This is a genomic window from Polymorphobacter megasporae, assembly GCF_018982885.2.
Taxonomy (GTDB): domain Bacteria; phylum Pseudomonadota; class Alphaproteobacteria; order Sphingomonadales; family Sphingomonadaceae; genus Polymorphobacter_B; species Polymorphobacter_B megasporae.
Genome location: NZ_CP081848.1, coordinates 2216956 through 2678328, shown reverse-complemented (window position 1 = coordinate 2678328; position 461373 = coordinate 2216956). Strand labels below are relative to the sequence as shown.

General features: G+C 65.4%; 380 protein-coding genes, 3 tRNA genes, 7 pseudogenes and 1 riboswitch (2 of these 391 cut by a window edge). Of the genes and pseudogenes, 212 read left to right on the top strand and 178 right to left on the bottom strand.

What is annotated here, in order from left to right:
* A protein-coding gene (locus tag KTC28_RS12480; protein WP_216707497.1) for a porin crosses the window boundary here: on the top strand, positions 1 to 639 show its 3' portion. Its footprint begins 1050 nt before the window's first position; 639 of the gene's 1689 nt are visible here — the last part of the coding sequence; the start codon falls outside the window, past its left edge; it ends in the stop codon at positions 637 to 639.
* 10 nt (positions 640 to 649) lie between these two features.
* Positions 650 to 1399 (top strand): molybdate ABC transporter substrate-binding protein, encoded by a 750-nt coding sequence (gene modA, locus KTC28_RS12475; protein WP_216707496.1) that lies wholly within the window; start codon positions 650 to 652, stop codon positions 1397 to 1399.
* Between the two features lie 60 nt (positions 1400 to 1459).
* On the opposite strand, the gene KTC28_RS12470 is transcribed toward modA, so the two are convergent.
* From KTC28_RS12470 to KTC28_RS12455, 4 genes are all read right to left on the bottom strand, one after another.
* On the bottom strand, positions 1460 to 2203 hold the full coding sequence (locus KTC28_RS12470) for a YkgJ family cysteine cluster protein (RefSeq protein ID WP_216707495.1): 744 nt from the start codon (positions 2201 to 2203) through the stop codon (positions 1460 to 1462).
* Positions 2204 to 2334: 131 nt separating this feature from the next.
* A complete protein-coding gene (locus tag KTC28_RS12465) occupies positions 2335 to 2835 on the bottom strand; it encodes a hypothetical protein (RefSeq protein WP_216707494.1) in 501 nt (166 codons plus the stop codon).
* Positions 2832 to 3233, bottom strand: coding sequence for a glycoside hydrolase family protein (locus KTC28_RS23560; protein WP_369426590.1), 402 nt, complete (start codon positions 3231 to 3233; stop codon positions 2832 to 2834). Before KTC28_RS23560 ends, KTC28_RS12465 begins: the two co-directional genes overlap by 4 nt.
* Positions 3234 to 3357: 124 nt before the next feature.
* Positions 3358 to 3609, bottom strand: coding sequence for a hypothetical protein (locus KTC28_RS12455; RefSeq protein WP_216707493.1), 252 nt, complete (start codon positions 3607 to 3609; stop codon positions 3358 to 3360).
* 185 nt (positions 3610 to 3794) lie between these two features.
* On the opposite strand from KTC28_RS12455, the gene uvrA reads away from it, so the two are divergent.
* From uvrA to KTC28_RS12395, 12 genes are all read left to right on the top strand, one after another.
* Complete coding sequence (uvrA, locus tag KTC28_RS12450) at positions 3795 to 6668, top strand: excinuclease ABC subunit UvrA (protein ID WP_216707492.1); 2874 nt, start codon at positions 3795 to 3797, stop codon at positions 6666 to 6668.
* Positions 6669 to 6704: 36 nt separating this feature from the next.
* The gene (locus KTC28_RS12445) at positions 6705 to 8066 is read left to right on the top strand and encodes a KAP family P-loop NTPase fold protein (protein ID WP_216707491.1); all 1362 of its coding nucleotides are present in this window, start codon (positions 6705 to 6707) and stop codon (positions 8064 to 8066) included.
* Positions 8067 to 8238: 172 nt separating this feature from the next.
* Positions 8239 to 8970, top strand: a complete 732-nt coding sequence (locus KTC28_RS12440; protein WP_216707490.1) for an eCIS core domain-containing protein — start codon at positions 8239 to 8241, stop codon at positions 8968 to 8970.
* Positions 8960 to 9358, top strand: coding sequence for a hypothetical protein (locus KTC28_RS12435; protein WP_216707489.1), 399 nt, complete (start codon positions 8960 to 8962; stop codon positions 9356 to 9358). The genes KTC28_RS12440 and KTC28_RS12435 overlap by 11 nt, the downstream gene beginning before the upstream one ends.
* A gap of 168 nt (positions 9359 to 9526) precedes the next feature.
* Entirely contained in the window at positions 9527 to 10192 is a 666-nt protein-coding gene (locus KTC28_RS12430) for an SOS response-associated peptidase family protein (RefSeq protein ID WP_255601985.1), read from the top strand.
* Between the two features lie 101 nt (positions 10193 to 10293).
* The gene (locus KTC28_RS12425; protein WP_216707487.1) at positions 10294 to 10518 is read left to right on the top strand and encodes a hypothetical protein; all 225 of its coding nucleotides are present in this window, start codon (positions 10294 to 10296) and stop codon (positions 10516 to 10518) included.
* A 385-nt stretch (positions 10519 to 10903) separates the two neighbouring features.
* Entirely contained in the window at positions 10904 to 11191 is a 288-nt protein-coding gene (gatC, locus tag KTC28_RS12420) for an Asp-tRNA(Asn)/Glu-tRNA(Gln) amidotransferase subunit GatC (protein ID WP_216707486.1), read from the top strand.
* Positions 11188 to 12666, top strand: a complete 1479-nt coding sequence (gene gatA / locus KTC28_RS12415) for an Asp-tRNA(Asn)/Glu-tRNA(Gln) amidotransferase subunit GatA (protein WP_216707485.1) — start codon at positions 11188 to 11190, stop codon at positions 12664 to 12666. The genes gatC and gatA overlap by 4 nt, the downstream gene beginning before the upstream one ends.
* A 79-nt stretch (positions 12667 to 12745) precedes the next feature.
* Positions 12746 to 14245: a hypothetical protein gene (locus KTC28_RS12410; RefSeq protein ID WP_216707484.1), complete on the top strand. Its 1500-nt coding sequence runs from the start codon at positions 12746 to 12748 to the stop codon at positions 14243 to 14245.
* Complete coding sequence (locus KTC28_RS12405) at positions 14245 to 15171, top strand: glycosyltransferase family 2 protein (protein WP_216707483.1); 927 nt, start codon at positions 14245 to 14247, stop codon at positions 15169 to 15171. Before KTC28_RS12410 ends, KTC28_RS12405 begins: the two co-directional genes overlap by 1 nt.
* A 51-nt stretch (positions 15172 to 15222) precedes the next feature.
* Positions 15223 to 16698 (top strand): Asp-tRNA(Asn)/Glu-tRNA(Gln) amidotransferase subunit GatB, encoded by a 1476-nt coding sequence (gatB, locus tag KTC28_RS12400; RefSeq protein WP_216707482.1) that lies wholly within the window; start codon positions 15223 to 15225, stop codon positions 16696 to 16698.
* A gap of 1123 nt (positions 16699 to 17821) precedes the next feature.
* Positions 17822 to 20113, top strand: a complete 2292-nt coding sequence (locus KTC28_RS12395) for a TonB-dependent receptor (protein ID WP_216707481.1) — start codon at positions 17822 to 17824, stop codon at positions 20111 to 20113.
* A 126-nt stretch (positions 20114 to 20239) separates the two neighbouring features.
* Here the strand turns inward: KTC28_RS12395 and serB are convergent, their stop codons facing one another.
* A complete protein-coding gene (gene serB, locus KTC28_RS12390; protein ID WP_216707480.1) occupies positions 20240 to 21115 on the bottom strand; it encodes a phosphoserine phosphatase SerB in 876 nt (291 codons plus the stop codon).
* A 28-nt stretch (positions 21116 to 21143) separates the two neighbouring features.
* On the opposite strand from serB, the gene miaA reads away from it, so the two are divergent.
* The 9 genes and pseudogenes from miaA (at position 21144) to ilvC (ending at position 28754) form a co-directional block, all read left to right on the top strand.
* Positions 21144 to 21992: a tRNA (adenosine(37)-N6)-dimethylallyltransferase MiaA gene (miaA, locus tag KTC28_RS12385; RefSeq protein ID WP_255601983.1), complete on the top strand. Its 849-nt coding sequence runs from the start codon at positions 21144 to 21146 to the stop codon at positions 21990 to 21992.
* 169 nt (positions 21993 to 22161) lie between these two features.
* Positions 22162 to 23322: a collagen-binding domain-containing protein gene (locus tag KTC28_RS12380; RefSeq protein ID WP_216707479.1), complete on the top strand. Its 1161-nt coding sequence runs from the start codon at positions 22162 to 22164 to the stop codon at positions 23320 to 23322.
* Between the two features lie 75 nt (positions 23323 to 23397).
* A complete protein-coding gene (locus KTC28_RS12375; RefSeq protein WP_216707478.1) occupies positions 23398 to 23949 on the top strand; it encodes an SGNH/GDSL hydrolase family protein in 552 nt (183 codons plus the stop codon).
* Between the two features lie 348 nt (positions 23950 to 24297).
* Positions 24298 to 24390: pseudogene (locus tag KTC28_RS23475) on the top strand (PEPxxWA-CTERM sorting domain-containing protein); the annotation flags it as partial.
* 77 nt (positions 24391 to 24467) lie between these two features.
* The gene (locus KTC28_RS12365; protein ID WP_216707477.1) at positions 24468 to 26234 is read left to right on the top strand and encodes an acetolactate synthase 3 large subunit; all 1767 of its coding nucleotides are present in this window, start codon (positions 24468 to 24470) and stop codon (positions 26232 to 26234) included.
* Entirely contained in the window at positions 26231 to 26815 is a 585-nt protein-coding gene (locus tag KTC28_RS12360; RefSeq protein ID WP_216707476.1) for a hypothetical protein, read from the top strand. The genes KTC28_RS12365 and KTC28_RS12360 overlap by 4 nt, the downstream gene beginning before the upstream one ends.
* Positions 26812 to 27321, top strand: a complete 510-nt coding sequence (ilvN, locus tag KTC28_RS12355; RefSeq protein WP_216707475.1) for an acetolactate synthase small subunit — start codon at positions 26812 to 26814, stop codon at positions 27319 to 27321. The genes KTC28_RS12360 and ilvN overlap by 4 nt, the downstream gene beginning before the upstream one ends.
* Positions 27318 to 27722 (top strand): lysozyme inhibitor LprI family protein, encoded by a 405-nt coding sequence (locus KTC28_RS12350; protein ID WP_216707474.1) that lies wholly within the window; start codon positions 27318 to 27320, stop codon positions 27720 to 27722. Before ilvN ends, KTC28_RS12350 begins: the two co-directional genes overlap by 4 nt.
* Positions 27723 to 27734: 12 nt before the next feature.
* Positions 27735 to 28754 (top strand): ketol-acid reductoisomerase, encoded by a 1020-nt coding sequence (gene ilvC, locus KTC28_RS12345; RefSeq protein ID WP_216707473.1) that lies wholly within the window; start codon positions 27735 to 27737, stop codon positions 28752 to 28754.
* Positions 28755 to 28805: 51 nt separating this feature from the next.
* Here ilvC and KTC28_RS12340 read toward each other — a convergent pair whose 3' ends face one another.
* The 3 genes from KTC28_RS12340 to KTC28_RS12330 form a co-directional block, all read right to left on the bottom strand.
* Complete coding sequence (locus KTC28_RS12340; protein WP_216707472.1) at positions 28806 to 29948, bottom strand: right-handed parallel beta-helix repeat-containing protein; 1143 nt, start codon at positions 29946 to 29948, stop codon at positions 28806 to 28808.
* 308 nt (positions 29949 to 30256) lie between these two features.
* Complete coding sequence (locus KTC28_RS12335) at positions 30257 to 30703, bottom strand: DUF2721 domain-containing protein (protein WP_216707471.1); 447 nt, start codon at positions 30701 to 30703, stop codon at positions 30257 to 30259.
* Positions 30704 to 30811: 108 nt separating this feature from the next.
* Positions 30812 to 31858, bottom strand: a complete 1047-nt coding sequence (locus tag KTC28_RS12330; RefSeq protein ID WP_216707470.1) for a PEPxxWA-CTERM sorting domain-containing protein — start codon at positions 31856 to 31858, stop codon at positions 30812 to 30814.
* A 435-nt stretch (positions 31859 to 32293) separates the two neighbouring features.
* On the opposite strand from KTC28_RS12330, the gene KTC28_RS12325 reads away from it, so the two are divergent.
* A complete protein-coding gene (locus tag KTC28_RS12325) occupies positions 32294 to 33841 on the top strand; it encodes a 2-isopropylmalate synthase (protein WP_216707469.1) in 1548 nt (515 codons plus the stop codon).
* Here KTC28_RS12325 and KTC28_RS12320 read toward each other — a convergent pair.
* Positions 33838 to 35064, bottom strand: coding sequence for a glutamate carboxypeptidase (locus KTC28_RS12320; RefSeq protein WP_216707468.1), 1227 nt, complete (start codon positions 35062 to 35064; stop codon positions 33838 to 33840). The genes KTC28_RS12325 and KTC28_RS12320 overlap by 4 nt on opposite strands.
* Before the next feature lie 313 nt (positions 35065 to 35377).
* Here KTC28_RS12320 and KTC28_RS12315 point away from each other — a divergent pair, with 313 nt between their 5' ends.
* Together KTC28_RS12315 and KTC28_RS12310 are read left to right on the top strand one after the other, a co-directional pair.
* The gene (locus KTC28_RS12315) at positions 35378 to 36268 is read left to right on the top strand and encodes a hypothetical protein (RefSeq protein WP_216707467.1); all 891 of its coding nucleotides are present in this window, start codon (positions 35378 to 35380) and stop codon (positions 36266 to 36268) included.
* A gap of 24 nt (positions 36269 to 36292) precedes the next feature.
* Positions 36293 to 36772 (top strand): hypothetical protein, encoded by a 480-nt coding sequence (locus KTC28_RS12310; RefSeq protein WP_216707466.1) that lies wholly within the window; start codon positions 36293 to 36295, stop codon positions 36770 to 36772.
* Positions 36773 to 36812: 40 nt separating this feature from the next.
* On the opposite strand, the gene mutL is transcribed toward KTC28_RS12310, so the two are convergent.
* Complete coding sequence (gene mutL, locus KTC28_RS12305; RefSeq protein WP_216707465.1) at positions 36813 to 38615, bottom strand: DNA mismatch repair endonuclease MutL; 1803 nt, start codon at positions 38613 to 38615, stop codon at positions 36813 to 36815.
* 125 nt (positions 38616 to 38740) lie between these two features.
* Between mutL and KTC28_RS12300 the strand changes: the two genes are divergently transcribed.
* The 9 genes from KTC28_RS12300 (at position 38741) to KTC28_RS12260 (ending at position 47985) form a co-directional block, all read left to right on the top strand.
* Complete coding sequence (locus KTC28_RS12300) at positions 38741 to 39781, top strand: rod shape-determining protein (RefSeq protein ID WP_304610421.1); 1041 nt, start codon at positions 38741 to 38743, stop codon at positions 39779 to 39781.
* A gap of 22 nt (positions 39782 to 39803) precedes the next feature.
* Entirely contained in the window at positions 39804 to 40709 is a 906-nt protein-coding gene (locus tag KTC28_RS12295; protein WP_216707464.1) for a rod shape-determining protein MreC, read from the top strand.
* Positions 40706 to 41236 carry a rod shape-determining protein MreD gene (gene mreD / locus KTC28_RS12290; RefSeq protein WP_216707463.1) on the top strand — a complete coding sequence of 177 codons (531 nt, stop codon included), beginning with the start codon at positions 40706 to 40708 and terminating at the stop codon, positions 41234 to 41236. Before KTC28_RS12295 ends, mreD begins: the two co-directional genes overlap by 4 nt.
* A 10-nt stretch (positions 41237 to 41246) precedes the next feature.
* Positions 41247 to 43247 (top strand): penicillin-binding protein 2, encoded by a 2001-nt coding sequence (mrdA, locus tag KTC28_RS12285; protein WP_216707462.1) that lies wholly within the window; start codon positions 41247 to 41249, stop codon positions 43245 to 43247.
* Between the two features lie 7 nt (positions 43248 to 43254).
* A complete protein-coding gene (gene rodA / locus KTC28_RS12280; RefSeq protein WP_216707461.1) occupies positions 43255 to 44361 on the top strand; it encodes a rod shape-determining protein RodA in 1107 nt (368 codons plus the stop codon).
* A 71-nt stretch (positions 44362 to 44432) separates the two neighbouring features.
* A tRNA-Lys gene (locus KTC28_RS12275) sits at positions 44433 to 44508 on the top strand.
* 87 nt (positions 44509 to 44595) lie between these two features.
* Positions 44596 to 45582 carry an aminotransferase class I/II-fold pyridoxal phosphate-dependent enzyme gene (locus KTC28_RS12270; RefSeq protein ID WP_216707460.1) on the top strand — a complete coding sequence of 329 codons (987 nt, stop codon included), beginning with the start codon at positions 44596 to 44598 and terminating at the stop codon, positions 45580 to 45582.
* Positions 45575 to 46513 (top strand): adenosylcobinamide-phosphate synthase CbiB, encoded by a 939-nt coding sequence (cbiB, locus tag KTC28_RS12265; protein WP_255601980.1) that lies wholly within the window; start codon positions 45575 to 45577, stop codon positions 46511 to 46513. The genes KTC28_RS12270 and cbiB overlap by 8 nt, the downstream gene beginning before the upstream one ends.
* On the top strand, positions 46501 to 47985 hold the full coding sequence (locus tag KTC28_RS12260) for a cobyric acid synthase (protein WP_216707458.1): 1485 nt from the start codon (positions 46501 to 46503) through the stop codon (positions 47983 to 47985). The genes cbiB and KTC28_RS12260 overlap by 13 nt, the downstream gene beginning before the upstream one ends.
* Before the next feature lie 64 nt (positions 47986 to 48049).
* Here the strand turns inward: KTC28_RS12260 and KTC28_RS12255 are convergent, their stop codons facing one another.
* Positions 48050 to 50401 (bottom strand): TonB-dependent receptor, encoded by a 2352-nt coding sequence (locus KTC28_RS12255; protein ID WP_216707457.1) that lies wholly within the window; start codon positions 50399 to 50401, stop codon positions 48050 to 48052.
* 365 nt (positions 50402 to 50766) lie between these two features.
* On the opposite strand from KTC28_RS12255, the gene KTC28_RS12250 reads away from it, so the two are divergent.
* Complete coding sequence (locus KTC28_RS12250) at positions 50767 to 52017, top strand: MFS transporter (RefSeq protein ID WP_216707456.1); 1251 nt, start codon at positions 50767 to 50769, stop codon at positions 52015 to 52017.
* Between the two features lie 12 nt (positions 52018 to 52029).
* On the opposite strand, the gene KTC28_RS12245 is transcribed toward KTC28_RS12250, so the two are convergent.
* Together KTC28_RS12245 and KTC28_RS12240 are read right to left on the bottom strand one after the other, a co-directional pair.
* Positions 52030 to 53334: an SDR family NAD(P)-dependent oxidoreductase gene (locus KTC28_RS12245; protein ID WP_216707455.1), complete on the bottom strand. Its 1305-nt coding sequence runs from the start codon at positions 53332 to 53334 to the stop codon at positions 52030 to 52032.
* Positions 53335 to 53402: 68 nt separating this feature from the next.
* Positions 53403 to 54146 (bottom strand): cupin domain-containing protein, encoded by a 744-nt coding sequence (locus KTC28_RS12240; RefSeq protein WP_216707454.1) that lies wholly within the window; start codon positions 54144 to 54146, stop codon positions 53403 to 53405.
* 164 nt (positions 54147 to 54310) lie between these two features.
* On the opposite strand from KTC28_RS12240, the gene KTC28_RS12235 reads away from it, so the two are divergent.
* The gene (locus tag KTC28_RS12235; protein WP_216707453.1) at positions 54311 to 55057 is read left to right on the top strand and encodes a DUF4437 domain-containing protein; all 747 of its coding nucleotides are present in this window, start codon (positions 54311 to 54313) and stop codon (positions 55055 to 55057) included.
* Here KTC28_RS12235 and hisD read toward each other — a convergent pair.
* The 4 genes from hisD to KTC28_RS12215 all read right to left on the bottom strand — a co-directional run bounded on the left by hisD (position 55049) and on the right by KTC28_RS12215 (position 58163).
* Positions 55049 to 56371 (bottom strand): histidinol dehydrogenase, encoded by a 1323-nt coding sequence (gene hisD, locus KTC28_RS12230; protein WP_216707452.1) that lies wholly within the window; start codon positions 56369 to 56371, stop codon positions 55049 to 55051. The two genes, KTC28_RS12235 and hisD, sit on opposite strands and share 9 nt — an antisense overlap.
* A 1-nt stretch (position 56372) precedes the next feature.
* A complete protein-coding gene (locus KTC28_RS12225) occupies positions 56373 to 57248 on the bottom strand; it encodes an isocitrate lyase/PEP mutase family protein (RefSeq protein WP_216707451.1) in 876 nt (291 codons plus the stop codon).
* An 88-nt stretch (positions 57249 to 57336) separates the two neighbouring features.
* Positions 57337 to 57924 carry an IclR family transcriptional regulator domain-containing protein gene (locus tag KTC28_RS12220; protein ID WP_216707450.1) on the bottom strand — a complete coding sequence of 196 codons (588 nt, stop codon included), beginning with the start codon at positions 57922 to 57924 and terminating at the stop codon, positions 57337 to 57339.
* Entirely contained in the window at positions 57852 to 58163 is a 312-nt protein-coding gene (locus KTC28_RS12215; RefSeq protein WP_216707449.1) for a helix-turn-helix domain-containing protein, read from the bottom strand. Before KTC28_RS12215 ends, KTC28_RS12220 begins: the two co-directional genes overlap by 73 nt.
* A 158-nt stretch (positions 58164 to 58321) precedes the next feature.
* Between KTC28_RS12215 and KTC28_RS12210 the strand changes: the two genes are divergently transcribed.
* The 9 genes from KTC28_RS12210 to KTC28_RS12170 all read left to right on the top strand — a co-directional run bounded on the left by KTC28_RS12210 (position 58322) and on the right by KTC28_RS12170 (position 68864).
* Entirely contained in the window at positions 58322 to 59503 is a 1182-nt protein-coding gene (locus tag KTC28_RS12210; RefSeq protein WP_216707448.1) for an FAD-dependent oxidoreductase, read from the top strand.
* Complete coding sequence (locus tag KTC28_RS12205) at positions 59500 to 60267, top strand: maleate cis-trans isomerase family protein (RefSeq protein ID WP_216707447.1); 768 nt, start codon at positions 59500 to 59502, stop codon at positions 60265 to 60267. The genes KTC28_RS12210 and KTC28_RS12205 overlap by 4 nt, the downstream gene beginning before the upstream one ends.
* A gap of 2 nt (positions 60268 to 60269) precedes the next feature.
* Positions 60270 to 61013, top strand: a complete 744-nt coding sequence (locus tag KTC28_RS12200) for a cupin domain-containing protein (protein WP_216707446.1) — start codon at positions 60270 to 60272, stop codon at positions 61011 to 61013.
* A complete protein-coding gene (locus KTC28_RS12195) occupies positions 61013 to 62041 on the top strand; it encodes a zinc-dependent alcohol dehydrogenase (protein ID WP_216707445.1) in 1029 nt (342 codons plus the stop codon). The genes KTC28_RS12200 and KTC28_RS12195 overlap by 1 nt, the downstream gene beginning before the upstream one ends.
* Positions 62038 to 63447: a 3-isopropylmalate dehydratase large subunit gene (gene leuC, locus KTC28_RS12190; protein WP_216707444.1), complete on the top strand. Its 1410-nt coding sequence runs from the start codon at positions 62038 to 62040 to the stop codon at positions 63445 to 63447. The genes KTC28_RS12195 and leuC overlap by 4 nt, the downstream gene beginning before the upstream one ends.
* Positions 63444 to 64031 (top strand): 3-isopropylmalate dehydratase small subunit, encoded by a 588-nt coding sequence (leuD, locus tag KTC28_RS12185; protein WP_255601979.1) that lies wholly within the window; start codon positions 63444 to 63446, stop codon positions 64029 to 64031. Before leuC ends, leuD begins: the two co-directional genes overlap by 4 nt.
* Positions 64032 to 64042: 11 nt before the next feature.
* Positions 64043 to 64681 (top strand): isochorismatase family protein, encoded by a 639-nt coding sequence (locus tag KTC28_RS12180; protein ID WP_216707443.1) that lies wholly within the window; start codon positions 64043 to 64045, stop codon positions 64679 to 64681.
* A gap of 236 nt (positions 64682 to 64917) precedes the next feature.
* On the top strand, positions 64918 to 66636 hold the full coding sequence (locus KTC28_RS12175; protein ID WP_216707442.1) for a thiamine pyrophosphate-binding protein: 1719 nt from the start codon (positions 64918 to 64920) through the stop codon (positions 66634 to 66636).
* A gap of 53 nt (positions 66637 to 66689) precedes the next feature.
* On the top strand, positions 66690 to 68864 hold the full coding sequence (locus KTC28_RS12170; protein ID WP_216707441.1) for a TonB-dependent receptor: 2175 nt from the start codon (positions 66690 to 66692) through the stop codon (positions 68862 to 68864).
* Positions 68865 to 68909: 45 nt separating this feature from the next.
* On the opposite strand, the gene KTC28_RS12165 is transcribed toward KTC28_RS12170, so the two are convergent.
* Entirely contained in the window at positions 68910 to 70376 is a 1467-nt protein-coding gene (locus KTC28_RS12165; RefSeq protein ID WP_216707440.1) for an aldehyde dehydrogenase, read from the bottom strand.
* Between the two features lie 323 nt (positions 70377 to 70699).
* Between KTC28_RS12165 and KTC28_RS12160 the strand changes: the two genes are divergently transcribed.
* On the top strand, positions 70700 to 72100 hold the full coding sequence (locus tag KTC28_RS12160) for a carboxylesterase/lipase family protein (protein ID WP_216707439.1): 1401 nt from the start codon (positions 70700 to 70702) through the stop codon (positions 72098 to 72100).
* A gap of 112 nt (positions 72101 to 72212) precedes the next feature.
* Here the strand turns inward: KTC28_RS12160 and KTC28_RS12155 are convergent, their stop codons facing one another.
* The 5 genes from KTC28_RS12155 to KTC28_RS12135 all read right to left on the bottom strand — a co-directional run bounded on the left by KTC28_RS12155 (position 72213) and on the right by KTC28_RS12135 (position 79176).
* On the bottom strand, positions 72213 to 72698 hold the full coding sequence (locus tag KTC28_RS12155) for a nuclear transport factor 2 family protein (protein WP_216707438.1): 486 nt from the start codon (positions 72696 to 72698) through the stop codon (positions 72213 to 72215).
* A 203-nt stretch (positions 72699 to 72901) separates the two neighbouring features.
* Positions 72902 to 74353: an efflux transporter outer membrane subunit gene (locus KTC28_RS12150; RefSeq protein WP_216707437.1), complete on the bottom strand. Its 1452-nt coding sequence runs from the start codon at positions 74351 to 74353 to the stop codon at positions 72902 to 72904.
* Between the two features lie 10 nt (positions 74354 to 74363).
* The gene (locus KTC28_RS12145) at positions 74364 to 77540 is read right to left on the bottom strand and encodes an efflux RND transporter permease subunit (RefSeq protein WP_216707436.1); all 3177 of its coding nucleotides are present in this window, start codon (positions 77538 to 77540) and stop codon (positions 74364 to 74366) included.
* A gap of 26 nt (positions 77541 to 77566) precedes the next feature.
* The gene (locus tag KTC28_RS12140; RefSeq protein WP_216707435.1) at positions 77567 to 78829 is read right to left on the bottom strand and encodes an efflux RND transporter periplasmic adaptor subunit; all 1263 of its coding nucleotides are present in this window, start codon (positions 78827 to 78829) and stop codon (positions 77567 to 77569) included.
* Positions 78826 to 79176, bottom strand: a complete 351-nt coding sequence (locus KTC28_RS12135; protein ID WP_216707434.1) for a hypothetical protein — start codon at positions 79174 to 79176, stop codon at positions 78826 to 78828. The genes KTC28_RS12140 and KTC28_RS12135 overlap by 4 nt, the downstream gene beginning before the upstream one ends.
* Before the next feature lie 162 nt (positions 79177 to 79338).
* Here KTC28_RS12135 and KTC28_RS12130 point away from each other — a divergent pair, with 162 nt between their 5' ends.
* The gene (locus KTC28_RS12130) at positions 79339 to 79950 is read left to right on the top strand and encodes a TetR/AcrR family transcriptional regulator (protein WP_216707433.1); all 612 of its coding nucleotides are present in this window, start codon (positions 79339 to 79341) and stop codon (positions 79948 to 79950) included.
* Between the two features lie 30 nt (positions 79951 to 79980).
* Here KTC28_RS12130 and KTC28_RS12125 read toward each other — a convergent pair whose 3' ends face one another.
* Genes KTC28_RS12125 through KTC28_RS12115 form a run of 3 tightly spaced genes read right to left on the bottom strand, consistent with a single transcriptional unit; the run spans position 79981 to position 83622 of the window.
* Positions 79981 to 80574 (bottom strand): TetR/AcrR family transcriptional regulator, encoded by a 594-nt coding sequence (locus KTC28_RS12125; protein ID WP_216707432.1) that lies wholly within the window; start codon positions 80572 to 80574, stop codon positions 79981 to 79983.
* Between the two features lie 5 nt (positions 80575 to 80579).
* A complete protein-coding gene (locus tag KTC28_RS12120) occupies positions 80580 to 82019 on the bottom strand; it encodes an efflux transporter outer membrane subunit (protein WP_255601977.1) in 1440 nt (479 codons plus the stop codon).
* Between the two features lie 10 nt (positions 82020 to 82029).
* On the bottom strand, positions 82030 to 83622 hold the full coding sequence (locus KTC28_RS12115; protein WP_216707430.1) for a DHA2 family efflux MFS transporter permease subunit: 1593 nt from the start codon (positions 83620 to 83622) through the stop codon (positions 82030 to 82032).
* 71 nt (positions 83623 to 83693) lie between these two features.
* On the opposite strand from KTC28_RS12115, the gene KTC28_RS12110 reads away from it, so the two are divergent.
* Complete coding sequence (locus KTC28_RS12110) at positions 83694 to 84815, top strand: HlyD family secretion protein (protein ID WP_216707429.1); 1122 nt, start codon at positions 83694 to 83696, stop codon at positions 84813 to 84815.
* A gap of 28 nt (positions 84816 to 84843) precedes the next feature.
* On the opposite strand, the gene KTC28_RS12105 is transcribed toward KTC28_RS12110, so the two are convergent.
* Genes KTC28_RS12105 through KTC28_RS12075 form a run of 7 tightly spaced genes read right to left on the bottom strand, consistent with a single transcriptional unit; the run spans position 84844 to position 92555 of the window.
* Entirely contained in the window at positions 84844 to 85803 is a 960-nt protein-coding gene (locus KTC28_RS12105; protein ID WP_216707428.1) for a fumarylacetoacetate hydrolase family protein, read from the bottom strand.
* A gap of 25 nt (positions 85804 to 85828) precedes the next feature.
* Positions 85829 to 86392: a cupin domain-containing protein gene (locus tag KTC28_RS12100; RefSeq protein WP_216707427.1), complete on the bottom strand. Its 564-nt coding sequence runs from the start codon at positions 86390 to 86392 to the stop codon at positions 85829 to 85831.
* A gap of 18 nt (positions 86393 to 86410) precedes the next feature.
* Complete coding sequence (locus KTC28_RS12095; protein WP_216707426.1) at positions 86411 to 86893, bottom strand: hypothetical protein; 483 nt, start codon at positions 86891 to 86893, stop codon at positions 86411 to 86413.
* Positions 86893 to 88050, bottom strand: a complete 1158-nt coding sequence (locus KTC28_RS12090; RefSeq protein WP_216707425.1) for an alpha/beta hydrolase family protein — start codon at positions 88048 to 88050, stop codon at positions 86893 to 86895. The genes KTC28_RS12095 and KTC28_RS12090 overlap by 1 nt, the downstream gene beginning before the upstream one ends.
* 4 nt (positions 88051 to 88054) lie before the next feature.
* Entirely contained in the window at positions 88055 to 88957 is a 903-nt protein-coding gene (locus tag KTC28_RS12085; protein ID WP_216707424.1) for a VOC family protein, read from the bottom strand.
* Between the two features lie 12 nt (positions 88958 to 88969).
* A complete protein-coding gene (locus tag KTC28_RS12080; protein ID WP_216707423.1) occupies positions 88970 to 90085 on the bottom strand; it encodes an FAD-dependent oxidoreductase in 1116 nt (371 codons plus the stop codon).
* Positions 90086 to 90125: 40 nt separating this feature from the next.
* Positions 90126 to 92555: a TonB-dependent receptor gene (locus KTC28_RS12075; RefSeq protein ID WP_216707422.1), complete on the bottom strand. Its 2430-nt coding sequence runs from the start codon at positions 92553 to 92555 to the stop codon at positions 90126 to 90128.
* 113 nt (positions 92556 to 92668) lie between these two features.
* Here KTC28_RS12075 and KTC28_RS12070 point away from each other — a divergent pair, with 113 nt between their 5' ends.
* The 9 genes from KTC28_RS12070 (at position 92669) to KTC28_RS12030 (ending at position 102555) form a co-directional block, all read left to right on the top strand.
* Positions 92669 to 93571: a LysR family transcriptional regulator gene (locus KTC28_RS12070; RefSeq protein WP_216707421.1), complete on the top strand. Its 903-nt coding sequence runs from the start codon at positions 92669 to 92671 to the stop codon at positions 93569 to 93571.
* Positions 93572 to 93672: 101 nt separating this feature from the next.
* A complete protein-coding gene (locus tag KTC28_RS12065) occupies positions 93673 to 94692 on the top strand; it encodes an amidohydrolase family protein (protein WP_216707420.1) in 1020 nt (339 codons plus the stop codon).
* Between the two features lie 221 nt (positions 94693 to 94913).
* Complete coding sequence (locus tag KTC28_RS12060) at positions 94914 to 96041, top strand: cobalamin-independent methionine synthase II family protein (RefSeq protein ID WP_255601974.1); 1128 nt, start codon at positions 94914 to 94916, stop codon at positions 96039 to 96041.
* The gene (gene mdlC / locus KTC28_RS12055; RefSeq protein ID WP_216707419.1) at positions 96038 to 97636 is read left to right on the top strand and encodes a benzoylformate decarboxylase; all 1599 of its coding nucleotides are present in this window, start codon (positions 96038 to 96040) and stop codon (positions 97634 to 97636) included. Before KTC28_RS12060 ends, mdlC begins: the two co-directional genes overlap by 4 nt.
* 42 nt (positions 97637 to 97678) lie before the next feature.
* On the top strand, positions 97679 to 100108 hold the full coding sequence (locus tag KTC28_RS12050) for a TonB-dependent receptor (protein WP_216707418.1): 2430 nt from the start codon (positions 97679 to 97681) through the stop codon (positions 100106 to 100108).
* Positions 100109 to 100118: 10 nt separating this feature from the next.
* Positions 100119 to 100535 carry a protocatechuate 4,5-dioxygenase subunit alpha gene (ligA, locus tag KTC28_RS12045; RefSeq protein ID WP_216707417.1) on the top strand — a complete coding sequence of 139 codons (417 nt, stop codon included), beginning with the start codon at positions 100119 to 100121 and terminating at the stop codon, positions 100533 to 100535.
* Position 100536: 1 nt separating this feature from the next.
* Complete coding sequence (locus tag KTC28_RS12040; protein ID WP_216707416.1) at positions 100537 to 101376, top strand: class III extradiol dioxygenase subunit beta; 840 nt, start codon at positions 100537 to 100539, stop codon at positions 101374 to 101376.
* Entirely contained in the window at positions 101373 to 101771 is a 399-nt protein-coding gene (locus KTC28_RS12035; protein ID WP_255601973.1) for a nuclear transport factor 2 family protein, read from the top strand. Before KTC28_RS12040 ends, KTC28_RS12035 begins: the two co-directional genes overlap by 4 nt.
* Positions 101772 to 101805: 34 nt before the next feature.
* On the top strand, positions 101806 to 102555 hold the full coding sequence (locus KTC28_RS12030) for an IclR family transcriptional regulator (RefSeq protein ID WP_216707415.1): 750 nt from the start codon (positions 101806 to 101808) through the stop codon (positions 102553 to 102555).
* A 43-nt stretch (positions 102556 to 102598) separates the two neighbouring features.
* On the opposite strand, the gene desA is transcribed toward KTC28_RS12030, so the two are convergent.
* On the bottom strand, positions 102599 to 103996 hold the full coding sequence (gene desA, locus KTC28_RS12025; RefSeq protein WP_216707414.1) for a syringate O-demethylase: 1398 nt from the start codon (positions 103994 to 103996) through the stop codon (positions 102599 to 102601).
* Between the two features lie 23 nt (positions 103997 to 104019).
* Positions 104020 to 104757, bottom strand: a complete 738-nt coding sequence (locus KTC28_RS12020; RefSeq protein WP_255601972.1) for an alpha/beta fold hydrolase — start codon at positions 104755 to 104757, stop codon at positions 104020 to 104022.
* 132 nt (positions 104758 to 104889) lie between these two features.
* On the opposite strand from KTC28_RS12020, the gene KTC28_RS12015 reads away from it, so the two are divergent.
* The 3 genes from KTC28_RS12015 to KTC28_RS12005 all read left to right on the top strand — a co-directional run bounded on the left by KTC28_RS12015 (position 104890) and on the right by KTC28_RS12005 (position 108055).
* Entirely contained in the window at positions 104890 to 105741 is an 852-nt protein-coding gene (locus KTC28_RS12015) for a methylenetetrahydrofolate reductase (RefSeq protein WP_255601971.1), read from the top strand.
* Positions 105738 to 106598: a formyltetrahydrofolate deformylase gene (purU, locus tag KTC28_RS12010; RefSeq protein WP_216707412.1), complete on the top strand. Its 861-nt coding sequence runs from the start codon at positions 105738 to 105740 to the stop codon at positions 106596 to 106598. The genes KTC28_RS12015 and purU overlap by 4 nt, the downstream gene beginning before the upstream one ends.
* A gap of 113 nt (positions 106599 to 106711) precedes the next feature.
* Complete coding sequence (locus tag KTC28_RS12005) at positions 106712 to 108055, top strand: MFS transporter (protein ID WP_216707411.1); 1344 nt, start codon at positions 106712 to 106714, stop codon at positions 108053 to 108055.
* An 85-nt stretch (positions 108056 to 108140) separates the two neighbouring features.
* Here the strand turns inward: KTC28_RS12005 and KTC28_RS12000 are convergent, their stop codons facing one another.
* The 5 genes from KTC28_RS12000 to KTC28_RS11980 form a co-directional block, all read right to left on the bottom strand.
* On the bottom strand, positions 108141 to 108926 hold the full coding sequence (locus KTC28_RS12000) for an SDR family NAD(P)-dependent oxidoreductase (protein WP_216707410.1): 786 nt from the start codon (positions 108924 to 108926) through the stop codon (positions 108141 to 108143).
* A gap of 11 nt (positions 108927 to 108937) precedes the next feature.
* The gene (locus KTC28_RS11995; protein ID WP_216707409.1) at positions 108938 to 110125 is read right to left on the bottom strand and encodes a zinc-dependent alcohol dehydrogenase; all 1188 of its coding nucleotides are present in this window, start codon (positions 110123 to 110125) and stop codon (positions 108938 to 108940) included.
* Between the two features lie 4 nt (positions 110126 to 110129).
* Entirely contained in the window at positions 110130 to 110708 is a 579-nt protein-coding gene (locus tag KTC28_RS11990; protein ID WP_216707408.1) for an SRPBCC family protein, read from the bottom strand.
* 173 nt (positions 110709 to 110881) lie between these two features.
* On the bottom strand, positions 110882 to 112777 hold the full coding sequence (locus KTC28_RS11985; RefSeq protein WP_216707407.1) for an NPCBM/NEW2 domain-containing protein: 1896 nt from the start codon (positions 112775 to 112777) through the stop codon (positions 110882 to 110884).
* Positions 112777 to 113859: an alpha/beta hydrolase gene (locus KTC28_RS11980; RefSeq protein WP_216707406.1), complete on the bottom strand. Its 1083-nt coding sequence runs from the start codon at positions 113857 to 113859 to the stop codon at positions 112777 to 112779. The genes KTC28_RS11985 and KTC28_RS11980 overlap by 1 nt, the downstream gene beginning before the upstream one ends.
* 141 nt (positions 113860 to 114000) lie before the next feature.
* Here KTC28_RS11980 and KTC28_RS11975 point away from each other — a divergent pair, with 141 nt between their 5' ends.
* Positions 114001 to 116697 (top strand): glycoside hydrolase family 3 C-terminal domain-containing protein, encoded by a 2697-nt coding sequence (locus KTC28_RS11975; protein ID WP_216707405.1) that lies wholly within the window; start codon positions 114001 to 114003, stop codon positions 116695 to 116697.
* An 8-nt stretch (positions 116698 to 116705) separates the two neighbouring features.
* Here the strand turns inward: KTC28_RS11975 and KTC28_RS11970 are convergent, their stop codons facing one another.
* From KTC28_RS11970 to KTC28_RS11910, 13 genes are all read right to left on the bottom strand, one after another.
* Complete coding sequence (locus KTC28_RS11970; protein WP_216707404.1) at positions 116706 to 117695, bottom strand: YncE family protein; 990 nt, start codon at positions 117693 to 117695, stop codon at positions 116706 to 116708.
* Positions 117696 to 117951: 256 nt separating this feature from the next.
* Positions 117952 to 119817: a S53 family peptidase gene (locus KTC28_RS11965; RefSeq protein ID WP_216707403.1), complete on the bottom strand. Its 1866-nt coding sequence runs from the start codon at positions 119815 to 119817 to the stop codon at positions 117952 to 117954.
* 159 nt (positions 119818 to 119976) lie between these two features.
* On the bottom strand, positions 119977 to 120807 hold the full coding sequence (locus KTC28_RS11960) for a type II secretion system protein GspK (RefSeq protein WP_216707402.1): 831 nt from the start codon (positions 120805 to 120807) through the stop codon (positions 119977 to 119979).
* On the bottom strand, positions 120794 to 122935 hold the full coding sequence (gene gspD / locus KTC28_RS11955) for a type II secretion system secretin GspD (protein WP_216707401.1): 2142 nt from the start codon (positions 122933 to 122935) through the stop codon (positions 120794 to 120796). The genes KTC28_RS11960 and gspD overlap by 14 nt, the downstream gene beginning before the upstream one ends.
* Positions 122932 to 123402: a type II secretion system protein N gene (locus KTC28_RS11950; RefSeq protein WP_216707400.1), complete on the bottom strand. Its 471-nt coding sequence runs from the start codon at positions 123400 to 123402 to the stop codon at positions 122932 to 122934. Before KTC28_RS11950 ends, gspD begins: the two co-directional genes overlap by 4 nt.
* The gene (locus tag KTC28_RS11945; protein ID WP_216707399.1) at positions 123386 to 123931 is read right to left on the bottom strand and encodes a hypothetical protein; all 546 of its coding nucleotides are present in this window, start codon (positions 123929 to 123931) and stop codon (positions 123386 to 123388) included. The genes KTC28_RS11950 and KTC28_RS11945 overlap by 17 nt, the downstream gene beginning before the upstream one ends.
* Entirely contained in the window at positions 123928 to 124938 is a 1011-nt protein-coding gene (locus KTC28_RS11940; protein WP_216707398.1) for a PilN family protein, read from the bottom strand. The genes KTC28_RS11945 and KTC28_RS11940 overlap by 4 nt, the downstream gene beginning before the upstream one ends.
* Complete coding sequence (locus tag KTC28_RS11935) at positions 124935 to 125543, bottom strand: prepilin-type N-terminal cleavage/methylation domain-containing protein (protein WP_216707397.1); 609 nt, start codon at positions 125541 to 125543, stop codon at positions 124935 to 124937. Before KTC28_RS11935 ends, KTC28_RS11940 begins: the two co-directional genes overlap by 4 nt.
* The gene (locus KTC28_RS11930) at positions 125540 to 125920 is read right to left on the bottom strand and encodes a hypothetical protein (RefSeq protein WP_216707396.1); all 381 of its coding nucleotides are present in this window, start codon (positions 125918 to 125920) and stop codon (positions 125540 to 125542) included. Before KTC28_RS11930 ends, KTC28_RS11935 begins: the two co-directional genes overlap by 4 nt.
* Positions 125917 to 126369 carry a GspH/FimT family pseudopilin gene (locus KTC28_RS11925; RefSeq protein WP_216707395.1) on the bottom strand — a complete coding sequence of 151 codons (453 nt, stop codon included), beginning with the start codon at positions 126367 to 126369 and terminating at the stop codon, positions 125917 to 125919. The genes KTC28_RS11930 and KTC28_RS11925 overlap by 4 nt, the downstream gene beginning before the upstream one ends.
* Positions 126323 to 126748 (bottom strand): type II secretion system major pseudopilin GspG, encoded by a 426-nt coding sequence (gene gspG / locus KTC28_RS11920; RefSeq protein ID WP_216707394.1) that lies wholly within the window; start codon positions 126746 to 126748, stop codon positions 126323 to 126325. Before gspG ends, KTC28_RS11925 begins: the two co-directional genes overlap by 47 nt.
* Complete coding sequence (locus tag KTC28_RS11915) at positions 126745 to 127956, bottom strand: type II secretion system F family protein (RefSeq protein WP_216707393.1); 1212 nt, start codon at positions 127954 to 127956, stop codon at positions 126745 to 126747. Before KTC28_RS11915 ends, gspG begins: the two co-directional genes overlap by 4 nt.
* Positions 127953 to 129575: a GspE/PulE family protein gene (locus tag KTC28_RS11910; RefSeq protein ID WP_223132249.1), complete on the bottom strand. Its 1623-nt coding sequence runs from the start codon at positions 129573 to 129575 to the stop codon at positions 127953 to 127955. The genes KTC28_RS11915 and KTC28_RS11910 overlap by 4 nt, the downstream gene beginning before the upstream one ends.
* 206 nt (positions 129576 to 129781) lie before the next feature.
* Between KTC28_RS11910 and KTC28_RS11905 the strand changes: the two genes are divergently transcribed.
* Entirely contained in the window at positions 129782 to 130411 is a 630-nt protein-coding gene (locus tag KTC28_RS11905) for a PEPxxWA-CTERM sorting domain-containing protein (RefSeq protein ID WP_223132248.1), read from the top strand.
* A 250-nt stretch (positions 130412 to 130661) separates the two neighbouring features.
* On the opposite strand, the gene KTC28_RS11900 is transcribed toward KTC28_RS11905, so the two are convergent.
* Both KTC28_RS11900 and KTC28_RS11895 read right to left on the bottom strand, forming a co-directional pair.
* Positions 130662 to 131861 carry an MFS transporter gene (locus tag KTC28_RS11900; protein ID WP_255601970.1) on the bottom strand — a complete coding sequence of 400 codons (1200 nt, stop codon included), beginning with the start codon at positions 131859 to 131861 and terminating at the stop codon, positions 130662 to 130664.
* Positions 131858 to 132739, bottom strand: coding sequence for a type 1 glutamine amidotransferase (locus KTC28_RS11895; RefSeq protein WP_216707390.1), 882 nt, complete (start codon positions 132737 to 132739; stop codon positions 131858 to 131860). The genes KTC28_RS11900 and KTC28_RS11895 overlap by 4 nt, the downstream gene beginning before the upstream one ends.
* A gap of 193 nt (positions 132740 to 132932) precedes the next feature.
* Between KTC28_RS11895 and KTC28_RS11890 the strand changes: the two genes are divergently transcribed.
* The gene (locus KTC28_RS11890; protein WP_216707389.1) at positions 132933 to 134324 is read left to right on the top strand and encodes a M20/M25/M40 family metallo-hydrolase; all 1392 of its coding nucleotides are present in this window, start codon (positions 132933 to 132935) and stop codon (positions 134322 to 134324) included.
* Positions 134325 to 134343: 19 nt separating this feature from the next.
* Complete coding sequence (locus KTC28_RS11885; RefSeq protein WP_216707388.1) at positions 134344 to 135051, top strand: glutamine amidotransferase; 708 nt, start codon at positions 134344 to 134346, stop codon at positions 135049 to 135051.
* Between the two features lie 141 nt (positions 135052 to 135192).
* Here KTC28_RS11885 and KTC28_RS11880 read toward each other — a convergent pair whose 3' ends face one another.
* The 3 genes from KTC28_RS11880 to KTC28_RS11870 are packed head-to-tail and all read right to left on the bottom strand — an operon-like array spanning position 135193 to position 139092.
* A complete protein-coding gene (locus KTC28_RS11880) occupies positions 135193 to 137511 on the bottom strand; it encodes a GH92 family glycosyl hydrolase (protein WP_216707387.1) in 2319 nt (772 codons plus the stop codon).
* A gap of 43 nt (positions 137512 to 137554) precedes the next feature.
* Positions 137555 to 138631, bottom strand: a complete 1077-nt coding sequence (dinB, locus tag KTC28_RS11875; RefSeq protein ID WP_216707386.1) for a DNA polymerase IV — start codon at positions 138629 to 138631, stop codon at positions 137555 to 137557.
* Positions 138632 to 138654: 23 nt separating this feature from the next.
* A complete protein-coding gene (locus KTC28_RS11870; RefSeq protein ID WP_216707385.1) occupies positions 138655 to 139092 on the bottom strand; it encodes a DoxX family protein in 438 nt (145 codons plus the stop codon).
* A gap of 81 nt (positions 139093 to 139173) precedes the next feature.
* Between KTC28_RS11870 and KTC28_RS11865 the strand changes: the two genes are divergently transcribed.
* Together KTC28_RS11865 and KTC28_RS11860 are read left to right on the top strand one after the other, a co-directional pair.
* A complete protein-coding gene (locus KTC28_RS11865; RefSeq protein WP_216707384.1) occupies positions 139174 to 140733 on the top strand; it encodes a GMC oxidoreductase in 1560 nt (519 codons plus the stop codon).
* A gap of 9 nt (positions 140734 to 140742) precedes the next feature.
* Positions 140743 to 141483, top strand: a complete 741-nt coding sequence (locus KTC28_RS11860; RefSeq protein WP_216707383.1) for a VOC family protein — start codon at positions 140743 to 140745, stop codon at positions 141481 to 141483.
* Positions 141484 to 141498: 15 nt separating this feature from the next.
* Here KTC28_RS11860 and nagE read toward each other — a convergent pair whose 3' ends face one another.
* The 6 genes from nagE to KTC28_RS11830 are packed head-to-tail and all read right to left on the bottom strand — an operon-like array spanning position 141499 to position 150903.
* Positions 141499 to 143238 carry an N-acetylglucosamine-specific PTS transporter subunit IIBC gene (nagE, locus tag KTC28_RS11855; RefSeq protein ID WP_216707382.1) on the bottom strand — a complete coding sequence of 580 codons (1740 nt, stop codon included), beginning with the start codon at positions 143236 to 143238 and terminating at the stop codon, positions 141499 to 141501.
* Positions 143235 to 145703: a phosphoenolpyruvate--protein phosphotransferase gene (gene ptsP, locus KTC28_RS11850; protein ID WP_216707381.1), complete on the bottom strand. Its 2469-nt coding sequence runs from the start codon at positions 145701 to 145703 to the stop codon at positions 143235 to 143237. The genes nagE and ptsP overlap by 4 nt, the downstream gene beginning before the upstream one ends.
* Positions 145700 to 147988: a family 20 glycosylhydrolase gene (locus tag KTC28_RS11845; protein WP_223132247.1), complete on the bottom strand. Its 2289-nt coding sequence runs from the start codon at positions 147986 to 147988 to the stop codon at positions 145700 to 145702. Before KTC28_RS11845 ends, ptsP begins: the two co-directional genes overlap by 4 nt.
* Positions 147981 to 149129: an N-acetylglucosamine-6-phosphate deacetylase gene (gene nagA / locus KTC28_RS11840; RefSeq protein ID WP_255601968.1), complete on the bottom strand. Its 1149-nt coding sequence runs from the start codon at positions 149127 to 149129 to the stop codon at positions 147981 to 147983. Before nagA ends, KTC28_RS11845 begins: the two co-directional genes overlap by 8 nt.
* Positions 149126 to 150172 (bottom strand): SIS domain-containing protein, encoded by a 1047-nt coding sequence (locus tag KTC28_RS11835; protein ID WP_216707379.1) that lies wholly within the window; start codon positions 150170 to 150172, stop codon positions 149126 to 149128. The genes nagA and KTC28_RS11835 overlap by 4 nt, the downstream gene beginning before the upstream one ends.
* A complete protein-coding gene (locus tag KTC28_RS11830) occupies positions 150169 to 150903 on the bottom strand; it encodes a GntR family transcriptional regulator (protein ID WP_216708113.1) in 735 nt (244 codons plus the stop codon). The genes KTC28_RS11835 and KTC28_RS11830 overlap by 4 nt, the downstream gene beginning before the upstream one ends.
* 246 nt (positions 150904 to 151149) lie before the next feature.
* On the opposite strand from KTC28_RS11830, the gene KTC28_RS11825 reads away from it, so the two are divergent.
* Positions 151150 to 153879, top strand: coding sequence for a TonB-dependent receptor (locus KTC28_RS11825; protein ID WP_216707378.1), 2730 nt, complete (start codon positions 151150 to 151152; stop codon positions 153877 to 153879).
* Here the strand turns inward: KTC28_RS11825 and KTC28_RS11820 are convergent.
* The 4 genes from KTC28_RS11820 to KTC28_RS11805 are packed head-to-tail and all read right to left on the bottom strand — an operon-like array spanning position 153876 to position 159022.
* Positions 153876 to 155399 (bottom strand): sulfotransferase family protein, encoded by a 1524-nt coding sequence (locus KTC28_RS11820; RefSeq protein WP_216707377.1) that lies wholly within the window; start codon positions 155397 to 155399, stop codon positions 153876 to 153878. The two genes, KTC28_RS11825 and KTC28_RS11820, sit on opposite strands and share 4 nt — an antisense overlap.
* 53 nt (positions 155400 to 155452) lie before the next feature.
* Entirely contained in the window at positions 155453 to 156838 is a 1386-nt protein-coding gene (locus KTC28_RS11815) for a mannitol dehydrogenase family protein (RefSeq protein ID WP_216707376.1), read from the bottom strand.
* Positions 156835 to 158235, bottom strand: a complete 1401-nt coding sequence (uxaC, locus tag KTC28_RS11810) for a glucuronate isomerase (RefSeq protein ID WP_216707375.1) — start codon at positions 158233 to 158235, stop codon at positions 156835 to 156837. The genes KTC28_RS11815 and uxaC overlap by 4 nt, the downstream gene beginning before the upstream one ends.
* Position 158236: 1 nt before the next feature.
* Positions 158237 to 159022 (bottom strand): FadR/GntR family transcriptional regulator, encoded by a 786-nt coding sequence (locus tag KTC28_RS11805; RefSeq protein WP_216707374.1) that lies wholly within the window; start codon positions 159020 to 159022, stop codon positions 158237 to 158239.
* A 100-nt stretch (positions 159023 to 159122) separates the two neighbouring features.
* Here KTC28_RS11805 and manD point away from each other — a divergent pair, with 100 nt between their 5' ends.
* Both manD and KTC28_RS11795 read left to right on the top strand, forming a co-directional pair.
* Complete coding sequence (gene manD / locus KTC28_RS11800) at positions 159123 to 160331, top strand: D-mannonate dehydratase ManD (RefSeq protein ID WP_216707373.1); 1209 nt, start codon at positions 159123 to 159125, stop codon at positions 160329 to 160331.
* Complete coding sequence (locus tag KTC28_RS11795) at positions 160332 to 161291, top strand: sugar kinase (RefSeq protein ID WP_255601967.1); 960 nt, start codon at positions 160332 to 160334, stop codon at positions 161289 to 161291.
* 4 nt (positions 161292 to 161295) lie between these two features.
* Here the strand turns inward: KTC28_RS11795 and KTC28_RS11790 are convergent, their stop codons facing one another.
* Entirely contained in the window at positions 161296 to 163950 is a 2655-nt protein-coding gene (locus tag KTC28_RS11790; protein ID WP_216707372.1) for a glycoside hydrolase family 2 TIM barrel-domain containing protein, read from the bottom strand.
* Positions 163951 to 164058: 108 nt separating this feature from the next.
* On the opposite strand from KTC28_RS11790, the gene KTC28_RS11785 reads away from it, so the two are divergent.
* From KTC28_RS11785 to KTC28_RS11775, 3 genes are read left to right on the top strand one after another with little or no spacing between them, the layout of a single operon-like run.
* Positions 164059 to 165318: an MFS transporter gene (locus KTC28_RS11785; RefSeq protein ID WP_216708111.1), complete on the top strand. Its 1260-nt coding sequence runs from the start codon at positions 164059 to 164061 to the stop codon at positions 165316 to 165318.
* Positions 165315 to 167726 carry a glycoside hydrolase family 31 protein gene (locus KTC28_RS11780; protein ID WP_216707371.1) on the top strand — a complete coding sequence of 804 codons (2412 nt, stop codon included), beginning with the start codon at positions 165315 to 165317 and terminating at the stop codon, positions 167724 to 167726. Before KTC28_RS11785 ends, KTC28_RS11780 begins: the two co-directional genes overlap by 4 nt.
* Positions 167723 to 169018 (top strand): MFS transporter, encoded by a 1296-nt coding sequence (locus tag KTC28_RS11775; RefSeq protein WP_216707370.1) that lies wholly within the window; start codon positions 167723 to 167725, stop codon positions 169016 to 169018. The genes KTC28_RS11780 and KTC28_RS11775 overlap by 4 nt, the downstream gene beginning before the upstream one ends.
* 123 nt (positions 169019 to 169141) lie before the next feature.
* Here KTC28_RS11775 and KTC28_RS11770 read toward each other — a convergent pair whose 3' ends face one another.
* The 3 genes from KTC28_RS11770 to KTC28_RS11760 form a co-directional block, all read right to left on the bottom strand.
* Entirely contained in the window at positions 169142 to 171031 is a 1890-nt protein-coding gene (locus KTC28_RS11770) for a TIR domain-containing protein (protein ID WP_216707369.1), read from the bottom strand.
* 1091 nt (positions 171032 to 172122) lie between these two features.
* Positions 172123 to 174420 carry a TonB-dependent receptor gene (locus KTC28_RS11765; protein WP_216710957.1) on the bottom strand — a complete coding sequence of 766 codons (2298 nt, stop codon included), beginning with the start codon at positions 174418 to 174420 and terminating at the stop codon, positions 172123 to 172125.
* Between the two features lie 115 nt (positions 174421 to 174535).
* Entirely contained in the window at positions 174536 to 175870 is a 1335-nt protein-coding gene (locus tag KTC28_RS11760; RefSeq protein WP_216710956.1) for a M28 family peptidase, read from the bottom strand.
* A 63-nt stretch (positions 175871 to 175933) separates the two neighbouring features.
* Between KTC28_RS11760 and KTC28_RS11755 the strand changes: the two genes are divergently transcribed.
* A complete protein-coding gene (locus KTC28_RS11755; RefSeq protein WP_255601965.1) occupies positions 175934 to 177040 on the top strand; it encodes an AI-2E family transporter in 1107 nt (368 codons plus the stop codon).
* Positions 177041 to 177386: 346 nt separating this feature from the next.
* Here KTC28_RS11755 and glpX read toward each other — a convergent pair whose 3' ends face one another.
* Together glpX and KTC28_RS11745 are read right to left on the bottom strand one after the other, a co-directional pair.
* Positions 177387 to 178364 (bottom strand): class II fructose-bisphosphatase, encoded by a 978-nt coding sequence (gene glpX / locus KTC28_RS11750; RefSeq protein WP_216710955.1) that lies wholly within the window; start codon positions 178362 to 178364, stop codon positions 177387 to 177389.
* Positions 178365 to 178494: 130 nt separating this feature from the next.
* Positions 178495 to 179784: a homoserine dehydrogenase gene (locus KTC28_RS11745; RefSeq protein WP_216710954.1), complete on the bottom strand. Its 1290-nt coding sequence runs from the start codon at positions 179782 to 179784 to the stop codon at positions 178495 to 178497.
* Positions 179785 to 180153: 369 nt separating this feature from the next.
* Between KTC28_RS11745 and KTC28_RS11740 the strand changes: the two genes are divergently transcribed.
* Entirely contained in the window at positions 180154 to 181125 is a 972-nt protein-coding gene (locus KTC28_RS11740) for an SDR family NAD(P)-dependent oxidoreductase (protein ID WP_216710953.1), read from the top strand.
* On the opposite strand, the gene KTC28_RS11735 is transcribed toward KTC28_RS11740, so the two are convergent.
* The 4 genes from KTC28_RS11735 to KTC28_RS11720 form a co-directional block, all read right to left on the bottom strand.
* On the bottom strand, positions 181122 to 181589 hold the full coding sequence (locus tag KTC28_RS11735; protein WP_216710952.1) for a hypothetical protein: 468 nt from the start codon (positions 181587 to 181589) through the stop codon (positions 181122 to 181124). The genes KTC28_RS11740 and KTC28_RS11735 overlap by 4 nt on opposite strands.
* 66 nt (positions 181590 to 181655) lie before the next feature.
* Positions 181656 to 182546, bottom strand: coding sequence for a glycosyl hydrolase family 8 (locus KTC28_RS11730; protein WP_216710951.1), 891 nt, complete (start codon positions 182544 to 182546; stop codon positions 181656 to 181658).
* A gap of 26 nt (positions 182547 to 182572) precedes the next feature.
* The gene (locus KTC28_RS11725; RefSeq protein ID WP_216710950.1) at positions 182573 to 183778 is read right to left on the bottom strand and encodes an LL-diaminopimelate aminotransferase; all 1206 of its coding nucleotides are present in this window, start codon (positions 183776 to 183778) and stop codon (positions 182573 to 182575) included.
* 43 nt (positions 183779 to 183821) lie between these two features.
* The gene (locus KTC28_RS11720) at positions 183822 to 184148 is read right to left on the bottom strand and encodes a hypothetical protein (RefSeq protein WP_216710949.1); all 327 of its coding nucleotides are present in this window, start codon (positions 184146 to 184148) and stop codon (positions 183822 to 183824) included.
* A gap of 121 nt (positions 184149 to 184269) precedes the next feature.
* Between KTC28_RS11720 and KTC28_RS11715 the strand changes: the two genes are divergently transcribed.
* Together KTC28_RS11715 and KTC28_RS11710 are read left to right on the top strand one after the other, a co-directional pair.
* Positions 184270 to 186018, top strand: a complete 1749-nt coding sequence (locus KTC28_RS11715; protein WP_216710948.1) for a PHA/PHB synthase family protein — start codon at positions 184270 to 184272, stop codon at positions 186016 to 186018.
* A 240-nt stretch (positions 186019 to 186258) separates the two neighbouring features.
* Complete coding sequence (locus KTC28_RS11710; RefSeq protein WP_216710947.1) at positions 186259 to 186975, top strand: hypothetical protein; 717 nt, start codon at positions 186259 to 186261, stop codon at positions 186973 to 186975.
* Positions 186976 to 186990: 15 nt separating this feature from the next.
* Here KTC28_RS11710 and KTC28_RS11705 read toward each other — a convergent pair whose 3' ends face one another.
* Positions 186991 to 187515, bottom strand: a complete 525-nt coding sequence (locus KTC28_RS11705; RefSeq protein WP_216710946.1) for a GcrA family cell cycle regulator — start codon at positions 187513 to 187515, stop codon at positions 186991 to 186993.
* A 91-nt stretch (positions 187516 to 187606) separates the two neighbouring features.
* Between KTC28_RS11705 and KTC28_RS11700 the strand changes: the two genes are divergently transcribed.
* Complete coding sequence (locus KTC28_RS11700; protein ID WP_216710945.1) at positions 187607 to 188437, top strand: ABC transporter permease; 831 nt, start codon at positions 187607 to 187609, stop codon at positions 188435 to 188437.
* Here KTC28_RS11700 and KTC28_RS11695 read toward each other — a convergent pair.
* The 6 genes from KTC28_RS11695 to KTC28_RS11670 all read right to left on the bottom strand — a co-directional run bounded on the left by KTC28_RS11695 (position 188434) and on the right by KTC28_RS11670 (position 193294).
* The gene (locus KTC28_RS11695; protein WP_216710944.1) at positions 188434 to 189384 is read right to left on the bottom strand and encodes a hypothetical protein; all 951 of its coding nucleotides are present in this window, start codon (positions 189382 to 189384) and stop codon (positions 188434 to 188436) included. The two genes, KTC28_RS11700 and KTC28_RS11695, sit on opposite strands and share 4 nt — an antisense overlap.
* A complete protein-coding gene (locus tag KTC28_RS11690) occupies positions 189381 to 190070 on the bottom strand; it encodes a lysophospholipid acyltransferase family protein (RefSeq protein ID WP_216710943.1) in 690 nt (229 codons plus the stop codon). The genes KTC28_RS11695 and KTC28_RS11690 overlap by 4 nt, the downstream gene beginning before the upstream one ends.
* On the bottom strand, positions 190067 to 190690 hold the full coding sequence (locus KTC28_RS11685; protein ID WP_255601964.1) for a YdcF family protein: 624 nt from the start codon (positions 190688 to 190690) through the stop codon (positions 190067 to 190069). The genes KTC28_RS11690 and KTC28_RS11685 overlap by 4 nt, the downstream gene beginning before the upstream one ends.
* A complete protein-coding gene (gene mltG, locus KTC28_RS11680; protein ID WP_255601963.1) occupies positions 190687 to 191664 on the bottom strand; it encodes an endolytic transglycosylase MltG in 978 nt (325 codons plus the stop codon). The genes KTC28_RS11685 and mltG overlap by 4 nt, the downstream gene beginning before the upstream one ends.
* Before the next feature lie 4 nt (positions 191665 to 191668).
* Entirely contained in the window at positions 191669 to 192928 is a 1260-nt protein-coding gene (gene fabF, locus KTC28_RS11675) for a beta-ketoacyl-ACP synthase II (RefSeq protein ID WP_216710942.1), read from the bottom strand.
* A 126-nt stretch (positions 192929 to 193054) separates the two neighbouring features.
* Positions 193055 to 193294: an acyl carrier protein gene (locus KTC28_RS11670; RefSeq protein ID WP_174272757.1), complete on the bottom strand. Its 240-nt coding sequence runs from the start codon at positions 193292 to 193294 to the stop codon at positions 193055 to 193057.
* A gap of 249 nt (positions 193295 to 193543) precedes the next feature.
* On the opposite strand from KTC28_RS11670, the gene KTC28_RS11665 reads away from it, so the two are divergent.
* Positions 193544 to 193897: an endonuclease domain-containing protein gene (locus KTC28_RS11665; protein WP_216710941.1), complete on the top strand. Its 354-nt coding sequence runs from the start codon at positions 193544 to 193546 to the stop codon at positions 193895 to 193897.
* A gap of 73 nt (positions 193898 to 193970) precedes the next feature.
* On the opposite strand, the gene fabG is transcribed toward KTC28_RS11665, so the two are convergent.
* Entirely contained in the window at positions 193971 to 194705 is a 735-nt protein-coding gene (gene fabG, locus KTC28_RS11660; RefSeq protein ID WP_216710940.1) for a 3-oxoacyl-ACP reductase FabG, read from the bottom strand.
* Positions 194706 to 194870: 165 nt separating this feature from the next.
* Complete coding sequence (locus KTC28_RS11655) at positions 194871 to 195761, bottom strand: ACP S-malonyltransferase (protein ID WP_216710960.1); 891 nt, start codon at positions 195759 to 195761, stop codon at positions 194871 to 194873.
* Between the two features lie 244 nt (positions 195762 to 196005).
* On the opposite strand from KTC28_RS11655, the gene KTC28_RS11650 reads away from it, so the two are divergent.
* The 5 genes from KTC28_RS11650 to KTC28_RS11630 all read left to right on the top strand — a co-directional run bounded on the left by KTC28_RS11650 (position 196006) and on the right by KTC28_RS11630 (position 199441).
* Positions 196006 to 197106, top strand: coding sequence for a tetratricopeptide repeat protein (locus tag KTC28_RS11650; protein ID WP_216710939.1), 1101 nt, complete (start codon positions 196006 to 196008; stop codon positions 197104 to 197106).
* Between the two features lie 147 nt (positions 197107 to 197253).
* Positions 197254 to 197763: a 30S ribosomal protein S6 gene (rpsF, locus tag KTC28_RS11645; RefSeq protein ID WP_216710938.1), complete on the top strand. Its 510-nt coding sequence runs from the start codon at positions 197254 to 197256 to the stop codon at positions 197761 to 197763.
* A 15-nt stretch (positions 197764 to 197778) separates the two neighbouring features.
* Positions 197779 to 198003 carry a 30S ribosomal protein S18 gene (gene rpsR / locus KTC28_RS11640; protein ID WP_216710937.1) on the top strand — a complete coding sequence of 75 codons (225 nt, stop codon included), beginning with the start codon at positions 197779 to 197781 and terminating at the stop codon, positions 198001 to 198003.
* A 13-nt stretch (positions 198004 to 198016) separates the two neighbouring features.
* On the top strand, positions 198017 to 198619 hold the full coding sequence (gene rplI / locus KTC28_RS11635; RefSeq protein WP_216710936.1) for a 50S ribosomal protein L9: 603 nt from the start codon (positions 198017 to 198019) through the stop codon (positions 198617 to 198619).
* 18 nt (positions 198620 to 198637) lie between these two features.
* Positions 198638 to 199441: an energy transducer TonB gene (locus KTC28_RS11630; protein WP_216710935.1), complete on the top strand. Its 804-nt coding sequence runs from the start codon at positions 198638 to 198640 to the stop codon at positions 199439 to 199441.
* 42 nt (positions 199442 to 199483) lie between these two features.
* On the opposite strand, the gene KTC28_RS11625 is transcribed toward KTC28_RS11630, so the two are convergent.
* Positions 199484 to 199669 (bottom strand): hypothetical protein, encoded by a 186-nt coding sequence (locus tag KTC28_RS11625; RefSeq protein WP_216710934.1) that lies wholly within the window; start codon positions 199667 to 199669, stop codon positions 199484 to 199486.
* 163 nt (positions 199670 to 199832) lie between these two features.
* Here KTC28_RS11625 and KTC28_RS11620 point away from each other — a divergent pair, with 163 nt between their 5' ends.
* Genes KTC28_RS11620 through KTC28_RS11570 form a run of 11 tightly spaced genes read left to right on the top strand, consistent with a single transcriptional unit; the run spans position 199833 to position 208130 of the window.
* Positions 199833 to 200603, top strand: a complete 771-nt coding sequence (locus tag KTC28_RS11620) for a hypothetical protein (protein WP_216710933.1) — start codon at positions 199833 to 199835, stop codon at positions 200601 to 200603.
* A gap of 35 nt (positions 200604 to 200638) precedes the next feature.
* Positions 200639 to 201982: a replication-associated recombination protein A gene (locus KTC28_RS11615; RefSeq protein ID WP_216710932.1), complete on the top strand. Its 1344-nt coding sequence runs from the start codon at positions 200639 to 200641 to the stop codon at positions 201980 to 201982.
* A gap of 11 nt (positions 201983 to 201993) precedes the next feature.
* Positions 201994 to 202560 (top strand): YbhB/YbcL family Raf kinase inhibitor-like protein, encoded by a 567-nt coding sequence (locus tag KTC28_RS11610; protein WP_216710931.1) that lies wholly within the window; start codon positions 201994 to 201996, stop codon positions 202558 to 202560.
* A 37-nt stretch (positions 202561 to 202597) separates the two neighbouring features.
* Complete coding sequence (locus tag KTC28_RS23290) at positions 202598 to 202687, top strand: DUF433 domain-containing protein (protein ID WP_216710930.1); 90 nt, start codon at positions 202598 to 202600, stop codon at positions 202685 to 202687.
* A 3-nt stretch (positions 202688 to 202690) separates the two neighbouring features.
* Entirely contained in the window at positions 202691 to 202897 is a 207-nt protein-coding gene (locus KTC28_RS11600) for a hypothetical protein (protein WP_216710929.1), read from the top strand.
* Complete coding sequence (locus tag KTC28_RS11595) at positions 202894 to 203718, top strand: hypothetical protein (protein ID WP_216710928.1); 825 nt, start codon at positions 202894 to 202896, stop codon at positions 203716 to 203718. The genes KTC28_RS11600 and KTC28_RS11595 overlap by 4 nt, the downstream gene beginning before the upstream one ends.
* A 49-nt stretch (positions 203719 to 203767) precedes the next feature.
* The gene (gene crcB / locus KTC28_RS11590) at positions 203768 to 204136 is read left to right on the top strand and encodes a fluoride efflux transporter CrcB (protein ID WP_216710959.1); all 369 of its coding nucleotides are present in this window, start codon (positions 203768 to 203770) and stop codon (positions 204134 to 204136) included.
* Positions 204133 to 205233, top strand: coding sequence for an RluA family pseudouridine synthase (locus KTC28_RS11585; RefSeq protein WP_216710927.1), 1101 nt, complete (start codon positions 204133 to 204135; stop codon positions 205231 to 205233). Before crcB ends, KTC28_RS11585 begins: the two co-directional genes overlap by 4 nt.
* Position 205234: 1 nt before the next feature.
* Complete coding sequence (locus tag KTC28_RS11580) at positions 205235 to 205888, top strand: HAD-IA family hydrolase (RefSeq protein WP_255601962.1); 654 nt, start codon at positions 205235 to 205237, stop codon at positions 205886 to 205888.
* Entirely contained in the window at positions 205885 to 206610 is a 726-nt protein-coding gene (locus KTC28_RS11575) for an ATP12 family chaperone protein (RefSeq protein ID WP_216710925.1), read from the top strand. The genes KTC28_RS11580 and KTC28_RS11575 overlap by 4 nt, the downstream gene beginning before the upstream one ends.
* On the top strand, positions 206604 to 208130 hold the full coding sequence (locus KTC28_RS11570) for an acyl-CoA carboxylase subunit beta (RefSeq protein WP_216710924.1): 1527 nt from the start codon (positions 206604 to 206606) through the stop codon (positions 208128 to 208130). Before KTC28_RS11575 ends, KTC28_RS11570 begins: the two co-directional genes overlap by 7 nt.
* Before the next feature lie 178 nt (positions 208131 to 208308).
* On the opposite strand, the gene KTC28_RS11565 is transcribed toward KTC28_RS11570, so the two are convergent.
* Positions 208309 to 209817 carry a glycosyltransferase family 39 protein gene (locus KTC28_RS11565; RefSeq protein WP_216710923.1) on the bottom strand — a complete coding sequence of 503 codons (1509 nt, stop codon included), beginning with the start codon at positions 209815 to 209817 and terminating at the stop codon, positions 208309 to 208311.
* 216 nt (positions 209818 to 210033) lie between these two features.
* Between KTC28_RS11565 and KTC28_RS11560 the strand changes: the two genes are divergently transcribed.
* Positions 210034 to 212055 (top strand): acetyl-CoA carboxylase biotin carboxylase subunit, encoded by a 2022-nt coding sequence (locus KTC28_RS11560; protein ID WP_216710922.1) that lies wholly within the window; start codon positions 210034 to 210036, stop codon positions 212053 to 212055.
* Between the two features lie 91 nt (positions 212056 to 212146).
* On the top strand, positions 212147 to 212707 hold the full coding sequence (locus KTC28_RS11555; RefSeq protein WP_216710921.1) for a M15 family metallopeptidase: 561 nt from the start codon (positions 212147 to 212149) through the stop codon (positions 212705 to 212707).
* Here KTC28_RS11555 and KTC28_RS11550 read toward each other — a convergent pair.
* Positions 212697 to 213776, bottom strand: a complete 1080-nt coding sequence (locus tag KTC28_RS11550; protein WP_216710920.1) for a bifunctional transcriptional activator/DNA repair enzyme AdaA — start codon at positions 213774 to 213776, stop codon at positions 212697 to 212699. The genes KTC28_RS11555 and KTC28_RS11550 overlap by 11 nt on opposite strands.
* A 110-nt stretch (positions 213777 to 213886) precedes the next feature.
* Between KTC28_RS11550 and KTC28_RS11545 the strand changes: the two genes are divergently transcribed.
* Both KTC28_RS11545 and KTC28_RS11540 read left to right on the top strand, forming a co-directional pair.
* Positions 213887 to 214375, top strand: coding sequence for a glutathione peroxidase (locus KTC28_RS11545; protein WP_216710919.1), 489 nt, complete (start codon positions 213887 to 213889; stop codon positions 214373 to 214375).
* A gap of 43 nt (positions 214376 to 214418) precedes the next feature.
* Positions 214419 to 216971, top strand: coding sequence for a TonB-dependent receptor (locus KTC28_RS11540; protein WP_216710918.1), 2553 nt, complete (start codon positions 214419 to 214421; stop codon positions 216969 to 216971).
* 16 nt (positions 216972 to 216987) lie between these two features.
* Here the strand turns inward: KTC28_RS11540 and KTC28_RS22840 are convergent, their stop codons facing one another.
* Positions 216988 to 217665 (bottom strand): PEPxxWA-CTERM sorting domain-containing protein, encoded by a 678-nt coding sequence (locus KTC28_RS22840; protein WP_255601961.1) that lies wholly within the window; start codon positions 217663 to 217665, stop codon positions 216988 to 216990.
* 217 nt (positions 217666 to 217882) lie between these two features.
* Between KTC28_RS22840 and recJ the strand changes: the two genes are divergently transcribed.
* The 3 genes from recJ (at position 217883) to KTC28_RS11520 (ending at position 220147) form a co-directional block, all read left to right on the top strand.
* Positions 217883 to 219655, top strand: coding sequence for a single-stranded-DNA-specific exonuclease RecJ (gene recJ, locus KTC28_RS11530; protein ID WP_216710917.1), 1773 nt, complete (start codon positions 217883 to 217885; stop codon positions 219653 to 219655).
* A gap of 17 nt (positions 219656 to 219672) precedes the next feature.
* Positions 219673 to 219747: transfer RNA gene (locus KTC28_RS11525), tRNA-Glu, on the top strand.
* Positions 219748 to 219856: 109 nt separating this feature from the next.
* Positions 219857 to 220147 (top strand): hypothetical protein, encoded by a 291-nt coding sequence (locus KTC28_RS11520; protein ID WP_216710916.1) that lies wholly within the window; start codon positions 219857 to 219859, stop codon positions 220145 to 220147.
* A gap of 533 nt (positions 220148 to 220680) precedes the next feature.
* On the opposite strand, the gene KTC28_RS11515 is transcribed toward KTC28_RS11520, so the two are convergent.
* Positions 220681 to 221469 carry a YdcF family protein gene (locus KTC28_RS11515; protein WP_216710915.1) on the bottom strand — a complete coding sequence of 263 codons (789 nt, stop codon included), beginning with the start codon at positions 221467 to 221469 and terminating at the stop codon, positions 220681 to 220683.
* A gap of 157 nt (positions 221470 to 221626) precedes the next feature.
* The gene (locus KTC28_RS11510) at positions 221627 to 222925 is read right to left on the bottom strand and encodes an MFS transporter (protein WP_216710914.1); all 1299 of its coding nucleotides are present in this window, start codon (positions 222923 to 222925) and stop codon (positions 221627 to 221629) included.
* A 565-nt stretch (positions 222926 to 223490) separates the two neighbouring features.
* Between KTC28_RS11510 and KTC28_RS11505 the strand changes: the two genes are divergently transcribed.
* Positions 223491 to 231665 carry a glycoside hydrolase family 94 protein gene (locus KTC28_RS11505; protein WP_216710913.1) on the top strand — a complete coding sequence of 2725 codons (8175 nt, stop codon included), beginning with the start codon at positions 223491 to 223493 and terminating at the stop codon, positions 231663 to 231665.
* A gap of 169 nt (positions 231666 to 231834) precedes the next feature.
* Here the strand turns inward: KTC28_RS11505 and nikR are convergent, their stop codons facing one another.
* Positions 231835 to 232302: a nickel-responsive transcriptional regulator NikR gene (gene nikR / locus KTC28_RS11500; protein ID WP_216710912.1), complete on the bottom strand. Its 468-nt coding sequence runs from the start codon at positions 232300 to 232302 to the stop codon at positions 231835 to 231837.
* A 144-nt stretch (positions 232303 to 232446) separates the two neighbouring features.
* On the opposite strand from nikR, the gene KTC28_RS11495 reads away from it, so the two are divergent.
* The 4 genes from KTC28_RS11495 (at position 232447) to KTC28_RS11480 (ending at position 238653) form a co-directional block, all read left to right on the top strand.
* Entirely contained in the window at positions 232447 to 234495 is a 2049-nt protein-coding gene (locus KTC28_RS11495) for a TonB-dependent receptor (protein ID WP_216710911.1), read from the top strand.
* 240 nt (positions 234496 to 234735) lie between these two features.
* Complete coding sequence (locus KTC28_RS11490) at positions 234736 to 235224, top strand: hypothetical protein (protein WP_216710910.1); 489 nt, start codon at positions 234736 to 234738, stop codon at positions 235222 to 235224.
* An 80-nt stretch (positions 235225 to 235304) separates the two neighbouring features.
* A complete protein-coding gene (locus KTC28_RS11485; protein WP_216710909.1) occupies positions 235305 to 237350 on the top strand; it encodes a TonB-dependent receptor in 2046 nt (681 codons plus the stop codon).
* Between the two features lie 316 nt (positions 237351 to 237666).
* Positions 237667 to 238653 (top strand): hypothetical protein, encoded by a 987-nt coding sequence (locus KTC28_RS11480; RefSeq protein WP_216710908.1) that lies wholly within the window; start codon positions 237667 to 237669, stop codon positions 238651 to 238653.
* 278 nt (positions 238654 to 238931) lie between these two features.
* Here the strand turns inward: KTC28_RS11480 and KTC28_RS11475 are convergent, their stop codons facing one another.
* From KTC28_RS11475 to tnpA, 4 genes are all read right to left on the bottom strand, one after another.
* Positions 238932 to 239618 (bottom strand): PEPxxWA-CTERM sorting domain-containing protein, encoded by a 687-nt coding sequence (locus KTC28_RS11475; RefSeq protein ID WP_216710907.1) that lies wholly within the window; start codon positions 239616 to 239618, stop codon positions 238932 to 238934.
* A gap of 436 nt (positions 239619 to 240054) precedes the next feature.
* The gene (gene tnpC / locus KTC28_RS11470) at positions 240055 to 241662 is read right to left on the bottom strand and encodes an IS66 family transposase (protein ID WP_223132246.1); all 1608 of its coding nucleotides are present in this window, start codon (positions 241660 to 241662) and stop codon (positions 240055 to 240057) included.
* A gap of 81 nt (positions 241663 to 241743) precedes the next feature.
* Positions 241744 to 242073 carry an IS66 family insertion sequence element accessory protein TnpB gene (gene tnpB / locus KTC28_RS11465; protein ID WP_226895846.1) on the bottom strand — a complete coding sequence of 110 codons (330 nt, stop codon included), beginning with the start codon at positions 242071 to 242073 and terminating at the stop codon, positions 241744 to 241746.
* A gap of 29 nt (positions 242074 to 242102) precedes the next feature.
* Positions 242103 to 242561 carry an IS66-like element accessory protein TnpA gene (gene tnpA, locus KTC28_RS11460; RefSeq protein ID WP_216711671.1) on the bottom strand — a complete coding sequence of 153 codons (459 nt, stop codon included), beginning with the start codon at positions 242559 to 242561 and terminating at the stop codon, positions 242103 to 242105.
* 287 nt (positions 242562 to 242848) lie between these two features.
* Between tnpA and KTC28_RS11455 the strand changes: the two genes are divergently transcribed.
* On the top strand, positions 242849 to 244987 hold the full coding sequence (locus KTC28_RS11455) for a TonB-dependent receptor (protein WP_216710661.1): 2139 nt from the start codon (positions 242849 to 242851) through the stop codon (positions 244985 to 244987).
* Between the two features lie 333 nt (positions 244988 to 245320).
* Here KTC28_RS11455 and KTC28_RS11450 read toward each other — a convergent pair whose 3' ends face one another.
* Positions 245321 to 245539: a carbohydrate porin gene (locus tag KTC28_RS11450; RefSeq protein ID WP_500797305.1), complete on the bottom strand. Its 219-nt coding sequence runs from the start codon at positions 245537 to 245539 to the stop codon at positions 245321 to 245323.
* Positions 245540 to 245604: 65 nt separating this feature from the next.
* Here KTC28_RS11450 and KTC28_RS11445 point away from each other — a divergent pair, with 65 nt between their 5' ends.
* Positions 245605 to 246705 (top strand): dipeptidase, encoded by a 1101-nt coding sequence (locus tag KTC28_RS11445; RefSeq protein ID WP_216710663.1) that lies wholly within the window; start codon positions 245605 to 245607, stop codon positions 246703 to 246705.
* Positions 246706 to 246949: 244 nt separating this feature from the next.
* On the opposite strand, the gene KTC28_RS11440 is transcribed toward KTC28_RS11445, so the two are convergent.
* Positions 246950 to 247267, bottom strand: a complete 318-nt coding sequence (locus tag KTC28_RS11440) for a DMT family transporter (RefSeq protein WP_216710710.1) — start codon at positions 247265 to 247267, stop codon at positions 246950 to 246952.
* 464 nt (positions 247268 to 247731) lie between these two features.
* Positions 247732 to 249312, bottom strand: coding sequence for a winged helix-turn-helix domain-containing protein (locus KTC28_RS11435; RefSeq protein ID WP_216710664.1), 1581 nt, complete (start codon positions 249310 to 249312; stop codon positions 247732 to 247734).
* A gap of 129 nt (positions 249313 to 249441) precedes the next feature.
* Between KTC28_RS11435 and KTC28_RS22835 the strand changes: the two genes are divergently transcribed.
* Both KTC28_RS22835 and KTC28_RS11425 read left to right on the top strand, forming a co-directional pair.
* Positions 249442 to 250050 carry a PEPxxWA-CTERM sorting domain-containing protein gene (locus KTC28_RS22835; protein ID WP_255601960.1) on the top strand — a complete coding sequence of 203 codons (609 nt, stop codon included), beginning with the start codon at positions 249442 to 249444 and terminating at the stop codon, positions 250048 to 250050.
* Positions 250051 to 250470: 420 nt separating this feature from the next.
* A complete protein-coding gene (locus tag KTC28_RS11425; protein ID WP_216710665.1) occupies positions 250471 to 251184 on the top strand; it encodes a hypothetical protein in 714 nt (237 codons plus the stop codon).
* Between the two features lie 200 nt (positions 251185 to 251384).
* Here KTC28_RS11425 and KTC28_RS11420 read toward each other — a convergent pair whose 3' ends face one another.
* The 3 genes from KTC28_RS11420 to KTC28_RS11410 all read right to left on the bottom strand — a co-directional run bounded on the left by KTC28_RS11420 (position 251385) and on the right by KTC28_RS11410 (position 253196).
* A complete protein-coding gene (locus tag KTC28_RS11420) occupies positions 251385 to 251870 on the bottom strand; it encodes a hypothetical protein (protein ID WP_216710666.1) in 486 nt (161 codons plus the stop codon).
* A 176-nt stretch (positions 251871 to 252046) separates the two neighbouring features.
* A complete protein-coding gene (locus KTC28_RS11415; RefSeq protein WP_216710667.1) occupies positions 252047 to 252343 on the bottom strand; it encodes a putative quinol monooxygenase in 297 nt (98 codons plus the stop codon).
* A gap of 145 nt (positions 252344 to 252488) precedes the next feature.
* Positions 252489 to 253196 (bottom strand): peroxiredoxin-like family protein, encoded by a 708-nt coding sequence (locus tag KTC28_RS11410; protein WP_216710668.1) that lies wholly within the window; start codon positions 253194 to 253196, stop codon positions 252489 to 252491.
* A 123-nt stretch (positions 253197 to 253319) separates the two neighbouring features.
* Between KTC28_RS11410 and KTC28_RS11405 the strand changes: the two genes are divergently transcribed.
* Positions 253320 to 254207, top strand: coding sequence for a LysR family transcriptional regulator (locus KTC28_RS11405; protein ID WP_255601959.1), 888 nt, complete (start codon positions 253320 to 253322; stop codon positions 254205 to 254207).
* Positions 254208 to 254214: 7 nt separating this feature from the next.
* Here the strand turns inward: KTC28_RS11405 and KTC28_RS11400 are convergent, their stop codons facing one another.
* The 3 genes and pseudogenes from KTC28_RS11400 to KTC28_RS11395 all read right to left on the bottom strand — a co-directional run bounded on the left by KTC28_RS11400 (position 254215) and on the right by KTC28_RS11395 (position 256530).
* Positions 254215 to 255072, bottom strand: coding sequence for a LamG domain-containing protein (locus KTC28_RS11400; protein WP_255601958.1), 858 nt, complete (start codon positions 255070 to 255072; stop codon positions 254215 to 254217).
* Positions 255073 to 255093: 21 nt separating this feature from the next.
* Positions 255094 to 255375, bottom strand: a complete 282-nt coding sequence (locus KTC28_RS22830) for a hypothetical protein (protein ID WP_255601957.1) — start codon at positions 255373 to 255375, stop codon at positions 255094 to 255096.
* 133 nt (positions 255376 to 255508) lie between these two features.
* A pseudogene (locus KTC28_RS11395) lies at positions 255509 to 256530 on the bottom strand (NADH:flavin oxidoreductase).
* A gap of 67 nt (positions 256531 to 256597) precedes the next feature.
* Between KTC28_RS11395 and KTC28_RS11390 the strand changes: the two are divergent.
* Together KTC28_RS11390 and KTC28_RS11385 are read left to right on the top strand one after the other, a co-directional pair.
* Complete coding sequence (locus KTC28_RS11390; RefSeq protein WP_255601956.1) at positions 256598 to 257638, top strand: LysR family transcriptional regulator; 1041 nt, start codon at positions 256598 to 256600, stop codon at positions 257636 to 257638.
* A gap of 58 nt (positions 257639 to 257696) precedes the next feature.
* Positions 257697 to 257954: a hypothetical protein gene (locus KTC28_RS11385; protein ID WP_216710669.1), complete on the top strand. Its 258-nt coding sequence runs from the start codon at positions 257697 to 257699 to the stop codon at positions 257952 to 257954.
* 478 nt (positions 257955 to 258432) lie between these two features.
* Here the strand turns inward: KTC28_RS11385 and KTC28_RS11380 are convergent, their stop codons facing one another.
* From KTC28_RS11380 to KTC28_RS11345, 8 genes are all read right to left on the bottom strand, one after another.
* Positions 258433 to 259842: an efflux transporter outer membrane subunit gene (locus KTC28_RS11380; protein ID WP_216710670.1), complete on the bottom strand. Its 1410-nt coding sequence runs from the start codon at positions 259840 to 259842 to the stop codon at positions 258433 to 258435.
* Positions 259839 to 260714, bottom strand: coding sequence for an HlyD family secretion protein (locus KTC28_RS11375; RefSeq protein ID WP_216710671.1), 876 nt, complete (start codon positions 260712 to 260714; stop codon positions 259839 to 259841). Before KTC28_RS11375 ends, KTC28_RS11380 begins: the two co-directional genes overlap by 4 nt.
* Position 260715: 1 nt before the next feature.
* Positions 260716 to 260925, bottom strand: coding sequence for a DUF1656 domain-containing protein (locus KTC28_RS11370; protein ID WP_216710672.1), 210 nt, complete (start codon positions 260923 to 260925; stop codon positions 260716 to 260718).
* Positions 260922 to 262982 carry an FUSC family protein gene (locus KTC28_RS11365; RefSeq protein ID WP_216710673.1) on the bottom strand — a complete coding sequence of 687 codons (2061 nt, stop codon included), beginning with the start codon at positions 262980 to 262982 and terminating at the stop codon, positions 260922 to 260924. Before KTC28_RS11365 ends, KTC28_RS11370 begins: the two co-directional genes overlap by 4 nt.
* Positions 262982 to 263434, bottom strand: a complete 453-nt coding sequence (locus KTC28_RS11360; protein ID WP_216710674.1) for a MarR family winged helix-turn-helix transcriptional regulator — start codon at positions 263432 to 263434, stop codon at positions 262982 to 262984. Before KTC28_RS11360 ends, KTC28_RS11365 begins: the two co-directional genes overlap by 1 nt.
* 420 nt (positions 263435 to 263854) lie before the next feature.
* Positions 263855 to 264748, bottom strand: coding sequence for a VOC family protein (locus tag KTC28_RS11355; RefSeq protein ID WP_216710675.1), 894 nt, complete (start codon positions 264746 to 264748; stop codon positions 263855 to 263857).
* 55 nt (positions 264749 to 264803) lie between these two features.
* Positions 264804 to 265631 carry an alpha/beta fold hydrolase gene (locus tag KTC28_RS11350; protein WP_216710676.1) on the bottom strand — a complete coding sequence of 276 codons (828 nt, stop codon included), beginning with the start codon at positions 265629 to 265631 and terminating at the stop codon, positions 264804 to 264806.
* A 42-nt stretch (positions 265632 to 265673) separates the two neighbouring features.
* The gene (locus tag KTC28_RS11345) at positions 265674 to 266372 is read right to left on the bottom strand and encodes a pirin family protein (RefSeq protein ID WP_216710677.1); all 699 of its coding nucleotides are present in this window, start codon (positions 266370 to 266372) and stop codon (positions 265674 to 265676) included.
* A gap of 105 nt (positions 266373 to 266477) precedes the next feature.
* On the opposite strand from KTC28_RS11345, the gene KTC28_RS11340 reads away from it, so the two are divergent.
* Together KTC28_RS11340 and KTC28_RS11335 are read left to right on the top strand one after the other, a co-directional pair.
* Complete coding sequence (locus KTC28_RS11340; RefSeq protein ID WP_216710678.1) at positions 266478 to 267428, top strand: LysR family transcriptional regulator; 951 nt, start codon at positions 266478 to 266480, stop codon at positions 267426 to 267428.
* A 180-nt stretch (positions 267429 to 267608) separates the two neighbouring features.
* The gene (locus KTC28_RS11335; protein ID WP_216710679.1) at positions 267609 to 267923 is read left to right on the top strand and encodes a hypothetical protein; all 315 of its coding nucleotides are present in this window, start codon (positions 267609 to 267611) and stop codon (positions 267921 to 267923) included.
* A gap of 247 nt (positions 267924 to 268170) precedes the next feature.
* Here KTC28_RS11335 and KTC28_RS11330 read toward each other — a convergent pair whose 3' ends face one another.
* Entirely contained in the window at positions 268171 to 269574 is a 1404-nt protein-coding gene (locus KTC28_RS11330; protein ID WP_255601954.1) for a deoxyribodipyrimidine photo-lyase, read from the bottom strand.
* Positions 269575 to 269867: 293 nt separating this feature from the next.
* A pseudogene (locus tag KTC28_RS11325) lies at positions 269868 to 270911 on the bottom strand (aldo/keto reductase).
* Between the two features lie 166 nt (positions 270912 to 271077).
* Between KTC28_RS11325 and KTC28_RS11320 the strand changes: the two are divergent.
* The 5 genes from KTC28_RS11320 (at position 271078) to KTC28_RS11300 (ending at position 279342) form a co-directional block, all read left to right on the top strand.
* Positions 271078 to 271980, top strand: a complete 903-nt coding sequence (locus tag KTC28_RS11320) for a LysR substrate-binding domain-containing protein (protein ID WP_216710681.1) — start codon at positions 271078 to 271080, stop codon at positions 271978 to 271980.
* A gap of 174 nt (positions 271981 to 272154) precedes the next feature.
* A complete protein-coding gene (gene tcuC / locus KTC28_RS11315) occupies positions 272155 to 273468 on the top strand; it encodes a tricarballylate/proton symporter TcuC (protein WP_216710682.1) in 1314 nt (437 codons plus the stop codon).
* 10 nt (positions 273469 to 273478) lie between these two features.
* Positions 273479 to 275020 (top strand): DHA2 family efflux MFS transporter permease subunit, encoded by a 1542-nt coding sequence (locus KTC28_RS11310; RefSeq protein ID WP_216710683.1) that lies wholly within the window; start codon positions 273479 to 273481, stop codon positions 275018 to 275020.
* Positions 275021 to 275579: 559 nt separating this feature from the next.
* A complete protein-coding gene (locus tag KTC28_RS11305; RefSeq protein ID WP_216710684.1) occupies positions 275580 to 277481 on the top strand; it encodes a TIR domain-containing protein in 1902 nt (633 codons plus the stop codon).
* Between the two features lie 94 nt (positions 277482 to 277575).
* Entirely contained in the window at positions 277576 to 279342 is a 1767-nt protein-coding gene (locus KTC28_RS11300; RefSeq protein ID WP_216710685.1) for a DUF4231 domain-containing protein, read from the top strand.
* 689 nt (positions 279343 to 280031) lie between these two features.
* On the opposite strand, the gene KTC28_RS11295 is transcribed toward KTC28_RS11300, so the two are convergent.
* From KTC28_RS11295 to KTC28_RS11280, 4 genes are all read right to left on the bottom strand, one after another.
* The gene (locus tag KTC28_RS11295) at positions 280032 to 280925 is read right to left on the bottom strand and encodes an NAD(+)/NADH kinase (protein WP_216710687.1); all 894 of its coding nucleotides are present in this window, start codon (positions 280923 to 280925) and stop codon (positions 280032 to 280034) included.
* Positions 280926 to 280934: 9 nt separating this feature from the next.
* Entirely contained in the window at positions 280935 to 281918 is a 984-nt protein-coding gene (locus KTC28_RS11290) for an SPFH domain-containing protein (protein ID WP_216710688.1), read from the bottom strand.
* Between the two features lie 25 nt (positions 281919 to 281943).
* Complete coding sequence (locus tag KTC28_RS11285) at positions 281944 to 282657, bottom strand: NUDIX hydrolase (protein ID WP_226895947.1); 714 nt, start codon at positions 282655 to 282657, stop codon at positions 281944 to 281946.
* Positions 282658 to 282924: 267 nt separating this feature from the next.
* Positions 282925 to 283794: an aldo/keto reductase family oxidoreductase gene (locus KTC28_RS11280; RefSeq protein WP_216710689.1), complete on the bottom strand. Its 870-nt coding sequence runs from the start codon at positions 283792 to 283794 to the stop codon at positions 282925 to 282927.
* 89 nt (positions 283795 to 283883) lie between these two features.
* On the opposite strand from KTC28_RS11280, the gene KTC28_RS11275 reads away from it, so the two are divergent.
* The 7 genes from KTC28_RS11275 to KTC28_RS11245 all read left to right on the top strand — a co-directional run bounded on the left by KTC28_RS11275 (position 283884) and on the right by KTC28_RS11245 (position 292714).
* On the top strand, positions 283884 to 284789 hold the full coding sequence (locus KTC28_RS11275; RefSeq protein ID WP_216710690.1) for a LysR family transcriptional regulator: 906 nt from the start codon (positions 283884 to 283886) through the stop codon (positions 284787 to 284789).
* Between the two features lie 203 nt (positions 284790 to 284992).
* On the top strand, positions 284993 to 285994 hold the full coding sequence (locus KTC28_RS11270) for an OmpA family protein (RefSeq protein ID WP_255601953.1): 1002 nt from the start codon (positions 284993 to 284995) through the stop codon (positions 285992 to 285994).
* A 528-nt stretch (positions 285995 to 286522) separates the two neighbouring features.
* Positions 286523 to 288679: a putative bifunctional diguanylate cyclase/phosphodiesterase gene (locus KTC28_RS11265; RefSeq protein WP_216710691.1), complete on the top strand. Its 2157-nt coding sequence runs from the start codon at positions 286523 to 286525 to the stop codon at positions 288677 to 288679.
* Positions 288676 to 290460 (top strand): circadian clock protein KaiC, encoded by a 1785-nt coding sequence (gene kaiC, locus KTC28_RS11260; RefSeq protein WP_216710692.1) that lies wholly within the window; start codon positions 288676 to 288678, stop codon positions 290458 to 290460. The genes KTC28_RS11265 and kaiC overlap by 4 nt, the downstream gene beginning before the upstream one ends.
* Before the next feature lies 1 nt (position 290461).
* A complete protein-coding gene (locus KTC28_RS11255; RefSeq protein ID WP_216710693.1) occupies positions 290462 to 290773 on the top strand; it encodes a circadian clock KaiB family protein in 312 nt (103 codons plus the stop codon).
* Between the two features lie 124 nt (positions 290774 to 290897).
* Entirely contained in the window at positions 290898 to 291884 is a 987-nt protein-coding gene (locus KTC28_RS11250; RefSeq protein ID WP_216710694.1) for an aldo/keto reductase, read from the top strand.
* Positions 291881 to 292714, top strand: a complete 834-nt coding sequence (locus tag KTC28_RS11245) for an SDR family NAD(P)-dependent oxidoreductase (protein ID WP_216710695.1) — start codon at positions 291881 to 291883, stop codon at positions 292712 to 292714. Before KTC28_RS11250 ends, KTC28_RS11245 begins: the two co-directional genes overlap by 4 nt.
* Before the next feature lie 258 nt (positions 292715 to 292972).
* Here the strand turns inward: KTC28_RS11245 and KTC28_RS11240 are convergent, their stop codons facing one another.
* Entirely contained in the window at positions 292973 to 295492 is a 2520-nt protein-coding gene (locus KTC28_RS11240; RefSeq protein ID WP_216710696.1) for a TonB-dependent receptor, read from the bottom strand.
* Positions 295493 to 295648: 156 nt separating this feature from the next.
* Between KTC28_RS11240 and KTC28_RS11235 the strand changes: the two genes are divergently transcribed.
* The 5 genes from KTC28_RS11235 to KTC28_RS11215 are packed head-to-tail and all read left to right on the top strand — an operon-like array spanning position 295649 to position 302101.
* Positions 295649 to 296320, top strand: a complete 672-nt coding sequence (locus KTC28_RS11235; RefSeq protein WP_216710697.1) for a GntR family transcriptional regulator — start codon at positions 295649 to 295651, stop codon at positions 296318 to 296320.
* A gap of 27 nt (positions 296321 to 296347) precedes the next feature.
* Positions 296348 to 298408 (top strand): hydantoinase/oxoprolinase family protein, encoded by a 2061-nt coding sequence (locus KTC28_RS11230; RefSeq protein WP_216710698.1) that lies wholly within the window; start codon positions 296348 to 296350, stop codon positions 298406 to 298408.
* Positions 298408 to 300270, top strand: coding sequence for a hydantoinase B/oxoprolinase family protein (locus KTC28_RS11225; RefSeq protein ID WP_216710699.1), 1863 nt, complete (start codon positions 298408 to 298410; stop codon positions 300268 to 300270). Before KTC28_RS11230 ends, KTC28_RS11225 begins: the two co-directional genes overlap by 1 nt.
* Positions 300267 to 301478: a CaiB/BaiF CoA transferase family protein gene (locus KTC28_RS11220; RefSeq protein ID WP_216710700.1), complete on the top strand. Its 1212-nt coding sequence runs from the start codon at positions 300267 to 300269 to the stop codon at positions 301476 to 301478. The genes KTC28_RS11225 and KTC28_RS11220 overlap by 4 nt, the downstream gene beginning before the upstream one ends.
* Positions 301478 to 302101: an isochorismatase family protein gene (locus KTC28_RS11215; protein WP_216710701.1), complete on the top strand. Its 624-nt coding sequence runs from the start codon at positions 301478 to 301480 to the stop codon at positions 302099 to 302101. Before KTC28_RS11220 ends, KTC28_RS11215 begins: the two co-directional genes overlap by 1 nt.
* Here the strand turns inward: KTC28_RS11215 and KTC28_RS11210 are convergent.
* The 4 genes from KTC28_RS11210 to KTC28_RS11195 all read right to left on the bottom strand — a co-directional run bounded on the left by KTC28_RS11210 (position 302098) and on the right by KTC28_RS11195 (position 306169).
* Positions 302098 to 303003 (bottom strand): hydroxymethylglutaryl-CoA lyase, encoded by a 906-nt coding sequence (locus KTC28_RS11210; RefSeq protein ID WP_216710702.1) that lies wholly within the window; start codon positions 303001 to 303003, stop codon positions 302098 to 302100. The two genes, KTC28_RS11215 and KTC28_RS11210, sit on opposite strands and share 4 nt — an antisense overlap.
* Positions 303004 to 303157: 154 nt before the next feature.
* Positions 303158 to 303898 (bottom strand): SDR family NAD(P)-dependent oxidoreductase, encoded by a 741-nt coding sequence (locus tag KTC28_RS11205; RefSeq protein WP_216710703.1) that lies wholly within the window; start codon positions 303896 to 303898, stop codon positions 303158 to 303160.
* Between the two features lie 198 nt (positions 303899 to 304096).
* Positions 304097 to 305176, bottom strand: coding sequence for an SPL family radical SAM protein (locus KTC28_RS11200; RefSeq protein WP_216710704.1), 1080 nt, complete (start codon positions 305174 to 305176; stop codon positions 304097 to 304099).
* Positions 305177 to 305278: 102 nt separating this feature from the next.
* Positions 305279 to 306169, bottom strand: coding sequence for a class I SAM-dependent methyltransferase (locus KTC28_RS11195; RefSeq protein ID WP_255601952.1), 891 nt, complete (start codon positions 306167 to 306169; stop codon positions 305279 to 305281).
* Positions 306170 to 306442: 273 nt separating this feature from the next.
* On the opposite strand from KTC28_RS11195, the gene KTC28_RS11190 reads away from it, so the two are divergent.
* Both KTC28_RS11190 and KTC28_RS11185 read left to right on the top strand, forming a co-directional pair.
* Complete coding sequence (locus KTC28_RS11190; protein ID WP_216710705.1) at positions 306443 to 307570, top strand: sensor histidine kinase; 1128 nt, start codon at positions 306443 to 306445, stop codon at positions 307568 to 307570.
* Positions 307567 to 308298, top strand: coding sequence for a LytR/AlgR family response regulator transcription factor (locus KTC28_RS11185; protein ID WP_255601951.1), 732 nt, complete (start codon positions 307567 to 307569; stop codon positions 308296 to 308298). The genes KTC28_RS11190 and KTC28_RS11185 overlap by 4 nt, the downstream gene beginning before the upstream one ends.
* Positions 308299 to 308340: 42 nt before the next feature.
* On the opposite strand, the gene KTC28_RS11180 is transcribed toward KTC28_RS11185, so the two are convergent.
* Together KTC28_RS11180 and KTC28_RS11175 are read right to left on the bottom strand one after the other, a co-directional pair.
* On the bottom strand, positions 308341 to 308670 hold the full coding sequence (locus KTC28_RS11180) for a UrcA family protein (protein ID WP_216710706.1): 330 nt from the start codon (positions 308668 to 308670) through the stop codon (positions 308341 to 308343).
* Positions 308667 to 308957, bottom strand: coding sequence for a hypothetical protein (locus KTC28_RS11175; RefSeq protein WP_223132245.1), 291 nt, complete (start codon positions 308955 to 308957; stop codon positions 308667 to 308669). The genes KTC28_RS11180 and KTC28_RS11175 overlap by 4 nt, the downstream gene beginning before the upstream one ends.
* Positions 308958 to 309183: 226 nt before the next feature.
* Between KTC28_RS11175 and KTC28_RS11170 the strand changes: the two genes are divergently transcribed.
* Positions 309184 to 310044: an OmpA family protein gene (locus tag KTC28_RS11170; RefSeq protein WP_216710707.1), complete on the top strand. Its 861-nt coding sequence runs from the start codon at positions 309184 to 309186 to the stop codon at positions 310042 to 310044.
* Positions 310045 to 310143: 99 nt separating this feature from the next.
* Here the strand turns inward: KTC28_RS11170 and KTC28_RS11165 are convergent, their stop codons facing one another.
* Both KTC28_RS11165 and KTC28_RS11160 read right to left on the bottom strand, forming a co-directional pair.
* The gene (locus tag KTC28_RS11165; protein ID WP_216710708.1) at positions 310144 to 311742 is read right to left on the bottom strand and encodes a carboxylesterase/lipase family protein; all 1599 of its coding nucleotides are present in this window, start codon (positions 311740 to 311742) and stop codon (positions 310144 to 310146) included.
* A gap of 56 nt (positions 311743 to 311798) precedes the next feature.
* Entirely contained in the window at positions 311799 to 313586 is a 1788-nt protein-coding gene (locus tag KTC28_RS11160; RefSeq protein ID WP_223132244.1) for a TonB-dependent receptor domain-containing protein, read from the bottom strand.
* A 121-nt stretch (positions 313587 to 313707) separates the two neighbouring features.
* On the opposite strand from KTC28_RS11160, the gene KTC28_RS11155 reads away from it, so the two are divergent.
* A complete protein-coding gene (locus KTC28_RS11155; protein WP_216711713.1) occupies positions 313708 to 314541 on the top strand; it encodes an IS5 family transposase in 834 nt (277 codons plus the stop codon).
* On the opposite strand, the gene KTC28_RS11150 is transcribed toward KTC28_RS11155, so the two are convergent.
* Together KTC28_RS11150 and KTC28_RS11145 are read right to left on the bottom strand one after the other, a co-directional pair.
* Positions 314530 to 315699, bottom strand: coding sequence for a TonB-dependent receptor plug domain-containing protein (locus tag KTC28_RS11150; RefSeq protein ID WP_223132243.1), 1170 nt, complete (start codon positions 315697 to 315699; stop codon positions 314530 to 314532). The genes KTC28_RS11155 and KTC28_RS11150 overlap by 12 nt on opposite strands.
* Before the next feature lie 233 nt (positions 315700 to 315932).
* Positions 315933 to 317603 (bottom strand): phage tail sheath family protein, encoded by a 1671-nt coding sequence (locus KTC28_RS11145; RefSeq protein ID WP_216711591.1) that lies wholly within the window; start codon positions 317601 to 317603, stop codon positions 315933 to 315935.
* A 293-nt stretch (positions 317604 to 317896) separates the two neighbouring features.
* Between KTC28_RS11145 and KTC28_RS22825 the strand changes: the two genes are divergently transcribed.
* Entirely contained in the window at positions 317897 to 318688 is a 792-nt protein-coding gene (locus KTC28_RS22825; protein ID WP_255601949.1) for a PEPxxWA-CTERM sorting domain-containing protein, read from the top strand.
* Positions 318689 to 318876: 188 nt separating this feature from the next.
* On the opposite strand, the gene KTC28_RS11135 is transcribed toward KTC28_RS22825, so the two are convergent.
* Entirely contained in the window at positions 318877 to 319116 is a 240-nt protein-coding gene (locus tag KTC28_RS11135) for an SgcJ/EcaC family oxidoreductase (RefSeq protein ID WP_216711592.1), read from the bottom strand.
* A 553-nt stretch (positions 319117 to 319669) separates the two neighbouring features.
* Here KTC28_RS11135 and KTC28_RS22820 point away from each other — a divergent pair.
* Together KTC28_RS22820 and KTC28_RS11125 are read left to right on the top strand one after the other, a co-directional pair.
* A complete protein-coding gene (locus KTC28_RS22820) occupies positions 319670 to 320455 on the top strand; it encodes a PEPxxWA-CTERM sorting domain-containing protein (RefSeq protein ID WP_255601947.1) in 786 nt (261 codons plus the stop codon).
* A gap of 643 nt (positions 320456 to 321098) precedes the next feature.
* The gene (locus KTC28_RS11125; protein ID WP_216711593.1) at positions 321099 to 322787 is read left to right on the top strand and encodes a DUF885 domain-containing protein; all 1689 of its coding nucleotides are present in this window, start codon (positions 321099 to 321101) and stop codon (positions 322785 to 322787) included.
* A 75-nt stretch (positions 322788 to 322862) separates the two neighbouring features.
* Here KTC28_RS11125 and KTC28_RS11120 read toward each other — a convergent pair whose 3' ends face one another.
* A complete protein-coding gene (locus KTC28_RS11120; protein WP_223132242.1) occupies positions 322863 to 324665 on the bottom strand; it encodes a sensor domain-containing diguanylate cyclase in 1803 nt (600 codons plus the stop codon).
* 370 nt (positions 324666 to 325035) lie between these two features.
* A complete protein-coding gene (locus tag KTC28_RS11115; protein WP_216711703.1) occupies positions 325036 to 326115 on the bottom strand; it encodes an IS630 family transposase in 1080 nt (359 codons plus the stop codon).
* 146 nt (positions 326116 to 326261) lie between these two features.
* Here KTC28_RS11115 and KTC28_RS11110 point away from each other — a divergent pair, with 146 nt between their 5' ends.
* Entirely contained in the window at positions 326262 to 327680 is a 1419-nt protein-coding gene (locus KTC28_RS11110; protein ID WP_216710345.1) for an amidase, read from the top strand.
* A gap of 304 nt (positions 327681 to 327984) precedes the next feature.
* Here KTC28_RS11110 and KTC28_RS11105 read toward each other — a convergent pair whose 3' ends face one another.
* Positions 327985 to 329898 carry a M61 family metallopeptidase gene (locus tag KTC28_RS11105; RefSeq protein ID WP_216710346.1) on the bottom strand — a complete coding sequence of 638 codons (1914 nt, stop codon included), beginning with the start codon at positions 329896 to 329898 and terminating at the stop codon, positions 327985 to 327987.
* On the opposite strand from KTC28_RS11105, the gene KTC28_RS11100 reads away from it, so the two are divergent.
* Positions 329867 to 330241 carry a hypothetical protein gene (locus KTC28_RS11100; protein ID WP_216710347.1) on the top strand — a complete coding sequence of 125 codons (375 nt, stop codon included), beginning with the start codon at positions 329867 to 329869 and terminating at the stop codon, positions 330239 to 330241. The two genes, KTC28_RS11105 and KTC28_RS11100, sit on opposite strands and share 32 nt — an antisense overlap.
* A 97-nt stretch (positions 330242 to 330338) precedes the next feature.
* Here the strand turns inward: KTC28_RS11100 and KTC28_RS11095 are convergent, their stop codons facing one another.
* On the bottom strand, positions 330339 to 331265 hold the full coding sequence (locus KTC28_RS11095; protein ID WP_216710348.1) for a LysR family transcriptional regulator: 927 nt from the start codon (positions 331263 to 331265) through the stop codon (positions 330339 to 330341).
* Between the two features lie 116 nt (positions 331266 to 331381).
* On the opposite strand from KTC28_RS11095, the gene KTC28_RS11090 reads away from it, so the two are divergent.
* A complete protein-coding gene (locus KTC28_RS11090; RefSeq protein WP_216710349.1) occupies positions 331382 to 331927 on the top strand; it encodes a carboxymuconolactone decarboxylase family protein in 546 nt (181 codons plus the stop codon).
* A 383-nt stretch (positions 331928 to 332310) separates the two neighbouring features.
* Complete coding sequence (locus KTC28_RS11085) at positions 332311 to 332640, top strand: alpha/beta hydrolase family protein (RefSeq protein WP_255601941.1); 330 nt, start codon at positions 332311 to 332313, stop codon at positions 332638 to 332640.
* Between the two features lie 115 nt (positions 332641 to 332755).
* Here the strand turns inward: KTC28_RS11085 and KTC28_RS11080 are convergent, their stop codons facing one another.
* Entirely contained in the window at positions 332756 to 333358 is a 603-nt protein-coding gene (locus tag KTC28_RS11080; RefSeq protein WP_216710350.1) for a PEPxxWA-CTERM sorting domain-containing protein, read from the bottom strand.
* Between the two features lie 165 nt (positions 333359 to 333523).
* On the opposite strand from KTC28_RS11080, the gene KTC28_RS11075 reads away from it, so the two are divergent.
* The 3 genes from KTC28_RS11075 to KTC28_RS11065 all read left to right on the top strand — a co-directional run bounded on the left by KTC28_RS11075 (position 333524) and on the right by KTC28_RS11065 (position 336533).
* The gene (locus KTC28_RS11075; RefSeq protein WP_216710351.1) at positions 333524 to 334483 is read left to right on the top strand and encodes a winged helix-turn-helix domain-containing protein; all 960 of its coding nucleotides are present in this window, start codon (positions 333524 to 333526) and stop codon (positions 334481 to 334483) included.
* 210 nt (positions 334484 to 334693) lie between these two features.
* Positions 334694 to 335110 (top strand): hypothetical protein, encoded by a 417-nt coding sequence (locus KTC28_RS11070; RefSeq protein WP_216710352.1) that lies wholly within the window; start codon positions 334694 to 334696, stop codon positions 335108 to 335110.
* Entirely contained in the window at positions 335088 to 336533 is a 1446-nt protein-coding gene (locus KTC28_RS11065) for a M3 family oligoendopeptidase (RefSeq protein WP_216710353.1), read from the top strand. Before KTC28_RS11070 ends, KTC28_RS11065 begins: the two co-directional genes overlap by 23 nt.
* A 142-nt stretch (positions 336534 to 336675) precedes the next feature.
* On the opposite strand, the gene KTC28_RS11060 is transcribed toward KTC28_RS11065, so the two are convergent.
* On the bottom strand, positions 336676 to 337203 hold the full coding sequence (locus KTC28_RS11060) for a L,D-transpeptidase (protein ID WP_216710354.1): 528 nt from the start codon (positions 337201 to 337203) through the stop codon (positions 336676 to 336678).
* A gap of 909 nt (positions 337204 to 338112) precedes the next feature.
* On the opposite strand from KTC28_RS11060, the gene KTC28_RS11055 reads away from it, so the two are divergent.
* The 11 genes and pseudogenes from KTC28_RS11055 to KTC28_RS11005 all read left to right on the top strand — a co-directional run bounded on the left by KTC28_RS11055 (position 338113) and on the right by KTC28_RS11005 (position 357731).
* Positions 338113 to 339276: a LacI family DNA-binding transcriptional regulator gene (locus KTC28_RS11055; RefSeq protein ID WP_255601938.1), complete on the top strand. Its 1164-nt coding sequence runs from the start codon at positions 338113 to 338115 to the stop codon at positions 339274 to 339276.
* Between the two features lie 234 nt (positions 339277 to 339510).
* On the top strand, positions 339511 to 342279 hold the full coding sequence (gene pgmB, locus KTC28_RS11050; RefSeq protein ID WP_223132241.1) for a beta-phosphoglucomutase: 2769 nt from the start codon (positions 339511 to 339513) through the stop codon (positions 342277 to 342279).
* Between the two features lie 37 nt (positions 342280 to 342316).
* Entirely contained in the window at positions 342317 to 344635 is a 2319-nt protein-coding gene (locus KTC28_RS11045) for a TonB-dependent receptor domain-containing protein (RefSeq protein WP_216710356.1), read from the top strand.
* Between the two features lie 70 nt (positions 344636 to 344705).
* Positions 344706 to 345941: an MFS transporter gene (locus KTC28_RS11040; RefSeq protein WP_216710357.1), complete on the top strand. Its 1236-nt coding sequence runs from the start codon at positions 344706 to 344708 to the stop codon at positions 345939 to 345941.
* A 309-nt stretch (positions 345942 to 346250) separates the two neighbouring features.
* A pseudogene (locus KTC28_RS11035) lies at positions 346251 to 347030 on the top strand (nitrilase-related carbon-nitrogen hydrolase); the annotation flags it as partial.
* 233 nt (positions 347031 to 347263) lie between these two features.
* Positions 347264 to 347495, top strand: a riboswitch (cobalamin riboswitch).
* A gap of 123 nt (positions 347496 to 347618) precedes the next feature.
* Complete coding sequence (locus KTC28_RS11030) at positions 347619 to 348602, top strand: DUF1852 domain-containing protein (RefSeq protein WP_216710358.1); 984 nt, start codon at positions 347619 to 347621, stop codon at positions 348600 to 348602.
* A 25-nt stretch (positions 348603 to 348627) separates the two neighbouring features.
* Positions 348628 to 349656 carry a methionine synthase gene (locus KTC28_RS11025; protein WP_216710359.1) on the top strand — a complete coding sequence of 343 codons (1029 nt, stop codon included), beginning with the start codon at positions 348628 to 348630 and terminating at the stop codon, positions 349654 to 349656.
* A 434-nt stretch (positions 349657 to 350090) separates the two neighbouring features.
* Positions 350091 to 350918: a transglutaminase-like domain-containing protein gene (locus KTC28_RS11020; RefSeq protein ID WP_216710360.1), complete on the top strand. Its 828-nt coding sequence runs from the start codon at positions 350091 to 350093 to the stop codon at positions 350916 to 350918.
* Positions 350919 to 350993: 75 nt separating this feature from the next.
* Positions 350994 to 354269: a transglutaminase family protein gene (locus KTC28_RS11015; RefSeq protein ID WP_216710394.1), complete on the top strand. Its 3276-nt coding sequence runs from the start codon at positions 350994 to 350996 to the stop codon at positions 354267 to 354269.
* Positions 354259 to 356790 (top strand): circularly permuted type 2 ATP-grasp protein, encoded by a 2532-nt coding sequence (locus KTC28_RS11010; RefSeq protein ID WP_216710361.1) that lies wholly within the window; start codon positions 354259 to 354261, stop codon positions 356788 to 356790. Before KTC28_RS11015 ends, KTC28_RS11010 begins: the two co-directional genes overlap by 11 nt.
* Positions 356787 to 357731, top strand: coding sequence for a transglutaminase family protein (locus tag KTC28_RS11005; RefSeq protein WP_216710362.1), 945 nt, complete (start codon positions 356787 to 356789; stop codon positions 357729 to 357731). Before KTC28_RS11010 ends, KTC28_RS11005 begins: the two co-directional genes overlap by 4 nt.
* Positions 357732 to 357979: 248 nt before the next feature.
* Here KTC28_RS11005 and KTC28_RS11000 read toward each other — a convergent pair whose 3' ends face one another.
* The 4 genes from KTC28_RS11000 to KTC28_RS10985 form a co-directional block, all read right to left on the bottom strand.
* Positions 357980 to 359791 (bottom strand): ABC transporter ATP-binding protein, encoded by a 1812-nt coding sequence (locus KTC28_RS11000; protein ID WP_255601935.1) that lies wholly within the window; start codon positions 359789 to 359791, stop codon positions 357980 to 357982.
* A 272-nt stretch (positions 359792 to 360063) separates the two neighbouring features.
* Positions 360064 to 360681 carry a class I SAM-dependent methyltransferase gene (locus tag KTC28_RS10995; protein ID WP_255601934.1) on the bottom strand — a complete coding sequence of 206 codons (618 nt, stop codon included), beginning with the start codon at positions 360679 to 360681 and terminating at the stop codon, positions 360064 to 360066.
* Positions 360678 to 361001, bottom strand: coding sequence for a hypothetical protein (locus KTC28_RS10990; RefSeq protein ID WP_255601933.1), 324 nt, complete (start codon positions 360999 to 361001; stop codon positions 360678 to 360680). Before KTC28_RS10990 ends, KTC28_RS10995 begins: the two co-directional genes overlap by 4 nt.
* A complete protein-coding gene (locus KTC28_RS10985; RefSeq protein ID WP_216710364.1) occupies positions 360998 to 361495 on the bottom strand; it encodes a DUF427 domain-containing protein in 498 nt (165 codons plus the stop codon). Before KTC28_RS10985 ends, KTC28_RS10990 begins: the two co-directional genes overlap by 4 nt.
* Before the next feature lie 223 nt (positions 361496 to 361718).
* Between KTC28_RS10985 and KTC28_RS10980 the strand changes: the two genes are divergently transcribed.
* The 11 genes and pseudogenes from KTC28_RS10980 (at position 361719) to KTC28_RS10935 (ending at position 371349) form a co-directional block, all read left to right on the top strand.
* The gene (locus KTC28_RS10980) at positions 361719 to 363218 is read left to right on the top strand and encodes a PAS domain S-box protein (RefSeq protein ID WP_216710365.1); all 1500 of its coding nucleotides are present in this window, start codon (positions 361719 to 361721) and stop codon (positions 363216 to 363218) included.
* Between the two features lie 158 nt (positions 363219 to 363376).
* Positions 363377 to 363631: a GlsB/YeaQ/YmgE family stress response membrane protein gene (locus KTC28_RS10975; protein WP_216710397.1), complete on the top strand. Its 255-nt coding sequence runs from the start codon at positions 363377 to 363379 to the stop codon at positions 363629 to 363631.
* A gap of 61 nt (positions 363632 to 363692) precedes the next feature.
* Positions 363693 to 363881 (top strand): hypothetical protein, encoded by a 189-nt coding sequence (locus KTC28_RS10970; RefSeq protein ID WP_216710366.1) that lies wholly within the window; start codon positions 363693 to 363695, stop codon positions 363879 to 363881.
* Between the two features lie 69 nt (positions 363882 to 363950).
* Positions 363951 to 364253 (top strand): hypothetical protein, encoded by a 303-nt coding sequence (locus KTC28_RS10965; protein ID WP_216710367.1) that lies wholly within the window; start codon positions 363951 to 363953, stop codon positions 364251 to 364253.
* Positions 364254 to 364277: 24 nt separating this feature from the next.
* The gene (locus tag KTC28_RS10960; protein WP_216710368.1) at positions 364278 to 364952 is read left to right on the top strand and encodes a general stress protein; all 675 of its coding nucleotides are present in this window, start codon (positions 364278 to 364280) and stop codon (positions 364950 to 364952) included.
* Positions 364953 to 365186: 234 nt separating this feature from the next.
* Positions 365187 to 366125, top strand: coding sequence for a sensor domain-containing diguanylate cyclase (locus KTC28_RS10955; RefSeq protein ID WP_216710369.1), 939 nt, complete (start codon positions 365187 to 365189; stop codon positions 366123 to 366125).
* Between the two features lie 71 nt (positions 366126 to 366196).
* On the top strand, positions 366197 to 369211 hold the full coding sequence (locus KTC28_RS10950) for an intermembrane phospholipid transport protein YdbH family protein (protein WP_216710370.1): 3015 nt from the start codon (positions 366197 to 366199) through the stop codon (positions 369209 to 369211).
* Between the two features lie 64 nt (positions 369212 to 369275).
* Positions 369276 to 369452 carry a YnbE family lipoprotein gene (locus KTC28_RS10945; RefSeq protein ID WP_226895938.1) on the top strand — a complete coding sequence of 59 codons (177 nt, stop codon included), beginning with the start codon at positions 369276 to 369278 and terminating at the stop codon, positions 369450 to 369452.
* Positions 369452 to 369838, top strand: a complete 387-nt coding sequence (locus tag KTC28_RS10940) for a YdbL family probable chaperone protein (protein ID WP_216710372.1) — start codon at positions 369452 to 369454, stop codon at positions 369836 to 369838. The genes KTC28_RS10945 and KTC28_RS10940 overlap by 1 nt, the downstream gene beginning before the upstream one ends.
* A 413-nt stretch (positions 369839 to 370251) precedes the next feature.
* A pseudogene (locus KTC28_RS22815) lies at positions 370252 to 370618 on the top strand (transposase); the annotation flags it as partial.
* 284 nt (positions 370619 to 370902) lie between these two features.
* On the top strand, positions 370903 to 371349 hold the full coding sequence (locus tag KTC28_RS10935; protein WP_216710373.1) for a hypothetical protein: 447 nt from the start codon (positions 370903 to 370905) through the stop codon (positions 371347 to 371349).
* Positions 371350 to 371630: 281 nt separating this feature from the next.
* Here the strand turns inward: KTC28_RS10935 and KTC28_RS22810 are convergent, their stop codons facing one another.
* Positions 371631 to 372452: a PEPxxWA-CTERM sorting domain-containing protein gene (locus tag KTC28_RS22810; protein ID WP_255601931.1), complete on the bottom strand. Its 822-nt coding sequence runs from the start codon at positions 372450 to 372452 to the stop codon at positions 371631 to 371633.
* 868 nt (positions 372453 to 373320) lie between these two features.
* On the opposite strand from KTC28_RS22810, the gene KTC28_RS10925 reads away from it, so the two are divergent.
* Positions 373321 to 374007: a PEPxxWA-CTERM sorting domain-containing protein gene (locus KTC28_RS10925; protein ID WP_216710374.1), complete on the top strand. Its 687-nt coding sequence runs from the start codon at positions 373321 to 373323 to the stop codon at positions 374005 to 374007.
* Between the two features lie 287 nt (positions 374008 to 374294).
* Here KTC28_RS10925 and KTC28_RS10920 read toward each other — a convergent pair whose 3' ends face one another.
* Positions 374295 to 374927 carry a tyrosine-type recombinase/integrase gene (locus KTC28_RS10920; RefSeq protein ID WP_216710375.1) on the bottom strand — a complete coding sequence of 211 codons (633 nt, stop codon included), beginning with the start codon at positions 374925 to 374927 and terminating at the stop codon, positions 374295 to 374297.
* A gap of 227 nt (positions 374928 to 375154) precedes the next feature.
* Between KTC28_RS10920 and KTC28_RS23470 the strand changes: the two are divergent.
* Positions 375155 to 375741, top strand: a pseudogene (locus KTC28_RS23470) (transposase family protein); the annotation flags it as partial.
* A 135-nt stretch (positions 375742 to 375876) separates the two neighbouring features.
* A complete protein-coding gene (locus tag KTC28_RS10910; RefSeq protein WP_216710377.1) occupies positions 375877 to 377580 on the top strand; it encodes an alpha/beta hydrolase in 1704 nt (567 codons plus the stop codon).
* Between the two features lie 437 nt (positions 377581 to 378017).
* Here the strand turns inward: KTC28_RS10910 and KTC28_RS10905 are convergent, their stop codons facing one another.
* The gene (locus KTC28_RS10905; protein ID WP_216710378.1) at positions 378018 to 378341 is read right to left on the bottom strand and encodes a UrcA family protein; all 324 of its coding nucleotides are present in this window, start codon (positions 378339 to 378341) and stop codon (positions 378018 to 378020) included.
* Positions 378342 to 378505: 164 nt separating this feature from the next.
* Between KTC28_RS10905 and KTC28_RS10900 the strand changes: the two genes are divergently transcribed.
* The 7 genes from KTC28_RS10900 to KTC28_RS10870 all read left to right on the top strand — a co-directional run bounded on the left by KTC28_RS10900 (position 378506) and on the right by KTC28_RS10870 (position 394341).
* Positions 378506 to 380107, top strand: coding sequence for a winged helix-turn-helix domain-containing tetratricopeptide repeat protein (locus KTC28_RS10900; RefSeq protein WP_216710379.1), 1602 nt, complete (start codon positions 378506 to 378508; stop codon positions 380105 to 380107).
* A 66-nt stretch (positions 380108 to 380173) separates the two neighbouring features.
* Entirely contained in the window at positions 380174 to 381865 is a 1692-nt protein-coding gene (locus KTC28_RS10895; protein ID WP_216710380.1) for an FAD-binding protein, read from the top strand.
* 1087 nt (positions 381866 to 382952) lie between these two features.
* A complete protein-coding gene (locus KTC28_RS10890; RefSeq protein ID WP_216710381.1) occupies positions 382953 to 385913 on the top strand; it encodes a tubulin-like doman-containing protein in 2961 nt (986 codons plus the stop codon).
* A gap of 1 nt (position 385914) precedes the next feature.
* Positions 385915 to 387459, top strand: coding sequence for a substrate-binding domain-containing protein (locus tag KTC28_RS10885; RefSeq protein ID WP_216710382.1), 1545 nt, complete (start codon positions 385915 to 385917; stop codon positions 387457 to 387459).
* Positions 387460 to 387660: 201 nt separating this feature from the next.
* The gene (locus KTC28_RS10880) at positions 387661 to 388323 is read left to right on the top strand and encodes a DNA/RNA non-specific endonuclease (protein WP_216710399.1); all 663 of its coding nucleotides are present in this window, start codon (positions 387661 to 387663) and stop codon (positions 388321 to 388323) included.
* 21 nt (positions 388324 to 388344) lie between these two features.
* Positions 388345 to 388602 (top strand): hypothetical protein, encoded by a 258-nt coding sequence (locus KTC28_RS10875; RefSeq protein WP_216710383.1) that lies wholly within the window; start codon positions 388345 to 388347, stop codon positions 388600 to 388602.
* A gap of 129 nt (positions 388603 to 388731) precedes the next feature.
* Positions 388732 to 394341: a DUF3320 domain-containing protein gene (locus KTC28_RS10870; protein WP_216710384.1), complete on the top strand. Its 5610-nt coding sequence runs from the start codon at positions 388732 to 388734 to the stop codon at positions 394339 to 394341.
* 357 nt (positions 394342 to 394698) lie between these two features.
* Here KTC28_RS10870 and KTC28_RS10865 read toward each other — a convergent pair whose 3' ends face one another.
* A complete protein-coding gene (locus KTC28_RS10865; RefSeq protein ID WP_216710385.1) occupies positions 394699 to 395211 on the bottom strand; it encodes a hypothetical protein in 513 nt (170 codons plus the stop codon).
* A 500-nt stretch (positions 395212 to 395711) separates the two neighbouring features.
* Here KTC28_RS10865 and KTC28_RS10860 point away from each other — a divergent pair, with 500 nt between their 5' ends.
* Entirely contained in the window at positions 395712 to 396371 is a 660-nt protein-coding gene (locus KTC28_RS10860; protein ID WP_216710386.1) for a hypothetical protein, read from the top strand.
* Between the two features lie 193 nt (positions 396372 to 396564).
* On the opposite strand, the gene KTC28_RS10855 is transcribed toward KTC28_RS10860, so the two are convergent.
* Positions 396565 to 396903 (bottom strand): hypothetical protein, encoded by a 339-nt coding sequence (locus KTC28_RS10855; RefSeq protein ID WP_216710387.1) that lies wholly within the window; start codon positions 396901 to 396903, stop codon positions 396565 to 396567.
* A gap of 10 nt (positions 396904 to 396913) precedes the next feature.
* Positions 396914 to 397855 carry an HNH endonuclease gene (locus KTC28_RS10850; protein WP_216710388.1) on the bottom strand — a complete coding sequence of 314 codons (942 nt, stop codon included), beginning with the start codon at positions 397853 to 397855 and terminating at the stop codon, positions 396914 to 396916.
* Between the two features lie 139 nt (positions 397856 to 397994).
* On the opposite strand from KTC28_RS10850, the gene KTC28_RS10845 reads away from it, so the two are divergent.
* Together KTC28_RS10845 and KTC28_RS10840 are read left to right on the top strand one after the other, a co-directional pair.
* Positions 397995 to 399629 carry an ATP-dependent nuclease gene (locus KTC28_RS10845; protein WP_216710389.1) on the top strand — a complete coding sequence of 545 codons (1635 nt, stop codon included), beginning with the start codon at positions 397995 to 397997 and terminating at the stop codon, positions 399627 to 399629.
* Positions 399629 to 400789 carry a UvrD-helicase domain-containing protein gene (locus KTC28_RS10840; protein ID WP_255602438.1) on the top strand — a complete coding sequence of 387 codons (1161 nt, stop codon included), beginning with the start codon at positions 399629 to 399631 and terminating at the stop codon, positions 400787 to 400789. Before KTC28_RS10845 ends, KTC28_RS10840 begins: the two co-directional genes overlap by 1 nt.
* On the opposite strand, the gene KTC28_RS10835 is transcribed toward KTC28_RS10840, so the two are convergent.
* Together KTC28_RS10835 and KTC28_RS10830 are read right to left on the bottom strand one after the other, a co-directional pair.
* Entirely contained in the window at positions 400756 to 401454 is a 699-nt protein-coding gene (locus tag KTC28_RS10835) for a hypothetical protein (RefSeq protein WP_216710391.1), read from the bottom strand. The genes KTC28_RS10840 and KTC28_RS10835 overlap by 34 nt on opposite strands.
* A 9-nt stretch (positions 401455 to 401463) precedes the next feature.
* The gene (locus KTC28_RS10830; protein WP_223132240.1) at positions 401464 to 402231 is read right to left on the bottom strand and encodes an SbcC/MukB-like Walker B domain-containing protein; all 768 of its coding nucleotides are present in this window, start codon (positions 402229 to 402231) and stop codon (positions 401464 to 401466) included.
* Between the two features lie 101 nt (positions 402232 to 402332).
* Between KTC28_RS10830 and KTC28_RS10825 the strand changes: the two genes are divergently transcribed.
* Positions 402333 to 403412 carry an IS630 family transposase gene (locus tag KTC28_RS10825; protein WP_216711703.1) on the top strand — a complete coding sequence of 360 codons (1080 nt, stop codon included), beginning with the start codon at positions 402333 to 402335 and terminating at the stop codon, positions 403410 to 403412.
* Here the strand turns inward: KTC28_RS10825 and KTC28_RS10820 are convergent.
* Both KTC28_RS10820 and KTC28_RS10815 read right to left on the bottom strand, forming a co-directional pair.
* Complete coding sequence (locus KTC28_RS10820) at positions 403401 to 405677, bottom strand: AAA family ATPase (protein WP_223132239.1); 2277 nt, start codon at positions 405675 to 405677, stop codon at positions 403401 to 403403. The two genes, KTC28_RS10825 and KTC28_RS10820, sit on opposite strands and share 12 nt — an antisense overlap.
* A 1-nt stretch (position 405678) precedes the next feature.
* Complete coding sequence (locus KTC28_RS10815) at positions 405679 to 406830, bottom strand: exonuclease SbcCD subunit D (RefSeq protein ID WP_216711346.1); 1152 nt, start codon at positions 406828 to 406830, stop codon at positions 405679 to 405681.
* 69 nt (positions 406831 to 406899) lie between these two features.
* Between KTC28_RS10815 and KTC28_RS10810 the strand changes: the two genes are divergently transcribed.
* From KTC28_RS10810 to KTC28_RS10795, 4 genes are all read left to right on the top strand, one after another.
* A complete protein-coding gene (locus KTC28_RS10810; RefSeq protein ID WP_216711345.1) occupies positions 406900 to 407709 on the top strand; it encodes a helix-turn-helix transcriptional regulator in 810 nt (269 codons plus the stop codon).
* A 44-nt stretch (positions 407710 to 407753) separates the two neighbouring features.
* On the top strand, positions 407754 to 407951 hold the full coding sequence (locus KTC28_RS22800) for a helicase-related protein (protein ID WP_255601929.1): 198 nt from the start codon (positions 407754 to 407756) through the stop codon (positions 407949 to 407951).
* Positions 407952 to 408265: 314 nt separating this feature from the next.
* Positions 408266 to 408862 carry a hypothetical protein gene (locus KTC28_RS10800; protein ID WP_216711344.1) on the top strand — a complete coding sequence of 199 codons (597 nt, stop codon included), beginning with the start codon at positions 408266 to 408268 and terminating at the stop codon, positions 408860 to 408862.
* Positions 408852 to 409799 (top strand): nucleotidyl transferase AbiEii/AbiGii toxin family protein, encoded by a 948-nt coding sequence (locus KTC28_RS10795; protein WP_216711343.1) that lies wholly within the window; start codon positions 408852 to 408854, stop codon positions 409797 to 409799. The genes KTC28_RS10800 and KTC28_RS10795 overlap by 11 nt, the downstream gene beginning before the upstream one ends.
* Positions 409800 to 410315: 516 nt before the next feature.
* On the opposite strand, the gene KTC28_RS10790 is transcribed toward KTC28_RS10795, so the two are convergent.
* Positions 410316 to 411218: a LysR family transcriptional regulator gene (locus KTC28_RS10790; RefSeq protein ID WP_255601928.1), complete on the bottom strand. Its 903-nt coding sequence runs from the start codon at positions 411216 to 411218 to the stop codon at positions 410316 to 410318.
* Between the two features lie 205 nt (positions 411219 to 411423).
* On the opposite strand from KTC28_RS10790, the gene KTC28_RS10785 reads away from it, so the two are divergent.
* From KTC28_RS10785 to KTC28_RS22790, 11 genes are read left to right on the top strand one after another with little or no spacing between them, the layout of a single operon-like run.
* Complete coding sequence (locus KTC28_RS10785) at positions 411424 to 412626, top strand: aromatic ring-hydroxylating oxygenase subunit alpha (protein WP_255601927.1); 1203 nt, start codon at positions 411424 to 411426, stop codon at positions 412624 to 412626.
* Positions 412623 to 413864, top strand: a complete 1242-nt coding sequence (locus KTC28_RS10780; protein ID WP_216711341.1) for a cystathionine gamma-synthase family protein — start codon at positions 412623 to 412625, stop codon at positions 413862 to 413864. The genes KTC28_RS10785 and KTC28_RS10780 overlap by 4 nt, the downstream gene beginning before the upstream one ends.
* Positions 413861 to 415240, top strand: a complete 1380-nt coding sequence (locus tag KTC28_RS10775; RefSeq protein ID WP_216711340.1) for an FAD-dependent oxidoreductase — start codon at positions 413861 to 413863, stop codon at positions 415238 to 415240. The genes KTC28_RS10780 and KTC28_RS10775 overlap by 4 nt, the downstream gene beginning before the upstream one ends.
* On the top strand, positions 415233 to 416375 hold the full coding sequence (locus KTC28_RS10770; protein WP_216711339.1) for an NAD(P)/FAD-dependent oxidoreductase: 1143 nt from the start codon (positions 415233 to 415235) through the stop codon (positions 416373 to 416375). Before KTC28_RS10775 ends, KTC28_RS10770 begins: the two co-directional genes overlap by 8 nt.
* Positions 416372 to 417628 (top strand): sarcosine oxidase subunit beta family protein, encoded by a 1257-nt coding sequence (locus KTC28_RS10765; protein ID WP_216711338.1) that lies wholly within the window; start codon positions 416372 to 416374, stop codon positions 417626 to 417628. Before KTC28_RS10770 ends, KTC28_RS10765 begins: the two co-directional genes overlap by 4 nt.
* Positions 417628 to 417879: a sarcosine oxidase subunit delta gene (locus KTC28_RS10760; RefSeq protein ID WP_216711337.1), complete on the top strand. Its 252-nt coding sequence runs from the start codon at positions 417628 to 417630 to the stop codon at positions 417877 to 417879. Before KTC28_RS10765 ends, KTC28_RS10760 begins: the two co-directional genes overlap by 1 nt.
* Entirely contained in the window at positions 417876 to 420641 is a 2766-nt protein-coding gene (locus KTC28_RS10755; RefSeq protein WP_216711336.1) for a 2Fe-2S iron-sulfur cluster-binding protein, read from the top strand. The genes KTC28_RS10760 and KTC28_RS10755 overlap by 4 nt, the downstream gene beginning before the upstream one ends.
* A complete protein-coding gene (locus tag KTC28_RS10750; protein ID WP_216711335.1) occupies positions 420634 to 421071 on the top strand; it encodes an aminomethyltransferase family protein in 438 nt (145 codons plus the stop codon). Before KTC28_RS10755 ends, KTC28_RS10750 begins: the two co-directional genes overlap by 8 nt.
* On the top strand, positions 421068 to 422429 hold the full coding sequence (locus KTC28_RS10745; protein WP_216711334.1) for a spinster family MFS transporter: 1362 nt from the start codon (positions 421068 to 421070) through the stop codon (positions 422427 to 422429). The genes KTC28_RS10750 and KTC28_RS10745 overlap by 4 nt, the downstream gene beginning before the upstream one ends.
* A gap of 26 nt (positions 422430 to 422455) precedes the next feature.
* A complete protein-coding gene (locus KTC28_RS22795) occupies positions 422456 to 423079 on the top strand; it encodes a DUF3089 domain-containing protein (RefSeq protein WP_255601926.1) in 624 nt (207 codons plus the stop codon).
* A 30-nt stretch (positions 423080 to 423109) separates the two neighbouring features.
* Positions 423110 to 423619, top strand: a complete 510-nt coding sequence (locus KTC28_RS22790) for a hypothetical protein (protein WP_255601925.1) — start codon at positions 423110 to 423112, stop codon at positions 423617 to 423619.
* 52 nt (positions 423620 to 423671) lie between these two features.
* Here KTC28_RS22790 and KTC28_RS10735 read toward each other — a convergent pair whose 3' ends face one another.
* The 13 genes and pseudogenes from KTC28_RS10735 to KTC28_RS10685 form a co-directional block, all read right to left on the bottom strand.
* Positions 423672 to 426134 carry a TonB-dependent receptor gene (locus tag KTC28_RS10735; RefSeq protein ID WP_216711333.1) on the bottom strand — a complete coding sequence of 821 codons (2463 nt, stop codon included), beginning with the start codon at positions 426132 to 426134 and terminating at the stop codon, positions 423672 to 423674.
* A gap of 182 nt (positions 426135 to 426316) precedes the next feature.
* Positions 426317 to 428200 carry a tetratricopeptide repeat-containing sulfotransferase family protein gene (locus KTC28_RS10730; RefSeq protein ID WP_216711332.1) on the bottom strand — a complete coding sequence of 628 codons (1884 nt, stop codon included), beginning with the start codon at positions 428198 to 428200 and terminating at the stop codon, positions 426317 to 426319.
* A gap of 273 nt (positions 428201 to 428473) precedes the next feature.
* On the bottom strand, positions 428474 to 428596 hold the full coding sequence (locus KTC28_RS22785; protein ID WP_255601924.1) for a hypothetical protein: 123 nt from the start codon (positions 428594 to 428596) through the stop codon (positions 428474 to 428476).
* 110 nt (positions 428597 to 428706) lie between these two features.
* Positions 428707 to 428877: a hypothetical protein gene (locus KTC28_RS10725; RefSeq protein ID WP_216711331.1), complete on the bottom strand. Its 171-nt coding sequence runs from the start codon at positions 428875 to 428877 to the stop codon at positions 428707 to 428709.
* A gap of 141 nt (positions 428878 to 429018) precedes the next feature.
* On the bottom strand, positions 429019 to 429231 hold the full coding sequence (locus tag KTC28_RS10720; protein ID WP_223132238.1) for a hypothetical protein: 213 nt from the start codon (positions 429229 to 429231) through the stop codon (positions 429019 to 429021).
* A complete protein-coding gene (locus KTC28_RS10715) occupies positions 429228 to 429602 on the bottom strand; it encodes a hypothetical protein (RefSeq protein ID WP_223132237.1) in 375 nt (124 codons plus the stop codon). The genes KTC28_RS10720 and KTC28_RS10715 overlap by 4 nt, the downstream gene beginning before the upstream one ends.
* Positions 429603 to 429686: 84 nt before the next feature.
* A pseudogene (locus KTC28_RS22780) lies at positions 429687 to 429921 on the bottom strand (integrase); the annotation flags it as partial.
* A 371-nt stretch (positions 429922 to 430292) separates the two neighbouring features.
* The gene (locus KTC28_RS10710) at positions 430293 to 431126 is read right to left on the bottom strand and encodes an IS5 family transposase (protein WP_216711713.1); all 834 of its coding nucleotides are present in this window, start codon (positions 431124 to 431126) and stop codon (positions 430293 to 430295) included.
* A 527-nt stretch (positions 431127 to 431653) separates the two neighbouring features.
* A tRNA-Gln gene (locus tag KTC28_RS10705) sits at positions 431654 to 431728 on the bottom strand.
* A gap of 54 nt (positions 431729 to 431782) precedes the next feature.
* A complete protein-coding gene (locus tag KTC28_RS10700) occupies positions 431783 to 432811 on the bottom strand; it encodes an MraY family glycosyltransferase (RefSeq protein WP_216710785.1) in 1029 nt (342 codons plus the stop codon).
* Positions 432812 to 432816: 5 nt separating this feature from the next.
* Positions 432817 to 435693, bottom strand: coding sequence for an SLBB domain-containing protein (locus KTC28_RS10695; protein ID WP_216710786.1), 2877 nt, complete (start codon positions 435691 to 435693; stop codon positions 432817 to 432819).
* Positions 435694 to 435764: 71 nt separating this feature from the next.
* On the bottom strand, positions 435765 to 436139 hold the full coding sequence (locus KTC28_RS10690; RefSeq protein ID WP_255601920.1) for a DUF192 domain-containing protein: 375 nt from the start codon (positions 436137 to 436139) through the stop codon (positions 435765 to 435767).
* A 116-nt stretch (positions 436140 to 436255) separates the two neighbouring features.
* Positions 436256 to 436864, bottom strand: a complete 609-nt coding sequence (locus KTC28_RS10685) for a cold-shock protein (RefSeq protein WP_216710788.1) — start codon at positions 436862 to 436864, stop codon at positions 436256 to 436258.
* 182 nt (positions 436865 to 437046) lie between these two features.
* Between KTC28_RS10685 and KTC28_RS10680 the strand changes: the two genes are divergently transcribed.
* The 3 genes from KTC28_RS10680 to KTC28_RS22775 are packed head-to-tail and all read left to right on the top strand — an operon-like array spanning position 437047 to position 440266.
* Complete coding sequence (locus tag KTC28_RS10680) at positions 437047 to 437706, top strand: SRPBCC family protein (protein ID WP_216710789.1); 660 nt, start codon at positions 437047 to 437049, stop codon at positions 437704 to 437706.
* Entirely contained in the window at positions 437703 to 438677 is a 975-nt protein-coding gene (locus KTC28_RS10675) for an XdhC family protein (protein WP_216710790.1), read from the top strand. The genes KTC28_RS10680 and KTC28_RS10675 overlap by 4 nt, the downstream gene beginning before the upstream one ends.
* Positions 438632 to 440266, top strand: a complete 1635-nt coding sequence (locus KTC28_RS22775) for an NTP transferase domain-containing protein (protein ID WP_255601919.1) — start codon at positions 438632 to 438634, stop codon at positions 440264 to 440266. The genes KTC28_RS10675 and KTC28_RS22775 overlap by 46 nt, the downstream gene beginning before the upstream one ends.
* On the opposite strand, the gene KTC28_RS10665 is transcribed toward KTC28_RS22775, so the two are convergent.
* Positions 440253 to 440774, bottom strand: coding sequence for a phage tail protein (locus KTC28_RS10665; RefSeq protein ID WP_216710791.1), 522 nt, complete (start codon positions 440772 to 440774; stop codon positions 440253 to 440255). The two genes, KTC28_RS22775 and KTC28_RS10665, sit on opposite strands and share 14 nt — an antisense overlap.
* A 45-nt stretch (positions 440775 to 440819) precedes the next feature.
* On the bottom strand, positions 440820 to 441263 hold the full coding sequence (locus KTC28_RS10660) for a regulatory protein RecX (protein ID WP_255601918.1): 444 nt from the start codon (positions 441261 to 441263) through the stop codon (positions 440820 to 440822).
* A 310-nt stretch (positions 441264 to 441573) separates the two neighbouring features.
* On the opposite strand from KTC28_RS10660, the gene KTC28_RS10655 reads away from it, so the two are divergent.
* The 9 genes from KTC28_RS10655 to KTC28_RS10615 all read left to right on the top strand — a co-directional run bounded on the left by KTC28_RS10655 (position 441574) and on the right by KTC28_RS10615 (position 451902).
* Positions 441574 to 443325 (top strand): fatty acyl-AMP ligase, encoded by a 1752-nt coding sequence (locus KTC28_RS10655; protein WP_255601917.1) that lies wholly within the window; start codon positions 441574 to 441576, stop codon positions 443323 to 443325.
* Between the two features lie 169 nt (positions 443326 to 443494).
* Positions 443495 to 444394 (top strand): NAD(P)H-binding protein, encoded by a 900-nt coding sequence (locus KTC28_RS10650; RefSeq protein WP_216710793.1) that lies wholly within the window; start codon positions 443495 to 443497, stop codon positions 444392 to 444394.
* Between the two features lie 100 nt (positions 444395 to 444494).
* Positions 444495 to 444737 (top strand): acyl carrier protein, encoded by a 243-nt coding sequence (locus tag KTC28_RS10645; RefSeq protein WP_216710794.1) that lies wholly within the window; start codon positions 444495 to 444497, stop codon positions 444735 to 444737.
* An 11-nt stretch (positions 444738 to 444748) separates the two neighbouring features.
* The gene (spt, locus tag KTC28_RS10640; protein ID WP_216710795.1) at positions 444749 to 445963 is read left to right on the top strand and encodes a serine palmitoyltransferase; all 1215 of its coding nucleotides are present in this window, start codon (positions 444749 to 444751) and stop codon (positions 445961 to 445963) included.
* Positions 445964 to 446077: 114 nt separating this feature from the next.
* Positions 446078 to 447343 (top strand): hypothetical protein, encoded by a 1266-nt coding sequence (locus tag KTC28_RS10635; protein WP_216710796.1) that lies wholly within the window; start codon positions 446078 to 446080, stop codon positions 447341 to 447343.
* 192 nt (positions 447344 to 447535) lie between these two features.
* Entirely contained in the window at positions 447536 to 448780 is a 1245-nt protein-coding gene (locus KTC28_RS10630) for an LptF/LptG family permease (RefSeq protein ID WP_216710797.1), read from the top strand.
* Entirely contained in the window at positions 448777 to 449865 is a 1089-nt protein-coding gene (gene lptG, locus KTC28_RS10625) for an LPS export ABC transporter permease LptG (RefSeq protein ID WP_216710798.1), read from the top strand. Before KTC28_RS10630 ends, lptG begins: the two co-directional genes overlap by 4 nt.
* Positions 449866 to 450010: 145 nt before the next feature.
* Positions 450011 to 450748 (top strand): sterol desaturase family protein, encoded by a 738-nt coding sequence (locus tag KTC28_RS10620; protein WP_216710848.1) that lies wholly within the window; start codon positions 450011 to 450013, stop codon positions 450746 to 450748.
* Positions 450745 to 451902: an N-acetyltransferase gene (locus KTC28_RS10615; protein WP_216710799.1), complete on the top strand. Its 1158-nt coding sequence runs from the start codon at positions 450745 to 450747 to the stop codon at positions 451900 to 451902. The genes KTC28_RS10620 and KTC28_RS10615 overlap by 4 nt, the downstream gene beginning before the upstream one ends.
* Positions 451903 to 452008: 106 nt before the next feature.
* Here KTC28_RS10615 and xth read toward each other — a convergent pair whose 3' ends face one another.
* The 9 genes from xth to KTC28_RS10570 all read right to left on the bottom strand — a co-directional run bounded on the left by xth (position 452009) and on the right by KTC28_RS10570 (position 459574).
* The gene (xth, locus tag KTC28_RS10610) at positions 452009 to 452779 is read right to left on the bottom strand and encodes an exodeoxyribonuclease III (RefSeq protein ID WP_216710800.1); all 771 of its coding nucleotides are present in this window, start codon (positions 452777 to 452779) and stop codon (positions 452009 to 452011) included.
* A gap of 30 nt (positions 452780 to 452809) precedes the next feature.
* On the bottom strand, positions 452810 to 453139 hold the full coding sequence (gene erpA, locus KTC28_RS10605) for an iron-sulfur cluster insertion protein ErpA (protein WP_216710801.1): 330 nt from the start codon (positions 453137 to 453139) through the stop codon (positions 452810 to 452812).
* A 40-nt stretch (positions 453140 to 453179) separates the two neighbouring features.
* On the bottom strand, positions 453180 to 454394 hold the full coding sequence (locus tag KTC28_RS10600) for a M23 family metallopeptidase (RefSeq protein WP_216710802.1): 1215 nt from the start codon (positions 454392 to 454394) through the stop codon (positions 453180 to 453182).
* A 226-nt stretch (positions 454395 to 454620) separates the two neighbouring features.
* Positions 454621 to 455274, bottom strand: coding sequence for a ribonuclease T2 family protein (locus tag KTC28_RS10595; protein ID WP_216710803.1), 654 nt, complete (start codon positions 455272 to 455274; stop codon positions 454621 to 454623).
* A complete protein-coding gene (nadC, locus tag KTC28_RS10590) occupies positions 455267 to 456145 on the bottom strand; it encodes a carboxylating nicotinate-nucleotide diphosphorylase (RefSeq protein ID WP_216710804.1) in 879 nt (292 codons plus the stop codon). Before nadC ends, KTC28_RS10595 begins: the two co-directional genes overlap by 8 nt.
* A gap of 105 nt (positions 456146 to 456250) precedes the next feature.
* Complete coding sequence (locus KTC28_RS10585; protein ID WP_216710805.1) at positions 456251 to 457078, bottom strand: alpha/beta hydrolase; 828 nt, start codon at positions 457076 to 457078, stop codon at positions 456251 to 456253.
* Entirely contained in the window at positions 457075 to 458073 is a 999-nt protein-coding gene (nadA, locus tag KTC28_RS10580) for a quinolinate synthase NadA (protein WP_216710806.1), read from the bottom strand. The genes KTC28_RS10585 and nadA overlap by 4 nt, the downstream gene beginning before the upstream one ends.
* An 11-nt stretch (positions 458074 to 458084) precedes the next feature.
* Positions 458085 to 458699: a DUF4230 domain-containing protein gene (locus tag KTC28_RS10575; RefSeq protein ID WP_255601914.1), complete on the bottom strand. Its 615-nt coding sequence runs from the start codon at positions 458697 to 458699 to the stop codon at positions 458085 to 458087.
* Positions 458696 to 459574 (bottom strand): MBL fold metallo-hydrolase, encoded by an 879-nt coding sequence (locus KTC28_RS10570; RefSeq protein WP_216710808.1) that lies wholly within the window; start codon positions 459572 to 459574, stop codon positions 458696 to 458698. Before KTC28_RS10570 ends, KTC28_RS10575 begins: the two co-directional genes overlap by 4 nt.
* Positions 459575 to 459672: 98 nt before the next feature.
* Between KTC28_RS10570 and KTC28_RS10565 the strand changes: the two genes are divergently transcribed.
* Entirely contained in the window at positions 459673 to 460104 is a 432-nt protein-coding gene (locus KTC28_RS10565; protein ID WP_216710809.1) for a BLUF domain-containing protein, read from the top strand.
* 34 nt (positions 460105 to 460138) lie between these two features.
* Positions 460139 to 461373 carry the 5' portion of a GMC family oxidoreductase gene (locus tag KTC28_RS10560; RefSeq protein ID WP_216710810.1) on the top strand. Its footprint extends 385 nt past the window's final position, so the window shows 1235 of its 1620 coding nt (coding positions 1-1235); its start codon is at positions 460139 to 460141; its stop codon lies off the right edge, out of view.

The following is a 461373-nucleotide window of genomic DNA, read 5'->3' as shown; positions in this document are numbered from 1 at the left end:
AACGGCGGCCCCGACGTCGCGATCACCGGCCGCTACCCGGTCCAGTTCCGCGAGCGTCCCGAACTTCGCGTCGACGGCACTAGGCTGATCGACACCGGCACGATCAACGCCAGCCACGTCAACACGATCGGGGCCGAGGTCGCGGCGCAGAAGGGTCCGGTAATGGTTCAGGGCGAGGTCGAGCGGATCACCGTCGAGCGGCTCGCAAGCACCTTGTCCAACCCGCACTTCACCGGCTTCTACGTCGAGGGCGGCTGGGTCCTCACGGGTGAGCGCCGCAAGTACAACCCCGGCACCTTCGCCTTCGACGCGCCGACGGTCGACCACCCGTTCGACTTCAAGCAGGGCACCTATGGCGCATTCGAACTCGCCGGACGCTACTCGGTCACCGATCTGAACTACGATCAGGGCAAGGCCGGGGTTGCGGCTCCGCTCGACGGGATCCGTGGCGGCAAGCAGAAGATCATCGCCGCCGGGCTAAACTGGTACCTCAACCCGGTGATCCGCTTTATGTTCGACTATCAGCATGTCGAGATCGACCGCCTCTCGCCGAACGCCACGACCTACCTGACCCCGGTCGGTGCGCAGATCGGGCAGAAGTACAACGTCATCTCGCTGCGTTCGCAGCTCGCTTTCTAGGAGCCGACCGATGCTCAATCTTGCCCGTATTGTCTTCGCGGCGCTGACGACGATCGTCGTCGCCGCCCCGCTCAGCGCCGCCGAGACCCAGGTCGCCGTCGCCGCCAATTTTACCGAGCCCGCAAAGGAAATCGCCGCCGCCTACCTCAAGGCAACCGGCAACACCGCCGTCCTCAGCTTCGGCTCGTCCGGGGCGTTTTACACGCAGATGGCGCACGGCGCGCCGTTCGAGGTGTTCCTGTCCGCCGACGCCGACCGTCCGAAAAAGGCCGAGCAGGACGGCCTCGCTGTTCCCGGCAGCCGCTTCACCTACGCGATCGGCCGCCTCGTGCTGTACTCGACCATCCCCGGTCTGGTCGACGCGCAGGGTGCGGTACTGAAAGGCGGCAAGTTTACTCACATCTCGATCGCCGATCCGACCGCCGCGCCTTATGGCACCGCCGCCATGCAGACGATGACGAAGCTCAACGTCCTCGCCACGCTGACGCCGAAGATCGTCAAGGGCAGCTCGATCACCCAGGCGTACCAGTTCGTCGCGACCGGGGCAGCCGAACTCGGCTTCGTCGCACAGAGTCAGGTCATCACCGTCGCCGGCGGCTCGCGCTGGCTCGTGCCGATGACGCTCCACAAGCCGATCGACCAACAGGCGGTGCTGCTGTGGACCGGGGCCAAGAACCCCGCCGCCGCCGCCTTCGTCAAATTCCTCAAGGGGCCCGAGGCGGTCGCGATCATCAAGCGCTACGGGTACGAAGTCCACTGAAGCGGGCGGCCGATTAGGCCGAACACCCGCTTCAGCGAGCCGCTTCCCGCAGCGTGAGGCTTACGTCTTGCTCAGCTGCGCAAAGACATGCTGGATCAGCTCGGGCCCGGTCCGCACCGGGGCCGGCGCGGGGTGGGTTGCGACCCAGTCGAGACTGTCGATCAGCAACACCCGGCGCACCCCCTCGAGATCGCAATCGGCGTTCGCCATCGCGGTCGAGATCGATCCCGGCAGCTCGACGCGGGCGATCGTCTCGGGCGTCGGCGACCGGCAATTCTCGGCCGGGCTCGTCACCAGATATTCGCGGCACGCGGTCGGCCGGTCGGGATGGATCGAACACGACTCGTCGACGAGAAACGGGCAGGCGACATACGCCGCCATATAGGCGGCGACGCGCACGCGCATCTCGGGCAGGTCGGCACCGAAAATGCGGTCTCCGCGCACCGGCACGTTCGCCGCCGCAAAGGCCGCCTGCCCCGCGGCGAAGCGGTTGCGGACAATGGCCTGCTCAGGCACCGGCATTGCCGCGACGAGCGCCGCGAGCGACCGCGCCTCCGCCGGGGCGAGCGGGACCGGCTGGCGGCAGCACGCACCACAACCGGCGCGGCACGACACCGTCCGACCCGCGGCGACCACACGCGCGGTCGCGCGCTCGACGATCGCCCCCGTCGCGGCATTGGCCAGCGGCAGCAGATCGATCATCGCCGTCGGCCCGACCGGAACGGTGACGGTCATCGTCATCGTCTCCTCCTCGAGCCGCAGGACGACTTCACCGGTGATCGTCGGGACAGGAGCGGTGGCCATGACGTCAGCTTAATCCAGCGGCGCTTTGCCGCAAGTGCCTCAGTCTTGCCAATGGTGTGCCCGAGAGCGAATCGCGATCAGAAAATGGCACAGACAAACTGGCCACGAAAACCGGCTTGGTAGCCCGGCAACTAACGAACGACCGGCGTCATCTTCACGCCACCAGCCATCGCCGCAGTAATTCCGAGCCGGGCGTAAAGTCGTTCTCTCTGGGGGCCGTCATGCGGCACACCCGGATCGACAAAGCGGCCCCGCGTGTCGAGCAGTCGAAACCACTCTTTTTCGCCGCCACAATCATGTTCTGCACCGGGTTCCACTGAGCAGGCATACGCTAGCAGTGCGTAATGCGTCTGATGATGACCAGTCAGGCAGGCCCAGGACGAAACGTAGCGCGCGAGCACACGATGTCCTCGAATCACCACGCTGGGACCGCGTTCGAGCTGCCCATGATCCTGCTTGACCCCCGCGCGCCGGATAAGTGTCTGAAAGGCAGGAGCTAATGGCGCCGCCTCGCCTGGCGACGCGCCGCTTGCCATTCGATATTCGACCGCGCCGCAGTGTAGTGTCTCGATTTGCGTGACTGGTGAGGCATTGCCTGCTGACGCGAGCGCGAGCGCAACGGCGTAGATCATTTCACTTTGCCTCCGTAGCCCACGAACGCCGACTTACCGTCATTGAACGACATGCGCGTCTGCTTCGCACCCGGGAGCGATGTCCACTCATTACGAAGCAGCGCAAATGACGCGGCGAGATCACCGCTACACACGGCAGCCAGCGCGCCCCGTGTCTTTAGTTTTTCGAGTGCAAGGCGATCCTGCGATTTAGGCGTAAAGTCCGGCACGATCCCTTGCTTGTTTGCTTCAGCCCACGCCGAATAGAGGATCTGATAAGCGCCCGCCGCTGTCGAAGTATGTCCCCACTTGAAGACCGCAGTGTTCGGATGTGTAGTGTATCCTGCAAAGCGACCACCGCCGTATAGCGTGTCGTAAAAATCGTCACTCTTGTCGGGGTAATGTTCGGCAAACCGAATTGACTTCAGGAACGCCTGGATATTTGGGCTGCCGATATCACAGTCTGCTACGAACTGCTCCTACATCTTCCGCGAAGCGTGATCGCACCCCCACGTCGTCGATAGTGCGGCGCGATACCCTGCCCTACCCCCCGTTATACCCGCTCGACGGCGCAGGATCGCTCCCCTTGCCCGGCTGGGTGTTCGACGGCGGGTCGCTCGACGGGAAAGTCTCGTCGAGTTCGATATCGAGCTTGGCGTCAGGGTCGGACGGGTTGCGCTTCAGCGCCGGCTTATGTTCGGCGTCGTGCGCCTCGCGGTGCTCGGGCTGAACGGGGGTGTTCGGGTCGGCGAGCGGGCGGCCGGAGTCTGTGGCGGTATCGCTGGTGTCGGTCATCATATTCGCTCCCAAAGGGCTGCCGCTTCTACGCGCCACGGGGCAAACCCGTTCCGGTCGCTTGCCGCGCGCGCCTCGCCTCCCTATTTTTCGAAAGCCGCTCCAGTCGTTTCAGCCTGGCGCTTTTCGAACAAATATGGAACAGATAGCGCCATGTCGATCTATACTCTGCGAGCGTTTGCGCAATGCTGACCCACATCAGCGTCCGCGGCGCGCGCGAGCATAACCTCAAGGACGTCGACATCGACCTCCCACGCGACAGCCTCGTGGTCATCACCGGCCTGTCGGGGTCGGGCAAGTCGTCCCTCGCCTTCGACACGATCTACGCCGAGGGCCAGCGGCGCTACGTCGAGTCGCTGTCGGCGTACGCGCGCCAGTTCCTCGAGCTGATGCAGAAACCCGACGTCGACCATATCGAGGGGCTCAGCCCGGCGATCAGCATCGAGCAGAAGACGACGAGCAAGAACCCGCGCTCGACCGTCGCCACCGTCACCGAGATCTACGACTACATGCGCCTGTTATGGGCGCGGATCGGCGTGCCTTATTCACCGGCGACCGGCCTGCCGATCACCGCGCAGACCGTCAGCCAGATGGTCGACCGCGTCCTTGCGCTCCCCGAGGGGACGCGGCTGCTACTGCTCGCGCCGATCGTTCGCGGGCGCAAGGGCGAGTACAGGAAGGAGCTCGGGCAGCTCCAGAAGGACGGCTACCAGCGCGTCAAGATCGACGGCACGCTGTACGAAATCGCCGACGCCCCCGCGCTCGACAAGAAGTACAAGCATGACATCGACGTCGTCGTCGACCGCATCGTCGTCCGCCCCGACATCGCCTCGCGGCTGGCCGAAAGCTTCGAGGCGGCGTTGAAGCTCGCCGACGGGCTGGCGATCGCCGAATACGCCGACGCCCCGCTCACCCCCGACGGCGAGCATGTCGCCGCGCCGGAACCCGAGCGCATCGTCTTCAGCGAGAAATTCGCCTGCCCCGTCAGCGGCTTCACCATCGCCGAAATCGAACCCCGGCTGTTCAGCTTCAACGCTCCGCAAGGCGCGTGCCCGGCGTGCGACGGCCTCGGCGAGAAGCTGTACTTCGACCCCGCGCTGATCGTGCCGAACGAGGCGCTGACAATTGCCGGAGGCGCGGTGATGCCGTGGGCGAAGTCGAACCCGCCCTCCCCGTATTACCAGCAGGTTCTCGCCAGCGTCGGCCGCGCCTATGGCTTCACCCTCAAGTCGAAATGGAGCGACCTCACCCCCGAGGCGAAGGCCGCCGTCCTCACCGGCACCGGGTCTAAGGCGATCGCGCTACGCTTCGAGGACGGGCGCAAAACCTATGAGGTCAACAAGGCGTTCGAGGGCGTCGTCGCCAACCTCGACAAGCGCTTCCGCGCCACCGAAAGCGCGTGGATGCGCGAGGAACTGTCGCGCTACCAGTCGTCGGCCCCGTGCGAGGTCTGCCACGGCGCGCGCCTCCGCCCCGAGGCGCTGAGCGTCAAGATCGACGGCGAGACGATCGCCGACGCGGTCCGCCGCCCGGTGTCGCAGGCGTATCCATGGGCGAAGAACCTCACCGCCAAGCTCAATCCAAAGGACCGCCAGATCGCCGAGCGGATCATGAAGGAGATCGTCGAGCGCCTCGGCTTCCTCGACAACGTCGGGCTCGATTACCTCGCGCTCGACCGCAAGTCGGGCACCTTGAGCGGCGGCGAGAGCCAGCGCATCCGCCTCGCGTCGCAGATCGGCAGCGGCCTGTCGGGGGTCCTCTACGTCCTCGACGAGCCGTCGATCGGCCTTCACCAGCGCGACAACGACCGGCTGCTGATCACGCTCAAGCGCCTCCGCGATCTCGGCAACACCGTCCTGGTGGTCGAGCATGACGAGGACGCGATCCGCACCGCCGATTACGTCGTCGACATGGGCCCCGGCGCGGGAGTCCACGGCGGCCATGTCGTCGCCAAGGGCACGCTCCAGGACATCCTCGACACGCCGGGCAGCGTCACCGGCGACTATCTCAGCGGGCGGCGCAGCGTCCCCGTCCCCGCCAAGCGCCGCAAGGGCAGCGGCAAGAAGCTCACCGTCAAGGGCGCGCGGTCGCACAACCTCCACAACGTCACCGCGTCGATCCCGCTCGGCACCTTCACCTGTGTCACCGGGGTCAGCGGCAGCGGCAAGTCGACCTTCACCATCGACACGCTGTTCGCCGCCGCCGCGCGCGAACTGAACGGCGCGCGCATCCTCGCCGGCGCCCACGACAGCGTCGAGGGGCTGCAGTATCTCGACAAGGTCATCGACATCGACCAGTCGCCGATCGGCCGCACCCCGCGCTCGAACCCCGCGACCTACACCGGCGCCTTCACCAACATCCGCGACTGGTTCGCCGGCCTCCCCGAGTCACTCGCGCGCGGCTACAAGCCCGGGCGGTTCAGCTTCAACGTCAAGGGCGGGCGGTGCGAGGCGTGCACCGGCGACGGGCTGATCAAGATCGAGATGCACTTCCTCCCCGACGTCTACGTCACCTGCGACGTCTGCCACGGCCAGCGCTACAACCGCGAGACGCTAGAGGTGAAGTTCAAGGGCAAGTCGATCGCCGACGTCCTCGACATGACGGTCGAGGACGGGGTCGAGTTCTTCAAGGCGGTCCCGCCGATCCGCGACAAGCTCGCGATGCTGTTGGAGGTCGGCCTCGGCTACGTCCAGATCGGCCAGCAGGCGACCACGCTCAGCGGCGGTGAGGCCCAGCGCGTCAAGCTCGCCAAGGAACTCGCGCGGCGGGCCACCGGCCAGACGCTCTACATCCTCGACGAACCCACCACCGGCCTCCACTTCGAAGACGTCCGCAAACTCCTCGAAGTCCTCCACGCCCTCGTCGACCAGGGCAACACCGTCGTCGTCATCGAACACAACCTCGAAGTCATCAAGACCGCCGACTGGGTCATCGACCTCGGACCGGATGGGGGGGACAAGGGCGGGGAGATCGTTGCGGTGGGGACGCCGGAGCAGGTGGCGAAGGTCGAGCGGAGTTTCACGGGGGGGTATTTGCGGGGGTTATTGCCTGCCCAGTGATCACAGGATTGACCAATACAACTTGCGGGGGACGGAATGCGGCTAAATTATTCATTGCCTGAGGCTGAGATCGAAAAGGCTTTTATCGATGGATCTGATACCCTAGGGCAACGAGACTTGGCCCTTCGGTTGACGTCGTTGTTTAAGAACCTTGAGCACGGCACCGTATCAATCTTTGATGGAAAGTGGGGCAGCGGCAAAACGACCTTCGTCAAATCGTGGTTAGCATTGCTACGATCGAGAGGTTTTCCAACAATTTACTTTGATGCTTTTGGTTATGACTATATTGCCAGTCCTTATGATGCAGTAGCATCGACTTTTATTAGAGCTAGCAAAGAGGCTGGAAAGACCGGTGATCCTATCTATGCGAACTTTCTTTCGCGTGCAGCGAAAGTAGGTAAAGCGGTAGCAGGCGCAGGTGTAAAAATTGGCGTGAAGGTTGCAACTCTTGGCATAATCAGCGCCGCCGAAATTGAACATCTTTCCGACATGAAGGATGATATCGCAGAAGCGTTGGGAGATGCTTCTGACGATGCGGTAGCATCCGCACTTGAGAAGCACGCAGAAAATGAAAATAGTTTTAAAGCGTTTCGTGAGGCGCTTACTTCCCTGCCCAAGCTTTTATCCGAACCGCGACCAGACGGCACTGCTTTACCACTGATAGTCGTAATCGATGAACTCGATCGATGTCGGCCTGATTTTGCGCTTGGCGTAATTGAAACCTTAAAGCACTTTTTCCGTTCTGATTCAATTCACTTTATATTAGTTACAAATAAAAGTCACTTAGCACTATCTGTTGCACATCGTTACGGAGTTAGTAGCGCGTCAGAAGAGTATTTAGAGAAGTTTTTTGACTTTGTCATAAGTTATGGCCTTAGCTATAGCAAATATGATGCTGACGCGATTAGATCATTTATCGGTCATCTTCGTGCAAAACTTCTTGGCACAAATCCATATGGGCATGACATTGAGACTTATATTCGCGAGATTTCAATCGCATTCCGTCTCTCGCTGCGACAAATCGAGTCCTTATTTTCGTCAGTGGTGCTGGCTAATGCCGCCTCGAATGACCGAGAATTTAGGCCGACAGTCCTAATAGCATTTCTCTGTGCGCTTAAGATTTTGAAGCCAAGTCTATATTTGAAGGCAAGAGACGGAACACTTAGCTATCTCGATATCAACGAGTTCTTTAATCAAGGTTTGTGGGATTCCAATTTTAACTATTCTTACGTTCTTGAGTCATTTAAATTCTTTTTAGATCCCAGTATCGACACTAGTGATCCAAAGTGGAGAGGTCTGCAGCAAGGATATAGTCAATTTAACCTAGAGCCGCTAAATACTATAAGGTATCTTTGCAGATCAGTTTTAGACCGCTTTGGCGATCCGTCTGCTCTTTAGACGTTTGCAAACATCAGGTAGTACCGGGCTGTATAATGGACCACGCGGCAAGCACTCCTGACAAACTTTCTGTTCATACCGCCGGTTCATAACGTTCAAGGAACGTCAGCCCGTTTAGATCATTATTATCTTTCGACGTGCTATACGAGCGCGCCAATGATGGGGGACCGAGATGGGTTATCCGGGGTTTGACGATCCCATCGCAGCGATCCGAGCGACCATCGCGCGCGAGCAGCACAAACTGTTTGATCGGGTCGTTGCTGGCATCGGCAGTGCGGCCGGCGCAGCAGCGGGGACTGCGCGGCGGAACTTGTTCCAGCGTGCAGACGACGTCTGCGAGCTTCTTGCTGCGGTGCCGCACCGCGCGGCAAACGGGATTGCAAACCTCGACCGCGGCTGGAGCGCCCGCCGGCTGACCGCTGGCGAGACGGCACGCGTGGCTGAAGCTTATAGCGGCCGCGTCGATCCAAGCGCGGTGCGGATCGTCGATGGTGCCGGGCTTTCGGCGATTGCCGCCGTCGCCTTCCTTCACGGCAATCCAGCGATCACGGTCGGCAATACTATTTATATCAAGCACGAGTATTATAGCGCAGACCTTACAAAGACGGTCGGCGACGTCAATATGCTGGTCCACGAGTTTATGCACGTGATCCAGTACAAGGAGCTGGGCTTCGCTCGCTTCGGCAAGCGTTATCTTGCCGAGATGCGCGCCAACGGCAACGATCCCGACCGGCTCTACGATTACAAGCATCGCAAGCTCGATTTCGAACACGAGACGCTTGAAGGACAGGCGGCTATCGCGGGGGATTATGCCGGCGGCCGGGCTTCACCGCTTGCCGCCGACCAGCGCAATGCCGCTGCATTGCGTCCTCGTCTGCGAGGGACTGGCATCTATGGCAATTAATCGTTTCGGCCGCTTTCTTGCACTTGCCGTGACCATGGGTCTAGCGGCGTGCGAGGAAGGCGTCGCCGTCGACGTCGTCAATTCGGGTGGAACAGTTCAGGTCGCGGTGACACCCCGCTCATCATCAGCGAAGCCGTGCGTCGAACGCCTCGTGGTCTATCGTGACGGCAATGAGGCGACCGCAATTTGGCAAGTTACGCGAATCCGTGACGACGTTTGCGTTCGCAACTTCACGATCGGCGTCGTCCCCGCCGGGTTCGAAGCCGGGGTCCGCTTTGCTCCTCCGGTCCACGGGGTGACGTATCGGGTCGATGCTTCGGGCACGGGATTTCGAGGCCGGGCCGACTTTGCCGTTGGCGAACGTGACGGGACAATCGGGCACGGTTGAGCGGGACGCGTCGCGGCAAAGCCGCGCCGTCGGACGCGGCTGGTGGCCGCGCCGGCCGGGCGCAGCTTGAGCTTCGCTTTTGCAAGGGCAAAAGCGTAAGCCGCTTGCGCCATGTGCAACGAAGCCGCCCGTCTCCGCTCCCTCGGTGAAATCGTCGAGGCGTTCAGCATGCTCAAGATCCCCCTCAGCTTTCCCGAGGGGCTGCCGAATCTGCCCGCGACTGACAGCATCCGCATCACCGACCCCGCCGCAATCGTCCGGCTCCGCGACAGCGCGCACCAGCTCGTCCAGCGGCGGTGGAGCTGGGTGGCGGGCCCGGCGGGCGGCGCGGGTGACAGAAAGGGCGGCGGTAGCAGCGCGGGGGGCAAGGCGGGGGCCGGCAAGGGGGGCGGCAGGCCGGTGTATAATTACCGCTCCGAGGGGCGGCGGTTCGGCAATGCGGCGGATGGATCGCACGGGCGCTGCCTGATCCCGCTCGACGGCTTCTACGAATTCACCGACCCCGCCCCCGGAGCCAAGCGCAAGACGAAGTGGCTGTTCACGATGCGCGACGGGGCGGAGGAGCGGGGGTTGTTCTGCGTCGCGGGGCTGTGGCGGGCGGTTGGCGAGAGCGTTGGCGGCGGGGGCGTCGGTGACGGGGCTCCGCCCGCCGCGACCGAGGCGTGGACGATGCTGACGTGCGAGCCCGGCCCCGACATCGCGCCATATCATTCGCGCCAGATCGTGTTGATGCCGCGCGATCGCTGGGCCGACTGGCTCGGCGGCGTGGTTCCCGCCGCCGACCTCATCGCGCCGACTCCCGCGGGGACGCTGACGGTTGCGCAGGTCGGCTAGGCTCGGCAAATCCGGGAGCGCGGCGGCCCCCTAGAAACCGCTGTCCTACACCCCCGCGTTCGTGAGACGTTCTCCTGTTGAACAACGCAGGAGACGACGCGATGACCCGCCCGATACCGCCCCTTCCCCGCCCGACCTTCGTCCAGGGCCCCGCCGCCTATCCCTTCCCGCGCGATGGCTGGGGGGAGAGCGACGCCTGGAGCGAGTGGCAGGCGCGGCTCGACGCGACGGCGCACGAGCGGCAGATGGACCCGGCGGTCGAGGCGACGCTGCTCGCCAACGACGCGATCTTCCGCCGCCGGGTCGCGGAGCAGCGCGGGCGGTGACGGGGCGGGGCTGGTGTGCGGGTGAAAAAGCCGGTCGTTGTGTGGACATGTGTAACCTTCAGGGCGCGAAGGGCGCGAAAAGCTGGTCGTTCCGTGGACTTGTGTAACCTTCGGGCGGACGGCGGCTTGCGGCGGCAACGCGAAAAAGCCGGTCGTTATGTGGACTTGTGTAACCTTCGAGCGGTCGCGGCGAGCGCGAAAAGCCGGTCGTTGTGTGGACTTGTGTAACCTTTGGCGGGCGGATGACGCGTAGAGGACCGCGAAAAGCTGGTCGTTGTGTGGACTAGTGTAACCTTTGACCCCGGTCTTCGCCCGCCTCCCCGCCCCCCGGCTTGAGCGGGCGGGACCCCCATGCTACCCGCCCTCGCTCAACCCGAGGGGTCATATGTCCGTCGACGCCGCCACCGTCATCCGCATCGCCAAGCTGGCGCGGATCAAGCTCGCCCCCGGCGAGGCCGAGCCGCTCGTCGGGGAGCTCAACGGCATCCTCACGTGGATCGAACAGCTCGCCGAAGTCGACACCAGCGGCGTCGCGCCGATGACCGCGGTGATCCCCAACACCCTGCGCTGGCGCGCCGACGCGGTCACCGACGGCGGGGTCCGCGACAAGGTGCTGGCGAACGCCCCGGCGAGCGAGATCGGCTTCTTCGCGGTCCCGAAGGTGATCGAATGAGCAATGAACTCAATGGCTTGACCATCGCCGCGATGCGCGACGGGCTGCGGGCGAAGACCTTCTCCGCGGTCGAGCTGGCCGAAGTCCACATCGCCGCGGTCGAGGCGGCGCGGGTGCTCAACGCCTTCATCGTCGAGACCCCGGACCATGCCCGGGCGGCGGCGGTGGCGGCGGATGCGGCGCTGGCCGACGGCGCGGCGCGGCCGCTGGCGGGCATCCCGCTCGGGATCAAGGACCTGTTCGCCACCGCGGGGGTCCAGACGACGGCGGGGTCGAAGATCCTCGAGGGGTTCGTGCCCCCATACGAGTCGACCGTGACCGCCAAGCTGTTCGGCGACGGCGCGGGGATGCTCGGCAAGCTCAACATGGACCAGTTCGCGATGGGTTCGTCGAACGAAACCAGTGCCTTCGGCGGAGTGATCTCGCCGTGGCGGGCAGCGGGATCGAACCAGCCACTGGTCCCCGGCGGGAGCTCGGGCGGGTCGGCGGCGGCGGTGTCGGCGATGCTGTGCGCCGGGGCGACCGGCACCGACACCGGCGGCTCGATCCGCCAGCCGGCGGCGTTCGTCGGCATCTCGGGGATCAAGCCGACCTATGGCCGCTGCTCGCGCTGGGGGGTGGTGGCGTTCGCCTCGTCGCTCGACCAGGCCGGACCGATGGCCCGGGACGTGAGGGACTGCGCGATCCTCCTCCAGAGCATGTCGGGGTATGACGCCAAGGACGCGACCTCGCTGGACATCGCGGTGCCCGACTTCGAGGCGGCGCTGACCGGGGATATGCGCGGGAAACGGGTCGGGGTGCCGAAGGAGTACCGGCTCGACGGGATGGATGCGCGGGTCGCGGCGGTGTGGGACGAGGGGCTGCGCTGGCTGCGCGACGCCGGGGCCGAGACCGTCGAGGTGTCGCTGCCGCATACCAAGTACGCCCTCCCCGCTTATTATATCATCGCCCCGGCAGAGGCATCGTCGAACCTCGCCCGCTACGACGGGGTCCGCTACGGCCTGCGGGTCGCCCCCGACGGCGGGAGCCTCGATGCGATGTACGAGGCGACGCGCGCGGCGGGCTTCGGACCCGAGGTCAAGCGCCGGATCATGATCGGGACGTACGTCCTGTCGGCGGGCTATTACGACGCGTACTACCTCCAGGCGCAGAAGGTCAGGGCGTTGATCGCGCAGGACTTTGCCCGGGCATGGGAGCATTGCGACGTGCTGCTGACCCCGACCGCGCCGTCGGCGGCGTTCTCGCCCGGGGACAAGGCCGACCCGCTCGAGATGTACCTCAACGACGTCTTCACCGTGCCGTCTTCGCTGGCAGGGCTACCTGCAATGTCGGTCCCGGCGGGGCTGTCGGCGGGGGGGTTGCCGCTTGGGCTGCAGATCATCGGGCGGCCGCTCGACGAGGCGGGAGTGCTCAACGCGAGCTATGCTCTCGAACGCGCGGCAGGCTTCGTTGCACGGCCTGAACGCTGGTGGTAGACGCCGAGGGAGCGCGTGCTGCAGTGCAGCGCTGAGCGCGTTGAGTACGAATTCCGACGCAACGCGATGGAGGCTGGGGATGGCGACACACAGCGAGGTCGGCCGCCCGGTTGCACGTCTGGGAGCCATGTGGTCGATCGTGATCGCGTTCGTCGTCGCGCTCCTGTTCCTCGGGGTTGCGGCGGCCAACCGCCTGCCGATCCTGTTCCCCGATACGATTGGATATAACCGTGCCGGCGAGGCGATCATCGGCGTATTCGACAAGACTGCAGCCAGACCGAGCATGTCCGCCGATCACGCGACCGCCGCCGGCGGACCCTTGGCGATGGACACAAACGACGGCGTGTCGGAGGCGCGGTCACCATATTTCGGCCTCGCCCTCGCCGTCTTCGACCGGATCGGCGGGCCGTGGCTGGCGGCGGCAGCGCAGGCGCTCGTCGCTGCGGTGGCATTGATCCTGGCGCTGGAACGGTTGCAGGTCCAACGGCCGCTCGCCACGATCGGGGGTGTCGTGATGGCGGTCGGCGGACTTGCCTTCTACGCCTGCGTGCTGCTGCCCGATGTCTTTCTCGGCCCGGTCGTCCTCGCCCTCGCCTTCCTCCTGACCAGGCAGCAGATGCACCGGAGAGAGCGCCTATTCTGGGCCTTGGCGCTGATAGCGGGCATGCTGTTCCATCGCAGCTTTCTGGCGATGGCGATCGTGATCGTGATCGGCTCGATCGTCTTCTATCGCCAGTCATGGTTCGACCGTCGCGGCTGGCTAACCGCCGTGGTACTATGCCTGATCGCCGTGATCGGACACGGCAGCGTCGCTCCCGTCGTCGAGCACGTCTTCGACCGGCCGATGGCGTCGCAGCCCTTCCTCCTCGCCCGGATGGCAGAGGGCGACGTTCTGCCCGCCTATCTCAACAGAACCTGCCCCACGACACCCTACTTCTTCTGCAAGTATCGTGCCCGGCTGCCGATGGACCACGACAAGTTCCTCTGGGATGCAGGCCCCGGCGGACTGTTCAATACCATGAGCTTATCCGACAAGCTGTTGCTCACACGCGAGGCGGGCAGCATCGTCGCCGGCGCCGTCAAGTCCGACCCGGTGGGCGCTGCCATCGAAGCTGCGAGGCTTTCGGTGCGGTGCTTCTTCTTCGCCGGGATGAACGACTTTTCGCAACGCATCATGCCGAACGCTCGGATCGATCCGTCGCTGGTCTCGACGATGGCCGCATACCCCGACAGCGGGATCAGGACCGGTTCCTTCCCGCTTGTGGCGGTGAGCCAACTGACCCAGCTGATCTATGACGCCGCGCTGCTGGTTCTCGTCGTCGCGGGGGCTGTCGTCGTGCAACCCGGCTGGTTCGGCCGTCACCGTATCGCCGCACTCGACCGGCGGCTCGTGGCGGCGATCGGGGTCATCATCGCGGGGTTGCTCGTCAACGCGATCGTCTGCGGCACGCTGTCGGGCGTTCGCGACCGCTATCAGGGCCGCATCGCCTGGCTTGCGTCACTCGCCGCGGTGGCGACGTTGAGCCATGCCGCGATGGTCACCCGGCGACGGACAACTTCAACGGGGTTCGCATTGTGATGACCGCCGGCCGCATCGCCGTATTACTGCCGTGCTACAACGAGGAGGCGGCGATCGCCCGGACGGTCGAGGGCTTTCGTGCCGCGCTGCCCGAGGCGACGATCTACGTCTACGACAATAATTCAAGCGATCGGACGATGGCGGTCGCCGCTGCCGCCGGGGCCGTCGTCCGCTCCGAGCGGCGCCAGGGCAAGGGCGCGGTCGTCCGGCGGATGTTCGCCGACATCGACGCCGACGTCTATGTCATGGCCGATGGCGACGCGACCTACGAGGCCGGGGCCGCGCCGCGTCTCGTCGACCTGCTCGTCCGCGACCAGCTCGACATGGTTGTCGGCACCCGCGTCACCGAGATCGCCGCCGCCTACCGCGCCGGCCACCAGTTCGGCAACAAGCTGCTGACCGGGCTGCTGACGCGGATGTTCGGCCAGTCGTTCAGCGACATCCTCACCGGCTACCGCGTCTTCTCGCGACGCTTCGTCAAGAGCTTCCCGGTCTTGTCGGCGGGCTTCGAGATCGAGACCGAGATCAGCATCCACGCCCTCGAACTCGCCATGCCGTGCGCCGAGCTGCCGACCGCTTATTACGACCGGCCCGAAGGGTCGACCTCGAAGCTGTCGACCTATGCCGACGGCTGGCGCATCCTGTGGACGATGGTCGCGCTCTATCGCTCGGAGCGGCCGGTGACCTTCTTCGGGGCGATCGCCATCGTCCTGCTGCTCGTCGCCGCGCTGCTCGCCGTCCCGCTGGCGATCACCTACATGCATACTGGGTTGGTGCCGCGCTTTCCGACCGCCGTGCTCATCACCGGGCTGACGATCGTCGCCGTCCTGTGTGCCTTCAGCGGGCTGATTCTCGATACCGTGACCAAGGGCCGCCGCGAGATCAAGCGGCTGATGTACCTTCAACACCCCGCTCCCGGCGAATAGGCCGCCGACCAGGGGTCGACCGCCGCCCGCCGGTCTTGCTACAAGGCGCGTATGAGCACCACCGCCCCCTACACCGTCCCCGGCGAGACCGGCGACTGGGAGATCGTCGTCGGCCTCGAGGTCCATGCCCAGGTCACCGCCAAGTCCAAGCTTTTCTCCGGGGCAGCCGCGAGCTTCGGGGCCGAGCCCAACACCCAGGTCAGCCTTGTCGACGCGGCGATGCCCGGAATGCTGCCGGTCCTCAACGGCGAGTGCGTCCGCCAGGCGGTTCGAACCGGTCTGGCACTCGATGCCCAGATCCACCGCTTCTCCCGGTTCGACCGGAAGAACTACTTCTACGCCGACCTGCCGCAGGGCTATCAGATCAGCCAGTTGTACCACCCGATCGTCGGCGAGGGCTATCTCGACATCGAGCCTGACGGCGAGGCCCCGACCCGCGTCGGCATCGAGCGCATCCACCTCGAACAGGACGCCGGCAAGTCGGTCCACGACGGCCATGCGACGATGACCTATGTCGACCTGAACCGATCCGGTTGCGCGCTGATGGAGATCGTCTCCAAACCCGACCTCCGCTCCCCGGCGCAGGCGGGGGCGTACGTCCGCAGCCTCCGCTCGCTCCTCCGCTACGTCGGCAGCTGCGACGGCAACATGGAGGAAGGGTCGATGCGCGCCGACGTCAACGTCAGTGTGCGCAAGGCAGGCGACCCGTTCGGTACGCGCACCGAGACGAAAAACGTCAATTCGGTACGCTTCGTTATGGCGACGATCGAGCTCGAGGCGCGGCGGCAGGTCGACGTCCTCGAAGCCGGGGGCACGATCGTCCAGGAAACCCGCCTGTTCGACCCCGACCGGATGGAGACGCGGTCGATGCGGTCGAAGGAAGATGCGCACGACTACCGCTATTTCCCCGACCCCGATCTTTTGCCGCTGACGCTGACCGAGGACTTCGTCGACGAATGCCGCGCCAGCCTGCCCGAGCTGCCGACGGCGAAACGCGCGCGGTTCGAAGGCGCGCTCGGCTTGTCACGCTATGACGCTGCGCTGCTCACCGCTGAGCATGAAACAGCATCTTACTTCGAAGCTGTCATCGGAGGCACCGGACCGACCCAGGCGAAGGCAGCCGCTAACTGGATTATGTCCGAATTGTTCGGCGTGCTGAAGAAGCGCGGCGTACCTATTGAGAAGAGTCCTGTTTCGCCGCGCCAGGCAAGCGAGCTCCTCGGTATGATCGCGACTGGCAAAATCTCGAATACGATTGCCAAGCAGGTTTCGGAAATCATGCTGGAAACAGGCGATGATCCTGAGACGATCGTCGATAAGCGAGGCCTGTCTCAGGTTAGCGACACCGGCGCGATCGACGCCGCGATCGGCGAAATCCTCGCCACCAACCCCGACAAGGTCGCCGACTATCGCGGTGGCAAAGACAAATTGTTCGGCTTCTTCGTCGGCCAGACGATGCGCGCGATGGCCGGCAAGGCCAACCCGGCGGTGGTCAACGAGCGGCTGCTGGCGCTGCTCGCGGGGTAGGCGCGCGGGGATTTTTCCGGCGGAAGGTTACACAAGTCCACGCAACGACCAGGTTTGGCGCCGATCGGTCGCGCCTCCGCTGCCTTTCTGCCTCCCCTCCCGCTGCTTTCTGCCTCCTCTCCCCTTCAGGGGAGGGGTGAGAGACGTCGCGCTTGCGACGGCCCGGGGGTGGGGCGGCCTCGGGCTCGGTGCTCGGGGTGACTGCCCCACCCCCGGCCCCTCCCCCAAAGGGGGTGGAGGCGCGCGGAATGGCGGAAGTCCACACGCCAGCGAGTCGCTGCTTTTGCGGTAGCAACTCGCTGCTTTCGCCCCCAATCGGCCGGCGGAAGGTTACACAAGTCCACGCAACGACCGGGTTTTGCGCGAGCGCTGAGGCACGCGCATCGCTTTTTCGACTGTGCCTCCAGAAATTTCGTCATCCCGCGGAGACGGGGACCATCACCACTGACTGCTGGGCTAATGGGTCCCCGCCTCCGCGGGGATGACGACTTTGCACGACACGCGGTGCTTCGATGCGAAAGTGCACGCACCAGCGAGTCGCTCCGCGCGGGCCAGGACCGGCGCGCGGAAGGTTACACAAGTCCACGCAACGACCAGGTTTTCGAGGGATATTCGCCCCCGACCCCGTCATTCCCGCGGAGGCGGGGACCGATCACCACGTCCGGCGGGGCTGATCACTCCCCGCCTTTGCGGGCACGACGACTTTGTACGAGACGCGGCGCTTTACGGCGGAAGTCCACTAAGTCCACACGACGGGCACGATCTTTCAAAGCCCTCGCCCCGCAATTCGCCCACGCCTCGCGACGTGATTTTACGTGGCGCTCGCGACGACGACACCAACAATGAGAAAGAGCATCGACCACCCGCTGGTAGCCGACTCGACAGCCGCCCACGCTAACCGATCGAGTCCTCTGTAGGACAGGCCGAACGCGCGAGATGCCGACGCCAAAGCGCGACGCCCGACGACCAAGGGCTGCGCCGGGCCGTTGCCCCACGGCCACACTCTCCGCATTCCGATCACAGCCCGGGCATTTTGTCACGCCGCCGTCATATTTGCCTCCTATCGCCGCGGCATCGGGACCGGGGCACGACGCCGCGGTGTCCCATTTCAGGGGTTATCGTCTTGTCGAATTTCACTCTCCGGGCGGCATTGCTGCTGTCCGCCGCCGCCGTTGTGCTGACCGGCAGCCACGCGATCGCCGCCGAAGTTCCGGCCGCCGCAGCCGCCGCGACCGCCGACGACACCGGCCTCGCCGACATCGTCGTCACCGCCGAGCGCCGTAGCGAGAACCTGCAGAAGGTGCCGCTGTCGGTCGGCGTCGTCTCGGGCGACCTGCTGCGTTCGTTCCAGTCGGGCGGCGGCGACCTGCTCGAACTGTCGGGGCGCGTTCCCGGGCTGTACGCCGAGACGACGACCGGGCGGATCTTCCCACGCTTCTATATCCGCGGCCTCGGCAACATCGACTTCTACCTTGGCGCGTCACAGCCGGTCGAGATCATCCAGGACGACGTCGTCCTCGAGCATGTCGTCCTCAAGTCGAACCCGGCGTACGACCTCGCGCAGGTCGAGGTTCTCCGCGGTCCGCAGGGGACCTTGTTCGGGCGCAACACCACCGCGGGCATCATCAAGATCGACACGATCAAGCCGAGCGACGACCTCACCGCCCGCGCATCGGGATCGTACGGCAGCTATAACACCGTCACGTTCGACGGCGGCATCGGCGGCGCGATTATCCCCGGCAAGATCGCGGTTCGCGTCTCGGGCCTGTACCAGCACCGTGATAACTGGGTCGACAACACCTTCACCGGGGTTAGCGCCGACAAGACACAGGTCAACAAGACCGATGCGCTCGGCGGCTTCAACGAGCGCGACCTCCGCGCGCAGATCCTGCTGACCCCGACCGAGGACCTGACGATCCTCGCCGAGGGCCAGGGCCGGTCGTACAAGGGGACGTCGACGATCTTCCACCGCGGCGCGCTGATCAAGGGGTCGAACACCCCCGTCGGCCCGCGCGACCAGGTCGGCCTCGACGAAGGTGCGGGCAACCCGCAGGCGTACGAAACCTATGGCGCGTTCCTCAACGTCAAGTACGACTTCGGCCCGGTCAGCCTGACCTCGATCAGCGCGTACGAAACGCTATCGGGCTATAGCCGCGGCGACACCGACGGCGGCGCGGCGGCGAACTATCCGGTCAATGGCGTGCCGAACGGGTTCGGCGAGAGCCAAGGCAAGGTTCGCGGGTTGAACCAGTATACCGAGGAAGTCCGCCTCGCCTCGAACGGCCAAGGCCGCTTCAAGTATCAGGTCGGCGGCATGTATTTCGATAGCCGCGACACGACCGAGTTCGACCAACGCGCGATCTTCACCGGCACCAACCCGAACAACTATGTCGTCCTGCGCAACATCAACACGTCATGGGCGGTTTTCGGCCAGGCGAGCTATGAGATCGTGCCGAACCTGACGCTGACCGCCGGCGCGCGCGAAACCAACGACACCAAATCGACGACTTTGCTCCAGACCGCGAACACTGCGCTGAACGTCGTCACCTACACCGGACGCCGCTACGTCCGCCTGTCGTCGACCCAGCCGAGCTGGGACGTCAGCGCGCTGTACCAGATCGACCCCGACGTCAGCGTCTATGCCCGCGTCGCGCGCGGCTTCCGCGGCCCGACGATCCAGGGGCGGTCGGCGGTGTTCAACTCCGACTTCACGACGGCGAATTCGGAGACGATCATCAGTTATGAGGCGGGCTTCAAGAGCCAGTTGTTCGACCGGAAGGTCCGCTTCAACGTCACCGGCTTCGGCTACACCGTCAGCAACATCCAGCTGAACGGCAACGATTCGAACGGCAACGGCGTGTTGTTCAACGCCGCCAAGGCGAACGCCTACGGCGTCGAGGCCGAGGCCGAGTGGCACCCGATCGAGCATCTGTCGCTCGGGCTCGGCGCGAGCTTCCTGCATACCGAGATCAAGGACACGCGGGTCTATGCGCAGGTCTGCGCGCTCAACGGCGTCGTCGTCTGCACCGTCAACAACCCGACGATCAAGATCGGCACCAACGTCTTCGCCCAGATCAACGGCAACCCGCTCCCCGACGCGCCGAAGTACACCGTCGACGCGACCGCGCGCTACGGCGTGCCGGTGAGCAAGGACGCCGAGGTGTTCATCGCCGGTGACGTCAATCTCCAGGGCTTCACCAACTTCGTCCTGTACAAGACCAACGAGTTCAACTCGAACGGGACGTACGAGGCAGGTCTCAAGGCGGGTTATTCGACGCCGAAGTACGAAGCCGCGGTGTTCGTCCGCAACCTGACCGACCAGAAGAACCTCAAGGGCGTGATCGAGAACTACATGGCGGCGGTGTATAACGAGCCGCGGATCATCGGCGCGTCGCTGAGCTTCAAGCTGAAGTAGGGCGCATCTACCCCACCATGCCCGCGAAAGCGGGGACCGCCCGATAATCCGTAATCCCCGCGAAGGCGGGGACCCAAGGTCACAGACTGTGGCGACCTTGGGTCCCCGCTTTCGCGGGGATGACAATTATTGGCTAACCCACTCACCCCGCTTGTAGCCCTGCGCCCACAGCAACGCCGTCAAGTCGCCGATGCGGATTGCCGCGTCGGCGGCGGCGGTTGCCTTGGGCTTGGCGTGGTAGGCGATGCCCAATCCGGCGCGTTCGAGCATCGGGATGTCGTTCGCGCCGTCGCCGACCGCGATCACGTCGCCGACCGCCACCCCCGCGCCGTCGAGTTCGGCGCGCTTGGTCGCGGCGTCGACGATCGGGCGGGCGACGGCGCCGGTCAATTTGCCGTCCTCGACGAGCAGGCGGTTCGCGACAATGCGGTCGAAGCCGAGGTCCGCACCTACCGGGCCAGCGAAGGCGGTGAATCCCCCCGAGACGAGGATCGTCCGCGCTCCTGATCTGGCCATCGTTGCGACCAATAATTTCGCCCCAGGCATCAGCCGCACACGCTCCGCACGGCAGCGATCGATGACCCGCGCGTCCATCCCCTTCAGGAGCGCGACGCGGGCATCGAGCGCGGCGGCAAAGTCGAGTTCGCCGCGCATCGCCGCCTCGGTGATCGCCGCGACCTGCGGCTTCAAACCCGCATAATCGGCGAGCTCGTCGATGCACTCGCATTGGATCATCGTCGAATCCATGTCGGCGATGAGCACCCGCTTGCGGCGCGACGCGGCGGCGGGCTGAACGACGACGTCGACAGCAGTGAGCGCTGCTTCGAGTGCAGCGCGGGCGACCGGCTGGCTAAGCCCGCTGACCGTCAAATCGTAGGCATCACCCGCATCGAGCCACGCCGCCGCCCCCGGCTCGCCCCCTGCCCCACGCAGCGCGTCGCTTGCCGCAGCGACGTCACCCGGCGACAAGGCACCGGCGGCGATCAACGTCGCGAGGAGCATCGATATTTCCCTTGGTCGGCCAACGGTCGTGGTTATCGCGGGACCGACCGCCGCGGGCAAGTCGGCGGTCGCGCTCGATTTCGCGCAGGCGCGCGGCGGGACGATCATCAACGCCGACGCGAGCCAAGTCTACGCCGACCTCCGCATCCTCAGCGCGCGCCCGTCCAAGGCCGATGAAGCGACCGTCCCGCACCGTCTCTATGGCGTCATCGACGGGGCGGAGGCGTGCGACGCGGCGCGCTGGGCCGGCATGGCCCGCGCGGCGATCTTCGATACGATCGCCGCGGGGGGCTTGCCGATCGTCGTCGGCGGCAGCGGCATGTACCTGCGGATCCTGCTCGATGGGATCGCCGCGGTCCCGCCGATCGACCCCGACGTCCGCGCCGACGTCCGCGCGCTCGACCCCGCTGCCGCCCGCGCCGCACTCGCCGCACTCGACCCCGCCGCAGCGGCCAAGCTCGCCGATCCGCAACGCGTCACCCGCGCGCTCGAAGTCGTCCGCTCCACCCGACGGCGGCTGGCCGATTGGCAGGCCGAGACGACCGGCGGGATCGCGACCGAAGTCACTGTGAAGGGCCATATTGTCGACCTGCCGCGCCCTGCCCTCCACACTCGGATTGACGCGCGGCTCAATGCCATGCTCGCGGCGGGGGCGCTCGACGAGGTCGCCGCATTGGGTCGAAGGCGTCTCGCCGCCGACGCGCCGGTGATGAAGGCTCTCGGCGTCCCCCCGCTCCTCGCCCATTTGCGCGGCGAGATCGAGCTCGGCGCCGCGATCGAACGCACTCGCCTCGACACGCGCCATTATGCCAAGCGCCAGCAGACGTGGTTTCGCAACCAGACCGGCAGCTGGCAACGCGGCCTCAGCACCAGCTAATCGTTATAGTTAACAACGCGATATCCACCTTCAGAGTGTCGGAATTCCTTACACTTCTTCAAATAGCGCTGGGCGTGTCATATATCTTTCAGTAACTTATCTTTCTGGCATGATAATTGCTTAACGTTTCGTTACCGACACATGAGCGTCGGTTTCGGGGAATTATTGCATGACCTATCGCATCGCTGCCGCCGTCGCCTTGATGACCCTGACCCCGGGAGCCGCCCTCGCCACCGGAAGCGCCGTCAACGGCCTCACCGCGCTCGGTAACGTCAATCTCATCGTCCTCGGCAACATGACCGGCGGCCACGACGTCGAGGGCAAGACCTTCGTCGGCGGCAACATCAGCGGCGGCGTCTCGAACTACGGCATTGGCCAATCGAACCAGGGCGAAGGCGTGTCGTCGTACGCGACACTGACCGTCGGCGGCGACATCAACGGCGGCAATTTCAACAACGGCTCGAACGGCGGTAGCGGCACGGTCGCGGCGCGCAAGAGCGTCGACATCGGCGGTAGCTTCACCGGCGGCAACTTCAACGTCGACGGCGCGCTGGTCCGCGCCGGGTCGAACCTCGCGTCGTTCAACATCAACGGCGGCACCGACGTGTCGTACGGCGGCATCGCAAGCGGCTTCATGAACACCTTCCCGACCAAGGACGCATCGCTGGCACCCGGCGGCGGCCACGACCTGCATTCGAGCATCGCGACGCAGACGGCGACGCTGACCGCCGACCTCGGCACGTTGTCGACCGCGCTCTACGCACTGTCGGCGAGCGGCAGCAGCTTCGACGGCAGCGACCACAACAATGCCAAGCTGATCGCGCGCGACCCGAACCACCTCGGCTATGCGGTAATCACGATCGATTCGACCAATCTGACATCGTTCCTCGATGCGTCGAACCTGCTCTACGACCTGCCGAGCAACGGCAGCGGCGGTTACCTGACCACGATCATCAACGTCACGGGCGCGTCGAGCTACACACTTAACGCCAACTCGAACAACTCGATCTACAACCCGTACGTCCTGTGGAATTTCGGCACGGCGACGTCGATCACGCTCAACAAGCAGTTCAACGGCTCGCTCCTCGCCCCGTTCGCGACGGTGAGCAACTCGACCCCGATCGAAGGATCGCTCGCGGCCCAGACGTTCCATCAGGGTGGTGAAGTCCACCTCGGCACATTCAACCCCGACGGGCGGCTGTTCACCGCACTGACGCCGCCGCCGCCCATCGTTGGCGGCGTTCCCGAGCCGATGGTCTGGGCGCAAATGGTTGCCGGCTTCGGCCTGATCGGCCTGCTTCGTCGTCGCCGGGCGACCGTCGCCGCCTGAATGAAAATCGCTGCGCCGCTAACCGAACGTTAACCGTAAGCTACTAACTTCCGCTTATATTCGGGGGGATGAAGCATGGGCATCGGTCGGTATCTGACGGCATTGGCAGTCGGCGCGGCGGTCGGGACAGCAGTCCCCGCCGCCGCCTCGCGCCCCGACGGGCTCATCGTCTTCGGCGACTCGCTGGTCGACGCGGGCAACGCCTATATCGGTACAAACGGCCTGACCGCGCAGCCCGGCTACGGCTATTTCGACGGTCGCTACTCGAACGGGCCGGTCTGGACCGACCTGATCGAACAGCGGCTGACCGGACATTACACCGTCCCCTTCCTGGCCGGCGGCGTCAATTATGCGGTCGGCGGGGCCGAGGCGGCGGAAGACCGCAGCTTGCTCGGCTTCAACGTCCCGGGGCTCGCCACCCAGCTCGGTATCTATGCGACAAGCGGCAAGGCGGTCGATCCGAACGCGCTATACGTCCTCAACTTCGGCAATAACGATGTCACCGCGCTGCTCGCCGGGATCGCTGCCGCGCCAAACGCCGGGGCCGCCGCCGCGTTCACGACCGCATTCACCAACGCCTTCGTCGGCAATTATCTCGGCGCGATCTACGCGCTCAACTCCGCCTGAGCGACGCACTTCCTGATCGGTGGCGTCCCCAACCCGGAAATCCCCGCCAGCATCTACCTCGAGAACGCCCTGCAGACGGGCTTCAGCACCCTGCATCTCAGGCCGGGAACGTCGTTCACCCAGATCGACTATTTCGGGTTCTTCACCCAATTGCGCGACGATCCGACCAAATTTGGCCTGCCCGCCGACCTCGATACCAACCTCGGCGATGCATGCGTCGACATTAGCGTGGCACCGTCGAATCCGCACCCCGATTGCAGCCACTACCTGAGCTTCGACGGCATCCATCCGACGGCTCCGGTCCATGCCGCGCTCGCGCGCTACGTCGGCAGTCTGATCGGCATTGGCTCGGTCCCAGAGCCGTCGAGCTGGGCGCTGATGATCGGTGGCTTTGGCCTGATCGGGGTGTCGATGCGCCGTCGCCGGGTTGTGCCCGCGTAATTTCATTGCTGTGAGAGTGTTGACAGCGTAATTTTCGATCACTAACACGACGCTCGCAATCGAGGCGAGTAAGCATAGTGACGGCATCGAACGAAACCAATGGCGCGGGCGTGATCGTCCGCGCACTGCTCGACCTCGGGGTCGAGATCGTCTTCGGCTACCCCGGCGGGGCGGTCCTGCCGATCTACGACGCGCTATTCGAGCAGGAGTCGGCCGGGCGCCGGATCAAGCATATCCTCGTCCGCCACGAGCAGGCGGCGGTTCACGCGGCGGAGGGCTATGCCCGCTCAACCGGCAAGCCCGGCGTCGTCCTCGTCACCAGCGGCCCCGGCGCGACCAACGCCGTTACCGGCATCACCGACGCGCTGATGGATTCAATCCCAATCGTTGTCCTGACCGGACAGGTGCCGACGCACCTGATCGGCACCGACGCCTTTCAGGAATGCGACACGGTCGGCATCACCCGCCACTGTTCGAAGCACAACTACCTCGTCAAGGACGTCCACCGCCTGGGCGACACGATTCACGAGGCGTTCTACATCGCCACCGCGGGACGCCCCGGGCCGGTCGTGGTCGACATCCCCAAGGACGTCCAGGTCGCGCGGACCCGCTACGTCCGCCCGGGCAAGATCGAGCACAAGACGTACAAGCCGCAGGTCAAGGGCGACCTCGCCGCGATCGAAGCGGCGGTCGAGATGCTCGCCGCTGCTGAGCGCCCAATCCTGTACACCGGCGGCGGGATCATCAATTCGGGTCCGGGAGCGTCGCAACTGCTGCGCGAACTCGCCCGGCTGACCGGCGCGCCGGTGACGTCGACGCTGATGGGCCTCGGCTGCTTCCCCGCGACGTCGCCGCAGTTCCTCGGCATGTTGGGGATGCACGGCACCTACGAGGCCAATATGGCGATGCACGGGGCCGACCTGATGCTGTGCCTCGGCGCGCGCTTCGACGACCGCGTCACCGGGCGGCTCGACGCCTTCTCGCCGGGATCGAAGAAGATCCACGTCGACATCGACCGCTCGTCAATCAACAAGACCGTCCGCGTCGACCTCGGCATCGTTGGCGACGTCGGCCATGTCCTGGAGGATCTGATCAAGGTGTGGAAGACTCGCGGCCATCGCGCGGTCGACCTCAAGCCGTGGTGGGCGAAGATCGACCATTGGCGCCAGCGCGACAGCCTCGGCTTCGCCCAGACCGGGTCGGACATCCTCCCGCAATATGCGATCCGGCGGCTGTGGGAGGCGACGCACAAGCGCAGCCCGATCATCACCACCGAAGTCGGCCAGCACCAGATGTGGGCGGCGCAGCACTTCGGCTTCGAGGGGCCGAACAAATGGCTGACGAGCGGCGGCCTCGGCACGATGGGCTACGGCCTGCCCGCCGCGATCGGCGCGCAGCTCGGCGACCCGAACGCATTGGTCATCGACATCGCCGGCGAGGCGAGCATCCAGATGAACATCCAGGAGCTCGGCACCGCGACGCAGTACCGCCTGCCGGTCAAGGTGTTCATTTTGAACAACGAATATATGGGGATGGTTCGCCAGTGGCAGGAGCTCAACCACGGCGGGCGGTATAGCGAGAGCTATTCAGAGGCGCTGCCCGACTTCGTCAAGCTCGCCGAAGCCTACGGCTGGACCGGCATCCGCATCTCCGACACGAGCGAACTCGACGACGGGATCGCGGCGATGCTCGCGGCGGACGGCCCGGTGATGGTCGACTGCCGCGTGTCGAAGCTCGCGAACTGCTTCCCGATGATCCCGAGCGGCGCGGCGCATACCGAGATGGTGCTACACGGGGACGAAACTGTGGGCGAGAAAGACGAAGATGCGGCGGCGTTAGTGTGAGCATTGACATCACGCAGCCTGTTACACTTACAAAGCGGAGTGTTGCACGCAACCAGATTGACGCGGCTGTTCACCAGATATTTGTCCACAAGAATTACGTGGCCGCCAACACACTATCACTTGCTGCCGCCGAGATACTCGAAAGCCTTGCGAAAATTGCCGGAAAAAGAACGATGTTTACCGAATTTTATGATCGCATTCAACCGGAACACCTTAAGACTGTAAAAGGAATGGTCAAAGACGTTTACAACTTTTCCAAGCACGCTGATAGAGACGCACACCAAGAGATTACAGGCTTCAAACCCCAAGTCGCGATTATGAATGCTTGGATGGAAATCGTATCATACGGGGTCGTATATAATCAACGATCGCCCGAAATGTTCGTCCTTTATTCTTGGCTCGCTGCGACTAATCCGAGGCTTGTTAAAGAAGACAGTCAAGATGAGTTCGTTTGGGCTCGACATATTTTTGGAGATGACCACGACATGGAGGTTGCCAGTAAACTTTGTTCAGACTTGCTTACGAACCGGTCCGAAATCACAGCCGCTCTGACGGCTGAATCGAAGTTTGTTGAGGCATGAAACCCCTCCCCTCCGAACGTCACACCCTCAGCATCCTCGTCGACAACGAGGCGGGCGTGCTCGCGCGCATCGTCGGGCTGTTCTCCGCACGCGGGTATAATATCGAAAGCCTGACAGTCGCCGATGTGTCCGACGACCACGCCGTCAGCCGGATCACCGTGGTCACCTCCGGCCCGCCCGCGGTGATCGAGCAGATCATGGCGCAGCTCGACCGGCTCGTCCCCGTCCACCGCGTCCTCGACCTGACCGCGCTCGGGCCCCACGTCGAGCGCGAGATGGCGCTGGTCAAGGTCGCGGGCACCGGGGAAAAGCGCGTCGAGGCATTGCGCCTCGCCGACATCTTTCGCGCCCGCGCGGTCGACACGACCACGCGCAGCTTCGTCTTCGAGATCAGCGGCTCGACCGGCAAGGTCGACAGCTTCATCACGCTGATGCGCGAGGTCGGGCTGGTCGAGGTCGCGCGGACGGGAGTCGTCGCGATCGCGCGCGGACCGGAGGCGGTGTGACACGCTACGCGTCGCTTTTTGCCTTGATCCTGCTCGCTGCCACGCCCCTGCCGGCCAGCGCCGACGCGATCTTTGATCGCTGCAACGCGGCGACGAAGGCAGTGACCGACTCCGATCTGGCTCCGTGCGGCAGTGCCTGGGTCGCTCGGGAGGAGGTTCGGCTGAAGCTTGCGTGGAAGCGTGCGCTCGACGAGGTCGATGGTGCCAGGTCGGAACAGGGCAAGGCGCTGCTCGACGAGCAACGCGCGTGGATTGCGTTCAAGGACAAGGCGTGTCGCCGCTACGACGTCATGTCGGCGGGCACGCTTGGCCGCTTTCACGATGCCTATGTGTGCCGCGCCCAGATCATCGGCGACCGTATCAATGAATTGGGCGGCCTTCGCGGCGACGGCCTGAGCTAAAAAGGAAACAGAATGCGCGTCTACTACGACTCCGATGCCGACATCGGCCTGATCAAGACCAAGAAGATCGCCATCGTCGGCTACGGCTCACAGGGCCACGCCCATGCCCAGAACCTGCGCGACAGCGGCGTCACCGACGTCGTCGTCGCGCTGCGTCCGGGCTCGGCGACCGCCGCCAAGGCCGAGGGTGCTGGGTTTAAGGTCATGTCGAACGCCGAGGCGGCGGCCTATGCCGACATCGTCATGGTCCTCGCCCCCGACGAGCATCAGGCGGGCATCTATGCCGACGACCTTGCCGCGAACCTCAAGCCGGGCAGCGCGCTCGCCTTCGCCCACGGGCTCAATATCCATTTCCAGCTGATCGAGCCGCGCGACGATATCGACGTCTTCATGATCGCGCCAAAGGGCCCCGGCCACACCGTCCGCTCCGAATATGTCCGCGGCGGCGGCGTGCCATGCCTGATCGCGGTCCATCAGGACGCGACCGGCAACGCGCATGACGTCGGGTTGAGCTATGCCTCGGCGATCGGCGGCGGGCGCTCGGGGATCATCGAGACGAGCTTCCGCGAGGAATGCGAGACCGACCTGTTCGGCGAGCAGGCGGTCCTGTGCGGCGGCCTGACCCACCTCATCCAGGCGGGCTTCGAGACGCTGACCGAAGCCGGCTACGCCCCCGAGATGGCGTATTTCGAGTGCCTCCACGAGGTCAAGCTGATCGTCGACCTGATGTACGAGGGCGGCATCGCCAACATGCGCTACTCGATCTCGAACACGGCCGAGTACGGCGACATCACCACCGGCCCGCGGATCATCACGTCGGACACCAAGGCCGAGATGAAGCGCGTCCTCGCCGACATCCAGGGCGGACGCTTCGTCAAGAACTTCATCCTCGACAACCGTGCCGGCCAGCCCGAACTGAAGGCGGCGCGCAAGGCCGCCGCAGCGCATCCGATCGAGGAGGTCGGGTCGAAGCTGCGCGCGATGATGCCGTGGATCGGCAAGAACGCGCTGGTCGATAAAGCGAAGAACTAAAATGGCCCCGGGGGCGACGAGAGTCGTCCCCGGGGTTCGCCGCCCGTCAAATCAAACGAACGACAGCGCCTCTCGGCGGCGACGGACGATGCCGACCAGACCAAAGCCGAGGATCATCAGCATCCACTCGGCGGGTTCCGGAACCATGCCACTGGCCGGCGATCCGTCGGACCAGCGCGACCCGGACGACGCGTCCGCGGGCTGCACCGTATATGTGGTGCCGGTCAGCTGGAAATATGCGGATGCGTAATCGGTCGGCAGATATACCCCGCCGGTCAGCCACGAGTTGCTGCTCACGACGTTGTCCGTCCCGCCGACCACGTTGACGGCAACCCAATGCGCTGCGGTAGGGTCTGCCGCGATATAATTGCCGGTGATGAAACTATCGACGCATGAGTAACAGGCGATGCCCTGCGAAAACGATGTGTTGACGATGTTGCCCGAGATCGTGATCCGCTCCGCCCCATCCGCCTTGCCGATAAACGAAGTAAATCCTTGCGTATTTCCGGTCGCAATATTGTCGATCACTTTGATGTCGGATGCAGGGGCGTGTCCCGCAGTACTTGCCACCTGGACACAGTCCGGATGTGCCCCTGCCGACGGCTGACTGCCGCTGCAGCTATTGTTCGCGACGAGGACAAAATGGTTGTCGAAGATATCGAAACCGTCTTTTGTCGAGCCGACAACCTTGTTGCCGGTCAGGGTGATATGGTTCGACCCGGATACGCCGACGCCGACGCCGACGTTGGTAAAGGTCGAATTCGTCACCGTGCCATTGGTCACGTCCTGAAATGCTATCCCGGCTTCGGGGTAGCTGACCGCGCTGACGACGTTCGTCTGGTCGAAGGAGATGTTGCTGCTGCTGTAGACGACGATCGCCTTACCGTAAGCATTCGGGCCGCCGGTCGCATCGAAGGTCCCGCCGACGACATGGACGCCGCTGACCGCCTGAAACTTGAGGGTCCCGGTGAAGGTCGCCTGCGTCGCATCGATCGTGATCGCGCTCGACACCGTCTTGTTCTGCAAGGCGACGGTGTTGGCAAAGACGCCCGACAATTTGATCGTATCGCCCTCGCCGGCCGACTTCCAGATATTGGAGATGTTGTCCGCCGTCGCGTAGAGCACCGCGGCATTTGCGGGAAGAGAAACGACCATCGCGCAAATCAACGCGCCGTGCTTAACAAATTTAATCATGACGCTACGCAACTCCGCTACTGAAACTCGAAATAGACACAACAACAATACTTCGTTTTTGTTCCGGACACGCATTAATAGACGAACGCGGAGTCGGTTTTACTAAATCCTGAATGAGATATTTCATAGAATTACATGGTGTATAGGAAATAAATATTTGGAATAATACAGCCGATATACGACGAACCCGCCAAATATTATTTGGCAGAACTTTGGCCATTCCATCGATTATTCGAACGATAAATGTCGGCGATCGGCCGAGGCCGAGCGTCACGATTCCAATGGGTTCACACCATTCTCGACGCTTGTTAGCGGTCGAGCATCTCCGCCCGGATACGCACCGAGCGCGTCGCGATCTGGACCTCGAAGAGGAAGAGCAGGAGCCCCGCGATCAGGAGTACCATCACGAGGATGAAGAGCGGTGCGACTGTCTGCGAGACGTGCCCGGGAATGACGTCGCCGACGAACAGGATCGCGACAACGATGCACACGAACAGCGCCGACAGCGTGCACAGCCCGATCGCCCAGTGCGCGGCGGTCATCCGGCGATTGAGCATGGTAAGTTCGCGCGTGGCGCGGCGTTTTGTGTCGAGATCGTATCCCGAAATCTCCGCCTCGACCTTACGCGCCCGGTCGATCACCCGCCCGAGCCGGTTGGTCAGGACGTTGAGCACCGAGGCAATGCCCGTGAGCAGGAACACCGGCGCGACCGCGAGCTGAATATTGTGCGAGATCGCATCGACGGTTCCAACCAACGGTCTGCCCTACGCGGCGTGGTGCCGCCCACCAGTCATGCCACGCGGACACCGGCCAGCCAACCGATGACGCGGCGGCGGCTCAGGCAGGCGGCTCAGACGGGCGGCTCAGGCGGTGGCCAGCCGCCGCGATCGCCGGGTGGCGGCTCCGACGACACCAAAGCCGACGATCATGCTAAGCCACGCGGCCGGCTCAGGGACGGCACCGACGCTTGCCCCCGGCGCCCCTCCACCGTCGAATATGCCACTTGCGTCGAGGCGCGCGTCGAACGGCGCGAGCGCGAGCTGCGCTAGATGCGCAGTTTTGGGCAGCGCGCCGATCGTATTACCAATGACGATGTTGTCGCTGCCACCGATGATATTGATATTCGTCATATGCAAAGCGCCGGCCAGCGTCGTGACCTTGTTGTAGCTGATATTGCTGTCGACGCAGGCGTAGCAGGCGATCCCCTGCGAAAAGGTCGTCGCGACCCGGTTGGCGATGATCGAGATGCGCAGGCCACCCCCCTTTGCTGGGTCGAACGACGTGAACCCCTGCGTCGGACCGGTCGCGACATTGTGTTCGATCGTGATGTCCGACTGCACGGCATGGCCGGCGACGCTCCACAACTGGATGCAGTCGGGATGCGCTCCGGCGGCGGGCGCTCCCGCGCTGCAACTGTTGTACGTCGCCGTGACATTGTGACTGTCGGCGATATCGATGCCGTCGGACGTCGCACCGGTGATGGCATTGCTTCTAAGATAGCCGTTGGTCACGTGGTTGAATGTAATCGCGGCGTGGAGCCCCGAAAATGTCCCCTGCTTGACCGTGGCATTGACCGTATCGCTGAAGGCGATGCCCTGGCCGCCCGCGTCCCCGACAACCACCGGCTGCTTGAACGAGATATTGCTGCCGCCATAAACGACGACGGCGCGACCGTATTTGGTCGGCGCGCCGCCAGTCGCGCCGAACTTGCCGCCGATGACATTGAGGCCGTCGACCTTGTTGATCACCAGTGTATCGGTGAATACTGCGCCGGTCGCATCGAGGGTCATGCCCTTTGCCGACGACTTATACTGCAGCCGGGTGAGGCCAAACGTGCCACTAAGTTTGATCGTATCCCGCGGACCGGCGGCTTTCCACACCGCGTCGATTGTTGCGGCGGTGGCAATCAATACTTTCGATTGCGCAGGAACAGCGGCAACAACAGACATGTAGAACGCCAAGCAAGCCGCTCCAGACGTAATAACACGTGACATTCCAACCCCCTAAAAAGAAGACAATGATAACCAGCCCGCATCACTACTCGGCGTGATACGTTTCCCCGCTCTTAACAAGGACTTACAGATGAATTATTACCAATTAACCTCCGGCTGGCAAATATAATTCACCTTCGCTTGGCCGCGTAATTACACCGTTTCGCACGACCCCCGCCGGTCTGGACATCCGGCAGCCGCGGTGATAGCCGTTGTGCCATGATCGCAATCGGCCAGCTTCGACTTATTCGACCCTAGGCACGCGCCGCCCACCGGGGACGTCGCGGGCGTGAGGGACAAGCCCGGCCCCCCGACCCCAGAGCTTCGATGCTCGCAGGCCCCAAGGCGACGATCATGACCGACCAAATCCGTATATTCGACACGACATTGCGCGACGGCGAACAGTCGCCCGGCTGTTCGATGAACCTCGAGGAAAAGCTCCGCGTCGCGGCGCAACTCGAGGCCTTGGGCGTCGACATCATCGAGGCGGGCTTCGCCATCGCTTCGGAGGGTGACTTCGAGGCGGTTCGCGAGGTCGCGCGCCAGTGCCAACGCGCCACCGTCGCCAGCCTCGCGCGTGCCTCGCTCGGCGACATCGACCGGGCATGGGCGGCGGTCAAGTTTGCCCGCGCGCCGCGCATCCACACCTTCATCGCGGTCTCGCCGCTGCACATGCGGGTCAAGCTGAACATGGCCCCCGACGCCGTACTCGAAGCGATCCGCACGTCGGTCAGCCATGCGCGCAACCTGTGCCCCGACGTCGAATGGTCGGCCGAAGACGCGACACGGTCGGACCCCGACTTCCTCGCCCGCGCAATCGAGATTGCGATCAATGCTGGCGCGCGGACGATCAACCTGCCCGACACCGTCGGCTACGCCACCCCCGAAACCTACGGCGCAATGTTCCGCGACATGCTGAACCGCGTCCCCAACGCCGATCAGTCGGTGTTCTCGACGCATTGCCACAACGACCTCGGCCTCGCAGTGGCGAATACGCTTGCCGCCGTCATGGCGGGGGCGCGACAGGTCGAGGCGACGGTCAACGGCATCGGCGAGCGTGCCGGCAACGCCGCGGTCGAAGAGATAGCGATGGCGCTCCGCGTCCGCCACGACGTCATGCCGTACATGACCGGGGTCGTGACGTCGGAGATCACACGCGCGAGCCGTATGGTCAGCGGCATCACCGGCATGGCGGTCCAGGCGAACAAGGCGATCGTCGGCGCCAACGCCTTTGCCCACGAGAGCGGCATCCATCAGGACGGGATGATCAAGGACGCTTCGACCTACGAGATCATGACCCCCGAGAGTGTCGGCCAGGGTGCGACCAACCTCGTCCTCGGCAAGCATTCGGGGCGCGCCGCGTTTCGCCAGAAGCTCGACGAGCTCGGCTATACGCTGTCGGACAATGAGTTCGGCGATGCCTTCAAGCGCTTCAAGGACCTCGCCGACGCCAAGAAGGCGATCTGGGACGAAGACATCGTCGCGCTGGTCGACGACGAAGTCTTGCGCGGCCACGACGCGATCCAGCTTGTCGAGGTCGAGGTCTATTGCGGCAGCAACGGCCCGCAGCGCGCGGTGCTGACGCTGTCGGTCGACGGCGTCGAGACCACTGCCGCGGTCAAGGGCAACGGCCCGGTCGACGCGCTGTTCGCCGCGATCCGCAAGATCGTCCCCCACGACGCCGCGACGCTGCAACTGTATCAGGTCCACGCCGTGACGCAGGGCACCGACGCACAGGCCGAAGTCAGCGTGATGCTCGCGGAAAACGGCCGGACTGTGCGCGGGACCGGTGCGGACGTCGACACGCTGGTCGCGAGCGCGCGGGCGTATGTGAACGCGCTCAACAAGCTGATGGTCAAGCGCGGGCGGAGTGCGCTCGAGGGGCTGGCGGCGGCGGGTTAGCGAACCCCCTTCGTCCCCAACTCCTCGATCAACGCAGCCAGCAGATACAGGCGCGGGGTCAGCGTCGTCAGGTCGATATACTCGCCGTCCGAGTGGAACTTGCCTCCGACCGGCCCCAGCCCATCCAGCGCCGGCACGCCCTTCGCCGCCGCCATCGCCGATTCCGACGCGCCGCCGTTGCCCCCCGTCCCGAGCGTCCGCCCGATGCCTGCGTAAATCGCGCCCGCGCGCACCGCGAGCGCATCGGTCGCCGGGTTGTTCGCGAGCGGCGGATAGGCGGGCTCGTGGAGGATCTTGACCGTCGTCCCCGGCACCGCGATCGTCTTCGCGTTCGCCTCGAGCTGCGCCAGCACCACGTCGTTCGCTTGCGGTGTCCGCGCACGGACGCTGAACGTCGCGGATGCGTGGTCGGGGACGATGTTGTTGCGCGTTCCCGCCGCAAGCAGCGTCAGGTTGACCGTCGTCTGGTCGCCGGTGTGCGGAAACTTCGCATATCCTTCAAGCTGGTGGAGCAACTCGACCGCGGCATTGTGCCCATCCTGCGGCGCCACCCCGGCGTGCGCCGCCTTACCGGTCACGTCGATCATCACCACCGTCGAGCTCTTGCGCCAGACGGTGACCTTGTCGGGCGCGTCGCCGGGTTCGAGGTTCAACTCGACGTCGGCGGTCGACAGCAGCCGGTCGATCAGCTTCCGCGTCCCCGGTGAGCCGCGCTCCTCGCTCGTCTCGATCAGCAGGGTGATGCTGGCAAAATCGGTGAACTTCGCGTCGCGGAGCAATTCGAGCGCCTTGATCCCCTCGACCACCCCGCCCTTCTCGTCGCCGACGCCCGGCCCGGTCGCGCGATCCCCGAGGATCTTGAACGGCCATTTGGCGACGGTGCCGGGGCCGAACACCGTATCGAGATGCCCGATCATCAGGATCCGCGTCTTGCCGGTCCCCTTGACCGTCGCGACGATGTTTTCGGGCAGTCCGGGAGCCTCGGCCGGCACCGTCTCGACGCTCGCCCCAAGGGCTTTCAACCGCGCAACGAACACCGCCCCGACCTTGCGCCCGCCCTCGACGTCGCCGGTTCCGGAATCGATGTTGACGACCTCTTCGAGTAGCTTGAGATGATCGGCCCGCGCGGCGGTCGCGGCCGCCATCAGCGGATTAGAGGCCGCGAGCGCCGGAGCCGAGAGGGCGAGAGCCAGCGGCAGCACGATCAGCTTCAGTCTAGTCACGCGATGAGTCTCCGTCTGGATGGTTACACAAGTCGACAAAACGACCGGCTTTTCACCGCCGCCGTAATCGGAAGTTGACGAAGTTGACGCCACGTCGATCCGAAACGCAGCGCCTGCTGTGGCATTGGCGGCGCGCAGCGTTCTTAAGGGGGAGAGCGACATTGTCATGGGCGCGAGGCTACGCTGTTCGCGTCGGTGTAGGACAGCGGAAAATACCATGACATAGCTCGCCCGCAGACGTCGAAATCGTTGTGGTCCCGGAACGCATCGCAGGTCACGCCGTTTGTACGCTATCCCATTTGCGGAGTGTCGGGTGGTTCAAGTCAATAGCAAGCGCGCCGGCGAGGAAACCTATGTCCTCGACGAGATTAACGGCCTGAAGCTGTGGCTCGACGCAAAGGTCAAGGCGCACGAGTTTACAGCGCAACAAGCGGTCGACGCGCTTCGCCAGCAGGAAACTCAGGGCAAATTGTGGACGGGCCCGATCAAAGACGCGTTCGGCTCGGCCAAGATCGGGCTGAAGCTGGCCAAGGATTTTGAGCACATGTGGAAGGCGCGCGTGTCGTTCGTGCCGGGCAAGACGGGTGACCTCGTCATCATCAAGGGTTGGCCGAACGCGCGTGAGGTGCTGACCGGAACGCGCTACAAGGTGACCAATCCGAAGGTCATGGAATTGCAGATCGGCAAGCCCGGCATCCAGGCCGCGGCGAAGGAATCGGCGCGCTTCGGCGTCATCCTCGTCGTCGCGGTCGACCTTGCCGAGTTCGTCGCGTCGCACGACCTTGCCAAGCTTCTCGGCAGCCTGACCGTCGACATCCCTTCGGTGATCATCGCTTCGGCGATCGGTTCGGCTGCCGGGACGCTGGCTGCAGGAACACTGGTGATCGGCAGCTTCGCGTTCGGGCCATTGCTCGTGGCGTTCGGCGTCGGCGTCCTCGCCGGATACGCGCTCTACAAGCTCGATGAAGCCTTCGGCATCACCGAGAAAGTGACCAAGATGTACGAATCGGCCCTCGAGGAACTGAAGAAGCTGTGGGAAAAACTCGGTGCAGAGGCCGAAAAGAAGTTCCACGAGTTCGAGAACAGCCGGGCGGTCCGCTATATCGGCAATGGCGCGAATGCAGTCGGGAATTGGTTCAGCAGCAGCATGAGCCGCCTCGGTGAAGGCAATAATGCCCAGTATATGCTCCAGTCGATGATGTGATCACCGACAGCGAAGGTCCGTCGCATGGTTGAAACCACCCCCGCTGCGAAGTCGAAGCTGCTCGGATTTTGCCTCCTCGGGGGCGGCGGTGCCGTCGCGCTGTATTCGGGGTACGGTCTCGGCGGCGCATTCGGCGGGCTTGCCAACCGTGCACCTCTGATCGAGCTGAGCGCGATCGACGCGACCGGCCTGCTCGCCGCGATCGGGGTCATTCTGATCGGCATCGTCGCGCTGCTACCAGTCGGTCTGCCCGAACCGACCAAGCGCGGCCGATCGCTGCCGAAAATTCCCCCGGCCGCCAAGCCGTTGATGATCGCCGCCGCGATCTTCATCGTCGCCTCCCCGATCGCCGCGTCTGTCGTCCGGACGATCGTATCGTCGAAGGCCGAGGATGGCGGTTATGTCCGCTGCCCGCGAACGGAGTGGCCGCGCAAGCAGCCCGACCGCTGGTCGCAGGCGCCTGCCGGGCTGGCCGGATGCCCGAAAGGCGACGCGGCGCGCTGATTTCGCCTGAGCCGGGTGTCCGCAGTCCGAGCCTGCCCCCTCACCGCCGCCCGAACAGTTTCTCCAGATCGACCCGCGCGAGTTTCACCCACGTCGGCCGCCCGTGATTGCATTGCCCCGAATGCGGCGTGACCTCCATCTCGCGCAGCAACGCGTTCATCTCGGCGACCGACAGCACCCGCCCTGCCCGCACGCTGCCGTGGCACGCCATTGTCGCGGCGACCGCGTCGAGGCGTTCGGCCAATCCCGGGGCGGCGTCGAAGGCGGCGAGGTCGTCGGCGAGGTCGCGGACGAGCGCGGTGGCGTCGACGGCGCCGAGCAGTGCGGGGGTGGCGCGGACGAGGACCGCTTTTGGGCCGAAGCCCTCGATATCGAGGCCCAACGCGGCGAAGTCGGCGGCGTGTTCGACGAGGTGTGCGGCGGCGTTCTCATCGATTTCGACGACCTGGGGCAGCAGGAGCGCCTGCGCGGCGACGCTGCCCCCTGCACGCGCGGCCTTCATCCGTTCGAGCGTCAGCCGCTCGTGCGCGGCGTGCTGGTCGACGAGGATCATGCCGTCGGGAGTCTCGGCGACGATGTACGTCCCCGCGACCTGCGCGCGCGCGACCCCCATCGGGAAGCCGTTCATCGCGGCGGGGGCTTCGGTGCGTGCGGCGGGGGCGAACCATGCGGGGTGGGCGTCGGCGACGTGGACGCTCGCCTCGCCATCGGCCCAGACCGGGGGAGCGTAGGAAGCTCCGGCAAACGGGAGTGTCGGCGGATAAGCAGGCGGCGATCCCGGCTGGAACGCGGCGAGCGCGCCGACCGCGACGGTCGTGCTGGCGCGATGCCCGGCTGCATCGAGCGCGCGGCGGAGGCCCGAGACGATCATCCCGCGGACGAGCGCGGCGTCGCGGAAGCGGACTTCGGTCTTCGCCGGGTGGACGTTGACGTCGACGAAATCTGCGGGGACGTCGAGGAACAGCGCAACGACGGGGTGGCGGTCGCGCGCGAGCAGGTCCTGGTACGCCCCGCGCACCGCGCCGACGAGGAGCCGGTCGCGAACCGGGCGGCGGTTGACGAAGAGAAACTGGTGGTCGGGGACGCCCCGGCTGAAGGTCGGCAGCCCGGCGAGGCCGCCGAGGGTCAGCTCGTCGCGCAGCAGGTCGATCGGCACAGCATTCTCGGCGAAGTCGGCTCCGAGCAGCGCCGCCAGCCGCGCCGGGAGCGGGCTGTCGCCGCCATCGCCGCCGAGCAATCCGCCGTCGGGCGCGTCGGCGCTGAGCAGCCGCCGCCCGTCGTGGCGCAGTTCGAAGGCGACGTGCGGGGTCGCCATCGCCAGCCGCCGGACGACGTCGACGCACGCGCCGAGTTCGGAGCGGATCGACTTGAGGAATTTACGCCGCGCCGGGACCTGCGCGAACAGGCCTTCAACTGTCACCGTTGTCCCCGCCCCGCGCGCCGCCGGGCCATCGGCGACGACGCGGCCGTGGTCGATCGTCAGCGCCCAGCCCGTGCCCTCCCTTGTCCGGCTGGCGAGCGTCAGCCGCGCGACGCTCGCGATCGACGGCAGCGCTTCGCCGCGGAAGCCGAGCGTCGCGATCGCCGACAGGTCACCATCGGGGAGCTTCGACGTCGCGTGGCGCTCGACCGCGAGCCGCAGATCGTCGGCGTCCATTCCCATGCCGTCGTCGGCGACCTGGAGGTAGTCGACCCCGCCCGCCGCGAGTTCGACGACGATCCGGCGTGCGCCGGCGTCGATCGCGTTCTCGACGAGTTCCTTCAACGCCGAAGCCGGGCGTTCGACGACCTCGCCGGCGGCGATCTGGTTGACGAGCTGGTCGGGCAGGCGGCGGATCGGCACGACGTTCCCGTAGCGCGTCGAACGCCCGCCGTCATCTCCGGCGCGGCGACCATCGACCTTGCCAATTCACCCTGCCCGCGCCTAATGCGGGGGCGCTCGCGCCCTCAAGCAGTTCCGGAAAAATAATGTCGATTTTCAGCCGCATGTTCTCGTTCCTGAGCCAGGACATGGCGATCGACCTCGGGACGGCGAATACCCTGGTCTATGTCCGGGGGCGCGGTATCGTACTCAACGAACCGTCGGTCGTCGCGATCGAGACGATCAACGGGCGGCGCACGGTCAAGGCAGTCGGCAGCGATGCGCGGATGATGATGGGCAAGACCCCCGGCAACGTCGAGACGATCCGCCCGTTGCGCGACGGCGTCATCGCCGACATCGACGTCGCCGAGCAGATGATCAAATATTTCATCGGCAAGGTCCACACCTCCAAATTCCCGCGCTTTCCGCAGATCGTCATCTGCGTCCCGTCGGGATCGACTTCCGTGGAGAAGCGCGCGATCCGCGACGCCGCGAACAACGCCGGGGCGAGCCAGGTCTATCTGATCGAGGAGCCGATGGCGGCGGCGATCGGCGCGGGGATGCCGGTGACCGAGCCGATCGGCAGCATGGTCGTCGACATCGGCGGCGGCACGACCGAAGTCGCGGTGCTGTCGCTTCGCGGCCTCGCCTACACCACCAGCGTCCGCGTCGGCGGCGACAAGATGGACGAGGCGATCGTCAGCTACGTCCGCCGCAACCATAACCTGCTGATCGGCGAGATGACCGCCGAGCGGATCAAGAAGCAGATCGGGATTGCCCGCGCGCCCGCCGACGGCGTCGGGTTGACCATGGAGATCAAGGGCCGCGACCTGATGAACGGCGTGCCGAAGGAAATCACAATCAACCAGGCGCAGATCGCCGACGCGCTCGCCGAGCCGGTCTCGGCGATCGTCGAGGGCGTTCGCCTCGCGCTCGAGAATACACAGCCCGAACTCGCCGCCGACATCGTCGACCAGGGCATCGTCCTGACCGGCGGCGGCGCGCTGCTCCACGAACTCGCCGACGTGCTGCGCGAGGCGACCGGGCTGCCGGTGACGGTCGCCGACGATCCGCTGACGTGCGTCGCGCTCGGCACCGGGCGCGCGCTCGAGGACCCGATGTACCGCGGCGTCCTGACCACCGCCTGAGTTTGAGCCCGGGAGCCGCGCCATGGACTGGCCGCCGCCGCGCCGGACGTCGTACGCGAGGCGCGAGCAGAATCTTGCGTTGATCGGTGCCGTCGTAACCGGCGCGGTGCTCGCGACCGCGCTGCTGCTGCTCGTCCTCAGCCGCGTCAACCCGGCATATACCAACCGGCTGCGGAGCGGGACCGCCGACCTCGTGGCGCCGTTCTGGGCGACCGTCCGCGCGCCGTTCGACTGGCTCGGCGGCGGCGTCGATGCGATCGGTGAGTATATCGCGACCGTTCCGCGCAACCGTGTCCTGACTGCCGAAGTCGCCCGCGATCGGCTCGACCTGCAGAGCCGCGACGCCGCGATCGCCGAGAATATCGCGCTCAAGAAGCTCCTCCATGTCATCGAGCCGCGGACCGAAGTTGTCGCCGTGACCCGCTTTGCCGGGGCGTCGATCGGCAGCTACGCCCGGACCGCGATGGTCGCCGCCGGGCATGCCAACGGGGTGTTCGCCGGACAGGCCGTTCGCGCCGATGCCGGGCTCGTCGGGCGGACGGTCGAGGCGGGCGAGCACGCCGCGCGGATCCTGCTGCTCACTGACACCAACAGCCGGGTACCGGTGATCATCGTTCGCACCGGCCAGCCCGCGCTCGCGGTCGGCGCGGCTGGACGTCTGCTCGAAGTCCACGACCGGCTCGGGGCGGAGGTGCCGTTGAAGGTCGGCGACCGGCTGGTGACGTCGGGCGCGGGCGGGCTGTTCGCGCCGCAGATCCCGGTCGCGGTCGTTACCGACACCGCCGAGCCGCCACACGCGCTGCCCTACGCCGACCCGGCGACGCTGAGCTATGTCGCGATCGTCCGCGCGTATCTGCCGATCCCGGCACAGGCCGAGGCGCCCCCCGTCGACGCGGTGCCGGTGCCGCGCGAAGCGAAGAAGCATTGAACGCGCCGTATCGCCTGCTCGGCCCCGCCGACCGGGTGCGCTGGTGGCAGGCGCAGGTCGAGCGCGTCGTCCCCGCGATCGTCACGCTAGTCCTCGTTGCGGCGATGACGGTGCCGATCTTTGCCAGCGTGCCGATCCTGCCGCACCTCGGGCTGCTTGGCGTTTTTGTCTGGGCGACCTTCCAGCCGGGGCTGATGCCGCCGTGGCTCGCGTTCCTGATCGGGGTCGCGTGCGATATCCTGTTCGGCCTGCCGCTTGGGATCAACGCGACGCTGCTGCCGGCGGTCGCGCTGTTCGTCCGGCTGGTCGAGGCGCGCTACGGCACCCATCGCTACGGCTTCGACTGGCTGCTCGCGAGCGGGGTCATCGTCGCCTTCGAGCTGTTGCAATGGTGGCTGCTCGCGCTCGCGGGCACGCACGGTCCGCTGACCCCGCTGCTCGTCCAGGCAGCGACGACGATCCTCGCTTATCCCGCCATCGTCCTGCTGTTCGCCTCGATCCAGCGGCGGCTGCAGGCGGCGCGGTGAGGCTGTGCTGATGTCGTCCGAAATCATCTCCGGCGGCGGCTCCGCACGCCTCGCCGGTCCCGCTGCAGGCAACCAGCAGTTCAGCCGCCGCGCGTTCGTCGTCGGCGGAGCGATGGGCGCGGTCGGGCTGACGCTTGCGGGCCGCATGGCGTATCTGTCGATCTGGCAGGGCGAGAAATACGCGCTGCTCGCCGAGGGCAACCGCGTCTCGCTCCGGCTGATCCCGCCGCGTCGCGGATGGATCGTCGACCGACAGGGCAAACCGCTCGCGTTGAACCAGCCCGATTACCGGCTCGAATTGATCCCCGAGGCGGTGACCGATCTCGACGCGACGCTCGCCGCGGTGAGTAGGGTCCTGCCGCTAACGGCGGAGGATATCGAGCGCATCCGCAGCGACGTCGCGCGCCAGCCGAAATACATGCCGGTCGAGATCGCGCACGGCCTGAGTTGGCCGACTTTCGCCGCGATCAACGTCAATTTGCCCGACCTGCCGGGGGTCCAGCCGCTGCCGGGCTTCCTCCGCGTCTATCCGGGCGGCGACCATTTCGCGCATTTGCTCGGCTATGTCGGCACACCGACGCCCGAGCAATTCGCGGTGACGCACGACCCGCTGCTGATCTTCCCCGGCTACAAGATCGGCAAGGACGGCATCGAGCGCCGCGCCGACGCCCGGCTGCGCGGCACTGCGGGCGCGCGCCGGGTCGAGGTCAATGCGCGCGGGCGGGTGATCCGCGATCTCGACACGCGCCCCGACATCCCCGGCAAGACGCTGCGGCTGACGATCGACCGCGACCTGCAGGCCTACGCCGCGCGCCGCCTGACCGACAATTCTGCGAGCGTCGTCGTGATGGACTGCACCACCGGCGACGTCCTGTGCATGGTGTCGATGCCGGCGTACGACCCCAACGCCTTCTCGACCCGCGTCACCGCGAAGCTGTGGGCCGAGCTTCAAGCCGACGACCACCACCCGCTGATCAACAAGAGCGCGCAGGGGCTCTACCCCCCGGGCTCGACCTTCAAGACGATGACCGCGCTTGCGATCCTCGGCAGCGGGATCAGCGCCGACGCGGCGTGCAACTGCACCGGCACCTACCGGCTCGGCAACGCCGCGTGGCACTGCTGGTCGAAGCGCGGCCACGGGCGGGTCGATCTCCACAAGGCGATCCCGCAAAGCTGCGACGTCTATTTCTACACCTTCGGCCGCGCGGTCGGGGTCGATGCGATCGCCGCCACCGCGCACAAGTTCGGACTCGGGCAGAAGTTCGACCTGCCGCTGCCCGGCCAGTCGGCGGGCATCATTCCCAACACCGCGTGGAAGCTCGCGCGCTACAAGAAACCCTGGGGCATCGGCGACACGCTCAATACGTCGATCGGCCAGGGCTATATCGTCGCCAATCCGCTTCAGCTCGCGGTGATGGCGGCGCGGCTCGCGAGCGGCAACGCGGTCGAGCCCCGGCTGTTCGCCGACGACCCGCACGTCGCCCCGCCCCCGCTCGATATCCCGCCCGAGCATCTGGCGGTCGTCCGCCAGGGCATGACCAACGTCGTCAACAGCCCCGGCGGTAGCGGCAAGACCACGCGACTGATGGTCGACGGAGTGCAGATGGCGGGCAAGACCGGATCGGCGCAGGTTCGTAACATCAGCAAGGCCGACCGCCGCGCAGGGCGCACCAAGAGCGAACTCCAGCCGTGGAAATATCGCGACCACGGCCTGTTCGTCGCCTTCGCCCCCGCCGACGCGCCGAAATACGCGATCAGCGTCGTCCTCGAACACGGCAACCACGGGGCCGCCGCCGGGATCATCGCGCGTGACGTGATGACGTACCTGTTCGAACCCGAGCGCGCGATGGCGACCCTCGCCCCGCTCGAACGCGCTTATGAGGCGAAGAAGGCCGCCGCGCTCGCTGCCGCCGAGGCCACCGCCAAGGCTGCGTCGATGCCGGTCGATGCCGCCGCAGTCGCGGCGAGCCTGACCCCCGACGCCGAACCGTCCGGCCCGGTCGACGAATGAGCGAGTCATGCTGAACGGCTTTTGGTCGGCGCGCCTCCGCGAACTGCCGTGGGCGGTGATCGCGGCGATCGTCACGGTCGGCGGCTTCGGGCTCGTCGTGCTGTATTCGGCGGCCGGGGGCAGCTTCCAGCCGTGGGCGCTCAAGCAGGGTATCCGCTTCGGCGTCCTGCTCGTGGCGATGCTCGGCCTATCGCGGGTGCCGGTCGAGATGTGGCTCAAATGGGCATACCCGCTTTATGGCGCGGTCCTGCTCGGATTGATCGGCGTCGAAGCATTGGGCGCGATCGGCGGGGGCAGCCGCCGCTGGCTCGACCTCGGCATCATCCAGCTCCAGCCGTCGGAGTTCATGAAGCTCGCGATCATCCTCGCGCTCGCCCGCTACTATCATTACGTTCCGCGCCAATATGCCGGGAAGCTGATTACGCTCGGGCCACCGCTCGTCCTGATCGCGATGCCCGCCGCGCTCGTCATGCTCCAGCCCGACCTCGGCACCGCGCTCGCGATCACCTTTGGCGGGGTGGTGATGATGTTCCTCGCGGGCGTGTCGATGTGGCTGTTCCTCGGCGCCGGAGCCGCCGCCGGAGCCGCCCTCCCCGTCGTCTGGTCGATGATGCACGATTACCAGCGCAAGCGCGTGCTGATCTTCCTCGACCCCGCGAGCGATCCGCTTGGCGCGGGGTATCACATTACCCAATCGAAGATCGCGATCGGCAGCGGCGGGCTGTTCGGCAAAGGCTTCCTTCACGGCACCCAAAGCCACCTCGACTATCTGCCCGAGCTCCACACCGACTTCATCTTCGCGACGATGGCGGAGGAATGGGGACTTGCGGGCGGGCTGTTCATCCTCGCATTGTTCAGCATCATCCTCGTCTGGGCGGTCCGCGTCGCGCTGTCGGCCCGCGCTCCGTTCGCCCGGCTCGCGGCAATGGGGCTCGGGGTGACATTATTCTTCTATCTCGCGATCAACATGATGATGGTCACCGGCCTTGCCCCGGTCGTCGGCATCCCGCTGCCGCTGGTCAGCTACGGCGGCTCGGCGATGATGACGGTGCTGATCCTGCTGGGCATCGTCATAGGTATCGCCCGCGGCAAGGGCGAAGCGCTCGGGAGGTAGGTCTTTCGCTAGACAAGCCCGAAAACCGATGCTATCCGCCCCCCTCGCTCGACGCGATGCTCGGGTACGATGGACGCATAGCTCAGTTGGTAGAGCAGCTGACTCTTAATCAGCGGGTCCCTGGTTCGAACCCAGGTGCGTTCACCATTCTCCAGTCAGACAGGGCAGTTGGTTCGTTTCTGCACGGCGCGACGGGGCGCTCTCGAAGCGGACCGCGTAATTCGAAAGTCCGGCGTGGCACCATTGACCGAGCACGGCGGGCGGGTCGATGCGGCGCGCAGCCTGTATCCCGATGCGCCGTTGCCGTGGCTCGACCTGTCGACGGGGATCAACCCGTCCGCCTGGACGCCAGCGGTCGATCCGCTGATCGATCTGCGCGCCCTGCCGTCGCCAAGTTCGCTTGCAGCGCTCGAAGCGGTTGCTGCAAGCCGGTTTGGCGCCCTGCCCGCGCAGGTCGCGGCGCTCCCCGGCACCGAGCTTGGGTTGAGACTGCTCAACGACGTCGGCCTGCCGCCGCCTTACCGTTACGTGGCGCCCGGCTATGGCACGCACCGTGATATTTTCCCGGAAGCGACGGCGATTGCCGCTGATGCGCTCGAAACCGCTGCCGATTCCGGCGGCACAATTCTCATCGCCAACCCGAATAATCCCGACGGCCGGCGGCTCGATCCGCAGCGCCTATCGCATATCGCCGCACGGCTGGACCGTTCGGGTGGCCGGCTTATCATCGACGAGGCCTTTGCCGACGCGATGCCCAATATCAGCATGGTCCCGCATCTCGGATCGCGCGAGCGGGTCATCGTGCTGCGCTCATTCGGCAAATTCTTTGGCCTCGCCGGGGTGAGGCTCGGCTTCGTGATCGCGCCGGACCGGGTATTGGCCAGCATCCGACGTCGGCTGGGGAGCTGGCCGGTGTCGGCGACGGCGATCGCGCTCGGGCGGCTCGCTTATGCCGACACGAAATGGATCGCGGCGATGCGCGTGCAGCTGATCGATCGGGCAAACGCCCTGGACGAGGTTCTGCGCGGCCACGGATTGGTGGCGGTCGGCGACTGCCCATTGTTCCGCCTCGTCGAGGGCGATGCGAGTTCGCTGTTCGATCGCCTTGCTCGCAAGGGAATCCTGACACGGCCGTTCGATTATGCCCCGCGCTGGTTGCGCTTCGGTGTCCCCGGGAACCCCGCCGACCTCGTCCGGCTCGACAGCGCCCTACGTGGTTGACCCGGTTGCCCTGACGGCACTGCTGCTCGACGCCGTACTGGGCTGGCCTGACGCGGTGTATCGCCGGATCGGCCACCCGGTCGGCGGATTCGCACGCGTCATTGGCGCGTGTGAACGTCTTGGCAATCAGCCAGCGCAGCCTGAGTCACACCGGCGGATATTTGGCATACTGACGGTACTGTTGCTGCTCATGATATCCGGCGGCGGAGCATGGCTGGTGCAGTTGGGGCTTTATGCCCTTCTCGGACCAGGGGGATGGATTGCCGTCGCCCTGTGCGCCTTTCCCGGGCTCGCCCAGCGCAGCCTTCACGACCATGTCACGCCGATCATCGCAGCGCTGCGACGTGCTGACCTGCCCGCCGCCCGGCAGTCCGTCGGCATGATCGTCGGGCGCGACACGAGCGGGCTCGATGAAGCGGGGATCAGCCGCGCGGCGATCGAGAGCCTGTCCGAAAGCTTTTGTGACGGCGTGGCTGCTCCGCTCTTCTGGCTCATGCTGCTCGGGCTGCCGGGGCTCTGGGCGTGTAAGGCGGTCAACACCGCCGACAGCCTCATCGGCCACCGCGAGCCCCGCTGGCGGGCGTTCGGCTGGGCTGCTGCCCGTCTCGACGACGGCCTGAACCTCGTCCCGGCGCGGCTGGCCGGTTTGCTGATCTGCGTCGCGGCAGGCGGCGGCCTTGCGACGATGCTGCGCGATGCCCGCCGCCATGCCTCGCCCAACGCCGGCTGGACCGAAGCGGCAATGGCGGGCGGGCTCGGCTTGCGACTGGGCGGACCGGTTGCCTACGACGGCGCGCTCCACGACAAGCCGTGGATCGGCGACGGACGGATGGATGCATCCGCTGCGGATATCGCACGGGCGCTGACGGTCTACCGACGCGCCTGCCTGATGCTCTGGGCGATAACGGGAGGTCTGGCGTGGGCGCTGTGATGCTGCAGGGAACGGGGTCGGACGTCGGCAAGTCGGTGCTCGTCGCCGGCCTATGCCGGGCGCTCGCCAATCGTGGCCTGACGGTGCGTCCGTTCAAGCCGCAGAACATGTCGAACAACGCCGCTGTGACTGCCGATGGCGGCGAGATCGGTCGGGCCCAGGCAACCCAGGCCATCGCCTGTCGCACACCGCCGACGACCGACATGAACCCGGTCCTGCTCAAGCCGCAGGCCGATCATACATCGCAGCTCATCGTCCATGGCCGGATGCGCGGTATCTTGCGCGCGGGAAACTTCCGCGAGGCGCGCGGTGCGCTGCTGGGGGATGTGCTCGCCAGCTATGTCCGGCTGCGTGAGACCTGCGATATCGTCGTTGTCGAGGGCGCCGGGTCGCCGGCGGAGATCAACCTGCGGTCGGGCGACATCGCCAACATGGGCTTTGCGCGAGCGGCGCGAGTGCCGGTCGTTCTCGTCGGCGACATCGATCGTGGTGGCGTCATTGCGGCGATCGTCGGGACCCGCACGGTCATCGACCCCGATGACGCGGCGATGATCGCCGGGTTCATCATCAACAAGTTTCGCGGCGATCCGGCATTATTCACCGATGGCTATGGGCAGATCGAGCACTTGTCGGGGTGGCGCGGGTTCGGTGTCGTGCCGTGGCTGACGTCTGCGGCGCGTCTCCCGAGCGAGGACGCCGTCATCCTCGAGCGGCCGGCAGCGGGCGCACGTGCCCGGACGGTCATTGCCTGCCCGATCACCCCGCGGATTTCCAACTTCGACGATCTCGACCCGTTCAAGCTCGATCCCGGCGTCGAAGTCCGCATGATTCCGCCCGGGCAGCCGATCCCGGCCGAGGCGGCGCTGATCGTCCTCGCGGGATCGAAAGCGACGATCGCCGATCTTGCCTTCTTGCAGGCCGAAGGCTGGGACATCGACATATTGGCCCACCACCGTCGCGGCGGCCGTGTCCTCGGGCTGTGCGGCGGCTACCAGATCCTCGGCCGGTCGATCAGCGACCCGGAAGGCATCGAAGGCGCGTCAGAGACTGTGGCCGGGCTCGGCCTGCTCGACGTCGAGACGCGGCTGACCCCCGACAAGCGGCTGGACCATGTGATGGGCACAGCGCTCGCCGCACGCTTCGAAGGCTATGAGATGCACATCGGCGAAACCTCCGGGCCCGACACCCTTCGGCCCGTGTGCCTGATTGATGAGGCATCAAGTGAGGTGCCACGAAACGACGGTGCGGTGAGCCGGGATGGTCGGGTCGCCGGCACCTACGTCCATGGCCTGTTCGGCCTGGGCGGGCAGCGGGCGGCGTGGCTGGACAGTCTCGGCGTGACCGGGGGCGGCATCGATTACGCGGTATCGATCGACCGCGCGCTCGACGAGATCGCCGACATGCTCGAGACGCATCTCGACATCGATGCCCTGATCGCTTTGTCGAATACGGCGGGCAATTCGCACGCCTGATACGACCAAGGCGAAGTCATCGGTTGAGCTCCCCGGCTGTCTTGCCGGGGAGTACACGCCATTCTTAGAACGATTTGCTGGCGCGCGCGCCGAAGGCACGCTTGGCGGGAGCCGAGATATATTCGCCGTTGCGCGTGCTCGGGTTGAAGTTGCCGTAGTATCGCGTAAACTCGGGCGTCAGGTCGTTCATGATGTTGTCGACGAACGCGAGCAGCGACCAGTCCTTGCCGCGCACGCCGAACTGAACGTCGAACACCGCCTTGTCGGCGATAAGCACGCGGTTGTCGAAGCGGGCGAAGCGCGAGGTGCGGTAACGGCCGTCGAACTCACCGAACACGGTGACGGTGTCGACCGGCTGCTCATAGCGGACCGATCCCGACATCGAATGCTTCGGGATCAGCGGCATGAGGTTGCCGCCGAACTGGCGCAGCGCCTGCGACGACGCCGCCGGGAAAACGTCGCGTGCCTCGAAATCCTTGAACCTGGAATCGGCGTACGCATAGTTGAAGCCGATCGTTAGCTTGTCGGTCGCCTTGGCGCTCAGGTTGATCTCGGCACCCTTCGCCACCGCCTTTTTGGCGTTGATGATGTAGTTGAGGCTGACCGCCGTCGCGTCCGGGCACTGCGGTTCGGGCCCCAACGCGCTGGCATTGCCGAAGCAGATCGTCGTGACCTGGACGTTGCTCCAGTCCGAATAATAAAGCGCGGCCTCGAAGCTCACCCGGCGATCGAACAAATGCCCCTTGGTGCCGAGTTCGTAGGTCCAGATCGTCTCCTGCTTGAACGGGCGCAGGTCGTCGCGGACCTGCCCGGTGTTGAAGCCGCCGGGCTTCGAGCCCTTGGCGGCGCTGGCGTAGACGTTCGCGGAATCGCTGATGTCATACTTCACGTTGACGCGAGGCAGGACACTGTTGAACGCCTTGTGCCCGACGAAAGTGATCGCGTTGCTGCCGGTGCCGAGCAGGAAGTTATAGCCCGTCGCCGCGGTCGAATCGATGACCTCGTGGCTGTAGCGCAGCTCGCCGGTAAGCGTCAGCTTGTCCGTGAGCGTGTAATCGACCGAACCGAACAGCGCATAGGTGTCGGTGTCGAGCGTTGCCGGCCGCCCCAGCACGTTCGCGCGGGTGGCACCGATCGTGCTCTGCGAGCCAACGAAGCGGCTGTAATCGACTTCGCCGTAACGCTCGTCGAAGAAGTAGCCGCCGACCATCGCACGCAGCCTGGGCGAAGTGTAGCTCAGCCGCAGATCCTGACTGATCTGCCGCATATGCGTGTCAAATTCCGAAATGCCGACGCACACGAGCGCGATGCAGTTGAAGGTGCCGCCACCGGCCGCCACCGTCACCGGCACGTTGGCGGGCTTGGTGTCGAAGTCGAACTGGATCGTCGAATCGATCTTGTTGAGGCCGGTGATCGAGTCGAGCGCGAAACCGCCGCCAAGGTTGAGGCTCTGGTTGAGGACGGCGCGATACGTATCGGAGACGTTGCCGAGATAATCGATGTTCGACGAGATCGCGACCTGGCTCGGGTCGAAGAACTTCTGATCGACATAGGTGACGCCGAGCAGCGTCGTGTTGGTGCGCGGGGCGACATAGCCGGCGGGCGGCTGGTCATGCTCGTGGATGTAGTTGAGGTGCAGCTTGGCAGTGTAGTCGCCGGTCTTGACCAGCACCGAGCCGCCGACGCCCGCAGTCTGGGTGCCGCCAAGATGCTGGCCGTTGCCGGGGTTCGAGTAATAGCCGTCGAAATTGCGGTACGTCGCGGAAATGGTCGCAGCGACGGTGTCGCCGATGACCGGGCCGGTGATGTGCGCGGTGAGCTCGCGACGGCCGCGGTCGCCGAGCGCGGCGTCGACCTTGGCGCCAAGGTTGAACGACGGATCGCGGCTGATGAACTGGATCGCGCCGGCGAAGGCGCTGCGGCCGAAATAGACCGTCTGCGGTCCCTTCACGACCTCGATCCGCTCGAGGTCCATCAACGACGCGGCAGTCTGCGCGCCGCCCCCGCCGAGCAGGCTGTTGAGCGAGACGCCGGTGACGTCGATCCCGTCGACGATGATCGCGACGTCGGAGCGGCCCTCGATCAGCGCGATCCCGCGCAGCGACGGGCGGATGTCGGCGGCGGAGGGGCCCTGGTCGAACTGGAGGCCGGGCGTCTGCTGCGCGACCGAGGCGACGCTGTTGAGGCCTTTTTCCTGGATCTGCTGCGCCGAGAACGCTGTGATCGAGATGGGGACGTTGACGAGAGTTTCCTGTCGGCGGCGCGCCGTGACGACGATGTCACCGCTCGCGACCGGAGCGGCGTCGACCGACGTGGGCGCAGGCTCGGGCACAGCTTGGGCCATGACTGCGGTCGAACCGAGCAGACCCGATACGAGGGTCATCAGACGCAAAGACGTGGCGGTGCGGAATGCCATTTCAAGTCCCCCTTGATTGTCACGTGTTGGTAACAAGCGGAGGCTAGGCGGTGGATATCACTTCAACCAATCGAGCTTTGTCTTTTATTCGCTCTGCGAATAGTCAATCTTCTCTGTCATTTTATTCAATTTATCCGTCGGACTGGGACGAAGAACTGCTTAGTGACAGAATGCCACAGGCTCGTCTCGACACTAGGCGATCCGTCCAAAATATTCGGCTGGTGAATAAATTGGGCAACACCCAAATCACTGCTCCGACACCATGATACCTTTTCATTGCCGGGGATCGCGACGGCTGCCGGCCTTGCCCGACCATCCGGGCTGTGCCAGCCAGCGCGCGTCGTGCGAGGCGAACGGAGGCGACGGTGGACCAGCGCAACGACACGGTATCCCGCTGGTCGCTCCAGGCGGCCGAATTCCGCCGCGGCTGGCGCCCGCTCGTCGCCTGCTCGGTCGGCACCGGGCTCGGCCTGTCACCGATCCCGGCCTATACCGCCGGCATCTTCGCGACCGCGCTGCAGAAGCAATATGGCTGGCCGCGTGGCGAAATCCTGTTCGGCATCATCTTCGTCACGGCAGCGCTGGTCCTGCTCGGATCGAGCATTGGACGCCTGACCGACAAGATCGGCGCACGACGCGTCGCGATCACGTCGACGATCGGGCTCGGCATCGCGCTGATGCTGCTGTCGACCACAGGATCGAATATCCTGACCTTCTACGCCGGCTGGGTGCTGATCGCGCTCGTCTCGCTGGGCACGTTGCCGATGACGTACGCCAAGGTCATCACCGGCTGGTTCGAGCACGCGCGCGGCCTCGCGCTCGGCATCATGCTGGCGAGCACCGGCATTTCGGGCGCGATCTTCCCCTTCTATCTCAACGCGCTCATCGCCGGGCCGGGGTGGCGCGTCGCCTATCTCGGCCTCGGCGCGCTGCCGCTGCTGATCGCGGTGCCCGTGCTGCTGGTGTGGCTCAAGGAAGCCGCGCCGCGCGAGGGTCCGACGGCAGCTGTCGAGGCGGACGGACTGTCGGTGCGTGAGGCTTTGCGCCAGTATCGCTTTTGGGCAGCGGCGATCGCGGCCCTATGCGTGGGTGCGGGCACCGGCGGTCTAATGCCGAACCTGATGCCACTGCTCGCCGACAACGGCCTGACACCCGGCGCGGCGACCAAGGTCCTCGCGGTGCTGGCGATCAGCGTGACGATCGGGAGACTGCTGTGCGGCTGGATGCTAGACCGGCTGTGGGCGCCGCTCGCGGGCACGATCCTCATCATCCCGGCGACGATCGCCGCAGTCGCACTGACGACGCAGCCCGGCGTGGTCGGCAGCACGGTCGCCGTCGCCGCGATCGGCTTGATTGCCGGGGCCGAGTTCGACCTCGTCGCCTATATGACCGGACGCTATTTCGGCCGGCGGCACTTCAGCGAGCTCTACGGCATCCAGTACGCCATCTTCGGGCTTGGGGCAGGCATCGCGCCCGCCAGCTACGGCGCGATCCGCGATCATCTCGGCAGCTATCACCCGGTGCTGCTGATCTCGGCCGGTCTGTTCGTCGCCTCCGCCGCGATCCTGTTGACGCTTGGGCGCTATCCGGCGCGCTTTGCCGGAGCCGCGCACTGACCGGCTACGGCTTCAAGGAAGGTTGAACTCCAGCCCGCCCGAGACGCTAATTGCCTGACCCGATATCGGCGCGGCGGCGTCGGACAGCAGGAACGCGACCATCCGTCCGATCTCGTCGGGCGCGCCGACGCGTCCGAGCGGTGTCTTCGGCTCGATCATCGCGCGGAAGGCGGCGGCCCCTTCCTCCCCGAGCGAGTCGGCGACGCTGTCGCTCCAGATCAGCCCCGGTTGGAGCGCGTTGATCCGTACACCGCGCGCATTCCCCTCGGCGCGCGCGTAGCTTTGGCTCAGGCCGATCACCGCCGCCTTCGACGCGCCATACGCCGACCCGCCCGGGGCCGCGCGGATGCCCGCGACCGAGGCGATGTTGACGATCGCACCGCCGCCGCTGGCAGCAAGCGCTTCGCAGCAGGCGTCGATCCCGAGCATCGTCCCCATCAGGTTGATCCCGGTCAGGAAGTCGAAGTCGGCGGCGGTGAGCGCGGCGATCGGCTTGTTGCGGGCCTCGCCGGCATTGTTGACAAGGCCGTGGAGCGCGCCCCGTTCCGTCATCACCGCGGCGACCGCTTGCGACCACGCCGCCGGATCGGTGACGTCGAGGGGCACGACCATTCCGTCGCCGCCGGCTGCGCGCACCAGTTCGAGCGTCTCATCGGCGAGTTTAGGCTTGCGCCCGCCGACCGCGACGAACCCGCCGAGCCGTCCGATCTCGACCGCCGTCGCACGCCCGATCCCCGACGTTGCCCCGGTGACGAGGATCGTCTTCCCCGACAGCCGAGTATCGTCCGATCCAGCACTCCCCGACAGCAGCAGCTCACCACCGGTCATGAAGCTACTCCGGTCGTCGACCAAAGCCGCCAGGCTCGCACGGAACGGACCCTCTGCTACGTCATCGTCGAACACCAGCCGGTTGCACCGGGGGGCGAGACCGACCTTCATTGCATCGAGGATTGCTGCGGTCGCCGACAGCCGCGTGCCCGCGAGCGCGGCATCGAGTGCCGGAGCGAAAACGCCGGGCTGCGGCGCGCGGCAGGCGATCACCATCGTCCCGCCGCCGCGTTTGGCCATGAAGCGGTGCGAATGCTGGAGCGCGAGCCAGTTCGACCGTAGGATCCGGTTCGCGTCGTCGCCGCGCACCGACGGGCAGTGCACCATCACGTCGATCTCGCCTACAGCCGCCTGGTGTACCTTGGCGATGTGGCGCCACCCGGCCTCGTCGGCGCAGTCGGCAGCGATTATGAAGACATTGTCGATGCGCCACAGGGCGCGCGCCTCGGGTCCATCGAGCGCCGGGACTACGGCGAAGACGAGGTCCACCTGCCCGGCGAGCGCCGCGACACACCAGATGCCAACACGGCCCTCGACTTGCGAAAGGAGGGCGACGGTCAGACCCCGACCTCCGCACCGAAATTGACGTAGACAATCGTCGGCCGGTCGGTTTGAAGCGCGCCGATCGCGCCGCCGGGGGGATAGAAGAAGTAATCGCGGCGATCCGCGCCCGGCACGGCACCGACGCCGACCGCGCCCTGCAGCACGAACAGTTCGAGATAAGTGTCGAGAAACGCTTGCGACGCCGCCCAGCCGACGGGGAGGCAGACGAGCGCCGACCCCTCGCCGCTATCGGGATCATGGCTCAGATGACACGTCGCGACCGCCGCTCCGAGCAGCATCCCCGACCGCCAGCCGAGCGACGCCACCGCATCGGCATAGGCGACCGGCGCACGCGGCGGCGCGTCGCCCTGCGCGACATACAGGTCGTCGGCTTCGGGCTCGTGGACCAGATTGACGTCGAGATCGCGCCCGATCCGCGACAGGAAGGTCGACTCCTCGCGGATCGCACTCTTGAAGCCGTGAACGGTGCGCGGCGGGTGAAAAACATATGCGCCGGGCCGGATCCACGTGCGCGAATCGAAACTGAAGCAGCCCGACACGCCGAGAATTTCCTCATAGGTCGTATGGAAATGCGCGACCTTGGGCGGGCTGTATCGACCCTCGACCGACAGCCGCTGGAGCGCGGTCCGCGCGCCGGTTTCGGGATCGCGGCTGAGGAGGCGGCTATGGAGCCCCGGCGGCCCGAGCGGCTGCCATTCCATCGCGTCGACGTCGAGCGCTTCGATCTGCGGTCGCATGATCCTGATTTCCGGTTCGCTTCCAAGCGCCCCATGCTAGCGCCGCCAGCGCCGCGAGCGCAGGATCAGCGTGCGAAATAATCGCCAGGCGATGATTTTCGACCAGAGGCTCGCGGTCGTGGCGCGCGCGCGCAGGATGGCTCGGCCAACCGGAGGACCCGAAGATGCAGGCCGTGCCACAGCTCGCGATCGATACCTCGGTGTGCGTCCACCGCGACGACCTTCCAGAACAAAGCGGCACCCTGCTCGGCGCGGCGGTCTCGCTACGGGTGCTGCGGCGGCTCGACGACGGCAGCGCGCGGAGCGCGATCGTGACCCTCTCGCCGCAATGGCGCGCTGAGTCCGACGTGATAATTTCCGGCACCACGCAACTCTTCGTGCTCGACGGCGCGCTTCAAATTGGCGACCAGCAGCTTGGCGAGGCGGGTTTCGCCATGCTGCCGGCGGGCACCACTGCCCTGCCCGTCTCGAGCGATGTCGGAGCCACGTTGATCGCGATCTTCGACTTGCGGTCCGCCCCGACGGACCGCCCGCCGGTCGTGATCGAGGACGTCTATACAATCCCGCCGTTCACCCCGATCATCGACGGCCGCCTGCTGGACGGGTTTGAGCGGCGCGTGCTGTGGATCGATCCCGAGACGAAGGCCGACACCCGCTTCCTCCGCGTCCCCGCAGGTTTCCGTGGCGCGGGGCCGAACTGGCATCCGGTACAGGAAGAAATCTTCTGCCTCGACGGCGACATCCAGCCCGACGACACCCGACCGATGCGCGCCGGATCGTTCCTGTGGAACCCGGCGCGCAGCATCCACGGCTTCGACGAGCATACCGTCGGCGGATGCCTGCTGCTCGAATGGCACGACGGCGACTGGGCGCTGACACCCGCGCCCGACGCCGTCCGCCCCTCAGCTTGAGCTGACCGGTTCGGCGCGGCCAGCATAGGGAATGTTGCGGCCGCCGTAGCGGCGCACGCGGATGTTGGCCTGCTCGCCGTGCCCGGCAAAGCCTTCGAGCGAGCACAGCCGCGAGCAATATTCGCCGATCATCGCCGACGCCGCATCGGTCGTGACGCGCTGGTAGGTGCAGGTCTTGAGGAACTTCCCCACCCACAGCCCGCCGGTATAGCGCGCCGCCTTGTTGGTCGGCAGGGTGTGGTTGGTGCCGATCACCTTGTCGCCGAACGAGACATTGGTCCGCGGACCGAGGAACAGCGCGCCGTAGTTCGTCATGTTGGCGAGGAAATAGTCGTCGTTCGCGGTCATCACCTGGACGTGCTCGGAGGCGATTTGGTCGGCGATGCGGACCATCTCGGCGTGGTCCTCGGCGACGATCACCTCGCCGTAATTCTCCCACGCGATACGCGCGATCGGCGCGGTCGGCAGGATCGCCAGCAGCCGCTCGATCTCCGCGATCGTATCGCGCGCGAGCTTCTCCGACGTCGTCAGCAGGATCGCCGGGCTGTCGGGACCATGTTCGGCCTGGCCGAGCAGATCGGTCGCGCACAGCTCCCCGTCGACGGTCTCGTCGGCGATCACCAGCGTCTCGGTCGGCCCGGCGAACAGGTCGATCCCGACGCGGCCGTAAAGCTGGCGCTTGGCTTCGGCGACGAAGGCGTTGCCCGGGCCGACGAGCATGTCGACCGGCGCGATTGTCTCGGTACCGATCGCCATCGCGCCGATCGCCTGGATGCCGCCGAGCACGTAGATCTCGTCCGCGCCCGCCATGACCTGCGCCGCGACGATCGCAGGCGCGGGCTTGCCGCGGAACGGCGGCGCGCAGGTAATGACGCGCGGGACGCCAGCGACCTTGGCGGTGATGACCGACATGTGCGCCGACGCCAGCAGCGGATACTTCCCACCGGGGACGTAGCAGCCTGCGGCGTTGACCGGCACGTTCTTGTGGCCGAGCGTGACGCCGGGAAGCGTCTCGACCTCGACGTCGCGAATGCTGTCGCGCTGGATCTTGGCGAAGCGCCGGACCTGATCCTGCGCGAACTGGATGTCGGACAGGTCGAGGTCGCTCAGCTGGTCGAGGCAATCCTGCTTGTCACGGTCGGACAGCAGGAACGCATCGGGTGACCAGCCATCGAAGCGCTGCGAGAGTTCGCGCACTGCCGCATCACCGCGCGCGCCGATATCGGCGAGGATCGTCTCGACCGTGTCGCGGACCGACCGGTCGATCGCCGCCTTTTGATCGGCCTTTGCGCCGCGCTTGAGCCAGATTGCCATATTATTCTCCCGCGGGCGCAGCGGCCCATTTGCGCTCGAACGCCCACACGTCCTCGAAGCCGATCAGGCTGCAGAAGCGCTTGAAATCGAAGACGTCCTGCCCCGGCGCGGTGCCGTCGCCGCTGCCCCTGAGCGTGCGCAACGCCGCCTCGACCGCGGCGCTCGCGACGAGGCTGGTCAGCGCCGGGAAGATCGCGATCGCGAAGCCGATGTCCTTGAGCGTCGCGACCGGCAGGATCGGCGTGATGCCCCCCGTCGCCATGTTGGCGAGCACCGGCAGATCGAGCGAACCGCACACCAGCCGCATCTCCGCCTCGCTGCCGAGCGCTTCCGGGAACAGCACATCGGCGCCCGCCTCGGCATAGGCGTCCATCCGCCGCCGCACGCCGTCGAGGCCTTCGCTCTGCATCGCGTCGGTCCGGGCGATGATGAGGAAATCGGCGCTGCGGCGCGCGTCGCGGGCGACCTTGATCTTGTCGACCATCTCGTCCGGCGTGACGACGCGCTTGAACGGGGTGTGGCCGCACTTCTTGGGGAATTGCTGGTCCTCGATCTGGATCGCGGTGACCCCCGCCGCTTCGAACGCGCGGACGGTGTGGTGGACATTCAGCAGCCCGCCATGCCCGGTGTCGCCGTCGGCGATGACCGGAGCGTTGGAACTGCGCACAAGCGTCGCCATGCGGTCGGTCATCTGCGTGACCGAGGCAATGCCGGCATCGGGCAGCCCGAACGCCGACGCAGTGAGCCAGTAGCCGGTTCCGTAAACCGCGTCGAAGCCGACATCGTTGGCGATGACGGCGGTGATCATGTCCTGAATGCCGGGTGCGACGATAAACTCGCCGCGCCGCAGTTTTTCGGCCAGTGCCGGGTCTGCCATCAGTTCGAACCCCTCGGATGTGCCGGATCAGGCTAGCCGAGGAGACGGGCAGGCTCGACCGCGCGGCGGCCTAATCATCGCCTGGTGATTATTCGTCCTGCGGTTCGGGCTGCGGCAGGTTGCGTTCGAGATCGGCCTGGATCGCGAGCGCGGTGCGGCGCAGCGGTTCTAGCAGCCGCTCGATCGCCTTCGACATCGACGCCGCCTGCGCGAAAAAGACCAGCGCGAGCGAGCCGAGCGGCACGCCGTTCTCGAACAACGGCACCGCGATCGACGACGTCCGCCCGGGATTGGCCGAGTAAGCGGTCCGCGCAACCGCAGCATAGCCCGCCTCGACGATCTTCGCGACCGCGTCGCCGTCGCGGAACTCGCGGATGATCAGGTTATCGAGCCCCTGACTGTCGGTCGCATATTGCTTGAGCAATTCGGCACGCTCCTGCGCACTCGCATGGGCGAAATACACCCGGCCCGACGCGGAGGACAGCAAAGGCACCTGCCACCCCGGATAGTAATTGTTGAACGTGAGCGACGTGATCGTGCTGGTCGAATCGCGCACCATCATCTGCTTGCCGACGCGGGTGACGACGCTGACGGGCCAGTCGATCAGCCGTGTAAGCTCGACGATATGCGCGCGCGCGCGGTACTGACCAGCCGGTCGTGGTTCTGGAAGCCGCACGATAGCGTCTGGACGAGCGCCGTCGGGCGGTAGCGTTTGCGCGACGGCTCCTGCTCAATCAGCCCGACCTCGACTAGCGTCCGGACGATCCGCGTGGTCGTCGGATAGGGCAGGCCGACCGCCTCCGAGATGTGCGTCAGCGTCAGCGAGCTCGACCGGTTGATCGCCTGCAGCACGGCGACGCTGCGGCTGATCGCCCGGATCGACGCACTTTTCTCGGTCGGCGTCTCGCTGGGCATCGGCCGAGACTTTCCTGTCGCGCCTGCCCTGTCAAGCAACGTCCCCGCCCGCCGGGGCGACATTCGCCAGGCGAACAAAAAATAGCCGCCGTTCGCCAGACCCGCGAGCTTGGTGCGAACAATCCGGGCCAGCGGCAATCCGCACCCCGGGGGGATCCATGAAGCAAGTCGAAGTATTGGTGGTCGGTGCGGGGCCGGTCGGCGCAGTCGGCGCGGCCCGGCTCGCGTCGATGGGGATCGATACCGTGATCTGCGAAGCGCAGACGTCGCTGTCTCACGACCTGCGCGCCTCGACCTTCCATGCCTCGACGCTCGAAATGCTCCATGAGATCGACACCGCCGAGCTGCTGATCGCGATGGGCCTCAAGGCGCCGGTCTATCACCTGCGCGACCGCCAGAGCGGCGATACCCTCGCGTTTGACCTGACCGAATTGTCGGACATGACGCGCTTCCCGTTCCGCCTGCAGTGCGAGCAGACGCATCTGGCCGAGCTGCTGACGACGCGGCTCGCCGCGACGGGGGCGGACCGTTTCCAGCTCGGCACCGCGCTGGTCCATGCGCGAGAGGAGGGCGACCGCGTCATCGCAACGCTCGAACGCGACGGGCAGCGCTTCGACGTCTCGGCGAAGTTCCTCATCGGTGCGGACGGTGCGCGGTCGCCGGTGCGCGGGCTGATGGGCGTCGGGTTCGAGGGTTTCACCTGGGAGGAGAAGTTCGTCAGCTTCTCGACGCGCTTCCCGATCGAAGACCACGTCCCGGGCCTCGCCTACGTCAACTACATCTCCGACCCCAACGAGTGGCTGGTGCTCCTGCGGGTGCCTGGCCTGTGGCGGGTGCTCGTGCCGGCGGACGGCAACGAGACTAACGACTATCTCGTCTCCGACGAAAATGCCGCGAAGGTGTTCGCGCGGATCGTCGGTGACATCCCGGTCGAGACCGACCACCGCACGATCTACCGCGTCCACCAGCGCGTCGCCGAAAGCTTCGTCCGCGGACGAATGGCGATCGTCGGGGATGCCGCGCATCTCAACAATCCGCTCGGCGGGTTCGGCATGAACAGCGGTGTCCACGACGTGTGGAACCTGTGCGACAAGCTGTATGCGATCCTGCGGCAGGACGGCGATGCCGAGCAGCTCGCCCGCTTCGACCGCCAGCGGCGCAGCGTCACCAAGAGCTTCATCCAGGCGCAGACGATCGAGAACAAGGCGCAGATGGAGGGCAGCGGCGACCGCAATCGCGAGCGCATGGAGCGGATCCACGCCGACCCCGCGCTGCGGCGCCAGTATCTACTGCGCCAGGCGATGTTCGAAAGCCTTGCCGAAGCCGAGGCCGTCCTGTGAGCGCGCGGGTCCGCCGCAACGCCGACACGCAGGGCTACCGCCACAAGTTTGGCGTGCTCGGGCCGTCGACCAACACCATCGTCCAGCCCGACTTCGACGATCTGCGCCCGCGCGGCGTCACCAACCATTACAGCCGCATCGTCGTCGACAACGCCAAGGCAGTGTCGAACGAGAGCTTCATGGCGGGGGCGTGGGAGATCAGCCACAACACGATCGACGCGGTCCGCGGCGTCCTGACGTGCGCCCCCGACTATCTCGTGATGGGAATGTCGGCGGTGACCTTCTTCGGCGGGGCCAAGGGCGCGCAGCAGTGGCGCAAGACCGTCGAGGACGTCGCCGGCCTCGGCGTCAGCACCGGCTCGGAAGCCCTTGCCGCGGCGCTTGCGGCGTACGGCGGCATCAATAAGGTCGCGTTCTTCTCGCCATATTATCCGACCGCGAATGCCGAAGTCCGCAACTTCCTGTCGGACTACGGCTATGAGACGGTGCGGAACATTCCGCTGCAATGCCCGTCGTGGACGGCGATCGCCGAGGTCGACGAGCGGCGCACGATCGACACGTTCAAGGCACTCGACGGCGACGACGTCGATGCGCTCATCCAGGTCGGCACCAACCTGTCGGCGATCCGGATCGCCGCCGCCGCCGAAACGTGGCTCGGCAAGCCGGTGATCGCGATCAATACCGCGACCTACTGGCACGCACTGCGGCACAATGAAGTGACTGACCAGATCGACGGCTTCGGCCGGTTGATGGCGGAGTTTTGAACATGGCTGCACCGGTCAAGCTGACACCGCCGCTCGCGCGCATTTCCTCGGGGGCCATGCCGTGGGAAATGCTCGGCACCCACGGCCTGCGCCGCCAATTGCTCGGCTATGACCCGGCGACCGGCCATGCGACGTCACTCGTCGATATCCCGGCGGGCTGGCGCGGCGGCGGGATCGCGCATTTTCACGGCGCGTTCGAGGAGGTGTACATAATCGCTGGTTCGGTGACGCTCGACGGGCGCAACTACTGGCATGCGGGCGACTATTTCTATCGCCCGGCGCACATCGTCCACGGCCATGACGAGCGCTCGGAGGAAGGCGCGATTGCGCTCATTCGCAGCGACGGGCCGCTCCCGCTCAACCTGATCCACGATCCGGTCGACCCTGACGAATATCCGCTGCCTTTGATGAACGATCCACGCGGACACCTGAAATCGCTGCCGGTCGCTGACGTCATCGGGGTTCCCGACGCAGCCTTTCCCGACGGCTGGTCGATCCGGCCGCTGAGCGCCGATCCCGTCAGTGGCGCGCGGACGCTGATCGCCGACGTCCCCGCCGGATGGATCGGGGCAACCAAGCCGCTCGGTGTGGCGTGGGAGGCGTTTGTGCTCGACGGACAAATCGCGGGCGCGACCACTTACAGCGCAGGCGACTATAGCGCGGGTGGACCGCGCGACGTTCTGCTCGGCGCCGTCGCGAGCTACGGCGGCTGCACCGTCCTGTTCTGGCTGTTCGGGCGCGACTGATGCGCGCCGCGCGCCTTTTCGGCCCGGCCGACCTGCGCGTGGTCGACCTCCCCGTCCCCGTCCCCGGACCGGGCGAAGTCCTGGTGCGGGTCCATGCGTATGCGCCGTATGGCACCGATGTCGGTGTCTATCTAAACCGCGGCGCACGCTATGTGTCGGAATATCCGGTCGGGGTCGGCGCTGACTTTTCTGGCACGCTCGCCGCGATCGGCGAGGGCGTTTCGGGTTTCACCGTCGGGGAGCGCGTCGCGGCGCTGGCGCTCGATCATTGCGGAGTCTGCTCGAATTGTGCGGGCGGACGCACCAACCTCTGCCTCGATTCAGCGTTTGCCGTTCCGGTGCGGCAGGCGTGCTGCGAGGATTATGCTATCGTCGCGGCGCGCAAGCTCGCAGCCGTGCCCGACGGTGTCGGGTTCGAGGATGCGGCGATGCTCGCCGGGATCGTCGATGCGCTCAACGCCTTCGACAAGATGGGTCTTGCCCCGGGCGACCACGTGGCTGTGGTCGGCGTCGGCGCGATGGGGCTCGGCGCAATCGCCACCGCGCGGGCGCTCGATCTCAACGTCGTTGCAGTTGGCGGGAGCGGCGCACGCGCCGACCTTGCCGCGCAACTCGGCGCATCGCGGGTCTTCCCGATCAAGGCGCATGACGAGGATCTGGCGGGATATGTCCGCTCGCAATTTCCCGGCGGTTGCGCTGCGGTGATGGAGACGACCGCGTCGGCGTGGGGGATGCGTCAGGCCTTCGCCATCGCCGCGCCCGGCGGCATCGTCGCGCTGACCGGCGGCGGCGAATTGCCGGTATCGAGCTGGGCCGTGGTCGATCGCGAACTGCGCATCGTCGGCGTGCGCGCGGGCACCGGTCAGGCCGAGGCGATGCGGCTGATCGCCGACGGCAAGCTCGACCTCAAGCCGTCGATCGGCGCGCGCTTTACCCTCGAGCAGGCGCCCGAGGCGTTCGCGCTGCTCACGAGCGATGCCGCGCGCGACATCGGGCGGGTGATCATCACCATGGACGCCGGCGCATGACCGCGCGCACGCTCTACGCCAAATTGTGGGACAGCCACATCGTCACCGACCATGGCGACGGCACCGCGCTCCTCTACATCGACCGGCACCTGCTCCACGAGGTGAGCACGCATCAGGCATTCGCCGCGCTGCGTGCCACCGGCCGCGTCGCCCGCCGGCCCGAAGCAAACCTCGCGGTGCCCGACCATGCCGTGCCGACCGAGCATCGAGACCGGCCGATGGAAGGGCTGGCGGGGGCACAGGTCGCACGGCTGGCGCAGAACGCCGCCGATTTCCACATCCCCTACATCGACCTGGCCGATCCGCGACAGGGCATCGTCCATGTCGTCGGGCCCGAGCTCGGCTTTACGCTTCCCGGCATCAGCCTCGTCTGCGGCGACAGCCATACCTCGACCCACGGCGCATTCGGCGCGCTCGCCTTTGGCATCGGCCAGACCGACTGCGCGACCGTGCTGGCGACGCAGTGCATCGTCCAGGCGCGAGCGGCGACGATGGTGGTGCGGATCGACGGGATGCCGCCGCCCTGGGTCGGCGCCAAGGATATCGCGCTGGCGCTGATCGGCCGTTTCGGCGCGGGATACGGCATTGGCCACGCAGTCGAATATATCGGCCCCGCCGTCTCGGCGATGTCGATGGCGGCGCGCATGACCTTGTGCAACATGGCGATTGAGGCGGGCGCGCTGGTCGGGCTGGTCGCTCCCGACGCAACGACCTTCGCCTACCTGCGCGGCCTGCCGATGGCGCCTGCAGGCGCGGCGTTCGACGCCGCCGAAGGCTATTGGCGCACCCTCCCGACCGATACCGGCGCGCCCTATGATCGCGTGCTGACGTTCGACGTCTCGTTGCTCGCCCCGCAGGTCACCTGGGGGACCAACCCTCAGGACGTGGTGCCGGTCGGGGGCGTCGTCCCCGACCCGGCCGACGTGCCCGGGGCCGCCGCCCGCGCGCATCGCCAGCGCAGCCTCGACTATATGGGGCTGATCGCCGGCACCGCGATGACCGGACTGCCGATCGACCGGGTGTTTATCGGATCGTGCACCAACGGCCGGATCGAGGATTTGCGCGACGCCGCGCGCGTCGCTGCGGGGCGACACGTGGCACCGACGACGCGAGCGCTGGTCGTTCCGGGATCGATGGCGGTCCGGCGCCAGGCCGAGGCCGAAGGGCTCGATCGCATCTTCCTTGATGCCGGCTTCGAATGGCGCGAAGCGGGCTGTTCGATGTGCGTCGCCATGAACGACGACCGGCTCGCGCCAGGCGAGCGCTGCGCCTCGACCTCCAATCGCAATTTCGAAGGGCGGCAGGGTCGCGGCGGGCGTACCCATCTGATGAACCCCGCGATGGCGGCGGCGGCGGCGATCGCAGGCCATCTGGTCGATGTGCGCGATCTCGGCGTGGCGGCGTGACGCCCTTCATCCACATGACCGCCGCCGCGCTGGTTATGCCCGAGGACCGGATCGACACCGATATCCTATTCCCCGCCCGCTTCCTGCTGTTGATGGAGCGCGACGGGCTCGGCCGCTACCTCTGTTACGATCGCCGTCACGATGGCGACGTGCTCGTGGCCAACCCGTTCGACGACACCCCCGGATCGATCGGCGTGCTGATCGCGGGGGCCGAGTTCGGCTGCGGCTCAAGCCGGGAGCAGGCGGTGTGGGCGCTCGCCGATTTCGGCATCCGCTGCATCTTCGCCGAGAGCTTCGGCGAGATTTTCGCGGCGAATTGCGTGCGCAATGGTGTCTTGGCGGTGACGCTCCCGCGCAGTCAGCTGGCGCTGCTCGCGGACATGGCGGCGGCCGGTCCGCTCGACGTCGATCTTCCCGCGCAGCGCGTCGGCGGCGGCAACGGCATCGCTTTCGATGTTCAGCCCGCGACCAAAAAGCGGCTGCTCAACGGCTGGGACGAGATCGACACGATTCTCGGCGACGCCACCGCGAGCATCGCCGGTTTCGAGACCTTGCAGCGCAGCCTGCAGCCCTGGCTTTATTGAAGGACCGCCCGATGAGCGACGATCTCGCGGCGAATTACGCCCGCGCCTTTGGCCGCTCGGTCGGCTTCGGCGAGCGCCCGGCGCTGCTGCTGATCGACTTCGTGCAGGGCTATTTCGACCCGGTGTGCGATCTCTATTCCGGGGTCGAGGATGCACTCGCCTCGGCCCTGCGGATCCGTGCCGCTGCCCGCCGCGCGAACGTGCCGGTGATCTTCACGAACGTCGTCTATCACCCGATGGCGCTCGACGGCGGGCGGTTCTTCGAGAAGTCGAAGCCGCTGCGCTATTTCCTCAAAGGCAACCCGATGGGTGCGTGGCCCGAAGGACTCGCTCCCGAGTCCGACGAACTCGTCGTCTCGAAACAATATCCAAGCGCGTTCTTCGGCACCTCGCTCGCCGCGACCCTGACCGCGGGCGGGATCGACAGCGTGATCCTGACGGGCCTGACGACGAGCGGGTGCGTCCGCGCGACCTGCGTCGATGCAATGAGCCATGGTTTTCGCACGTCGGTCGTCGCCGAGGCATGCGGCGACCGCCACGCCGCTCCGCACGACGCGAACCTGTTCGACATGAACGCGAAATATGCCGATGTCGTCCACGAGGCCGATGTTCTCGCGTTCCTCGAGGCGCGCGAAACGCACGCGATCTAATTTGCTCGTCGCTTGGCGACGACTCCTTTTGTACGTTATCGGTCTCACGATCGCGGTGCGACAGGACGCTCCGTCCGTTCGCGCAGCATGACGATTTTGCGACGCCCGATATTCACCAGGTGAGGAAAAGCCGTGTCGAGACTGGCGCGTCAGACATCGCTGATCGATCCTGTCTTCGAAGCGGACGTCAACCGTACAATCTGTCGCATGGGGGTTCAGTTTCGCATGATTGCTTCTTGCCCTCGACCGCTCCTGACCCACGATCGCTCAAGCCGGTGATCGCGGCCGAGCTTCTTGCGCGATCGATCCTCGCGACGGGTACCGCGACCGTCTTCGCGCTCGCCGGGGCGACGCACGCCCCGCTGTTGATGGCGCTCGAAGATGGCGGCGCGACGATCATCGGCGGGCGGCACGAGAGCGGCACCGTCGGTGCGGCCGACGGTTATGCGCGGCGGACCGGGCGGATCGGCATCGCGCTGATCGTCGCCGAACAGGGCCTACAGAATGCGCTGACCGCGATCATGACCGCAGCGCAGGCGAATTCTCCAATCGTCGTCATCGCTACGCGCTTTCCCGACAGCTGGATCGAGCCGGCGATCAGCTATGCGGTCGATCGCCATGAGCTGACCGCGCCGGCGATCAAGTTCAGCCGCACCGTCCCGTCCGCCGACCGGCTGGCGGAGTATTTTGCCGCGGCGTGCAAGGCTGCGACCGAGGGCGTCCCCGGCCCCGCGCTCCTCGTCCTGCCGATGGACATGATGACGCAAGACGTCGCTGATCGGATCGCCGCGCCCCCGGTGGCGCTGCCCCTGCCGCCAGCGCGCGCCGGACAGATCAGCGAGGCGGTCGCCATGATCGCCGCTGCAGACCGCCCCATCGTCGTCGTCGATGGTGGTGCCGCTCGCGGCGACGCCGGCCCCGGCCTTCGCGCGCTGGCGGCGCTCGGCGTTCCGGTGCTCGGCAATGCCCTCGGTCGCGGGCTCGTTCCCGAAGTCGCGCCGATTGGCTATCCGTGGCCATACGCACAGCGCGCCGCCGCTCAGGCCGATCTCGTCATCATCGTCGGCGCGGAAATGTCGATGTGGTTCGGCTATGGCAAGGCACCGCGCTTCGCCACGGATGCGCGCTTCATCCATATCGACGACAATGCCCGCGCGATCGGGCGTAACATCCCCGTCGAACTGCCGATCGTCGCGCATATCGGCGATACCGTCACCGCGATTGCCGACACCCTCGCCGTCGACGGCTATCGTGGCTACCCGAGCTGGCTGACTCACGCGCTCGCCGAACGCGCGGCGCGGGTCGACAGCTTCGTCGACCGCGCCGAGCCAGCTATTCACCAGATCGAGATCGGCGCCGCGCTCGATGCGGCGCTCCCCGAAGATCGGCTGCTGGTCGGCGACGGGGCGGACATCCTCAACTTCACCTTCGCCAAGCTGCGCCTGCACCAGCCGCGCAGCTACGCCGACCATCTCCCGCTCGGTGCGATGGGCATGGGCTTTCCGCTCGCGGTTGGCATGGCGGCGGGCGAAGCCGATCTCGCGCGCGATCGCGGCGGCGAACCCGCACCGACCGTCCTTGTCAGCGGCGATGGCGCGATCGGGTTCTTCCTTGCCGAACTCGATACGATCCGCCGCGCCGCGCTCCGCCTCATCGTCGTCGTCAGCAACGACAGCAAATGGGGTACCGAATATCACGGCCAGCAACTCGGCTACGGCCGCACTACCAATACCGAGCTGGGCGCGTCCGATTATGCCTCGATTGCCCGCGCGTTCGGCTGCGCCGGGGAGTCGGTCAGCGATCGCCCCGCGCTCAAGGCCGCGATCGCGGCGGCTATCGCACGGCCGGGACCGACCCTGATCGACGTCCACGTCGACCCGATGGGCGGCGCGGTGCGCAAGGCCGATCCGCTGCTCGGCATGATCCTGTTCGAAGACATCGCAAAAAAGACGTGAGCTGGTGTCCCGTCTGACGGGACGCGGGGAGGCCAATGTCAAAGGAGTTTCACATGCGCGTTTTATTTGGCCTGCTCGCGACGGCGGCTATCATCTGCCCCATAGCCGTGTCGGCGCAGGACGCACCGGCCGCAGTTCGTGCCGCCGATGCCCCGACTATGATCGCCGACGCGACCGTCCCCGAAGGCGATATCATCGTCACCGCCGAGCGCCGCTCGGGCTCGCTGCAAAAGACCCCGATTTCGGTCAGCGCCTTTCCCACGACCGCGCTCAAGGACCTGCAGATCAATCGCACCGCCGACCTGCAGCGCTTCGTGCCGAGCCTCAGCGTCGCGCAGGGCACCGTCGACCCGACCACGCTGACGATCTTCATGCGCGGCGCCGGGCAGAACGCGGGCACGTGGGTCGGCTACGAGTCGGCGGTCGGCCTGTACGTCGACGACCTGTATTTCTCGCGGCTGACCGGAGCCAACGTCGATCTCGCCGATCTCGAGCGGATCGAAGTGCTGCGCGGGCCGCAGGGCACGCTTTATGGCCGCAACACGCTCGTCGGTGCGATCAAGTACATCACCAAAAAGCCGAGCGCGACGCCGTTCGGCAGCTTCGATGCCGAGGCCGGCGAGTATGACATGGTCCGCCTCAAGGGCACCATCTCGACACCGCTTTCTGACAATTGGGCGGCGCTGGTCGGCGGCAACTACTATCGCCGCGACGGCTTCTCGAACGCACCGGCGCTCAACGACCGGCATTACGGCGACCGTGAGGAATATGGCGGGCGGGCGGCGTTCAACTACATCGGCACCGGGCCCTTCGAACTCTACGCGTCGGGCTTCTACACCCACGCCCGCAATGATGGGTCGATCGGCCTCGCCACCAGCCCGGTGACGCTCCAGCCCGCAACCAGCAACCCGTACGATTATCTCAGCCCGATCAAGGGCTATGGCGGCTCGACCACCTATGGCGGCAGCGTCACGCTCGGTTATGCGCTGACCGACAACGCCAAGATCAAGTCGATCACCGGGGTCATCGGCGGCAGCCAGGACATTCTCGCCGACACGACGGCGGGCCGCCCGAACAACGGCCCGGGCAACTATTTGCTCGGCTTCGACCGGCTGACCTCGCACTCGTCGCAGACGCAGATCTCGGAAGAGCTGCAGATCGTCGGCGACGCGTTCGGCGGCAAGCTCGATTATATCGGCGGCCTTTATTACTTCCACGAGAAGGGCGAGCAGAGCCGTCAGGACCTGCTGCTGTCGATCTACAACACCCTGCCCCAGCTCGTGCACATGACGACCGACAGCTATGCCGCGTTCGGCCAGCTGACCTACAAATTGACCGACCAGCTCTCGATCGTCGGGGGCGTGCGCTACACCGACGAAACCAAGTCGGTGCTTGGCCAGACGCAGGCCGGGCTCACCGCCACGACCTATGCGCAGATCAACGCGAAGCGTCCGGCGAAGGCATGGACGCCGAAGCTCGGCGTCAATTATCAGATCACGCCGACGATCCTCGCTTATGCCAGCGCCTCGCGCGGGTTTCAGGCGGGCGGGTTCAACTATCTCGCGGTGGTCAATGCCGCGTCGTACCAGACCGGCTTCGATCCGCAGACGGTCTGGGCGTATGAGGCCGGGCTGAAGACGCAGTTTCTCGACCGCAAGGGCCGCTTCAACCTCGCGCTGTTCCGCAACGATTTCTCGAATATCCAGACCAACGTCGTCGTCGCCGGTTCGTCGCTGACGCAGAATGCCGGCACGGCGCGGGTCCAGGGCGTCGAGGGTGAGTTCTCGCTGACCCCGGTCGAGGGCCTGACGCTGTTCGCCAACGCTTCGTACAACGACGACAAATATCTGTCGCTCAATCCCGCGTCGGCGGCGGCCACCTCGCGCGCACGCTACATTCCGAACGTGCCGCACCTTCAGGCGGCGGCGGGTTTCACCGGTGCCATCCCGATCAAGCGTGGCAAGATCGAGCTTGGCGCAGACTATTCGTTCATGGACTCGAAGTATCTCGCCGCGAACGACGCGCCGATTACGCTGATGCCGTCGTACAGCTTGGTCAATGCGTATATCGGGATTGCGCCGGCCAACACGCGGCTCAATCTCCGTCTGTCGCTCGCGAACCTGCTCGACCAGCGCTACCTCGTCTACGGCAACGTTCTCGGCGCATACGGCATTCGGAGCCCCGGCGACCCGCGCACCTTCAAGGTGTCGATCAACTACCAGTATTGAGGTCAAGACGCCCTGCCGGGCACAAGTCCGGCAGGGCGTCGTGACCTAGGCGAGGCCCATCCGCGCCATCGCGATATCGCCGACCGGAATGCTGGTCGTCTTGAGTTCGGTGAAGAAATCGGCGCTGCTCGTCGCGCCGTCGCGACCGATGCCCGACTCCTTGTAACCGCCGAACGGTGCGCGCAGCTCGCGCATCATCGGTGTATTGATCCAGATCGTGCCGGCACGAATGGTCCGGCTGCACCGCATCGCAGTCGCAAGGCTCGTCGTCCAGACATAGGCGACCAGCCCGAAGTCGGACGCGTTGGCGATCGCGATCGCCTCGTCGATCTCGTCGAACACGAGGATCGTCGCGAACGGGCCAAAGATCTCCTCCTGGCACACCCGCGTAGCGTTCGACTTGGCCAGCACCGCGATCGGTTCGACGAAGAAGCCGCGATCGAGCCCGGCAGGGCGTCCGCCACCGGTCAGCAGTTCGGCCCCTTCGGCCTTCGCGATGTCGATGTATGACAGGATGCGGTCGCGGTGGCGCCCGAACAGGATCGGCCCCATCTCGGTCGTCGCCGCGAGCGGGTCGCCGATGCGAATCCCCTTCGTCCGCTCGACGAAGCGCGCGATGAAGCGATCGGCGATCGAGCGATGGACGAGGATGCGCGACCCGCCGAGGCACTGTTGCCCGTTGCTGCTGTAGATGCCGAGCAGTGCGCCATCGATTGCCCGTTCGATATCGGCGTCGCCCGCGATGATCGCCGCCGACTTGCCGCCGAGTTCGAGGATCGTCGGCGTCAGGTTGCGCGCGGCGGTCGCCATGATCGCGCGACCGGTTTCGCTGCCGCCTGTGAAGCCGACCATGTCGATCTGCTTGTGCGCGATCAGCGCCTCGCCGGTGATGTGCCCGCGCCCGTTGACGACGTTGACGACGCCCTTCGGCAGCCCCGCCGCGTGCATCAGCTCGACCATGCGATGGACCGATTGCGGCGTGTACTCGGACGGCTTGAGCACGCAGGTATTGCCGAACGCGATGCACGTCGCGACGCGCATCGAGGCGAGCGCGAGCGGCGCGTTCCACGGCGCGATCAGCGCGGCGACGCCCTTGGGCTCGCGCGTCACATAAGTTAGATAATCGGCATTCTGCGAATAGGTTTCGCCGGCGAGCCCGCTCGCGATCTCGGCGAACGAGCGGAAATTGGCCGCCGCCCGCGCGACATGCCCGCGCACGCTGGTGAGCGTCAGCCCGGTGGTGCGCGCCTCCAGCGTCGCCAGCTCGTCGGCATGCGCGAGCAACGTGTCGTGGATGGCATAAAGCACATCGTTGCGCCGGTCGGTCGCGAGCCCCGCCCAGCCCGCGAACGCCGCGCGCGCCGCATCGGCCGCCTGCCCGACCTCGTCCGCGTCAGCCTCGCGTAACTGGCAAAGCAGTTCCTCTGTAGTCGGATTGAGCGCCGGCAACAGCGTCCCATCTGTGCCACCGACTGCCACGCCGTCGATCAGGCTGGTTACGATCTCGGTCATACTGGTGCCTTTGACGTGGATGGTGCGCGGCGACAACACGTCCCGCGATCGGATAACGACGCGACGACCGCCATTGTTGGACCTTCACAGTGAAGCGCCGATCGATCGACGCGACAATCTTTTGGCCACGCTTTTGCTCGCCGTGCGACTTTTTCGGCAGCGATATCGAGAAGGCAATGTGGCGCGGGTCGGCGCCTGCGTTCGCCCTGACACGTCGCATTTGCAGCAAATTCTCAGATCGAGAATGGTACTGTGTCGCGTCGCTATCCTCGCGCGTTATTCCGGAGACGTCGGACATGAAATCACAAGGCCTGATCGTCCTGATGTCGGCGCTCGCGCTCGCCTTTCCGGCGATAGCCGACGCCGAGACCAGCGATACTGCTCTTGCAACGACCAACAGCGGAGACGTGCGCGGCGCGGTGGCTGACGGGGTCGCCAGCTGGAAAGGCATTCCGTTCGCCGCGCCTCCGATCGGAGCCCTGCGGTGGCGTGCTCCACAGTCTGTTAAAGCGTGGCGCGGCGTGCACGATGCGACCGCTTATGCGCACGACTGCATGCAGCTGCCGTTCCCCAGCGACGCCGCGCCCCTCGGCACGCGGCCGGCGGAGGACTGCCTGTACGCGAACGTCTGGCGGCCCGCCGCGGCCACCGGCAAACTACCGGTAATGGTCTGGATATACGGCGGCGGCTTCGTCAACGGCGGAGCGTCGCCGCCGACCTATTCGGGGGCCAACATCGCCAGGCAGGGCGTGTTGTTCATGAGCTTCAACTACCGCGTCGGGCGCTTCGGCACCTTTGCCTTACCGCAGCTGACCAAAGCCGACCCCGACCACGGACGCCTCGCGAATTACGGGACCATGGATCAGATCGCGGCGCTCGAATGGGTCCGGCGCAACATCGCGGCCTTCGGTGGCGACCCGGCAAACGTGACGATCGTCGGCGAGAGTGCCGGGGGGATGTCGATCCATGCGCTCATGACTTCGCCGCTCGCGATCGGCCTGTTCCAGAAAGCGGTGGTCATGTCGGGCGGCAACGGTCGCTCCGATCCAGCCAAGACGCTCGGCTCCGCCGAGCAGATCGGCATCGACTTTGCAAAGTCGCAAAACATCGATCCCACCGCAGGCAACGCGCTCGACGCCCTGCGCGCGCTGACTGCCGAGCAGGTAACCGATGGGCTCAGCATGATGCAGTTGTTCCGTCCCCAGCCCGGCCCGCCGACCTTCAGCGGCCCGGTCATCGACGGCACGGTGATCACCGACAACGGCGCGGCTTACGCCGCCGGTCGTTTTGCCAAAATCCCGATGGTGATCGGGGCCACGAGCGCCGACATGGGCGGCAAGGACGGCTTCATGATTGCCGGTGCCCGCGACGCCGCCGCCATTCTCGCGGACCAAGGCGTCCCGGTCTGGGAGTATCGCTTCTCCTACGTCGCCGAGTCAGTCGGCCAGCCAGGTGCGCAGCATGCTACCGATATCCCGTTTTTCTTCGACACCACCGCAATCAAATACGGCGACAAAACCACACCGAAGGACGTTGCCATGGGCCGGACGATCAGCAGCTATCTTGTCAATTTCGCCAAAACCGGCAACCCGAACGGTGCTGGACTGCTGAAGTGGCCCCGCTATGCGCGCGCCAGCAACGATCTGATGGACTTTACCGCTGACGGCACGGCAAAGGCGGAACGCGACCCGTGGAGCACACAAGCCGCGCCGCATCGCAAGTAAGCGGTCATCGCGCCGCGATTTCCATCCACCACGGCAGTGACGGGAGGGACAAGCGCTGCGATGCGCTCAGGCCCCTTCCCCATTCGCAGCTGTTAGCGACGTGCGGTCAAGATCACGTATAAAATTCGCTCGCGATCTTCCATCGGCCGCCGACCTTAAGCAACTGCAGCGTCTTCCAGCCCGATGTACTCCCGGCTGCGTCGGTATTGACGAAGACCAGCGAAACCTGCGCCAGCGGGCCGGCCTGCAAAATCTTGACGTCCTTGAACGCCTGCCGGAACGGGGCGCCTTCGAACACGCCCTTTCGGAACGCTCCGTAATTATGCGTTCCGCCATCGACCGAGCCGCGCCGCACCGCGCTGTCCGCATCGGAGAAGGATATCGCTTTATTGAGTAGCAGTGTCTCGAACAGCGCCTGGTCTTTCGTGCTCACCGCCTTGGTATAGGTGTCGAGCAGTGTCTGGATCGCGCGTCGATCGTCGCCGACGCTCTCAAAACTAGGGTCGCCGGGCGTCGTTTGCGCTGACAGCGTCCCGGTGCATGTCACGGCGAGCAGAGCGACAACCGGCCAGCTCAGAACCTTCGAAACTTGTACCATGGAATTATCCTGCGCATGCATCTGCCGCGAGCGAATTACGCGGTGCCTGTAACGTTCGAAGTCCAGCCGATTTGGGTTACTCGTGGGTCAGGCCACCGCGCGTTCAGCGGTCTAAGCCACAAATTCCTTCTTCCCGTTAGATTACGAAACGGATGAGCAAGGCTGACTACGAAATTACGGAGAGCGACTGTACTGCGAGTGCGTCATGATCCGACGCGATCCGAGACTTCGCCTCGCGTCACACGCGTATGGGCATCCTGCTGCCAGCCCCCGCCGAGCGCGCGGAATAGGTCGACCTGCGCGGTAACGACGCGGGCGTCGGACGCGGCCAGTGCCGCCTCGGTGTCGGAAAAGGTGCGCTCGGCATCGATCAGGCTGAGCGAGTCGACGCGGCCTTCGCGGAGCTGGGCGCGGACGATGCGAACCGCGGTCGCCGCCTCGGTCCGCGCATCGGCAAGCGCCTGCCGCCGATCCAGCTCGTGGGTGAACGCCGACAGCGCGGTCTCGGTCTCCTGCAACGCCTGCAGCACGGTCTTGTCGAAGGTCGCGAGCGCCCCCGCGGTGTCGGCGCGGGCGCCGGCGATGCGCGCGCGGGCGGTCTCCTGGTTGAGGAAGTTCCACGACAGCAGCCCACCGGTGAAAAAGCGGAAGGCGCTGCCGGTCAGCGCGTTGCCGAGGCCGGTGCTGGTCGACCCGGCCGAGCCGCCGAGCGTGATCGTCGGGTAGAGGTCGGCGGTGGCGACCCCGATCCGCGCGGTCTGGGCGGCGAGGCGGCGCTCGGCGGCGCGGACGTCGGGGCGGCGCGCGAGCAGGGCGCGGCCGTCGCCGACGGGGAGCGGGCGGTCGAGGCGGAGGATGGCGGCGGTCGTGCCGACCGTGGCGGGCAGGTCGCGCGGGGTGCGCCCGGTCAGCGTCGCGAGGCTGAACAGCGCCGCCTCGCGCTCGGCTTCGAGCGGCGGGACGGTGGCGCGGACCTGGTCGCGGAGGGTTGCGGCGCGCGAGGTATCGAGCCGGGTGGCGCGCCCGGCCTCATAGCGCTTCGCGGTCAGCTGGACGCTCTGGTCGACGAGCTCGACGGTGCGCTTGGCGACTCGGATGCGCTCGGCGAGCGAGCCGAGGTCGGCATAGGCGCGCGCGGTCTCGGCGACGATGGCGACACGGACGGCGTCACGGTCGGCGTCGGCGGCGGCGACATCGCCGCGCGCTGCCTCGACGCCGCGCGCGATACGCCCGAACAGGTCGACCTCGTAGGCGACGCTGAAGCCGCCATCGACGGTGCTGCCGCTGCGGCTGCTGCCCGGCAATGTCTGGCTCGCGGGGAGACGCTGGTAGCCGCCTTGCGCGTCGAGGCTGGCGGTCGGGAAGCGGTCGCCACGGACCGCGCGCAGTGCCGATCGCGCCTTGTCGAGGTTGGCGGTGGCGACCGCGATGTCCTTGTTCGCACGCAGCGCGTCGGCGACGAGGCCGTCGAGGACCGAATCCTGATACAGCCGCCACCAGTCGCCGTCGGGCTGGTCGGTGCTCGACACCGCCGCCGTCGTGCTGCCGATAAACGGCGGCGCGGTGCTCGAGATCGCTTCAGGGTGGACGTAGTTGGGGCCGACCTTGCACGCGGCGAGCGCGAGCAGGAGGGTGAGGCTGAGGGCGCGATGCATCGTCATGGTCCTATTCGGCCGGCTGGAGCGCGGCGGTCCCGGTCGTGCGCGGGCTGGGACGCCAGCCCGACAGCGCGCGGCAGACGACGTAGAAGGTCGGGGTGAAGACCAGTCCGAAGCCGGTGACGCCGATCATCCCGAAGAACACCGCGGTGCCCAGCGCCTGCCGCAACTCGGCTCCGGCTCCGGTCGCGAGCACCAGCGGCAGCGCGCCGAGGATGAAGGCGAACGACGTCATCAGGATCGGGCGGAGCCTGTCGCGGGCGGCACGGACGGCGGCCTCGACGGGCGAGAGGCCGTCGATCTCCTCCGCCTGCCGGGCGAACTCGACGATCAGGATCGCGTTCTTGGCGGCGAGCGCGATCAGCACGACGAGGCCGATCTGGGTCAGGACGTTGTTGTCCATCCCCCGCAGGTTCACCCCGACCATCGCCGCGAGGAGGCACATCGGCACGATCAGGATGATCGCCAGCGGCAGCGTCAGGCTCTCGTACTGCGCCGCCAGCACGAGGAAGACGAACACCACCGCGAGCCCGAAGACGAGCGCGGCGGTCGACCCGGCCGCCTTTTGCTGGAAGGCGATGCCGGTCCACGACGTCTGATAATCGGCGGGCAGCGTCGTCGCGGCGAGATGCTCCATCGCGGCGAGCGACTGGCCCGACGAGAAGCCCGGGGCGGTGTCGCCGTCGACCTCGACTGCGGGGAACAGGTTATAACGCGTGACGCGGTACGGCCCGGTCTTGTCGTGGAAGTTGGCGACCGCGCCGAGCGGGACCATCGCCCCCGAGTTCGAGCGGGTCTTGAGGTTGGCGATGTCGGCGACGGTGTTGCGGAACGGCGCGTCGGCCTGCGCGGTGACGCGGTACGTCCGGCCGAGCAGGTTGAAGTCGTTGACGAACGCCGAGCCGAGATAGACCTGGAGCGCCTCGAACACCCGTGCCGGGGGGACGCCGAGCAGATCGGCCTTGGCGCGGTTGATGTCGGCGAAGACGCTCGGCGTGCCGGTATCGAAGAAGCTGTAAACCTGCGCGAGCCCCTTGGTGGCGTTGGCCTTGCCGATCAGCCCGAACGAGACCTTGCCGAGCGCGGCATAGCCGTGGCCGCCATGGTCCTCGACCATGATCCGGTAGCCGCCCGCCGAGCCGATCCCCTGGATCAGCGGCGGCGGCACGACGAGCAGGCGAGCCTCGTCGATGTCGGCGATCTTCGCCTGCGCCTCGGCCATGATGCTCTGGAGGGTGACGCCGAGCTTGGCGCGCTCCTCGAACGACTTGAGCGGGATGTACGCGGCGGCGGAGTTCGGTGCCGAGGTCTGCGACGGGCCGTCGAAGCCCGCGAGCATGACTGAGCCGAGGACGCCCTTGAGCGGGATGATCCGCGCGGCGACCTTGCGCAGGACGGCGTCGGTCCGCGCCAGCGATGCGCCCGGCGGCAGCTGGACGATCGTCAGGAAGTAACCCTGGTCCTGCGCCGGGATGAAGCCGGTCGGGGTGTAGGTGAACGCGCCGACGGTCAGCGCGATCAGCGTCGCATAGGCGACGAACATCGACACCGGGCGCTGGACGAGGGCGCGGGTCATTCCGGCATAGGCGTCGCTGAGCTTGTCGAAGCCGCGGTTGAAGGCGGCACCGGCATTGTGCCCGATCCGCCGCCAGCCGTGGAGTCCCGAGGCGTCGGCGTGCTTGCCGCGCAGCAGCAGCGCCGCCAGCGCGGGGGACAGGGTCAGCGAAAGCAGCAGCGAGATGACCGTGGCGGTGGTGATGGTGACGGCGAACTGGCGGTAGAACTCGCCCGAGATGCCGGTCAGGAACACCGTCGGCACGAACACTGCGCACAGGACGAGGACGATGGCGACGAGCGCGACCGCGACTTCGTCCATCGAGGTGCGCGCGGCGTCGAGCGGGGACAGGCCGCGCTCGAGGTTGCGCTCTACGTTCTCGACGACGACGATCGCGTCGTCGACGACGATGCCGATCGCCAGCACCAAGCCGAACAGTGACAGGTTGTTGAGGCTGTAGCCGAGCACCGACAGCATCGTGAAGCTGCCGATCAGCGACACCGGGATTGCGATGATCGGGATGATCGCCGCGCGCCAGCTCTGCAGGAAGACGAGGATGACGAGTACGACGAGGAAGATCGCCTCGAGCAGGGTATGCTTCACGGCGTCGATCGACTGGCTGATGAACGCCGTCGGGTTGTAGATGACGCGGTATTCGAGGCCCTTGGGGAAGCGCGCCGACATCGTCTTCAACTCGGCGTTGATCCCGTCGGCGGCGGCGAGGGCGTTCGAACCGGGGCGCTGGAAGACCGCGATGATCAGCGACTCTTGCCCGCTCAAATAGGTGTTGGTCCCGTAATCCTGCGCGCCGAGCTCGACGCGGGCGACGTCCGAGACGCGGGTCTGGCGCCCGCTGGCGTCGGTGCGGATGACGATGTTGGCGAACTGCGCCGGGTCGGTCAGGCGGCCCTGCGTCTCGACGTTGAGCTGAAAAGCGTTCCCACGGTCATAGGGCGGCTGGCCGAGCGTGCCGGCGGAAACCTGAACGTTCTGGGCGCGCAGCGCGGCGACGATCTCGCCCGCGGTGAGGTCGAGCGAGGCGGCCTTGCCGGGGTTGATCCACACCCGCATGCCGTAATCGCGGGCCCCGAACAGCCGGACGTCACCGACGCCGTCGACGCGGGCCAGCCGGTCCCGGACTTGGGTCAGCGCGTAGTTGGAGACGTAGCTGCGATCGAGCGACTTGTCGGGGGAGATCAGGTTGATGACCATCAGGAAGTCGGGCGAGGTCTTTTGCGTGACGATGCCGAGGCGACGGACGTCCTCGGGCAGGCGCGGCTCGGCGATGGCGACGCGGTTCTGGACGAGGACCTGCGCAGCATCGAGGTTGGTGCCGATCTTGAAGGTCACGGTGATGACCAGCCGGCCGTCGCCGGTCGACTGCGACGACTGGTACAGCATGTTGTCGACGCCGTTGATCTCCTGCTCGATCGGCGCGGCGACGGTGTCGGCGACGACTTCTGCAGTCGCGCCCGGATAGTTCGCCGTCACCGTCACCGTCGGCGGGACGATGTCGGGATATTGCGAAATCGGCAGCCGGAAATACGCCGCCAGCCCGACGATGACGATGACGATGGCCAGCACCGCGGCAAAGATCGGCCGGGTGATGAAGAAGCGCGAGAAGTTCATTGGGATCGGGTCCTGGCAGCCGGAGGCTAGCGCGTCGCGGAGAAGGTCGCCTGCGCCGCGATCGGGGCGGCGGAGTCGGGGGACTGGACCGGTGCAGCGCTGGCGATCGTCGCCGCCGATGCGGTGCGCGGCGTTACCGGCGAGCCGGGGGTGGCGTTCTGCACCCCCTCGACGATGACGCGGTCGCCGGGTGCGAGCCCGCTGCGGACGATGCGGAGGCCGTCGATGACCGGCCCGAGGACGACCGCGCGGGTCGCGACGATATTGTCCTTGCCGACGATCTGGACGACTTTGCGCGCCTGATCGGTGCCGATCGCGGTGTCGGGGATCAGCAGCGCCGCACGCGTCGCACCGCTCGCGAGGCGCATGTTGCCGAACATTCCCGGTGTGAGGAAATAGCCGGGGTTGGCGATGATCGCGCGGCCGCGGATCGTGCCCGCGCCGGGGTCGAGGCGGTTGTCGCTGAAGTCGATGCGGCCCTTCCAGCGGTAGCCGCTCTCGTCCTGCAACTGGATCTCGACGCGGTCTTTCGCGGCATCGCCGTCGCGGCGCGCCTTGAGGTAGAGCGCCTCCGACCCGTCGAAGGTGAAGTAGATCGGGTCGAGCGCGTAGACGGTGGTGAGCAGGGTCGCGCTCGACGCCTCACCGCCCGCGACGAGGTTGCCGATGTCGGCGCGGCGATCGGAGATGCGGCCGGTGATCGGCGAGCGGACCTCGGTGAACTCGACGTCGAGGGCGCGGGCGGTGACCTGAGCCTGGGTCGCGCCGACGGCGGCTTCGGCGGCGCGGAGGTTGGCGCGAAGCGTGTCGATCTCCTCGGCGGAGACGGCGTCGTCGGCAATCAAGCGGGTGGCGCGGGCGAGCGCGCTTTTCGCCAGCTGGACCGACGACAGCGCGTTGGCTTCCTTGGCGCGGGCCTCGGCGAGCGCGGCGGCGAACGGGCGCGGGTCGATGCGGAACAGGAGCTGACCCTGCTTCACGATCTCGCCGTCCTTGAAGAAGATGCCGGTCAGCGCACCTGATACGCGGGGGCGGATCTCGACCGACTTGCTCGGCGCGAAACGGCCGATGTAGTCGTCCCACTCGTCGACCTGCCGGGTCACCGGCAGCGCGACCGTCACCGCCGGTGGCTGCGGGGCTGCTGCAACGACGGGGTCATGCGCGATCAGCTTCGACGCGCCGAGGCCGATCAGCGCGACCGAGGCGAGGGCGACGGCAATCGCGGTCCGTCGGTGCCGGTGCCTGACGATATCGATTGCCCGCGCGAAGTCGGGAGCGGCCATCTTCATGCGAGGCGCTCCGCCCGGTCGGCGTAGATCACATCGATGAGGATCTCGAGTTGCCTGCGGTTAAAGCCGGCGGCGTCGAACGCGGCGGCGATGTCGCCGGGAACCCCGCGACCCCAGCGGCGGATCGCCAGTACCGTGCGGCGCAGCGTTTCAAGCCGCGGATTGGCGAGGCTGGGTTCGCGGGCTTCGCCGACGAGCATCGTCAGCAGCTTCTCGATGATCGGCGGACGCGTGACGGGGTAAAGCCGATCGCGCTTGGCGAGGCTCACAACGGTCCATTCGAGCTGCGAGAAGGCCGACACTGCGATCGGCAGGGCAATGTTGCTGGCAACAAAATTCGTCGCCACGCCGTTATCGTCAAATTCCAGAAAGGCCATGTTCATCGTCCTCGCGCTAGGTTCCAGCCTGAAAAGTGACTGACCGGTACGTGCTTGACGTTACGTACCGGTCGGTTACATTGAGATCAAGCGCTTGTTGGGGAATGAGGCGCAACGGAAGGCAAAGAAAAAGTGTCAGTGCAAAAAGCCGGTTCGGAATCAGTGGCGCCGTCGACGCGTCGATCGGCAGCCGACCGGCTATGCGAGACAGCAACCAACCTGTTCTATACGCGAGGAATTCGCGCGGTTGGCGTCGACGAAATCGTCCACGAAACCGGCGTCACGAAGCCGACGCTTTACCGCAGCTATGCGTCGAAGGACGATCTCATCGTTGTTTGCCTGCAGCGGCAAATCGAGGATGGCAACGCCCGCTGGGATGCGATTGCCACCCGCTACGCCGACGATCCCCTCGCCGAGCTCCGCGCGCACATGGCCGACTTCGCCGACGAAATCGCCGCGCCAGACTATCGCGGCTGTGCGGCGACCAACGCCGCGGTCGAGTTTCCCGACTCGACGCATCCGTCACGGATGATTACCGACGACTGCAAGGCAGCGACGCGCAAGCGGCTCGGTGATCTGACCCGGCGCCTTTCGTTGAAAAACCCAGATGGGCTTGCTGACGGTCTGATGCTGCTGATCGAAGGTGCGAGCAGTAGCCGCCACACGTCGGGATCGCAGGGCCCCTCCTCCACCCTCGTCGAGACGGCCGAGATGCTGATCGGGGCGCATCTCAACCAAAAGTAAGATCGGGTTGCTCGCGCAGACTGCGCCGGCTCAGCTCGAGGCCGCTAATCCGAGACGTGTCGCTACCGAAGCGCGCACTGCGCCAAGCAATTGCGCTGCCTTGACATCGTCCGGTTCGACCCGCGCGATCGCGACCGCGCCGACCATCTCGGAAATTACCGCAGCGGCGATGAGCTCGACATCGGATGAACCCATGCGCTCGAGCAATGATGCGACGCCGCCGTTCAGCCGACTGAGTGCGAGCCTGAACCGCGCGCGCGCAGCTTCCGGCAATTGCGGCACCTGACCGGCGAGCACCGGCACCGGGCAGCCGCCTTCGGGGGCATTGCGGTGGCGCATCGACAGATAACGATCGACGAAGCGCGTGAGCGAGACCCGCGGATCGGCGTCGGCGAGATTGGCGAAGAATGCGGCGTAGCGGTCCTCGAACATGTATTCGATCGCCTGAGTTACGAGGTCGTCCTTCGACGCGAAGTGCGCGTAAAAACCACCGTGGGTCAGGCCAGCGCGTGCCATGACCTGCGCGACGCCGAAGCGGTCGACACCTTCGCTGCGGATCACCGCGGCGGCCTCCTTAAGGACTCGCTCGCGCGTCTGCGCCTTATGCTCGCTGTCGTATCGCATCCTCGTTACATCGCCCCTGCCGCAGCCGCTGCCAAGACCGGAGCAGGATCTGCGCGCCAGCCGCCGCCAAGCGCGCGGTACGCTGCAACCGCGGCGCGCGCTTCATCCCCCCTCACCATCGCCAACCGGTCGGCAGCGCCGAGCAACTCGCGGTCAGCATCGGTGACGTCGATCAGGCCGACGACGCCGCCCCGGTAAGCGTCCTGTGACTGCGTTCGGGCGGTGGTCAACGTGGCGATCTGCCGTTCGAGTATGGCGCGTTCGACACGCGCCTCGGACAGGCGGCTGAGCGCGGTCTCGACATCCTCTGCGGCGTTGAGGACCGACTCACGCCATGCAGCAAGCGCCTCGGCCGTGCCGCCACGCGCTTGTGCGACTTCGGCATCGACGCGGCCGAAGTCGAACAACCGCCAGCGGAGCCCTGCCCCGCCCGATGCTTGCAGTGCATTGCCGCTGAACAACGTCGACGTGCCGAGGCTGGCGACGCCGAGCACGCCCGACAACGAGACATGCGGGTAGTATTCCGCGACTGCGACACCGATGCGCGCTGTGCTCGCCGCTAGACGCCGCTCGGCTGCGACGACATCGGGACGACGGCGCAACAGGTCCGCAGGCGCGGCGCTGCCCGCAGGGACTGGTGCCGCGGGGATCGCGGCGGCGATCGCGAGGGCGGCGCGGTTCCTGCCCGGCTGCTCGCCGACGAGCACGTCGATGCGATTGAGCTGCGCCGCGATCCCCGCACGCAGCGGCGCAGCGCTGGCGCGTACCCCATCGAGCGCGGCGCTGGCGCGGTTGAGTTCGCGCTCGGCGGCGATGCCCTGGTCGAAGCGTTGGCGGACGAGATCGACGAGCAAAGCCTCGTTGCTTATCTGCTTGTCTGCGACCGCGAGCCGAGACTGGAGCTCGCGCAGCGTCAGATAAGCGTTGGCGGTCTCGGCCGCGACGGCGACGCCAACCGCGCCGGTACTGGCGACGGCAGCATCGAGATCTGCGCGCGCCGCCTCACGCCCGCGCCGAAGGCCGCCGAACACATCGATCTCCCACGACGCGCGTGCGCCAGCATCGTATTCGGTATAGCTCCGAGCGACGCCGAGCGCGGTGGTAACGCGGCCGACCGGCGTTTCGAGCGATTGGCTGAGCGTGGTCACGCCGCCGTTGGCATCGAAGCTCGGCAGAAGCGCCGCGCCTGCCGCGCGAGACAAGGCGCGTGACTCGTCGATCCGCGCCCGCGCTTGAGCGAGGTCGGTGTTGCCCGAAACAGCCCGCTCGATCAGGCTCACCAGCAACGGATCGCCAAAGCCGCGCCACCAGTCCGCGTCCGCCGTTGTTGCGATCTGCGTTGCCCCGATGAACGCAGGAGTCAGCGCCACCCGTGGCGGCGTGTAGTTCGGGCCGACAGCACAGCCCGAGAGAGCAGTGGCGGCGAGAAGCAGGATCGGGCGCATCGGTCGGCTCCTAATGGGCATCGGCGGGGGAGACCGGCGCGGCGTTCTTCGGCACCTTGCAGAACGGCACCATCACCAGTGCCGCGACGAACATCCACGCCATGACGCGGAAGACGTCGTCGAACGCGGTCGTCAGCGCCTCGCGCGCAACGGTCCGGGCGAAGCTCGCTTGTGCCAGCTGGAGCGCGTGGGCGGCATCGGGAGTTACCGCCGATAGGCGCTGCGCCAACGCGGCGACCGTCTCCTGCGCGCCGCGACTATTCGCGGCGAGCGCCTCGCCGAAGCGCAGCGCCTGAATCCGCGTGTTGTCGCCGAGCCAGGTGTTGACGGTGGCGATGCCGATCGCGCCGCCAAGGTTACGCATCAGGTTGAACAGCCCGGATGCCGAGCGCAGCTCGGGCCCCTGGAACGCCGAGAGCGCCATGTTCACGCTCGGCACGATGCACAGCATGACGAACAGCCCGCGTACAAGCTGCGGCACAAGCAGTTCGTCAAAGCCCCAGTCCGATCCGAGATGCGAGGTCAGCCACAGGCTGAACGCGAAGCCCGACAGCCCGATGGCGATGACGATGCGGCGGTCGATATTGTTCGACGCCCAAGCGGCGAAGATTGTGCTGACCAACTGGCCACAGCCGACGACGAACACGGTAGTACCGATCTGCAGGCTGTTGAAATCGCGGACTCGGCCGAGGAACACCGGCACGAGATAGGTCGACGAATAGATGCCGAACCCGATGACGAGGTTGAAGACGCAGGCGAACGCGAAGGTCCGGTTGCGGAACGGTGAGATCCGCACGATCGGGTTCTTCGAATAGAGCGAGCGCTCGACGAACAGGCAGAACGCAACGAACGAGAACCACGCAGCGAGCAGGATGACGGGGTCGCCGAACCAGTCCTTCCGCGGACCCTCCTCGAGCACATATTCGAGTCCCGCGAGCGCCACCGCCATAGCAATCAGATGCGACCAGTCGATCCGGCCGAACATCGCCCGGTCGCCGCGGTCGACGTCGACGATCAGGACGGTCAGCACGGCCACCGCGATGCCGGGCACGACGTTGATGAAGAAGATCCAGCGCCAGCCGATCGTGTCGGTGATGATCCCGCCCACCGTCGGCCCGAGGGTCGGCGCGAGCACGGAAACCATGCCGAGGATCGCCGGGATCAGCGCGCGCTGCTTGCCCTCAAAGATGGTGAAGCCGACCGCGAACACGCTCGGCACCATCGCGCCGCCGACGAACCCCTGAACGGCGCGGAATACGATCATCGACTCGATATTCCACGCGAAGCCGCAGGCGATGCTGGCGAGCGTGAACAATGCCGCCGATGTCGCGAACAGCCAGCGCGTCGACATCGCTTGCGCGAGGAACGCCGAAAACGGGATCATCACCAGCTCGGCCATCAGATAGGCGGTCTGGACCCAGCTCACCTCGTCGGGCCCTGCCGAAAGGCCCGCCTGAATGTCGTTGAGCGACGCCGCGACGATCTGGATGTCGAGGAGCGCCATGAACTGACCAAAGGCGAGAATGCCGAAGATCAAATACTTGCGCGACAACGGCAACGCGAGCGGATCCGCGGGCGGCGCTCTGGTGATTGTCGCGCTCATTCAGCACCGGCTCTTGTAGGATGACAGCCGTCATATTATGCTCGTCATATGATTGGCGCAAGGGTCCGACGATGGATGCGATGACGACGAGCGGGACGATCGAGGCGACGCCCCGGCGACGGCGCCTGCCGCGCCCGTCGCGCCGGACGATATTGGCATCGGTGGTCGCGATCACGATTGCCGCCGGCGGGGCGCTATGGATCACCGCCGCACCGTCGAGCCAGTCGACCGACGACGCCTATGTCGCTGCCGACGCCACGTCGGTCGCGCCCAAGGTCCGCGGGCTCGTCGCCGCAGTACTGGTCCGCGACAACCAATCTGTCTGCGCCGGCCAGCCGATCATCCGGATTGATCCCGAAGAGTTTGCCGCAAAGGAGGCGCAGGCCCGCGCCGCGATTGCCGATGCCGCCGCCGGAGTTGCCTCAGCCCGCGCCGCGATTATCAGCCTCGACGCCGAGCAGCGCCTCGCATCGTCGGAGACCGTCGCCGCCCGCACCGCCATCCGCTCTGCCGACGCGCAGTCAAGCCGCGCCGGGGCCGACCGCCGCCGCTTCGATGCCCTTGTCGCGAGCGGGGCTGTCGCCCGGCGCGAAGCCGACACCTATGCCGCCGCCGCCGTGACTGCCGAACAGGATGCCGCTCGCGCCCGCGCGTTGCTATCGGTGTCGGACGCCACCGCCGGAGTGACCCGCGCCAAGCGCGCCGGTCTCGAGGCGGCGTTGCAGACCGCCCGTGCCCGCGCAGCCCAAGCCGATGCGGCACTCGACCTGGCCCAGCAGGACAGCCGGCACGCGACGATCCTTGCCCCCATCGACGGCACCGTTGGCAACCGTCAGGTCCGCGTCGGCGATTATGTCCAGCCCGGCACGCGACTTCTGACGCTGGTGCCGCTCCACGATCTGTATGTCACAGCCAACTTCAAGGAGACGCAGACTGCGCAAATTCGCCCCGGCCAACGGGTCACAATCGATGCCGATGCCCTGCCCGGCACCCATCTCTACGGTCGGGTGGAGAGCCTTGCTCCGGGGTCGGGTGCGAGCTTTGCGCTTTTGCCGTTCGAACCTGGCACCGGCAATTTTACCAAGATCGTGCAACGCGTCGGTGTCCGCATCCGCTTCGATCCGAACCAGCCTGGGGCCGGTCTGCTGCGCCCGGGCCTGTCGGTTACGGCGCGGGTGAAACTCGACAGATGAACGCCACTTGCGATGGAGTTGGCTCAGCTTACCGGCGCACCACGACTTGATCGATCGCTCCAAACGGGGCCGAGGCGTCGGGCAGCTTCGCTTCGAGCCGCACGCGGTCGCCGAACTTCATGAACCCGGTGGTCGCGGCACCATCGGCGATCATCTCGATCGCGCGCCGCTCGGAGATGCAACTCGACCCGACCTTGGCATAGCCTTTATTGGCGACGGTGCCCGAGCCGATGATCGTGCCGGCGACAAGGTCGCGTGTCCCGGCCGCATGTGCAACGAGGTCATGGAAGCCGTAATCCATTTCACGACCGTTGGCCCGGCCAAAGGGTTTGCCGTTCCATTCGATCGTCAGGTCGAGCCCGACGCGACCGTCGCGCCAGTCTTCGCCGAGCGCATCGGGGGTCACCGCGAACGGCGCCATCGAGCATGCGGGCTTCGCCTGGACCCAGCCGAAGCCGGTCCGCATCTCGGGCACCGCGAGCGCACGCAGCGACCAGTCGTTTATCTGGACGATCAGCTTGATGTGCGCCATCGCGTCGGCGGCGGAAATCCCCATCGGCACAGCATCGACGACCACGCCGAACTCGCCCTCGAAGTCGATGCCTCCCGCCTCGTCGATGAACGGCACCGGGTCGGTGGGGCCATAAAAGCGGTCGGACATCCCTTGGTACATCAAAGGCTTGTCGGTTACGATCGGCGCGGTGCCGAAGGCGACTTCCATAAGCTTGCCGTGGGTCGAGAAGGCCGAGCCGTCGAGCCACTGCCATGATCGCGGCAGCGGCGCGTGCACCGTGTCATATGCGAATGGCTCACCCTCGGTCTCGACCCGCTCCGCCATTGCGCGCAGTTCGGGCTCGGCGCGGCTCCAGTCGCCGATCGCAGCGAGCAGGTTCGGCCATGGGGTGCCGAACAGCGCTCGCGTGCCGTCACTGCTGACAACCCCGAGTTCACCGTCGGGCTTGCCGTTGTTCCGCGTAGCCAGTCTCACGCATGGTTTCCTTGTATCAAGCGGTTCAGGCTAGACCGTCCGCATACGCGCCATCGATCAGAATGAAGGCGATCCGGCAATTCTTGCCCGACCGGTTTGCCCAGCCGTGGTTGGTGCCGCGCTGGACGACGATGTCGCCGGCGCGGACGACCGTTTCGCCATCGTCGACGATCAGCACGAGTTCGCCCTCGAGGACGATGCCGTAGTCGACCGTTTGCGTGCGATGCATCATCGCGTGGCGCGACCCCGCCGAATGTGACGATGCCGCCCCTGCCCCGACCTCGGCGAAGTGCGCCGCCGCCTCCTCGGGCGTGAGCGTCGCCATCCGCGTATCTTCGGGCGGAATATCGAGGACGCGGATGCGGGTGCCGTTCTGCGGCGGCGCGAGCTTGATGCCGTCCTCGGCGGGCTCGCCCGACGCGCGGTCGATCCGCGCGGGCGTCTCGCGGGTGTTCCACACCTCGTAGAACATTGGCCCGATTTCGCCGCCGATCCGCTGGACGCGCGGCGGCGGGCCGTCCTCCTGGATGATCGCGTTGCCCTGCGCGTCATGGCCGGTGACGATGCGGCGGAAGGGGGCTGTCGACATGGTTCGCTCCTGTTGGGATCAGCGGGACGGGATAAGCGGCGAAATGCCGTGCAGTGCGGCACGAACCCCGATCGGCGTAACGATCGCGGCGAGCGCGGCACCATACGCGATCTTGATCGCCGCACCGGCAAGCCATGGCAGCGTCGCCGCTCCGCCGACCGCTGCGACAATCGCCCCGACGAGTGCGCCCACCCCGGCAGCGATCGCCGCCATCAGGATCGCGCGCAACACCAGCATCTGTGGCAGCGGCGACCGGCCCGGCAGGGGCGCGATCAAGCCTGCGGCGAGGCGGCGGCGCGTGAGAAAGCCTGGGACGAGGACCGACATCAGGGTGATGGCGAACGATTGCGGGATGAAGTCGAAGCCGAGCCCGCCGGTCCACGCCAGCGCAACGGCGGCGAACGGCGGAAAGAAGCCGATATAGAACAGCAGGCTGAGCACCGAATTGATCGCAATGCTCAGCCGCGTCTCACGCTGCAGATAATCGGCGAGCGAAGTCATTACTCGCTGCGGCCCCCGAGCGTGTCGGCGAACCAGTCGGAGATATAGTCGCGCCCGAACGCCATGTTGTCCGCCCCGACATGCTCGACGCCGCCCTCGCGCTCGGTGAAGATGCGGAGTTCGCGGCGTGGGCTGTTGACGAGCTGGTCGTACGACTGGTGCGCGTAGTCGACCGAGATCTGGCGGTCCTTGGCCCCATGCGTGACGAGGAACGGCACCTTAATCCGCGACATTTGACCATCGAGGCCCATCTCGGCGGACTTGGCGAGGAAGTCGTCCATGCCGCTCGCGCCGAACGCCCAGAACACGTGGCTCCAATAATGCGGGATCGGATTTTCACCTTCCTTGCGGATGCGCTTGTCCTGGACCTCGCGCCAGTTGTGATTGGCCCCCCAAACCGCGCCCGAGGCGAAGCGCGGTTCGTGAGCGACCGCGCGCGGAGCGAAATGCCCGCCGAGGCTGATCCCGGTCATGCCGATGCGCGCGGCATCGACGTCCGCCCTCGCTTCGAGCCAGTCGACCGCCCTCGACGCCCAGCTCTCGCTGTGCGGATCGACCGGCAGACCCTGAAGCCGCAGCGCCTCGCCCGATCCGGGCTGGTCTACGCACAGGGTCGAGATGCCGCGGCGGGCAAGCGCCTCGGGCAGGCCCGACCAGTAAAGCAGCTCCTTGCAGCTATCGAGGCCGTTGCAATAGACCACGACCGGCTTCGGCCCGTCGCCGGGAGCGCGGGTGAACAGCGCGGGCATCGTCCCCGTCGCGAGCGGAATCTCGACCCGCTCGCGGTTGATCGCTCCAAGTTCGGTCGAGCGCGCGAAGGTCGCGAGCGCGCGGGCATAGGTATCGGCGCGGCCCGGCGAGCCATGGCCCTGCATCCGCTCGGCGACGAACAGGTAGAGTGCGGCGCGTTCGAGCTTGTCCGATGCCGAGAACCCGCGCCCGAGCTTGTCGTCCTCGTCGGCGAGCCCGGTCAGCCGGTCGGCCATCTCGACCCAGCGCGCCATGAACTGCGGTGTCCCGGCGTCGGCCCCCGATGCCGCTGCGTCGCGGATCGGCTGGCACATGTCGATGATCTCACCGATGCGCCCGCCGCTTTCGAGCGCGATCGCGACCGACAGGTTCCAGATATAGTTGGGGAAATACTCGAACAGCGACATCGGCTCAGACGTCCGACGGCTGGAACAGGCGCGGATCGACGTGCGGCTTCGGCATCGTCTGCGGACCGCCGACCCCGGTCCCCCACTGGTCCATGACGTGCGGCCCCGGCGCGATGACACGGTCCTCATGGGCGTCGAAATCGACCTCCTCGAGCTCGGAGGTATATTCGACGGCAAAGCCGTTCGGCGTCGTGAAATAGCTGAAGGTGTTGTTGCCTGCGGTGTGCCGCCCGGGACCCCACAGCAGGTCGGTCCCCATCTTCCGCAGCCGGCTCGCGCCGCGCATCATGTCGTCGGCGGTGAGCATGTCGAACGCGACATGGTTGAGGTGCGGCGGTCCTGGCAGCACCGCGAGGCGGTGATGCGCGGTGTTGCAGCGCAGGAACACCATGAACTCGCCGAGCCAGTCCGACACGCGGAAGCCGAGCACATCGGTGAAGAATGCCGCCATCGCCCGGTTGTCGGGCGAGTGGAGGACGATGTGGCTGATCTTGACCGGCATCCCTTCCCAGCGCTCCATCGTCCGGCTGTCACCGCGCGCGACGTCGCTCGACACCTCGAACGGCAAGCCGTCGGGAGAGAAAAAGCGGAAACCGTAGCCGCCGCCGGGGGCGTCGAGATCGCGCGGAGCGTGGATGATCTTGCAGCCCGCGGCGACGACGTTGTCGTGGAGCGCCTCGACATCGGCACGGTCGTCGGCGGCAAGCGCGATGACCTCGATGTGGTTGACCTCCGACTTGCGCAGCCGGACGACGTGGTGCTCGGCCGAGCCATGGGTCTTGAACCACGCCATGTCGTCGGTCGACGCAACCTCGACGAGGCCCCAGCTATCGGCGTAGAATTTACGCTCGGCGTCGAGATCCTCGACGGCGTAGCCGACGTAGCGAATTTCGGTAACACGGCTCATCGTCGTCGCTCCTCAGATCGGTTGCGCGGTGCGCTTGAACATTTCCGCAGTGGCCACGGCGTTATCGACCGGCGGCGCGAGGCCGAGCTGGCCGCGGCAGATCGCGAGCGACGAGTCGACGATGTAGCGGCAGCGGTCGAAGCGGCGGTCATGATAGGCTTTGAACGCCTCCTCGGGCGTGTCGTGGCGGCCGATCTCGTCGGCAAGCACGAGCGAGTCCTCGATCGCCATGCCGGCGCCCTGCCCGAGATGCGGTGTCGTCGCATGGACGGCGTCGCCGAGCAGTACGACCCTGCCCTTATGCCACGGCCCGGTGATGAGGATCGTCTCGAGCGGGCGGTACACCACCTCGTCATCGTCGACGATCGACTCGCCAAGAGCGCGGATATCAGGCGCGTGGCCAACGAGCTTGGCGCGCATCGCCTCGGCCAGCCCCTCGCGCGGATAGCGGGGATTGCCCGGCTCGGGGGTCGTCACATAGACGTACATCAAAGCGTCGCTGATCGGGACCAGACCGGCGCCGATGCGCCCGTTATAGACGTGGAGTGCGTCGAGCCCTTCGGGGCGTGGCACATTGTACCGCCACACCGCCTGCCCGGTAAATTCGGGCTTGGGAGCTTCGGGGAATAGTCGCTCGCGCGTTTCGGAATACAGGCCGTCGGCCCCGATCACCATATCGAAGCGCTCGCTGCCACCGTCGGCGAAGGCGACACTCACACCCGCGCCGTCATCGTCGATCGCCGTCACGCTGACCCCGAGCCGGACGTCGGCACCCGCCGCCTTGGTCCGGTTGCCCAAGACTGCGTGGAGCGCCTTGCGGCTGATGCCGAGGTTGGCCGGATAGCGCTCGACGAGGCGCGGCGACGGGACCGTGGCAACGAGCATCCCGTTGGGGGCATGGACCGCGACCTTGTCGAAGCCGACACCCGCAGCGAGATAGTCGTCGATCACTCCGAGCTCGGTCATCGCGCGGATGACATTGCCCTGCTGGATGATGCCGACGCCGTAGACCGACCACGTCGGGTCGCGCTCGATCACCGTGACGCGGTGCCCGGCGGCACGCAGCGCGATCGCGGCGGTCAGCCCGCCGATCCCGCCGCCGATTATGAGGATCGACTGGTCTTTCACAATGTCATCCTTATGCCGCTCGCCCGCATCGTCAGCCTCATCAGAAGGTGTATCCGGCGCGGACACCGAAGGTGCGCGGGGCCGAGGTCGTGGCAACGAGCGCGTTGGCGACGCTGACGGTCGGGGTGTTGACGATGATCCGGTCGTTCTCGAGATTGCGGATGAAACCGGTTATCTGCCAGTGGCCGCCATCGGGGCCGAAGCCGAGCTGGACGTTGGTCGTCCAGGTGCTGTGAACCAGCTCCTCGGGAAGGAATTCGGCCTCGACGTAGCGCTTGGTCCGGAACTGGGTATCGACGCTGCCGACGACCTTGAACCCGCCGACACGGACGGTCTGCTGCGCCGCGAGGGTCAGCGTCCACTTCGGCGCATTAAACCCCGGGAAGCCCGCGCAGTTGATCGTGTAGACCCCTGCTGTCAGCGTCGTCGGGCATCCGGTCAGCGGCGGCGTCGCCTGGGCAGGTTGGTTGTAGGTGAAGCTCTTATACTTGCTGTCGAGATACTGGACCTCGCCGGTCAGCAGCGTGTCGGGCAGCGGCAGGACCTCGACGTTGGCCTCGACCCCCTTGATCGTCGACTGGCCGATGTTCTGGCTGAACTGCCCCTGGTTGCCGTTGGCGTCGACTCCGATCCGCCCGATCTGCTGGTCGGTATAATCCCACCAGAAGGCCTCGACGTTCAGCTGGAGTTTGTTGTCGAGGAAGCGGTTCTTCACCCCGACCGTATAAGCGGTGATGAATTCGGGCTTGTACGTCTCATACCCGGCGGCGAGCGAAAAGCCGCCCGAACGGTAGCCGCGCTCGACGCTGGCATAACCGAGCGATCGCGGCGCGATGTCGAACTCCGCTGCGCCGCGCCAAGTCACCTGGCTCGACGGCAGCGTCGCGTCGACGATCGTCGCGACGCGGCTGAGGATCGCGCCGGTGGCACCGATCGGACGTGCCTGCCCCGCCGGCGGGACGATGAACGGCGGCTGCAGCGCGTTGTAATTGGTGCCGACCGGGAGCAGCGGCGTCGTCGGGCAGCTCGGCACGCCGAAAGCGTTGCGCTGGGTGCAGACGACGACGAAGACGTCGGCGCGGCCGTTGAAGTCCTTGTGGTCGTCGGTGTAGCGGACGCCCCCGATCAGGCGGAAGCGATCGGTGACGTTGGCGACGACGCGCCCGAACACCGCCCAGCTCTTGGTGCTCGACGTGTAGAACTGGTACGCGTTGAGCGCCTGCTGCGCGAAGGTATAATTACCGTCGACCTTTTCGTCGAAATAATAACCCCCGACGACATAGTCGAACGGCCCGATGCGCTTGCCGTTGAAGCGCGCCTCGAGGCTATACTGCTCGTCCTTCTCACGGATCAGGCCGATGAACGCCGCCGCGCCGAAGTTGTAGTTGAGATCGGCCTTGCGATACGCCGGGATGACGGTCAGCGTGCCCGCGCCGGTGTCCCAGTTCAGCTCGCCGTTGACGCCGTAGAACTTGTTGTCGAGGTAGACATTATTGGCGAGCGGATCGGCGGTGCGGCCCGAGACCCCGAGGAACAGCGTTTGGCGGTACGCCTGCGCCTTGGGATCGAACAGCCCGACCTGCGCGCCGAGTCCCGAGGGCACGAAGTTATACGCCCCCGTCTGGAAGTTAAGCGCATAGGCACCATCGTACGACGAGCCGACACCCTTGCCGCCGCTGTGCGAATAATCCCCGGCGAGGCGCAGCTTGAGATCGGGCGACGGCTCGACGAGGACCTGGGCGCGTACTGCCTGCGTCTTCTCGTCGGACGTGCCATCGGTCAGATAGCCGTCGCGCGACACGACGTTGCCCGACACGCGGACCGCAGCGATGCTGCCGATCGGCACGTTGACTGCGCCCTGGACGTTGACCGCGTTGTAATTGCCGTAGCTCGCATCGACGAAGCCCGAGACTTCGCCCAGCTTGGGCCGCGCGGGAAGGATGTTGATCGCGCCGGCGGTGGCGTTGCGCCCGTACAGCGTGCCCTGCGGCCCCTTGAGCACTTCGAGGCGTTCGAGATCGTAGAATAGCCCCGAGGTCGACGTCGGACGGCCGAGGTAGACCCCGTCGTAGTTCACCGCGATCGCCGGGTCCGAATAACCGTTGACGGTGAAGTTGCCGACGCCGCGCAGGAAGAAGGTCTTATTGGCGCCGCCCGCGTCCTGGACCTGGAGCGACGGGACGATGCGGTTGAGGTCGGACGGCTGGGTAATCCCCTGCGCCAGGACCTGGGTGCCCGACACGACGTCGATCGCGACACCGGCACGCTGCGAGGACTCGACCCGGCGCTGCGCGGTGATGACGATATCGGTCAGGCCCTGACTGGCAGCGTCGCCAGTCGACGCTGCCGCTGCCGCGGGTGCCACCCGCGAAGGTGTCGGAGCCGGGGCCGGGGTTTCGGTCACCTGTGCCAATGCCGGACCGCCGATCGCTAGCGTGAGCGCCGTTCCGGCCAGCAGGAAATGCCGCATCAGTCTTCTCCCCAAGTCGCGTGGCCTCTTCCGGGCCGAGCAGCGAACTCGCAGACGCTTGCATATTCGTCGAGTTTTTAGTTTTGATGATTGATCACAAATGGAATTGATGGATGCGCCTCGACCGCTTTGATCTGAATTTGCTCGTGGCCTTCCATTTCCTGATGGAAGAGCGAAGCGTGACCGCAGCAGCGCGCCGCCTGAATGTCACGCAATCGGCGATGAGCGCCTCGCTTAAACGGCTCCGCGATGCGTTCCAGGACGACATCCTCGTCCTGCACAGCAAAACGATGGTTCCGACGCCGCGAGCATTGACCCTCGCGCCCGAAATCGGCCGCGCCATCGTCATGCTGCGGAGCCTGATATCTTCGGGTGCGCGGTTTGATCCGGCGACCTCCGACCGCTCGTTCCGTATCGCAGCATCGGACTATATCACGACCGTGCTGATGGCACCGCTATGCCGCGATCTCGTGCACGAAGCACCGTCGATCCGCTTTGACATCTCGCTGCCGACCGAGGAAACCTCGCACCGGCTTGCCAAGGGCGAGTTCGATCTTGCGCTGACTCCGCATGAATTCGTCGATCCGCAACATCCGACCGAGCTGTTGATCGAGGAGAGCCATGTTGTCGTCGGCTGGGACGCAAATCCATTGCTCGCCGGCGAATTGACCCTCGAGCAATTCGCCACAGCCGGGCACGTCGCGGTCCAGATCGTCGGGCGCAACACCTTCATAGAGAACGTTCTCGCGCAGCGCGGGATCGTTCGACGCATCGAGCTCGTCGCGCCGTCGTTCATTCAGGTGCCGTCGCTCCTGCCGGGCACGATGCGCCTTGCGATGATGCACGGCCGGCTCGCGCGGCTGATGGCACCGGGGTTCGCGCTCAAGGTCGTGCCGGCCCCGTTCGACGTGCCGCTGATGCAAGAGGTCATGCAGTATCATTCGGCCCGGGAACGCGACGAGGGGCTGCTCTGGCTACGCGCCAAGCTACGGGCAATGGCGGCTCGGATGCCTTGACTTCACGGCGACGGCGTCGCTTAGCCCGCGCGTCGCCGGGCGGACGGATGAAATCGCCAGCGCATAGGTGCAGTGGGGATCAACCACTTATGATACGATCGATGCCGGTCAGCCGTCGCGCCGTGATGATCGGAGGCGCTGCGATCACCCTTGGTGGCGCGCTTCGAGCGCAGCCGGCGCACGTGTTCACGTCCTCGGCAATCGACGTCCACCATCATTACCTGCCGCCGTTCTACAAGCCGCTCGCCAAGCCGTGGCTCGACCGCTTCGCCACCGGGGTCGATGCAGTCCTCGCGTGGACACCCGAGGCATCGCTTGCGGCGATGGACGCGGCGCAAGTCGAGCGCGTCGTCCTGTCGATCTCGGCCCCTGGGGTGCATTTCGGCGATGACGCACAGGCGCAGAGCCTCGCGCGCGATTGCAACGACTACGCCTCCGCCCTCGGTGCCAGCCACAAGGGCCGATTCGACTTCTTCGCCGCGTTGCCGATGCCCGACGTCGATGGCGCGATCCGCGAGGCAGAGCGCGCTCTGGCACTGCCCGGCGCACGCGGAGTCGGGCTGCTTTCGAATTACGGCGGCCGCTACCTCGGGGACGCCCATTTCGCGCCGCTGTTCGCGTGGCTCGGACGCCGCGGTGCGATCGTCTATGTCCACCCGACCGACGCGCCATGCTGCACTGGGCTGGTGCCCGAGATGGCGACGCCGCTGATCGAATTCCCCGTCGATACCGGTCGGACAATTGCCAGCCTGTTGTGGTCGGGTATGTTGAGCGCCCATCCGAACATCCGGTTCATCTTCTCGCACGGCGGCGGCATCCTGCCGATGGTCGCCGAGCGCGTTGCCTCAATGGGCTATGTCCGGCGCGACCTGATGGCGAAGGTGCCCGGCGGAGCAATGGCCGCCCTGTCACGAATCTACGTCGACACCGCCAGCGTCACCACGCCCGGCGCAATGGCTGCGCTGACCGCATCGCTGCCTGCCGACCACATCCTATACGGCACCGATTTCCCTTGGGGCGGGTTGGCAAATTCGCGCGCAGCATTGAAGCGGCTCGATCTGTCCGCCTCGCAACTCGACGGTATCGAATCGCGCAATGCGCGGACGCTGCTTGGCATTTGAGCCAAGCTTCGTGCCGCGTCATACGGCTGTCGGGCCTGAAAAATCGCGTTGCGCTTGCTCAAGCCGGACCAACAGGTTAACATCGGACATGTGAATTCTTCATCCATGTGAAAGACGTTATTTAGGGCGTGCAGGGATGGCGACTGCGGGGAGATGACGTTGATACAGGCTATTTCCGGTCGGACGCGCGACGGCGAGCACGTCGTTGGGGGATCGAACACGTGATCGCGACGACGCATGTCGGCAGCCTGCCCCGAGGGCCGGAACTGACGCCCCTCCTCCTCGCCCGCGACGCCGGTGATCCATATGACGCAGTCGCATTCGACACATTGGTCCAGTCGGCAGTCGACGCTGCCGTCGCGGCCCAGGTTAAAGCAGGTGTGACGATCGTCAGCGACGGCGAACTCGGCAAGGTCGGCTACTCGACGTACATCATCGAACGGCTCGAAGGTTTTGGCGGCAATAGCGCGCGCAAGCCCGCGCTCGACCTCGCACCGCTGCCCGAACTGCGCACCAAGCTCGCCGCGATCATGGGCGCGCAGGAATTCACCCGCGCGGCATGCATTGCGCCGGTCAAGCTGCGGACGCTCGAGCCGCTCTACGACGATATCCGCCGCTTCCGCGCCGCGCTCGACCGCCACGGAAATGGCACGCGGGCATTCCTCAACGCCGCCTCGCCGGGACTGATCACCGCGTTCCAGGCGAACGAATATTACCCGACCCACGACGCCTACCTCGCCGCATTGGTCGACGCGATGCGCCCCGAATACGAGGCGATCGCGGCTGCCGGGTTCGAGGTCCAGCTCGACTGCCCCGACCTCGCGATGTCGCACCACACCGGCTATCAGGACATGGACGAAGCCGAGTTTTTGCGGACGATCGCCGCGAATGTCGATGCGCTCAACGCCGCAACCGCGAACATCGCGCCCGACAAGATGCGGATGCACATCTGCTGGGGGAATTACGAGGGGCCGCACACCCACGACATCGCGCTCGAGAAGATCATCGACATCATCCTCCGCGCGCGCCCGTCGACGATCCTGTTCGAGGCCGCCAACCCGCGCCACGAGCATGAGTGGAAGATCTGGCGCGATGCCAAGCTGCCCGGCGACAAGATCCTCGCGCCGGGGCTGATCGACACCTGCTCGAACTATGTCGAACATCCCGAGCTGATTGCACAACGGATCGAGCGCTTCATCGACATCGTCGGTCCCGACCGAGTCGTCGCGAGCACCGATTGCGGCTTTGGCACCTTCGCCGGCTACGGCAAGATCGATCCGGCGGTGACGTGGATGAAGCTGCGTGCGCTGCGCGAGGGGGCCGACATCGCGGCGGCCCGCCTGCGTTGACCGCGAAGGGACTTCATGTCGAAGCACTGGCGCCGACGGAGGGTCCGACCGTCCGCGACGCGGTGATGTGGCTGCTCGCCGACCTCGACATGACGACGATCTTCGGTAATCCCGGGTCGACCGAGCTGCCGATGTTCCGCGACCTGCCCGGCAGCTTTCGCTACATCCTCGGGCTGCAGGAGTCGGTCGTCCTCGCGATGGCCGATGGCTATGCGCAGGCGACCGGGCGCGCCGCGCTGGTCAACCTCCACAGCTCGGCGGGGCTCGGCCACGCGATGGGCAATTTGTTCACCGCCTTCCGTAATGGCACGCCGTTGGTGGTCACCGCGGGCCAGCAGGCGCGGTCGATGCTGCCGCTGTCGCCGTTCCTGTTCGCCGAGCGCGCTACCGAGATGCCGCAGCCGTTCGTCAAATGGGCGGTCGAGCCCGCGCGCGCCGAAGACGTCCCGCTGGCAATTGCGCGCGCCTATCACATCGCGATGCAGGCGCCGCGCGGACCGGTGTTCGTCTCGATCCCGATCGACGACTGGGAGCGCCCGTGCGGCTTTCATGTCCCGGCGCGGACCAGCGGCCGGACCGGCCCCGACCCCGCAGCGGTCGACGAGTTGGTCGAAATCCTGCGCGGCAGCCGTCGCCCGGTGATCGTCGCCGGAGCTGGCGTCGCCAACAACAGTGCACGCGCGGCGCTGGTAACGCTCGCCGAGCGGTTGCAAGCGGGCGTGTGGGTCGCGCCGATGGCGGCGCGCAACCCGTTTCCCGAGGACCACGCGCTGTTCCGCGGCTTCCTGCCGGCGTCGCGCGAGGCGATCGTCGGCCAGCTCGGCGACGCCGACTGCGTCCTCGTCCTCGGCGCGCCCGCGTTCACCTATCATGTCGAGGGTAAGGGGCCGTTCGTTCCCGCTGGCGCAGCGCTCGTCCAAATCGGTGACGACCCCGCGGTCGCGGCGCGGATGCCCGAGGGCCTCGCGATCGTCGGCGACGTCCGGTTGACGCTCGACCTGCTCCTCGAGCGCGTCGACCCGCGCGGGGCAATTCCGGTCGAGGTCAGGACGGTCCTCACCCCGCCCGTCGACTCCCTCACCGATGCTCTGCTTATGGCCCGGCTCGCGACGCTCAGGCCCGCCAGCATCGCGATCGTCGAGGAGGCCCCGAGCACGCGCGGGCCGCTCCACGACTACTTCCCGATCCGCGAAGGCGACGAGTTCTACACCTGCGCGAGTGGCGGTCTCGGCCACGGCCTGCCTGCCGCGATCGGCGTCGCGCTGGCGAACCCCGGCGCATCTGTGCTGTGCATCGTCGGCGACGGGTCGGCGATGTACGCGGTCCAAGGCCTGTGGTCGGCGGTGATGCTGAAGGCCGACGTCCGCTTCGTCGTCGTCAACAACGGCGGCTATGTCGCGCTCGATCATTTCGCCGCGCTGTTCGGGATCGAGGCGGTCGGGAGCAAGCTGCCCGGGATCGACTTCGCCGGCATCGCCGCAAGCCAGGGCATGGCGGCTGAAACGGTCAGCGAGGTCGCCGATCTCGATGCCGCGATCATTCGCCTGTTTGCGGCCCCCGGCCCGCGCCTGCTAGAAGTAATCGTAACAACTTAACAATATCGACCGGTAGAAAGCCGGTGTTCAAGGGGAAGATAAGTGAAGACAATCGCGTTCACCGTGGCGTTGCTTGCGACCACGAGCAGCTATGCCCAGTTGGCCCCCGCTACGGCGACCCCCGGCTCGGGCGTGCCGGCCGCTGCCGCCGAGACCGAAACGGTCGACGGCGACATCGTCGTCACCGCACAAAAGCGCCGCCAGTCGCTGCAGGACGTCAGCGCCGCAGTCAGCGCGCTCGGGGCAGACCGGCTCCAGTCGGCGCAAGTGAATAGCCTGCAGGACCTCCAGACGATCGTTCCGGCGGTCAACTTCGGCAGCGACTTCAACCAGGCAAAGATCTTCATCCGCGGCGTCGGCGCGAACACCTCTACGACCGGTAGCGCCACCGGCGTCGCGCTCCACGTCGACGGTGCCTATGTCGCGCGCGCCGAAGCCCAGCTGACGTCGCTGTTCGACCTTCAGCGCGTCGAAGTGCTCCGCGGACCGCAGGGCGCGCTTTACGGGCGCAATGCCGTCGGCGGGTCGATCAACCTGATCACCGCGAAGCCGACCGACGAGCTCGAGGGCTATGCGCGGCTCACCTACGGCAATTACAACTCAATCAATTCCGAGGTCGCAATCGGCGGCCCGGTCACCACCGGCATCGACTTCCGCATCGCCGCGAAGACCGAAAATCACGACGGCTTCGGGCACAACCCGGTCAACGGCAGCGATATCGACAATCTCAACCGCCGGATGGTCCGCGGCCAGTTGCTATTCGACCTCGCGCCCAAGACGACACTGCTGCTCAGCGGCGAGTATTTCCGCCAGGACGATGCTTCGGGTGCGATCCATTACCTTCGCCCGTCGTTCCCGGGGGTCGCCCGCCTCGCCCCGCTCGGCACCGGCGGCTATGCGACCAACCCGCGCGATCTCGCCACCGAGTCCAATCCCGGCACCAACACCCAGACCTACGCCTTCACCGCGACCTTTCACACCGAGCTGACCGACACGCTCGGCATCACCGACATCGCCAACTACCGCAACTTCCAGTCGTCGCTGTTCCAGGACCTCGACCTGTCGGCAGTGGTCGACAGCCTTGCGAGCAACGGCCAGGCGACGACGGTGCAGGAGCGGCGGATCGATTCGAAGCAGGTCAGCAACGAATTCCAGCTCAATTATAACTCGCACCTGATGAACGCCGTCGTCGGGCTTTACTACTTCAACGAGCGCCAGCGCCCGCGCGACACAGTTGGCCTAAGCGACCTCAACGGCCAGGCATCGAACATCGGCGTGCTTAACGCCGCCGGGGTCAACCTCGCCAACGCATACGACCTGTGCGGCTACTCGCCGAGCACCGTCTCCGGCGGCTCGATGGTGATCGCACCGAAACGCGTCTGCACGCATTCGAATCTCGGCGACGAGACCTATGCGATCTTCGGTCAGACCGAGATCAAGCTCGGGGAGGTCACCGACGCGCTGCAGGGCGTCTCGCTCAAGCTCGGCGGGCGGTATTCGAGCGAGCACGTCACGTCGGAGAACCCGGCAGTCGTCATCACCCGTAACGGTCTCGGCCCGGTGATCGTCTACACCGCCGACGCCACCCGCCGGGCGCGGACCTTCAAGGACTTCACCCCGACCGCCGGCGTCGAATGGCAGCCCAGCCGTAACCTGCTGCTTTACTACACCTATTCCGAGGGCTTTAAGGCAGGGTCGCCCGAAAACGCCGCCGGCAGCACGACGATCATCGACCCCGAGACGATCAAGAATCATGAAGTCGGCATCAAGGCGACGGTAGCGCGCTGGCTGACGGTCAATCTCGCGGGCTACAGCTATGTTTTGAACGGCCTCCAGCTCAACAAGACGATCGCGGGTGGTCCGACCGGCTACACGACGATCTTCCAGAATGCCGCCAAGACCCGCGCCAAGGGCTTCGAGCTCGAGACCACCGCCCGTCCCGTCCAGGGCCTGACCCTGTCGGGCGCGGTGTCGTACACCGACTCGCATTTCGTCGACTATCCGACACTCGATCCGCTCAACCCCGCGAACGTCTCCGGTGGCACGCCGTACAACGCCGTGACCAACCCAAATCCGACGGCATTCGGGGCGCCGGGCAGCGGCAACATCCAGCTCGCGGGCAATCCGACACGCAACAGCCCGCGCTGGGCGGCAAACGCCCATGCCGCCTATGAACTGCAGGTCGCCGGGCTGCACGGGTCGGTGACGCCGTCGCTCGACGTGTCGTACAAGGGCAAGACCTATTTCAGCGAGTTCAAGCGCGATATCGAAAGCAGCAACGCTTATACGATGGTCGATGCGTCGCTGACATATGCCCGCGACGGCGACCACATCACCGTCCAGGCATGGGTCAAGAACCTCAACGACGTCTTCCGCCCGTCGAGCACCTTTGCGCTGGCGACAGGCCGCCTGATCGGCGCGACGTATCTGCCGCCGCGGACCTTCGGCGGGACGATTGGCTACAAGTTCTAGGAGGCTGACGATGGACGGTTCTTCGCCGCAGGGCCCGGGATACGATGCCGCCGATCTGGCGGATATTCCGGGCACGACGATCTTCACCACGGCAAGCTCGCGGCGGGCGTACCAGCTCCACCGCTTCTGCATGTCGCTGATGAAGGTGGAGAACCGCGCCGCGTTCAAGGCCGACGAGGGCGCTTACCTCGACCGCTTCGCGATGACGCCTGAGCAGCGCCAAGGGGTCGTCGACCGCGACTTCAACCGCCTGATCGGGCTCGGCGGCAACATCTACTTCCTCGTCAAGATCTCGAACACCGATGGCTGGAGCGTCCAGCGCGCGGTTGGCACGATGGCCGGGATGAGCGGCGAGGATTATGCAGCAATGATGATCGCCGGGGGCCGCTCACCGGTCGGCAACCGCTCGATCGCCGGGAGGCACTGAGATGGCGCGGATTACGGCAGGCGTCGGGACGAGCCACGTTCCGGCGATCGGGGCGGCGATCGACCTGAAGAAGTCGGCCGAACCGTATTGGGCGCCGGTGTTCGCCGGTTACGACTGGAGCCGCGCGTGGGAGCTTGAGGAGCGGCCCGATGTCGTCATCCTCGTATTCAACGATCATGCGACGAGCCTGATGCTCGAGGTCGTGCCGACCTTCGCGATCGGTTGCGCCGACAGCTATACCCCCGCCGACGAAGGCTGGGGCGCGCGCCCGGTGCCGGTCGTCGAGGGGCATCCCGAACTCGCCGCGCACATCGCCCAATCGCTGATCATCGACGAGTTCGACATGACCATCCTGAACGAGATGGAGGTCGACCACGGCATGACCGTGCCGCTGTCGCTGCTGTTCGGCAGCGTCGAGCAATGGCCGGTCCGCGTCGTGCCCGTGATGGTCAACGTCACCCAGTTCCCTCCGCCGTCGGGCGACCGCTGCTATCGGCTCGGCGAAGCGATCGCCCGCGCGGTGGCGTCGTTCCCCGAGGACCTCAACGTCCAGGTCTGGGGCACCGGCGGGATGAGCCACCAGCTCCAGGGCCCACGCGCGGGACTGATCAACCGCGAGTTCGACACCGCCTTCCTCGACCGCCTCGCAGACAGCCCCGAAGCGCTGCGGAAGATTACGCATTACGAATATCTTCGTGAGGCAGGGTCGGAGGGCATCGAACTGATCATGTGGCTGATCATGCGCGGCGCGCTGGGCCGCGATCCGGTCGAGCGCCACCGCTTCTACCATGTCCCGGCGTCGAATACCGCGGTCGGGCATATCGTGCTGGAGGCCGCGTGATCGACGACGCCAAGCGCCGCGCAATCGAGGCCGACTGCGCTCGCCTGATCGCGCTCTACGCCAATCTCGTCGACCGGGCCGACTGGGCAGGCGCCGCGGCGCTTTATGCCGATGATGGCGTCCTGATCCGCCCGACCGCGCCCGACGAGCCGATCTCCGGGCGCGCCGCGATCCTCGCCGCTTTTCTCGCTCGGCCCGCCCGCATCACCCGGCATTTCTGCACGAACGTCGTCGTCGACGTCGACAGCGCGACCGAAGCGCGGAGCGAGTGCGCGATGCTGTTATTCAATGGCCCCGGGCTACCGCTAGTCGGGTCGTTTCACGACCGCTTCGTGCAAACGCCCGAGGGCTGGCGCTTCGCCGAGCGGCGCGGCTCGATCGTTGTCGCGGGATGACGGCGCCCAACCGGATTGTCGCGGCGTAGACCGGATGTCCGACGCCTCACCTCCCGCGACGGTAAAGTCCGCGACGCGCACGCTCGACATTATCGAATATATCGTGTCGCGCGGCCGCCCGCTGGTGGCGCAAGAAATATCGGAGGCGCTTGGCATTCCGGTCAGCAGCCTTTCGTACCTACTCGGCACGCTGGTCGAGCGTGAATATCTCGTGCGGACCGGGCGGCGCTATGCCAGCGGACCGGGGCTGGCGCGGCTACAGACCCATACGCCGGTGTTCTCGCTCGCCGACCGGGTCGCGCCGCTGGTGCGAACGCTGCGAGTCCAGCTCAACGAGACAGCGTCGTTCTTCATTCGCCAAGGCTGGGAGGTCGAGGCGCTAGCGACGGAATCGAGCGAGCACGCGTTGCGATATGCTGTCAGCACCGGGTCACGTGCAGCGCTCCACGGCTTCTCGGCGGGCAAGGCACTGCTCGCAGCACTGGCCGACGCCGATCTCGACCGCTACCTCGCGGAGACCGAACGGACAGCCTTCACCGCTACGACGATCGTCGCGGCTGCCTCGCTTCGGACCGAGATCGACGACATCCGCCGAACCGGCATTGCGCACACGCGTGAGGAGCACACCCCCGGCATCCACGGCATGGGCCGCGTCGCCCGCATTGATAACGAGGTCATCGGCGCGTTCAGTGTCGCGATCCCGGCAGTGCGCTTCGACGCCGCGGTCGAGCGTCGCGCGGCCGACCTGTTGATCCGCACCGCCGACCTGCTCGGCTCGGGCTGACCGGCGCGCGTCCATCGGGACGCGCACCGGTCACCTGTGGCGATTAAGCCGGCTGGCGGGTACGCCAGCTGTCGGCATAGCTGTCACGCGCGACTTCCGAATACGGCACCGAGCTGACGATTGCCTTGATCTCGGTCTGCACATGACGCTCGACCGTCGGCTTGCGCGTGCCGCCGTCGGGCTCACCCCACAGCAGCGTCACTTCGGTCCCCGGCACGGCGTGCTCGGCGTCGAGCATCGCGAGGGTCAGCATCTTACCCTCGTTGGCGCTGTAGCCGATCCACGTCGATACGCCGACGATCGACCCGTCGATAAGAACCGAGTCGTAGGGGTGCATCGAATACACCGCCGACGGGAACTCCATATACTTCGCGCGGTCGCCCTTCTGCAGCGACGAACTCATCACGCGCAGCACGTCTTCAGTGTCGAGCGCGAGCGTGACCTTCTTGCGGTGCGGCTGCTCGGCCATCTTCTCGAGTGCTTCGCGCCCGATGAAGTCGTGGTCGAACTTGACGAACGGGCCGTAGCCGAGGTCCCACGGCGTTAGGTAATAGCCTTCGACCGAGTCCGGAACGAAGCTGCCGCCGATCGACGCCTTCGCCTCGTACGAATTAGCGGTCAGCCACTCGCGGTACGGCTTGAGCGCCTCGCCGGTATAGACGGCAGGAAGCGGCGACGGGATCCAGCCTGACTCGAGCGTGTTCGACGAGTAGGTGCGCCCGCCAACGAGCGTCAGACCGAAGTCCTTGCCCGCCTCGATCAGCGCCTGACGAACGGTCTCGCCATCGGCGAAGGGGCCGAACAGCTCATAGCCCGGCTGCCCCGCCATGCCGTGACGCAGCGCGCGAACGATCTTTCCGGCGATCGTCATCGTCGTCATGTGGAAAAACTTGAGGTCGGGCGGAGTCTCGCCGAGCGCCTTCTCGAGCGTCTTCATCGCGTTCGGCCCCTGAAGCTGGAAGCGGAACGACTTGCGGTTCTGCGGGTCGGGACGGACGGCGGTCCGCTCGTCGCGCTCGGCGGTGACGTTCCACTTGCCGGTCTGGGCGTGATACTCGACCCACTCGATCACCGGCGCGCGGCCGACGAGATTGAAGCGGTTCTCTTCGAGATAGAACAGGATGACGTCGCCGATAACATAGCCGTCGGGCGTGACCGGGACGAACTGCTTGGCGCGATCGGGGACGAAGCCCTTGAAGCTGTTGATGCCAAGATGGTTGAGCATCGCGAAGGCGTCGGGCCCCGACACTTCGAGGTCGACCATGTGGTACGACTGGTTGAACAGCACACATGTATCGACCCACGCCATCTGCTCGCTACGCCAGTTTGAATACTCGGCAGGAACGCCAGGGTAAGCATTGGGCCCAGTCTGCTGGTTGCGCAGCAGCTCGACGATGTCGCCGCCCGCGCTCAATACGGTTTCGAGTGTATTCTCGGTCATCTGTTCGCTCCTGTTTCGGATGGTCAGTTCGTGGGCAGCGATAGCCATGCGGCAATCGCGTCGTTCAACGGTCCGGCGGCCTCTATCGGCAGCATATGCCCCGCTCCGGCGAAGATTGTCAGCCGCGATTTCGGGATCGCGGCGTGGATGAATTCATGCTGGGCAGGCGGACTCCATTCGTCGGCGCTGCCGACTGCGATCATCGTCGGGCAGCTAATCGCGGATAGCAGTCCGTCGACTTCGGGACGGGTCAGCAGGGCGTCGATCTGCGCAGCAAACGCCTCGACCCCGACCTCGCGGCACATCGCCTCAAGCGGGTCGAACATCACTTCGTCGACGCGATTCACGGGCGCAAGCATCGGCGGAAGCCATGCGTCGACCAGCGCCGCCGTCCCTTTGACTCGGCCAAGCTCGACGAGGCGACGACGTTTGTTGGCCTCGCCAGGCTGGACTGGGTGGGTGCCCGTACTGAGCAGCGCGAGGCGTGCGACACGCTCGGGTGCAAGCCGTACTATTTCGAGCGCCACGCGCCCGCCCATCGAATGGCCGAGGAGCGAATATCGACCCGGTACCGAGTCGAGAACATAACGCGCCATGTCGCTCAACCGCGATCTTTCGCCGAAGCCGTCGATCGCCACGGCACCGTCAAATCGCGCCAACTGCGCCGCGAAGATCCGCGCGTCGCACATCAGTCCGGGCAGCAACAGCAAGTCAGTCGACGACTCCGCGTTCATGATTCCCCATTCGCGGTTATGAAACATTCTGGTATCCGAAGAAAACTCGATGCGCTAGGGGTCATGTGGCCCAACGAGGCGACTACCGGGGAGGATCAGCGGACGATGGATGCAAGCAGCGCTTTACACCCGGCTTGGTCGCAGGCGGCGCCGTCGGTCATGACCGATGGCTATTCGCTCGAGATGACCGCGAAGGACATCGATGCGCTCGGCATCGCCGCGCCGATGGTCGCGCCCGCAACGCCGATTGCGATCACTTTCCTGCCCGGGGAGACGATGGACGCGCGGATTGCCGCCGCGATCCGAGTCCGCGAACTCGGCTTCGAGCCGATGCCGCATCTTTCGGCGCGGCGGATCACCTCGCACGACGAACTCACCGCAATCGTCGAACGCTCGACCGCCGAGGCGGGCGTCCGGCGGGTGTTCCTCGTCGCCGGGGATCCCCCCGTCCCGGTCGGCCCGTTCGCCGACACGATGTCACTGCTTCGGACCGGCCTGTTCGAACGCCACGGCATTAAGGCGGTCGGCATCGCCGGGCATCCCGATGGACACCCGGCGATGAAGACAGCCGAACTATGGGCGGCACTCGCCGAGAAGGACCGCGAGGTCATCGATCGCGGCATGGCCCCGTTGATCGTCACGCAATTCGGCTTCGACGCCGACCCGCTGCTCGCCTGGCTCGGCGAGTTGCGCGAGCGGGGCATCACTGCACCGGTCCGGATCGGCGTACCGGGTCCCGCCGGGATCAAGACATTGCTCCGCTTTGCCGCGCACTGCGGCGTCGGCGCGACCGCGAGCGTGATGTCGAAATACGGCGTATCGCTGACCAAACTGCTCGGCACCGCGGGCCCAGACCGGCTCATCGATACGCTGGGCAAGGGGATCACGCCCGGACATGGCGCGGTGCGGCTGCACTTCTACCCGTTCGGCGGCCTGCAGCGGACGGTCGAGTGGATCGGCGATTACGCCGCCCGGCATAACTCGCGAAAAAAAGGAGTACGACCGGCGTGACCGACATTTGCACCCTGTCGCTGTCGTGCCCCGATCGCCCCGGACTGGTCGCGACTGTGGCGATGTTCCTGGCGAAGAACGGCGGTAACATCCTCGACGCGCAGCAATTCGACGACCGCCAGACCGGCCTTTTCTTCATGCGCGTGGTGTTCGAACTGATCGATCCGGCGGTGACGGTCGAGCGGCTGCGCACCGATTTCGCCGTCATCGCCGCCGAGCATGCGATGGAGTGGAAGTTGCGACCGTCGATTGAACGCCAACGCGTCCTGCTTCTCGTGTCGAAGTTCGACCATTGCCTCGGCGATATCCTGTATCGCCGCCGGATCGGCGAGCTATCGATGGACGTCGTCGGCATCGTCTCCAACCACCCGCGCGACGCACTGCAGATTTCGATGATCGGCGATATTCCGTACCACTATCTGCCAGTCACTCGCGAAACCAAGCCGCAGCAGGAAGCGCAGATCAAGCGGATCGTCGATGAAACCGGGGCCGAACTCGTCGTCCTCGCGCGGTACATGCAAATCCTGTCAGACGATCTGGCGACATTCCTCAGCGGGCGCTGCATCAATATCCACCACAGCTTCCTGCCGGGGTTCAAAGGTGCGAAGCCGTATCACCAGGCGCACGCGCGCGGGGTCAAGATGATCGGCGCGACCGCGCATTACGTCACTACCGACCTCGATGAAGGCCCGATCATCGCGCAGGATGTCGAGCCGATCAGCCACGCCGACACCCCTGACGATCTCGTCCGCAAGGGCCGCGACATCGAGCGTCGCGTCCTGTCGACCGCGGTCGCCTATCATCTCGACGATCGGATTTTGCTCAACGGCACGCGCACAGTGGTCTTCCGCAATTAACTGACAGAGACGCGATTATCGATGGCAGCGTGCGACAAGTGGGCGATAAGCTCCATGCGCGATGCCGGTAAAATAAGCCGGCGGGCAGTAGCGCGATCGATCGGGGAGCACGAATGGCAGTATCATCGACCTTGGCAGCCGAGGGGGCAGCTGGCGCCAACCCGGTGACGCTGGCGCTGGCCAAAGCGCCGATGAGCCGCCAGCAGATCGCCGCCGTGGCGCTGTCGGTCGCGCTCAACGCGCTCGACGGCTTCGACGTTTTGTCGATCACCTTCGCCGCGCCCGGGATCGTCAAGGCGTGGGGCATCGGACCGGCGCAGCTCGGAATTGCATTGTCGTCCGGCCTCGTCGGCATGTCGATCGGATCGCTCGCGCTCGCCCCTTTCGGTGACAGACTCGGACGTCGTCCGTTGATCCTTGCCAGTCTCGTCTTCATGGCGATAGGCATGCTGCTGACCGCCACGTCGACCGGCCTCGTCACGCTGTGCCTGTGGCGGGTCGTCACCGGGGTCGGGATCGGTGGGATGGTTGCGACGATCAACGCCGTTGCGTCGGAATTCGCCAACGAGCGTCGGCGGGACCTCGCGGTGGCGGTGATGACGATCGGGCTGCCGCTCGGCGGGCTAATTGGCGGCTTCGCCGTTGCCGAGCTCATCGTCACGCACGGCTGGCAGTCGATCTTCGTCGCGGGCGGGCTTGTCACCGCGCTTTTCATTCCGATCGTCTGGTTTGGCCTGCCCGAGTCGCTCGAATTCCTGGCGCGGCAAGGGACCCCCGCCGCACGGCAGCAGATTGACCGGCTGATGGCGCGGATGGGCCATCCGCCGCTCGCTGCAACTGTCGTCCTGAGGGCCGCGCCGGTGTCGCGCGGCAGTTTCATCGAACTGCTCGGCCCGCGCTTCCGCGTCGTCACATTGCTGATCGTGGCGGCGTATTTCCTCCACATCACGACGTTCTATTTCTTCTCGGGCTGGCTCCCGAAACTGCTGACCGACATCGGCTATGGCGCACCCGACGCGATCCGGACGTCGGCATTGATGAGCCTTGGCGGTGTGCTCGGCGGCTCGATATTCGGCTGGGCGGCACCGCGTTTCGGGCTGACTCGCCTAGTCGTCATAGCGATGGTTGGGACAGCAGTGACATTTGTCGTGTTCGGCCACGTCTCGGGACTTCCCGCGCTCCAGAGCATGGCATTCCTCGCCGGGATTTGCGTCTACAGCGGCATCGTCGGTCTTTACGCGTTGCTCGCCCGGTCGTTTCCCCCCGAGCTTCGGGTCACCGGCACCGGCCTCGCGATCGGAATCGGCCGCGCCGGGGCGGTTCTCGGTCCGGTGATCGGCGGGTTCTTGATCGCCGCTGGCACGAGCATCGCGCTCTCGATTGCGATTGTAGGCGCTGGGTCGCTAGTTGCCGCCGCACTGTTGATCGCTCTTGGGCGGAAGCAGGCTGTTGCTTAGGGCCTTCAGGACCAACCTCGCCGTCCAGCCATAGCGAAGCGGCGGAGGACCAGATACCGCCGCCGCTTCCTCTCAGATCGTCGTCTTAGCTGTCTGCAGTGCCGGGCTCAGCCATCTTGCGGTGCTGTTCGGCAAGAACGGCAGCCGGGGTAACATGCGCCACCGCCGCCTGGATCTTGTTCTTCCAGCCGGAGACGATATGCGCCTCGCCCGCCATAACCGCGTCCCAACCATCCTTGGCGACATCTTCGGCGGTGCTCTTGGTATCGGATGCGCCGACGGACGTGTCCATCATGCCGGCACGATCGAAGAACTCGGTCTCGACCGGCCCCGGCATTAGGGTCGTGATGCTAACGCCCTTGCTCTCCTTGAGCTCGTTCCGGATCGCATCGGCAAAGCTGTCGATGAACGCCTTACTGCCATTGTAGACCGCCTGGAACGCACCCGGGATGAAGCCCGCGATCGACCCGGTGATCAAGACCTTGCCGTCGTTTCGCGCAACCATGTCTCTCAAGACATTCTGCAGCAGGTAGAGCGTACCAGTGATGTTGGTGTCGATAACCCGGCGCCAGTCGTCGACACTCTGGTCGAGAAACCCGTGACCGAGTCCGCGGCCGGCGTTGGCACACAGCAAGTCGATCGGACCCGTGACTGTGGCGAGCAACTTGTCGACGCCCTCGATCGTCGCGAGATCGGCTTCAAGGGCGACGACATTGGCTCCGTGCGTACGGATATGGGTTGCCGTGTCCTCGATCTTCGCCTCATCAGCGACGATCAACAGGTCATAGCCATTTTTTGCCGCAAGCTCGGCGAGTTCGAAACCGATCCCGGTCGAAGCTCCGGTGACGACGGCGAATTTACGATCTGACATGCAGATACTCCTTAAGCTGCGGTGGCCATGCCGGGCTTGAGCACGACTTTGGTGACTTCGTTCTGGTTGTCGTGAAACATCTTGTAGCCCTTGGGTGCGTCCTCGAGCGCCATCCGGTGGCTGATCAGGAACGTCGTATCGATCTTCTCTTCGAGGATCGCGGTGAGCAGCGCCGGAAGGTAACGCTGGACGTGGGTCTGCCCCGTCTTGAGCGTCAACCCCTTTTCCATGAACGCGCCGAGCGGAAACTTGTCGATAAAACCGCCGTACACCGCCGGCATCGACACCCGACCGCCCTTGCGGCACGCGACGATTGCCTGACGGATCGAATGCGCGCGGTCGGTACCGAGCAGCAGCGTCTTCTTGATCTGGTCGATGACGTTGTCGACGAAGAAGCCGTGGGCCTCGAGCCCGACCGCATCGATCACCGCGTCAGGGCCGATGCCGCCGGTCATCTCGATCAATGCCTCGGACACCTTGCTGTCCTCGAAGTTGATCGTCTCCGCGCCAAACTTCTTCGCGAGCTCGAGCCGGTGCGGGAAGTGATCGATCGCGATGACGCGGTGCGCACCAAGGAGAAAGGCCGACTGGATTGCGAACAGCCCGACCGGGCCACAGCCCCATACCGCGACAGTGTCACCGGGTTCGATGTCGGCATTTTCCGCTGCCATCCAGCCGGTCGGCAGAATGTCGGACAAGAACAACACCTTGTCGTCTTCGATCCCGTCGGGAATGACAATCGGGCCGGTGTCGGAATAAGGCACTCGAACATATTCTGCCTGTCCGCCCGCATAGCCGCCGGTCATGTGGCTGTAGCCGAAAAGGCCCGACATCGGCTGCCCGTAGAGCGTTTCGGCAATGTCCTGATTATCGGCAGGATTGCCGTTATCGCACGCCGAGAACTGCTTCTTGCCGCAGTGATAGCAGGAGCCGCAGGCGATCGTGAACGGGACAACGACCCGCTGCCCCTTCTTCAGTGTACTCTTGGAACCGATCTCGACGACTTCACCCATGAATTCATGGCCGAGGATGTCGCCCTTCTGCATCGTCGGGATAAAGCCGTCGTACAGGTGAAGGTCTGACCCGCAGATTGCGGTCGATGTGACTTTGATGATCGCATCGCGCGGGTTCAAAATCTCGGGATCGTCGACGGTGTCGACGCGGACGTCATGCTTGCCGTGCCAAGTCAGTGCGCGCATCGATCTATTCCTTCTCTTTGGCGAGCGCGGCTACGGTGCGGGCGTTGGTCGACACCTCCCCGGTCTCCATCAATTGCTTCAGCCGGCGAAGGTCGCGCCGCGCCTGGAGCGCGGGCTCCCGCTGGAACAGATTGGCAATGAGCTTTCCGATCGCTCCGCCCGGCGGATCGTAGGCGATCATGGCGGTGACGATGGTCCCTCGTGGCCCGGCGTCGCGGAACTCGACCCGGCCGCTATTCTGAATGTTTCCCTTGGACGTCCAGGCGAACGACGACGGCGGCGACTCTTCGGTAATCGTCGAGTCCCATTCGACAGTCTCGCCAACTGGGGCTTTGACGACCCAATGCGAGCGGGTTGCATCGATCACGTCGACACGCTCGATATTTTCCATAAATTTCGGCAGGTTGGAGAAATCACGAAAGAACGCAAACAACTCGGCCTGTGGCTTATTGATCGTTACAGAGCGGGTCGAGACGCTGTCGCCAACTGTGAGGTCAAGCGACTTTGCGGCGTCGGTTACGACATCGCTATGCTTCGACGTCAGTGGGGGTGCGTCATCGTGGTTGTGAGTTTGACTGGCCATATCTCGCTCCAAAGATCGCAACGTTAACCGCGCCATTCCCGACGTGTTCCCGGTGCGACGAAACAAACCATCGCTAGGTACGGTATTCGACCAAAGATCGAGTTTGCGGTCTCCGTGACTACGCTGCCGACGAAAGCGGTTGAAAGCGGCCCGGCACTAATTGGTGGCGCGGACTAACGCGTCAGCGCTGCCTCGCCCCAGTCTGCCGAAATCAGCGAGCCACCGGTGCCATCGTTCGCCGCGACAAGTTCGACTATTTTGACCCCGGCAATATTGGCTGTGAGCGACTGGGCTCCGTCACCGACACGCATCGGCCGCGAGCGCGCAAGCAGGTGACCGTCCCCATAGATCGAAAAGGTCACAGACCGCTTTCTATCTGATGTCGAATCGTCGACCCCAATCCGCGTAGAAAAACGTGAAAATCCAGCGTTCCGGACTTCGAGCCGCGAATTCGCGAGCACGCCGATCGTGTGGCTCAACGGCTGTCCGGCTACCATCGGCGGCTGATCGTACGGCGTCCGCCCCACCCTCGCCCCGCCCCAGCCGCCGTAGCGTGGGAAGTCGCCGCCGTGGTGCGTGCCTAGCCACGGCAATGGCGCGCGGTGGACGAGCGGATCGGGGGTCGGCAACTCGACGCCGTCGACCGCAGGATTCACGCTGCCCGGCTGTTCGGCGAGATACAGACCGCCCGGAAGTTGCCGGGTGCCATTCGCGGTGAAGATCACCGTCTGGCGCGGCGCGAGGTGGACATCACGCTCCTTACGGAACTGCGATGTCGCGCCCGACCACAGATCGGTCAGTTCGACGTCGTCGGCATCGCTGAACGACAGATGCTCGGCGGTCAGCGTCGCATCGACCGGCAGGCCGCTGCGGTTGAACAGCGCCACCGCCTTGCGCCCGTCGCTGAGCGTCTTGACGAAGATTTGCACCTCGTCTGAGTCGAACACGATCGTCGCCTGGTTGCCCGCCGGGTCTTGATTGACCGCGATCACCCGCGTGTTGCCGAACAGGTCGATCAGCGCGGGTGCGGCGTGGCGCAGGTCGTAGCCGATGATCAGCGGCGAGTTGACCATCGCCCACAAGGCGAAGTGCGAGCGCGCCTCAGTCAGGTGATTCTCGTCGAAATCGCCGCTGCCGACGAACAGCATGTCCGCGTCGTTCCACGAATTGGGGTGTCCGTACAGTTCGCGGCGGCTGACCGTGTCGAGGTTGTGAAGCATCCTGCCCCATGTCGGTGACAAGTCTTCGCTCGTCCGCGACACGCTGCCGAGATCCTTACCCCAAGCGCGCACATCGGCCGAACCCCAGAGGCACAGCGAATAAACATAATGGCCATCCGGACGAACCCGCGCGACGGCATCGGCGACGTCCCCGTACAGCCGCTGCACCGCCGCGACGTCGGTCTGGGCGAGCGAGTCGGCGTCGATCAGCGGCGGAAATGTGCGGTACAGCCCCGACTGCACTTTGGGATTGCTCGCCGGCAAGCCGCGGATGCCACAACCGTCGACCTTGATCAGGTCGAAGCCCCACTCCCCGAGGTAGAGCCGGATATCCTGATCGACGTGGCCGTATAGCCCGACCTCACGCTCGATCACGCTGCCTTCGGGCTGGTTCGGCGCGGTCGAATCGAAAACCTGGCTGCACGAGTTGCGGCCGATGTCGCTGTAGATACCCGCCTTGAGCCCCATCGCGTGAAGCTTGTCGGTCAACGGGCGGAAGCTCGGCTTGCCATCGGGCATCACCGCCGACGGAAAATTGGCGGTGCGGATCATGATCCGACCGTCGGTCTGGCGCCGCTTCAGCCACCAGCCGTCGTCGATGTCGATATAACGATAGCCCTTGGCGGCGAGCTGCGACCGGACCAGCACGTCCGCCGAGGCGAGGATGTTCTCCTCGGTGATGTCGGTGTGGAAGGCGTTCCACGAACTCCAGCCCATAGGCGGCAGCGGCGCGTCACCGCGCTGGTTGGCGGTCCAACGCCCGGTAGGGTCGAGCGGACCGGCAATCGCCGCTGCCGGGAAGGCCATCGCCAATGAGACGCCAAGCCAGCAACGGATGCGCGATCTCATCAATGCTTCAACTGCTTGCCAAAGAACGGCAGTACATAATCCTCGAAACGATACGCGACGTTGCTGACGTGGGTGCCGGGGTAAATCTCGAAGCTATTGGCAATGCCGTAGCGGTCGAGCGCCTCGTGCAATTTGCGGGTGTCGTCCTTGAGGCTGTCCTGATCGCCGACGTCGAGCGCAATCGCCCGATACTGGCGCAGGTTGCCGACATATTGATCGACGAACGCGAGCGGGGCGTTCGCTGCCCACCTCGCCAGCACGTCGGGTTGCACGACGCCGTCCTTCACCGGGAGATCGAGGAACAGTGGCGGCTTCGTCGGGTTCGGCGACCAAGCCGCGGCACTCGCCAGTTGCGCCCGCGCGAAGAACGGCAGCTTCGCCGAGTCCGCGAGCACGGTGACGCCGGCAAGCTGCGCAGCCATCGCCGGGTCGAACTGATCGGCGGTACGCGCCGACAGGCAGCACGGGCTCATCATGTACAGCGCGCCGAACACGTCGGGGTGCTTCATGCCGATCCGGCTGGTGCCGTAGCCGCCCATCGAATGCCCGGCGAGGCCCCGGCTCGCGCGGTCGGGGATCGAGCGATAATGCGCGTCGACATACGCGACCAGATCGCGCGCGATGAACGTCTCGAAGTCGCCCGTCGTCACCGAGCTGGAATACATCGACCCATTATGGACGGTCTTGCTGTCGGGGAAGACGACGATCATCTCCGGCACGCCCGTGCCATAGGCGTTGGCGATCGTATCGAGCGCGTGAATTTCGCTGGTCCATTGCTCGGCACCGATCGAATAGCCGTGGAGCGCATACAGCACCGGATAATGCTGCTTCGGGTGCTTGGCGTAGCCCGGCGGCAAGACCACCAGAACTGCACGATCGGGCGAGTCGCCCTCCAGATTTCCCTCGAGCGCACGGCCATGAACGGTGATCCGCTCGGCGGTCAGGTGCGGCGCCCCGGCGACGGCGGGCGGGATGTTCGTGGCGACCTGTGCATGCAGAGCTGGCGTCGCACACATGAGCGCCGAAGCGGTTGCCCATCGCAGCCCCTGCAAAATCCCTTGCCGCGCATGAATCGATATCATTCGAACATCCTCCCCGCCCCAATCGCCGATTATCGTGCCGACGAAATGAGAGCGCTAACGTAGCAGGCTTGACGGGCGGCGATCAAATTGCGACCGCATGCCCAAAGAAAAATAAGTCCGACAATTGGATAGGGGATCACCATGGCTAAGTTGGCATCTAGCTTCCGCGCGGCATTGCTTGCGGGGATCGCCGCGGCGGCATCACCTGCGCCAGCGCAGACCGTACCCGCCGCCGTGTCTGCTACCGCTACCGTCAGCCCGATCCGAGCGCGCGCTGACGAACTCGCTGCGGCGATCGTCGCGCGGATGACGCTCGCCGAAAAGCTGCCGCAGCTGCTCAACGTCGCGCCCGCGATCCCCCGCCTGGACATCCCGGCATACAATTGGTGGACCGAGTCGCTCCACGGCGCGATCGGTGCAATGCCCACGACAAATTTCCCTGAGCCGATCGGGCTTGCCGCCACCTTCGACGCGCCGCTGGTCCACGACGTCGCCGGCGTCATCAGCGTCGAGGTCCGCGCGATCCACACGCTCGGGCGGCAGACCGGCAAGCTCGGGCGCATCGGCACCGGACTCGACACCTGGTCGCCCAACATCAACATCTTCCGCGATCCGCGCTGGGGCCGGGGTCAGGAGACGTACGGCGAGGACCCGTTCCTGACCGCGCGCACCGCGGTCGCCTTCGTCACCGGTATGCAGGGTCCCAATTCGGATCTGCCTGACGTGATCTCGACGCCCAAGCATTTCGCGGTGCACAGCGGGCCCGAGTCGACGCGACACATGGCGAACGTGTTCGTCTCGACGCACGACCTCGAGGACACCTACCTCCCCGCCTTCCGCGCCGCAATCGTCGAGGGCCGCGCCGGGTCGATCATGTGCGCGTACAACCGGATCGACGGCCAGCCCGCGTGCGCCAACGACCTGCTGCTCAAGGATCACCTGCGCGGCGCGTGGGGCTTCACCGGCTATGTCGTGTCGGACTGCGACGCGGTGAAGGACATCGCCGACAATCACAAATACGCCCCCGACCAGGCGACCGCGGTCGCCGCGGCAATGAAGGCCGGGGTCGACAACGAGTGCAACACCCAGACGATCGGCGATATGGGCGGGCTGCCCGACCGCTTCGGCGAGGCGGTGGCGCGCAACCTGCTATCGCCCGCCGACCTCGACCGGACGCTGGTCCGGCTGTTCTCCGCGCGCATCCGCAACGGCGATCTGCCCGGCATCGCGCAGGCACCGGGGGTCGTTCCGGTGAGCGCGATCGGCATCCCCGATCACGGGGCGCTCGCGCTCAGGGCCGCCGAGAAGAGCCTCGTGCTGCTCAAGAACGACGGCGTGCTGCCGCTGCGTCCCGGCGCGCGGATCGCGGTGATCGGCCCCCTCGGCGACGCGACCCGCGTGCTGCGCGGCAACTATTCCTCGCCGCAATCCGCTCCGCCGGTGTCGGTCGTCGAGGGGCTGCGTCGTGCCATCGGCGCGTCGTCGGTCACGCTCGTCCCGTTCGGCGAGTCGATCACCGACGGCGACCGCGTGCCCGCCGAGGCCTTGCGTGCGCCCGACGGCAAGCCGGGGCTGCTGGTGCGCTATTTCAACCCGGTCATCCCGCCGGTCCTGCCATTCGCGCCGGGCACCGACCGCGAGCAGATCACCGCGCTGCGCTACCAGCCGCGCCCCGTCGTCACCCGCCGCGAGGCCGATGTCGCGAGCCGCGGCCTGCAGCTCGCGACGGTCAACGACTATCACCGCACCGAATGGACCGGCTTCCTCGTGCCGCCGGTGACCGGCAGCTATCGCCTCGGCATCGGCGGCACCGGGCTCGTCGAGCTCGACGGCCAGACCTTCCTCGACGTCGCCGAGCATCACGGCCCGCTGGCGACGCTCAAGACGGTGACGCTCGAAAAGCGGCATCGCTACAAGTTGCGCGTCGTCTCGACCGCGCGCGGCTTCGGCAACACCGACCTCGTGTGGAAGCTGGTCTCCGCCCGGCCCGACGCCGATCTCGATGCGGCGGCGCGCTCGGCCGACGTCATCGTCACGGTGGTCGGCCTGACCTCCGACCTCGAGGCCGAGGAGACCGGCACCGACGTTCCCGGTTTCAAGGGCGGCGACAAGACCTCGCTCGACCTGCCTGCCGAGCAGATGGCGATGCTCGAGCGTGCGCACGCGACCGGCAAGCCGCTGATCGTCGTCGCAATGAACGGCAGCCCGATCAACGTCGCCTGGGCGAAGGACAATGCCGCGGCGATCGTCGAGGCGTGGTATCCGGGGCAGTCGGGCGGCCTGGCCGTCGCCAACGTCCTGTCGGGCAAGACCAACCCCGCCGGCCGCCTGCCGCTGACCTTCTACCGCAGCGTCGCCGACCTGCCGCCGTTCGACGACTATGCGATGACGGGGCGGACATATCGCTACTTCACCGGCACTCCGGTCTACCCGTTCGGCTACGGGCTGAGCTACACGACCTTTGCGTATGCCCCGCTCGTCGTGACACCTGCTGCAGGCGGCGCGGAGACCGGACTGCAGGTGACGACCGAGGTCAGCAATACTGGTACGCGCGCCGGCGACGAGGTCGCGCAGCTCTACCTCAACTTCCCCGACCAGCCCGGTGTGCCGCGCGTCGCGCTGCGCGGCTACCAGCGTGTGACGCTCAATCCTGGCGAGCATCGCACCGTGACGTTCGACCTGTCGCCACGCGACCTAAGCGCGGTGGCGATCGATGGGACACGGCAGGTGATGGCGGGCAAATATCGCGTCACGGTCGGCGCGGGCCAGCCTGATACGGGAGTCCCCGGCCAGTCGGCGGGCTTTACAACGGTGAAATCGGCACCCTTGCCGCTTTGACCCAACCGCTATTTCGAGACGACGAGCACCTCGAACGATCCCGGTATCGCCTTGGGTCGCTGACCGGCCTCTGCTGGGGCGAAACGCGCGCCGGGTAGGTAGATATCGCCAGTGGCAGGATCCGCCGCGCCGGTGCGCGAGCCCTTTTGCGTCGACACCACGCCGATGCCGCGCGGCACGTCAGCAGTGTCGATCACGGTAAGCCCGCCGTCGCCGCCTGTAGGGACATAGGCGCGGTCACGCGGACCGTCGTAGATCACCGCATCGGGGCGTGATCCGATTGCAATGTCGGCGAGCAAGCGGCCGGACTTCGCTTCGACCACCTTGGCATGGCCGTTCGCGCACGCGGAGATGAGATACCCCTGCTTCGTCAAAGCGAGACCGCCCGGCTCCTCGCAGCCGGTGAGGTCGATCGTGCGAACGACCGCGCGGCGCGCGACGTCGATCACCGCCACAGCGCCCTTGTCTTCGATGTTGACGTAGAGCGTCCCTTTCGCGTCGACCGCCGCAGACTCCAGCGCGCCTGCCACCGCGACCTTACCGACGAGCGCCTTCGTTTTCGGATCGATCACCGCAACGCCGCCGCCGGCATTGTCCATCACCAGCAGCATTCCTGTCGCCGGGTCGTAAGCGGCAGCGTCGGGCTTCGTCCCGGTCTTGATGTCGGCGACGACCGCTCCGGTGCCTGCATCGAACAGCAATGCGCCGCCACTGGTCGTGCTCGTCACCATACCGATCGAGGTGCCGGGAACGGTCACCGCGCCGTGCGTCCGCTGCGCCGCGACGAGGTGCGGATTGACCGCTCCAGTCGCAAGATCGATCGTCATCACGCCGTCCGAGCGTGCGACGAGCATCGTCTTGCCGTCGGCGCTGACGTTGACATAGTCCCAGCCGCCATCGGGGGCAGCGATGCGTTTGGTGACCGACATGCCAAGGCTGGCGGCAAGTACCGGACCCGTGATCAGGAGCAGCAGCGCAGCTGGAATCAGACTTCGCATCGTCGGCATCCTTTGTCCGGAGCGAGCACGCAATATCTTATAGTTCGGACGGAAATAAAAGGCCCGGCAGGAGGCCGCGACTAAAGAGACCGGCGAGACGCACGCCAAGCGCCAAGCGACACGATTGCGAGACTGCACTTGGGTTCGTCGGCTTGTGTAAAACACTAAGGGAGAGAGCGATCTCAAAGATGATCGCTCTCTCCCTATTTAGTCAACGCGACCGATCAGCAACCGATCGGTCGTGATCATTGCGAGCTTACGGGTTCGACACCGACTGCGGAATTCCAGCCGAGTCGAAGTTGGTGAAGCCGAACAGCTTACGAATATCCGGAGTACCATTGCCGTTGATGTAGTTATAGTTCTGGCTCGGGAAGTCGTCGGCCCAGAGACCGTCGAAGCCCTTAATGTTGCGATGGTAGAACTGATATTCAGCAGGAGCGTTCACGCCACCCATGACGGTCTGGACCTGGCCGAAGTGATACAGATACGGGTTGATGTTACCGACCCGTTTGCCCTGCTTCTGGATGTACAGAGCGAGCGCACCGACGAACTGCGGCGACGAGACCGACGTTCCGATCACGCCGTAGTTACCGCCGCCGAGACCCGACTGGTATGTCGTGATCGCAGAGCTGCGATCCGGACCGCACGGCTGGACCGCGCTGCTCGGGCAACCACCAACCTGCATGCCGACATCGGGCGTCGTGCGGAAGTTCGATCCGGTGTTGATCGGGATCTGGTAGCTCGGACGCGGCGAGACGACGCTCTTGCCGCCACCGGCACCCCAATAGCCGCCGCTGACATTCTGACCGAGGCCGTAGATGTCGTATGGGACTTCCGGATCGCCGAAGCCATTCTCGCCGACATAAGTCGAGTTACGCGACCCATCAGACACTGTGACCAGATTGCCGCCGCCGACTGCAGTGACATAGACCGACGTCGCCGGTGTCGACACGCCCTTGCCGAACTTCGGCTTGGCGCCGGGGGTGCCGTAGTTCGCCGACGGGCACGCCGGACCACCCTGGTCGCCCGAGCTGGCGACGAAGGTAATGCCTTCTGCGTTACCCTGGCGGAAGATGTCGTCGTACGCCTGGAGGATGAAGGTGTAGTCGGTGCCGCCGTTATACGCAGCGGTGTATTGCGCTTCGCAGCCGCCGAACGACGAGTTCACGACATCGTACAGATTCGAATCAACGATGTACTGATACGCCGCTTGGATATTGCTATCCTGCAGGTTCGGTATGCTGACGATCGTCGCCGTTGCACCCGGCGCACCGCCGAGAACCTGCTGGACATCGAGGCTCGCCTCAAACGAGCCACCACCGCCGACGACGCCGCCGCCGTTGATGTCGATTGTGTTGACCGTCGGAGCCGGCTTCCCGGTCGTCGTGGTGAAGTGCTCGTGGTTGAAGAACGCAGCGAGATCGTTCGGGTAAACCTTGTCCGAGATGACAATCGCGGCGTGCACCCCGGTGCCGTCGAGACGGTCACCATTCGGCAGGAAGCTCTGATACGACGGATAGTCGTAGGCCTGCTTCATGTCATTGTACCAATACGGGCCATCCGGCCCGTAACGGTTGTCCGGCAGCGCTGCCGTCGTCCGCTTCGAGAATGTTTTCTTGTCGGGCAACCCAGCGAAGGTGATAACCTTCGCGCCGGTCGCGGCAAGCGCGGCGGACATCACGAGCGGGCCGCTGGCGACGACGTGGTTGATCCCATCGGTCGTGACGACGTTCTTGAAACCGGTGCCGAACAAAGCGGTCGCCTGGGCAACGGTGCCGGTGACGTGGAACGAGCGCATCTGCGTCGTCGTCACCTGCAGACCGGCAGCCGTCACCGCTGCCTGGGCGCTCGCCATCGTCGCCGCAGTCGGGCCGAACTGCGCAGCGTATTCGGCCGGCGAAACCCACTTGTGATAGCTTGGCGAGGCGGAATTCTGTTGCGCGGTCAGCAGACGCTCGAGGTCGGACGGGTTGCGCAACGGCAGGAAGACGTCGAACTCGACCGGCGACGTCGCGCCGGCGACGGAAACTGCGGCACCCTTCTCGATCTGGGTCGATGCCAGTGCTGGCGCTGCACACGCCGCCGTGCACAGCATCAGCGAAACAAATCTACTAATCGACATTATGCTCGTCCCCTGTTTCGATCACCCGGAAGGCGCACCGCCGTTAGCTTTTTCGACACCACGCACGATCAAGATTACCGATCGCTTGGCGACTTACAACTAAGAAAACGAAGCATTTATGAACCGGCAATAACTTTGGTTGGCGAGCGTCGCTTATTGTCAACTCAGCGCCCGAACGAGGTAAGGCTGCCCGGCCACGCCCGTGAGCTCGACGATGGTCGTCTGAACGAAATGGCCGTTGGCACCATCGCCAACTTCGACGCGGATCGCGAGTGAGTGGCCATATCGTCGCACCTCGCCCGTGGTTAATGCCGGCTGTCGATCGGCCGATGAAACCACCTGCTCGATTGCCTGCGGCGTGGTCGCGCCCGCCGACATGACGGCACGTGCGAGCGGGCCGGCATCTTGCGGATCGAACGCGAGTGTCGTTCCAGCCACGGTGACCGCCGGCGCCAATCGCGCGTAGATCGCTGGGGTCATACCGTCGAGCAGGGTCAACTCGTCGATCGCGGTCAGGCCCGCCGGAACCGAGGTGCTGCGGCTCACGCCGCTGCCAACGATCGGATCGCCGCGCAAACGAAGGAAAGCGGCGACAAGTCCGTCGACCTGGGTGATCGGGACACCCGCGAGTTCGAACAGCCGCTTGATCCGGGGCGCTTGGACGAAATTGAGCGGAACCTTCGCCATCTCGTCCTCGACCGTGATCGACATTGTCATGCCGTCGAAGTCGACCACGTGGAGCTCGCTCGACGGCTGCCAGCGCCGTGGAGCTTCGACCAGCCCGAGACCGTGGACGGCAATCGCCGTGCCCGCATTTGCCGCTGCCACGAGGCGGGCATGCTCGACCGCTGCGCTCGCACCCGCGACGGCACCGCGCCCCATGCCGATCCCGTCGAGCGCAAGCAGGGCAAACAGCGCCATCGCAGCGACCGCAGCGACCATCGCATAGCCGCGCTCGGACTCGCCGTGGGCGGCGTCAGGGGATGCCATTGCCGCGGGTCAGCAGCGGGCGCAGCGTTTCGAGCTTGGCGCGCATCTCGTCGGCGAGCGCACGCCCGTCGTCGACGGTGCGGACGACCCGCGGGCGCAGCAGGACGAGCAATTCGGTCCGCGCGACCTGCTTGTTGGTGTTGCCGAACAACAGCCCGCCGATCACCGGGATGTGGCTGAGGAACGGCAGCCCGCCCTTGGTATCGGTTGTGTTGTTGCTGATCAGCCCGCCCAATGCGACGACCTCGCCGTCCTGCACCGCGATCGAGGTAGCAATCCGCCGCGTCGAGATCGTCGGCGAGTTGATGCCCGTGGTCTGCGACGCGACGACGTCGCTGACCTCCTGCGCGACATCGAGCAGCACGAGCCCGCTGCTGTTCACCCGCGGCGTGATCTTGAGGATGATGCCGGTGTCGCGATATTCGATCGAATTGACGATCGGCGAGTTGCTGCCGATCGTGCTGGTCGACGACGCGGTGATGATCGGCACCTGGTTGCCGACCTGGAGCGCCGCGGTCTGGTTGTTGAGCACGAGCAGCTTCGGCGACGACACGACGTTGATCTTGGTCAGGTTTTCGAGCGCGTTGAGCGCCGCCATGATCGAACTGCCGCCGTAGAAGAACGAAAATCCGGGGAAGGTGCGGACGATCGCGCCCGCCGGGTCCTCGGACAGCGTCGTGCTGGTCTTGCCGCTGTTGAAGTTCCACTGGACGCCGTAGCGCAGCGCGTTGGTCAGCGTCACCTCGGTGATCGCCGCCTCGATCATCACCTGGTACGGCACGACGTCGAGCTTGCGCAGCGCGTCCTCGACGACCGCATAGTCGCGGGGCGTGGCGAAGACGACGATCGCGTTGTTGGTCTCGTCGCTGCTGATCCGCGCGCGCAGGTCGTCGGAGTTGATGTCGACGGTGGTATTTGCGGAACTGCCGGACGATGCCGTGCCCCCGGCGAGCGGATTCTGCGCGGTGCTGCCGGTCCCGTTCTGGCTGCCGAAGCCGCTGCCCGCGCCGCCGCCGGGGCCACCATTGGCCGAACCGTTGTTGCCGAACCCGGCGCTGCCCGCCCCTGCACCGCCACCCGAATTGCCGCCGGGAATGGCGAAGTCGTCGCGCGGGCCGGAGAGTGGATCGCCGCCGCCGCGCGTCGTGTCGCCCCGGCCGCTTGCATTGCCGCCGCGCCCGCCGAATGCATTCGCCAATACCTTGGCAAGGTCGGCGGAGCGGCCGTTCTGGACGCGGTAGACGAACACCCGCCGCTCGCTCGATTCGCCCTCGCGGTCGAGGAGTTCGACGAAGCGCTGGACGTCGTCGAGATATTGCCGCTGTGTCGACACCGCGAGTATACCGTTCAACCGGTCCATCGCCACCAGCCGAACCATGCCCTTGGTCGGCGCACCATTAGCGTTGATCAGCCGGTCGAGCGCGGGAACGATCAGGCGGCTGTCGGTCCGTTGCGGCACGAACAATGCGAACGAGGTGTTGCGCAGCCAGTCGACGTCGAACTGGCGGACGAGGTTGCGGACCGCCGCGCGCTGCCCGCCGGTCCCCGCGACGACGAGGCTGCCGGGAGCCGCCGACGTGATGACGTTGGGCAAAACCGGGTCGATCAGGCGGCGCAACTCGTCCGACGCGACGAACTTGAGCGGAATCGTCTCCGACGCGAACGCGGCGCTGTCGCCGGCACCGACGACCGGCGCCTGCCCGCGCGCCTGCTCGATCGGAAGGATAACATAGACGCCGTTGCGGGCGATCAGTGCCAGATTGGCGGTCAGCAGCGAGGTTTCGAACAGCCGCAGGACATCGGCGCGCGACACCGGCCGCTGGGTCACCAGCGTCATCGGCGTGTGCAGGTCGGGCGCGACGGTATATTCGAGCCCGAGCATCGACCCGAGAACCGCCTTGGCGACCGCCTGGACGTCGGCATTAGGAAAGTTGAGGCTGACGTCGCCCGGATGGACCGTCGCCACCGGGTTCGTCACCACGACGGGGGCGCGCTCCTGCCCGGTCAGGATCGTCGACCGCACCGTCGGATCGGGAGCCGTCACTATGACCGGCTGGCCAATTGCCGCGACGGTACCGCCGAGCAAGATCACGACCATAGCGCCGCCGATCGTCCTACGCACAGTCACTGGTCTGGTCCCTTGGTCGCGGTCGCCCCGACGGCGATCGTCCGGCGTTCGTCGCCGCGGACAAGAACGACCGAGTCCGGACGCACCGCATCGAGCGTCCAGCCAACGAGTTGCTGACCCGGCCCAACGGTGTGGATCGTAGCATCGGCACCGCGCAACACCGCCACGGCACGACGGCCGCGGCTGGCGACCCCGACGAGCGTAAAGCCGTCGATCGTCGCCGCTGCGCTGTCGGCCCGGTCGGCGGCGGCGGCCGCGCCCCGGGTCGGATTGAACAACGGCCGCGCCTCGATCGCATCGGCTGAGGGCAGCGGCGCGGTGATCGCCACCGGGGGCAGCCAGTGCGCCGCGCCCGACGTGACGGTTTCGATCGCAGGCGGATTGTAAAGCAGTTGCGCAGTGAGCAACGCCGTCAGCGCCACGGCAAGCGCCGCCGGCACCGGGGCAACTTCAAAGCGCGGGAACATGGCGGTAGGCAAGGTCGATCCGGACTTCCATCGGTGCCAGTCTCCCCGCGCCCGACGCCTGGCCCGCATCGATCGATACCGCTTCAATGACGGGCGTGAACTGCCCCAATTCAAATATTCTTAAGGCGGCAACGAGTTGCGTCAAGCTCAGCCTCGCCTCGACACGCAGGCGGCTAGTGTCGGGGGTCGACGGCTGCTCGCGGATCGTGCGGACCTCGCCGCCGGTCGCGTGGATCACGGCGGTCGCGCGTTCGGTGGCAAGCTCGGTGGCCGCACCCGCGTTCGGCGCGACGATCGCATAACGGGTGCGGTCTGCACGTTGCCGGGCTGCGGCGGCGAGCCAGAACGCGCGCGACGCCAGCAACCGGTCGCCGCGGTCGAGGTCGTCGGCAAGCTGCTCGCGCTGGTCTGCGCGATCGGAGAAACCGCTGGCGATCGGCAGGATGACGCCGAACACCGCCAGCACAAGCAGCGCGACGAGGATGCCTACGGCGACGAGGCGGCGTTCGCGCGGCGACCATTGGTTCATCGCGCTGCGCCCAAGTCCACCGCGACATCGAAACGCTGGCCCGCGGCGGAAGACAGCGGGGCGTCGGTGGCGAGGTCGCGGACATGCGCGAACCCCGGCACGCGGCGCAGGTCGGCGACGACATCGACCCCATCCTGCCGCGCTCCCGAGAGACGCAAGGTGCGTCCATCCCACGCGTAGCGTTCGACCCACGCGCCGTCGGGCAGTGCGCGCGTCACCGCATCGAGGACGTGCAGCGGCTCGGCGTGCACGCGCCGCGCGATCAGCCCCCGACGCGCCTTGTCCTCAGCCTGCACCCGCGACCGTGCAGCGATAACCGGGCTGAGCAAGATGCGTTGCGCCTCGACCTGCCCGGCGAGCCGATCGGTTGCGGCGCTATCCAGCTCGATCGCAATGCCGAGGTTGATCAAGGCCAGCACCCCGACCGCGGCCCATAGCCATGTCGCGTCGCGTCGCGGCGGCGCGATCCCGGCGGCGCGCGCAGCGGGCATGAAGTCGAAGTCCATCGCCGCCGCCGCCGCGCCCTCGACGCCGATCGCAAGCGGCGTCATCCCAGCGGCTGCGGCCTCGCCGATCGCCAGCGCCGCCACCGCTCGCGGGACCGCAGCGACGTATGCCAAGCGCTTCCCGCTCGCCGCCGGCGGGGGAAAAGCGACCGCGACGAGCACCTCGTCGGCGCGAAACGGCGTCAGCCGGTCGATGTCGAGCGTCAGCATCCGGCGCAGGTCGGCCTCGGGGAGCGCCGCCGCCGGCACCTCGCGGATCAGCAGCCGGTCGCGCGGCAGGAGCAGCGTCACCTTCTGCCCGCGCGGCGACGCTGCGACCTCGGCCCCGCGCCGCGCCAGCCGGAAGCCGCCGGGACGAGCCTCCGCCGTCAGCGCCGGGCCACGCCCCAGATACCGCCTGACGTCCGCAGGGAGCAGCGCGCCGAGTTCGGCAAGCCACCAGTCGACCGCGGCGACGGTCACCCGCCACGCCTCTGCCACCGTACCGTCCGCCAGTGTCATGACCGGCCCCGGCACTTGCCGGTGTTGGTGTCGAGGACGCACGTCGTGTCGACCGTCGTTGCCGGGCGGACGATCATTTCGGGCCACCGCCGCCGGTCGCCGGGCGCAAAGGTCACGTCGATGCGGATGGCTTCGGGCGCGGTCGGACGCGCGCTCCAGTCGTCGGTCCAGTGCAAGACACCGGTGGCGTCGGGTCCAAAATAGGCAAGTCGCAGATCCGCCACACCCGAAAGCAGCGCCGCCTGACCGTCATCGAGGACGAGGCCGCCGTTCTCATCGACTTCGAGATGGAAACGGCGTTGCGGCGACGGCCGTTCGGCGATCGGCGGCAAAGCGACAAAGGTCATCGATGTCGGGCCGCCGTCGAAATCGGCAGCGAGCGCGGCTCCGTCGAAGCGCGTCGCCGGGCGCAGCCGCTCGATCCGGTCGCGCAACCCCGACTGCGCCGCCGCGACCGTCTCGGCCGCCACCGTCCGCGCCTCGTTCGAGCGCGTCAGCCGCGTCGCCGAGGCAAATCCCGTCGCCATCATCGTCGCCGCCAGCCCGAGCAGCGCAAGGCTGACGAGCATCTCGACCAGCGTGAAACCGTGCTCACTCTTGGTCACCGGACCGTCGCGAGGCGCAGGGTGTCGAGCCGCGCGCGGTCGGCCCGCCCGTCGATGTCGCGAACCCGCGCCGAGACGCGGAGCAAATTGCCCGACGTGCTTGCGGCAGCGGGCTCGGCATCGATCGTGACGGTCCACGCAAATGCGCCGTCGGTGCCGTCGGTCTCCCCCGGTGCGAGCGGAATATCGCTGCCGACCGCCGCCAGCCGCGACTGCGCGATCATCGTCGCGGTGCGCGCCGAATCCGCCGCGCGAAGGCGCAGCGCGTTTTCGCCAAGGCTGCGATAGGTGACCGCGAGCACCGCCGCGATGATCGCGACCGCGACCATCGCCTCGATCAATACCGAGCCATCGTCATGGGAGCGGGCACGGTTCACGAAATGGTGGCGATGCCGGCAGCATTGACCCGGACCGCCCCGCGCCGGGTCGCGCTCGCGATCGCCAGCGCTCCGCCGGTCGACGAGCCGTCGCCGTAGAACACGACTGACGGGTCGCCGCCGATCCGCACCCGCAGCGGCAGGACCACCGGCACGCCGTTCCACGAATAACCGCGCCCGTCGTCGCTCAGCGACACCGCGACCGGCACGCCGCCGCGCACCGCGACCGCGCGCGCCCGGCGCAGGTCGCCGACCAGCTCGCTCCGGCTGCGGTCGAATTCGGCGCGCCGGAGCGGCGCGATCATCGCGGGGAACATCAATCCGACGACCAGCCCGAGGATGCCGATGACGACGAGCATCTCGAGCAATGTCTGCCCCGATTCGCCCTCGCCGATATCCGGCCTACCAGTTGCCGACATCGCGCGCTTCGCCGGTGCCGCCGGGCGCATTGTCCGACCCGAGCGTCCAGACGTCGGTGTCACCGTGCTTGCCGGGGACCGCGAACAGATATTTGTGGCCCCACGGATCGACCAGCGCGCTCGGCTTCTTGAGGTACGGCCCGTTCCAGTTCGGCGCGGTCGCGGGCGCAGTCATCAGCGCGTCGAGCCCCTCCTCGGCGGTCGGATAGCGCCCGACGTCGAGCTGGAAATGGTCGAGCGAGGCGGTGATGTTCTCGATCTGGATCTTCGCCGCCTGCGTCCGCGACGAGCCGAGATAGCGGAGCACCTGCGGCCCGACGATCGCCGCGAGCAGCCCCATGATCGCCAGCACGACGAGGAGTTCGAGGAGGGTGAAGCCGCTGTCGGCCCGCCGTGTGCGTGATTTCATGAAGTAAGTGCCAGATCGTTGAAGCCGAGGATCGCCGTCATGATCGACGCGATCACGGTGGCGACGATGGCCCCCATGACGACGGTAATCAACGGCGTAAGAATGGCGATGAGGCGTTCGAGGCGCGCGCGGACCTCGCGGTCGAGAACATCGGCGAGCCGCGCGAGCATTGGGCCGAGGCGCGCGGTTTCCTCGCCGGTGCGGACGAAGCTGAGCGACGCACGCGGAAATGCTGCCTCGGTGGCGAGCAACGCAGTCAGCCCCCCGCCCTGCTTCAGCCCGAGCGCGACCCGCCCGACCATCGCCGCGAGCGTCGAATTGGCGACCGACCGCCGCGAGATCGCCAGCGCCTCGGGCAGCGGCACGCCGCCGTCGACGAGGCTGCCGAGGACGCGGGCAAAGCGCCCGATCTCGACCGACGTCACCAGCCGCCCGATCACCGGCAGCGTCAGAACGACGCGGTCGAGCGCGGCGCGGCTCGCCGGGCGGCGGAGCCAGACCGACACCAGCCACACGGCGATGACGAGCGCCGCGACGATCGCAAGGCCGCCGTCGCGGACGACGTGGCTGATGCCAACCACGACGCGCGTCGTCGGCGGCAGGGCCGCGCCGGCATCGCCGAACAGCCCCTCGAACTGCGGCACGACGAACAGCAGCATCATCAGGATCACCCCGGTGGCGATGACGAGCAGCAACGCCGGGTAGATCATCGCCGCCGACACCGTCCGCCGCAGCGCCTCGGTCCGTTCGAGCGTGTCGCCGAGCTTGGCCAGCGCCTCGTCGAGGCGCCCGTTCGACTCCCCCGCCTCGGCCATCGCTGCCGCCATCGGCGGGAACAGCCGCCCGCTGTCGGCCATCGCGCGCGACAGCGGCACGCCCTCCTTGACCCGGCGATACAGCGCGGCGAACGCCGCCTTCTCCGCCGGGCGCTCGATATTATCGACGCACACCGCGAGCGCGCGGTCGAGCGTCAGCCCCGCACCGAGCAGCACCGCGAGTTCGCCGACCGCGGTGGCGACGGCGCTGCGCGATGCCGCGCTGCTCCGCACCCGCGCCACGACCGCGGGAGTGCGCACCGCGACGAGCTCGATCGGCGCGAGCCCGGTGCGGCGGAGCTGGTCGATCCCGGCAGCACGCGACAGCGCCTCGACCGACCCGGTCTGGAGTTCACCGCCCGCCGTCGCCGCGCGGTAGCGAAAGCTCGTCATTCGCCGTTCTCGCGGGTGACGCGGAGAACCTCTTCGATCGTCGTCAGCCCGGCGCGCGCCTTGGCGATGCCATCGGCGTACATCGACGTCGCGGCGCTGGCGGCGGCGATGTCGCGGGCCTCGGCGCGGGCAAGGACGAGCTTGGCGATGACCGGATCGATGACGAGGAATTCGACCAGCGCGATCCGCCCGCGATAGCCGGTGTGGTCGCACTCGGCGCAGCCGACCGCGCGGTACAGCGTCGTCACGTCCCCGACCGGGACCGGGGGATCATACGCCTCGCGGCAGGTAGGACACAGGCGGCGGACGAGGCGCTGCGCGAGCACCGCGCTCAGCGTCGACGCGATCAGGAACGGCTCGACCCCCATGTCGAGCAGCCGCGTCACCGCGCTCGCGGCGGTATTGGTGTGGAGCGTCGACAGGATCATGTGCCCGGTCAGCGCCGCCTGCACCGCGACCTGCGCGGTCTCGATGTCGCGGATTTCGCCGACCATGATGACGTCGGGGTCCTGCCGCAGGAACGATCGCAGCGCGGTGGCGAAGTCGAGCCCGATCGTCGGGTTGACCTGCATCTGGTTGATCCCCGCGAGCCGGTATTCGATCGGGTCCTCGATCGTCAGGATCTTGCGGCTCGGCGCGTTGAGCTCGCTCAGCGCGGCGTACAGCGTCGTCGTCTTGCCGCTGCCGGTCGGCCCGGTCGACAGGACGATCCCGTTGGGCAGCGCCAAGGTGTCGCGTAACTTGACCAGCACCGCCGGATCGAAGCCGAGCGCCGCGAAATCGAGCGTCAGGTTCGACCGGTCGAGCAGCCGCAGCACCGCGCTTTCGCCGTTGATCGTCGGCGAGGTGGCGACGCGCAGGTCGATGTCGTGGCCGCGCACCGCCAGCCGCAGCCGCCCGTCCTGCGGCAGGCGCCGCTCGGCGATGTTGAGCCCGGCCATGACCTTGATCCGCGACACCAAAGGCGCGCGCATCGCCGCCGGGAGCGTCTCGACGGTCCGCATCTCGCCGTCGATGCGGAAGCGGACGACGATGCCGTCCTCGGTCGCCTCGAGGTGGATATCCGACGATCGCTGCTCGACCGCGCCGGTGATCAGCCGGTTGATCGCGCGGATCGCCGGGGCGTCGCTGGCGAGGTCCTTGAGGCGTTCGAGGTCGGCCTCGTCGGCGGCATCGTCGATCGCGACCCCGGCCGCCGTCGCCGGGCCATAAGCGCGGTCGATCGCCGACTCGATGTCGCTGCTTCGCCCGATAGAGACGCGCACCCGGAGGCCGAGCGCGAGTGCGATCGCCGACACCGGATACGGGTCGAACGGGTCGACGACCGCGACGCTGCAACCGCCGTCGTCGACGCGCAGCACGGCTGCCTTGAACTCACGCAGAAAGCGTTCGGAGACGCGGTCGACAGCGACCGGGAGCCCGGTAAAATCGACCGCGGCGGCGAGCGGCAGCCCGGTTGCCTGTGCCGCAGCCGATGCGAGCGCCGCCTCGGAGACCAGCCCCAACCGGGTCAGGATCGCTGCGAAGCGCTCGCCAGTCTCGGCCTGGACGAGTCGCGCGCGAACCAGCGTCTCGCCGGTAACGAGCCCATGCTGTTCGACCAGTTCGTCGAGCGACATCGGTGCGACCACGGGCGCAGCGAGAGCGGCTGAATCGGCGGATGTTTGCAGGGCGGTCGCTGTCATTTGCCGATCGTACCAGCCCCAAAACCTGCGGCCGTTAACCGAAACGACCAGCGCATCATATCAGCGGCCCCATCGGGACGCGACGGATATTGCCCAAAATAATGCATGCGGCAAGATTCCGCTTGCCAGCATAATTAATCATGGGTCATCTCCCATCACCGCGCGGAAAAACGATTAAAGTCGCGACGGGGGTAGATTTCAATTGGAGGGTGTCGATGACCGTTAAACTCGTAACCGCCTGCGGCGCTTTGGCAATGGCAGCGATTTTGGCGGCGACGCCCGCGGCAGCAGCGACGACGTTTATACTGAACAATACCAATGGCGGCGACGGTTATGTCACCGGTGACTCGACGAATTTCGATCTCTTCGGCTCAGACAATAAGACCGGAGGCAACATCTCCGGCTACACCGGACTCGCAACGGCGACGCAGGGCTATAAGGCGACATATACCTACACGACGAACGACCTTGCCGGCTCGTTCTACGATCCCGCCGGATATTACATCAACGGCGCATTTAAGCAGCTCTCGCCAGAGAAGGCCCCGAACGGCACTTCGGTAAGCGGCGTCCTTCGCTTCCGGGTGCACGCAGGTGATACCTACGGCTTCTACGTCGCCTCCGACGGTGAATTTGGTCGCGCCAATATCGCTACGGCGATTGCGTCCGATGTTCCGGAAGCCTCGACGTGGGTCATGCTGGTTGCTGGGTTCGGTATCGTGGGCGCCACGCTCCGCCGCCGTAATGGCGCTGCGCTAACGGCCGCCGCATAAGCGATTACTTGGCGGGGCCAGCGCGTTCGGAAACGTCTGGCCACGCGACGACAAAGCATCGATAGATCGGCCGGTTCTTCGCCAACGAAGAGCCGGCCGATCGTGTATCGAGCACCACCCTTTGCTAACCGGCGCGTCGCCTGAGCATTGGTCGTCGCGCGTTACATCTATCTTTGCTTTCGCAGCGTGAACAGTTCAGCCGAAGCTCCGCCTGCCCGCCGCGCTGCCGGGCGTCATCGACCTGCGCGGGTCAGCGGTCCTTGGGAAATGCGATCAGTTGCGTCAGCAGACCGGCGCATGCAAAGGCCGCACCGATTACCGAAACAGCGGTCCAACCGCCCCGCTGCCACGCCAGCGTCGCCGCCGCCGAACCGGCGGCTCCCCCAACGAACATCGCCCCCATGAAGATCGTGTTTATCCGCGCCCGCGCCTCAGGACGAAGCGCGTAGATGATGTGCTGATTCGACACGAGCGCGCTCTGCACCCCGAAATCGAGAACGACGACGCCGGCGATCATACCCGCGATCGATGCCCAAAAGCCGAAGATCGCCCAGCCGGTCAGTGTCAGCGCGGCGCCGAGCAGGATCACCGGGCGCGGGCCGCGCCGGTCGGCGATGCGCCCCGCGATCGGGGCAGCCAGCACGCCGACCGCGCCGACGACACCGAACAGCCCGGCGACCTGCGCACCGAGGCCAAAGGGCGGCTGTTGCAACCGCAGCGCGAGGATCGTCCAAAACGCGCTGAACGCGGCGAACAGGCAGCCTTGCGTGATCGCCGCGCGGCGCAGCGAGCCGAACTCGCGCCACAACCCGCCGAGCGAGCGGATCAGCCCGACATAGCTGAGGCCGCCGTCAGGCTCGCTCCGTGGCAGCAGCATCGCCATCATCGCCGCCGCCCCGAGCGCCAGCGGCACGCCAAGCCAGAACATAATCCTCCACCCCGCATGGTCCGCAACGAAGCCCGCGAGCGTCCGGCTGAGCAGGATTCCGCACAACAGCCCCGCCATCACCGTGCCGACCGTCGCGCCGCGACGTTCGGGCGGCGACAGATGCGCGGCGAGCGGCACGATCTGCTGCGCCACTGTCGCCGCGATGCCGACGAAGATCGACGCGACCACGACCGAAGCGGCATTGGGCGCGATCGCCGTCAGCGCCAGCGCGACCGCGAGCGCGATGAACTGGAGCACGATCAGCCGCTTGCGCTCGATCAGGTCGCCGAGCGGGACCAGCAAGAACAAGCCAAGGGCGTAGCCGATCTGCGTTGCGGTCGGGACGAAGGTGATCGCCGCCCCCGGTAGGTCGCGCTCGATCACTCCGAGCATCGGCTGGTTGTAATAGATATTCGCGACCGCCAGACCCGCCGCCACCGCCATACCGAAGGTCAAGGTGCGACCGAGCGGCGCGACCGGTGATCGCGAAACCTCGTTCGGTGCCACGGTCTGGACCGTCATACGACTTCGTCGACGCGGCTTTGACTGCGGTTCTCAGTCGGCGTGAGCGACGGCAGGTTCGCGAGGAAATTGCTTAGCTCAGTCCGTCGCAGCTTCTCCTCGGCAAGCTGCGCGTCGACCCCCAGCATCCAGCGCAGCGAGCGACGACCCGGATCGCGGTGAAGCGCGGTCAGCTGGTCGGCGCGCAGATTCACATCGTCTGCATTGTCCGCCAGCCCCGCCGCGACGAGGCTGTCGACTTGACGGCGCAGCGCTACGGCGATCTCGCCGAGCGCGAGCTCGGGATGATATTGGACGCCCCAGAAGACGCCGCCGTCGTGGCGGATCTCGGCCGCCTGGACGCGTGTGACGCCGTTGCTCGCCAGCAGGATCGCGCCTTCGGGCAAGGCCTCGACCTCGTCGCCGTGGATCGCCGCCGCGTCCCAGCTCGCTGCCCGGCCCTTCAGCAGCGGGTGATCTCGGCCCGCCTCGGTTGCCGTGATCCGCCGCGCAATCCCCGCCTCCATCCGCTCCGGCATTTCGCGGACCTTGCCCCCGGCGGCAACGACCGCAAGCTGGAGCCCGGCGCACGACCCGAACGACGGCGTCCCCGAGGCGAACGCCGACCGCATGAACGCGATCTGGCGGCGCACCTCCGGCGTGTCGTCGTAGACATGGATCGGCGACCCGGTGACGAAGACGGCGTCGAACGTCCGAAGGTGGCTCGCATCATACTCGACGGCATCGGCATCGGCGGGCGCGACGATCGTGATCGAGCAGCCGGGCTGAATTTGTTCCAGCGTGGCGGCGTAGGTCTCACCCGCGCTCTTTCCGGCCGCGCGCCGGCGCTCATCGCGCTCCTCACGGGTCTCGCTCTCGGCGACGAGAAAATTCTGCACGACTGATCCTTGGATTTGGCGCGGCGTGAACGCGTCGAACGCAATTTGGCCCCGCCGCCGAGAGTATGAACGCTCGAGCGCCTGCGACGCAACCGCCCGAATGTCGCAAGCCGCAGCGGCAATTGTAGGTCATCTGTTGTCCCGCACGACAGACTCGCGTCTAATCGCGGCTTTATCGTGTGGAGCCAGACAGATGCGATCGACGGTGATAACCGGACTAGTGGCGGCGATGCTCGCGACGAGTGCCATGGCGGTCCCGCCGGCGCACCCGCAGGCTGAGACACAGGCGCTCGACCTCGCCAAGTCGGCGATTTCGCTCCGCTCGGTGCGCGGGCCGGGCAACAAGACCAACGAGGTCGCCGCGCTCTACAAGAAAGCGCTCGTCGCCGGCGGCTTCCGCGATAGCGACGTCGAGATCACCCCGGTCGACGATACCAGCTACCTGATCGCGACATGGCCGGGCTCCGACCCGAAGCTAAAGCCGCTCGTCATCTCCGGGCACATGGACGTCGTCGAGGCGATCCCCGCCGACTGGAAGCGCGACCCGTTCACCCCCGTCGTCGAGAACGGCTATCTCTACGGACGCGGCGCGAGCGACATGAAGCTCGACGGCACCATCGCCATCGCGTCGCTGATCGAACTGCGCCGCGAGGGCTACCACCCGAAACGGACCATCATCATCGAATTCTCGGGCGACGAGGAGACGGTGATGAAGACCTCGGGCATCATCGCCGAAAAGCTGTCGAACGCCGATCTCGTCCTCAACATCGACGGCGGCGGCGGCGCGCTCGACGAGAAGACCGGCAAGCCGCTCTACTGGACGTGGAACGGCGCCGAGAAGACCTACGCCGACTTCGAACTCACCGTGACCAACGCCGGCGGCCACTCGTCGACGCCTCGCCCCGATAACGCGATCGTCCAGCTGTCGCAGGCGCTTGTCCGCATCGGTGCGTATCACTTCAAGCCCGAGGTCAGCGACCTGACCCGCGCTTATTTCGTCGAGGCGGCGAAGTACGCAGCCCCGGCGACCGGCGCGGCGATGCGCGCGTTCGCCGCCAATCCTGCCGACCCCGCGGCGATCGCGACGCTGACCGCCGACCCCGAGACCGTCGGCTCAATCGGCACGACGTGCGTCGCGACGATGATCAACGGCGGCCACGCGCTCAACGCGCTGCCGCAGCGCGCGACGGCGAACATCAACTGCCGCATCTTCCCCGGCCATAAGCCCGCCGATATCATGGCGGAGTTGTCGCGGGTCGCCGCCGAGCCCGTCGTCCAGTTCAAGGACGTCAGCGAGGGGTCGGTCGCCAGCGCCGCCTCGCCGATGCGCGCCGACTTCATCGGCGCGGTGACGCGCGGTCTCAACACGGTTTATCCGGGCGTACCGGTGTTCCCGAGCCAGGCGTCGGGGGCAAGCGACAGCATGTGGTTCCGGTACCACCACGTCGACAGCTACGGTGCTAGTCCATTATTTCTCAAGGGCTCGGACGACTTTGCTCATGGCCTGAACGAGCGCGAGCCGGTCGCGAACATCGCCCCGGCGATCACTTATTATCTGTCGGTGTTTAAGGACCTGTCGAAGTGACGCTGGCCTGCCGACGTCGATGAAGAGCTGCCTCGCCCTCCGCCACCTCGATTTCGAGGACCTCGGCGTGCTCGCCGCCCCGATCGAGGCGAGGGGTTACACGATCCGCTACGTCGACGTGCCGGTCGAAGGGCTTCGCCCCGAGGATGCGCTCGACACCGATTTGCTCGTCGTCCTCGGCGGCCCGATGAATGTCGATCAGGTCGATCTCTACCCGTGGCTGGCGAGCGAACGGGCAGCGATCACCCGGCGACTGGCGGCGGGACGCCCGACGCTCGGCATCTGCCTCGGCGCACAGCTGATCGCGCAGGCGCTCGGGGCGAGCGTCGGCCGCGCGCCGCAGTTCGAGATCGGCTGGATCCCCCTGACGCTGAACGACGCGGGCCGCGCCTCGCCGATCGCCGTCCTCGAAGGCCTGCAGGTGCTGCACTGGCACGGCTACGCCTTCGATCTGCCCGCCGGGGCCGTCGGCCTCGCATCGACCCCGCTGTGTTCGCAGCAGGCATTCAAGATCGGCGACACTGTCCTTGCGCTTCAGTTCCACCCCGAGATCGACCTGGTCGAGTTCGAGCATTGGCTGGAAGGGAATGCCGATGATCTTGCGGGGCACGGGATCGAGGCGGAAGCGCTGCGGCGCGAGACGCAGGAGTATGGGGCGACGACCGCGGCGGCGGCGCGGGCGATGGTCGACACCTGGCTTGGGGGTCTCGTAACCTCAGCAGGTTAGCGGATCGAGCGATGCCGTCGTCTTATCCCGTCATTGTGAGCCGTCAATATAAGCCGTCATCCCCGCGAAGGCGGGACCCATCACCCCGACATTTTGGGTGATGGGTCCCCGCCTTCGCGGGGATGACGATTTATATAGCGTTCACCGCCCCGCCGTCGCTGCGCGTGACATCGAGAACGGACGCGCCGCAACGCTGCTGCCCCACGCCTTGTCCGGCACCGGCCCCATGACGAAGTGCAACTCGCCCCCCGCCCGGACCTGGGCGTCGGTGATGTAGCTCCGCGTCAGCGGCGCACCATTCAAGGTGACGCTCGCGACATAGCGATTGGCCGCCGTCACCCCATCGGCGCGGACGACGAAGCGCTTCCCATCCGGCAACGTCAGTGTCGCCGCGTCCACAAACGGACGCCCGATGACATATTGGTTCGATCCCGGCGCGACGGGGTAGAAACCGAGCGCGGTGAACACGAGCCACGCCGACATCTGCCCGAGGTCGTCGTTGCCGGCGAGGCCGTCGGGCGCCGGCTTGTATTGCGACGCGACAATCTGCGCGAGCCGCGCCTGCGTCCGCCACGGCGCGCCAGCAAAATCATAGAGATAGGCGACGTGGTGGCTCGGTTCGTTGCCGTGGATATACTGGCCGATCATTCCGGAGATGTCCTCGGAATGGCTGTAGTCGACCTTCGACGTGTCGAAGTCGAACATCGCGTCGAGCTTGGCGATCGCCTTGGCATCGCCGCCGAGAACGGTGATCAGCCCCGCCTCGTCCTGCGGCACGAACCAGCTATATTGCCACGCATTGCCCTCGGTATAGTCCGAGCCATAGTCGATCGCCGCCGGGTCGAACGGCGTGCGGAAGGCGCCCGTCGACAGTCGCGCCCGCAGCCAGCCGGTCTTCGCGTCAAAGCTGTTGCGCCAGTTCGCGGCGCGCTTGTCGAAGCGGTCGGCAACCTCGGTCCGCCCCATCGCCCGCGCCATCCGCGCGATCGACCAGTCGTCATAGGCATATTCGACGGTCTTCGACGCCGCCTCGGGCTCCTTGTCGATCGGGACATAGCCGCGTTTCATATATTCGCCGAGCCCGCCGTACGGCGCATAGGTCGCGCTCGCGACCATCGCATCGAGCGCGGCGTCGGCATCGAAGCCGCGCAGGCCCTTGAGGTAGGCGTCGGCGATCACCGGAGCGGCGTGATAGCCGATCATCGTCCACGTCTCGCGCCCAGCGAACTGCCACACCGGCAGGATCCCGTACGGGCTTTCCTCGCGGCTGGCGACAAGCGAATCAATGACATCAACGGTCATGCTCGCAGGCTGGATCAGCGTCAGCAGCGGATGCTCGGCGCGGAACGTGTCCCACAACGAGAAGGTCGAGCGGAAGGTGAAGCCGGTCGCCTGATGCACCTGATCATCGGGGCCGCGATACCGCCCATCGGCATCGCTCCACACGCTCGGCGCGAGCAGCGCGTGATACAGCGCGGTGTAGAGGCTCGTCCGCATCGGCGCGGGGGCATCGATCTGCACCGCCCCGAGCGCGGTCGCCCACGCCGCCGTCGTCCGCGCCCGGACCGCGTCGAAGTCGCCGGGCTCGGCGAGGTTCGCCACCGCCGCCGCCTCGTCGACCCCCGACAGCGCGACCTTGACCTCAAGCGGCTTGGCCAGGACGCCGAAGTCGAGCCGCGCCTCGAGCGCGCGCCCGAGCTTCTCGGCGAGGTCGTCGCTGCCGCGACTTGGTCCCTGGAAGCCTTTGTAGGTGATATTGATCTCGCGATCGACGAAGGCGTGACCGGTGAGCGGGGCCGAGAAACGTATCGCGAAGAACAACTTGCGCCCGGAAGCCCAGCCGCGCGTCTCGCGGAACCCGGTCAGCGTGCCGTCGGGCCGCAGATGGAGCCCCGCCCACAGGATCTTGCCCGGATAGTTATACAGCGACGAGCGCAGATCGATGACGAGGTGCGCGGCCTGTTCAACAGGGAAGGTGTAGCGATGAACGCCGATCCGCGTTCCCGCGGTCAGTTCGGCGCGGACGCCGCTGTCGGCGAGCGTCACCGCGTAATAGCCGGGGTGCGCGACCTCCGTCGCGTGGCTGAAGCGCGAGCGATACCCCGAGTTGGGTTTCTTCGGGTCACCGGGGTCGAGCTTCACCGAGGCTCCGACCTCCGGCATGACGAGGGTATCGCCGAGGTCGGAATGTCCCGCGCCGGAGAAATGCGTGTGGCTGAACCCCTCGATCGTCGGATCCTCGTAGCGATAGCCGGCGGCGTGGCCGTAGCACGCGCGGATTTCACAACTCGTGTCGGTGTCGGGCGACAACTGAACCATGCCGAACGGCGCGGTCGCTCCGGGAAAGGTGTGGCCCTCGCCGCCGGTCCCGATCATCGGATCGACCGCATCGACTGGCGACGGGATAGGCTGCGCAGCCAGCGCGGCGGGGATCAGCGTCGTGAAAAGGAGCCAGCGCATTGCTCTTGATAGGCGGGCGGCAGGGCCGGGTGCAAAGCGTATCTCAGCCGTCGGGGAACAGCAGCCCGGGTGCCGGCGGCCCGCTCTCCGGTCCGATCAGTCCCGATAACGTCAGGCCCAGCAGCCGGATGCCGAGGTCGACCGGGAGCAGCGCACGCAGCAAATTCGTGCCCACTGCAGCAACCTCGGCGCGGTGGGTGAGCGGCGCTGTGCGGGTCTGTGTGCGGCTGATGATTTTGAAGTCGGCGAACTTGACCTTGAGCGTCAGCGACCGCCCGGCCGCGCCGCTACGCTCGATCCGCCGCCACGCTGCATCGATCACCGGCTCGAGCGCGGCGATCAGGTCGGCGGCATCGATCAGGTCGCGATCGAAGGTCCGCTCGGCCCCAACCGACTTGAGCGGGCGGTCGGGTCGGACTGGGCGATCATCCTCGCCATGAGCCGCACGGTGGAAGTAATTGGCACTGCTGCCGAAATGTTGGTTCAGCGCGTCGAGCGCGAAGTCGCGCAGGTCGGCCCCGGTGGCGATGCCGAGCGCCGCCATCTTCGCCGCCGTCACCGGGCCGACGCCGTGGAAGCGCTTGACCGGGAGCGTGGCGACGAACGCCGGGCCCTGTGCCGGCTTGATTACACATAGGCCGTCGGGCTTGTTCTGGTCCGAAGCCAGCTTGGCTATGAACTTGTTATAGCTCACCCCGGCCGACGCGGTCAGCCCGGTTGTCTCGCGGATGCGCGCGCGGATCTCGGATGCGATCGCGGTCGCCGAGCCGATTCCGCGGGCATCGTCGGTGACGTCGAGATACGCCTCGTCGAGCGACAGCGGTTCGATCAGGTCGGTGTAATCGGCGAAGATCGCGCGGATCTGGTTCGACACCTCGCGGTAAACGTCGAACCGCGGCGGCACGAAAATCAGCCCGGGACAACGCCTTAGCGCGGTTACCGAAGCCATCGCCGAGCGCACGCCGAAGATTCGCGCCTCGTAGCTCGCCGCCGCGACGACGCCGCGCGCCTCGGCGCTGCCGACCGCGACCGGCTTCCCGCGCAGCGCCGGATTATCGCGCTGTTCGACCGAGGCGTAGAACGCATCCATGTCGATGTGGATGATCTTGCGGGTGGTCATTGCCGATCGATGTGCGGTCTCGACTACGCCGGTCCGAGCAAACCAAGCGACGGCCCGTTGCCGGCCAACGCCACCGACAGCAGCCCGCCGACGATGCAGAAGTTCTTGAGAAACTGCCAGAAATGCTCGCGCGCCGGGCTGGCGTCGTCGGGCCCGAACAATCCCGGGAATGCCCAAAACGGGTGATACATCACCGCCGTCACCGCGCAGAACGCCGCCAGCACCAGCGCCGCCGGCCGGTCCCACGCGTGGCCGACGATCATGATCGGCGTGACAAACTCGACCGCGATCGCCGCGACGACCATGCCCACCGCTACGATCGGGGGTCCGGGGATGCGTGCCGACCGTGTCTGCGCCATGCACGCGCGCCAGCGTACGATCTTGTCGACCGCGCTCGGCGGGAACATGCTGACAAGACAGACGCGGGCGACGGTATCGACCACTGTCGCTGAGACTATCATGCACTCTCCGGATCGACGTGGCTGCGATAGCGTTCAACGCGCCGCGGGGCCATGGTTCCGGACCTAGAATGGGAATGCGCGATGAGCAACGACTGGGACGTCATCATCATCGGCTCGGGCCCCGGCGGCGGGACGATGGCGCTCGAACTCGCGGCGACAGGTAAGCGCATCCTGCTCCTCGAACGCGGCGATTATCTCAAGCGCGAGCGCGCCAACTGGTCGAGCCAGGCGGTGTTCGTCGACGGCAAATACCAGTGCCCCGACGTCTGGAGCGACCGCGCGGGAAATGAATTTCACCCCGGGCTCCATTATGTCGTCGGTGGCAATTCAAAGGTTTACGGCGGTTCGCTCTACCGGTTACGCGAGCGTGATTTTGGCGCGCTGCAGCACGAGGAGGGCGTTTCGCCCGGGTGGGAGGTTGGCTACGACGTCTTCGAGCCGTATTACACCCGTGCCGAAAAATTGTTTCAAGTCCACGGCCTCCGCGGCGCCGATCCGACCGAGCCGTGGGCGAGTGCCCCCTACCCGTACCCGCCGGTCCGCCACGAGCCGCGCATCCAGGAGCTCCACGACAGCCTGACCAAAGCCGGTCACCACCCCTATCCGCAGCCGCTGGCGATCCTGCTCGACGAGGACGAGCACGGTGCGAAACCGTACAGTCCATGCATCCGCTGTGACGCCTTCGACGGTTTTCCGTGCCTGACCAACGGCAAGGCCGACGCCCAGATCATCGCCGTCGATCCGGCGATCGCCCACGCCAACGTCACGCTGCTGACCGGCGCCTATGTCGAGCGCCTCGAAACCGATGCCGCGGGCCGGACCGTTACCGCGGTCCACGTCACCCGCGCCGGCGTGGCGGAAGTGTACCGCGCCGACCTGATCGTCGTCGCCTGCGGGGCTTTGTCGTCGGCGCTGCTGATGCTGCGGTCGGCATCGGACACCCACCCGAATGGACTTGCCAACGGCAGCGGCCTCGTCGGGCGCAACTACATGCGCCACAATAATTCGGCGTTCATGGCGGTCAGCCTCGCGCCGAACGACACCGCCTTCCAGAAGACGCTGGCGCTGTCGGACTTCTATTTCGGGTCCGACGACTATGAGTTCCCGCTCGGCGAAATCCAGATGATCGGCAAGAGCCACGGCGACCAGGTCAAGGCCGAGGCGCTGCCGGCGCTGCTGTCATGGTTCCCTGACCGCCCGTTTGAAGAACTCGCGCGCCACAGTCTCGACTTCTGGGTGATGACCGAGGACCTGCCGCGCCCCGAGAACCGCATCGCCTACCGCGACGGCAAGGTCGTCCTCGACGTCGTCCCGACCGGCGACAAACCGCACAAGCTGCTGCGCCACAAACTCGAGGGGCTGTTGGGAAAGATCGACGCCCATCCGCATTTGCTGCCGCGCTCGCTCTATCTCGGCAAGGATGTCGCGATCGGCGGGACCGCGCACCAGGCGGGGACGATGGTGTTCGGCTCCGACCCCGAGACATCGGTGCTCGACCTCGATTGCCGCGCACATGAGGTCGACAACCTATATTGCGTCGACGCGGGCTTCTTCCCGTCGATCGGCGCGGTCAACCCGACGCTGACGATTATCGCCAATGCCATGCGCGTCGCCGATCATCTCAAAGCGCGGATGGGCTAGGGTCTGCAGATGGACGAGCTTCGCATCGCCGGTATCGGCCTCAATGTCGCCAGCGTCGAGCGGGCGATGGTGTTCTACGGTGCGCTCGGCTTCACGGAGGTCGGCCCGGGCGAACTGGTCTTCGGCCACGCGCGCCTCGAGCTAACGGTCGCCACCGGCGCGGCATACCCCGAGCCCCGCGCGGCGAACGATCCGTGGTTTCAGCACTTTGCCGTCGCGGTTGCCGACATCGAGGCTGCCGCCGCCGCGGTCCTCGCCGCCGGAGCGACGCCGATCTCGCGCGGCGGCCCGCAGCTGCTGCCGCCTAACACCGGCTCGGTCACCGCATTCAAGTTTCGCGACCCCGATGGCCACCCGCTCGAACTGTCGTTGATTCCGGGCAGCGCATGGCTCCGCGACGCAGCTCCCGGAGCAGTGTTCCTCGGCGTCGACCACACAGCGATCGCGGTCGCCGACCTCGCCGCCAGCCAGCGCTATTACGAAGCGCGCGGCTTTCGCGAGACAGGCCGATCGCGAAATACCGGTCCGGAACAGGACCGGCTCGACGGGCTCGACGGCGTTGTTGTCGACATCGTCGCGCTCGCGCCGGAGGGAAGAGGACTGCATCTCGAACTTCTGTGTTACCAGACGCCGAAACCCGGTTCGCGGCAGCGCATCGGCGATCATGACATCGCAGCGACCAGAACCATCGTGGCAGGTGGAAAGTCCGAGATCGACCCTGACGGATATCGGATCGTATCGGAGTCGTAATTCACGCGGCGCGGCTCAAGGTCTCGGCGCGGCCTCGATTTGCGCCGCAATCGATCCCGCGTCGGGCCCGGCGATCACATGCCACGTCAGCGGGCGGGTCGAGACGAGCATTCGCGAGGCAAGCGCAGCAGTCGTGGGATCGACCTGTTGATCGTCGCGCACGACAACGATCACCCTGCTCGATACCGCCCTCACCGTGGCGATATTGGCCGCGCCGCCGAGTGCAGCGAACAATGCGTCGACCTCCGGGCTTGGCCTGGGCACCGGCGCGTGAGGTTCAATTAGCTTAGGTACTGGCAACAGGGGCCCGGCGTCGACATGCTCGCGCATCTCGCGCGCGAGGCTATCGGCGATCGGGCCGACGACGACCTGAAGGGCGTCCGCCGATGGCCTGATTACGCCGCGTGCGCCGAGCCGCCTGAGCGCTGCCTCGTCGACCGTCGCTTGGTCGCGGACGACCAGCCGCAGCCGCGTCGTGCAGGCATCGATGCTGACGAGATTGCCCTGCCCCCCGAGCGCGGCGAGCATCTGTGCGGCGCGGTCACCCGCAATCGGTGCGGCCATCGGCGCGGCGTCGACCGTGTCGCGGCCGGGCGTCTTGAGGTCGAAGCGGACGATGACCCAGCGAAACAGGGCGTAATAGACCGCCGCGTAGACCAGCCCGACGGGCACAAGCAGCAGCGGCCGCGTCGCCTTGCCGAAGTTGAGGACATAGTCGAGCAGCCCCGCCGAAAATCCGAAACCGAGCTTCACCCCGAGCGCGTCCATCACCACCATCGCGACCCCGGTCAGCACCGCGTGGATCACGAACAGCGCGGGAGCGAGGAACATGAAGGTGAATTCGATCGGCTCGGTGACGCCGGTCAGCATCGCCGTTAATGCCAGCGACAATAGCAGCCCGCCGACTCCGGCGCGGCGCGCGGGCGACGCGGCGTGGTACATCGCTAGACATGCGGCGGGCAGGCCGAAGATCATCACCGGGAAGAAACCGGCCATGAACGACCCCGCCGCCGGATCGCCCGCGAAGAAGCGGTTGAGGTCACCCGTCGCACCGTGGAAATTGCCGAGGATGAACCAGACGATGTTGTTGAGGATGTGGTGCAACCCCGTCACCAGCAGCAGCCGGTTGAGCAGGCCGTAGGCAAATAGTCCGGCGGGACCGGCAGCGGCGACGCCGTAGCTCAGCGCGTCGATCACGTGGTCGAGCAGCGAGAAGCCCGTGCCGAAGATGAGCGCCAGCACGATCCCCGCGAGCCCGCTGACGATCGGCACGAAGCGCCGCCCGCCGAAAAACGCGAGATATTCCGGCAGCTTGATCGCGCCGAAGCGGTTGTAGAACTGCCCGGCGATGACCCCCGACAGGATGCCGAGCGGGACGCTGAGCTTGGCGATCGCACCCGCGCGAAAGGCGGCCTCGGCGAGCGGGCGCGCTTTATCGGCCATCCCGGCAATGGCGTTGGGCGGAACCGCGATCAGTGCTTCGGCACCGTTGGTCGCGACGAGGAAGCAGACGACTCCGGCTAGGCCCGCCGCGCCGTTGCCGTCGCGGGCGAAGCCGACGGCGACACCGATCGCGAACAATAGCCCGAGGTTCTTGAAGATCGCATCGCCTGCGGCGACGACGAAGGCGATGTCGAGCAGGTCGGGCTGGCCGAGGCGAAGCAGGATGCCCGCGATCGGCAGCACCGCGATCGGCAGCATCAGCGCGCGGCCGAGCTTCTGGAGCCCGGCGGCGGAAAAGCGCGGGAGTTTCATCGCGACGCCGCGACGAGGGCGCGAACCGCTGCCGCCGAGTCGCACGCTAACGCCGCATGCGCGAGCGCGGTGCATGCTTCACGAGTCAGCGTTCGCACCATCGCCTTGATCTCGGGAACCATCGCCGGGACCGCCGACAATTCGGTGACGCCTAACCCGATCAGGATCGCCGACGCGGCGAGGTCGGAGGCGAGGCCGCCGCACACCCCGACCGGGCGGGCGTGACGCGCGGCCCCGTCGCAGGTCTGCGCGATCAGGCGGAGGATGGCGGGGTGGAGAGCGTCGATGCCGCTCGCGACCGCCGGATTGCCGCGGTCCATCGCCAGCGTATATTGCGCGAGATCGTTAGTGCCGATCGCGAAGAAGTCGGCGTACGTCGCGAGAAGATCAGCGGTTACTGCCGCTGCCGGGGTCTCGATCATCACCCCTAGCTCGACGCGGCCGAGCCCGAGTTCGTCGGCGAGTGCATCGACCACCGCGCGCACCGCAACAAGTTCGGCGACGCTGGCGATCATCGGCAGCAGGATGCGCGGCAGCGGCCGCACCGCGAGGATGGCGCGCAACTGGTCTTCGAGCATTTGCGGGCGCGCTAACCCGACACGAATGCCGCGCAGGCCGAGCGCGGGGTTCTCCTCGGGCGGCAGTGCGAGATACGGCGCGGGCTTGTCGCCGCCGATGTCGAGCGTGCGGACAATCAGCGGGCGATTGCCGAGCGCATCGGCGATGCCCTGGTAATGGCGGGTCTGCTCGGCGACGTCGGGCGGCGTCGCTCGGTCGAGGAACAGCAATTCGGTGCGGAGCAGGCCGCAGCCCTCGGCCCCGGCGGCGACTGCGGTATCGGCATCGGCGAGGCTGCCAAGGTTGGCGAACACCTCGATCCGCGTGCCGTCGGCCATGCAGCAATCGGCGGCGGCGGCGGCGCGGGCACTGGCGCGGGCGTGTCCGCGCTGCTCGACGCGCGCGGAAGCGGCGGTGGTCGCTGCCTCGGCGGGGCGAATCGAGAGCGTCGCTGCATCGGCGTCGAGGATCAGCGGCGTGCCGGGCGCGATCTCGAGGACGCCCTTGCCCGCAGCGACGATCATCGGGACGTTCATCGCGGCGGCGATGATGGCGACGTGCGAGGTCGGGCCGCCGTTCGCCAGTACGATACCGTTAAGGCGGGAAGGATCGAGCGCCATCAATTGCGAAGGGAGCAGGTCGGCGGCGCACAGGATCGCATTTTCGGGCAATTCGGGCGGTGGGGCATCGGTCTTTTGGAGCGCGGTAATGACCTGCGCTTCGAGGTCGCGGAGATCGTCGGCGCGTCCGGCAATCCGCGCATCGGCGATTCCGGCAAGCGCGGCGATTGCCGGACCAAGCGCGGCGCGCCACGCCGCCGCAGCGGATGCGCCCCGAGCCAGCGCCGCGCCTGCAGCGGCCGAAACCGCGGGGTCGTCGAGCAGGTCGAGGTGCGCCTCCGCAATCGTCGCGACTGTGCCGCCGCTCGCCACATGTCCGGACAGGCGCGCACGGACGGTGGCGATCGCGGCGGCAAGGCGCGCGGTCTCGACCGCGATCCCCTCGCCGGGTGCATCGGCCATGATCACCGCTGTCGCCAGTTGGTAGGCGACGCCGATCGCCAGCCCGGGTGCCGCGCAGACGCCGCGAAGCATGTCGTCCTCGACCGGCATCGGCACGGTCGGCGTCGGTGCGGGCCGTTCGGGGGCAGCCGGCCCCTCCCCGCGCTCGATCAGCGCCGTGATCGCCGCTGCTGCTGCTTCAGCATCCACCCCGGTCGCGACGATATCGACCGCCGCGCCATGGGTCAGCCCGAGCGTCATCACCGCGACGCTGCTCCGCGCATCGGCGCGGCGATCGGCAAGGCTCAGTTCGATCGTCGCGGCAAAACCGCGCGCCGCGGTGGCAATCGCTGCCGCCGGACGTGCGTGAATACCATGGACCGCCGCGACGATAGCGCGCCGCGATGTCGTTGGGCCCTCGGCAATTGAGGAGACCGCACCATCGCCGCACGGGGTGAGGTCCATCAGCCACGCGCCGACCGCGACCGCGCCGGCTTCGCGCCGCGCGGTGATGACGAATGCATCGCTATTGGTGACGACGATGGGGGACAACAGGCTCGTCGCGCGCGCGGCGAGGACATCGAGATCGAAGCCGAGCAACACGTCGCCCGCTGCCACCCGCGCGCCATCGGCAACATGGACGGTGAACCCCGCACCGTGGAGCGCGACGGTGTCGATGCCGACGTGGAGGAGCAGTTCGGCTCCGGCGTCGGTCCGGAATGTCACCGCGTGGCGGGTCGGGGAGACCGCGATGATCGTTCCGGCGCACGGGGCGTGGAGCGTCGTCGCGGTCGGGTCGATCGCGACGCCATCGCCCATCAGCCGCTCGGCGAAAACCGCGTCGGGAGCCTCGTCGAGCGGGCCGAGCCAGCCCGCGAGCGGGGCGACGAGCGCAAAGGGAGTCACTTCGCCGCCTCGAGCCGGACCCAGCCGAGCACATGGAGCGGATCGGGGGTGCGCGCGGTCATCGCGAGGCACAGGTTGTGGGTTCCGCTTGCCGCGAGCGGCGCGGTCAACGGCGTCACGCCCCCGGCGCGGACGCCCGCGAGCGGCAGCGTCGCGACGACCGGCCCGGTGCACGAATCGAGCCGGACGACGAGCTCACCGGCGGGCGTAGCCGGCGGTCGCAGCGTCACGGTCTTGAGCTCGTCGCCGAGCTGGAAGTTGAACGGGAGCACCGCGACTCCCGCCGAAATCGCCCTCACCCCGTCGAGATCGGCCGCCGGCCACAGCCAGCACGTGTCCATGATGTCGGCGAGGAACGGGCCGCCGGGGCTGACGAGGTTGAGGACGACGCGGTCGGTGCACGGCCGAAGTTCCTGGCTGACGCGATAGCGGAGGGCCACAGCCGTGAAGCTCCGCTCCGCGACGCTCGATACGCGTAGCGCGCCTGCATAGGTCGCGGCGCGGACCGTCGTCCCTAGCGGCACGACGATCGGTGCGGTGGCGGCTGCTCCGGTGAAGGCTCGCGATGAAGGAGTCGGCTCACTGCCGTCGGTCGTGTAGCGGATACCGCCGAGCCCGGTCTGGCTGCTCAGCCGCACCAGCACGTTGCCGCCGTCGCGCCGTCCGCGAATCGCGACTCCGACCGCGCCCTCGTCGGCGTCGAGTCCCAGCGCGCGATAGCGGGCGAACTGCGCGGGCAGGCGCGACTCGAAGTTCGCCCAGTCGCGCAACGGCGCGGCGGTCCAGCCGCTCTCCGCGACTGCCGCGGCGCGGGGCAGCGCCATTCGCTCGACGTTCGCCTCGGTGGCCATGTGCTCGGTCCAGATGTTCGCCTGGAGGCCGATGATGTGCGCGCGTTCGGCGTCGGTCAGCGGCACCTTCGTCGCCCCCTTCGGCAGCGGCGGGTCGCCGGGGTCGTAGGCGTAGACGTCGGCGAGTGAGACGACCGTGCCGCGGCCGATCGGATGCGACGGCAATGTGCTTTGGCGGTTGTCGAAGTAGAGCGTCGGCGAGGTCGCCATTACGACGTCGTGCCCGGCCTGGACGGCGGCGAGCGCGCCGTCGGCCCCGTGCCACGACAGCACCGTGTCGTTCGCCGGCAGGCCACCGCCGTCGAGGATCTCGTCCCAGCCGATCAGCCGCCGCCCGCGGCCGTTAAGATACGTGCCAATGCGGCGGACGAACCACGCCTGCAACGCGGTCTCATCGGCGAGCCCGAGGGCGTGCATCCGCGCCTGCGTCGCGGGGTCGGCGTGCCACTGCGTCTTGACCGCCTCGTCGCCGCCGATCGCGATAACCTTGCTCGGGAACAGGTCGACGACCTCGCCGAGGATCGTTGTCAGGAAGGCGAAGGTCGCGTCGTCGGTCCGATAGATCGACGGGAAAACGCCCCAGTCGCCCTGCGCCGCGGCGTCGACCCCGGCGAAACCGACCTTCGGATAGGCGCGGATCGCGGCGAGGGCGTGGCCCGGCATCTCGATCTCAGGGACGATCGTGATGTTGCGCTCGGCGGCATAGGCGACGATCGCGCGGACCTCGGCCTGAGTGTAGAACCCGCCGTAATGCTTGCCGTCGCGCCCGACGCGATACCCGCCGACTGCAGTTAGCCGCGGGTGATGCTTGATCTGGAGCCGCCAACCCTGATCGTCGGTCAGGTGCCACTGGAGCGTGTTGAGCTTGTGGAGCGCCATCCAGTCGATCATCCGCCGGATGAACGCGGGCGACTGGTAATGCCGCGCACTGTCGAGCAGCAGCCCTCGCCACGCGAAACGCGGTGCGTCGGCGATCGTCAGTGGCGCGAGATCGACCGGCCCGGTCGCAGGTTGGTCGGCGGCGGTGGCGAGCTGCCACAGGGTGATTGCGCCGTAAAACAGCCCGGCATCGGTCGCGGCGGTGATCGTCGCGTGGTGATTTGCGATCGTCAGGCGGTAGGCTTCGCGCCCGCCGCTGACGTCGCCGCGAGCGAAGACGATGCTGTCATGACCGCCAGCGGTCGCACTCTTGCCGCGCCGGGCTTCGAGCAGGGTCGTTAGCCGCGCCGCCGCCCGTTCCGCACCGGCGTCGCCCGGGGGCGTGACAATCGCTGTTGTGGGGTCGATGCGTACGCCGGTGCCGCTACCCGCGACGACCGACAGAGGGCGGGGAATGACGTCGACCGTCGCGGCGGCGAGCGGCGTCGCAAGCAGCGCGACCGCGACGACCGCGACGACCGCGACGACTGCGACGACTACGACGCGGCTAAGCATGGGCCACGTCATTCGCGACGCCACCAATCCACGTCCCGAGGACGTTCAACCAGTCGTCGAGCAGAACGAAGTCGGCGCGCAAGCCCGTAGCGATGCGCCCGGTTTCGTCACTTAGGCCGAGGAACGCCGCGGGGTTGCCGCTCGCCATGCGCGACGCGTCGCGGAGGTCGAGCCCGAGCAGGTCGACGCAGTTCCGCACCGCGGTCGCCATGTCGAGGTCGGACCCCGCCAGCCGTCCCTCGGCGTCGTAGCATGCGCCGTCGCGGACTTCGATCGTCTTGCCCTGGAGGTCGAACGCGACGCGATTGCCGCCGACGCACGGCATCGCGTCGGTAACCAGCATGAAGCGGTCGAGCGGGCGGCTGCGCAGCGCGACCTTGAGGACCGCCGGGTGGACGTGCTTGCCGTCGACGATGATCCCGCAATACGCTCCGCTCAGCAGCGCCGCGCCGACCACGCCCGGAGCGCGGCTCGTCATCGGCGACATCGCGTTGAACAGATGGGTGATGCCGGTGACGCCGGCGCTCAGCGCGGCCTCCATCTCGGCGAAGGTGGCGTTGGTATGCCCCGCGGCGAGCGTCAGCCCCGCGGTGACCAGCGCGCCGATCGCGGCGGTGCCGGCCATTTCAGGGGCGAGCGTGACGAGGACGCGGCCCGCGCCGGGCGCTGTCAGGACGTCGAAGCCGGCGGCATCGAGGCGGCGGAAGTGATCGGCGTCGTGGATGCCGCTACGTTCGTCGCTGAGGAACGGCCCCTCGATGTGCGCGCCGAGGACGCCCGGGACCCCCGCCGCGATCGCCGCGCGCATCGCCGTGAGTGCTTCGGCGACGATGCTGAGGTCGTCGCTGATCAGCGTCGGCAGGAAGCCGGTCGTGCCGGTGCGGCGGTGCGCCGCGCCGATCCGCGCGATCGTCGCGGCGCTCGGGTCGGCGTTGAACAGCGCGTCGCCGCCACCGTTGACCTGCGTGTCGATGAAGCCGGGCAGCAGCATGTTGCCGCCGAGGTTGACCCGCGCGGCGGTGGAGTCGATCTCCCCCGGGCGACCGATCGCGATGATCCGCCCGCCCTCCACGAGCACTTCGCCGTCGCCAAGCCCGGCGTCGGTCATGATCCGGCCGTTGGTGAAAAGCTGTTCGGTCACAGGGTCTTGGTGACCTTGGCGAGGAAATCGGGGCGATCGGCGTCGAAGCCGCGACGGCGCGCGAGGTTGTCGACGAGGCGATACAGGCTCTGCGCCAAGATGATTGGGCGGAGCAGTGGGTGGCAGTCGACGACGGGCAGCGCGATCGTTCCACCGGTGCCGCCCGCGACGATCACCGGCGCACCCTGCGCGACGAACGCCGCGACCGCCGCCGCGACTCCGGCGCGACCCGCGTCGTCGGGCATCAGCGCGAACACCGGAAACCCCGGCCCGGCGAGCGTCATCGGGCCGTGGCGGACCTCGGCCGAGCTGAACGCCTCGGCGTGGAGGCCGCACGTCTCCTTGAACTTGAGCGCTGCCTCCTGCGCGACACCAAGCGCGGGACCGCGCGAGACGACGTAAAGGTGATCGGCGGCTTCAAGCACCGGCAATGCCTCGCTCCAGTCGCTCGCCCACGCCGCGTCGAGCCGCTCGGGCAGCATCGCCACCGCGTCGGCCAAGGCCGTATCGTCCGCCCACGCCGCGACGAGCTGCGCCATGACGGCGAGCGTGCCGATGAACGACTTGGTCGCGGCGACGCTGGTTTCGAGTCCGGCGGCGATCGGGAGAACAACCGCCGCCTGCTTCGCGAGCGGCGACGCCTCGTCGTTGACGATCGCGACGACGAGCGCGCCTGCGGCTTCGGCAGCAGCGGCGGCGGCGAGCAGGTCGGGACTGTGCCCCGACTGCGAGACGACGAGGCACAAGGTGTCGGCCATCACCGGACGCGCGCCATAGACCGACGCAATCGACGGCGGCATCGATGCGGTGAGGATTTCAAGTCGGGTCTCGATCAAATAACGCGCGTAGGTTGCAGCGTTGTCCGAACTCCCCCGCGCGATGGTGACGACCGCACGCGGCGGCGATGCGCGGAGGCGAGCAGCGAGCGCAGCGACGACGTCGGCGTTGCGCTCCAAGGCAGCCGCGACCCATGCCGGGGCCTCAGCCGCTTCGCGGAACATCGCCGTCGTCTTCGCCAAAGTTGGTGCGGAGGTCACGGTCATGGCATGCCGATGTTGAGTTCGGCGACGAAGTCGTAGCTGTCGCCCCGGTAATAGGACTGGGTGATTTCGACCGTGATGCCGTCGGCGCGGAAGCCGCGGCGCTCGATCAGCAGCCCGGGAGCGCCCGCGTCGAGCGTCAGCAGTCCCGCCTGCTCGGGCGTGAAGAGCACCGCGCGCAGCCGCTGCAACGCCCGCACCGGACGATTACCGGTCGCCTCGAGCGCTTCGTACAGCGACGTCCCGACAGCCTCGACCGAGGTCAGGCAGAACGCCGGGACGGTCGATACCTCGAGCGCCATCGGTGCGTCATCGGCGTAGCGGATGCGGTTGAAGCGATAGACCGGGCTGCCCGGGCCGAGGCCGAGCGTCATCGACTCCTCGGGGGTGACGGTACCTTCGGCGCGCGCCAGCCAGACGCTACGCGGGATGCGGCCGCGCGAGACCATGTCCTCCGAGAAGGACGAGAGCTTCGAAAAGCTCTTCTCGATCCGCGCGGCGATGAACGTCCCCGCGCCCTGCCGCCGCGTGACGAGGCCTTCCTCGACCAGCGCGTCGATCGCCTTGCGCACGGTGATCCGCGAAATGCCGAAGTCTTGCGCGATGTCGCGCTCGGCGGGCAGCGCCTCGTCGGTCCGCAGGCGCTTGTCGGCGATCGCGTCGCGCAGCGCCCGGTGCAGCCGCTGATACAGCGGGCCGTTGGTCTGCCGATCCAGTCTGCCGATAACGTCCATCAGCCCCACGCAATCGTCCCCAAAATCAAAGCCTGTCCCGGTTATGCACACCCGGCCGGACAGTGCATACCACCGAATAATTGGTATTAGAAAGATATGATTTTGGACTTGCGTTTAGTGACAGGATTATGTCAACTCCAGATCGACACTCGGCGAATGGGCAAGGTCCCGGGCATTGACCCGATCAAAGGACCGGTAATGGTTCTACGAATGTATTGAGCGGGCAGACTTTCAAGGGGACACATCATGAGATTGCACCGGCATATTCTGGTCGGCTCGGCGAGCAGCCTGGCGATCATCCTCGGCACCGCGCCGGCGCTTGCCGCCGACGCGCCGATGCCCGACGAGATCGTCGTCACCGGCGTCCGCGCCAGTCTTGAGCGCGCGATCGACCTCAAGCGGACGAGCGACAATCATGTCGAAGCAATCTCAGCCGAAGACATCGGCAAGCTGCCCGACAAGAACGTCGCCGATGCGCTCCAGCGTCTTCCGGGCCTGAACACATCGTCGGCATCAAGCGGCGAAGGCGGCTTCGACGAGAACAACCGTGTCTCGATCCGCGGTACCTCCCCCAGCCTGACGCAGGTCACGATCGACGGTCACTCGGTTGCGACCGGCGACTGGTTCGTCCTCGACCAGTTCTCGACCGTCGGCCGTTCGACCAGCTTCGACCTGCTCCCGTCGGAGATCGTCTCGGCGGTCATCGTCAGCAAGACCCAGGACGCGTCGCTGCTCGAAGGCGGCGTTGCCGGGTCGATCGACCTGCGCCTGCGCAGCGGGCTCGACCTCAAGAGCACGTGGACCGTCGAGGCATCGGCGCAGGGGGCGTACAATACCCAGAGCCACGAGACCAAGCCGCAGGTCAACGCGCTGATCGGCTGGCACAACGACGACAACACCCTCGGCGTGATCGTCCAAGGCTTCTACGAGGAGCGCAGCCTGCGCCGCTATGGGCAGGAGACGCTCGGTTATGGCGCGATCACCGCAAGCAACGCGACCGGCGCGGCGATCCCGTCGCTCGTCGGCGTCCAGGCCCCGACGCTGATCGGATCGACGCTCTTCACCCAGCAGCGGCGGCGAGAAGGCGGCGTGGCGACGGTCGACTGGAAGGCGACCGACAAGCTCGAATTTAAGGCGAGCGGATTTTACTCGTACCTCAACGCGAGCAACGTCAACGACAACTACCTCTACTGGGGATCGCGCGAACTCGATCGCAATGTCCCCACCAGCTACACCGTTAAGAACAACACGCTCGTCGCCGCGAGCTTCCCGCTTGTCGCGACCTCGGGTCCGTTCACGGGCCAGCCGATCGAGGGCATCGTCGCCGACAACATCGTCCGGCCCGACGCCAATGCCGCGAGCTGGTTCGCCAATCTCGACGCGACGTACAAGGCGTCCGACCGCCTGACGATCAAGGGCCAGGTCGGCTACACCCGCGGCACCGGCCGCACCCCGTCGTCGCCGTTCTTCGAGGTCGATGCCCCGACCGGCGTATCGTACGGACCATCGGGCAACGGTTTTGCCGTCACCACGGCGAACATCAACCCGGGCAGCCCCGTCGGCGTGTCGAACGACTTCGCAATCAACGAGACGTTCACCTCGACCGACCAGGAAGCCTACGGCAAGCTCGACGCCAATTACGACATCAGCAGCGGCGCATTCCGCTCGATCGATGCCGGGGTTCGCATCGCCGAGCACAAGCGCCAGACCGTCGGCTGGGATCGTGGCTGCACGCTGGGTGCCGACGGCCAATGCTATAGCGCCGGGCTGTTCAACTTCGCCGGGGTCAACCCGACGCTCTACCCGGGCGGGTTCAACGCCAACGCGCTCGGCATCCCCGGGCTGCTTATCCCGCTCGCGGGTGACCCGGCAACGATCACCAAGGTCATCAACAACATCGGCGGCGGCGTTCGCGGCCCGATCTCGGCAATCGTCCAGCCGCAGAATGAATACTGGCCCGGCGAATTCAAGGTCAAGGAAACCGACGTCGAGGGCTATATCCTGGCCCACATCGGCGGCGAGGGCTGGCGTGGCAACGTCGGCCTCCGCGTCGCCAGCACCAGCGAACGCGCCTTCGTCAACGTCCCCGTGTCGTGCGCCCCGGCGACGACGACGGTGCCGACGACGTGCGCAGCCAACGTCATCACGACGTCGGCGTACGGCCCGTTCTACATCAACGAGGTCAAGCACAACTACGTCGACTTCCTGCCTAGCATCAACCTGACCTTCGACATCTCGCAGAAAGTCCTGCTCCGCCTCGCCGCCGCCGAGACGATGTCGCGTCCCGACTTCAGCGCGCTCGGCGGAACGGTGTCGCTGACCGATACCAACTTCACCGGCAGCGGCGGCAACCCAAACCTTCGCCCAATCAAGGCAACGGTGTTCGACGGCTCGCTCGAATATTATTACGCCCCTGCGGCGCTCGCGGCGATCAGCGTCTTCCACGACGACCTGCAGTCGTACGTCACCTTCGGCACGAGTGTCGGCAATTACTTCACCCAGCTCGACAACAAGTTCCACGACTATACGATCTCGTCACCGACCAACACCAGCGGCCAGCTTTCGGGCGTCGAGCTGCAGCTCCAGCAGCCGATCGCGTACGGCTTCGGCTTCCAGGCGAACGGGACCTACGTCAACGGCCACGAGAGCTCGGGCGCGCCGCTCGTCGGCACGTCGAAGTTCACCTACAACGTCGTCGGCTACTACGATAAGGGCCCGCTCAACGTCCGGCTCGCCTACACCTACCGGTCGCATTACTTCGTCGGGCTCGATCGCAGCTCGGCCGAGAACCAGAGCAATTACGGCACGCTCGACGGCTCGGCCAATCTCGCGATCACCAAGAACCTGACGCTGACGGTCGATGCGCTCAACATCACCAACGCCAAGCTCAAGTACTACGCCCAGACCACCGACCAGCCGCGCGCGGTCTACGCCAACGGCACGCAGGTCTTCTTCGGCGTCCGCGCGAAGTTCTAATAGCCGAACGTTTCGACCCAGCGGTCGAGGCGCGGCAGCACCGGGGCGAGGTCGGCGGCATAGGTCCGCCACCGCCCGACCCCGCGCCGGTTGATCCCGGCGCGGACCTGCCGCGCGCTCGGCGTGCGGACCTCGCGGCGGGCGGCGGTCGCGACGAAATCCACCATCGCGGCATGGGCTGCGAGCCCGATAAACGCCGCCACCCGCGCGACCTCGGCGGCGAGATCATCGACGAGCGCTTCGTGCCGAACCTCGAACAGCGGCAGCGACGAGCGTGACCGGTACGCGGCCGCCATCGACATGACCGCGTCGTAGCACTCGGCGGTCGCGTCGAGCGACGTGAAAGCATAGGTCATCGCGTTCATCTGGAAGGCGTTGCGGAAGCAGCTCAGGACGACGTCGCGCGGATCGCGCAACGCGAACAGGATCCTCGCCTCCGGAAATAGCCGCGCGATCAGCGGCAAGGTCAGTGTCCCAGCCGGTGCCTTGTCGACGAAGCTCTTGCCGCGGACATCGACGGCCTCGGCCACGGTCGCCCAGTACCGCGCGCGCCAGCGGTCGGCCTCGACGCCGCTCAGCGCTGCCAGCCGCGAGCAGCCTGCGTCGTCAGCAAGGAATTCGGCGTAATGATCGGCCAGCGTTGGCGCTTCCTCGAGCGCGACGACATCGGGATGCCCCGCCAGTATCTGTTCGAGCAGCGTCGTTCCCGAGCGCGGGAAGCCGATGAGGAAGACGTGCGCGGCGGCCTCTCCCGGGATTGCAGCCGCACGTGGCGCGCCGGTCCACGCCGCCGCGGGAGCCGCCCCCCACCATGCCCCGAGCCGCGCCGACTTGGCCGCCTCGCTCTCGCGACTCGCGGCGAGTTCGGCGTAGAGGCGGCGAGCAAGCGCCTTGCCCTCCGCCGCCGCCGCGAACGCCGCCGCAGGATCGTCGAGACCGTCGAGGATTTCGCCGAGCAGAAGGAGCGCCTCGGACCGCTGGGCGTCGTTGAGGCCGGGAGTTGCCACGAGCGCGGCCGCATCGTTGTGCGCCGCCGCGAGATCACCCGCCGCGAGCGCGAGCCGCGCCGCCGTCCATCGCACATCGAGGCGTGTGCGATCGGGGCCGGTGATCGTCGCCAGCACGGCGGCGGCTTCGGCGCTCTGGCCCGCGTCGACGTACAGTCCGATGCGGCCGAGCGCGGCGGCGGTGCAGCCGGGGTCGAGGCGGAGCGCTTTGTCGTACAGCGCCGACGCCGCGTCTGGCTGGGCGAGGCTGCGGTGGACGGCAGCCTTGGCGCACAGCAATGCCGCGGATCCCGGCGCGCGAGCGATTGCCGCGTCGAAGTTCGCCAGCGCCGCATCCGGCTGCCGCGCCGCGACCTCGCATTGCGCCAGCCCCGCATAGGCTTCGTACCGTGCAGGCTGTGCCGCGATGGCCCGGCCGAAACCGGCAATCGCAGCGGCGAACTGCCCTCGCTGCCCGGCCTGCGAAGCGGCGATAAGCAGCGCCATGTACGCCTGATCGGTCGCGTCGCTCATCCGCCCCCTCGAAACACGACGCTTCTGGCGCGAAACCGTGCCGTAGCAAAGCCTCAGCCGTCCGCTAGGCTCCCGGCGATCGCCGCGCGCTCGGCATCCGACGCGACCCAGCGCGCGGCGAAGCGGCCATGCTCGCCGAACAGCGCGCCGACCACTCCCGCGCGTCCGGCGCTCTGCCAGCACGCGGCGAGCGCGGCGGCATCGGGATCGTCGACGATGTGACCCTCGCCGCGGATATAAACGACCCACGCCGACAGCGCGCGCAGGATCGACGGACAGTCGCCTCCCTCGGCACGCCGCGCCGCGAGCGTGTCGAGCCACCGCTGCGGAATCTTCTGCGACCCGTCCATCGCGATCTGCGCGAGCCGGTGGTTGAGCGCGGGATTGGCGAAGCGCGCCATAAGCGCCGTCGCATAGCGGTCGAGGTCCTGCCCCGGCGCGGGGGTAAAACTCGCCGCCGCCTCGTCGCGCATCAGCCGCTCGACGAGCGTCGCGATCGCGGGATCGGCGATCGCTTCGTGGACGAAGGCATAACCGTGCGCGAGGCCGAGATAGGCGAGCGCCGAGTGCGCGCCGTTGAGCATCCGCAGTTTGGCGATCTCGTACGGCGCAACGTCGGCGACGAACTCAGCTCCGCCCGCCTCCCAGCGCGGACGGTCGCCGGCAAAGCGGTCCTCGATGATCCATTGGCGGAACGGTTCGGCGATGACGGCGGCTTCGTCGCGGACGCCGAGGCGCGCGGCGATCGCGGTGCGGTCGGCCTCGGTCGGTGCGGGGACGATCCGGTCGACCATCGTCGACGGGCAGGTGCAATTCACCGCGACCCACTCGGCGAGCGCCGGGTCGCGCGCGGTCAACACGGTCTGCAGCAGGCGTTCGAGCTGCCGCCCATTGCCCGCGAGATTGTCGCACGAGATCAGGGTCAGCCCCCCTGCCCCGGCGTCGCGGCGGCGCGCGAGCCCGGCGGCGAGATACCCGAAGATGCTACTCGGTGTTCCCCCCGCGAGGTCGGGCAGAGCCGGATCGAGGCTGCCATCGGACGCGCGCCAATAGCCCTTCTCGGTCACCGTCAGGCTGACGATGCGGGTCGCGGGCGCGGCGATTGCGGCAACCACCGCGCCGGGGTCCTCGGCGGCAACGAGGACACGGCGGACCGCGCCGATCAGGCGGGTCGTGTCGCCGCCGCCGTCGCGCTCGGTGACTGTATAGAGTCCGTCCTGCGGTGCGAGCGCGTCGCGCATCTCGGGCGACCGCAGCGAGACGCCGGTGATCGCCCAGTCGCGGTCGCCCGCGTCCATTGCGTCGTCGGTGTAGACCGCCTGGTGCGCGCGGTGGAACGCGCCGATGCCGAGATGGACGATGCCGCTTTCCTGCGCATCGCGGTCATAGGCCGGGCGCTGGACGTCGGCGGGGAGCACGACTCCCCGGCCCAGCCTCATAATTTATACGCTCGCTTGGCGAGGGTGTAGCTGAGGTCGACCGCGAGTTCGGCTGCCTCCCAATCCTCGAGCCGGTGCTCGGCGACGAGGCCCGCGAGGAAGCCGCAATCGATCCGCCGGGCGACGTCGTGGCGCGCCGGGATCGACATGAAGGCGCGGGTGTCGTCGTTGAAGCCGACGGTGTTGTAGAAGCCCGCGGTCTCGGTGACCTGCTGGCGGAAGCGGCGCATCCCCTCGGGGCTGTCGTGGAACCACCACGCCGGACCGAGCCGCAATGCGGGATAATGCCCGGCAAGCGGGGCAAGTTCGCGCGAATACGACGTCTCGTCGAGGGTGAACAGGATCAGCGTCAACCGCGGGTCGTTGCCGTAGCGCGCCAACAGCGGGCGCAGGCCGTGGACATAATCGGTCGCCATCGGGATATCGGCGCCCTTGTCACGGCCGAACCGCGCGAACAGCGACGGGTTGTGGTTGCGGAACGACCCCGGGTGGAGCTGCATGACGAGGCCGTCGTCGATGCTCATCCCCGCCATCACCGTCAGCATGTGCGCGCGGAACAGCTCGGCGTCGGCGCGGCTGACTGTGTCGGCGGTGACACGGGCGAACAGTGCCGTGGCGTCGGCGGGTGATAGGTCGGCGGTCGCGGTGGTTGGATGACCGTGATCGGTCGACGTCGCTCCCATCGACGCGAAAAACGCTCGCCGCTGGCGGTGCGCAGCGATATAGCCGTCGTAGCCGAACGCATCCTCGCGGGTCAGGTCGGACAGGCGCGCGAGGTTGGCGCGGAAGCCCTCGAACTCGGGGTCGACGACGGCATCGGGGCGGTAGGCAGTGACGACCCGTCCGCTCCAGCCGCTCTCCTGGATCACGCGGTGGTGGTCGAGGCTGTCGAGCGGCGATTCGGTCGTGGCGATGACCTCGATGCCGAAGCGGTCGAACAAGGCGCGTGGGCGGAAGGCGGGGGTCGCGAGCGCCGTGCCGATCGTGTCGTAATAATGATCGGCGGTCGCCGCCTCGAACTGGACGTCGAGGCCGAACGCCTCGGCAAAGACCCAGTCGAGCCACAGCCGCGTCGGCGTGCCGCGGAACAGGTGATAGTTCGCCGCGAAGATCGCCCATGCCGCGCGCGGATCGACCGACCCGCCGCCGATACCAAGCGATTCGAGCGCGATGCCCTGGCTGTAAAGCATGCGGAAAACATAGTGATCGGGCTTGAGCAGCAGCTCGGTGGCGTTCTCGAACGCCGCATCGGTGGCGAACCACGCCGGGTCGGTGTGGCCGTGCGGGCTGATGATCGGCAGATGCGCGACCTGATCGTACAGCGCGAGCGCAATGCCGCGCGTCGCCGGGTCGGCGGGCAGCAGGCGATCGGGGTGGAGAATAAGCGGACGCGTCATTTCAGGATTCCGTCACGGCATAGCGTGCGCGTTTCGTTTCCGCCGCCTGGCGCGCTTCGGCGATCGCGCGCTCCTCGGTGGCGAACAACAGGCTGTCGAGCACCGCGCTGAGATGCGCGCGCATCGCCGCCCGCGCCGCCGCGGGATCGTGTGCACGCAGGGCATCGAGCACGGCGGTGTGTTCGTCGACGACCGGCTTGACGTTGGCGGTCCGCGCCTTGGCGTGGAGCAATGCGCTTTCGGGCGAAGTCGAGCGCAGCCGCCACAGCTCCTCGACGGTGTTGAGGACTGCGGTGTTGCGTGTCGCCCGGGCGATTGCGATGTGAAAGGCACGGTCGGCCTGTTCGGTGCCGCCGGCGCGGCGATTCTCGTCGGCGATCTCGTCGACCAGCGCCTCGAGTTCAGCGATTTCGGCGTCGGTGATCTGCGTTGCGGCGAGCGCCGCCGATTCGCCCTCGAACAGCAGCCGGGCCTCGGTGAGTTCGAACGCGGTGATGTTAAAGCCGGGAATGTCGCCCGCCCCGGGGAGCCGCCGGACATACGCGCCCGAGCCGACGCGGACTTCGACGAGGCCCTGGACCTCGAGTGCGATGATCGCCTCGCGCACCGTCGGGCGGCTGACGGCATAATCGGCGGCGAGCTCGCGCTCGGCAGGGAGCCGGTCGCCGACCTTGTAGGCACCCGATGCCAGCGACGCGAGCAGCTTGCGCGCCAGCTCGCGGTAGAGCCGGTCCGGCTCGGATGCGGCGGCTTGCCGCCCGCGCTTGTCGAGGGTCACGAGAGCCATTAAACAGGCCTTACCAATTTGTCCGAACTTGACAGGCCACACTCGGCACGTCAAGTTCCTGAACAATTACTTGAATGGTCGGCCGGGGGCAATCGAGCGCATGAAGATCACCGACGCCAGGGTCATCGTTACATGCCCGGGGCGCAACTTCGTCACACTCAAGATCGAGACCGATCAGGGCGTCTACGGCATCGGCGACGCCACGCTCAACGGGCGCGAACTCGCCGTGGTGTCGTACCTCCGCGACCATCTCGCGCCATGCCTGATCGGGCGTGATCCGCGGCGGATCGAGGACATCTGGCAGTATGGCTATCGCGGTGCCTATTGGCGGCGCGGCCCGGTGACGATGGCGGCGATCGCGGCGGTCGATACCGCGTTGTGGGACATCAAGGCGAAGATGGCGGGGATGCCGCTGTACGACCTGCTCGGCGGCAAAAGCCGTGATGGGGTCATGGTCTACGGCCACGCCAACGGCGCCGATCTCGAACAGACCGTCGACGAGGTCGGGCGCTACATCGGGATGGGCTACAAGGCGATCCGCGCGCAGTCGGGCGTGCCGGGATTGAAAGATGCGTACGGCGTCGGGCGCGGCACGATGTACTACGAACCCGCCGACGCCGCGTTGCCGACCGAGACGGTCTGGGACACGCGCAAGTCGTTGAACTTCGTCCCCAAGCTGTTCGATAAATTGCGCGCGACGTACGGCTTCGACCATCACCTGCTCCACGATGGCCACCACCGCTACACGCCGATGGAGGCGGCCAATCTCGGCAAGGCGCTCGAGCCGTACCAGCTGTTCTGGCTCGAGGACTGCACCCCCGCCGAGAACCAGGAGGCGTTCAAGCTCGTCCGCCAGCACACGACGACGCCGCTCGCGGTCGGCGAGATCTTCAACACCATCTGGGACTGCAAGGACCTCATCCAGAACCAGCTGATCGACTATATCCGCTGTACCGTCGTCCGCGCCGGCGGCATCACCCACCTGCGCCGCATCGCCGACTTCGCGGCGTTATACCAGGTCCGTACCGGCAGCCACGGAGCGACCGACCTGTCGCCGGTGACGATGGGCGCGGCGCTCCATTTCGACACATGGGTGCCGAACTTCGGCATCCAGGAGTACATGCGCCACACGCCCGAGACCGACGAGGTCTTCCCGCACGCCTATTCGTTCGCCGACGGATATCTCCACCCCGGCGACGCAATTGGACACGGCGTTGACATTGATGAAACCATAGCAGCACGCTATCCGTATAAGCCCGCATATCTCCCCGTCGCTCGTCTCGAAGACGGAACACTTTGGAACTGGTAGATGCGAATCTGCGTCGCTGGCGAAGGCATGATCGAAGTCGCGCGGGGCGCGAGCGGCACGGCGCAGATCGGCTATGGCGGCGACACGCTCAACACCGCGATCCATCTTGCGCGCTGCGGACGTGACGTCGCTTACGTCACTGCGCTCGGCAGCGACCGTGAAAGCCTCGATCTGCGGCGCGAGTGGAAAAGCGAAGGCCTCGACACCACGCTGATCGCGACCGACCCGGTTCGCGGTCCGGGCCTCTACATGATCCGTACCGACAGCGGCGAGCGCAGCTTCACCTATTGGCGCGAACATAGCGCGGCGCGACAGATGTTCGACCTGCCCGCAAGTGCGGCAATGCTGGCCGCCGCCGAGCGGGCCGACTGGTTCGTCTACTCGCTGATCACGCTGGCGATTTTGCCCAAGCTCGCGCGCGGCCGCCTGTTCGATGTCTGCCGCCGGGTCCGGGCCAACGGCGGCCGCGTGGTGTTCGACGGCAACTACCGTCCGCGCCTGTGGCCCGATGTCGCGACCGCGGTGGCGGCGCGCGATGCTGCGCTCGAATGCTGCGATATCGGCCTGCCGACGCTCGACGACGAGCGCGCGCTCGGCGCGCGCGATGCGGCAGACGTCGCGCGTCACTGGATCGCCCGCGGTTGCCGCGAGGTCGTCGTCAAACTTGGTAGCGAAGGCTGCCGCCTCGGTGACGGCAGGATCGTCGCCCCGCCGGTGGTGCTCTCGCCGATCGATACCAGCGGCGCGGGCGACGCCTTCAACGCTGCGTATATCGACGCGCGCATCGACGGCGCTGACCCAACGACCGCAGCGCTGGCCGGGCACCGCCTCGCGGGCTGGATCGTCCTGCAATCGGGCGCAATCCCGGCACGAACGTCGATAGCGCCTTATCCCGAGAGCCGGATCGGACTGGCTCCGCAATTGGCGTCATTTCGGCAGCCAGCCGGGATGACCAGCTAATCAGCTACCGCGGCATCACGTCGATCGCCGCGACGACCGCCGGGCCGCCGACGCCGGCAAAATCGAGCGTGAGGTGGCCGTCGCGGACCGTCACCGGGATCGACAGCGCCGCCGCCTTGAGCACGCCCCCCGCCGCCTTCGACGGATTGTAGCCAGTGACGCCCTTGCCGCCGCTCGTCGTGACGGTGAAGCTGCGCGAACCGGCCAACGCCTCGTCGGGTTCGAAGGTTGCCACCGTCACCGTCCAGCGCCCGTTCCGGATCGGCAGGTCGTAGCCGAACGATCCTTCGCGGTAATAGTCGTACGCTGTCAGGTCGCCCGCGCCGGTGACCACTTTCTTCACCTGCTTGCGGGTGTCCCCGAAGCCGGCACGGACGTTCAACTGCTTCGCGGTGCCGCCCGTGAAGAAGGTGTCCGATCCATGACGGACGCCGTCGGGCCCGAGCCGGGCGGCGAGGTCGCCCGCGTCGAGGTGAAAGCCCTTGGCGAGATCGGGTCCGTTCCATGTCACGCTGTCGGTCCGCGTCGCCCCGCCGATCTCGGCGGAGACCATGACGGCGTTTGCGCCCGGCTTGAGCGCGACGTTCGGCCAGACGCAGATCCGATCCGGGCACGGCTGCGATCCGATCGCGACGCCGTTGACCGTCAACGCGACCTTGTCGGCGTTACTGTAGACGCGGACGTTCGTCACCGGATAGGCGCGATCGACGTAGCGGCTGCTGGTGATGTGGAGCGTTGGCTCGGACGACCAGTTGGCCCGATAGAAGTAGAACGCGTCCTTCTTGGTCTTGCGGTCATAGGTGACCAGCCCCTTGTCGTTGAGGTCGATCGCGTCGCCTTCCTGTCGCAGGTCCGACGAGAAATCGAACAGGTTCCACACCCAGTCGGCGAACAGATATTTGCGGTCCTTGAGCGCTTTCCACGATTCCTCGTGGTACCAGCTCTCGAACTCCTCGGGGTGCGGGCGCCCGAAGGTGCTGACCGGGCCGCCGAGCGGATTGTCGCTGTGCTGCGACAGCGCCCCGCCCGCGCCATACTCGCTGACCGACATCGGCACCGTCGGGTGCTTCGCGTGGAAATGGTCGAGCTTCGGACCGAATTCGGCGGGCTTGCCGTAATACCAGCCGTAATAGCGGTTGTAGCCCATAAGGTCGGTCGCCCCGGCGAGCATCTGCTGGCCCGGAGGCGAGCGGTCGCCGCTTTCCTCGCAGCAATCGGCAAAGGTCGTCGGCCGCGACGGATCCTCCGCCTTCGCCAGCGCCGCAAGCTCCTTCAACAACCCGAGCGACTGCGGCGCCTTGCTGCTGCGCCCGAAGTTCGCGCCGATATCGACTTCGTTGCCGACCGACCACATCATGATCGACGGGTGATTATAGTTCTGCCGGATTAGCTCGGTGAGCTGCTCGCGCGCGTTCGCGGTTAGCGCCGCCGACGCCGCCTCGCCGTCGCCGAACGACACGCCGTTGACGAAGGGGATTTCGGCCCATGCGACCATGCCGGTCTTGTCCGCCGCATCGTCCCATTCCTGCGCGTGCTGGTAATGCGCCATGCGGACGGTGTTCGCCCCCATGTCGGCCATGATCGCCATGTCCTGGGCATGGTCGGCCGGCGTCAGCGCCCAGCCCTTGACCGGGCGATCCTGGTGCCGCGCCGCGCCGACGAGCTGCAGATATTTGCCGTTGAGCGAGAAGCCGTCGTTGACGTCGACGTGGAAGGTGCGGATGCCGAGCGGCTGGACGACCTTGTCGATCACCGCCGTGCCGTCGCGCAGTTCGACCCCGACTGTGTACATGTACGGGTCGGCGCGGCCGTTCCACAGGTGCGGCTTGGACACGTTCAATGACTGGCGCGCCTCGCCGGTCGCGGCGAGCGTGACGGGCATCGTCGTCGTTGCGACCGTCGCGCCCAAGGCATCGGCGATCGTCGTGACGACGCTCAGCTTCTGCGCGCGGCCGGCGTTGCGGAGGCGGGTGACAACCTCGACCTCGGCGCGGTCGGGGGTAACCGACGTCGCCTTGGCATAGACGCCCGGCCCGCCGTGATCGAGCAGGTCGATGCTCGCAGGACCGGCGCTGATCAGCGCGACCTTGCGGTACAGGCCGCCGAAGATGAAGAAGTCACCGCCCAACGGGATGACGTTCTCGGTCGAGCTGCCCGGTGCGGGCTTCGAATTGTCGGCCTTGACGACAATCAGGTTCGCCGCACCGGGCTTGAGCAGCGACGTGACATCGAAGCGGAAGCGCGAGAACGCGCCCTTGTGCTCGCCCGCGCGGGTGCCGTTGACCCAGACCTCGGCGATATTGCCGACGCCGTCGAACTGGAGATATTGCCGCCGCCCGGGAGCAGCTGCGGGGGCGGTAAAGCCGAGCCGGTACCAGCCGATACCCTGCGAATTGTTCGTTTCGGGCGAGCGGACGGTGGCGTACTCACCGAGCCGGTTCCACGTGTGCGGCAAATCGACCGACTGCCATTTGCTGTCGTCGAAGCCGGGAGCAGTGATCCCGGTCGCATCGCCGCCAAAGCGGAAGCGCCAGCCGTGCGCAAGGTCGACCGCCGCGCGGCCCTCGGTCGATACGGCGGTCGCCGCCATGGAAGGCGTTGACAACGGGGCCGTTCCGGCCAGCAATGCAGCCACGACAAGCTGCCGGTAAATCGTCATCGAACGTGCCTTCCCCAAGACTGGTCAGGCCAATATAGACAGGCGATCGAGACTGGTCTACCGCTTCGTTCAGCCTGGGGAGGCGTGATTGATCGCAACGCCGACACCATGACCGTTCGTCGCATCGCGCATCTGCGCTGGTGGATCGTCGCGCTGATCTGCCTCGGCACGATCATCAATTATCTCGCGCGCAACTCGCTCGGCGTCCTCGCGCCGCAGCTCAAGGCCGATTTCGGCTTCACCACGCAGCAATACAGCTACGTCGTCGGCGCGTTCCAGCTCGCCTACACCGTCATGCAGCCGGTGTGCGGCTACATCATCGACCTCGTCGGGCTGCGCCTCGGCTTCGCGCTGTTCGCGGTGGTGTGGTCGGTGTCGAACATGCTCCACGCCTTCGCCGGCGGCTGGCAGAGCCTCGCGGCATTCCGCGGGCTGCTGGGCTTGAGCGAAGCAGCGGCGATCCCGTCGGGGATTAAGGCGATTGCCGAGTGGTTCCCGGCACGGGAGCGATCGGTCGCGGTCGGCTGGTTCAACGCCGGGACGTCGCTCGGCGCGTTGCTCGCCCCGCCGGTCGTCATCGGCATAAGTTATTATTACAACTGGCAGGCGGCGTTCGTCGTTACCGGCGCGCTCGGCCTCGCTTGGGCAGGATTGTGGTACGCCTTCTACCGCTCGCCTGCCGATCATTTCGCCATCACCCCCGACGAACTGACGCTGATCGAGGCCGACCGCCCCCCGGTTGTCGCCCACGCCAAGGTCTCGCCCGCCGCGATCCTGTCGACCGCGCGCTTCTGGGCGATCGCCATCCCGCGCTTCCTCGCCGAACCGGCGTGGCAGACCTTCAGCTTCTGGATCCCGCTCTACCTTGCCACCGAGCGCCATATGGATCTTAAGTCGATCGCGCTGTTCGCGTGGCTGCCGTTCCTCGCCGCCGACATGGGCGGGGTCTTCGGCGGCTATCTCTCGCCGATCCTGATGCGCCGCGGGCTTAAGCTGATCCCGTCGCGGGTCGCCGGCGTCGCGATCGGCGCGGTGCTGATGATCGCGCCGGGGTGCATCGGGTGGGCCACCGGGCCGTATCTCGCGATCGCCTTGTTCTGCATCGGCGGCTTCGCGCACCAGATGATCTCGGTGATGATCAACACGCTGTCGGCCGACGTCTTCACCCCCGCCGAGGTCGCGACCGCGAACGGCTTTGTCGGCATGGCCGGATGGACCGGCGGGCTGATCTTCTCGCTGGCGATCGGCCAGCTCGCCGATACACTGGGCTATGGTCCGTTGTTCGCCTGCCTCGCCGTGTTCGACATTATCGGTGCCATCGTACTGGTGGTGATGATGAAGCGCCTGACCCTGCCGGTGGCCGCATGAGGCGCGCCACCCTCTCCGCCCCGCCGGTGTTCGTCGTCACCGATTTCGGTTCGGGACGGATTACGCTGAGCAGCGACACCACGGCGGTCGCGCACGTCTTCGTCCTCGAGGACGATATCGTCCGCCTGCTGATGCTCCCCGACGGCGCGGTCCACAGCGCGCCGAGCTGGGCGATCGCCCCCGGAGCCGACGACATCGCCGAACCGGGGCGCGACCGGATGGACGTGAGCGGCTTCACCCTGCCGCCGTTCAGCATCGAAGAGAGCGTGGACGCGATCACCATCGCCACCGCCCAGATCCGCCTGATGATCCAGCGCACCGGTCTGCTGTGCCGCTGGGAGCAGCGCGACGGCGACGGCTGGCGGACGATGGCGGCCGATCGGCCGACGCAGGCGTACGACTTTGGCTGGTGGGACGGCCGCGTCCACCATTATGCGGCGCGCCTCCCCGGCGAGCGCTATTACGGCCTCGGCGAGCGGTCGGGGGCGATGGACCGCGCCGGACGCCGCTTCCGCCTGACCAACATCGACCCGATGGGCTATGACGCGCGCACCTCCGACCCGCTGTACAAGTCGATCGCGTACCTCCTGACCGCGCAGGCCGACGGCGCGTGCCACGGCAGCTTCTACGACAATGTTGCGCGGTCCGAGATCGACCTCGGTGCCGAGCTCGACAATTACCACGGCCCGTACCGGCATTTTGCGGCGGCGGGGGGCGACCTCGACCTGTACATGATCGCCGGGCCCGACCCGCTCGCGGTGACGCGCCGCTTCACGTGGCTGACCGGGCGCCCGGCGCTGCCGCCGCGCTGGTCGCTCGGCTATTCGGGGTCGACGATGACCTACACCGACGCCCCCGACGCCGCGGCCCGCATGATGGACTTCGTCGACGGGCTCGACCGCCACGACATCGGCTGCACGTCGTTCCATTTCTCGTCGGGCTACACCTCGATCGGCGACAAGCGCTACGTCTTCCACTGGAACCGCTCCAAGTTCCCCGACCCCGCCGAGTTCGCCGCCGCTTATGCCGCCGCGGGCCTGCGCCTCGTCGCCAACATCAAGCCCGCCCTCCTCCGCGACCATCCGAAGTTCGCCGAGATCGCGGCCGCGGGGCTTCTCGTCGCCGATGGCGATGGCGCGCCGGTCGAGGCGCAGTTCTGGGACGAGGTCGGCAGCTACATCGACTTCACCAATCCCGCCGCCGCCGCGTGGTGGCGCGGGCAAGTCACGACCTCGCTCCTCGAAAACGGCATCGCCGCGACGTGGAACGACAATAACGAATACGAGCTGTGGGACGACCGCGCGCGCTTTGCCGGCTTCGGGACCCCCTACCCCGCCGCCGCCGCGCTGCCGCTCCAGCCCCTGCTGATGACTCGCGCGTCGCGCGCGGCGCAGATCGCCCACGCCCCCGCCGAGCGCCCCTACGTCGTCATCCGGTCGGGCATGGCCGGGCTCCACCGCTATGCCCAGACCTGGTCGGGCGACAACCGCACCGACTGGTCGAGCCTGCGCTACAACATCAAGATGGGACTCGGCCTCGCGCTGTCGGGGGTGTCGAACAGCGGCCACGACATCGGCGGTTTCGCCGGCCCCGCCCCCGATGCCGAGCTGCTGACGCGCTGGGTCCAGGCGGGCGTGCTGATGCCGCGCTTCAGCATCCACAGCTGGAACGACGATCGCAGCGTCAACGAGCCGTGGATGCATGCCCGGGCGATCCCCGCGACCGCGCGGCTGATGCGGCTGCGGCAGACATTGGTCCCGTTCTTCTACGACCTGCTCCACCGCTACCACGCCGACTACGAGCCGATCGTCCGCCCGGCATGGCTCGATCATCCCGGCGACGCGGGCGCATGGATCGACGGCGACGACCAGCTCCTCGGCCCCAATGTCCTCGCCGCGCTCGTCGTCGACCCAGGCGCATCGACCCGCCGCGTCCGCCCGCCGGGGAGCGATGCGTGGATCGACGTCTGGACCGGCGCGGTCCTGCCCGGCGGCGTCGAGACCGAAGTCGCCGCCCCGCTCGACGGTCCCCCGCCGCTGTTCGCCCGTGCGGGATCGGCGATGATCGTCGACCTTGCCGACGGCGGCTTCCGCCCTGGGCCGCGCGACCTCGGCGTCTGGCTGTTTCCCCCGGTCGGCGACGGCGACTTCACCTGGTCGGGCTTTGACGACGACGGGCTGAGCTATGCCTACCTGGATGGCGACCGCGACCGCTGGACGATTACCGGCTCCGCGAGCGACGACAGCGTGCATCTGTCGGTGACCCGCGATGGACCCACGCGCGCCGAGCCGCCGGGCTTGACGATCCTGCTCCCCCCCGGCGAAATGCGAACGCTCCACAGCGACGGTCACGTCACGCCCGCCGACCGCGATGGCCGCCGCGGCCTCCGCGTCGTCCCCCGCCAATGAACGAGGCAGCGCCCTTGAACCGCACCCAGCCGACCGAGCGATCCCCCGTCGCCGGGCACGTCCGCTGGACGATCGCGGCGCTGCTCTTCTTTGCGACGACAATCAATTATCTCGACCGGCAAGTGCTGGGCGTCCTCAAGCCGACGCTGACGACCGAACTCCATTGGTCCGAGACCGACTATGCCGACATCGTCTTCTGGTTCCAGGCGGCGTACGCGATCGGCCTGCTCGGCTTCGGCCGGATCATCGACCGGATCGGCACGCGGCGCGGCTATGCCGTCGCGATCGGCGTATGGAGCGTCGCCGCGATCCTCCACGCCGGGGTCCGCAGCGCCGTCGGCTTCGCCGTCGTCCGCTTCACCCTCGGGCTCGGCGAGGCGGGCAACTTCCCCGCCGGGATCAAGACGATCGCCGAATGGTTCCCCAAGCGCGAGCGCGCGCTCGCCGCCGGGCTGATGAACGCCGGGTCGAACGTCGGCGCGGTCATCACGCCGCTGCTCGTGCCGGTCCTCGTCCTCGCCTTCGGCTGGCGGTCGGCCTTCATCGTCACCGGTGCGATTGGCTTCATCTGGCTCGCGGCGTGGCTCATGATCTACCGCGTGCCCCGCGAGTATAAACGCCTCGGCGCCGCCGAACTCGCGCTTATCGAGAGCGATCCGCCCGAACCGACCGCCCCGGTCCGCTGGAGCGCGCTGTTCCGCCTGCGCGCGACATGGGCATTCATCGTCGCCAAGTTCCTGACCGACCCGATCTGGTACCTGTTCCTGTTCTGGCTACCCGACTTCTTCGCCAAGACGTACCACCTCGACCTCACGACCTTCGGGCCGCCGCTCGTGGTCATCTTCGTCCTCGCCGACGTCGGCAGCATCGGCGGCGGCTGGCTGTCGGCAACGCTGATCAAGCGCGGCTTCAGCGTCAACGACGGGCGCAAGATCGCGCTCTTGGTCTCGGCGGTCCTCGTCATCCCCGTCGCCTTCGCGAGCGGCGTCAGCAACTTGTGGCTCGCGGTCGCCATCCTCGGGCTCGCCGCGGCGGCGCACCAGGGCTGGTCGTCGAACCTGTACGCCCTCGTCACCGACACCGTCCCCAAATCGGCGGTCGCCTCGGTCATCGGCATCGGCAGCGCCGCGGGAGCGGTCGGCGGCATGATCATGGCGAAGTCGGTCGGCGCGATCCTCGAAAGCATCGGCAGCTATCAACCGATCTTCATCTGGGCAAGTTCGATATATCTCGTCGCGCTGCTGATCGTGCATCTGCTGCTGCCGCGGCTGCGGGTGATCGCGCCGGATTAAAGCGGGAGGTGGCACCCTTGAGCGTCTGCTATGGGTATAGCGGTCTAACAGGTTTTAGAGCGGGCCTGCGTAAGTAAAGATTACGTCTTTTGATCATCGACACGCAGGGCCGGCCTACCCCAATCACGGAAACCCGATTTTGGCGAGCCACGCGGCGAACCGCGGGTCGGCGTGCAGCGGGGCGAGCAGCAGGTCGGTTTTGAAGTCGACCAGGCCGGGATCGGCGAGCGTCCACGCACGGTTGATTGCAGCGAACGCCAGGTCGGACTCGCCGCGCTGGGCGCGGATTTCGGCGATCTGATACTGCGAATCGTCGCTGTAACGGCGGACCAACTCGGCGAGTGCCCGGTCAGACGCCACGGGGTCACCGAGCCGCGCCGCGGCGATGGCATCGAAGGTCAGGCGATACTGATCACCGTCGGGAAGCGTCGCGGCAACAGCGCGCGCTTCGGCATACCCGCCCTTGGCAATCAGGGCCAGCGCGAGCGACAATTTGGCAGCGGCATTGTCGGGCAATCGCGCGCTGGCTTGGCGCAGCGCTACGATCGCCTCGTCGACACGCCCAGCGCGGAGCAAGATACTCCCAAACCAGGCTTGTGCATTGGGCCGCAACGGATCGAGCGCGAGGGCACGGCCGAAGAGCGCGATCGCCTCGTCACCGCGACCTATCAAGGACTGGAAGTCGGCGAAGAGACGCAACACCCCCGCATCGCCCGGCGTGGCGCGGTAAGCGGAAGCATAGGCGGCGGCGGCACCACGCAGATCAAGGCGGTTTTCGAGGACGAAGCCAAGCATCGCGAGCGGCACGCCGAGGCCGGGAGCGAGCGCGATTGCGCGGCGCGCGTCCGCCTCGGCCTCGGCCAGTGTCACGCGCAGCGCGGCACCGCCGAGCGTAGTGCCGGCGATAATCGTCGTCGCTTGCGCATGTGCGGCCCGTGCGAGCGCGTAGTTGGGGTCGGCGGCGATCGCGGCATCAAACTCCTTTAGCGACGCCTCAGTCTGCTGCTTGGCTCCATGCGCCTGCCCGCGCAGAAAGGCATCGCGCGCTGCCGGGTTGGTGGTGCCGCCGAGCGTCAGCAGCAGCTTTTCTGCGCGGCCCAGCGCAATCTGCAGCGCGTTCGCCACACTCTCGGCGATGCCAGTCTCGATCGCCAGCGCGTCGCCGATGGCGCGGTCGTACATTTGCGACCACCTGCTGATCCCGGTGGTGCCATCGACCAGATCGGCCTTGACCCGGATCGTGTTCCCGCCACGACGGACGCTGCCCGTGAGAATATTGGCAACGCCGAGTTTGTGTGCCGCGGTCTGCGCGTCATCGCTTCGAACCAGTTCGGACGAGGTTCGCGCCGCGACCTTGAGCCGGACAATTGTCGTCAGTGCGCTGCGCAGTTCCTCGGCGATCCCGTCCGAGAAATACGCTTGCGCCGGATCACCCGACAGGTTGGCGAACGGCAGCACGGCGACGCTGTCCTGCGCCGCGCCCGCTCCGCGGTGGAGCGCCCACCAGCCACCGCCGCCCGCCGCCGCGACCGCCACCCCGCCGCCGATGACGAGCCGCCGGTCGACGCCGGATTTGGCCGCGGCCATCGGCACCGCCGCCGGCCGCGGGCGTGGCGTCCCCGCGATCACCGCCCGCGCCGCCGTCAGCAACGCGACATAGCGCGGGTCGGCGCGGTCGCCCCGCCACCCGATTAGTGGTAACGCCTGCGTCTCGCCAAAGCCGAGCGGCGGTCGCACATCGTCGAGCTTGACCGGAAGATAAGCCCCGCGTTCGAGCGCGCGCGTCGCCTCGTCGCGGACGAACGTCCCCTCTGGCCCAGTCGAACGCGTGCTCCACACCACCAGCACGCACCGCGCGGCGTTAAGCTCGGCCTCGATCGTGTCGCGCCACGCAGCGCCCCCGCCGAGATGCGCATCCCACCACAGGCCGACGCCATCGGCCTCGAGTGCCGCGACCAACGGTGCGACGCGCTCCCTGTCCTCCGATTTGTACGACACGAACAGATCAGCCAACACGCACCCCTGCGACTTCGTTACGGCTGCACCGTAGCGGGCCGTCACGGCGCGGCAAGTGACATTGGTGTGCACGCGGGGCTGGGCGAGCCCATAAGCCAAATCGACGACCGGTATCGTGAACCCCTGGCGGGGTGGTGGCTGTCGGAGTTGGGGGCGGAAGCGGCCATCGCTGCATGGCCTGGAACGGCGGCTCCTTAATCGCTGTCCTACAGGGGAAATAGCGGGATACGCTGACGGGTTCGAGTCGGGCTTTGTCAGCGCCGAGCCGTGTTCTTTCTCATTGTCAGCCGCGACCTTCTCCTCCCCTCCCCTTTAGGGGAGGAGCCGGGGGTGGGGCAGTCGCCACGAGCACTGAGCTTGTGTCGCCACGAGCACTGAGCTTGTGGCGACTGCCCCACCCCCGGGCCACGCCAAGGGGCGTGCCTCTCGCCCCTCCCCTGAAGGGGAGGGGAGGCAGCGCACTGCCTCGCTCGTGTGGACTTAGTGGACTTCCGAACCGCTGGCGGATCGACTTCCAACTTTGAAGCCTGGTGCCCCACACGAAATCGTCGTCATCCCCGCGGCGGCGGAGACCCATCAGCCCAGCCTTCAGTGGTGATGGGTCCCCGCCTGCGCGGGGATGACGGGCGTATATTGGAGCCGACGATTTCGGGGCGAAAACCCGGTCGTTGTGTGGACTTGTGTAACCTTTGGCAATCGGACCTGCGACCCAAACAAGCGACCCGCTGCCGCGTGGACTTCCCGGAAACAGCGACTCGCTGGCGTGCAGACTTTCGCCGCGAAGCACTGCGCCCTATCGAAACTAGTCATCCCCGCGCAGGCGGGGACCCATCACCCCAACTGTTTGTGGTAATGGGTACCAGCCTGCGCGAGGATAACGAGTTCTGGTGGGAGCGCCGGTGACCTGGCCAAAACCCGTCATTCGAGGCGCAAAACCCGGTCGTTGTGTGGACTTGTGTAACTTTACGACCGCAAAGCCCGCGCAAAACCCGGTCGTTCCGTGGACTTGTGTAACCTTCCACGGCCGCGCGACGTCGCCCGCATCACCCGGCCCGGCCCGGCAATTCAGCCGGACCGGGCGTGACGCATCAGTACGAGTAGGACGCCCGGATGCCGCCGTAGCGGCTGAAGTCGCGCGGGACGAGCGACTGGGTGGCCTGCTGGTTGTTGAAGTTGCCTAGGCTGTTGAACAGGTTCGCGGCATAATGCTTGTCGAACGCGTTGTTAACAAAGGCGAAAACCTCGAGCTGCTTCTTCATCGTGCGGAAGCCGACCGAGAAGTTGGCGATGCCGAAGGCGCGCTGGAGCGTCTGCGGATCCTGGTTGATCGAGTAGTTGACCGCGCTCTGGTAGACGTAATTGCCCTGGATGACGGGACGAACCGGCAGCCCGGCGATCTCGGGCGAATAGTCGAACGTCGCCGTCCCCTTCCACAGTGGCGCCTGTGCCGGGCGGAAGCCGGCGAGGTTCTGCCGCGCCGGGGCGCCGGTGCAGCCCTGCGCAACCGTCTGGCCCGGGTAGCATTGCGCGCCGGGGAAGCTGCGGATCTTGGCGTCGTCGTAGGTGACCGAACCGCTCAGGCTGAGGTCGTCCCAAACCCGCGCCGCGACCTCGACCTCGACACCGCGCGTCCGCACCTTGCCGACGTTGGTCAGGCGGAAGTTCTGCGTTCCATCTGCAAGGAACTCGATGCCCTGCGCCTGGAAGTCGTTGTACGTCGTCGTGAAGACCGTCGCGTTGAAGGTCAGGCGGCGGTCGAAGAACTGGCCACGGAAGCCTGCCTCGATGCTGTCCGACGTCTCAGGACGGATCGGACCGGCCGCCGCGCGGTTGGCGTTGAAGCCGGTCGACAGGTCGAAGGTCTCGCCCTTATGCCCGGTCGTGTAGCTGCCGTAGACCGAGACGTCGCTGGTGAGCTGCTGCTTGACGCCGGCCTTGTACGTCCACGAGTCGTCGCGCGCGCCGCCGAGGAAGGTGGCGTTGCCGTTCTGGATGTCGATGAAGCTGTAGTGGATCGTCTCGCGCTGGAAACGCCCGCCGCCGGTGATCGTCGTCCCGGGCAGGATATCCCAGTCGACCTGGCCGAACGCCGCGAGCTGCTCCGACTTCGACGTCGCCCGCCAGTTAGCCAGCGAGAACAGCGGCCCGCGGAAGAAGTTACGCGCGAGGTCGTTGTCGGCATAGAACAGGCCGAGCGTATAACGGAACTTGGCGGAGTTGGGCGCGAGCAGCCGCACTTCCTGCGTGACCTGCTTGGCGACGAACTGCCCAACCTGGCGATTGTCGTAGACCGTCGACGAGGTGTCGTCCTGGTCGAGGTTGTCACGCAGCTTGTAATAGTCGTTCGACGTGATCGACAACAGGCTCTGCCCGCCCGGCAGCGTGTAGCCGATCTTCAGGGCTTCACCCGCACCGTAATATTTGTTCACCGGCAGGAAGTTGAGGTCGACATTGGTGTTGCTCGGGGTTGCCGTGACACCCGGAAGCACGACCGAGACCGGCTGCGCCGGGTTGCCGCGCAGCAGCGCACCGGGGGCGAGGGCAATGAACGGCCGTCCGACGGTGGTCGAGCCATCCTCGTAATTGCCGCTGAGCGTGACGTCGACGCCGCTGGGCGAGTTCCACACCAGCTTGCCGCGCAGCGTGAACACCGTCCGCCCGTTGACGTCGGTGCCGTTGGCGAGGTTACGGACGTTGCCGGCAAAGTCGGTGTAGCTGCCGGTGACGCGGTAGCCGGCATCGGGGCTGATCGGGCCGGAGACGCTTGCCCCGCCGCCGAATTCGGAGTCCGACGTCGCGATCGCGTGGGCGTCGAGCGTCAGCTCCTTGGTCGGAGCGCGCGTGACGATATTGATGAGACCGGCCGACGCCGACTTGCCGTACAGGGTCGACTGCGGACCACGCAGGACTTCGATGCGCTCGATGTCGGACAGGTCGGAGAAGGCGCGTGCCTGGATCGAGATCGGCACGTCGTCGACAACGACCGCGACGCTCGGCTCGACACCGATGCCGAACGCGTAGGTGCCGACGCCGCGGATCGACACCGACGAATTCTGCGGCTGCTCGGCCGGGCGGACGACGAGCGACGGCGCGACGCGGGTCAGGTCGTCGAAGGCGCGAACCGACTGGGCGGCAAGCTGGTTGCCCGACAGCACCTGGACCGCGAGCGGCACGCGCTGGACGTTCTCGGCGCGCTTGTTGGCGGTGACGATGATCTCGCCCTGAGCGGCACCGCCTTCGTCGATCGCTGCAGCCGATCCGGCCTCGGCGATCTGGGCGACCGCCTGCGGCTCAGCAGGCTGAGCCTGTGCCAGTACGGCGACCGGCACCGCGAGGCTGGCGGCAACGAGTGCGACGCGAGCTGTATCCAAAAGCAGATGCTTCATCCGTTCCCCCAAATATTCCACGGCGCCGGATTATCCGCGCTCGATATTCTTGGGAGGGCTGATACCAACTGGCCTTACCGATTGCAAGAGTTGGTTTGTCAACCACGATGATGGTCTATCTGGCGCTGCCGGGCGCCGGGCGCGGGACCGGCCCGGCGAAGGTAACGAGGCTCTCGGCCCCACTTGCCGACAGCGCCGCGACCCCGAAGAAATGGTCGTCTATATTGACGTGCGGCAGGACGAGGCTGGTCGTGGTGGCCGGGACATCGTTCGCATCGGTCCAGGTAAAGCTGTCGGCGCGGCGCCAGCGGATGCGGTAGCCGCTTGCCCCGGGGGACGCTGCCCAGTTGACCGTCGTGTCGTCGCTGACCGCACCCGCGATCGTCGCGGTCGCCGGAGCGGCGGGCGCCGTGGCGAGCTCGCGGAGGGTGGCGACATTGAGCGCCGCGACCTTGGCGAGATAAGGGAAGTCGACCCCGTCGATCACATCGCCGTACTTGCGGCCGTTCTCGACCCGGATGTCCTGGTGCTGGCGGTCATAGTTCTCGGTCGCCTCGGTGATGCGGACCGCGGGGTAGCCCGCCTCCATGAACGGCAGCTGGTCGCCGCCGCGGCCAAAGCGGTCGGACCGGCGGACGGCGAAGACCCTGAGGCTGCCGGGGTTAGCTGAAGCGACCCGGGCGATCGCCTTGGCCAGCGACCGCGACGGCGAGTCGTCCTCGGCCCCGATCGCCCGCATCGCCTTGGCAGCGTCGAGGTCGGCGGCGGCGCTCAGGCCTTCGCTGAAGACGCGGACGGTGTTGTCGACATGCTCGCCGCCGATGCCGTGGGTGTTGCCGACGATGTCGTTGTTGAGGACCCCGGCGATCTTCCAGCCGCGCGCCTTCGCGGTCCGGGCGAGCAGCTGCCCGCCCCACAGGCCCTGCTCCTCCCCCGACAGGACGGCGTAGACGATCGTCGCGGCGAACTTTTCTTTGCTCAGCAGCCGGGCGGCCTCAAGGACGACTGCGACCCCGCTGGCGTCGTCGTTCGCCCCAGGAGCGTCGCCGGTGGCGTTGGCGCTGTCACTGATCCGACTGTCGATATGCCCTTGGACGATGACGACGCGCATCGGGTCGCTCGTCCCCTTCTGCACGGCGAAGACGTCCTCGACCCTGACCCCGGCGGGGGCGCGCGGGCCGGTGAAGGTGTCGCCGACGGTCTCGACCGCGAGGCACCCGCCGCACGCCTTGCCGATCGCGTCGAAGCGCCCGCTCGCCCAGCGCCGCGCCGCGCCGATGCCGCGGACCGGGTCGGTCGTCGTCGACAGCGTGTGCCGGGTGCCGAAGCCGACGAGCGTCGTGATCGTCGACCGCATCGCTGCCGGATCGGGCGCCAGCGGCGCGGCGCCGAGGGGGACTGCGGCGGCAGTCAGGGCAAGGGCTGCGGTGGCGCGGAGGATGACTTTCATAACCCGCAGCGTGACGTGCGCCGCCCGATTTCGCAATCCCCTGCGGGCGTGTAGACTTGGCCGATGAACGACGAATCGATGATCATCGACCAGCCCGAAGAACCCGCTGCCGACCAGCGGCACCGTGTCGCGCGGATCGTCATGACCTTGGCGTTCCTTGGCTTCGGGCTGTGGATCGCGTCGGGCTTCCTGCGCGCGATCCTGTGGGGCGGGATCATCGCGATCGCCATCGCACCGCTTTATGCCCGCGCCGAGGCGCGCTGGCCCGGCGGGCGGCGGACGTGGCTGCCCGCGCTGGTGACGCTGGCGATCGCGGTGCTCGTCCTCGCGCCGCTGACGCTCGGCGTGATCCAGGCGACCCACGAGGCGCATCAAGTCGCCGACTGGCTGGCGAAGGCGCGGCACGACGGCATCCCGCAGCCCGCGTGGGTCGCGCGGCTGCCGTTCGGCGCGCAGGCGGTGGCCGACTGGTGGCAGGCGACGCTGTCGACTCCCGACGCTGCGGCGGGGACGCTCGACAAGGTCAATGCCGTCGCCATGCGGCATTCGCGACTTTTCGGGGTCGACGTCCTGCGGCGGACGACGTCGTTCGCCTTTGCGCTACTGACCCTATTCTTCCTTCTCCGCGACCGCGTCACTGTCGCGGTGCAGGCGATCACCGCCGGGCACCGGCTGTTCGGCGCGTCGGGCGAGCGCGTCGCCGAGCAAATCCTCCGCTCGGTCCGCGGCACGATCAACGGGCTTGTGCTCGTCGGCATCGGCGAGGGCGTGGTGATGGGGGTGGCGTATCTCGTTGCCGGGGTCCCGCACCCCCTCCTGCTCGGGGCGCTGACCGGGGTCGCGGCAGCGATCCCGATGGGCGCGGCGGTCGTCATCATCATCGCCGGGCTGCTGACGATGGCGATCGGCAGTACCGTCGCGGCGATCATTGTCACGGCGGTGGGGCTCGTCTTCGTCCTGATCGTCGACCACACGCTGCGTCCGGCGCTAATCGGCAACACCACCCGCCTGCCCTTCCTGTGGGTGCTAGTCGGCATCCTCGGCGGGGTCGAAAGCCTTGGAATGCTTGGGCTTTTTGTCGGGCCGGCGGTGATGGCGGTGCTGGTTATGCTGTGGCGCGAGTTCGTCGCCCGGGGTCCGGCGCTGCCGGGTGCGCGCCAACCGGACTGAAGGTCACCGGCCAAAGGTCACACGAAGTTCACGGTTTTGGACATCGTTTTACTGCTTCCCCTCGCCTTTAGGGGAGGGGCGAGAGACGGCTCGATTGCGCCGGCCCGGGGTTGCGGAAGCCCCAGTCGGAGGAGCTTGCGGCAACTGCCCCACCCCCGACCCCTCCCCTGAAGGGGAGGGGAGCAGGAGGGTTGGGTGAACGCGCGGAAAAATCGGCGGCCAACAATGAGAAAGAGCGCGGTGTCGGACCAACGCGACCCGACTCGAAGCCGGGACCGTACGCTCTTGATGCCCCTGTAGGACAGCGGAGTTACGCCCCGTCGTCGACCGCCCCGCCCCTGCCCGCTCAGCTGCCGCGATGCTCGGTCTTCACCCACCGCACCGTCCCCGACGACGCGCGCATCACCACGCTCTCGGTCGTCACCGTGCCGTCGCGCAGCGTCTTCACCCCCGCCAGCAGCGAGCCGTCGGTGACCCCCGTCGCGGCGAAGATCACGTCGCCTTTGGCGAGGTCCTCGAGCTTGTAGATCCGGTCGAGGTCGGCGATGCCCCACTTGCGGGCGCGCGCCTTCTCGTCGTCGTTGCGGAAAACCAGCCGCCCCTGGAACTGGCCGCCGACGCAGCGCAGCGCCGCCGCCGCAAGGACGCCTTCGGGGGCGCCGCCGCTGCCGACGTAGATGTCGATGCCGGTGTCGGGGTTGGTCGTCGCAATCACTCCGGCAACGTCGCCGTCGCCGATCAGCATGATGCCGCAGCCGATCGCGCGAAGTTCCTTGATCAGCGCCTCGTGGCGCGGACGGTCGAGGACGCAGGCGGTGATGTCGGCGGGCGCAACGCCCTTCGCCGCCGCCAGCGACTCGATGTTCGCCGTCACCGACCGGGCGAGGTCGATCGTGCCGTCGGCATAGCCCGGGCCGATCGCGATCTTGTCCATGTAGACGTCGGGGGCGTTGAGCAGCCCGCCCTCCTCGGCGATGGCCAAAACCGCGAGCGAGTTCGGGCCGTTCTTGGCGCAGATCGTCGTGCCTTCGAGCGGATCGAGCGCGATGTCAATCTTGGGGCCATGGCCCTGCGAACGGCCGACCTTCTCGCCGATGAACAGCATCGGGGCTTCGTCGCGCTCGCCTTCGCCGATGACGATCGTGCCGTCGAAGGCAAGTTCGTTCAATCCGTCGCGCATCGCCTCGACCGCGGCGGCGTCGGCGGCGTGCTCGTCGCCGCGCCCGATCTGCGGCAGGCAGGCGATCGCCGCCTTCTCGGTCACCCGGACCATTTCGAGGACGAGGACGCGGTCGAGAACCGAACTGCTGTTAACCGTGGGCATGGAGGCTCCTGAAGGTCGTGCGCCGGGTGGGTAGCCCAATCGGCCTGCGGTGGAAAGCGGGAGGCAAATCCACCGCTAAGTTCAAAATAAGTTCACACTAAAGCACGTGTTTGTCCGCGCCCCTGACTTGCTAGAAATCGAGGATGTGCATCATCATCGGCGGCGCGGTGACGCTGTTCGACGTCGCCATCCGATCGAGCGCTGCCGCTATTGCCGATTGCCGGACCGCGTGGGTGACCATGACGACGTGGACTTCGCCGCCGGACGGCCCGCGCTGGATCAGGCTTTCGATCGACACACCCGCATCGCGCAACGCTGCGGTCAGTTCCGCTAGGACGCCCGGACGGTCGGCGACCATCACGCGCAGGTAGAAGCGCCCGACATGCGCGGCGGTATCCGCGGGAGCGAGCGCCGCGAGGCGTGCGGTCGGCATCGCGAACGCCGGGCCGACCTCGCCGCGCGCGACGTCGATCAGGTCGGCGACGACCGCGCTCGCGGTCGGCCCCTCGCCCGCACCGCGTCCGGAGAAGAACAGCCGCCCGACGAAATCGCCCTCGGCGACGACGGCATTGAGCGACCCGTCGACGTGCGCGAGCGGGTGGGCGAGCGGGACGAGGCACGGGTGGACGCGCTGGAACAGCTCGCCGTCGACTTCGGTCGCAAGCCCGACGAGCTTGATGCGGAAGCCGAGCGTCGCGGCGTGGTCGATGTCGACCGCGGCGACATGGCGAATGCCCTCGACCGCGACGTGGGCGAAGTCGATCCGTGCGCCGAAGGCTATCGCCGCGAGGATCGACAATTTGTGCGCGGCGTCGATGCCGTCGATATCGAACGACGGGTCGGCCTCGGCGAAACCGAGCCGCTGGGCGTCGGCGAGGACCGCGGCGAACGACAATTTCTCCGCCTCCATCCGGCTGAGGATGTAATTGCAGGTGCCGTTGAGGATCCCATAGACGCGCTCGATCCGGTTCGCCGCCGCGCCCTCGCGCAGGCCCTTGATGACCGGGATGCCGCCCGCGACCGCCGCCTCGTACTTGAGCGCGGCGCTGGTGTTTTCAGCGAGTTGCGCGAGATCGAGGCCATGATGCGCGAGCATCGCCTTGTTCGCGGTGACGAACGCCTTGCCCGCGGTCAGCGTCGCGCGCGCAAGGACCAGCGCCGGGCCGTCGCTGCCGCCGATGAGCTCGACGACCGCATCGACGTCGTCGCGTTCGGCGAGTTCGGTCGCATCGTCGACCCACGCGAAGCGCGCGAGATCGACCCCACGCTCGCGATTGCGGTCACGCGCGGAAACCGCGGTAACGACGATCGAGCGATCGGCGCGGCGCTCGATCAGCCCGGCGTTGGCATCGAGCAGCTTGACCACCCCCGCCCCGACGGTGCCGAGCCCCGCGAGGCCGATGCGCAGCGGCGTCGTCATCGCGCGGCCCCCAGCGACACGAGCGGATAAGTTGACAGAGTTGACGTTTTCGGCGCGCGCGCAATGGTCGCTGGACCGCGCGGAATGGCCTGGCGGCGGTTGCTCGCGGCGGTGTTTCGGCGGATCGTGGCGGGACGGTCATTCATCCGATCACGCTAACGCGCACGACGGTGTGTAGGACAGCAAAATCGCGACCGCTCGCGAGAGCGATCGCCCCGGCAGGCAGATTGACGCAGCGCCGTTCGTCCGGTCGAGCGGCGCAACCCATGGACATCGCACAGGTTGTTGCCCGGTAACGCTCGGAGACCCGACAATGACCGACCACGACCCCGTCCGCCGCAACCTGATGCTCGGCACGCCGCCGTCGGCGTGGCGGCTGCCACCAGCGCAGCCGCGCAGCGGACCGATACCGATCCGCACGTCCTCAACGGCCAGCCGGTTCCCGAGCCTTCCGCCGAACAGAGCGCGGGTCCGGTCAAGCCGGGGCGCGGCTCGGCGCTGACGGGCAAGGTCGCGGTCGTTACCGGCGCGGCGCGCGGGATCGGGCGGGCGATCGCGGTCGAGTTCGCCGCGAACGGGGCCGACGTCATCGCGGTCGACATCGCCGGTCCGGTATCGAGTGCGTCGAACGCGGTGCCCGCGACCCCTGCCGAGCTCGACGAGACGGTGCGGATGATCAAGGCGTATGGGCGGCGCGGCGAAGGCATCCGTGCCGATATCCGCGACATCGCCGCGCTCCGCCGGATCGCCGACAAGGTCGAGCGCGACCATGGCAAGATCGACATCGTCGTCGCCAACGCCGCGATCCAGCGCTGGGTGCCGCTGATGGAGATGCAGGACGCCGACTGGCGAGACGTGATCGACAACAATCTCAACGGCACGGCGAACACGATCCGCGCCTTCGCGCCGAAGATGATCGCGCGCCGCAAGGGCCGGATTATCGTGCTGTCGTCGCTCCAGGGCAAGCACGGGACCAAGGATGCGGCGAGCTATTCGGCGTCGAAGTGGGGCATCATCGGGCTGATGAAGTCGGCGGCGCTCGAACTCGGCGAGTACGGGATCACCGTCAACGCGATCCTTCCGGGCCTCGTCGACACCGCGCTGACGCGATACGACAAGCGGCTAAGCGAGACGATCGGCGAGACCGGGCGCAAGGCTCCCGAGCATCCGTCGCCGCAGGAGGCGTGGGATGTCCGCGCGCCGACGGTGCCGTTGAAGGTCGGCTGGCTCCAGCCCGACGACATCTCGCCGATGGCGGTGTTCCTCGCCTCCGACGCGGCGGCGATGGCAACGGGGGCGAACTTCGAGGTCACCGGCGGCGACAGCGCGAAGGTCGACTAGGGCTTGGTCCTGGCGGGCTGAATGATGCGGAACTCGCCGCCGACGTGCATCAGGCTCATCAGATAGACGATCCCGTCGAAATAGCGTTGCTCGCCCGAAGGGACCGGCATGTCCCATAGTTGTTGGACGAACTTGCGCGACACCGGCCCCGGGGTCGCGGCGAGGCTGCCGACGGCGGTCGCGGCGACCATTCCGGGCGAGTGGCGGGTCGACAGCGGGGTGCCGTCGAGGGTGTAGCGGTCGGCGAAGTGGTCGATCCCCTGACCATCGAGGAACCCCTGGATGCGGTCGCTGAGCACCGGCTCGCGCGGGTCCTTGTGCCACCAGCCGTAGTCGACCGACCAGTTGCTCACCGTCCGCCAGCTATCGTAGCCGAACTGCGCCGGCTTGCCGTCCCAATTGTCGATCGAGCCGCCGTCGAAGGCGCTGCGGTCGGGGGCGAGGCCGGTGCGCGGTCCCGTCACGCGGACGAACAGGTCGCGGCTGACGTCGGCCGCGCGCGCCCAGAACGCGCGGTCCTCGACCGGACCTCAGCGCGCCCACAGTTCGTAGAATGCAGGCAGGTGGTACGACGCATCGGTTCCGCCGACGTTGGTCTCGGCGACGAAGCGGACCATCGCGCTCGCCTCGTCGACCATCGGCCCGACCTTCACGGCACGCGGCGGGCGCGCGACCCGTACCGGCAGCTGTGTGCCCGCCGCCGCCGCTTCGGCCGCCTCGCGCCGATTGTTCGGGCTCGGCCACGGCTGAGCGGGCTCGACGAACGGCGGATCGTCGGGGTGGATGCGGAACGGCGGGGTCGCGGTCAGCAGCGGATGGTGGCGCATCCCGCGCAGAATGCGGTCGGCCTCGGCGCGATAGTCGTAGATGCCGGTGCCATTGCCCCAGCGATTGGCGGCGAAATACAGCGCCATCGCGTAATATTCCTCGCCGTCGGGGGCGGCCCCGGTCGAGCGCGGCGAGCCGTCGGTCCCCATCGACCATGCGAAATAGCCGACCGACGGGTTCGCCGGGTCGGTGATCTGCATGTACGTCTTCGACCAGTTCCATAGCGCATCGAACTCGCGCTTATGGCCGAGCTGGACGGCGATCATCATGCCGTAGCTCATCCCCTCGGTACGCGCGTCGTTGTTCGCCCAGTCGGTGATGTAGGCGAGCGGCCCGTTCGCATTCGCCCCGGTCTCGAAATACAGTCGCTGCTCCTGCCCGTCGCCATGGAACAGTTGCGCGAAGACACGGTCGATCTTGGCGCGGCTGTCGCCCGGCCGCTTGCCGAGCTGCTCGACGAACAGATCGCGGGCGCGCCCGGTCGCATAGGCTCCGGCGCCGTCGCCCGGAAAATGCTCGATCGCCGCCGTCGCACGTCCCTGCACCGCGAGCAGCAGCGCTACCGCGATTACTCCCCGAAACCGCCCAGACAATACCTTCTCCCGCACCCGTCGCCGGTTCAGCCGACTTTCGCCGCCGTGTTGACACCCATCGACTGGAGGTACCGCTTCACCCCGCGCGCTGCCTGCCGGATGCGGTGCTCGTTCTCGACGAGCGCGATGCGGACGAAGCCTTCGCCCTCCTCGCCGAAGCCGGTGCCGGGGGCGACCGCGACCTGCGCGTGCGTCAGGAGCTGCTTGGTGAATTCGAGGCTGCCGAGATGGCGCAGCGCGGGGGGGATCGGGGTCCAGGCGAACATGCTCGCGCGCGGCACCGGGATGTCCCACCCGGCGCGCCCGAAGCTTTCGATCAGCACGTCGCGGCGGCGGCGATACAGCTCGCGATGCTCGGCGATACAGTCCTGCGGGCCGTTGAGCGCCGCGACCGCCGCCGCCTGGATCGGCGTGAACGCCCCGTAATCGAGGTACGACTTGACCCGCGTTAGCGCGGCTATCAGCGTCTTGTTGCCGACCGCGAAGCCGATCCGCCATCCCGCCATCGAATAGGTCTTCGACATCGAGGTGAACTCGACGGCGACATCCTTGCCCCCCGGCACCTGGAGGATCGACGGTGTCGGCGGCCCGTCGAAGTAGATTTCGGCGTAGGCGAGATCGCTGATCACCCAGATATTATGCGCCTTCGCAAACGCGACGACCTGTTCGTAGAACGCAAGGTCGACCGTCTCGGCGGTCGGGTTCGACGGATAGCCCATCACCAGCACCGTCGGCTTGGGCACGGTGTAGGCCATCGCGTGCTCGAGCTTGATGAAGAAATCGGGGCCGGGCGACGCCGGGATCGACCGGATCGTGCAGCCCGCGATGATGAAGCCGAACATGTGGATCGGGTACGACGGGTTCGGCGCGAGGATGACGTCGCCCGGCGCGGTGATCGCCTGCGCTAGGTTCGCCAGCCCCTCCTTCGAGCCGAGCGTGACGACGACCTCGGTCTCGGGGTCGACCTCGACGCCGAAGCGGCGCGCGTAATAGGCCGCTTGTGCCTTGCGCAGTCCGGGGATGCCCTTCGACGCCGAGTAACCATGCGCGTCGGGCTTGGCCGCAACCTCGGCGAGCTTGGCGATGACGTGCGCGGGCGGCGGTGAGTCGGGGTTGCCCATGCCGAGGTCGACGATGTCCTCGCCCCGCGCTCGCGCCGCTGCCTTCATCGCGTTGACTTCGGCGAAGACGTACGGCGGCAGGCGGCGGATGCGGTAGAACTCGTCGGTCATGGTCGTCTCCCGGCCCGGCCGTAACCGGGCCGGGGATGAGGGGTTACTTGGGCGTGGCGTCGCTCGCGGGTGCGTCGCTCGTCGTCGTCGTGGTGGTCGTCTTCTTCATCATGTGATGCTTCTTGTGGTGCATCATCGGCTTGTGAGCCATCGGCATCGACTTGGCCGAACCGTCGTCGGCACGGTCACCGACGCCGCCCGACTTCATCGCCTGCTCGGCCGACATCGCCTTGGGATTGTTGGCACCCTGGTCGCACGAGTCGCGAACCGTCGCCGAACACTTGGGCAGCGCGCCTGCCGCCATCTGTGCTGCTGCGGGAGCCGCAACCGCCAGCGTCAAGGCACCGAAAGCGAGTATCGTCTTGATCATAAACATTGCTCCCTCAGCTCCCGGCGTCAGTGTCGCGGAGCAAGCGTTGCTATATACTCGTGAATCGAGCGCGCAAAGCGGCTTGGCAGACAGCCCGCGACGCGCAATCTGGGGAGTGACCATGACGATCGACCAGACCGACCCCCGCCACCTCGCCCGGTGGACCGACGCCCTGACACGCGGCCAGGCGATGATGCAGGCGTTCGTCGCGGCGCAGGCTGGCAAGCCGCTCGCCGCCGAGGACCCGCTCGGGCTGGCGGCGACATGGACCGCGATGGCGACCGCCGCCGCTGCCGATCCGGCAAAGTTGATGACGGCGCAGGTGAAGTTCATGACCGACAGCATGGCGCTATGGACCGCGTTCCTCACCGGCACCCCTGCGGACAGCCCGGTCGCCAAGGTCGCCGACAAGCGCTTCGCCGCCCCGGCGTGGCACGAGCAGCCGGTGTTCGATTTCATCCGCCAGTCGTACCTGCTCGCGTCGGACTTCGTGATGAAGGCGACCGGCGACCTCGACGGGCTCGACCCGCACGCCAAGGCGAAGGCGCTGTTCCACACCCGCCAGATCGTCGACGCGATGAGCCCGGCGAACTTCCCGCTGACCAACCCCGAGGTTCTCGCCGCGACCGAGGCGAGCGGCGGCGATAACCTGCTCAAGGGGTTGGAGCATATGCTCGACGACATGCAGCGCGGGCGGATGCGGATGACCGACGAAACCGCCTTCGCGGTCGGGCGCGACGTTGCCGCGACGCCGGGCAAGGTCGTGTTCGAGAACCGGCTGTTCCAGCTGATCCAGTATGCGCCGACGACCGCGACGGTGTTCGCGACGCCGCTGGTGATCTTCCCGCCGTGGATCAACAAGTTCTACATCCTCGACCTGACCCCCGAGAAAAGCTTCATCCGCTGGTCGGTCGAGCAGGGGCTGACGGTCTTCGTCGTGTCGTGGAAGAATGCCGACGCGACCACCGCCGACGTCACGCTCGATTCGTACGTCGCCGAAGGGCAGTTGACCGCGATCGCCCGCGTGCTCGAAGCGACGGGCGCGGAGAGCGTCAATGTCATCGGCTATTGCGTCGCGGGGACGGTGCTCGCGGCGACGCTGGCGTTGCTCGAGGCGAAGGGCGAGGCGGCGAAGGTGGCGAGCGCGACCTTCTTCACCGCGCAGATCGACTTCGCCGACGCGGGCGACCTCAGCATCTTCGTCGACGAGGCGTCGCTGGCGACGGTCGAGAAGAATAGCGCCGCGACCGGCTATACCGATGGCCGAGCGATGGCGACGACGTTCAACATGCTCCGCTCGAACGACCTGATCTGGGGCTATGTCGTCAACAACTACCTGCTCGGGAAGGACTATTTCCCGTTCGACCTGCTCTACTGGAACAGCGACGCGACCAACGTCCCGGCGTGCTGGCACCTGAGCTACCTCAAGGACATGTACCGCGACAACCTGCTGGTGAAGCCCGGCGGGATCAAGGTTGCGGGCGTCCCGATCGACCTGTCGACGGTCACGACGCCAAGCTACATCCAGTCGGGCCGCGACGACCACATCGCCCCGGCGAAGTCGGTCTACAAGATGACGCAGGTCTTCGCCGGCCCGAAGCGCTTCATCCTCGCCGGGTCGGGGCACATCGCCGGCGTGGTCAACCCGCCGTCGCTCAAGAAATACCAGTATTGGACCAACGACGCGCTGCCGCCGACGCTCGCGGAGTTCGTCGAAGGGGCGGTCGAGACGAAGGGCAGCTGGTGGCCCGATTGGCTCGCGTGGTTGACACCGAAGTCGGGGGCGCAGGTCGCGGCGCGGGTGCCGGGGGATGGGGCGCTCAAGGTGATCGAGGATGCGCCTGGGCGGTATGTGAAGGAGCGGATTTGATTGCGCTCGCCGGGCGGGCTTAATCAACGCCCCCCGCGCGGGTTGACGGCTTGCACACGAATGATGGCGCGCTTTCAAGTAAAGTCAGGTCCATCTAACCATCTAAGGATTGCGCTATCCATCAGTGTAGAGTTGCACTGACCGAGTAACTTGCTGCTCGCAAGAGTCGCGTCGAGCCTCCGTGAATGCTAGATCGGTAGCTAACGGACAGCGATCAGATCCGGAGCGCAAGGGGGGGATATGTTCGCAAATCAGCGTTTCTTCGACGCCGTCGGTACCGAGCTGATCGCGGGCGGCCAAGGCAGCTACAGCGGGCCCAGCTCGCCGATCTACGGCGCAGATGGTCTCACCGCCGGCCACGCGACGAACGGCGGCATCGAGCGCCCGCAGCGATACGTCATCCCGCTCGGCACCCGCATCATGCGCTTCGGTCGGAACATCCTCGCCGACCTCGTCCTTCAGGGCGAGTGGTGGCTTGAGGAGGTCGAGCTCAACAAGGTCGTGAAGTTCGCCGAGCAGAAGAATATCGGCGTCTGTACCGCGATCAGGCTGTTGTGCGCCGTTCCAAGCGAGTGGAGCACGCTCGAAATGATGGTTCAAGCGGTGGTCGTCGGCTCGCTATTGGCCTATCGCGGACCGGGCAATTCGGCGTTCATTCCCGTGGCGCAAGGACGCGCCGCCGTGGAAGGCAGGAATACGAGCGGCCTTGTCACCTCACACGGCAGACCGCTCGGCAAGGTCGTCGGGGCGCAACCGCCAAAGCTCGCTCAGCCTCCCGAATACGGCCGGTCGGAGATCATTCCGGTGATTCCCGACACCAACGGCTGGCGCATCCGGCAGCTCTTCATCCCCGGTCTCGGCAGCGCCGACGTTCGCCGCGATTCGCTATTGAGCCAAGGCTGCCGGTTTCTCGCCGAAGAGGATGCGCACCGAGGTTATACGCCGCAATTCAAGTAAGCGTTGGGTCCGACCCTACCGCCGCGGACCCATCCCCGGCATAACCGGCGGGGGCGGGCGCGAGCGGTCGCGGCGGGGCAGCTGCGCCTGATACGCGATCGCGCAATGCTCGGTGCAATACGGAAAGCTCGCCTGCGAGGGCTTGCCGCAGAAGTGGAAGTCGGTTTCGCCCGGATGACCGATCGGCCACTTGCAGACCTTCTCGCTCAGGTCGAGCAGGGTCGTCTTCGCCGGCTTGGGCGGGGCGACCGGACGCGCGGGGCGCTTCGGCGCGGCGCGCGGGGCGACGACCGCGGCGATCGCGTCACCGGCGGCGCTGATCACGCCTTCGACCGCCGCGACGACGCCGTCGACGAGGTCCTCGACGATCTCACCGGCCTTGACCGGCGACGGGCGGGCTTCGAGGCCGAGGCGGTGGGCCTTGCCGATGACGGCGTTGCGGGTGACGCCTTCGCCGAGCGCCTCGGCGATCTGGCTCGCGGTCATCCCCGATTCCCAGCTGGTGCGGAGCAAAGCGATGCGTTCGTCGGTCCATGACATGGGGCGATTTATTCCTTCCTTGCCCGCGCGAAACGCGGGTGAGCAGTCGGTCCACCTTGCAGCGGATAGGGCCCGCGCGCTAAAGCGAGCCATGCTCGATAAAACCACCTTGCCGGGAGTCGCCCGCGAACCCGGCGTGACCGTAATTCCGGGAGTCAACTGGCAGGGCCTGCAGACCCTCTATCTGAAGGAAGTTCGCCGGTTTTTCAAGGTCCAGCTCCAGACGGTGTGGGCTCCGGCGATCACGACGCTGCTTTTCCTCGTCATTTTCGCGCTCGCACTCGGCCGGGGGCGGACCAATGTGATGGGTGTGCCGTACGCCGACTTCCTCGGCCCCGGGCTGATCGTCATGGGGATGATCCAGAACAGCTTCGCCAACACGTCGTCGTCGCTGCTGATCGCCAAGATCCAGGGGACGATCGTCGACGTTCTGATGCCGCCTTTGTCGTCGAGCGAGCTGCTCGTCGCGTGGGTCGGCGGGGCGGTGACGCGGGCGTGGCTGGTCGGGAGCGCGATCTATGTGATCATGCTCATCGCGCCGGGCGTCGACGTGCCGATCAACAACTTGGCCGTCGTGCTGTACTTCGGGACGATGGGCGCGGTGATGCTGGCGCTGCTCGGGATCCTCACCGGTGTCTGGGCCGACAAGTTCGACCATGCTGCGGCGGTGACCAACTTCGTCGTCCAGCCGCTGACATTGCTGTCGGGGACGTTCTACGCGATCGACCGGGTGTCGCCGGTGATGCGGACGCTGAGCCACGCCAACCCGTTCTTCTACATCATCGACGGCTTCCGCTACGGCTTCCTCGGCGTGTCCGACGGGCTCGCCGCGCAGGGTGCGGTGGTGTTGCTGGTGGTCGACGTCGCGCTATGGATCCTCGCCTTCCGGCTGCTCAAGTCGGGCTGGCGGCTCAAGAACTAACGCAGCAGCGGGCACGGTGGGAGCTGGGCGCGGACCGCGGTCGGCGCGCCCGGCGGCGGAGCGCCGACGGTGAACGCCCCCGGCACGCCGCCGAACGCCAGCCGCACCGGGTTGCGCAGCCGCTGCTCGGCGGGCGCGCGGCTCGCGGCGAAAGCGGCGGCGACGCTCGCCGGGCACACCGTCGTGATCGTGCCGGTCAGGCGGATCGTCCCCTCCGCCGGAACCCCGCTCGCGGTCATTGCCAGCACCTCGCCGCTCGCATCGGCGAGAGTCAGTGAATGCACCTCGACCGTGCCCCCCGCCGCCCAGCCCGCATAATCGCGCAGCCGCGACGTCGCGGTGACCCCGAAGTCGGCGGCAAGCGTCAGCGGTGCCCCCTGCCCGATACGCACGCCGGTCCCGGAAAGCACGACCTGCGCCTGTTGCGGCGGGGTCGCCGACCAGGCCTCGTTCGACCGTGCGCGGGTCTCGCGGAGATGGACTTCGAAACTGTTGGCGGTGACCGGCGCGGCGAACAGCGCGGTCGTCGCGCGGGCGGCGGCGAAAACGTTCGACTGGCGAACGATCACCCCGGCGGCGATGTGGAGGCTCGACACCGCCGACGTGGCGGTTAAGTGCGCGGCGACGTCGCGCAGCGCGGGGATGGCGACATCGATCTCGGGGCTGGCGGTGCGGATTACGGTAAGGTCGCGCTGCCACGGGCCGCGGTTGACGATCGCGCTCGCTGCCCGCAGCGAGGTCTTGACCGCTCCACCGAAGGTGATCGCGGGTGCTGCGACGTTGCCCTCCATCCGGTACGGGAAGCCACCGATGCTGATCGTCGCCCCAGGCACCACCGCCGCGACATCGGCGCGGAGGTTGTCACGCCACCCCGACCAATAATGCCAATAGACCGCGCCGCCGAGCGCGAGCGGGACGATCGTCAGCCACAGGGGTACGCGTTTCATGCCGGGTTCAACGCGTTGATCGCGGTGTGGACCCGAGCCTCGATCACGGGGCGATCGAGCCCGGCGGGGATGGCCTCGCCGACGACGAAGGTGACGACCCCGGCGTGCTTGACGAAGCCCTTCGGCCAGCAGCGCCCCGAATCACACGCGATCGGGACCAGCGGCAGCTTAAGCGCGCGGTACAAGCCCGCGAGCCCGGCGCGGAGTTCGGGCGCGGTGCCGACCGCGGTCCGCGTGCCCTCGGGGAAGATCAGGACCGGGCGGTCGGCCGACTTCGCCGCGTTCCCGGCCTTTAACATCGCCCGCAGCGCAGTTGCTGCCCCGGCGCGGTCGACCGGAATAACGCCGTGCGCGCGCGCCGCCGCGCCCCACGCCGGGATGCCGAGAAGCTCGGCTTTGAGCACCACTGCGGGTCGCTTGAACAGCCAGAGAATCATGATCGTCTCGTAGTTCGACTGATGCTTGAGCGCGACGAGCGCCGCGTGGTTGGGCACTGTGCCGACGATCCGCCAGCGGATGCCGAGCAGCCAGCGCGTCGTCAGCGCGAACCAGCCAGCCCAGATGCGCGCCACGGTGATCACCGCGGCAGGGGCAATGAAGCCGACGAGCATGGCGGTCACGACGATCGGCACCGAGCCGACGTAGAAGACCAACGCGAAGACGCTCGACCGGAGCAGCGCGATCATGCCGCCCCCAACGCGAGCGCGGCGCGGCGGAGGAGGTATTTGTTGAACTCGCGCGCGATGCCGACCGGACTGCCGCCGGCGACGCCGTCCTCGACGATCCGCACCGACGACGGCAGGTTGAGCGCGAGTTCGAGCCGAGCCCGCCGCATATGCGCCGACGACGTCACCAGCCGTAGCGAGCGAAAGCCGTGCCGTCCGACCCACGCCGTCGTCTCGACCGCATTCGACCTTGTATCGACTGCCTGGTAGCCGAGATCGACGAGGCCCGCGAAGCGCTTCGCCGGCGCGTCGACCGAGGCCGCGAGCGCCGCGCGGCTGACGCCCTCGCCGACGCCCGAAACGAGCATGCGCTTCGCGCTCCCCGCGGCGAGCACCGCAGCTCCGCGCGCCAGCCGCCCGGGGCCGCCGGTGAGGACGACGACGGCGTCGGTCGGCTCGTCGATCGGCGCAAGGCCGGGCCGCGTCGCGACGAACCAGACGAAGCCGCCGAAATAGAGGAGGAGGCCGAAGCCGGCGACGCGGGCGACGCCGCCCGCGATCCGCCGCGCTGGCGATCGGGCAGGCGCGGCGCGCGGACGGCGTGGCGCGCCCGGCCGCGGCTTGCGGCGCGTCTGGCTCACATCTCGCCGCGCGCGCGGCGGATCGCGAACCACTTGGCGACATTGGCGTTCTGTTCGGCGAGCGTCGTCGCGAAGACGTGTCCGCCCTTGCCATCGGCAACGAAGTACAGCGCCTTGGTCGCCGCCGGATCGAGCACCGCGGCGATCGATGCGCGCCCCGGGTTGGCGATCGGCCCCTTCGGCAGGCCGGGCTTGAGATAGGTGTTGTAGCCGGTGTCGCGGTTGAGCTCCGACCGCAGGATCCGCCGCCCGAGCGGCTTGCCCTGCGTGATCGGATAGATCACCGTCGGGTCGGCATCGAGCTTCATCCCTGTCCGCAAGCGGTTCGAATAGACCCCGGCGACGAGCCGCCGCTCGGCGGGCACCCCGGTCTCCTTTTCGACGATCGACGCGAGGGTGATCGCCTCGGCGGGCGTCTTGACAACCGATGCCGGGGTCCGCGCCTTCCACAGCTTCGCCAGCTCGTCCGCCATCGCCGTTTGCATATGCTTGACCGCAGCAGCGCGGGTCGAACCGACCTGGAAGTCGTAGGTGTCGGGCAGGATCGACCCCTCGACGGGAATCTCGACCGGCCCGGTGAGCTTGGCGTTCGCCAGCAGCCGGTCGTGAACCAGCACCGACGGCATTCCTTCGGGGATCGTCACGCGCAGCGCGATGACGTCGCCGCGCTGCATCTGGCGCAGATAATCGCCCCAGCCGATCCCCTCGACGAAGCGATAGGTCCCGGCGCGGATCGGCTCGGGCTTGCCGAACATCCGCGCCAGCAGGCGGAACTGCCCCTCCGACGTGATCACGTCGGCATCGGTCAGCCGCGAAGCCGCCCCGGTAAGGGTCGTGCCGGCAGGGATAACCACGTCGCGGGTGGTTGTCCCGTGCTTGCCCCAGCTCCACCACGGCGCGACGAACAGCGGCAGCCCGATGACGAGCAGCAGGACCACGAAGGCCTGCGCCGCACGTGTTCCCCGGCTGCTCACCGCGTCATACCGAGCGGAGAACGAGCGTCGCGTTGGTCCCGCCGAAGCCGAAGCTGTTGTTGAGGACCGCGCGGATCCGTCGCGGCTTAGCGACGTGCGGGACGAGGTCGAAGCCCTCGCAGCCCGGCGATGGATTGTCGAGATTGAGCGTCGGCGGTGCGATCTGGTCGCGCATCGCCAGCGCGCAGAAGATGCTCTCGACCGCCCCAGCCCCGCCGAGCAGATGGCCGATCGCTGACTTGGTCGACGAGATGCTGACCGTCTCGATCGCACTGCCGAACGCACGGCGGACCGCGCCGAGCTCGATTTCGTCGGCCATCGTCGAGGTGCCGTGGGCGTTGATATAGTCGATGTCCGACGGGTTGAGCCCGGCCCGTTTGAGCGCCATCTGCATCGAGCGGAACGCCCCCGACCCTTCGGGCTGCGGCGCGGTGACGTGGAACGCGTCGCCGGTCAGGCCGTAGCCGATGACCTCGGCATAGATCGTCGCGCCACGCGCCTTCGCCCGCTCGTATTCTTCGAGGCAGACGATGCCAGCTCCCTCGCCCATGACGAAGCCGTCGCGGTCGATGTCGTACGGGCGGCTCGCGCGGGTCGGCTCGTCGTTGAAGTGGGTCGCCAGCGCCTTCGCCTGGCTGAACCCGGCGATGCCGAGCGGGCAGATCGCCCCCTCCGACCCGCCCGCGAGCATGACGTCGGCGTCGTCGAGCGCGATCAGCCGCGCCGCATCGCCGATCGCATGCGCGCCGGTCGAGCAGGCGGTGACGACGGCGTGGTTCGGCCCCATCAGCCCGTATTTGATGCTGACCTGCCCCGAGATCAGGTTGATCAACCGCCCGTGAACGAAGTGCGGCGAGACCCGGCGCGGGCCCTTTTCGTGGAGGACGATCGATTCCTTTTCGATCCCGGGAAGCCCGCCGATGCCCGAGCCGATCATGCAGCCGGCGCGGTAGCGCTCCTCCTCGGTCATGTCGGTCAGCCCGGCATCCTCGAGCGCCTGGCCGGCGGCGTCGATGCCGAAGATGATGAACGGATCGACCTGGCGGAGGACCTTGTGGTCGATCCGCTTGGTCTGGTCGAAGGTATCGCCGGTGCCGTCGCCGTGCTTGACTTCCATCGCGATCTGGCACGCGTAGTCGGTCGCGTCGAAGCGCGTAATCCGCCCCGCGCCCGACTTCGACGCGAGGATATTCGCCCAGACGGTCTCGACGTTGGCCCCGAGCGGGGTAACCATGCCGACGCCGGTAATCACGACACGACGCATCGTGTTCCTCCCCAAACTAATATGCCCCTCGTGCTGATCGGCATTCCCGGGGCCTCTACGCAAAACGGCCCTCCGCCACTGCGGAGAGCCGTCGCGCGGGCCACTCTCGGCCTGATCAACCGGTCCTCACGCCTTGGCATGCGTCTCGATGAAGCCGATCGCATCCTTGACGGTCAGGATCTTCTCGGCGGCGTCATCGGGGATTTCGACGCCGAATTCCTCCTCGAACGCCATGACGAGTTCGACCGTGTCGAGGCTGTCGGCCCCGAGATCGTCGATAAAGCTGGCATCCTCGGTAACCTTGTCGGCCTCGACACCAAGATGCTCGACGACGATCTTCTTAACGCGGTCGGCAACATCGGTCATGGGATACCCTCTCCAATTGGCGTGGCGTTCAGCCTTGGCGATTGCGATAGCCGCGCAAGAGCAGGCTGACAAGACTTCCATCACGCGCGTCCGACTTCCCTCTCCCGCTTGCGGGAGAGGGCGAGAGACGCGCCTTCAGGCGCGGCCCGGGGTGAGGGTGTCCATCCAAACGAACACATCGGCCGAGTGAGCCGCCGCCTGACGGTGCCGCCGCTGGCCCGATCGCCGTCATGCAACTAACGTCCCCCCATGTCCCGCGTCCGTCGCACCATCAGCCCCCACGCTGCGTCACTTCGTGCCGCGTCGACCGACGCCGAAGCCGCCCTTTGGACCGAACTCCGCGATCGCCGTTTCATTGGCTGGAAGTTCCGGCGGCAACACAGCATCGGGCCGTACATCGCCGACTTCGCCTGCATCGCCGCCCGGCTCGTGATCGAACTTGACGGCAGCCAGCATGCCAGTGCGGTGGCGTACGACGAGCAGCGAACGGCGTTGCTCACGGCTGAAGGATGGCATGTCGTTCGCTTCTGGAACGCCGAGGTTTTTACCAAGCTCGATCATGTGCTGGCGACGGTCGAGCACGAGTTGCGCGCCCGGGGCTAGAGACACCCTCACCCCGGGCCGCGCCTACGGGCGCGTCTCTCGCCCTCTCCCGCAAGCGGGAGAGGGAAGTAGGTCAGAGCATCGCCATCCCGCCGTTGACGTGAAGCGTGGCCCCCGTGACATAACCGGCCTCACGCGACCCTAGATACGCGACCGCCGCGGCGACATCGGCCCCCGCCCCCAGCCGCCCCGCGGGGATGCGCGTCGTCAGCGCGGCAGTCTGTGCCTCGCTCAGCGCCTCGGTCATCGGCGAGGCGATGAACCCCGGGGCGACGCAGTTCACCGTGATGCCGCGCCTCGCGACTTCCTGCGCCAGCGCCTTCGACATCGCGGTCAGCGCGCCCTTCGACGCGGCATAGTTCATCTGCCCGGGGTTGCCGGTGTGGCCGACGACCGACGTGATCGTGACGATGCGGCCGAAGCGCGCCTTCATCATCGGGCGGCAGGCGGCGCGGCACAGGCGGAAGGCGGCCTCGACGTTGACCCGCATTACGGTGTCCCACTCGTCGTCTTTCATCCGCATCGCGAGGTTGTCGCGGGTGACGCCGGCGTTGTTGACGAGGATATCGAGCGAGCCCAGCGCCTTGACCGCGTCGGGCACCAGCGCATCGACCGCCGCCGCGTCGCCAAGGTCGCACGGCAGGACGACCGCGCCGGTCAGCTCGGCGGCGAGCGCCTCGAGCGGCCCGACCCGCGTTCCCGACAGCGCCAGCCGCGCCCCCTGCGCCGCCAGCGTGCGGGCGATCGCCGAGCCGATACCGCCGCTCGCGCCGGTCACCAGCGCCGTCATGCCCGTAAGGTCGAACATTCTACTTCCCCTCAATGTACCAGACGGGCCCAATCCGGGGTGTCCCAATCCGAGTGCTCGAAATCGTAAGTCCACACGAAGAGCAGTTTTTCACTGTGGGCCTATCCGAACAACTTCAACGACTTGAGCCCGACGGAAGTCCACGCCACGCTATCGCCGTATCGGTTAAAGTCTCTTCGCGACCATTTCTATACCCGCTGTGTCGGCCGCGCTCTCGGCGGTGGCATCGGGGGTGATCCGCTTGACCATCGGCGTGAGAACTTTCGCGCCCACCTCGACGAAGTTGGTCACGCCTGCGCCGGTCATCATCAGGATGCTTTCGCGCCACCGCACCCGACCGGTGACCTGCGCGACGAGGCCGCTGCGGACGCTGTCGGGAGCCGCCACCGTGTCCGCCGTGACGTTCGACACCAGCGGGACGAACGGCGCAGCGAGCGCGACATCGGCGAGCGCGACACGCATCGCCTCGGCGGCGGGGGCCATCAGCGAGCAGTGGAACGGCGCCGACACCGGCAGCAGGACCGAATGCCGCGATCCCATCGTCTTGGCGATCGTGATCGCCCGCGCCACCGCCTCAGTGTGTCCCGACACGACGACCTGCCCGGGAGCATTGTCGTTGGCGACTTCGCAAACTTCGCCTTGGGCAGCTTCGGCAGCGGCCTGCATGCACTTGTCGAGATCGAGCCCGATCAGCACCGCCATCGCACCGACGCCGACCGGAACCGCCGCCTGCATCGCCTGCCCGCGCAGCCGCAGCAACCGCGCGGTGTCGGCGAGGGTGAGTGCACCGGCAGCGCAGAGCGCGCTATATTCGCCGAGGCTGTGCCCGGCGACGAACGCGGCCTTGTCGGCGACGCTGATCCCGCCTTCGGCTTCGAGGACGCGCAACACCGCGATCGACAGCGCCATGATCGCCGGCTGGGCGTTCTCGGTCAGCGTCAATTCGGTCAGCGAGCCGTCGAACATAAGTCGCGACAGATGCTGCCCGAGCGCCGAATCGACCTCCTCGAACACCGCCCGCGCGGCCGGACTCGCGGCGGCAAGCGCCTTGCCCATGCCCGCCGACTGGCTCCCCTGCCCCGGAAAAACGAATGCACGCGTCAACGATATTTCCTTTTTTGCGCGGAAGACGGTGCGATTAGGCGGTTGCGGGGGCGGGCGCAATTCCGCGCCATTAGCCTTTGCGCCTTGCGCATGATTGGATAAGGTCGCCCTGCCCGGCACGGGTGGCGATGTTCATCGCCCGTCTACGCGACCGGGTTCAGATTCACGACATAGCGCCGAACCATGAGGGAATGACATGAAGTTGCTGAAACTTTTTTCGACCGTCGCCGCGCTCGCGCTGATGCCAGTGGTTGCCGCCCCCGCGATGGCGGCGGTGTCGAAGGCGGTCGGGACCGCGCTCAACCAGGCGGCGAAGTCGAGCGGCGCGGCTGCGATCAACGCGATCAACACCGCCAAGGCCGCCGCCAAGACCCCCGAGGAGCGGACCAAGGTCGCGCAGATGGCAGCGTACGTTTACACCAAGGCCGGGCAATACGGTAAGGCCGCCGACGAGCTTCAGGCCGGTGGCGCCGCGACGCCGAAGCAGCTCGCTTCGCTCTATTATAACGCCGGGAATTACACGAAGGCGGTGACCTACGCCAAGCAGGCGGGCGGCGACGACATGCAGGTGCTCATGGCGCAGGCGGCGATCAAACAGGGCCATTATGCCGAGGCCGTGACGTCGTACAACAAGCTGATCGCGTCGAACGGGCCGAAGCCGCTGTACCTCGAGAACCTTGCCGGCGCGCAGTATAAGTCGGGCGACAAGAAGGGCTATCTGGCGACGACCGAGAAGCTCGTCCGCAGCGATCCGAGCCCGGCCCGCTGGAAGACCCTCCTCGTAGAGCAGCAGAAGAACCAGATGCAGCCCGAGGCGAAGCTCGCGCTGTTCGAGCTGATGGACGCCACCGGCAACCTGACGCGTCCCGAGGATATCCAGGAATACGCCAAGCTCGCGATCGTCAACAACCAGCCCGGCGTTGCGCAGGCGGTCCTGACCAAGGCCGGCGGCACCCTCGGCTCCGACCCGATGACCGCGAAGCTCGCGCAGGCCGCGGCGCAGCGCGCGCAGGCCGCTGGCGCAAACGCCGCCAAGCTCGCCGCCGACCCGGCGACCGCGAACGTCGCGGGCGGCGCATACTTCGGTCTCGGCCAGTATCCGGCGGCGGCGGCAGCCTATGCCAAGTCGGCCGCGGCGGGTGGCCCCTATGTCGACCGCGCCAAGGTCTTCCAGGGCATCTCGCAGCTCAAGGCAGGCAACGCCGCGGCGGCGAAAGCGACCTTCGCCAGCGTCGGCGAGGGCGGCATGAAGGACATCGCCGACCTGTGGAAGCTGTACGCGTCGACAAAGGGCTGACGCGCTTGCGTTTTGCGTGACAGTCCGTCATACGGCGTCACCGACGTGCGGCCGGGGGCAACCCCGGCCGTTCGCCGTTTCAGCAGCCAGCCGGAGAGGCGTCGCACAGCGCGGCGTCGACGATCGGCCATAGGAGAACACCAACACATGCCGATGTACGAGCATGTCTTCCTCGCGCGTCAGGACCTGGCCAATGCCCAGGTCGATGCGATGAGCGAAGCCTTCACCAAGATCATCACCGATCACGACGGTCGCGTCGCGAAGAACGAATATTGGGGCCTCCGCTCCCTCGCCTACCGGATCAAGAAGAACCGCAAGGCGCATTATGTCATGTTCAACATCGACGCCCCCGCGGCGGCGATCACCGAGCTCGAGCGCCAGGTCGGACTGAGCGAGGACATCCTCCGCTTCATGACCGTCCGCGTCGACGAGATGGAAGAAGGCCCGTCGGCGATGATGCGCCGCAACGAGAGCCGTGAGCGCGACCGCGAGAGCCGTGACGGCGACCGCCCGCGCGGCGACCGGCCCGACCGTGGCGATCGCGGCGACCGTCCGCGCAGCGGCGGTTTCGGCGGTGAGCGCGGCGGCGGCGGCGGCTTCGGCGGCGGCGGTGGTGGCGGCGATCGTGGCGGCGGCTTCCGCCCGCGCGCGGCTTAAAGGGAGTATCACACTATGGGTCGTCCCTTTTTCCGCCGTCGCAAGTCGTGCCCCTTCTCGGGTCCGAATGCCCCCGTCATCGATTACAAGGACGTGCGCCTGTTGCAGGGCTTCGTCTCCGAGCGTGGCAAGATCGTGCCGAGCCGGATCACCGCCGTCAGCGGCAAGAAGCAGCGCGAGCTGGCCCAGGCGATCAAGCGCGCCCGCCACATCGGCCTGCTGCCGTTCCTCGTGAAGTAGGGATCAGATACTCATGGATGTGATCCTTCTCGAGCGCGTCGAAAAGCTCGGCAACATCGGCGACGTCGTCAATGTGAAGCCCGGTTTCGCCCGCAACTTCCTCCTCCCCAACAACAAGGCGCTCCGTGCGTCCGAAGCGAACAAGAAGCGCTTCGAGGCGAACCGCGCGCACATCGAGGCCGAGAACGCCGGCCGTCGCGACATCGCGATGGAGGAATCGAAGTCGATCGATGGCAAGTCGATCATCCTCATCCGCCAGGCGTCGAACACCGGCCAGCTTTATGGTTCGGTCGCCACCCGCGACCTCGCCGAAGCGCTGACCGCCGACGGCGCGCACGTCACGCGCAACCAGGTCGTTCTCGACAAGCCGATCAAGGCGCTCGGCGTCTACTCGGTCAAGATCTCGCTCCACCCCGAGGTCTCGGTGACGGTCACGGTCAACATCGCCCGTTCGCCCGAAGAGGCCGAGCTTCAGGCGAAGGGCGTCAACGTCTCGGCCGACATGTTCGAGCGCGACAACGCCGGCTTCACCGAAGCCTTCGACCCGAACGCCGAGCCCGGCACTCTGCCGAGCGACATGGCGGATGCGCCGTCTGAGGCTCCCGCCGAAGACTGATCATGAGGTATCGGCCGCATGATCACGTTCATCCTCGCGCTAGCGTCCGCGGTCGCCATTGGACCGCGGCCGCTTGCGGCGATGACCGTCGGTGAGGACGACTATCCGAAGGCCGCGTTGCGGCTAGGTCGGGAAGCTCGCGTCGTCTTTCATCTCAAGGTGGACACCGATGGTGTTCCGCACAACTGCACAATACCAGAACCGGGCGACGCCGAGCTCGATGCACAAACGTGCGAACTAGCTCTCGCCCGGCTTCGCTTTGCGCCCGGTCATTCAAGCGCGGGAGTCGCGGTAGAAGTTGAAACGATCGGCGCAGTCCGCTGGTCGATCAATGCCCATACCCCGCTGAATGATCTTACCGATATCGTCACGATGACATTGGCTGGCGATGGCACAATCGAAAAATGTGCGGGTCAATCGAACGGTGTCGACAAGATCTTGCCGATAACTGACTGTCGGCGAAATATCGGCAACCATATCTTCCAGCTCACCGGCGACGATCCAGCAAGCGATGCGACAATTACCCTAGTTACAACCCGGCAGGTCGGCAGTCTCGTTGCGCCATCTATGGCACAACTTGGCAAGCTTCGGACAAGTCTGGGTGTGGTCTGGACAGTGAACCCCAACGGATCGGTCAGCGATTGCGTTGTTGTCGAGAATAATGTGAACGGACGCGCTATCGACGATCCGTGCAGTTCATTCGAAGAGCTTCTCAGCGCACCTTATGAGGCCGTGGAGGCTGGCAAGCTGCGCAACGTTAGCTTCGGCACCTATGTTCTCGTCCAGCCCCGCGTGCCCGACGCGGACGAACCGCGCCCCTGATCGAGTGAATTTTGATCGAGGGGCGCGAGTACATTGTGCAGATTACTCCTCGACTTCGTCCATCTCTTCGGCATCCTCATCAAGATGCGCGTCGATTGCTTCGACAAGCAGGTCGAGCTGATCGTACGTCGCGGTCATCTCGATCGTCTCGCCGGCGTCGTCCTCGATGTGGAGAAGGTAATCATCGCCCGATTCGGTGATGGTGAAATGGGCCAGGGTGCGTGCCATGTCGTGGACCTTTCGTGGTAAATACCGCAGCAGCAACGCCCGGATCATCGTCTCGTATGCGTGACAAATTGACTGGTGCCGGTCACAGTCCGTCGCGGACCTGTCACCTCGACCGGTTAGGGTCCGCGTCGGGGACGCCAGCCCCCGGAATGGGGAGCCGCAGATGCCGCCACGCGAACATTCCGCCGCCTCGCCGTCGGGGGTCAACATCAGCGGCACGATCGGCAACGCGCTGCTGATGCACGCCCGCGAGCGCGCGGTACACTTCTTCATGTTCATCTTCGCGCTCGATGCGCTGTGCCGCCGCGTTGGGGTGGTCAATCCGGCGGTGAAGATCGCCGCCGCCGACGCGTTCAGGGTCGCCGCGACGCACCAGGTCGATAGCGGCTTCCGCTCGAAGGACCCGGTCCACTGGGGCTTCGACGAGGACGATCCCAAGGTCGTGCTCAACAGTTCGACGTCGTGCCGCAACACCGACGCCGCGCATTTCTGCAATCTCGGCCTCGAAGCGGTCGCATGGGCGCGGCTTGCGGCTGGGCACGGCGGCGACATCCACGCCTTCGACCTGATCGAGATGGTCAAACGGCTTGCGGGCAATACCAAGCAGATGCCGCAGCGGATCAACATCGGCCCTGATCGGGTGATCGACGTCCTCCACGGCGAGCTTGCGGGGGTGTTCCTCAGTGCCGGAAAGCCGGTGGTGTCGCGTGCCAACCTCAACGCCTATCTGGCTGCGGCGACCGCCGCGATGTCGGACTACAAGGCCGAGCAGCTTCGCCTCAAGCGCCTCGGGTTGGCCGCATGCTGCGACGTCTATCTCGACGTCTACGCAAATGGCGGCGACGATATCTGGATGACTCTGACCGGCTATGTCTGGGCCGAATGCGGTGCCCGCCGCGACGCGCTTGCCGTCGCCGATTATCTCGACTGGTAGTCGCCGCCGGGGCCCGCCGCCGCTATATCCCGTCGATGGACCTGTTCGCCGCCGACCCTCCCCACGCCGCGCCGGTTGCCGCCGGAGCCAGCCCGCTCGCCGAACGCCTGCGCCCGCGCACCCTCGCCGACGTCGTCGGACAGGAGCATTTGACCGGCCCGGCGGGGGCGATCGGGCGGATGGTGGCGGCGGGCAAGCTTGCCTCGCTCGTCCTGTGGGGGCCTCCCGGGACGGGCAAGACAACGATCGCGCGGCTGCTGGCCGACGCGGTTGGCATGCGCTTCGTCGGGATTTCAGCGGTCTTCGCCGGGGTCGCCGACCTCAAGAAACTGTTCGCCGAGGCGAAGACCGCCGCCCGCGCCGGGCAGCAGACCTTGTTGTTCGTCGACGAGATACACCGCTTCAATCGCTCGCAGCAGGACGGCTTCCTGCCCTATGTCGAGGACGGCACCGTCGTCCTCGTCGGCGCGACGACTGAGAACCCGAGCTTCGAGTTGAACGCCGCGCTGCTGAGCCGCGCGCAGGTACTGATCGTCCGCCGCCTCGACACCGCCGCGCTCGACACGCTGCTCGCGCGCGCCGAGGCGGTCGAGGACAAGCCGCTGCCGCTGACGCCCGAGGCGCGCGAGGCGCTCGTCGCTTCGGCCGACGGCGACGGGCGCTTCCTGCTCAACCAGGCCGAGACGCTGTTCTCGATCGCGGTCGAGGCCCCGCTCGCCCCCGAGGGCTTGCGCGATCTGCTCCACCGCCGCGTCGCGGTCTACGACAAGGATCGCGACGGGCACTACAACCTGATTTCGGCGCTGCACAAGGCGCTGCGCGGGTCCGACCCCGACGCCGCGCTTTACTATCTGTCGCGGATGCTGACCGCGGGCGAGGAGCCGCTCTACCTCCTCCGCCGCATGGTCCGCTTCGCCAGCGAGGACATCGGGCTGGCGGATTCCAACGCGCTGGTGGTGACGCTCGCGGCGAAGGACAGCTACGAGTTCCTCGGCTCGCCCGAGGGTGAGCTGGCGATCGCGCACGCCTGCCTCTACCTCGCGACCGCGCCGAAATCGAACGCGGCGTATGTCGCGCACAAGGCGGCGACGCGGAGCGCGAAGGAAACCGGGTCGCTCGTGCCGCCGGCGAATATCCTCAACGCGCCGACCAAGCTGATGAAAAACCTCGGTTACGGCAAGGATTATGCCTACGACCACGATGCCGAAGGCGGGTTTTCGGGATCGAACTATTGGCCCGACGAAATGCGCCCGCAGCGCTTCTACCGCCCGACAGACCGCGGCCACGAGAAGCGGATCGCCGAGCGCCTCGATCACTGGGCGACGCTTCGCCGCGCGCAACCGGCGGCAGCTCCGGGGGTTGACGAGCCGAACGACTGAAAGGCTTGCCAGTGCTCGAGAACGTCCCCGCCGCGATCGGCCATCTTCTCGAGGGCGTCCGCCCCGGGCTCGACAAGACCGTCTATTACGACGCGCGGCTGACGCGGGTCGAACACGCGATCGCGGTGACCAGCCCGGCGTTCACCGACGGGGCCGTCCTCCCCGCGCGCTTTACCGCCGATGGCGAGGGCGTCTCGCCGCCGCTGGCGTGGAGCGACGTGCCCGTTGGCGCGGCAGCGGTGTTGATCATCGTCGAGGACGCCGATTCGCCGACACCCGCCCCGCTCGTCCACATGATCGTCCATCACCTGCCCGGCAGCAACGGCGCGATCGCCGAAGGCGCGGTGTCGAGCGAGCCGCCGTCGGTCGCGACCGGGCGCAATTCGTACCTCAAGACCGGCTGGCTGCCATGCGACCCGCCGACCGGCCACGGCGAGCACCGCTACGTCTTCCAGGTCTTCGCCCTCGACACCGTCCCCGACCTGGGCGAGCACCCGGGGCGGAGCGCGGTCGAGGAGGCGCTCGTCGATCACACCATCGCCAAGGGCGTGTTGATAGGGATGTACGAGCGCGCGTGAGTGGCGGGCGCGGGGTGGTTGCGCTATATCGAGGCGCATGAACCCGCGCATCAGCTCCAATCCGAACGTGTGCGATGGCAAGCCGTGCATTGCGGGAACGCGCTTTCGGGTCATCGATGCACTTTAATATGTGGCCGGAGGCGACTCGATCGACACGCTCGTTGCTGAGTTCTCGTTCCTGACGCACGAAGACTTCGAGGTCGCTGACGCTGCCGAGCATAACATGAAGGCTGAGAACGCGTGCAGCGTGGCGGCTATCACAGTGCTGGTAACGAACAACCTGAGCCATATCGAAGCCGAGATTGCTCGCGGCGCACGGCTCGTCGTCGTCGATTGACCTTCGACCGCTTCGTCGCGATCGACTGGACCGGCGCGGTCGGCGAGCGGCACCGAGCGATCGCGGTCGCCATCGCCGACACCGGTACCGCCGCGCCGAAACTGCTCACCCGCGACCGGGCATGGTCGCGCGCCGAGGTGTTCGACCTCATCGCCGGATTCAGCGCGCGCGACGAGCGCACCCTCATCGGTATCGACGCTTCGTTCGCCCTTCCCTTCACCGACTCCGCCGCCTTCTTCCCCGGCGACCCCTCCCCGCCCGACGCGCGGTCGCTGTGGGCGGAGGTCGCCGCGATCGCCGCTGACGATCCGTTTCACGCCGCGCACGCCTATATCGCGCACCGCCGCCGCCATTTCTGGACCGGTGTTGCCGACGGCCCGCGCGCCGACCGCGCCCGGCTGCGCGTCGTCGAGCGGCGCAAGGGATCGCCAGCGTCGTGCTTCGTCCTGCTCGGCGCGTCGCAATGCGGCAAGGCGAGCCTGTCGGCGATGCGGCTGCTCGCTAAAACGCCGGTGCCGGTGTGGCCGTTCGACCCGCTCCCCGCGACCGGACCGGTCCTCGCCGAAATCTATTGTGCAGTGTTCGCCGCCGCCGCCGGGGTGCGCGGCAAGATCCGCGACCGGGCGACACTCGACGCCGCGCTCGCCCGGCTCGGCAGCGCACCGACGCAAGACCTTCCCTACACCTTCGCCGACCATATCGGCGACGCTCTCATCTCCGCTGCGGGCATGCGTGCCGCCGCCGTCGACCCCGCAGTCTGGCACCCTGCCGGGCTCGACCAAGTCTGCCACACCGAGGGCTGGACATTCGGCGTGGCGTGAAAGCGCGTGACGCTCTAAAGACGGCGGCAGTATGAACGCGCTCCTTGCCCTGCCCCCGCTCGTCCTCGTCATGTCGGGAGGCGCGATCGGTGCCGCCCTGCGCTACCTCGTCGGCCTCTGGGCGTACCAGAACCTCGGCGCGGGGCTGCCGTTCGGCACCTGGGCGGTCAACATCATCGGCGGGCTGGCGATGGGGCTGCTCGCCGGAAGCTTAAGCCGGACGAACAGCGGCGAGCCGCTGCGGCTACTCCTCGGCGTCGGCGTCCTCGGCGGCTTCACCACCTTCTCGGCGTTCAGCCTCGAAACGTTCAACATGATCGTCCGCGGCGACGGGCTGCTCGCGGCGGCGTACGCCGTATCGTCGGTCGCGGGGAGCATAGTCGCGCTCTATGCCGGCGTCATGCTGGCACGGGCATGAGCGCCGATCGTAACTTCATTGTCGAACCCGACGACGCCGATATCCGCCTCGACCGCTGGTTCAAGCGGCACATGGCCGATGTCAGCTTCAACGTTGTCTCGCGCTGGGCGCGGACCGGCGTGCTCAAGCTCGACGGCAAGAAGGCCGACCCCGGCGACCGCATCGCCGCCGGGCAGACGATCACGATGCCCCCGCCCGAGGCAGTGCCGGTGTCGACCGCGCCGGGCGAGGCGCCGCGCCGCCCGCTGAGCCAGGCCGAGATCGAATACGCGCAGAGCCTCGTCATCCACCGCGACAAGGCGGCGATCGTCATCAACAAGCCCCCGGGCCTCGCGACGCAGGGCGGGACCGGCACAACGACGCACGTCGACGGACTGCTCGATGCGCTGAGCTTCGGCTTCCCCAACCGCCCCAAGCTCGTCCACCGGCTCGACAAGGATACCAGCGGCGTCCTCCTGCTCGCGCGGACGGCACGCGCGGCGGCGTTCTTCTCGAAGGCGTTTTCGGGGCGGACCGCGCGCAAGGTCTATTGGGCGCTCAACATCGGCCTGCCCGAGCCCGATGCGGGCGAGATCGACGCGGCATTGTCGAAACAGCCCGGCAGCGGCGGCGAGAAGATGCACGTCGACCCCGACGCCGGGCAGAACGCCAAGACGCGCTACCGCGTCCTCGACCACGCCGCGAACCAGGCCGCATGGATCGAATTCCAGCCGCTGACCGGCCGCACCCATCAGATCCGCGTCCACGCCACCGCGATTGGCCACCCGATCGTCGGCGACGCCAAATACGGCGGCAAGGACGCGTTCCTGACCGGCGGCATCAGCCGCAAGATGCACCTCCACGCGCGGCGACTGATCGTCGAGCATCCCGACGGCGGCACCCTCGACATCGCCGCCGACCTGCCGCCGCACATGGTCGACAGCTTTGCGATGCTCGGTTTCGACATGGAGCTCGGCGACGTTCCGCTCGACGAGGTCCGCTATGTCGACACGCCCGAAGGCAAGGCCAAAGCCGACGCCGCCGCTGCCAAGTCGCGCCGCAAGGCGCGTAAGGGCGAGCGGCAACGCGGCGGCGAACGGCGCTCGCGCGGCACTTAGCGTGACCCGCCTCGCCGTATTCGATTGCGACGGGACGCTCGTCGACAGCCAGGTCAATATCATCCGGGCGATGACCGAGAGCTTCGCGCGCGTCGGGGTAGCCGCACCCGATCCGCACCGCATCCGTCAGGTCGTCGGGCTCAGCCTGTTCGAGACGATGGCGACGCTGCTGCCCAACGCCGAAGTCGACCTGCAGACCCGCCTCGCCGACGAGTATCGCAACGCCTACCACCGGCTCCGTGCCGAAGGCTCGCTCGTCGTCGAGCCGCTGTATCCCGGCATCCGCGACGGCCTCGTCGAACTAGCCGACCGCGGCTGCCTGCTCGGCGTCGCCACCGGTAAATCGGATCGCGGGCTCGCGCTGATCCTCGCGCACCACGATATCGCGCACCATTTCGTCACCCTCCAGACCGCCGACCGCCACCCGTCGAAGCCGCATCCGGCGATGCTAGAGCTGGCGATGGCGCAGGCCGGAGCCGAGCCTGCCGACACGGTGATGATCGGCGACACCAGCTTCGACATGCTCATGGGGATCGCCGCCGGGGCGCGCGCGATCGGCGTCGACTGGGGCTATCATGCTCCCGACGAACTCACCGCCGCCGGGGCCGAGACCGTCGTCGGCGACATGCCCGCGCTGCTCGCGCTGCTCGCATGAAGCGCTTCTATACCACGGCAAGCGCGCAGGCGCTCGACGGCGGCTGGACCGTCGCGCTCGATGGCCGTGCGATCCGTACCCCGGCGAAGGCCGCATTCGTCGTGCCGACCCCTGCGCTTGCCGCCGCCGCCGCCGCTGAATGGGCCGCGCAAGGCGAGGTTCTCGACCCGCGCCAGATGCCGCTGACCGGCTTCGCTTATGCCGCGATTGACCGCGTCGCCCCCGACCGGACCGCCTTTGCCGCCGACCTTGCGCGCTTCGCCGAGACCGAACTCCTCTGCTACCGCGCCGACGAGCCGCCGCCGCTTGTCGCCCGGCAGGCGGCGGTTTGGGACCCCCTGCTCGCGTGGGCGGCGGCGCGTTACGATGTCGGCTTCACCGTGACGTCGGGGATCATCCACACCCTCCAGCCGCCCGCGACGATGGCGCGGATCGGTGCCGCGTTCGCCGCGCTCGACGCGTTTCGACTCGCGGCGCTCCATCCGATCGTGACGATCTGCGGGTCGGCGCTGATCGGGCTTGCGGTCAGCGAGCACCACCTCACCGCCGCCGAAGCCTTCGCCGCCGGGCAGCTCGACGAGCTGTGGCAGGCCGAAAAATGGGGCATCGACCCGCTCGCCGCCGCGAGCCTTGCGGCGCGGCGTGCGGCGGTCGACACTGCGGTCGATTTTCTTAACCTGATCGAACAGCCGGTGACCATGCAAGAGGGAGCAACATGCTGAAAGCCCTGGTCGAACTCGAACGGCGGCGCGATGCGGCGCGCGCGGGCGGCGGTCCGGCGCGGGTCGCGGCGCAGCACGCCAAGGGCCGCCTGACCGCGCGCGAACGGCTCGACATCCTGCTCGACCCCGGCAGCTTCGAGGAACTCGACATGTACGTCGAGCACAACAGCACCGACTTCGGCATGGAGAAGCAAAAGATTCCCGGCGATGGCGTCGTCACCGGCAGCGGAACGATCAGCGGGCGGCTGGTGTTCGTCTTCAGCCAGGACTTCACCGTCTTCGGCGGCAGCCTGTCCGAGCGCCATGCGCAGAAGATCTGCAAGATCATGGACATGGCGATGAAGGTCGGTGCGCCGGTGATCGGACTCAACGACTCAGGCGGCGCGCGCATCCAGGAGGGCGTTGCCAGCCTCGGCGGCTATGCCGAGGTGTTCCAACGCAACGTTCTGGCGTCGGGCGTCATCCCGCAGATCAGCCTGATCATGGGGCCGTGCGCGGGCGGCGCGGTCTACAGCCCGGCGATGACCGACTTCATCTTCATGGTGAAGGACTCGAGCTACATGTTCGTCACCGGGCCCGACGTGGTCAAGACGGTGACCAACGAAGTCGTGACGCAGGAGGAATTGGGCGGCGCGGTGACGCACACGACGCGCTCGGGGGTCGCCGATCTTGCGCTCGAGGACGACGTCGAGGCGCTGCTCCGCACCCGGACCTTCTTCGACTACCTCCCGCTCGACAACCGCAGCGGCGTCCCGTTTCGCCCCTCAGCCGACGACCCCGACCGGATCGAGCCGAGCCTAGACACGCTCGTCCCGGCGTCCGCCGCGCAGCCGTACGACATGCACGAATTGATCCGGAAGGTCGCCGACGAGGGCGAATTCTTCGAGCTCCAGCCCGCGCACGCCGCAAACATCATCATCGGCCTCGCCCGGATCGAAGGGTCGACCGTCGGCATCGTGGCGAATCAGCCGACCGTGCTGGCGGGCTGCCTCGACATCGCCGCGTCGAAGAAGGCCGGGCGCTTCGTCCGCTTCTGCGACGCGTTCAATATCCCGCTGGTCACCTTCGTCGACGTCCCCGGCTTCCTCCCCGGCGTCGCGCAGGAGCATAACGGCATCATCAAGAACGGTGCCAAACTGCTGTTCGCCTATGCCGAAGCGACCGTCCCCAAGATCACCGTCATCACCCGCAAGGCGTATGGCGGGGCGTACGACGTCATGGCGTCGAAGCACCTCCGCGGGGACCTCAACTACGCATGGCCGACCGCCGAAATCGCGGTGATGGGCGCGAAGGGCGCAGTCGAGATCATCTTCCGCGGCAAGTCGAAGGACGAGATCGCCGAACGCACCGCCGAGTATGAAGCCCGCTTCGCCAACCCATTCGTCGCGGCGAGCATGGGCTTCATCGACGAGGTCATCATGCCGCATTCGACCCGTCGGCGGATCGCGTTGGGGTTGCGCAAGCTGAAGACGAAGAAGCTCGAAAACCCGTGGAAGAAGCACGATAATATTCCACTGTAGAGCGCAGCAGCAGGCGACAGATCACGCTCTCGTACCAGCGAGGTATCGAGGCAACGACCAGTGCCGATCGACCGATGCAGCCCCGCAGACTGGTTGCGACTGAGACGGGAAGGCGCGTTGCACCTCTCCATCGCCCACCAAGCTGACTGCTAATTGTGAAGCTCGCCGGAACGACGCGCTACGGCGTGAGGAAGATATACGCCGCTCCGCCGCCGTCCTTCCGCCCGGGAAGAGAAAGCGTCAATAATACGATCTTCCGGTGAAGCGACTTCACCAGCCCGGCGCGGACGGCTTCGGCAGTGTGGCTATCGTTCAGGTAATGCGCACCCCACGCCACGACCCGGCACGACGGATTGAGGACGGCACGCCCGGCGATCGCATCTTTGAGGTAGAGCGGGACGAGGCCGACATCCTGGAGGTAATAGCCATACTCAAAGGCGCCGTGACGCTCGGCGTCGACGGGGCTATTATAGACGCCGTCGGTAATTACATACGCGATCGCCTGGCCCCGGCAGCCAGGTTGCGAGTCGATCCAGCGCGCGCTTTCGCGGAACGGTGTGCGAACCGGCACGGAGCGCGCCCTGACGCCCCCGATCGAGACGAGGGCGAGGACTGCGACCACGATCGATGCCGCGATGCGGCCGACGGTGCCAAGCCGCGCAACACCGAGGTCGAACAAGAACGCTTCCGCTCCCCAGATGAATGGCGAGCAGACGAGCAAATTACGCGAGGTAAAGTTCGGTGTCAGGATCATCGAACTCGAAATTCCAGCGATGACGACCAAGGGGACCACCAGCAGGCACAGGTATCGCCCGTCGATCGTCACGGGCTGACGCCGGGAACGATCGCGCATGATGACCGCCGCGGCGCTGGCGACGCAGACGAGCACGATCGCAATCATCGGCTTGTTCGAAAGCGAGGCCTGCCAGCTCGTCCGCAATTCGTCCCGGTACCAGCCCGTGGTGTTGCCGATCCAGCTGTGTTCGAGCGAGAACACCGTATGCGCACGAATGACGAAGTGGATATAGGCAAACCAAGCAGCCGTGATCGACCCGCCGATCAGGACGAACACCCAGCGCAGCCGGGCACACAGCACGAATAATGAAGCGAGCGTCGCGAGGGCGACGAACAACATATACGGGTGAACGCAAGACCCTAACGCCATCGACAGCACCAATGCCGCCAGCGTCCAGCCGACGGGCCGCCCGTCGCGCTCGCGCGCCACGAGAGCGAGCGCAGCACCGTAAACCGCAGTGGCGATCAGCAGGCAGAGGCCGTACGAACGCGCATTCTGGGTCTGGTTGACCCAGAACCACGACGACACCGCTATCGTCATCGCGACCAGTCGCGCAGGTATCGAGTAGGTCTTCCGGGTGACATAATAGAATAAGGGAATCGCGGTGACGCCGAGTATTGCGCTGAATGCCCGAAGGACAACCGGCGAGCGCCCGAATATCTCGGTGACCAAAAACGCGCTCATGTAATAGAGCGGCGGATGAATATCGCTTTGGGCGCGGGCGAGTGCTGCGGCGGCGCTGTGGTCGTCGCCGACAACCCAGAAAGTGAACAGCTCGTCGGCCCACAGGCTGCTCACGTTCAAGCCGATAAACGCGCCGGCCAGACCAACCGCGACGGCGGCAGCGAGCGCGGCGCTCAGGAAGTATTCCGGCCCCGGTATCTTCCCCATCGCCCCGCCCATCAATTATCGCCAAGACAACAGATAGTATTAACAATATCCTAATGCAGACGGTGGAAGCGAGTCAAAGGCGTAATGAGTCGCTTGCGCGCTGTTTGGGCCTCGGGCCGGCGCTTGCCCGCCCGCGGCTCGCAGGGGCGCAACGACGCAATTCCTTGACGTCGCCCCCCGTCCCCGGTTGAACAAGATCAACAGGGAGCTCGCTTGGTGTTCAAGAAAATCCTCATCGCCAATCGCGGCGAGATCGCGTGCCGGGTCATCCGGTCGTGCCGCAAGTTGGGGATCGCGACGGTCGCGGTGTACTCCGATGCCGACGCAGGGGCGCTCCATGTCGAGATGGCCGACGAGGCCGTGCGGCTGGGGCCGCCGCCTGCCGCCGAAAGCTACCTGCTCGGCGACAAGATCATCGCCGCATGCCTCGCGACCGGGGCCGAGGCGGTCCACCCGGGCTACGGCTTCCTGTCCGAACGCGCGAGCTTCCGCGAGGCATGCGACGCCGCCGGGGTCGTATTCATCGGCCCGCCCGCCAAGGCGATCGCGGCGATGGGCGACAAGATCGAATCGAAAAAGCTCGCCAAGGCGGCGGGCGTCTCGGTCGTCCCTGGCTTCGTCGGCGAGATCGACGATACCGACCACGCCGTGCGGATCGCGTCGGAAATCGGCTATCCGGTGATGATGAAGGCGAGTGCCGGCGGCGGCGGCAAGGGCATGCGGCTGGCGTGGAGCGAGACCGACGTCCGCGACGGCTTCGAGGCGACCAAGCGCGAAGGGCTGGCGAGCTTTGGCGACGACCGCGTGTTCATCGAGAAGTTCATCGAGCAGCCGCGCCACATCGAAATCCAGCTGCTCGGCGACGCCCACGGCAATATCGTCTATTTGAACGAGCGCGACTGCTCGATCCAGCGCCGCCACCAGAAGGTCGTCGAGGAAGCCCCCTCCCCGTTCGTCACGCCCGAAATGCGCAAGGCGATGGGCGAGCAGGCGGTCGCGCTGGCGCAGGGCGTCGGCTACACCAGCGCCGGGACGGTCGAGTTCATCGCCGGGGCCGACCGCAGTTTCTACTTCCTCGAGATGAACACGCGGCTCCAGGTCGAGCATCCGGTGACAGAGGCGATCACCGGGGTCGACCTCGTCGAGGCGATGATTCGCGTTGCAGCGGGCGAACCGCTCGGCTTCACCCAGGCCGAGGTCCGGCTCGACGGCCATGCGATCGAGACGCGGATCTATGCCGAGGACCCGTATCGCGGCTTCCTGCCGTCGATCGGGCGGTTGGCGACGTATGTGGCGCCCGAGACATTCGGCGTGCGCGTCGATACCGGCGTCGTCGAGGGCAGCGAGATCAGCCGCTTCTATGACCCGATGATCGCCAAGCTGATCACCCACGGCAATACCCGCGCCGAAGCCATTGCGAAACAAAGCGAAGCCCTCGACCGCTACCTGATCCGCGGGATTGGGCATAACATCGACTTCCTCGCGGCGGTGATGGCGCATCCGCGCTTCCAGGCGGGCGAGGCGGTGACGACCGCATTCATCGCCGAGGAATATCCCGACGGCTTTCACGGCAGCCCCGTAAGCGAGGCGGGAACGACGACGATGATCGCCGCAGCAGCGGTGATGAACGCGGTCCTGACCGAGCGCGCGCAGTTGATCGACGGCCAGCTCAGCGGCCACGGCGCGGTTTTCGGCGAGGACTGGATCGTCGAGTTGGACGGCGAGCGTGTCGCGGTCGGGGTGCTCGCGACCGGCGATGCGTATGAACTGCTGATCGGAACCGGCGACGACGCGCGCGAGATTCGCATCACCACCGACTGGCGCGTCGGCGAACCGCTGTTCGTCGCGCAGGTTCAGGATAGCGACGGCTCGGGTAGGGCGAGCGAGGTGTCGGTCGCGGTCGATCGCCGCCCGGTCGGCTTCCGCCTGACCACCGGTGGCCGCGCCGCGAACGTCCGTGTCCTGACCCCGCGCGCCGCTGAGCTCGCCGCGCACATGCTGGTCAAGGTGCCGCCCGACCTGTCGCGCTTCCTGCTGTGCCCGATGCCGGGGCTGGTTGTCTCGCTAACCGTCGCGCCGGGCGACCGGGTCGAGGCCGGTCAGGCAGTCGCGACGATCGAGGCGATGAAGATGGAGAATATCCTCCGCGCGGAAAAGAGCGCGGTGGTCAAGGAGGTGCGCGCGAAAGTCGGGGAAAGCCTCGCGGTCGACGCGGTAATCGTCGAATTCGACGTCTAATTCCCCTCTCCTTCCAGAGGTCAAGTAACGGAGGATCTTGACTCGCCTCCCGTCTTGCATAATCCTCTAGGCACGCATTGGGGGGTGCCACATGGATTATCTCGAACTGATTCCGAAGCCGGCGGCGGGCGGAGTCAACCAGGGTATTCACGCGCCATCGGCGGGGTTCCTCGAGCAGTTGCTCGGCATGCCGCGCGATAGTTTCACCGGCGACTGCCAGCCGCCGAACAACCCGACGTTCAAGAAATTGATCGCGACCAAGAACGTCGGGCCGTTCAAAGCGACCGGGCTGATCCCCGCGCTCGACAGCCTCACTGCGGTGTTCACCGACGTCAAGGCGGCCGCCCCTGACCTGTACGCACTGCTGACGAGCAACGGCATGCTGTGCTGCCGCTTCCGCCATATCGGCGGCAAGAACGTGCCGCCGCCGTCGAGCCATAGCTGGGGCACCGCGATCGACTTCCTGCTCGACGGCAAGATCGACATCCAGGGCGACAACAAGGTCTTCCGTGGCCTCGGCATCCTCGCCAAGTTCTTCAACGCGCATCAGTGGATCTGGGGCGCGGCGTTCCCGACCGAAGATTCGATGCACTTCGAGGTATCGCAGGAATTGCTGCTGAAATGGAAGGACAGCGGCACGTTCAGCCCGTGATCGCGCCTTCGTGCCTTAATAGCCATTCCTTGCGCGCGACGCCCCCGGCATAGCCGGTCAACGCGCCGTTCGCGCCGATGACGCGGTGGCACGGCACGACGATGCCGATTGGGTTCGCGCCGTTCGCCAGCCCGACCGCGCGCGCTGCCCCGGGCTTGCCGAGCACCGCCGCAAGCGCGCCATAGCCGGTCGTCGTTCCCGCCGGGATCGCGCGCAACGCCGCCCACACCGACCGCTGGAATTCGCTCCCGCCGGTCGCCACCGGCAGCGCATCGAGCGCGGTCGCGTCCCCGGCGAAATAGGCATCGAGCGCTGCGGTAACGGCCGCGGGGGCATCGCCTTCGACAAGGGCTACCGCGCCGTAGTGGCGGCTCAGCAGCGTCGTCATCCGTGCCTCGTAATCGCCGAAGTCGAGCGCGCGGAGGGTGCTGCCTTCAGTGACCAGCAGGATTTCGCCCACCGGTGAGGTGTAGCGCGACAGGGTCAGGTGCATGGCGGTTCCTTTGTGGCGGGCGCGATACGCGGCGGGGGTTTCGCCATGGACGGCACGGTAGAGTTCGTTGAAGCGGCGGACGCTGCCGAACCCCGCCGCGAGCGCGACCTGCGCCAGCGGCAGCGTGCCAGCGATCAACTCGTTCGCGGCGGCGAGACGCTTGGCCTGCGCGACCGCGACCGGCGGCGCGCCGAGGTGCTTGCCGAATAGTCGGCGCACCTGCCGCTCGCCGAGCCCGAGCCGGTTACCAAGAACGTCGACTTTCGTCTCGTCGAGCCCGCCCGCATCGATCAGCGCGAGCGCACGGTGGACGCTCGCGGCGGTGCCGTCCCATGCCGCGCTGCCGGGAGCAGCGTCGGGACGGCAGCGCTTGCATGCGCGATATCCCGCCGTAACTGCTTCCGCCGTAGTGCGGACGAAGATTACATTTTTGGGCAACGGCGTGCGGGCCGGGCAGACCGGGCGGCAGAAGATCCGGGTCGTCGCGACGCAGCTGAAGAAGCTGCCATCCACGGCGGGGTCGCGCGACACGATTGCGGCATAGCACGCGTCGGGGTCGAGGGGAGCGATCGTCATGCCGACCGATCTACCCGCGTTCCCGCGCCGAGTCTGGCGGTTTTCGGACGTCACCGTTGCGCGGTCGCGTGTTCGGTGCCAGCCTGCGGGGGAACATTGGGGAGGCCGAAATGGCCGAAATCGACGAATTCAGCGCGACGGCGATCACCGGAGAAGCGGTGTCGCTCGGCACTTATGCCGGGCAGGTCCGGCTGATCGTCAATACCGCGAGCAAGTGCGGTTTTACCCCGCAATACACCGGGCTCGAGGCGCTCCACGAGGAGTTCGGGCCGCGCGGCCTCGCCGTCCTCGGCTTCCCGTGCAACCAGTTCGGCGGACAGGAGCCGGGCGACGCCGCCGAGATCGCCAATTTCTGCAGCCTGACCTACGATGTCGCCTTCCCGATGTTCGCCAAGGTCGACGTCAACGGCCCCGGCACCCACCCGCTATTCGCCTATCTCAAGCACGCGGCGAAGGGGTTGCTCGGCAGCGAGGCGATCAAGTGGAACTTCACCAAGTTCCTCGTCGACCGCAGCGGCGCCGTCGTCGCCCGCTTTGCTCCGACGACGAAACCCGAGGCACTCCGCGTCGACATCGAGCGGTTGCTGCAGACACGCTAGATTTCGCTTGGGGGATACGCCGCAATCGTGTCGTAAGGCCGTCGTGCAGGTGCGTTGGGCAACATTTCTGGCAGCGGTCGCGGTGGCGGGACCAGTCGCCACCGTCGCCTTCGGCCAGGAGGCGCCTGCCGAAGACCCCGACATCGTCGTTACCGCATCGCGCAATCAGCCCGGCGCGGTGCTTGGCGACATCAAGCCCGAGATTCAGCTCAGCCCGGCGGACATCCGCAGCTATGGCGTGTCGTCGATTTCCGACCTGCTCGACGAACTCTCGCCGCAGACGCGGTCCGATCGCGGGTCGGGCGGCGCGCCGCTCGTCCTGCTCAACGGGCGGCGCATATCGGGGTTCAACGAGATCAAGGACATCCCGACCGAGGCGATTGCTCGAGTCGATATCCTGCCCGAGGAGGTCGCGCTCAAATACGGCTATCCGGCCGACCAGCGCGTGGTCAACATCGTCCTCCGTCAGCGCTTTCGCGCGAAGACGATCGAGGCCGGCGGCGGCGCGGCGACCGAGGGCGGCGCGGCGAACGAACGCGGATCGGCCGACTATCTGCGCATCCAGAAGAACGGACGCCTCAACGTCGACCTCAAATACAATCACAGCGACGCGCTGACCGAGGCCGATCGCGGCATCGTTGCGGCCACCAGCGGTCCAATCGCGTCGTCGCCGCCGGTTCCCGATCTGACCCAGTTTCGTACGCTGACGCAGGCGAGCAACACCGGCTCGCTCAACGCGGTCTACAATCATGTCTTCGAAGGCGGCATCTCGGCGACTGCCAACTTCCGCGCCGAGCTCGACGACAACAAGGGCCAGAACGGCCTCGCGAGCGTCCTGCTGACGGTGCCGCCCGAGAGCATCTTCGCTCCCGCCGACGGCTTGCAGGTGCTGCGTTATGCGACCGGCCTCGGTGCGCTGGCGGGCGAGACGAAGACGTCGCAGCTCCATGCCGGTGGCACGGTGAACGGCGATGGCACGAGCTGGCACTGGTCGATCGTCGGCAACTTCGACCGCACTGACACGCGCACCAACACGGTCCGCGGGGCCGACACCAGCGCCTTCCAGACCGGAGTCACCGCTGGCGGAGATCCGCTCGCGCCGTTCGGTGGCCTCGTGTTCCTGCGCGGTGCCGACACCGCGCGCAGTCTTTCGACGAGCGGCAACGTCGACGCGCTCGCCTCAGGGCCACTGATCGACCTGCCGGCCGGCAAGGCCACCGTCTCGGTCAAGATCCTCGGCAGCGCGAGCGGCTTCGACAGCACATCTGATCGCTCGTCGACGGTGACGACGACGCACTTCAAACGCGACATCGGCAGCGGGCAGGTCAGCCTCGACGTGCCAGTGACGAGCCGCAAGGAGGGCTTTGGCGGCTTCATCGGCGACCTGACGCTCAACGGGAATTTCGCGGCACAATATCTTTCGGATTTCGGGACGCTGACGACGGTCGGCTACGGCCTCAATTGGGAGCCGATCGACGCGCTGACGGTCATCGCCAGCCACACTACCGACCACGCCGCGCCGTCGGCGCAGCAGCTCCAGGGACCGGTCGTCACCACCCCCAACGTCACGATATTCGATCCCGTAACCGGCACGACCGCGTTCGTCACCCAAATTACCGGCGGCACAGCGGCGCTGCGCTCGAGCCAGCGCCAATTGACCAAACTCGAATTGAATCTCAAGCCGCTGAAAAAGCCCGACCTGACGCTGACCGCAAATTATGTCCGGACGCGGGTCGACAATGCGATCGCGGGCTTCCCGGCGACGAGCGCGGCGATCGAGACGGCGTTTCCCGATCGCTTCATCCGCGATGCCAGCGGCGATCTCGTCCAGATCGACGCGCGCCCGGTGAACTTCGCCAACGAGGCAACAGACACGATGCGGCTCGGTTTCAACCTGTCGATCCCGCTCAAGTCGACGCGGGTCAACCCGTTCGCCGGGCTGCGCCGCGGCGGCGACGGCCCGGGGGGCGGACCGCCGGGCGGCGGGACTCCGGGCGAGCGCGGACCCGGCGGCGGGGGTCGCGGCGGCGGCGGCGGTGGCGGCGGGCGCGGCGGTGGCTTCGGCGGGGCCAACGGCGGACGGCTCCAGTTCGCAGTCTATTACAGCCGGTATTTCCGCGACGACATCGTTATCCGCCCCGGCGTGCCGGTGCTCGACCTGCTCAACGGCGGCGCATTGGGGACGAGCGGCGGGCAGGCCCGCAACGACGTCGATATCCAAGCGGGCTATTCGAAGGACGGACTCGGCGCGCGGCTATCGGGGAACTGGCATTCGGGAACGCGGGTCGATGCGAGCGCGATCGACCCGAACGGCGGGCTGACCTTCTCGCCGATCGCAACCGCCAACCTCCGCCTGTTCGCGAACATCGGGCAGATGCAAGGGGTGGTTAAGGATCACCCGTGGTTGCGCGGCACGCGGCTGACCTTTGCGCTGACCAACATCTCCGACGCGCGGGTGCGGGTCCGCGACGCGACGGGCGCGACCCCGCTCGCGTATCAGCCGGCGTATCTCGACCCGGTCGGACGCGCGTTCACGATCAGCTTCCGCAAGCTGTTCTTCACGCCGCCACCGAGACGGGTCCCGCCGCCCGGTTGAGGCGGCGGGAGTCTGATCAGGCGGCGACGGCGGTCGTGCGACGGCGCGCGGCGACGCCGACCATGCCGAAGCCGGTGATCATCAGCGCCCAGCTGGCGGGCTCGGGTACCGAAGCGCTGAAGCCGACGCCCGTCGCGTCGAAGAAATACTGGCCGTCGTTGCCGACAAACACGCCGACCTGCTGGCCGGCGGTGAGCAGCGCCTTACCCGATATCGACAGGCTCGGGTTCGACGGCGACAAGGTCGTGACCGTGTATGTCGACGTGCCCGAAACCAGCCCGACAGTCTGCGTGCGGGCGTCGACGTCGGCCTGATACGCGGCCAGCTTGATCGTGTAGATAGCGGTCTTCGGCGCGGTGAACATGATGACCGACAGCTGGTCGGCGGCGCCGGGATGAAGCACGAGGCCCGTCGCCGGGATCAGTGCGGTGCCGGACTGGTGCGCGGCACCATCGCTCGACTGGTAGACGCCGAGATAGTCGCCCGCGGTCAGGCACGTCGTGTTCGCGAACAGGCAGGTGCCGCCGGTCGGATAGGCGGTGAAGACACCCCCGCTGAGGCTGCCAAAGGTGAAGGGCCCCGAGGTCGCCGACGTTGCTGTAAACGACGCATTGGCGTCGTAGGTTACGGCGTTGGCGGGGAGTGCGGCAAAGCCGGCGAGGACAGAAATGACGGCGGTCAGGATAGGCTTCACTCGAATGTCCTCAGATGATTGATACCACCTTCTCAGCACGATCCATGCCAACTCATCGACAGTAGATATTACCAATGACTTAACAGGACGCAACGGGGCGAACGTTACGAAAGTGTAAAGACTACCGACAGTATTTTGGTTAACAATTTCAGCGCTTACGGTGCGCGGCCGCGGCAGCACGGTTGAGTGAAACCGCACGGCGGCCTAAGACCCGCCCATGTCGCATGTCTTCAACGTCACCGCCTCGGTCCTCGGCCAGCCGTGGCAGTGGCGTGGCGGAATTGCGCCGGGCAGCGGTGCGGCAGGCGGGATCGACGACCTCGTCGAGCAATTGTTTCGCGCACGCGGCGCGGCGGCGGTCGACCTCGACCGGCTCCGCTCGGCGAAACTGCGCGACTGGCTGCCCGACCCGTCGATCTTCCGCGACATGGACGCCGCCGCCGCGCGCATCGCCGCCGCAATCCGAGCCGCCGAACCGGTCGTGGTCTTCGGCGATTACGACGTCGACGGTGCGACGAGCGCAGCGCTGCTGATCCGGTTGATCCGTGACTGCGGCGGGATCGCCAGCGCATACATCCCCGACCGGCTGCTCGAAGGCTATGGCCCCTCGCCCGCCGCGATGGTCGCGCTGGCAGGAACTGGCGCGACGCTGATCGTCACCGTCGATTGTGGGACGCAAGGGTTTGACGCGCTCGCTGCCGCCAAAGCCGCCGGGGTCGAGGTGATCGTCGTCGACCACCATCAGGCGTCGACCGCGCTGCCCCCCGCCGTCGCCGTGGTCAACCCGAACCGCCTCGACGAGACCGAGGGCGCGGCGTTCGGCCATCTCGCGGCGGTCGGCATGGCGTTCATCGTCGCGGTCGCGGTGGTGCGGACGTTGCGCGCCGACGGTTGGTTCATCGACCGCACCGCACCCAACCTGCTCGACCTGCTCGATCTCGTCGCGCTCGGTACTGTCGCCGACGTCGTCCCGCTGACGGGACTCAACCGCGCTTTCGTCGCGCAGGGGCTGAAGGTCATGGGAGCGCGCCGCAATCTCGGTCTCGCGGCTTTGTCTGCGGTCGCTGGAATCGAGCGCGCGCCGCTCGCCCGCGATCTCGGCTTTGCGCTCGGGCCGCGGATCAATGCCGGGGGGCGGGTCGGCAAGTCCGACCTCGGCGTCCGGCTGCTGACGACGCTCGATCCCGACGAAGCCGCCACCCTCGCCGCCGAACTCGACCGCCTTAATGTCGAACGCCGCGCGATCGAAGCGGCGGTGACCGACGAGGCGGCGCTGCTGACCGACCGCACCGGCAACGCCGCGGTCGCGGTGATCGCGAGCGGTGGCTGGCACCCCGGGGTCATCGGCATCGTCGCCAGCCGCCTCAAGGACAAGCTGAAGCGCCCGGTGATCGTCATCGCGCTCGAGGCCGGTCCCGACGGCGGCATGATCGGCAAGGGATCGGGGCGGTCGGTGCCCGGGGTCGACCTCGGCGGCGCGATCCTTGCGGCGAAGGACATGGGGTTGCTGATCGCCGGCGGCGGCCACGCGATGGCGGCGGGGCTGACGATCGACGCGGCGCGGATCGACGAGCTCGCGGTGTTCCTCGACGAACGACTTGGCGGCGACGTTGGCCGGTCGAGCGGAGGCAGGGCGCTGTTCGTCGACGCCGCGCTCAGCCCGCGTGGGGTGTGCATCGAACTGACCGAAGTCCTCGATGTTGGCGGACCGTACGGCCAGGGCTGGCCCGCGCCGCGTGTCGCCAGCGGCCCATGGCGCGTCGCCAAGGTCGACATCGTCGGCGACAACCACGTCCGCGCCATCCTGACCGGCGGCGACGGCGCGCGGATCAAGGCGATGGCGTTCCGCTCGGGCGACACCCCACTCGGTCTGGCCCTCGCGAGCGCCGCCGGACGCTGGTGCTTCGTCTCCGGCCGCGTCCAGCGCGACGACTGGGGCCGCACCCCCGCGGCCGAACTCCACCTTGACGATCTGGCATGGGTTGACTAGGCGATACCCCCGCTAACGGCCCCTTCGTCTAGCGGTTAGGACGCGGCCCTTTCACGGCTGAAGCACGGGTTCGATTCCCGTAGGGGTCACCATCTCTGCCCTCGGGCACGGATTCGCAGCGGCTTAGAGCGCAAATTCGGCTTTCTTGACGCGCGGTGATCTAGAAGGTTGGGTCTGATGAAGTTGTGTGGAAGCATCGGCATGACCCAGTTGATGTGTTCACTCGAGACCACCGATCCGGACGTTGCCGGACAGCCTCACGCCGTAAAGCTCGGCGAGATGCGCGCATTGATGACACGGCACGAAACCGAGGTGCTGACCTCGGTTGTCACCAACGCAGAGCCCGTCTTCCGGAAAGGCCCGACTGAGCGGACTCTCAGAAATCTATTCTCGAATGACGACGGTGTGACAAGCTCCGCGACGCTGAGGGCAACGTCGTTTATGCACGCCGCAAAGATTGAAGTTTATCTCATATCTGATGCCGCAGGGTAGCGGTGCGGCAACGGACGGCATTATTCGATGCGCTTGCCGAGTTGACTTTGCGCCATTTGGCGGAGCACCAACTCCATCACTGCTTGCTGACATCTATGAGATATTCGCTCCCGCGGCCCGGAGCGAGAGCTCATGCGCAGTCGAGCCGGCGCCCACGCAGGTTCATTATCTCAAAGATGTCCTCTAGTATGGCGCACCAAGAAAAGGCTGCGACCAGACAACAGTAACAAAACATTCGACGAATGGAAGCTCGCAATTTTGCGCTTCATTGACCTGTTTTGGTGACCTGCTGCCTGAAGAAATTACGCGACCGATGATGACGGAGTTTCGAGCCGTATCGGGCAAGCTGCAATCGAGGCCAAGAAAGCCGATTGCCGCTCTGCCTGTCCGAGATCAGCTTGCTTGCACTGCGAATAATAGACTTTTGAGCTAAGCAGTTACATCCATGAACAAAATTCTCGGGGCAATTTCATCACTGCAAACCTCCACTTGACAAGAGCAATACCGAATGACAGTGGCTCCTGTGCTCGGGTTTAGCAATATTGGGAGGCGCGCCCTGTAACTTGATAAGCCAAAAGACCAACCCATTCCTTCACGGCTGTGTCCAGCGTTTGTAAATGACGCGCGAAACTCCACCCGATTCCGTCACCGAAGCTCGTTGATCGGAAGTCCGCTGGGTAAGGTCGTAAGTCATGCCAGCCAGCGGCACAAAAAGTGAGCATGGCACGAGGCATGTGAAAGGCACTTGTTACGAGAACGATGTGTCGAGCCGATCGAAGACCAGTGATCTTACGCAAGAACTTGGCATTTTCCGCCGTCGATCGCGATCTACCCTCCAGATGCACACGCGCTCGATCGACCCCCGCCGCTTCCAGTATCTGAGTAGCGACTGCCGCCTCGCTAATCTTCGCGCCAACCAGTTCCCCGGACCCGCCGGTAAAATAGATTGCCGACTTCGGAAAGCGGCGACTTAAGGCCGCTCCCGTCAGGTATCGATCGCCTGCCTCACTGATACCGGATGTACCCCACCGCGCGGCCACCGCCGGATTGCTTCCACCTCCAAGTATCATGATTGCGTCGACGTCCCCCAGCTTTGGATTGGCTTGATATCTGCTTTCCAAGGGCACGAGTAACAGGTCGCCGATCGGGAAAATGCCGACTGCCAGCACGAGGCCAAACCCTATCGCGAGCGAGTAAGCCGGGACGCGACGGTGCCCAGCCATCAACGACCATAAGGCGACGGCGAACGGAAGGAACAGCAACGTTTCCGGAGCAAGCAGAGCCCATGCGATCTTCGAAACTTCAAAGAAACCAAGTGTCATATCGCGAGAGTGACCTGTTGAATCCGTTTGGGTTCCCCCTCGCAGATATCGCGCCCGCATCCAAAGTTTGGGAGCGTGCGCCGTGCCTCACCACCTACTTAACGCAGGCCGTGTGAGAAGTCGCAAGACGGACCCGTTCTAACCCAGCCGAGCTCGGTCACCGCCGCCGGGCAGAGCGTCGAACCGAGACGTTCAGCCTCGTCTCTGGAAAGTGCCACATTGCGGTCAGGGAGATTATCAATGCCACAAGCATGTAATATGCAGGCGTGAGGGGATCGCCGGTCAGCCGGATGAGGCCGGCGACGGCGAACTGGGTAGACCCGCCGAACGCGGAGATCGCGACGGCGTATATCAACGCAAAGCCGCCGGCGCGGCGCGCACGCGGCAATGCCTCCGCCACCGCGACGAGAATCGTGCCCGTCGAGAGGTCGAGCACGCATGCAAGCACTGTGCTCGCCGCATAAAGCGAGTGTGGCGACGGATGATGCGCCACCCACCAAAAGGCGGGTAGCACGATCAGCGCCAAGGTCGCCGCGGGGATGATCATCACCGGCCGCCGGCCGAACCGGTCGGACAGCCACCCGCTCAGGGGATCGCACAGCACGCCACCCAGCCCGACCAGCATGACAGACGCGAACGCTGAGCGCTGGACGATACCGAGCGTCGAGGAGGCCCATGTGCCGAGATAGACGAGCACGTAGTTTGCGACCGTAGCGCCGGCGAGCATCAGGAGGCCGAGAACGACGACGCGGCGCGTGCCGGCCATTGCGACCGAGGGCGCCAGCGCTTCCTCCATCACCAGCGTCTCGACCAGAGTACGCCTCGCGGCGAGTGCGAACGGCAGGATGGTAAGCCCAATCAATAGTGCCAGCCGCCATCCCCATGCATCGAGCGCCGCCGGATCGAGTGTGGTCGACAGGATGACACCGACGAAGCCGGCAACCATGACCGCACCGTCGGAACTCATCGCCTGCAGCGAGACAAAGAGGCCACGGCGGTGGATTGGAGCGCTCTCGAGCAGCAACGCTGTGCTCGGACCAACCTCGCCGCCGAGCGCGAAGCCCTGGAGAAGACGAAACGTGACAGCAAGCACGGGCGCCGCGATTCCGATCGTCGCGTATCCCGGTGTCAGCGCAAGACCACCAACGGAGACGCCGATGAGCGAGAACGACAGCAGCATGGCAGGCTTGCGCCCCACCCGATCTGCCATGCGGCCAATGACAAACGCGCCGAGCGGACGGGTGGCGAAACCGACACCGAACGTGGCCAACGATGCAAGCAGGCTGATGCCAGGACGGTCGGAAGGGAAAAAGGCGCGGCCGATCTGTGCAGCGAAGATCGCGTAAACGACGAAGTCGTAGAACTCGAGCGCGTTACCGGCGCAGATCGCGGCGATCTGCCGGCGGGACAGCCGAAACGGAAAGGTGCCGACAGTCGCGACACCGTCCTTGGTCACTGCCCCTCCTCACTCGAGTTGCGCATGGCCACATCGCTCCTGATAAACGCCATTCGTCGATCAGGCGGCGATCTCCATGCTGGCCGCCGTAGGCGCTTCACGCAAGCGCGGATTGTCGTACGTTGTGGGCAAATCAGGACGCAGATAAAAAAGATTGATGGGAACGGGGCTCGGGCTAGCGATCTGAGACAGCGCCCACCGGCGCTAAATGAACCAAATCCCCAATTCATCGCTAAATCGTGATTTGCCTCGGGTGGTTATCAACAATGCGCTCCAACCGCCCGACCAGGAACCTTGCTGCTGTACACGGTCAGATTTCGGGGTGGATTGTACCGAGTGCGAACTGCTAGCTTTTTGAGCATTCACCAGAACGGTCTGCAATTCGCTGGAGCGCTAATACTATGGTGTCTGATTAGTCCAAAGGCGGCATGGGCTCTTAGGCGACACGTGCTTTCGCCAACTCACCGCGCTGGATGCGCCGTCACGCTGCGGCAATCCCGATATTTTATCAGTCGGCTACAGAGCAGACTAGGCGTGCCCCGCCTCGGCAGGCTAGCTATTGCTCGTGAACATTTTTTCCCGACTTTCACGGCCGACTGCAACGGCATCCCATCGTGCTCGCTCAAAGGCTCCCGTCCCCGCGTGGGAGGAGCCGATTCCGATCCGCGCCGAGTTGTTCGGGCTCGAACGCCTCGAGGATCACGCTCGGTCATTGGCTCGGGCCCAGCAGACCGAGCCCGGATGGCCACGCCCGCGGCAGCTGCTCGCCCGACTCGAAAACAACGCTACCGTTCTACAGCGGATTTATGGCGAAACGGTCGACGCGCTCAAGCTGGACCGGCCGATTGCGCCCGCGGCCGAGTGGCTGATCGACAATTATCACACGGTCGAGAAGCAGATCCGCAAGATCCGCGACGATCTTCCGCCCGACTATTATCGGCAGCTGCCGAAATTGGCCGGCGGTCCGCTGGAGGGGCTGCCGCGCGTCTTCGGCATCGCCTGGGCCTATATCGCGCACAGCGACAGCCTATTCGAAGAAGCGCGGCTCAAACATTTCGTGCAGGCCTATCAAAGGGTCGATGGGCTCACGATTGGCGAGCTATGGGCCCTGGCGATTTCACTCCAGCTGGTGCTCGTCGAAAATCTTCGCCGGCTTGCCGAGCAGGCCATCGCCGGTGAGCAGGACCGCGTGCGTGCCGATGCCTTCGCCGACACGCTGTTCGCCGCGCCGAGCGACGCGATCGCGCTGGGCAGCCTCGTCACGATCGACGGCGCGCAATCTCCGGCGTTCGTCAGCCAGCTCGCGCTGCGCCTGCGCGACATCGACGAGCGCAGCGAACTGGCGCGGCGTTGGCTGACCGCGCGGACTGTTGCCGACGGCTTCAGTCTCGCCGAGATCGATACCATCGCCCAGCACGAATTGATCGCGTCGACCTCGTCGATCCGCAATGTGATCATGGCGATGCGTGCCATTGCCGAGACCGACTGGGGCGACCTGGTCGAGGAGCTCAGCCTTGCCGACCGGGTCTTGCGTGAGGGAAGCACTTTCGCGGCGATGGATTTCCCGTCGCGCAATCTCTACCGCAACGCGCTCGAGGAATTGTCGCGCGGCTCGGCCTATTCCGAAGACGCGGTAGCTACCCGGGCGCTGGCGCTCGCCGCGGCGCAGGCCGGCGATAATGCTGCCGACAAGGATCCCGGCTTTTATCTGATTGGTCCGGGACGACCGAAACTCGAGGACGACATCGCCTTCGTCCCGCCGGTCAACACCCGGCTCGCGCGACAGGTGCGGGCCGGTGGCATCAACCTGTACATCGCCCTGATCATCGTGCTGGCAGGCATACTCGCCTCGGTGCCGTTGGCGGGTGCCGCGAATTCCTCACCGTGGTGGCTGACGGTACCGTTGGCGTCGGCGCTTATGATTCTGTCGCTCGAGACGGCGACCGCCGTCATTAACCGGTACATGGCCGGGCTGCTGCCGCCACGCATCATTCCGTCGCTCGAGCTTGAGCAGGGCGTGCCCGCGGCGTTGCGGACGCTGATCGTCGTGCCGATGCTCTCCACCTCGTCGACCCAGGTCACCGCCGCGATCGCCGGGCTGGAGATCCACCATCTGACGACACGCGAGGACGCGGTATCGTACGCCGTGCTGTCGGACTTTGCCGACGCTGCCACCGCGATGCAGGCCGGTGAAGACGACTCACTCGCCGCCGCTTATGACGCGATCGCGGTGCTCAATGCCCGCTACCCGGTCGCCACCGGCGATCCTAAGTTCATGTTTCTGCATCGCCGCCGGCAGTTCAATCCGGCGGAAGGATGCTGGATGGGCTGGGAGCGGAAGCGCGGTAAGCTACACGAGCTCAATCGCCTGCTGCGCGGTGCGACCGACACATCCTATTACGGTCCCGATGGCGCGTCACCGATGGTGCCGCTCGACATCCGCTATGTGATCACGCTCGACTCCGATACCCAACTGCCGCTCGGCACGGCGCGCCGCATGATCGGCAAGATGGCGCACCCGCTCAATCGTCCCCGTTTCGACATGACCCTGCGACGGGTGATCGCGGGCTACGGCATCATGCAGCCGCGCGTGACGGTGGCGCTTCCCACCCACCGTGGCCAATCCCGCTTCGAGGCGCTCGCCGGCGGTCCCGCGGGTATCGATCCATACGCTGCGGCTGCGTCGGACCTCTATCAGGATCTCCTTGGCGAGGGGTCCTTCACAGGCAAGGGCATCTACGAGATCGATACATTCATGGCCTCGCTCGCCGGCCGGGTGCCGCCGAACGCAATGCTCAGCCACGACCTGTTCGAAGGCATTTATTCCCGCGCCGGGCTGATTTCAGACGTCGAAGTCGTCGAGGATTTCCCGGTCCGCTACGATGCGGCGGTCCGCCGCCAGCACCGTTGGGTGCGCGGCGACTGGCAGCTGCTGCCATGGATCTTCGCGCGGGGACGTCCGGCGGCCGATAGCCTGCCGAGTAATGGCCGGGCCAAGATGCTCGACAATTTACGGCGGTCGCTGGTCGCTCCGGCAATCGTTGTCGCGCTGATCGGTAGCTGGTTCATGCCAACCTCAGCGGCGATCCGCTGGAGCTTGAGCATCCTGCTGCTGATGGCGCTCCCCCCTCTCCTGCCGCTTCCTTCGCTGCTCATCGCCCCAAGGCGCCGTGACGTGCCGCTGCGGGCGCACATCGACACAGTGGCCAGCGACATCGGCACTGCGCTTGCGCACTTCCTGCTGCAAGTTGTGACCGTCGCCGAACAAGCAGTACGCATGCTTGATGCGATAATCCGCACGCTAATCAGGTTGTTCATCACCCGTCGCCTATTGCTGGAATGGACCACGGCGGCCAGCGCGAGTGCCTCCCCCGACCCGACCATTGCGCAGATGTACGTTTTCATGCGTCGCTCGCTGTTGCTGACAATCGTCTCCTCTGCCGCTGCGATCTATGTCCAACCGGCGATCTGGCCGCTGACAGCGGCGCTGGTGTTGGCATGGCTTGCAGCCCCTGCGATCACCTGGGCGCTGAGCCAGCCCCGCCCGGTGGCGACCGAGCCGCACCTCGACGCAGCGCAGCGCGAGCGGCTCGAAGACATCGCCCGGCAAACGTGGCGCTTCTTCACCACGCTGGTCACGGCCGAGCACCATCATCTGCCGCCCGACAACGTCCAGGAGACGCCGGTGCGCGTTGTCGCCGGGCGCACCTCGCCGACCAATATCGGACTCTATCTGCTCGTCGTGGCAACCGCGCATGACCGCGGCTGGTGCGAGACTGGCGCAGCGCTCGACCGGCTCGACGCGACCTTCTCAACCCTCGGACAGATGGCGCGTTTTCGCGGCCATTTCTACAACTGGTACGACACTCGCGACCTGCGGGTGCTCGAGCCGGCGTATATTTCGGCGGTCGACAGCGGCAACTTCGCCGGCCACCTGATTGCGCTCGCCAACCTGCTTGCGGGCTGGAAAGATCCGCGCGCCGACCGCCTCGCCGGCGAAGCCCGGGCGATGGCGCTCGCGATGGATTTCGCCTTTCTCGTCGACCCGGACCGCTTGCTGTTGTCGATCGGTTACTCGGTCGCTGACAACCGCCGCGACGAAAGCTGCTACGACTTGCTCGCTTCGGAAGCGCGATTGGCGAGCTTGTTCGCTATTGCAAAGGGCGACATTCCCGCGCGGCACTGGTTCCGGCTCGGTCGCAGCGCCACTCCGGTGGGGGCCGCCTCGGTCCTGATTTCCTGGTCGGGATCGATGTTCGAATACCTGATGCCGTCGCTTCTGCTTCGCGCACCCGACGGCAGCTTGCTCGAAACGTCGAACCGCCTCGTGGTCGAGCGCCAGCGCGACTACGCCCGCAATGCCGGCACGCCGTGGGGCATATCCGAATCCGCCTACAACGCGCGCGATCGCGAGATGACCTATCAATATTCGAACTTCGGCGTGCCGGGGCTTGGGCTAAAGCGCGGACTGTCAGAGAATCTCGTGATTGCGCCGTACGCCACCGGCCTCGCGACGATGGTCGATGCGGCGGCGGCACTCGACAATCTCGCAACGATCGAGACGCTCGGCGGTCGCGGTGAGCTCGGGTTCTACGAAGCGATCGACTTCACCCCCGAACGCGTTCCGACTGGCGAACGTTTCGCCATAGTCCGCAACTACATGGCGCATCATCAGGGAATGGCGCTGCTGGCGATCGTCAACGTGCTCGACGGCGGTAGGCTGCGCGACGCGTTCCATGCCGAGCCGATGATACAAGCGACCGCGTTATTGCTGTCCGAGCGCCCTCCACGCGGCGTCGGCACCTTTAATGCACGCCCCGAGGAAGCGCGGATCGCGGCAACCGACCATCCCGCAGAGGCCGGCGCGATACGGACCTACGGCGCGGCAACGGCGGCGGCGCCGGCGGTACATCTGATGACCAATGGCCGTTATTCGGTGATGCTCACCAGTGGCGGCGCAGGTTACAGCCGCTGGCAGGGCCTTTCCATCACCCGCTGGCGCGAGGATCCAGTCGTCGCCAGCCACGGCTCGTGGCTTTATCTCACCGATCGACTCAGCGGCGAGATCTGGTCGGCGACGCTCGCCCCCCGCGGCGGCTCTCCAACCGGCTACACCGCTACATTCGGCGAGGGCCGAGCCGAGTTCCGCCGTCGGGACGGGTCGCTTGCCACGACAACAGAAGTTCTGATCTCGCCCGAGGATGACGCCGAGGTCCGCCGGGTGTCGGTCGTCAATCGTGGCACCCAAACCCGGCATATCGACCTGACGTCGCTGATCGAGCTGACACTGGGCGAGCAGGCGACCGATCTGGCGCATCCCGCCTTCGCCCGCATGTTCATCGAGACCGAGCAGCTCGACGGCCCAGTCTTGATCGCCCACCGCCGGCCGCGCGGAGCCGGCGATCCGGCGATATGGGTCGCACACCTTGCCGTCGTCGGCGGTAACGCGGCCGGACCAGTGACGTGGGAAACCGATCGGGCGGCTTTCGTCGGCCGCGGCCAATCCTCGGTCGATCCGGTCGGCCTGACCCGGCCGCTTGCCGGCCACGCCGGCACGGTCCTCGACCCCGTCCTGGCGCTGCGGTGCCCAATCGTTGTCCCGCCCGGTGAAACGGTCGCTGTCGCGTTCTGGACGATTGCCGCGGCGTCGCGCGAGGCGCTGCTCGACGTGGTCGACCGCCAGCGCGGTGCGAGCGCCTTCGACCGGGCCCAGGTCGGCGCCTGGACGCAGGCGCAGATCGAACGGCGCTTTCTCAAGCTCGACCCGGGAGCCGCCGCCGATTTCCAGCGCCTCGCCGCACATATCGTCAACGCCGGCACGGTCCACGCTCCGCCGCCCGCGCTCGTCGCCGCCGCTGCCGGTCCGCAATCGGCGCTGTGGGTCCACGGCATCTCCGGCGACCGACCGATCGTCGTCGTCCGCATCGACGACCCGCGCGACATCGGTTTCGTCGCAGACATGCTGCTCGCCTTCGAATTTCTCCGCGCGCGTGCCCTCTCCTTCGATCTCGTCATCCTCAACGAACGCAAGGCGTCATACATTCAAGATCTACAGACGGCGATCGACGACGCCGTTCGTGCGGTCCGGTCGCGCTCGGCCCCAGTCATCGGCGGCGGCGAAATCTATACGCTGCGCACCGATCTCATGCTCGAGGCGCAGGTCGCGACATTGCGCGCCCTCGCGCGAGCCGAGTTCGTTGCCTCGCGCGGGTCGCTGCGCCGGCAACTCCAGCGCACCGAACTCGCCCCGGTTACCGCACGGCTCGAGGGCTCGCTGCCCACGCCGCGCGCACCGCGGCCCGGTCGGCCGCACGACGAGGCGCTACCGCGCGCCGACACCGTAGAGTTCTGGAACGGTTTCGGCGGTTTTCATGCCGACGGACGCGAATATGCGACGATCCTGGCCGACCGGACGACGACCCCCGCGCCGTGGATCAACGTGCTCGCCAACCCGGACTTCGGCTGCCAGGTTTCAGCGGACGGGCTTGGCGCCATCTGGTCGGGAAATGCCCGGGAAAACCAGCTGACCCCATGGTCGAACGACACCGTCGCTGATCCGCCCGGCGACATGCTCTACCTGCGCGACCTCGACAGCGGTCACGTCTGGTCGCCGACCTTCGCCCCTGCCGGACCCGGCGGCACGCGCATCACCCGCCACGGCTTCGGCTACTCGCGTTTCCATGCAAACGGCCACGGTATCGAAAGCGACCTGTTGATCCATGTTCCGGTCGACGCGCCGCTGCGCCTCGCCCGACTGACGCTGCACAATCGATCGGGCGAACCGCGGGCACTGTCGGTAACCGGCTATGCTGAATGGGTCCTCGGCGGCGCCCGCTCAAAGACGGCAGCGCACATCGTCACCGAGTTCGATGCAGCCACCGGAGCGCTGTTCGCCCGCAACCCGTTCGATCCCGACACCGGGTCGCGCATCGCCTTCGCCGATCTCGGTGGGTGCCAGACCCGCTGGACGTGCGATCGCGCCGCCTTCATCGGCCGCGGCGGCAGTCTTGCCGCGCCGGATGCGCTGTCGCACGACCGGCCGTTGACGCCCGCATGCGGGGCCGGGCTCGATCCCTGCGCCGTTTTGACGACCGAGGTCACACTACCGCCCGGCGGCTCATGCGAGGTCGTCTGGACGATCGGCCAAGCCGCCGATCGCGACGCGGCCCGGGAGTTGGTGACGGCATGGCGCGATACCGATCTCGATGTCGAGCTCGAGCGAACGACCGAGCAGTGGCGGACAACGCTCGGGACGATCGAGGTGCACAGCCCAGACCGGGCGATGGACATAATGCTCAACGGCTGGCTGCTCTATCAGGTGCTCGGTTGCCGCGTCTGGGGGCGTGCCGGTTTCTACCAGGCGAGCGGGGCCTATGGTTTCCGCGATCAGCTTCAGGATGGCGGCGCGCTGCTGCTGGCGCGGCCCGAACTCGTGCGGCCCCACCTGCTCCGCGCCGCCGGGCGGCAATTTCGCGAAGGCGACGTACAGCATTGGTGGCTTCCCGAAAGCGGCCGCGGCGTCCGGACCACGATCTCCGACGACCGCGGCTGGTTGGCGATTTCCGTTGCAGACTATGTCGAGACGACCGGCGACAGTGCGGTGCTCGACACCCAAATCCCTTTCCTTATGGGCCGTGAACTAAATCCCGGCGAGCACGACGCGTTCTACCTGCCTGAGACCAGCCTCGACCGCGCCTCGCTCTACACGCATTGCGCGCTGGCTCTCGATCAATCCTGCGCCTTGACCGGCGACCTAGGCTTGCCGCTGATGGGCGGCGGCGACTGGAATGACGGGATGAACCGTGTCGGCGAAGGCGGCCGCGGCATGAGCGTCTGGCTCGGCTGGCACTTGATCCACGCGATCCGTCGCTTCGCGCCCTTTGCCGATGCACGCGAACCCGAGCGCGCGGCGCGCTGGCGGGAACATGCCGAAACGGTGCGCGCGGCGATCGAGAGCGTCGCGTGGGACGGCGAATGGTATCGCCGCGCCACCTACGACGACGGCACCTGGCTTGGGTCCGCCGATAGCGACGAATGCACGATCGATTCGATCGCACAGACCTGGTCGGTGATCAGCGAGGCCGGTGAACCGACACGTTCACAGCAGGCGATGGCCTCGGTTGGTCGGCATCTCGTCGATCGCGAAGCGCGGCTGGTCAAGCTATTCACACCGCCATTCGAACATACGGCGCACGACCCCGGCTATATCCGCAGCTACCCACCCGGTCTGCGCGAGAACGGCGGCCAATATAGTCACGCCGCAATGTGGACGATCCTGGCGACGGCCAGGCTCGGCGACGGGCGAGGCGCGGTTGACCTGTTTAATCTGCTCAACCCGATCAATCACGCGCTGACCGTTGGGCAGGCCGAACGCTACCGGGTCGAGCCGTACGTCGTCGCCGCCGACATTTACTCGGTGGCACCGCACGTCGGGCGCGGCGGCTGGACGTGGTACACAGGCGCCGCGGGTTGGATGTTCCGTGCCGGCGTAGAGGGCATCCTCGGGTTACGCCGACGTGGAAACATGGTCCGACTGAAGCCATGCTTGCCAACCGACTGGGCGAACCTGACTCTCACGGTCCGCCTCGACGACGCCATCTACGAAATCGAGATCGTCCGCGTAGATTCTGGGCAAACGCCGTCATGCAACCTCGACGGTTCACCCGTGAGTGTGAAAGATGGATCAATAGACTTGATCATTTCACCAGGTCGCCACGTGGTTTATTGGCTTATTGCTTGAAGCAACGCACCAGCGAATTGGCGCCGAGCCAAGCGATGCACCACCAATAGTCAATTTCGCAGTCGCTGCGCTGTATTGGGCCGATAGCCGCCTCGTCGCTATCGGATGCCTTTATCGGAATAGCTGCCGTTCGCTGCACAATATACTGCGGCAGTGACAGCCTCAGTTTTCATCCCGGATGCGGTGACGCGTGATCGTGGCCGTAATGATGGTGCGGCGCTGGCTCAGCGTGATGATCATTGGCCTCGACGCCGACAATGTTGACCGCGCCGAACCGAACCCCTCGCTCAGCAGTAACCCGGTCAGCAAAAGCCTCAACCTCGGTTGTCAGCCCGCGCAAGAGCACTGTTTCAAGGCTTGATTCGTGATCGAGTACGACGTGTGTGACGGCGATCACCAATGTATGATGGGCATGCTGCAGGTCGAGCAGGCGTGCCGCGAGCGCCCGAGTTCGGTGATCATAGACATAGCTGAGGCTTGCCACACAGGTGCCTGCCGACGTTCGCCGAACATCATCGACCGCACGACGGACTAGATCGCGGACCGCCTCGGACCGGCTTGCGTACGCCCGGTCCCGTACTGCCGCATCGAACCGTGCTGCCAGGTCGTCGTCGATCGAGATCGTCACGCGCTGCATCGTCATCCCTCCTGACGACGAAGCCGTAATAGCCGGTCGCCTCGCCGCGCACCGATATTAGAGTATTCGTGCGTCGCCCGAAAGGACGCCTGCGTACATGCTCATCGTATTCACGTTCGAGCAAAACTGCATACGGGGGCGATGATGAACCGCTGGTTGAGTACGACGGCATCGATGGTAATGGCGATTTCGGGTGCTGCAGCTGCTGAGACGGCATCGAGCGCCGACATTCCGGCAGCCGAGATCATTGTCACCGGTCGCGCGGCAAACCTCATTGGGATCGCTGAGTCATCGTCTGAAGGTACCATCGGCAAAATCGATCTTGAGGATCGCCCGATTCAGCGGATCGGCGAGCTGCTCGAAGTTATCCCCGGGTTCATCGCCACGCAGCATTCCGGCGGCGGCAAGGCCAACCAGTATTTCCTGCGCGGCTTCAACCTCGACCACGGCACCGACTTCGCCCAGTTAATTGACGGCGTGCCGGTCAACATGCGGACCCACGCCCACGGCCAGGGCTTCACCGACATCAACTTCATCATCCCCGAGTTCGTCGACGCAATCGACTACGCTAAGGGGCCGTACCGCGCCGACGTCGGCGACTTCCTCACCGCCGGCTCCGCGAAGTTCAAGACGATCGACACCGCGGCGCCGTTCGTCACTGGCACCGGCAGTATCGACGGCGATTACCTGCGCCTGCTTGCCGGCGGCTCTGGCAAACTGGGCGTCGGCGATCTCTTCATTGGTGGCGAGTTTCGCTACGACAACGGCCCCTATGACATTCCCGGCAACCTCAAGGCGTTCAACATCCTGACGAAGTGGACCGGGCCGCTCGGAGGCGGCGTGCTACGCGCGAGCTTCGACGCCTACCACGTCGACTTCCGCTCGGCCGAGCAGGTACCCGAACGCGCGATCGATTCTGGTTTGATCGGGCGGCTCGGCTATCTTGACCCGTATCTAGGCGGCAAAACCACGCGCATCGGCGCAAACGTAAACTGGATCCAAGATGGCGCGACGCCGATCACAGCCCTCGCCTACGCGCATTATTATAAGTTCAAGCTGATCTCGAACTTCACCTATTTTCTCGACGATCCCATCCACGGTGACGAGTTCGAGCAGCGCGACAGCCGCTTCGTCATCGGGGGCAAGGTCGATAAGCGCTTCGCGTTCGATGCCATCGTCCCGGTGGAACTGCTGGTCGGTGCGGACACCCGCAACGACCTGATCGCCCCGGTCGGGCTGTATCACACCGAATTTGGACAGATCCGTTCAACCGTGCGGCAAGACCGCGTCGACGAGGAATCGCTCGGTGCGTTCGCCGAAGCGACGATCCACCCGTTGCCGACCGTTCGCGTCATCCTTGGCCTGCGCGGCGACGGCTATGCATTCCAGGTCAATTCGAGCATCGCGGCGAACTCGGGGCACGCGACCGCAGGGATCGTCAGCCCCAAAGCAGCGATCGCTTGGACGCCGTTAGAGCAGCTAGAATTCTACGCCAACTACGGAGAGGGTTTTCATTCGAATGACGGCCGCGGCACGACAATCACCATCAATCCGCAGGACGGCTCGCCCGCCGGCAAGGTCGATGCTCTGGTCAAGGCGCGCGGCTACGAAGCCGGCGTCCGCGCCCGCCCGGTCGACGGCCTGACGTTGACCGCAACCTACTGGTCGCTCCACTTCAATTCGGAACTGCAATATGACGGCGATCAGGGCGAAACCAGTCCCAATGGCCCCTCGCAGCGACACGGTTACGAGCTGAGCGCGTTCTACAAGCCCGCCGATTGGCTGACCGTCGATGGCCAGTATACCCGGTCATACGCCCGCTCGACTGACTTGCCGCCGGGACAGGATCACATCGTCAACGCGCTTGAAAGCGTGATTTCGGCCGGCGTGGTCGGTCATTATCGGAAAGCGTCGGCGGCAATCCGCCTGCGCCACTTCGGGCCGTATCCGATCATCGAAGACAACAGCGTCCGCGCCCGGCCGCTGACAGTAGTCAACGCGCGGCTGGGCTACGACCTGGGGCGGATCACGCTTGCCGCCGACCTGATCAATGCACTCGACGCGCATGACTATGAGATCGAATATTATTACGTCTCACGCCTTATGGGCGAGCCCTTGGCGGGTGTCGCCGACCGTCACGTCAAGCCAATCGAGCCGCGTCAGCTGCGCCTGTCTGCGACAGTGCGTTTCTAATCTCGCCATGCATGATTTATTGGGTCGGGGCCGCTAGGTGCCTGACCGCTACTGGGCGACCGGTTGCTGTAAGCGCACCTTTATTCAGTCCCATTCGTCCGCCAAAAAGCGCCAGCATCGGACGCAGCGCGCTGAAACGGCCTCTCAAAGCGGTCGCTTTTCATATTCTCACTCTCGGGTTGGCTCGTCGCTGTGCATGAACAGCTTCAGACCCGATAGCGCAGTGCTAACAGCCAGCCGTTGCGTAACGACAAGGCCGTCCGTCCGTCGGTCGGTCGGGAACACGATGACAGCGGCGACCGGCTGCGCTACTGGCCGCTTGTGTTCGCCATCCGCCGCTGCCTCACACGACGCTGCATCGCCGGGTTGATCCTCGCCGTGACGCTGCTGACCAAGCTGTTGGTGCCGTCGGGCTACATGCTCGCAAGCGACCACGGTCGGATCACGATCACGATCTGCTCGGGTGTCGCTTCGCAGACGATGACTATGGATATGCCGGTGATGCACGCCGCCGTGCCAGGCCACGGCAAGCCGGATCACGGTAAGGCCGAGATGCCGTGCGCCTTCTCGGGCCTGTCCGCTCATGCGCTCGGCGCGGTCGATCCCATCCTGATCGTTGCGCTTATCGCCTTTATCATGGCGATAGGGCTCGCCCCTACCCTTCTGCCGGCACTGTCCAATCACACCTATCTGCGGCCGCCGCCGACAGGACCACCGGCCACCCTTTGACCGACTGACGCGTCCCGATCCCGGGGCACCCAAATCAGCGGCCAGACGCCGACGCGTCATGGCCGGTCAAAGGTATTGTCATGTTCCGTTACACCCTGCTGGCAGGGGCCGTCATGCCCTGCCTCGTGTTTTCTGCGCCGGTCGCCGCCGAGGAGGCAGCGCTTTCGACCTTCGATATCGTGGTCACGGCCACCCGATCCCAAGTGCTGCTCGCTGACGTCCCGGCCAGCGTGAGCATCGTAACCAGCGACCAGATCGAGGGCACGCCGGCGCGAACGATCGACGACGTACTGCGACGCATCCCCTCAGTCGACCTGCCGATCGCCAGCACCAACGAACAGCATCCGACGAACACCATCGTCTCGATGCGCGGCTTGAGCGGTATCCGTTCGCTCGTCCTGCTCGACGGCATGCCGCTCAACGATGCTTTCTTCGGCTACGTCCAGTGGAGCGAGGTGCCGCTGGAGACGATCGACCGCGTGGAGGTCGTCCGCGGCGGCGGTGCCACGCTGTGGGGCAACTACGCCATGGGGGGCGTCATCAACATTCTGACCAAGCCAATCGACAAGACCGAACTCGAGGCGGAGGCGGTCGGCGGCAGCCGCGGCACCTACCGGTCCGACGGGCACGCCGCCTATGCGGGCAGCGGCTTTGGTATCGGCATCGACGCCGGCATCAATCACAGCGATGGCTATGTCGAACAGGTGGAAAGCGCCCGCGGGGCCATCACCGTGCCAACCTCGTTTACGGCGCACACTCTTGCCGCATCGGGAAACGTGGACCTGACGATCAACCTCAGTGCCCGGGCACGGGTCAGCTATTACGAGAACGACCAGAATTTCCTCACCCACCTCAACACCAACGAACAGCGGAACTGGCGCTACACCGGTACGCTAAGCTGGCAGCCAGCAGACATGGGCTTGGTTGACCTGACCGTGTTCCACATCAATGAGCGGTTCGTCACGAACAACACAGGCACGCCCGACGGCGCCGGGCCGAACGACGCGGAATATATCCAGAACAGCCATCACACCCATGCCAACGACTGGGGTGCGTCGCTTATCTGGACCAAGATCTTTACCGGCTGGTTGCGCTCGCTGTCGGCAGGCGCGGATTATCACGGCGTCCGAGGCAGCGATGACGCCGGCATCTTCGACGCCGCCGGAGTGCGCATCCGCACCGACTCCGGCTCGGGCGACCAGCGCTTTCTCGGCGGCTTCGTTCAGGCCGACGTGCGGCCATTCGACCGACTGCAACTGCTTTTCAGCCTTCGCTACCAGGATTTTTACAGTTATCATGGCGTCGATGACACGCCGGGGGGGCTTAGCGGCAATCTCGGCGGGCGCCACGACAGTGATGTCGATCCTCGCTTGTCGATCCGCTACGAACTGCCCGGCGGCTTTGCCTTGCGGGGCGCCGCCTACCGGGCCTTTCGCGCGCCGACCCTCGACAATCTGTACCGGGGCGCGTCCGTTCCGGGCTACATACTGTACAGCAATGCCGCGTTGAAGCCCGAGACGCTTGAGGGCGCTGAAGCCGGCTTCGACTTCAACTACGGTCCGATCCGCTTCCAGACGACGGCGTACATCAGCCGCATCTCCGACTTTATTACCTATCGCTATCTCGATCCCGCCACGCTGCCAGCCGGGTTCGGCATCGGTGCCCGGCTCATCAACGCCGGCACGGCGCGCAGCCGCGGCGTCGAGGCGGAACTGACGTGGCGTCCCGCGCCGGCGATCGAAGCGACGCTCGCCTATACCTACGCGGACTCGGTCGTCACCCGGAACACCGAGGATCCGGCCAGCATCGGCGTCCAGCAGCCAGGGATACCAAAACATCGGATTAGCGTCGGCGTCGACTGGACCGGCCCCTATGGCATCAAGGTCTCTCCGCGCGTGCGCTATGTGTCGCGCACCAACGGCGATCCCGACGCGATCTACCGGACCGACGCGCACTTCGTCGCCGACCTTACCGCCAGCGTCCCGCTGAGGCGGGGCCTTGAGGGGTTCGTCCAGGTCGAGAACCTGTTCGACAGGCGCTACATCGGCACCAATGACGGCTTCACGGCCGCGCTCTATGGCAAGCCTCTGACGGCGGCGGGTGGCTTCCGGCTCAAGCTCGACTAACCCGCCTGATGCCGCCAGCAACAGCAAGCGTCCCGGTCCCGGAGTTTTCAACCCCGTGGCGCACGAGCGGAGCAGCAGTTTTATCGACTTCGTCCGTCGCAACAAGACGGTCGTCTATGGCGGTCTCCACTTCGATATCGCCCTAGGGCTCTCCGCTTATCTCCGGTGCGGCTCCGAGCAGACGGAAAAACCCATATCACCGCCGAAAGTAATTCTGTTGCAAACGTCCAAATACACATTCTGCGGCAACCCTGCGATCGGCACCGTCGGGTCATAGCGCGCGTTATAAGGTGATGTTTAGCGAGGGTATGACGGGATGAACGACTTCACGGATCAGCCAATTCGAGCTGGATGCGGACCGGTGCATGTCAACCGATTTCGGATTGCTTTTCGTCCACATGCGCTGGGCCCAGGCGCTTCGCCTGGCGCGGGATTGCTCAAAGCACTGCCTAATTACCTCAATCCAGCAAGCGCGACTACGGAATTGGATGAACGGCATCAGTGGAAGGGTCAGCCAACCCTGTGCTTTCACGGCCGCGCCAAAATCCGTGTCCTCGATCGGCCCTTCATTAAGCTTAGCTTGCCCTTCGGGAAGACAGTAACTTTCGCCGTTCCGCCAATGCTGCGACACTTGGAGCTGCCACCAGTTCACGTCGACTATGTAGGCGCCGAGCAAGAAGATGCCACGGGGGTAACGGTCCAGACGCTGACGCGACACTTCCCAAAGTGGCTGGACGCCGCCGCCGCGCTGCTCATGGAGATAGGGATCAAGGCGGTGTCAGAAGCCGAGTTGGCGGCGGGGATCGTCGGCGACGCGATGATGCCCATCCATGGGTCGATAGCAGGCCTCGGCGTAGCAGCCTCCGAAATTACCGAATTGCTCGCGCCCGCGCTGATCGCCTACGGCACATGGATAAACTGGCATCACTTTTTGGCTGGGCGGCGCTCATTCCGGATCGCGCCTGCTAAGTATTTCAATCATACCGCCGGGCAGGGCATCTGGATCTTCGAGACGGCGGCGGTTGAACGTTTTGATCGGCCTGAGTTTCAGATGGCAACTGATTACCTATTGGGGGGAGACAAGGCGGCTCTCGGTCCAATCTGGAAGGACATGTGCCGCAAGATCGCTCCCGCCTTCGGCACAGTGATGCCGATCAATCCCTCGCAGACGTCGGAGGGTCCGGGATACTGGCAACAGCCGGACGGTAATGTAATGGTCAGACAACATGACAGTGACGACCTTGCGAAGGCATCTGCTGATATCCGAAGCGTACTGCCCTTCCATCCGTCGTTATTCGTTTAAGCCAACACACCTGCACAGCAATCCGAGACGTAGCGCCTCGCTATCGAGATCATATCGACGTTGGCGACTGTAAAGTGCAACTGCACTGACCACCTCCTCCGCAAGCTCTAGATTACTGACAATCTCATCGGCAGAACTGGGTACGTGAGTTCGCCACCGAGTCGAAAACCTGATTTGGCTGGGACGGGGCTGGTTGGAGCCTGGCGCCAATACACGCGTGAAGGGGCAGCCAATACGTTGGCCGCCCCCTCGTTTCGTAAAACTGTTTGATTGCGTGGTTACGCGGTGGTCGCAATCGATCGCCGGCGCAGGACGCCGCCGACGAGACCGAAGCCGCTGACCATCAGCGCCCAGGTCGCCGGCTCAGGAACCGACGCCGTCAGCGATACACCGTCGAGAAACGAGATCGGCGGAGCACCGCCGGGCGTGCCGACCGCGAGGAACGACAAAAGCTCGTTGGTCGAGCCCGCAACAAAGGTCATCGTTTGCTTCTGCCAGCCGCCCACTGCGCCCTGGGGCAGTGAGTACAGGCTCGACAATTGCGTCGACTCACCCAGCGACACCGACCATTGCTCGGTCGTCGGCCCGGTAAAGCCGACCTGTTGTCCTGCTGCCTGATAGAAGCTGACGGTGTACGATTTGCCCGCGGTCAGACCAGAGATCGACTGGGAGATCACACCCGAATAACTCGGGTCGCCGTCGGCCTCGACGAAATTTCCGCCGACCGGGCTGGTCGTCGGGAACGGGCCGTAGACGCTGAGGTAGCTGCCGTCGTCGGCTGTGCCTGGAAAATCGACGAAGGTCAGGTTGCTGCCGCCGGACCAGCCGGTGACGTGTGACGCGAAATAGCTCTTGCCGCTGACGTCGGTGGACTCGAACGAGCCGTTGACCACGAGATTGGCGGCCGACGCGGTCCCGGCGGCGGCAAGCAATGTTGTTGCAACGAGTGTATGAGCCAAACGCATTTGTTTCGTATCCCCTGTTAGACGGGCTCTCATGCCCACATTGCCATCAGCAAAAGCCGTGCCAATTTCCTGATAACGGATACAAACGGAATCTTAACGACTTATGAAACAGCGTTCCTCCCGGGACCCGGAATCCACATCCAATCCGACCAGCTAACTGTCGGAATATCTTACAGTCAGGTTAATTATTATCCGGAAAATACGACACGAGCTCCGCTATCGAGGTTCTTCGCTTCGTGAAACGCTGGCGGTCAACCTCGTGTCGATCGGATGCGCCCCAGCGTGCTTCCATCCGACGCAATCGCGTCCCGTATCGAGCCTTCTCAATCGCGCCTGATCTAGTCCGGCTCGAAAACTGAAGTCGTGCCGCCAATGCGTCGCTTGCCGAGATTGGAAGCGGTACGTGAAACGAAGGTAAGCGATGTGCCGAGGCCCTTCAGGCTTGGAAGTTCCACGGCATGAGCTGATCGAGGTTCTGGCTGGAGTGTCCGCGGGCAAGGCGCTCGAGGGTGTCGGTGAGCCAGGCGAGGGGATCGACGGCGTTGAGCTTGGCGGTCTCGATGAGGCTGGCGATGACGGCCCAGTTGTCGCCGCCGTCGTCGGAGCCGGCGAACAGGGCGTTCTTGCGGTTAAGGGCAATGGGCCTGATGGTCCGCTCGACGGTGTTGCTGTCCATCTCAACGCGGCCGTCTTCGACGAACAGCGTCAGGCCGGTCCGTCGCGAGGTAGCGTAGCGGATCGCTTCGGCCAGCTTGCTCTTGGCGCTGACCAGGGGGAGCCGGGCGGTGAGCAGTCGGAACAGCGCGTCGACGATCGGCTTGCTCTTCTCTTGCCGCAAAGCGCGACGGGCTTCGGCGTCCTTCCCGCGGATCTCGTCCTCGATGGCGTAGAGCGCCTTGATCAGCTGTAGTGCCTCGGTGGCCGTTGGTGAGGCGTCGGCCCTGGCGAGCTCGAAGAACTTGCGGCGCGCATGGGCCCAGCAGAACGCGAGCGCCACGTCATTGCGGCGGCCGAGCTTGTTGTAACCGGCATAGCCATCGACCTGCAGGATGCCGCTGAACCCGGCGAGATGTGCCAGTGGCCGCTCGGACTTGCGGTCGGGCGCGTAGATGAAGGCCACCGCCGGCGGATCGGTGCCGCCCCATGGTCGATCATCGCGGGCATAGGCCCAGATCTGCCCGGTCTTGGTGCGTCGTCGTCCTGGATCGAGCACCGGTGCCGTCGTCTCGTCGGCGAACAGCCTTGGTCCCCGCTTCAGGACAGCAAGCAGGTGATCCCGCAGCGGCGTCAGCCACCAGGCGGCGCGGCCGGTCCAGTCTGCCAATGTCGAACGGTCAAGGTTGACGCCCTGACGGGCGTAGATCTGGGCCTGGCGGTAGAGCGGCAGATGATCGGCGTACTTGGAGACCAGCACCTGCGCGACCAGCGCGTCGGTCGGCAGCCCGCCTTCGACGATCCGCGGCGGTGCCGGCGCCTGCACGACCTGGCCGTCGCAGGCACGGCACGCATAACGCGGACGGCGGGTCACCAGCACCCGGAAAGCTGCCGGCACCACGTCGAGGCGTTCGGCCACATCCTCGCCGATGGCATGGAGATCACCGCCGCAGCAGGCACACTGCTTGCTGTCGACGTCGATCAGTTGCTCGACGCGTTCAAGATGCGCCGGCAGCTGGCCGCGGTTGGTACAGCGCTGCTTCTCGGCGCGCGCGTTGGGTGAACTGATCGTATCCAGCTTCGCTTCCACCTTGGCGAGGGCGATGCCGAGATCCTCGAGCACCAGCTCGAGCTGGTCGTCGTCAAGCTTCTCCGAGCGGGGACCGAACCGGTGACGCATGAAGGCGGCAATGATGCTGTTCAGCCGAGCGATCTCGGCATCGGCTTCAGCCTGGACGACGGCGTTCTGCTCAGCTTCGGCGCTAATGCGCGCGACCTCCGCCGTCGCGTGCTCCACCTTCGCCATGAGCCGCGCCGTCTCGGCGTGGGCGGCGACGATCATGGCGCGGAGCACCTTGGGATCGTCGGGAAGATCAGCTACGGCGAGCATGATAGCGGTAGTGAATCACGCGCGCGCACGCGCGTCGAGGGCTACCGCCGATATGAGTCAATCTACCGCAGGCACAGTGGCTTAGCCGGCGATCTGCGGCACTCTCGTGCGTCTGGCCTGATGCACCCGGCGCCAGTCCAGACCTTCCACGAGTGCGGCGAGCTGGGCGGCGGACAACCGCATCACGCCGTCATGAACAGACGGCCAGCTAAAGGCGCCGGCTTCCAGCTTCTTGGCCATCAGGCACAGGCCGGTGCCGTCCCACCAAACCAGCTTGACCCGGTCGGCCTTCTTGGCCCGGAACACATAGACGACGCCGGAGAAGGGATCGCCGCCGAGCTGGGCCGTCACCAGCGCTGCCAGGCCGTCCATCCCCTTGCGGAAATCTACCGGCCGCGTGGCGACCAGCACGCGGGTGGCACCGCTTGGCCCCGGCGCCGTCAACGGCTGCCCTTCAGCGCATCCAGTACCGCCGCGATCAGGGTCGCATCGGCACCGCGGCCGATCCGCACCGAAATGCCGTCCATGCTCACCTCGATCGGGGCTGGGATACTGCCGCGACGCGCAGACCGACGTCGTCGCGGAGATCTGGCCGCCGATGTTGCGGGTAGCGGCGATGGAACCTCTTCAGGCTCGACGATCGCCGGCACGAACAATGGCGCTTCGGCGGGCTCCACCGGGCGGCGCAGCTGCCGCCGCCACGTGAACAGCTGGCTGGGGCAGATGTCGTTCCGACGCGCCACGTCACAGACGGTGATGCCGTTGCCGGCATAGCTCTCGGCAACGATCTGCGCCTTCTCATCATCGGACCATGGCCGACGCCGCCTCGTGCCGGTGAAAACCTCGATCCGCGCCGCACGACCGCCCATCGAGCCAGCATCGTCACATGACATCATCATAGCATCAACACCGCCAGCCCCTGGGACAAGCAGGACTCGCGGGTTACGCCAACATCAGCAAGGCGGGGTCAGCACAGCGCTTACAAACGAAGCGGCAGGGCGACCGATGTTGCTCGTCTCGGAGGTGACCAAAACAGAGATTCACGTTCAACGGCACCTGCCTATGAATTGCATGTGGCCATCTAGTACCAGCCTAAATGCATTCCATTTGGGCCTATAAAAATCATTGCTAACGGCGCAGCATAAATCTATCGAGGTATGATATACCGTCTCATGGGAGTTGCTTTATGGGTCTTGTCGCGCTGAAGGCCTCCCTGCTGGCGGCTTCGCTAGTGTTGCCAACAATCGCTGCTGCCGAAGATATTGCGGCGGTCGACGGGTCTTCGACAGGTGATATCGTCATCACGGCCAAGCGGCTAGACAACGCACGCGATGCGATCCTGCCGAGCCTAGGCGCGAGCAAGTATACGTTCGACCGCGCAGCAATCGTTACGCAGCCGCAGGGACAGGATCGCAGCCTGACGGGTCTGCTCCTCCAGGCACCCGGCGTCGTGCAGGATAGCTATGGCCAGCTGCACGTTCGCAACGAACACGCCAACGTCCAATACCGCATCAACGGCGTCATCGTTCCCGAGAGCATCACCGGCTTCGGCCAGACTATCGATATCAGGCTCGCCGATTCGATCTCGCTGCTGACCGGCACTTTGCCGGCACAATATGGCTACCGGACGTCGGGCGTGATCAACATCACGACGCAGACCGGCGCTTTCGACAATGGCGGTGATGTGGGCTTCTACGGCGGTAGCCGCGGCACGATCGAGCCGAGCGCGTCGATCAAGGGGTCGAGCGGCGGCTTCAATTATTTCGCCAGCGCCAGCTATCTCAAGAACGACCTCGGCATCGAGAACCCGACTTCGACTCGCGACGCGATCCACGACCGTACCGACCAGTTCCGCGGCTTTGCCTATGTCTCTCAGATCCTGTCGGAGACCAGCCGATTGAGCGCCTTTGGTGGTGCCGCGACCGGCCGCTTCCAGATCCCCAACAACCCGGGGCAGGACCCCGCCTTCGCGGTCAATCGCGTATCGGACTTCAATTCGTCGTTGCTGAACCAGAACCAGCACGAATATACCTATTACGGCGTGCTGGCGTATCAGTACTCGGCTGACGCCTTATCAGTTCAGGTCGCGCCGTTCGCGCGCTATTCGAGGACAACCTTCACCCCCGATCCATCGAACGGCGACATCATCTTCAATGGTTTCTCCGACCGCTCGCGGCTGTCGAGCCTTGCCTATGGTGTCCAAACCGACGCCAGCTACAAGCTGTCCGACCGTCACACGCTACGCGGCGGCTTCTTTTTCCAGAACGAGCGCACGCGGTCGAGCGTCACGTCCCTGGTGCTATCGACCGATGGCGACGGCAATCAGGCGAGCGACGTGCCCTTCCCAGTCACCGTGCCGGATCGGAAGAATGGTCAGCTTTACGGAGTCTACCTCCAGGACGAATGGTCGATCACTCCTCAGCTCACGCTCAATGTCGGGGCGCGATTCGACGCGGTCCACGCCTTCACCACCGAAAACCAGCTCAGCCCGCGGATCAACCTCGTCTATGAGCCGAGCAAGGGAACGACATTCCACGCCGGTTACGCACGAGATTTTACGCCCCCGCCACAGGAACTGATCGGGACATCGACTGTCGCGATCTTCAACGGCACGACCAAACAATCCGAGATCCAGACCGCCGACGCCGTCAAAGCCGAGCGCGAGCACTACTTCGATGCCGGCGTCGTCCACACCGTCCTGCCGGGCCTGACGGTCGGATTGGACGGCTACTACAAGATCAAGCGCAACCTGCTCGACGAAGGGCAGTTTGGCGAAGCGGTCGTGTTGTCGCCGTTCAACTACGAGCGCGGCTGGGCATGGGGCATCGAGCTGACGACGGCGTACAAAAGTGGACCGCTCTCGCTCTACGGCAATGCCACCCGCGGGCAGGAGAAGGGTCGCAACATCGTCTCGAGCCAGTTCTTCTTCGCGCCCGACGAGCTGGCCTATATCGCAACCCATCCGATCAACACCGATCATTCGCAACGATGGACGGCGTCTGGGGGCGCTTCGTACGCGTTTGACGACGGCATCGGTCATCTTACGCCGACCGCCGACTTCATTTATGGAGACGGCCTGCGCGCCGACGACGCGGCGGGCATAGTGCCGAACGGCGGGAAGCTGCCTTCGTACGTCCAGGTCAATCTGGGCATTGAGCAGGCGATCGACGGTCCAGGCGTGCTCAAGGGCCTGTCTGTCCGGTTCGATGTCATCAATGTCGGCGACAAGAGCTACGCGATCCGCGACGGCTCGGGCGTCGGCGTCGGTGCTCCCCAGTTCGGTCAGCGCCGAGGCTTCTTTGGCGGCATTCGCAAGACATTTTGAACAGTCTGGACGATGACGGAGGTGTAGTGGCAATGGCATTACAGTCTCGCCGTCTCCAGTCTTCAAGTGACCGAATTATTGAAGCTGTCGAGGTCTCTGATTGCCAGCACCCAATGTCGAGCCCTTTTCTCTCCACATCTTGGAACCTTCTCAAACAGGGCACGCAATCCGACATCCGCGAGTGTTAAAGCGCTTCCTAAGATCGGACATTCATGAATGTGCTTGTTTTTGGCCAAAACGGTACCGGAAGCTGCTTGGCAGCTTCGGGTCGCTAACAGGGCCCACCGGTCGTTCGTCACTCAGCAGAAGTGCGCCTATAAGCGGCGCAAGCGGTTAGAACACCGTTTGTAAATGCCCTGCAAAGACGACTGCGTCGGGTCGATTGGAAAAGCCCCCGGGGCGGATGACATACTGGATGCCGGGACGAACCAGCAGCCACGAGGTCGCCTGGACACCGTAGTTGAGTTCCCACATCTGTTCATTCGATTGCACCGCGCTTCCGGCGATCGCTTTAGCACCGGCGCCTGTCGCGACCGGCTCGCATCTCACCATCGAAATGATCGTTTGCCCGGAGTCCTGCCGACGCCCATGGCTGCTCGAGTGGAAGTGGGAACAGCATGATCGACCGCCGAACATTCGTGGCCATCGGCATCGCTGGATTAGCCGAACCCGCTCTCTCCCATCCGCGGGCCAACACCGCGGACCTTTATAACAGGGCGGTCGTGATCGACGGTAATCTCGTGCCGCCGATCGAAGGCGTCGGCGCGCTATCAGCCGAAGCGGTGATCGCCATCAAGAGTTCGGGACTTACCGCCGTGAAGGCGGATGTTGACGGGTCGGACACCTTCGACAGCGCTAACGAGATGATCCGCGACTTCAGATCGGCGATCGCCAGCAATGGCGCGCTTCTAGCACAGATTCAGGAAGTGGCGGACATCCGCCGCTGCAAGGAGTTGAGCAAGCTCGGCATCATCTTCTCCTTCGAAAACGTCGGACAACTCGATGGCAAGGTCGCCAGCATCGACCATTTCCGCTCGCTTGGCGTGCGGGTCATGCAGCTGAGCTACAATCAGGCTTCGGTATTTGCCTCGGGCGCGATGACGCCGGCAGTCTCCAGCACCGGGCTGACCGACCTCGGTCGCAGCGCGGTCGATCGAATGAACAAGCTGGGCGTCACGATCGACCTGAGCCATTCTGATGCCAGGACGACGATGGATGTTCTCGTGGCTTCGCGGTCATCTCCGATTATATCGCATGCCGGCTGCGCCGCGGTTAATTCTCATCCACGCAACAAGCCCGACGAACTTTTGCGCGGCGTTGCCGAAAAAGGCGGCGTCGTTGGCATCTATGACCTGCCCTTTCTGGCACCACTCAATCGTCAGCCAACGGTTACCGACTATATCGGCCACCTGCTTCACGCGCTGAATGTGTGCGGCGAGGATCACGTCGGGATCGGCAGCGATGCGATGTTCGCGGGCTTCGACACTTCGCCCGAGAACATGCGCGGCTATTTGCAAGTCGTCGCCGATCGCAAGGTGCGCGGTATCGGAGCCCTTGGAGAGGAACGTCCGCCCTTCGTTATCGGCATGAACACGTCGCGTCGTGCGGAGGTGATCGCAGACGCCCTGACGGCTAAGGGTCTATCGGCGCGCGTGATCGAAAAGATATTGGGGAGCAACTGGGTGGCCGCGTTCGAACGGAGCTGGATGCCAGCCTGATGATTGTCCAGGCGCGCTTCTTGCCTCTACGGAGATTTAGATGCCTGATCATTTTCGGGAGACCGGACGCGGTAAGCAGACCTTTGTTCAACTATGTTTAGATGCCCAGAAGATCCACACCTGGCCATCCCACCGCCCTTAGCTTCTTCGCAACTTCAGCCATTTGTTAATCTGGTTGGAAGACAATCTGCGGCGTCCGGATCCACTATCAACAGGCTTAAGGTAGGAGTTAAGCCGCCATCTTTCAGTGCGCAGATGCGTTCGAAAAAGCGTTAATTACAATGACGCCGGCAATAATCAGGCCCATACCAATAAAAGTAGCAGCATCGAGCTTCTGATCATAAAATATCCATGCAGCGACAGAAATCAGGACGATGCCGACGCCTGACCAGATAGCGTATGCAGTCCCGGTTGGAATCGTCCTAAGTGTTAGCGAAAATAAGTAGAGGGCAATACCATAGCCGATAACAGCGATAGATATCCAAGGCATACGAGTGAAACCATTCGACTGTTTTATAGCAGTCGTAGCACAAACTTCGGCGACAATAGCGATTGCTAGTATGACATATTCACGAAAGAATTACTACCACACCAAATGCGGCGGATTTGCGACGATTAATGCGTGAAGCAGAGACTTTCTATTAGGCAAATTGAGCCGCGGCTTTCGGCAGCAGAAGCCCGTAACCTGACACTCAGGGCGCCCTTTCCACCTCCGTCGCGGACAATCTAACGGCCAGTGCCGCAACATTGTTATCGTGCTGGAAACCTGGCCGTCCGCTCCTCACTCCGTCGTCGCTCCCGCGGCTCCCTCCCGGCGACAGCGAGGGGGCCGTAAGTGGTTCATCCGCTTTCGGGCGTCCAACGCAATTAAGCGGACCTTTGTTTAGCCACCTCTGTGCGGCGAGAAGACCTAATTCGAACCATTCAGATGGCTCAAACCGCTACCCGTAGCAGTTCCCTCTTCATCTTCATCTCGCGATGATTGCTATGAGCTTTTCGACTGCCTCCAGTGGTTTCGTCAGGCGGCTACATGCCCGCCCGGCGACACAAGGTACGCAATGGCTCGTCGAAGCAGAAATCCGGCGGACGAGCATGGTGCCAGTACGCGACAAGTCCGACGTCCCGCATCAGATCAAGAAATCCTGGCTGGGGCGCTAAAGAAATGGCGGGTGACAAAAACAGGGTTGCAGTCGGCACCTCCGTGTTCGCCGGCAAACCAATATACGGGATCACCGTCCGGCGCGGATTGGCCAGAAGCCGGTGTGTCAATAAGCGCCGCGCCACGGCGAGCGCGAGATCCGGTCGACCCAACGCGGCGGCTGCTCGAATCGCGCGCTCGGCTTCGACCTGCCCGTGCGGGGCAACAGTTACGAGGGTCTGCAACAGACGAGCCGTGTCGTCGCCACGACTCTGCAATGCCTTCGCGGTCTTCACCGCGAGCTCGATTTCGTCGGCACTCGTCTGCTTCGGCCAGCCCGACCGGTCAGCCGCCAGCGCTAGCGCCTTTTCGGGTTGCCCATTGAACATCGCGAGGTCGAACCGCGTGAACCAGATCAGTCGATCCCGTGGCCAGATCCGACCTGCCTCCTCCGCAGCCCGATCGGCATCCTCCAGCCGACCGTTTGCAGCGACAAGGTCGATGTATGCAGCCCGCACCCACGGAACCAGTGGCGATGTTGCAATGATCGGACGCATCGCCGCCAGCGCCGCGCGGTTTTGGCCGGTAGCCATCAGAAACTGCACCCGTTGATAGGCAAGCGGACCGAAATCGGGATACGCTCGCGATGAGGCAGCGCCGAGCGCCGCGTCCTTCGAGGACCACTGGCCAAACGTCGGCTGAACACTCACCAGCGCCGCCGCCGACCGAGCTTCTCGCGGATCGAGCCCGAGAGCACGATTCGCGGCGCTTCGCACCCTGGCGACGACCGCGGCGCGCTCCTCTGGAGGTGCCCAGCCGAGGCTGAGGACGTAGCTCATCGCCAGCGATCCCCAGACCGGTGCCGCGCGTGGTGCAAGCACGGTCGCTTGGCGCAGGTAGTCGACGCCCTCTGCCGTCCGATCGGGCGCGTTCTCGAACATCGATGCGAGGCCTCGCGTCTCGAGGTCGGTGACCGCGGCCGGCAGACCCTGATGGACCACAGCCGCGGGGGTTTTGGGGCGATCGGCGTAAAACCACGCGAACGTGCAAATCACCAGGAGCACGGCGGCACATATCACCACCGGCAGCCTTATCCGGCGCTGATGGGCGGCGGGGAGTGCCTCTGCGACGGCCGCGGGTATCTTTGGCTGCTCGCAGATCAGGCGGTGGCCGGTGCGAGCGACCGTTTCGATCCTGAAGGCTCCGCCGCCGACCTCCTCGGCGACGCGGCGCAGCTTGCCGATGACGCGATTGACCGCGTCGTCCCCCACGATGCGGCCATCCCAGCAGCTATTGACGAGGTCGTCACGCGGCACGACGCGGCCGTCTGCTTGCGATAGTGCGATCAGTACCCGCATTACCTTCGGCTCGACCATGACTGCGCCGGCAGCCCCTACCAGCTCACGCGACGACGGTCGGACCGCGATCGGGCCGAGCGCGAAATCAGAAGAGCGGGCCAGATCGATCATCGCCGTCGGCCTCTCCCGGATGGTCGGCAAAAAGTCGGCAAAAAGTCGCCAAGGCGTCCTATCGCCTCGGCCACCGTCGAGGCAACCGAGAAGCGCGGGCAGCAGCCCCGTGTCACCGGAGAACCCATCGTGAAGATTCCTGTCCTTCTCGCAACCTTGACCGTAGCGTTTGCATCGCCGCTGTCGGCGGGCAGTCTGATATTCAGCGGCAGCTTCGCCAACACGAACCCTCCGGCTGCATCCGGTGGCCGCTGTCCCTCACTGACGGTCAATATCGGCAACCACGGTCCCTTCTATGCGACCGGCTCATCGAACCTCGGCGCCTTCACCTCCGTCCAGTCCCACTGCCTCGATAGCGGTCCTCCGATCGCTGTGGGCGCAGCCGACACGCCCTACTACGATGGCCGCTTTACCTACAGCTTCACCAACGGCGGGTCGTTGTTCGGGACCTATTCCGGGGTCCTGTCGAACTCGGGCGTCGCCAGCGTAATCGATAACGTGCAGAGCTTCCTTGTCACTGGGGGAAGCGGGAAGTTCGCCCACGCGAGGGGGACATTCGTTGGCACGGGCGACATACGTTTCCTGGGCGGCCCACCGACCGCGTCACTCACCATCGGCGAAAGCGTGCTCGCCGTTCCCGAGCCCGCCACTTGGGGAATGTTGATCATTGGTTTCACCGCGACTGGCCTTGCGATCCGCGCCCGGCGTTCAACCGTTCCGTTGCATTTGGCGACCTAAATACCCGTACTGCGGGCGGCGTGAGGCACGCCGCCCGCAGAGACTTACAATGAGAGGACTGAAAGTCGGACGCTCGGCGAGTCGCGGCCGCTTTTCAGAAACAGCCGTTCGTTCACCTGTCCCGCATTTCGGATTGAGGTTGATCGCAGACTGGTGGCTTATACACGACCAGATAGCAAAAGTGGACCTCGTCAAAGCTGAAGCTTCGTCGAGAAGATCCAAAGTCCGGCTTTCAATAGGCAATCCATGCGCTGGCGGCGAACTTGGTTCGCCCCACCGGACCGCTTGACGGAAGCGAGACCTAAATGCGGCCACTCATGTGACCCTTGCCGCTTCGCGAAACCGGTCGCTCACTCATATTCCGTTTTGGCTGTCTGGCATGGCCCTCTCATGCATTGGGAGAAGCACCAGGTCCGCCGCTTGCTCGGCGTCCTTCAGGAGCATTTTGCGCTGCGTGCCCAACTACGCACGCGTCGTCAGACCGCGGCCAAGGTCGAGAACCTGGATCGCGCGCGCGGCAACAGGAAGTCAGACGGGACTTCTCCTGCGTCGATCGCGTCGCAGAAACGGCGCTCCACGAGCGCTGTTGCAGCGGCCACGGGGGTCCTGCACGAACCGGCGAACCTCCAAATCGTCCACGAGCGGTGCAATCTTGGCCACAACCTTATCTTCGTTGTCCACGATTGGGGCTCGGCGCTCGCCTTCGACTATGCGAGCAAGCAATCCGACCGAGTGCAGGGCATCGCCTATATGGAGTCGATCGTGATGCCGCTCGATTGGAGTGACTTCAACGAATCCATGCGACCTGCGTTCGAGGCAATGCGGTCGTCCGCTGGCGACGCGATGGTCCTGCAGCAAAATGCCTATGTCGAGCAGGTTCTCTTCGGAAGCATTGAGCGTCCGCTGTCCGACGCGGTCAAAGCGGAGTACCGCCGCCCCTTCCTGATCCCGGGCGAGAACCGGCGGCCGACGTTGAGCTGGCCGCGCCAGCTTCCCATTTCAGGCGACCCGGCGGACGTGGCCGAGGCGGTCATGGCCTCTTCGCGATGGTTGGCGGCAAGCCCGGTGCCCAAGCTTTATTTTCATGCAACGCCGGGCATCCTCGATAGCAATCCGGACCAAGTCGCTTTTTGAAGGACCTTCGCCAACCAGGAGGAAATTCCGGTGGCCTGAAACCATTATACTCCGGAGGAGGCACCCGAGGTCGTCGCTCCCGGCGTGGCCGCCTTTGTCCGCCGACTTTGCGGTATCGCATAAACATCCCGCCGGCGTTGAGGCCCAGCAGAGTTTGTCATCTGCTGGGCCGGGTCGTGTTCCTAACTACAAAGCCGCGCCTAGTGGTTCGTCGCGTCGGGTCGCACATAGATTACTGCGCCAGCAAGATCAGGCCGTCCGGCGGGCTGGGATATATCTACCCAGGCCTTGCCCTGATCCACCAAAGTCATCCGCCCTTCGCCTTCGGGCTTTCCATTTCTGACTAAGTGATAGATGAGGACGCGAGGACCTTGTGCCGAAACCGCTAAGGTTAGGGTTGTTGGCTTGAGACGCCGAATAGCCATAGCCTGTCCATCCATTCGGCCCTCCACCACCTCTTGCAGAGATGGGATTTCCCAGCGGATGCGACCGTCCGGCTGTAGGTGAAAGCGATAGCCATCCGCTGCGGCCTCTTTGATCTCCGGGGTATTGCGCGTCGGGCTGAGGATCCAGTCGCCGTTCCAGGGACTCTCAGTCAATACTGGAAGCGGTGGCAGCTCCCGCCCCATAGCCACATCGGCGATTGACGCGATCAAGATCGCGCAGACGGCAAGACGAGAGATCATAAAAGTCCTTTGCAGCGATGTCGGCAGTTTCGCAGTTATAATTCGGAGATTGGCGAACTTCTACCGGATGTCTTTCCAAGGAATTTTTCTCTTGAAGATGGGCGGTCGGAGTCTCCGTTGCGCCAAACCGCCCAAGTTCGTTCGAGATTTGGCAGTTCAAGAGCCGACGTACGGTATTACTTGTGTGCGACCACCTGCAGGCGACTGATTTTGGCCTCTAAGAACAGCTCACCCGCCTTGTCGACGAACTCCTGTCCGGCTTCACCGTTCAGATGGGCTTCGCGGGCCGTTTCGTCTCCGAACGTGTCGAATACCCGATAGACCCCCGGTTCGCCTTCGATCTTTGCGGCGTGCCAGGTCAGGGTGCCAGGCTCGCCTTTCACCAGCGACGCCTCCTTTGCGAGAAATGCCTCGACCTCGGCTTCTTTTCCTGGCTTGGCCTTCATCTCAACGAGTAACGCAAACTTGGCCATTTCATTATTCCTTTTGTTGGGCGTGCGTACGCGGTCGTGCGCGCAGTACTAAGTTGGCTTGACATCACCAGCTCAGATCCTTGGCGTAGCCAACCTCGGGTGCTCCAAGGCACCGCAGTAGAGGCTAAGCAACGGTAAAGAGGCGTCAGGCGGCCCGCTTACGCGCCAGCTGTTCCAGGACCGGAAAGACCGCCGATGGCTCGGGGCGCCGCGTGTAATCGGCGTTCACTTCTGCGTAGACGATCGTTCCGTCCTGCGCGATGACGTATCGCGCAGGCATCGGCAGGGTCCAGCTGTCCTCGCCGTTGAACTGCGCCAGGTCGGCGCCGAGCGTCTTGTGCGCGACACGCGCATAGTCAGGCAATGTCCAGCGAACGTTGAACCTTGCGCCGACCTCACCGCCATGGTCGCCCAGAATCGGGAAGCCGAGCCCGTTCTGGCGCTGCGATTTGCGGCTGTTAGGCGCCGTCTGCTGCGAGATTGCGACGAGGCTCGCACCACGCGCCTCGATCTCCAAGCGGCTTTCTTCAAGCGCGGTCAGGTCGTAGTTGCAGAACGGACACCAAATGCCGCGATAGAAGGTGACCACCAGCGGCCCTTTGGCTAAGAGCGTCTTGGAAGCGACCGTGTTGCCGTCGGGGTCAGGGAGGCTGAACTCCGGTGCGACTTCGCCGACCTTCAGTGCGCGAGCCGGCGCACCGGACTCAATCAGTTCATCGACGGAGCGATGCAAGGCTTCGACTACCGCCGGGGGTGCGAGGCGAGTATCGAATTCGACCTCGAACGCGTCGAGCTTGCCTTGCAGCGGCAAGCCGGACCGCGCGATCATCGCAAAAGTTTCTTGAAAGTTCATTGAGCTCTCCCTGCCGGTTCAGCACCATCGCTGGCGTGACGTCCAATTGGGCTATTCTGGATCATTGCAGTAGAGCGGTAAGGGCGATATGACTTATTCCGATATAGAATAGGCGGCGCGGCGATGGATCGTTTGCATGCGATGGCCGTCTTTGTCCGTGTCGTTGAGACCGGTTCCTTCTCAGCCGCCGCGCGCGACCTGCAAATCGGCCAGCCCAATGTGTCGAAATTAATTGCCGCACTGGAAGATCGTCTCCAGGTGCGGCTTCTGGTCCGCTCGACGCGCCAACTTCACACGACCGAAGCTGGCCAGGCTTTCTACGAGCGAGCGCGCCGCACTCTCGCGGAAGCCGATGAGGCTGAGACTGCGGCCCGCGGACTAAGCAAAGGCCTCGACGGGCGGCTGCGCGTCAGCGCGCCCGTCACCTTCGCGAGACTACATGTCATTCCAAGGATCGGCAGTTTTCTTGACACGCATCCGGATCTTCGGGTCGATTTTGTCTTGGACGATCGCTTCGTTGACTTGATGGGCGAGAACATCGACGTCGCGCTGCGTGGGGGAGAGCTAATGGATTCGAGCCTGACCGCGCGAAAACTGGCCACGTGCGAGCGACTTGTCGTTGCGAGCCCGACGTATCTCGCGCGGATGGGCACTCCGTCTACTCCAGGTGACCTGCTCGAGCACACCGCGCTTGTCTACACTCAGGGGCTGATTGCGGAAGAATGGCGTTTTCGTCGCGGGGGTGAGGATACGTCAGTGCGTGTACCCACCCGGCTTTCATTCAGTGCGGCCGAGGGTGTTCGGGAGGCAGTAATTGCAGGCCTTGGCCTCGCGATCAGCTCGCGGTGGGTGATGCAACCAGAGCTTGCGAACGGGAGCGTGGTTCCGGTGCTTACCGATTGGGAGCTTCCCAACGCAGACTTGTGGGCCCTTTTTCCGACTGGGAGACTGCCGACGGCCAAGGCCCGCGCTTTCGTCAGCTGGTTTGAAGCGACCTTCTCGGCGAATTGAGCAGCTTTCACGGTTGAAGAGCCAAGCCTTCTGCTTCCTCAAAGCGAGCCATTCCCGCCCAACCATAAGGCGTCGGCTTGATCGGCCCTGTCGAGGTCCGCCACGCGTTATCGATGGCGAGGACAAGCTCGTTCGTACCTTTGTGCAGCACCAGTTTTACCTTGGCGTTGTCGGGAGCGATTCGGCCTTCCGGTGTCAGTCTCTTTCCTTCCGGATAATAGAGGTTTTCGCCGGCATAGACCTGTCTTCCGTTGAGGAAGAGCCATGCACGGGTGGAAAAACCTAGATCCACGACCCGCTCTCCAGCCGTAGCGGCGTTGATCGCCAGCTTCAGCCAAGCCAGCGTCAGAGTCGGTGTTGCATCGTGGGGCATCGCACGACTGATATTGGCCATGCCATTGGCCTCCGTCTCGAGCGGTCGCCAATCGCTCGATGGAGCGTCCGCGAGTGTCGGAGCACGATCAGCCGGCGCCAAGGTAGGGGGAGCGAGCAGCCAGTGACGGACAAGCCCATGCTGATCGCCTTGAAGCGGTGGCACGGTAGGTTCGCCCCGATCGCCTGGCCGAATGATTAAATTGGCGAACACCGCTGGCCCTTTAACGGCAATGCCGCCGGTCCCGGCCAACCCCTGAAGTCGAGGCACATCGATCGATGGCTCGTTTTCGCGATTGACGAAAAGACGCAAGCGCTCGCCGGTCACCACGATCCGCAGATGATTCCATCCCCTCTCGGAGATCGGCGCACTGCTCTGATACTGTGGATAGATGTTCCATTGCATGCGGCCGTGCGTAATTGGCGCGTACTGGACGCAATCATTCGCCGCGGGGCAATCGGGGTCTGCACGCAGGTAAATGAATTCGGCCATGTCCGCGTCCTGGCGATGAATCTAAATACCCGTATCAGCGAATGCCAGTGGCTTCATGTCGAACTCGACCGTGCCTTCGGTGAACACGGCATCCTTCAGCGTCGCAAACCCGTCGACGACAGTCATACGCCCGTTCGGAAACCCCTCCGCACCTTCGAATGTAACCTTTTCGCCCTGCCACAGCTCTGATGTCATGGCGTACGACGTCCGCGATGCCTGCCCCGATACGGCACCTGCCGGTAGCGATGCGGTCAAACATAGAGCGAAAAGCAAGCCACTAAGGCTGTCGCGCGACCGCATCATTATCAAACTCCTTTTACCGTGTCTCGACAGTGGCACGGTAATCTTCGCCCAGACGGACGATTGCAGACATGCGTCGGTGTGCGAGCAATCCCAACCACGATCGCTTCGACCCGTCGTCGCGAACGCTGGCACTTCACATCTTCAGTTCGGTTTCCTTGACGTCGGCGATCTGTCCGATGATCGCCGGATCGAAGTCGTTGAGGACGGCCCGATCGGACAGGCGCCTGGGCAGGTCGGGGTTCGCCAGAGCACCCCGGCCTATGGTGATGATATCGGCACCTTCGTTCAGCGCGGCCGCCGCCCGCGCGATGTCGTGCAGACTGCCGTTGGCAAGGATCACCGCTTTGGGTGCATAGCGCTTGGCGAGACGCATCAGGGAGGGGCCGCCCTCGGCGAACGCAGGCTGCCATGCCTCGAACTCGGTAACATGGATGAAATCGGCGCCAGCATCGGCGAGGCTGCCGAAGATGATCTCGGCATCGCGCTCGCCGCCCGCCCACTTGTGGTGATAGTCGTTCACCTTGCCCTGAGACAGGCGGACGCCGACCGGCACCCTGGCACCGACCTTTGCACGCACCGCCTTCAACGTTTCGAGGATCAATCGCACACGGTTTTCCGTGCTGCCGCCCCACTGATCGGTCCGGTTGTTGATGTAGTCGGTCAAAAACTGGTCGAGAAGGTATCCGTTGGCGCCATGGATTTCGATCGCCTCAAAGCCGGCTACTTCAATCGCGCGCCCGCTGACTCGGCAAAGCCGTCGATGGCGTCGGCGATCTGCGCCTCCGTCATCGCGGCCGGCAGACCGTAGCGGTCCTTGCCGTGATAGAACGTCATCTGTTCTCCCTTCGGCTGGAGGGATGACGGACCCACGGTGCTGCCGCAAAAGCGGTTGCTTTGGCTGATAGCGCCGGCATGCATGAGTTGGGCTACGGCTAGCGTACGGTGTGCCTTGAGGCCGCTGACGACCGGCTTCCAGGCATTGGCCTGCGCCTCGTTGGTTATGCCGGGCTGATTGACGTAGCCCTGCGAGAATGCCTGATCGGTGTAAATGCCTTCGGTGATGACCGTCCCGAAGCCACCCCGGGCAAAACGCTCGTAGTAGCGCGTCATCCTTTCGGTCGCCCGGCCTTCCTCGGTCGCCGAGATGCGCGTCATCGGCGCGACCGAGAAGCGGTTTGCCACGGTGTGACGTTTTATAACGATCGGCGCAAAAAGCGCGCTAGTGTCAACGTTCATAGTTCAGACCTTCAAATCCGGCGCCTACATCTCGAAAGCTAAGGATCGCTTATGTGTTGAGCTAAGATTTAGCCTTTGCGGTAGGCCATCAAAAGATGTGCTGGGTGATAAGCATTATATCGATTATCGTTATGATGTGGATCTCGAAGACGTAGCTCTTTTTCGCGCGATTGCGGCGGTCGGCAGCCTATCGGCGGCGGCTCGACAGCTGGGCATGACGCCGATGTTCGTCAGCCGCAGGTTGGCCGGCCTTGAAGCCCGGTTGGGCGCGCGACTGTTCCACCGCACGACGCGATCCCTCTCGCTGACGTCCGAGGGAGAGGCCTTCCTGCCTCACGCCGTCACCCTTATCGAGGCTCGGGATCGAGCGCTCGACTCGGTCTCGTCTGGTGCCTTCGGTCTCTTAGGCGTGTTGAAGATTACCGCGCCAAATGTCATCGGCCACTCCCTCGTTGTGCCTGTCGTTGCCGAACTTATCGCCGACAACCCTGCGCTACGCGTCGACCTCACTCTCAGCGATGGCGTCATTGATATTGCCACAGCAGGACTAGACGTGGCCGTTCGCGTGGCGGAGATGAGGCCGTCGGAAATGATCGCGACAAGGGTCGCCGACAATCCGTTCACTCTGGTCGCGTCGCCTAGCTATGTTGCACGCTACGGCCAACCCTCCACGATTGAAGATCTGGCGGGGCATCCCTGCATCAAACTTCACGCGATGGATACGTGGCCATTCACGTGGGACGGTGAGATGCACCGCGTTCGAATTAGCGGCCCATTGTCGGCCAGCACAGTCGACGCGGTACGAGCAGCCTGCATTGCCGGCGTCGGCATCGCCATGCTGACCTACTGGGACGTGCACAAGCAAATCGCGTGCGGAGAATTGCAGCCTATTCACCTCGCCGACGTCGAGCCGCAGGAGGTGGGGATATGGGCCGTTTTCCCGAGCCGCTCGCACATGCCTGCGCGGGTTCGAGCCTTTATCGATGCGTTGCGGGGATCGCTGCTCGCCGAATCGCCCACTCGTTAGGCCACGAGGGTAGTCCTAGATGGGTGACAAGTACCTGCCATAGCTGTTAATCGCCGGTATGACCTTGTTGGTCAGGCAGGTCAGCTACATGCCCGATGCAACAGATTCTCGCATTGTCGCTCTGCTGGCTCGAAAGCCGGTACGCGTCGCGACCATGCCGATCGCGGACAAGACCGCGCGGATCGTCTCGGCGATCATGGTGCGGGAAGAGATGTACCGGGCCGATCACGCCCAGCACTTGCTGCACGGAATAGGGCTGACTTCGACTACGGAAAAGAGATCAGTTCCAGGATATTGTGAGAGCGATGCAATATGAAGCCAAACTGGTCAGACCGGGAACCGGGACACCCCACCGCCTGACGAAGGCGTCAAAGCCTGAAAAATAGATCGGCACCCAGTTCAAGGACCCCATCATGGCCGGCAGTTCAACCGACTGCACCAACAGACCGGGCAAAAGACAGCACCCGACCAACGCCAAAATTGCGATTTAGCGCTTGCAACGTGGGAGCCATCCACAGAGGTCGGGCAGCCTTCTCCCCTCTGTGAGAGGAAGTTTACTAATACGGCTGGAAGGCATCTGGCTCGTGGCCCCTGCTCTCTGACTCATTGGCCAGTTGTCGGTGCACAAACAGAAAAACGGCTACGACGCATTGAATCCTTTAAAGAATGTAGTTTGACGGCTGGAGCACGGGTTCGATGCTCATAGGATCACCAGATATCATTCTAGAGTCTGCCGGCGATGAACCGCAATCTCGGGCTTTCACCCTAATTAATCGTCGGAACCGATCGAATTTTCATTGCCAGCCGCCGCCGAGGGCGCGGAACAGGTCGACCTGCCGGTCGATGAAGAGGGCGTCGGAAGCGGCGAGGTTTGCTTCGGCCGTGCTCAGCGCGGTCTGGGCGGTCAGCAGCGCGAGAAAATCGGTGCGGCCGAAGCGGTAGAGCCGATTCGCCTGGTCGGCGGCGGTCGCGGCGTCGGCCTCGGCACGCCCGAGCGCGACGCGGCGGTCGCGTTCGCGCGCATAGGCCGACAGCGCGGTCTCGGTCTGGCGTAGCGACTCGAGGACGCTACCGTCGAATTGCGCGAGTTGGGCGTCGGCGGCGGCTCCCGCCTGCGCGATCTGGCTGCGGACGATGCGGCGATTGGGGAAGGTCCAGCTGACCAGCGGCCCGAGGCTGAGTGTGAAGGCATTGCCGACCGAGCCGATCGACCCGACCGGCCCGGCGAGGCCGACCGATCCGCCGAGGCTGACCTGCGGATACAGGTCGGCGGTGACGACGCCGACCTGCGCAGTCGCCGCCGTGAGCGACCGCTCGGCGGCGCGGATATCGGGGCGGCGGCGGAGCAGCGCGGTGCCGTCGCCGATCGGCAGCGGCCGCGTCAGGCTTGGCGGGGTCGTGCACGCCTCGACGTCGCGGGGGTAATCGGCGGGCGCGCGGCCCATCAGCGTCGCCAACCGGTAGAGTGCCGCGGTCCGCGTCGCGAGGATCGACGGGATCGCCGCCTCGCTCTGGTCGGCGGCGGTGCGGGCGCGGGTGACGTCGAACGCGGTGCCACGGCCGCCGCGCTGCAGGCGCCGGACGACGTCGAGGGTCCGGCGCTGGACCGCAAGAACGCGCTGGTTTGCGGCGAGCGTTAGGTTCGCCGAGCACGCGGCGGCGTAGCTGCGCGCGACCTCGGCAGCGACGGTTACCCGGACATTGTCGCGCGCGGCGGTGACCGCCTCGGCATCGTCACGCGAGGCTTCGATCGCCCGGCGGATCTTGCCGGCGAGGTCGAGCGGGTACGCGAGGCTGATCGCGGTATCGTAGAACGCGGTCCCCGGGAGCGAGCCATTGACCCCCGTCGGCGGCGACGCGCGGATCAGCGACGTGCCGCCGCCGACGCTCGTCGCGATACCACGCCCGGCGGTGACTTCGCGGACGACTTCGTCGGCGCGGCGCAAGTTGGCGTCGGCGGCACGCAGGTCGGTGTTGGCGGCCAATGCCTCGGCGACAAAGCCGTCGAGCCGCGCATCGCCATACAGCCGCCACCAATGGTCGGGCAGGTCGGCCTGCGCGAACGCCTTGTCGTGGCCGCTGGCAAACGCGCCATTCGCCGCAGGCCGGTTGATCGCGGCACCTTCGGGGACGGCGTAATTGGGCCCGGTGGTGCAGGCCGGCGCGGCGAGCAGCGCCAGCACCGCGGCGGCACGCCACCTCACCGCGGCGGACCCTGGACGATCGTCACCGTCGCCGTCCGCCCGGCGATCAGCGCCACCCCTGCGGGCACGTCGATCAGCTTGACCCGCACCGGGATGCGCTGGGCGAGGCGTACCCAGTTGAAGGTTGGGTTGACGTCGGGGAGCTGGTTGCTCGTGCTCGTCCGCTGCCCGTCGTTGACACCGGCGGCGATGCTGTCGACGCGGCCGTGGAGCTCGGTCGGGTCGCCCATCAGCCGGACGACGACGGCGTCGCCGTTGTGGATGTGGCGCAGCTTGGTCTCCTCGAAATAGCCTTCGACGCGCAACGAGTCGGTGTCGACCAACGCCATCGCCTGCTGGCCGACGCCGATATAGTCGCCCGGATGGAGATCGAGATTGGTCACGGTGCCATGGACCGTCGCCCGGATCGAGGTGCGGTCGAGGTTGAGCTGCGCCGCGACGCGCGCCGATTGCTGCTGGAGCAGGGCGGCGCTCGCGGTCGCAACCCGTGCGACATTCTGTTCGTGGGTTTCGGCGGCGACGAGATCGCCGAGAGCCAGATCGCGCTTCGTCTCGCGCTTCGCCTGGTTGAGCGTCGCGTGCGCGCTCGCGATCGCGGCATCGACCTGCGCCAGCGCGATCGCGAAGCGCGGTCGGTCGACGACGAACAACAGGTCGCCGGGCTTGACGATCTGGTTGTCGTGGACCGCGACCTGCGTCACGAGGCCGGCGACGTCGGGGGTGACGCGGACGACGTCGGCGCGGATATGGCCGTCGCGCGTCCACGGATCGCTCTCGTAGCGCTGCCACAGCCAGATGCCGACGAAGATGGCGAGCGCGACGATGGCGATGGTTGCGGCGAAGCGCGCGATGACGGCGAGCGAGGGTCTCATGTTAGCTTCCCGGTCGGCCGGTCAGGAGCGACAACAGGCCAAGGATCAGAACGAAAATCGCAAGATCGACGATCGGCCGATAGACGATGGCGCGGTAGGCGCTGACGAGGGTCAGCAGCCGCGTCGCAATCCCGGTCAGGACGGTGGCGACGATCGCCAGCACGAGCAGCGCGGGCAGATAGACGCCGGAGATCGAGATTTCGCCGATCATGCCGCCACCGCGACGAACGGGGCCGCGATGAACGGCGCCGCCGAGGGGAACAGGTTGCGCCGGAGGCTGGTCATCGCCAGCACCCCGGCGCGGCGGGTCGCGGGCACCGGGTTCGCCGCCAGCCCGGCTAGGCCGCGATCGATGTCGTCGAGCAGCCCGGCTTCGGGGGCCACGGGCATTGCCACGTCGAGGCCGGCGAAATGCGCGCCGACCCCCTTGAGGACCTGAGTGATCAGCCGGGCGTCGCCGTCGCTGCCGTCGATCCGCAATTGCCGCAGGTCGCCGATCGATACCCCGATGCGCAGGTCGACGAGCGTGTCGCGCAGCGGCCGCCCGGGATCGTCGGCGAGCGTCGCGAGGCGCGGCAGCAGCAGTCCGATCCGGTCGAGCATCCGGCTGACCCACACCGCGGCGTCGGGCGCACCTGCGGCGGTGCTCGCCCCGGCGAGCTCGCGCCAGCTCGCCCGGATCAGGCGGCGGGCGCTGGTATCGGCGCTGATCGTCTGAAACAGGCCGACGGTGACGACGGCGAATAGCGTGCCGGCCAATTGCGCGATCCCGCCGTTGAGGAATGAGTCGAAGCTGCCCGAGTAATGATCGTTTAGCCCGACCGTATTGAGAAAGCCAAGGAGCGCGCCGAGCATCAACAGGCTTGTCGCCGGGCGCGCCAGCAACGTTCCGGCAACGAGCAGCGGCGGAGCCAGCACTGCGACGAGGGTGACGAAGTCGGTCACGCGCGGGAACACGCCGAACGCGTAGATCGCCGCGACGACCAGCCCGATCAGCGAGCCGATGAAGAAGATCATGATCACCGGGGCCGGATTGTCGACGTTGCCAAACAGCGCGCAGCACACGCCCGCGATCAGCACCGCGCCGGCCCCGTCGGCCCAGCCGGTGCCGATCCAGAAAGCGCAGCCGATCATGATCGTCGCGACGGTGCCCGCCGCCGCGCGTAGCGCCATGCCGCGATCGCGGTGCAGCGCGCGGCCCCCGGCGCGGCGCATCAGCTCGGCGAGCGCCGGCGTCACCAGCCGCCGCGTCGGCGCGCGGATCTGGTCGCGCAGGTCGCGGCAGTTGCGGTGGGCGACGATTAGGTCCGACAGGCGGGCGAGCACACTGAGCCGGAGGGCATCGTGCCACAACAGCGGCTCGGTGATGCCGGGCTCAAGCGCCTTCGCGCGCTCCAGCAGCGCGGCGGCGGTCTCGGCGCGGCGGGCGGCGTCGGGCGGATCTGCCAGCCACGCGCGGACATCCGCGATGAGGTGGACCGCTGCGGGGCGCGGGGCCTTGCCGACGCGGCCGAGCTCGGCGATGCGGTCGTCGACCGCACTCGCGAGCGGGAGCAGCATCGACAGCTGGTCCTGCAACGCGCGCAGCGTCCGCACGCGCGGCAACAGGCGGGCGGTGTCGAACGGCAAATGGATCGCCAGCTGGTCGAGCTCGGCAATGTCGATCGCGAGGCGGCGGCGGTCGTGATCGAGCGCGACATTCTCGACGTCGTTCGCGAGAGCATCGCGCGACCAGCGTTCGGCATCGGCGAGGATTTCGTCGATCCGCACGAGCAGGCGCGCGGTTACCGTCTGCGGATAGACGAACCCGTGGACGAGGCTGCTGCACAGGATGCCGAGCGTGATCTCCTGAACCCGCAGCGCCGCGGTCGTGAAGATTACCCCCGGCGCCAGCACCGACGGGAAGCCGATGATGCTCGCAGTATAGCCCGCGAGCAGGAACAAATAGGCGCGCGGGGTGCGGTCGAGCAGCGAGATGTAGAGGCAAAGCCCCAGCCACAGCGCCAGCCCGAGCGACAGCAACCCCGGCGTATCGACGAGGGTCGGGACGAGCACGACGGCGGCGATCGCCCCCAGCACGGTGCCGACGACGCGAAACAGCGCCTTCGATAGCACTGCCCCGGCGAGCGGTTGCGCGACGATGTACGATGTCGTCACAGCCCAATACGGGCGCGTCAGGCCGATCCGAAGTGCAAGATAATAAGCGAGCATCGCCGCGAAAAAGCATTTGACCGAGAACAGCGCCTCGCCGACGCCGAAGCGTTGCATCAGGTGCCTCCGCGCGGACGGCCGACGATGTTCTCGACATGGCGGGCAACGGTCAGCGCGTTCGCCAATTCGACGTCGGACAGGCCCGCGAGAATGTTGTGGCGCAGGTCGGCCAGCACGCCCTCGATCGTCGTCAACAAGGAGGCCCCTGCGTCGGTCAGCCGGACCCGGCTGACGCGGCGATCGGCAGCGTCGGCGATGCGCTCGATCATCCGGGCGGCCGCGAGTTGATCCAAAAGGCGAACGAGTGACGGCCCGGTGATGTCGAGCTCGCGGGCAAGGTCGGTCTGCCGAATATTGTCGCCCAACCGGCCAAGCTGGACGAGGGCCCAGCCACAAGCCGCCGAGACGTCGAGGTTCGCCAAGGCGCGATCCGCCGCCTGTCGCCAACTCCGCCCGAGGGGCAACAACGTCCGCGCATACGCCCCTTCGAGATCGGACCGCTCACCCATAGGTAGCTAACTAATATTATCGCGGCACGTTGCAAGTGGCTTTCTTCCCGACCCCCACGATGAGCGTGACGGTCCGGCTGGTGCGTTGAGCGGTCAGCGCACGCCCCGTGCGGCGTGACAAGGCACATCATGCAAACGGACGCTGCAATCGTACGGCGGTGGATGCCGCTTTCTCTGGATGTTGGCGGCTGCGTATGCGCCCCAGCACGCCGCACACGGAATAGTCTGCGAGGTCGTGCACCCTTTCGAGACAAAAGCGTCGCGAGCAGCTCGTCGTCTGCCGCTCACGGCGTCGCGACGAGGCGACCCGAAGGTAAATACAGCTCGCTACTGCTGCTCACCAACCTCCGGCGCTCGTTCAGATACCGCCGCGAGGGCGGAACGGCGCTCACGAAATTTCATGCGCCGTCAAACGCGTGCTCAGTGGTCGGTTGAATGGATCTCCGCGATATAGCCGCCCGGAAAGCGAACCATCGTCGACACCCGACCGGCCTCGCGGTGCGGTGGGACGAGCGTTTCGACCCCGGCTCTGGTCGCCTTGGCCAACGTCGCCGGCAAGTCCGCCACGGCGTAGCCTGTCATGTCGCGGCCAAACGGCCAAGGCAGCGCTCCGTCGGTAACGAGCACCGTAAGATCGCCGAACCCAGACCGTAGGCTGATCCGGCGATAGTGCCCCTCGGGCCTCCCGATCTCGCTGCCCGGGGCCGCCGCGTCATCCGACACGATGACCGCGTGCGCGAACGCCTGCCAGTGCGTGACGAACAGATCGGCGGCGTCCGCGGTTAGGTATATTCGGTTCTCCGGGATCGTCGCCAGCGGCGCGTAGTTTGGCTTCACCGTGTGCCAGTAGAATTGCATCGTCACCCCGCCCGGCCATTGCAGCACGACGTCGCGACCGATCGGATCTGGAAAGGTTTCGACGAGACGCACTGCCCCGGCCTTACGCGCGGCGGCAACAGCGGCGTCGATATCGGTGACGAGATAGCCGGTACGCTCGGCGCCGAACGGATAAGGTATCGGCGTCGTGAAGCCGAACACCGACACCAGGCCGACCGGGGTCATCGCCACTTGGGAGATGGTCTGGCTGGTCGTCGGGGTAACCTGGAATACGCCCTGTTTGCTCGTGGTCCCGCCGAAGGTGGCGATGAAACTTGCCATCAAGCGATCGAAGTCGGCTGGTGCGACATAGACGTGCGTCGAGTCATATTGCGGACCTACCGCGAAATCAGGGTTCGACGACGACGTCGTCTGGGCGGGCGCGATTGCTGGCGTCGCGAGCAGCGCCGCGGCGATCAGCAGGCGAAGCACTTTCATCGACATTCTCCGAAAGGCGCGTCGGGTGGAGCAGTTGCGCCACCCGACGCTGTGTTCAGCCCTGAACGAACGCCAGCAGGTCCGCGTTGATCTGCTCGCCATGCGTCGTCGGCATCCCATGCGGATAGCCCGGATACGTCTTGTACGTCGCGCCCGGCACGAGCTTGGCCGACAAGGCGCCCGAGATTGCGATCGGCACGATCTGATCGTCCTCGCCGTGGAGAACGAGCGTCGGAACGGTAATCCCCTTGAGATCGGCGGTGAAGTCGGTCTCGGAGAATGCCGCGATACCGTTCACATGGGCGAGGACACTGCCCATCATCCCCTGCCGCCACCAGTTGCGGCGCACACCCTCCTTCACCTCAGCGCCTTCGCGGTTGTAGCCATAGAAGGGCATGGTGAAGTCCCAATAATACTGGGCACGGCTGGCTGCGGTTTGGGCGCGAATGTCGTCGAACACCGCCATCGGCACGCCGTTCGGGTTGGTCGGCGTCTGCACCATCTGCGGCGGTACCGCGCTGATCAGTACCGCCTTGGCGACGCGGCCGGGCTTGGCGTGCGCGACATAGCGCGCGACTTCGCCGCCGCCGGTCGAATGGCCGATGTGGATCGCGTTCTTTAGGTCGAGCGCGTCAGTCAGCGCGACGACATCTGCGACGTACTTGTCCATGTCGTTGCCATTGGCGGTCTGGGTCGAGCGACCGTGGCAGCGCCGGTCATGCGCGATGACGCGATAGCCCTTGTCGAGGAAGAACATCATCTGCCCGTCCCAATCGTCGCCGCTGAGCGGCCAGCCGTGGTGGAACATGATCGGCTGGGCATCGCGCGGACCCCAATCCTTGTAGAAAATCTCGGTGCCGTCGCTGGTGGTGATCGCGGTCATGGTCGGACTCCTTGGGTCGGGGGTACGCGGTCGGAACTGAGGTCAGGCGGCGTCGACGAGGACAATCTCGGCATCCTCGATCGCGGTGACGCGCAGCACGGCTTCGTCCGAGATGGCCGCGCCATCGCGCGCCGCGAGCCGAACGCCGTTGATCTCGACGATCCCGCTGGCTGGCACGAGGTAGCCGTGGCGCTCGGCACCGAGCGAATACTCGGCGGTCTCGCCAGCCTTGAGCGTCGCGCCGACGATGCGTGCGTCGGTACGAATCTTCAGTGCATCGTCGTCGCCAGCAATGCCGCTGGCGAGCGTGACGAACTGCCCAGAGCGCTCACCCTTGGGAAAGGGCTTGGCGCCCCACGACGGTGCTTCGCCGCGCGTTGCGGGCTCGATCCAGATCTGGAAGATCTTAGTCGTGCCAAGTTCGCGATTATACTCCGAGTGGCGCACGCCGGAGCCGGCGCTCATCACCTGAACATCGCCCGCCTCGGTCCGGCCGACGTTACCGAGACTGTCCTGGTGGGTGATCGCGCCTTCGCGGACATAGGTGACGATCTCCATGTCGGCATGGGCGTGCGGCGGAAAGCCGGTGCCCGGCGCGATCGTGTCATCGTTCCACACGCGGATCGGGCCCCAGCCCATCCGCTTCGGGTCGTAATAATTGGCGAACGAGAAGTGATGCTTGGCGTCGAGCCAGCCGTGATTGGCGGCACCAAGTTCGGCGAAGGGGCGGCGGTCGATCATTGTGCGGTTCCTTGTCTAGCGAGAGCCTTGCTGCTCGATGGATGCTAGATGCGCCGCTGCGCCACTTGACGAAACAGCAACGTTTGCATCACACTGTTGCCAATAATGACAAGACGCCTTCCCGACTTCGAAGCATGGGCAATCTTCGCCAAGGTCGCCGAGTGCGGCTCCTTTTCCGGAGCGGCGCGTGAGCTCGGCCTAGCCAACCCGACCGTGTCGAAGGCGATCGGCCGGCTTGAGGCGCAGCTCGGACTGGCGTTGCTCGCACGCACTTCACGGCGTCTGTCGCTGACCGAGGCGGGGCGCGGCGCGCTCGAACGGGCATCGCGCATCTTGCGCGAAGGCGAAGCCTTGGAGGACGAAGCGGCCGATCAGGCGCATGTCCCGCGTGGACGCGTGCGGATCAGCGCGCCGCTGTCATTCGGCACGGCTTTTCTCGGCGGGATATTGCCCGACTTTCTTGCCGCCTACCCCGAGATCACGCTCGAGTTCGCGCTCAGCGACCGGCGCGTCGATCTCGTCGCGGAAGGGTTCGACGTCGCACTGCGGATCGCCGCATTGGATGATTCCTCGCTGCTTGCCCGCAGTCTATGCAAGGTGCGAATCCTGCTGGTCGGCGCGCCTGCATATTTCGCGGGGCGCGGGCACCCGACGCATCCACGCGAACTGCAGCATCACGACGCGCTCGCCTATAGCGGCAGCGCGCAGCGCGGCGTGTGGCGTTTCCGTCATCCGCTGTTTGGCGAAGAGACCGTCGAGCCGCCGGTCCGCCTGTGGAGCGACAATGCCGACCTGTTGAACCCGGTGCTGGTCGACGGACAGGGCATCGCGCTGCAGCCTGAATTCCTAGTCTGGCGCGAGCTTCGCGACGGACAGCTCGAGATCGGCATGCCGGACTGGTCGGCACCCGCCCTCGGACTCCATCTGGTGATGCCACCGAACCCGTTGCGTCCGCAGCGGGTGCAGCTGCTGATCGACTATCTCGCCAAGGCCTTGGCGCACCCGCCATGGGACTCGCAGCTTAAGGGAAAGCCACCTGCGAAGTTTCGAGCATGATTCACATGCCGATCGTTTACGGTCGGTTTGCCGAACCGGTCATTTGATCATCTTAGGTGACTAATCGGAAGCCAAACAGGAGTCGACGCTGGCTGTCGTGAAATCGAGAAACGACGTTGGTACCGCTGCGACGGAAAGCTTCGGGTGCACCGTTGAAGGAGCAGTTACCAGGAGATTGAAATGATGAAACTACCTTATGCCGCCGTCCTGACGGCAGCCCTCGCATTGTCCGGCGCCGTGCAGGCCCAGAGCGTCAACCAGCGTGAGGGGCGCCAGCAGCAGCGCATCGATCAGGGCGTGACGAGCGGCCGCCTGACTGCCGGTGAAGCCGTGCGGGATGAGCGCCAGCAGGGACGCATCGAAGCGACAGAAGCGCGGATGCGCGCGAACAACGATGGTCACCTCAACGGCAACCAGCGTTCGCGACTCGAGAGCCGTCAGAATCGGGCCAGCACCCACATCTACAACAGCAAGCACAACGGACGGCATTACTGACACAGGTCCGTCGGGGGCCGCTTCGCTGCTCAAGCAAGCAGCCAGCGGCCCTAGCCCGGCCTTTCAAAGCGACTGAGTTGCCCATTTTTCCAAATAATGCGGGTCCAGCGGGCGCGCCTTGATGTACGGCCCAGTATTAGGACACAGTATCGGGTACGCTGTCCTCGACAAGGCTAGCTGTCACGTAAAGTTCGTTTATCTAAAACGTGAGTTTATGCGGTACATTTTGGTTGCACGGTAACCCGCGTCAGCCCGCGAGGTAGGGCTTGCGCGGCAACCCCGCGGGAATTGTAACGTCTGGCACCGTACTTAATGCCGCCTTGGCGAGCCATTCGCTACCGCCGTCACGGCTTCGCGTCGACCAGTCGCCACGTGACGTCACCCGGCCATAGATTGGGCGGTCGCGATCGCCCTGCCCGCCACCGAACATCGCGGCGATGTTGCCGTACGTCGCGGGATCCCGGCCATCGAGGCTCAGCCGGTCATTCAGGTAGCAAGCTGTCGCCCAGGCAGTCTCCGGGTCCGGCGTCATCGCGATGATCCGCTTCGCCCAGTACATTCGCAGGTTGTTGTGCATCCAGCCGAAGCCGAGAAACTGGCGCTGGCATGCGTTCCAGCTCTCGTCCCGCGTCTCGCCCCGCAGCATCGCTCCCAGGCTCTCTAAGTCCGGTCGCGGATCGCCAGCGTGCTCAGCAAGCGAAGCGCGCGCCCATCCCGCAATACGGTCATATCGCTCGGGGGCCGCCAAGGCACGCGCTTGGTAATGGAACCACTCGCGCCAGCCGAGCAGCTCGTCGGCGAACTTGGCCTTGTCGCGGGCGCCGGCCTTAGACCGATTGACTGCCCGCATCACTTCCCGCGGGCCCAGCACCCCGAAATGGAGATACGGCGATAGGCCACTTGCGCCGTCCCGCCGCGTCGCATCGTTGCGGGTCGTGGCATAGCCCGGCAGCACGTCCTGCATCAGTCGCTGCAGGCGCGCCTCGGCGGCCGCCCTGCCCGCGGGAAATGCAGTACTCGCGGGAAGGCTGTGGTCGATGTCCAGCCCGGCGACGAACACGCCAATGTTGATGTCGTCGAGCATGTCCGGCACGAACGGAAGCGGCCCGTCGAACGGCGCCACCTCTGCGAGCTCGTCACGCGCCTCCTGCCAGACCAGACGTTCCGGTTCGTGACGGCGCAAGAAACTAGACCGGCCGCCAATTCCCTCCCCCACCACTGCGGGCGGAACCAGGCAGGCCGCATCGACGGCATAGACTGGCACGGCGATCCGCGCTGCTAATTGCTTAGCCTGCCAGCGTGCCACGAAGACCGGCTGATCCTCCGCGACCACGGCAACGGCCTCGGCCGCTAACCGGTATACGAGGCCCTTTTCACGATGATTGGCACGGTCAAGGTACTGGACGCAGGCAAGCCCGCGCTCGCGACAGCCGATCGCGAGATCACGGCTGGAACCCAGAATGAAATGGTGCAACCGATCGGAGGCGTACGGGTAATTTTCGCGCACGCCATGATAAACGAGCACCGGCAGACCGTGCGCGTTTCCCAGCCTGATCGCCGCATCGATCACCGGATTGTCGCGCGCCCGAAGCGCCTGCTGAATCCAGCACAAGATGAAATGTCCGTCGGGAGCGAGCCGACGATCGTTCAAAGCGCGGACGCGTAGTGCCTCCCGCCAGTCAGCGAGGCACGGTGGGAGCGTGATCGTCACTGCCTCGAACTATCCGAACCGCCCATTTTGCGACACCGCCTTCATGGTCGCAGAAGCCCTGCTTGTGGACGTTCTCGCTCGCCCCCCCCTCCCCGCTCCTGACGTTAGTTCAGCTTCCGCGCCTCGCAGTCTGTCGCGGTTTTAGCCATTCAAGAGGCTACTGTCTTGAGCTGGCAAGAACCGATTTGTGAGAGGGTGGCGAGGACTCGACACGCCCCCGCCACCAATATTCCTCAGACGATGTTTGACGTCCATGGCTCGATATCCTGACCGCCGAAGATTCGGGCGCGTGGCAACTCAAAGATAAAGTACGGATTCAGCATCGGCGGAGCGCCGGCTGCGTCGAGACGCGTCTGCTGATCTGCGCTGAAGGCAATGTCCAGAGCAGCAATGTTCTCCAGCAGCTGCTCCGGCCGGCTCGCGCCGACGAGGACCGATGCGACGCCGCGACGCGCTGCGACCCAGGCCAGCGCGACCTGCGCCATCGGACGGCCGATCTCCGAGGCGACCAATCGCAAAACGTCCACCACGTCGAAATTCTTTTTGGTGAACAGCATGCCGCCATACGGATTGTCGCCATTCAGGCGTCCGTCGCTGCCGCCATCGATCGTCGCAACGCCGGCGCGGTTGGGCAGACTGCCGGCCGGTCCGGCATCGGCGATCTTCTCGCGCCCGTATTTGCCGGTCAGCATCCCTGCCCCCAGCGGACTCCAGGCAACCACTCCCAAGCCCAGCGCCTATCCGGCCGGGATCACGTCGAGTTCGACCCCGCGATCGATCAGCGAATAGGAATATTGGAGGCCGATCGGCTCGGGCAACCCATGTGCCCGGGCCAGCGTCGCGATCTGCGCGGCATACCACGCCGGTGCATTGGAGAAGCCGTAATACAGGATGTCGCCGCGCCGGACCGCGTCGGTCAGCGCGCGAAGCACCTCTTCGGGCGGGGTGGTCCGATCCCAGACATGCGTCCAATACATGTCGATGAAGTCGGTACTGAGCCGGCGCAGCGACCCTTCAATCCCGTCGCGAATGTTGCGCGCGGAATTGCCGCCGGCGAGCGGTGTGCCTTCGGCGCGCGGAAACCCCGACTTGGTCGCGATCACCATCCGGTCGCGATTCCCGCGCTCGGCGATGAAGCGGCCGAGCATCTCCTCGCTCTGTCCGCCCGAATAGACGTCTGCGGTGTCCGCGAAGTTGCCGCCCGCCTCGACATACGCATCGAAGATGCTGCGCGAAGTTGCTTCGTCGGCGCCCCAGCGTCCGGCGCCAAAGGTCATCGTGCCGAGCGCAAGCGGGCTGACCGCTAGGCCCGAGCGTCCGAGCGTCCGATAGGTGGTCAGGGTCATTGCTGTAGCTCCGTTGAAAATCCACCCCGAAATATGCGCTTGTCGACGTCAAGATTAGCCGTCATCGGCGGCAAGGGCTTGTGAAGGACATGCAGCAATGCGGCGCGGCGACCTCGACGATCTGGCGGCCTTTGCAGCGGTCGCCCGGGCGCGCAGTTTTACCCGCGCCGCGGCAGAGCTCAGCCTGTCGCCGTCAGCGCTCAGCCATGCGATGCGGAGCCTTGAGGCGCGGCTGGGCGTGCGCTTGCTTGCGCGGACCACACGCAGCGTCGCTCCGACTGCTGCCGGCGAGCGCCTGCTGCGCTCGCTCGATCCGGCGCTGGCCGAGGTTGCGCGTGGGCTATCGGCACTGGCCGACTGGCGCGGCGCGCCATCGGGTGCGGTCCGACTGACGACCTTCGGCTATGCGGCGCGCACAGTGCTGGCGCCGGCCTTGCCAAGCTTCCTGCGCGAGCACGCCGATATCTCGGTCGAGGTTATCGTCGAGGACCGGCTGGTCGACCTCGTGACCGGCGGTTTCGACGCCGGCATCCGGCTGGGCGAGACGGTCGACAAGGATATGGTGGCGGTCCGGGTCGGCCCGGCCTTGCGCACGCTGGTGGTCGGGACGCCCGATTATTTCGCGACCCGCCCCCTCCCTGCGGCGCCCGCCGATCTGGAAGGCCATAATTGCATCAACTATCGGCTTCTCGGCGGTGGCGGACTGCTACCATGGGAGTTCGAACATAATGGCCGTGACGTCAGGTTTCGCCCCGGCGGACAGCTCATCGTGAACGACGAATTACTGGCTGCCGCTGCAGTCCGCGCCGGCGCGGGTTTAGGATATATGCTGGAACACGATGTTGCCGATGAGATCGCCGACGGTCGACTGATCCAGGTGCTCGACCCGTGGTGCCCGACGTTCCCTGGCTGCCACCTCTATTATCCGAGCCGGCACGTTACCCCGGCGTTGCGCGCGCTAATCGATAAGCTCCGCTGGACGCCTGTCGGCACCTCGTGACTTGGCGACGGATTCGACCAGAGCCGATCGTTCAGCGCGTCTGCGACGGCTTCCCGACTGCGGACGCCTATTCATGGATTTGACGACTAATTTGCCGGAATAGCGACAGCGACGGCATTCGCGTCTCGGCCCTGTCGTTCGCAACCAATGACCGCCCCAACGTTTGGATCAACCATGACCCTGCCCCGTCCCTTGCCCGAGCCCCGTAGCCGGGCCGCCGATATCGTGCGGGTGGCGAGCGGCAATTTCCTCGAGATGTATGACTTCATGGTGTTCGGCTATTTTGCCGCCGCCATCGGTGCGGCGTATTTCCCGAGCGACGATCCGCTTGGCACGCTGCTCAAGTCACTCGCGACGTTCGGTGTCGGCTTTCTGATGCGGCCGCTGGGTGCGATCATCCTGGGATCGTTCACCGATCGCTATGGCCGGCGCAAGGGCCTGCTGCTGACGCTGGCGTTGATGAGCATCGGCATCGTCACACTTGCCGTGACCCCGGCGTACGCGACGATCGGCGTGCTTGCCCCCGTCCTGATCCTGTTCGGTCGCTTGCTGCAGGGCTTTTCGGCGGGTGCCGAGCTTGGCAACGTATCGGTCTATCTCGCGGAGATCGCGCCGCCGGGCCACAAGGGCTTTTATGTCTCATGGCAATCCGCGTCGCAACAGGTCGCCGTCGTCGTCGCGGCACTGGTCGGGGTTGTGCTGTCGTCGGTATTGGGTGCCGCGCAGCTTGCCGCCTGGGGATGGCGCATCCCGCTGGTCCTCGGCTGCGCGGTCGTCCCGTTCATCTTTTTGCTGCGCCGGCATCTGCACGAGAGTGACGAGTTCGAGCGGCGCGGGGAGAAGCTTACGTCGCGCGAGATCGCCCGGTCGCTGTGGGCCGGACGGGGGGCCGTGCTCGGCGGCGTCGCGCTGGTGCTGATGACGACGGTGAGCTTTTACATGATCACGGCGTACACGCCGACGTTCGGCAAGCTGTTGCATCTGCCGGAGCGCGCCAATCTGTGGGTGACGGCAGGCGTGGGGCTGTCGAACCTCATCTGGCTGCCGCTGATGGGCGCGCTGTCCGACCGGATCGGACGCCGTCCCATCCTTATCGCCTGCACCGTGCTCGCGGTTCTGACCGCCTATCCGGCGATGGCTTGGCTCGTCGATGAGCCCAGCATCGGCAGGCTGATCGCTGTCGAGCTTTGGCTCTCGGCCATCTATGCGAGCTATAATTCGGCGATGGTCGTCTATCTGACCGAGGTCGTTCCGGCGTCGGTGCGGGCGTCGAGCTTCAGCCTCGCGTACAGTCTGGCGACGGCGGTCGGCGGGTTTACCCCCTTCATCGTCACGTGGCTGATCGGCCGCACCGGCAACCTCGCCATTCCCGGCGCCTGGTTGACCGGAGCCGCGCTAATCAGCCTGGCGGCCGTGTTGTTTGCGCATCGTCAGCCAATCGTGCCGTCGGTTGATGGGCCTGGAACAAAGGGGCCGGCAGCCAGCTGACTGGCCCGCAATGCAACTCCATCTCCCCACCAATCTCGATCCTCGCCAGTTGCTGCGGCCGCGGCGTCGCGGCATCGCCTCGGTCAACAGCGAGATGCGCGATGGCATCGTCCCTGCCGGCAACGGCATCGCGCAGACCGCCGATCAAGAGGGCGGCGCGCCGCCGGGCGCGAACTACCGCACCGTGGCGCTGATCATCGCGTGCGCGATGTTCATGGAAAACCTCGATGCGACTGTGCTGGCGACGGCCTTGCCCGCGATTGCAACGGATTTCCACGTCCGCGCCCCCGAGATGAGCATCGCGCTCACCTCCTACCTGCTGGCGCTGGCCGTCTTCATCCCCGCTTCGGGCACGGTCGCCGATCGGTACGGCGCAAAGCGCGTGTTCCGTGCCGCGATCGGCCTGTTCATCGCCGGCTCGCTTGCCTGCGGGCTGGCACCGACCCTGCCGCTGCTCGTCGCGGCGCGCTTCGCCCAGGGGATCGGCGGGGCGATGATGCTGCCCGTTGGCCGGCTGGTTCTGCTCCGCTCGGTCGCCAAACGCGACATGGTGTCGGCGATGTCGTGGCTGATCATGCCCGCGCTCATCGGCCCGATCGTCGGCCCGCCGGTCGGCGGCCTCATCGTCACCTATCTCGACTGGCGCTGGATCTTCTGGCTCAACCTGCCCATCGGCATTCTGGGAATTGTGCTTGCCGGCCGGTTCATCGCCGATATCCGCGAGACCGCCCCGCACGGCTTCGACTGGCTCGGCTTCGTCCTGTCGTCGCTGGCGCTCGGGTGTCTGCTGTTCGGTTTCGAGATGGCGAGCCGCTCGGGCGCGGCGGGTCTGGCAGTCCTCATGGTCCTGACGGGCGCCGTCGCAGGCATCCTCTATCTGCTCCACGCGCGACGGACTATCCATCCCATTCTCGACGTGTCGCTCATGCGCGTGCCGACCTTCCGCTTGTCGTTGATCGCCGGCTCGCTGGCGCGGATCACGCAGGGCGCGCAGCCCTTCCTGCTGCCGCTGATGATGCAGCTCGCCTTCGGGCTATCGCCCGCGCAGAGCGGTATGATGACGCTCGCCACCGCGATCGGCTCGTTTGGGATGAAGGGGCTGGCCCGTCGCCTCCTGCACCGCTTCGGCTTTCGGTCGAGCTTGATGGCAATGAGCTTTCTAGGAACCGTCGCCTATGCGACATGTGGGCTGTTCCGGCCCGATTGGCCGTTGCCCGCGGTTTTCGCCGTGCTGGTGGTCTCGGGTTTCCTGATGTCGTTCCAGTTCACCGCTTACAACACGATTGCTTATGACGAGATCGGCAAGGAGCGGATGAGTGCGGCAACAAGCTTCTACGCCACGTTCCAGCAGTTGATGCTGTCACTCGGCATCTGCACCGCAGGTACGGCGCTACACGCCTCGATGGTGTGGCACGCCCGCGCCGCGCCTGGTTTCGCCGATTTCTCCGCAGCCTTCTGGACCGTCACGGCAATTTCGCTGTTGTCGGTCTTCGTCAACGCCCGCTTCGATCGCAGCGCCGGTGCCGAGATGAGTGGTCGTACAACAGCCTGACAGCCGACAGCGGGATGATGGCTTCGTGCCGAGGCATTGCCGCATCTTCACTCAGCGTTGTTGCCCCGAAATCGACCATTCGCGACGGTATTGGCGATCCCCAACGCCAGACATCGATTTATGTACTGCCCCTGCTAAAACGGGGTCGGTAAATGTCTTGTAGCTTTTGGGCGTGGAACGCAGAGCTGCCGTCCGGAAAGTTGTAGATCCGAGGGCTTCCGTCGGCGCTCTGTAGCTTCTGAAAACCCGCCGTTCGTTCATCTCTCACTGGCGTAGACCGAATAACTCATTTGGGACTAACGGTCATCGTCGTCACCGTTAGAGGACCGCTTCGATCCGGAGCTGTCACTACAAGATGGATCGTCTCTCAGCGTCAAAATCGCGTTTTTGGATCGGTCATTTCGGCCGCCAGTGTCTGCCGCGCTTGATCGAACCCGATCGACCCGGCCCACGATCGTGAATTTTCCGCATCCAGTGTTTTGAATCGTTACGGCTATTGTTTCCGGTCCACTTTGGCGGCACAGCTTTTCACGAATTCGGGGGAGGCGACACAGTCACCATGGTCGATCTGTTCGTTTCCTACAAATCGCAGGATCGCGCACGATTGAAGCCGTTGGTCGATGCGCTCGAGGCCGACGGCATCGCGATCTGGTGGGACGCGCATATCGGTGGCGGCGACGCATGGCGCGAGGCGATCGAGCAGAATCTCAATGCCGCGCGCTGCGTGCTGGTCGTGTGGAGCAAGGGCTCGACCGGTGCCGAGGGCCATTTCGTGCGCGACGAGGCGACGCGGGCGCAGCGCCGCAATGCCTATCTGCCGGTGCGGATCGATCCCGTCGAGCCGCCGCTGGGCTTCGGGGAAATCCAGGCGCTGTCGCTCATCGGCTGGAAAGGCGATCGCGCCGATCCGCAGTACCACGCCTTGCTGACGGCGGTGCGCGCAATCCTCAATGGCAAACGCCCCCCGGCATCGGTGAGGCTTGCCGAACGGCCGCGTGCGGGCGTGGATCGCAGGCTGGCGCTTGCCGGTGGCGGTGTAGCCGCGCTTCTCGCAGCGGGCGCTGGCGGCTGGGCGCTGTGGCCGCGTGCCGAGGCGAAGGATGCGAGCATCGCGGTGATGCCGTTCGCCAATCTTTCGGGCGACCCGACCCAGGCCTATTTCGCCGACGGCATCGCCGAGGAACTGCGCAGCGCGCTCACGCGCATCCCGCAATTCACCGTGATCGGGCGGAACTCGTCCGAGGCGGCGCGTAATGAGGATACGCGAACGGCGGCGGCCAAGCTGGGGGTCGCCAGCATCCTGACCGGCAGCGTGCGTCGCTCGCCGAGCATGATCCGAATTTCCGCGCAGCTCGTCAGCGGCAAGGACGGCGTTGAACATTGGTCGGAAAGCTATGATCGCGCCCCCGGCGACGCGCTGGAGATTCAGTCGGCGATCGCGCAGAGCGTGGCGCAGGCGTTGCAGATACGGCTGCTGCCGCAGGAAAAGGATCTGCTGTCGGTCGGCGGTACGCGCAACGCCGAGGCGCACGATCTCCTCCTTCGGGCTTTCGATGCAACCAGCTTGGACGACAGTGACGAAAGCTATGCCCGCGCGCTCGCGCTGGTCGACTCCGCGCTCCAGCTGGATTCACATTACGGAGAAGCTCTGGCCCATCGCGCGCGCCTGATTGGATTACTGGCAGAAAATGCTCCGACCGCGAAAGAGGTCCAGCAGGGCATGCAACGCGCCATAGAAGCAGGACGGATCGCGGTATCGGAGGCACCAAAACTCGCTTCAGCCTACAGCGGCTTGGCCCAAGGATTGAAAGGCGCACTCGATCTGCGCGGCGCGCGGCAGATATTAGAACAAGGTGTAGCAGTCGGCGGGGGTTCGACGCTCCTACGCGGGCAGGCGCAAATTTTGAGCGGGCTCGGCGAATTCGACGCTGCGCTTCGCGCCATCGACCTCGCTACCAAGCTCGATCCTCTTTACAGGACGAACCTTACGATCCGGGCGAGTGTGCTGTACTACGGCAGGCGATATGCCGAAGCATTGGATGCGGGATTAAAATCCACCGTCCTGTTTCCAAAGGTGTTCTTCGGAAAGACTGTTGCCGGAGATTCCCTCAACATGCTTGGCCGCTATCGTGAGGCGCTGTCGCAGTACGGACGCTTGCCGGACTTCCATTTCTCTCGGCTGACGGGTGAAGCCATCGCTTTGGCGAAATTGGGAGACTTGCCGGGGTCGGATGCCAGACTTAAGTCGTTGGACGATACCTACAAAGACACCATTATTTATCAGTTCGCCCAAATCCGTTCACAACGCGGGGAAGCGGACGTTGCTTGCACCATGCTCGAAAAAGCGTTGGCATTGCGCGATGCGGGCCTGTCATCAATTTTTGCCGATCCCTTTTTGGACCCGATCCGCAGGGAAGCCCGCTTCCAGGCTGTCGTAAAGGCACTGGGCCCGACCCGTTGAGCGCTGAGTTCCGCATGGTGGATGATCACCGTTACAATCCGTCCGACGGGATTTAAGGGTTCGCTTGGTGCATTTACGTCATCCTCCGCGTCCCATGCTCAACCTGTCCGTCGGCATTACCGGTCATCGTCCTCCGCAGTTGGATGCCGCAGCGGTTGCTCACGTCGGGGCGCGACTGGCAGATGTGCTTGGCCAATTGTCAAAAGTGGCGGCCGGTGTCGGACAGCGACACGCCGACGCGTTCGAACCGGCGCCCTTTATCCCGCGCCTACTGTCGCCGCTCGCGGAAGGAGCAGACCAGATCGCTGCGCAAACGGCGCTGGAGGCGGGATATGCCCTCGACGCGATCCTGCCGCTGCCGCACGCGGAGTATCGGAAGGATTTCGCTGGCGAAGCCCTCGTGCAATTCGACCTGTTACTGGGACAGGCTCAGCGCGTACTCGAACTGCCCGCGCAATCTGGCGCGCGTGAAGAAGGGTATGCGCTAGCGGGGCAAGCCACTGTCGCCCATAGCGATCTCGTCATCGCGATATGGGATGGCGGGCCGGCGCGAGGGCGCGGGGGCACTGCCGAGATCGTCGAACTTGCGCTCGAGCGCGGCATCCCGGTGATTCAGATTCCGATCGATCCCAACGAACCGTCCCGCATCTTGTGGGCCGGCTATTCCAGCTTCGTGCATCAATGGGGAACCGCGGCGACACCCAGCCGATCTGCCGATGCGTCGGAAATCGCTTCGCTCGTTAACGAGATCCTCAGGCCGCCCGCCGATCGTGTCGAGGATCGGCACTTCCAGACCTATCTCGCAGAGCCAGAGCGGAGGATTCGATCGCGCGCGGAATATCCGCTCCTGCTCGCGCTGTTGGGGATCAAGCGGCTACGACGCACCGTATTCCTCAACCCGCGGCATGATGTGGCGGCGCGTGCCGAGTGGAGCGCTTTTTATGCGGCGTGCGGGGAGCGGCAACATGGCATCGGCGTATCGCTCGACGTGATCGAAAGCCGGTTTGGCTGGGCCGATCATCTGGCGCAGCATTTCGCGCAAAGCTACCGGTCCGGGCATGTCCTGAATTTCGTGCTGAGCGCGCTGGCGGTGCTGATTGCGCTGACGGGGCTGGTCTTTCCGAACCTCGAATTCTGGGCGGCCCTGTGCGAGCCGCTTGCCATCATCGGGTTCGTCATCAACACTAGCGTCGGTGCGCGGCGACAATGGCATCGGCGTTGGCTGGAATATCGCCAGCTCGCCGAACGCATCCGTCTGATGCGCAGCCTGAAGCTGCTCGGGGTCGCGGCTCCCCCGCGACTGGGCAAGGAATCCGGCTCCGATCGAAGGTGGATCGAGTGGTATGCAGCAGCGGTCTGGCGCGACTCAGGCTGTCCATCGGGGACGATGACAGACGCGGGTGCGCTCGTGAAAAGCTTGGTTGCAGTCGAGTTTCAGCCCCAGGTCGATTACCACAGCAACACTGCCACCCAGATGCACCGGCTCGACCATCGGCTGCACCAGGTCGGCATCGTGCTGTTCGCGACCTCGCTGCTGAGCTGTCTGTCGGCAGCAATCTGCAACGTGTTCGCGCGCGAGTTTGCCGAGGGCCATGCGCACCTGTTCATCGCCTTCTCGGCCGGCCTCCCGGCTGTGGGTGCCGCCATTTTCGGTATCCGGATGCAAGGCGATTTCGATGCCAGTGCGGAACGGTCGCTCATCACGGCCAAGACGTTGCGGCGCATCATGGACGCCCTCGACAAGCCGCTTTCGGGATTGAGCGTGCAAGCCGATTTGGTCGAGGCGGGAGCGACAGCGATGTACTCCGACCTTGGTGACTGGCACCGGGCCTATGAGCAGCGGCGGCTCGAGTTGCCGTAGGATCGCGCTTAGATTTGACCCCGAGTAGCGTGTCTCTGTGGTTACGAGATAACGCATCGCAACGGCGAACGTCATCCGCTCACTTTGATGCGCGTACCCGCATGGCCGTGCTTAATTCCGGCGATTTACCACCTTTCAATTTTGGTGATGAAACGGAAATGTTTATTGTCTATTCTTAGCGTTGGGCACTTGGTGGTTGGGTTATAAAATGTTGAGGGCAAAACTGATTGCGATGTGCGTATGCCCGGCGGTGCTTGCACCCCCGGCAATTCTCGCGGTGCATCGCCCCGCGCGTCACGCTGTATCGAACTTCCTTCAACACACTTCGCATCGTCTGGACGATCGCATTCCGGCGACGATTCCGACGCCTGCACCGGTCGCGCAGTTTGCGAGCATCCCGTGCGCACCCACACTCGCCGCCGCCGACGCCGGTCCGGTAATTGGAGGCGTAAGCTTGGCCAACCTGTCCCCTTCAGATCCAGCAATCTTCAACGGTGTATCCCGCTCCGATGACCGAGCGACCGGCACGGTCATCATCAACGGGGCGTGAGGCGATGATCGTCGCCGCGTCGTTGCTCCAGACCGACGGACGCAGCAAAGACGGCTTTAAAGCCAATGTCGTAAAAGCCATTTATCCTTAATGGCCATGCAGGCTCAAACTCGCACGCCGACAGCTATCCACACCCTGCTTATCCGGTAACCAGATACAGCGTCTGCTTGGCCGGACCTAGCTTGACGCTGTGCCCCCAGTCGAAAGCCAGAAAATCCTGCTCGATGCCGTCGGCGAAGATTACGCCGCCGTCGTTCATCCGCGAGGTCACTTCGAGCGGCACGCGCTCCAGCTTTCCAGCGCGCAGGGTGGTGCCGGTGGCAATGCTGGGGAACGGCTCGCGGACGAAGAACGCGACGGCGGCTTCCTCAGGGGTCAGCACCACGACCTCGTGTGTCGCCCCCATGATCGACCGCGCCCAGCCGGTCGCTCCCGTACCCGAGGCGACGATCAAACCGCTCGAGGATTGGTTTTCGGCGCCGTCGGGGGTTGCGATGCGATAGCGCGCCGACTGGTGGCTGTGGTGACCGACGAAGACCTCGTTCAGTGCCAGCAGCCGTTCGCCGGTGTCGAGCCGTGCCTCGACCATCGTCCGCCGCTCGACTGGCGCGGCACCCGCGATGCTGGCGGGCAACAACGCCCCGAGGCGTGGCAACGAGATGCGAACGAGCACGCCGTCGTACAGGTCGGGCGCGGGATTCAGCCCGAGCACCGGCTGGCCGTCGAGATACTTGGCAACGTTGGCGACCAGCCCATCCTGTCCGACGACGATGACAACGTCTTCGGGCCCGAACAGAAAGCGGTCGAGGTCACCGCGCTGCACCAGCGCCTGGCGCCAATTGGCGGGGACGAGCTTGCGGCCCGACTGGAGCACGTCGTAAAACTGGCGATGCCGGTCCTCGAGCAGGTCGATGTCCTGACCGCGCGTGTCGAGGAAAAACTTCGCCTGGCCCCGCGTTGCGTGGCGCGCGAGCAACAGCTCGTAATCGGTCTCACGCGTGACAAAGACTGCGCGCGGGCTGTTGGTCGACATACCGCTGCCTCAGCTTGCCGTTAGCGTCGGCTTATCACGGCGAAATTCACCGAGCACCGTCGCGAGCAGGTCGGGCGTGACATTGAGATGCTCGATCTTGTCGAGCTTGCCCGCCAGTTCGCGCGCCGCAAGGCCGAGCATCACCGACGGCGGGAGGTCGCGGTAGATCGTCATCCGTGCCTGCTCGGCCTCGGCCTGCGCACTCTCGACGGTGCGGATGCGCTCGGCCTCGGCAGCAGCTTCGACCTGCTGTGCCTCGGCGACGCCGGTGGCACGGTTGCGAGCGTTTTCGGCCTCCTGGGTGATCAGCAGCATCTCGCGACGCGCAAGTTCGGTCTTGTTCGCGAGTTCGTTCTCGGCGATGCCGCGCTCCTTCTCAACCGCCATCGCGCGACGCTCGAAGGTCGCCTGGTCGGCCTTTTGCTGGAGAGCCTCGAAGGTCGGAGTTTGCAGCGCGCGTTCAAGCTCGCTCGACGGCGCAAGGTTGGTCAGGCGGACTGCAGTGACCGCGATGCCGATCTCGTTAAGCGCAGGATCGGTGGCAAGCGCCGCCTCGAGCTGGTTACGCAGCGGCTCGGGCCCGGCGTCGAGAAGTGCGCGGACCGGATTCTGCGCCAGATATTGCAACGCCGCCTGGTTGACGAGGCCGGCGAGGCGCGTCTCGATCCGCTGGATCGGCTCGCTCTTGAACGACCCTGTCAGCAATCCGAGGCTGAAGTCGACACGCGCCGCCAGCAGCTCGGGATCGACGATACGCCACGTCAGCGTGCCCTGGATGGCGACCGACTGGAAGTCCTGGCTGCGGCCCTTGACGAACACCGCCATCTCGCGGTCGTCCATCGGCAGCTCGGCAATGCTCGCGGTCTCGGGGCGGAACCAGAAGACCAGCCCACGTCCGCTCTGCCGGATCCGGCCATTGCGGTAGCGGATGACGTGGTTGCTGGCGTCGCTGCGCAGCTGGGCGATGAATCCGAGGCTTTTTATCGATGCCATGATTGTCTCCTCGATCGGTCTGGAATCAGTCGGCGACGCGGTGGCGGTACAGCTCGGCGGGACGGAACGAAGCGCCGGTCTCGCGCTCGCCGGTGGCCTGCAGCCAGCCGCGGTCGAGCATGCGGCGGCGAAAGGCGGGCTTGTTCAGCCGGGTGCCGAGGATCGCTTCGTGGACGTCCTGCAGGGCTCGCAACGTGAAGCGCTCGGGCAGTAACGCGAAGGCAACTGCCGAGTAATTGAGTTTGCCACGCAGGCGGAGCATCGCGACGCCGAGCATGTCGGCGTGGTCGTGCACCAGCGACAGGGCCATGCCGTCGGGCGACCGTGCCTCGACGACGCCGCCTTTCTCGCCGGGCCACGGCACGTGCAGCGTCGCCAGCCGCACGTCGGACGCGTCCTTCAGGGCTGCTGCGAACCGCGCTGGCGCGAGCAGTGCGAAATATGCGACGCTAATGATGCGGGTACGCGGATCGCGGTCGACTTCGCCGAAGGTGTACAACTGCTCGACATAGGCGTCGTCCATGCGAGCCTCGTTGGCGAGCAACCGATGCGCCGCCGCGTCGAGGCTCTCGTCGATGCCGACGAAGCCGCCGGGCAGCGCCCAGTCACCCTCGGGCCGTCGCGTCAGTAGCGCCGCGGGAATGCCGTCGACGACGCTCATCAGGATCAGGTCCACGGCAACCGCCGGACGCTCGTACCGCGCCGCCCCAGATTGATCGAAGAACTTGCTTCCGCTCACACACCAGCCATATATCCGTTCCGCATATTACTTATATTCCGAACAAATATATGTCAAGTCTTGGCGATTGGTATGGCGTCGACGTCGATTTGACGGCGAAGCTCGCCTGCATGAATTACTGACGTCTCGGTGAATTCGGGGCCGGGTGGAATGCGTATCTCCCCATGGCGACATGCTGTCGTCCCGCCCCTACCGAGACGCTCAATAACGCATTACCAACGGCGTCAACGTCTCCGACCACGGGCGCGCGGCGACTTGGTCAGACCATCAGCCAAGGTCATCCAGCGCCGCCACCGCCTCATCTGACAGCTCAAGCGATGCCGCTGCCAAATTCTCACGGAGATGCGTGCGCGACGACGTGCCCGGGATAAGCAGAATGTTGGGCGAGCGCCGCAGCAGCCACGCGAGCGCCACCTGCATCGGCGTCGCGCCCAGACTTGCAGCCACGTCGGACAGCGTCCGCGACTGGAGCGGGCTGAAGCCCCCAAGCGGGAAGAACGGGACGTAGGCGATGCCGTCCGCCGCCAGCGCGTCGATCATGGCATCGTCACCTCGGTGGGCGAGGTTATACTGGTTCTGCACGCAGACGATCTCGACGATACGACGCGCCTGCTCGATCTGGTTGGACGTCGCGTTGCTCAAACCGATGTGCCGGATAAGTCCCTGCGCCTGAAGGCTAGCGAGCGCGGCTAGTTGCGGCTCGACGGATCCTTCCTCCGGACCATGCCCGCTCCCCCCACCCATGAGGCGCATGTTGACGACCTCCAATACGTCCAAGCCGAGGTTTCGCAGATTGTCGTGCACTGCGGCCGTAAGCGCCGATGCGTCCTGCGCCGGGTTCCACGAGCCATCAGCGCCACGCACTGCGCCGACCTTCGTCACGATCGTAAGAGCGTCGCCATAAGGGTGAAGTGCCTCGCGGATAATCTGATTGGTGACGTGCGGGCCATAGAAGTCGCTGGTGTCGATGTGATCGACCCCGTTCGCGACCGCTTCGCGCAGGACCGCGACCGCCGCATCGCGGTCTCGCGGCGGGCCGAATACGCCAGGACCGGCAAGTTGCATGGCGCCGTAGCCAAGCCGGTTCACGTCGCGATTGCCGAGGCGAAAACGCCCCGCCTGATTGATAGTCTGCATCTGTGTCTCCTATTCCTCCACTGATTAGCTGCTGGTCGATCGTGCGATAACCCATCATGATCCGAACGAGCCGTACGGATGTCCGCACAATGGATGCAGATCTAGGAGATTTGAGCGCATTCCTCGCAGTGGCGACGGCGCGTGGCTTTCGCGACGCGGCGCGGACGAGCGGGATCGGCGCCTCGACGTTGAGCGAGGCTGTGCGACGGCTGGAGACGCGGCTCGGCCTGCGCCTGCTCCACCGCAGCACTCGGAGCGTAACCCTGACCGAAGCGGGCGCGCGGCTGTTCGAGCGGCTGGCGCCGGCGCTGGGAGAGGTCGCTGCGGCGCTCGATGACCTTCGAGGCCTCCGCGACGGATCGACCGGAGTGCTCCGTCTCAACGTGCCCGTCAGCGCAGCGCGTCTGGTGTTGCCGGCGATCCTGCCGGGGTTTCTCGCCGCCCATCCAGGCATCAACCTCGAGATCGTCGCGGAGGAAAGCTTCGTCGATGTGCTTGCCGCCGGCTGCGACGCCGGCATTCGCTACGACGAGCGGCTGGAGCAGGACATGATCGCAGTACCGATTGGTCCACGCGTCCAGCGGATCGCCACCGCCGCCGCTCCCACATACCTCGATCGCCATGGCCGCCCTGAGCATCCACGTGATCTGCTCGCGCACGCCTGCGTCCTTGGACGGTTCGCGAGCGGCGCTTTGACGGCACCATGGGAATTCGAGCGTGCCGGTGAGATCGTCCGTATCGAACCGCGCGGGCAGTTGATCGTACAGGTCGGTGGCGCGACCGATCTCGCCGTCGACGCCGCCGTCGCAGGGGTCGGGATAATATCGGTGTTCGAGGATTGGCTGCGCCCGCATTTCGACAGCGGTGCCTTGGAACCGGTTCTGCCGGACTGGTGGCAGCCGTTCTCGGGCCCGTTCCTCTATTACTCAGGCCGCCGGTTGGTGCCTCCCCCACTGCGGGCGTTCATCGACTTCATCAAGGCATCGCCTGCCTGAGTGTGCTTAGGCTGAATTGGCCGGGCTGGCTGAACAATCGACCCGAATTGGACCGCGCCAGACCATGAATGCGCCAGCCCTGGGGTCCGGCCAGTGGGCGGCGGAAATCCTGAACTAGTGGTCGGAGCCAAGCCGATTGCCCGCCGATTGCGTCATGGGCTAACCAGACTCGACAAGGATGGGGACATATGAAAACGACCGGCTTGAGCGTACTCTGTTTGGCGGTGCTTGTGGCCGCGTGCGGGCATAAGCCCGAAGCGGACAACACGTCGGCAATGCCCAATTCAACGGTCGCGCAAACCTCGACTGTTGCGTTTGCTCCTGTGGCAGCACCGGCACCCGCACCGGCCGATTTCTCGATCGATAACGTGCCGGTCTCGAACGCGCCGCTCGGCAAGTTCCCGTTCTTTGGCTGGCCGGATGATTACGTTCCGCAGAACAAGCCGCAGACGAACGACTTTGCTCACTTCCTGTTCTGGACGGGAAAGAGCTTCAAGGATGTCGAAGGCCAGACCTTCATGGTCACGCTTGTCGCTGCCCAGAACAAACAATTCTCCACTTATGAGCTTAAGAAAAACATGGAGGCGCTTTTCCAGCAGGCCGGAGCCGTCAAGCTATACGAGGACAAGATCCCGACCGCTGCGCTCAAGGCGATACCCGATGCCACCAGGATGGAATTGCTGATGGGGCTCGGCGACGTGTGGAACGACCCTTCAGAAACATGGGTTATTCATCGACCGCACGACGCGATCTGGATTCATTATACGACAAACACGTCGGAAGCCTCGATCGCCGTCGTCCAGACCAAGCCGTTCGTCCCAACCGCGGCAATGCTGCCCGCCGATCAGCTCAAAAGCGACCTCGACAAGACCGGCAAGGCCGTCATTCACGTCAACTTCGCGACCGACCAGACGCAGATCCTACCGACCTCGGCGGCGCAGATCGATGCCGTAGTCGCACTGCTCAAGGCTGATCCGTCGCTGAAGCTGGCGATCAACGGCTATACCGACGATACCGGCACCGACGAGCACAATGTCACGCTATCGGATGGTCGCGCCAAAGCGGTACAGGCGACGTTGGTCGCCGCGGGTATCACGCCCGGTCGGCTCCAGGCGAAGGGGTATGGGCGCATAAGTCCGGTCTCCAGCAATACTGACGAGACTGGCAAGGCCACCAACCGCCGGGTCGAACTCGTCAAACTGTGATGGTCTGATCCACCCCGGATCGCCGCAATCACCGACCAATCCATCAAACAGGGCGTGATTCCGTTCTGGCTTCGACCGACGTTGACCTGCGCCGGACGAGACTGGCCATTTGTCGAGCCGACATTAAAAAAGTGTTAGCCAACAATTTGGGACCGACTGTTTTCGAAACATTTGTTATCGGACATCCGATTAACATATTTTCACCACGTTCCAGAACAATCTTAGACCGTGACAGCAAGCGCACCTACTTAAGCTGGGAATTCAATGACACCACAGCTAACATTCGGACTGTCTTACCGGATAGACGTCGCTTTTCCCGATTTATCCATATCAATGCTGGCCCTATCGTGCGATTTGGGTTAGCCTGATTACTTATGGCAGGTTTTAAGGAACGTCCGATGACAGATCGATACTGCGTCGACGCCGTTCGCCGGGCGTAGTCGGCGGATATGAGAACGGTGCGTTTTGCTTGAACAACGTGAAGCGCAAGGACAGTCGAGTTCCTGTTCGGCCGACGCACAGCGTCATATGAATTCGCTTACGACCGAAGACAGCGGCCGGGCGCTTGCCGCGATATCGCGACCGCTGATCGTCACGAGTGCCGATCTCCCCGACAACCCGATCGTCTATGTCAATTCCGCCTTCACCGACCTGTGCGGGTACACGATGGACGAGGTCGTCGGGCGCAATTGCCGGTTTCTTAACGGCCCCGAGTCCGATCCTGCGGTGCGCGCCGACATCGGTGCGGCGCTCGCGGCGGGCCGAAGCATCCGCCGTGAAATCCTCAACTACCGTAAGGACGGCACGACGTTCTGGAACGACGTCACGATCGATCCCATCCGCGATCCCGCCGGAAAGATCACCGGATACATCGGGATCCAGCAACTGGCGGACGCCGCGCGGCGTGCCTCCGAGGATAAGGCGGACGCCGAGGCGCGGCTCGCCAGTATTGCCGACCGGCTGACGGGATACATCTACCGGCGTGTGATGCGGACCGATGGGTCAATCGAAATCGTCTATTGCAGCCCCTCGATCTACAACGTGCTCGGTATCGAAGGCGGTGAGGCTGCACGCACCTTCTACGATCACGTCCATCCCGACGACCTCGACGCGCTGGTTGCAGCGGTCCGCGACTCGGCCGCACGGATGACGATCTTCCGCGAGGAGTTCAGGCTGATCGCGGCCGACGGTGCCGTCCACTGGTTGCGGAGCGACGCACCGCCGCGACGCATGGCCAACGGCGATATCATCTGGGACGGCCTTGCCATGGAGATCAGCGCCGAAAAGCGCTGGGAGTCGGAGATCGCCAACCATGCGCTGCGTGATCCGCTAACGGGGCTACTGACGCGAAATGCGTGGCGGCAGGCGCTTGCCCGGCAGCTCGACAACGATGGCAACCGGCCGAAGCGATGCGCGGTTCTTTGCGTCGGCATCGAAGCCTTTGGCGACATCAGCGACGCGCTCGGACAACATATGGGCGACGAGATCCTGTGCGAGACCGCGCGACGCGTCGCCGAAATCGCGGAAACCGTCGCCGGGGTTACGACCCGCCTCGCGGGCGACGAGTTTGCAATCATGGTGCCTGAATGCGTCGACGAGGCATCGCTGTCGTCGCTCGCCATTTCCGCGACCGAGGCCCTCGCCCGCCCGTTCTACGTCGGCGCGCATCAGATGACGATCGAGACTGGACTCGGCGCGGCGTTGAGCCCGGACGCCGAACCCGGCGCGCCGGCAGCCGACGATCTCGCCAGCGAACTGATCATGCGCGCCGAACTTGCCCTGCGCTGGTCGAGGCAGGAAGGCCGCAACGCCCATACTCTCTACACGCGCGAACGCGATGACCGCTTCCAGAACCGCGCGCTCCTTGCCCAGTCACTCGAGCAGGCGATCGCCAAGGATGAACTCGAGCTGCATTACCAGCCGCTCGTCGATCTCAGGTCGGGTCGGATCGTTTCGGCGGAGGCGCTGGTGCGGTGGAATCATCCGGTTCTCGGCGTCCAGCGCCCCGACCTGTTCATTCCACTCGCCGAGGCGTCGGGGCTGATGATGCCGCTGGGCCGCTGGGTGATCGAGCAGGCGATGCGACAGCGCCAGCGGTGGCAGGCCGAAGGTTTGACGACGCCGCCGATCGCGATCAACGTCTCGGGGTCGCAGTTGCTCGACCCCGACTTCATCTCGATCGTCAAAAGCGCATTACGATCCACGGGTGCAAACGCGGCCGATTTCGAGATCGAGATGACCGAGGGTCTGCTGATCGAGCCGTCGCCCCTCGTCGTTGCGGCGTTGACCGCGCTGAGGAAGATGGGCTTCACGATCGCCATCGACGACTTCGGCAGTGGCCACGCGACCTTCCGGTATCTGCGCGATTTCAAGGTCGACAAGCTCAAGATCGACCAGATGTTCGTTCGCAAGCTCGTCCTCGGGTCGACCGATGCGCTGATCATCCGGGCGGTCATCTCGCTCGCACGGAGTATGGGGATCGGCTTCGTTGCCGAAGGGATCGAAACCGAGACCCAGCGCGCGTTCCTCGCGCGCGAAGGCTGCGAGATCGGACAAGGCTATTTATTCAGCATTCCGCTTGTCGCCGAGGATTTTGCGTGGTTGCTGATGAATGAAGCACGCCTGCCGCTGCGTGCGCCCGATCGTCATTCAACCGCCCAACACACGGGAACGCATCGTCGATGAAAGTTCCGGCATCCACCGCCAATGCGCCGCCGGCATCGCACGGCATTGCGATCCCGAAAGCGCCCACCGGCATCGAGGGCTTCGACCAGATCAGTCGCGGCGGCCTGCCGCGGGGCCGGTTGACCGCGATCGTCGGTGCCCCGGGGGCCGGAAAGACCGTGTTCGCGATCCAGACGATGGTCAATCGACTGACCAAGCTTGGCGAGCCGTGCATCTTCGTGACGTTCGAGGAGCCGATCGCGCAGATCAGGGCGAACGTCGCATTGTTCGAATGGGCCGCCAATCCGCTCGCTGAGCCGCCTGAAACAACGCGGTTTCACCTCGTCGACGCCCGGGTGCCCGAAGATGCGGTGATGACGGGGGCGTTCGACCTCAAGGGGCTGCTTGCGGTGCTGACGGCGCTCACGGAGGAGACCGGCGCGCGCAACATCGTGTTCGACGGCATCGATATGCTGCTCAGCAGCCTGCATGACGAGCAGCTCGAGCGAACCGAACTCCTGCGTCTAGACGCGTGGATCCGGAAGATGGAGATTTCCGCCATCGTGACCGTGAAGACCTTCGGCACGCGCGACCGCGAGCAGGTCCGCGCCGATTTTCTGCAATATATGACCGACTGCCTGATCATTCTCGCCGAGACGGTGACCGCGACCGGCTCGTCGCGGACGATCCGCATCGGCAAATATCGCGGATCAGGCTTCGCTGCCAACCCCGTGCCGATCGTGATCGGCGCTTCGGGCATCAACGTCATCGCGATCAAGAGCGAGCGCATCGGTTACCCGACGTTTGCCGATCGGGTTTCGACCGGCATCGCGCGGCTCGATGCGCTGTTGAACGGCGGTTACCTGCGCGGCAACAGCGTCTTGATATCGGGCTCGCCCGGAACATCGAAGACCAGTCTTGGCGTCAGCTTCGCCGCTGCGGCGTGTGGGCGCGGCGATCGCGTCCTGCTGGTGAGCTTCGACGAGGGCGCCGAGCAGATCGTCGCCAACATGGTTTCGATCGGCATCGACCTGGCTCCGTTCGTCGATGCCGGCCTGCTCACCGTCGCGTCGTTCGTGTCAGCCGGGGTCAGCCCTGAAGAACATCTCATCCAGATCCGTGACATGATGGATGCGGGACGACCCGACTGCCTCGTGATCGACCCGATTTCCGCGTTGATGAAGGCCGATTATCCGTTCTCGGCGATGATCTGCGAAGACTTGCTCAACATGGCCAAGTCGCGCGGAACGACCGTCGTCTGCACCTCGCTGCTCGACCAGGTCAGCGGCAACGTCGAGCTGTCGGCGAGCACGATATCGACGATCGCCGACACGTGGCTGCACGTGTCGTATGTGGCGCGCGACGGCGAGCGCAACCGCGCCGTGACGATCATCAAGTCACGCGGCACCGGTCACTCGAATCAGGTCCGCGAGCTTGTTCTTGGGGCGTCGGGTATCGACCTGGTCGACGTCTATGTCGCCGAGGGCGAGGTGCTGATGGGAAGCGCCCGCGCCCAGAAGGAGGCCGAAGTCGAGCGGCTCCATGTCCTCGACGAGATTGCCGCAGGCCGGCTGCACGTGACGCTCGAACGCGAATTGTCCGAAGCGCGGTCCAAGGTCGAAGCAGCGACGCTCGAACTTGGCTGGAAACAGCGCGAGGCCGACCTGTCGAATGTAGACGAGGCGAGCCGGCTCGAGGTCGGCCGCGCCGCCACACGCGACCGGCTCGACCTCAGGCGCGTCAAGGACGACATTCCGACCGCCGAAGAGATTTTGGGGTCCGCTTCCAGTGGGAACGGCTGAGGTGGACCTCGTCGAAACTCCGTCGAGCGGGGCGGTCCTGCGCTTGCGGCTGTATGTCGCGCGATCGACGCCCAATTCGGTCCGTGCGGAGCATAATCTGTCGCTCATCCTCGATGGCCTCGACCTCGGCACCACCCCGCCCGAACTCGAGATTATCGATGTCTTCTCGCAGCCCAGGCGGGCAATTACCGACGGCATCATCGTCACCCCAACCTTGATCTGCCAGGCCGCCGACAAGCGACTGTTCCTGATGGGTGACCTGACCGATCACGCGCAGGTCCGACGCGTGCTCATGGATTTGATGACCGCATAGGGACTCGTCTCGGGCGGGCAGCGGATACATGGGGTGCATCGCGGGTTGTGCGGGCGCATCACCCCGACACTGCGGCGCCCGATTGGCGTCGGCTGCGCGCAATCGACCCGACAGGAGAGACATGATGGACACCCGCAAGCTCGGCCGCCAGGGCCTTGAAGTCTCCGCGCTCGGCCTAGGGTGCATGGGCATGTCCGACTTCTACGGAAGCCGCGACGAGGCGGAGTCGGTGGCGACGATCAACCGCGCGCTCGACCTTGGCGTGACCTTCCTCGACACCGCCGACATGTACGGCGTCGGGGCGAACGAGGAACTCATCGGCCGCGTCGTTCGCCAACGCCGCGAGTGGGTCGTCGTCGCCACCAAGTTCGGCAACGTGCGCGGTGCGGACGGGAGCTATCGCGGGGTGAACGGCAGTGCGGACTATGTGCGGCAGGCGTGCGATGCCAGTCTCAAGCGCCTCGGCCTCGACGTCATCGACCTGTACTACCAGCACCGCGTCGACCCCAATGTCCCGATCGAGGAGACGGTCGGCGCGATGGCCGACCTCGTAACTGCCGGAAAAGTCAGGTATCTCGGGCTGTCCGAAGCCTCCCCCGCCACGATCCGTCGCGCCCACGCGGTCCACCCGATCACCGCGCTTCAGACCGAATACTCGCTGTGGACGCGCGATCCGGAGAGCGAGATCCTGCCGACGGTGCGCGAACTCGGCATCGGCTTCGTGCCGTACAGCCCGCTCGGCCGCGGCTTCCTCACCGGCCAATTCACCAGCCCCGACGACCTCGCCGCGGACGATAGCCGCCGCAATCATCCGCGGTTTCAGGGCGACGCCTTTGCCAAGAACCTTAAGCTCCTTGCTGCAGTCGAAGCGATCGCCGCCGACAAGGGCTGCTCCCCGGCACAGCTTGCGCTGGCGTGGGTGCTGGCGCAGGGCGACGATATCGTCCCGATCCCCGGCACCAAGCGCCGCACGTACCTCGAGGATAATCTCGGCGCGCTTGAGGTAAAGCTCGACGCTGCCGACCTCCGCCGGATCGACGCGGTGCTGCCTCCCGGCATGGCGACGGGGACGCGTTATCCCGCCGCGTCGATGGCGGCGATCGACCAGTGAGCGCACCCTCGTTCGCAGCGATCGCGCCGGGTAATCTCGCGGTCGTCACCGGGGCTGCCAGCGGAATCGGGCTTGCGGCGGCGCAGGCGTTCGCTGCGGGGGGAATGCGCGTCGCGATGCTCGACCGCGCTGGCGAGACGCTCGACAATGCGACCGCGTCGATCGACGGCGCGGTCGCTTTCGCCACCGACGTCGCCGACCGCTCCGCCATCGCCGATCTCGCGCGGACGATCGTCGAGCGTCACGGCCCGGTGTCGGTGCTGATGAACAACGCCGGGGTCGGATCGGGCGGCGATGTCTTTGCCGACCCGGCGGCGTGGGACGAGGTGATCGGGGTCAACCTGATGGGCGTGGTCCACGGCGTGCAGGCGTTCGTGCCGGAAATGCTGGGTCACGGCGGCCCGGGTCTGGTCATCAACACCGGGTCGAAGCAGGGCATCACCCATCCGCCCGGCAACACCGCGTATAACGTCAGCAAGGCGGGCGTGAAGGCGCTGACCGAGGGGCTCGCGCATTCGCTCCGCGAGCGCGCCGGCGACCGTGTCACGGCGCACCTGCTGATCCCGGGCTTCACCCACACCGGGATGACCCGTGGCCGTCCGGTCGAGAGGCCAGCGGGTGCATGGTCGCCCGAGCAGGTCGTCGACCTAATGCTCGAGCGCGTCGCACGCGGCGACTTCTATATTGTCTGCCCCGACAACGAGACGACCCCGGAGCAGGACGCGAAGCGCATCGCCTGGGCGGCAGGCGACATCATCGAGAACCGCCCTGCTTTGTCGCGTTGGCACCCGGCCTGGAAGGAGCAGTTCGCGGCGTTTCTGAACGACTAAACGCGCGGACTTCGCTCGTTCTCGCGGGTCAAAGGTCACACGAAGTTCACGGTTTTGAACATCGATTTCGCCTGACTTCCGCCCCGCCTGCGCGCCGCTTTCGTTTGCGCAGGTCGACCGGGCCCAATCCGGGGCTGCGTGACGGCGACCAACAATGAGAAAGAGCGCAGTGCCGGGGCCCGGCGGCCCCGACTCGTAGCGTTAAACTTACTCCCTCCCCGCCCCTGTAGGACAGCGAATTTGCCGGGACACCCTTCCCTAGAACTTATACCCCAACTCAATCCCGAAGCGGCGGCGCGCGCCCGGCGAGATGAAGGCGCCCCCGAACTCGATCGCCGGGATGACTTCGGCGAGGTACTTCTTGTCGAGCACGTTGTCGGAGAACAGGATCGCCTTCCAGCGTCCGCCCTGGATGCCGGCGCGGACGTCGAACACGCCGAACGCATCGCGGCGTGACCGGACGAAGTTGGCGTTGCCGACGAACGCGGGCAGCGCCAGCGCCGAGATCGGCAGCAGCCCGCTGAACAGCGTCGGCTCGACCTGGTTCTGGACGGTCGAGAACCACGTCGGCCCGGTCAGGCGGTAGTCGAGGCGGAACAGGCCGTCGATCTTGTCGGTCAGCGGCTCGAGAACCTGCGTCCCCGCATTGATCGTGTACTTCGCGGTGTACGGCGACTCGTTGCCGACGGTGTCGGGCCGCGAGCTGTTCTTCTTGATCTTCGAGTCGGTGTAGTTGAAGGCGCCGTCGAGCGTCCAGCCCTTGACGATCGTGACGTTCGCGCTTCCTTCGACTCCGGTCAGGTCGACACGGTCGATGTTCGAGACGACGCGGAGCAAGCCGAACGAGCCGACGAAGAACTCGAAGAACTGCATGTCGTGGACCTGGGTGTAATAGCCCGCGAGGTTGTAGGTAAACGGCCCGACGCGGCCCTTGATGCCGGCCTCGAACGCGTCCGACTTTTCCTTGCGATACTGGTCGTCGATCTTGACGTTCGCCCCAAGCGCCTGGACGAAGTTCTGCTGGACGATCGCCGCCGAGCCGGCGTTGTTGAACCCGCCCGATTTGAAGCCGACGCCGTAGTTCGCGTACAGGTTTGTCCGTGGCAGGATTTCGTAACGCACGCTGACCTTCGGCTCGAACTGGCGAAAGGTCTTCTGCTGGTCGGGGATCGCGCCGTTGGTCTGGCCGGGATTGATCGGGCTGCCGGTGAACGGATCGGTCGCCAGCGGCACGAGGTTGTGGTCGTGCCGCTCCTCGATATCGTAGCGCAGCGCGACGCTGAGGTCGATGCGCGGGGTCGGCTTGTAATCGACCGAGCCGAACGCGGCGTAGACGTTGGTGCGCAACTTGTCGTCGAACAGCTGCGACGTCGGATTGGCCGACCCCGGCGCGTTGTACAACTGCTGGATGACCCCGGCCCCGGTATCACCGCCGAGGCTAACGCCGACATGGCGGTCGACGTGGAGGTAATACGCCCCGGCCTGCCAGCTGAGCGGGCCGTCACCCGTCGAGGCGAGGCGAATTTCGGTCGAATAATCGGTCTGGTCGCGCCGCTGGAATTGCGTCCCGTCGCACGTCGTCGGCGAATACGCGCCGAAGGTCGAGCCGGTCGCCGGTGCGAAGATGAACGGCACCGGGATCTTGCCGATCGAATCCGGCTGGTTGACGGTGTAGCCGGTCAGCGCCGCAGTCGAGGCGAAGCAGGCGTTGACCGTCGCATTCCCCGCGGGCTGCGCCGCCGAGATATAGCGCGCGAAATCGGCCGACGTGCCATCGGCGGTGAGCTTGTTGCTGATGTCGCTGAACTGGCCCCAGACGGTCAGCGCCATGCCGCCGAAATCATGGTCGAGCTTGAGCGATGCCTCGACCGTCTGCTGATCGTTCGTCGGCCGGATGTTGCTGTAATAGTTGAACGGATGCTTGTTGACGTCCTCATAGAACGCCGCATTCGACGCGGCGAAATTGGGCAGGAGGAAGTCCGAGTTGAAATTAATCGATGCACCGTGGAGCTCGCCGTAGCGCGCTTTCGCGTCGAGCGTCGTGCTGTCACCGATCTTGGCGATGACGCGCCCGTCGATCCCAAAGCTGCGCTGGTCGTCGACGGTTTTGCTCTTAAGCAGCGTGTTCGTATAAAATCCATCGGTTGTCGCATACGAGCCCGACAGCACGACGCCGATCTTGTCCGATACCGGTCCCGCGACATAGGCGTTGGCGGTGTAGGTGTTGTCGTTGGCGATGCTCGTCCGCGCTTCGCCTTCGAAGGTGTCGCCGGGCTTGACCGTCTGGATGATGATCGCGCCGGCGGCGGCGTTGCGCCCATAGAGCGCGCCCTGCGGGCCCTTGAGCACCTCGATCTGGCGCAGCGTCCCGAAATTCTGGTTGAGATCGGCGGTGTTCGTCTTGAGGATGCCGTCGACGACGAGCGCAACCGAGCTTTCGGCGTCGCGCGCGCCATTGATGCCGCGAATGTTGATCTGGGTGTCGCCCGCATCGCCGGTCGACGTGACGATCGTCACGCCGGGGGTCAGCTTGACGAAATCGGCGGCGCGCTGGATGTCCTTGGTGGCGATCGTTGCGGCGGAGAACGCGGTGATCGACGCCGGGACGTTGCCGAGCGACTCGTTGACCCGGCGCGCGGTGACGATGATGTCGCCGCTGTCGGCGAGCGCCGTGGTATCGGCGGCGGCAGGCGTCTCGGCGACGACCGACTGCGCTCCCGCCGGGACCGCGAGCAGCGATGCCGTTCCAACCAACAATAAATAGCGGCGCTTGCCCATGTCTCGACCCCTGTTGCGGTGGCAAATGCCGCCGGCTGCCGGCCGCCCGCCGTGTCAGCGGTGTCGTGCCGTTTATTCCCTGAAGCAAAGCTATTGTATACATTACGGCAGCGTCAAGCCCCTTGTCATGGCCTTGTCACGGCGCGAAAGAGGGTCATGTCCAAGGCTTCCGAAAATGCCTACCGCTTCATCCGCGGCGAAATCCTGTCGGGCGCGCTCGAACCCGGCGCGCAACTCCGCGAGGAGGCACTGGCCGCGGCGAGCGGCGTGTCGCGGACACCCGTGCGCGAGGCGTTGCAGCGGCTCGAAAGCGAGCGCTTCATCCTCCGCTCGGGGACGCAGCGCAGTTTCGTCGCGACGCTGTCCGAAGACGACATCGCCGAAGGCTTTGCGCTGCGGACGATGCTCGAGGGTCATGCCGCCGAGCGCGCAGCGACGCGGATCACCCCGGCCGAACTCGACGCTCTCGCCCTGCATAATGGCGCAATCGTCGGCACGCTGAGCGGCCAGGCGGTCGATGCCGCGGCGTTCGTCGAACATAACCGTGCATTCCACGACGTCGTCATCGCCGCCGCCGGATCCGATCGCCTCGCGGCGATGCTGGCGACCGTCGTCGAGCAACCAATCGTCCTGCGCACCGCCCGGCAATACGACCGCGAGGCGGTCGAGCGATCGCACGCCGAGCATGATGAGCTGATCGTCGCCTTCCGCCGCGCCGACGGCGAATGGGCAAAGGCGGTGATGACCGCGCATATCCGCCGGGCTTTCCACACTTATCACGATGCGTTCCGTCGTGGACGCTTGACCCCGCCCGCGTCATCAACATAGGAATGTATACAAACTGGGATAAATCATATGGCTTATCGGCTCGGCATCGACGTCGGCGGCACCTTCACCGACCTGCTGTTGCTCGATGAAGCGACGGGCGGTTTCTGGCGTCACAAGACGCCGTCGACCCCCGCCGACAGCTCGATCGGCATCCTGATCGGGGTTCACGCGATTTGCGCCGAGGCCGGCATCGCCCCCGCCGACGTCGCCACGCTGTTCCAGGGCACGACCGTCGCGACCAACGCGGTGCTCGAAGGCAAAGGCGCGCGGGTCGGGCTCGTGGTGACGCGCGGCTACCGCCAGGTGATGCAGATCGCGCGCAGCTTCGTCCCCGGCGGCCTCGCCGGGTGGATTATCTGGCCAAAGCCGGTCCCGCTCGCGGCGCTCGAGGACACCGTCGAGGTCGGCGGCCGCATCGACGGCCGCGGCCGCGAGGTCGAGCCGATGAATGACGCCGAGGTCCGCGCTGCGCTCGAGACCCTGCGCGGTCGTGGCGTCGAGGCGGTGACGGTGTCGCTGATGAACGCGTATCTCGACGGCGGCCACGAAGACCGGATCGGCGCGCTCGCCGCCGAGATCCTGCCCGATACCCCGGTCTCGCTGAGCCACGTCGTCCTCCCCGAGATGCAGGAATACGAGCGGACGCTGACAACCGTCGCCAACGCCGCGGTCCGCCCGGTCGTCGGCCGCTACGTCCGCGCGCTGCGTGCCAAGCTGCGCGAAGCCGGGATGACCGGACGCATCGCGCTGCTTCGCTCCGACGGCGGGCTGATGAGTTCGGAAAAGGCCGAGGAGCATCCGGTATCGCTGTTGATGTCGGGCCCGGCGGGGGGCGTCGCCGGGGCGTTGTGGGTCGGGCGCAACGCTGGCTTGAGCAACATCCTGACGCTCGACGTCGGCGGCACCTCGACCGATGTCGCGTTGATCGAAAACCTCGAACCGCGGCGAACGCGCACCACCGAGGTCGGGCATCTGTCGGTCCGCGCGTCGTCGCTCGACGTCAAGACGGTCGGCGCGGGCGGCGACTCGATCGCCAGCGTCCCCGAACTCACCCGCGCGCTGCGTGTCGGCCCGCAGTCGGCGGGGGCGGTGCCCGGACCGGCGGCATACGGCAAGGGCGGCGTGTTGCCGACGGTGACCGACGCGAATGTCGTCCTCGGCTACCTCCCCGAGAATCTGCTCGGCGGCAGCTTCCGCCTCGACCGCGCGGCGGCGACGGCGGCAGTCCAGACGATCGCCGACGCGATGGGGATCGACCTGATGGCCGCCGCGCGCGGGATCATCGACATCGTCAACGAGAACATGTTCGGCGCGCTGCGGATGATCTCGGTCCAGCAGGGCTACGACCCGCGCGATTTCGCCCTGATGGGGTTTGGCGGCGCCGGTCCGCTCCATATCAACGCGATCGCCCGGCTGATGGGCAGCTGGCCCGCGGTGTCGCCGGTATCGCCCGGGGTGCTGTGCGCGCTCGGCGATGCGACGACGCTGATGCGGACCGAATCGGCACGGTCGTTCGCCCGTCTTGCCCGCGACACCAGCGAGGCCGAATTGATCGCTGCGCTCGATGGGATGGCGACGTCGACGGTCGCCGAACTCGTCGCTGAACTGGTCCCCGCCGACGAGATCACCTCGCTGTACGAGATCGACGTCCGCTACGAAGGCCAGGCGTTCGAGGTGCCGATGACGATCACCCCCGACGTCCTGCGGTCAGACGGCATCGCCGGGCTGCTCGCGCGGTTCGACGAGGAACACCGCCGCCTGTTCACCTTCAACATGGCGAGCCCGCACGAGATCGTGAACCTGCGCGCGGTCGCGCTCGGGCGCCCGCTCGACCTCCCGGCCGTGCGACTGCCGGTCGGCGACGGCTCCCCGGCGGCGGCGAAGGTCCGCGATCACGAGCTGTGGATGGACGGGCGGATGCAGCCCGCGGCGATCTACGACCGCTCCCGCCTCCGCGCCGGTGACATCGTCGCCGGTCCCGCGGTCGTCGTCGAGATGGACTCGACGACGCTGATCGAGGCCGGTCACGACGGCACCGTCGACCCCGTCGGCAATATCCTCATCCGCCCGCGCGAAGGGAAAATCTGATGCCCGCGACGATCATCGAGACCAATTCCGCGCCGTTCGCGCCGGTCAAGATCGACCCCGTGACGCTCGACATCGTCGAGAACGCGTTGCGCAACGCACGTGTCGAGATGGACGCGACGCTCGTCCGCACCGCGATGTCGCCGGGCATCCGCGAGCAAGGCGACAGCTTCCCGCTGATCGCCGACCGCGCCGGTCGGATGATCGTCGGCCAGTTTGGCAGCTTCATCGGCGGCTTCCTCGACGGCTATGCCGGGACGGTCGAGGACGGCGACATGTTCTTCCTGTCAGATCCCTATTCGGTCGAGGGCGCGATCAGCCACAGCAACGACTGGCTGGTGCTGCTGCCGGTTTACAAGACGGGGCGGATGATCGGCTGGACGGCGATGTTCGGCCACCAGAGCGATATCGGCGGCAAGGTCGCGGGGTCGATGCCGATCGACGCGCACTCGATCTTCGAGGAAGGCGTCCGCATCCCGCCGGTCAAGATCTGGCGCAAGGGCGTCTATAACGAGGACCTGATCACGCTGGTCATGCACCAGACGCGCAAGCCGGACTGGTGCCGCGCCGACCTCAACGCGCTGATCGCATCGTGCCGGGTGGCGGCGCGGCGGGTGCTCGAACTAAGCGATCGCTTCGGCGACGACCTGTACGTCGCCGCGACCGAGGAACTGCTCGCGCGCAACCACCGCGCGATGAAGGCGCTGATCGCGTCGTCGATCGGCGAGGAGCCGGTTAGCTTCGAGGATTATATCTGCGACGACGGCATGGGTTTCGGCCCGTACCGGATCAAGTGCACGATGCGTCGCGTCGGCGACAAGGTCGTGCTCGACTTCGCCGGGACCGACCCGCAGTCGGACGCGTCGATCAATTTCTATCTTAACGAGAACATGTTCAAGATGTTCTTCGGCATCTACATGATCATGGTCTTCGACCCGGCGATCCTGTTCAACGACGGGTTCTACGACCTGATCGAGGTACGGATTCCCGAAGGCTCGCTGCTCAAGCCGAAGTTCCCGGCGGCGCTGTCGGGGCGGACGCACGCGCTCGGGCGCATCTTCGACATCCTCGGCGGGCTGCTCGGCCAGCGGACGCCCGAGTTTCTCAACGCCGCCGGTTTTTCGTCGTCGCCCCACCTGTTCTATTCGGGCGTCGACGCAAACGGTGACTGGTTCCAGCTGTTCCAGATCGGCTTCGGCGGCATCCCCGGGCGACCGATGGGCGACGGCCCCGACGGCCATTCGCTTTGGCCGGGCTTCACCAACGTCCCGAACGAGTTCCTCGAGCGCTATTTCCCGCTGCTGATCGACCGCTACGAGACCGAGGCGGACAGCGGCGGCCCGGGGCTTCACCGCGGCGGCAACGGCATCCGCATGACCTACCGCTTCCTCGAGCCCGGCGTCGTCGCGATCCACGACGACCGCTGGTTTGTCCCGCCTTGGGGCGTCAACGGCGGCCTGCCGGGGGCACGCGCGCGCAAGATCCTCGAGCGCGCCGACGGGACCCAGACGATCGTCGGCAACAAGCTCGAAGACCTGCGCGTCGGTGCGGGTGACCGGCTGCACTTCATCACATGGGGCGGCGGCGGTTGGGGCGACCCGCTGCTGCGCGATCCGGCGTTGGTCGAGAAGGAGGTCCGCGAGGGCCTCGTCACCACCGCCGGAGCGCGGGCTTACGGTGTCGTTATCGGCGACGCGCCGGCGACCGAGGCACTTCGCGCCGAGATGCGCGCCGCCCGCCCCGCCGAGCAGCCGCTGTTCGATCGCGGCCCCGACATCGAGACGTTGCGCGCGACGTGCCTCGCCGAGACCGGCCTCCCCGCGCCGCGTGCACCGGTCTGGCGGCCCGAGCGAGCGGCGGCATGACCGCGCCAGCCAACACCGGGGCGCTCGCGGGACTGCGCGTCGTCGAACTCGGCCAGCTCATCGCCGGGCCGTTCTGCGGGCAATTGCTCGGCGACATGGGCGCCGAGGTGATCAAGGTCGAGCCGCCGGGAACCAACGGCAAGCGCGGCGGCGACCCGATGCGCGACTGGGGCCGCGGCGACGCGAAGCTGTGGTGGGAAGTCGTCAGCCGCAACAAGAAGTCGGTCAGCGCCAACCTTCGCGTCCCCGAGGGGCAGGACCTCGTCCGCCGCCTCGCCGCGACCGCCGACATCCTGATCGAGAATTTCAAGCCCGGCACGCTAGAGAAATGGGGGATCGGCCCCGATGTGCTGATGGCCGACAACCCGCGCCTGATCATCGTGCGCGTCTCGGGCTACGGCCAGACCGGGCCGTACGCCGAACGCGCCGGTTTCGGTGGCATCGGCGAGGCGATGGGCGGGTGGCGCGCGATCGTCGGCGATGCCGACCGCCCGCCGTCGCGAATGGGGGTGTCGATCGGCGACAGCCTCGCCGCGACCTACGGCTGCATGGGCGCGCTCGCCGCGCTGCATGCCCGCGAGCGCACCGGCAAGGGCCAGATCGTCGATTCCGCGCTCTACGAGGCGGTCCTTCAGGTGATGGAGAGCCTGATCCCCGAATATCAGGTGGCGGGGACGATCCGCGAGCGGTCGGGGTCGGTCCTGCCGGGCATCGCGCCGTCGAACGTCTATCCGTGCAATGACGGCGAATATCTGATCGGCGCTAACCAGGATGCGGTGTTTGCGCGGCTGTGTGCGGCGATGGGCCAGCCTGAACTCGCCACCGACCCGCGCTTCGTCGATCACGTCGCGCGCGGCAGCCGCCAGGTCGAGCTCGACACGATCATTGCCGGCTGGACGCAAAGCCGGACGATCGCCGAGGTCGAGGCAGCGATGCTGAGGTACAGCGTCCCCGCCGGCACGATCTACCACGCCCCTGACATGCTCGCCGACCCGCATTTCGCCGCGCGCGGTGCGCTGGTCGAGGTCGAGACCGAACGCTGGGGCAAGATCACGATGCAGAACAGCTTCCCCAAGCTCAGCGGGACGCCGTCGACGGTGCGCACGCCCGCCCCGACCCGCGTCGGCGAGAGCAATGCCGAGGTCTATGGCGAGCTCGGGCTGACCGATGGCGACCTCGCCGCGCTCACCGCCTCGGGCGCGATCTGATGGCAGACGACTCGCTCAGCGCGTCGTACGCCGCGACGTTCGAGCATCATCTGCCGTTCGGCGCGAAACCCGCGCTCGTCGTCATCGACGTCGCCGTCGCATATCTCGACCCGGCGTCGCCGCTGTACGACCCCGCGTTCGTCGCGGCAGTGCCGGTAATCGCCCGGCTGATCGCAGCGGCGCGCGCGGCGGCGGTGCCGCTGATCTTCACCCGCGTCGTCCACAATCCGGGCGGGCGCGACGGCGGGCTGTTCTACCGCAAACTCCCCGTGCTGCGGGTGTTCGACCCCGAAACGCCGTGGGGCCAGTTCGCGCCTGACGCCGCGCCGCAGCCCGACGACCTCGTCATCACCAAGCAATATGCCTCGGCGTTCTTCGGCACGTCGCTCGCCTCGACGCTGACCGGCATGGGCATCGACACGCTGTTGATCGCGGGCTTCTCGACGTCGGGGTGCATCCGCGCCTCGGCGCTCGACGCGCTCCAGCACGGCTTCGCCCCGTTCGTCGTCAGCGACGCGTGTTCCGATCGCCACCCCGGCCCGCACACCGCCAACCTGTTCGATCTCCAGGCGAAATACGCTGAGGTGATCGACTGCGACGCTGCCGTGGCGCTGCTCGCTTAGGCCGCAGCCCGGGCGACGCGCGACGGCAGTTCACGCCCGAGAATACCGGCGAACCAGCGGTTGACCCCGATCATCGCGGGCAGGTCGACGCCGGTGCTCACACCGCTGTTGTCGAGCATGTAGAGCAAATCCTCGGTCGCGATGTTGCCGGTCGCCTTGGGTGCGAACGGGCAGCCGCCGATGCCGCCGACGCTCGCATCGAGGACGTGCACCCCAGCATTGTACGCCGCCCAGGCGTTGGCGATGCCCGTACCGCGCGTGTCGTGGAAATGCGCGCGCAGCCGAATCCCTGGGACCGCCGCGGCGACCGCGCCGAACAGGTCGCCGACCTGCGCCGGTACCCCGACCCCGATCGTATCGGCGAGCGTGATTTCGACCGCGCCGGCTTCCGCCATCGCTTTCGCGAGGTCGACGATGCGCTGCGCCGGGACATCGCCCTCGAACGGGCAGCCGAACGCCGCCGAGATCGTCACCTGCGGCACCAGACCGGCCCGCGTGGCGGTCGCGAGCATGTCGCGATTGGCAGCGATGCCTTCGACGATCGTCTGCCCCTGGTTGCGGATCCCGAAGGTATCGCTGGCGACGAGGACGCAGCCCGCTTCGTCGACGCCGCGCGCGCCGCCGTCACGCGACGCGATCGCCCGCTCGACGCCGCGCAGGTTGAGGCACAGGCCGATGTAGCTGACATCCTTGCGGTCGGGGAGCGCGCCGATCACCGCGTCGCCGTCGGCCATCTGCGGGACCCGGCGCGGATTGACGAACGACGCGACCTCGATGCGGCGCGCCCCGGCGTCGATCAACCGGTTGATCAGCGCGATCTTGGCGGACGTATCGATGACCTCGCGCTCGTTCTGCAGTCCGTCACGAGGGCCGACCTCAACGACCTGAACTGTCGATTTCATTATATCGTCCCGTTATCTTGCGGCTTGGCCGGGGCGCCCGGAGGCGCAGCCATTGCCTATCGGTTAGTGCGTATCGATTGGCGCCATGGCATGCAACACCCGTGCTGCACCGCCGAACGCCCCGGTCCGCCGCCCAGCATTCTCACTCGGTGGATCAAGCGCTCCAGCCGCCGTCGATGTTGTATGTCGAACCGGTCACGAACGCGGCGTCGGGCGAAGCGAGGTAGGCGACCAGCGCCGCAACCTCCGCGGGCGTCCCATGACGTCGGATAGCGAGTGGGCTTCGGCTTGCTTCTGCGTTCGGGCCGGTCGCAGGATTGCGTTCGGTATCGATCGGACCGGGCTGGACGAGATTGGCGGTTATCCCGCGTTCGCCAAGGTCACGCGCCAAACCACGGGTCATCCCGCCGAGGGCGGATTTACTTGCGGCGTACAGCGTTCCGCCGGCACCGGGCATCCGATCGGCGACGATGCTGCCGATGGTGATGATCCGTCCCCCGGCCGTCATCATCGCTGCGGCTTTCTTGGCGGCGAGGAACGGCGCGCGGACGTTGATCGCGAACGTGCGATCGAAGGCGTCGTCGGCATAGGCATCGAGCGGGCCGACAATCGCCGTTCCGGCAACGCTCACGAGGATGTCGAGGCGGCCGAACTCGGCAAACGCCTTATCCATTGCCGCGTTCAGCGCGACCGGGTCGCTCGCATCGGCCTGTATCAGCAGAACGGTGCCACCGTGCGCGCGAAGCTCGCTTGCCAGCGCTTCGGCCTCGTTGGCCCGGCTCAGATAGATGATGGCGACCGACGCTCCGTCTGCAACCATCCGGCGGCTGACACCCGCCCCGATGCCCCTCGCCCCACCGACAACCACGGCGACTTTATCGATCAGCGACGCCATCTAATTTTCCCTTTGGAGCAGGCGGTTCGTCGCCGTGCGCGAAAGCGCGAGGTCGAGAAGCTTGAGGGGACGAAAATTCCGCGGACGAGGCGACGGCAGGCAGCTTTGGCCGAATGCAGGCTTATCGTACAGCGGCGACTGCGGGCCCGTCATGCCGATGCGCCCGATCGGCATGCGTGCCTGGCGCGAAGGCGTTCCTCAGGTCCAGTAGAGTATGCGCGCCGCAGGTAGCCGGGCCGCGATCTCGGCCTCGAAGAAGCCGCGCAGTTCGCGCATCCTCGCGGTGTCGTAGACGTGCTTGATCCCGCCGAACTTGGTGCGTTTCTCGGCGCGCCCCGCGGTACTCATGTCGAGCGCCGAGCCGGGGTACCAGTTGTCGAGGACCGCCTTCGAACCCGCCGTATAGCGATGCGTGATCAGCTCGACGGTCAGGTCCAGCCCCGGCAAATCATTCAGCGCCGCAGCGATGTCGGCGATCAAGTCGCCGTATGCCGCACGCCAGCCGTCGGCGGCGATGATCGGGGCGATGGTCAGACCGATCTTGTAGCCGGCCTCCCCCATCCGCCGCAGCGCCGCGATCCTTGCCCTGACCGTGCTGGTGCCACCCTCGAAGCGCGCATAGCTGGCGGGGTTGAGCGATGCGCGCATCCGGGTCCGGCCGTTGTGCTCGAGCGCAAGCAGGGGCTCGACCGCATCGAACTTGCTGGTGAAGCGAAGCTGGACGTCGGCGTCCCAAGCGCCGAAATGCGCGACCAGCGCCGACAGCGAGCCCGTCAGATGCTCGATCGCGAGCGGGTCGGTATAGCAGGACGCTTCGTAGGTCGTGCCCTCGTGCGCGCGGGTCCGTGACCGTGATGTCACCTTGCCCTGCCCGAGATAGGCCGGCAGTGCCGCAAAGATCTCCGGCAGGTTCGCATAGGTGCGCGTGATCGGCGGCCCCTTGAGCGAGCCGGCGAGGTAACAATAGCTGCAATGCGCCGGGCAACCCTCGGCGAGGTCGACGCGCCAGTCGGCCGACGGCGCGATCGGCTGGAGGCGCAGCTTCCCGGGCGGCGCGACCACAACGGCGAGAGTGGACTTGGCGGCCGCATAGCTGTCGTCGGCGGGGAGCATCAGGCGGTCGCCGGTCAGCTCGACGATCGGCAGACCGAGACCCGCGGCGCGTTCGGCGATCGATCGTCCGTGGTCCCACGCCAGCGCGCTTCGGGTGATCAGGACACGCTTCGGCCGCCACAGCCGCGGCGTCGGCGCAAGGTCGGGGTCGGGAGCATCGGCCATACCGGTTCAACCTTCGCCGCCGCGCGTCGGCCCGCGCCCACGACGTCGCACGCCTGCAGCGATGCCCCGACGGCAAAAACGATATGACGTGATCGCGCCTGGTCAACCGACTTTCTTGAACTTGAGCACGAAACTGTCGGCTTCGCCGATCGCCTGGTATTTGACGCGGTCCTTGTCACCGAGCGCGTAGGTGGGGGGCAGCGTCCAGACACCGTGCGGGTAATCCGCCGTGTCCCTCGGGTTTGCGCCAATCTCCGACGTGCCAACAAGACGGAAACCGGCCTTTTCGACCAGCGCGATCGCATAGTCCTGCCGGATATAGCCAGTACGCGCCTGGGGGTCTTGCGGCAGCTTGGCGTTCCCGCGGTGATCCTCGATCCCGAGAATGCCGCCCGGCTTGAGCGCGCGGTGGATCGACCGCAGCATCTGCTGCACGTCGAGGTTCATCGACGGATTGATCCAGTTATGGAGGTTACGGAAGGTCAGCACCACGTCGGCCGTGCCCGGCGACGCGAGCTCGATATGCTTCTGGCCGAACAAAGCATATTCGACCCGGCCATAGGCGGCGGGATTGGTGTCGAGCCGCCCGGCAAACTTCGGGCCAAGCGCGAAGTTCTGCCCCTCCGGCTCGCCATTGGGGACATCTACGGCGAGGGTCAGCTTGCCGTGGTCGTGCAGGTACGGCGCCAGCATTTCAGTCCAGTAGCCGCCGCCCGGCCAGATCTCGATGACCGAGGAACTGGGCGTGACGCCGAAAAAGCGCAACTCCTCGACCGGATGGCGGGCGCTGTCGCGCGCGACAAAGTCCGGTGATCGGTTGGCGACCTTCGTGGCCTGCTCGAGCGTCAGGTTCTCGGCGACCACCGGCGCGGCAAGAAGCCCGGCCATGGCTGCAGACATGCCGAGCCGAGCAAGCCAACGGCGGACGCGGCGCCTGCTGGGCGTGACCGCTCGCGAGAATGCGGGCACTTCGATGACGGGATCTGCAGACATTCAGACGGCTCCTTGCGGCTGGGACGTGACGGACGGACCGGTCTGGCGTGGGCACCGGGAGGGCGAATTGACGACCGACCTCGACAGGACCGCGATCACCGACGCGAACAGCGCATAAAGGGTCGCGGGATGAGGGCGGGGCCGGATCACGGATGCTCGACTGCCCAGCGTCAGCGGCACTGGATACGATCGGTCGACGAAGGCGGGATTCCGCTCGACCAACCTCGGCGCGTTCGCTGGGGTTCAGGCGGCGTTGCGCCTATGTTGGCACGGATGATCGCAGCACCGAACGCATCCAGCGAAGAGCCCTCGCGCCGCTGGTCGAGCGCAGTCTTTGCGCTGTCGACCGCGTCCGGTGCGTGGCTGCTCTATCTCGCCGTCGTGATCCTGCGGTGCATCGTCTACGGCTTCAAACATCCGACGATGCTGATCGAACGGCACGCGCTGACCGCGCTCGTCGCGATTGGCATGGCGGCGCTGCTCTACCTTTTGCTCAGCCGGATCGAGAACGCGCCCATGCGGCGACGTCTGGCCGCCGCGTTGCTCGGGGCGGCACCGCCCGCGCTGTTACTGTCCTTTATCAACTACAACGTCATGTACGTCTTCGTCCCCCAGGCATTCCGCGATGCCATGGGCGTTGACGTGCATCTCAGCCTGTTGGGTGAAGTGCTGTCGTCCGCGATCGAGAATTACTTCGTCTTCGCTGCCTGGGCCGCGCTTTACACTGCCGTATCGCATGCGGTGCAGACGCAGGATCTGCTGCGCCGCGCGGCGACATCCGAGGCGGCGGCGCGATCCGCCGAACTGCGCGCTCTGCGCTACCAGCTCGACCCGCATTTCCTGTTCAATGCGCTCAACACGGTCTCGGGCCTGATGCTGAGCGGGGACGTGCCGGGTGCGGATCGGACGATCGAGGCCCTGTCCTCGTTTCTGCGCGCGACGCTCGCAGTGGACGCCTCGGCGGATATCAGCCTGACCGATGAACTTCAGTTGCAGCAGCTCTACCTGCAGATCGAGCAGGTGCGCTTCGGCGACCGGCTGGCCGTCGAGGTGTCGGTGCCCGAACCGCTGGGCAACGCGATGGTGCCCGCCCTGCTGTTGCAGCCGATCGTCGAGAACAGCATCCGCCACGCCGTTGCCCGCTCGACCAAGCCCGTCCACATTGCCGTGGCCGCGCAGGTGACCGGCGAAACGCTTGTCATCACCGTTGCAAATGACGGCCCCGACGGACGGGCGACAGGAGGGCACGGTCTCGGTCTCGCCAACGTGTCTTCCCGCCTGGCGCTCCGCTACGACGGCAAGGCCGGGTGTGAGTATCGCCAGTCCAGCGACGGCGGCTTCGTGACGCGGATCACGCTGCCGCTGCGTTTCGGCCAGCCGAGCCGGGCGCTCGCCGCGTGAGCGACGCCGTCCTGCGCACCTTGATCGTCGATGACGAGGCGGTGGCGCGCGAACGGATGAAGCTGCAATGCGCCGGGGTCGACGGGGTCGAGGTGGTGGGCACGGCCGGTGACGGCCACGCCGCGCTCGAGGCCATCGCCGCCCTGTCACCCGACCTCGTGCTGCTCGATATCGCCATGCCGGGCCTGGACGGAATCGCGGTCGCCGAAGCGATCGGCCGCCTGGCGAACCGTCCCGCGATCGTTTTCTGCACCGCTTATGATCGACACGCGCTCGAAGCGTTCGAGGTCTCCGCAATTGACTATTTGTTGAAGCCGGTCTCGCGCGACCGTCTCGGCCGTGCGGTCGACAAGGCGCGGCTGTTTCGCTCCGGTCCCGCGACGGTCATCGAGCGGCGATGGCTCGATGAGCTGTGGGTGCCGCATCGCGGCGCGATGATCCGGATCGCGACCGACGACCTCGACCGGATCGAGGCTGAGCGCGATTACGTTCGACTTTGGATCGGGGCGGCCAGCTACTTGCTGCTCGATGCCATCACCCGCATCGAGGGCAGGCTGAACCCGGAGACATTCATCCGGCTGCGTCGATCGGTGATCGTGCGCCGCGATTTCATCGCGAGCATTCGCCACGAAGGCGCGGGCGTCTGGAGTGCGCAGTTGGTCAACGGCGCAGCGGTCAGGGTCGGGCCGACCTACCTCGCCGATCTGAAAGCGTCGCTCAAGGCGTAGTCGACGCGCCGCGAACGCTTGCCGCGGCGCGCCGGAGTGACGTCAGGATGCAGCGGCTTCGGGACTGCGGGGCTCGGCGTTGGCCGCGGCGATCAGGCAATCGGCCTGGGCACGGCCGTGCTTTCGCGCCTTGGCCATGGCGATCTTCGCGCCATTCACGGGCGTGTCGATTTGATCGCGCGTGCCACCGCTCAGCCTGATGATCGTGGCGTCGATCCGGCTGCGCAGCGTCGCTGCGCCCAGCGGGTCGCTGAGATTGAGATCACCGTAATGCACGATCGCCTGTGGCGCTTCGACGGCCGCCGAAGGCAAACCGGCGATCGCACCGGACGCCGGTACGACGGCGAGAAAGAGGGCAAGTATAGTCTTCATGTTTCGTCTCCAATCGGGATCACTCGAAAGACGCCAATCAGCATCTCCGTCGCCGGCCTGGGCTTTCTCGTTCGGAGACGCAGCATCACATCGACGAACCCTTTATTCCGATCTTCAAACCGGTTGATCTGCGGCGTGTCGGCGTCGGCTATAGCAAGGCATTCCCCGTCAGCGGGAAACGTCACTGGTGGCGTAATCGCGCATCGGTCCGGCACACGTCGCAACCGCTCGCCGTACCTTCCGGTCTCCCTGTCGGCTTCACCGGCGACTTTGCGCTGGCTGTTCATCTGGCAGCAAGTTTGGCGAGACCAACCCTAGGGGCACTGTGCCGTTGGGGTCCTCGTGTCCGCCGCGGCGCATGGCGTGAAGCGACGCAGGACGGGCCGATGTTTCGGGTCGTATCGGCGGGGAGGCGTGGGGGGATTTCGTGACCGGTTGCTTAGCCCATTTCACCGCGCCGAAGCCGCGAGGCGTCAGCGCAGGACGAACCGTTTTTGCTGAAGGAGATGCTTGATGAGCGCCATTTCAAAGAGTTCCAGTGTCCTTTTTCTATTGACCGCATTCACCACCGCGGTACCGACGATTTCCTTTGCCCAGCAGACCGCGCCAGCGGCTGACCTCGCGGTGAAGATGACAACCTCGCCGCCGTCGAGGGGCCCCGATCTCAAGGGCATCATCTCCGCGCGCAGTGGTGACCAGATCCAGATCTCGGCCGCCGACGGGACCAAGACGGTCGTCGGTATCAACGCCGATACCAAGGTCCGGGCCAGCAAGGGCTTTCTCAGTCTCGGGCGCAGCACGCTTGCCGCGAATTCGCTGCTCAACGGCTTGCCGGTCACGGTCAGGACAATGCATGCCGGCGATGCGCTCGTCGCGGACCAGATCAATCTGCGAAACAACGACTACAAGATCGCCAGCATGATCCGCAACGGTACCGACCAGGGCTTCGACGAGCAGACGGCGTCGACCGGGGCATTGCGCGGGCGCGTCGCCGATATCGGCCAGTACAACATCAAGGGCACGACGAACGTGAACTTCGACACCGGCAAGACGGTGCTGTCGGCACAGGGCCGCGCCGATCTTTGCGCCGCCGCCGCCAAGGCGGACAGTATGAAGAACGCCTTCATACTTGTCGTCGGTTATACGGATTCGACGGGAGGCGAGGATTATAACCAGCGCTTGAGCGAGAAGCGGGCGAACCGCGTCGTCAATTATGTTCAGCAGGCCTGCGGCTGGAAACCATATCGCATGCTTAGCCCCACCGGAATGGCGAAGGCCGACCCGCTGGCGAGCAACGACAGCGTCGAAGGCAAGGCACAGAACCGCCGCGTTGCCGTCAACATCCTCGTCAGCAAAGGTCTCGATGGGCTGTAAGCGGCTCGGGGCAGGTCCGCCTGCCCCGTACCCGTCGGCCTAGGGTCGCTGGCCAAGCAGCCGTCGCTTGAGCGTCGGCTTCCACGGTGGCTTATCCGGTCAGTCCCGCGGTGCCCCGCCGGGCGCGAACGGGCGTGCCTGCGCGCGGAAGAAATCGAACTTCCGGCTATCTGGCCACGCCGCGACGCCAGCAGTCGTGCCGAGTTCGGCAAGCATCGGCTTGGCCGGATCGTAGCGCGGCCATTCAAGCGCCGGGGTCGTCGGATTGCCCGAGCGGGCGAACGCGACCAACGACGCGGTCATCGCGTGGCTAAAGTCACGGTCGGCTGCCGTCCACTCACGGGTGTGGCGGAAGCGGTTGAAGCTATCGAGCGTGCCGAGCCAGAACGGAACCTCCGACGTGTGATACGCCCCCGCCGTCGCCGGATCGAGATCGGAGAAGGTCACCCCCGCCGCGTAGGTATGGCTCCGGGAAAATTCGTAGCTGAAGACGGGGCTGTGTCCGTGCGTCGCCTGTGCGGCGGCCCACGCGCCCATGCTCGACGCCATCGTGCTGTCGCGATCGGCCGTCCGCGCAGCGGCGCGCGCCTGTTCGTCGGTCGTCGCCGGATAAAGCGCGAGGAAGTCATCGGCATGCGCGCCAAAGCGCGCGGCTGCCTTCGCCCGGTAGTCGGCGAGATCCTTGACCGGCCCGATACCGCCAAACGATTCGTCGTGGGTGAAGCCGAGGATCAGCGGCACGTCATTCTGCGCCGACTTGGCAAAGATATGCTCGATCGTGTCGGGCAGGACATAGCCATCCTGGTTCGGCCCGACCCCCGGCCCGCCGGAGACGCGCGGGACGACGATCCGGTCGGCAGGCATGGCGCGCAAGTCGGCGAGGCTGGCGCCCTTGAGGACGTGCTCGAGCTTGACCCCCTCCTGCTCGGCGGCGGCGAGCGTCGGCATCGGGATGACCCCGCCGATCTGGGCCCCGCTCATGCCGACGGCGCGCTGGAACAGACCCTTGGCAAGCGGGCTCGCCTGGAGGGTCAGGACCGACATCGATCCCGCCGACTGGCCGGCGATGGTGACGTTGTCGGGGTCGCCGCCGAACGCCGCGATGTTGCGCTTGACCCATTTCAACGCGGCGATCTGGTCGAGGAAGCCGTAGTCTCCCGATGTCTTGTGTGGCGATTCAGCCGACAATTCGGGAAGCGCCATAAAGCCCAGCGGGCCGACGCGGTAATTGAAATTGACGAAGACGGCGCCGGCCTCCGCGACCGCTTCGCCGCCGTACAACGCCATGCTCGATGAGCCGATGTAAAACCCGCCGCCGTAGATGAAGACGATCACGGGTGCTTTTTTCAGACCGGGTTTCGCCCAGACGTTCAAGTACAGGCAGTCTTCGCTCGTCACCTCGGCCCCGGAATACTGGTTCGCTTGAAGCCCGCGCTGCTGCTGCATGCACTGCGGCGCGAGGCGATCGGCGTGATAGACCCCGGTCCATGGTGTAACCGGCTGCGGGTCGCGCCAGCGCAGGTCGCGAACCGGCGGTGCCGCATAAGGAATGCCGCTGAAGGCGCGCACGCCTGATGGCAGCTGGGTGCCCTCGATGCGACCGGCGGCAACCGCGACGGTCGGATCAGCCGGACCTGCCGCCCCGGCCGCGGTGGCGAGGCTTAGGCACGCCGTGGCAAGCAAGAGTGAAACGCGCATGGCATCCTCCATCGGCCCCGGCGGTCCGCCCGGGGCTGCGGTCGGCGCGGCGTGGTTCAGAGCGCGAAGCGGATACCGCCCTTGAAGGTGCGCCCGAGCAGATCGTAATAGGCACTCCCGGTTGCCGGTAGCGGCGGGTCGCGATCGAACAGGTTGTCGATGTTGAAATAGACGACGATGTTCTTCGACGTCGGCAGCTTGTAGCGCAGCCCGATGTCGAGATAGGCGGCGGCATGGATATGATTGTCGGTAATGCTCGTCGCCAGCGCGGGGTTGTATCCGGCCTGGTCGGGTCCGAACAATCCGTTGTTCTGGTACGACGGTGAGACGTAGCGGACGTTGCCGTTGAACCCGAGCGCGCCGACTTCGTAGTCGAGGGTCAGGTTGAGCAGCCACTTCGGCAGCCCCGCCGGTCCGCCGAACGCAGCACCGGTTTGGCCGGCGCGATCGATGCCGTTCGGGAACAGCGTCGAGACGTCGGTCGACGACTTGAAGGTGAGAACATGGGTCGCGAGAAGGTTGAGGTTGACGACCCCGGGCAGTCCCACCTCGGCGAGCGGCTGGCGATAGCTTGCCTGGAGATCGAGGCCGGTCGTCTTGAACTCGGCAACGTTCGCCGTAACGCCCTGGACGCCGGTCATCTGCCCGCTGACATTATTATTATCGGCAAAACTGATCAGCGAACAGAATGAATTGCCCGAGTAGACCCCGCCGATGAAGCAGTTGTTGACGACGCCCTGCGTGCTGGTCGACGTGATCGCGTCGCTGATCCGGATGTTATAGTAATCGACCGAGAAATGCACCTTGTTGAAGAAGCTCGGCTGATACGTGGCGCCGATCGTCTGGGTGATCGACTTTTCGGGCTTGAGGTTGGGATTGCCGCCGGTGAAGAAGCCGGCCGCATTTGTCGGGCGCGCAACCCCCGGACGAGGATCGGTCGGCAGCGGCAGCGACGGGGTCTGCGGCGTGTACAGCTCGATCAGGTTGGGCGCGCGGATGTCGCGTGACCGGGTCGTGCGGAACAACAGGCCGTCGACGACTTCCCACGTCAGCCCGGCTTTCCACGTCACGACGCTGCCCGACGTACTATAATTGGTGAACCGCGCTGCGCCGTTGAAATCTATCTTGCGCGCGAACCACGTATCGCGGGCGAGCGGCACGATCGTCTCGGCGTACCCTTCGACGATGTTCTGGCTGACCGTCGGCAGCGCCAGCCCGGCAGTGGTCAGCCATGCCCCGGACTGCGACAGCGGGTCGGACACCAGCCGGACCGACTCCCGGCGATATTCGACACCGCCCCCGACCGAAACCGGACCTGCCCAAGTCGAAAACGGTTCGCCCTGAAGGTTCGCCGCGACATCGTGCAGGACGGTCTTGCCCGATCCGGTGGCGGTGCCGAGAATATAGCTGGCGGCGGACGAGGACACGTTGGGGGTGCCAAGGATATTGATCGGGACGCATCCCGCGGCACCGCTGCGGCAGACGATCTGGCCGTTGACCCGCACCGCATCGAGCGCATTACGGAAGTTCGTGTTGTTGAAATCGTTGAAGATCGACACGTGCGACGTGTTCTGGCCGAACAGATACGACGCATCCCATTTCCATGATCCGCCGAAATTCCCCTGCACCCCGGTCTGGACGCGGATGAGCTCGTCGTTGATCTGGCGGACGTTGGGGCCGAACCCCTGCCCCGAATAACCGACCGACAGACCCGCTGCCGGGACCTGAGCGAGCTGGGCGGGGGTCAGCGCCTGCGCGAGATACGGATTGTCCTTGGCGATCGTCAGCGCCGGCCCTGCCCCGGCACCGTCGCGGCGGATCAGGATGATGCCCGTCGTCGTCACGTTCGAGTAAAGCGGCGTGACATAAACGGTGACGCGGTCACTAAGAGCCTGAACGAAAAGTAGTTGAGCGATACCAGTAGGTTGTGATTCACCGTCGTTGTCGAGACGATAGGAGAAGAACTTGCCTTGGACTGATACCGCTCGCCGTCAGCATATGCGCAAGGGGGGGCGCTATCCAAGCGATTTACGGGATGCGGAATGGGCGTTGATCGAGCCGCTGTTTCCGGCAGCCCGCAGCGGCGGGCGTCGTCGCACGACCTGCCTTCGGGCGGTGATGGATGCGATCATGTATATTGCGTCGAGCGGTTGCGCCTGGCGGATGCTGCCCAAATGCTTTCCGGCGACGTCGACAGTGCGCGGCTATTTCTACAGCTGGCGGGATAGTGGGCTGCTGACGACAATCAACCACTTGCTGGTAATGGCAGCACGCGAACAGGCCGGCCGCGAGGCCTCACCCAGTGCTGGCGTTATCGACAGCCAATCGGTCAAAACAACGGAAAGCGGCGGAATTTGCGGCTATGACGCCGGCAAGAAGGTGAAGGGCCGCAAACGCCATATCATCACCGATACCTGCGGCTTTCTGGTGTTTATCCTGGTCCATGCCGCCGACATTCAGGACCGCGACGGCGCTGTCGATGTCCTCAAAGCCATCCGTTTCCGTTTCCCGTTCCTGCGCCATGTGTTTGCCGATGGTGGCTATGCCGGTGACAAACTCAAGGCCGCGCTTGAAGGCCATGGCAGCTGGACCCTCGAAATCATCAAGCGCTCCGATACCGCCAAGGGCTTTGTGCTTTTGCCCCGCCGTTGGGTTGTCGAGCGGACCTTCGCGTGGCTGGGCCGCTGCCGACGTCTCGCCAAAGACTGGGAGCGATCCATCGAAAGCGCCACGGCATGGGCAACCATCGCCAGCATCCGAATGCTCACACGCAGAATCGCAAGGCTCTCAACTCATTGATGTACTTTTGAATCGGGCTCTAAGGTCGTACGACAGCTTGCCCATCGCGTTGTACCGCGTCTGCGCCGGGTGAAGTTGTTGCGGATTTAGGTTGTTGATGCCCGCCGCAGTATTGGCCGCGAGCGCTGCCGGGGTGAAAAAGTCGAGGCTGGAGGTCAGGTTGCTCAGGCCGGGCGCGAACGCGGTCGTCGTGACGCCGCCGCTTGCGGTCGGCACGAAGGCGAGGCCTTTGAGAGCGCCGTTCGACAGGATCAGCCCGCCGCTCGTCGCCGTGCCGAAGTAATTGCCGTTCGGCCCGAGGACCGTGCTCGGCGTGCCGGTCGGGCGGTTGGTGATGACGATGCCGTTATACTGCGTCCGCCCCCAGTCGCGCACGGTGTTGTAATAACCGGTGCCGCCGTCATCGTTGTATTCGAAGCCGGCGACGACATGCCCGCGACCGTTGGCGAAGGTCGTACCCGCAGCGAGTGTGACGAACCTGTCCTTGGCGTCGCCGTAGCGGGTTGCGCCGTACTGAGCCGAACCCTTGAGGCCCTCGAAGTGATCGTCGAGCTGGAAGTTGATGACGCCGGCGACGGCATCGGAGCCGTAGGCGGCTGATGCACCGCCGGTGACGACGTCCGAATTACGGATCAGCACGGTCGGAATGACGTTGAGGTCGGTCGACCCTGCCGACGTCGCGAGACCCGGGACGATCGTCTGCGGCAACCGCGCACGATCGAGCAGCACCAGCGTTCGCGTCGGCCCGAGGCCGCGAAGGTCGGCAAGGAACGCGCCCGAATTGCCGAGGCCGCCGGCGTTGGGCGACACGGCCGCGCGGAACGATGGCACCTTGTTCAGTGCATCGCCGATACTGGTCAGCGCGCGGTCCTGGACGAATTCCTGGCTGACCACTGTCGTCGGCGTCGGCGACGTGAACCCGTCGCGCGAAAGGCGCGACGACGTGATGACAATGTCCTGCGGCTCGGTCGCCGTGTCTGCCGGTGTCGCGGTCGATGCCAAAGCGGGTGTTGCGCTGGCAACCATCGCTTGCTGAGCCGACGCGGAACCGGCGATGAAGACGCCGGACACGGTCAGGAGCAGTGCCGAGTGCAACGACAGTCGCGCCGACGGCATCTCCAAGTCGCGGATGCATGACGTCAATCGTTTTTCGAGCATCGGAATTCTCCCCCAAGAGCCGCTTACCGCAGTCAAATTTTGGTCTGACCAATCGTTAGACCGGTCGCCGAGGGGATGACCAATTGATTTTACCATTGTTCGAGCATCAATTTTATTGATGCAACGTCACGTCGATGACGACTTTGGGAGATTGAACCTTGAACCGCGAAGGTTAGCTCTCGCGCCAGCGGTTTGCCGGGGTAATGCTAAGGCAGCGAAGGCGGCCTGTGTGCCTAAGTCGGTTGCGCAGTGGCCTGTTCGATCCGGATGATCACGAACTCCGCCGGCCGGGTCGGGGCGACGCCGACGACGATCCTGACGATACCTTGTTGCATGTCGGCCTGCGAGGTCGTCGTTGCGTCGCACTGGACGAAGAAGGCCGCTCCCGGGGTCGCGCCGCTGAACGCGCCGGCGACGAAGAGGCCCTGCAGGACTGTGTCGATCTCCATCCGGATCTGACTCCATAGCGCCGCATCGTTGGGCTCGAAGACGACCCATTTTAGGTTTTGAGACAGCGACCGCTCGATGTGGTCGACGAGCCGGCGGACGCTGATGTACTTCCAATCACTCCCGAATTCGTCGGCCCCGGCCATTGTCCGTGCCCCCCAGCACAGCGGCCCGTGATTGGGAAAATTGCGCAGGACGTTGATGCCGGCGCTATTCAACAAGCCATTCGCGGCGTCGTCGACCTTCAGGGAAATTTGAACGCCGGCCAGGGTGGCCTCGATCCCCGCGGGGGCTTTCCAGACCCCGATAGCAGCGTCCGTGCGTGCGATGAGCCCGGCGATCGTTCCCGACGGACCGACGATGCGGCTGCGCCCGCCGTCAAGCGGGTCCGGCATCTGTAAGGTCGGCGCGTAGGTCGCACTGCCGAAGCTGCTCCCAGACAAGAAGCCGGCGGCTTTCATCGCGGCTGGCAGATCGCGCAGCTGAACGAGCGTGGTCATCATCGCTGCCGGAATGTCGAACAGGTAGATCGCATGCGAGGCAATGCAGAACGCATTCGCGGCGTCGAACACGATCTTGGCAGCATCGGCCGGCAGATCGATCGTATCGGGGATGCACAGCATGTCGAAATCGTCGGACGCGATGGCCGTCAACTGGTCCAGCCAGCCGGGCTCGCGCGCGGCGCAGGTGGCGGAGGGGTCGAGGTCGGCGATCGTCGGCAGCGCACCGTCGACACCGCCGGTCAGCGCGACCCAAATCTCCAAGGGTGTCGACGCCGCATCGCCGCCGGTCGCAGCCGGATACGCCCCCGCGGCGATAGGCGATCCTGCCACGGAGAGCGATATGAGCGACGACCGTCCGTTGACCACTTCGAGGGCGTTGCCGACCGCGCCCGGCGTCAGCGTCAGCCCGCGATAGTCTTCGCGGGTCAATGACACCGTTGTGCCCCCCGCGTCGGCGGTCTCGCTGACGGCGAGGCTGAAGGTTCCGCCCGGATCAATCGCGATGAAGACGCGAAGCGCGTTGCCCCAGCCGCCGGGGTTTGCCGCGGCGACGATCAATTTCGCGTCGGTGTCGCCTTCGACGTTGGCGACAGCCGGTCGCCCGGCATGATCAGCCGCATCGATCGACTGGGGTGCGGTTATGGAAGCCGAGGGCGGTATCGGAAATGCCGTCGCGGCAAGCCGGGCATCGGTGACCAGGCGGACGATCAAAGCATCTGCGCCGCCGTTTGCGAAGAATTGATGGACGGCATAGGCCGCCTCGCTCTCCCGGTGCAGGCCGCCGAATTCGGCCTCGAATTGGGCCAAGCCGTCGATCCAAGTGGCGCGCCCCACCGGACCGCGCGGAAACCAGCCGACGAACGCCGCCGTCGATTTCGGCACAGCCGTGACACCGGCTGCGCTGCTCGACACCTCGGATACATAGACCCCCGGGTATGTGACGGTGACCGGCACGACAGTTCCCCTTGCAGACGTTTGGCATGTCCGATGGGGCATGCGGGAGCCGCATCTGTCGCCAAGGCGGCGGCTTCTGACCAGACCCCATGGGCAGGCCAGCGCGAGGTGGAGCCGCTCTGACGGGGAGAACGTGGCCGAACGCAATCACCGCCGTGCGTGCTCGCAACAGTACGCCATCAGACAATCGGTGCAATTCTAAACAATCTTGAGACAAGATTAATTATCTGTTAATTGGCCCTCGAATCAGCAGCTTGCATCGTGTGAAGCTAGCTTGAAGGGGGATCGTTCCGATGAAGACTTATCTAACTCTGGCACTTGCCGGTAGCATCGTCTCGGCGACCGCCGCCCAGGCGACCAACGTCGTTCACGTCACCCCGGCGAACATGCAGGGCTGGAGCGACGTCACGAGCGAAAGCGGCGGTGGCGGCAACGCCGAAATCACCGGCGACGCATACGACGGCAATGGCTCGGTCGCTGCCCACGGCGACCGTGACCGCTTTGTCCTCGGCGGCGAGTTCGGCCTGTACGGCAATCCGAATACCGACGGTGGCGTGAATAATCTCGGCACGTTGTCGAACTTCACCAACTTGAGCTTCAGCTACAAGGTCGATTCAATGTCGACGAGCTCGATCAATCCGCTTTACGGTCCGGCGCTTCGCATCGTGTTCTGGCAGGGCAATGTCAAAGACGAGCTTGTTTTCGAGCAGGCCTATCAGGCCGGCGGGTACGGCGCGGCGGCGCCGAAAGGCACGTGGAACGTCACCAACACCAATTCCACTTTCTACCTGAAGAGCAACGGCAACGAGAATAACGAGAAGACGCTGGCGCAGTGGGTGGCGAGCAACAATCTCGGCGGCGCGACCGTCGGCGGCGTTTATGTCGGTGTCGGCAGCGGCGCCGGGTCGGGCGTGTTCGTCCACTACGACGACATCATCGCCGGTGCGAACGAGTATAAGTTCGACCTGTCCGCCGCAGCCGCTGCGGTTCCCGAGCCGGCGACGTGGGCGATGATGATCGGCGGTTTCGGCTTCGTCGGCGCCAGCATGCGCCGCCGCTCGGGCCGCCCTGCCCGCGCTGCCTGACGCGCAGCACCCGCAATGCCGTCGAGCAAGACGGCGTTGCGGGTGGTCGCTGCAGCGCTGACCTGCCAGAGCCGCGGTCTGAGGGCTTTCAGGACAAGGCTTCGGTCAGCTGCCGCTAGCGACGGCCCCGAAACGATGCGCACTCAGCAATCGCGCTAATTGCATCGGGATATCGACGTTCTACCGGGTCAGGATGCGATTTCGTGATCGTGCCAAGCCCGGTCGTACGTTTGCCGAGCCTCGGCAATCTCCTTGGGTCCAGTAAGCACTGTGCCGTCAAAAGCGATAAATCGCGCGTCATCGGCAAAGGCCGCGGCGAGCCAGTCGGCATCGACTGCCTGCCACGCGTCGGTGCGTTCCCCGAACAGCTTTGCGACATCACGCTCGACCGACGAGCCCTCGCGATCGGCTCCATCTTGCTCGGCCAATCGATGCTGTCGAGGGCAAGTCGGATTTGATCGGGTGGAAACTCGGTCTTCACCGGCTCGGCAACGGCTTGATGTTCACGCAGCTTGCTCGGTGTCGTCCCGAATGCTTTTCGAAAGCTGCGTAACAGGGCGGCCTGATCACGAAAGCCGTAGCGCGCGGCGAGCTCGACCAGAGTGCTCTTGTTGAGCGGGTTGCACATCGCGCGATGCACCGCGAGGCGGTCGTCGACCAGGCGGGTCTAGTGACAGAGACCAGCCGCATGACCCAGAATCCCGGTGAGCTACGCCAGACGTCCCATATGTGCGGTTTAGCGCCGAAATCGACATTTATGGCCATTTGGTAAGCTGGCGATTTGTCGCCGGCCTATATATGGCCATTCCAGAGGGCATTTAAGAGCTGGTTCGAATAAATCGGCTCAAGGGTAGGTTGCAGAATTCCTTTCGTGACGGGGTTCTAAGATTTTCATAGAAATAACGAGGGTTGATGATGACGAGGCGGAGTCTAATCGTAGGGACGTGCGCATGTGTGTTCGGCCTAGGGGCGCCTCACGCCGTGGACGCAAGCACGGTGCTGACGTTCCAGGTGAACGTAACTCGCATCTCGGATTTTGATCGGCACCTCCAGCAGGACGGCACGTATCAAACGAACTCGTCGCAATCCGACTATTTTACCAGCTTCACCCAGCAGATCGTGGTTGCTGATTTCGCTTTCAGGTATAATCAATTCGAGATTCCCGACTTTCTGATCTCCGAAGGTCAGTCCGCCAGCCCGCTGATTTCCATGCTTGGCAATCCCGTCCGCGATAGTCTGCTCCAGGGCATCACCAACCCGCAGAATGGTAGCTTCGCCGAGGCCAGTTTTGGATCGTCGGACAGTCAGTTCGCCTTTAATCCCACCGGCAGCCACCACGATGGTGCCGACTTTACCTCGGTAGAGCAGTGGACGGTGTCGACCAATTCCGCTCAGGCCCAATCGAGCGCCGAGCAGAAGCTCCAGACCTACTTCAGTTATGGCAATGACTACGATAAGGTCCTGGGCGTGCCGCCTTTCGTCGTCCGTACCCCGGCGCAGTTTCTGACGTCCTTGGCGGGCTTGCAGTTCTCGTTCTCGACCGAATTCACCAGCGACAGCTATCAGTCAGTATTGAACGAGGAGGGTTATTTTACGACCCTCTACGACAACACCTATCAGCACGGGCTGTCAGGCTCGGCGACGCTCGTTTCGATCGCGGCGGCCGTCCCCGAGCCGGCCAGCTGGGGGCTGATGATCGCCGGCTTCGGTCTTGTCGGCGGGGCAATGCGCGCCCGCGCCACCGGCGTCCGCTACACGACCGCCTAGCCATCGCACCGGCGAGCCGCGGGTTCCCCACCTGCGGCTCGCCATTGCCCCAACGAACCGAGAGCAAAGCTGTTATCAGCAATTCGCCCCCCCCAAGTGGAATAGCCGACTTTGGGGGGGAAGCAGCCGACACGCGCCTCGACACAAACCGCTGTCCTACACCCCGTCCACTGGACTAGCCTGCCCCCGTCGCCACCGGGCGGCGCTTGTTCTTTCTCATTACTGGCCCGCGACAAGTCGACACGTTCACGGAGGAGGCGAAGACGGCTTCAACCCTCCAAAAACGTCAACTCTGTCAACTTAAGCAATGCGGAGAACCGTGTTACGAGCGCCCCGGAGCGCGGGTTCGCAACGACAGAAACGTCAACTCTGTCAACTTAACGCCCTAGCGCCCGGTAAAGAGCACGAGCCGATCACCATGATGGAAGCCAAGCGGCGCCGCAGTCGTGGGGAACATGGTGCACGTTCCCGCTAACGCGCTGCGTGGCGACGCCACCGCGGCGCGGCCATGGCTCAAGGCCGCCGTCGGCACGACGCTCAGATTGGCCTTCCCGCAACCCGGCTTCGGTCGCTCGTTTATCCCTCGCTTTTGCTTCTCGGAAATCTCGGGCATGCCTCGACGGGGCAAGGCACGAGGCGAGATATGCGACAGCTGATCTGGGCGATGACGGTCACCGCACTCGCGTCGGCAACCTGCTCGCAAGCAGCTCCCACGCAATCCCCTGTTGCCGCCCAAGCGGACGCTGGGCACGCCGCCCTTATCACGCTCTTCGCCGACTGGCGCGCCTTCGTCCAACCCGACATTCGCGCCGGCGTCCCCGCTTACAGTGCTTCGGCGATGGCGCGGAAGGCTGCAGACCTGCCCCGGTTCCGCGCTCGCCTCAACGCGATCGCGACCACCGGCTGGCCTGCCGCCGACACCAATGATTGGCGGTTGATCGAGGCCGAGATGAACGGCTTCAATTTCTATTTGCGTGTGCTGCAGCCATGGGCGCGCGATCCCGGCTTCTACCAGACCGTGTTCGGTGAGGAGAGCGACGTTCCCGCGCACGAAGGGCCGTCAGCCAGCCCGGCGATCGACCTGTTCAAGTTCACTTATCCGCTGTCGCGCGCGGACGATCGCAAGCTGACCGAACTGCTCGGCGGCGTGGCGGCGACGCTGACGGCCGCGCGCGTCAACCTCGCTGTCAGCAACGCCGCCGATCTGTGGCGCTACGGCGATCGCGCCTTTCGCGAGCAGAGCGAGGTGCTCGCCGCGCTCGATCGCGGCGATCTCAAGATGCGGACCTTTTCGGGCGAGCAAGCCGCGTCGCTCGCCGGTGCCAGCCCGGCACTGCGCAAGGCGGTGCGCGACGCGAAGGCGGCCACCGACAGCTTCGCCGACTGGATCGCCGCCGAGGCCCCGAAGAAGACTGGCCCCTCGGGCGTCGGCAAGGCGAACTACGACTGGTACGTCGCGCACGTCGATCTATCGCCCTACACCTGGGACCAGCAGGTGACGCTCCTCCAGCGTGAACTCGATCGCGCGCTGACGTCGCTGCGGCTCGAGGAGGTGCGTAACCGCAATCTGTCGCCGATCACACCGATCGACGACGCGGCAGCCTATCGTCAGATGGCCGAGGCCAAGACCGCTAAATTCAACGACTTTCTCGTCGCGACCGGCCTCGTCCCGGACCAGCCGTATTTCCGCAAGGCGATGGCAGCGCAGACGAGTAGCTATGCTGCCCCCGGCCCCGACCGCAACTTCTTCGCCAATGTCACCGCGCTCGATCCGTTGCCGCTGCTGTCACATTCGACGCACTGGATTGAGCTGGCCCGCCTGCGCTTCGAGCCGCGCGCGAGGACGATCCGACAGACGCCGCCGCTGTTCAATATCTTCTCTGATCGCTCCGAAGGCTTTGCGACCGCGATGGAGGAGATCGTCATGCAGGCGGGGCTGTACGACGACATCCCGCACGGCCGCGAACTCGTCTGGATCATGCTCGCCAATCGCGCCGCGCGCGGACTCGCCTCGCTGCATGTGCAGGCCAATGAGATCGACCTTGCCGGCGCCGGGCGCTTCCACGCCGAGTGGACACCGCGCCATTGGTCGAACCCGCAGAGCAAGCTCGTCGGTTTCGAGCAGCTCCTCTACCTGCGCCAGCCCGGCTACGGCCCGAGCTACGTCATCGGCAAGATCCAGCTGGATCATCTCTTGGCGCGCGCCTCGCATGAGGTCGAGGTGGAGGGTAAGCCGTTCGTGCTGAAGGACGTTTTCGCCCGTATAATGGCAGCTGGCATCCTGCCGCCTACACTTATCGAAGACGAGATGTACGCCCCAATCGAGAAGTAGGTCTGGCGCTCAATCAAACGGCTACTCGGACGGCTTCGTGGCAGCCCAAAGATGGGTCTTCGGTAAGGCGACGGGTCAACCCGAAGCCTGCAACCGGACGATCTGCGGCGATGCCAACTCGGTTCGACCACTTTCGGTCACGGATGATGCGATTTCCATTCGATCGCGACCGAGCCGCTTGGCTTTGAACAGAGCGCGATCGGCCTCCAGCACCAACGTGCTCATCGGCCTGTCTCCGCCCGCCGACCACGTGTCGATGCCAAACGACATTGTCACCGGGCCAAGCTTGGAGCCCTGATGAAGGACCGTCAGCTCGCGGACGGCCATGCGGAGCGCCTCCACACGTTCCTGGACGAGCGTGGAAGACGCGCCCGGGGCAATTACGGTGAACTCCTCTCCGCCGTAACGGCAGACGATGTCACCCGTCCGAAAGTGCGACTGGATAAGGCCAGCAACTGCGGCCAGCAGGATATCTCCGGCCTCATGGCCATAACCGTCGTTGAACCGTTTGAAATGATCGACGTCGCACATGACGATCGACAGCGGCGCGCCGTTTCGCTCCGCGCGGCCCGATTCAAGCGCCAAGGCTTCTTCCATGTAGCGCCGATTGAACAGCTTGGTCAGCGGATCGCGGATCGATTGCTCGCGCAAGCGTGAGCGCAAATTGTCGTTGACCAGCGCCAGCGCGACACTTTCCATAAGCGCATCCAGACGGAAGCGTTGCTCGCCTTCGATCCGCCCCTCGATATAAATCAGCCCCAACACCTCGCCGCCTGCGAGAATTGGCTCGCAACGGCGCTCGGCCGCACAATCTGCCACGTGAGCGCAGACGATGTCTGCGCCCGGATCCTCGATCAGGTGCGTCTTTCCACGCCGCAGCCCCCAGCAATCGCCCGGAGGGAACATCTCCGGCGAGGATTGCAGATCGCCCCAACTCGATATTCGAAAAAGCATATTGCGTGAGTGGTTGTGCACATAGAGAGCCCCAGCAACGCCGGGCAGCAATCGCGGCATAAACGTGCCGAGGACCACGGAAAGTTCACCGTCAGCCTGGATTGCTTGAAGCCTCTGTGCCATTTCGCTCAGCATCTCGACGGATTGCTGACGCGCTTCCTGCGTGTCGATTGCATTCACCAGCCGAGCCGCCATGTCGTTGTAGGCCGAGGCTAACCGCCTAAACTCGACACTTCGGACGATCGTGGACGCGCGAGCACTCCGGTCGCCCGCGCCAAAGCGCGTCACCACGTCGAGCAGGTTTGCCAGCGGCCGTGATATCCCGGTGCGGATGAGCCATGCGACGCCGCCGATCAGCAGCACCAGAACTGGGAAGCCATAGACGAGCAGCGCCCTCGCCTGTTGAACTTCGTTCCTGGCATTGTACGTTCGAACAGCGAGAAGTCGGCGTTCTTCGTTCCGCATCGCCGCAATCTGCTGGACGATTGTCGACATCAACGCTTTGGCACGGAGGCGGGCGCCGACGTCAGTATTCGTGCCCAGCGGATTTGCCCGCGTCCGTTGCGCCGCGCGCCCCATGAGGTCGACCTTCTCGCCGGCGGCACGCGCGAGTTGGATCGCGCGTTCCTCCTGAACCGAATTGTCGCGGACGAGGGAGATCAGCGCGGCAGTCGATGCGCTCACGTCTGCTAATTCGACATCAAAACCCGCGAGATAACCTGGGTCGCGGGTCAACAAAAATCCGCGCAGACCTGACTCCGCCTTGCTTAGCCGCAGTTCGATGCCGTCGAGGCTCGTGATAACCTCTTGAGTGTGCCCGACCCAGTCGAAGGCATCCTGAGATCGCGAACTGCTTTGCAGGAGAGTCACACCGAAGAACAGCGCCGTGCAAGCTGCTAAAGCAGCAACACCGTAGATGCGCACTCTGAGTGAGCCAAATATGCTCACGCTCACATCTTGCCATCAGACTGGGAAGCATGCCGTCCGGTAGGTTCAATAGTGATCATACTTACCAACAACTTTACGCAACACCCTCAACTCAATAGCACGTGTATGTGTAACAGATTAAGATTGCGGCACATGCTCGCGGAAAGATCCGCGTTAACTCCTTTTCTTTCGGGGGTCGGCTTTTGGATGCAGCCAAGCCGCTCTTCCCGTGCGCTCGAGCGGTTTTTGACCGGCAGATTCGTCTAAGCACAGATCACGAGCAGCCGTCATTCGCATGGTGCTATTTCTGAGCGGATATTCATCAACAGAGGCGACGTGTAACCCATCACCCACGGCAAGCGAGCAGCTAGTGGACTGATTCTAACGTTTGGTGCCCGCGTCTGACGGCGGCGATGATTTCGTTTGGATCGGCGCGCCAGACGAAGGGACGCGGTTCCTGATTGTGCTCCTTGATGAAGCGGTTGATGGCGGCCTGGAGGTCGACGACGGAGCAGAAGACGCCATTCTTCAGGCGCCGGCGGGTCAGCTTGGCAAAGAAGCCCTCTACGGCGTTGAGCCACGAACACGACGTCGGCACGAAGTGGAACGTCCAGCGCGGATGCCGGCCGAGCCAGGCGCGGACCTTGGGCTGTTTGTGTGTGGCGTAATTGTCGAGGATGACGTGGACGGCCTTGTCGGCGGGCAACTCGGCCTCGACGGCGTTCAGGAAGCGGATGAACTCCTGGTGCCGATGGCGCTGCATGTTGCGCCCGATCACCGAGCCGTCGAGCACGTTCAGCGCCGCGAACAAGGTCGTCGTCCCGTTGCGCTTGTAGTCGTGGGTCATGGTCGCACCGCGGCCGCGCTTGAGCGGCAGCCCCGGCTGGGTACGGTCGAGCGCCTGGATCTGGCTCTTCTCGTCCACCGACAGCACGATCGCGTGTGCCGGCGGCGAGACATAGAGGCCGACCACGTCGTGCAGCTTCTCGGCAAACGCCTTGTCGTTGGACAGCTTGAAGCTCCGCCAGCGGTGCGGTGCCAGGCCATGGTCGTGCCAGATCTTCACAACCGAGGACGCAGCGATGCCGACCGCCTTGGCCATCGCACGGACCGTCCAGTGCGTCGCTTCATGGTCGGGGCGTTCAAGGGTCAGGGCCACGATCCTGTCGACGAGCCCCGCCTCGAGCGGAGCGATGCCCGGCGGGCGGGTCTTGTCGCGCAGCAAACCATCGACACCTTGGGCCATGAAGCGTTCCTGCCAGCGCCACACGCAGGTCTTCGACTTGCCGGCCGCCGCCATGATCGCGAGCGTTCCCAGCCCTTGATCCGTGAGCAGAATGATCCGTGCACGCCAGACATGCTTCTGCGGCGAACCCCGCGCCGAGACAATCGCTTCAAGCCGAGCCCTGTCTGAGGCCGTGACCTCGATCCTGATACCAGTGCGCATCCAACAACGTCGCACGTCCGACCGGCGCCGGGAATCCCCAACAGGACTCGTCCGTCTCGTTCAATCCACTAGCTCCGGCGGATCGATCGCGCTACCGGAAGTCAACAGGCGCAAAGCCACTTCAATTAGAGTTCTGGGGACCGATCATGAACGACCTGTTGAGCCATGATGCGCTGGGTCAGGCCGAGCTCATCGCTAACGGCAAAACCAGCCCCGCTGAGCTCCTCGAAGCGGTCATCGCGCGGGCCGAGGCGACCAATCCGGCGCTCAACTTCATTGCGCAGCCGTTGTTCGATCGGGCGCGGCACGCCGCTACCGGATCGTTCAGCGGCCCGTTCGCCGGCGTGCCGTTCCTCGTCAAGGACCTGCATATGCATATCGCAGGCGAACGCTCGGGCGAGGGCAGCCGGCTGTGGAGCGACTATCGGCCGACTTATTCGTCGACCTTGTACGAGCGCTTCGTCGCGGCGGGCCTGAACACGTTCGGCAAGACCACTACGCCCGAGCTCGGCTTGACCGTGACCACCGAGTCCAGGGCTACAGGGCTGACGCGCAATCCCTGGAATCATGCCCACAGCGCCGGCGGCTCGAGCGGCGGCGCGGCGGTGGCAGTCGCGGCGGGGGTGGTCCCGATTGCGCATGCGTCGGATGGTGGGGGTTCGATCCGCTGCCCCGCATCGGCATGCGGTGTGTTCGGGTTGAAGCCGTCACGCGGCCGCGTGCCCGTCGGTCCGCGCCTTACCGAAAGCTGGCTCGGCATGACGGTCAACCACGCGGTCAGCCGTACCGTTCGCGACAGCGCGGCATTACTCGACGCCGTCCACGGCATGGAGGCTGGCAGCCGTTATACCGCCCCGGAACCCGAGGGCAGCTTCCTCAACAATGTCACGCGTGAGCCCGGCCGATTGCGCATCGCACTGATGCTCGAGCCGCTGTCGGGCAGCCCGGTCGATCCGGACGTTCTCGCGGCAACGCTCGATGCGGCAAAGCTGCTCGAAAGCCTCGGCCATCAGGTCGAGGAGGCCGCGCCGACGCTGTCGAATGACGAGCTCGGCGCCGCGATGACCGCAGTCGTTGGTGCATGCACCGCTGCCGACATTGCCGCCCGCCTGCACGCGTTGGGACGCGATGATGCGGGCGATGACATCGAGACGATCCCGCAAATGTGGGTGCACATCGGCAAGCAGACCACTGCCCTTCAGCTGATTGCGGCAAACGAAGCCTATCAGCGTGCCGCGATCGTCATGGCCGAATTCCAGACCACCTACGACATCATCCTGTCGCCGGTGTTCGCGCAGCCGCCGATCGAACTCGGCCGCATCGACTTGTCGCCGCCCGATCTGGCCGAATGGACGCGCACGTTGCTCGGCTATAGCCCGTTCACTGCGCTGGCGAACCAGACCGGCCAGCCAGCGATGTCGCTGCCGCTGGGCATGAGCCGGAGCGGGTTGCCGATCGGGGTCATGGCGACGGCACGGTATGGGGACGAGGCGCTGCTATTTCGCCTCGCCGGACAGATCGAGCGCGCAGCTCCCTGGGCCGGAAAGCGGCCACCGCTGCCGTGACCTGACGGGCCGTGTCGTGACCGACCGCTTCCCGGACCCGCTTGAACGATCGGTGCCTGCCCCGCGGCAAATCTGGCGGCACCGTCTTCACGGTTGCCACGGCACGGCTCCCCTCCGGCATCGCCGATTCCGCTGGATCGAGCCCCTACAGAATTACGGCGTTGCCACGGGGGTGTCTCCGCCTGTGACCCGACACGAACCGACGCTAGCGCAGGGCCCGGGATGTAAGACAGCGCTAAGCAGACCTTCCAGATCGGTCGCGCTGAGGCTGAGCGCGCGGAGCTCACGCCAGCGCGCTCGGCCTTCACCGCGGCTTCAGAAGCGTCGCGAGTCCATCCGGACGTTCGGGAATTCGTTCCAGGCGCGGGTATCGCAGCCCGGCGCGATAATCGATCGTCCGCGTCACGAGGCGTCCATCCTGCTCCCAAGTCAGTACCAGCACCGTCGTCAGCGTGTTCCGGACCGCGTCGTCGAGCGCGCCGCGCGTGAATGGAGCCCCCCCGATCGCTTTGATCCGAACCCCCGGAGCCATGCCTACCCGAAATGCCGGCCCGTCCCACGCAACCGCGCGGACCCTGCCATCGTCCGCGACCATCAGTCCGACCGAATAGGACAGATCCGACCCGCCGAGCTCCAGCTCGTTTTGCTGGAATGTCAGCGTCGGCTGGGCGGTATAGGTGACACGCCACCCAAGCCGATCCAGTCCTTCGGATGTGTTCACCTCGGCATGCCCGTCGACCCAGCGATGCAGGAACCCGCCCCAATCGAACGGTGCGACCCGATTCAAGGCGGCGCTGACATCGCCAACGGTGTAGGTACGGGCGGGCATTCCCGATGCGGCACCGGCGAAGAAGTCGTGCGCGAAGTCATCGATGCCGCGACGCCCGCCGGTCTGCGCGCGCAGCATGGCTTCGACGTCGAGCCACAGCAGGACGCCTTCGAGGTAATAATCCTTGCGCCGCTGCCAATCGCGCCACGGAACCGGCTGCCGGAGCATGAACGATGGGTAGTTCACGTCGTCCGACAAGGGCCGCCATGCGCGTCCCGGGCGGTTGGCGACCTCGGCCGCGTCGAGCGCAAGCTTGTCGAGGGTCTCCTCGCGGCTTCGCAGACCGGCGCGCGCGGCGAGCACGCGCCCCCAGAATTCGGTCTGGCCTTCGTATACCCACAGCAGGCTACTGCCTTGTGGAACGTTGGGCGTCGGCGCCCACAAATCGGCGGGGACACGGTAGAGTCCGTTCCACGCGTGGACGAACTCGTGCACGACGATGTCGCGATTGTTGAGCTGCCCGGCCCAGTCGCTGAAATAGGCCGACGCCATATTGATCTCGGCCGAGGCACGATGCTCGGTTCCGCCGGACGAGCCGTCGTCGCTCATTCGTGCCAGCACCTCGTATCGGTCGAACGGCGGCGCGCCAAACATCGCGCGCGCCTGCGTTACCATGCGACGCAGATCGTCGACGCGCTCGGACGGGATCGCGAGATCGCCGACCCATGGCGCGACCAGGTCAAAGCTTACTGCACCAGGGCCGTTTTGCCCGAGCGGTACCTGTTCCGCATGAACTCCCGCCAGCACCGGTGCATCGAGCAATTGCTCCAACGAGACTGGCGTGAAGTGGAGACTGTCTCCCTCCGCACAAACAGTTTCGAGCGATGTGAATGCCTTGAGACCAGTCGGCAACGTCACCGACGGCGCGACCATGATGTTTCGCGCGTACCATCCAGCCGGGTACAGCAGCAGGTGCTGCCACGACACCGCGACGACATCGGCAGACAGGCGATCGGCGTCCGCGACGATTTCAAAGCGCACGTCGATCGTCCGTACACCCGCAGGAATGTTGAGGTGAAAGGCGTGCGGCTCGACCTCGTCCCGATGCCAAGCGAGCGGTCGCCCGTTCACCGACACTTCCAGCCCGGCGAGCTCGGTGACGGTGAGGCTCGGGCCGTGGCTTGCCGCCTCCCAGCGCGGGTAGAGCAGCGTCATCGCGCCGGCGCACTGCACCGGCACACCCTCGTGGATAACGAACACCCGGTGCGCCACGTCACGTGCATCGACGTCCAGCCCGATTGCGCCGCGGAACATACGGTCTGCCGGAGGGTCGATCGGTGATCGCGCCAGCGTCTGTACCGGCGAGTCCGTTGGTACAGTCGCTGGCGTCGCGCCCGCCGCCGCGGCGCACAGCGCGATGCCTGCGCTCGCCATTTTCCAGTTCGGCATAGTCCTGACTCGTCCTGTCGCTTCCGGCCGCCGCCTTGTCATCGAGCCTCCACAAACGCACGAACGGTCGTGGCACCCCGATCTCGAACGGAGTCACGGCGAAACCGAAGCGGCGAGCGAACTTGCCGCCGTCGACCACGTATCGGCGGTCCCACGTAAAACCGACATCGGCTACCTCTTTGGCGAAGCGGTAGACCAAACCCAGCACACGCAGCAATGCCAACGGCACGCCCAGATTCGCAACGTGCGGCCGCGCGTCGGACTACCGCCGTGGATCGTCATGCCCGAGGACCTCAAGACCAGCGTACTGCGACCGTCGCAGTCGCTGCCTTTTGGACTGTAATGACTTGGTTGAACTGGACGTTGCACTCGCCGATCGACTATTACGGCGGTCGAGCGCGCGTCCAAACAGCGTCGGTCTTGATGATCGCCACCGCCTTTCAAGGCACGGCACGGACCGGTCGTTGCTCACCGAAGCCGTCGTCGAAGTGCGCCAGGCGCGTTCGTGCAGTATCGATAAAGGCGCGGACATTTACCGAGGCTCGGCGGTTCGCCTGGTAGACAAGATGGACCGGCACTGCTGGCGGCGCGGCGCTATCAAGCAGCGTGACCAGGCGTCCCGAGGCAATCGCAGCCGTAGCCTGATACGAGAACACGCGCGCGATTCCGGTACCGTCGACTGCGGCGGCGATCGCTGCATCGGCGGTGTTCACGCTCAGCCGCGGCTCGATCCGAATCGCGGGCTTGCCCGCCTGTCCGAACCGCCATTCCTGGCCGCGGTCGAGTTCGGTGAAGGCGATCAGCGCATGATCGTGGAGTGCCGTGACGCTGTCCGGCGTGCCGTGCGCGGCAAGATAGGCCGGGCTGACGACCAATACTCGCCGCACATCGGCGACTTTGAGCGCATGGAGCGCTGAGTCGGAAAGGTCGCCGACCCTGACGGCAACATCGATCCCCTCGTCGACCAGTCGCACCCGTCGGTCGATGAGCGTCAGTTCGACCTTGAGTGTTGGATGCGCGCGCAGCAACGCGGTCACGATCGGCAGGATGTGAAGCCGCCCGAAGGTCACGGGCGCAGTGAGCACCAGCGTCCCGCCCGGCGTCGCGGAACCGCCGCGCAGCGCGAGCGCCGCCTCGTCGAGATCCAGCAAGATTGCGCGGCAACGCTCCAGATAAAGCGCTCCTGATTCCGTCAGCCTGACCGAGCGTGTCGTGCGGCTCAATAGTGCCGTCCCGAGGGCTTCCTCGAGCGTGGAAATTGCCCGGCTCGCAGCCGTCTGCGAGATGCGAAGACGTCGTGCCGCTTCGCTGAAGCTGGCGTCGTCGGCAACCGCGACAAACGTCCGGAGCATGTCGAGCTGGTCCATCGTTATCCCGAATTCCGCATGAGTAAGGTGCACATAGACCGGATTATCATCAGACGCGCGATAGAGCATTTGAGGTGGGCAGGCCGCACTTGGCGACGCTGCCAAGGAGAAAACTCATGTCACGCCTGACCATCCCTGCCCGCGCCGATGCTCCCGCCAAGTCGCAGCCGCTGCTCGATGCCGTCGAGAAGACCCTCGGCGTCGTCCCCAACATGTTCCGCCTCATCGGCACCAGCCCGGCCGCGCTCGAAGGCTATCTCAGCCTCAACGGTGCGCTCGGCCACGCCCTCGATGCCAAGACCCGCGAGCGCATCGCACTTGCCGTCGCTCAGGCCAACGGTTGCGACTATTGCCTGTCGGCGCACACCTATCTCGGGCTGAACCTCGCCAAGATCGACGAAGTCGAGATCGCGCTGAACCGGGCCGGCCACTCGGGCGACGCCAAGGCCGACGCGGCTGTCGTGTTCGCTAGCAAGGTGCTCGAAGCGCGCGGTCGCGTCAGCGACGCGGACATTGCCGCCGTGCGTCTCGCCGGCTTCACCGAAGCGCAGGTCATCGAGATCGTCGCGAGCGTCGCGGTCAACGTGCTGACCAACTACGTCAACAACGTCGCCCACACCGACATCGACTTTCCCGTCGTCCACGCCGCAGAAGCTGCCTGACGGACTATGGTCGCGGACCTGAATCGCGGCCTTGATGACTGAAAAATAATCGAATTGGCCGCCGTCATTTTTACGGTGGCCAACGGACATCGACGCTGCTGCGGCAACCACAATCTAGGATGATGACGATGAGTCATAAGAAGATGGCCGATTATATTATGGCTATCGCATCAGTCAGACTGTGCACGCCGCGGCAGTGTCGACGTTGGCGGACCATGCCGCGCGGGGACCGTTATACCTGAATGGTTGGCGCTCGACGAGGGGCTGGATCTCGTTTTTACCCGTCGTTTCTTACATGCCTGCGTATCGATCGACTTGCTGCCTCACGGTGCCGGGATGTTCGACGAAACGATGCATTTTACGACCTTGTCGTCGACAGCGGCGTGACGCGCAGTCTGACCCCGGAAGAGATCGCGGCGTACGACGCGCCGTTCCCCGATGAGCGCTTCAAAAAAGGCGCGCGACAACTTCCCACCCTGGTGCCAATAACTCCCGAGCATGCCTCGGTCGCCGAGAACATTGCCGCGTGGGAGGTGCTCCGCCGTTTAGAAAAACCGGTCCTGACCGCGTTCGGTGATAAGGATGCGGTCACCCGCGGCGGCGAGAAGGTCTTCATAGACCGCATTCCCGGCGCGCGCGGCCAAGCCCACTCAATCATCGCCGACGCCGGGCATTCCTCCACGAGGACGCGCCCGAGGAATTATGCGCGCTGATAGATACGCTGATCCGCAGCGACGTCGAGGTGACGGCATGACCTGCGGGCGTGACGGAGAACGGGCCGTCGAAACTTGGTCGACGGCCCTTGGGTCGCCCCGAGAAAAGGAGACTTCAGGCGAAGCTGAAGCCGGTCGCAACGGCACCCTTGCGGCGACGCATCTTCGAACCGACCAGACCGAAGCCGCCGATCATCATCGCCCACATCGAAGGTTCCGGAACCACACCTGCGGTCGGACCGCCATCGCCGGGGTTCGGAACGACGACGCCCTTGCTGGCAAAAACTACGCCAGCCTCGATCTCGCGATTAAAGATGAATACGCCTTCCAAACCCCAAATCGACGTTTCACCGGCGACCGAAGGGGTGACGAAATTGAGGCCAATACCGCGTCCTTGATCATACTCGTCGGGTACAACGAAATAGATTGAGGTAAACCCGTCGCCTGAAATGAGCTTCGCCCTCGCGGTATCCTTATTATAATTGAAAGCAGGAGCGTCCATTCTATCTAAATATAGTTCGGGGTCGGCCGAAAAGAAACCCGATGACGTCGCGATATCGTAATCAATGACACGCGTAGCCGCGTCGTCCGTCGTGAAACTTCCCGAGGCAGTTGCCCAATCAGAAAACATCACATCTTTCAGGGTGAAGGTGATCGCAGCCTGAGCCGAGCTCGCGAGCATGCATCCGACTACCGATACCAAAAGTAAATTACGCATAAAAATCCCCTTTTACGTTGAACTTGGGGATGGTTTACTTATCATTAATCAGTGCGCAACAAGCAGCATATCCATTTTGGATCGCACTCCGTTTCGTTATTGATGCCCATCGCCTATGGGAGACAACGCGTGTGATCTGGAGCGCCGGGCGAATTGGAAGCCGTCTTGAACGATATTGCCGTCAGGAAACTCTCCCGGTTGGGCAACGAGCTTCATCTGAGTTCGTCGATCGCGACCGCCGAGCTGGTGCCGGGACATTTCGAGTCTGCCGTCGTCCTGATCCTGCTGCTGCGCCGATGTGGCGGTGACTGGATCGACGGCGAATGCTTTCGCCGTCCGCAGAAGATCGTTCAGTGCGCATCGATCAACGCGCTCGCAGCATCCCTGCACAAGCCTTACGCGACCATCCACCGCCACGTGATGCGCCTGATCGATCTCGGTTGGGTCGTATCGGTGGACAGAGGGGTCGCTATCTCCATCAATCCCGGGATTGAGCAACAGATTATCGAACTGATGGTTTTCGCCCACGACAGCGTTGTGCGCCTCACCGAAGACCTGGGCCGGGACATGCCGTTCCGGTCCGCCGACCGCATCCCCGCACCCGATCTTAGATGGCGCATTATCGCTATGGCTCTCGATATTTGGTTGGTGCCGTTCGAATACGCGGCCGAGCCTGTCCCCGATTGGACGAGTAAACTCGTCTGGATCATCATCATCGTCGCCAATGTCCGGCATATTACCATCGATCCGGAGCTCACCGAGCGATACGCCAACAACTTCACCCCGGACGAAGTTCGCCGGCCGATCACGGCACGCGCCATCGCCCGACTGTCGGGCTTGAGCTATGGAACGGTGTACCGGCATTGCCAGACGCTCGCGAAAAACGACGTGATCCGCTACCAACGCGAGGGGTGGGTGCTGGCCAGTCGACAGATCGGAAGCGATCAGATCGATCGGGGTGTCCGTGCATTGCTCGACTATTTCAAGAAACGGATCGTCGAGCTGGTCAGCTATGGCTTCGATCCGACCAATGCTGCGACGTCCTATCTCGATCGGCGGCCCGAGTATGTGTCGCTTGCTCTATCCGACCTGCCGGAAAACGAATGTGGCACGGGAACGTCCTAGGGATGCCCACGGATGGGCGCGTGCCCGTTCGGAAGGAGCAGGTTGACCTGTATCATGACAATGATGATTAGCGCTTCAAAGAGGCTCGTCGAGACCGGTGGCAGGCCAAGCTAATATAGGGGTCAAGACCGCAGCTGCACCTCACCTTAGCCCGCTCGATTTTCAAATTGAGTTGGTGGCGCGCCGCGGTCACGTCGTTGAGGAGCCTGCATGAATCGGCGTGAAGTGCTGACCGGAATGTCGTTTTCAGCTGTGGTGCTGGTGACGAAGCCGACTTTCGCCGAGGACGCCTTGCCGATGGAATGGGACCTGCGCGACCTGTACGAGAACGATGGTGCCTGGACCGCAGCCCTGGACGCTGCCGAGGCACAGGTGGCAAAGCTCGGCGCTTTCGAAACCGGGTTTGCCCGGAGCCCACACCTGTTCGGCTACGCGCTGACGGCAATTTCGCAGGCCACCGGCAGTCGATGCGGCTCTCGACGTACGCCCGGCTGTCGGCCAACGCCGATCTGCGCGATGTTGCCGCCCAGCACGGCGAACGCGCGCCGACACTCTTGCTGGCGAGCTGGTCGCATCGACGGCGTGGGTGGACCCGGCGATCCGAATGCTGGGGCGCGAGAAAATTGACGCGTGGTTGGCTGCCGACCCGGCGCTAGGGCCCTTCCGGCACCGTTTATACGACGTGCTTAGACTGGCCTCCCACGCGCTGCCGGCGGGCGAGGTTGCGGCTTTGGCCTCGGGCAGTCAGCTGTTCGATGGTCCTCAAGCCACCTATAATCAGCTGCTGGGCTCGGACATGCCTCATCCGATGATCCGATTGTCGATCGGGGAAGATGTTCGCCTCGACGACGCGGGCTACACGCGTGCACGGGCCATCGCCGACCGAACCGATCGCAAGCGCGTGTTCGACGCGTTCTGGAGCAGCTACGGCGCTTACGAAAACACCTTGGGGTCGATTTATGCGACGCAGGTGGCGGCCGACAACATGCTGGCCCGCCTCGGGCGCTACGACAGTGCACTCGACGCCGCACTTGCGGCTACGGCGACGCCGCGGGCGGTTTTCACAACGATGATTGCAGAGGCGCGCGCCGGAATTCCGCTCCTGCAACGCTATCTTCGTCTGCGCCGGCGGGCGCTGAACCTTCCAGACCTCCATTATTATGACATCTATGCGCCGCTCGGTCGCACCACGCGTACGTTCTCCAGCGCGGCCGCTCGCGCTGCGATGATCGACAGCGTCCGACCTCTCGGCGCAGACTATGTCGCGAAGCTTGATGCTGCGAGCGGCGCGCATTGGGTCGATTTGAAACCGCGCCTTGGAAAATACGCTGGTAGCTTCATGAACTCTGACGCGTATGACGTTCATCCGTACATTATGCTGAATTACAACGCCGACTATCAAAGTTTGACCAGCTACGTACACGAATGGGGCCATGCGATGCACAGCGTGCTCGCAAATGCGAAGCAGCCCTTCGAGACGGCGCATTATGAAACCTTCGTCGCGGAGATCGCGTCGACCTGCAACGAGCAACTGCTTGCTCAACACTTGATCGACACCGCCGTCGGAAAAGAGGAGAAGCTGTTTTATATCGGTCAGCTTCTCGAACTTCTTCGTCTGAATATCTTTCGCGAACCCATGCTTAGTGAATTCGAACACGCCGTCCACACTCAAGCGGCCGCTGGTGCGCCAATGTCCGGCAAGGCGATGTCCGAGACCTACTTCAGACTTCTAGAACAATATCACGCACCGGCCATGAACATCGATTCGGCCTATGCTATCGAGTGGTCATTTATTCCGCAATTCTACACCAGTTACTATTCGTTTCAGTATGCCACTGCCATCGCCGCGTCGTCGTATTTTGCGGAGGCAATCCTAGCTGGCCACGATGGGGTGCGCGCGCAATACCTCGAGCTGTTAGCAGCCGGCGGCTCGGACTATGCCTACAACCTCGTTCGTGACGCCGGCGTAGATCTCGCGGCCCCCACGCCTTATCGTGCTCTGATGCGTCGCTTCGAAGCTTTGCTCGACGAACTCGAACAAGCGATCTGAAGATACTCGTCGGCAACACAGAGGAAACTGAGCGTCGGACCGCAACGCTGTTACTCCGATGCGCTGCCAAGTTACTCGACGATTGGACCGTTCTATGTCTGTGGCTCTGCGCCTGCGAGGCTACGGCCTAGCATGTGCAGCGCTAAATTCCCGCCGCAGTCCGTTCCGCCGCTTTTATCTCAGGAATGTTAAATTGCGCGTTAAGCGAGCGTGTTTCTGGTAAAATATAGGCGACACCTTTCTGGCGCCGAAAGGTAGGCTGGATAAAGCCATCGTAGAATGCAGTCGAAACGTTTATGCACCCCAACGAAATACGCCTCGCGGCGACGACCTGATTTGACAGTAACGATGCCCGATTTTTTCGACTTGAATTCGAAGATCGGTCTGAGGCTCGATGGAGGGCGATTGCTGCGTCGTAATCAATCCACAAGATGTCCCGCCCCGCAAGGTCTTCGCCCGTCTCGACAACGAAGCGACCCGCCGGAGTAATGCGCTCGGCGGGCGTAATTGCCGACAATTTGCGCGTGCCAATTCCCGGCGGTGAGTCGTCGCCACGCGCGAGACCGAGCAACACAGGGGTGGTTGCGACCAAAGTGCCATCGGCATTGAACAGGAAAAGTCGCGACTCGATTTTGTCCACGATCATGAACGGCAGTGGGCCGTTATCCATTGTCGCTAGTACCCAATCCTTAGCCCGTTGCGCGTCGAACGATAACGCTATGTCAAGCGGTGCAGGATGGACCCGAGGAGACGCAACAGTCGGAGGTTTCAAGCCAGCAGCCAATGCTGGCTGTACACTGCAAAGCGCCAAGACCACCGACAGAGCCCTCAAGGCGAATATAGAGATAATAGCACCGGGAATAGTTAACAGATATAAACCATGTATCCGCTGGCCACAAATATCGAAAGTAAATAAAGGGTTAATGTTAGCTGAGATTTAGTCCAGAGGCTGATTCCCTCGACCGGCCTCGCTCGTGGCGGGCGTCCAAAGGGGGCTCGCACTCGAGACTGCTCGATGCGTGCGTGCCATTGACGCGTCGTGACACCGCGACCCTCTCATCACGAGAGTATTCGTGCACCGAGAAATTAATCGAGCAAATCTTTCCGCGCCGAGCTGATACGGGAGATGAAAGCGATATGCCCACGATATACTAGCTACAGCCAAGGATATATGCAGACGGGCTTGCCATCGTTCGAATGGTGCGAAAGGCATATTCGACAAATCTGTTCGCTGATATTTCGGCACATTCTACTACGATCGGAGCAATAAACGCGTCGAAATTGACTAGAATTGCCAGACGCATTTATTGTTCGTCTCGGAAGAGCGTCGGCAACCGCAGATCAATCGGTGTTTTCAGGTTAATAGATGGCACCATCCAGATCACAGGCCCATCTAATGTCGACTTTAGCCATTGAATACCTTCTTTGTTAGCGCCTTTTCTCCTGACCTGAAAGCGTCACTGAGCATCCGAAAGTGCATTATCGCCTGCACCGCTGTAACGACGTGCGCCTAATTGGCAAATACAAAGCATGAGACACGCCCGGTCGCATGCAAAAGCTTACGTATCCGAAGCCATGGATGAGGCGTCCGCCGGACAACAGTGGCTGCTGCGTCAAGGTTTCAGGTGTGTTCCACACAGGAACGCACGATCAAGGAAACCACCAGCGCACCCGAACGCGCGCCGCCGTCAGGCGGCAACATTTCAATGCAAGACGAAATAACCTACGGCATTTCGCCATGGCTAAATCTTCTCCTGAAGGATCGCGAGAGCGCCCCGTGACAATGGCGGATCTGGCACGCGAGGCTGGCGTCTCGAAGATCACAATATCGCGAGCGCTTTCCGGCCATGCGCTCGTCAAGGACGCCACCCGCGAAAGTATAAGAAAGCTCGCAGAAGACCGCGGCTACCGGCTGAATATCGCCGCGAGAAACTTGCGTCAGCAGAGGACTGGGACGATTGCCGTGGTGATCGAAATGACGCCATCGCACGACCGATCGATGAGTGAGCCGTATCCGCTGTCGCTTCTTGGCGCGATTATGCAGGAACTTACCAGTCGCGACCACAATATGGTCCTGACAACGATGCAGATGTTTTGTTCGCTACCGCCCGCCGCCGACGGCGTCATCCTTCTGGGGCAGGGAATGCACGAAGACGCGGTCGAGATCGTCCAGCGGGCGGGACTTCCCTATGTAATTTGGGGTTCGGTCGATGGCAACGAGGCCCATGTCACCGTTGGATCGGACAATGTCTACGGCGGCCGCCTCGCCGCGGAGCATCTGCTTGTGCAGGGGCGCCGAAAGCTCATCTTTGTCGGCGACACGACCCACCTCGAGGTCGAGGACAGACTCCGCGGCTTTGGTGAGCGAATTGACGAGGGCGGTCATGGTCCAGTTCTTAGCATCGTGAGCCCATTTACCGAGGCTGGCGGAGAGCAGGCAATGCAGTCCGTTCTGGCCGACGGCGCGGGTCAGTTCGACGGGGTGTTTGCCGCCAGCGATGCAATAGCGATGGGGGTCATTTCCGCGCTTACGCGGGCTGGACTTGCGGTTCCGGACGATGTCGCAGTGGTTGGCTTCGACGATGCTCCCGGCGCGTCACGGGTGGTCCCTCCGCTAACGTCGATCCGGCAGAACTGGGACCGCGGCGGAAAGCTTCTCGCCAACAAGATTCTCCAGCTCACCGCGGGGGGCAGCGCGCATTCAGAGTCGATGTCCGTCGAGATCGTTCGTCGCGCCACCTGATACCGCAAGCACAACCGCATCGACGGCGTAAAATGATATCGATAACTTGACATCGATAACTGTGACGCGTCTACGCGACGGAAGGTGGCGCCGTCGCAGAACAGCACCATGCAAACTTTGGGGGTAGACGCTCGTATGGGTGCCGCGAACGACGATCCGCATCAAATACTGCAGTCGTCAGCGATCGACCCGCGCGCCGAAACCTTCGCGTCCCTGTTTTCACTGGCCAATGGCTTGGTCGGAATCAGGGGATCGCTCGATGAATGCGCCGAGCACCCAGACACGATCTTTTCCGACGCCTATATCTCCCGGCCGATCTCATATCATGAATCGTTTCCCGGCTACGCTCGAACGACCGACACGCGCATCCTGTGCCCGAGCCCGGTTCTCGTCCGACTGATCATCTCCGGCGAACCGGTCGATTTCGCGACCGCCACGATCACGCACTTTTCGCGATCGCTCAATCTGGCGACGGGGCAGCAGCGACGCACGACCCGCTGGCGACTAATCGATGGGCGCGAGATCGAGATCGATACGGACCGGATTGTACCGATGGTCGGACGGGCAATCGTCGCTTCGCGGTTTCGGCTGACGTCGCTCGACTTTTCCGGGGAGGTTGCCCTGTTGCCGCGCTTCGGTGCCAGTGCCGGTGCCGGTGCGGCGTCGGACGCCGACCCCCGCATCTCTGCTCGTCTCGCTCCGCCGTGGCTGCAGGCGACCGCTGAGGACGGCAGCAGCCTGTTCACGTGTGGCGACATTGCACTGGCCTATCGCCAGTCGATTGCAGGGGATGCAGACTCATGGACCGATGACGCCGATGGCGGCGGGATCGTCGCTCACCTCGCGCCGGGCGATGCCTTGGCTTTCGACCGGATCGTCGAACTGACCAGAGCGGCCGATAGGTCACTGCAGGCGCTGCCGGCGTACGACCTTATGGCGGAGCAGCAGGAGACCGCGCTAGCGGAGTTTTGGGCCGTAGCCGATTGCGCAGTGGCCGACGACCCAAGCCTGACCCAGGCTCTGCGCTTTGGGCTTTTCCAGCTCTTCCAGTCGGCTTCGCGCCGGCCGGATCACGGGACGGCAGCCAAGGGCCTGACGAGCGACGGTTACGAAGGACATTATTTCTGGGATGCGGAGGCGTTCATCCTTCCGGTGCTCGCCTTCACCGCCCCGTCGCTGGCGCGCTCGGTCATCGAGTTTCGAATGGCGACCCTTGCCGCAGCGCGGGCGAACGCGCGGCAGATGGGGTTTACGCGCGGTGCGCTTTATCCGTGGCGGACGATCGGCGGGGGCGAATGTTCGTCGCATTATCCGACCGGTGCCGCGCAGGTCCACCTGAACGGCGACATCGCTTACGCAATCAAGTTCTACGTCGATGTCACCGGCGATAGCACGCTGCGACGCGACGCGGCCGAACTCCTGTTCGAGACCGCGCGGATCTGGATAGATCTCGGCAGCTTCGATCCGCGGCGCGACAATGCCTTTTGCATTCGCGGCGTCACCGGGCCCGATGAATATACGATACTCGTCGACAACGACTTCTACACCAACGCCGTAGCGCGACTTCACCTGAGCTACGCCGCAGCCACCGCTGACTGGATGAAAGCCGAGCACAAGGCGGCGTACCTGTCGCTCGTGGCGAGTGTCGGTCTGACCGAAGCTGAGGTCGCCGGGTGGGTCGCTGCCGCGCGGCACATGTGGCTCCCCGTCGACGCTCAGCAGAACGTCAATCCGCAGGACGACACGTTCCTCGACAAGCCGGTGCTTGCCGCACACCTGCTGCACCGGCCGCGGCGTCCGCTGCTGCTCGATCATCACCCGATGACCCTGTCGCGTCACAGGCTGTGCAAACAGGGTGATGTCATCCAGGCGCTGGCGATGGGCCTGGTCGATCAACCCCTATCGCTGACTGCCCGCAACTACGCCTTTTACGAGCCCGTTACCTCGCACGATTCAACCCTATCGGCGCCGGCCTTCGGGATCATCGCCGCCCGGATCGGCGCGTTCGGCGAGGCGCGACGTTTCATCGAGGAGGCGGCGCTGGTCGACCTCGAAGACCGCCACGGCAACACCGGTGATGGCTTGCACCTCGCGGCACTGGCGGGGGGATGGCTCATCCTTGCGCAAGGTTGGGGCGGGCTCGCAGTTCGCGGCGGTGAACTCCATTTTGCTCCCCGATCCGCGCCGGAATTCGCGGCGTACAACTTCACATTGTCGTGGCAGGGTAGCCGGTTGCAGGTCGCCGTCGATCCCGATGGCGCAACCTATTCAGTGATGGCCGGCGGAACTGTCACGATTGTCGAACACGGCCGACGCGACGTCGTCGGTGCACTGCCGGTCCGCTTTACGCGACCGAAGGTCAGGGCGGTCATCTTCGATCTCGATGGGGTGCTGACCGATACGGCAGAGCATCATTTTCTCGCTTGGTCGGCGCTCGCCGAGCGGCATGGGCTCGCGTTCGACCGCACCTTCAACAAGCGCCTGAAGGGCGTCGATCGCGCCTCCTCCCTGCGCCTGATCCTCGATCGATCGGGCCGCAGTTTCGGCGACAGCGAATTCGAGACGCTGCTGGCCGAGAAGAATGCGATCTACCAAGGCTTTATTGCCGATTATTCGCCGAGTGACCTGTTCGACGGCGTGCGCGACTTGCTCGCCGCATGCCGCTCCGCCGGCATCATGACCGCAGTGGCATCGGCGAGCCGCAACGCGGCATCGGTCATCGCGCGCCTCGGCATCGGTGCCGAATTCGACTTCATCGCCGACGCCGCAGCGGTGGCGAACCCCAAGCCCGCGCCCGACATTTTTCTCGCCTGCGCCGCGGCGCTCGGAGTGTTGCCCGGTCAGTGCGTCGGCGTGGAGGACGCGCAAGCCGGCATCGACGCGATCCGCGCCGCTGGAATGGTCGCGGTCGGCATCGACGCAGAGGGCGCACTGAGCGGAGCCGCGGTGATCGTGCCGGACATCGCGCACCTCGACATGGCGACGATCGGGTCGCTGCTTTGAGTTCGACAAAACTAAAATAAACTTGGGAGAGATCAAGATGTTACTCAGAAACCGGCTGAAAATCACCGCAGCGGCAGTCCTCGTCGCGACGCAGGCACAGGCGCAGGTCGCGCCGGATGCACCGGCGCAGATCGCGCCGGGGGCGACACCCGATACGCCAGCGCCGAGCGTCGATGAACAACCCGACATCGTTGTCACCGGGCGGGCGGCAGGTAGCGGCATTCGCAAGCTCGAGGCTGGCTACTCGATAACGTCGTTGTCGGCAGACGACCTCCTAATTCAGAATCCCAAGAGCGCTGGCGACGCCTTAAAATCGATTCCCGGCATCTTTGTCGAAAGCTCGGGCGGTGTCGGCACGGCCAACGTTTTCGTCCGCGGTATTCCGAGCACTGGGGATGCGCCGTTCGTCACCTTCCAGTTCAACGGCGTCCCGGTTTACGGCGCGTCGAGCCCGTCGTTCATGGACCAGAGCGCGCTCGTCCGGTTCGACGAGACGGTGGCGACGGTCGAAGCAGTCAATGGCGGCCCGGCCTCGCTGTTCTCCGACGGCCAACCAGGTCTGACGGCCAATCTCCTGCTCCGCGAGGGCCGCGAGGAAACCGAAGGTTCGGTCAAGGTTTCATCGACCGAGTATGGCGCGCGTCGCGTCGACGGCGTCTTGAGCGGCAAGATTGCCGACGATCTTTTTTATGTCATCGGCGGCTATGTCTCTTCCGGAGATTCGGTCCGCACCGCCGGCTTCGACACCGAAAAGGGTGGCCAGGTTTCGGTCAACATCACGAAAAGGTTTGACACCGGGAAATTCAACGTTTTCGCGCGCTACACCGATGACCACGGCGAGTGGTTTCTGCCTTTCGCGGCCGACGTCCCGGGTTTGAACCTCGGCACCTACAACCAGCTCAACAACAACACGCGCTACCAGACGATCATCGTCCCGGGGAGCGCCGGAAGTGGCGCGACGCAGCGGTTCGACTTCGGCTCCGGGCGCGGTTGGAAGGGAGTGATCGCGGGCGGCAATCTGACGAACGACTTCGGCTCGGGCATCACCTTCGCCGATCATTTCGGCTATACCAAGGGGACCCTGCAAACGGCTGGTCTCGTCCCTGCGGGTGCCGGGGCAATCACGGTGGCGACCGCGCTGGCGTCGCCGGGCAATCTCCTGACGCCGGGTCAGACGACGGTGCAGACGCTCCACACCGGCCAAACGCTCGCGTCCACCGACTATGTCCAGCAGTTCGGCGGCTGGGTGGTGCTCAAGGACTTGAGCTATATCAGCAACGAGGCGACGCTGACCTATGCCACCGGCGGCAACCGGCTGACCGTCGGCTATTACTTCAGCCACTTCAGTTCGAACGACGCGTGGAGCCTCGGCAACAACACATGGCAACAGGTTGGCGGCTCGGTCGACACGGTCAACCTTAACAACGGTCCGATCAGTTCGTTTGCGATCGCCGACTTCGGCTCCGCCGACGAAAACGCGATCTACCTTGCTGATTCCTACAACATCACCGACGCGCTGCGGGTCGACGCCGGCGTTCGCTACCAGAGCGAAAAGATCAACTTTCACATCGAGGGCAATGGCCAGCCGTCGACGCTCAACGAGGAGCGTCATTCGGTGCCGTGGACGGTCGGGGTCAACTACCGGATCCTGTCGACGCTCGACGTCTATGGGCGCGTCTCGCAGGGCTATCATATCCCCAGCTTCGACGATGTCCGCTCGCAGCTCGGCAACACCAGCGCGCCAACCGACCAGAACTGGAGTATTCGCTCCTATGAGATCGGTACGAAATATCGTGATCACGCCTTCGACGTGTCGCTGAGCGGTTTCTACGACAAGGTGGTCGGCGCGGTGTACAACGATGTCGGCGTCCCCGCCGTCGTCGCCGGCTCGAAGACCTACGGCCTCGAGGTGGACGCGCGCTGGACAAGTTCGTTCGGACTTAGCATCGCGACAAACGACGTCCTCGAGGATGCCAAGACCGACGACCCCCTGCAGCCCGGCATCAACGGCAAGCGCGCCGAACGCATCCCGTCGTATCAGGCGCGGATCACGCCTGCTTACGAATTCAAGCTGCCGGGACTTCTGACGACAATCTACGGCACGTATGAAGCGGTTGGTAAGCGCTACAGCGACCTCGCCAACATCCAGCCGCTGCCAGCCTATGCGACGTTCAGTGCGGGAATTCTGGCGACACGCGGGCCGGTCACCATTCAGGTTGCAGCCGACAACCTGACCAACTCGCACGGCCTGACCGAGGGCAACCCGCGCTTCCTTGCCGGGCCGGGCACAGCCCTGCCCGTCGTGCGGCCGATCTTCGGACGGTCGTTCCGCTTCACCGGCGGGTTTAAGTTCTAAGAATACTGTTACTCCGCTGTGGGTTGCGGCCGGACTCGGCTGCGACCCACCGCTTATCGAGGCACCGGCTATGCAACGATCACGGCTGATCGCCGCCCTCGTCGTGACCTATTTCACTTATGGCATGGTCCTCAACACGGTTGGGACGGTGATCCTCCAGTCGGCTGCGACGCTCGGCGTGACGAAAGCGCAGGCGGGCTGGTTCGACGGCTTCAAGGACATCACCATTGCCGTCGTCTCGTTCCTGCTGGCGAGCTATCTGCCGCGGATCGGGTTGAAACGCGCGATGATGGCGGGGCTCGCAGTCACTGGTTTGGCCTGCGTGCTGATGCCCCTACTGCCGGGCTATCTGACGATCTGCCTCCATTACGCTGTGATCGGCTTCGCCTTCGCGTGCGTGAAGATCGGGCTTTACGCGATGATCGGGCTGGCGACGTCGACCAGCCGCCAGCACGCCAGCCTGACTGCAATCATCGAAGGCGCGTTCATGCTGGGGGTGCTGTCGATCGCGGTACTGTTCAGCCACTTCATCGGCGGCGGACGGCTTACGAGCAATCGCGACTGGCTCGACGCCTATTGGCCGCTCGCCGCCTTGTGCGTCGTGGCTTTTGTTCTGCTCGCCTCGGTCGTGATCGACGAGAGCGCCGATCAACCGGAACCCGGAACGGCTTCGATCGCCGCCATGCTCGCGCTGGTGCGACTGCCGCTCGTGCTAATTTTTATCGCCTGCGCCTTCACCTATGTGTTCATCGAGCAGGGGATCGGCACCTGGCTGCCGACGTTCAACAACGAGGTCCTGGGCCTTTCGCAGGCGACCAGCGTCATCGCCGGCAGCGTCTATGCTGCATCGATTGCAGCCGGGCGCCTCGTCAGCGGGGTTCTGATGCGCCGCGTCAACTGGTACCCGATCCTGATCATCTGCCTTGTGGTGGTGGCGGGTGCGGTATTGGCAATCGGTGCATTGAGCAGCGTCAGCGCAGCGACAACGCCGATCACCGATTGGACGAAAGCGCCGCTCGCCGCATATCTTTTCCTCGTGGTCGGCTTCTGCCTCGCGCCGGTTTACCCGACGATCGTCTCGGTCCTGCTGTCCGCCAGCCCAAAATCGCGGCATACCGAGTTGATGGGCTTGGTGGTGATGTTTTCGGCGTTGGGTGGAACCGCAGGCTCGCGGCTCACCGCCATATTATTCGCGAGCACCAGCGGCGCCATCGCCTTTTCGCTCATGGCGATCCCGGCCGGATTGTTATTGGCTGGCCTCACGCTTCTACGACGCCAATGGGTCCGCACGCGCGTGCCAGAATGATACCGACAAACGCGCAACGGTCGTTCAGATCCGGTCCCCTTCCCGGCGTCGATAGCACCGCCGCCAGCTTGCGCCAGCCACACCACCAAAGCCGCGTGCTCGCATCGCTTCCGGAAGAAGCGCCACGATGCCGATGATCTCGATCTCGATCGTTCAGAGTCCTCCCGTTTTTCTCAACCTTCCCGCTAGTATCGTTTGCGCTGAACGGCTGATCCGACAGGCGGCGAGCAACGGGGCCGACGTCATCGTTTTCCGGAAGCATGGCTTCCCGGCTATCCTGTATGGCTCGATGACGCCCCCGGGTCGGCGCTTTTTGGCCACAAGCCCGCCGAGGCACTATTTCGCGTCCTGTTGCACAATTGTCCCGAGCTCGAGGGGCGTGAAATCGCGCATCTGGCCGCCCTCTCCGCTGAACTTTCGGTCGAGATCGTGATGGGCATTCAGGAGCGGCGCGGCTCGAGCATATTCAACACCGTCGTGCGCCTGACCCCGGGGAGGCGCGACATCCACCGCAAGATCATGCCGACCCACAACGAGCGGCTGATCTGGGCCGCAGCAGACGGCAGCACCCTCGGACCCTGGCCGGGAAAATATGGTCCTGTCGGCGCCCTCATCTGCTGGGAGCACTGGATGCCGCTCGCTCGCGCAGCGCGGCACCAACATGGTGAAGTTCTTCACTTCGCGCTCTGGCCTGCCGTCACCGAACTTCACCTCCTCGCCAGCCGGCACTATGCCTTCGAAGGCCAGTGCTTCGTCGCTGCTGCCGGCACCGTCCTTACTCGATCGCAGGTGCTTGATGGCTTCGACAGCCTCGAAGCCGATGAGCCCGCCGCTCGCGCTATGCTCGAAGCAATCCCAGCCGAGCGCGAGCTGCTCAAATCGGGCGGAAGCGCGATCGTTGGTCCCGACGCGACGATCATTGCTGCCGCCGGACAAGACGACACGCTGACCCTGAACGCGGTTATCGATACCGATATCGTCGCGGAAGGTCGGCTTTATCTCGACACCGCCGGCCACTATTCCCGTCCTGATATCTTCGAACTCCAGATCGACATGCGAGAGCGGCCGGGACTGCGGACGCTTACCTGAACGCCACCGAGACGCGGCGATCGCAGAACTTTGCCGCATTCGTTGATCTACAACTCGCCATTTTCAACGTGATTGTCCGCTTTCTGAAAGCTGCCAGTCATTCACTATCCAGCGACGTCGATAATAGGTCGGGGCGAGACAACCTAGATCACCGTCATGTCGAACCACATGTGCGTCTCATAACGATATAAAGATGTCTTTATATGCCTGTTGACACGTATGGCCATTGGGTGTGTAACCGACCTGTCGAGGTTCCCCGTTTCCGACTCAGAGATGAGCCGGGCGACGGGGCTAAGACGGGAAGCCGGTGGCGCTCGTAGAGCGGAATCCGGCGCTGCCCCCGCAACTGTAAGCGGCGAGCGGCGGCTCCATTTCGTGTCACTGGCACCCGCAAGGGTGCTGGGAAGGCCGGGACCGTCGCATTGACCCGTAAGTCAGTAGACCTGCCTCCGACGCGATACGTTCCTCGGACGGGGGTTCCTCCGGTGGATCGCGCTTGACTCAAGGGCTGGGGCTTCGGCGCCGGCTTGCCGGTCCTGTGCGCTCTTCCTTCGGCCCTCTCGTCCGGCAAAAGCAGGTGACCGGTCGATGCCTACAATCTTTGCCTTTTCGATAAATCGCATTGCGTTCGACGAGAATTACCGTCCCGCCGACAATACCCGCATCACAACCAACTTCGCCAATCTGGCAAGGGGCGAGAGCCGGCGGGAAAATTTGCGCAATACCCTGCGCATGATCGACAATCGCTTCAATTCACTCGCGCACTGGGACAATCCGAGGGGCGATCGTTACACGGTCGAGCTCGAGATTGTCTCGGTCGAGTTGCGTATCGATGCCGAAGGACGTGACGACGTCTTCCCGCTGATCGAAATCCTTCAGACAAAGATCGTTGATCGAAAGACCGAGGAGCGGATCGACGGCATCGTCGGCAATAACTTCTCGTCCTATGTGCGCGATTATGACTTCAATGTTCTGCTGTCGGAGCACCTGAAGACGCACCCCGGATCTGGCGATCCGCAAGGTTTCGGCGACCTGCATGGCAATTTATTCAAGCACTTTTTGAGTTCGAGCGACTATCGGGAAAATTTCTGCAAGCCGCCGGTCATCTGTCTGAGCGTGTCGAGCAGCAAGACCTATCACCGGACCACGAACAAGCACCCCATACTGGGTTTCGAATATCGTAACGACGAGTTTTCAGCCACCGACGCATATTTCGCCAAGATGGGGATGAAAGTTCGCTATTTCATGCCCCCGAACAGCGTCGCGCCGTTCGCCTTTTACCATCTTGGCGACCTGATTGGTGACTACACCAATCTTGAGCTGGTCAGCACGATCAGTGTGATGGAGACTTTCCAGAAGATCTATCGGCCTGAAATTTACAACGCCAACTCTGCAGCCGCAGAACGCTATCAGCCAAGTCTTAAGTACCAGGACTTTTCGCTGACTCGCATCGTCTACGATCGTGAAGAACGCAGCAGACTAGCTGTCGAGCAGGGCAGGTTCACCGAGGAACGCCTGATCAAGCCCTATCAGACCGCACTCGAGCAATGGTCCGCAAGTCTCACGCTCTGATTCATCAAGACATAAGGCCGCTACCATGAACACATTGCTACCTACTTCGACTGCCGGCAGCTTGCCCAAGCCCGTCTGGCTTGCGCAACCCGGGACGCTTTGGTCGCCGTGGAAGTTAGATGGCAAAGATCTGGTCGATGGCAAACAAGACGCTTTGCGTCTGTCATTGGACGATCAACGGCAGGCCGGCATCGATATCGTCAGTGACGGCGAACAGACGCGCCAGCATTTCGTCACGACGTTTATCGAGCATCTCAACGGGGTTGATTTTGAGACGCGGAAGACTGTCAGGATCCGCGATCGATACGACGCTAGCGTGCCGACGGTGGTCGGCACCGTCGAACGCAAAAATCCGGTTTTTATCGAAGATGCTAAATTTCTGCGCCGGCAAACCGGGCAGCCGATAAAATGGGCGTTGCCCGGACCGATGACGATGATCGATACTCTCTATGATGACCATTATCAGAGCCGCGAGAAGCTGGCGTGGGAGTTCGCCAAGATCCTCAATCAAGAAGCCAGGGAACTCGAAGCCGCCGGCGTGAATATCATCCAGTTCGACGAACCGGCATTCAACGTCTTCTTCGACGAAGTGAATGACTGGGGCGTTGCGACTCTGGAAAGGGCGGCTGAGGGGCTTAAGTGCGAGACGGCCGTTCACATCTGCTACGGCTACGGGATCAAGGCCAACACCGACTGGAAGAAGACTTTAGGATCCGAGTGGCGGCAATATGAGAAGGCCTTTCCCAAGCTGAAGGAATCCAGCATCGATATCATCTCGCTGGAATGCCAGAATTCGCACGTTCCGATGGACCTGATCGAACTCATTCGCGGCAAGAAGGTGATGGTCGGCGCCATCGACGTGGCGACCGACAGCATCGAAACGCCTGAGCAAGTGGCCGACACGCTGCGACAGGCCCTAAAGTTTGTCGATGCCGACAAGCTCTATCCGTCGACGAACTGCGGCATGGCGCCGTTGTCTCGCCGCGTAGCGCAAGGCAAATTGGCCGCTTTGAGCGCAGGCGCGAGCATCGTTCGGAGAGAGATCACGACCTAGGGTCCAAGCCCAATCAGCAGCCCGATGCCGACGCAGAGTACTGGTTCGGAGAGTCTCCGATTTTTCGGAGGGCTTGGCTGTTGCGGGAGTGTTGTGCTGGTTATCGGATGCGGCCTTGGCGACGATCGTTACGTCAAGGCGCACCGTCGTTCCGGCGGCGCAAAGGGGCCCAAGCCGTGGCCATTAAGGTCTTCTACAGCGGTCGGACGATGAAGATCCACGCCCTCGCTGATCTACTTGGCGAGCCGCGGACCGACATCGCTCACCGAATGGCGGCAGGCGACGGATGAAGTTCGATGACGCGAAAGTCGAGCGGTCGTTAGTCGCCAATTATTCTTAACGATCGCATCGAATCGCTGGGAAATTGACGCCGGTTCGTGGCAAGCGTGTCAGCAGCAGCGCGGTGCGATTCGCGCATATCTGACGAGGCCTCGATGCTGATCCGCGCCGGCTACGAACTTATCCTCGGGGTCAATGTCCCGACGGCGATGACCGCAATGCTCAAGGTCCATCCCTTGCGCGCCGCCGACCTGCGGACGCCGCAGGCGGTCGTGACCAGCCCGGCGCTGCCGACGCGCGACTATATCGACCAGTTCGGCAACATCTGCACGCGGATGGTGCTCCCGCCGGGCGACACCGTGCTGAGTTGCGACGTCGTGGTCGAGGACAGCGGCATGCCCGATCCGCAATATCTCGATGCCATTCAACATCCAGTCGACGACGTTCCCGACGACGCGCTGATCTATCTGCTCGGCAGCCGCTATTGCGAGACCGACCGGATGTCGGCGCTGGCGTGGAGCTTGTTCGGGCATGTCGAACCGGGTTGGGGCCGCGTCCAGGCGATCGTCGAATACGCGCACCACCGGCTCGAATACGGCTACGAGCATGCCGATGCGACACGGACCGCAAACGAGGGCCATGAGCACCGCGTCGGGGTGTGCCGCGACTTCGCGCATCTCGCGATCGCGCTGTGCCGCTGCATGAATATCCCGGCGCGCTACTGCACCGGCTATCTCGGCGATATCGGGGTTCCGCCAGCCGCGACCGCGATGGATTTCCATGCGTGGTTCGATGTCTATCTCGGCGGCGGCTGGCACGTCTTCGACGCCCGTCACAACCACCCGCGCATCGGCCGCATACTGATGGCGCATGGCCGCGATGCCACCGACACCGCGCTTACGACGACCTTCGGACCGGTCTGGCTCAACGGTTTCAAGGTTCACACCGACGAGGTCAGCTCGGTCGAATTGACTGCTGCATAGATCGCCGCGGCGAGCGTTGCCGATGGCCGGGGCGCTCGCTATGCTGACCTCCCCTCGCCAAATACGGTAAATGCCCTGTCGATCATTGCCGCCCTCAACCACGTAACCCGCTACCGCTACGACGAACCGGTTACGCTCGGTCCGCACGTGGTACGGCTTCGCCCGGCTCCCCATACCCGGACGCGGATCCCGAGTTACTCGATGAAAGTGACGCCGGCGGCGCACTTCATCAATTGGCAGCAGGACCCGCACGGCAACTGGCTCGCGCGCATCGTCTTCCCCGAGCCGACGACCGAGTTCAGCATCGTCGTCGACCTGACCGCCGAGATGGTTGTGATCAATCCGTTCGACTTCTTCGTCGAGCCGTATGCGACGACGCTGCCGTTCAGCTATCCCGAGCAGCTTGCGCAGGATCTCTCGCCGTATCTCGCGGTCGATGACGACGGTCCGCTGCTCGAAGCGATGTTCGCCAGCCTCGATCTCGACGGCAAAGGCACGGTCGACTTCGTCGTCGGCGTCAACGCGCAGATCGCCCGCGCGGTTGAATATACCGTGCGGATGGAGGCGGGGGTGCAGACCCCCGACGAAACGCTCGCGCTCGCGCTCGGGTCGTGCCGCGATAGCGCGTGGCTGCTCGTCCAGCTGCTCCGCCGGATGGGGCTCGCTTCGCGTTTCGTCTCGGGCTATCTGATCCAGCTCAAGGCGGACATCGACCCGGTTTCGGGGGCGCAGGGCACCCGCACCGACTTCACCGACCTGCACGCCTGGGCCGAGGTCTACATCCCCGGCGCCGGCTGGATCGGCTTCGACGCGACGTCGGGATTGCTTTGCGGCGAGGGCCACATCCCGCTCGCGGCATCGCCCCACTACCGCTCGGCCGCGGCGATCACCGGTGGTGCGAGCCGCCCCGCCGACGACTTCGAATTCTCGATGACGGTGTCGCGGCTGGTCGAGCCGATCCGGATCACGCGCCCGTTCGAGGATGTCGACTGGGACGCGCTCGACGCGGTCGGCGAGCAGGTCGAGGCCGAACTGCAGAAGCAGGATGTCCGGCTGACGATGGGCGGCGAGCCGACCTTCGTTTCCATCGACGACTTTGAGGCCGATGAATGGAATATCGACGCGTCGGGACCGACCAAGCCGATCATCGCCGAGGCCTTGCTCCACCGCTTGAAGGACCGCTTCGGCACGGGCGGGTTGCTGCATTACGGCCAGGGCAAATGGTACCCCGGCGAACCGCTGCCGCGCTGGGCACTCGGGTTGTACTGGCGCAAGGACGGCCTGCCGATCTGGCCCGAAGTGACGCTCGATCCGCTGCGCGTCGAGGCGGGTGTCACCACTGCCGATGCCGAGGCGCTGATCACGCGGCTGGCGACGCGGCTCGGCGTCGATCCGGCGATGGTCATTCCGGCGCGCGAAGACGCGCTGCACTTCATCAAGACCGAGGGCGACCTCCCCGATAATCTCGACCTCGACACGGCGGCGATCGACGAGCCGCTTGCGCGCGCACGGCTGCGCCGGGCGATGCAGGGCGGCCTCTCGAAAACGGTTGGATACGTCCTGCCGCTGCGCCGGTCGTTCGGCAAGTCCGAGGGCAAGGGCTGGCTGAGCGAAGCGTGGACGTTCACTCGCGAGGGGCTGTTCGTCATTCCCGGCGATTCGCCGCTCGGTTTGCGACTCCCGCTCGACACACTGCCGGCGCTCGACGACAAGGATTATCCGCACATCGTCCCGCTCGACCCATATGTCGAACGCAAGACGTTGCCCGATTTCAGCACGGTCGAGCCTGCCGCTGCGCCCAAGGCTGCGAAGCACAAGCATGCGTCGCGCAAACCGCCAGCAGTTCGGACCGCGATCAACGTCGAGGCGCGCGACGGAGTGCTGTACGTCTTCATGCCGCCGATCTCTCGGCTTGAGGATTATCTCGAACTGATCGCCCAGCTTGCAGCGGCCGCCGAGGGCCTGCCGATCCGCATCGAAGGCTATCCGCCGCCCGCCGACCTGCGGATGGGCGTCCTCAAGGTGACGCCCGACCCCGGGGTGATCGAGGTCAACGTCCAGCCCGCCGCGAACTGGCGCGAGGCGGTCGACATCACCAACGGCGTCTATGACGATGCGCGCGTCACTCGCCTCGGTGCCGACAAGTTCATGATTGACGGGCGCCATACCGGCACCGGCGGCGGCGCGCATGTCGTCGTTGGCGGCGTCAGCCCGGCGGACTCGCCGTTCCTGCGGCGGCCCGACGTGCTGAAAAGCCTGCTGATCTATTGGCAGCGGCATCCGGCGCTGTCGTATCTGTTCGCCGGCATGTTCGTCGGGCCGACGAGCCAGGCCCCGCGGATCGATGAGGCGCGCCACGACGCGCTGTACGAACTCGAGATTGCGCTGAACATGATCCCCGGGCCGAAGGCCAAGCGTCCGGCACCGTGGCTCGTCGATCGGCTGCTGCGCAACCTGCTGACCGACGTCAGCGGCAATACCCACCGCACCGAGATCTGCATCGACAAACTCTACTCGCCCGACGGCCCGACCGGCCGCCTCGGGCTGCTCGAGTTCCGCAGCTTCGAGATGCCGCCTGACGCCCGGATGAGCCTGTCGCAGCAGTTGCTGATCCGCGCGCTGATCGCATGGTTCTGGCGCAAACCGCAGGACGGCGCGCTGGTACGCTGGGGAACCGGGCTCCACGATCGCTTCATGCTGCCGCATTTTGTCTGGGAGGATTTCAAGGAGGTCCTCGCCGACCTCAACAACGCCGGCTACGCCTTCGACAGCCAGTGGTACGAGGCACAACGCGCGTTCCGCTTCCCGGTCCACGGCCGGGTCCAGTACGGCCCGGTCTCGCTCGAACTGCGCCACGCGCTGGAGCCGTGGCACGTCATGGGCGAGGAGGGGTCGAATTCGGGGACCGTTCGCTTCGTCGATTCCTCGGTCGAGCGGCTGCAGGTGCTCGTCGAGGGCTTCAACCCCGAGCGCCACGTCATCACCTGCAACGGCCGGGCGCTGCCGATGACCGCCACGGGCAACTCGATGGAGGCGGTCGCCGGGGTCCGCTACAAGGCGTGGAAGCTGCGCAGCGGCCTCCACCCGACCCACGACGTCGACGCGCCGCTGACATTCGACATCATCGACCGGGCGCACAACCGCTCGATCGGCGGCTGCGTCTATCACGTCGTCCACCCCGGCGGGCGCAACTACGAGACCTTCCCGGTCAACTTCTACGAGGCGCAGGCGCGGCGCAAAGCGCGCTTCGACGAGAATGGTCATACGCCCGGCATCATCAAGCCGCCGCCGCTCAAGTCGACGCCCGAGTTTCCGCTGACGCTCGACCTTCGACGCTTCCGTGGCCACTGAAGCGTCGGTCGCACCGCGCGAGCCGCAAGACCTCGACCCGGCATCGGCGGCGCGGCTGTCGTCGTGGCTGCGGAATTACCGGACGCTGTCCGGCGTACCCGACGAGCTGTTTGACGTCATGCGCCGCCCGCGGCCGGACTGGCTGCGGTTCCTCGCCGGGTTTGCCGAATACAACCACGATGAGGCGCGCAACCGCTTCGCCCTCGCAACGCGGCATATCCGTGACACCGGGGTGTCGTACCGGATCTACGGCGAGGAAAACGAGCGCAGCTGGCCGCTGAACCCGCTCCCGCTCATCCTCGGCCATCGCGAATGGGCGCAGATCGCTGAGGGCGTCGAGCAGCGGGCCAACCTGATCGAGATGATCCTCCAGGACGTCTACGGCGCGGGTCGCCTCGTCGACAGCGGCGCGCTGCCTGCCGCCGCGCTGAGCGGCAGCCCCGACTTCATCCGGGCGCTGCGCGGCGTCAGGCCGCCGGGCGGCCGCCAGATGCAGATTTATGCCGCCGATCTCGGTCGCGGGCCGGACGGCCGATGGTGGGTCCTCGATGATCGGACGCAGGCCCCGTCGGGTGGCGGTTATGCGCTCGAGAACCGCCTCGTCCTGTCGCGCGCCTATCCGGCGCTGTATAACGCAATGAACGTCCAGCGCCTCGCACCGTTTTTCGACGGCATGCGCCAAGGGCTCGCCGCAAGCGCCAGCCGCAGCGATCCGCGCATCTGCCTGCTGACGCCGGGGCCATTCAGCGAGACGTATTTCGAACAGGCGCATCTCGCGCGCTACCTCGGCTTCCTGCTCGTCGAAGGCGCCGATCTCGTCGCCCGCGACGGCAAGGTCTATGTCCGCACCATTGCTGGGCTCAAGCGCGCCGACGTCATCCTGCGTCGCGTCGACGCCGACTTCCTCGACCCGCTCGAACTCAATGGCGCGTCGCGGCTCGGCACGCCGGGGATCCTCGAAGCAATTCGCGCGGGCGGCGTCGCGATGGTCAACATGCCCGGCACCGGGGTGATGGAATCGAAGGCGTTGCTCGGCTTCCTGCCCAAGCTGTGCCGCCAGGTCCTCGGCGAAGGGCTTAAGCTGCCCAATATCGCGACGTGGTGGTGCGGCCAGGCAGCCGAGGCCGACCGCGTCCACCATAATCTCGATTCGCTGGTGATTGGTCCGGCGTTCAACGGAGTTGGCGACGGAAGCCCGCCAAAGGCGCGCCTTTTTGCCGATCTCTCCGCGGCCGAGCGCGACGATCTGCGCGCCCGCCTCCGCGATCGCCCGGGCGACTACGTGGGTCAGGAGGTCGTCCGCCTCTCGACGATGCCGGTCCTGCGCGACAACCACCTCAAGGCCGCGCCTTTCGTCCTCCGCGTTTACGCAGCGTGGACCGCCGATGGCTTCAAGATCATGCCGGGCGGATTCTGCCGGACGTCGGACCGCACCGATGCACGGGCGATCTCGATGGGCGACGAAGCGTGCACCGCCGATGTCTGGGTGATCGACGATCAGCCGGTCGAACGCGTGACATTGCTCGCCGCCAAGGACGAGGTCGCCGTCCGCCGCAAACTCGGCCATCTGCCGAGCCGCGCCGCCGACAATCTGTATTGGCTTGGTCGCTACGTCGAGCGCGCCGAGGCGACGCTGCGCCTCGCGCGGAGCTTGTGTACCAGTCTGATGGCATCGGAGTCGGCGACGCACACCAGCGGTGAGACGCTGGCCGGCCTGCAGAAATTGCTGATCGACTGGGGGGCGCTCGACGAGACCGCGCTGGGCCGAGGGTCGCTCGAGGCGGCCTGCGATACGCTGCGCGATCAGAAGGCGTATGGCTCGGTCATCTATCTGGTCCGGGCCGCACGGCGCACCGCCGCAAGCATGCGCGAGCGCCTGTCGGCCGATTTCTGGGCATTGCTGCTCAACCTCGAGACCGAGCTGGCGGAAACCGACCGGACACCGCATTCGGAAGCGGAGGCGCTCCAGCAGATCGAAAGCGCGCTGCAGATTCTCGCGGCGCTGTCGGGGCTGGCACAGGAGAACATGATCCGCGTCGCGGGATGGCGATTCCTCGACATGGGCCGGCGGATCGAACGCGGCATCAATGCCTGCCGGATGGCGCGGACCTTCGCGACCGAGACGTCGACGACCGACGATCTCGACCTGCTCCTCGACCTCGTCGACAGCCAGATCACCTATCGCTCGCGCTACCTCGTCGGGTTGGCGCTGGTCCCTGTGCGCGACATGGTCGTGCTCGATAGCTTCAATACCCGCTCGCTGGCGTTCCAGGTAGAGGCGCTCAAGGATCATCTCGACGCGCTGCCCGCGCTGCTCGACGACGGCATGCTCGAAGAACCCGATCGCATCCTGCTGCCGCTCGCGACCGAGGTCGAGACCAGCGACGCCGCGCATCTCGACGACCCGAAGATCCTCGAGTTCGAGCGCACCCTGATGCGTTTGTCGGGGGCCATCGCCGATCGCTATTTCCTGCAGGGAGCGAGCGCGGTCCCGACGATCAAGCTCGCCAGCATGGGATGATCTACACGATCAACCATCGGACGACCTATGTCTATGAGAAGCCTGTCGGTTTTGCCCGCTGCGTGCTCCGCCTGACGCCGGCGACCACCGCGACGCAGACCTTGCTCGACAGCCTTGTGACGGTGACGCCGGAACCATCGACAACCCTGACGCGCGATGGCCCGTTCGGCGAGCGCACCCAGACGATCGTCATCGACAAGGCGCACAGCGAACTTGTCATCACCGGGCATTCGCGCGTCGACGTCGGCGCTGGCACGGACCACGACCGGGACAACAGCGCGCCGTGGGAAGCCGTGCGTGCGCAGGCGTTCGGCACCCGTGTGCTCGGCACCGAAGGACCAGCGGCGTATCTCTATCCGACCCGGCGCACCCCGGTCGTCACCGCCATCACCGACTATGCCCGGATCAGCTTTTCTCCCGGGCGGCCGATCATCGCCGCTGCCGCTGACCTGATGGAGCGGATGTACGCCGATTTCAAATACGACCCCGAGACAACGACGGTCTCGACCCCGGCGGCGCTCGCATTCGAAGCGCGCAGCGGCGTGTGCCAGGATTTCGCGCATATCATGATCTCGGGGTTGCACGGCCTTGGGCTGTCGGCGGCGTATGTCAGCGGCTATCTGCGAACCAACCCGCCGCCCGGCCGGCCGCGCCTCGCCGGCGCAGATGCGACGCATGCGTGGGTCTCGGTGTGGTGCGGCGAGACCGACGGCTGGATCGGCTTCGATCCGACCAACGCCGTGCTGACCCGGCAGGATCACATCGTCCTCGCCGTCGGCCGCGACTATTCGGACGTCGCCCCGATCGACGGCATCGTCCTCAGCCCGGGGAGCCAGACGCTCAAGGTCGAGGTCGACGTCGTGCCGGAGTCGGAGATGGCCGCCGGTGAACGATATGCCATTCCGGTTCGCGCAAGTGTCAGGCAAACTGGACAAAGTTGACGAACCTGACGCCACGTCACCCTCGCATCTCCCCGCCACTGTACCGTTACGGTTGTTTCGCGCGGCAGCGCGGTACTTAAAGGTAAAGTTAGCCTCGTTCATCCGCGCAATTTATGCAGGCGGGCGTGGTGTAGGACAGCGGTTTCTGATCGACAGGCATATGTCGCGTGACGACATTGCTCGAGCGGATTGTCTAACAGGCGCACCCAGGATGGCGACAGCGGCCGAGGTGTGATCCGCCGCGCGGATCAGCGATAGCCAGCCGCTTGCAGCTCGAACAACTCGGCATAACGGCCGCCGGCGGCGAGCAGCGCGGCATGCGTGCCCGATGCTTCCACGCGGCCGTCACTGAGCACGAGGATGCGGTCGGCCATGCGCACGCTGGAGAAGCGGTGCGAGATCAGCACGGCCGAACGACCGGCGCTGAGTTCGCGGAACCGCTGGAACACCTCGTATTCGGCGCGCGCGTCGAGCGCGGCGGTGGGCTCGTCGAGGATCAGCACCTCGCCGTCGCGCATGTATGCGCGGGCGATTGCTATCTTCTGCCACTCGCCGCCCGACAGGTCGACGCCGTTGCGGAAGCGCTTGCCGATCATCTGATCGTAGCCGTCGGGGAGCTTGGCGACCACGTCGTCTGCCAGCGCGGCGACGGCGGCGGCCTCGATCCGCTCGCGGTCGCCGCGCGCCTCGATCCGGCCCACCGCGATGTTGTCGGCGGCGGGCAAATTGTAGCGCACGAAGTCCTGGAAGATCACGCCGATCGCAGCCCGCAAGCCGCCGAGATCGTAGTCGCGCAAGTCTCGCCCGTCGAGCAGCACACGGCCCTCGACCGGATCGTAAAGACGGGCCAACAGCTTCACGAGCGTCGTCTTGCCCGCGCCGTTTTCACCAACCAGCGCAAGGACTTCGCCCGGCGCCAGGGTAAATGACAGGTGACGCACCGCCCAGCGGTCCGCGCCTGGATAGCGGAACCCCACGTCCTCGAAGATGAAGCCCTCTCGTATGGGATGCGGAAAGGGCAATGCGTCCGCGGGCGAGCTGATCCCGGGTACTGTCCGGAAAAACGAGAATAAGTCGTCGATGTAGAGCGCCTGCCCCGCGGTCGACGAAAAGCCCGTCAGCAGCCCTTCGAGCAAGCCGCGCAGCCGCAGGAACGAGGCGGCGAGAAAGGTAAGATCGCCGATCGACAGCGAGCCGGTCACCGCGCGCCACGCGATGTAAGCATATGCGGCGTAATAGGCGATCGTGCCGAGGGCGGCAAAGCCGGAGCCCCACACGGCGCGGCGCAGCGCGAGCCGCCGGCTTGCAGCATAAGTGTCGCGCGAGATGGTGCGATAGCGATCGATCAGGAACGGGCTGAGGCCGAAGATCTTGACCTCCTTGGCCGTGTCCGCGCTCGCCGCGACCTGACGGACGTAGTCGAGTTCGCGCCGCTGCGGCGTGCGGATGTAGCTGAGTGCGTAGCTGAGTGCGTTGAAGTGGGCCTCACCGAGGAATGACGGCACGAGGGCGACGGCGAGCAGCACCATCAGCCAGGGCGCGTAAACGACCAAGCCGGCAGCGAAGCTCGCGACGGTGATGACATCCTGCGCCTGCCCGAATAATTGGCCCATCAGCGACATGCGTCCGCTCGCCTGCATCCGCGCGCGGTCCATGCGATCCTGAAACGCCGCGTCCTCGAAGTCGGCGAGGTCGAGCGTGGCGGCGTGCTCCATGAGGCGGACGCTGGCATCGTTGCTCACTCGGTCGGAGAGCAGGCCGTCGATCAGCGACACCAGCCGGCCGAGGAGGTCGGACGCGACCGCCAATACGAATTCGGCGAGCAGCAACACCTCCAGACGCCCAAGTAGTCCGGAATGGAGCCACTCGGTGAGGTCCGCTGGGCGGGTAACGAGACGATCGAGGTGAACGACCTCATCGATGATGAGCTTGCCCACGAAGAGCGTCGCGATCGGCAGCAGCGCGCGCAGCAGCCGCACGCCAAGCGTGGTCGCGGTGAGCAAGCGGCTGGTGCGCCACACCATCGCCAGGAAGGGCGGCAGGTTCCGCAGCGCGCCCATCCGCTCGCGCCATGTGGTCGGTGGCGGCGGCACGCCGCCGCGGCTGGGTCGGTCAGCGACCGCCATCTAGCGACGTGCCGGCGTCGACCGGCCCTGCCCTACTTTGCGCGTCGAAGGTAAGGTCGGCATCATGGTCCTGCCATTAACTCGCGTCGGTAGTCGCGCGTTAGAAGTTTCGCCCGGACACCCGCACAATCCTTTCCTTGCGCTCCCTTGGCCCGTGCAGCCTTGCCGGGGCCGTGCATCAGCTCCGCAAACATAGTACCGAATTCTCAGGCGCGACCCACGACCGCGATGAGCGGATCGCCCTGCGAGCCGTCAGAAAGGATGGACGCCTCGACATCGGTGAAACCGGCGCGTTCCAAGTAGAGGCTGATGAGCGACGCCTGTTGGCGCATGTCGAGCGATCGCCAAATCGCCACCGCCTTGGTCGGGAAGCAGCGATTGGCGTAGCTGACGATGAACCGGGCGCCAGGTGACAGAACACGCCGAACGTCGGTGAAGACCTCGAAAGGACGCTGGAGATATTGAACGCCGACACAGCATAATGCCGCTTCGAAAGCGCCGTCGCTGAGCGGCAACGCGGGGTCGGCATTGAGATCCTGTACGAACCAGCGGCTCAGGCGCGAGTTAGCGGCAAGCTCCGCTGCGTTCATGCCGTGGCCGACCACCGCGTAGCGCCGATCCTCGGGAAGGTGGCTGATCCAGCTCGACATCAGGTCGAGGATGCGGCCGTCATTCGGCAGCAACTCGCGGTAGAAAGCGGTCAGGGCCGCGACCGCAACCTCGTCGATATGCGTAACCAAGCGCGGCGGCGCGTAGAAGGCGAGGTCGTCGCCACTGTCGACCTTGTCGAATGACCCTGGAGGCAGAAGGTCGAAGCCGGTCACGATGCAAGCACCGCATTGGCGTACCATTCTGCGTATCCAGTATTGCGGGCCATGCGGCGGGTCAGATCAGGCGCGCCGTCCGCCCACCAGACAGGTCCTCGCTCGCCGAGCGCGACTTTGGCCGCATCGACCCCGGCGCGCGCGTCAGAGAGCGCCGCATGGTCGGATCGGAGCGCTCGACCGACTGCGCGACGCGCTGTCATGAGGTCGTCGACCAGCGCCTGATGCCGGTCGCTCGGGAGGCTAGGGTCGTAACGTCGCCAAAGCCGGCCGCGCACGACGATGTAGCGACCGTCAGGCGTGACAAGCGGCTCGGTCACCAGAACCGGCTCCCGGGCACGCCCTTGAACGGCCCCGCGACCGCCGAAGTGATCCAACCGCCATAGAAGCCACCGGGCTGTGCGACGACCTGTTCGCCGTCGACGAAGCAGGCGTCCATTGCGGCTGCATAGAAGGCGACATGGTCGCGCAATATCGCGAAGGGCGGCGTCGGGTCGGGGTACGACCACGCCGCCCGCTCCCGACGCTCGCGGTCCGCGATCACGTCGAAATATCGGGCGTGTCCCTTCCACTCGCAGAAGCTTGAGCCCTCCGCCGGCACCAAGGTGCCCGGCGCGATATCCTCGAGCGGAATATAGTAGCTTGGCGGATGGCTGGTCTCGAGCGTGCGCATCGCGCGGCGGGTATCCGCGACGATCACCGCTCCGACCCGGATCACGATGTGCGCCGAAGTAGGCTCGACGATCGCCGGGCGCGGAAAATCCCAGACGCTTTCCTGACCGGGACGGGTGGGTTCGGGACGGATCGGATGCATAGCGGGATAATGCCCGACGCTGCTTCACGACCCATCGTGCATGTCGTCGCAGCACAGAAACGCGCAATTTGCTGTTTTCACGCGACCTGATTGTCCGCGGCGAGACCGGGTCGACCGACAAGTATCATTGAACCGCGGTTCATATCCTTGCAGACACGGACCGAGGAAGTCGTTCGACCCCTGTGGACCGCAAACTTCCGGTTCGTACGATCTCGGAGATGGCATGGCCAAAAGCAGCATCAAGGCGATCACCCGGCTCCGCGAGGCCGCCAGCCTCGATCATCTGCAGAGCATCATCGCGAACCTCGACGAGGGCATCGTCCTCCTCGCACCCGACGAGACGATCCTGTGGGCGAACGATGCCGCGCTGGCGATGCACGGCGCGCAAACGCTTGGCGATCTCGGGTCGAGCGTCAGCGATTTTCGCAAGCGGTATGTGCTCAGCAAGCGTGGCCATGCTCCGCTGGCGCATGGAAAATATCCGATCGACCGGGCGATGGCGGGCGAGGCCTTCGACGGGGTGACCGTCGAGGTCACGCGCGCGGGCAAGGTCGGTCCCGAATGGGTGCATCGGATCCGTAGCCTCGTCCTGACCGATGGCGCAGGCCACGCCGAATGCCTCGCGCTGATCATCCGCAACGACACCGCGCAGATGGTCGCCGAGCGCGATTTCGAGCAGGCGTTCAACGCCAACCCGGCCCCGGCGCTGATCTGCCGGCTGAGCGACCTGCGTTTCCTCCGCGCCAATCAGGGGTTCCTCGAGATGACGGGGTTCAACGAAGACGCGATCGTCGGGCGCTCGCTTTACGAGTTCGATATCTTCAAGCACGCCGCCGACCGCGATAGCGCCAAGCAGCGGTTGGCCAAAAGCGAAACGATTCCGCAGATGGAGGCCGAGCTCGACCTGCCCGACGGCAGCGTCAAGCTCGTCATCATCGCCGGGCAGACGATCGTCCTCCGCGACGAACCATGCATGCTGTTCACCTTCGCCGACCTCGAACCGCGGCGGCAGGCCGAGCGGGCGCTGCGGCACAGCGAGGAACGGTTCTCGGGCGCGTTCCAGCTTGCGCCGGTTGCGATGGTCGTCGCCTCGCTCCGCGACCACCGTCTGCTCAACGCCAACGCCGCGTTCCACGAGATGACCGGGCACGACGAAAGCCGCGTCATCGGGCAGACGCCGAGCGACCTGACGCTGTGGGACACCGCCGCGACCCGCCGCCGCCTCGAAAGCGACCTGCTGGCGAGCGGACGGCTGAGCCGCGTCGACGCGCGCGTCAGCACCAAGGACGGCACTTTGCTCGACTGCCTGGTCTCGGCCGCGCCGATCTCGGTCGGCGACGATCCGTGCGTGTTGTGGGTGTTGCAGGATATCACCGAGCGCCGCCATTCGGAGCTCGAGCTCGTCGCCGCGCTCGATGCGGTGATGCAGGACGCGACCTGGTTCAGCCGGAACGTCGTCGAAAAGCTGGCGACGTTGCGCGCGCCCAAGCAAACGTTGGCGGACGATACCGACACCGAGCTGACTAAGCGCGAACGCCAGGTCCTCGAACTCGTCTGCCGCGGGCTCGACGACGACGCCATTGCGTCTGACCTCAGCCTGTCGCGGAACACCGTGCGCAATCACGTCGCGCGCATCTACGGCAAGATCGGGGTCAACAAGCGCGGGGCGGCGATCGTCTGGGCGCGCGAGCGCGGCCTGGCGCACAACGCAGCGTCGCGGTAACGGGTCGCCGGGTTAACTGCGGCGGTCGACCGCGCCCAAAAATACCGAAAAGAATTCGATAATGGTGCAAATGCACTAATCAAACTGGTTAACCTGCATCTTTGGGCGCTCGCCGCGCAGCCCTATCTCGCCTTCAAGCAAACTGGAGGCTCAACATGATATCATTACTCGTCTGGCTCATCATCGGCGGCGTCGTCGGCTGGCTCGCCGGCTTGATCATGCGCGACAACAATGGCGTGATCGTCAACATCATCGTCGGCATCGTCGGGTCGTTTCTCGGCGGCCTGATCCTCGACCGTGGAGAGATCAACAACTCGCCGCTGACGCTCGGCACGTTCGCCGTGTCGCTCCTCGGCGCGGTGATCCTGCTCGGGATCGTCAACCTCGTGCGCCGGGGTTCGCTACGCAACTAGTCGATCATGCGAGCGGACGCCGGCACCACCGGCGTCCGCTTCGCGCAAAGGGGTGCACGTCGTGGCGGAAGATCGAAGAGCATATTTCACCAGACGCGCGGGCGAAGCGCGGACACTTGCCGGGCAGGCTCCAGACGATCGGGTGCGCGCCATCCATCTGGAAATGGCGATCCGCTACGAACTGCAGGCTAAATCGCTGTCCGGCGACCCGACCACGGTCGTCGCCCCCAGCGACGATCGGGCGCAGTAACATTTTCTGCCAGCGGTGCGTCCGCAATCCACACCGTGTCGTTCAACCAGTCCACTAACGGAGGATATAATGCGTCGTCATTTCATCATCTTCGGCATCGTCGCGCTCGCTGCGGGACCGGCGCTTGCGCAAGCCACCAACAACGTCGGCAACCCGGCGATCAAGGACAGCGCGCCGCACACCACGACGTCGGCGACCAAGGGCCGCAACTCGTTCACCGAGAAGCAGGCGATCCACCGCCTCGCCAAGGCCGGCTATTCGGCATCGAGCCTGACGAAAGATGCCGACGGCGTCTGGACCGGTCCGGCGACCAAGGCCGGCAAGAGTGTCACCGTCGGACTCGATTTCAAAGGCAACATCACCGAGCGCTAAGCGCCGTTTCCTGGGAGAGAACACATGACCAAGACCCTCACGCGCCTGTTCGACAATTATAGCGACGCCGAAAACGCGGTGCGCGACCTCGAAGCAATGGGCGTGCCGCATAGCGACATCAGCATCGTCGCCAACGACGCAACCGGCACGCACGGCGGCACCATCCGCGGCCACAACGACGTCGGCACGACGGCCGCCGTCGCTGGCCACGAGACCGCAACTGCGGTGGCCCATGCCGATGACATGGGCGATGTCAGCCGCGGCGCGACAACGGGCGCGCTGCTCGGCGGCGCCGGCGGATTGCTCGCCGGACTCGGCCTGTTGGCGATCCCGGGGCTTGGCCCGGTCGTCGCGGCGGGTTGGCTGCTGGCAACCGCGACGGGTGCCGGGATCGGCGCGGCGGGCGGTGCAGCGACGGGCGGCATCGTCGGCGCGCTGAAGAACTCGGGCCACACCGACGAGGAGGCGCACGTCTACTCCGAAGGTGTCCGCCGCGGCAGCACGCTGGTCAGCGCCAAGGTGCCCGACGCGATGGCCGACAGCGCGGTCACGATGTTTAGCCGCTACAACGCCGTGGATGCGGTTTCCCGCGGCTCGGCGTATCGCGAAAACGGCTGGTCGGGCTTCGACGACAAGGCTCCTGCCTACTCGGCTGACGAGGTCGCTGCCGAAAGGTCGCGCTACACGCGCCCGATGTAATCTTACCGCACGACAGCAAAACGGCCCCGGCGTTCCTGCGCCGGGGCCGTTTTCATCTGCTGCCGCTATCGGTGCTGGCGACAGGCACTGATCGAGATGGGATCATCGCCTGATCCGGTTGGGTGGTGATCCGACGACGAATTCAAATCTGGCCATCACCAGCGTTTCGCTCCACGAACAGTGCTGCTAAAGTTTCCTTCAAGTTGTCTGGCCTTTGAAACGTGAGCTACGCGCATGATGTCGGCGAGCGATCTGATTGATCTGCAGGTATTCATAGAGTTAGTGCCGAATCCGGTTATCGTAAAAAATCGTGATCATCGCTTGATTATGGTTAACAATCTTGCTTGTGAACTTTTCCAGCGTTCTCGTGAAGTTCTGATCGCGCAACGTGCCGAAGATCTTTTCACTCCTGACGAAGTTCGGGCTTTTCATGAGGCCGATGACAGGGTTTTTTCGACTGAAGCGATCGACGAAAGCGAAGAGCCTTTGACCGACGCATATGGAAATGTCCGGTATCTGATCACACGCAAGCAACGGATAATTGTCAACGATATCGATTATCTGATCGCAGTTCTCACCGACGTGACGGCCTATCGCGAAGCCGAAGAACACGCTCGAAACCTGTCCCTCCACGATCCGCTAACAGGCTTGCCGAATAGAATATTGTTCTGGAATCGTATCGAAGACGCTGTGTCGAGGAGATCTGGCAGCAATGCCCTGATGCTGATCGATCTGGACAACTTCAAAGCGATCAATGACAATTATGGGCACGCTACCGGCGATAATCTTATCATCGACTTCAGCGATCGATTGTTGGCCTTGACTCGTCCCACCGATACGGTCGCCCGGATTGGTGGCGATGAATTCGCGATACTGCTGACCGATATTTCAGACAGCTCGGTCGTCGGGTCGATATGCGAGCAGATAATACACGAGGCGTCGGACCTGCCATCGCTGATGGGCAAAGATGCCCACATCGGCGCCTCGATCGGTGTCGTGCCTCCGGGATGCGGGCTCGTCGACCAAGCCGAAATGCTCCGACGAGCGGATGTGGCTCTCTACCAAGCCAAGCGCGATGGTCGTGGATGCTGGCGCGCCTACACCGAGGAGTTCGATCATGCGCTGTTGAATCATCGCTCGGAAAGCGCCGCGACGATCTTGGCCGGCGAATAGCAAGCGCCGCGCGAAACGTGGCGGCGTGGCTTCGCGCTTGAATCGCTGCGGCGATTGGAGGAGTTGGCAACGTGGCCGCTTCCTATCGCTCTCGCTTCATACTGCGCCTCGCGGGCGCGACGCTGCTAATCGCTGCGTTCGGACTGACCGCGCTGTGGATCGCCCGCGCGCCGGTGACCGATGCCGCCGTCCTCCAATACCTCGCGGCGAAAGGCGTCGATGCCGCGGCCAAGACGATAACTGTCGAGCGCAACAGGCTGGTCTTCGACAACGTCCGGCTGGGTCCCGGAGCATCGCCCGATCTTACGGCGCGTCGGATTGTAATCGATTTCAAATGGTCTGCCTTTCGCCCGTTGATCGCTGGGTTTCGCCTCGACGGTGCGATGCTCAAGGTTCACGCGGATGGCGGCGGCGTCAGCTTCGGTAGTCTTGATCGGCTGATCCCGCCCGATCGTTCGACGCGATTTCCCACGTTTCGGCTCGACGCCGCCGATGCAGCAGTTACGCTGCTGACACCGGCAGGAACGATCGACGCCCGGGTCGACGCAGCCGGCCAACTCGATCGTGATTTCCGGGCGACGGCACGGACGGCGACCGTCGCCTTGCAATGGGCCAACTGCAGCGCGACGGTTCCAGAGGCACTCTTCACCATAACCACTGCCGCGCGGGACTTTGCGGTTGCCGGCCAAGGCCTTCTAGTGCGGTCGTTGTGTCGCGAGGCGACCGTGCCAACCGCGGCGTGGACGCTGGCGGTCGCCGCGCCGCTCGCCTTTACCCGACTGACTGCGCATGCCGGCCTGACGGCCCCTACGGTGCAAGCAGCGGGTACGACGCTTTCAGGGCTCGCGATCGACGCCGCGCTTAAAGGGCCGCCCGCCGGACTGCACGGCAGCTGGACCGGCGGCCTCGCGGGTCTCATTCATGGCCCCGACCGAGCTGGCCCAACGAAGGCAGGTGGATCGTTGCAACTCGCACCCGGCAGCGCGGTGCACATCGACGCGACTGTCGCAGCACACGCCGTACAACCCGCGACACTCATCGCGCTATTGCCGTCGCGGGTGGGACTGCCAACGCTCGCGGCCAAGCTCGTCACTCGCGCCGGTACCGCCTTGCGGCGGATCGACGTCCTCGCTCACGTCGACGGGGATGTTGCACCCGTGGTGCGCGTTCGCATTTCCGACCTCAAGGCAGACGGCGCGGGTGACGCGGAATTGCGCTTTACCGGCCGCGGTATCGAATGGACGCGTGACACGATCACCCTCGACGGTCGGGTCACCGTTAAGGGAGGCGGCCTCCCCGCGATCGACATCGCTGGCGCGGGAAGCGCCAAAGGCGGCCATGGGCTCGTCGCCATCGGACCATGGCGCGACGGTGGCGACGCGCTCGAGCTGACCGGCGGTCGCTTCGACGTGACAGCGGGGCACACGACCACCGCTGGAACGCTGCGGGTGTCGAGCGGTTTCGACGGCGGGCGCGTCGATGGCCTGACGCTGCCGCTCGATGTGGCGTTCGATCGACAGTCCGGCGTGGCGATCGGCACCGGCTGCGTGCACATCGGCTTCGATCGTGCCACCCTCACGACGACGCAGCTGGGCGCAACCGCCGCGACGCTTTGCCCGTCCCGCCGCGGACCGCTTGCCACGCTGCATGGCACGCATGTCGCGGCAGCGATGACGGTCGACGGTCTGGGCACGCGCGGTACCGCAGGTGGGCGGGCGTTCACGGCGAGCGCAGGGCGATTTGGCCTCCGTATCGGTGGCACCCTCGCAGTTCCCGAAATCGCTGTGTCGAACGTCGATCTTACCGTCGTGTCCGACCCGTGGCGCGTTGGCGCGCGTCTCAACGCTCGCGCAGAGCGGACCTTGTCCGGGTGGACGGGAACAGGTGCGATATCGGCGCTGCGGGCCGTCGGCCCCTTCGGGGTCGCGAGCAACGGTCGCGGGCGCTGGCAGCTGGCGAACGGCGTCCTGACGCTCGACGATGCCGAAGTGGCGTTCACCGATCCGCGCCCTGCCCCGGCGTTCAATCCCTTGCATCTGACCGGCGTCAACGGTCGCCTCGCGAACCAGGCTCTGACTGGTCGCGCAACCGTCGAGCTGGCCAATGGCGCAAGACTGGCGACGGTCATGGGCTTCTACGATCTCGCCGGAAGCACCGGTCATGCCGCGCTGTCGTCCACGCTGACCTTCACCCCGGCGCTGCAACCGGTCGACATCAGCGGCCTTGTGCGCGGACTTGTGGCGAACGTCGCGGGGACGGTGACCACCGTGGCAGGTCTGGAGATTGCCGCCGACAAGGTGACCGGGGTCGGTACGGTGCAACTGGCGGGCGTTGGGCTGGCCACCGCGGCGCTCGGCCCGGTGACGGGCATCGATGGCACCATCGCCTTCGACGATCTGCCTTCGCTGCACACCCCGCCCCACCAGACGTTACATATCGCCGCGCTCGATCCAGGCGTGGCCATCGACGACATTTCGGTCCGCTTTCAGCTTCTCGATAGCAACGCGGTGGCGATCGAGCGGCTTGCATGGCCGTTTACCGGCGGCACGATGACCGTCGAGCCGACCGTGCTCCGCGCCGACGTGCCCCACCGGACATTTACGGTCGACGTCGACGGTCTTGATGCTGAACAATTCCTGCAGCGCTTTCAAATCAAGAACCTGAGCGCCACCGGCAAATTCGACGGGGTCTTGCCGCTCGTCTTCGAGCGTTCGGCGGGACGCATTGCTGGTGGCGTTCTCACAGCTCGCGACGGCGGCGGCCTTCTCCAATATGTCGGCGAGGTCGGCCAAGCCAGCATGGGCGCGGCCGGGCGGCTTGCCTTCGACGCGCTCCGACGGTTGCGTTACCGGACGCTGACGCTGCGGCTCGATGGCGACCTCGACGCGGAGATCGTGACGGCGAGCGATTTCACCGGCACCAACGAAGCCCCCCTTCAGACAGGAAGCCGACTGCCGGTGCGCGCGACAGGGCTGCCGTTCAAGTTCGGCGTGACGGTGCGAGCACCTTTTCGACTGCTGTTGGGCACGGCCGCCTCGTTCAGCGACGCGCGTGCGGTGATCCGCTCCGCAAAGCCCGTCGAATAGCGGTTCAGGCCGGATAAATTGGCGGTGGGATAGTCCGCGTCACATGATAGAAGGATCCATGCAAATGAGCCGCGCTGGATTTCTGTTCGTTTTAATCGTGCCGCTCGCCGGCTGTATTCAGCTCCGCGCTCCGGACAAGCCGATCGAGATTACGCTCAACGTCAATATCCGTCAGGAAGTGGTCGTCCGGCTTGAGAAAGACGTGCAGGACCTGATCAAGAAAAACCCGGGAATTTTTTGATGGCCTGCGTGCGAACCGCCATTCTGCTCGCGACGCTGATCGGCATCGGCGCGCCGGCACTTGCCCAGGCCGCCGATCCCGTGGTCGAGGCCGCGCGCGATGCGGGCACCGTCGGGGAACAAGCGGACGGCTATCTCGGTATCCGCGGCGGAAGCCCCGACCTGGCGAAGCACGTCGGGCAGATCAACATCCAGCGACGCGCGGTCTACACCGACGCGGCCGCCGCAAAGACCGGGGTCACAGTCGTCGACGTGGCCGCCGCCGCGGGCTGCCAGCTTCTCGCCAACCGCGTCGCGCCAGGCCAATACTACCGCACGACCACCGGTGAGTGGCGCCAGCGCGCGGGCTCGGCGACGGTTCCGTTGCCTGCTTATTGCGGCCGGTGACGGAGATTTTTGAAGGTTTGCCGATCACGATGAACGGTTGACGGTCCGAATTACGACGGTACCGGTTTCCCCAGCCACTTCATGATCACAGGTCTGCGAAGGCCAGGTGTCCTTTCGAGTGCAAGATCAGGCGGCGCGGCTATCGCTGGGATGCCAACCGGCGGTGCTAGTGGACAGCGATCGCGGTCGAGGACGAGGTGCGCGAGCGGGCTTTCCTGGCTGAGTGCATTTACTGTGCGGGGCATGGCCCAGAGGTCAAGCCGCTGACGTGGCGCGAGCGGTGCGCACAATGACCGTTCTCCTTGTGGGGGGTCATTCGCGTATTGGCAGCTCATGGGCGACCGGTGGTGACGTGACCCCCCATTTTCTCCTCCATCTGGAGCCAGAGTCCGACCCATTGGAGGTACGGACAGATGAATCGGAAGCAGTCTTCGGAAGAGCAGATCATCGGCATCCTGAAGGAGGCCAAAGCTGGCGCGGTGGTAGACCGAGCTGTGCCGCAAGCAAGCGATGTCGAGCGCGACTTATTATGCGTAGAAGGCCAAATTTGGTGTCCTCGAGGCGTCGGATGCCAATCGGCTGCGGGCACTCGATGAGGAGAACGCGCGGCTTAAGCGGCTGCTGGCGGACACGATGCTCACAACGCGGGGTTGAAGGACCTGCTGTCAAAAAATGGTGGCGCCCGCCGCAAAGCGGGAGGCGGTCGCGCGTCTCCAGGCGACGCGGGGGATGAGCGAGCGGCGCGCGTGTGCCGTCGTCGGGGCGGATCGCAAGAGCATTCTCGTTTGGACGCTTATCTCCACGAATGAGGGACTAAGGCTCCGACCTGCTGATAGAATGCGATGAGAAAGCTTCTGTTAAAAACCATAACCACGACCAACGCCAAATCGGACGCGCAGGCGATCAACGCCGCAACGATCTGAGGTAGGCTAAACAGCTTGGCCATTTTCGTGGTCGGTTTGCGAGGCGTCAATACGCTTGCCGGTATCTTCATGCTGCGAAAGCGGTCAAGCACGGGGTGCTGATCGACCTCACCTGAAAATCACGAAGCTAGGAAGGACCGGATGCTCGATCTCGACCAGACGCCGATCGTGCTGATCGGCCCGAAAGGACTTCCGCTGATAATGATCGTGGCGGGCCTGATGGCAATGGTGGCCGGCATCGTCGTCTGGAGTGTTACCCACATCGCGTTGATCGGCGGGATCGTAGAGCTAGTGGGACTTTGGGTCCTCGCCGTTGGGTTCGCGATCCGCAAGATGGGCTTTCGCCTGACCATCGCCCCGGAGGGGCTGGGTTATGTGGGTCTCGGAGTGAAGCGGTTTTGGCGCTGGCGGGATGTGGATAGTTTCACCCTCGACCACTTCAAGACCGACTGGGTGATCAGCTTTCGTGAATATACCAAAGACCCGCGCGGCAAGCACTTCTACCTGCCGAGCCGGTGGGACCGGCCCAAGGACGCCGTGGTGGACCTGCTGATTGCTGCTCAAGCGAAATGGGGGGCAGGCTCGTGAAGGCCATTGTCATATCCGCTGCGCCGCAATGTTCGTGGCCGCAAACGCCCATGCCGCCAGCTGCGAGCCTTTCCTATTCGCGCAACCCCTGGATCTGCGTTCGATCCAAGTAACCATGCCCAAGGCGGCCCTGTTGAACGACCCAAGGCTTGCTCGCGGCCGGCGTGTATTTGCCCCTCCACGGCCTACGTTGTGGCGGGAGGAACCCGGGGGCCCCTCACTCGTCCCCCCGGCATGAAGGCCACACAGGCTGCGCGCCTAAAAATCAGACGCGTCTGTTCTTAAGAGAAAACCACCGCGCGACGACGGCGAACCGCGGTGCCAACCATGCCAAAACCGACGATCAATAACCCCCATGCAGCAGGCTCCGGGACACCTGCGGCGAAGTCGAATGTCTTCGACGGGCCGCCGGCAAAAGCGAACTGCACATTGTCGATCGCGCCGGTAAACCCGTCCGGCCAACCGGACCCGGCACCGATTGTCACGCCCGTGACTTCGTAGTGAGCGTCGGGCTTGCTAGCGATCCACTGCGCCAGAGTCTGCTGGCCGCCGTTTGCACCGGCGAAAATCGTGCCGATCGCGGCGTTGGTCGTCCAGAAGATCCCGCTGGTCTGGGTCGCAGCGACGTGATTCCACGTGTCGAGCAGCGGGTTAGTTTGGCCCTGATAGAAGAACTCGAGGATCAGCGAGCCGGCAAAGGCGCCGTTGTTATTCAGTTCAAGCCGCATCGTCGGCACGATCGACAGATTGCCGGTGCTGCTGGTGCTGTCACGGTATACGTCGTACGACATCGAAGTCAGGCTCGACAGCGCGACCGGAGCTGTAAAGTTGTAGCGCAGGTCGGCCTTGCTGGCGGTGGCGATCGTGTTGAAATACGCTGAGCCGTTGGCACCGTGCTGGTAGGTGTCGGTGATGCCAACAGTCGCGCCGCCGCCGACGTCGCTCTGGTACCAGTTGCCGCTCGAGGTCGCCGACAACCGGTTGGCCGAGCCGCTCGGCCCGCTTACTGTGGTCTTGGTGCCGTGCTTGTCGGTCGTCGTCGTGGCGTTGACCGTCCCACCGTTGAAACTGCCGCTGAGGTCGCCAAGCACGCTGTTGGACACGACCGTCGCTGATGCCCCACCGGCACCGATCAAACAGGCTGCAATTACACAGAACTTTAAAACCGACATGCTGAGTCCCCCGCAAAACTTATTGCAGGGCTAGAACATTAACTAAAGGTCTACAAGCATCGTTAAAGAAAATAACCACGATCGTCGCCTAGCGCCGATCCGGCCCGAAGCTGGATCGGACCCAACGCAGGGTACACTCTTCCCGACAGCATTCGTCAATTCAGGCGACACCTGATGGTCGGAAAGGCGCCGTGAGCAGTCCGACGGCTTCCGGACAAACGGTCGTAGAAAGCCAACTTTCAGTCAGCGGGCCCCAGAACCGGTCCAACGTCGCCCGATGATAACGTTATGAGCAGACTTTTCCATGATTAGCGTGGTCGAGTGCGGTCTTGACGGCGGTTTCGCTCATCCACGAGCCACCCCATCGTCTTGCCGTAACTGCGGATTCCTGAAATATGCTAGACCTTCGAGCTTTCAAACCTGTCCCTTGCCGGGGTTCCAGCCAATTTGACGCTAGCGATTGCAATCGATGCCGTTCCTCACCGCGTAGGAGGTTTCGGATCGTCCCGATTCAAGCTGTCTGTCGTTGGCGGTTTTCCGCGATATCGTCAAAAGTGAATGGGGAAGTCGCAGGGCTTTTGCTTCGATGCCGATAGATACCACAAGTCTAGAGCCGCCCGATTGTAAAGGATTCCGACACTTTTAGAGCCAACCTCAGTCGACGGATGTCGCCATGTGATACTCGAACTGGCGCAATCTATTGAAATCATGGGCTTGTCGGGCGTCGATAGTGACGTTGGTATTTGGCACTAACATTGCATATTGGTTAACGTCTCTCGAGAAAACAGTGGGGTCTACAATGGTCGACGTTCTGAGGATTGCGATCGCCGCCACGATCGCAGCCGTTGCCGTTCACGCAAATGCTGCCTCGGTTGCCCTCGGTGCCGGAACCCAGAGCCTGATTCTCTATGGACAAGGTCCGGCCGCTCCCGGCATCGGAAGCTTCAAGGTCGGGCAAGGATCAAGCAGCTACGATGGAACGACATCAACGTTCACCTTCTCGGGCGCAATCAATGGCGGCGACGCTGGCTTTAACAGCGGTACGTATTCTTTCGTCACGAGCTATGCCGGACCAGACACGACCGAGGGTGGCCCCGCCGCTCCGCACGCACAGTCAAACCCGGCCAACGTCAATCAGTTTTTTTATACCTTTCTAGATCCGACGACGACGATCACACTTTTCCTTGATACGCCCGGCCAAAAATACGCTATCCCGCTGGCTACTGGTGGTAACTTCGTAGCTGGCACGGGCTTCAATTTTCAATTCACCACAACCAGCTGCACCGGTGTTGCAGTTTGTGGCCAGAACAATGTGGGCCTGACGCCAGGTGCGACAATCGCCGGACCGGTAATAATTGGTGCGTCGTTCACTATCGCAACCGTGGCACCAGGGGTGCCTGAACCGGCATCGTGGGCGCTCATGGTCCTCGGCTTTGGCCTCGTCGGTGTTTCTGCGCGCCACCGGAATAAGACCGTTACGACCTAACTACGTGCGGAGTATGAGGGGAGGTCCAGCACTTATCAGCGTGGGACGACGTGTGCCCGCCATGAATCGGTGCGTGCTAGAACCGCCAGCTGGTGGGGGGCCGGTTTCTGCCGTTCCGCTCTTGGATGCTCAATGCACGAAAGCTGCCGTTCGCCGCGGCTCCGCAAACTGAGGACGATCCGTCGCACGGAACGCTACCCGATCGGATGCTGCCAGTTTGGTCGCTAAGGCCGCGGTGCGGTGACCACAAAGAGCGCGCGCGCCGAACGGGAGGCGCGCGCGATCAGTTACAGATCAGTGGCTTCGGAAAGCGCGAGCGCATCCTCTATGTCGACCCCAAGGTAGCGCACGGTCGTCTCGATCTTGGTATGCCCAAGAAGCATCTGCACAGCCCGTAGATTGCCGGTGCGCTTGTACACCAGCGCCGCCTTCGTCCGCCGGAGCGAGTGCGTGCCATAATCCTGCCGCGGCAAGCCTACCGCCACCACCCATTCCTCGACCAGACGAGCGTATTGGCGCGTGCTAAGGTGGTCGGTATGGTCGACACGGCTGGGAAAGGCGAAATCATCGAGGCTCCCGCCCCGCAGCTCGAGCCATTTGATCAAAGTCGTCCTTGCTGGCTCGACAATCTCGAACTGGACCGGTCGGCCGGTCTTCTGTTGCACGACCATCGTACGGCTGCGGATTCGTCCACCGCTGACGAGGTCGCCAATCTTCATTTTGACCACGTCGCAGCCGCGTAGCTTGCTGTCGATCGCAAGGTCGAAGAGAGCGCGGTCGCGAAGGCGACCCTCATGTTCGAGAAAGAACCGGATCGCCCAGACGTCTTTCGGCTTTAGGGGCTTCTTGGCACCCACAGTCTTTCCGGCGTTCCATGCTTTACGATTGTTATAGACAGGTTCGTACGTCGTATGTCCCATGGCTCCTCTCCCTGCGGCAAGATTGCTGCAGGGGAGAGGATGAGCCAAATTTGCTGATATTTGGCGCAAGGCGGCGAGCCTGGTTCGGGTTACAATAAAAACCGAATGCTAGAATTGGTACCCCCCCATGCCATATGACCATTTACATGGCCAGGAGCCTAATGTGAGTGCGGTCAATCTGGCGGATGCCAACGCCCATTTGAGCGAGCTCATTGACCGCGTCGAAACGCTGTCTGCAGCGCCATGGCAGCTCGCAGCTGCCGACGATCGAGGGTGACGCGCCCGCCCGCGCCAAGTTCTATCCGATCGCTACTTCCACATTGATATCGCCGAGGTTCGCACCGAGCAGGGTAAGCTATGTTCGCTGCGATCAACCGCAGCTCCAAATTTGCCTTCGTCGAGCTTCAAGATGGGGCAACAACGACGGTCGCTGCCGATTCCCTTCGGTGCCTCATCGCCGCGGCGCTGTACAAGCTACACATTGTGCTCTCCGACAACGGCATCCACTTCACCGATCCCAAGTACCCGGGCTCGGCTGTCGAAGAGGTCAAGCCCGCTATCGCAGACGGCGAACTGTTCCGCTGCCATTCCTTCGCGCTTGCCTGCGCCTAGAACGACGTCGACCACCGGCTCACCAGCCTCGCCACTTCTGAACCGCCGGGCAGGTCGAACGGATGAACCGCATCATCAAGTAAGCAACCGTAAACGGTACGACTACGACACGCACGACCAGCTCAGGCGGCATCTTGGCGACTTTATCGCCGACTACAACTTCGGCTGCAGGCTCAAGACCCTCAAGGGCCTCATCCCCTACTAAACTATCTGCAACACGTGGCCTGCCGAGCCGTAAACGCTTGCCGAGATACGCGGCCTTCTCCAGCGGTCGCGGAGCCGCTTGCCGCAGCGGCGGGCATCCGGCACTGATACCGGACCTGAGGGGGGTATCAAAATGCATCGCGAGATCGCCTTACTAGTTGCCATAGCAGTCGCCAGTCGCGTCGCCGCGACGGAAGTGACGGTGAAGCTCCCGTCTGAAGCGCAGCCGCTGCTCGACGGACGCATGATCCTGATCGCGTCGCCGCTGGCCGATCCTGAGCCGCGCCTTCAGGTGGAGCTGGAGGCCCCGCTCAACACGCCGTATATTTTCGGACAGACGCTCGAGAACGCGAAGCCGGGTACCGTCGTGCCGCTGACATCGACGTACGGCTGGCCGGTGTCGCTCGCGGAGCTGCCGGCGGGCGACTACACGGTGCAGGCGGTGTTCAACCAATACGAGACGTTCCACCGCGCCGACGGCTCAGTCGTCAAGCTTCCCCCCGACATGGGTGAGGGGCAGCATTGGAACGAGAAGCCCGGCAACCCCTACTCGCGCCCCGTGCGCATCCATCTTGGCCCGGGCGCGCCGCCGCTCGCGCTGTCGCTCGATCAGGTGATCCCGCCGGTAAAGCCGATCCTCGACACGCCGTTCGTCAAACACATCCGCATCAAGAGCGCGATGCTTTCGCGTTTCTGGGGGCGGCCGATGTACCTCGGTGCCTATGTCCTGCTGCCTGCAGGATTTGCCGAGCATCCAAAGGCGCGCTTTCCGCTGATGGTCAACCACGGCCACTTCCCGGCCGACGGGATCGGGGCATGGCGCGAGACGCCGCCCGATCCCGACCTCAAACCGGATTATTCCGAGCGCTTCCATCTCGCCGGGTACAACCGCATCCAGCAAGCCGAGAGCTATGCAAACTTCAAGCGCTGGACCGGACCCGATTTCCCGCGCTTCCTCGTCGTGTCGATCGAGCACGCCAATCCATATTATGACGACAGCTATGCGGTGAACTCGGCCAACCTCGGCCCGTACGGCGATGCCATCAATAAGGAGCTGATCCCCGAAATCGAACGGCGCTTCCGCGCCATCGGCCAAGGTTGGGCAAGGTTCACCTACGGCGGCTCGACCGGCGGCTGGGAAGCAATGGCGACGCAGGTCTTCTACCCGGACATGTACAATGGCGCGTTCGTCGCCTGCCCGGACCCGATCGACTTCCGCGCCTACACCACGATCAACCTCTATAAGGACAAAAACGCGTTCGCCGAGCAGGGCAAGGCGGTGGCGATCGATCGGCCGGCGATGCGCAACTATCTCGGTGAGACACTTGCGACCCAGCGCGATGAAAATCACATGGAACTGGTGTTGGGCGACCACAGCCGCTCGGGCGGACAATATGATATCTGGCAGGCGGTGTTCGGGCCGCAGGGCCGCGACGGCTACCCCCAGCCGATCTTCGACAAGGAGAGCGGGGCGATCGATCCCGCCGTCGCCGGCTATTGGCGCGAACACTTCGACCTGACCCATATCGTCGAACGCGATTGGGCAAAACTTTCGCCGGAACTAACGGGAAAGCTGCACATCTACGTGGGTTCGGCCGACAGCTACTTCCTGACGAATGCCGTCTATTATGCGCAGGACACGCTGGAGAGCCTGAAGCCGGCGTGGGGCGGCGAGGTCGATTATGGCGAGCGTGCCGAGCATTGCTGGAACGGCGACCATAGTTTGAGCAACGCTTATTCGCGGCTGCACTATGACTGGATGTATGTCCCCAAGATCATGGCGCGCATTAAGACAACCGCGCCGAAGGATGCTGACCTCACGAGCTGGCGCTACTGAATAGGCTCGGGTGAACGCTTGCCTTTGCGACGAGATGCGCGCTGCATCGCGCTGGCACATCGGGCGTTGACGCGGCGTGCGTCGCGTTCGCTCCGACCCCGTCAGCCACGGCCAGGAAAGCATCTGGGACTATCCGTGCCCGGCGATCGCAGAGCTGACTGCAGTGCACATCCTCATCCAGACTAGCCGGCATGATCGGGGCCGTTTGCCGACGGGCGGTTTTTAGGCACCTCACTAGAAATAGCGGACGTTCGTATTGTCGCGGCCCCCAGGACCAAAGCCCAGAAGTGGACAGCAATATCGTCATGCCAATACTCAATCCCGGTCATTGGGACTGAACGGCGGGTGTCGTGGAGGCATCGGACGCGACGCGTCCGTACCTCAACGACAAAGGGCGGTCCTGTCGACACCGCCCCATCCTTGGTCGATCATGCGATTCAGCGCGAAGCGAAGTGCGGTGCCATCACTTGCTCCATGGCGACCTTAGCGTCGGCGATCGACACCTTGTAGCAGAGGGCGGTATAGGCTTTGACCGACAGGTCGCGCTCGCCCGCATTGACGGCGCAGGTCTGGCGGGCAGCGATCGTGAGGCGGCGCGTCAGCGTGCCGCGGCCGGCCGGCGACGACAGGTTGAGGTCGGCATAGCTAACTCGGACAGTGACCGGTGCGGCAGTGGTCGAAGCGACGACGCAGGTGGAGGCGAGGACGATGGCAGCGATTGCAGCGAAAATGTTCATGGCGTTATCCTTGATCTTCAACACCGGACCATCCGGGGCTATGACCAGAAATTACCCGGGCCGACGTAGTAACGATATGATGTCGACGTGTTTTTAGACTGATGAATGACCGATGACTTGCCGATGACGGTGTAATTTTGGCAAAAAGGCTTATTGACCGAAGTTAGACGCCACAGGGTTCCTTTGCCATGCCCGTAGCCGACCAGATCGACCTCGCCCGCGCCCCGGCATTCCGCCTAGGGCCCGTTACGGTGGCACCGGCGCTCCGCCAGATCACCGCCGCGCGGTCAGAAACGTTGGAGCCGCGCGTCATGCAGGTGCTTGTCGTCCTCGCGCTTGCCGAGGGCGCGATCGTGTCGCGCGATGATCTCGTCCGCCAGTGCTGGGAGGGGCGGATCGTCGGCGACGATTCGATCAATCGCGTCATCGCGCGGCTGCGGAAGCTCGCCATTGAGCACGGCGGCGGCACCCTGCGGATCGAAACCATAACAAAGGTTGGGTATCGCCTCATCGGCCCGTTTGCGCGGCTGGCCCCGTGTGCGCCGGCGGCCGCAACCCTGCGCCCGGCCGCCCGGCCGCGGCGGCGGCCGACGCTGGCCGTCCTCGCGCTCGACAACCGGTCAGGCGAAACAGCCGACGGTGATCTGGCCAATAATCTGGTCGACGATATCATCAGCGCGCTGTCGGTCGGCCGCGGGCTCCGCATCATAACGCGCAGCGCGACCGCCGGATTTCGCGACGGCACAACCGACATCCGCGCCATCGGGGCCGACCTCGACGCCGACTTCATCGTCCACGGCCATGTCCGGGGTGGCGGCGACACAGTTCGGGTCACGACCCAGCTGATCGACGTCGCAAACGGCGCGATCCTGTGGGCCGAAAAGTTCGACCTGTCGCGATCAACTTCGGTCGATGCGCAGGACCAACTCGTCGCCCAGATTTCCGGCAGTCTGTGTGTCCAGATCCAGCGCATCGAAATTGATCGGGCGCAGAAGAAGCACGGCGACATCACTCCGTTCGAGGCAGTGCAGCGGAGCTGGGCCTGCATTCCCAAGTTCACGCCTGAAGGACTGGCGCAGAGCATCGCGGACGCGCGCAAGGCGGTGGCGATCGCTCCGGGTTATGCGCTCGCGGTTTCGACGCTGGCAGTCGCGCTGGGCGTTCGGTATCAACGCGCTGGCTCGCGCGAGCCGGAGGTGCTGGCCGAGGCGTTGCAGCACGCTGATCGCGCCCTGACGCTCGGCGAAAACCACGGCACCGTCCTGTTCCACGTCGCACTGGTCAAATCTTATGCGCAGAAGTGGAAGCAGGCGCTCGAGCTCGCCGAACGGTCGGTCGAGCTGAACCCGAATATGCCCGAGGCGCGCCAGACGCTGGGCGGCAGCTATACCCGCGACGAGCGCTACGATGAGGCGCTGGCGCAATTCGACGATGCCGACCGGCTCGCGCCGCGCGGCCTGTACATGTCGATCTCACTGACAAACCGCTGCTGGGCGCTGTTTGGGGCCGGACGGCTGGAGGAGGCGCTGGCGGTGGCGGACCGGGTGCTGGTCATAATGCCAAGCGACCGCACCGGCCTGATGCAGCGCATCGTTATCGCCGCCGAACTCGGTCGGCTCGAACGCGCTCGCGAGGACATGACCGAATTGCGCCGGGTGTCGCCGGGCGTGTCGCGCGACATCTTTCTCGGCACCATCCGCGCGTCGCGCCAGGCCGATCACGTCCGCGACCGCGACGCCGCGTTGTTCAATCAAGTCTGGCGTGATACTCCCGACTGCTCGAGTTCCTAGTCGCATTGCGCTTAGTCGATTGCCGCGTGGCCAGAACTGCGTGGCGGCAGCCGGGAGGCGTCGCGCATGTCAAACACGATCATTGCCCGGGGGGTCGACGGCTTCTACCACCCGACAAGCGAGGACGAGGTGATCGCCCTCGTCAATCATGCGCGTGCTACCAAGGTGCGGGTGCGCGCCCGCGGGGCGACCCACAGCGTCGCGTGGAGCATCTACACCGACCCGGTCGCCGGACTACCGCTCGACAAGACGCTCGAGGCGAGCCCTCCCGCCGGGGCCAACATCGATATCGCGCTCGACCAGCTCGCGAGGCTGACATGGCTCGACGAAGCCGCCGGCACGGTCGAGGTCGGGGCCGGCATTCACATGGGCTTCGACCCAAGCGACCCGTTCGGCGTGTCGACAATCGCCAACAGCCTGCTCTACCAGGCGTTCCTGAAGGGCTGGGCAGTCAACATCGTCGGCGGCATCACCCACCAGACGATCAGCGGCTTCACCGGCACCGGATCGGCGGGTGGGTCGATCACCTATGCCTTCGACAATGTCGCGGCGTTTCGGGTGGTCGACGGGCTTGGCGCGGCGAGCTGGATTGCCCGCGGCGACGATGCCTTCGACGCGATGCTGACCGCGGTCGGCCTGATGGGCGTCGTCACGGCGGTCCGCTTGCAACTGGTGCCGATGTACCTCGTCACCGGCCAGGAGGCGACGACCCCGGTCACCGGCCCAGAATGCCCGGTCGACCTGTTCGGTCCAGGCGATGCCGACCGCCTGTCGCTCGCGAAGTTCCTGAAGGACCAGCCGTATAGCCGCCTCACGTGGTGGCCGCAAAAGGGGTGCGAGCGCGTCCAGATCTGGCAGGCTGCGCGCGCCCCGGTGCCGCCGGGCGACCCGACGCTGGTGCCGTATCAGGAGTTTACCCCCGACCTTGGCGGGCAGGTCAAGCAGCTACTGGCGTCGGTATTCTTCGTTTTGCTCGGCAACACCGATGTCGCCCAGATCGACGCGCTGGTCGCAGCCCGCGTCACCCAGTTCGGCCATAATCTGGCTGGGCTGTGGGCAACGAGGAACGGCGGTGCGGGGGCGGCGGCGACCGCGGTGACAATCGCCACCACGGTGCTGGCGCTGCCGGTCCAGCTCCTCGCGCGGACCGGGGCAATGCGGACGCTGTTCCCTTCGCTGCTGCCGCTGTTCAACCCGATGTCGGGCAGCACGCCGACCCTGTTCAACGATTATTACTGGCGCAGCCTGTGCATGGACAATACCGCCGACGACATCATGCTCGGCACCGAGTTTATCGAGATCTGGCTGCCGATCCAGTACACGCAACAGGTCATGACGCTGTTCAAGGCGATGTTCGACGCGAACGGCAGCGCCGCGACCGGCTATTACGCGCAGGAAATCTACGCCGCCGCGCCGTCGACCGCGTGGCTCAACCCCAGTTACAGCGATGGCAAGGACGAATACCGCGATGGCGTCGCCCGCTTCGACGTCTACTGGTACCGCGACAATGCCGGCGAACCCGATGTCAAAAATGCGTTTTTCGAGCAATATTGGGACTTGCTGAAGGCAAACGACATCCCGTTCCGTTTCCACTGGGGCAAGTTTATTCCGTTTTACGACCTACCCGGCTGGGCCGCCTTCTACCGTGCCAGCCTGCCGCGCTTCGACGACTTCCTCGCGTTGCGCGCCCGCCGCGATCCCGACAATCTATTCTTCACAACTTATTGGCAGGAGCGTTTGCTCGGGACGGCGGTCTAGGCGGGCGCGACCGCCGGGGCTGCCGCGCCGCGGATGATCGGCGGTTACATTAATTGGGTGATAGCGCGCGACTAGAGGGTCGAGCTCACCAGCCCGCCGATGATGACCACGCCAGTGGCCCATACAGCCCCGACCCCGAAAGCGCGAGCGGCAGCAGGCCGGCGACCGCGGTGACGCTGGTCAGCAGGAATCCGTCGCCTTGAATGCGCTGTGAAAAACGCTGCGTCTAGGTGCTCGACGGTGCCGCTCAGCGGCTTTCGCCCCATAAATTCGACTAAAGCTGGAATTTAGCGCATCTGGTCGTTTGACGATTTCGATTTAGCACTGGCACCGGATTTAGAGACGGGGCCGATTTCTGCCTGGCAGCTCTTGGTCGTGGAACGCAGCGTTCCTGATGGTTGCTGGGGGCCGAAAGCAGTCCGACTGCTTTGCGTCATGACGCGCGGTATAGCTGCCGTTCGAATTCGCGAGGATCCCACGGATGACGGTCCAGAATTCAACATTCGCCCGCCCTTCCGGCGCTCCCGCGATCGCGAACAAAACAAATCGCTTCGCTTGTCTGACTGATTGCGAGCCCGATGTTCTTAATCGCCGTGGTTAAGTGGCGCCCTCCCGGCACAGCGTGGCTTGCGGATTAAATCCTCGATATGCTGATGCCGCCGAGAAGTGCGACGATGTCCTGCTGACGGCTGCTGCCTGTCTTTTCAAGAACCGCCTGCAATTGCGATCGGACAGTGCGAGGATCGCTCCGATGAGGTCGGAATTAACAATCGATAATCCGCGCCGTCGCGATCCCGGATCGAGCTGTCGATAAACCAGCTCTCTGAGCGAGCCACGACCCCGCGAAGTCATAGGGGCGCCTCCATGACGGCTGACGAGCCGCCAACGGGTCGACGACGACGTTCCGACCGGCCGCGGGGTCCGCAGCTAATTAGCCCGCGCATTCTTAGACACTTCCCCCGTGACGCCCCTTCGTTAAGGTGTACGACAGGACGGGATGACGACACCAGTGCCCTGAGATCGGGCGGCGTCATTAAACGGTCATGGGGCGCGGCGAAGAGACTTCGTCGAGGGGGATTACCAGGGCATGAATCACGTGATAATCGGGCTCGGCGGGACGGGCGGCAAGGTCATCCGCTCGCTCCGCAAGCTCATCTACACGGAGTTCCGCAAGGAGGCTCCCGACGGGGTCGACGTCGGTTTCCTCTACGTGGACTCATCGAAGGAGATGATGGCCTTCGACGATCCGACCTGGAAGGTGCTCGGCACATCGGTCCAGCTGCCCGTCGCCAGCCAGCTGACGATCACCGGCGAGGACCTCTCGGCGCGGCTCGCGAACATCCAGACCTATCCCGGCATCAAGCCCTGGATCGGCGACCGCGCAGTCTGGGGCGAGATCCTCGGCTCAATCGTGGGCGCCGCCCTCGGAGGCCAGAAGCGCCGGCTCGGCCGGTTCCTGCTCGCCTGCAAGATCGACGATCTGAAGAAGCAGATACAGTCGATCGTCCGTTCGCTTCAGGCGAACGGCCAGACTGACATCACCTTCCACGTCGTCGCCGGGCTCGCCGGCGGCACCGGCTCGGGATCGATCATCGACGTGGTCGCGCAGCTTCGTGCCATGTATGGCCAGCCCGGACGGCACAAGATCGTCCCATATCTGCTGCTGCCGGACCAGTTCCCGCCGCCGAACTGGGACACGGGCAACTACCACGCCAACGGGTTCGCCGCTCTTTCCGAGCTGAACGCGCTTTCTACTGGCGCCTACCAGCCGATCGACGTCTCGAACGGGTCGAGGCTTGATCTGAAGGACGCGTTCAACGGTGCCTACGTGTTCGGCAATGAGAACGAGACCGGCTATCAGGCCGACGTCGACCGCGAGATCCCCGGCATCGTCGCCGAGTTCCTCTTCCAGAAGATCGTGGTGGCGGCGAAGGTCGGCTGGCGGTCTCTCGAGCGGATGGAGAACGCCGAGAACGGCGACGGCACGCCCGAGACGACACCTGGCGGCCGCGTCGGCGAGCGGTCGAAGCGCTTCCTCAGCTTCGGGATAAAGCGGCTCGCGATCCCGGAAGAGGAGATCAAAGAGTATCTGAGCCTCAACTTCGCCCGACAGGCGATCCAGCAGCTCCGCTACAACAATTGGCAGGACACGCTCGGCTTCGTCGACGAGGCGAGGAACGTCGACGTCGCCAGCTTCGTGCGCCAGCCTGACGTCCTCGGGCGCTGGCAGCTCGCCGACGAGAGTCTCACCCTGTCTGTCCCGATCCTCGCGACGGATGATCCCGCCAAGCGCTGGAAGCCGCTCACAGGCGAGTGGGAGTCCGTGCTGCCGACCTTCAAGTCGATGGCACGCGAACAGCCCGCACCGACATGGATCGACGAGCTCGGCAAATACTTCCAGAAGCGGTTCGAGGAGAGCTTCCGCAATGCCGGCGTCGCCTCGTTCTACCGGACCAAGGCCATGGCGCGGAAGGACATGGCACGTGAAGTCAGGGCGCGCGTCGAGCGCGAGCTGTTCGACGACTGGCGCAATGGCGCGCGCTCGGCAGCCGAGGTTGCGCGGGTCCTCGCCGCGCTGCTGTCATCGCTCAACGAGCGCATGCTCGGCGTCGACGACACGATCTTTAAGCTCAATGCCGAAGTCGAAGACGCCCGCGCCCAGCTCGCGGTCAACGCGAAGAAGTGGGCGGATCTCGGGCTGTTCGGCAAGCTCGTCGGCGGACGCGACAACATCTTCGATGCGGAGGGCATCTTCCTCCAGGAACTCTACGTCCGTCTGACGCGGATCGAGGCGTGGACCTTCGCCAAGCCGCTCCTTGCCGAGATCTCGACCGAGATCTCGGATCTCAAGGCGAACGTGGATGCGATCGTCTCGACGATGCAGGATGCGCTGCGGCGGGTCTCGACGGGAATCGACGAAAGGCTCAAGAAGGCCGATGTCGATGATCTCAAGGGGCACCTGATCCGCTTCTACGATCCAGACACCGTGCGGCGCGTGACGCGGGCCCTCTCGACGGACGAAGGCGAGCAGCGCACTCAAACCGCCAAGGTCCGCGCCGACCTCGTCGCCTCGCTCGGTCCGTCGCCCACCTTCACCTCCTTTGCCACGCGTCTCGGGTTGGGCGAACTGATCGACCGGATCGAAAGCGCCACCGAGGAGAATGCGCAGATCGCGCACAACACCCTCGTCACGGAGTCGAGGGACCGAATCCTCGGGGTGTCGATCGTCGCGAAACTGAAGGAGCGCTACGGCGGCGATCAGCAAGCGCTCCGCGGATACGTGGCGAAGCTGGTCAAGGAGGCGGGCTGCTTCATCACTCTCAATCCGCTCGAAAGGAACCGCGCCGGGCCAGGGATCGCCTCAGGCGTGCAAACCCTGATCGAGAAGTGGATCGTCATCCTGCCGAAGGCGCCAGAACAGGCGGCTTTCGTCGAACAGCTGAAGCAGGCGTTCCGCGACGCGCAGCCGGGCGACCTCGAGTTCATCGAGGCCGACGACCGGGCGAACCAGATCACGATGATCTCAGTGAAAAATCTGTTCCCGCTCCGCTACCTCGGGATCCTGCCGTTCCTCCAGGAGCGATATCAGACCCGCATCGCAGCGAACCCGGTGCGCTTCGCCCTGGAGCTCCACACCGAGGGCACGATCGACAGCTATCCGGCGCTCTTCGTCAAATCGGGGGACGAACTCCGCCGTGAAGCTCTCGCCTACCTGCTTCTCGGCCGCTCGACCGGCGCGGTCGTCGAACTCAACGGGGCGCTGGTCCTTCAGAGCAAAGATGCAGACGGCTTCGACAACCCGCCCCGGCCGCTCGGGGCGTCGCTGCTCGTCGCCCCAGACGCGATCGACTACGACCTGTTGGCCGACCTGAAGCGGACGGTGGATGGGTCGATCGGGGCCGTGAAGGACAAGGCGGCACTCGAGGACGGAGTCAGGTCCGCCGCCGAAGGGGTAAAGCCGCTCGTCGGGGGCGACGTGGGCGACCCGAGATACCGGGCTGTGGTCGACGCCGCCCGTGGCGCTCTCAAGATCATCAGGGGACAGTAGCATGGCGGGCGAGCGACAGGGAAAATGCGTCAACATCGGCAACTGCAGCCTCGCCGATAAACGCGAGACGATCACGACCAAGGCGGGACAGGACTTCGTCTGCCCCGAATGCGGCAAGGGGCTCGTCCTCTCGACCTCGTCCGCGAGTGCAAGCTCGCCCAATCCGACGCGCCGCAATGCGCTAATCCTCGGCGGGGTCGCCGTGCTGGCTCTCGCGGGTGCCGGTCTGGCGCTGCGCAGCTGCGGTCATGGTGCGACTCCAGCGGGCGCGGGTTCCTCCGCCGCACCTGTCAGCGTATCGGACGCGACGCTCCGCCTAGGTGGATCGAACACGATCGGCGCCAAGCTCGCCCCGGCTCTCCTCACTGCCTACTTCAAGGATCTCGGCTGCGCGGACGTCAAATCGTCGTCGCCCGCCGCCGAGGAAACCGTGCTCAGCTGCGACGCCGCCGGCCGCCACCTGTCGGCGACGGTCAGCGCGCATGGCTCTTCGACCGCGTTCGAAGGTCTGGCGGACGGAAAGTTCGACATCGGTATGGCGTCGCGCCGCGTGAAGCCCGAGGAATCGGTCAAGCTCACGTCGCTCGGCGACATGACCTCGCCGTCCAACGAGCACGTGCTCGGCCTCGACGGGATCGCTGTCATCGTCCATCCCGCGAACCAGGTCGCGAAGCTGACGGTCGACCAGGTGGGCGCGATCTTCACTGGCGTGGTGACCGACTGGAAGCAGGTCGGCGGCGCTTCCGGCGCAATCGCCGTCTACGCACGCGACGACAAGTCGGGCACCTACGACACGTTCAAGTCGCTGGTCCTCAACAAGACGCCGCTCGTCTTTGGCGCCAAGCGCTTCGAGGACAGCGGGGATCTGTCCTCGGCAGTGGCCAACGACCCCCGGGGGGTCGGGTTCGTCGGCCTCTCCTCGATCGGCGGTTCGAAGGCGGTCCCGGTCGGACCGGCCGGCACCGCGCCTCTGGTGCCGAACCGCATGACCGTCGGCACTGAGGACTACGCCCTCTCGCGCCGACTGTTCCTCTATACCGGGCAGACCAACGCAAAGCCCGACGTCGCTAAATTCATCGAGTTCGCCAACTCGGCGAAGGGACAAGCCGTGGTTGAAGCGGCCGGCTTCGTGCCGCTCACGATCCACCAGGAGAAGACCGTGGTCGTCGCCACGGCACCGTCGGACTACAGTTCGCTTGTGGCGAACGCCCTTCGGCTCTCGGTGGACTTCCGGTTCCGCACGGGATCCTCGGATCTCGACAACCGCGGCCTGAAGGATCTCGATCGCGTCACCGAGTTCCTGTCGTCATCCTCGGTCCAGGCGGACAGGCTGATGCTGTTCGGCTTCGCCGACAGCCGTGGCGCCGATGCGCTCAACCAGAAGCTCTCCGAAGGCCGTGCGGCTGCGGTGTCGGACGCCCTGTCGCAGCGCGGGGTGAAGCCCGGCGTGATTCGCGGCTTCGGCAAGGCTCTGCCCGTCGCCGACAACTCGACCCCTGACGGCCAGGACAAGAATCGCCGCGTCGAAGTCTGGGTCAAGCGCTGATCGCCGCCGTACAGGTCGCAGCGCCGCCTGGCCGTGCGGCGATCGACCTGACCGGATCGGCGGTGACTGCCCACTCCACGCTGCGCCACATCGTCCGGTCGGCGGCTTTGACGACGCTGGCTGCCGTGATCCCATGGTCGCCAGTTGCAGCGAGCCGGTGTCCGACCGTCTTCTATCGCGGCGGCGCGCCTCTGATTATCAATTCTCGGCTCGGCGCCGGCCGTCGCGGTCTGCTATCAGTCGTTCGCGACGACTGCTTCGCCGATCTCCCGCACCGGACTTTGGTCGGCGGAGCATCTGACGCGAGGCGGCGTCGAGGCGGCCCGCGGTCTCGGGGCACGGTATGGGCGGTGGCACGCCGACGCACACCTGCGCCCGGACCAGCAAGCAAGCCCCAAGGACTATACCAATAGCGGCTACGACCGGGGACACCTTAGCCCATCGGGCGACATGCCCACACCGGACGCCGACGCCGAGACCTTCACAATGGCGAACGTGGCGCCTCAGGTCCCCCACCTCAACCGCGGTTCATGGGAACAGGCGGAGAGCATGACCCGCGACATCGCCGTCTACCTCGGTGAGACCTGGGTCGTGACCGGGGTGCTCTTCGAGGGCAACGAACTGCGCAGGATCGGCGGCAACGTCCTCGTTCCGACTGCCTTCTACAAGGCTTTGCTGATGCCGGGTCGAGGAGCTGCGGCATACGTAGCGACAAACGAGCCGGTGCCGCGATGGAGTGTCGTCTCCATCGTCGAGTTGAGACGGAGAAGCGGGGTGGACGTCTTTCCAAGGCTTGCAGCCGACGTCGCGGCCAGCGCGGCGGTCCTGCCGATGCCAGGCGACCACCGGCGACGGCGACGTTGATCGAACCATAAGGAGATCGGAATGAGCAGCATCGCCCCCTTCGCCGACGACACGGCGACACTGTCCATCGGCGAATTTCACGTCGAGAACGGCACGCATGCGGTTTCGCTATACGGGTCGCTCGACATTACGCGTGACCGCGCGGGGCTGAACCACGCTCGGCAGCTCGCGGATCTGCTCGCGCAGATCGTGGTGAGCCTCGAGGGCGAACCTGCCCTGCCGGCGATAGCAGCGCCGGCGAAGGAGACCGGCGACAAGGTCCCGAACCCCTTCGCCTGAGGCTTCCAATTTCCGACGCGCGTCCCATGCCTTCGGCTGACGGGCAGGATACTGGTGCTGCCCGTCGTTTCGCTAGACTAGCGGTCGCCATAAGGCTCTAGTCGCAAGAGGATTCGGCGGGGGCGGCGGTTGGCGACGAGAACAGACGGAAACGATGATCCGGAGAGCGTGTCGGTCTTCCAGACCGCACTGTCGCCCCGGGAGAAGCTCGACAGCGCGCGGCTCGAACTACTCGACTTCTCCGGCAGGAACCGGCTGCTCAACATGCCGCGTTCGGCCAAGGGAGCGAGGGCGATCGAGATCGTCGACGAGCTCGCGAACGAGATATTCCGACTTTTCGTGCAGGGCGGCAGGCCATTCACCTTCGTCGCCGGCAAGGCGGCAGCCTCAGGCGACGAGCCGCAGCCCGGTCCGGGAAACGAGGTTGATGAGATCGACGATCTCGCCCAGCCCGAAGACGACTCCATTGACGAGCGCGGCGTCCAGTCGAGGCATTCGGACACGCGTCTCCAGACGCGTCTCACTCCGAAGGGATTGCAGAAGCGGCTGCTCGATCTCTACTTCGACGCCCGGACCCTTGAGGACGAGCAGGGCGTCAACATCCTCTACCTAACCTTGGGCGCACTGAAGTGGTCGGTCCCGCAAAGCCAGGGGTTCCGATACGCTCCGCTGGTGCTGGTGCCTGTGGCGCTGGAACGCGGCAACGCCGCAGAGAAATTCAAGCTGCGCGTTCGCCAGGACGACTACGCCGCCAACCTTTCCCTCGAAGCCCTCCTGGCGCGGGAGCATGGGATTAAGCTGCCGACCCTCGAAGCGAGCGACGGGTTCGACCTCGCGGCCTACTTCCGCGAGGTCGCGGAGGCGGTCGCGGGCAGGTCCGAATGGGAGATCCTGCCGAACGACGTCGTCGTCGGCTTTTTCTCCTTCGCCAAATTCCTGATGTATCGCGACCTCGATCCCGATACCTGGCCCGCAACCGCCAAGATCACCGAGCAGCGCCTCGTCCGCGGCCTGCTGACTGACGGCTTCGACGGGGCCGGCGGGATGATCCCCGAAGACGCGAACATCGATCCGGTTATAACGCCCGCAAAGATGCTGCACATCCTCGACTGCGATAGTTCGCAGGCGCTGGCCGTCCATGAGGTCCGCAGCGGCCGCGACATGGTGATCCAAGGACCACCTGGAACCGGCAAAAGCCAGACGATTGCGAACATCATCGCCGCGGCGGTCGCCGACGGCAAGACCGTGCTCTTCGTCGCCGAAAAGATGGCCGCGCTCGAAGTCGTCAAGCGCCGGCTCGACGCCACCGGCGTGGGCGACGCCTGCCTCGAGCTCCATAGCAGCAAGGCCAACAAACGCGCCGTGTTGGAGGAACTCCGCCGCACCTGGGACCTCGGAGCTCCCAAGGGCGAGGAGCAGGCGACACTCAACTCCCGGCTTCTCGCCGCGCGCGACCAGCTCAACGCACACAGCGACCGCATGCATTCCGCAGTCGGTCCGTCCGGATTGACGCCGTTCCAGCTCGTGGGCCAGCTGAGCCGCCTCCGGTTGGACGGCGTCAGACCAGGCGACCTGCGGCTCGACAGACCGGAAGTCTGGTCGGGCGACGGCTTCGTCGAACGTCACGAGGTGGTCCGCGAGCTGGCCGAACGGATCGAGGTGGCCGGCCGTCCGGACAGCCATCCCTGGCGCGGTGTCGGCCTCGCCTCGATCTCGCCAGGCGCTGGGGAACGCATTGTCAACCGGATAAGGGATCTGTCGGTCCGGGTGTCGGACTACGCGGCGCGTCAGGCCGAACTCGCATTATTGTTGGAGAAGGTCGTCCCGATCGACATGGCCGGACTGGACGGACTGCTCGATTACGCCCGCCGTGCCGCCGATGCGCCCGATATCCACGCCGAAGCCCTGTCCGCTCAGGTCTGGGACACCGACCATCAACGCATCGAAATTCTCGTCGCCGCGGGAACCGTCCACCGGGGGCTGCGCGACCGCCTGGAGCCGCAGCTGGCCGCGGGGGCGTGGGTCGCCAAGGTCGCCGATCCACTCGGCAAACTCGGTTCGCTACCAGGCGATATCGGTCCAGAGGCGCTCGGTCGCGTTGCGAGGTCGGCCGGGCTCATCCACGACCTGCTGCGGGAGCTCGCCGGCCTCGCCCTCGCGCTCGGCCGCCCCGCTCCGCTGACGTTGGCAGAGGGCAAGGCCGCCATGCGCCTTGGTGAACGCGTGGCGTCCGCACCCGAGGCCGATGCAACAGCATTCGCCGCCGACCTCTGGGATGCCGGTGTCGAACGGGCGGCCGATGCGGCCGAGGCCGTCGCTCGGCTCGAGGAGGCGCGGCGGACGGTCGACGGCCAGCTTGTCGATGCGGCGTGGGACATCGATATCGACCCGGCACGGACGGCGTTGGCGGCGCACGGATCGTCCTGGACCAAGGTCTTCAGTGGGGAATGGCGTCGCGCCAATCGGCTGGTCCGGTCGGTGCTCGTGCGGCCCGACGCTCCCCTCGAGGAGAAACTGGCGACCCTGAACGCCCTCGCGAAAGGAAAGGCCGCGAAGCGGCTTATCGAATCGGAATCCTCGTTCGCGGGCCTCGCGTTCGGCGCCGACTGGCGGGGTGTCCGGTCGGCTTCGGCGCCGCTCCGAGCGCTGGTCGACTGGGTCCGGACGCTGAAGGGTCTCGGATCCGAACCGAGATTGATCGCCGCCCGCGGGCCCGACCGCAAAGCCCTTCGCCGGAGCGGGGAGCGCGTGACTCGCCTTCTCGCCGAGTGCGAAGCACTCTTTCCTGGGGTCGTGGCCGAACTCGGTCCGGTGGGTGCGGAGGCGTGCGGCGGCGTCGCCGATCCCGACGAAATCCGCTTGTCAGCGTTCGCGGACCGCATGGCGGAATTCCACCGGGCGGATGAGGAGACGGGCCCGCTGTTCGTCAAGACGCCCGATCGGCTCTCGGCAAGGGTCGCCGCGCTGATCGATCTGGAGCGTTGGCAGGCCGCCGATCGAACGCTCGTCGCAGGCGATGCCCTCGGAAGGGCGGCGTTCAGGGCGGCATGGCGGGGCGACGGATCCGACTGGCGGTCGCTCGAGGCGGCATTCGAATGGATCGGCGCGAACGGGGGTTTCCGCCACGTGGTGGGGCGGATGACCGACCGGGCGGCGGCGTGGCGCCTCGCGCAGGAACTCGACGGCATCCGCGACGTGCTGCTGTTCGAACTGGGGGCGACGTTTGATCGGCTGCGGCTGGACCTCGTCCATGCGTTCGGCCAGTCGTCGGCCGAGCTGATCGCTATGTCGACTCTCGAGGTCAGGCTCGGGGAATGGACGCGTTCGGGCGAGCGACTTTTTCAATGGGTGGCATACCGCGATCGCGCGTCGCGCGCCGCGATGCTCGGCTGCGGCGACGTCGTCGCGAAACTCTCCGACGGCCGGCTCGCTCCACCCGACGCCGCGGCCGGCTTTGAGATGGCCTACTACGAGGCTGTCCATGCGGCGGCGGTGCGGAAGGAACCCGAACTTGGGGTTTTCGACGGAACCCTGCACGGTCGGGTGGCGCGGGATTTTGCGGAGATGGACAGGCAGCGCATCGCCAATGCGAGTCTGGAGGTGGCCCGCGCCCATCATAGAAGGGTGCCCCCACGCGACGGCGGCGGCGTCGGACCGCTTGGCGTATTGCGATCCGAACTCGCGAAGAAGCGCGGGCACATGCCGATCCGCCGGCTGATGGAGACCGCGGCCCCGGCGGTCCAGGCGCTGAAGCCGGTCCTGATGATGAGCCCGCTGTCGGTCGCGCAATTTCTCGCGCCCGGCGACTTCAATTTCGATCTGCTGGTGATGGATGAGGCCAGCCAGATCCAGCCGGTCGACGCGCTGGGGGCCGTAGCCCGGGCGAAGCAAGTCGTCGTGGTCGGCGATCCGAAGCAGCTCCCGCCGACGGCGTTCTTCGTGAAGATGACGAGCGGCACCGAGGAGGATGAAGACGGAGCCGGCAGAGTCGCCGACATCGAGAGCATTCTCGGCCTTTTCACCGCCCGCGGTTTGCCTAAACGCATGCTGCGATGGCACTACCGGAGCCGGCACGAATCCCTGATCGCGACGAGCAATCAGCAGTTCTACGAAGGCAAGCTCCTCATCGTGCCGAGCCCCTATACCACCGAGGCCGGCATGGGACTTGTGTTCCACCACGTCGTCGGCGGGTTGTTCGACGCAGGCGGCACGCGGACGAACGTTGTCGAGGCGAAGGCGGTAGCGCAGGCGATCGTCGCCCACGCCCGCGACCATCCTGAACTGTCGCTCGGCGTCGCAGCCTTCTCGGTCGCCCAGCGTCGCGCGATCGTCGACCAGCTCGAGGCGCTGCGCAGATCGCTGCCGCCTGAAACCGAGGCGTTCTTCCAAAGACATCCGTCCGAGCCATTTTTCGTCAAAAACTTGGAGAACGTTCAGGGCGACGAGCGCGACGTCGTCTTCATCTCGGTGGGCTACGGCGCGAGCGTCGCGGGCGGACGCGTGCCGATGAGGTTCGGGCCTGTCGGAATGGAGGGTGGCGATCGCCGATTGAACGTCCTGATCAGCCGTGCGAAGCGCCGGTGCGAGGTCTTCGCGTCAATGACCGACGAGGACATCGAAGCTGACTTCGCCGCAAGCCGGAAAGGCGTGTCCGCCTTCCGGTCATTCATGCGCTTTGCGCGCACCGGCAGCATGACGAAGACCGAGAGCACGGGCCGCGATCACGACAGCGTTTTCCAAGAGCAGGTAGCGAGGACGCTCCAGGCCCGCGGCTACGTCGTCCACCGGAGGGTGGGCCTCGCCGGCATCTTCGTCGATCTGGCCGTCGCCGATCCAGATCGGCCCGGGCGCTATCTTCTGGGCATCGAGTGCGACGGAAGTTCTTATCACCATGCGCGGTCAGCCCGCGATCGAGACCGGCTGCGCCATTCTGTGCTGGAAGACCACGGCTGGTCGATGATGAGGATTTGGAGCACCGACTGGTTCCAGCGGCCTAACGAACAGCTCGCCATTATCGTAGACCGAATTGACGCGGCGAAGGTCGAACACGATCTCCGCGCCGCTGGAGCGGCGCGACGCCGGCAAACGTCGGAAGTCCAGTCGTTGCCGTCGGAGCTTCGGCCGGTCGAGCGTCAGACTGTCGCCGACGCAGGCGCGCCGGCACCTGACCTGAACCGACCCGTGAGGTATCTCGAGGCCGTTCTGCAGCGCCCCGCCGGCGTCATCGGCGATCTGCACGAGACACCCCGCGCTCTGCTCGCTACGCTGGTCGAAGAGGTCGTGGCAATCGAAGGACCGGTCCACTTCGACGAGGTGGTGGCCCGCATCCGGGACGCATGGGGGCTGCATCGGGCGGGCAGTCGGATACAGGGTGCCGTCGAACGCGCCGTGGACGGTTGCGTCCGTGCCGGTCGCGTAGGGCAGGCCGGGAGCTTCCTCGATGTGCCCGAGCGGGAAGTCAGGGTTAGGGACAGGAGCGAGACCGCCTCCCACACGCTGCGGCGGTGCGAAGCGGTGCCGCCGTCCGAGCTGGAAGCTGCGGCGCTCGAAGTCGTGCGGGCCAACTTCGGAGCGACCGACGACCAGATTGGTCTGGCCGTGTCGCGGGCCATCGGCTTCAAATCGACTAGCGCCCAACTGAGGGAGCTGATCGCCGAGGCTGTGGCAGTTAAAATCCGAAAGGGATGGCTGGCTCGCAGCAATGGAATGGTGGTTCTAGGCGAGAAGGCGACGACGTGATCGCCTAGAGAGCATCCGGTTACGGCCAATAAATTCGGCAAAGCGGACCTTGGTTCAGGCACCGCGGTACGTTGGTAAGACCCACAAGCGGTCGTTCCGCCCATCCTGCCCGTGTCCCAACTCCGGCCGCTCGTTCATCCCGCAGGTCGAGGCTTGCGGTCATTCCCCGGAGCCGTGCGGTTGGCTGAGGGTGGGACGTAAGCAGACCGGCCGCTTTCGGGCGCTGCTCCGCGGAACGCAACCAAGCGTGTCAGCGGCATGGTCACTGACGCTAAGGCGTTCGTGGTGCTGACGGTTCAGGCCTAAGAGAAACTGTTATGCGGCAAACAGGAAATCGGACGGCAACGCCCGCGTTTTTCAGTATAGCCACTCGATCTCGCCGATTTGGCTCTTCCAAAAATAGATCAATTTTTGAATGGCCAATCGGGTTAAAACTACGTTCCCCTGCTTATCGATCAAAGACAGCGATCCGCGCTTGTATGGCGACAGTGGCGTACGGTCAGGGTCAAACGTGTTATGATGATCGAAATTCACATGCTTGGCAGCGGTTGCCATAGCCTGAACAAGTTCCGCTTCTTGGCAATTCTTACGTACCCAGTTGTTGACATGATTGACTTTCACCTGACCGCTTTCGACGCCAAAGAATGCCTTAACATCATTCCTCTTCTCGTCTCTGAGGGTTTTACACGCCCAGTCCGACATATGCCACAGGGCTAGGGCACAGTTCAATAAAGCATCCCGTTCGTCATCCAGAGTCTCGGCGTTATCCATTCGCGCAAGTTCTCGTTCAGCCTTAGCCAGTATTTGAGATGCCTGACTGATCCCAAGCGTGTTTAACGCATCTTTAAGGGGCCTGTAGACCGCGCCCATTTATCTCTTCCATCCTGAAATGCTAAGTAGTCGATGAACTCACTGGCTATCATCACGACGGAAGGGGTGAAAGATTGGTGCCGCGTCGACAGCGATGCGGATGACGGCCTGGTCACCCCTCCCGTCTGCAACGCACAGGATCAGGCCGCTTCCTGTAACGGCCGCGTCCTCACCCCTGCCTTCGCAGTTGATCCTCTCTCAGACACCAGCCTCTCAAAGGTAGAGAAGCAAGCGGGCGAACCAAAAGATCAAACGTGCGAAACCGGGTGGTGGTCAAGCAACAATGAATGGCCAATTTTTGCGCGAATGCGGCCCCTTCTCCGCTCGTGCCAGTGACCCATATGGCGACAGTCCGGGCCCGTTGACGGCATCCGCACTTCTACCGTCCGTTCATGTAAGCTAAACCGGGTTTATCAGCACTCGCTGGAGCGGCGCTTCAAGGGAGCCGGTGATCTTCGTCAGCCAGCACACCTGCCGCTAAAGAGTATCACGAGGGTTAGATGGTAAAGCGATTACAGATTGGCGGCGACCGTGAGCTAATGCAGCCGGAGTCAGCTACCGAACTCAAGTTTGTGTCGACCGAAAGCGCGCATGAGGCCGTCAACAGCTTTGTCGTTGCGCTAATGGGCTTCAGCGCGCTTGTCGATGTTTGGAGTCCCCATTCGACCAGCCCTGCAAAACCATGGGAGCACGGCCATTACGCCGAACTCGGTGGGATTTTATGTGACGTAACCTTGCGCCTGGTGCCCGACCTCGTGATTTACTCGGCCGTTCTGAACGGCATTCCACACGAAATTAAATTCGAGCGATACGCAACGGTTCGTAAGACAGGTCGCGAGGACACCGTAAAGCTGGGTGCGTTAGGCCCGTTTTTGTTAGGTATCAGCAATATGCTGGTCGTATCATACTTCGAGACCCACAAGCAGCACCTTAACGATAAGTATGGCCCAATCGCTTCTTGGCCCGCGATCTGGCAGTTTGCTCGGATCGTGAGGAATGCGCTATCTCACGGCAACGAGGTAAACATCACCGACAATAAGACGGCAACGTGGCAGGGTTTGACATATTCGCCCGTAGAGAACGGTAGAATGGTCATAAATGGGGATCTGTTTCCAGCTGACCTGATCGTCATGCTCCGCGAACTCGAGGATGCGTTGTAAGCCAAATTGTCAGCCGCTATGCACGCTGACCCAGAAGACGACATGCAGTTAGGCCGCGCTGCTCCCGAAACCCGCCATTTGTTCATGTCGACTTCCAACCGCCTGTGGCACGCCGAAGCGTCCGACTGGCTTTCAGAGGACTGCGGAGATCGGCGCAAGCTAATCAGTTCACCGAGCCGATTCGCAGCCTCGCCTAGTCCGCGATCAAGCTCAAGGAAGGCAAAACCCATATCGACGAGGGCACCGGCGACACCGCCAAGGAAACCCAATTCCACAAGGCCACCTGCTTTAACGGCTCGGCCAGTCGGCAGCCTTGCGCAAGAAGCGCGACGTCGTCGCCATCAATGGCGAGGACGCGCTCGAGGGCCTGGTTGTCGATGTCCGGATCTAGCCTGGGTTTGGTGTCCAGGGCGTCGTTGAAGGTGCTGGGGTCGGCGAAGTACAGCCGATCCTCGACCAGCATGTCCAAGCTGTGATGGCTGAAGGCGCGATACTTGTAGACGAGCTTGTGACGGTCTTCGTTCGTGGCCATCGCCCCCTCCTTATTGGCCGACGGGCCACGCGCCGTGGATCGCGCGCCGGACCTCTTCCAAGCTGTAGGGCGGGATGCGGCTGTGAACGACATGGTGGCATGTCGCGCAAAGCGGGACGAGGTCGCAGACCGGATCAACCTCGTAGGCTTCGCCGATTTCGGACAGCGGCGTCAGATGGTGGACGTGGATCAGCTCCGCGCCGATCGCGCCATATTTTTCCTCATAGGTTAGGGTGCAGGCTTGGCAGATCGGGCCGTAGTGCTCGATGCACTGCCGGCGCGCCTCGCGGCTGCGCTCGTACTTCGTGAGCTCGACACCGACCGGGGCGCCCTCCCACATCGGCGGCGGCAGCAATGGCGCCCGCTCCGGCTTTGGGGAGGTCGCCGCTGGGGGGAATGGGAAGTCCGGCGGTAGGTGGCCGAGCCCGAAGCGGCCACCGATGGCGGTGACCACCCGCTCCCATACGCCAAATTCGCCTATCGTCAGGATCGACTTTGGCGGCTGCTCGATGACCTCCACGATCATCGCGCCCGTCGCCCGATCTCGCTCGAGCTTCTGCACGTTCATGTTGCGCTCGTGGAAGTACCAGGCGGGCCACTCGCCGAGTTGCCCCGTCCAGCTTTCCCCGCTCGCGTAGCTCCGGTTCGCGATGGCGAGACACTCCTCGTCCGGCGGGACCGCGATGGTGATGTGGAACGGCCGCTCCAGCTGGTAGGGCGGGGGGATCAGGTAGGCGTAGTTCTTGGTCTTCTTGACGAGCGTCCATCCACGGCGAGGCAGGATGACGGCCAGCGTCAGCGCCGCACCAAAGCGGTAGGTGTCAGCCCCGTGCTGCTTGGGCGCCTTGCCGTCCGGCTTGATCTCGAGCGTATGGATCGGCCAGCCGGGCGGGCTGTGAGACCGGGCAGCCGGCTCGTCGAACTCGAACGGCTCCCCTTTTTCTTTCGCCACGGCACCCTCCCCTGCTTGCCAACTAAGTCCCGCGACGACGGGTTAAACGCCCCGGCAGATCGACCAGGGTAGTGATAGGCTTATATATATTGCGAATCGCGGGTGCAGCGTTTCACGAACTGAACATCAAGGGGCGCGAATGAAGATCGCCAAGGTAAAAATCACCAACTTCAAGTGCTACGAGGAGACGTTTTGTCTCAAGCTCAACGACGCCCTGAACGTTATCGTCGGCGGCAATGAGTCCGGGAAGACGACGATCCTGGAGGCGGTCCATTTGGCGCTGACCGGCATGCTGCACGGCCGCCCGCTCAAGAACGACCTGACCAGCTACCTCTTCAACCTGGCCGCCCAGCAGAAGTACATCGAAAGCCTCAAGACCGGCACACCCCTGCCGCCTCCGGCCATCACCATCGAGCTGTTCTTCTCCGGTGATTCCAACGAGCTGGCGGAGCTCGAGGGCGACGGCAACTCCGAGAAGATCAAGGCCAGCGGCGTGGTCTACCGCGTCGAGTTCGACGAGGAGAGTTACAAAGGCGCCTATGAGGCGCTGGTGGCGGCCGGCGAGCTGACCTCGATTCCGGTTGAATACTACACCGCGACCATGCGGTCGTTCGCGCGCAAGGGCATCACCTCGCGCAACATCCCGATCAAGTCCGCCCTCATCGATTCGACCAGCGCCCGACTGCAGAACGGCTCCGACGTCTACATCTCGCGAATCATCCGCGACGTGCTGCAGGAGACCGAACGGGCGTCGATTTCACAGGCGCACCGCAAGCTGAAGGAGGCCTTCGTCAAGGACGAGAACCTGCAGCTGATCAATGCGCGGATCACCAAGGCCGCGAAGATCAGCCAGAAGTCGGTCTTTATCTCGGTCGACCTGTCGTCCCAGACAGCGTGGGAAAGCAGCCTGATGACCTACATCGACTTCGTGCCCTTCCATTACATCGGCAAGGGCGAGCAGTGCGTCATCAAGACCAAGCTGGCGCTCAGCACCAAGAAGAGCGCCGAGGCCACGGCCATCCTGCTTGAAGAGCCGGAAAACCACTTGTCGCACGCGCGGCTCAACGAGCTGATCGCCGATCTGACCGCCCAGCATGGCGAGAAGCAGATCATCATCTCGACCCACAGCAGTTTCGTGGCCAACAAACTCGGCCTCGACCACCTGATTGTGCTGCGCGACAGCAAGGTGGTGCGGATTGCGGAGCTGAAAGCGGCCAACTTTTTCAAGAAGCTGGCGGGCTACGACACTCTGCGCCTAGCCTTGGCCAAGAAGGCGATCCTGGTGGAGGGCGATTCCGACGAGTTGGTGGTTCAGCGGGCCTACATGGACGCGAACGGCGGCAAGCTGCCGATTCAGGACGGGATCGACGTCATCTCCGTCGGCACGGCCTTCCTGCGTTTCTTAGAGCTGGCTAAAGCGCTGGACATCCCCGTGGCCGTGGTCACCGACAACGACGGGGATCCTGCTGCGCTCGACAAGAAATACGCCGCGTTCAAGGGCGACACGTCGATCAGGATTTGTTTCGCCTCCGAAGTCGACGAAGGCGACCTAAAGGTCAAGGACAAGCCCTTCAACTACAACACCCTGGAGCCGAAGCTCCTGAAGGCGAACGGGTTGGAGGCGCTCAACGCGGTCTTGGGCACTGCGGCCACGACCGACGACGACCTTCGCCTCCACATGCGCTCTAACAAGACCGAAAGCGCGTTGGCCATCTTCGCCGCAGAGACCGGGATCAAGTATCCGGACTACATCACCCAGGCCATCGCGCCGTGATGGCCGCCAACAGGCTCGTCGTCGCGGCGGCCGGCTCCGGCAAGACCACCTACCTCGTACACGAGGCGCTGAAGATCAAAAACGAGCGGGTCCTGATCACCACCTACACGGAATCCAATGAGGCGGAGATCCGCCAAAAGTTCTTTGACGTCGCTGGCCGCGTCCCGGCAAACGTGGTCATCACGACCTGGTTTAGCTTCCTGATCACCCACGGCGTCATGCCGTTCCAAGGCGCGGTGTTCGACTTTCCGGTCAGGGGGATGCTGCTGGTCCAGGCGCAGTCGGCCATTCGTTTCACGAACAAAGCCGGGGTCAAGGTGCCCTGGCCGGAGGACAATATCGCCCGTCACTTCTTCGACGGTCGCGGCCGGGTCTTCTCTGACAAGCTGTCGAAGCTGGTGATGCGTTGTAATGCGGCGAGTGGCGGCGCGGTGATCGACAGGCTGAGTCGGGTGTTCCCCAACGTTTTCGTCGACGAGGTCCAGGACCTAGCCGGTTATGACCTCGATATCCTCGAGGCGCTGGCGCGAAGTCCCGCCCACCTGTTGATGGTCGGCGATCCTCGTCAGGTCACCTACCTGACCCACAACGAGCGCCGTCTCGCGAAGTACGCCGAAGGCGGCATCGCCGACTTTCTGCGGACGCTGCCCCAAAAGCTCAAGATCGAGATCGACGACGCGAGTCTGAATCGGTCGCACCGCAACAGCGCGGCTATTTGCGCCGTGTCGGCTCGTCTATTTCCTGGGCTAGCCGCCACCCAGGCCTGCGACTGCGCGACTTGCCGGAACCCTCCGTCGGCCAACGCCGGCGTCTTCATCCTGAGGATTTCGGACTACGCTCATTACCTAGCGACCGTCAGACCGATGCAACTCCGCGACAAGGTCACGGCCGGTGGTGTTGATCCGTCGTCGCAGGTGATGAATTTTGGAGAGTCCAAGGGTCGAGGCTTCGACCACGTCGTCATCCTCCCTACGGGCCCCATGCAGAAATGGCTGGTCGATCCGGCTTCCGAACTCGCGGCGCAAAGCCGCGCCAAATTCTATGTCGCCGTCACCCGCGCTAGGCACAGCGTGGCTGTAGCTATGGACTGGAAATCAGCAGCGCTGCCACCCGGATTTTCCTTTTATCAGCGCCCTGAAACCTCAACGATATTGGGCTGAGCGTTACGTCGGAACCCTGACTGTTCCAGCCAAAATAGGTTCTCAGCAACGCGTGTTATCTCACGCAGCTCGTCCTCCTCGCATTCTGTGAACATCGCCTCGGCCAAGGTGAGCCGCTTCTCAAACGACACCCGGCTGAAATTGAACGACGGATGCACTGCGAGGATCGCCGCCTTTGCGGCGATCTCAGCGCTGGCCGCTTTGGCCTCTGCCCGGCCGTTAGTCTTTCTCTCCGCCCTCGCCGCGTCCAGGGTCTCGTCAACGGCCTCTTCAAACTCATCATGCCAATCGACTGACGCGATGGTCGTATGCATCACGCCATCAACCATGAAGGCCGCCAAGGTCGTGCAATTTTCACCGACATGCCCTGCTACCCGTCGGTGAGCGGCCTTTAGCGCCGCGGGCAGCTTCTCTACGCCGAGCTCGGCCAGCGCTTCTCGGGCGTCATTAATAGCCTCCTCTGCATCGAAGGCGACCTCGACCATGTAGACCGCCTTTGGCTTGGCCGCGGTGATCAGTCGGGCGGCCTCGTCTAGTTCAAGTTGGACCAGTGGAACCGACGAGCGGTCGGTCTGATTTGGGAACCCCTCAACCAGGCACGTCTGCGCCGCCTTTGCGGCCTCACGAACCGCTATTGCCAAGTATTCTGCTTCGTTTGCCGGCATGGCTTTGCCCTAGATTCCGACCCGCTGACTTATGACGCTGCCCTGCGGCTGGCGAACCACATCGAAGCCCATGGGGATCTGCTCCTTCACAGCCTCGACGTGGCTTATGACGCCGACCGCTCGATCCTGGCCCACGAGGTCACGCAGGGTATCGAGGGCGACATCGAGGGTCTCGTCGTCGAGGTGGCCGAAACCCTCATCAATAAAGACCGCGTCGAGTTTGACGCCGCCGGACTCTGCCTGGACGACATCGGAAAGCCCGAGCGCCAATGACAGCGATGCCAGAAACCCCTCCCCGCCTGAGAGCGTATGAGCGTCGCGTTTCTGATCGGTGTGGGCGTCGTAAACCTCGATGTCCAATCCTGCCCTAGCCCGGCCGTCGCCCCCCTCATACTTCCGCAGCAGGGAGAACCGACCGCGCGACATACGCCCAAAGCGCAGGTTGGCCGCTTCGAGGACCAGGTCGAACGTCGCGGCGATAGCGAAATCGCGCAGGCGCAAGCGATGGGCGTTTCGGCCATCGGTCAGCTGGGCCAGCTCACCGAGGACACGATACCGCTCAGTCGCCTCGGCAAGCTCTGCGGTCAGTCGGGTGACAAGGACCTGAGTGGTTTCAAGCTGCGACAACCTCATCGCGGTCGTCGTAAGGAGCTCCTCAGCCTTGCTCAGGATCGCGTCGGCGTTCATCAGCGCGGTCGAACTGGCCGCCAGGTTAGGGCGATCCAGACCAGCAATTGCCGCAACGGCGCGGTCCTTCCGATCTTGCGCGGCGGCCAAGCCAGCGACGTGCTCGGTGATTGTCGAGGCTAGTGGATTGAACGAGACGGACGAGTCCTGTTGGGGATTCCCGGCGCCGGTCGGACGTGCGACGTTGTTGGATGCGCACTGGTATCAGGATCGAGGTCACGGCCTCAGACAGGGCTCGGCTTGAAGCGATTGTCTCGGCGCGGGGTTCGCCGCAGAAGCATGTCTGGCGTGCACGGATCATTCTGCTCACGGATCAAGGGCTGGGAACGCTCGCGATCATGGCGGCGGCCGGCAAGTCGAAGACCTGCGTGTGGCGCTGGCAGGAACGCTTCATGGCCCAAGGTGTCGATGGTTTGCTGCGCGACAAGACCCGCCCGCCGGGCATCGCTCCGCTCGAGGCGGGGCTCGTCGACAGGATCGTGGCCCTGACCCTTGAACGCCCCGACCATGAAGCGACGCACTGGACGGTCCGTGCGATGGCCAAGGCGGTCGGCATCGCTGCGTCCTCGGTTGTGAAGATCTGGCACGACCATGGCCTGGCACCGCACCGCTGGCGGAGCTTCAAGCTGTCCAACGACAAGGCGTTTGCCGAGAAGCTGCACGACGTGGTCGGCCTCTATGTCTCGCCGCCGGCACACGCGATCGTGCTGTCGGTGGACGAGAAGAGCCAGATCCAGGCGCTCGACCGTACCCAGCCGGGGCTGCCGCTCAAGCGCGGCCGCGGTGCGACCATGACCCACGACTACAAGCGCAACGGGACGACGACCTTGTTCGCGGCGCTGAACGTGCTCGACGGCTCGGTGATCGGGCGCAACATGCAGCGCCATCGGCACCAGGAGTTCATCCGCTTCCTGAACGCCGTCGAGGCCGAGTTGCCCGCCGACAAGGCCGTCCACGTCATCCTCGACAATTACGCCACACACAAACAGCCCAAGGTCCGCGCCTGGCTCGGCCGGCATCCGCGCTGGACGTTCCACTTCGTGCCGACGTCGTGTTCGTGGCTCAACGCCGTAGAGGGCTTCTTTGCCAAGCTGACCCGCCGGCGCCTGAAGAATGGCGTCTTCTGCTCCGTCGTCGACCTCCAGGCCGCCATCAACCGCTTCATCAAGGAGCACAATCAGGAACCGCGTCCCTTCGTCTGGCGCGCCGATCCAAACGAAATCATCGCCGCCGTCAGACGCGGGCACCAAACGTTAGAATCAGTCCACTAGGGTCTCGATGTTGGGGATATCTGTCTTGGCCGCCGCATAAGCAGCGTCGCTCAGCCTTGCTGTCGTCTTTGCTGTCACGAACGAAGCAAACTGCGCGTCACGCACCGCGGTCAACTCCTTCACCCGACCCTCGGCGTGGTCTAGACCCGAGAGTGCGGCCTGGGCGGCCTCGCTGGCGCGCCGCTCGTTCTCGACCGCCAGTTGGTGCGCTTCGTTCAACTGGTCCCGGTGTTTGATCGCCGCTTGGACGCGAAGGCCGACCGTCGCAGCGTCGCGCAAATCTTCGGGCACATCCGCGAGGGACGCCGCGAGGGCGGCCGCGGCCGACGTCGCGGCCTTGTCAGCTGCAACGTGCTGATCGCGAGCAGCGGCATGCGCTGAGGTTGTCGAGGCCAGATGCAGTTTGGCGGTATCGACGGCGGCCTGGACCGTGGCCATGTCCGGGCTCGCCTGCAGCGCTTCGAGCTGTTCATCTGCGGCGACGATGTCTGCCGTGATCGCGGCGACATCCCGCTCCGGCGCCTTCAACAGCGTCAAGGTGGAAACGACCTGGGTCCATTCGCCGTCAGCCCTCGCCGCGACCTGTGCGGCCTGCCGTTCGTCTGCGTCGGCGGCTTCTCGCGCGCTGCGGGCTTGGCGCCACGCGGGATCAAGGCCGAGCCCCTCGCCGACCCCACCGGACGGCCGAGGGTGCTCCGTGGCTCCGCAGACCGGACATGGCGCCCCATCCTCGAGTTTTGCTGCCAGGTGCGCGGCCTGCGCCGAAGCCAGCGCCTCTTCGGCATTAAATTCGGCCACCCTGCAGGCCGCGAGGACGCCCGTCAGTCGTTCATGGTCGGCCAAAGCGGCCGACCTCGCGGCGGCGAACTTGTCGACGGCGCCGGTGGCGTTCGCGAACTGAGCGGCCTTTTCCCGCGCCTGTCTCAAGAGCTGCAGAGCTCCTTCAACTTGCGAGAGCCGCAGAACAGTCTGCTGAACGCTGGTGAGCTCCGCGTTTGCCGCGGCGTTGCCCTGCTCGGCGACATCATGGTCGTGGACCGCCAGTTCCAGTGCGGCCTTCGCCTCAAGAGCGGCTTGCGACGAGCTGCGCGCCGCCTCACGAAGCGGTTCGGCGCCCACCACACGCTTCTGCACACCCTCGAGCTGGGTCACCGCCGCGATGGCGGCGTTCCGTTCGGGTTGACGTGCGGCGGAGGCCTGCAGGCTTGCCATCGCCTCTGACAGCAGGCGCGCCGCCTCACTCGCCTGGTCTGCTGCGAGAGTCCGGACTGTCACGCCGGCAGTTAGATCATTCTCGGCCTCATTGGCCCGCTCATCGGCGGCGACACAGGCGACAGCGCGCTCAGCGGCCGCTTTGCGCCGGCTAAGGACATCAATCTCCGGCGTTTGGGCGAGGACTGTATTGAGGCCGTCCTGCGCGACGTCGTGTTCTGTGAACCGATTCTGGATCTGCTGAGCCGCCTGCAGCGTTTCGCGGGCCTCATCCCGGACCCGGCGCGCAGCGTCGCGGCCAGCCGTCTGGACACCGACATCGGCCGTCAGGGATTCGATCAGGGCCACCAGCGCATCGATGTCAGACACGGCATGGGCCTGCAGGTGGCCATTGATCGCCGACCTGCCTGTCTCAACTTGATCGCGCAGGTCAGCGGCTTCGGCCTTCAGACGTTCAACAAAACGCTGGTAAAGGGAGACGTCGAACAGCCCGCGCAGCACAGCGGAGCGCTGATCGCTGGACGCCGTCAACAGCTGGCGGAACTGCCCCTGGGGCAGCAGCACCACCTGGCGAAACTGGGCGGCGCTGTAGTTCAAGATCGATCGCATGCGATCGGCCACGACCTCGACCTTGCGTTCCTCCATCACGACGCCGGGGTTGTCGGCGTCGACGTCATCGACCTCAATGTCGGTGGCGTCGTAGAGCGCGGCCCAGTGTTGGCGCTCGACAAGGGCATCGCCCCGTTTGCCGCGGACCGTCTGACGTGGCCGCCGCACGACATGATATCGCTTCGCCCCGACCTCGAAGATCAGGCTCACGTCGGTCTCAATATCGGGCGTGGAATGGTGTGAACGCAGGTCGTCGCCTTGCCGCTCCTGTCCTGACGACTCTCCGAAGAGGGCGAAACAAATGCCATCGAGGATCGAGGTCTTTCCCGCTCCTGTTGGCCCGTAGATGCCGAATAAGCGAGCGCCCAAGACCGGCCGGAAATCGACGGTTTGCGTGTCGGGGAAAGGTCCAAAAGCCGTCAGGCTCATTTTGATTGGGCGCATGTCAGACCTCCTCGCTCTGGAGGTCGGTCAGGGCCTCGTCGATCATGCCCGTCTCGACGTCGTCAGGCCCCCTCCCGCGTACCGCATCGAGAAAGTCGGCCACGAGCTTCACCGGGTCTTGCCGATCAACCGCCGCTTCGCCGGCGCCAGGGCCGAGAGCGGCGAGCCGGTTCAGGCGTTCCAGCTGCAGCACATGGGGATAGACCGCGCGCAACTGACCGATGGCATCGATGAGTGCGCCCTCGTCGGTCAGCACCGCCTTGATCAGAGCACCCGCCCCAAGCGCGTCAGGCGCTCGCCCGGCCGCGACCAAGTCCGCCAACTTTCCGGTCACGACCCGCAGCGGACGCGGGCTGACCAGCGGAAGCTCGGTCACTCTAGCCACGCCGGCGGCGTCCAGCTCCACCAGGCTCAGGGTCTTTAGCTCGTCAGCCTCATCGAATCCGAAGCCCATCCAGGAACCGCAGTATCGAATGTGAGCGGCGCCAGCCTCTTGTGCGCGATGCAGATGACCTAGAGCGACGTAAGCCGCGCCATCGAACATCGCTGACGGGACCGTCTCGATGCCGCCCACCTGAGCCAAGGGCCGCTCGGTTTCGGTGATCCGCCCCCCTTCCACAAAGGCGTGGGCCGTCACCACCCATCGCGCGCCTGGCGGAACATGCAGGCGGGCCTGCGCCAGTTGCGCTGAGAGGGCGTGGGCGCAACTGGCGATGCCGACATCGTCGAACGCCTCCCTCGCCGCGAAAATCTCGCAGTACGGCAGCGCCGAGAAAGCCACCTGCCCGTGCTCATCGCTCAAGACCAAGGCGTGGGGACGGTCTCGCAAAGGACCCCGGATCAACACGCGCCGCGGGTCCTGCAGCGCCGAGTTGAAGCTGACGCGGTCGGGGGCGTCGTGATTGCCCGCGATCGCTACGATCGCCGCCCCGGTCTCGGCGTAAACGCGGGCGAGGAAATCGTTGAACAGCTGAACCGCTTCTTTGCGCGGCACCGCCCGGTCGAAGAGGTCGCCGGCTATGATCAGCACGTTGACGCGGTGTTCGACGATTGCTGCAAAGACCTGGTCGAGGAGCTGGGCCTGGTCGTCGAGGAGGCTCTCCTGCGCCAGCGTCCGGCCCAGATGCCAATCTGATGTGTGCAAAATCCGCATCTAAGCCCAACCTCCCGTCTATATAGTTTCTATATGGACTAGAGCTTGGCCGTCAACTAGAGACTCCGCATGTCGTCTCCCACGCCGCGATACGCGTATGAAGCCAGGCAGCGGTTTCTGGACGGACTTCTCTTTTGGGAAGGCCGGGTCAATCGCCGCGACCTGATCGACACATTCCGGGTGTCGCAGCCGCAAGCGGCTCTGGACCTCAAGGCCTACCTCGCCGCTCTGCCCCCAGGGCAGGTGATCTACGATACCCGCCAAAGACGATATGAGGCGGCGGCGACGTTTGAACCGCTGTTTGGTCTGCCCGCCCTCGAGTCCTGGCTGGAACGGTCACGGCAGGCGGGAGTGGCGGTTGAAGTGCTGCCGACCTTGGACCGGCCGCTCGATGTCGGCCTGATGGCACGGCTGTACCGGGCGATCCGGGATCGTAAGACAGTCCACGTCGCCTACCAGACCATGCGCCGCGCGACGGCGGAGGATCGCTCGATCACGCCTACAGCGTTCGTTTCAGACGGTCAGCGCTGGCATGTCCGAGCCTACTGCCACCTGCGCGAAGACTTCAGAGACTTCGTCCTCTCGCGGATAGGCATGGCGCCGAACCAAGCGCGGTCGGAGTCTGAAGCCGGCGATCTGCCGCTTGATACCGACTGGTGCTCCTGGGTCACCCTCACCCTGGCGCCGGCCGCTCACCTTGAGGAAAACCAAAAGCGTGCGGTGTGCTGGGACTACGGGATCAACGGCGAACTGTCGGTCACCGTCCGGCGAGCCCTCGAATTTTACGCGATGCGTCGCTGGGGCCTCGATCGGCCGGAAAGCCGCCTGAGCGTCGTCTGGCGAACGGAATCTGCTCCAAACCCGGAGGATCAAGCATGAGCTCGGCAACCGCCCAATCTGCCCTGGCGACCGACTGACCGCGGATGATGCTTAGCCGCGTCGATCCCAAGCGCAACATGTCCAGGTTCTGGTCGGCCTTCAAAGATGACCGCAGCATCCTGATCGCCACGGAGTCGGGCGCCGAAGGCATCAGCCTTCAGTTCTGCTCCCTGCTGATCAACTACGACCTGCCCTCGAAACCGCAGAGGGTCGAGCAGCGGATCGGTCGCTGCGATCGCTAAGGTCAGAAGATCGACGTCACCGTCGTCAATTTCATGAACCGGAAGAACTAGGCTGAGGAGCGCATCGTCCAGCTGGTCGATTGCAAGTTCCGGCTGTTCGAGGGCGTGTTCGACTCTTCGGACGAGGCGCTGGGTGTGATCGAGTCTGGCATGGAGATCGCCGATCCACACGACTGAATCATGCTGACCTTAGACCCGATATGGTCCGGCACGCCAAGACGGTCGCATCGCTCCACCCGTTCAAGGACGTCCGTTTTGCATGAAATCTTAATGACATTCCTTGCAAATGCTCTTCGGAGGCTTAAGTTGTCGCCATGAGCAAGTTCGACCAGTTCAAAACCAAGCTCCGCCCCGGGCAGACCTACCGCCGGGCGGATCTGGCGCAATGGTCGACGGCGGTTGATCGCCACCTCAAGGAGGCGGTGCAAGCCGGCGTGCTGACCAAGCTTTCCGGTGGCCTCTACTACGCGCCAAAACAGACGGTGTTCGGGAAGGCGCCGCCTGAGGATGACACCCTGGTGTCGACCTTCCTCAAGGGCGGCCCGTTCCTGCTGGCCTCGCCCAATGCGTACAATGGGCTTGGGGTCGGCACGACCCAGCTGCACAACAAGACCGTGGTCTATAACCACAAGCGCCACGGCAAATTCGCGCTCGGCGGCCGCACCTACGATTTTCGGATGAAGCCCGCCTTCCCGAAGAAGCTCTCGGCTGAGTTTCTGATGGTCGACCTGGTCAACAACCTCGATCAGCTCGGCGATAGCGCCGAAGCTGTGCTCGAGCGCGTCAAGGCGCGGCTGGCCGCCAGTGACCGGGCGCGCGTGAAAAAGGCCGCTCAGTCCTACGGCTCAGAGCGGGCCAAGAAGTTCTTCGCCCGCGCCCTGGCCGAGGTTGGAACCAAGGATGCCACGTGATTTCCTGCACAACCATCGTCAGTTTGCCGAGCTGATCCGGATCGTCGCCGAGGCGCAGGGCATCGCGCCCGCCTTGGTCGAGAAGGACTATTGGATCATGCAGAGCCTCTATGGCCTGCAGCAGCTGGGCCTGGCCTTCGAGCTGAAGGGCGGCACATCGCTCTCCAAGGGCTACGGACTGATCAGCCGTTTCTCGGAAGACATCGACATCCGCATCGAGCCGCCAGCAGATCCGCCGGTGATGATCGGCCGCAACCACGACAAGGCGGCTCACGTCCAAAGCCGCAAGGACTTCTATGATCGGCTTGCGCAGACCATCGTCATCGACGGCATCACCTCGGTTGAGCGCGACACGGCGTTTGATGACCTTCGCCAATATCGTAGCGCCGGCGTTCGCCTGACCTACGCCAGCATCAATGGATCGGTGGAAGGCCTGAAAGACGGGGTATTGCTGGAAGTCGGCTTCGACGATGTCGCGCCCAATGAGGCCCGCGATATCAGCTCGTGGGCCTATGACTTAGCCGCCAGCCAGGTTGAGGTCATCGACAACCGCGCCCTGGGCGTCGCCTGCTACCACCCAGGCTATACGCTGGTCGAAAAGCTGCAGGCGATCTCGACCAAGTTCCGCCAGCAGCAGGAGACCGGCGCGTTCCCTCCCAACTTCATGCGCCACTACTACGACGTCTATTCCTTGCTCCAGGATCCGACCGTGCGGGCGTTTGTCGGCACGCAAGGATATCTCGACCACAAGGCCAATCGTTTCCCGAAGCTCGACAATCCGGTCATCGCCGAGAACGAGGCCTTCGTACTCAGCGACCCAGCGACCCGGGCCACGCTGCAGAAGGCCTACATTGCCTCGAACGCGCTCTATTTTCGCGGCCAACCAGCCTTCGGCGAGATACTGGCCGAAATCGCGAAGTGGGCGCCCAAGCTTTAAGTCAGTAGCCTCCCGCCCCCGCCACCATCAGGCCGGGACCATCGCTTCGCCGAGGACCAAGGCCTTGAGCGACGCCATGGTCGCCAAACGGTCCGTCGCGACGTCGATACTGGCGATCGTCAGCCGCTCATCGGCGCCGGCGACATTGAGGCGGTGAATGGGTGAGCGGCAAGCCGCTGATCGTAAATCAGCTTAGCCAACCAGATAGCCGCTGCTAACGCGCATAGCTGCTGTCGGGAGCCTCGTGAACAAACGGCCGCTTACGCTGTCTCCGGGCCCGGAAGCGGCTCGGCCGTGATCCACCAATCAAGTCAGCTGAGCCACCTGAACAAACGTCCGCTTCCGGGCTGCATTGCGACAAACTTTAACGGCTGAAAATGGGCGCATAGCTGCCGTGCAGGTGGAGCCGAATAAGCAGCTGACCTTGCCGGATCGGCGCGCAAACACCGCGCCGTCGCTCCCCACCAGTTTTTACCGTTCTAAGAGCAGCACAATGGCCCCAAATGGCTAGCATGTCTAACTTCCGTGGCCTTCCTGTCGCGTAGCGAAACGCGCGATCAACCAGCTCCGGAAAAGCGCGATCGCCGGATCGGAAAGGTCTTCTGGACGCAGCTTCAAATAGTAGCCGAACCCATCCTCAATTACGGATGCATACGGCATCACAAGCCGCCCGTCTGCGATTTCGGCGGCAAACATGTCTATGTCGGCGAGTGCGATGCCGTCGCCCGCCATTGCTGAGCTGACCGCAAGCAAAGCGGTATCGAAGGCGAGACCTCGGTCGACGTCAAGCGCAATTCTGCACTGGCGTGCATAAATGCCCCAGAGGAGCCCGCGCGGCTCGTCGTCGAGCTTTACATGGAGTAAAGGGTTGTCGGCTAGGAAGACCGCAAGCGATTTGCCGTCGTTTCGCGCGGCAGTGGAGGAGGCGCAAACTGGGGCAACCCGGACCATCCAGAGGAAGTCGGTGACGCGGTCGTCGACGTGCGGCAGATCGAAGACTATCGCCATATCGGTTTCGGTCGTTGGCAGGCCAGTGACGTGCGAGCTAGAGATATCGATGCGGATATCGGGATGTTCGCCGTGGAACTCGCGGATAAGCGGCAGAGCGATCTGGTGGAGAAACGACGGCGGGATGTGGATGCGGATCGGACGACTATGCCGCGCATTACCCGAAATCGCGTTAATCGTCTTCTCAATCCGGTCGAAAGAGGCAATCACTTCTGGCAGAAGCATCTCGCCCGCCGCGGTCAGGACGAGTCGTGCCCCCGACCGATCAAACAATTTGCGACCGAGCAGTTCCTCAAGGCTTATGATGTGACGGCTGACTGCGCTCTGAGAGACGTTGAGAGACATAGCACCCGCAGTGAAGCTCAGCCGCTGACCGACTGCGTCAAACGCACGTAACGCGTTCAGCGGCAACCAGCGGCGACTGACTGGGATCGGTTTCGAAATACGATTCTCCGGACAATGGGTATGATACGTCACAAGAGACTGGGGGGCTTTGTGGCTCAACACAACAGCGACGCAGACCACGACTCCCGATTTCGGCATGTCGCCATGCGCAAATGCGATTTAGGCGCGTGCCAGATTTGTGCCAGTTCTGCGGCGTGCGAGGAGATCGACCTTGGAGATAAGTGCGATAACGCGGGCGCTCGACGCGCGGGTCCCCGGCCATTCGCTGCCGCAGGCGCTGTACATAGGCGACGAAGCCTACGCGTTCGACCTCGACGCAATATTCGCACGGTCGTGGCTGTTCGCTGGCTTTGAAGCCGAGGTACGTGGGCGCGGCGATTACGCCGCGCTGACCATCGGGCAATCGCCGATCCTGATTGTCCGCGGTCGCGACGGCGAATTGCGCGCGTTTCACAACAGCTGCCGCCACCGCGGGTCGCTGCTGTGCAAACCGGGAAACGGCAAGGTCGCGCGGCTGACATGTCCTTATCACCGCTGGACCTACGGACTCGACGGCGCTCTGATTGCCGCCGGGCGGATGGGCGAAGATTTTGACAAGTCGCTATATCCGCTCGCGTCGATCAGGCTAGAGACAGTAGCTGGTGCAATCTTCATCTGCCTCGCCGACGATCCACTGCCGTTCGATATTCTGCGGCGCGACCTCACGCCATTGCTCAAGCCTCACGGCTTAAATCGCGCAAAGGTCGCTTTCCAATCAACGCTGATCGAATATGCCAACTGGAAGCTGGTTATGGAGAATGCGCGGGAATGCTATCATTGCCCGACCGGCCATCCCGAACTGTCGCGGACTTTCCCTGTTGGGGCTTCGGCGCATTTCGACCTCGAAGGTGACATGACGGCGGTGTTCGAAGCGCGGATGGTCAGCCTCGACCTGCCGGTCGGCCCTGCAGAGGAGGATTGGTGGCAAGCCATCCGCTTTCCCCTTAACCCTGAGCAGAAATCGATGACGATTGACGGCCAACTCAGCGTCCGCAAACTGATGTGCGAGGCGGGGGCGGGCGACATTGGCTCGTTGCGCTGGGCGGTCGAGCCGAACAGCTTCTGCCATTCAACCGGCGACTATACCTTCGCCTTCAGCGCGATGCCGGTTGGGCCATCGGAAACACACGTAGTGTCAAAGTGGCTTGTCCACGAAGACGCGGTCGAGGGGGTCGATTACGAGGTGGCCGCGCTCGCGGACCTGTGGACGCGGACCAACCTGCAGGACAAGGAGCTCGCCGAGAATAATGAGGCGGGGGTGCGCTCGCCGGGCTACCGGCCCGGGCCGTATTCGACCGAGGCCGAGTCGCTGACGATCCGCTTCGTCGACTGGTATTGCGCGACGGCGCGGCGGTATCTGGCGGCGACGGCATGAGCGACGGGCGCAACTACCGTCCCGAGACGCTCGCGGTCCATGCCGGCTACGACCCCGCGACGGCGTCGAACAGCGCCAAGCCGCCGATCTACATGACGTCGACCTTCGCCTACGCCTCAGCGCAGGCGGCGAAGGACATTCACGAGGCCTATTTCGAGGGCACCGGCCCCGCAGTTGGCGGCCCCGGGCACATCTATTCGCGGCTCGGCCATCCCGGGCTCGACATGGTCGAGGCGCGGCTCGCGGCGTTGGACGGGGCCGAAGCTGCGGCGGTGTTCAACACCGGCATGGCGACGCACACCGCGATCGCCCTCACCTACCTCCGCCCCGGCGACAGCATCGTCCACAGCCGTCCGGTCTACGGCGGCACCGACGGACTGTACCATTTGCTGATGCCGCAGATGGGGGTGCAGCCGTTCGCCTTCACCGACGGCTGCGACGAGGCCAATATCCGCGCCGCGGTCGACGACGCGCGCGCCGCCGGGCCGCTCAAGCTGATCGTCATCGAGACCCCGGCGAACCCGACCGCGGCGCTTGTCGACATCGCGCTCGTCGTCCGGATCGCCGCCGAGCTCACCCCGCGCCCGCTGGTGGTGATCGACAACACGCTGCTCGGCCCGATCTTCCAGCGCCCGATCGCGCTCGGCGTCGACCTGTGCATGACCTCGCTGACCAAATATTGCGGCGGGCACAGCGACCTGCTCGCGGGCGGGGTGACGGGGTCGAAGGCGTTGATCGCACCGCTGCTCCTGCTGCGGACGACGCTCGGCAGCCAGCTCGATCCGTTCACCTCGTGGCTGCTGCTGCGGTCGATGGAGACGGTCGGGCTGCGCAGCGAACGCGCGATGACCAACGCCTGGGCGATCGCCGAATATCTCCGCGACCATCCCAAGGTATCGAGCGTGACCTACCTCGGCTTCACCGCGCCCGGATCGACGCAGCGCGCGGTGTACGACCGCCAGTGCACCGCGGCGGGGTCGACCTTCGCCTTCCGGGTGCATGGCGGCGAGGCGGCGGCGTTCCGCTTTCTCGACAAGCTGCGCCTGCTGCGCTTCGCGGTCAGCCTCGGCGGGTCGGAGACGTTGATCACCCACCCGGCGACGACGACGCATTATTCGGTGCCGCAGGCGTCGCGCGACAGCGTCGGGATCGACGGCTCGACGCTGCGCCTGTCGGTCGGGATCGAGCATGTCGACGACCTGATCGGCGACATCGCGCAGGCGCTCGACGCGGCATGACGGTCGACGCGTTCGATCTTACCGGCAAGATTGCGCCACCGGAAGCGCGCTACGATGTCGTCGTCGTCGGCGCGGGCAGCGCGGGCACGGCAGCCGCGATCGAGGCAGCACGCGACGGGCAATCGGTGCTGCTAGTCGACGAGAATCCAGTGCCACCAGGGATGATGGGGACCGACGTCCCGCTGTTCTACGGCGGGCGGATGACCGCTGCGGCGGCGAACCCGGCGCGGATGGTCGAGGCGATCTTCGCCGCCAACCCGCTGCTCGAAACCGCCTTCGATGCCGGGGTCGAGGTGCTGCTCGGCACCTGCGCGTGGGGGTTGTACCGCAACGGCGCGGCGATGCGGACGCTGCCGGGCGCAATGCTTGGCCTCGCCGACGGGGACCGCGCGTGGATGGTCGGTTACGGCAAACTGGTCCTTGCGACCGGCGCGCGCGACATCGTCCTCGGCTTCCCCGGCTGGGACCGGCCCGGGGTGATGGGCGCGCAGGCGTTCCACGCGTTGCTGACGCGGTACGCGGCGCTGGCGACCCGGCGCGTGCTGATCCTCGGCTCGGACCGGCTTGCGCTCGAGACCGCGTTGCTCGCGCGCAAGCACTTCATCGAGGTCGCGGGCATCGTCGAGGTCGGCGACACCGTTCGCGCCCCTGCGGACCTGCTGGCCCAGGTGATCGCGGCCGGGATCGCGCTCCATACCGGCACCGTCATCGCCCGCGCCGAGGGCGGCATCGACGGCGTCGAGCGCGCAGTCGTGCTCCGCGACGGCGTCGAGATCGTCGTCGACTGCGACACGATCTGCCTCGCGATCGGCACCGAACCCGCGACCGAGCTGCTCGACGCGAGCGGCCCCGCCGACGCCGCGATCCGCCTCGTCGGCGACTGCGCCGGTCCCGGCCCCGACCGCCCCGCGATCGCCGCATGGTCGCGCGCGATCGGCGCGATCGCCCCGCCCGAAACGATCGTCTGCCAGTGCGAGGAGGTCAGCCGCGCCGATCTGCTCGGAGTCCAGCCGCCGCGCTACCTCGATCGCCCGGCGGCGCTCGCGGCGCGGAGCCTCGTGACGCTCGGCGGCGACGGCCCGGTCGACCCCGACCAGATCAAGCGGCTGACCCGCGCCGGGATGGGCGCATGCCAGGGGCGCCGCTGCCGGACACAGGTCGCGTGCCTGCTCGGCGAGGCGAGCGGCACGCCGGTTGCGCCCGCCACCTATCGCGCGCCGGTCCGCCCGATCCCGCTGAAACTGCTCGCCGACTGGAGTGAAACCGACGCGATGGCGGCGGGCTGGGACGTCTGGTTCGGCATCCCGACGCAATGGACGCCGTATGCGAAGATCGGCACCGACGACGAGGCGGTCGGCGGCAACATGCATGTCTGACGGCGGCGCCCTCCCCGCCAGCGCCACCGTCGTCGTCGTCGGCGCGGGCGTCACCGGGCTCAGCGCGGCGTGGTGGCTGGCGCGATCGGGGATCGACGTCGTCGTCATCGACAAGGGCATCGTCGGCTGGGAGGCATCTGGGCGCAACGGCGGCGGCGCCTCGCATTACCAGAGCCCGTTGTTCGCCGAGGAGCAGCGGCTGTGGCCGCAGATGGACGAACTGCTCGGCTATCCCACCGAATACCAGCGCGAGCGGATCATCATCCAGCGCGACGCGGCCTTGCTCGACCATTATCGCGCGGTCGGGCGGATGTGCAGCGCGATGGGCTACCGCGTCGACGATCTCGACTCCGCGCAGGCACAGGCGATGGTGCCGCTGACCGACGCGACGTGCCTCGGCGGCATCCACCTCCGCTTCGGCGGCCATGCCAACCCGCAGCGGACGGTCCAGGCCTATGCGTGGGCCCTCCAGGACCTCGGCGGGCGGATCGTTCAGAATTGTGCCGCGACCGGGTTCGCGACCGCAGGCGGGCGCGTGACAGGGTTAGAAACCGTGCGTGGGACCATCGCCTGCGATGCGGTCGTCGTCGCCGCCGGGCCGCAGGCAGCGGCGTTGCTCGCGCCGATCGGCATCGATTTTCCCGTCACCGCCGCACGCGCCGAGATGATCGTCACCGAGCCAGCGCCGCTGATGCCGATTGGCGGGGTCGACGGCAATGGGCTGTACGGACGCCAGACGCTGCGCGGCAACCTCGCCTTCGGCGGGGGCCCGCACGAGTGGATCGCGACGACCGCCAGCGGCCCCGAAGCGCGCCCGGCGTCGCCGCTGATCCGCAGCCTCGCGCGCCGCGTCGCCGAGATGTTCCCGCGGGCGGCGCATCTCAACGTCATCCGGTCGTGGGCGGGGATCGTCGAGAACACCCCCGACGGCCGCCCGATCCTCGACCGCATCGGCAACGTCACCGTCGCGACGATGTCGGGGGTCGGCTTCGGCCTGTCGCCCGCGAGCGGCCATGCGATTCGTGACCTCGTCATCGACGGGCAATGCTCGTTCGCCGACATCGCCAAGCTCGGGCTGGCGCGGTTTACGGACCTCGAGCCTGACTGGCGCGAAAAGCGTGGCTGGGCGGCATGAGCCGCTATTCGGCCTTGGCCCTGCTCCGCGGCGCGCTCACCGGGCAGAAGCACTGGGACCGCGCGTGGCGCGACCCCGAGCCGAAGGCGTCGTACGACGTCATCGTCATCGGCGGCGGCGGCCACGGCCTGTCCACCGCGTACTACCTCGCCAAGGTCCATGGCATCCGCAACGTCGCCGTGCTCGAAAAGGGCTGGATCGGCGGCGGCAACACCGGGCGCAACACGACGATCGTCCGCTCGAACTACCGCCAGCCCGCGCTCCACAACTTCTTCGATTTCGCGCTCGGGCTGTGGGAGGGGATGAGCGACGAGCTCAATTTCAACGTCATGTTCTCACCCCGCGGGGCGATGTTCCTCGGCCATTCCGACAGCGACATGACGAGCCTCGCCCAGCGCGGCGACGCGCTCCGCTGCGCAGGGATCGACGCCGAACTGCTGACCCGCGCGCAGGTCCAAAAGCTCGTGCCATTGCTCGACATGTCGCCCGCGGCGCGTTTCCCGATTTACGGCGGGATGATCCAGCGGCGCGGCGGCACCGCGCGCCACGACGCGGTTGCATGGGGTTATGCCCGCGCCGCCGACGCGCTCGGGGTCGACGTCATCCAGAACTGCGAGGTCACCGGCCTGACGATCGCGGGCGGGCGCGTCGCCGGGGTCGAGACGACGCGCGGGGCCATCGGTGCCGGGCGCGTCGGCATCTGCGTCGCGGGCAACAGCGGTCCGGTCGCGGCGCTCGCCGGAATCAAGCTGCCGATCGAGGCGCAGACCCTCCAGGCGTTCGTCACCGAGCCGGTCAAGCCGATGATCGACACGGTGATCATGTCGCAGTCGCTCCATTGCTACATCAGCCAGTCGGACAAGGGCGGGATCGTTCTCGGCGGCGACCCCGACCAGTTTCCGAGTTATGCCCAGCGCGGCCTGCCGAACCGGCTCGAGAAAGCCGCAGCGGAGGCGATCGCACTCGTCCCGGCGCTGTCGCGGCTGCGGATGGTGCGGTGCTGGTCGGGGACGACCGACATGAGCTTCGACGGCTCGCCGATCATCTCGACGCTGCCGGTCGACGGCCTCTATCTCAACGGCGGCTGGTGCTACGGCGGCTTCAAGGCGACGCCGGGATCGGGCTTCGCCTATGCCCAGTTGCTCGCGACGGGGGCGCCGCACCCGCTCGCCGCACCGTTCGGCCTCGACCGCTTCGCGCGGGGCGCGACGGTCGACGAGGCCGGAGTCGGCCCGATGCCGCAGCTCCGCTGATGCTGTCGATCGATTGCCCTCATTGCGGACCGCGGGCGCAGAGCGAGTTCGCCTACGACCGCACCCTCGACGCGATCGTCCCGCTGGCGATGCCGCCGGCCGAGGCGATGCGCGCGCTCTACACCCGCGCCAACCCGCGCGGCTGGTCGGACGAGCTGTGGCACCACCGTTTCGGCTGCCGGGCGTGGCTCGTCGTGCGGCGGCATACGGTTACCCACGCGATCGAGTCCGTAATCGGATACGCGCCGTGAGCGGCCCGGCGCGGATCCCCGGCGGCGCGAGGGCGACGATCGCATTCACCTTCGACGGCGTGGCGATGCGCGCGCGGCCGGGCGATACGCTCGCGGCGGCGCTGCTGGCCAACGGCGTCGGGCTGGTCGCGCGGAGCTTCAAATACCACCGGCCGCGCGGGGTGATGACCGCCGGGGTCGAGGAGCCGAACGCGCTCGTCACGATCGGCACCGGCGGGCGCACCGAGCCGAACACGCGCAGCACCGATGTCTTCGTCTACGACGGCCTCGTCGCACGCAGCCAGAACCGCTGGCCGAGCCTGAAGGTCGATGCGGGCGCGGTCCTTGGCCTCGCCGCGCCGGTTTTCGCGGCGGGTTTCTACTACAAGACCTTCTTCGGGCCGCCGAAGCGGTGGATGCGCTACGAGCACTTCATCCGTCGCGCCGCCGGGCTCGGCCCTGCGCCGGTCGCTGCCGACCCCGATCCTTACGAACACCGCGCCGCGTTCTGCGACGCCCTCGTCGTCGGAAGCGGACCCACCGGGCTGGCAGCAGCGAAAGCGGCAGCGGCGGCGGGCGACCGGGTGCTGCTCGTCGAACAGGACGCCGATCTCGGCGGCACGCTGCTGAGCGACGGCGGCGACGTCGCTTCGATCGAAGTCGCTCGCGCCGCGATCGCCGCCGCCGGGGGGCGCATCCTGACGCGGACGACGGCGTCGGGGCTCTGGGACCACGGCTTCGTCACGCTGAGCGAGCGCGTCGCTGAGCCGGGCCAGCCGGGCGCGCTTGCACAACGCCTGTGGCAGGTGCGGGCGAAGCGGATCGTCCTCGCCACCGGCGCGATCGAGCGGCCGCTGACCTTCGCCGGCAATGACCGCCCCGGGGTGATGCTCGCGCGGGCGGTGCGGACGTACATCGCGCGGTTCGGCGTGCTGCCGGGGAAGCGCGTGGTCATCGCGACGAACAACGACGACGCTTACCGCACCGCCGATGCGGTCGCGGCAGCGGGCGGCGAGGTCGTCGCGATCCTCGATTCGCGGGCGGAGTTGAGCGCCGTTGCAACCGTAGCGAAGACGCGCTTCCCGGTCTTCACCAATGCTGTCCCCGTATCTACGCAAGCCCGCGCCACCGGGTTGACCGCAGTCGAAGCGGATATCTGGACCGAGCGGTTCACTTACGCCGCCGACTGCCTCGCCGTCTCGGGCGGGTTCACCCCCGTCGTCCACCTCCACAGCCAGGGCGGGGGCAAGCTCGACTGGCGCGCCGACATCCAGGCGTATGTCCCGGGCGCGACGCTGCAGGACATCGTCACCGTCGGCAGCGCGGCGGGCGAGGTTGAGGCGATCTCCCCCGATACCGTCGCGCTCGCGCACCCCAAATCGAGCTTCATCGACTTCCAGAACGACGTCACCGCCGCCGACGTCGATCTCGCCTATGCCGAGGGATATCGCTCGGTCGAGCATCTCAAGCGCTACACGACACTCGGCATGGGCACCGACCAAGGCAAGACGAGCAACATGGCGGCGCTCGGGCGGCTGGCGGGCGCGGCTGGGGTGAGCATCCCGGCGGCGGGGCTGACGACCTTCCGCCCGCCGTACACGCCGCTGACGCTCGGCGCGCTGGCGGGGCCCGACGGCGGCGGGCATGCGGCGCCGTCGCGGCGGCTGGCGCTCGGCGATTGCCACGACGCGCTCGCGCCGATCTGGCAGCCGCTCGGCCTGTGGCATCGCCCGCGCGCGTATTCGCAGGGGGGTGAAAGCCTCCACGCGGCGGCGCTGCGCGAGGCGCGCGCGGTTCGCACCGCCGCCGGGATCATCGACGTCTCGACGCTGGCGAAGTTCATCGTCAGCGGTCCCGACGCGGCGGCATTGCTCGAAATCGTCTGCGCGACCAGGGTGGCAAAGCTCGCGGTGGGGCGCGGACGCTACACCGTCATGCTGCGCGAAGACGGCATGGTGATGGACGACGGCACCGTCTGGCGGCTCGGCGAGACGCGCTACCTGCTGACGAGTTCGACCGGTGGAGCCGACCGGATGGAGGCGCACCTCGGTTATGCCCGGCATGTCGTCGCCTCGAATCTGCGCGTGTCGGTCGTCGCGGTGCAGGAGGCGTTCGCCGGGATCGCCCTCGCCGGACCGGACGCGGCGGCGATCCTCGAACGCCTGACCGGGGCCGCCGCGCCCGCGCACATGGGGGTCGCCGACGCAATGGTTGCGGGCGTGCCGGTGCTGATCCTCGCTGCGAGCTATAGCGGCGAGCGCGCGTTCGAACTCTATCCCGTGGGTGACGCCGCTGTCCCGGTATGGGATGCGCTGATCGCGGCGGGCGCGATGCCGTACGGGATCGAGGCCCTCGAATTCCTCCGCATCGAGAAGGGGCACATCGTCGGCGGCGGCGAGGTCGACGGGCGGACGACGCCGCACGATTTGCGGCTCGAACGGATGCTGCAGAAGGGCGGCGGCTTCGTCGGCGCATCGGCGCTCGACCGTCCCGCGCTCGCCGCCTCCGACCGGCTCCAGCTCGTCGGGCTGACCTCGCCGCAGCCGATCCCCGAGGGCGCGATGCTCGTCGCGGCAGGCGGCGCGCCGGTCGAGGGCCACGTCACCGCGGGCGGGCTGCGCGTGCTCGGCGAGGGCGGCGTCGCGCTGGCGCTGCTGCGTGGCGGGCGGGCGCGGAACGGCGACACGCTGCTCGCGACGTCGCCGACGCGCGGGCTCGAAGCGCGGGTGACGGTGACCGATCCGGTCTTCTACGACCCCGAGGGAGCGCGCTACCGTGGCTGATGTCGCGCTCACCTTCGCGCCCGCTGGCGATGTCGTCGCGGTCGACCTGTGGAGCGATGCCGCCCCCGATTTCGGCGGCGCGCGCGCGGTCAGGGTCGAGCCGCGGCGCTGGTGGCTGATCGATGCGGGCGACACGAGCGCGCTCGCGGACGCGTTGCGCGACGACGGCAGTCTCGTCGCGCTCGGCGGCGGACTGGTCCGCGCGACGTTGACCGGGCCGGGCTGGCGCGCGCTGCTGATGGTCGGCGGGGTGTTCGACGCCGAGGATCCGCGCTTCGGCCCCGGCGACTGCGCCGCGACGGTGATCCGCCACGTCCCGGTGTGGATCGCGCCCGTCGCCGCCGATTGCGCGGAGGTGTACTTCGCCGCAAGCTATGCCGGGGGGCTGGTCAACTTATGGTCCGCAGCGATTTCGAGGGGACTGGCATGACCGCAAGCATCGCTGACGCTGCGCTGGCATCGCCCACGCTCGAACCCGCGAGTGCCGTCGCCGCTCCCGCCGCGCTCGAGCGCGCGCGCTGGTACGTCGTCGTCGTCTGCGGTCTGGTCTATGCGCTCAACATCGCCGACCGCTACGTCGTCTCGACCGTCCTCGAGCCGATCCGCATCGAGTTCCACCTCAGCGACACCGGCGTCGGCTGGCTGACCGGCGTGAGCCTCGCGCTGTTCTACATCACCGTCGGCATCCCGATCTCGCGCCTCGCCGACCGCTCGAACCGGCGCAACATCGTCGCCGCAGCGATGGTCATGTGGTCGGCGATGACCGCGCTTCTCGGGCTGACCCAGAATTTCTGGCAGTTCCTCGTCGCGCGCATCGGCGTCGGCGTCGGCGAGGCGGGCGGCACCCCGCCGTCGACCTCGATCATCGCCGACTATTTCCCGCGCGAGCGCCGCGCCTTCGCGCTGACGATCTACGCGCTCGGGCTGCCGCTCGGCGCGTGGCTCGGCTCGACCGTCGCCGGACAGATCGTCGACCATTATCACAGCTGGCGCGCGGCGTTCATCGCGCTCGGCATCCCCGGCGTGATCTTCGGCGTCCTGATCTTCCTCACCGTCCGCGAGCCGCAGCGCGGGCGCTTCGAGAGCGTCGAGCCGTCGAGCGAACCGCAGGCGCCGCTGCGCGACACGCTTCTGTTCATGTGGCGCAGCCGCGCGGTGTGGCACATCAATGCGGCGGGCACGATCATCTGCCTGTGGGGCTGGGGGCTGATGTACTGGACGCAGACCTTCCTCCAGCGCGCTTACGGCCTGTCGACCGCCGACGCCGGGGCGCGGCTCGGCATGATCTATCTGTGGGCGGGGGTCGGCGCGACGCTCGGCACCTGCGCGGTTCTCGCGCTGCCGGCGATGCGCCCGCCGCGCCGGATCGCGTATTTCCTCGGGGGCATCGTCCTCGCGTCGACGGTGCCGTCGTTCGTCATCTACTGGACGCATTCGCTTACCGTAGCGACCGCGATGCTGTGGCTCGTCGTCCCCGCGATCTACCTCTACGTCGGGCCGCAGATGGCGTTGCTGCTCAACTTCCTGCCGCCGAAGATGCGCGCGCAGGGGATGGCGATCAGCCTGTTGTGCGCCAACGTCGCCAATTTGATCGTCGCGCCGCTCGCGGTCGGCATGATCAGCGACGGGCTCGCGGTGCGGCTCGGGAGCAATGCCGAATCGCTGCGTTATGCGCTGCTGGCGCTGTCGCTGACCGGCTTCTGGGCGGCGTATCATTACTGGACGAGCGTCCGCACCTTCGAGCGCGACGACGCGCGGATGCTCGCGGCGGCGGTGGCGACGGCGTGAGCGCAGGTTTGGTCGACGGATAAGCAATGCTGGGACTGGTCGTGCTCGCGGCGGCGGCTCAGACTGCGGCAATCCCGGTCGATTATCGCGACGACGCGAACTGGCTGTGCCGCCCGGGACGCGCCGACGCCTGCGCCCCTGACGCCACTCGGACGGTCGTCGCCCGCGACGGGACGATGCGCGCAGAGACAGTCGCGCGCGACCCCGCGCCGAAGGCCGACTGCTTCTACGTCTACCCGACCGCGTCGCTCGATCCGGGAATCAACAGCGACATGGTTCCGGGCAAGGAGGAACGGGGGCAGGCCGCGTCGCAGTTCTCCGCCTTCGCCAGCGTCTGCCGGACCTTCGCGCCGGTCTACCGCCAAGTGACGCTGACCGCGTTGCGCGCCGTGATGGTGGCCCCGCCACCCGGAGCGACGAGCGGCGCCGCGACGATGGCCGCCGGTCTCGACCTCGCGTTCGGCGATGTCCGCGCGGCGTGGCACGATTATCTCGCGCGCGACAACCATGGGCGGCCGTTCGTGCTGCTCGGGCACAGCCAGGGGTCGATGATGCTCAAGCGGCTGATTGCCGAGGAGATCGACGGCAAGCCGGTCGCGACGCAGATGGTGTCGGCGATCCTGCCCGGCGTCGCGGTGCTCGTGCCCTAGGGCAAGAACGTCGGCGGCGATTTCACGGCGGTGCCGCTGTGCCGGTCGACGACGCAGACCGGGTGCGTCGTGACATGGGCGAGTTATCGCGACCACGCTCCGCCACCAGCGAATGGGTTGTTCGGGCGATCGCCCGACCCGGCAATGGAGGCGGGGTGCACCAATCTGGCGCGGCTCGAAGGCGGCACGGCGCTGCTCGACGGGGTGTTCGGCTTTCCGTGGTGGGTCAAGGGCGTCGTCCAGTACCGCGCGCCCGCGACCGGCTGGTCGGCCGCCGGAGCCGCGATGCCGACGCGCTTCGCCCGCATTCCGGGGCTGGTGTCGGGTGAATGCGTCGCGCGCGGCGACTTTTCGTATCTCGCGGTCCATATCGAGCCGGGGATCGCGGCGGGACTCGGCGACTATGTGATGGGTCCGGACACCGTCGGCGATGTCGCCTATCCGAATTGGGGGATGCACGTGCTGGACGTGACCCTCGTCCAGAACGATCTCGTCCGCTTGGTCGCGCGGCAGGCTGGAGCGTGGCACTTACCCCGTTGACCATTATCCCCGCTTTCGCGGGGATAACGGCTCAAACAAGGCTCGTCGGCCGTTAGAACTTGACCTTGACCCGACCGCCGATCGTGCGCGGGCGGGCATAGGTGACGCTGCTGCCGGCCTGGTAGATCTGATAGTAGGTCGCGCGCGCGATGTTGGTGATCTTGACGCCGTTGGTCAGGTTGTTGCCGAAGATGCCGAACTCGAAGTTGCCGATGTCGTACGCCACCGACAGGCTGACGTTGCTCGATTCTGGGATCGTCGCAAAGGTCGAGCTTGCGCCATTCTTCGTCAGGACGCCGTTGACGATCGTCGTTGAGAAGCGGTTGAACGTCGTGTTCTGGTTCGACTGGAACTGGTAATTGCCCTGGAGGTGCAACTCGCCATTCCCGACGGGCACGTCGTAGAACGCGCCGAAGTTGAACACGAGCTTGGGGAAATACGGCGTGTGGTCGCCGTTGAACGCGCCGACGGTCGGGATGTCGCCGTTGGCGCGCGAATCGTTGATCGATCCGCCGAGGCTCAGCGTGAATTCCGGGCTGACCTTGACCATCGATTCGAGCTCGAGGCCCTTGCTGGTGATCTTGCCCTTGTTCGCGGTGAAGAAGTACGAGCAGTTGAGCAGCAGGCGGGTCTGCACGTCCTGCCAGTCGATGTAATAGGCGCTGGCGTTGAGCGTGACGCGGCCGTCGGCGAGCTTGGCCTTTTCACCGATGGTGTAGTTCCACAACTTGTCGGGCCCGAAGGTGAGCGGGGCGGCTGTGTAGCCGTACGACGCGAGGTTCGCGGCGCACTGGCCGGCGACCCCGGTGGTGCCGACCGGGACCGGCTGGTTCGCGCCGCCGTAGCGGAAGCCCTTCGCCGCCTCGGCATAGATCAGCAGGTCGTCGTTCGGCTTGTACGAAATGTTCGCGCGCGGGTTGACCCCGTTCGACTTGAGCGTCGCGTTCTGCGTCAGCGGGACATGGTTGATGACGCCGTAGACGCCGCCTTCGAAGAGGAAATATTTCTCCTCGAAGTTGAAATATCGCAGCCCGGCGGTCAGATCGAGCTTCGGGGTGACGTGCCACGTGCCGTCGGCATAGACCGCGACCTGGTGCTCGTCGACGTCCTGCAGCCCTGAGAAGATGTCGTTCGAGCTGAACGCGCCGTCGACGAGCTTCGAATCGTACCTGCCGGTCGGCGTCGCGAACGGGCCGTAGAAGTAGTTCTCATAGCTCAGCGTGTCGAAGCCAGGGGTCGGGATGTCCTGGATCAGATGGCGCTTCTGCGTCTCGTAGAACACGCCCGCGGTCCATTTGACCGGCCCGTCGTTCTTCGACGCCAAGCGGCCTTCGATCATGAAGTCCTTGATCTTGTTGTTGATCGTGTATTTTTCTGCGGGGAGCGCGTTGGTGATCGCCTGGTTGTACGTCGTCGGCGCGGTGAACACCGGATAGGTGCCGGTGCCGATCGGCAGCTTCGAGCCATAATCCTGGAAGAAATAGCCGATCTGCGGCTCGACGCTCGCGTTGAAGCCGATGTCGCGGTCGGTATAGGCGGCGGTGGCGATGAAGTCGGCGAAGCCGAGGTCGTAGTCGGCGCCGAGTTGGTACAGGCGGAACTTGTCGCTCGTCCCCTCGGGGCTGTTGGTCGAGGTGGTGTACGCCGGCAGTCCGCTGAATGCGGTGTTGAGGCCGTGTGCGCGGCTCTGTTCGTAGGTGAAGCTGCCGTCGACGGTCAGCTTGTCGGTGGGGGTCCAGCGGGCGGCGACACGCGCCTGGGTGGTGCGGTTGCTGTTCGCGTCCTTGCGGTTGTACGCGCCGATATTGTCGATGAAGCCGCCGTCCTTGCCGATGTAGAAGTTGCCGCGGATCGCGAGCTGTCCGGCGACGACGGGCAGATTGACCATGCCGCGCGCGTTATAGCTACCATTGCCGTGCTCGGTCCCGGCGCCGTCGGCCTCGACCGAGCCGAAGAATTTGTTGAGGTCCGGCTTGGCAGTGACGAAGCGGATCGTCCCGGCCATCGACCCGGCGCCAAACAGCGTTCCTTGCGGCCCGCGCAGAATCTCAACGCGCTCGAGGTCGTACACCTTGAGGTCTGGGGTCTGGCCCTGGACCGAAATCGGCGTGTCATCGAGATACACCGCGACGAGTGAGCGATCCGATGTGTCCGACGTGCGGTAGCCGCCAGTCGACAGACCGCGCATGTTAAACTTATTGAACCCCGGCGCACCCTCTGTAATCGCCAGCGACGGCGAAAATTTCGCGAGGTCGACTAGGTTACCCTGGTTCGACTTGGTGATCTGGTCGACATTCACCACCGATATCGGGATCGCTACCTTCTGGAGCGATTCAGCGCCCGATCGGGTCGCCGTAACCACGATGTCGGCAAGCTCGGGATTTCCCGGTGTTTCAGCGGGTGCTGGCACAGCTGCGGCGGCGGCGACCGTGGCGGCGAGCCCAGACGAGGCGAGCAGCAGCGCCAGTCGCAGCGACTGGCTCAAGATCCTTGTCGACCGGCGATGGCTAATCATAGATACCCCCTGAACTTCGCGCCGCCAGCAACCTGTCACATTTGTGATCTAGGCGAAGGTCGATGCAAATATCCGACGACCGTCGCAGCCGCCGTCTTCCCGAGTGTGAACGTCCCCCCAATCGGGCGAGCCGGGAAGCAAAATAATCTAATGAGGCTATCCAATATAGGCATCGGTCGCCGCTAGCGGGCAAGCGGTCCGAGCGCTTCGATCAACGGCCCAAGCCGGTCTTCGCTGCGCCGCCAGTCGTCGAGCCCCGAGCGAAAGATCGGCTGACGCACCTGTTCCGAACTCGCCGTGCGCACGGCCCGGTCATTCGCATAAAAGTGCAAGCACGCAGCGTCGAACGGCAGGCCGATATGTGCAAGCAGTTGCCGGATCGCGGCCTCGGTATCGTCGACAAGCGCTTCGTATGGCAGTGTCAGGATGCGGCCCGGCAGGACAGCGGCAAAATGGTCAATCAGCGCGACATAGTGCCGATAATAATGCCCAAGATCGGCGAGGTCGTAAGCATAGGCCTGCCCACGTGCGAACAGTTGCTTAAACAGCGAGAAGCAAGTCGCGACGGCATCACGCCGGATATCGACGATCCTCGCATTCGGCAGCGCGAGGTGAATTAACCCGACGTGCAGCACGTTTCCGGGCAACTTGTCGACGAAGCTCGGGCTTCCCGCGCGGCGCGGGCGGACGCGTTCGAGATAATCGCGGCCCGCCTTCGCGAAATCGCGAGGGGCAAGGCCGATCAGCGCATCGGGATAGGGTCTTCCCAGGCTGCGGGCGACTTCGGGCAGGTGGGGCAGCTCGGACAAACCGTCGACATCGGGATGGCTGGCAAGGATCTGCTCGACCAGGGTCGATCCCGATCGCGGCATGCCGACGACGAAGATCGGATCGCGCGCGGGGGCGCCGCTGCCGGTGTGTTCGGCGAAAAAATCAGCGTTAAAAGTCGCAATCGTGCGTGCGATGAAGTCCTCGTGCGCAACGCGGTCGTAGCGCTCAGTCTTGCGCCGTGCGGCGTTGCCCGCGGTGTAATGGGCAAAGCTTATTGCGATTTCGCGCACATCGTCGTTGGCCTTGCCCAGCGCGAAGTGGAGAAAGACCAAGTCAGCAGCGTCCAATTCGGTCAGAAGGGCAGCCATAGTCGCGCGGTCGTCGGCGGTGAACCTCCAAGTCTTCAGATTGGCGAGGCTCCAGTAGACCTCTGCGTATCCTGGTCGCAGCGTCAGAGCTCGACGATACGCCAACACTGCCTCATCCTGCCGACCAAGCGCGCGTAGCGCGTGGCCGTAACCATGCCACACATCAGCATCGGTCCCGAGACTCGCCGCATAGGCTTTGACCGCGGCTGCAACGTTGCCTTGCTGCATGAGGATTGCCGCACGTAGAGCACGAATCTCGGCGATACCCGGTACAGCGAGAAGCACCGCGTTGACTTCAGCAAGCGCGTCGTTGCTCTTTGCAGTCCTATAAAGCGCGAACGCAAGGCAAAACCGCGCGGGCAGATAGCCGGGCGTGACATGCAACGCCTTCGCTAGCATCGCCGCGACGAGTTCGTCCGCGCCCGATCGCAGCCCGATATCTGCAACGAGCCGGACGGCAGCAATGTCGGTAAGGTGCAGGCCGAATGACGCAAGCGGTGTGGGGTCGCTGCGATCGAACCACGACGCGACAGCTGATATGAGGCGTGGATCGGCAACGAATCCAATGACTGCGCGTGCTTGGAAATCGTCCCCTTCTTGCGCGCAGTCCACTAGAATAGAAATGTCGCCGAGCGCGTGCAGGACGAGAAGCGATGCCGGATTTAACATCGCGGCGTGCTTCAGTGACACGAGGGCCTCCTCGACGCGACCGGATCCCGCAAGTGTCATCCCAAGTTCGTAATGTACTCCCCACAAGCCCACCAGCTTGGCGGCGAGTGGAAAAAGAAGCGCCAGCGCTCCATTCAAATTCCCTGTCCGACGCAGCGCAGCGCCAAGAACGAAGCGAGGCTCGTTCGCCGCGGGGTCAGCTTTGACCGCGTGTTCCGCTAAAACGAGTGCCATCGCCGGTGCCGTGTCGATCAGCAATTTAGCTCTAGAAAGATTGCCAGATGCCATTGAGACGTTGTTATCACAATTACGTAGGACGTAGCTGCTCGCTATGAATCAATACGCCATCCGCGACCAGATGGTGTCGCGCTGAGCGAGCAGGCCAGCCGGAGGTGCTGATCAAGGCACTCAGCAGATATTAAAATCCTAGGCGTGACGGATCTACGAAATTCTCGAGGGTGGCGTTTCGTGCTTGCCGCCCCGAAGGCGGCCGCCAAGCCATCCTCGCGGGACTTTGTAGGAGTAGCATAATCAGAACAAAAGTCTGTCGACCGTTTCGAAATGTGTGCGCTTGGGGATTTGCACCTCGGCGTCGCCGTGGTCCTTGTTGGCCAGCTTCTTGTCAAACCCACCTGCCTTCACGTCAGCGCGCATGCTCCCGAGGAACTCCTAGAAGCGCTCGGCCGGCAGGTGGTTGGTCGCCTCGCCATTGATGTCGAGCGTGTCGCCGGCGACTTTCACCGTCAGTGCGACGACGCCATTTCTTACGCGGTACCAGCAGTCGGCGTTCCAGTCGAGCCGGTCTTGAACTGCGCCAGTGTGCGATCGATACCGCGGAGGAGTGATCGGCGTGCCTTTGTCGGATCAATCGCCTTGCGGTCGAACAAATGCTTGAGGGCATTGTCGATAACGCTGAGATAATCCTTTAGAGGCATGCTCATCTCCATCAATCAGTCTACGGCTTGCAGGCGTGTGTTCCGAACATTGCTAGACTTCACAAGACCGTACCGTCAACTGAACGAACGACACTGCCGCGCGCTTGGACAGTTCGCTGACTGGAAGGAGGCAATGATCGATCAGCGGCCAGGTTTGGGCAGTCGTTGCCGCTCCGCAGAGGTCGTCCGGGTGCGCAATGCGCCTTCGATCAAACCTTCGAGCCGGATCACCCGATCGCGTGTGTCCGATACCTTACCGGTCAAACTCTTGACCGACGCGTCGAGCCGGGTGACGCGATCGTCGAGCTTGATCACCTTGCCGACCGCGTCGAGGAGATCACCCATCCAGGTCATAGAACCGTATCTGCGAGCGCATCGAGATCGAGGTAGGTGCCAGCTGCCTCGAGACGAGCCGTGATCTCGTCGCGGCGGGCCTGTTCGCGCGCGGGATCGAGAAGATCGTCGACTCGAGCGATCGTTCGGTCGAGCCTTGCTCCGATGCGGTCGGCCGCGGCGTTCACCTGGACCACCAACTGGCGGACCGCTGCAATCTCATCGGCGGTTGGCGCCTCGTCGGCCTGACGCACGGCGCGGCGGACATACTCCGCCATGGTGAGACCGGCCGCATCGGCAGCTTGCTTCCACCGGCTTTTTTCGTCGCGATCGACGTTGTTCAGGAAACCCGACGTCCGCGTCGGGCTCGTCGTTGCTGCCGAAGATGCCATGCCTGCCTCTTTGATATCTATATAGGCCATATATAAAAGTGCTGGGCGATGTCACAGGAGGACTGTGTCGCGCGATGGCGCTGCTTAGTCGGCCGCAAATCGCTTCGCCAGTCGCGCGCTCGCACCGCTTTCGTCGCGAGCTTCGCCTCGTAGCGCATCACCGTTTTGGCATCGCGCCAGCGGTACGCATGCATGATTGCCGGCAGCCCCTCCCCTGCCGCAAATTGTCCTGCGACTCTCCGACCCCGATCGAGTAGCTCGACACCGCTTTGACTCGGCGCTCGAGCTCGGCCTCGCTCATGGCCGCAAGCAGCTTCTTCCGATTACATGCCCAGGTTAGGCCAGCGCGCGCAGAGTCGCACACAAGGTAGGCATGCGGAATTCCCCACTGCTACTTAAACTGGCTTAGCGCGCGCGGGCCGTGACCTACGCTGATCAACAGGCAGCAGCCGAATAACGGCACAAGGTGCCAAATGCGAAGTCACAAGTGGTATCATATCGACCAGTTCTTTGAGCTTCGCTAGCCGCGCGGCTTTGGGAATAACGCCGCCCTTCTCCATGGCTGCCGGCGTGACCAGTGCGTCTTCACGATGTTCCGGAAAGACTTCGGCTTCCTTCAGCTTGGTATCGAACGAATGCCGGGCAGCGTGAAGCGCTTGACCCCGTTTAAGAGCCCGATTCAAAAGTACATCAATGAGTTGAGAGCCTTGCGATTCTGCGTGTGAGCATTCGGATGCTGGCGATGGTTGCCCATGCCGTGGCGCTTTCGATGGATCGCTCCCAGTCTTTGGCGAGACGTCGGCAGCGGCCCAGCCACGCGAAGGTCCGCTCGACAACCCAACGGCGGGGCAAAAGCACAAAGCCCTTGGCGGTATCGGAGCGCTTGATGATTTCGAGGGTCCAGCTGCCATGGCCTTCAAGCGCGGCCTTGAGTTTGTCACCGGCATAGCCACCATCGGCAAACACATGGCGCAGGAACGGGAAACGGAAACGGATGGCTTTGAGGACATCGACAGCGCCGTCGCGGTCCTGAATGTCGGCGGCATGGACCAGGATAAACACCAGAAAGCCGCAGGTATCGGTGATGATATGGCGTTTGCGGCCCTTCACCTTCTTGCCGGCGTCATAGCCGCAAATTCCGCCGCTTTCCGTTGTTTTGACCGATTGGCTGTCGATAACGCCAGCACTGGGTGAGGCCTCGCGGCCGGCCTGTTCGCGTGCTGCCATTACCAGCAAGTGGTTGATTGTCGTCAGCAGCCCACTATCCCGCCAGCTGTAGAAATAGCCGCGCACTGTCGACGTCGCCGGAAAGCATTTGGGCAGCATCCGCCAGGCGCAACCGCTCGACGCAATATACATGATCGCATCCATCACCGCCCGAAGGCAGGTCGTGCGACGACGCCCGCCGCTGCGGGCTGCCGGAAACAGCGGCTCGATCAACGCCCATTCCGCATCCCGTAAATCGCTTGGATAGCGCCCCCCCTTGCGCATATGCTGACGGCGAGCGGTATCAGTCCAAGGCAAGTTCTTCTCCTATCGTCTCGACAACGACGGTGAATCACAACCTACTGGTATCGCTCAACTACTTTTCGTTCAGGCTCTAAGACCGGTCAGATGTATCCTGATGTACATCCACCAGATCCGATAAAAGACATCCCCTTTATTTGTGCCTGTTCGCTCGGCGACCAGTTCAGAAAAAACAGCAGCACGACCGTCTGCTCTTATTAGATCATATTTTACAAAACCAAGTCAAAAAGGTTCATCCTCGACTCCTCGCTTCGTGTGGTCATTGCCGAACCACGGCGACGAGCGACCGTAAGATCGCTCGTGCCGAGGCTCATGCACACGGTAGTAGGACGGCTTTCGCCGTTCGCACACTTGACGGTTCGCCGCCACCAGTAGGCGGCGCCACGACGGAAGACATTTTGGACGGCAGACATCAGCGCCACCATAGGCAGTTGTTCCAGCGACCTGTTACACCGCCGGCCAGCTAGGCTCTTTAGCTGCCAAGCCATTGATTTTGCGTCTTTCAGTCCATCGAGACGGAGGCTTGGCTGGGGCGGCAGGATTCGAACCTGCGGATGCCGGTACCAAAAACCGGTGCCTTACCACTTGGCGACGCCCCAACATGCGTGCGCGCCGCTTCTACGCTGTCGCCTCGCGATGGCAAGCTGTGCGGATCACGCGAGCCTTGGAGATTGACGATGCGCGAGGCCGAGAATGACGGCGTACGCGATTGATGTCACGCCAAGCCAAAGGCCTGCGGTCCCCGGGAACAGCGTTGCCGCTGCATTTGGGACGATAACCAGCGTGATGTAGACTCCGAGCCCGTACGGCCAGCCCACCCGCGCATAGAGGTAATGGTGCAGGTGATCGCGGCCGCCGTGAAAGGGTGACCGTCGCTGCCATACCCGAAAGATCAGCAGACGGACAGTGTCGAGCACCGGCACCGCAAACAGCAGAATGATATCGTCAGCACCGATGTCGTTGAAGTGATGGTTGTACGCATAGATCGCCAGCAGGCCGAACAGTGCCGACAACGCATAGCTGCCACCGTCGCCAAGAAACAAACGGTTGCGCATGTTGAACCACAACAGGATCGCCAGCGCACCGGCGGTCGCGGCCATAACCGGCGCCATCACCGGGGGCAACCATCGCAACAGCATCGCCGACCAGACAAGCCCGAGACTAATCACAATGCCGTTTTTGCCGTCGGCCATGTTGACCGCATTGAGCAAGCCAACAAGACACAGCAGGGTGAACGGGATCGACGTTAGCCCGAGGATGCGTACCGCCGGCTGGAGAGAAAATCGGACGAACGAGATTGCAAAATCCGGGGCAGTGACGATCACCAACAGAAGTACCATCGCCCCGACCCCGAGCCGCGAGCGGACGCTGAGTTCGAAACGGTCGTCGGCAACTCCGATCACGAACATTGCCGCGACCGCGATACCGAGCCACGCGACATGACGCTCGACCGTCGGCCCCAAGTCGGCTGGCAACGTCAAAATCGCGATGATCGCGCCGAGACTGATCCCAGCTATCACCAGCCCGCCGACAAGCGGCGTGACCCGCGCATGCTGCTTGCGGCCGCCGGCATCGTCGGGAAAGTCGAGCAACCCCAGTGACGTCCCGAGTGGCAGCGCAAAGGAGCAAGCGACAAACGTCGCAAGCGCAGCAAGCAGCGCGCTGATCAGCTCGGCCAGCACTCCCGCTACCTCGCCAGCAGAGCGATCGTCGCAACCGACGTGATCAGGGTGCCGAGAATACCCGAGACGTCGCGGACGATATCGAGCGTGAAGAGCGGGTCGATGTCCTTCGGCACAATGATCGTGCTCCCCGGCGGCACGATGATGTTTTCAGCACGCTTGGTGACATTGCGCAGCGGCTGGGCGGTACCGTTCGGCAGGACGAGGAATATCCGGCGCTTGTCGGCGGTCTTTGCCGTTCCACCGGTCTCGCCCAGATATTCACGCGCGGACTTGCCCGCGACGAACTGGAGAGCACCAGGATTGCTGACGTCGCCGAGCGCGAGGACAAAGTTCGGTCGCTTCGGCACATAGATTGTATCGCCCGATTCAAGCACGGTATCGAGATCCGGACGCAGCGCCAGGGCCCGCGGATCCGCCTCGATCACGACGCGGCCGGGTGCCTCGACCGACGAGAGCTGCTCGATCAGCCGCGCTGCCGATGCCGTCGAATCGGTGGCGCCGCTACCCGTTTTGCGCGCTGATACCGCCAGCAACGCATTGGTCAGTTCGCGCCCGGTCCGGCGGATGCCCTCCTGCTGGGCCTCCTTGACACTACGCCGGGTGAAGATCGTGCCGTACGGATACGCCAGCGTGCTCATCCCGCCAGCCCGCGCAATTAGTTCCGACAGCTTCTCACCCTTGCGGATCGTGTAAAGGCCGGGACGCGCGAATTCGCCGGTCAAGAGTACGCCGCCCGACTCGAACTGGGGCTGTGCACCATTGAACCGCAAGTCGTCGCCCGACCGGATCGTCACGCCCGTCAGCGCGATGGTGTCGACCACAGGAATACGCTGCTCGCCACGCGCGGTGGTCAGGTCGAGCGTCAACGCATCGACATTCGGGATCAGGCCTTGTGCGATCGCGGCGACGTCGCGCGCGCTGATCGAGCCCGCAACCGGATATGCGCCGGGACTGCGGACAGCACCTCCGACACCGATCGCGTTCTCGATCAGCACCGGCAAAAGATCGGGCTCCTCCTCGAACACCGCTGGGCAGCGCGAAGCGGGGCGACGGTCGTTCGCCGCAATGGAGCCATCGTCGGAGAAGTCGGTCGGCAACGCGCGATCACTCGACGCACGATTGCTCGCCATTGCGATCGGTTGCTGGTTGTCTTGGCCATACTGCGACTGGTTCGACTGGAACTGACCTGCCTGAACCTGGCCAGCCTGAGCCTGGCCCGCCTGCTGGCCGGCAACCGCCTGTGCCGCGAGGGCGTCGCCGCCGGTGCGGAACGATTCGTCGCCGCGGCGGCTGCTCTGGAGGTTGCCACCGACCGCGACGTCGCTCTGGCCGTTGCGCTCGACGATCAGCGCGCCGCGCGTCACGACATCGAAGCGCGGCGACTTGGTATCGCCGACCAGCGCCTCGAGCCGCGCAAGCGACCGGCACTCCGGATACGGGTTCGCCTGCCCCAAAACGACGCGGCGGACCGGGGTCTGGTTGAGGAAAGCAATGTCGGTCCGGCTAAAGACATATAAGCGATCATCGCTGCGCAGCGCCACCGGAGGCCGCGATCGCAACGCGTCGATCAGGTTGACCGGTTGAAACTCGCGCGAAGCGGTAATCGGGTCACGCCGGATCAGGACCGCCATCGGCAGATACGTGTCGAAGCGAAGGTCGGCGACATCGCCGACGAGGTCGCGCACCGTCGGCACAGCGACCAGCGGGCGCGGCCCGGGATTTTGTACATAGCCACGCAGGACGACGCGTCCGGTCGCGCCGCCAGCGCTGCCGCCGACAAGCTGGATCGCGTCGCCGGGCTGGATGTTGCTCGCGAGGCTTGCCGCCTTGACGAAGACTTCGGCGCCGCCCGCATCGATGCGGCTGATGGCGATCGTGTTGCCGCGTGGCCGAAGGGCGCCGCCCGCATAGTCGAGCACCGCGCCGACGCTCGTCCCGCGCCGAACTTCATAGATGCCAGGGCGCGCGACCGCGCCAGCAACCGCGACGGTGTCGCCAATGACAGGTACGATGATCCGGTCGCCGTCCTGCAGACGGGTCGCGGGCGGCGTGCCGATGCCAAGCAGCCCGTAAAGATCGACCGAGATGGCGCCGCCCGCGCGGACGATACGGACATTGCGGAGCGATCCCGACCGTCGGATGCCGCCGGCGAGCGCGAGCGCGCTGCCGACGTCGGAGAGTGATGTGAGATTGAACTGGCCGGGCCGGTCGACCTCGCCGCCAACGAAAACAGTGATCGCGTGGACCGAGCCAAGCGAGACATACACCTCGGTACCCAGCAGTGTACGCTTGGTCTGGGCGGCAATATCGCGCCGGACCGACCCGATTGTGCGCCCGGCAGCCGGGATCGGAGCAAGCGCGCCGACGACCAGCCGCCCTTCGCGATCGACCCGCACTGTCCGGCTTTCGTTGGTCGCGCCCTGAAACTGGACGACGAGTTCGTCACCAATCCCAACGACATAGGAATCGCTGACCGAGCCGGTCAGGGCGCCCGGACTGGTGCGCGCGTCCGACTGGAACAGGTCATAGCCGAACTGGCGCAGTGTCGGATCCGCCAGCCGGCTGCGAAACTCGCGCTCGATCGGCGACGGCGTGTACAGCCGGTCAAGCTGCGCACGCGATTGCTGGCGGCGAAGCTCCTGCTCCTCGATCGTGTCGAGGCGTCCGGTCGCCGGCTGCTGATCGACGGTGCTATTATTGTCGGCACGCGCGCGGTCGAGCGGACTGACCGAAGACGTGCTCAATGACCCTGAAGACGACGCTCCAAGCTGCCCCTGGAGCTGCTGCAAAACCCGCGGATCGACACTCTGGGCGGAAGCGGACGTGCCGACGATCGTGGCGAAAAGCGCCGTTACGGCTCGCCAACGGCGCATCACCATGTTTGTCCCTACCCGCGGAAATCGCTTGACGGCGCGGTGTACGCACCGTCGGACGCCGCGTCAATTCGGCGTCAATTAAGGGTGTAGCTGACCTTGTCGCCGGGTCTCAGCCCGATCCGCGCAGCCTCTCCGGCGTTCAATTCGAGAACGGCGGACACCGGCCCGCCTGAAGTAATCTCGGCGCGACTGAACGGAACTGCGTTTGCCGCAATCCGCCGAACCGTCCGGTCGGGCGCGATGAACACGATATCGAGCGGCAGATACGTGCCCTCCATCCAGAAGTCGGCCTCGCGCGCGACGGCGAGCGGGAAGATCATGCCGTGGTCGCGGGCCATCGTCTTGCGGAGCATCAAGCCGCGGGCCTGCTCGGTCGTCGTACGTGCAACCTCGACGGTGTATTTATGGTTTTCACCACCCGCGACGAGCGTCAGTGGAATCGTCGCCAACGTCGGGTTGGCGACGAGAGGCGCTTCTTGCGCAAACGCAGGGGCCGAAAAGGCTGGAACCAGACAAAGCAGCGAAAGCGCTGCAGCGCACGACAGTCGCAACATCAAACAAACCTCTACGAGCCGGGCGTCTCCGCCAATTCGGCGGTATTCGTATCACCTTCGAGTACGACGGCAAGTGGTCCCTTCTGGCCTTCGGCAATCCGCGCGCGAAGCGGCTGTCCGGGTTCGAGCTCGGTTAGACCGGCGCGACGTACCGTCTCCATATGCACGAAGATATCCTGCTCGCTATCGGGGCGAACGACGAAGCCATAGCCCTTCAGGCGATTGAACCACTTGACTGCGACACGCTCGAACGGACCCGCGTTTTCAACGAGCCGCTCGTGATCGGGTCGCGCCGACGCGCGCAAAACCGCTGTCTCCGGATCGGGGCCTGTCGCGGTTGTCAGATCGAGTTCGAGGATCGCCCGGACTTGCCGCCCGCGCTGACGGCTAACCGTATCGCAGACCAGCCGCGCACCTTCTGGCAGCGTCCGCCGGGCGACGTCGCGCAGAACCGAGAAATGAATCAGTATATCGCTGCCCCCATCGTCGGGAACGATGAAGCCATAGCCACGAACGACGTCGAACCATTTGACCGCACCACCGACGCGGACTCCCGCCTCGACCATATGATCGCCCAATCCGACGCTCTTCGAGTCCAGCGAGACCGCAGGCTCGAGCATGCGGTACCCCCACGCAAAGTCTCAATCAAATCGTCCTGTAACATGACCGGGCCAGATGTGAAATGACTTGTTCGCAGTTTGGTTAAGACGATTAGAATGTCGCAGTCAGCGGTGCGATGCTATCCCGCAGTTTCCGCGCGGCTCAGAGGGATCGAAAGTTCATGGAATTAAAGGGCGAGAGCTTGATTGCCGCCTCTCGCGAGCGGGTATGGACCGCGCTCAACAATCCAGTGATCCTTGCGCGATGCATTGAAGGGGTCGAATCGCTTGTAGAATCAACTGGAGACGACGGCGCGACTCGTCTCGATGGCAAGATGAATGCGCGGGTTGGACCCGTCCGTGCGACTTTCGCAGGTGGCGTTACCCTGACCGAGGTCGACGCACCGAACCGTTACGTCCTTGTCGGCGAGGGCAAAGGCGGGGTCGCCGGATTCGCCAAAGGGTCGGCTGAGGTCAGATTGAGTGACGCCGATGTCGCCGGTGTCACCGGTACACGTCTCGATTATGCCGTCACGTCGAGCGTCGGCGGCAAGCTCGCCCAGCTCGGGGCTCGGCTGATCGAGGGAACCGCGCGCGGCTATGCCGAGACCTTCTTCACGCGCTTCAAGGCCGAGGTCGAGACGCCGGACGCGAACACCCCGGTTGGCGATGCTTCTGCCGGCGACGCCCCGGCGGTCGAAATGCCGGTGACATCTCCGCAGATAGAAGCGACTGCAACGACCCCGAGCAGCGAGGTGCAGAGTTTGCATGGCACGCGCGCGCGCACCGGCTTGACCCCGCTCGTTTGGGGAACCGTCCTGATCCTGATCGTTATCGTCGTGCTGATCTGGGAGATGAGATGACCGCTGGCGACGATCTCGATCGTGTTCTGACCGCCGCGCGCGACTGGCGAGCCGCCGGGCATGGCGTTGCGCTGGCGACGGTGATCGATACGTGGGGATCGGCCCCGCGCCGGGTCGGCAGCCATCTCGCCGTGCGCAATGATGGGCTGTTCGAAGGGTCGGTCAGCGGCGGCTGCGTCGAGGGCGATGTCATCACCGAGGCAATCGACCTGATCGCGAGCGGCGGGTTCAAGCGGCTCGACTACGGGGTTGCCGATGCGACCGCGTGGGAAGTCGGCCTCGCGTGCGGCGGCAAGATATCAGTCCTTGTGCAGGCGGTCACCGATGCGCGGTTTGCTCCCGGCCTTATCGAGCGCCTGATCGAAGCTCGGGCGGCTGGAACCGCGGTAACGCTGGCGACCGACCTTGCTTCAGGGACCACTGTCGAGATTGAGCGCGCAGGCGAGAGCGCCGCCGACACTTTCGCTTACGCCTATGCCCCACCGCTGCGTCTCGCGGTGATCGGAGCGGTCCATATCGCGCAGACGCTGGTGCCGATTGCCCGGCTGCTCGGCTACGCGCCGCTGGTGATCGACCCGCGCGGACTCTTCGCCAAGGACGCCCGTTTCGACGGCATCACGCTCGACGACGGCTGGCCTGACGAGGCGCTCACGCGGTGGCGCCCGAATGCGGCAAGCGCGGTGGTCGCGCTCAGCCACGACCCGAAGCTCGACGATGTCGCACTTGCGGCGGCTCTCCGGTCGGAGGCGTTTTACATCGCCGCCTTGGGGTCGCGGAAGAACCACGCCAGCCGGCTTGAGCGGCTTGCGGCTCAAGGTTTTGGTGAAGCGACGCTGGCGCGTGTCCGCGGTCCCGCCGGGCTCGACATCGGCGCGGCCAACCCCGCCGAGATCGCGCTGTCGATAGCGGCGCAGATGACGGCGGCGTGGCGCGGCCGATTGCCGCTGGCGGCACCGGTGCAGGGCATTTGATCTTCGGCCGGGTCGCGACCGTCGATGCAGCCGGCACGGTTCTCGCCCATGCACTGCTCGTCGACGGCGACCGCTGGCCGAAGGGACGGCTGCTCAACGACGCCGATATTGCAGCTGCGACGGCGGCAGGCATCGCGACGATCGTCGTCGCCCGGATCGGAACCGATGATGTCGCCGAAGACGCCGCTGCGGCCAAGCTCGCCGCCACGTTGGCCGGACCGGGTGCCATCGCAACCGCTGCCGCGCATGGCCGGACCAACCTGATCGCCACCGCAAACGGCCTCCTGCTCCTCGATCCGGCAGCGATCGATCGGGTCAACGCGGTCGACGAGAGCATCACCGTTGGCACGCTCGCGCCGATGACCCGTGTCGCTGCTGGCGACGTCGTCGCGACGGTCAAGCTTATCCCGTTCGCAGTACCTGTCAGCGCGCTCGACGCCACGGTCGCCGCCGCCACGCCGATCGTTGTCGCGGGGTTTCGCCCGCGCCGCTTCCGCCTGCTTCAGACGCGCCTTCCAGCAACCTCGGAAAAGATGCTGGCCCGGACCGATGCGGTCACACGCGCCCGCATCATTGCCCTCGACAGCACCCTCGATTTCGGCTGGGACGAGTGCGACCATGAAGCGGACGCCCTCGCCGCGTGGCTCACCGCACAACCCGCCGATGCGATCCTGCTTATCGCCGGAGCGTCGGCGACTGCCGACCGGCGCGACGTGATTCCCACCGCGATCGTTGCCGCTGGCGGCGCTGTCGAGCGGCTCGGGATGCCGGTCGATCCCGGCAATCTGCTGTGCCTCGGCGTGCTCGGCGGCCGCGCGGTGATCGGGCTGCCGGGGTGCGCCCGCAGCCCGAAGCGCAACGGCTTCGACTGGGTTCTCGAACGCCTCGCCGCAGGAATCGCTGTGACCAGTGGCGACATCGCTGCAATGGGGGTCGGCGGGCTGCTCCCCGAGGCCGAGCGCCCGCAACCCCGCGCCGCCAGCGCCCAGACCGGCATCGTCGGAGTCATTGTCCTCGCCGCCGGGCGGTCGACGCGGATGGGCGCGGCGAACAAGCTGATCGCCGATCTAGACGGCAAGCCGGTCGTCGCGCATGTCGTCGATGCGATCGCCGCCGCCGGCCTGCCGCCGCCGATCGTCGTCGTCGGGCACATGGCGGCAGCGGTCCGCGCCGCGCTCGGGCAGCGCCGCGCGACTTATGTCACCGCGCCCGACTTCGCCGAGGGGATGAGTCGATCGCTCCGTACCGGCCTCGCGGCGGCTCCTCTCGATTGGCGCGCGGCGATCATCGCTCTTGGCGACATGCCGTCGGTCGACGCGGAAACCTATGCCGCCCTCGCGGCGGCGGCGATCGACCGTGTCCCGGTGGTCATCCCGACATGGCATGGCAAGCGCGGCAACCCGCTTGCCTGGAGCCGCGCGCACTGGACCGAGCTTTCCGGAGTAACTGGCGATGGCGGCGGCAAAGTCCTCCTCGCGGCGCTCAGCGACCGCCTCGTCGAACTGCCGGTCGACGACCCCGGCATCCTCGCCGACGTCGACACGCCCGAAGCACTCGCAGCGTTGCGACGGGGCGTCAGCCCGGGCTGAGCGCTGGTTCGTGCGGCTCGACGACGCTGGTATCGCGCGCCCAACCTTCGTTCTGCAGGACGAGCGTCTGGATCGCGACCGTCTCGCCGTCGCTGTAGAGGTCGGGCAATGCAACGTATTCGGACGGCCAGCAGCGGAACAACTTGTAGGCGAGCACGAGCTGACCCGCCTCGTTCAGCAGTTCGATGACGGTGTCCTTGCGAAAGTCTCGCAGCGAGACCTCGTTCCCCAGGCCTGCGCCGGAGTTGACGACCTTGATGGCCCATTCCTCGAAAGCCGTGTCGTGGGTCACGCCGCGTTCGAGCGTGACCGGCGCATACTCGGTCTGCCCCGGTGACTTGCGCGACGACGATGGATCGCCCCCTTCGCGATGCTCGACGACAGCGGTCGTCCGCTTCAGGCCACTCACCCGCGAGATCCCGGCGACGACATGGCCGTCCCATTTCACGCGGAACTTGAACGTCTTGTACGGGTCGAACCGCTGCGCGTTGACGGTGAACTGGGTCATTGGTGCCTCCGGTCTGACGAAATCGGGTACGCGCTCAAGCCACCTTCACTCCTCCATCTCTCCCGCGAGCACCCGCCGTGTCTCCGCGACGCCGTGGCCAGCGCGCATCATCGCGGCGAACTGCTTGCGGCGGCGGTCGGGATCGGGGGCGGCAGTGTCGTACGGACCGAAGCGGCGGCGGCGGGCGAAGGCGACTGCCGCCGCCATTGGGTCGCCGGTCGCCGCGACCTCCGCTGCAAGGTCGCGGTCGATTCCCGCCGCGCCGAGGTCGGCCGAGACCCGCCGCGCACCGAAGCCGCGCCCGGTCAGGCCACGCCCGCGCGCCTCGGCGAACACCCGGTCGTCGACGTAGCCGAGGTCGGCGAGGCGGGCGACGACGCTATCGACCGGAGGGCTCCCCTCCCCCTCCCAGCCGCGCTCCCACAGCTTGCGCGCGAGATAGCGGCGCAACTTCGCCTCGCTCGTCGCGTACTTACCGACGTAATGCATAGCCAGATCGCGCAAATGCGCTGCGTCGAGCGGCTTCGGAGCCGGGCGTCCGGCCGGCCGCCGGGACGTGCCGGCAGCGGTGCGCGAGGGACGTGCGGGACCCATTTCGTTAACGCCACGTTCCTGCCACAGTCGCGTCCGATTTTGAACGCGCCGGAAAGCTACTCCGACCGGCGAGATTGGACCAGCTTCGCGCGCAACAGGGCAGGCGCACGCGAAAGGTGGCGGGGGATTGCAAGGAGGATCGCGGTTGCCGCAGTTGTCGATTGAGCCGGGTGCGTCGATTGAGCAAGGTGCGACCCGATCGGTCGTGCCGACGCCGACCCTCGACCCGTTGCCGCGCCGCATTGCCGATTTCGCGACGCTTGGCGATGCCCTCGACTATGCCGCGCAGGGGACGCGCGGGCTAAACTTCTTTGACGCGCGCGCTGCGCTCGTCCGTGCGTATCCGTTCGCCGAACTCCGCACCGACGCGCGCACCGACGCCGCACGGCTGATCGCCGCAGGTGCTCGTCCGGGCGATCGCGTCGCCCTCATCGCCGAGACCTCGGCCGAATTCGTCCGGCTGTTTTTCGGCGCGATCTATGCCGGGGCGCTGCCGACGCCGCTGCCGCTGCCGACCTCGTTCGGCGGGCGCGATGCCTATGTCGAGCAGATCCGCACGCAGTTGCTGAGCTGCGATCCCCTGCTCGTGCTGTCGCCGCCGGGGCTATTCGCTCTCGTTGCCGAAGCCGCTGCGCCGCTCAACGGCTGCACCGCACACGACTGGGCAGCGTTCCACGACGTTGCCGCCGACGGCGTCGAGATGCCGAGCGCGACCGCAGACGACATCGCCTATCTCCAATATTCAAGCGGCAGCACGCGTTTCCCGCACGGGGTCGCAGTTACCCACCGCGCGCTCCTCGCGAACCTTGCGGGCCACGCGACTTGCACCCGGGTGCGGGAAACCGACCGCGTCGTCTCGTGGCTGCCGTTCTATCACGACATGGGGCTCGTCGGCTGTCTTTTGTCGCCGCTCGCGAACCAGATGTCGGCCGACTATATTGCCACCGAGGACTTCGCTCGCCGTCCGCTGTCGTGGCTGACCCTCGTCAGCCGCAACGAGGGCACTACCCTCTCCTACTCGCCGACCTTCGGCTATGACATCTGCGCGCGCCGGATCAGCACCTCGATCGACGTCCGCGAGCGCTTCGACCTGTCACGCTGGCGGGTCGCGGGCAACGGCGCCGACATGATCCGCCCCGAGGTCATGCAGCATTTCGTCGATGTCTTCGACGCCGCCGGCTTCCGCGCCGATGCCTTCCTGCCGAGCTACGGCCTCGCCGAGGCAACGCTCGCCGTCAGCATGATGCCGGTCGGCGAGGGCATCGTCACCGATCTCGTCGACGAGCGCGTCCTGTCGGGTGAAGGCTTTGCTGGCGTTGGTGCCGGGGCTAGCGCAGACGCCGCGATCGGCCGTCCGACGCGATATCGCGCCATCGTCAACTGCGGCCGCGCTCTGCCGGGCCTGACGATCGAGATCCGCGACGAGACCGGCGCGCCGCTCGTCGACCGCCACATCGGGCGGCTGTTCGTTGCGGGCGAGGGCGTGATGGCGGGCTATTTCCGCGATGACGCGGCGACCGCGGCGTGCCTGTCGGACGGCTGGCTCGACACCGGCGACATGGGCTATCTCGCCGATAACTACGTCTACATCGTCGGGCGCGCCAAGGACATGATCATCATCAACGGCAAGAACCACTGGCCGCAAGACATCGAATGGGCGATCGAACAACTCCCGGGCTTCAAGGCGGGCGACATCGCCGCGTTCGCGATCACCACCCCGGGCGGCGAGGAAGCCCCCGCCGTGCTCGTACAGTGCCGCACGTCGGACCTCGCGGAACGGACGCATTTGCGCGAGGCGATCCGCACCAAGGTTCGTGCGATCACCGGGATGAGCTGCGTCGTCGAACTGGTGCCCCCGCGCACACTGCCGCGGACGTCGAGCGGCAAGCTGTCGCGGAGCAAGGCTCGGAGCCAGTATCTGTCGGGCGAGATCCAGCCGTTCGAGATCGCCGCCTGATCTCTCCCTCTCCCCTCGAGGGAGAGGAACGGTTGCGCCCTTCGCGCAACCAGGGTGAGGGTGAGGACGCCGCCACGCGCCTCACCTCTCCTTCGGAGCGACTCTCACCCTCACCCTGGTCGCGAAGGCGCGACCGTCCCTCTCCCTCGAGGGAAGAGGGAAGACAGTCGTGATCCTCGCTGTCACCGGGGGCACCGGGTTCGTCGGCGGGCACCTCCTCGCCGCCGCGACCGCGCAGGATCACACCGTCCGCGCGCTGACCCGCCGCCCGCAGTCCCCCCTCCCCGGCGTCGAGTGGATTGCCGGCGACCTCGCCTCCCCCGGCGACCTCTGCGCGGGCACCGACGCCGTCATTCACATCGCCGGCACCATCACCGCAACAACCCGCACCGAGTTCGACGCCGGCAACGTTGCCGGCACCGCTAGCATCATCGCAGCCGCCCGCGCCGCCGGCGTCCGCCGCTTTGTCCATGTCTCGTCGCTCGCCGCGCGCGAACCCGGCCTGTCCGACTATGGCGCGAGCAAAGCAGCCGCCGAGGCGCTCGTCGCCGCATCCGGGCTCGACTGGGCGATCGTTCGCCCACCGGGAGTCTACGGCCCCGGCGACCGCGAGACGCTGCCGGTCTTCCAGATGGTCGCGCGCGGTATCGCAGTCCTCCCCGGCGCCGGGCGCTTCTCGCTGATCGAGGTCGGCGACCTGTCGGCGGCGTTGCTCGCGCTGGCAGCCAGTGACGCCGGCGGCATCACCGAGATCGACGACGGCCACGGAGCGTACTCGCACGCTGACCTTGCCCGTGCGATCGGTATGGCAGTGGGACGCTCTCCGATCCGGCTTCGCCTGCCGCTCGCCGTCCTCCGAGCGACAGCCACGATCGAGACTACCCTCGCCCGCATCCAGAAGCGCGGGCCGAGGATGACCCACGACCGCGCACGCTACCTCGCGCACCCCGATTGGGTAGCCGCGACGGCACGCGGACTCCCCGCGACACTGTGGCAGCCGAGGACACCTCTCGCCGACGGCCTCGCCCGGGCGGTGGCATGGTATCGCGCAAGCGGCTGGCTGGGATGATGACGGGAGTTCCGCGACCCTCCGCCGCGCTCCCATCGCCCCGGCCCGACTTTGACCATATTATCTTGGCAACTGGACGCTTAGCCGTCAGGAACACGCCATGCCCGCTCGCGAGACCATCTACGCCCGCATCGTCGACCTGATCGGCCCGCTCAACAAAAAGGCGGTGCCGCTGACGGAGGACACGAGTTTTTCCAACGACCTCGAGATGGATAGCCTGACGGTCATGGACCTCGTCGCCAACATCGAGGACGAGTGGGACATCGTGTTGCCGCTCAATATGCTGCCTGAGCTCGAGACGATCGGCCAGGTTGCCGACGCCGTCGCGAAGCTGGCGAAATAGGGGCCGCCGAGATGATCGACCTCCTCGACAAGTTCGACGCGATCGCCGGCGAGCGGCAGGCATATCTCGACGCGGGCGGACGCGACCCGGTCGGCGTGGTCATGTCCAAAGTCCTGTCGCCGACGCGCGCCATCATCAACGGTCGCGAGACGATCCTGATGGGCACCTATAATTATATGGGGATGACTTTCGACCCCGACGTCATCGCCGCGAGCGAAGCGGCGGTGCGCGACTTCGGCGCGGGCACCACCGGCAGCCGCTCGTTGAACGGTACCTACACCAGCCATCGCGAATGCGAGAACGCGCTCAGGGATTTCTACGGCACCAAGCACGCGATGGTCTTTTCGACCGGCTATCAGGCGAACTTGGGCGTCGTGTCGACGCTCGCCGGGCGCGGCGACTATGTCATCCTCGACGCCGACAGCCATGCCTCGATCTACGACGGCTGCGCGATGGGCAACGCCGACATCGTGCGCTTCCGTCACAATTCGGTCGAGGACCTCGACAAGCGCCTCGGGCGGCTCCCCCCCGAAGCCGGCAAGCTCGTCATCCTCGAAGGCGTCTATTCGATGCTCGGCGACATCGCGCCATTGGCCGAGATGGTTGCGGTAGCGAAGCGTCATGGCGCGATGATCCTCGTCGACGAGGCGCACGCGATGGGCTTTTTCGGCGACCACGGCCGCGGCGTCACCGAGGCGGCGGGGGTCGAGGCCGACGTCGACTTCATCATCGGCACCTTCTCCAAGTCGGTCGGCACCGTCGGCGGCTTCTGCGTGTCGAACCACCCCAAGTTCGAGGCACTGCGTCTCGTCTGCCGCCCGTACGTCTTCACCGCGTCGCTGCCGCCGTCGGTCGTCGCGTCGTCGGCGGTGTCGATCCGCAAGCTGATGCACGATACCGCCAAGCGCGCGCGGCTGTGGGACAGCACCCGCGCGATGCACGCCGGGCTCAAGGCGCGCGGTTTTACCCTCGGTACGACCACCGCCGAAAGCGCGATCATCGCGGTGATCATGCCCGACCAGATGACGACGCTGGCGATGTGGCAGGCGTTGCTCGAACACGGTGTGTACGTCAATTTCGCAAGGCCCCCGGCGACGCCGACGGGCACCTACCTCCTTCGCTGCTCGCTGTGCGCCGAGCACACGCCCGAACAGATCGCGGAAATCCTCGCGCAATTCGACGCGGCGGCGACGGCGGTCGGATTGAGGTTGCCCGCAGCGGCTTAGCCAACACCGCGGCGGCCAACACACCTTAGCGTCGTTGCTCGGCGTGCTGTCCGGGAACGCCTTGCAGCAGGTGTATTGCGCATGCATGGCACCTTGGGCACCGGGGGACATGGCATGCGTATGTTGCGTAGAAGTTTTTGGTTGGCGGTCTCGGCGTTGTCGTTGACCGGGCAGGCATTTGCCGCCGACGCGCCGACCGCAGCACCAGCGATCGATATTACGGCCGTCCTCGCGCGCGCCACGCTGCCGTTCGAGCTGAAGTCTGAACGCCTGTCCGGGGCGGGCGCCGATTTTCTGCTCGACGCGACGAAACACGTGCAGTTCGTGCTTGCGGGCGAGAATCCGCACGACGATCACCTCGTGCCGATGTTCGACCGGGCGCTGTATCGCGAGCTTCGCGAGCATCAGGGCTTTCGCTACGCCGTGGTCGAACAGGACCCTATGGCGATCGAGACACTGTCGGCGGCAGATGCCGCGGGCAATCCGCAAAAAATGGCGACTGCGCTCAAGCCGTACCCGACGATGCTCGGGTTCGCGTCGGATGAGGATTTAGCGTTTCTCGGTGACGCCCTGTCCGATCGCGGCGTCGACGATCCGGTGTGGGGCGTCGAGCAGGCGCAGGGTGCCGTCCGCTATCTCGAGAAGCTGGCGCAACTCGCGCCGACGCCGGCGCTGCGGACCCGCACCGACGCGCTGCTCCGTGAGGCACGTTCTCTGGAGGCGGACCGCAAGGGCTGGATACAGTTTTTCGGGCTGCATAGCCTGACGACGCTGCCGGCACTTCAGCATTTGCGCGACGACTGGTCTCCCGCCGAGGGAACGGAAGCCGATCTTCTCCTGACGGGGATGATCAAGTCGTCGGAAATCTACACCTATGCCGTCCGCGCCCAAGCCGGCGAACCGGTCGGCCTGTATAATAACACGACGCGTGAGGCGTGGCTCAAGCAGGGGTTTATGCGCCATTACCGCCGGGCATCGACGACCGGCGCGGTTCCGAAGGTCTTAGCCAAATTTGGCGCGTGGCACATGTACCACGGTCGCAGCCCCGGATCGGCGTGGACGTTCGGCAATTTTCTCCATGAATTTGCAATCGCCAATGGCTCGGAGGCGTTCGGAATCTACGCGCTGGCGTCCGAGGGCCCAAAAGGCTGGGAGGAGATCGACGCGTGGCTCCGCCCGCTCCTGCCGCGCGACGAGCCCGTTACGCCGCTGGTCATCGATCTCGCTGCGCTCAGGCCGTTCGCCAAGCGCTACGTCACCGGGCTCTCCGCGAAAGATGCCGACGCGCTACGCGATCTCATTCATGGATATGAGGCGCTGGTGGTTCTTCCGCACAGCAAGCCAGCGACGTTCGGCTTGACCGGCTATCCTCATTTGTAAGTTGTAGGTTGAGACTTGCATTGGTGGTGCACATACCGCGAGACAGCTTCTCTCAAAAGCAGACCGGGCGGACCTTTCATCACGTGTCGTTCGGTCGTCGAAATTTACCGATGACCGCGGACGGGTGGCAGTCTATATGCTCCCATTCGTCGACCGTTCCGGTCCGGCGCGATTTCTGAGGCTTTAGCGGCTTTGCGTTTCCTTACCGGCTTCGACCGCTACCTCGCCCGGCTGATCCTCGTGCCGCTGCTCGCTTGCCTGACGATTGCGGCGATGCTGCTGCTGCTCGACAAGATGCTGAAATTGTTTGACTTCGTGATGAACGAAGGCGGGCCGGTGTCGGTCGTGTGGAAGATGCTCGGCAATCTCGTTCCCGAATATCTGTCGCTCGGCATCCCGATCGGGGTGATGCTCGGCATCCTGCTCGCGTTCCGCAACCTCGCACTGTCGAGCGAGCTCGATGCGTTGCGCGCCGCCGGGGTGTCGTACAACCGGCTGATGCGCGTGCCGATCCTGCTCGCGATCGTCTTCGCCGGGGTCAACTTCGTCATCGTCGGCTTCCTCGAGCCCTATTCGCGCTATGCTTATGAAGGGTTACAATTCGAATTGCGCTCAGGCGCGCTCGGCGCATCGATCAAGGTCGGCGAGTTCGCCAAGCTCGCCAAGAACACGACGCTGCGAGTCGAGGAGAGTCACGCCAAGGGCAGCGACCTGCGCGGGCTGTTCGTGCGAACCGAGGGCAAGAACGGCCAGTCGGTCGCGGTCACCGCCGAGCGCGGCACATTCCTGTCGACCGACGATCCCGACGTCATCCTGCTCCGCCTGACGAACGGGACGATGGTCCACACCGCGTCGAATTTCGTCGTGCCGCGCGTGCTGACGTTCAAGCAGCAGGACCTGCCGGTCAACCTGCCGTCGATCGGTAGTTTTCGCGCCCGTGGCGACGAGAACGCCGAGCTGACGCTCCCCGAACTCGCCCGCGCCGGCAAGGCCGATGTCGCACGTATTCTGCATCAGCAGAGCATCGCCGCGTTGAACCGGCGGCTGGTGCTCGTTCTGGTGATGCTCGTCCTCCCGTTCCTCGCGGTCGCGCTCGCTGTACCGCCAAAGCGGTCGACCTCGGCACTCGGCGTGTTCCTGTCGATCATCCTGCTGGTGACTTTCCACAAGACCAGCCAGTACGGCGAGGCGATGGGTGGTGCCGGGCGGGTCGATCCCGTGCTCGCGCAATGGGTACCGTTCGCCGGCTTCTCGGCATTGTCGTTCTGGCTGTACTATGTCCTTGCCTATATCCCCGGAGGCCAGCCCATCGGCGCGCTCGACCGCTGGTTCGGCAAGCTCGCCAGCATCGTCGCCGGGATGATCAAGCGCCCTGCGCCGTGGCTTGAGAGCAAAGCTCCCGCAGCCGCGGCGGGCAGTGAAGTTCCGGCCGAATGACGTTGTTCCCGTCGCGAACGATCGCGCTCTACACCGCCCGGCTGCTGCTGACGCGCACGTTTGCCTTTCTCGGCGGGCTGGTCGTCATCTTGATGACGCTCGACCTGCTGGGTGAATCGAGCAAGATTCTCGTCGTCCCGGGCAACACCGACGCCGACCTCTGGCATTACGTTGCGCTGCGCGTCCCGCAGATCATCGCGCTGTTCCTGCCGTTCGCGGTGCTGCTCGGCACGCTGGTAACGCTGACGACGCTCAACGCCAATTCGGAGGTGGTAATCTTCAAGTCGGCGGGGATCTCGGCGCACCAGATCCTGGCGCCACTGATCGTCGCAGCACTCGGCATCGCCGCCATCAACTTCGTCTTCAACGAGAGCGTCGTGGTCAAGGCGAACAAGTCGCTTGCCGCGTGGCAGGCGGTCGAATACGGCAAGCTCGCGCCGATCACCACCGCCGCAACCGATGCCTGGGTCAAGGGCGGCGACGACCTGTTCCACGCCGGCTCGGTCACCGGCGGCGGCGACCAGACTGTGCTTCACGACGTCACGATTTACGACCGCACCAAGGACCGCCTCGTATCGGTCGTCCGCGCCGCAACCGCGCGGCCGATGCGCGGCGGCTGGGCATTGCGCGACGTTGCCACGTTCAATGTCGCCAAGGGCACCGAGGCGAAGTCGCCGAGCGCCGATTTTCCCAGCCCCGTTATGCCGGCGCAATTCACGACGACCGTCGTCACCGCCGCGTTCACGCCGTTCTGGGACTTGCTCCCCGAGATCAGCCAGCAGCGCGCCGCGGGCAAGCGGGTGACCTCGCTCGTCGCGGCGGCGAACCACAAGATTTCTGGGCCATTGTCCGCAATTCTGATGCCGCTGCTCGGCGCGGTCGCGGCGTTCGGGCTGGCCCGGTCGGGGCGGCTGTTCGTCCGCGCCGTGATCGGCATGTTCCTTGGCTTCGCCTTTTTCGTTGCCGATAACTTCGTCGTTGCGATGGGCAATTTCGGCACGGTGCCGCCGTTGCTGGCGGCATGGTCGGCTTTCCTGCTGTTTTTCCTGATCGGCGAGGCGGTCCTGTTCCGCTCCGAAGAGTGACGCCGCGACATTCAGGCTTACCCATGCGTCCTAAAAGCGCCGCATTGCGTTCCTACATCGCTTGGCCAAGCATGGAGCACGACCAGTGAAAGCTGTCGCCGATACATCGACCGCAATCTGGAGCCGGTCGCATTACCTTAACAAGATGACGTTGCGCGAGCTCGTCGTTGCCTATTTTCAATATTACACGATCCGCACTTACCTCGTTATCGCCGCGCTCGCGATTGGCGTGGCGCTGTGGCAGCCGACGACGCTGGTCCGCGGTGCCGCCGCCGCCGGGTTCGTCATGCTAGTCTACCCGCTCGTCTGGTATTGCCTGCACCGCTGGGTGCTGCATAGCCAGTGGATGTGGAAAGTGCCGTTCCTCGCGTCGACGTGGAAGCGGATCCATTACGATCACCACCAAGACCCCAATCACCTCGAAATCCTGTTCGGCACTCTCAAGAGCGAGCTGCCACCGGTGTTCATCATGACGCTGCCGTTCGGTTATGCGATCGGCGGGGTCGGTGGTGCTGCATTGGCGCTCGCGACCGGCGTGCTAACGACGTGCTTCTACGAGTTCTGCCACTGCATTCAGCACCTGTCGTACAAGCCGAAGAGCAAGATTCTCGTCGCAATGAAGGCGCGTCACATGGCGCATCACTTCCACGACGAGACCGGCAATTTTGGCATCACCAATTTCGCGTGGGACCGGCTGTTCGGCACGTTCTACGAGCGTATCGAGCGCCCGACGCGCAGCGCGACGGTATTCAACCTCGGCTACACCGAGGACGTCGCCGCAGTATATCCGTGGGTCGCCGACCTGTCGGGCGGCGTTGCCGCAGGCCATCCGCGCCAGCGCGATCGCGTCACCACCAAAGAACCGGAGCGTAAAGCAGCATGAGCAAGTCGGGGGGCGAGCTCAAGATCGTCGAAGCAATCACCGCCGCAGATCGCGGCAAGTTCATCGACCTGATCTATACGCTCTACAAGAGCGATCCGAATTGGGTCCCCCCGCTGCGTGGCGAAGCACTCGAACTGATCACCGGTATCGAGAAGAATCCGTGGTTCGGGCACGGCTACGCCAAGTTCTGGATGGCGATGCAGGACGGCAAGATCGTCGGCCGGATTTCGGCGCAGGTCGATAGCCTTGTGCTTGAACACATGGGCACGGGCATCGGCCATTGGGGCATGTTCGAGTCGATCGACGACCAGCGCGTCGCCGACCTGCTGCTTAACACCGCCGAGACCTGGCTGCGCGGCGAGGGCATGACCAGTGCGATGGGGCCGTTCAGCATCTCGATCTGGGATGAGCCCGGCTTGCTCGTCGACGGCTTCGACCGCCCGCCGACGGTGATGATGGGGCACCATCTCAACTATTACGCCAAGCTGATCGAGGCGCACGGCTATGCCGGGATCAAGGATCTCCACACTTACGAGCTCCAGATCGACAAGCCCTTCCCCGACATCGTCCAGCGGATCGTCGCGGCGAGCGAGAAGAGCGGCAAGATCAAGACCCGCATGGTCGACAAGTCGAAGTTCGCCGAGGAAGCGGCGATCATCATGGACATCTTGAACGATGCCTGGTCGGCAAATTGGGGCTTCGTGCCGCTGACGCCGCTTGAGGTCGCGCACGTGGGGGTCAAGCTCAAGCCGATCGTTTATAATGACATGATCCGTATCGCCGAGATCGACGGCGAGCCGGTGGGCTTCTTGATTTCGCTCCCCGACCTCAACGAATTCACCGCTGACCTTGGCGGCAAGCTGTTCCCATTCAACTGGGCCAAGCTGCTATGGCGGCTACGCAAGCCCAAGGTCCGTCGCATCCGCGTGCCGCTTATGGGGGTCCGCAAGTCGCTTCAGGGCAGCCGGCTGGCGTCGATCATGGTCTTCCAGATGATCGAATATATCCGCCGCACGGCGGTCGAGAATTACGGCGCCAAGCGCGGCGAGATCGGCTGGATTCTCGAGGACAATGGCCCGATGCGCAGCATTGCCGATGTCATCGAGGCCGAGGTGACGAAGACCTACCGGATCTTCGAGCGCTCGCTGGTTTAAGCCGGAAGTCCACGAAGTCCACACGATGTCAGGGTGGTTTTCCTCTCCCATTTGAGGAGGGGAAGTCGGCGAAAGTCTAAGAAGTCCACACGATGTGGGGGTCGTTTCAGCCCCGCAATTCGACCCATGCCGGCACGTGGTCCGATGCGCGCTCGCCGCCGCGGACCGCACGGTCGATGCCCGCGTTGACCAGCCGGTCGGCGGCAGACGGCGAGAGCAACAGGTGGTCAATGCGCAGGCCGCTGTCGCGCGGCCATGCCCCTGCCTGATAGTCCCAGAAGGTATAGGCGCGGCCCGTCGGCTGGACACTGCGGATCGCGTCGGTCCAGCCAGCGTGACGCAGCGTGCGGAACGCGGCGCGAGTTTCGGGCTGGGTCAGCGCGTCGTGCGACATCGCGACCTCATTGAAGACATCCTCGGCGGTCGGGATGACGTTGTAGTCGCCCGCGAGCACGACCGGCCGCTCGAGCGCGCTCAACGCCCGCGCCCGCTCCGACAGTCGCGCGAACCATGCGATCTTGTAACCGAATTTCGGACCCGGTTGCGGATTGCCGTTGGGGAGGTAGATCGACGCGATGCGGACACCCTCGACTTCGGCTTCGAGATAGCGCGAATGGTCGTCGGCGGGGTCGCCGTCGAGGCCGCGCTTGGTCTCGACCGCCTCGGCGCGCGACAGGATCGCAACGCCGTTGAAGCCCTTCTGGCCGTGGACCAATGAGCGGTAGCCCGCGGCGGCGATCTCGGCGACAGGAAACTTCTCGTCGACGGTCTTGATCTCCTGGAGACAGACGACGTCGGGGGTCGCCTCGGCGAGCCAGTCGAGCAGACGCGGCAAGCGAGCGCCGATGCCGTTGATGTTGAAGGTCGCGATCTTCACGCGGGATCGCCTCGCAGTTTCACGGACGGGCTAGACGGAGAACGACGACCCGCAGCCGCAGCCGCTCGCCGCATTCGGATTGGTCACCTTGAACGCCGCCGCGCCCATCGTCTCGACATAGTCGACTTGCGCCCCGTCGAGGAACGGCAGGCTGATCGGGTCGACAAGCATCGCGATCCCGTCGGTCTCGACGACGAGATCGTCGTCCGCCGCGACGCTTTCGAGGCCGAACTTATACTGGAAACCGGCACAGCCGCCGCCGTCGACCGCGAGGCGCAGCTTCAATCCGGGCTTGCCCTGCTTCACGGCGATCGCGGCAACGCGGGCGGCGGCGGCGGACGAGAGAAGGACGGTGCTCATAGTCCCGATGTAGGGCGTCGCGGCCCGCGGCACAACGCTGTCAGAGCGAGGAGATCGCCATCGGCCCGACGGCGACGTTGGTCCCCGCCCCGTGCTGCGCCGCGAGGACATATTCCGACGCGTCGAGATACGGGCGCGGGTTGACCGCGCGGCCGTCGATACGGACCTCGAAATGCAGATGGGTGCCGGTCGAACGCCCGGTCGAGCCCATCCGCGCGATGACTTCGCCCTGCTTCACGACCTCGCCCGGGTGGACCAGGATCGCCGACAAATGGCCATAGCGGGTGGCGAGACCCTTGCCGTGGCTGACTTCGACGCAATTGCCGTACGCGCCCGAGCGGCCGGCGGTGGTGACCGTCCCGGCGGCGGCGGCGTAGATCGGCTCGCCCATCGATCCCGCCATGTCGAGCCCGGCGTGCATCGCGCTCATGCCGGTGAACGGGTCGTAGCGGACGCCGAAGCCCGACGAATAGCTGTAGCTTTTCACCGGCACGAACGACGGGATCACCGTCAGTGCAGCCTCGAGCGACTGGAGCTTCTTCCAGCTGAGGAACAGGCCCTTGAAGCGCGGCTCGGCATCGACCGGCGCGTGGACCGGAATGTACGGACCGCCCATGCCGCCGATCGCGCTCCCGCCGAAGCCCGCGGGCGCGGCGTCGAATGCCGACGCCGACATCAAGCGGTCGGGATCGAGCCCGAGGCGGCGAATTAACGACTGGGTATCGCGCAACCGCGCGTCGGCGGCGGTGGTCGCCTTGTCGACGAAGGCGAGCTGTTCGGACTCGAGCTTGCGGAACGGCTCGATCACCGCCGCGGCGGGGGCGGCGAGCAGGTCGCTCGCGGTGGCGATATCGCCCGACCGCGGCAGCATCGCGGCGAGCTTGGTCAGGTCGTGGTTCGGCAGGAGCAGCGCGGCGAGGAACGCCTGGCGCTTCTCGATCGCAGCGGCACGGTCAGCGACGACGCCCTTTAGGTTCGAACTGTCCGACTTCATCGCCACCAGCCGCGCCTGCATCCGCGCAAGTTCAGCCGATTTCGCGGCGATTTCGCCGGATTGTCCCGACATCATGTTCATCGTCGCCATGCCGAGCCAGGTCGCCACAAGTGCCGTGCCACCGATTGCCATAAGCTGCGCTGTCGTCCCTACCCGGATGTTGGAGACCCCGCTGGTGCGGTGCCAGACGATGAAATGCTCGGGTAACCAGCGTTGTACGGTCGACACTACCGTGCTGCGGACAGCGTCGAGTCGATTCATAACGGTGGCAACCCCCGAGCTTTTCGCGATTATTCCGGACAAGCACCGCGTCCCCGTGTCCCCCGGTGGCCGCGATCCCGTCCGCTTTGTCCCCAAGGCGGGTTTGACCACCCGGCGCAGCGGCTGCCAAGCGAACGGAACGAGACTCTGGGCCAAGCGGGCTTAAGGCGCGGCGAACCGATCGCCGAAGCGATGAACGACGGCTTAACTTATGTCGGTCGAGCCGTCAGCGCGGCCAGATGCGAACCGAAACCGAATCAGGGGCGCCGGTGTCGCCACCCTCGCAGCGGTCAGGACGGCCAGCGAGAGTGAGGCAGACGCGCACCTCGGTAAGCCACTGATTCTTATCGGTCGCGACGAACAGCGCCTGACGCGGCATCGCCGGATTGGCGGCGACAAACGCATCGCGGATCGAGCCCGCAGTCGCTTCCTTGCCCGGTGCATCGATTTCGGGAAGCGAGATTTTGGCGGCGATACTCCGCGCCTGGGCGAAATATGCGGACGACGTCGCCCAGTTGCAGGTGCCGTGTTTCGCCCATTCGTGCTGGAGCAGCGACGCCGACGGTGTCAGGCAATAGTTGCGCTTGACCTCGAGTAGGTCGAGCGGGGTCGGCGCGCGGCAGAATTGCGGATAGGTCTTGCCCGCGCCGTCGGGCCACAGGCCGTGGACGCGAAACCCGAAACCGCTCGCGCACCCCTGCGTGCCGGTTGCCTCACCGCGGCGGCATTCCTGCGGCCACCAGTAAAATGCGAGGACGAGCTTGGTCACCGGGACGATCCGGCTCTCCTCCTGCGGCTGCGCCGGAGCGGGGGTAAGGTCGGCGGGGACCGAGCACGCGGTGGTCGCGGCGAGCGCAAGGCTCAGGAACAGGTCAAGCATAGTCGAGCCCTATGTCCGCCGCCGGGGCCGACTGGGTCAGCCGTCCGACCGAAATGAAGGTGACCCCGGTCTGGGCGATCGCGCGGATCGTGTCGAGCCGGACGCCCCCGCTCGCCTCGGTGGGCACGCGTCCGGCGATCAAGGCGACTGCCTCGCGCAGCGTCGGCACGTCCATATTGTCGAGCAGCAGCCTGTCGGCCCCGGCGGCGAGCGCGGGCTCGATCTGGTCGATCCGGTCGACCTCGACGACGATGCCGACGTTATCTGGGCCGACGCTCGCCGGATCGGACGTCCGTCCGAGGCCAGCTGCTTTGGCCGCCGCGACGGCGGGAGTGATGCCCCCGGCAATAGCGACATGGTTGTCCTTGATCATCACGCCGTCGTCGAGCCGCAGCCGATGGTTGGTCGCCCCGCCCATCCGCGTCGCGTATTTCTCGAGGAGCCGCAGCCCGGGCAGCGTCTTGCGCGTGTCGAGCAGTATTGCGCCGGTCCCCGCGATCGCGTCGACATAGGTCCGCGTCATCGTTGCGATCCCGGTCAGGTGCTGGACGGTGTTGAGCGCCGACCGCTCGGCGGCGAGGAGCGCGCGGGCGGTGCCGGTCAGCCGCAATAGCGCGGTCCCGGCGGCGACGCGGTCGCCGTCGGCGGCGAGATGCTCGACGACGACGCCCGCATCCAGCGCCCGGAAGAACGCCTCGGCGAGCGGCAGTCCGGCGACGACGACCGCGTCGCGGCTCGCTATCAGCGCGGTGAGACGCGCGTCGGCGGGAATGACCGCGGCGGAGGTGACGTCACCCCCCTCCCCCAAATCCTCGGCGAGCGTCGCGCGGATAAAGGAGTCTAGGTCGAATTTGGGGAGGGAAAAAGCCACGGCGTTGGCTTAGCGCCTTCCGATTTCACGGCAAGTGGGCATGACACGGCTCAGTGAAGAAACCTGAAGTCTCGATGTGCGCGCGGAGCTGCTGGCGCAGGTCGGCTAATCGCCACCTGCCGGCACGGGCTTTGTCCGGCTCGACATCTTACTGTCGAGCCCATCGAGCCACCGAACTTCGGCAGTTCCGGCTGCAGGCACATAGGCCAGGCCGTGACCTACGCCCGCAAACACCAGGAGAAACGTCTTGCTCGCCAATGCCAGGCGTTGGCCGTGCGATATCGGGATAACCTGATCATTGTCGGCATGAAGGACTACGATTGGTATGGTCGATCCGGTCAGCTTCGCCGCGTTGTCGTACTTGTCCCAAATCAGCGGCGCGATCGGCAACCCCGTTGCATCCGCAGCGAGCGCGGGCAGGCTGGTGAAGCCGGAGACGATCATCAGGCCGCCGAGCTTCTCACCGGTTGCGACCTCGGTCGCCGGACCCGAGCCGAGCGAGTTGCCGATGGCGACGATGTCGCCCGAGGCGACGCCCCGCCGGCGAAGGAACGCGGTCGCCGCGCGGGCATCGGCGTAAAGGCCGCTTTCGCTCGGCGATCCCGGATTGCCGCCGTAGCCACGGTATTCAGGCAGCAGGACGCCGTAGCCGGCAGCGGCGATCACCTGCGTCGCGACAAGTGATCCACGCAAACTGTCGCCGTTGCCGTGAAAGAACACGATGGTCCGGCGTCGAGGGCGGGGCCGGTAAAGCGCGCCGAGGTCGAGGCCATCCGCCGTGTGCAGGACGACCCGGCTGAAGCCGGGGGCTGAGATTTCTCCGGTCGCTCGCGGCGCTGGGTAAATGAAGCGACGTTGTGCGACGACCACAACGACAAGGAACGCGACGGCCAGTCCGACGACGACAGCGCCGATGGCAATCCCAATTCTCAATCCCCCGTAACCGGCACCGGCGTCACCGCGCTCGCCATCTCGAGCATCCGGTCGAGCGGCAGCTTCGCCCGCACCCGGATCGCCTCGGGGACCTCGATCACCGGGGTCAGGTCGCGGAGGCACAGGTACAGCTTTTCGAGCGTGTTCATCGCCATGAACGGGCACATGTTGCAGCCGCAATTACCGTCGGCTCCCGGCGCGCCGATAAACACCTTGTGCGGCGCGCGGAGCTGCATCTGGTGGATGATGTTTGGCTCGGTGGCGACGATCAGCGTCGGCTCGGGCGACTTGAGCGCGTAATCGAGGATGCCGCTCGTCGCGCCGACGTAATCGGCGAGGTCGAGGATCGCCGCCGGGCACTCGGGGTGCGCTAGGACCGGCGCGGCGGGGTTGAGCGCCTTCAATTTGAGCAGCTCGGTCACTGAGAAGCGCTCGTGGACGATGCACGTCCCGTCCCACAACAGCATGTCGCGCCCGGTCTTGCGGTTGAGCCACGCGCCGAGGTGCTTGTCGGGGGCGAACAGGATTTTTTGGTCGCGGGGGAGCTGGTTGATGATCTTTTCGGCGGACGACGACGTCACGATGATGTCGCTGTGCGCCTTCACCGCCGCCGAGCAGTTGATGTACGTCAGGCTGATGTGATCGGGGTGCGCCGCGCGGAACGCGCCGAACTCGTCGGGCGGGCACGAGTCCTCGAGGCTGCACCCGGCGGCGAGGTCGGGCAGGACGACGGTCTTCTGCGGCGACAGTATCTTCGCCACCTCTGCCATGAACTTGACCCCGCAGAACGCGATGACGGCGGCGTCGGTCGCGGCGGCCTTGCGGCTGAGGTCGAGGCTGTCGCCGACGAAATCGGCGAGATCCTGCAGCACCGGGTCCTGATAATAATGCGCAAGGATGACGGCGTTGCGCTCCTTGCGCAGCCGCGCGATCTCGGTGTGGAGATCGATACCGGCGGGGATCGACTTGCCGAACAGGTTGAGGCGGGCGTCCATGCGCGGACTCCTTAGGGGAAACGAACGACGACGGCGGCGTCGAGACCGGCGGCAGCGAGCGGCAGCTTGAAGGTGCGTTCGACTGCCGCGCGCGTGGCATCGCTCGCGAGCGTCATCAGGACCGGGGCCTTGGCCTCGTCGAGCAGAGCCGACTGGACACGCGCGCGGTTGGCGGTGTCGAGCGCCGCCTCGGCATCGGTCATCGCGAGCAGCAGCGCGCCGTCCTTGAACTCGCGGATCCGCGTCAGGTCGATCTCGGGACCGGCGATCGCGGGACGCGGGATCGTCACCGTCAACGTCTTCGTCGCGGCGTTCCAGCCGATATCGCGGCGCGTTACCTGCTTCCAGTCGAGCTCGTAGCGGACGGTTCCGGGAACGATCAGCGTCTTAGTCGCGTGGAACAGCCCGAGCCGCGTCTGCTGCGAGGTCACCGCGACAGTGAAGCGCGCGGCGAAGGCGGTCAGCTTGTTCTGCGCCTGGACTGCGTTCAACGACACATCGGCGATCGACACCGGGTCGGGACCGCGGAGGAGCATCGCGACGAGCGGCGCGCGGAAGACGCCGACCAGCGCGGCGCTAAACAACAGCCCGGCGATCAGGCCCCACAGGACGGCGTAGCGCTTCACGCGACCAGCGCCCACGCGTCGCCGTCGTTGGCGACGATCCCGCGGGCGCGCAGGTCGATAAGGTGCGCCGTGACCGACAGGCCTGCCGCCGGATGGAGGCGCGGATCGACGCTCGCGTACATCGTCGCGACCATGTCGGGGACCGACTTCGGCCCGTCGCCAAGGCTTTTGACGATCTGGTTCTCGCGCTGCTTGCGGTGGGTGATGAGGCCGCGGACCAGCCGCTGCGGTTCGGTCACCGGCGCGCCGTGGGTCGGGTAATAGACCGCGTCGTCGCGGTCGAGCAGCAGGCGGAGGCTCGCCATGTACGCCGCCATATCACCGTCGGGCGGCGAAACGACGGTCGTCGACCAGCCCATGACGTGGTCGCCGCTAAATAGCGCGCGCGCCTCGGGCAGCGCAAAGCACAGGTGATTCGACGTGTGGCCGGGGGTGTGGAGCGCGGTCAGCGTCCAGCCCGGGCCGCTCACGCTGTCGCCGTCGGCGAGGACCGTGTCGGGATCGTAGGTCCGGTCGAACCCGGCATCGGCGCGCGGCCCGGCATCGTCGAGCACCAGCCGCGCGCAGCCGACGACGATCGCCCCGGTCGCGGCTTTGACGGCAGGCGCGGCGGGGGAATGATCGCGGTGGGTGTGGGTGATGACAATGTGGCTGACCGTCTCGCCCGCGACTGCGTCGAGCAATGCGGCGATATGATCGGCGTCGTCGGGGCCGGGATCGATGATCGCGACGGTCCCGGTGCCGACGATGTACGTCCCCGTGCCGGTGTACGTGAACGGCGACGGATTGCGCGCGAGAACCCGGCGCACGAGCGGCGCGAGGATTTCAACCCGCCCGTAGGGAGCCGCGGCGACTAGTTCGGCGGGATCGCTCATCACTACTCATGTGGCAGCGCGGTGCGGCGATGTGAAGGGGGCGACGCGCGACCGCCAATCCCGTAGCGTACCGTAAAACCGGTTTGGGGGACGGCAAGATGCTGCGCCAATTGATCTATATCTCGCAGCCGTTCGGCTATGATGCGGCGACGCTCGCGAACATCCTCGTTGCCGCGCGGCGCAACAACAGTCGCGACGGAGTGACCGGCGCGCTCATCTGCCGCCACGATATCTATCTGCAGTTGCTCGAGGGGCCGACCGACGCGGTCGTCGCTGCCTTCGCCAGGATCGTGGCCGACGACCGCCACCTCGATATCACGGCCTTACGGGCGACCGATGTCGCGACGCGTCTGTTTCCGCGGTGGGACATGCTCGACGATCCAGCGCGGTCGTGGCTGTGGTCGCCCGCCGAGGTCGCCGCCGGCGCCGTCACCGAAGCGGGTGCCGACGCGGTCGCTGCCATTTTTGAGCGCGTCGCAGCCGAACTCGGCGTCGCAAGCACGGCTTGCCCGGACGGCCCGAACGCCTAGACTGGCTCGCGAAGCTCTGGGGAGGGCTCGCATCATGGCCGATCATTTCGACTTCATCATCGTCGGCGCGGGATCGGCGGGGTGCGTTCTCGCCAACCGGCTGTCGGCTGATCCGGCAACGCGCGTCCTGCTGCTCGAGGCCGGCGGGCGTGACAATGGGACGATGATCAACATGCCCGGCGGAATCGCGCAGATCATTCCGCCCGACAAGGACAGTCCGCACGACTGGGGCTTCTGGACCGTTCCGCAGGCCGAACTCAACGACCGCAGGCTCTACTGGCCGCGCGGCCGGGTGCTGGGCGGATCGTCTTCGATCAACGGCATGGTCTATATCCGCGGCCATGCGAGCGATTACGATCGCTGGGCCCAGTTAGGCCTGACCGGCTGGGGGTGGAGCGACGTCCTCCCCTATTTCCGCCGCTCCGAGCATAGCGAGCGCGGCGGCGGCGACTTCCACGGTGAAGGCGGCCCGCTCCACACGAGCACGCGCTGCCTGCCGCACGTCTTGAACGACGCCTTCATCGATGCGGCAGTCGAAGCGGGCTATCCGCGCACCGACGACTTCAACGGACCTCAGTTCGAGGGCGCCGGGCGCTACGATTGCACGATCAAGAACGGCAGCCGCTGGTCGGCGGCGCGCGCGTATTTGACCCCGGTGATGAAGCGCCCGAACCTCGAGGTCCGTACCGGCGTCCAGGTCGAGCGCGTCACTTTTGCCGGCACCCGCGCGACTGGCATCGCCTATGTCCGCGACGGCAAGGCGCAATCGGTCACGGCACGCGAGGTGATCCTCTGCGGCGGTACGGTCAACTCGCCGCAATTGCTGATGTTGTCGGGGGTCGGTCCGGCCGAGCATTTGCGCGCAACCGGGATCGAGGTCGTCGCCGACCGGGCCGACGTCGGCGGCAATCTCCAGGACCATCTCGACCTGATCGTGCAATGGGCGTGCACCCAGCCGGTCACGCTCAATGCCAATGCGGCAACCCTCAACAAGGTCAAGGCGCTGGCGTCGTGGCTGTTCGCGAAATCGGGACCGGGAAGCTACATCCCGACCCCGACCGGCGCGTTCGTTTCGACCCGCCAGGGGCTGGCCGCGCCCGACATCCAGATCCATTTCATGCCGTTGCGCGGCAATGCCCATGGCCGCGGGACGATGTCGCCCGAGCACGGCTATCAGATGCACGTCTGCCAGCTCCGCCCCGAAAGCCGCGGGACGATCCGCCTCGCCGGTCCCGACCCGCTCGCACCGCCGCTGATCGATCCGCGCTA

Excerpts from the sequence above, each read along its gene's own strand:
- KTC28_RS10775 (WP_216711340.1), top strand. The coding sequence starts at position 413,861 with ATGACGGTCGACGCGTTCGATCTTACCGGCAAGATTGCGCCACCGGAA.
- KTC28_RS12255 (WP_216707457.1), bottom strand. The coding sequence starts at position 50,401 with ATGGCATTCCGCACCGCCACGTCTTTGCGTCTGATGACCCTCGTATCG.
- KTC28_RS10795 (WP_216711343.1), top strand. The coding sequence starts at position 408,852 with ATGCCACGTGATTTCCTGCACAACCATCGTCAGTTTGCCGAGCTGATC.
- serB (WP_216707480.1), bottom strand. The coding sequence starts at position 21,115 with ATGCTCCTCGCGACGTTGATCGCCGCCGGTGCCTTGTCGCCGGGTGAC.
- hisD (WP_216707452.1), bottom strand. The coding sequence starts at position 56,371 with ATGGCAATCTGGCTCAAGCGCGGCGCAAAGGCCGATCAAAAGGCGGCG.
- nadA (WP_216710806.1), bottom strand. The coding sequence starts at position 458,073 with ATGGACGCCCGCCTCAACCTGTTCGGCAAGTCGATCCCCGCCGGTATC.
- KTC28_RS11995 (WP_216707409.1), bottom strand. The coding sequence starts at position 110,125 with ATGCGCGCACTGACTTGGCACGGCAAGCATGACGTCCGCGTCGACACC.
- tnpA (WP_216711671.1), bottom strand. The coding sequence starts at position 242,561 with ATGATGATGTCATGTGACGATGCTGGCTCGATGGGCGGTCGTGCGGCG.
- KTC28_RS11965 (WP_216707403.1), bottom strand. The coding sequence starts at position 119,817 with ATGTCGATTAGTAGATTTGTTTCGCTGATGCTGTGCACGGCGGCGTGT.
- KTC28_RS11370 (WP_216710672.1), bottom strand. The coding sequence starts at position 260,925 with ATGATCGGCGAAATCTCGATCTCCGGCGTCTATCTGCCCGCGCTGCTC.
- kaiC (WP_216710692.1), top strand. The coding sequence starts at position 288,676 with ATGAAAGTTCCGGCATCCACCGCCAATGCGCCGCCGGCATCGCACGGC.
- KTC28_RS10570 (WP_216710808.1), bottom strand. The coding sequence starts at position 459,574 with ATGAGCGATCCCGCCGAACTAGTCGCCGCGGCTCCCTACGGGCGGGTT.
- KTC28_RS10875 (WP_216710383.1), top strand. The coding sequence starts at position 388,345 with ATGAGCAGCATCGCCCCCTTCGCCGACGACACGGCGACACTGTCCATC.
- glpX (WP_216710955.1), bottom strand. The coding sequence starts at position 178,364 with ATGCCCACGGTTAACAGCAGTTCGGTTCTCGACCGCGTCCTCGTCCTC.
- KTC28_RS11345 (WP_216710677.1), bottom strand. The coding sequence starts at position 266,372 with ATGATCGACCGCCGCCCCTTCGCCGAACTTGGTGCCGCCAATCACGGC.
- KTC28_RS11335 (WP_216710679.1), top strand. The coding sequence starts at position 267,609 with ATGATGAAACTACCTTATGCCGCCGTCCTGACGGCAGCCCTCGCATTG.
- KTC28_RS11340 (WP_216710678.1), top strand. The coding sequence starts at position 266,478 with ATGACAAGACGCCTTCCCGACTTCGAAGCATGGGCAATCTTCGCCAAG.
- KTC28_RS11215 (WP_216710701.1), top strand. The coding sequence starts at position 301,478 with ATGGCAGACGACTCGCTCAGCGCGTCGTACGCCGCGACGTTCGAGCAT.
- KTC28_RS11225 (WP_216710699.1), top strand. The coding sequence starts at position 298,408 with ATGCCCGCGACGATCATCGAGACCAATTCCGCGCCGTTCGCGCCGGTC.
- KTC28_RS10595 (WP_216710803.1), bottom strand. The coding sequence starts at position 455,274 with ATGCTTGACCTGTTCCTGAGCCTTGCGCTCGCCGCGACCACCGCGTGC.
- KTC28_RS10800 (WP_216711344.1), top strand. The coding sequence starts at position 408,266 with ATGAGCAAGTTCGACCAGTTCAAAACCAAGCTCCGCCCCGGGCAGACC.
- KTC28_RS11835 (WP_216707379.1), bottom strand. The coding sequence starts at position 150,172 with ATGACCGTGACCTCCGCACCAACTTTGGCGAAGACGACGGCGATGTTC.
- KTC28_RS10665 (WP_216710791.1), bottom strand. The coding sequence starts at position 440,774 with ATGACCCAGTTCACCGTCAACGCGCAGCGGTTCGACCCGTACAAGACG.
- KTC28_RS10920 (WP_216710375.1), bottom strand. The coding sequence starts at position 374,927 with ATGGGACATACGACGTACGAACCTGTCTATAACAATCGTAAAGCATGG.
- KTC28_RS11940 (WP_216707398.1), bottom strand. The coding sequence starts at position 124,938 with ATGACACTGGCGGACGGTACGGTGGCAGAGGCGTGGCGGGTGACCGTC.
- KTC28_RS11200 (WP_216710704.1), bottom strand. The coding sequence starts at position 305,176 with ATGGCCGATGCTCCCGACCCCGACCTTGCGCCGACGCCGCGGCTGTGG.
- KTC28_RS10765 (WP_216711338.1), top strand. The coding sequence starts at position 416,372 with ATGAGCCGCTATTCGGCCTTGGCCCTGCTCCGCGGCGCGCTCACCGGG.
- KTC28_RS12445 (WP_216707491.1), top strand. The coding sequence starts at position 6,705 with ATGCGGCTAAATTATTCATTGCCTGAGGCTGAGATCGAAAAGGCTTTT.
- gatB (WP_216707482.1), top strand. The coding sequence starts at position 15,223 with ATGAGCACCACCGCCCCCTACACCGTCCCCGGCGAGACCGGCGACTGG.
- KTC28_RS10965 (WP_216710367.1), top strand. The coding sequence starts at position 363,951 with ATGCGTCGTCATTTCATCATCTTCGGCATCGTCGCGCTCGCTGCGGGA.
- KTC28_RS11960 (WP_216707402.1), bottom strand. The coding sequence starts at position 120,807 with ATGGCATCCCCTGACGCCGCCCACGGCGAGTCCGAGCGCGGCTATGCG.
- lptG (WP_216710798.1), top strand. The coding sequence starts at position 448,777 with ATGACGTTGTTCCCGTCGCGAACGATCGCGCTCTACACCGCCCGGCTG.
- KTC28_RS12210 (WP_216707448.1), top strand. The coding sequence starts at position 58,322 with ATGAAGCAAGTCGAAGTATTGGTGGTCGGTGCGGGGCCGGTCGGCGCA.
- KTC28_RS11795 (WP_255601967.1), top strand. The coding sequence starts at position 160,332 with ATGCGAATCTGCGTCGCTGGCGAAGGCATGATCGAAGTCGCGCGGGGC.
- KTC28_RS11320 (WP_216710681.1), top strand. The coding sequence starts at position 271,078 with ATGCGGCGCGGCGACCTCGACGATCTGGCGGCCTTTGCAGCGGTCGCC.
- KTC28_RS12325 (WP_216707469.1), top strand. The coding sequence starts at position 32,294 with ATGACCGACCAAATCCGTATATTCGACACGACATTGCGCGACGGCGAA.
- KTC28_RS11905 (WP_223132248.1), top strand. The coding sequence starts at position 129,782 with ATGGGTCATCTCCCATCACCGCGCGGAAAAACGATTAAAGTCGCGACG.
- KTC28_RS11235 (WP_216710697.1), top strand. The coding sequence starts at position 295,649 with ATGTCCAAGGCTTCCGAAAATGCCTACCGCTTCATCCGCGGCGAAATC.
- KTC28_RS12240 (WP_216707454.1), bottom strand. The coding sequence starts at position 54,146 with ATGCGACCGCAGATCGAAGCGCTCGACGTCGACGCGATGGAATGGCAG.
- KTC28_RS12095 (WP_216707426.1), bottom strand. The coding sequence starts at position 86,893 with ATGACTTCGCTCGCCGATTATCTGCAGCGTGAGACGCGGCTGAGCATT.
- KTC28_RS11585 (WP_216710927.1), top strand. The coding sequence starts at position 204,133 with ATGAGCGCCGATCGTAACTTCATTGTCGAACCCGACGACGCCGATATC.
- KTC28_RS11720 (WP_216710949.1), bottom strand. The coding sequence starts at position 184,148 with ATGATCAAGACGATACTCGCTTTCGGTGCCTTGACGCTGGCGGTTGCG.
- KTC28_RS10845 (WP_216710389.1), top strand. The coding sequence starts at position 397,995 with ATGAAGATCGCCAAGGTAAAAATCACCAACTTCAAGTGCTACGAGGAG.
- KTC28_RS10645 (WP_216710794.1), top strand. The coding sequence starts at position 444,495 with ATGCCCGCTCGCGAGACCATCTACGCCCGCATCGTCGACCTGATCGGC.
- KTC28_RS11570 (WP_216710924.1), top strand. The coding sequence starts at position 206,604 with ATGCTGAAAGCCCTGGTCGAACTCGAACGGCGGCGCGATGCGGCGCGC.
- KTC28_RS11355 (WP_216710675.1), bottom strand. The coding sequence starts at position 264,748 with ATGAAAGTGCTTCGCCTGCTGATCGCCGCGGCGCTGCTCGCGACGCCA.
- KTC28_RS11575 (WP_216710925.1), top strand. The coding sequence starts at position 205,885 with ATGAAGCGCTTCTATACCACGGCAAGCGCGCAGGCGCTCGACGGCGGC.
- KTC28_RS10720 (WP_223132238.1), bottom strand. The coding sequence starts at position 429,231 with ATGACCTGGATGGGTGATCTCCTCGACGCGGTCGGCAAGGTGATCAAG.
- gatA (WP_216707485.1), top strand. The coding sequence starts at position 11,188 with ATGAGCAATGAACTCAATGGCTTGACCATCGCCGCGATGCGCGACGGG.
- KTC28_RS11705 (WP_216710946.1), bottom strand. The coding sequence starts at position 187,515 with ATGTCATGGACCGACGAACGCATCGCTTTGCTCCGCACCAGCTGGGAA.
- KTC28_RS11205 (WP_216710703.1), bottom strand. The coding sequence starts at position 303,898 with ATGGCGTCGCTGATCGATAAAGTCGCCGTGGTTGTCGGTGGGGCGAGG.
- KTC28_RS11115 (WP_216711703.1), bottom strand. The coding sequence starts at position 326,115 with ATGCGCACTGGTATCAGGATCGAGGTCACGGCCTCAGACAGGGCTCGG.
- KTC28_RS11745 (WP_216710954.1), bottom strand. The coding sequence starts at position 179,784 with ATGACGACGCCGCTGCGCATCGGCCTCGCGGGGCTCGGCACCGTCGGG.
- KTC28_RS11005 (WP_216710362.1), top strand. The coding sequence starts at position 356,787 with ATGATCTACACGATCAACCATCGGACGACCTATGTCTATGAGAAGCCT.
- KTC28_RS12375 (WP_216707478.1), top strand. The coding sequence starts at position 23,398 with ATGGGCATCGGTCGGTATCTGACGGCATTGGCAGTCGGCGCGGCGGTC.
- tnpC (WP_223132246.1), bottom strand. The coding sequence starts at position 241,662 with ATGCTCGCCGTAGCTGATCTTCCCGACGATCCCAAGGTGCTCCGCGCC.
- KTC28_RS10725 (WP_216711331.1), bottom strand. The coding sequence starts at position 428,877 with ATGCCTCTAAAGGATTATCTCAGCGTTATCGACAATGCCCTCAAGCAT.
- KTC28_RS11450 (WP_500797305.1), bottom strand. The coding sequence starts at position 245,539 with ATGGTGAGATGCGAGCCGGTCGCGACAGGCGCCGGTGCTAAAGCGATC.
- mrdA (WP_216707462.1), top strand. The coding sequence starts at position 41,247 with ATGTCGTCCGAAATCATCTCCGGCGGCGGCTCCGCACGCCTCGCCGGT.
- KTC28_RS11385 (WP_216710669.1), top strand. The coding sequence starts at position 257,697 with ATGACCTTGTTGGTCAGGCAGGTCAGCTACATGCCCGATGCAACAGAT.
- KTC28_RS11030 (WP_216710358.1), top strand. The coding sequence starts at position 347,619 with ATGCCTACAATCTTTGCCTTTTCGATAAATCGCATTGCGTTCGACGAG.
- KTC28_RS11915 (WP_216707393.1), bottom strand. The coding sequence starts at position 127,956 with ATGACGAGCTTTCGCTACCGCGCGGCGACGGCGGGCGGTGAACTCCAG.
- KTC28_RS22825 (WP_255601949.1), top strand. The coding sequence starts at position 317,897 with ATGAAGACTTATCTAACTCTGGCACTTGCCGGTAGCATCGTCTCGGCG.
- KTC28_RS10900 (WP_216710379.1), top strand. The coding sequence starts at position 378,506 with ATGCCCGTAGCCGACCAGATCGACCTCGCCCGCGCCCCGGCATTCCGC.
- KTC28_RS11945 (WP_216707399.1), bottom strand. The coding sequence starts at position 123,931 with ATGAACCAATGGTCGCCGCGCGAACGCCGCCTCGTCGCCGTAGGCATC.
- KTC28_RS11435 (WP_216710664.1), bottom strand. The coding sequence starts at position 249,312 with ATGATCGATCTGGCCCGCTCTTCTGATTTCGCGCTCGGCCCGATCGCG.
- KTC28_RS12090 (WP_216707425.1), bottom strand. The coding sequence starts at position 88,050 with ATGTCGCTGTTCGAGTATTTCCCCAACTATATCTGGAACCTGTCGGTC.
- KTC28_RS11520 (WP_216710916.1), top strand. The coding sequence starts at position 219,857 with ATGACCCAGTTGATGTGTTCACTCGAGACCACCGATCCGGACGTTGCC.
- KTC28_RS11265 (WP_216710691.1), top strand. The coding sequence starts at position 286,523 with ATGAATTCGCTTACGACCGAAGACAGCGGCCGGGCGCTTGCCGCGATA.
- KTC28_RS10890 (WP_216710381.1), top strand. The coding sequence starts at position 382,953 with ATGAATCACGTGATAATCGGGCTCGGCGGGACGGGCGGCAAGGTCATC.
- KTC28_RS11375 (WP_216710671.1), bottom strand. The coding sequence starts at position 260,714 with ATGAGACCCTCGCTCGCCGTCATCGCGCGCTTCGCCGCAACCATCGCC.
- KTC28_RS10865 (WP_216710385.1), bottom strand. The coding sequence starts at position 395,211 with ATGGGCGCGGTCTACAGGCCCCTTAAAGATGCGTTAAACACGCTTGGG.
- KTC28_RS12020 (WP_255601972.1), bottom strand. The coding sequence starts at position 104,757 with ATGTTTCATAACCGCGAATGGGGAATCATGAACGCGGAGTCGTCGACT.
- fabG (WP_216710940.1), bottom strand. The coding sequence starts at position 194,705 with ATGTTCGACCTTACGGGCATGACGGCGCTGGTGACCGGCGCGAGCGGC.
- KTC28_RS11880 (WP_216707387.1), bottom strand. The coding sequence starts at position 137,511 with ATGCGCTGGCTCCTTTTCACGACGCTGATCCCCGCCGCGCTGGCTGCG.
- ilvC (WP_216707473.1), top strand. The coding sequence starts at position 27,735 with ATGCGCGTCTACTACGACTCCGATGCCGACATCGGCCTGATCAAGACC.
- KTC28_RS12180 (WP_216707443.1), top strand. The coding sequence starts at position 64,043 with ATGAGCGACGATCTCGCGGCGAATTACGCCCGCGCCTTTGGCCGCTCG.
- KTC28_RS11065 (WP_216710353.1), top strand. The coding sequence starts at position 335,088 with ATGCTGGGGCGCGAGAAAATTGACGCGTGGTTGGCTGCCGACCCGGCG.
- KTC28_RS12215 (WP_216707449.1), bottom strand. The coding sequence starts at position 58,163 with ATGCCCAGCGAGACGCCGACCGAGAAAAGTGCGTCGATCCGGGCGATC.
- desA (WP_216707414.1), bottom strand. The coding sequence starts at position 103,996 with ATGACCGAGAATACACTCGAAACCGTATTGAGCGCGGGCGGCGACATC.
- KTC28_RS11090 (WP_216710349.1), top strand. The coding sequence starts at position 331,382 with ATGTCACGCCTGACCATCCCTGCCCGCGCCGATGCTCCCGCCAAGTCG.
- rpsR (WP_216710937.1), top strand. The coding sequence starts at position 197,779 with ATGGGTCGTCCCTTTTTCCGCCGTCGCAAGTCGTGCCCCTTCTCGGGT.
- rpsF (WP_216710938.1), top strand. The coding sequence starts at position 197,254 with ATGCCGATGTACGAGCATGTCTTCCTCGCGCGTCAGGACCTGGCCAAT.
- KTC28_RS12030 (WP_216707415.1), top strand. The coding sequence starts at position 101,806 with ATGTCCGACGCCTCACCTCCCGCGACGGTAAAGTCCGCGACGCGCACG.
- KTC28_RS10660 (WP_255601918.1), bottom strand. The coding sequence starts at position 441,263 with ATGCATTACGTCGGTAAGTACGCGACGAGCGAGGCGAAGTTGCGCCGC.
- KTC28_RS11195 (WP_255601952.1), bottom strand. The coding sequence starts at position 306,169 with ATGTCTGCAGATCCCGTCATCGAAGTGCCCGCATTCTCGCGAGCGGTC.
- KTC28_RS11445 (WP_216710663.1), top strand. The coding sequence starts at position 245,605 with ATGATCGACCGCCGAACATTCGTGGCCATCGGCATCGCTGGATTAGCC.
- KTC28_RS10685 (WP_216710788.1), bottom strand. The coding sequence starts at position 436,864 with ATGCTCGAGCCTGCGGTCTCGCTGGACTCGAAGAGCGTCGGATTGGGC.
- KTC28_RS10895 (WP_216710380.1), top strand. The coding sequence starts at position 380,174 with ATGTCAAACACGATCATTGCCCGGGGGGTCGACGGCTTCTACCACCCG.
- KTC28_RS10815 (WP_216711346.1), bottom strand. The coding sequence starts at position 406,830 with ATGCGGATTTTGCACACATCAGATTGGCATCTGGGCCGGACGCTGGCG.
- KTC28_RS12125 (WP_216707432.1), bottom strand. The coding sequence starts at position 80,574 with ATGCGATACGACAGCGAGCATAAGGCGCAGACGCGCGAGCGAGTCCTT.
- KTC28_RS11020 (WP_216710360.1), top strand. The coding sequence starts at position 350,091 with ATGCTGATCCGCGCCGGCTACGAACTTATCCTCGGGGTCAATGTCCCG.
- KTC28_RS11070 (WP_216710352.1), top strand. The coding sequence starts at position 334,694 with ATGAATCGGCGTGAAGTGCTGACCGGAATGTCGTTTTCAGCTGTGGTG.
- KTC28_RS10855 (WP_216710387.1), bottom strand. The coding sequence starts at position 396,903 with ATGGCCACGAACGAAGACCGTCACAAGCTCGTCTACAAGTATCGCGCC.
- KTC28_RS11310 (WP_216710683.1), top strand. The coding sequence starts at position 273,479 with ATGCAACTCCATCTCCCCACCAATCTCGATCCTCGCCAGTTGCTGCGG.
- KTC28_RS11950 (WP_216707400.1), bottom strand. The coding sequence starts at position 123,402 with ATGTTCCCGCGCTTTGAAGTTGCCCCGGTGCCGGCGGCGCTTGCCGTG.
- KTC28_RS12065 (WP_216707420.1), top strand. The coding sequence starts at position 93,673 with ATGCCGGTCAGCCGTCGCGCCGTGATGATCGGAGGCGCTGCGATCACC.
- KTC28_RS12430 (WP_255601985.1), top strand. The coding sequence starts at position 9,527 with ATGCTCAAGATCCCCCTCAGCTTTCCCGAGGGGCTGCCGAATCTGCCC.
- KTC28_RS11095 (WP_216710348.1), bottom strand. The coding sequence starts at position 331,265 with ATGGACCAGCTCGACATGCTCCGGACGTTTGTCGCGGTTGCCGACGAC.
- KTC28_RS12110 (WP_216707429.1), top strand. The coding sequence starts at position 83,694 with ATGGATGCGATGACGACGAGCGGGACGATCGAGGCGACGCCCCGGCGA.
- KTC28_RS11025 (WP_216710359.1), top strand. The coding sequence starts at position 348,628 with ATGAACACATTGCTACCTACTTCGACTGCCGGCAGCTTGCCCAAGCCC.
- KTC28_RS11350 (WP_216710676.1), bottom strand. The coding sequence starts at position 265,631 with ATGACCGCGATCACCACCAGCGACGGCACCGAGATTTTCTACAAGGAT.
- KTC28_RS11910 (WP_223132249.1), bottom strand. The coding sequence starts at position 129,575 with ATGTCGCTCGACGAACTGGTCGAACAGCATGGGCTCGTTACCGGCGAG.
- KTC28_RS11665 (WP_216710941.1), top strand. The coding sequence starts at position 193,544 with ATGTCCCGCGTCCGTCGCACCATCAGCCCCCACGCTGCGTCACTTCGT.
- KTC28_RS10810 (WP_216711345.1), top strand. The coding sequence starts at position 406,900 with ATGTCGTCTCCCACGCCGCGATACGCGTATGAAGCCAGGCAGCGGTTT.
- rodA (WP_216707461.1), top strand. The coding sequence starts at position 43,255 with ATGCTGAACGGCTTTTGGTCGGCGCGCCTCCGCGAACTGCCGTGGGCG.
- erpA (WP_216710801.1), bottom strand. The coding sequence starts at position 453,139 with ATGAGCACCGTCCTTCTCTCGTCCGCCGCCGCCGCCCGCGTTGCCGCG.
- KTC28_RS11565 (WP_216710923.1), bottom strand. The coding sequence starts at position 209,817 with ATGGGGAAGATACCGGGGCCGGAATACTTCCTGAGCGCCGCGCTCGCT.
- KTC28_RS11630 (WP_216710935.1), top strand. The coding sequence starts at position 198,638 with ATGATCACGTTCATCCTCGCGCTAGCGTCCGCGGTCGCCATTGGACCG.
- KTC28_RS11980 (WP_216707406.1), bottom strand. The coding sequence starts at position 113,859 with ATGATATCGATTCATGCGCGGCAAGGGATTTTGCAGGGGCTGCGATGG.
- KTC28_RS11555 (WP_216710921.1), top strand. The coding sequence starts at position 212,147 with ATGGATTATCTCGAACTGATTCCGAAGCCGGCGGCGGGCGGAGTCAAC.
- KTC28_RS12145 (WP_216707436.1), bottom strand. The coding sequence starts at position 77,540 with ATGAACTTCTCGCGCTTCTTCATCACCCGGCCGATCTTTGCCGCGGTG.
- KTC28_RS12340 (WP_216707472.1), bottom strand. The coding sequence starts at position 29,948 with ATGATTAAATTTGTTAAGCACGGCGCGTTGATTTGCGCGATGGTCGTT.
- KTC28_RS12115 (WP_216707430.1), bottom strand. The coding sequence starts at position 83,622 with ATGAGCGCGACAATCACCAGAGCGCCGCCCGCGGATCCGCTCGCGTTG.
- KTC28_RS10840 (WP_255602438.1), top strand. The coding sequence starts at position 399,629 with ATGGCCGCCAACAGGCTCGTCGTCGCGGCGGCCGGCTCCGGCAAGACC.
- KTC28_RS11275 (WP_216710690.1), top strand. The coding sequence starts at position 283,884 with ATGGATGCAGATCTAGGAGATTTGAGCGCATTCCTCGCAGTGGCGACG.
- KTC28_RS12155 (WP_216707438.1), bottom strand. The coding sequence starts at position 72,698 with ATGGTACAAGTTTCGAAGGTTCTGAGCTGGCCGGTTGTCGCTCTGCTC.
- KTC28_RS10675 (WP_216710790.1), top strand. The coding sequence starts at position 437,703 with ATGACCGCTGGCGACGATCTCGATCGTGTTCTGACCGCCGCGCGCGAC.
- KTC28_RS10565 (WP_216710809.1), top strand. The coding sequence starts at position 459,673 with ATGCTGCGCCAATTGATCTATATCTCGCAGCCGTTCGGCTATGATGCG.
- KTC28_RS12075 (WP_216707422.1), bottom strand. The coding sequence starts at position 92,555 with ATGCGGCATTTCCTGCTGGCCGGAACGGCGCTCACGCTAGCGATCGGC.
- KTC28_RS11845 (WP_223132247.1), bottom strand. The coding sequence starts at position 147,988 with ATGCTTAGCCGCGTCGTAGTCGTCGCAGTCGTCGCGGTCGTCGCGGTC.
- KTC28_RS11885 (WP_216707388.1), top strand. The coding sequence starts at position 134,344 with ATGAAGAGCTGCCTCGCCCTCCGCCACCTCGATTTCGAGGACCTCGGC.
- KTC28_RS11820 (WP_216707377.1), bottom strand. The coding sequence starts at position 155,399 with ATGAGCGACGCGACCGATCAGGCGTACATGGCGCTGCTTATCGCCGCT.
- KTC28_RS11775 (WP_216707370.1), top strand. The coding sequence starts at position 167,723 with ATGAACGAGGCAGCGCCCTTGAACCGCACCCAGCCGACCGAGCGATCC.
- KTC28_RS11060 (WP_216710354.1), bottom strand. The coding sequence starts at position 337,203 with ATGGATAACGGCCCACTGCCGTTCATGATCGTGGACAAAATCGAGTCG.
- KTC28_RS12405 (WP_216707483.1), top strand. The coding sequence starts at position 14,245 with ATGACCGCCGGCCGCATCGCCGTATTACTGCCGTGCTACAACGAGGAG.
- KTC28_RS12225 (WP_216707451.1), bottom strand. The coding sequence starts at position 57,248 with ATGGCAGACCCGGCACTGGCCGAAAAACTGCGGCGCGGCGAGTTTATC.
- KTC28_RS11815 (WP_216707376.1), bottom strand. The coding sequence starts at position 156,838 with ATGAGGCTGGGCCGGGGAGTCGTGCTCCCCGCCGACGTCCAGCGCCCG.
- manD (WP_216707373.1), top strand. The coding sequence starts at position 159,123 with ATGAAGATCACCGACGCCAGGGTCATCGTTACATGCCCGGGGCGCAAC.
- KTC28_RS10885 (WP_216710382.1), top strand. The coding sequence starts at position 385,915 with ATGGCGGGCGAGCGACAGGGAAAATGCGTCAACATCGGCAACTGCAGC.
- KTC28_RS11925 (WP_216707395.1), bottom strand. The coding sequence starts at position 126,369 with ATGCGCCCGGCGGCACCGGCGAAGCGCGCGATGTCGGCAACTGGTAGG.
- KTC28_RS12005 (WP_216707411.1), top strand. The coding sequence starts at position 106,712 with ATGGCAGTATCATCGACCTTGGCAGCCGAGGGGGCAGCTGGCGCCAAC.
- KTC28_RS11475 (WP_216710907.1), bottom strand. The coding sequence starts at position 239,618 with ATGCGTTTGGCTCATACACTCGTTGCAACAACATTGCTTGCCGCCGCC.
- KTC28_RS12040 (WP_216707416.1), top strand. The coding sequence starts at position 100,537 with ATGGCGCGGATTACGGCAGGCGTCGGGACGAGCCACGTTCCGGCGATC.
- KTC28_RS11290 (WP_216710688.1), bottom strand. The coding sequence starts at position 281,918 with ATGGCATCGATAAAAAGCCTCGGATTCATCGCCCAGCTGCGCAGCGAC.
- KTC28_RS11970 (WP_216707404.1), bottom strand. The coding sequence starts at position 117,695 with ATGCGAAGTCTGATTCCAGCTGCGCTGCTGCTCCTGATCACGGGTCCG.
- KTC28_RS11670 (WP_174272757.1), bottom strand. The coding sequence starts at position 193,294 with ATGACCGATGTTGCCGACCGCGTTAAGAAGATCGTCGTCGAGCATCTT.
- KTC28_RS11175 (WP_223132245.1), bottom strand. The coding sequence starts at position 308,957 with ATGAACAGCCAGCGCAAAGTCGCCGGTGAAGCCGACAGGGAGACCGGA.
- recJ (WP_216710917.1), top strand. The coding sequence starts at position 217,883 with ATGTCGCATGTCTTCAACGTCACCGCCTCGGTCCTCGGCCAGCCGTGG.
- gatC (WP_216707486.1), top strand. The coding sequence starts at position 10,904 with ATGTCCGTCGACGCCGCCACCGTCATCCGCATCGCCAAGCTGGCGCGG.
- KTC28_RS11360 (WP_216710674.1), bottom strand. The coding sequence starts at position 263,434 with ATGGGTGAGCGGTCCGATCTCGAAGGGGCGTATGCGCGGACGTTGTTG.
- KTC28_RS10925 (WP_216710374.1), top strand. The coding sequence starts at position 373,321 with ATGGTCGACGTTCTGAGGATTGCGATCGCCGCCACGATCGCAGCCGTT.
- KTC28_RS10940 (WP_216710372.1), top strand. The coding sequence starts at position 369,452 with ATGGCCTGCGTGCGAACCGCCATTCTGCTCGCGACGCTGATCGGCATC.
- KTC28_RS12235 (WP_216707453.1), top strand. The coding sequence starts at position 54,311 with ATGCAGGCCGTGCCACAGCTCGCGATCGATACCTCGGTGTGCGTCCAC.
- KTC28_RS11715 (WP_216710948.1), top strand. The coding sequence starts at position 184,270 with ATGACGATCGACCAGACCGACCCCCGCCACCTCGCCCGGTGGACCGAC.
- KTC28_RS11515 (WP_216710915.1), bottom strand. The coding sequence starts at position 221,469 with ATGACACTTGGTTTCTTTGAAGTTTCGAAGATCGCATGGGCTCTGCTT.
- KTC28_RS12170 (WP_216707441.1), top strand. The coding sequence starts at position 66,690 with ATGCGCGTTTTATTTGGCCTGCTCGCGACGGCGGCTATCATCTGCCCC.
- KTC28_RS10635 (WP_216710796.1), top strand. The coding sequence starts at position 446,078 with ATGCGTATGTTGCGTAGAAGTTTTTGGTTGGCGGTCTCGGCGTTGTCG.
- tcuC (WP_216710682.1), top strand. The coding sequence starts at position 272,155 with ATGACCCTGCCCCGTCCCTTGCCCGAGCCCCGTAGCCGGGCCGCCGAT.
- KTC28_RS10820 (WP_223132239.1), bottom strand. The coding sequence starts at position 405,677 with ATGCGCCCAATCAAAATGAGCCTGACGGCTTTTGGACCTTTCCCCGAC.
- KTC28_RS11485 (WP_216710909.1), top strand. The coding sequence starts at position 235,305 with ATGTTCCGTTACACCCTGCTGGCAGGGGCCGTCATGCCCTGCCTCGTG.
- KTC28_RS11400 (WP_255601958.1), bottom strand. The coding sequence starts at position 255,072 with ATGGCCGAATTCATTTACCTGCGTGCAGACCCCGATTGCCCCGCGGCG.
- KTC28_RS12000 (WP_216707410.1), bottom strand. The coding sequence starts at position 108,926 with ATGTCAGATCGTAAATTCGCCGTCGTCACCGGAGCTTCGACCGGGATC.
- KTC28_RS11055 (WP_255601938.1), top strand. The coding sequence starts at position 338,113 with ATGAGGCGTCCGCCGGACAACAGTGGCTGCTGCGTCAAGGTTTCAGGT.
- KTC28_RS11615 (WP_216710932.1), top strand. The coding sequence starts at position 200,639 with ATGGACCTGTTCGCCGCCGACCCTCCCCACGCCGCGCCGGTTGCCGCC.
- KTC28_RS11295 (WP_216710687.1), bottom strand. The coding sequence starts at position 280,925 with ATGTCGACCAACAGCCCGCGCGCAGTCTTTGTCACGCGTGAGACCGAT.
- KTC28_RS11305 (WP_216710684.1), top strand. The coding sequence starts at position 275,580 with ATGGTCGATCTGTTCGTTTCCTACAAATCGCAGGATCGCGCACGATTG.
- KTC28_RS11655 (WP_216710960.1), bottom strand. The coding sequence starts at position 195,761 with ATGGGCAAGGCGCTTGCCGCCGCGAGTCCGGCCGCGCGGGCGGTGTTC.
- KTC28_RS12435 (WP_216707489.1), top strand. The coding sequence starts at position 8,960 with ATGGCAATTAATCGTTTCGGCCGCTTTCTTGCACTTGCCGTGACCATG.
- KTC28_RS11650 (WP_216710939.1), top strand. The coding sequence starts at position 196,006 with ATGAAGTTGCTGAAACTTTTTTCGACCGTCGCCGCGCTCGCGCTGATG.
- KTC28_RS12165 (WP_216707440.1), bottom strand. The coding sequence starts at position 70,376 with ATGACCGAGATCGTAACCAGCCTGATCGACGGCGTGGCAGTCGGTGGC.
- KTC28_RS11625 (WP_216710934.1), bottom strand. The coding sequence starts at position 199,669 with ATGGCACGCACCCTGGCCCATTTCACCATCACCGAATCGGGCGATGAT.
- KTC28_RS10985 (WP_216710364.1), bottom strand. The coding sequence starts at position 361,495 with ATGCATCCGATCCGTCCCGAACCCACCCGTCCCGGTCAGGAAAGCGTC.
- fabF (WP_216710942.1), bottom strand. The coding sequence starts at position 192,928 with ATGCGTCGTGTCGTGATTACCGGCGTCGGCATGGTTACCCCGCTCGGG.
- KTC28_RS10910 (WP_216710377.1), top strand. The coding sequence starts at position 375,877 with ATGCATCGCGAGATCGCCTTACTAGTTGCCATAGCAGTCGCCAGTCGC.
- ligA (WP_216707417.1), top strand. The coding sequence starts at position 100,119 with ATGGACGGTTCTTCGCCGCAGGGCCCGGGATACGATGCCGCCGATCTG.
- KTC28_RS11410 (WP_216710668.1), bottom strand. The coding sequence starts at position 253,196 with ATGAACTTTCAAGAAACTTTTGCGATGATCGCGCGGTCCGGCTTGCCG.
- KTC28_RS11190 (WP_216710705.1), top strand. The coding sequence starts at position 306,443 with ATGATCGCAGCACCGAACGCATCCAGCGAAGAGCCCTCGCGCCGCTGG.
- KTC28_RS10835 (WP_216710391.1), bottom strand. The coding sequence starts at position 401,454 with ATGCCGGCAAACGAAGCAGAATACTTGGCAATAGCGGTTCGTGAGGCC.
- KTC28_RS10980 (WP_216710365.1), top strand. The coding sequence starts at position 361,719 with ATGGCCAAAAGCAGCATCAAGGCGATCACCCGGCTCCGCGAGGCCGCC.
- KTC28_RS10615 (WP_216710799.1), top strand. The coding sequence starts at position 450,745 with ATGAGCAAGTCGGGGGGCGAGCTCAAGATCGTCGAAGCAATCACCGCC.
- KTC28_RS11150 (WP_223132243.1), bottom strand. The coding sequence starts at position 315,699 with ATGCTCGAAAAACGATTGACGTCATGCATCCGCGACTTGGAGATGCCG.
- KTC28_RS11760 (WP_216710956.1), bottom strand. The coding sequence starts at position 175,870 with ATGAAAGTCATCCTCCGCGCCACCGCAGCCCTTGCCCTGACTGCCGCC.
- KTC28_RS12410 (WP_216707484.1), top strand. The coding sequence starts at position 12,746 with ATGGCGACACACAGCGAGGTCGGCCGCCCGGTTGCACGTCTGGGAGCC.
- KTC28_RS11710 (WP_216710947.1), top strand. The coding sequence starts at position 186,259 with ATGTTCGCAAATCAGCGTTTCTTCGACGCCGTCGGTACCGAGCTGATC.
- KTC28_RS11785 (WP_216708111.1), top strand. The coding sequence starts at position 164,059 with ATGACCGTTCGTCGCATCGCGCATCTGCGCTGGTGGATCGTCGCGCTG.
- KTC28_RS11000 (WP_255601935.1), bottom strand. The coding sequence starts at position 359,791 with ATGGGCGCGCTGCGGAACCTGCCGCCCTTCCTGGCGATGGTGTGGCGC.
- KTC28_RS11110 (WP_216710345.1), top strand. The coding sequence starts at position 326,262 with ATGAACGACCTGTTGAGCCATGATGCGCTGGGTCAGGCCGAGCTCATC.
- nikR (WP_216710912.1), bottom strand. The coding sequence starts at position 232,302 with ATGCAGCGCGTGACGATCTCGATCGACGACGACCTGGCAGCACGGTTC.
- KTC28_RS12300 (WP_304610421.1), top strand. The coding sequence starts at position 38,741 with ATGTCGATTTTCAGCCGCATGTTCTCGTTCCTGAGCCAGGACATGGCG.
- KTC28_RS12465 (WP_216707494.1), bottom strand. The coding sequence starts at position 2,835 with ATGATCTACGCCGTTGCGCTCGCGCTCGCGTCAGCAGGCAATGCCTCA.
- KTC28_RS10600 (WP_216710802.1), bottom strand. The coding sequence starts at position 454,394 with ATGAATCGACTCGACGCTGTCCGCAGCACGGTAGTGTCGACCGTACAA.
- KTC28_RS12425 (WP_216707487.1), top strand. The coding sequence starts at position 10,294 with ATGACCCGCCCGATACCGCCCCTTCCCCGCCCGACCTTCGTCCAGGGC.
- KTC28_RS11690 (WP_216710943.1), bottom strand. The coding sequence starts at position 190,070 with ATGATCGCGCTGCTCCGGTCGAGCGTCTTCGCGTTGGTCTTCTACGTC.
- KTC28_RS10735 (WP_216711333.1), bottom strand. The coding sequence starts at position 426,134 with ATGATTAGCCATCGCCGGTCGACAAGGATCTTGAGCCAGTCGCTGCGA.
- KTC28_RS11805 (WP_216707374.1), bottom strand. The coding sequence starts at position 159,022 with ATGGCTCTCGTGACCCTCGACAAGCGCGGGCGGCAAGCCGCCGCATCC.
- KTC28_RS12310 (WP_216707466.1), top strand. The coding sequence starts at position 36,293 with ATGGTTGAAACCACCCCCGCTGCGAAGTCGAAGCTGCTCGGATTTTGC.
- KTC28_RS12085 (WP_216707424.1), bottom strand. The coding sequence starts at position 88,957 with ATGAGCCGTGTTACCGAAATTCGCTACGTCGGCTACGCCGTCGAGGAT.
- KTC28_RS11365 (WP_216710673.1), bottom strand. The coding sequence starts at position 262,982 with ATGCAACGCTTCGGCGTCGGCGAGGCGCTGTTCTCGGTCAAATGCTTT.
- KTC28_RS11125 (WP_216711593.1), top strand. The coding sequence starts at position 321,099 with ATGCGACAGCTGATCTGGGCGATGACGGTCACCGCACTCGCGTCGGCA.
- KTC28_RS12470 (WP_216707495.1), bottom strand. The coding sequence starts at position 2,203 with ATGGCCACCGCTCCTGTCCCGACGATCACCGGTGAAGTCGTCCTGCGG.
- KTC28_RS11830 (WP_216708113.1), bottom strand. The coding sequence starts at position 150,903 with ATGGACGTTATCGGCAGACTGGATCGGCAGACCAACGGCCCGCTGTAT.
- KTC28_RS12140 (WP_216707435.1), bottom strand. The coding sequence starts at position 78,829 with ATGAAGATGGCCGCTCCCGACTTCGCGCGGGCAATCGATATCGTCAGG.
- gspG (WP_216707394.1), bottom strand. The coding sequence starts at position 126,748 with ATGAAATCACGCACACGGCGGGCCGACAGCGGCTTCACCCTCCTCGAA.
- KTC28_RS12100 (WP_216707427.1), bottom strand. The coding sequence starts at position 86,392 with ATGTCGACAGCCCCCTTCCGCCGCATCGTCACCGGCCATGACGCGCAG.
- KTC28_RS11480 (WP_216710908.1), top strand. The coding sequence starts at position 237,667 with ATGAACGACTTCACGGATCAGCCAATTCGAGCTGGATGCGGACCGGTG.
- KTC28_RS11250 (WP_216710694.1), top strand. The coding sequence starts at position 290,898 with ATGGACACCCGCAAGCTCGGCCGCCAGGGCCTTGAAGTCTCCGCGCTC.
- KTC28_RS11700 (WP_216710945.1), top strand. The coding sequence starts at position 187,607 with ATGCTCGATAAAACCACCTTGCCGGGAGTCGCCCGCGAACCCGGCGTG.
- KTC28_RS22785 (WP_255601924.1), bottom strand. The coding sequence starts at position 428,596 with ATGCGCGCTGACGTGAAGGCAGGTGGGTTTGACAAGAAGCTGGCCAAC.
- KTC28_RS11495 (WP_216710911.1), top strand. The coding sequence starts at position 232,447 with ATGAACCGCTGGTTGAGTACGACGGCATCGATGGTAATGGCGATTTCG.
- KTC28_RS12120 (WP_255601977.1), bottom strand. The coding sequence starts at position 82,019 with ATGCGCCCGATCCTGCTTCTCGCCGCCACTGCTCTCTCGGGCTGTGCT.
- KTC28_RS10935 (WP_216710373.1), top strand. The coding sequence starts at position 370,903 with ATGCTCGATCTCGACCAGACGCCGATCGTGCTGATCGGCCCGAAAGGA.
- KTC28_RS11990 (WP_216707408.1), bottom strand. The coding sequence starts at position 110,708 with ATGGCCAGTCAAACTCACAACCACGATGACGCACCCCCACTGACGTCG.
- KTC28_RS11755 (WP_255601965.1), top strand. The coding sequence starts at position 175,934 with ATGAACGACGAATCGATGATCATCGACCAGCCCGAAGAACCCGCTGCC.
- KTC28_RS11105 (WP_216710346.1), bottom strand. The coding sequence starts at position 329,898 with ATGCCGAACTGGAAAATGGCGAGCGCAGGCATCGCGCTGTGCGCCGCG.
- KTC28_RS11550 (WP_216710920.1), bottom strand. The coding sequence starts at position 213,776 with ATGACGATCGCTCCCCTCGACCCCGACGCGTGCTATGCCGCAATCGTG.
- KTC28_RS12455 (WP_216707493.1), bottom strand. The coding sequence starts at position 3,609 with ATGACCGACACCAGCGATACCGCCACAGACTCCGGCCGCCCGCTCGCC.
- KTC28_RS10745 (WP_216711334.1), top strand. The coding sequence starts at position 421,068 with ATGACCGCAAGCATCGCTGACGCTGCGCTGGCATCGCCCACGCTCGAA.
- KTC28_RS11790 (WP_216707372.1), bottom strand. The coding sequence starts at position 163,950 with ATGACGATTTACCGGCAGCTTGTCGTGGCTGCATTGCTGGCCGGAACG.
- KTC28_RS10760 (WP_216711337.1), top strand. The coding sequence starts at position 417,628 with ATGCTGTCGATCGATTGCCCTCATTGCGGACCGCGGGCGCAGAGCGAG.
- KTC28_RS12440 (WP_216707490.1), top strand. The coding sequence starts at position 8,239 with ATGGGTTATCCGGGGTTTGACGATCCCATCGCAGCGATCCGAGCGACC.
- spt (WP_216710795.1), top strand. The coding sequence starts at position 444,749 with ATGATCGACCTCCTCGACAAGTTCGACGCGATCGCCGGCGAGCGGCAG.
- KTC28_RS11695 (WP_216710944.1), bottom strand. The coding sequence starts at position 189,384 with ATGAAACGCGTACCCCTGTGGCTGACGATCGTCCCGCTCGCGCTCGGC.
- KTC28_RS11210 (WP_216710702.1), bottom strand. The coding sequence starts at position 303,003 with ATGAAATCGACAGTTCAGGTCGTTGAGGTCGGCCCTCGTGACGGACTG.
- KTC28_RS22800 (WP_255601929.1), top strand. The coding sequence starts at position 407,754 with ATGATGCTTAGCCGCGTCGATCCCAAGCGCAACATGTCCAGGTTCTGG.
- KTC28_RS11100 (WP_216710347.1), top strand. The coding sequence starts at position 329,867 with ATGCCTGCGCTCGCCATTTTCCAGTTCGGCATAGTCCTGACTCGTCCT.
- KTC28_RS10715 (WP_223132237.1), bottom strand. The coding sequence starts at position 429,602 with ATGGCATCTTCGGCAGCAACGACGAGCCCGACGCGGACGTCGGGTTTC.
- KTC28_RS12150 (WP_216707437.1), bottom strand. The coding sequence starts at position 74,353 with ATGCATCGCGCCCTCAGCCTCACCCTCCTGCTCGCGCTCGCCGCGTGC.
- rplI (WP_216710936.1), top strand. The coding sequence starts at position 198,017 with ATGGATGTGATCCTTCTCGAGCGCGTCGAAAAGCTCGGCAACATCGGC.
- KTC28_RS11870 (WP_216707385.1), bottom strand. The coding sequence starts at position 139,092 with ATGATAGTCTCAGCGACAGTGGTCGATACCGTCGCCCGCGTCTGTCTT.
- KTC28_RS10825 (WP_216711703.1), top strand. The coding sequence starts at position 402,333 with ATGCGCACTGGTATCAGGATCGAGGTCACGGCCTCAGACAGGGCTCGG.
- KTC28_RS11420 (WP_216710666.1), bottom strand. The coding sequence starts at position 251,870 with ATGATCTCTCGTCTTGCCGTCTGCGCGATCTTGATCGCGTCAATCGCC.
- KTC28_RS22830 (WP_255601957.1), bottom strand. The coding sequence starts at position 255,375 with ATGATGCGGTCGCGCGACAGCCTTAGTGGCTTGCTTTTCGCTCTATGT.
- KTC28_RS11975 (WP_216707405.1), top strand. The coding sequence starts at position 114,001 with ATGGCTAAGTTGGCATCTAGCTTCCGCGCGGCATTGCTTGCGGGGATC.
- KTC28_RS11860 (WP_216707383.1), top strand. The coding sequence starts at position 140,743 with ATGGACGAGCTTCGCATCGCCGGTATCGGCCTCAATGTCGCCAGCGTC.
- KTC28_RS11765 (WP_216710957.1), bottom strand. The coding sequence starts at position 174,420 with ATGAAGCATCTGCTTTTGGATACAGCTCGCGTCGCACTCGTTGCCGCC.
- KTC28_RS11405 (WP_255601959.1), top strand. The coding sequence starts at position 253,320 with ATGGATCGTTTGCATGCGATGGCCGTCTTTGTCCGTGTCGTTGAGACC.
- KTC28_RS11415 (WP_216710667.1), bottom strand. The coding sequence starts at position 252,343 with ATGGCCAAGTTTGCGTTACTCGTTGAGATGAAGGCCAAGCCAGGAAAA.
- modA (WP_216707496.1), top strand. The coding sequence starts at position 650 with ATGCTCAATCTTGCCCGTATTGTCTTCGCGGCGCTGACGACGATCGTC.
- uxaC (WP_216707375.1), bottom strand. The coding sequence starts at position 158,235 with ATGACGCGTCCGCTTATTCTCCACCCCGATCGCCTGCTGCCCGCCGAC.
- KTC28_RS10945 (WP_226895938.1), top strand. The coding sequence starts at position 369,276 with ATGAGCCGCGCTGGATTTCTGTTCGTTTTAATCGTGCCGCTCGCCGGC.
- KTC28_RS11825 (WP_216707378.1), top strand. The coding sequence starts at position 151,150 with ATGAGATTGCACCGGCATATTCTGGTCGGCTCGGCGAGCAGCCTGGCG.
- KTC28_RS11780 (WP_216707371.1), top strand. The coding sequence starts at position 165,315 with ATGAGGCGCGCCACCCTCTCCGCCCCGCCGGTGTTCGTCGTCACCGAT.
- KTC28_RS10860 (WP_216710386.1), top strand. The coding sequence starts at position 395,712 with ATGGTAAAGCGATTACAGATTGGCGGCGACCGTGAGCTAATGCAGCCG.
- KTC28_RS11240 (WP_216710696.1), bottom strand. The coding sequence starts at position 295,492 with ATGGGCAAGCGCCGCTATTTATTGTTGGTTGGAACGGCATCGCTGCTC.
- KTC28_RS11890 (WP_216707389.1), top strand. The coding sequence starts at position 132,933 with ATGCGATCGACGGTGATAACCGGACTAGTGGCGGCGATGCTCGCGACG.
- KTC28_RS12160 (WP_216707439.1), top strand. The coding sequence starts at position 70,700 with ATGTCGGCGCTCGCGCTCGCCTTTCCGGCGATAGCCGACGCCGAGACC.
- KTC28_RS11045 (WP_216710356.1), top strand. The coding sequence starts at position 342,317 with ATGTTACTCAGAAACCGGCTGAAAATCACCGCAGCGGCAGTCCTCGTC.
- KTC28_RS11985 (WP_216707407.1), bottom strand. The coding sequence starts at position 112,777 with ATGAGATCGCGCATCCGTTGCTGGCTTGGCGTCTCATTGGCGATGGCC.
- KTC28_RS11180 (WP_216710706.1), bottom strand. The coding sequence starts at position 308,670 with ATGAAGACTATACTTGCCCTCTTTCTCGCCGTCGTACCGGCGTCCGGT.
- KTC28_RS11865 (WP_216707384.1), top strand. The coding sequence starts at position 139,174 with ATGAGCAACGACTGGGACGTCATCATCATCGGCTCGGGCCCCGGCGGC.
- KTC28_RS22795 (WP_255601926.1), top strand. The coding sequence starts at position 422,456 with ATGCTGGGACTGGTCGTGCTCGCGGCGGCGGCTCAGACTGCGGCAATC.
- KTC28_RS12200 (WP_216707446.1), top strand. The coding sequence starts at position 60,270 with ATGGCTGCACCGGTCAAGCTGACACCGCCGCTCGCGCGCATTTCCTCG.
- KTC28_RS10620 (WP_216710848.1), top strand. The coding sequence starts at position 450,011 with ATGACGTTGCGCGAGCTCGTCGTTGCCTATTTTCAATATTACACGATC.
- KTC28_RS11620 (WP_216710933.1), top strand. The coding sequence starts at position 199,833 with ATGCCGCCACGCGAACATTCCGCCGCCTCGCCGTCGGGGGTCAACATC.
- KTC28_RS12295 (WP_216707464.1), top strand. The coding sequence starts at position 39,804 with ATGGACTGGCCGCCGCCGCGCCGGACGTCGTACGCGAGGCGCGAGCAG.
- KTC28_RS11900 (WP_255601970.1), bottom strand. The coding sequence starts at position 131,861 with ATGACGGTCCAGACCGTGGCACCGAACGAGGTTTCGCGATCACCGGTC.
- KTC28_RS11230 (WP_216710698.1), top strand. The coding sequence starts at position 296,348 with ATGGCTTATCGGCTCGGCATCGACGTCGGCGGCACCTTCACCGACCTG.
- KTC28_RS12015 (WP_255601971.1), top strand. The coding sequence starts at position 104,890 with ATGACCGATGGCTATTCGCTCGAGATGACCGCGAAGGACATCGATGCG.
- dinB (WP_216707386.1), bottom strand. The coding sequence starts at position 138,631 with ATGACCACCCGCAAGATCATCCACATCGACATGGATGCGTTCTACGCC.
- KTC28_RS10960 (WP_216710368.1), top strand. The coding sequence starts at position 364,278 with ATGACCAAGACCCTCACGCGCCTGTTCGACAATTATAGCGACGCCGAA.
- KTC28_RS11040 (WP_216710357.1), top strand. The coding sequence starts at position 344,706 with ATGCAACGATCACGGCTGATCGCCGCCCTCGTCGTGACCTATTTCACT.
- KTC28_RS12070 (WP_216707421.1), top strand. The coding sequence starts at position 92,669 with ATGCGCCTCGACCGCTTTGATCTGAATTTGCTCGTGGCCTTCCATTTC.
- KTC28_RS12380 (WP_216707479.1), top strand. The coding sequence starts at position 22,162 with ATGACCTATCGCATCGCTGCCGCCGTCGCCTTGATGACCCTGACCCCG.
- KTC28_RS10780 (WP_216711341.1), top strand. The coding sequence starts at position 412,623 with ATGAGCGACGGGCGCAACTACCGTCCCGAGACGCTCGCGGTCCATGCC.
- KTC28_RS12195 (WP_216707445.1), top strand. The coding sequence starts at position 61,013 with ATGCGCGCCGCGCGCCTTTTCGGCCCGGCCGACCTGCGCGTGGTCGAC.
- ilvN (WP_216707475.1), top strand. The coding sequence starts at position 26,812 with ATGAAACCCCTCCCCTCCGAACGTCACACCCTCAGCATCCTCGTCGAC.
- KTC28_RS11165 (WP_216710708.1), bottom strand. The coding sequence starts at position 311,742 with ATGCGCGTTTCACTCTTGCTTGCCACGGCGTGCCTAAGCCTCGCCACC.
- KTC28_RS10955 (WP_216710369.1), top strand. The coding sequence starts at position 365,187 with ATGATGTCGGCGAGCGATCTGATTGATCTGCAGGTATTCATAGAGTTA.
- leuC (WP_216707444.1), top strand. The coding sequence starts at position 62,038 with ATGACCGCGCGCACGCTCTACGCCAAATTGTGGGACAGCCACATCGTC.
- KTC28_RS11300 (WP_216710685.1), top strand. The coding sequence starts at position 277,576 with ATGCTCAACCTGTCCGTCGGCATTACCGGTCATCGTCCTCCGCAGTTG.
- KTC28_RS11220 (WP_216710700.1), top strand. The coding sequence starts at position 300,267 with ATGACCGCGCCAGCCAACACCGGGGCGCTCGCGGGACTGCGCGTCGTC.
- KTC28_RS11455 (WP_216710661.1), top strand. The coding sequence starts at position 242,849 with ATGGGTCTTGTCGCGCTGAAGGCCTCCCTGCTGGCGGCTTCGCTAGTG.
- KTC28_RS11725 (WP_216710950.1), bottom strand. The coding sequence starts at position 183,778 with ATGACCGACGAGTTCTACCGCATCCGCCGCCTGCCGCCGTACGTCTTC.
- KTC28_RS11170 (WP_216710707.1), top strand. The coding sequence starts at position 309,184 with ATGAGCGCCATTTCAAAGAGTTCCAGTGTCCTTTTTCTATTGACCGCA.
- KTC28_RS11280 (WP_216710689.1), bottom strand. The coding sequence starts at position 283,794 with ATGCAGACTATCAATCAGGCGGGGCGTTTTCGCCTCGGCAATCGCGAC.
- KTC28_RS10770 (WP_216711339.1), top strand. The coding sequence starts at position 415,233 with ATGTCTGACGGCGGCGCCCTCCCCGCCAGCGCCACCGTCGTCGTCGTC.
- uvrA (WP_216707492.1), top strand. The coding sequence starts at position 3,795 with ATGCTGACCCACATCAGCGTCCGCGGCGCGCGCGAGCATAACCTCAAG.
- KTC28_RS11080 (WP_216710350.1), bottom strand. The coding sequence starts at position 333,358 with ATGCGTAATTTACTTTTGGTATCGGTAGTCGGATGCATGCTCGCGAGC.
- KTC28_RS11545 (WP_216710919.1), top strand. The coding sequence starts at position 213,887 with ATGGCCGAAATCGACGAATTCAGCGCGACGGCGATCACCGGAGAAGCG.
- KTC28_RS10695 (WP_216710786.1), bottom strand. The coding sequence starts at position 435,693 with ATGGTGATGCGCCGTTGGCGAGCCGTAACGGCGCTTTTCGCCACGATC.
- KTC28_RS23290 (WP_216710930.1), top strand. The coding sequence starts at position 202,598 with ATGAACCCGCGCATCAGCTCCAATCCGAACGTGTGCGATGGCAAGCCG.
- nagE (WP_216707382.1), bottom strand. The coding sequence starts at position 143,238 with ATGAAACTCCCGCGCTTTTCCGCCGCCGGGCTCCAGAAGCTCGGCCGC.